General features: G+C 62.2%; 419 protein-coding genes and 5 pseudogenes (2 of these 424 cut by a window edge). 251 read left to right on the top strand and 173 right to left on the bottom strand.

The annotated features are described in order from the left end of the window. The 3 genes from G5S42_RS36825 to G5S42_RS36815 form a co-directional block, all read left to right on the top strand. On the top strand, positions 1–458 hold the 3' portion of the coding sequence (locus G5S42_RS36825) for a 3-hydroxyacyl-CoA dehydrogenase NAD-binding domain-containing protein (RefSeq protein WP_176111630.1). 1,216 nt of this gene lie to the left of the window's left edge; only the last 458 of its 1,674 coding nucleotides appear in the window; its start codon lies beyond the left edge, outside the window; its stop codon occupies positions 456–458. A 3-nt stretch (positions 459–461) separates the two neighbouring features. Further along, on the top strand, positions 462–2,282 hold the full coding sequence (locus tag G5S42_RS36820; RefSeq protein WP_176111629.1) for an acyl-CoA dehydrogenase family protein: 1,821 nt from the start codon (positions 462–464) through the stop codon (positions 2,280–2,282). A gap of 70 nt (positions 2,283–2,352) precedes the next feature. Next, positions 2,353–3,327 (top strand): PDR/VanB family oxidoreductase, encoded by a 975-nt coding sequence (locus tag G5S42_RS36815; protein ID WP_246392336.1) that lies wholly within the window; start codon positions 2,353–2,355, stop codon positions 3,325–3,327. A 49-nt stretch (positions 3,328–3,376) separates the two neighbouring features. On the opposite strand, the gene G5S42_RS36810 is transcribed toward G5S42_RS36815, so the two are convergent. From G5S42_RS36810 to G5S42_RS36790, 5 genes are all read right to left on the bottom strand, one after another. Next, on the bottom strand, positions 3,377–4,636 hold the full coding sequence (locus G5S42_RS36810) for an aromatic ring-hydroxylating oxygenase subunit alpha (protein WP_176111628.1): 1,260 nt from the start codon (positions 4,634–4,636) through the stop codon (positions 3,377–3,379). A gap of 43 nt (positions 4,637–4,679) precedes the next feature. Beyond that, positions 4,680–5,195: a flavin reductase family protein gene (locus G5S42_RS36805; protein WP_176111627.1), complete on the bottom strand. Its 516-nt coding sequence runs from the start codon at positions 5,193–5,195 to the stop codon at positions 4,680–4,682. A gap of 371 nt (positions 5,196–5,566) precedes the next feature. Beyond that, the gene (locus tag G5S42_RS36800; RefSeq protein ID WP_176110690.1) at positions 5,567–5,878 is read right to left on the bottom strand and encodes a hypothetical protein; all 312 of its coding nucleotides are present in this window, start codon (positions 5,876–5,878) and stop codon (positions 5,567–5,569) included. 103 nt (positions 5,879–5,981) lie between these two features. Next, the gene (locus tag G5S42_RS36795) at positions 5,982–7,139 is read right to left on the bottom strand and encodes a porin (RefSeq protein WP_176111626.1); all 1,158 of its coding nucleotides are present in this window, start codon (positions 7,137–7,139) and stop codon (positions 5,982–5,984) included. Positions 7,140–7,548: 409 nt separating this feature from the next. Further along, positions 7,549–9,456 (bottom strand): AMP-binding protein, encoded by a 1,908-nt coding sequence (locus tag G5S42_RS36790; RefSeq protein ID WP_246392334.1) that lies wholly within the window; start codon positions 9,454–9,456, stop codon positions 7,549–7,551. Positions 9,457–9,626: 170 nt separating this feature from the next. Here G5S42_RS36790 and G5S42_RS36785 point away from each other — a divergent pair, with 170 nt between their 5' ends. Further along, the gene (locus tag G5S42_RS36785) at positions 9,627–9,824 is read left to right on the top strand and encodes a hypothetical protein (protein WP_176111625.1); all 198 of its coding nucleotides are present in this window, start codon (positions 9,627–9,629) and stop codon (positions 9,822–9,824) included. A gap of 56 nt (positions 9,825–9,880) precedes the next feature. Beyond that, complete coding sequence (locus G5S42_RS45885; RefSeq protein WP_376777137.1) at positions 9,881–10,258, top strand: 3-hydroxyacyl-CoA dehydrogenase NAD-binding domain-containing protein; 378 nt, start codon at positions 9,881–9,883, stop codon at positions 10,256–10,258. 137 nt (positions 10,259–10,395) lie between these two features. Here the strand turns inward: G5S42_RS45885 and G5S42_RS36775 are convergent, their stop codons facing one another. Continuing rightward, on the bottom strand, positions 10,396–10,842 hold the full coding sequence (locus tag G5S42_RS36775; RefSeq protein ID WP_176111624.1) for a hypothetical protein: 447 nt from the start codon (positions 10,840–10,842) through the stop codon (positions 10,396–10,398). 372 nt (positions 10,843–11,214) lie between these two features. Between G5S42_RS36775 and G5S42_RS36770 the strand changes: the two genes are divergently transcribed. The 5 genes and pseudogenes from G5S42_RS36770 to G5S42_RS36750 all read left to right on the top strand — a co-directional run bounded on the left by G5S42_RS36770 (position 11,215) and on the right by G5S42_RS36750 (position 17,052). After that, on the top strand, positions 11,215–11,625 hold the full coding sequence (locus tag G5S42_RS36770; RefSeq protein WP_176111623.1) for a DUF4148 domain-containing protein: 411 nt from the start codon (positions 11,215–11,217) through the stop codon (positions 11,623–11,625). Positions 11,626–11,846: 221 nt separating this feature from the next. Next, positions 11,847–12,086, top strand: a pseudogene (locus tag G5S42_RS36765) (DUF4148 domain-containing protein); the annotation flags it as partial. Further along, positions 12,010–12,360, top strand: coding sequence for an LrgB family protein (locus G5S42_RS36760; protein ID WP_246392332.1), 351 nt, complete (start codon positions 12,010–12,012; stop codon positions 12,358–12,360). The pseudogene G5S42_RS36765 and the gene G5S42_RS36760, both read left to right, overlap by 77 nt. Before the next feature lie 227 nt (positions 12,361–12,587). Further along, a complete protein-coding gene (locus G5S42_RS36755; RefSeq protein WP_176111620.1) occupies positions 12,588–15,086 on the top strand; it encodes a two-partner secretion domain-containing protein in 2,499 nt (832 codons plus the stop codon). A 607-nt stretch (positions 15,087–15,693) separates the two neighbouring features. Then, the gene (locus tag G5S42_RS36750) at positions 15,694–17,052 is read left to right on the top strand and encodes an epoxide hydrolase (RefSeq protein WP_176111619.1); all 1,359 of its coding nucleotides are present in this window, start codon (positions 15,694–15,696) and stop codon (positions 17,050–17,052) included. Between the two features lie 145 nt (positions 17,053–17,197). Here G5S42_RS36750 and G5S42_RS36745 read toward each other — a convergent pair whose 3' ends face one another. Further along, positions 17,198–19,063: an alkaline phosphatase family protein gene (locus tag G5S42_RS36745; protein ID WP_312883695.1), complete on the bottom strand. Its 1,866-nt coding sequence runs from the start codon at positions 19,061–19,063 to the stop codon at positions 17,198–17,200. Between the two features lie 764 nt (positions 19,064–19,827). Here G5S42_RS36745 and phnF point away from each other — a divergent pair. The 11 genes from phnF to G5S42_RS36690 all read left to right on the top strand — a co-directional run bounded on the left by phnF (position 19,828) and on the right by G5S42_RS36690 (position 29,389). Continuing rightward, entirely contained in the window at positions 19,828–20,559 is a 732-nt protein-coding gene (gene phnF / locus G5S42_RS36740) for a phosphonate metabolism transcriptional regulator PhnF (protein ID WP_176111618.1), read from the top strand. 118 nt (positions 20,560–20,677) lie between these two features. Then, positions 20,678–21,154: a phosphonate C-P lyase system protein PhnG gene (phnG, locus tag G5S42_RS36735; RefSeq protein WP_176111617.1), complete on the top strand. Its 477-nt coding sequence runs from the start codon at positions 20,678–20,680 to the stop codon at positions 21,152–21,154. Beyond that, entirely contained in the window at positions 21,147–21,722 is a 576-nt protein-coding gene (gene phnH, locus G5S42_RS36730) for a phosphonate C-P lyase system protein PhnH (protein WP_176111616.1), read from the top strand. The genes phnG and phnH overlap by 8 nt, the downstream gene beginning before the upstream one ends. Then, positions 21,722–22,852: a carbon-phosphorus lyase complex subunit PhnI gene (locus G5S42_RS36725; protein WP_176111615.1), complete on the top strand. Its 1,131-nt coding sequence runs from the start codon at positions 21,722–21,724 to the stop codon at positions 22,850–22,852. The genes phnH and G5S42_RS36725 overlap by 1 nt, the downstream gene beginning before the upstream one ends. Next, entirely contained in the window at positions 22,849–23,769 is a 921-nt protein-coding gene (locus G5S42_RS36720) for an alpha-D-ribose 1-methylphosphonate 5-phosphate C-P-lyase PhnJ (protein WP_176111614.1), read from the top strand. Before G5S42_RS36725 ends, G5S42_RS36720 begins: the two co-directional genes overlap by 4 nt. Next, positions 23,766–24,596 carry an ATP-binding cassette domain-containing protein gene (locus G5S42_RS36715; RefSeq protein WP_176111613.1) on the top strand — a complete coding sequence of 277 codons (831 nt, stop codon included), beginning with the start codon at positions 23,766–23,768 and terminating at the stop codon, positions 24,594–24,596. The genes G5S42_RS36720 and G5S42_RS36715 overlap by 4 nt, the downstream gene beginning before the upstream one ends. 9 nt (positions 24,597–24,605) lie before the next feature. Then, entirely contained in the window at positions 24,606–25,328 is a 723-nt protein-coding gene (gene phnL / locus G5S42_RS36710; RefSeq protein WP_176111612.1) for a phosphonate C-P lyase system protein PhnL, read from the top strand. Continuing rightward, positions 25,325–26,479: an alpha-D-ribose 1-methylphosphonate 5-triphosphate diphosphatase gene (locus tag G5S42_RS36705; protein WP_176111611.1), complete on the top strand. Its 1,155-nt coding sequence runs from the start codon at positions 25,325–25,327 to the stop codon at positions 26,477–26,479. The genes phnL and G5S42_RS36705 overlap by 4 nt, the downstream gene beginning before the upstream one ends. Before the next feature lie 10 nt (positions 26,480–26,489). Continuing rightward, positions 26,490–27,047 carry a phosphonate metabolism protein/1,5-bisphosphokinase (PRPP-forming) PhnN gene (phnN, locus tag G5S42_RS36700; protein ID WP_176111610.1) on the top strand — a complete coding sequence of 186 codons (558 nt, stop codon included), beginning with the start codon at positions 26,490–26,492 and terminating at the stop codon, positions 27,045–27,047. After that, complete coding sequence (gene phnP / locus G5S42_RS36695) at positions 27,044–27,853, top strand: phosphonate metabolism protein PhnP (RefSeq protein WP_176111609.1); 810 nt, start codon at positions 27,044–27,046, stop codon at positions 27,851–27,853. The genes phnN and phnP overlap by 4 nt, the downstream gene beginning before the upstream one ends. Positions 27,854–27,943: 90 nt before the next feature. Further along, positions 27,944–29,389, top strand: coding sequence for an MFS transporter (locus tag G5S42_RS36690; protein WP_176111608.1), 1,446 nt, complete (start codon positions 27,944–27,946; stop codon positions 29,387–29,389). A gap of 12 nt (positions 29,390–29,401) precedes the next feature. Here G5S42_RS36690 and G5S42_RS36685 read toward each other — a convergent pair whose 3' ends face one another. Then, positions 29,402–29,794: a hypothetical protein gene (locus G5S42_RS36685; RefSeq protein ID WP_176111607.1), complete on the bottom strand. Its 393-nt coding sequence runs from the start codon at positions 29,792–29,794 to the stop codon at positions 29,402–29,404. On the opposite strand from G5S42_RS36685, the gene G5S42_RS36680 reads away from it, so the two are divergent. Genes G5S42_RS36680 through G5S42_RS36650 form a run of 7 tightly spaced genes read left to right on the top strand, consistent with a single transcriptional unit; the run spans position 29,781 to position 35,333 of the window. Further along, entirely contained in the window at positions 29,781–30,308 is a 528-nt protein-coding gene (locus tag G5S42_RS36680; RefSeq protein WP_176111606.1) for a Na+/H+ antiporter subunit E, read from the top strand. The genes G5S42_RS36685 and G5S42_RS36680 overlap by 14 nt on opposite strands. After that, a complete protein-coding gene (locus tag G5S42_RS36675; protein WP_176111605.1) occupies positions 30,301–30,561 on the top strand; it encodes an MrpF/PhaF family protein in 261 nt (86 codons plus the stop codon). Before G5S42_RS36680 ends, G5S42_RS36675 begins: the two co-directional genes overlap by 8 nt. 3 nt (positions 30,562–30,564) lie before the next feature. Next, a complete protein-coding gene (locus G5S42_RS36670) occupies positions 30,565–30,807 on the top strand; it encodes a hydrogenase subunit MbhD domain-containing protein (protein WP_018433708.1) in 243 nt (80 codons plus the stop codon). A 3-nt stretch (positions 30,808–30,810) separates the two neighbouring features. Continuing rightward, a complete protein-coding gene (gene mnhG / locus G5S42_RS36665) occupies positions 30,811–31,155 on the top strand; it encodes a monovalent cation/H(+) antiporter subunit G (protein WP_176111604.1) in 345 nt (114 codons plus the stop codon). Further along, positions 31,152–31,853: a Na(+)/H(+) antiporter subunit B gene (locus G5S42_RS36660; RefSeq protein WP_176111603.1), complete on the top strand. Its 702-nt coding sequence runs from the start codon at positions 31,152–31,154 to the stop codon at positions 31,851–31,853. The genes mnhG and G5S42_RS36660 overlap by 4 nt, the downstream gene beginning before the upstream one ends. A gap of 16 nt (positions 31,854–31,869) precedes the next feature. Beyond that, a complete protein-coding gene (locus G5S42_RS36655) occupies positions 31,870–32,244 on the top strand; it encodes a sodium:proton antiporter (protein ID WP_013093972.1) in 375 nt (124 codons plus the stop codon). Next, a complete protein-coding gene (locus tag G5S42_RS36650; protein WP_176111602.1) occupies positions 32,238–35,333 on the top strand; it encodes a complex I subunit 5 family protein in 3,096 nt (1,031 codons plus the stop codon). The genes G5S42_RS36655 and G5S42_RS36650 overlap by 7 nt, the downstream gene beginning before the upstream one ends. Before the next feature lie 94 nt (positions 35,334–35,427). On the opposite strand, the gene G5S42_RS36645 is transcribed toward G5S42_RS36650, so the two are convergent. The 5 genes from G5S42_RS36645 to G5S42_RS36625 all read right to left on the bottom strand — a co-directional run bounded on the left by G5S42_RS36645 (position 35,428) and on the right by G5S42_RS36625 (position 42,422). Further along, a complete protein-coding gene (locus G5S42_RS36645) occupies positions 35,428–36,105 on the bottom strand; it encodes an SEN1982 family lipoprotein (protein ID WP_176111999.1) in 678 nt (225 codons plus the stop codon). 32 nt (positions 36,106–36,137) lie between these two features. After that, a complete protein-coding gene (locus G5S42_RS36640) occupies positions 36,138–37,568 on the bottom strand; it encodes a cytochrome-c peroxidase (protein ID WP_176111601.1) in 1,431 nt (476 codons plus the stop codon). A gap of 106 nt (positions 37,569–37,674) precedes the next feature. Next, the gene (locus G5S42_RS36635) at positions 37,675–40,071 is read right to left on the bottom strand and encodes an alkaline phosphatase family protein (RefSeq protein ID WP_246392328.1); all 2,397 of its coding nucleotides are present in this window, start codon (positions 40,069–40,071) and stop codon (positions 37,675–37,677) included. Positions 40,072–40,503: 432 nt separating this feature from the next. Then, the gene (locus tag G5S42_RS36630; RefSeq protein WP_176111599.1) at positions 40,504–41,178 is read right to left on the bottom strand and encodes a Vgb family protein; all 675 of its coding nucleotides are present in this window, start codon (positions 41,176–41,178) and stop codon (positions 40,504–40,506) included. A gap of 14 nt (positions 41,179–41,192) precedes the next feature. Next, positions 41,193–42,422: a helix-turn-helix domain-containing protein gene (locus G5S42_RS36625; RefSeq protein ID WP_176111598.1), complete on the bottom strand. Its 1,230-nt coding sequence runs from the start codon at positions 42,420–42,422 to the stop codon at positions 41,193–41,195. Positions 42,423–42,589: 167 nt separating this feature from the next. On the opposite strand from G5S42_RS36625, the gene G5S42_RS36620 reads away from it, so the two are divergent. From G5S42_RS36620 to G5S42_RS36610, 3 genes are all read left to right on the top strand, one after another. Continuing rightward, entirely contained in the window at positions 42,590–43,351 is a 762-nt protein-coding gene (locus G5S42_RS36620) for a DUF899 domain-containing protein (protein WP_176111597.1), read from the top strand. Continuing rightward, positions 43,351–44,184 (top strand): DUF2182 domain-containing protein, encoded by an 834-nt coding sequence (locus G5S42_RS36615; RefSeq protein ID WP_176111998.1) that lies wholly within the window; start codon positions 43,351–43,353, stop codon positions 44,182–44,184. The genes G5S42_RS36620 and G5S42_RS36615 overlap by 1 nt, the downstream gene beginning before the upstream one ends. A 198-nt stretch (positions 44,185–44,382) precedes the next feature. Beyond that, on the top strand, positions 44,383–44,649 hold the full coding sequence (locus tag G5S42_RS36610; protein ID WP_176111596.1) for a DUF4148 domain-containing protein: 267 nt from the start codon (positions 44,383–44,385) through the stop codon (positions 44,647–44,649). Positions 44,650–44,802: 153 nt separating this feature from the next. On the opposite strand, the gene G5S42_RS36605 is transcribed toward G5S42_RS36610, so the two are convergent. The 12 genes from G5S42_RS36605 to G5S42_RS36550 form a co-directional block, all read right to left on the bottom strand. Beyond that, complete coding sequence (locus G5S42_RS36605) at positions 44,803–46,245, bottom strand: aldehyde dehydrogenase family protein (RefSeq protein WP_018433696.1); 1,443 nt, start codon at positions 46,243–46,245, stop codon at positions 44,803–44,805. A gap of 39 nt (positions 46,246–46,284) precedes the next feature. Then, complete coding sequence (locus G5S42_RS36600) at positions 46,285–47,472, bottom strand: fumarylacetoacetate hydrolase family protein (RefSeq protein ID WP_176111595.1); 1,188 nt, start codon at positions 47,470–47,472, stop codon at positions 46,285–46,287. 84 nt (positions 47,473–47,556) lie between these two features. Beyond that, complete coding sequence (locus tag G5S42_RS36595) at positions 47,557–49,341, bottom strand: IlvD/Edd family dehydratase (RefSeq protein WP_176111594.1); 1,785 nt, start codon at positions 49,339–49,341, stop codon at positions 47,557–47,559. Between the two features lie 42 nt (positions 49,342–49,383). Beyond that, entirely contained in the window at positions 49,384–50,790 is a 1,407-nt protein-coding gene (locus G5S42_RS36590; protein WP_176111593.1) for an MFS transporter, read from the bottom strand. A 180-nt stretch (positions 50,791–50,970) separates the two neighbouring features. Next, complete coding sequence (locus G5S42_RS36585) at positions 50,971–51,966, bottom strand: LacI family DNA-binding transcriptional regulator (protein ID WP_176111592.1); 996 nt, start codon at positions 51,964–51,966, stop codon at positions 50,971–50,973. Between the two features lie 156 nt (positions 51,967–52,122). Next, complete coding sequence (locus G5S42_RS36580) at positions 52,123–53,007, bottom strand: SMP-30/gluconolactonase/LRE family protein (RefSeq protein ID WP_176111591.1); 885 nt, start codon at positions 53,005–53,007, stop codon at positions 52,123–52,125. Then, positions 53,004–53,771: a D-xylose 1-dehydrogenase gene (xylB, locus tag G5S42_RS36575; RefSeq protein WP_176111590.1), complete on the bottom strand. Its 768-nt coding sequence runs from the start codon at positions 53,769–53,771 to the stop codon at positions 53,004–53,006. The genes G5S42_RS36580 and xylB overlap by 4 nt, the downstream gene beginning before the upstream one ends. A 65-nt stretch (positions 53,772–53,836) precedes the next feature. Next, positions 53,837–56,242, bottom strand: coding sequence for a glycoside hydrolase family 3 N-terminal domain-containing protein (locus G5S42_RS36570; RefSeq protein WP_176111589.1), 2,406 nt, complete (start codon positions 56,240–56,242; stop codon positions 53,837–53,839). A 280-nt stretch (positions 56,243–56,522) separates the two neighbouring features. Beyond that, the gene (locus G5S42_RS36565) at positions 56,523–57,653 is read right to left on the bottom strand and encodes an ABC transporter ATP-binding protein (protein WP_176111588.1); all 1,131 of its coding nucleotides are present in this window, start codon (positions 57,651–57,653) and stop codon (positions 56,523–56,525) included. Positions 57,654–57,722: 69 nt separating this feature from the next. Continuing rightward, positions 57,723–58,553 (bottom strand): carbohydrate ABC transporter permease, encoded by an 831-nt coding sequence (locus G5S42_RS36560; protein ID WP_176111587.1) that lies wholly within the window; start codon positions 58,551–58,553, stop codon positions 57,723–57,725. Between the two features lie 3 nt (positions 58,554–58,556). Further along, positions 58,557–59,474: a carbohydrate ABC transporter permease gene (locus G5S42_RS36555; protein WP_312883693.1), complete on the bottom strand. Its 918-nt coding sequence runs from the start codon at positions 59,472–59,474 to the stop codon at positions 58,557–58,559. A gap of 60 nt (positions 59,475–59,534) precedes the next feature. After that, on the bottom strand, positions 59,535–60,767 hold the full coding sequence (locus G5S42_RS36550) for an extracellular solute-binding protein (protein WP_246392326.1): 1,233 nt from the start codon (positions 60,765–60,767) through the stop codon (positions 59,535–59,537). A gap of 308 nt (positions 60,768–61,075) precedes the next feature. Here G5S42_RS36550 and G5S42_RS36545 point away from each other — a divergent pair, with 308 nt between their 5' ends. Then, complete coding sequence (locus G5S42_RS36545; protein ID WP_309234952.1) at positions 61,076–62,152, top strand: LacI family DNA-binding transcriptional regulator; 1,077 nt, start codon at positions 61,076–61,078, stop codon at positions 62,150–62,152. Here G5S42_RS36545 and G5S42_RS36540 read toward each other — a convergent pair. The 10 genes from G5S42_RS36540 to G5S42_RS36495 all read right to left on the bottom strand — a co-directional run bounded on the left by G5S42_RS36540 (position 62,131) and on the right by G5S42_RS36495 (position 72,116). Next, positions 62,131–62,520, bottom strand: coding sequence for a type II toxin-antitoxin system VapC family toxin (locus G5S42_RS36540; protein WP_018433686.1), 390 nt, complete (start codon positions 62,518–62,520; stop codon positions 62,131–62,133). The two genes, G5S42_RS36545 and G5S42_RS36540, sit on opposite strands and share 22 nt — an antisense overlap. Then, positions 62,520–62,750, bottom strand: a complete 231-nt coding sequence (locus G5S42_RS36535; protein WP_013093946.1) for a type II toxin-antitoxin system Phd/YefM family antitoxin — start codon at positions 62,748–62,750, stop codon at positions 62,520–62,522. The genes G5S42_RS36540 and G5S42_RS36535 overlap by 1 nt, the downstream gene beginning before the upstream one ends. Before the next feature lie 571 nt (positions 62,751–63,321). Then, the gene (locus G5S42_RS36530) at positions 63,322–63,561 is read right to left on the bottom strand and encodes a hypothetical protein (RefSeq protein ID WP_176111584.1); all 240 of its coding nucleotides are present in this window, start codon (positions 63,559–63,561) and stop codon (positions 63,322–63,324) included. Between the two features lie 50 nt (positions 63,562–63,611). After that, positions 63,612–64,742: an ABC transporter ATP-binding protein gene (locus G5S42_RS36525; protein ID WP_176111583.1), complete on the bottom strand. Its 1,131-nt coding sequence runs from the start codon at positions 64,740–64,742 to the stop codon at positions 63,612–63,614. A 112-nt stretch (positions 64,743–64,854) separates the two neighbouring features. Continuing rightward, complete coding sequence (locus G5S42_RS36520) at positions 64,855–66,192, bottom strand: GH1 family beta-glucosidase (protein WP_176111582.1); 1,338 nt, start codon at positions 66,190–66,192, stop codon at positions 64,855–64,857. A 58-nt stretch (positions 66,193–66,250) separates the two neighbouring features. Next, positions 66,251–67,081, bottom strand: coding sequence for a carbohydrate ABC transporter permease (locus G5S42_RS36515; RefSeq protein ID WP_018433683.1), 831 nt, complete (start codon positions 67,079–67,081; stop codon positions 66,251–66,253). Next, positions 67,078–68,112 (bottom strand): carbohydrate ABC transporter permease, encoded by a 1,035-nt coding sequence (locus G5S42_RS36510; RefSeq protein WP_176111581.1) that lies wholly within the window; start codon positions 68,110–68,112, stop codon positions 67,078–67,080. The genes G5S42_RS36515 and G5S42_RS36510 overlap by 4 nt, the downstream gene beginning before the upstream one ends. Positions 68,113–68,241: 129 nt before the next feature. Beyond that, positions 68,242–69,489 (bottom strand): ABC transporter substrate-binding protein, encoded by a 1,248-nt coding sequence (locus tag G5S42_RS36505; RefSeq protein WP_176111580.1) that lies wholly within the window; start codon positions 69,487–69,489, stop codon positions 68,242–68,244. A gap of 188 nt (positions 69,490–69,677) precedes the next feature. Continuing rightward, entirely contained in the window at positions 69,678–70,769 is a 1,092-nt protein-coding gene (locus G5S42_RS36500) for a LacI family DNA-binding transcriptional regulator (protein WP_176111579.1), read from the bottom strand. 192 nt (positions 70,770–70,961) lie between these two features. Beyond that, the gene (locus G5S42_RS36495) at positions 70,962–72,116 is read right to left on the bottom strand and encodes a porin (RefSeq protein WP_176111578.1); all 1,155 of its coding nucleotides are present in this window, start codon (positions 72,114–72,116) and stop codon (positions 70,962–70,964) included. An 845-nt stretch (positions 72,117–72,961) separates the two neighbouring features. Between G5S42_RS36495 and G5S42_RS36490 the strand changes: the two genes are divergently transcribed. From G5S42_RS36490 to G5S42_RS36480, 3 genes are all read left to right on the top strand, one after another. After that, positions 72,962–73,270 carry a BON domain-containing protein gene (locus G5S42_RS36490; RefSeq protein ID WP_176111577.1) on the top strand — a complete coding sequence of 103 codons (309 nt, stop codon included), beginning with the start codon at positions 72,962–72,964 and terminating at the stop codon, positions 73,268–73,270. 445 nt (positions 73,271–73,715) lie between these two features. Next, positions 73,716–74,822 carry an IS5 family transposase gene (locus G5S42_RS36485; RefSeq protein ID WP_376776852.1) on the top strand — a complete coding sequence of 369 codons (1,107 nt, stop codon included), beginning with the start codon at positions 73,716–73,718 and terminating at the stop codon, positions 74,820–74,822. Positions 74,823–74,997: 175 nt separating this feature from the next. Next, on the top strand, positions 74,998–76,155 hold the full coding sequence (locus G5S42_RS36480; protein WP_246392322.1) for an endo-1,4-beta-xylanase: 1,158 nt from the start codon (positions 74,998–75,000) through the stop codon (positions 76,153–76,155). A gap of 40 nt (positions 76,156–76,195) precedes the next feature. On the opposite strand, the gene G5S42_RS36475 is transcribed toward G5S42_RS36480, so the two are convergent. The 3 genes from G5S42_RS36475 to G5S42_RS36465 form a co-directional block, all read right to left on the bottom strand. Then, positions 76,196–77,761 carry an alpha/beta hydrolase gene (locus tag G5S42_RS36475; protein ID WP_176111575.1) on the bottom strand — a complete coding sequence of 522 codons (1,566 nt, stop codon included), beginning with the start codon at positions 77,759–77,761 and terminating at the stop codon, positions 76,196–76,198. Between the two features lie 384 nt (positions 77,762–78,145). Then, positions 78,146–78,361 (bottom strand): YMGG-like glycine zipper-containing protein, encoded by a 216-nt coding sequence (locus G5S42_RS36470; RefSeq protein ID WP_176111574.1) that lies wholly within the window; start codon positions 78,359–78,361, stop codon positions 78,146–78,148. An 11-nt stretch (positions 78,362–78,372) separates the two neighbouring features. After that, the gene (locus G5S42_RS36465; RefSeq protein ID WP_176111573.1) at positions 78,373–78,750 is read right to left on the bottom strand and encodes a hypothetical protein; all 378 of its coding nucleotides are present in this window, start codon (positions 78,748–78,750) and stop codon (positions 78,373–78,375) included. Between the two features lie 388 nt (positions 78,751–79,138). On the opposite strand from G5S42_RS36465, the gene G5S42_RS36460 reads away from it, so the two are divergent. From G5S42_RS36460 to G5S42_RS36450, 3 genes are all read left to right on the top strand, one after another. Next, the gene (locus G5S42_RS36460) at positions 79,139–79,477 is read left to right on the top strand and encodes a hypothetical protein (RefSeq protein ID WP_176111572.1); all 339 of its coding nucleotides are present in this window, start codon (positions 79,139–79,141) and stop codon (positions 79,475–79,477) included. Positions 79,478–79,628: 151 nt separating this feature from the next. Beyond that, positions 79,629–80,105, top strand: a complete 477-nt coding sequence (gene relB / locus G5S42_RS36455; protein WP_176111571.1) for a type II toxin-antitoxin system RelB family anti-toxin — start codon at positions 79,629–79,631, stop codon at positions 80,103–80,105. Between the two features lie 2 nt (positions 80,106–80,107). After that, positions 80,108–81,433 carry a type II toxin-antitoxin system HipA family toxin gene (locus G5S42_RS36450; protein WP_176111570.1) on the top strand — a complete coding sequence of 442 codons (1,326 nt, stop codon included), beginning with the start codon at positions 80,108–80,110 and terminating at the stop codon, positions 81,431–81,433. A 42-nt stretch (positions 81,434–81,475) separates the two neighbouring features. Here the strand turns inward: G5S42_RS36450 and G5S42_RS36445 are convergent, their stop codons facing one another. After that, on the bottom strand, positions 81,476–82,153 hold the full coding sequence (locus G5S42_RS36445) for a FadR/GntR family transcriptional regulator (protein WP_176111569.1): 678 nt from the start codon (positions 82,151–82,153) through the stop codon (positions 81,476–81,478). Between the two features lie 221 nt (positions 82,154–82,374). Between G5S42_RS36445 and G5S42_RS36440 the strand changes: the two genes are divergently transcribed. From G5S42_RS36440 to G5S42_RS36425, 4 genes are all read left to right on the top strand, one after another. Further along, entirely contained in the window at positions 82,375–84,159 is a 1,785-nt protein-coding gene (locus G5S42_RS36440) for a gamma-glutamyltransferase family protein (protein WP_176111568.1), read from the top strand. 68 nt (positions 84,160–84,227) lie between these two features. Then, positions 84,228–85,655: an MFS transporter gene (locus tag G5S42_RS36435; protein ID WP_176111567.1), complete on the top strand. Its 1,428-nt coding sequence runs from the start codon at positions 84,228–84,230 to the stop codon at positions 85,653–85,655. Between the two features lie 39 nt (positions 85,656–85,694). Further along, a complete protein-coding gene (locus tag G5S42_RS36430) occupies positions 85,695–86,258 on the top strand; it encodes a GAF domain-containing protein (RefSeq protein ID WP_176111566.1) in 564 nt (187 codons plus the stop codon). After that, a complete protein-coding gene (locus tag G5S42_RS36425) occupies positions 86,255–87,511 on the top strand; it encodes an MFS transporter (protein WP_176111565.1) in 1,257 nt (418 codons plus the stop codon). Before G5S42_RS36430 ends, G5S42_RS36425 begins: the two co-directional genes overlap by 4 nt. 100 nt (positions 87,512–87,611) lie before the next feature. Here the strand turns inward: G5S42_RS36425 and G5S42_RS36420 are convergent, their stop codons facing one another. The 7 genes from G5S42_RS36420 to G5S42_RS36395 form a co-directional block, all read right to left on the bottom strand. Beyond that, on the bottom strand, positions 87,612–87,947 hold the full coding sequence (locus tag G5S42_RS36420; RefSeq protein ID WP_176111564.1) for an RcnB family protein: 336 nt from the start codon (positions 87,945–87,947) through the stop codon (positions 87,612–87,614). A gap of 328 nt (positions 87,948–88,275) precedes the next feature. Beyond that, entirely contained in the window at positions 88,276–89,466 is a 1,191-nt protein-coding gene (locus G5S42_RS36415; protein ID WP_373685699.1) for an arginine deiminase, read from the bottom strand. 119 nt (positions 89,467–89,585) lie between these two features. Next, the gene (locus G5S42_RS36410; protein ID WP_176111562.1) at positions 89,586–91,007 is read right to left on the bottom strand and encodes a basic amino acid/polyamine antiporter; all 1,422 of its coding nucleotides are present in this window, start codon (positions 91,005–91,007) and stop codon (positions 89,586–89,588) included. A gap of 376 nt (positions 91,008–91,383) precedes the next feature. Further along, positions 91,384–92,727 carry an ATP-binding protein gene (locus G5S42_RS36405; RefSeq protein ID WP_176111561.1) on the bottom strand — a complete coding sequence of 448 codons (1,344 nt, stop codon included), beginning with the start codon at positions 92,725–92,727 and terminating at the stop codon, positions 91,384–91,386. Next, a complete protein-coding gene (locus G5S42_RS36400; protein WP_176111560.1) occupies positions 92,724–93,464 on the bottom strand; it encodes a response regulator in 741 nt (246 codons plus the stop codon). The genes G5S42_RS36405 and G5S42_RS36400 overlap by 4 nt, the downstream gene beginning before the upstream one ends. Positions 93,465–93,471: 7 nt before the next feature. Next, a complete protein-coding gene (locus G5S42_RS45305) occupies positions 93,472–93,594 on the bottom strand; it encodes a hypothetical protein (protein WP_255208695.1) in 123 nt (40 codons plus the stop codon). Beyond that, positions 93,591–93,962 (bottom strand): GFA family protein, encoded by a 372-nt coding sequence (locus G5S42_RS36395; protein WP_176111559.1) that lies wholly within the window; start codon positions 93,960–93,962, stop codon positions 93,591–93,593. Before G5S42_RS36395 ends, G5S42_RS45305 begins: the two co-directional genes overlap by 4 nt. Before the next feature lie 563 nt (positions 93,963–94,525). Here G5S42_RS36395 and G5S42_RS36390 point away from each other — a divergent pair. Further along, positions 94,526–95,569, top strand: coding sequence for a patatin-like phospholipase family protein (locus G5S42_RS36390; protein WP_176111558.1), 1,044 nt, complete (start codon positions 94,526–94,528; stop codon positions 95,567–95,569). A gap of 2 nt (positions 95,570–95,571) precedes the next feature. Next, positions 95,572–97,068: a GntP family permease gene (locus G5S42_RS36385; protein WP_176111557.1), complete on the top strand. Its 1,497-nt coding sequence runs from the start codon at positions 95,572–95,574 to the stop codon at positions 97,066–97,068. Between the two features lie 125 nt (positions 97,069–97,193). Here G5S42_RS36385 and G5S42_RS36380 read toward each other — a convergent pair whose 3' ends face one another. Further along, positions 97,194–98,597, bottom strand: coding sequence for a replication initiation protein (locus tag G5S42_RS36380; protein WP_176111996.1), 1,404 nt, complete (start codon positions 98,595–98,597; stop codon positions 97,194–97,196). A gap of 1,049 nt (positions 98,598–99,646) precedes the next feature. Between G5S42_RS36380 and G5S42_RS36375 the strand changes: the two genes are divergently transcribed. Further along, on the top strand, positions 99,647–100,858 hold the full coding sequence (locus tag G5S42_RS36375; protein WP_176111556.1) for a ParA family protein: 1,212 nt from the start codon (positions 99,647–99,649) through the stop codon (positions 100,856–100,858). Next, complete coding sequence (locus tag G5S42_RS36370) at positions 100,855–101,829, top strand: ParB/RepB/Spo0J family partition protein (RefSeq protein WP_176111555.1); 975 nt, start codon at positions 100,855–100,857, stop codon at positions 101,827–101,829. The genes G5S42_RS36375 and G5S42_RS36370 overlap by 4 nt, the downstream gene beginning before the upstream one ends. A 1,932-nt stretch (positions 101,830–103,761) precedes the next feature. On the opposite strand, the gene G5S42_RS36365 is transcribed toward G5S42_RS36370, so the two are convergent. Further along, positions 103,762–104,322, bottom strand: a complete 561-nt coding sequence (locus G5S42_RS36365; protein WP_176111554.1) for a hypothetical protein — start codon at positions 104,320–104,322, stop codon at positions 103,762–103,764. Between the two features lie 11 nt (positions 104,323–104,333). Next, positions 104,334–104,816 (bottom strand): hypothetical protein, encoded by a 483-nt coding sequence (locus G5S42_RS36360; RefSeq protein WP_176111553.1) that lies wholly within the window; start codon positions 104,814–104,816, stop codon positions 104,334–104,336. Between G5S42_RS36360 and G5S42_RS36355 the strand changes: the two genes are divergently transcribed. The 6 genes from G5S42_RS36355 to G5S42_RS36330 all read left to right on the top strand — a co-directional run bounded on the left by G5S42_RS36355 (position 104,815) and on the right by G5S42_RS36330 (position 114,386). Next, positions 104,815–105,129, top strand: coding sequence for a hypothetical protein (locus G5S42_RS36355; protein WP_176111552.1), 315 nt, complete (start codon positions 104,815–104,817; stop codon positions 105,127–105,129). The two genes, G5S42_RS36360 and G5S42_RS36355, sit on opposite strands and share 2 nt — an antisense overlap. A gap of 648 nt (positions 105,130–105,777) precedes the next feature. Then, positions 105,778–106,752 carry an efflux RND transporter periplasmic adaptor subunit gene (locus G5S42_RS36350; protein WP_176111551.1) on the top strand — a complete coding sequence of 325 codons (975 nt, stop codon included), beginning with the start codon at positions 105,778–105,780 and terminating at the stop codon, positions 106,750–106,752. After that, entirely contained in the window at positions 106,749–109,808 is a 3,060-nt protein-coding gene (locus G5S42_RS36345; protein ID WP_176111550.1) for an efflux RND transporter permease subunit, read from the top strand. The genes G5S42_RS36350 and G5S42_RS36345 overlap by 4 nt, the downstream gene beginning before the upstream one ends. After that, positions 109,805–111,307, top strand: coding sequence for an efflux transporter outer membrane subunit (locus G5S42_RS36340; RefSeq protein WP_176111549.1), 1,503 nt, complete (start codon positions 109,805–109,807; stop codon positions 111,305–111,307). The genes G5S42_RS36345 and G5S42_RS36340 overlap by 4 nt, the downstream gene beginning before the upstream one ends. Positions 111,308–111,453: 146 nt before the next feature. Next, positions 111,454–112,890 carry a basic amino acid/polyamine antiporter gene (locus G5S42_RS36335; protein ID WP_176111548.1) on the top strand — a complete coding sequence of 479 codons (1,437 nt, stop codon included), beginning with the start codon at positions 111,454–111,456 and terminating at the stop codon, positions 112,888–112,890. Between the two features lie 68 nt (positions 112,891–112,958). Beyond that, entirely contained in the window at positions 112,959–114,386 is a 1,428-nt protein-coding gene (locus tag G5S42_RS36330; protein ID WP_176111547.1) for a basic amino acid/polyamine antiporter, read from the top strand. A gap of 67 nt (positions 114,387–114,453) precedes the next feature. Here the strand turns inward: G5S42_RS36330 and G5S42_RS36325 are convergent, their stop codons facing one another. Continuing rightward, entirely contained in the window at positions 114,454–115,350 is an 897-nt protein-coding gene (locus G5S42_RS36325) for a LysR substrate-binding domain-containing protein (protein ID WP_176111546.1), read from the bottom strand. A gap of 154 nt (positions 115,351–115,504) precedes the next feature. Here G5S42_RS36325 and G5S42_RS36320 point away from each other — a divergent pair, with 154 nt between their 5' ends. From G5S42_RS36320 to G5S42_RS36225, 20 genes and pseudogenes are all read left to right on the top strand, one after another. Further along, on the top strand, positions 115,505–116,686 hold the full coding sequence (locus G5S42_RS36320; protein ID WP_176111545.1) for a M20 aminoacylase family protein: 1,182 nt from the start codon (positions 115,505–115,507) through the stop codon (positions 116,684–116,686). Positions 116,687–116,763: 77 nt separating this feature from the next. Continuing rightward, entirely contained in the window at positions 116,764–117,951 is a 1,188-nt protein-coding gene (locus G5S42_RS36315) for a porin (protein WP_176111544.1), read from the top strand. Between the two features lie 159 nt (positions 117,952–118,110). Next, entirely contained in the window at positions 118,111–118,500 is a 390-nt protein-coding gene (locus tag G5S42_RS36310; RefSeq protein WP_176111543.1) for a BON domain-containing protein, read from the top strand. A 492-nt stretch (positions 118,501–118,992) separates the two neighbouring features. Beyond that, the gene (locus G5S42_RS36305; RefSeq protein ID WP_176111542.1) at positions 118,993–119,643 is read left to right on the top strand and encodes a response regulator; all 651 of its coding nucleotides are present in this window, start codon (positions 118,993–118,995) and stop codon (positions 119,641–119,643) included. Positions 119,644–119,897: 254 nt separating this feature from the next. After that, positions 119,898–120,433 (top strand): annotated as a pseudogene (locus G5S42_RS46065) (fimbrial protein). Positions 120,434–120,532: 99 nt separating this feature from the next. Further along, the gene (locus tag G5S42_RS36295) at positions 120,533–121,297 is read left to right on the top strand and encodes a fimbria/pilus periplasmic chaperone (RefSeq protein ID WP_176111995.1); all 765 of its coding nucleotides are present in this window, start codon (positions 120,533–120,535) and stop codon (positions 121,295–121,297) included. Between the two features lie 12 nt (positions 121,298–121,309). Beyond that, positions 121,310–124,150, top strand: coding sequence for a fimbria/pilus outer membrane usher protein (locus G5S42_RS36290; RefSeq protein ID WP_176111541.1), 2,841 nt, complete (start codon positions 121,310–121,312; stop codon positions 124,148–124,150). A 12-nt stretch (positions 124,151–124,162) separates the two neighbouring features. Further along, positions 124,163–124,783, top strand: coding sequence for a fimbrial protein (locus tag G5S42_RS36285; protein WP_246392318.1), 621 nt, complete (start codon positions 124,163–124,165; stop codon positions 124,781–124,783). A 24-nt stretch (positions 124,784–124,807) separates the two neighbouring features. Beyond that, positions 124,808–125,497 (top strand): DotU family type IV/VI secretion system protein, encoded by a 690-nt coding sequence (locus G5S42_RS36280; RefSeq protein WP_176111540.1) that lies wholly within the window; start codon positions 124,808–124,810, stop codon positions 125,495–125,497. Next, a complete protein-coding gene (locus G5S42_RS36275; protein ID WP_176111539.1) occupies positions 125,494–127,173 on the top strand; it encodes an OmpA family protein in 1,680 nt (559 codons plus the stop codon). Before G5S42_RS36280 ends, G5S42_RS36275 begins: the two co-directional genes overlap by 4 nt. Before the next feature lie 209 nt (positions 127,174–127,382). Continuing rightward, positions 127,383–127,916 carry a type VI secretion system contractile sheath small subunit gene (tssB, locus tag G5S42_RS36270; RefSeq protein WP_176111538.1) on the top strand — a complete coding sequence of 178 codons (534 nt, stop codon included), beginning with the start codon at positions 127,383–127,385 and terminating at the stop codon, positions 127,914–127,916. Between the two features lie 46 nt (positions 127,917–127,962). Beyond that, the gene (tssC, locus tag G5S42_RS36265) at positions 127,963–129,465 is read left to right on the top strand and encodes a type VI secretion system contractile sheath large subunit (RefSeq protein ID WP_176111537.1); all 1,503 of its coding nucleotides are present in this window, start codon (positions 127,963–127,965) and stop codon (positions 129,463–129,465) included. Positions 129,466–129,573: 108 nt separating this feature from the next. Beyond that, entirely contained in the window at positions 129,574–130,056 is a 483-nt protein-coding gene (locus G5S42_RS36260) for an Hcp family type VI secretion system effector (RefSeq protein WP_176111536.1), read from the top strand. Between the two features lie 141 nt (positions 130,057–130,197). Then, positions 130,198–130,743: a type VI secretion system lipoprotein TssJ gene (gene tssJ, locus G5S42_RS36255; protein WP_176111535.1), complete on the top strand. Its 546-nt coding sequence runs from the start codon at positions 130,198–130,200 to the stop codon at positions 130,741–130,743. Between the two features lie 5 nt (positions 130,744–130,748). Next, positions 130,749–132,098 (top strand): type VI secretion system baseplate subunit TssK, encoded by a 1,350-nt coding sequence (gene tssK, locus G5S42_RS36250; protein ID WP_176111534.1) that lies wholly within the window; start codon positions 130,749–130,751, stop codon positions 132,096–132,098. Next, complete coding sequence (tssL, locus tag G5S42_RS36245; RefSeq protein ID WP_176111533.1) at positions 132,095–133,429, top strand: type VI secretion system protein TssL, long form; 1,335 nt, start codon at positions 132,095–132,097, stop codon at positions 133,427–133,429. The genes tssK and tssL overlap by 4 nt, the downstream gene beginning before the upstream one ends. Positions 133,430–133,442: 13 nt before the next feature. Further along, entirely contained in the window at positions 133,443–137,408 is a 3,966-nt protein-coding gene (gene tssM, locus G5S42_RS36240) for a type VI secretion system membrane subunit TssM (RefSeq protein WP_176111532.1), read from the top strand. A 33-nt stretch (positions 137,409–137,441) separates the two neighbouring features. Then, positions 137,442–139,613, top strand: a pseudogene (locus G5S42_RS46060) (type VI secretion system Vgr family protein); the annotation flags it as partial. Positions 139,614–141,541: 1,928 nt separating this feature from the next. Next, positions 141,542–141,808, top strand: a complete 267-nt coding sequence (locus G5S42_RS36230; protein WP_176111993.1) for a PAAR domain-containing protein — start codon at positions 141,542–141,544, stop codon at positions 141,806–141,808. Positions 141,809–141,824: 16 nt separating this feature from the next. After that, complete coding sequence (locus tag G5S42_RS36225; RefSeq protein ID WP_176111531.1) at positions 141,825–145,259, top strand: RHS repeat-associated core domain-containing protein; 3,435 nt, start codon at positions 141,825–141,827, stop codon at positions 145,257–145,259. On the opposite strand, the gene G5S42_RS36220 is transcribed toward G5S42_RS36225, so the two are convergent. The 8 genes from G5S42_RS36220 to G5S42_RS36185 are packed head-to-tail and all read right to left on the bottom strand — an operon-like array spanning position 145,164 to position 153,747. Then, positions 145,164–146,567, bottom strand: coding sequence for a GlcNAc-transferase family protein (locus G5S42_RS36220; RefSeq protein WP_176111530.1), 1,404 nt, complete (start codon positions 146,565–146,567; stop codon positions 145,164–145,166). The two genes, G5S42_RS36225 and G5S42_RS36220, sit on opposite strands and share 96 nt — an antisense overlap. A 40-nt stretch (positions 146,568–146,607) precedes the next feature. After that, a complete protein-coding gene (locus G5S42_RS36215) occupies positions 146,608–147,687 on the bottom strand; it encodes a fimbrial protein (protein ID WP_246392316.1) in 1,080 nt (359 codons plus the stop codon). 4 nt (positions 147,688–147,691) lie between these two features. Continuing rightward, positions 147,692–148,762 (bottom strand): type VI secretion system protein TssA, encoded by a 1,071-nt coding sequence (locus G5S42_RS36210; protein WP_176111529.1) that lies wholly within the window; start codon positions 148,760–148,762, stop codon positions 147,692–147,694. Then, complete coding sequence (gene tssG / locus G5S42_RS36205) at positions 148,759–149,826, bottom strand: type VI secretion system baseplate subunit TssG (RefSeq protein WP_176111528.1); 1,068 nt, start codon at positions 149,824–149,826, stop codon at positions 148,759–148,761. Before tssG ends, G5S42_RS36210 begins: the two co-directional genes overlap by 4 nt. A 2-nt stretch (positions 149,827–149,828) precedes the next feature. Next, positions 149,829–151,709 carry a type VI secretion system baseplate subunit TssF gene (gene tssF / locus G5S42_RS36200; protein ID WP_176111527.1) on the bottom strand — a complete coding sequence of 627 codons (1,881 nt, stop codon included), beginning with the start codon at positions 151,707–151,709 and terminating at the stop codon, positions 149,829–149,831. A gap of 1 nt (position 151,710) precedes the next feature. Continuing rightward, entirely contained in the window at positions 151,711–152,229 is a 519-nt protein-coding gene (gene tssE, locus G5S42_RS36195) for a type VI secretion system baseplate subunit TssE (protein WP_176111526.1), read from the bottom strand. Further along, positions 152,226–153,062, bottom strand: a complete 837-nt coding sequence (locus G5S42_RS36190; protein WP_176111525.1) for a type VI secretion system accessory protein TagJ — start codon at positions 153,060–153,062, stop codon at positions 152,226–152,228. The genes tssE and G5S42_RS36190 overlap by 4 nt, the downstream gene beginning before the upstream one ends. Next, positions 153,046–153,747 (bottom strand): TagK domain-containing protein, encoded by a 702-nt coding sequence (locus G5S42_RS36185; protein WP_176111524.1) that lies wholly within the window; start codon positions 153,745–153,747, stop codon positions 153,046–153,048. The genes G5S42_RS36190 and G5S42_RS36185 overlap by 17 nt, the downstream gene beginning before the upstream one ends. A 484-nt stretch (positions 153,748–154,231) precedes the next feature. On the opposite strand from G5S42_RS36185, the gene tssH reads away from it, so the two are divergent. The 3 genes from tssH (at position 154,232) to G5S42_RS36170 (ending at position 158,402) form a co-directional block, all read left to right on the top strand. Next, positions 154,232–156,922, top strand: a complete 2,691-nt coding sequence (gene tssH / locus G5S42_RS36180) for a type VI secretion system ATPase TssH (RefSeq protein WP_176111523.1) — start codon at positions 154,232–154,234, stop codon at positions 156,920–156,922. A 425-nt stretch (positions 156,923–157,347) separates the two neighbouring features. Further along, complete coding sequence (locus G5S42_RS36175; protein WP_176111522.1) at positions 157,348–157,731, top strand: PLDc N-terminal domain-containing protein; 384 nt, start codon at positions 157,348–157,350, stop codon at positions 157,729–157,731. Between the two features lie 116 nt (positions 157,732–157,847). Then, positions 157,848–158,402: a hypothetical protein gene (locus tag G5S42_RS36170; RefSeq protein ID WP_176111521.1), complete on the top strand. Its 555-nt coding sequence runs from the start codon at positions 157,848–157,850 to the stop codon at positions 158,400–158,402. An 8-nt stretch (positions 158,403–158,410) separates the two neighbouring features. Here G5S42_RS36170 and G5S42_RS36165 read toward each other — a convergent pair whose 3' ends face one another. After that, the gene (locus G5S42_RS36165; RefSeq protein ID WP_176111520.1) at positions 158,411–159,997 is read right to left on the bottom strand and encodes a phospholipase D family protein; all 1,587 of its coding nucleotides are present in this window, start codon (positions 159,995–159,997) and stop codon (positions 158,411–158,413) included. Between the two features lie 306 nt (positions 159,998–160,303). On the opposite strand from G5S42_RS36165, the gene G5S42_RS36160 reads away from it, so the two are divergent. Beyond that, the gene (locus G5S42_RS36160; protein ID WP_176111519.1) at positions 160,304–161,092 is read left to right on the top strand and encodes a hypothetical protein; all 789 of its coding nucleotides are present in this window, start codon (positions 160,304–160,306) and stop codon (positions 161,090–161,092) included. 39 nt (positions 161,093–161,131) lie between these two features. Here G5S42_RS36160 and G5S42_RS36155 read toward each other — a convergent pair whose 3' ends face one another. Further along, positions 161,132–162,427: a hypothetical protein gene (locus tag G5S42_RS36155; RefSeq protein WP_176111518.1), complete on the bottom strand. Its 1,296-nt coding sequence runs from the start codon at positions 162,425–162,427 to the stop codon at positions 161,132–161,134. A gap of 455 nt (positions 162,428–162,882) precedes the next feature. Here G5S42_RS36155 and G5S42_RS36150 point away from each other — a divergent pair, with 455 nt between their 5' ends. From G5S42_RS36150 to G5S42_RS36130, 5 genes are all read left to right on the top strand, one after another. Beyond that, positions 162,883–163,956, top strand: a complete 1,074-nt coding sequence (locus tag G5S42_RS36150; protein WP_176111517.1) for an AI-2E family transporter — start codon at positions 162,883–162,885, stop codon at positions 163,954–163,956. A gap of 63 nt (positions 163,957–164,019) precedes the next feature. Further along, on the top strand, positions 164,020–164,553 hold the full coding sequence (locus G5S42_RS36145) for a helix-turn-helix domain-containing protein (RefSeq protein WP_176111516.1): 534 nt from the start codon (positions 164,020–164,022) through the stop codon (positions 164,551–164,553). Between the two features lie 145 nt (positions 164,554–164,698). After that, positions 164,699–166,066, top strand: coding sequence for an MFS transporter (locus G5S42_RS36140; protein ID WP_176111515.1), 1,368 nt, complete (start codon positions 164,699–164,701; stop codon positions 166,064–166,066). 55 nt (positions 166,067–166,121) lie between these two features. Further along, complete coding sequence (locus G5S42_RS36135) at positions 166,122–167,366, top strand: metal-dependent hydrolase family protein (RefSeq protein WP_176111514.1); 1,245 nt, start codon at positions 166,122–166,124, stop codon at positions 167,364–167,366. A gap of 88 nt (positions 167,367–167,454) precedes the next feature. Next, complete coding sequence (locus G5S42_RS36130) at positions 167,455–167,868, top strand: VOC family protein (RefSeq protein ID WP_176111513.1); 414 nt, start codon at positions 167,455–167,457, stop codon at positions 167,866–167,868. 109 nt (positions 167,869–167,977) lie between these two features. Here the strand turns inward: G5S42_RS36130 and G5S42_RS36125 are convergent, their stop codons facing one another. The 6 genes from G5S42_RS36125 to G5S42_RS36100 all read right to left on the bottom strand — a co-directional run bounded on the left by G5S42_RS36125 (position 167,978) and on the right by G5S42_RS36100 (position 175,077). Then, a complete protein-coding gene (locus G5S42_RS36125; RefSeq protein WP_176111512.1) occupies positions 167,978–168,370 on the bottom strand; it encodes a 2-oxoglutarate dehydrogenase in 393 nt (130 codons plus the stop codon). A gap of 57 nt (positions 168,371–168,427) precedes the next feature. Beyond that, entirely contained in the window at positions 168,428–170,263 is a 1,836-nt protein-coding gene (locus G5S42_RS36120) for a S10 family serine carboxypeptidase-like protein (protein ID WP_176111511.1), read from the bottom strand. 520 nt (positions 170,264–170,783) lie between these two features. Beyond that, positions 170,784–171,152 carry a DUF2784 domain-containing protein gene (locus G5S42_RS36115; protein WP_176111510.1) on the bottom strand — a complete coding sequence of 123 codons (369 nt, stop codon included), beginning with the start codon at positions 171,150–171,152 and terminating at the stop codon, positions 170,784–170,786. A gap of 74 nt (positions 171,153–171,226) precedes the next feature. Beyond that, positions 171,227–172,900: an alpha,alpha-trehalase TreA gene (gene treA, locus G5S42_RS36110; RefSeq protein WP_176111509.1), complete on the bottom strand. Its 1,674-nt coding sequence runs from the start codon at positions 172,898–172,900 to the stop codon at positions 171,227–171,229. A 361-nt stretch (positions 172,901–173,261) separates the two neighbouring features. Further along, positions 173,262–174,062 carry a transporter substrate-binding domain-containing protein gene (locus G5S42_RS36105; protein ID WP_176111508.1) on the bottom strand — a complete coding sequence of 267 codons (801 nt, stop codon included), beginning with the start codon at positions 174,060–174,062 and terminating at the stop codon, positions 173,262–173,264. Between the two features lie 211 nt (positions 174,063–174,273). Then, positions 174,274–175,077, bottom strand: coding sequence for a DeoR/GlpR family DNA-binding transcription regulator (locus tag G5S42_RS36100; RefSeq protein WP_176111507.1), 804 nt, complete (start codon positions 175,075–175,077; stop codon positions 174,274–174,276). A gap of 32 nt (positions 175,078–175,109) precedes the next feature. Here G5S42_RS36100 and G5S42_RS36095 point away from each other — a divergent pair, with 32 nt between their 5' ends. Continuing rightward, positions 175,110–175,709, top strand: a complete 600-nt coding sequence (locus tag G5S42_RS36095; protein WP_176111506.1) for an NUDIX domain-containing protein — start codon at positions 175,110–175,112, stop codon at positions 175,707–175,709. Here G5S42_RS36095 and G5S42_RS36090 read toward each other — a convergent pair. Beyond that, a complete protein-coding gene (locus G5S42_RS36090) occupies positions 175,692–176,426 on the bottom strand; it encodes a haloacid dehalogenase type II (RefSeq protein ID WP_176111505.1) in 735 nt (244 codons plus the stop codon). The genes G5S42_RS36095 and G5S42_RS36090 overlap by 18 nt on opposite strands. A gap of 221 nt (positions 176,427–176,647) precedes the next feature. Between G5S42_RS36090 and G5S42_RS36085 the strand changes: the two genes are divergently transcribed. Next, positions 176,648–177,094, top strand: a complete 447-nt coding sequence (locus tag G5S42_RS36085; protein WP_176111504.1) for an SRPBCC family protein — start codon at positions 176,648–176,650, stop codon at positions 177,092–177,094. Between the two features lie 116 nt (positions 177,095–177,210). Here the strand turns inward: G5S42_RS36085 and G5S42_RS36080 are convergent, their stop codons facing one another. Then, positions 177,211–177,903 (bottom strand): CBS domain-containing protein, encoded by a 693-nt coding sequence (locus G5S42_RS36080; RefSeq protein ID WP_176111503.1) that lies wholly within the window; start codon positions 177,901–177,903, stop codon positions 177,211–177,213. 524 nt (positions 177,904–178,427) lie between these two features. On the opposite strand from G5S42_RS36080, the gene G5S42_RS36075 reads away from it, so the two are divergent. The 3 genes from G5S42_RS36075 (at position 178,428) to G5S42_RS36065 (ending at position 179,799) form a co-directional block, all read left to right on the top strand. Further along, on the top strand, positions 178,428–178,595 hold the full coding sequence (locus G5S42_RS36075; protein ID WP_176110689.1) for a hypothetical protein: 168 nt from the start codon (positions 178,428–178,430) through the stop codon (positions 178,593–178,595). A 10-nt stretch (positions 178,596–178,605) separates the two neighbouring features. Then, complete coding sequence (locus G5S42_RS36070; RefSeq protein WP_176111502.1) at positions 178,606–178,785, top strand: hypothetical protein; 180 nt, start codon at positions 178,606–178,608, stop codon at positions 178,783–178,785. Positions 178,786–178,987: 202 nt separating this feature from the next. Continuing rightward, positions 178,988–179,799, top strand: a protein-coding gene (locus G5S42_RS36065; RefSeq protein ID WP_176105867.1) for an IS5 family transposase whose coding sequence is annotated in 2 segments (ribosomal slippage) — positions 178,988–179,336 and positions 179,336–179,799 — 813 coding nt in all. Because the reading frame shifts where the segments join, the coding sequence is not laid out codon by codon here. Between the two features lie 13 nt (positions 179,800–179,812). Here G5S42_RS36065 and G5S42_RS36060 read toward each other — a convergent pair. Then, positions 179,813–181,447 carry an NADP-dependent glyceraldehyde-3-phosphate dehydrogenase gene (locus tag G5S42_RS36060; RefSeq protein WP_312883689.1) on the bottom strand — a complete coding sequence of 545 codons (1,635 nt, stop codon included), beginning with the start codon at positions 181,445–181,447 and terminating at the stop codon, positions 179,813–179,815. Between the two features lie 96 nt (positions 181,448–181,543). Further along, a complete protein-coding gene (locus G5S42_RS36055) occupies positions 181,544–181,813 on the bottom strand; it encodes a hypothetical protein (protein WP_246392313.1) in 270 nt (89 codons plus the stop codon). A 402-nt stretch (positions 181,814–182,215) separates the two neighbouring features. On the opposite strand from G5S42_RS36055, the gene G5S42_RS36050 reads away from it, so the two are divergent. Genes G5S42_RS36050 through G5S42_RS36040 form a run of 3 tightly spaced genes read left to right on the top strand, consistent with a single transcriptional unit; the run spans position 182,216 to position 184,118 of the window. Next, positions 182,216–182,656, top strand: a complete 441-nt coding sequence (locus G5S42_RS36050) for a hypothetical protein (protein WP_176111501.1) — start codon at positions 182,216–182,218, stop codon at positions 182,654–182,656. A 21-nt stretch (positions 182,657–182,677) separates the two neighbouring features. Beyond that, the gene (locus G5S42_RS36045) at positions 182,678–183,766 is read left to right on the top strand and encodes a hypothetical protein (protein WP_176111500.1); all 1,089 of its coding nucleotides are present in this window, start codon (positions 182,678–182,680) and stop codon (positions 183,764–183,766) included. Positions 183,767–183,812: 46 nt separating this feature from the next. Continuing rightward, positions 183,813–184,118: an acylphosphatase gene (locus tag G5S42_RS36040; RefSeq protein ID WP_176111499.1), complete on the top strand. Its 306-nt coding sequence runs from the start codon at positions 183,813–183,815 to the stop codon at positions 184,116–184,118. Between the two features lie 57 nt (positions 184,119–184,175). Here G5S42_RS36040 and G5S42_RS36035 read toward each other — a convergent pair whose 3' ends face one another. Further along, positions 184,176–184,991 carry a class I SAM-dependent methyltransferase gene (locus G5S42_RS36035; protein WP_176111498.1) on the bottom strand — a complete coding sequence of 272 codons (816 nt, stop codon included), beginning with the start codon at positions 184,989–184,991 and terminating at the stop codon, positions 184,176–184,178. A 303-nt stretch (positions 184,992–185,294) separates the two neighbouring features. Here G5S42_RS36035 and G5S42_RS36030 point away from each other — a divergent pair, with 303 nt between their 5' ends. Then, positions 185,295–185,567, top strand: a complete 273-nt coding sequence (locus tag G5S42_RS36030; RefSeq protein WP_176111497.1) for a hypothetical protein — start codon at positions 185,295–185,297, stop codon at positions 185,565–185,567. Between the two features lie 86 nt (positions 185,568–185,653). Here the strand turns inward: G5S42_RS36030 and G5S42_RS36025 are convergent, their stop codons facing one another. Further along, on the bottom strand, positions 185,654–186,559 hold the full coding sequence (locus tag G5S42_RS36025) for a cation diffusion facilitator family transporter (RefSeq protein ID WP_176111496.1): 906 nt from the start codon (positions 186,557–186,559) through the stop codon (positions 185,654–185,656). 513 nt (positions 186,560–187,072) lie between these two features. Here G5S42_RS36025 and G5S42_RS36020 point away from each other — a divergent pair. From G5S42_RS36020 to G5S42_RS35980, 9 genes are all read left to right on the top strand, one after another. Continuing rightward, positions 187,073–188,344 carry an MFS transporter gene (locus tag G5S42_RS36020; protein ID WP_176111495.1) on the top strand — a complete coding sequence of 424 codons (1,272 nt, stop codon included), beginning with the start codon at positions 187,073–187,075 and terminating at the stop codon, positions 188,342–188,344. A gap of 120 nt (positions 188,345–188,464) precedes the next feature. Beyond that, positions 188,465–189,394, top strand: coding sequence for a LysR family transcriptional regulator (locus G5S42_RS36015; RefSeq protein WP_176111494.1), 930 nt, complete (start codon positions 188,465–188,467; stop codon positions 189,392–189,394). 125 nt (positions 189,395–189,519) lie between these two features. Then, positions 189,520–190,014, top strand: a complete 495-nt coding sequence (locus tag G5S42_RS36010; RefSeq protein ID WP_176111493.1) for a cupin domain-containing protein — start codon at positions 189,520–189,522, stop codon at positions 190,012–190,014. Positions 190,015–190,105: 91 nt separating this feature from the next. Further along, positions 190,106–191,125, top strand: coding sequence for a hydroxyquinol 1,2-dioxygenase (locus G5S42_RS36005; RefSeq protein ID WP_176111492.1), 1,020 nt, complete (start codon positions 190,106–190,108; stop codon positions 191,123–191,125). A gap of 46 nt (positions 191,126–191,171) precedes the next feature. Next, positions 191,172–192,638 (top strand): aldehyde dehydrogenase family protein, encoded by a 1,467-nt coding sequence (locus G5S42_RS36000; protein ID WP_176111491.1) that lies wholly within the window; start codon positions 191,172–191,174, stop codon positions 192,636–192,638. A gap of 7 nt (positions 192,639–192,645) precedes the next feature. After that, positions 192,646–193,713, top strand: a complete 1,068-nt coding sequence (locus G5S42_RS35995; protein ID WP_176111490.1) for a maleylacetate reductase — start codon at positions 192,646–192,648, stop codon at positions 193,711–193,713. A gap of 45 nt (positions 193,714–193,758) precedes the next feature. Continuing rightward, entirely contained in the window at positions 193,759–194,631 is an 873-nt protein-coding gene (locus G5S42_RS35990; RefSeq protein ID WP_176111489.1) for an intradiol ring-cleavage dioxygenase, read from the top strand. A gap of 5 nt (positions 194,632–194,636) precedes the next feature. Continuing rightward, positions 194,637–194,948: a YciI family protein gene (locus tag G5S42_RS35985; RefSeq protein WP_176111488.1), complete on the top strand. Its 312-nt coding sequence runs from the start codon at positions 194,637–194,639 to the stop codon at positions 194,946–194,948. A gap of 3 nt (positions 194,949–194,951) precedes the next feature. Continuing rightward, entirely contained in the window at positions 194,952–195,284 is a 333-nt protein-coding gene (locus tag G5S42_RS35980) for a Rieske (2Fe-2S) protein (protein WP_176111487.1), read from the top strand. Positions 195,285–195,316: 32 nt separating this feature from the next. Here the strand turns inward: G5S42_RS35980 and G5S42_RS35975 are convergent, their stop codons facing one another. Together G5S42_RS35975 and G5S42_RS35970 are read right to left on the bottom strand one after the other, a co-directional pair. Continuing rightward, entirely contained in the window at positions 195,317–195,799 is a 483-nt protein-coding gene (locus tag G5S42_RS35975; RefSeq protein ID WP_176111486.1) for a hypothetical protein, read from the bottom strand. An 82-nt stretch (positions 195,800–195,881) separates the two neighbouring features. Next, entirely contained in the window at positions 195,882–196,565 is a 684-nt protein-coding gene (locus tag G5S42_RS35970) for a hypothetical protein (protein ID WP_246392311.1), read from the bottom strand. Between the two features lie 32 nt (positions 196,566–196,597). Between G5S42_RS35970 and G5S42_RS35965 the strand changes: the two genes are divergently transcribed. The 9 genes from G5S42_RS35965 to G5S42_RS35930 all read left to right on the top strand — a co-directional run bounded on the left by G5S42_RS35965 (position 196,598) and on the right by G5S42_RS35930 (position 205,475). After that, positions 196,598–196,789 (top strand): hypothetical protein, encoded by a 192-nt coding sequence (locus G5S42_RS35965; protein WP_176111485.1) that lies wholly within the window; start codon positions 196,598–196,600, stop codon positions 196,787–196,789. 131 nt (positions 196,790–196,920) lie between these two features. Beyond that, positions 196,921–197,958, top strand: a complete 1,038-nt coding sequence (locus tag G5S42_RS35960) for a substrate-binding domain-containing protein (RefSeq protein ID WP_176111484.1) — start codon at positions 196,921–196,923, stop codon at positions 197,956–197,958. A 282-nt stretch (positions 197,959–198,240) separates the two neighbouring features. Further along, a complete protein-coding gene (locus tag G5S42_RS35955) occupies positions 198,241–199,452 on the top strand; it encodes an ABC transporter substrate-binding protein (RefSeq protein ID WP_176111483.1) in 1,212 nt (403 codons plus the stop codon). A 92-nt stretch (positions 199,453–199,544) separates the two neighbouring features. Beyond that, a complete protein-coding gene (locus tag G5S42_RS35950) occupies positions 199,545–200,483 on the top strand; it encodes a carbohydrate ABC transporter permease (protein WP_176111482.1) in 939 nt (312 codons plus the stop codon). Between the two features lies 1 nt (position 200,484). Beyond that, complete coding sequence (locus tag G5S42_RS35945) at positions 200,485–201,297, top strand: carbohydrate ABC transporter permease (RefSeq protein ID WP_176111481.1); 813 nt, start codon at positions 200,485–200,487, stop codon at positions 201,295–201,297. Between the two features lie 44 nt (positions 201,298–201,341). Next, positions 201,342–202,412 carry an ABC transporter ATP-binding protein gene (locus tag G5S42_RS35940; protein ID WP_312883687.1) on the top strand — a complete coding sequence of 357 codons (1,071 nt, stop codon included), beginning with the start codon at positions 201,342–201,344 and terminating at the stop codon, positions 202,410–202,412. Between the two features lie 63 nt (positions 202,413–202,475). Next, the gene (gene yicI, locus G5S42_RS35935; RefSeq protein ID WP_176111480.1) at positions 202,476–204,800 is read left to right on the top strand and encodes an alpha-xylosidase; all 2,325 of its coding nucleotides are present in this window, start codon (positions 202,476–202,478) and stop codon (positions 204,798–204,800) included. 55 nt (positions 204,801–204,855) lie between these two features. Continuing rightward, positions 204,856–205,089, top strand: coding sequence for a type II toxin-antitoxin system Phd/YefM family antitoxin (locus G5S42_RS44620; RefSeq protein ID WP_246392309.1), 234 nt, complete (start codon positions 204,856–204,858; stop codon positions 205,087–205,089). Beyond that, the gene (locus G5S42_RS35930) at positions 205,086–205,475 is read left to right on the top strand and encodes a type II toxin-antitoxin system VapC family toxin (RefSeq protein ID WP_176111479.1); all 390 of its coding nucleotides are present in this window, start codon (positions 205,086–205,088) and stop codon (positions 205,473–205,475) included. The genes G5S42_RS44620 and G5S42_RS35930 overlap by 4 nt, the downstream gene beginning before the upstream one ends. 71 nt (positions 205,476–205,546) lie before the next feature. Here the strand turns inward: G5S42_RS35930 and G5S42_RS35925 are convergent, their stop codons facing one another. From G5S42_RS35925 to G5S42_RS35905, 5 genes are all read right to left on the bottom strand, one after another. Continuing rightward, positions 205,547–206,314 (bottom strand): ABC transporter ATP-binding protein, encoded by a 768-nt coding sequence (locus G5S42_RS35925; RefSeq protein ID WP_176111478.1) that lies wholly within the window; start codon positions 206,312–206,314, stop codon positions 205,547–205,549. A 32-nt stretch (positions 206,315–206,346) separates the two neighbouring features. Next, positions 206,347–207,060, bottom strand: a complete 714-nt coding sequence (locus tag G5S42_RS35920; protein ID WP_176111477.1) for an ABC transporter permease — start codon at positions 207,058–207,060, stop codon at positions 206,347–206,349. Beyond that, entirely contained in the window at positions 207,057–207,746 is a 690-nt protein-coding gene (locus G5S42_RS35915) for an ABC transporter permease (RefSeq protein WP_176111476.1), read from the bottom strand. The genes G5S42_RS35920 and G5S42_RS35915 overlap by 4 nt, the downstream gene beginning before the upstream one ends. Before the next feature lie 89 nt (positions 207,747–207,835). Then, positions 207,836–208,609 carry an ABC transporter substrate-binding protein gene (locus G5S42_RS35910; protein ID WP_176111475.1) on the bottom strand — a complete coding sequence of 258 codons (774 nt, stop codon included), beginning with the start codon at positions 208,607–208,609 and terminating at the stop codon, positions 207,836–207,838. A gap of 278 nt (positions 208,610–208,887) precedes the next feature. Next, the gene (locus G5S42_RS35905) at positions 208,888–209,805 is read right to left on the bottom strand and encodes a LysR family transcriptional regulator (protein WP_176111474.1); all 918 of its coding nucleotides are present in this window, start codon (positions 209,803–209,805) and stop codon (positions 208,888–208,890) included. A 447-nt stretch (positions 209,806–210,252) separates the two neighbouring features. Between G5S42_RS35905 and benA the strand changes: the two genes are divergently transcribed. From benA to G5S42_RS35880, 5 genes are all read left to right on the top strand, one after another. Then, positions 210,253–211,620, top strand: coding sequence for a benzoate 1,2-dioxygenase large subunit (benA, locus tag G5S42_RS35900; RefSeq protein WP_176111473.1), 1,368 nt, complete (start codon positions 210,253–210,255; stop codon positions 211,618–211,620). After that, positions 211,617–212,108 carry a benzoate 1,2-dioxygenase small subunit gene (gene benB, locus G5S42_RS35895; RefSeq protein ID WP_176111472.1) on the top strand — a complete coding sequence of 164 codons (492 nt, stop codon included), beginning with the start codon at positions 211,617–211,619 and terminating at the stop codon, positions 212,106–212,108. Before benA ends, benB begins: the two co-directional genes overlap by 4 nt. Before the next feature lie 25 nt (positions 212,109–212,133). Then, complete coding sequence (gene benC, locus G5S42_RS35890) at positions 212,134–213,156, top strand: benzoate 1,2-dioxygenase electron transfer component BenC (protein WP_176111471.1); 1,023 nt, start codon at positions 212,134–212,136, stop codon at positions 213,154–213,156. Continuing rightward, positions 213,153–213,944, top strand: coding sequence for a 1,6-dihydroxycyclohexa-2,4-diene-1-carboxylate dehydrogenase (locus tag G5S42_RS35885; protein WP_176111470.1), 792 nt, complete (start codon positions 213,153–213,155; stop codon positions 213,942–213,944). The genes benC and G5S42_RS35885 overlap by 4 nt, the downstream gene beginning before the upstream one ends. Before the next feature lie 142 nt (positions 213,945–214,086). Continuing rightward, on the top strand, positions 214,087–215,304 hold the full coding sequence (locus G5S42_RS35880) for a benzoate/H(+) symporter BenE family transporter (protein ID WP_176111469.1): 1,218 nt from the start codon (positions 214,087–214,089) through the stop codon (positions 215,302–215,304). A gap of 12 nt (positions 215,305–215,316) precedes the next feature. On the opposite strand, the gene G5S42_RS35875 is transcribed toward G5S42_RS35880, so the two are convergent. The 5 genes from G5S42_RS35875 to G5S42_RS35855 are packed head-to-tail and all read right to left on the bottom strand — an operon-like array spanning position 215,317 to position 220,635. Continuing rightward, positions 215,317–216,834 carry an efflux transporter outer membrane subunit gene (locus G5S42_RS35875; RefSeq protein ID WP_176111468.1) on the bottom strand — a complete coding sequence of 506 codons (1,518 nt, stop codon included), beginning with the start codon at positions 216,832–216,834 and terminating at the stop codon, positions 215,317–215,319. Between the two features lie 12 nt (positions 216,835–216,846). Further along, complete coding sequence (locus G5S42_RS35870) at positions 216,847–217,962, bottom strand: ABC transporter permease (protein ID WP_176111988.1); 1,116 nt, start codon at positions 217,960–217,962, stop codon at positions 216,847–216,849. A 32-nt stretch (positions 217,963–217,994) separates the two neighbouring features. Beyond that, on the bottom strand, positions 217,995–218,981 hold the full coding sequence (locus tag G5S42_RS35865; RefSeq protein ID WP_176111467.1) for an ABC transporter ATP-binding protein: 987 nt from the start codon (positions 218,979–218,981) through the stop codon (positions 217,995–217,997). Continuing rightward, positions 218,978–219,943, bottom strand: coding sequence for an HlyD family secretion protein (locus tag G5S42_RS35860; protein ID WP_176111466.1), 966 nt, complete (start codon positions 219,941–219,943; stop codon positions 218,978–218,980). The genes G5S42_RS35865 and G5S42_RS35860 overlap by 4 nt, the downstream gene beginning before the upstream one ends. Continuing rightward, complete coding sequence (locus G5S42_RS35855; RefSeq protein ID WP_176111465.1) at positions 219,940–220,635, bottom strand: TetR/AcrR family transcriptional regulator; 696 nt, start codon at positions 220,633–220,635, stop codon at positions 219,940–219,942. Before G5S42_RS35855 ends, G5S42_RS35860 begins: the two co-directional genes overlap by 4 nt. A 395-nt stretch (positions 220,636–221,030) precedes the next feature. Here G5S42_RS35855 and G5S42_RS35850 point away from each other — a divergent pair, with 395 nt between their 5' ends. The 5 genes from G5S42_RS35850 (at position 221,031) to G5S42_RS35830 (ending at position 229,635) form a co-directional block, all read left to right on the top strand. After that, positions 221,031–222,251: a glycosyltransferase gene (locus G5S42_RS35850; protein WP_176111464.1), complete on the top strand. Its 1,221-nt coding sequence runs from the start codon at positions 221,031–221,033 to the stop codon at positions 222,249–222,251. 236 nt (positions 222,252–222,487) lie between these two features. Further along, positions 222,488–224,404 carry a potassium transporter Kup gene (locus tag G5S42_RS35845; protein WP_176111463.1) on the top strand — a complete coding sequence of 639 codons (1,917 nt, stop codon included), beginning with the start codon at positions 222,488–222,490 and terminating at the stop codon, positions 224,402–224,404. Positions 224,405–224,592: 188 nt separating this feature from the next. After that, positions 224,593–226,080: an alkaline phosphatase family protein gene (locus tag G5S42_RS35840; protein WP_176111462.1), complete on the top strand. Its 1,488-nt coding sequence runs from the start codon at positions 224,593–224,595 to the stop codon at positions 226,078–226,080. Positions 226,081–226,414: 334 nt separating this feature from the next. Beyond that, a complete protein-coding gene (treA, locus tag G5S42_RS35835; protein WP_176111461.1) occupies positions 226,415–228,223 on the top strand; it encodes an alpha,alpha-trehalase TreA in 1,809 nt (602 codons plus the stop codon). Between the two features lie 116 nt (positions 228,224–228,339). Beyond that, positions 228,340–229,635: an MFS transporter gene (locus G5S42_RS35830; RefSeq protein ID WP_176111460.1), complete on the top strand. Its 1,296-nt coding sequence runs from the start codon at positions 228,340–228,342 to the stop codon at positions 229,633–229,635. A gap of 176 nt (positions 229,636–229,811) precedes the next feature. Here G5S42_RS35830 and G5S42_RS35825 read toward each other — a convergent pair whose 3' ends face one another. After that, the gene (locus G5S42_RS35825) at positions 229,812–230,522 is read right to left on the bottom strand and encodes a FadR/GntR family transcriptional regulator (RefSeq protein WP_176111459.1); all 711 of its coding nucleotides are present in this window, start codon (positions 230,520–230,522) and stop codon (positions 229,812–229,814) included. 269 nt (positions 230,523–230,791) lie between these two features. Between G5S42_RS35825 and G5S42_RS35820 the strand changes: the two genes are divergently transcribed. The 6 genes from G5S42_RS35820 to G5S42_RS35795 all read left to right on the top strand — a co-directional run bounded on the left by G5S42_RS35820 (position 230,792) and on the right by G5S42_RS35795 (position 238,718). Then, entirely contained in the window at positions 230,792–231,814 is a 1,023-nt protein-coding gene (locus G5S42_RS35820; protein WP_176111987.1) for a zinc-binding alcohol dehydrogenase family protein, read from the top strand. 20 nt (positions 231,815–231,834) lie between these two features. Beyond that, positions 231,835–232,968, top strand: a complete 1,134-nt coding sequence (locus G5S42_RS35815) for a mannitol dehydrogenase family protein (protein ID WP_176111458.1) — start codon at positions 231,835–231,837, stop codon at positions 232,966–232,968. Between the two features lie 119 nt (positions 232,969–233,087). Next, a complete protein-coding gene (locus tag G5S42_RS35810) occupies positions 233,088–234,368 on the top strand; it encodes an MFS transporter (RefSeq protein ID WP_176111457.1) in 1,281 nt (426 codons plus the stop codon). Positions 234,369–234,416: 48 nt separating this feature from the next. Further along, complete coding sequence (locus tag G5S42_RS35805; RefSeq protein WP_176111456.1) at positions 234,417–235,964, top strand: D-arabinonate dehydratase; 1,548 nt, start codon at positions 234,417–234,419, stop codon at positions 235,962–235,964. Positions 235,965–236,028: 64 nt separating this feature from the next. Next, entirely contained in the window at positions 236,029–237,282 is a 1,254-nt protein-coding gene (locus G5S42_RS35800; RefSeq protein ID WP_176111455.1) for an alpha-hydroxy acid oxidase, read from the top strand. 17 nt (positions 237,283–237,299) lie between these two features. Then, the gene (locus G5S42_RS35795; protein ID WP_176111454.1) at positions 237,300–238,718 is read left to right on the top strand and encodes an FAD-binding oxidoreductase; all 1,419 of its coding nucleotides are present in this window, start codon (positions 237,300–237,302) and stop codon (positions 238,716–238,718) included. A gap of 12 nt (positions 238,719–238,730) precedes the next feature. On the opposite strand, the gene G5S42_RS35790 is transcribed toward G5S42_RS35795, so the two are convergent. After that, on the bottom strand, positions 238,731–239,105 hold the full coding sequence (locus G5S42_RS35790) for a DUF3564 domain-containing protein (RefSeq protein WP_176111453.1): 375 nt from the start codon (positions 239,103–239,105) through the stop codon (positions 238,731–238,733). A gap of 302 nt (positions 239,106–239,407) precedes the next feature. On the opposite strand from G5S42_RS35790, the gene G5S42_RS35785 reads away from it, so the two are divergent. The 3 genes from G5S42_RS35785 (at position 239,408) to G5S42_RS35775 (ending at position 241,261) form a co-directional block, all read left to right on the top strand. Continuing rightward, positions 239,408–240,397: a zinc-dependent alcohol dehydrogenase family protein gene (locus G5S42_RS35785; RefSeq protein WP_176111452.1), complete on the top strand. Its 990-nt coding sequence runs from the start codon at positions 239,408–239,410 to the stop codon at positions 240,395–240,397. A gap of 129 nt (positions 240,398–240,526) precedes the next feature. Next, positions 240,527–240,763 carry a hypothetical protein gene (locus tag G5S42_RS44615; protein WP_246392307.1) on the top strand — a complete coding sequence of 79 codons (237 nt, stop codon included), beginning with the start codon at positions 240,527–240,529 and terminating at the stop codon, positions 240,761–240,763. A gap of 27 nt (positions 240,764–240,790) precedes the next feature. Beyond that, a complete protein-coding gene (locus G5S42_RS35775) occupies positions 240,791–241,261 on the top strand; it encodes a universal stress protein (protein WP_176111451.1) in 471 nt (156 codons plus the stop codon). A 32-nt stretch (positions 241,262–241,293) separates the two neighbouring features. Here the strand turns inward: G5S42_RS35775 and G5S42_RS35770 are convergent, their stop codons facing one another. From G5S42_RS35770 to G5S42_RS35760, 3 genes are all read right to left on the bottom strand, one after another. Then, positions 241,294–242,394 carry a PAS domain-containing sensor histidine kinase gene (locus tag G5S42_RS35770; protein ID WP_176111450.1) on the bottom strand — a complete coding sequence of 367 codons (1,101 nt, stop codon included), beginning with the start codon at positions 242,392–242,394 and terminating at the stop codon, positions 241,294–241,296. Positions 242,395–242,516: 122 nt separating this feature from the next. Next, a complete protein-coding gene (gene fnr / locus G5S42_RS35765; protein WP_246392305.1) occupies positions 242,517–243,299 on the bottom strand; it encodes a fumarate/nitrate reduction transcriptional regulator Fnr in 783 nt (260 codons plus the stop codon). A gap of 16 nt (positions 243,300–243,315) precedes the next feature. Then, positions 243,316–243,723: a response regulator gene (locus tag G5S42_RS35760; protein WP_176111448.1), complete on the bottom strand. Its 408-nt coding sequence runs from the start codon at positions 243,721–243,723 to the stop codon at positions 243,316–243,318. A gap of 248 nt (positions 243,724–243,971) precedes the next feature. On the opposite strand from G5S42_RS35760, the gene G5S42_RS35755 reads away from it, so the two are divergent. Beyond that, complete coding sequence (locus G5S42_RS35755) at positions 243,972–244,433, top strand: universal stress protein (RefSeq protein ID WP_176111447.1); 462 nt, start codon at positions 243,972–243,974, stop codon at positions 244,431–244,433. 43 nt (positions 244,434–244,476) lie between these two features. On the opposite strand, the gene G5S42_RS35750 is transcribed toward G5S42_RS35755, so the two are convergent. Both G5S42_RS35750 and G5S42_RS35745 read right to left on the bottom strand, forming a co-directional pair. Then, positions 244,477–244,980, bottom strand: a complete 504-nt coding sequence (locus tag G5S42_RS35750) for a universal stress protein (protein WP_176111446.1) — start codon at positions 244,978–244,980, stop codon at positions 244,477–244,479. Positions 244,981–245,003: 23 nt separating this feature from the next. After that, entirely contained in the window at positions 245,004–245,843 is an 840-nt protein-coding gene (locus tag G5S42_RS35745; protein WP_176111445.1) for a universal stress protein, read from the bottom strand. A gap of 199 nt (positions 245,844–246,042) precedes the next feature. Here G5S42_RS35745 and G5S42_RS35740 point away from each other — a divergent pair, with 199 nt between their 5' ends. Further along, entirely contained in the window at positions 246,043–246,393 is a 351-nt protein-coding gene (locus G5S42_RS35740) for a polyketide synthase (protein ID WP_176111444.1), read from the top strand. 64 nt (positions 246,394–246,457) lie between these two features. Then, positions 246,458–247,204, top strand: coding sequence for an acetoacetyl-CoA reductase (gene phbB / locus G5S42_RS35735; RefSeq protein ID WP_176111443.1), 747 nt, complete (start codon positions 246,458–246,460; stop codon positions 247,202–247,204). A gap of 5 nt (positions 247,205–247,209) precedes the next feature. On the opposite strand, the gene G5S42_RS35730 is transcribed toward phbB (G5S42_RS35735), so the two are convergent. Continuing rightward, positions 247,210–247,587 carry a type II toxin-antitoxin system VapC family toxin gene (locus tag G5S42_RS35730; protein ID WP_176111442.1) on the bottom strand — a complete coding sequence of 126 codons (378 nt, stop codon included), beginning with the start codon at positions 247,585–247,587 and terminating at the stop codon, positions 247,210–247,212. Further along, a complete protein-coding gene (locus G5S42_RS35725) occupies positions 247,587–247,823 on the bottom strand; it encodes a type II toxin-antitoxin system Phd/YefM family antitoxin (protein WP_176111441.1) in 237 nt (78 codons plus the stop codon). The genes G5S42_RS35730 and G5S42_RS35725 overlap by 1 nt, the downstream gene beginning before the upstream one ends. Before the next feature lie 208 nt (positions 247,824–248,031). Here G5S42_RS35725 and G5S42_RS35720 point away from each other — a divergent pair, with 208 nt between their 5' ends. Then, on the top strand, positions 248,032–248,346 hold the full coding sequence (locus G5S42_RS35720) for a hypothetical protein (protein ID WP_176111440.1): 315 nt from the start codon (positions 248,032–248,034) through the stop codon (positions 248,344–248,346). A gap of 53 nt (positions 248,347–248,399) precedes the next feature. Here the strand turns inward: G5S42_RS35720 and phaZ are convergent, their stop codons facing one another. Further along, the gene (gene phaZ, locus G5S42_RS35715) at positions 248,400–249,698 is read right to left on the bottom strand and encodes a polyhydroxyalkanoate depolymerase (RefSeq protein ID WP_176111439.1); all 1,299 of its coding nucleotides are present in this window, start codon (positions 249,696–249,698) and stop codon (positions 248,400–248,402) included. Between the two features lie 354 nt (positions 249,699–250,052). Here phaZ and G5S42_RS35710 point away from each other — a divergent pair, with 354 nt between their 5' ends. Beyond that, complete coding sequence (locus tag G5S42_RS35710; protein ID WP_176111986.1) at positions 250,053–250,292, top strand: hypothetical protein; 240 nt, start codon at positions 250,053–250,055, stop codon at positions 250,290–250,292. Positions 250,293–250,332: 40 nt separating this feature from the next. Here G5S42_RS35710 and G5S42_RS35705 read toward each other — a convergent pair whose 3' ends face one another. From G5S42_RS35705 to G5S42_RS35675, 7 genes are all read right to left on the bottom strand, one after another. Then, a complete protein-coding gene (locus G5S42_RS35705; RefSeq protein WP_176111438.1) occupies positions 250,333–251,331 on the bottom strand; it encodes a transketolase family protein in 999 nt (332 codons plus the stop codon). Further along, positions 251,328–252,173 carry a transketolase gene (locus G5S42_RS35700; RefSeq protein WP_176111437.1) on the bottom strand — a complete coding sequence of 282 codons (846 nt, stop codon included), beginning with the start codon at positions 252,171–252,173 and terminating at the stop codon, positions 251,328–251,330. Before G5S42_RS35700 ends, G5S42_RS35705 begins: the two co-directional genes overlap by 4 nt. A gap of 32 nt (positions 252,174–252,205) precedes the next feature. Next, positions 252,206–253,531 carry an MFS transporter gene (locus tag G5S42_RS35695; RefSeq protein ID WP_176111436.1) on the bottom strand — a complete coding sequence of 442 codons (1,326 nt, stop codon included), beginning with the start codon at positions 253,529–253,531 and terminating at the stop codon, positions 252,206–252,208. 108 nt (positions 253,532–253,639) lie between these two features. Beyond that, positions 253,640–254,389, bottom strand: coding sequence for an SDR family NAD(P)-dependent oxidoreductase (locus tag G5S42_RS35690; protein WP_176111435.1), 750 nt, complete (start codon positions 254,387–254,389; stop codon positions 253,640–253,642). A gap of 164 nt (positions 254,390–254,553) precedes the next feature. Then, a complete protein-coding gene (locus tag G5S42_RS35685; protein ID WP_176111434.1) occupies positions 254,554–255,447 on the bottom strand; it encodes a LysR substrate-binding domain-containing protein in 894 nt (297 codons plus the stop codon). Positions 255,448–255,764: 317 nt separating this feature from the next. Next, complete coding sequence (locus G5S42_RS35680; RefSeq protein ID WP_176111433.1) at positions 255,765–256,061, bottom strand: hypothetical protein; 297 nt, start codon at positions 256,059–256,061, stop codon at positions 255,765–255,767. Positions 256,062–256,158: 97 nt separating this feature from the next. Beyond that, complete coding sequence (locus G5S42_RS35675) at positions 256,159–256,665, bottom strand: PRC-barrel domain-containing protein (protein WP_176111432.1); 507 nt, start codon at positions 256,663–256,665, stop codon at positions 256,159–256,161. Positions 256,666–256,794: 129 nt separating this feature from the next. Between G5S42_RS35675 and G5S42_RS35670 the strand changes: the two genes are divergently transcribed. Next, the gene (locus tag G5S42_RS35670; protein ID WP_176111431.1) at positions 256,795–257,256 is read left to right on the top strand and encodes a hypothetical protein; all 462 of its coding nucleotides are present in this window, start codon (positions 256,795–256,797) and stop codon (positions 257,254–257,256) included. A gap of 19 nt (positions 257,257–257,275) precedes the next feature. Here G5S42_RS35670 and G5S42_RS35665 read toward each other — a convergent pair whose 3' ends face one another. Then, the gene (locus G5S42_RS35665) at positions 257,276–257,779 is read right to left on the bottom strand and encodes a flavin reductase family protein (RefSeq protein ID WP_176111430.1); all 504 of its coding nucleotides are present in this window, start codon (positions 257,777–257,779) and stop codon (positions 257,276–257,278) included. A gap of 444 nt (positions 257,780–258,223) precedes the next feature. Here G5S42_RS35665 and G5S42_RS35660 point away from each other — a divergent pair, with 444 nt between their 5' ends. Together G5S42_RS35660 and G5S42_RS35655 are read left to right on the top strand one after the other, a co-directional pair. Beyond that, positions 258,224–258,652 carry a TadE/TadG family type IV pilus assembly protein gene (locus tag G5S42_RS35660; RefSeq protein ID WP_176111429.1) on the top strand — a complete coding sequence of 143 codons (429 nt, stop codon included), beginning with the start codon at positions 258,224–258,226 and terminating at the stop codon, positions 258,650–258,652. 10 nt (positions 258,653–258,662) lie between these two features. After that, positions 258,663–259,850: a pilus assembly protein TadG-related protein gene (locus G5S42_RS35655; protein WP_176111428.1), complete on the top strand. Its 1,188-nt coding sequence runs from the start codon at positions 258,663–258,665 to the stop codon at positions 259,848–259,850. A gap of 157 nt (positions 259,851–260,007) precedes the next feature. Here G5S42_RS35655 and G5S42_RS35650 read toward each other — a convergent pair whose 3' ends face one another. Continuing rightward, complete coding sequence (locus tag G5S42_RS35650) at positions 260,008–260,898, bottom strand: LysR substrate-binding domain-containing protein (protein ID WP_176111427.1); 891 nt, start codon at positions 260,896–260,898, stop codon at positions 260,008–260,010. 112 nt (positions 260,899–261,010) lie between these two features. On the opposite strand from G5S42_RS35650, the gene G5S42_RS35645 reads away from it, so the two are divergent. The 8 genes from G5S42_RS35645 to G5S42_RS35610 all read left to right on the top strand — a co-directional run bounded on the left by G5S42_RS35645 (position 261,011) and on the right by G5S42_RS35610 (position 268,732). Then, the gene (locus tag G5S42_RS35645) at positions 261,011–262,258 is read left to right on the top strand and encodes an acyl-CoA dehydrogenase family protein (protein WP_176111426.1); all 1,248 of its coding nucleotides are present in this window, start codon (positions 261,011–261,013) and stop codon (positions 262,256–262,258) included. Between the two features lie 29 nt (positions 262,259–262,287). Then, entirely contained in the window at positions 262,288–262,854 is a 567-nt protein-coding gene (locus G5S42_RS35640; RefSeq protein ID WP_176111425.1) for a flavin reductase family protein, read from the top strand. A gap of 13 nt (positions 262,855–262,867) precedes the next feature. After that, positions 262,868–263,839: a VOC family protein gene (locus G5S42_RS35635; protein ID WP_176111424.1), complete on the top strand. Its 972-nt coding sequence runs from the start codon at positions 262,868–262,870 to the stop codon at positions 263,837–263,839. 75 nt (positions 263,840–263,914) lie between these two features. Next, positions 263,915–265,135 (top strand): Bcr/CflA family multidrug efflux MFS transporter, encoded by a 1,221-nt coding sequence (locus tag G5S42_RS35630; RefSeq protein WP_176111423.1) that lies wholly within the window; start codon positions 263,915–263,917, stop codon positions 265,133–265,135. 318 nt (positions 265,136–265,453) lie between these two features. Continuing rightward, positions 265,454–265,699 (top strand): hypothetical protein, encoded by a 246-nt coding sequence (locus tag G5S42_RS35625; RefSeq protein ID WP_176111422.1) that lies wholly within the window; start codon positions 265,454–265,456, stop codon positions 265,697–265,699. Between the two features lie 15 nt (positions 265,700–265,714). After that, entirely contained in the window at positions 265,715–266,995 is a 1,281-nt protein-coding gene (locus G5S42_RS35620; RefSeq protein WP_176111421.1) for an MFS transporter, read from the top strand. A 19-nt stretch (positions 266,996–267,014) separates the two neighbouring features. Further along, complete coding sequence (locus G5S42_RS35615; RefSeq protein ID WP_176111420.1) at positions 267,015–267,872, top strand: alpha/beta fold hydrolase; 858 nt, start codon at positions 267,015–267,017, stop codon at positions 267,870–267,872. After that, positions 267,869–268,732 carry an alpha/beta fold hydrolase gene (locus tag G5S42_RS35610; RefSeq protein WP_176111419.1) on the top strand — a complete coding sequence of 288 codons (864 nt, stop codon included), beginning with the start codon at positions 267,869–267,871 and terminating at the stop codon, positions 268,730–268,732. Before G5S42_RS35615 ends, G5S42_RS35610 begins: the two co-directional genes overlap by 4 nt. 18 nt (positions 268,733–268,750) lie before the next feature. On the opposite strand, the gene G5S42_RS35605 is transcribed toward G5S42_RS35610, so the two are convergent. The 4 genes from G5S42_RS35605 to G5S42_RS35590 all read right to left on the bottom strand — a co-directional run bounded on the left by G5S42_RS35605 (position 268,751) and on the right by G5S42_RS35590 (position 272,109). Continuing rightward, positions 268,751–269,713: a cytochrome P450 gene (locus G5S42_RS35605; RefSeq protein WP_246392418.1), complete on the bottom strand. Its 963-nt coding sequence runs from the start codon at positions 269,711–269,713 to the stop codon at positions 268,751–268,753. Between the two features lie 303 nt (positions 269,714–270,016). Next, positions 270,017–270,337 (bottom strand): 2Fe-2S iron-sulfur cluster-binding protein, encoded by a 321-nt coding sequence (locus tag G5S42_RS35600; protein WP_176111418.1) that lies wholly within the window; start codon positions 270,335–270,337, stop codon positions 270,017–270,019. Between the two features lie 50 nt (positions 270,338–270,387). Then, positions 270,388–271,194, bottom strand: coding sequence for an SDR family NAD(P)-dependent oxidoreductase (locus tag G5S42_RS35595; RefSeq protein ID WP_176111417.1), 807 nt, complete (start codon positions 271,192–271,194; stop codon positions 270,388–270,390). 111 nt (positions 271,195–271,305) lie between these two features. Beyond that, positions 271,306–272,109 carry an SDR family NAD(P)-dependent oxidoreductase gene (locus G5S42_RS35590; RefSeq protein ID WP_176111416.1) on the bottom strand — a complete coding sequence of 268 codons (804 nt, stop codon included), beginning with the start codon at positions 272,107–272,109 and terminating at the stop codon, positions 271,306–271,308. A gap of 326 nt (positions 272,110–272,435) precedes the next feature. Here G5S42_RS35590 and G5S42_RS35585 point away from each other — a divergent pair, with 326 nt between their 5' ends. The 3 genes from G5S42_RS35585 (at position 272,436) to G5S42_RS35575 (ending at position 275,546) form a co-directional block, all read left to right on the top strand. Next, positions 272,436–273,578 (top strand): aminoglycoside phosphotransferase family protein, encoded by a 1,143-nt coding sequence (locus G5S42_RS35585; RefSeq protein WP_176111984.1) that lies wholly within the window; start codon positions 272,436–272,438, stop codon positions 273,576–273,578. 96 nt (positions 273,579–273,674) lie between these two features. Beyond that, positions 273,675–274,628: a spirocyclase AveC family protein gene (locus G5S42_RS35580; RefSeq protein ID WP_176111415.1), complete on the top strand. Its 954-nt coding sequence runs from the start codon at positions 273,675–273,677 to the stop codon at positions 274,626–274,628. A gap of 45 nt (positions 274,629–274,673) precedes the next feature. Next, on the top strand, positions 274,674–275,546 hold the full coding sequence (locus G5S42_RS35575; protein WP_246392303.1) for an enoyl-CoA hydratase-related protein: 873 nt from the start codon (positions 274,674–274,676) through the stop codon (positions 275,544–275,546). 15 nt (positions 275,547–275,561) lie between these two features. Here G5S42_RS35575 and G5S42_RS35570 read toward each other — a convergent pair whose 3' ends face one another. The 5 genes from G5S42_RS35570 to G5S42_RS35550 form a co-directional block, all read right to left on the bottom strand. Beyond that, positions 275,562–277,145 (bottom strand): AMP-binding protein, encoded by a 1,584-nt coding sequence (locus tag G5S42_RS35570; protein WP_176111413.1) that lies wholly within the window; start codon positions 277,143–277,145, stop codon positions 275,562–275,564. After that, the gene (locus G5S42_RS35565) at positions 277,142–277,990 is read right to left on the bottom strand and encodes an alpha/beta fold hydrolase (RefSeq protein ID WP_176111412.1); all 849 of its coding nucleotides are present in this window, start codon (positions 277,988–277,990) and stop codon (positions 277,142–277,144) included. Before G5S42_RS35565 ends, G5S42_RS35570 begins: the two co-directional genes overlap by 4 nt. Positions 277,991–278,029: 39 nt before the next feature. Then, positions 278,030–278,947: an NmrA/HSCARG family protein gene (locus tag G5S42_RS35560; RefSeq protein WP_176111411.1), complete on the bottom strand. Its 918-nt coding sequence runs from the start codon at positions 278,945–278,947 to the stop codon at positions 278,030–278,032. 240 nt (positions 278,948–279,187) lie between these two features. Beyond that, the gene (locus tag G5S42_RS35555; protein ID WP_176111410.1) at positions 279,188–280,171 is read right to left on the bottom strand and encodes a phytanoyl-CoA dioxygenase family protein; all 984 of its coding nucleotides are present in this window, start codon (positions 280,169–280,171) and stop codon (positions 279,188–279,190) included. Between the two features lie 39 nt (positions 280,172–280,210). Next, positions 280,211–280,639 (bottom strand): carboxymuconolactone decarboxylase family protein, encoded by a 429-nt coding sequence (locus G5S42_RS35550; protein WP_176111409.1) that lies wholly within the window; start codon positions 280,637–280,639, stop codon positions 280,211–280,213. A gap of 201 nt (positions 280,640–280,840) precedes the next feature. Between G5S42_RS35550 and G5S42_RS35545 the strand changes: the two genes are divergently transcribed. Beyond that, positions 280,841–281,794: a GlxA family transcriptional regulator gene (locus tag G5S42_RS35545; RefSeq protein WP_176111408.1), complete on the top strand. Its 954-nt coding sequence runs from the start codon at positions 280,841–280,843 to the stop codon at positions 281,792–281,794. 13 nt (positions 281,795–281,807) lie between these two features. Here G5S42_RS35545 and G5S42_RS35540 read toward each other — a convergent pair whose 3' ends face one another. Further along, positions 281,808–282,788 carry a LysR family transcriptional regulator gene (locus G5S42_RS35540; RefSeq protein ID WP_176111407.1) on the bottom strand — a complete coding sequence of 327 codons (981 nt, stop codon included), beginning with the start codon at positions 282,786–282,788 and terminating at the stop codon, positions 281,808–281,810. A gap of 210 nt (positions 282,789–282,998) precedes the next feature. Between G5S42_RS35540 and G5S42_RS35535 the strand changes: the two are divergent. Next, positions 282,999–284,467: pseudogene (locus tag G5S42_RS35535) on the top strand (aldehyde dehydrogenase family protein). Next, entirely contained in the window at positions 284,464–286,059 is a 1,596-nt protein-coding gene (locus G5S42_RS35530) for a GMC family oxidoreductase (RefSeq protein ID WP_176111406.1), read from the top strand. Before G5S42_RS35535 ends, G5S42_RS35530 begins: the two are co-directional and overlap by 4 nt. Positions 286,060–286,244: 185 nt before the next feature. Here the strand turns inward: G5S42_RS35530 and G5S42_RS35525 are convergent, their stop codons facing one another. Then, positions 286,245–287,837, bottom strand: a complete 1,593-nt coding sequence (locus G5S42_RS35525) for a methyl-accepting chemotaxis protein (protein ID WP_176111405.1) — start codon at positions 287,835–287,837, stop codon at positions 286,245–286,247. A gap of 232 nt (positions 287,838–288,069) precedes the next feature. Here G5S42_RS35525 and G5S42_RS35520 point away from each other — a divergent pair, with 232 nt between their 5' ends. From G5S42_RS35520 to G5S42_RS35505, 4 genes are all read left to right on the top strand, one after another. Further along, positions 288,070–288,969 (top strand): LysR family transcriptional regulator, encoded by a 900-nt coding sequence (locus tag G5S42_RS35520; RefSeq protein ID WP_176111404.1) that lies wholly within the window; start codon positions 288,070–288,072, stop codon positions 288,967–288,969. A gap of 130 nt (positions 288,970–289,099) precedes the next feature. After that, positions 289,100–289,885, top strand: coding sequence for an SDR family NAD(P)-dependent oxidoreductase (locus G5S42_RS35515; RefSeq protein WP_018436029.1), 786 nt, complete (start codon positions 289,100–289,102; stop codon positions 289,883–289,885). Positions 289,886–290,297: 412 nt separating this feature from the next. Then, positions 290,298–290,612 carry a hypothetical protein gene (locus G5S42_RS35510; RefSeq protein ID WP_176111403.1) on the top strand — a complete coding sequence of 105 codons (315 nt, stop codon included), beginning with the start codon at positions 290,298–290,300 and terminating at the stop codon, positions 290,610–290,612. 11 nt (positions 290,613–290,623) lie between these two features. Beyond that, positions 290,624–291,166 carry a nuclear transport factor 2 family protein gene (locus tag G5S42_RS35505; RefSeq protein ID WP_176111402.1) on the top strand — a complete coding sequence of 181 codons (543 nt, stop codon included), beginning with the start codon at positions 290,624–290,626 and terminating at the stop codon, positions 291,164–291,166. 91 nt (positions 291,167–291,257) lie between these two features. On the opposite strand, the gene folE is transcribed toward G5S42_RS35505, so the two are convergent. Continuing rightward, the gene (folE, locus tag G5S42_RS35500) at positions 291,258–291,893 is read right to left on the bottom strand and encodes a GTP cyclohydrolase I FolE (protein ID WP_176111401.1); all 636 of its coding nucleotides are present in this window, start codon (positions 291,891–291,893) and stop codon (positions 291,258–291,260) included. 190 nt (positions 291,894–292,083) lie between these two features. Between folE and G5S42_RS35495 the strand changes: the two genes are divergently transcribed. Further along, positions 292,084–293,061 carry an NAD(P)H-dependent flavin oxidoreductase gene (locus G5S42_RS35495; protein WP_176111400.1) on the top strand — a complete coding sequence of 326 codons (978 nt, stop codon included), beginning with the start codon at positions 292,084–292,086 and terminating at the stop codon, positions 293,059–293,061. 75 nt (positions 293,062–293,136) lie between these two features. Here the strand turns inward: G5S42_RS35495 and G5S42_RS35490 are convergent, their stop codons facing one another. Together G5S42_RS35490 and bktB are read right to left on the bottom strand one after the other, a co-directional pair. After that, complete coding sequence (locus G5S42_RS35490; protein WP_176111399.1) at positions 293,137–294,804, bottom strand: MBL fold metallo-hydrolase; 1,668 nt, start codon at positions 294,802–294,804, stop codon at positions 293,137–293,139. 40 nt (positions 294,805–294,844) lie between these two features. Then, the gene (gene bktB, locus G5S42_RS35485) at positions 294,845–296,026 is read right to left on the bottom strand and encodes a beta-ketothiolase BktB (RefSeq protein WP_176111398.1); all 1,182 of its coding nucleotides are present in this window, start codon (positions 296,024–296,026) and stop codon (positions 294,845–294,847) included. Positions 296,027–296,378: 352 nt separating this feature from the next. Here bktB and G5S42_RS35480 point away from each other — a divergent pair, with 352 nt between their 5' ends. The 8 genes from G5S42_RS35480 (at position 296,379) to G5S42_RS35445 (ending at position 305,025) form a co-directional block, all read left to right on the top strand. Beyond that, positions 296,379–298,313, top strand: coding sequence for an AMP-binding protein (locus tag G5S42_RS35480; RefSeq protein ID WP_176111397.1), 1,935 nt, complete (start codon positions 296,379–296,381; stop codon positions 298,311–298,313). 3 nt (positions 298,314–298,316) lie between these two features. After that, complete coding sequence (locus tag G5S42_RS35475; protein WP_176111396.1) at positions 298,317–299,528, top strand: acyl-CoA dehydrogenase family protein; 1,212 nt, start codon at positions 298,317–298,319, stop codon at positions 299,526–299,528. A gap of 78 nt (positions 299,529–299,606) precedes the next feature. Beyond that, on the top strand, positions 299,607–300,767 hold the full coding sequence (locus tag G5S42_RS35470; RefSeq protein ID WP_176111395.1) for an acyl-CoA dehydrogenase family protein: 1,161 nt from the start codon (positions 299,607–299,609) through the stop codon (positions 300,765–300,767). Positions 300,768–300,786: 19 nt separating this feature from the next. Next, positions 300,787–301,524: an enoyl-CoA hydratase gene (locus G5S42_RS35465; RefSeq protein ID WP_176111394.1), complete on the top strand. Its 738-nt coding sequence runs from the start codon at positions 300,787–300,789 to the stop codon at positions 301,522–301,524. A 47-nt stretch (positions 301,525–301,571) separates the two neighbouring features. Further along, positions 301,572–302,366, top strand: coding sequence for an enoyl-CoA hydratase/isomerase family protein (locus G5S42_RS35460; protein WP_176111393.1), 795 nt, complete (start codon positions 301,572–301,574; stop codon positions 302,364–302,366). Positions 302,367–302,418: 52 nt separating this feature from the next. Next, the gene (locus G5S42_RS35455) at positions 302,419–303,198 is read left to right on the top strand and encodes an SDR family NAD(P)-dependent oxidoreductase (protein ID WP_176111392.1); all 780 of its coding nucleotides are present in this window, start codon (positions 302,419–302,421) and stop codon (positions 303,196–303,198) included. 21 nt (positions 303,199–303,219) lie between these two features. Beyond that, on the top strand, positions 303,220–304,212 hold the full coding sequence (locus G5S42_RS35450; RefSeq protein ID WP_176111391.1) for an NAD(P)H-dependent flavin oxidoreductase: 993 nt from the start codon (positions 303,220–303,222) through the stop codon (positions 304,210–304,212). Positions 304,213–304,344: 132 nt separating this feature from the next. Further along, entirely contained in the window at positions 304,345–305,025 is a 681-nt protein-coding gene (locus tag G5S42_RS35445) for a TetR/AcrR family transcriptional regulator (RefSeq protein ID WP_176111390.1), read from the top strand. Between the two features lie 20 nt (positions 305,026–305,045). Here G5S42_RS35445 and G5S42_RS35440 read toward each other — a convergent pair whose 3' ends face one another. Then, complete coding sequence (locus G5S42_RS35440) at positions 305,046–305,933, bottom strand: SDR family NAD(P)-dependent oxidoreductase (protein ID WP_176111389.1); 888 nt, start codon at positions 305,931–305,933, stop codon at positions 305,046–305,048. A gap of 180 nt (positions 305,934–306,113) precedes the next feature. On the opposite strand from G5S42_RS35440, the gene G5S42_RS35435 reads away from it, so the two are divergent. Genes G5S42_RS35435 through G5S42_RS35425 form a run of 3 tightly spaced genes read left to right on the top strand, consistent with a single transcriptional unit; the run spans position 306,114 to position 308,762 of the window. Further along, positions 306,114–306,557: a nuclear transport factor 2 family protein gene (locus tag G5S42_RS35435; RefSeq protein WP_176111388.1), complete on the top strand. Its 444-nt coding sequence runs from the start codon at positions 306,114–306,116 to the stop codon at positions 306,555–306,557. Beyond that, complete coding sequence (locus G5S42_RS35430) at positions 306,554–307,573, top strand: SDR family NAD(P)-dependent oxidoreductase (RefSeq protein ID WP_176111387.1); 1,020 nt, start codon at positions 306,554–306,556, stop codon at positions 307,571–307,573. Before G5S42_RS35435 ends, G5S42_RS35430 begins: the two co-directional genes overlap by 4 nt. Before the next feature lie 37 nt (positions 307,574–307,610). Continuing rightward, positions 307,611–308,762 carry a Gfo/Idh/MocA family protein gene (locus G5S42_RS35425; protein ID WP_176111386.1) on the top strand — a complete coding sequence of 384 codons (1,152 nt, stop codon included), beginning with the start codon at positions 307,611–307,613 and terminating at the stop codon, positions 308,760–308,762. Positions 308,763–308,783: 21 nt separating this feature from the next. Here the strand turns inward: G5S42_RS35425 and G5S42_RS45300 are convergent, their stop codons facing one another. The 6 genes from G5S42_RS45300 to G5S42_RS35395 all read right to left on the bottom strand — a co-directional run bounded on the left by G5S42_RS45300 (position 308,784) and on the right by G5S42_RS35395 (position 313,732). Then, a complete protein-coding gene (locus tag G5S42_RS45300; protein WP_281375144.1) occupies positions 308,784–308,915 on the bottom strand; it encodes a hypothetical protein in 132 nt (43 codons plus the stop codon). 249 nt (positions 308,916–309,164) lie between these two features. Continuing rightward, a complete protein-coding gene (locus tag G5S42_RS35415) occupies positions 309,165–309,941 on the bottom strand; it encodes an enoyl-CoA hydratase-related protein (RefSeq protein WP_176111385.1) in 777 nt (258 codons plus the stop codon). 43 nt (positions 309,942–309,984) lie between these two features. Continuing rightward, entirely contained in the window at positions 309,985–310,749 is a 765-nt protein-coding gene (locus G5S42_RS35410; protein WP_176111384.1) for a glucose 1-dehydrogenase, read from the bottom strand. A 38-nt stretch (positions 310,750–310,787) separates the two neighbouring features. After that, positions 310,788–312,041 (bottom strand): CaiB/BaiF CoA transferase family protein, encoded by a 1,254-nt coding sequence (locus G5S42_RS35405; protein ID WP_176111383.1) that lies wholly within the window; start codon positions 312,039–312,041, stop codon positions 310,788–310,790. A gap of 2 nt (positions 312,042–312,043) precedes the next feature. Next, positions 312,044–312,520: a MaoC family dehydratase gene (locus G5S42_RS35400; protein WP_176111382.1), complete on the bottom strand. Its 477-nt coding sequence runs from the start codon at positions 312,518–312,520 to the stop codon at positions 312,044–312,046. Positions 312,521–312,568: 48 nt separating this feature from the next. Next, entirely contained in the window at positions 312,569–313,732 is a 1,164-nt protein-coding gene (locus G5S42_RS35395) for an acyl-CoA dehydrogenase family protein (protein ID WP_176111381.1), read from the bottom strand. Between the two features lie 385 nt (positions 313,733–314,117). Between G5S42_RS35395 and G5S42_RS35390 the strand changes: the two genes are divergently transcribed. From G5S42_RS35390 to G5S42_RS35320, 15 genes are all read left to right on the top strand, one after another. Further along, entirely contained in the window at positions 314,118–314,483 is a 366-nt protein-coding gene (locus G5S42_RS35390) for a Zn-ribbon domain-containing OB-fold protein (protein WP_008917696.1), read from the top strand. Positions 314,484–314,540: 57 nt separating this feature from the next. Next, positions 314,541–315,692, top strand: a complete 1,152-nt coding sequence (locus tag G5S42_RS35385; RefSeq protein WP_176111380.1) for a thiolase family protein — start codon at positions 314,541–314,543, stop codon at positions 315,690–315,692. Between the two features lie 116 nt (positions 315,693–315,808). Continuing rightward, positions 315,809–316,609: an enoyl-CoA hydratase/isomerase family protein gene (locus G5S42_RS35380; RefSeq protein ID WP_176111379.1), complete on the top strand. Its 801-nt coding sequence runs from the start codon at positions 315,809–315,811 to the stop codon at positions 316,607–316,609. Positions 316,610–316,620: 11 nt separating this feature from the next. Next, on the top strand, positions 316,621–317,427 hold the full coding sequence (locus G5S42_RS35375) for an enoyl-CoA hydratase/isomerase family protein (RefSeq protein ID WP_176111378.1): 807 nt from the start codon (positions 316,621–316,623) through the stop codon (positions 317,425–317,427). A gap of 17 nt (positions 317,428–317,444) precedes the next feature. Continuing rightward, the gene (locus G5S42_RS35370) at positions 317,445–318,254 is read left to right on the top strand and encodes an enoyl-CoA hydratase/isomerase family protein (RefSeq protein ID WP_176111377.1); all 810 of its coding nucleotides are present in this window, start codon (positions 317,445–317,447) and stop codon (positions 318,252–318,254) included. A gap of 44 nt (positions 318,255–318,298) precedes the next feature. Next, complete coding sequence (locus G5S42_RS35365; RefSeq protein WP_176111376.1) at positions 318,299–319,153, top strand: SDR family oxidoreductase; 855 nt, start codon at positions 318,299–318,301, stop codon at positions 319,151–319,153. A gap of 3 nt (positions 319,154–319,156) precedes the next feature. Further along, complete coding sequence (locus tag G5S42_RS35360; RefSeq protein ID WP_176111375.1) at positions 319,157–320,299, top strand: CaiB/BaiF CoA transferase family protein; 1,143 nt, start codon at positions 319,157–319,159, stop codon at positions 320,297–320,299. A gap of 42 nt (positions 320,300–320,341) precedes the next feature. Further along, positions 320,342–321,541 carry an acyl-CoA dehydrogenase family protein gene (locus G5S42_RS35355; RefSeq protein ID WP_176111374.1) on the top strand — a complete coding sequence of 400 codons (1,200 nt, stop codon included), beginning with the start codon at positions 320,342–320,344 and terminating at the stop codon, positions 321,539–321,541. Positions 321,542–321,572: 31 nt separating this feature from the next. Beyond that, on the top strand, positions 321,573–322,727 hold the full coding sequence (locus tag G5S42_RS35350) for an acyl-CoA dehydrogenase family protein (RefSeq protein ID WP_176111373.1): 1,155 nt from the start codon (positions 321,573–321,575) through the stop codon (positions 322,725–322,727). A gap of 34 nt (positions 322,728–322,761) precedes the next feature. Further along, positions 322,762–323,928, top strand: coding sequence for an acyl-CoA dehydrogenase family protein (locus G5S42_RS35345; protein WP_176111372.1), 1,167 nt, complete (start codon positions 322,762–322,764; stop codon positions 323,926–323,928). Positions 323,929–323,944: 16 nt separating this feature from the next. Further along, positions 323,945–324,751, top strand: coding sequence for an enoyl-CoA hydratase (locus G5S42_RS35340; protein WP_176111371.1), 807 nt, complete (start codon positions 323,945–323,947; stop codon positions 324,749–324,751). Between the two features lie 22 nt (positions 324,752–324,773). Further along, a complete protein-coding gene (locus G5S42_RS35335; protein WP_176111370.1) occupies positions 324,774–325,643 on the top strand; it encodes a MaoC/PaaZ C-terminal domain-containing protein in 870 nt (289 codons plus the stop codon). A 138-nt stretch (positions 325,644–325,781) separates the two neighbouring features. Continuing rightward, complete coding sequence (locus G5S42_RS35330) at positions 325,782–326,990, top strand: acyl-CoA dehydrogenase family protein (RefSeq protein ID WP_176111369.1); 1,209 nt, start codon at positions 325,782–325,784, stop codon at positions 326,988–326,990. A gap of 9 nt (positions 326,991–326,999) precedes the next feature. Beyond that, positions 327,000–328,133, top strand: coding sequence for an acyl-CoA dehydrogenase family protein (locus tag G5S42_RS35325; RefSeq protein ID WP_176111368.1), 1,134 nt, complete (start codon positions 327,000–327,002; stop codon positions 328,131–328,133). A gap of 71 nt (positions 328,134–328,204) precedes the next feature. After that, complete coding sequence (locus G5S42_RS35320) at positions 328,205–329,434, top strand: cytochrome P450 (RefSeq protein WP_176111367.1); 1,230 nt, start codon at positions 328,205–328,207, stop codon at positions 329,432–329,434. A gap of 99 nt (positions 329,435–329,533) precedes the next feature. Here G5S42_RS35320 and G5S42_RS35315 read toward each other — a convergent pair whose 3' ends face one another. Then, complete coding sequence (locus G5S42_RS35315) at positions 329,534–330,193, bottom strand: TetR/AcrR family transcriptional regulator (RefSeq protein ID WP_176111366.1); 660 nt, start codon at positions 330,191–330,193, stop codon at positions 329,534–329,536. Between the two features lie 1,338 nt (positions 330,194–331,531). Between G5S42_RS35315 and G5S42_RS35310 the strand changes: the two genes are divergently transcribed. The 5 genes from G5S42_RS35310 (at position 331,532) to G5S42_RS35290 (ending at position 339,785) form a co-directional block, all read left to right on the top strand. Continuing rightward, positions 331,532–333,229 (top strand): DUF1302 domain-containing protein, encoded by a 1,698-nt coding sequence (locus G5S42_RS35310; protein ID WP_246392297.1) that lies wholly within the window; start codon positions 331,532–331,534, stop codon positions 333,227–333,229. Between the two features lie 14 nt (positions 333,230–333,243). After that, complete coding sequence (locus G5S42_RS35305) at positions 333,244–334,593, top strand: DUF1329 domain-containing protein (RefSeq protein ID WP_312883684.1); 1,350 nt, start codon at positions 333,244–333,246, stop codon at positions 334,591–334,593. 145 nt (positions 334,594–334,738) lie between these two features. After that, positions 334,739–336,100: a DUF1329 domain-containing protein gene (locus tag G5S42_RS35300; protein WP_176111365.1), complete on the top strand. Its 1,362-nt coding sequence runs from the start codon at positions 334,739–334,741 to the stop codon at positions 336,098–336,100. A 127-nt stretch (positions 336,101–336,227) separates the two neighbouring features. Continuing rightward, positions 336,228–337,292 (top strand): WD40/YVTN/BNR-like repeat-containing protein, encoded by a 1,065-nt coding sequence (locus G5S42_RS35295; RefSeq protein ID WP_176111364.1) that lies wholly within the window; start codon positions 336,228–336,230, stop codon positions 337,290–337,292. 12 nt (positions 337,293–337,304) lie between these two features. Further along, positions 337,305–339,785 carry an efflux RND transporter permease subunit gene (locus tag G5S42_RS35290; RefSeq protein WP_176111363.1) on the top strand — a complete coding sequence of 827 codons (2,481 nt, stop codon included), beginning with the start codon at positions 337,305–337,307 and terminating at the stop codon, positions 339,783–339,785. 78 nt (positions 339,786–339,863) lie between these two features. Here G5S42_RS35290 and G5S42_RS35285 read toward each other — a convergent pair whose 3' ends face one another. Both G5S42_RS35285 and G5S42_RS35280 read right to left on the bottom strand, forming a co-directional pair. Beyond that, positions 339,864–340,646, bottom strand: a complete 783-nt coding sequence (locus G5S42_RS35285; RefSeq protein WP_176111362.1) for an SDR family oxidoreductase — start codon at positions 340,644–340,646, stop codon at positions 339,864–339,866. Between the two features lie 32 nt (positions 340,647–340,678). After that, a complete protein-coding gene (locus tag G5S42_RS35280) occupies positions 340,679–341,689 on the bottom strand; it encodes a zinc-dependent alcohol dehydrogenase family protein (protein WP_176111361.1) in 1,011 nt (336 codons plus the stop codon). A 137-nt stretch (positions 341,690–341,826) separates the two neighbouring features. Between G5S42_RS35280 and G5S42_RS35275 the strand changes: the two genes are divergently transcribed. The 15 genes from G5S42_RS35275 to G5S42_RS35205 all read left to right on the top strand — a co-directional run bounded on the left by G5S42_RS35275 (position 341,827) and on the right by G5S42_RS35205 (position 357,230). Continuing rightward, positions 341,827–342,576, top strand: a complete 750-nt coding sequence (locus G5S42_RS35275) for an electron transfer flavoprotein subunit beta/FixA family protein (protein ID WP_176111360.1) — start codon at positions 341,827–341,829, stop codon at positions 342,574–342,576. 2 nt (positions 342,577–342,578) lie between these two features. After that, on the top strand, positions 342,579–343,511 hold the full coding sequence (locus tag G5S42_RS35270; protein ID WP_176111359.1) for an electron transfer flavoprotein subunit alpha/FixB family protein: 933 nt from the start codon (positions 342,579–342,581) through the stop codon (positions 343,509–343,511). 159 nt (positions 343,512–343,670) lie between these two features. Continuing rightward, the gene (locus G5S42_RS35265; RefSeq protein WP_176111358.1) at positions 343,671–345,029 is read left to right on the top strand and encodes an aromatic ring-hydroxylating oxygenase subunit alpha; all 1,359 of its coding nucleotides are present in this window, start codon (positions 343,671–343,673) and stop codon (positions 345,027–345,029) included. Further along, on the top strand, positions 345,029–346,738 hold the full coding sequence (locus G5S42_RS35260) for an FAD-binding protein (protein ID WP_176111357.1): 1,710 nt from the start codon (positions 345,029–345,031) through the stop codon (positions 346,736–346,738). Before G5S42_RS35265 ends, G5S42_RS35260 begins: the two co-directional genes overlap by 1 nt. 16 nt (positions 346,739–346,754) lie before the next feature. Continuing rightward, a complete protein-coding gene (locus G5S42_RS35255) occupies positions 346,755–347,741 on the top strand; it encodes a thiamine pyrophosphate-dependent dehydrogenase E1 component subunit alpha (RefSeq protein WP_176111356.1) in 987 nt (328 codons plus the stop codon). Beyond that, complete coding sequence (locus G5S42_RS35250; RefSeq protein ID WP_176111355.1) at positions 347,738–348,730, top strand: alpha-ketoacid dehydrogenase subunit beta; 993 nt, start codon at positions 347,738–347,740, stop codon at positions 348,728–348,730. Before G5S42_RS35255 ends, G5S42_RS35250 begins: the two co-directional genes overlap by 4 nt. A 44-nt stretch (positions 348,731–348,774) precedes the next feature. Then, positions 348,775–349,005, top strand: coding sequence for a biotin/lipoyl-containing protein (locus G5S42_RS35245; RefSeq protein ID WP_152851317.1), 231 nt, complete (start codon positions 348,775–348,777; stop codon positions 349,003–349,005). After that, entirely contained in the window at positions 348,959–349,873 is a 915-nt protein-coding gene (locus G5S42_RS35240; protein ID WP_246392293.1) for a 2-oxo acid dehydrogenase subunit E2, read from the top strand. Before G5S42_RS35245 ends, G5S42_RS35240 begins: the two co-directional genes overlap by 47 nt. A 33-nt stretch (positions 349,874–349,906) precedes the next feature. Continuing rightward, positions 349,907–351,439 carry a class I adenylate-forming enzyme family protein gene (locus G5S42_RS35235; protein WP_176111354.1) on the top strand — a complete coding sequence of 511 codons (1,533 nt, stop codon included), beginning with the start codon at positions 349,907–349,909 and terminating at the stop codon, positions 351,437–351,439. Positions 351,440–351,471: 32 nt separating this feature from the next. Beyond that, positions 351,472–352,365 (top strand): crotonase/enoyl-CoA hydratase family protein, encoded by an 894-nt coding sequence (locus tag G5S42_RS35230; protein WP_176111353.1) that lies wholly within the window; start codon positions 351,472–351,474, stop codon positions 352,363–352,365. Between the two features lie 48 nt (positions 352,366–352,413). Further along, positions 352,414–353,193 carry an enoyl-CoA hydratase/isomerase family protein gene (locus tag G5S42_RS35225; protein ID WP_176111352.1) on the top strand — a complete coding sequence of 260 codons (780 nt, stop codon included), beginning with the start codon at positions 352,414–352,416 and terminating at the stop codon, positions 353,191–353,193. Positions 353,194–353,271: 78 nt separating this feature from the next. Beyond that, on the top strand, positions 353,272–354,474 hold the full coding sequence (locus G5S42_RS35220) for an acyl-CoA dehydrogenase family protein (RefSeq protein ID WP_176111351.1): 1,203 nt from the start codon (positions 353,272–353,274) through the stop codon (positions 354,472–354,474). 2 nt (positions 354,475–354,476) lie between these two features. Further along, the gene (locus G5S42_RS35215) at positions 354,477–355,598 is read left to right on the top strand and encodes an acyl-CoA dehydrogenase family protein (protein ID WP_176111350.1); all 1,122 of its coding nucleotides are present in this window, start codon (positions 354,477–354,479) and stop codon (positions 355,596–355,598) included. 223 nt (positions 355,599–355,821) lie between these two features. Beyond that, positions 355,822–356,655, top strand: coding sequence for an SDR family oxidoreductase (locus G5S42_RS35210; protein ID WP_176111349.1), 834 nt, complete (start codon positions 355,822–355,824; stop codon positions 356,653–356,655). After that, on the top strand, positions 356,652–357,230 hold the full coding sequence (locus G5S42_RS35205; protein ID WP_176111348.1) for a nuclear transport factor 2 family protein: 579 nt from the start codon (positions 356,652–356,654) through the stop codon (positions 357,228–357,230). Before G5S42_RS35210 ends, G5S42_RS35205 begins: the two co-directional genes overlap by 4 nt. A gap of 28 nt (positions 357,231–357,258) precedes the next feature. Here G5S42_RS35205 and G5S42_RS35200 read toward each other — a convergent pair whose 3' ends face one another. The 4 genes from G5S42_RS35200 to G5S42_RS35185 form a co-directional block, all read right to left on the bottom strand. Then, positions 357,259–358,029: an SDR family oxidoreductase gene (locus G5S42_RS35200; protein WP_176111347.1), complete on the bottom strand. Its 771-nt coding sequence runs from the start codon at positions 358,027–358,029 to the stop codon at positions 357,259–357,261. A gap of 11 nt (positions 358,030–358,040) precedes the next feature. Further along, positions 358,041–358,361, bottom strand: coding sequence for a 2Fe-2S iron-sulfur cluster-binding protein (locus G5S42_RS35195; RefSeq protein ID WP_018436097.1), 321 nt, complete (start codon positions 358,359–358,361; stop codon positions 358,041–358,043). Positions 358,362–358,382: 21 nt separating this feature from the next. Then, a complete protein-coding gene (locus tag G5S42_RS35190; protein WP_176111346.1) occupies positions 358,383–359,645 on the bottom strand; it encodes an NAD(P)/FAD-dependent oxidoreductase in 1,263 nt (420 codons plus the stop codon). Positions 359,646–359,743: 98 nt separating this feature from the next. Beyond that, positions 359,744–360,472 carry a TetR/AcrR family transcriptional regulator gene (locus G5S42_RS35185; RefSeq protein WP_176111345.1) on the bottom strand — a complete coding sequence of 243 codons (729 nt, stop codon included), beginning with the start codon at positions 360,470–360,472 and terminating at the stop codon, positions 359,744–359,746. A gap of 164 nt (positions 360,473–360,636) precedes the next feature. Between G5S42_RS35185 and G5S42_RS35180 the strand changes: the two genes are divergently transcribed. From G5S42_RS35180 to G5S42_RS35155, 6 genes are all read left to right on the top strand, one after another. Beyond that, positions 360,637–361,881 (top strand): cytochrome P450, encoded by a 1,245-nt coding sequence (locus G5S42_RS35180; protein ID WP_176111980.1) that lies wholly within the window; start codon positions 360,637–360,639, stop codon positions 361,879–361,881. Between the two features lie 115 nt (positions 361,882–361,996). Next, positions 361,997–363,598: a GMC family oxidoreductase gene (locus G5S42_RS35175; protein ID WP_176111344.1), complete on the top strand. Its 1,602-nt coding sequence runs from the start codon at positions 361,997–361,999 to the stop codon at positions 363,596–363,598. Beyond that, positions 363,595–364,365, top strand: coding sequence for an enoyl-CoA hydratase/isomerase family protein (locus G5S42_RS35170; RefSeq protein ID WP_176111343.1), 771 nt, complete (start codon positions 363,595–363,597; stop codon positions 364,363–364,365). Before G5S42_RS35175 ends, G5S42_RS35170 begins: the two co-directional genes overlap by 4 nt. A gap of 38 nt (positions 364,366–364,403) precedes the next feature. Next, a complete protein-coding gene (locus G5S42_RS35165; RefSeq protein WP_176111342.1) occupies positions 364,404–365,570 on the top strand; it encodes a serine hydrolase domain-containing protein in 1,167 nt (388 codons plus the stop codon). An 8-nt stretch (positions 365,571–365,578) separates the two neighbouring features. After that, positions 365,579–366,436 carry an HTD2 family dehydratase gene (locus G5S42_RS35160; protein WP_176111979.1) on the top strand — a complete coding sequence of 286 codons (858 nt, stop codon included), beginning with the start codon at positions 365,579–365,581 and terminating at the stop codon, positions 366,434–366,436. Between the two features lie 62 nt (positions 366,437–366,498). Continuing rightward, positions 366,499–367,320, top strand: coding sequence for an HpcH/HpaI aldolase/citrate lyase family protein (locus G5S42_RS35155; protein ID WP_176111341.1), 822 nt, complete (start codon positions 366,499–366,501; stop codon positions 367,318–367,320). A gap of 75 nt (positions 367,321–367,395) precedes the next feature. Here the strand turns inward: G5S42_RS35155 and G5S42_RS35150 are convergent, their stop codons facing one another. Next, entirely contained in the window at positions 367,396–368,301 is a 906-nt protein-coding gene (locus tag G5S42_RS35150) for an SDR family NAD(P)-dependent oxidoreductase (protein WP_176111340.1), read from the bottom strand. Positions 368,302–368,458: 157 nt separating this feature from the next. On the opposite strand from G5S42_RS35150, the gene G5S42_RS35145 reads away from it, so the two are divergent. Beyond that, on the top strand, positions 368,459–369,661 hold the full coding sequence (locus tag G5S42_RS35145; protein ID WP_176111339.1) for a cytochrome P450: 1,203 nt from the start codon (positions 368,459–368,461) through the stop codon (positions 369,659–369,661). A 33-nt stretch (positions 369,662–369,694) separates the two neighbouring features. Further along, positions 369,695–369,865: a rubredoxin gene (locus G5S42_RS35140; protein WP_176111338.1), complete on the top strand. Its 171-nt coding sequence runs from the start codon at positions 369,695–369,697 to the stop codon at positions 369,863–369,865. Between the two features lie 49 nt (positions 369,866–369,914). On the opposite strand, the gene G5S42_RS35135 is transcribed toward G5S42_RS35140, so the two are convergent. The 5 genes from G5S42_RS35135 to G5S42_RS35115 form a co-directional block, all read right to left on the bottom strand. Further along, positions 369,915–371,111: an acetyl-CoA C-acetyltransferase gene (locus tag G5S42_RS35135; RefSeq protein ID WP_176111337.1), complete on the bottom strand. Its 1,197-nt coding sequence runs from the start codon at positions 371,109–371,111 to the stop codon at positions 369,915–369,917. 50 nt (positions 371,112–371,161) lie between these two features. Then, complete coding sequence (locus tag G5S42_RS35130; RefSeq protein WP_176111336.1) at positions 371,162–372,454, bottom strand: acetyl-CoA hydrolase/transferase family protein; 1,293 nt, start codon at positions 372,452–372,454, stop codon at positions 371,162–371,164. A gap of 13 nt (positions 372,455–372,467) precedes the next feature. Continuing rightward, complete coding sequence (locus tag G5S42_RS35125; RefSeq protein WP_176111335.1) at positions 372,468–373,655, bottom strand: CaiB/BaiF CoA transferase family protein; 1,188 nt, start codon at positions 373,653–373,655, stop codon at positions 372,468–372,470. After that, positions 373,652–374,638 (bottom strand): NAD(P)H-dependent flavin oxidoreductase, encoded by a 987-nt coding sequence (locus tag G5S42_RS35120; protein ID WP_176111334.1) that lies wholly within the window; start codon positions 374,636–374,638, stop codon positions 373,652–373,654. The genes G5S42_RS35125 and G5S42_RS35120 overlap by 4 nt, the downstream gene beginning before the upstream one ends. Positions 374,639–374,746: 108 nt before the next feature. Continuing rightward, complete coding sequence (locus G5S42_RS35115) at positions 374,747–375,523, bottom strand: enoyl-CoA hydratase (RefSeq protein WP_176111978.1); 777 nt, start codon at positions 375,521–375,523, stop codon at positions 374,747–374,749. A gap of 200 nt (positions 375,524–375,723) precedes the next feature. Between G5S42_RS35115 and G5S42_RS35110 the strand changes: the two genes are divergently transcribed. From G5S42_RS35110 to G5S42_RS35090, 5 genes are all read left to right on the top strand, one after another. After that, positions 375,724–376,518, top strand: coding sequence for a crotonase/enoyl-CoA hydratase family protein (locus G5S42_RS35110; protein WP_176111333.1), 795 nt, complete (start codon positions 375,724–375,726; stop codon positions 376,516–376,518). A 48-nt stretch (positions 376,519–376,566) separates the two neighbouring features. Further along, the gene (locus G5S42_RS35105; RefSeq protein ID WP_176111332.1) at positions 376,567–377,808 is read left to right on the top strand and encodes a CaiB/BaiF CoA transferase family protein; all 1,242 of its coding nucleotides are present in this window, start codon (positions 376,567–376,569) and stop codon (positions 377,806–377,808) included. A gap of 169 nt (positions 377,809–377,977) precedes the next feature. Then, entirely contained in the window at positions 377,978–379,129 is a 1,152-nt protein-coding gene (locus G5S42_RS35100; RefSeq protein WP_176111331.1) for a Re/Si-specific NAD(P)(+) transhydrogenase subunit alpha, read from the top strand. A gap of 17 nt (positions 379,130–379,146) precedes the next feature. Beyond that, positions 379,147–379,467 (top strand): NAD(P) transhydrogenase subunit alpha part 2, encoded by a 321-nt coding sequence (locus tag G5S42_RS35095; protein WP_018436118.1) that lies wholly within the window; start codon positions 379,147–379,149, stop codon positions 379,465–379,467. Continuing rightward, complete coding sequence (locus tag G5S42_RS35090) at positions 379,468–380,922, top strand: NAD(P)(+) transhydrogenase (Re/Si-specific) subunit beta (RefSeq protein WP_176111330.1); 1,455 nt, start codon at positions 379,468–379,470, stop codon at positions 380,920–380,922. A 729-nt stretch (positions 380,923–381,651) separates the two neighbouring features. On the opposite strand, the gene G5S42_RS35085 is transcribed toward G5S42_RS35090, so the two are convergent. Further along, the gene (locus tag G5S42_RS35085) at positions 381,652–382,524 is read right to left on the bottom strand and encodes an SDR family NAD(P)-dependent oxidoreductase (RefSeq protein WP_246392289.1); all 873 of its coding nucleotides are present in this window, start codon (positions 382,522–382,524) and stop codon (positions 381,652–381,654) included. 139 nt (positions 382,525–382,663) lie between these two features. Between G5S42_RS35085 and G5S42_RS35080 the strand changes: the two genes are divergently transcribed. Then, positions 382,664–383,458 carry an IclR family transcriptional regulator gene (locus G5S42_RS35080; protein WP_176111329.1) on the top strand — a complete coding sequence of 265 codons (795 nt, stop codon included), beginning with the start codon at positions 382,664–382,666 and terminating at the stop codon, positions 383,456–383,458. A gap of 109 nt (positions 383,459–383,567) precedes the next feature. On the opposite strand, the gene G5S42_RS35075 is transcribed toward G5S42_RS35080, so the two are convergent. Further along, positions 383,568–384,989: an MFS transporter gene (locus G5S42_RS35075; RefSeq protein ID WP_217710245.1), complete on the bottom strand. Its 1,422-nt coding sequence runs from the start codon at positions 384,987–384,989 to the stop codon at positions 383,568–383,570. Positions 384,990–385,226: 237 nt separating this feature from the next. Here G5S42_RS35075 and G5S42_RS35070 point away from each other — a divergent pair, with 237 nt between their 5' ends. From G5S42_RS35070 to G5S42_RS35060, 3 genes are all read left to right on the top strand, one after another. Continuing rightward, positions 385,227–386,423 carry an amidohydrolase family protein gene (locus tag G5S42_RS35070; RefSeq protein WP_176111328.1) on the top strand — a complete coding sequence of 399 codons (1,197 nt, stop codon included), beginning with the start codon at positions 385,227–385,229 and terminating at the stop codon, positions 386,421–386,423. A gap of 135 nt (positions 386,424–386,558) precedes the next feature. Further along, a complete protein-coding gene (locus G5S42_RS35065; RefSeq protein WP_176111327.1) occupies positions 386,559–387,353 on the top strand; it encodes an enoyl-CoA hydratase/isomerase family protein in 795 nt (264 codons plus the stop codon). Between the two features lie 60 nt (positions 387,354–387,413). Beyond that, the gene (locus G5S42_RS35060; protein ID WP_176111326.1) at positions 387,414–388,109 is read left to right on the top strand and encodes an SDR family NAD(P)-dependent oxidoreductase; all 696 of its coding nucleotides are present in this window, start codon (positions 387,414–387,416) and stop codon (positions 388,107–388,109) included. A 274-nt stretch (positions 388,110–388,383) separates the two neighbouring features. On the opposite strand, the gene G5S42_RS35055 is transcribed toward G5S42_RS35060, so the two are convergent. Together G5S42_RS35055 and G5S42_RS35050 are read right to left on the bottom strand one after the other, a co-directional pair. Beyond that, on the bottom strand, positions 388,384–389,226 hold the full coding sequence (locus tag G5S42_RS35055) for an SDR family NAD(P)-dependent oxidoreductase (protein ID WP_176111325.1): 843 nt from the start codon (positions 389,224–389,226) through the stop codon (positions 388,384–388,386). Positions 389,227–389,360: 134 nt separating this feature from the next. After that, positions 389,361–390,512 (bottom strand): NADH:flavin oxidoreductase, encoded by a 1,152-nt coding sequence (locus tag G5S42_RS35050; RefSeq protein ID WP_176111975.1) that lies wholly within the window; start codon positions 390,510–390,512, stop codon positions 389,361–389,363. Positions 390,513–390,622: 110 nt separating this feature from the next. Between G5S42_RS35050 and G5S42_RS35045 the strand changes: the two genes are divergently transcribed. Continuing rightward, positions 390,623–391,087: a PaaI family thioesterase gene (locus G5S42_RS35045; protein ID WP_176111324.1), complete on the top strand. Its 465-nt coding sequence runs from the start codon at positions 390,623–390,625 to the stop codon at positions 391,085–391,087. Between the two features lie 34 nt (positions 391,088–391,121). Here the strand turns inward: G5S42_RS35045 and G5S42_RS35040 are convergent, their stop codons facing one another. From G5S42_RS35040 to G5S42_RS35015, 6 genes are all read right to left on the bottom strand, one after another. Further along, positions 391,122–391,727, bottom strand: a complete 606-nt coding sequence (locus G5S42_RS35040) for a TetR/AcrR family transcriptional regulator (RefSeq protein WP_246392287.1) — start codon at positions 391,725–391,727, stop codon at positions 391,122–391,124. 205 nt (positions 391,728–391,932) lie between these two features. Then, on the bottom strand, positions 391,933–393,297 hold the full coding sequence (locus G5S42_RS35035) for a hypothetical protein (RefSeq protein WP_176111322.1): 1,365 nt from the start codon (positions 393,295–393,297) through the stop codon (positions 391,933–391,935). A 31-nt stretch (positions 393,298–393,328) separates the two neighbouring features. Then, positions 393,329–394,180, bottom strand: a complete 852-nt coding sequence (locus tag G5S42_RS35030) for an oxidoreductase (protein ID WP_176111321.1) — start codon at positions 394,178–394,180, stop codon at positions 393,329–393,331. Between the two features lie 37 nt (positions 394,181–394,217). Then, complete coding sequence (locus tag G5S42_RS35025) at positions 394,218–395,603, bottom strand: hypothetical protein (RefSeq protein ID WP_176111320.1); 1,386 nt, start codon at positions 395,601–395,603, stop codon at positions 394,218–394,220. Next, the gene (locus G5S42_RS35020) at positions 395,603–397,063 is read right to left on the bottom strand and encodes an acyl-CoA reductase (protein WP_176111319.1); all 1,461 of its coding nucleotides are present in this window, start codon (positions 397,061–397,063) and stop codon (positions 395,603–395,605) included. The genes G5S42_RS35025 and G5S42_RS35020 overlap by 1 nt, the downstream gene beginning before the upstream one ends. A gap of 74 nt (positions 397,064–397,137) precedes the next feature. Then, positions 397,138–397,635, bottom strand: a complete 498-nt coding sequence (locus tag G5S42_RS35015) for a MarR family winged helix-turn-helix transcriptional regulator (RefSeq protein WP_176111318.1) — start codon at positions 397,633–397,635, stop codon at positions 397,138–397,140. A gap of 42 nt (positions 397,636–397,677) precedes the next feature. Between G5S42_RS35015 and G5S42_RS35010 the strand changes: the two genes are divergently transcribed. From G5S42_RS35010 to G5S42_RS34940, 15 genes are all read left to right on the top strand, one after another. Then, a complete protein-coding gene (locus tag G5S42_RS35010; RefSeq protein WP_246392286.1) occupies positions 397,678–398,877 on the top strand; it encodes a protein kinase family protein in 1,200 nt (399 codons plus the stop codon). Positions 398,878–399,044: 167 nt separating this feature from the next. Next, positions 399,045–399,863 (top strand): SDR family NAD(P)-dependent oxidoreductase, encoded by an 819-nt coding sequence (locus tag G5S42_RS35005; protein WP_176111317.1) that lies wholly within the window; start codon positions 399,045–399,047, stop codon positions 399,861–399,863. Positions 399,864–400,021: 158 nt separating this feature from the next. Continuing rightward, a complete protein-coding gene (locus G5S42_RS35000) occupies positions 400,022–400,906 on the top strand; it encodes a MarR family transcriptional regulator (protein WP_246392284.1) in 885 nt (294 codons plus the stop codon). 335 nt (positions 400,907–401,241) lie between these two features. Then, positions 401,242–402,264 carry an alcohol dehydrogenase catalytic domain-containing protein gene (locus G5S42_RS34995; RefSeq protein WP_176111316.1) on the top strand — a complete coding sequence of 341 codons (1,023 nt, stop codon included), beginning with the start codon at positions 401,242–401,244 and terminating at the stop codon, positions 402,262–402,264. Then, positions 402,252–403,418 (top strand): DUF1214 domain-containing protein, encoded by a 1,167-nt coding sequence (locus G5S42_RS34990; protein WP_176111315.1) that lies wholly within the window; start codon positions 402,252–402,254, stop codon positions 403,416–403,418. Before G5S42_RS34995 ends, G5S42_RS34990 begins: the two co-directional genes overlap by 13 nt. A gap of 31 nt (positions 403,419–403,449) precedes the next feature. Further along, positions 403,450–404,619, top strand: coding sequence for a sulfotransferase family protein (locus G5S42_RS34985; protein WP_176111314.1), 1,170 nt, complete (start codon positions 403,450–403,452; stop codon positions 404,617–404,619). Continuing rightward, positions 404,619–405,128, top strand: a complete 510-nt coding sequence (locus G5S42_RS34980; protein ID WP_176111313.1) for a VOC family protein — start codon at positions 404,619–404,621, stop codon at positions 405,126–405,128. Before G5S42_RS34985 ends, G5S42_RS34980 begins: the two co-directional genes overlap by 1 nt. Then, complete coding sequence (locus G5S42_RS34975; protein ID WP_176111312.1) at positions 405,125–405,898, top strand: 3'(2'),5'-bisphosphate nucleotidase CysQ; 774 nt, start codon at positions 405,125–405,127, stop codon at positions 405,896–405,898. Before G5S42_RS34980 ends, G5S42_RS34975 begins: the two co-directional genes overlap by 4 nt. Positions 405,899–405,922: 24 nt before the next feature. Beyond that, positions 405,923–406,825, top strand: a complete 903-nt coding sequence (gene cysD / locus G5S42_RS34970; protein WP_176111311.1) for a sulfate adenylyltransferase subunit CysD — start codon at positions 405,923–405,925, stop codon at positions 406,823–406,825. Further along, complete coding sequence (gene cysN, locus G5S42_RS34965) at positions 406,825–408,750, top strand: sulfate adenylyltransferase subunit CysN (protein ID WP_176111310.1); 1,926 nt, start codon at positions 406,825–406,827, stop codon at positions 408,748–408,750. Before cysD ends, cysN begins: the two co-directional genes overlap by 1 nt. Before the next feature lie 183 nt (positions 408,751–408,933). Beyond that, entirely contained in the window at positions 408,934–410,604 is a 1,671-nt protein-coding gene (locus G5S42_RS34960) for an electron transfer flavoprotein-ubiquinone oxidoreductase (RefSeq protein ID WP_176111309.1), read from the top strand. A gap of 36 nt (positions 410,605–410,640) precedes the next feature. Continuing rightward, on the top strand, positions 410,641–411,477 hold the full coding sequence (gene panC, locus G5S42_RS34955) for a pantoate--beta-alanine ligase (RefSeq protein WP_176111308.1): 837 nt from the start codon (positions 410,641–410,643) through the stop codon (positions 411,475–411,477). A 98-nt stretch (positions 411,478–411,575) separates the two neighbouring features. Then, complete coding sequence (locus tag G5S42_RS34950) at positions 411,576–412,430, top strand: SDR family oxidoreductase (RefSeq protein WP_176111307.1); 855 nt, start codon at positions 411,576–411,578, stop codon at positions 412,428–412,430. Between the two features lie 50 nt (positions 412,431–412,480). Further along, on the top strand, positions 412,481–413,149 hold the full coding sequence (locus G5S42_RS34945; RefSeq protein WP_176111306.1) for a TetR family transcriptional regulator: 669 nt from the start codon (positions 412,481–412,483) through the stop codon (positions 413,147–413,149). A gap of 37 nt (positions 413,150–413,186) precedes the next feature. Continuing rightward, on the top strand, positions 413,187–414,035 hold the full coding sequence (locus G5S42_RS34940) for a 3-hydroxybutyryl-CoA dehydrogenase (RefSeq protein WP_176111305.1): 849 nt from the start codon (positions 413,187–413,189) through the stop codon (positions 414,033–414,035). An 82-nt stretch (positions 414,036–414,117) separates the two neighbouring features. Here G5S42_RS34940 and G5S42_RS34935 read toward each other — a convergent pair whose 3' ends face one another. Then, positions 414,118–415,383, bottom strand: coding sequence for an MFS transporter (locus G5S42_RS34935; protein WP_176111304.1), 1,266 nt, complete (start codon positions 415,381–415,383; stop codon positions 414,118–414,120). 331 nt (positions 415,384–415,714) lie between these two features. Here G5S42_RS34935 and G5S42_RS34930 point away from each other — a divergent pair, with 331 nt between their 5' ends. Together G5S42_RS34930 and pstS are read left to right on the top strand one after the other, a co-directional pair. Further along, positions 415,715–416,467, top strand: a complete 753-nt coding sequence (locus G5S42_RS34930) for a lipoyl protein ligase domain-containing protein (RefSeq protein ID WP_176111303.1) — start codon at positions 415,715–415,717, stop codon at positions 416,465–416,467. 409 nt (positions 416,468–416,876) lie between these two features. Continuing rightward, on the top strand, positions 416,877–417,911 hold the full coding sequence (gene pstS / locus G5S42_RS34920) for a phosphate ABC transporter substrate-binding protein PstS (protein ID WP_176111301.1): 1,035 nt from the start codon (positions 416,877–416,879) through the stop codon (positions 417,909–417,911). A gap of 124 nt (positions 417,912–418,035) precedes the next feature. On the opposite strand, the gene G5S42_RS34915 is transcribed toward pstS, so the two are convergent. Beyond that, positions 418,036–418,962 carry a LysR family transcriptional regulator gene (locus G5S42_RS34915; protein WP_176111300.1) on the bottom strand — a complete coding sequence of 309 codons (927 nt, stop codon included), beginning with the start codon at positions 418,960–418,962 and terminating at the stop codon, positions 418,036–418,038. A gap of 131 nt (positions 418,963–419,093) precedes the next feature. Between G5S42_RS34915 and G5S42_RS34910 the strand changes: the two genes are divergently transcribed. Next, complete coding sequence (locus tag G5S42_RS34910) at positions 419,094–420,488, top strand: MFS transporter (RefSeq protein ID WP_176111299.1); 1,395 nt, start codon at positions 419,094–419,096, stop codon at positions 420,486–420,488. Here the strand turns inward: G5S42_RS34910 and G5S42_RS34905 are convergent. Both G5S42_RS34905 and G5S42_RS34900 read right to left on the bottom strand, forming a co-directional pair. Next, positions 420,469–422,335 (bottom strand): annotated as a pseudogene (locus tag G5S42_RS34905) (MGH1-like glycoside hydrolase domain-containing protein). The gene G5S42_RS34910 and the pseudogene G5S42_RS34905 sit on opposite strands and share 20 nt — an antisense overlap. A gap of 49 nt (positions 422,336–422,384) precedes the next feature. Beyond that, on the bottom strand, positions 422,385–423,725 hold the full coding sequence (locus G5S42_RS34900) for an MFS transporter (protein ID WP_176111298.1): 1,341 nt from the start codon (positions 423,723–423,725) through the stop codon (positions 422,385–422,387). Between the two features lie 440 nt (positions 423,726–424,165). Between G5S42_RS34900 and G5S42_RS34895 the strand changes: the two genes are divergently transcribed. Then, complete coding sequence (locus G5S42_RS34895) at positions 424,166–424,339, top strand: hypothetical protein (RefSeq protein WP_013093753.1); 174 nt, start codon at positions 424,166–424,168, stop codon at positions 424,337–424,339. Between the two features lie 100 nt (positions 424,340–424,439). Beyond that, positions 424,440–424,853, top strand: coding sequence for a hypothetical protein (locus G5S42_RS34890; protein ID WP_176111297.1), 414 nt, complete (start codon positions 424,440–424,442; stop codon positions 424,851–424,853). Here the strand turns inward: G5S42_RS34890 and G5S42_RS34885 are convergent. Beyond that, complete coding sequence (locus tag G5S42_RS34885) at positions 424,842–426,371, bottom strand: CYTH and CHAD domain-containing protein (protein ID WP_176111296.1); 1,530 nt, start codon at positions 426,369–426,371, stop codon at positions 424,842–424,844. The genes G5S42_RS34890 and G5S42_RS34885 overlap by 12 nt on opposite strands. 731 nt (positions 426,372–427,102) lie before the next feature. Between G5S42_RS34885 and G5S42_RS34880 the strand changes: the two genes are divergently transcribed. The 3 genes from G5S42_RS34880 to G5S42_RS34870 all read left to right on the top strand — a co-directional run bounded on the left by G5S42_RS34880 (position 427,103) and on the right by G5S42_RS34870 (position 429,392). Further along, positions 427,103–427,429: a DUF1493 family protein gene (locus G5S42_RS34880; RefSeq protein WP_246392281.1), complete on the top strand. Its 327-nt coding sequence runs from the start codon at positions 427,103–427,105 to the stop codon at positions 427,427–427,429. A gap of 325 nt (positions 427,430–427,754) precedes the next feature. After that, positions 427,755–428,312 carry a TetR/AcrR family transcriptional regulator gene (locus G5S42_RS34875; protein WP_176111295.1) on the top strand — a complete coding sequence of 186 codons (558 nt, stop codon included), beginning with the start codon at positions 427,755–427,757 and terminating at the stop codon, positions 428,310–428,312. Between the two features lie 156 nt (positions 428,313–428,468). Further along, positions 428,469–429,392 (top strand): alpha/beta fold hydrolase, encoded by a 924-nt coding sequence (locus tag G5S42_RS34870; RefSeq protein WP_246392405.1) that lies wholly within the window; start codon positions 428,469–428,471, stop codon positions 429,390–429,392. A gap of 39 nt (positions 429,393–429,431) precedes the next feature. On the opposite strand, the gene G5S42_RS34865 is transcribed toward G5S42_RS34870, so the two are convergent. Next, positions 429,432–430,223, bottom strand: coding sequence for a DUF2182 domain-containing protein (locus tag G5S42_RS34865; RefSeq protein ID WP_176111294.1), 792 nt, complete (start codon positions 430,221–430,223; stop codon positions 429,432–429,434). A gap of 2 nt (positions 430,224–430,225) precedes the next feature. After that, positions 430,226–430,828: a DUF1326 domain-containing protein gene (locus tag G5S42_RS34860; RefSeq protein WP_176111293.1), complete on the bottom strand. Its 603-nt coding sequence runs from the start codon at positions 430,826–430,828 to the stop codon at positions 430,226–430,228. Between the two features lie 336 nt (positions 430,829–431,164). Here G5S42_RS34860 and acnB point away from each other — a divergent pair, with 336 nt between their 5' ends. From acnB to G5S42_RS34830, 6 genes are all read left to right on the top strand, one after another. Further along, complete coding sequence (gene acnB / locus G5S42_RS34855; protein ID WP_176111292.1) at positions 431,165–433,750, top strand: bifunctional aconitate hydratase 2/2-methylisocitrate dehydratase; 2,586 nt, start codon at positions 431,165–431,167, stop codon at positions 433,748–433,750. A 940-nt stretch (positions 433,751–434,690) separates the two neighbouring features. Continuing rightward, positions 434,691–437,444 carry a magnesium-translocating P-type ATPase gene (gene mgtA / locus G5S42_RS34850; RefSeq protein ID WP_176111291.1) on the top strand — a complete coding sequence of 918 codons (2,754 nt, stop codon included), beginning with the start codon at positions 434,691–434,693 and terminating at the stop codon, positions 437,442–437,444. Between the two features lie 152 nt (positions 437,445–437,596). Further along, the gene (locus tag G5S42_RS34845) at positions 437,597–438,661 is read left to right on the top strand and encodes a porin (protein ID WP_176111971.1); all 1,065 of its coding nucleotides are present in this window, start codon (positions 437,597–437,599) and stop codon (positions 438,659–438,661) included. A gap of 57 nt (positions 438,662–438,718) precedes the next feature. Continuing rightward, positions 438,719–438,961, top strand: coding sequence for a hypothetical protein (locus G5S42_RS34840; protein WP_176111290.1), 243 nt, complete (start codon positions 438,719–438,721; stop codon positions 438,959–438,961). Between the two features lie 263 nt (positions 438,962–439,224). Continuing rightward, on the top strand, positions 439,225–439,593 hold the full coding sequence (locus tag G5S42_RS34835; RefSeq protein ID WP_176111289.1) for a YciI family protein: 369 nt from the start codon (positions 439,225–439,227) through the stop codon (positions 439,591–439,593). Further along, complete coding sequence (locus G5S42_RS34830; protein ID WP_176111288.1) at positions 439,590–440,858, top strand: RNA polymerase sigma factor; 1,269 nt, start codon at positions 439,590–439,592, stop codon at positions 440,856–440,858. Before G5S42_RS34835 ends, G5S42_RS34830 begins: the two co-directional genes overlap by 4 nt. Positions 440,859–440,905: 47 nt before the next feature. Here G5S42_RS34830 and G5S42_RS34825 read toward each other — a convergent pair whose 3' ends face one another. From G5S42_RS34825 to G5S42_RS34810, 4 genes are all read right to left on the bottom strand, one after another. Then, positions 440,906–441,397: a lytic transglycosylase domain-containing protein gene (locus G5S42_RS34825; RefSeq protein WP_176111287.1), complete on the bottom strand. Its 492-nt coding sequence runs from the start codon at positions 441,395–441,397 to the stop codon at positions 440,906–440,908. Positions 441,398–441,420: 23 nt separating this feature from the next. After that, a complete protein-coding gene (locus tag G5S42_RS34820; RefSeq protein ID WP_176111286.1) occupies positions 441,421–441,759 on the bottom strand; it encodes a hypothetical protein in 339 nt (112 codons plus the stop codon). Between the two features lie 4 nt (positions 441,760–441,763). Beyond that, a complete protein-coding gene (locus G5S42_RS34815; RefSeq protein WP_026228832.1) occupies positions 441,764–442,138 on the bottom strand; it encodes a hypothetical protein in 375 nt (124 codons plus the stop codon). A gap of 208 nt (positions 442,139–442,346) precedes the next feature. Next, positions 442,347–442,961 carry a TetR/AcrR family transcriptional regulator gene (locus G5S42_RS34810; protein ID WP_176111285.1) on the bottom strand — a complete coding sequence of 205 codons (615 nt, stop codon included), beginning with the start codon at positions 442,959–442,961 and terminating at the stop codon, positions 442,347–442,349. An 84-nt stretch (positions 442,962–443,045) separates the two neighbouring features. Between G5S42_RS34810 and G5S42_RS34805 the strand changes: the two genes are divergently transcribed. Then, on the top strand, positions 443,046–444,176 hold the full coding sequence (locus G5S42_RS34805) for an MBL fold metallo-hydrolase (protein WP_176111284.1): 1,131 nt from the start codon (positions 443,046–443,048) through the stop codon (positions 444,174–444,176). Between the two features lie 11 nt (positions 444,177–444,187). Here the strand turns inward: G5S42_RS34805 and G5S42_RS34800 are convergent, their stop codons facing one another. Continuing rightward, positions 444,188–445,039: a LysR substrate-binding domain-containing protein gene (locus G5S42_RS34800; protein ID WP_176111970.1), complete on the bottom strand. Its 852-nt coding sequence runs from the start codon at positions 445,037–445,039 to the stop codon at positions 444,188–444,190. Between the two features lie 108 nt (positions 445,040–445,147). Here G5S42_RS34800 and G5S42_RS34795 point away from each other — a divergent pair, with 108 nt between their 5' ends. Further along, entirely contained in the window at positions 445,148–446,011 is an 864-nt protein-coding gene (locus tag G5S42_RS34795; RefSeq protein WP_176111283.1) for an alpha/beta fold hydrolase, read from the top strand. Positions 446,012–446,034: 23 nt separating this feature from the next. Here the strand turns inward: G5S42_RS34795 and G5S42_RS34790 are convergent, their stop codons facing one another. The 6 genes from G5S42_RS34790 to G5S42_RS44605 all read right to left on the bottom strand — a co-directional run bounded on the left by G5S42_RS34790 (position 446,035) and on the right by G5S42_RS44605 (position 451,985). Next, entirely contained in the window at positions 446,035–446,742 is a 708-nt protein-coding gene (locus G5S42_RS34790; RefSeq protein WP_176111282.1) for an ABC transporter ATP-binding protein, read from the bottom strand. Continuing rightward, entirely contained in the window at positions 446,735–447,499 is a 765-nt protein-coding gene (locus G5S42_RS34785; RefSeq protein ID WP_176111281.1) for an ABC transporter ATP-binding protein, read from the bottom strand. The genes G5S42_RS34790 and G5S42_RS34785 overlap by 8 nt, the downstream gene beginning before the upstream one ends. Beyond that, on the bottom strand, positions 447,496–448,485 hold the full coding sequence (locus G5S42_RS34780; protein ID WP_176111969.1) for a branched-chain amino acid ABC transporter permease: 990 nt from the start codon (positions 448,483–448,485) through the stop codon (positions 447,496–447,498). Before G5S42_RS34780 ends, G5S42_RS34785 begins: the two co-directional genes overlap by 4 nt. 20 nt (positions 448,486–448,505) lie before the next feature. Beyond that, complete coding sequence (locus G5S42_RS34775) at positions 448,506–449,366, bottom strand: branched-chain amino acid ABC transporter permease (protein WP_176111280.1); 861 nt, start codon at positions 449,364–449,366, stop codon at positions 448,506–448,508. Between the two features lie 96 nt (positions 449,367–449,462). Beyond that, entirely contained in the window at positions 449,463–450,638 is a 1,176-nt protein-coding gene (locus G5S42_RS34770) for an ABC transporter substrate-binding protein (protein ID WP_176111279.1), read from the bottom strand. A gap of 1,089 nt (positions 450,639–451,727) precedes the next feature. After that, on the bottom strand, positions 451,728–451,985 hold the full coding sequence (locus G5S42_RS44605; protein ID WP_246392279.1) for an MCP four helix bundle domain-containing protein: 258 nt from the start codon (positions 451,983–451,985) through the stop codon (positions 451,728–451,730). A gap of 349 nt (positions 451,986–452,334) precedes the next feature. Between G5S42_RS44605 and G5S42_RS34760 the strand changes: the two genes are divergently transcribed. Next, on the top strand, positions 452,335–452,712 hold the full coding sequence (locus tag G5S42_RS34760) for a DUF3022 domain-containing protein (protein WP_176111278.1): 378 nt from the start codon (positions 452,335–452,337) through the stop codon (positions 452,710–452,712). Positions 452,713–452,749: 37 nt separating this feature from the next. Here G5S42_RS34760 and G5S42_RS43880 read toward each other — a convergent pair whose 3' ends face one another. From G5S42_RS43880 to G5S42_RS34725, 8 genes are all read right to left on the bottom strand, one after another. After that, positions 452,750–453,004: a hypothetical protein gene (locus tag G5S42_RS43880; protein WP_217710244.1), complete on the bottom strand. Its 255-nt coding sequence runs from the start codon at positions 453,002–453,004 to the stop codon at positions 452,750–452,752. A gap of 184 nt (positions 453,005–453,188) precedes the next feature. Next, the gene (locus tag G5S42_RS34755) at positions 453,189–453,455 is read right to left on the bottom strand and encodes a hypothetical protein (protein WP_176111277.1); all 267 of its coding nucleotides are present in this window, start codon (positions 453,453–453,455) and stop codon (positions 453,189–453,191) included. A gap of 305 nt (positions 453,456–453,760) precedes the next feature. Further along, positions 453,761–454,504 (bottom strand): acetoacetyl-CoA reductase, encoded by a 744-nt coding sequence (phbB, locus tag G5S42_RS34750; protein WP_176111276.1) that lies wholly within the window; start codon positions 454,502–454,504, stop codon positions 453,761–453,763. Between the two features lie 220 nt (positions 454,505–454,724). Then, a complete protein-coding gene (locus tag G5S42_RS34745; RefSeq protein WP_176111275.1) occupies positions 454,725–454,880 on the bottom strand; it encodes a hypothetical protein in 156 nt (51 codons plus the stop codon). A gap of 1,028 nt (positions 454,881–455,908) precedes the next feature. Continuing rightward, positions 455,909–456,748: a phosphatidylinositol-specific phospholipase C gene (locus tag G5S42_RS34740; RefSeq protein ID WP_176111274.1), complete on the bottom strand. Its 840-nt coding sequence runs from the start codon at positions 456,746–456,748 to the stop codon at positions 455,909–455,911. Positions 456,749–456,850: 102 nt separating this feature from the next. Continuing rightward, positions 456,851–457,702, bottom strand: coding sequence for a carbohydrate ABC transporter permease (locus G5S42_RS34735; protein WP_176111968.1), 852 nt, complete (start codon positions 457,700–457,702; stop codon positions 456,851–456,853). After that, entirely contained in the window at positions 457,702–458,571 is an 870-nt protein-coding gene (locus tag G5S42_RS34730; protein ID WP_176111273.1) for a carbohydrate ABC transporter permease, read from the bottom strand. Before G5S42_RS34730 ends, G5S42_RS34735 begins: the two co-directional genes overlap by 1 nt. Positions 458,572–458,611: 40 nt before the next feature. Continuing rightward, entirely contained in the window at positions 458,612–459,868 is a 1,257-nt protein-coding gene (locus tag G5S42_RS34725; RefSeq protein ID WP_176111272.1) for an ABC transporter substrate-binding protein, read from the bottom strand. Between the two features lie 557 nt (positions 459,869–460,425). Here G5S42_RS34725 and G5S42_RS34720 point away from each other — a divergent pair. After that, positions 460,426–461,373, top strand: the 5' portion of a protein-coding gene (locus G5S42_RS34720; RefSeq protein WP_176111271.1) for an ABC transporter substrate-binding protein. 318 nt of this gene lie beyond the right edge of the window; the window shows 948 of its 1,266 coding nt (coding positions 1–948); the start codon lies at positions 460,426–460,428; its stop codon lies off the right edge, out of view.

Here is a 461,373-nt window from a genome sequence, read left to right as displayed (position 1 = left end):
TACTGGATGAACTGTATAACCGGGGGCGCACGGGCTTGCGCGCCGGCCGTGGCTTCTATCGCTACGAACCGGGCAAGAAGCGGCCGCTAATCGATCCGGAGGTCACGACTTTGATCGAGGAAGCATCGTGCGTCGAAGGAATCGAACGACGCGCGATTTCCGATCAGGAAGTGCACGATCGCCTGATTCTCCCAATGATCAATGAGGGCGCGAAACTTCTCGAAGAGGGCATCGTTGATCGCGCGTCCGACATCGATCTGATCTGGCAACTGGGTTACGGTTGGCCCGACTGGAAGGGCGGACCGATGTACTACGCGGACCAGATCGGCCTGCCCGAACTGGTGCACCGACTCGCCGCACTCGAAAAGCACGGTGACGTATTCAAACCTGCTGATCTGTTGGTTGAACTCGCGGGAGCCGATGCGGCTCGTATTTCCGATATTAAAATTTCTGATTAAACGATGGCGAACTATCGAGCCCCGGCCAAGGACTGGCTTTTCATTCTTCATGATTTCCTAAAGATCGAAGACCGGACCGATCTTCCTGGTTTTACGGATCTCACACCCGATTTCACGTCCGCCGTTATCGAGGCAGCCGCCACTTTTCACGAAGAAGTGCTGCACCCGCTTGATCAGAAGGCGGATGAGGCAGGCGCGCATTTTCACGACGGCCAGGTTTCGACTCCGGCCGGATTCAAGGCCGCATGGGATGCGTACCGCGAAGCGGGTTGGCATTCATTGAGCCTCGCAGCCGAACTCGGTGGAGGTGGCTTGCCGCCCGTTATGTCGGTGCCGATTTCGGAAATGCGTGCCGCAACCGGTCATTCATTTTCGATGTACGGCAGTTTCTGCTCACCTGCGGCGTATATGCTGGGCACACTTGCTCCGGACTGGATCAAGACGCACGTGGTGCCCAAACTCGCGAGCGGCGAATGGACGGCGACCATGAGCATGACGGAGCCACAAGCCGGTACGGATCTGCGTCAGATCACGACACGCGCTGTGCCTCAGGAAGACGGAACGTGGCGCATTACCGGCAACAAGATTTTCATCTCCGGCGGCGACCATGATCTGACGGACAACATTGTCCACATTGTGCTCGCGAAAGCCGTGGACGAAGAGGGGCGTGTTCCTCAGAGCCTGAGCGCGGTGAACGTGTTTCTCGTATCGAAGCAGAACATCGATCCGCAGACGGGCGCACTAGGTGATCGCAATGGGTTGCACGTGCGTTCAATCGAGCACAAGATGGGTATCGAAGCGAGTGCCACCTGTGCGCTGGATTTCGAAAACGCCGTTGGCTACCGCATAGAGAGCACCGAAGGTCAGGGAACGACGGCCAACATGGCGCCAATGTTCCACCTGATGAATTACGCTCGTGTCGGTACCGCCGTATCGGGTATCGGCCATGCGGAGATCGCGCGCCAGAATGCGGTGGAATATGCTCGCGAACGTCGTTCAGGACGCGCGGCCAGCAGCTCTCGTGACACGAAAACGGTTGCCGATCCGCTTATCGCACATCCGGATGTTCGACGCTTACTGCTCGAATCATCGGCATTTGCCGAGGGCGCACGTGCGGGTGCAATGAAGGCCGCCGTTCTGCAATCCGAAGCCCGATATTTGAGCGACAGGGCAGCACGTCAGAAAGCGGCTGATATTCTTGATCTGCTCACTCCGGTGATGAAAGCGTTTTTCACCGACCGGGGTTTCGAGACCACTGTCGCATGCCAGCAGGTTTTCGGCGGTCACGGTTACGTCAAAGACTATGGAATCGAGCGATTGGTCCGTAATTCGCGAATCACGCAGATTTACGAAGGCGCGAATGGTATCCACGCGTCCGATCTGGCGAGCCGAAAAATCATGGCCCACGACAGACGTATGTGGAACCATTTTGCGACCGCGATTTCCGAATTTATTGCCCGGCATTCCCAAGATAAAAGGCTCGATGATTATTTGCAGCCACTCGAGTACGCGTTGCAACGCCTGGAAATATCGTTGGAACGCCTGACACACATGAGCGCCCGTAATATGGGGGCGCTCGAGGCAGGGGCATACGATCTGATGACCGCTGTCGGGGTGCTCTATCTCGGATGGATGTGGGCGGAAATTGCGGCCATCGTAACAGACGGTCGAACGACGCGCTTCGTTGACGACCGGACGCGGATTCGCAAACTCGCACTGGCCGAAGTTTGGATGCAGCGTCAAATGCCGCTCATCGATAGTCTGTGTCGACGAATCGAGAGCGGAAATGCTGGGCTGCTAAACCTTCCGGACAATCTGATTTAAGTAGCGGACGATGCAACGCCGCCGCCCCTGCCCCCGATCTTCTGAAAACTATCGCTTTTACAGGTGTAACTTGAGTGACGATTCTTTTATCGATGTGCGAATCAAGTCCATGACTTGGGAGTCGAAAAATACTATCAGTCTGGTGCTCGAGCGCGTGGATGGCTCCGATTTGCCGAAAGCCGAGGCCGGGTCACACATTGATATCAGGCTGGGCTCACGGCTGTCCCGCTCTTATTCCATTGTCAGCGCACAAGGAACGCCCCGGGTCTACGAAATCGCGATCGCAAGGGACGCGAACAGCAGGGGCGCGTCGCAATACGTCCATGATGCGATGCGTGTCGGCGACCTAACGAAGATCAGCACGCCTCGCAATCTGTTTCCGGTCGATCCGGGTGCCCGTGTCAGCATTCTCTTCGCTGGCGGCATCGGCATCACCCCGATCTGGTCGATCGTTCGCCAGCTAGAGGCGCTGGGCCGCGAATGGCATCTCCATTACTCGGCGCGCGACCGACAACACGCGGCCTACCTCAAGGAGATCGAGCGGTTTGTGCAGGGCTCAACTGGGGGACGGCTCTACACCTATTTTGATGAGATCCCCGGCGGCACGCGCGTGAACATGGCGACGGTGATCGCCGAATCACCGGCTGACGCCCACGTCTACTGCTGCGGTCCCACCGGTATGCTCGACGCGTTCGAGGCCGCGGCGTCATCAAAGCCTGGATCGCAAGTTCATCTTGAACGGTTCTCGGCTGCGGAGCCTCCATCCACCGGCGGGGTTTCCGAATTCGATGTCGTGCTTGCAAAATCGGGGGCAACTTATCGGATACCTGAGGATCGGTCGATTCTCGACGTGCTGCTCGACCATAACGTGGACGTTCAATACGGCTGCATGCAAGGTACCTGCGGAATGTGTGAGGTCAAGGTCATTGACGGCACACCGAGCCACGCGGACAAACTCCTGTCGGCCGAAGAGAAGGCCGAGCGTCAATGTATGCTCGTCTGTTGCTCGCGCAGTGCGAGCCCGACGCTCACACTCGATCTCTGATCATCACGAAGCCTGAGCAATGTTGTGCCCGCCGAAGTAAAGCCGTGTTTTACTCGACTCCGATTGCGTCTTTCAACTGGCGCAATACCTCAGGTGGCTGACCGATCGAGAAAACAAAATTCGTGAGGTGGCGTTTAAAATTCTCATTCTGCATCCACTGCTCGCGAGGTACGGCCTTAAGTTGTTCATCGGGGAACGCGACAGGCAGGCTCACATTTTTGGCTTGTTCCGGTTCGCGGATCAGTCCCTTCGGATCGCGACCTTCCGCAATCGCCTGAAGGTCGGCCTCGAACCGGCGACGCAGCATTACCACGCCCTTGTCGCTTGAACCCAAAACCTCTTTCGTGCGATCGGCAATCGTACCTTGCCCGACCCAAGCCATGAAATCCTGGTTCAGAATATGCGAATCATGGTATTTGCCATTCGCATCCATGACAGGCGATTCCCACGTCGGGATCTGGTCCTGTACATAGGGCCGTGCTTCAGCCGGAACTGGAAGATAAAACCAGGAAATACTCAGGGTATGCCCGTCATCGACCGGCACGCGCCATTCGAAGTGCTCACCGAGGAAGAACCCATTTGGGTACAGACAGACGCGGCCCGTGGTCCATAGCGGATGCTCAGCATTGGTGTCCGTGCGCTGCCGCTTATACTGATAACCGAATTCGAACTCTGTGAAATCGAGTGCTGTGTGCCTGGGAACGTATTTCTCTTTCGTGCCCCCCATGCGACGCACCGAATAATTCGAGTGCTGCCATTCGAAATGAATAGGGTCGATCGAATTCTCCTGGCACTGGAGCCAGTTGCAATTGATGACCGAGGTCACGATCTGGCAAAACCCGTTTTGCCAATTGAAGGGCTCCCAAACAGGCAATTCGGGCATCGTCTCAATCGGACCCATATAGGTCCAAAGCATGCCGCCTGCGACCCTGACCGGGTAGCTCGTGATCTTGAGACCGGCTCTGGCCGTCGCGTCGGGAACCGCTGTATCTTCGTAGGGACGCTCGGAGCACTTGCCATCCGCCTCGAATTTCCAGCCGTGATAGGCACAGCGGATGCCTTTGTCCTCAACGTAGCCAAATTGGAGACTCGCACGACGATGCACACAATGACGATCGAGAAGGCCGTAATTGCCGCTCAAATCCCGGTATAGAACCAGATCTTCACCAAAGAGACGCATTGGCTTGATCAACCTGGTATCGAATTCCGAAACCCCGGCAATCGGATGCCAATAGCGACGCAGGAACTCACCCATCGGTGTGCCTTTCGACGTCGCGATCAGTAGCTCGTTCTTCTCTTTGCTCAGCAATTGCGTCTCCTGCTGGGGAATGTTGGCCTGATCTTGCTGTGTATCAGTTGGCGCCCGCGATCGCAGCGTATTTGCCCGCGTGGAAAACTAGTGGCGGTGCCGGACCTTGGTCTTGAACAAGCGCCGTGACCTCGCCCACGAACAGTGTGTGATCGCCACACTCATAGGCGTGACGGAGAACGGTCGCAACCTGAACGTTTGCGCCTTCCACGATTGGTACATGTTCAAGTTGTACGAAAATGGGCACCAGGACAGGATGGGTTTTGCCCGCGAAATGGTTTGAGCACCATTCCTGATCCTGAGCCAGGATGCTGATGCCAAAGCTCTGCGCTTTGGTTATCCGTTCGTGCATTTTTGCTGATTTCGCGATCGAAACCAGAACAAGCGGAGGTTCGAGCGAGCCGGACATAAACGAGTTGGCCGTCATTGCGTGGACTTCGCCCTCCGTGTTAGCGGTGACAACGACAACACCAGTCGCAAACTGACCCATGGCATTGCGAAATTCACGGCTCGTAAACGGCAACGTGACTCCGGACTCTGGTGCAACAGTCAAACTCATGGTTAATCCAATCTATGTAAACGACACAAATGCAAAGCCAATTAATGGTCGATCAAGTAGTTGATTGGAAGGTTGCCTTAGTTTTTAATGGTCAGGAATTCGGGTATGTACCGACCGGAGAGCGCATGGATCCGATAAGACTACGTGGGATTGTCGACCTGTTTCGACATTGGGCCCTGACGGAACAGCCCGAGCGATACGTGGCGATGTGCTTGCCAATGACGCTCGTTGCGTCGCTGTGGGATGCTTCGAGCCGTATTTTGCAGCGCGCTCGCTCGGAGACAATCCACTAGCGCGAGGTTGAAGTGCAAAAGCTCCGCGGATGCAAAAAAGGCGAACGGGTCCGCCTTTTTGCGCAAGCAGTGAACCACTTAGTGGCTCGCTCCGGCAGGCACTTTAGCCGGGGGGTTCTGAGCCTTGTCCGGATAGTCCGTATACGAATCGCTCTGACCGCCCTGTGCCCCGACTCTCTTCAGTTCAGCATTCTTCGCTGCCCGCTGTTCCTTGCGCGCTGCTTTGCGTTGTGCCTTGATCTCGGCTTTCGTCATCGAGGCGGCCGGAGCCGATGAGGACGCTGCGGCCGGCGCACTGGCAGGCTTGGCCTGAGTCTGGGCCGCGAAGCTGATGCTCAAGGCGGTAATCGACGCGGACAATACCAGCTTGCGATAGAGTGAAAAGGTCATGTTTTCTCCTTGTGCGGGTTCAAGTGCCGGAGTCCCGGGAGGCCCGGCACGTAACATAGCTACGTGTATGGGATAAAGAGCGCCGGCCCGAAGGCTGCGGTGCTTAGAACATCTGCCTGATCCCGATCTGCACTGCGGCCTGGTTGCTGCCGCTCGAAAACCCGGCAGCCGCCCCCGTCGGCCCGATGCCGGTGCCGGCCACTGGACCGAAGACCGGTGCGCCGGTCACGAGGAAGTTGCCGGCCGGCTGGTTGCCGGCGAAGGCGTGCTGGAACGTGCCGAACGCGTAGATACTGGTCCGCTTCGACAGCAGGTAGTCAATCCCTGCGCTGGCAATGCCGAATTTCTGCGTCGGCGTCAGGCCCTGGACGTTCACGCCGCGCTGCATGAAGTACGAATAGCCGACGCCAGCATGCAGATCCGGTGCGAACTCATACTTTCCGCCAATTTCGAAATCCTGAGTAATCATCGACGAACCGAGCGGAAGCGTCAGGTTCGTGTACGAATACACAGCGTTCAAGTACGCATTGTTGGCAACCTGGAGACGCGCGCCCGCGGCGACCGTATAAACCTTATCGCCGTGGAACACGATTTGGGCAATCGTTGCGTCGGTCGTCGGTGACGAGCTCCCATTGGTGCGCGTGTATGCCAGCGATCCAGAGAAAGGACCCATCAACCCCTGCGGCGCATAGGAGAGCCCGGTGCTCAACACATGGTTGGAATTGCCGTTGCTGAACCCGTACATGACGCCTGCCCGGAGGCCGCGATAGTTCGGCGTCTCGTAGTCGACGGCGTTCGCAACCGCTTCGCCAGCGGTGCGGTCGATGTCATAGGAGAGGTGGAACGAATAGGCAGGTGCAAATTGCACGCCATTCGTATAGAACGTCACGTCGCGGTACAGGTAGTCGAACATCTGCCCCATCTTGACCGTCCCCCATTGATTGCTGGTCAGGCCGACGTACGCGTCGCGGTTGAAAATCTTGCCGGCCGCGGTCATGTTGCCGTTCGTCAGGTTAAAACCGCTTTCGAGCTTGAAAAGCGCCGCCAGTCCACTGCCCAGATCTTCCCGGCCGGTTAAACCCCATACGTTTGGCCGGTCGATCCCGCTGTCGAGTTTCCAGACCGAGTGGCCGCCACTATTGCTAATGTAAGTGACGCCTGAATTCACAACCCCGTATAGCGTCACGCTGCTTTGTGCATATGCGTGTCCGACGCCCAGCAACGACAGCGTTGCTGCGCAACTGATTTCCTTCAGTTTCATGCGATCTCCTCCGTGGTTATAAACGCCATAAACTTATTAAATCCATCCAATTCAATGCAACGCTTAGTAATGCGCATTCACCTAAGTCCAGTGGCCGATAAAATCATTCGGGAGCGTCATCAAAGAAGCTCGCGTGGCGCGCTTGCCTGGTGCCGCCTTAAACGACCATGGCTACCGGCGGTCATGTCAGGCGGATGGAACTCATGAGCTCTGGCTGACCTGCAGGCTGCATTGCCGTTCAGAATCCTTGAGCCGTGCGTATTTGCAACCCGCCATCCAATAGTGAACAGCGGTCCAGAGCAGGATCGAAACGGCGCTCAGCAAGACATACTTGATGCCCGTGGCACTCGCGGCCCGCGCGCATGGACACCAGCTGATGCGCCGTAGCAGTGATTGGCAGCTCGGAATACTATTCTTCGATCGTCACGACATTAGCGCCGGGTTTGTCCGCGTATAGCGCCGCTATCGCGCCCGCGCGACGCGCGAGAACGGCCCGCTGATTGATATAGCCCTTGTCGGTTATCTCACCGCCATCGATCGATGGCGGTTCGTTCAACAGCATCACACGGCGGATGCGCATGCTGCTACCGGTGTGACGTCCGTTGTGGCGCAGCAGTGATTCGCGCAACGCGTCGTGGAATGGCGCGTGGCAGGAAAGCGCCTGCGCGTCGCGCAGGCCGAAACGTTCCTGACATGCTTCCTGGTTGGGCCATGCGAGAAGCGCCACATAAGGCAGATCGGCGCCCGCGACGACCGCGTCGCGCAGCAGGGGGGCGGCGCTGCTGATTACCTCGACGCGCAGCGTACCGACGCGCACGAAGATGCCCGACTGCAGTTTGAATTCTTCTGCGACGCGACCGGCAAAGGCGAGTCCTTCCTCCGGTTTTGTCCGATCCACGAAGGTCACGGCATCGCCCAGACGGTAGTAGCCTTCGTCGTCGAAGGCGAGACGCGTCAGCCCCGGCTGTTGCAGATAGCCAGTCATGACAGAAGCCGCACGCGCACGGATTTCATAGCGTTCTTCGTCGAGCGGCACCAGTTTCAGTTCGACGCCAGGCTGCGGAAGACCAACCAGACCGGCCTGCCCGGTGGGCCAATGTACTACCGTGGTGGCAGCGCACGTCTCGGTCGAGCCATAGCTGGCCACAAACGGAACGCGGTGCCCGCGGTGGCGAACGGCCAGCGTTTGCAGACGTTCATAGAGACTGTCGGGAAGCTTGGCGCCAGATGAGGTCAGGCGCCGCAGGCGCCGGAAGAACTGCTGACCAAACGTCTCGTCCGCCTCCAGCGCATCGGCAAGCATGGCGTAGCCTGCAGGCACGCTGTTGAAATTTGTCGGCGAAACCTCCTTGAGGTTGCGCAGCGTCTTCGCAAACTCGCCGGGCACAGGGCGTCCATCGTCGATGTACATCGTCCCGCCATCGTGCAGGACGCCGTTGAAGATCGCCGTACCGCCTGCCACGTGGCTCCATGGCAGCCATTCGAGCAGCACGGATTCCGGAGCGGCGGGATTACGGCGCACAGTCTGCGCGTGCATGGCCATCGACACGCACAGCATGCGCTGCGTGACCGGCACGGCCTTGGGCTCGCCAGTCGAGCCTGATGTGAAGAGGTACTTGGCCACCGTATCGTGCGTAATGGCGCCGATCGACGCCTGCACCTCCGGGCCCACCGGCGTGGCGAGGACCGCGTCCCACGCCGTGGCGTCGATGTCATCCGCCGGTTCATCGACGTAAATGACGCGCGCGTCACATAAATCGACGGCGGCGTGCAGCGCCGCGCGGAACTGGCTCGCGCTTTGCACGAAGATCACTGCTGGGTTGATCAACGCGACCATCGCCTTGAGCTTGGCGTAATCGGTGCTTAGCAGCGAATAGGCCGGGGTCACTGGTACATAGGGCATGCGCGCCTGCATGGCCGCGAGCTCGAAGACCGCATGTTCGAGGGTGTTGCCGCTCAGCACCATCACGCTGCGTCCGTCGAGACGTTGTGACAGCAACCACTGAGTCACGGCGTCGACCTGGAAAGAGGCCTCGCCGTACCTGAGCATGCGCCAGTCTCCAGTGCGCGGGCAGCGCTGTTTCAGCCATGGCTGCTCGGCGCGCTCGACCGCACGACGCCTCAGGACGCCCGGCAGATGCGCCTCGACCGGACCAAGTGGCACCTTGCTGCGCATATAGACCGCGCCGTCGGCTCGCTCGACGACCTCGACATTGCGCTCGAGGAAGGGGAGATTGATGAAAGGAGACTGGGCAATCATGTTCACGAAAGACTCTGAAAAGGAGCAACGGCACGATCGGACCACGTAATAAGGCAACCTTATATGCGTTTCAGCGCCGAATCTACATGGTAGAAACACTTAATGGGCTGTGCGCCGACTATTTTTGAATTTCGCAGTGGCACATGATATAAGGTCACCTTATACGTGCGACACGATGGCTCCTCACTGGCTCGACTTTGCACACGAACCACGGAGGAATCCTTACCATGAGTACCAAAAGCGCCGCATATATCGCGAGGATCCACGAACATCCCATTCGCCGGGCCGACGGACTGTCGACAGCCCAGATGCATGCGGACGTCGCGCGCGGCGTACTGGAGGACGACCCGGTGACGCTGGGTTTCTGCCGACGCACGATGGGCCGCCCGTGCCTGCCTTCGCCACGTCTTGCGCCGAGGCGGTGAGGGCCTATTCGCAAGCGGCGCGCTGAGATGGAGGCGCATGCGCTACGCAGCGTAGCGTGTGTTCCAGTCGCGCCGTGGTGATCGGCGCGGGCAACATGGGTGCCGGCATTGCAATGGCATTGCTGGCGGATGGCCTTGCGGTGCACCTGATGACCAGGCGGAAGCGTCGCTTGCCGCCGCGATCGGGCGGATTAGCGAGTCGCTCGGGCGCGATGTGGAGCGCCAACCAGAACATGTCCCTTCTTGCCTCCCTGCTCGGACGGCGTGTACCGGACCGCATTGATCATCATATTTCGGACGATCCTGTCCAACGCATGTCGATCCGTACGGACCAGATACGGGTGATCATGGAGTCTCAACCTCAGTCCTTGCGCCTCAGCCGGCGACTGCATATCCGCGACTCGAGACGTCTTCGACCAGACTGGTCGATTTAATGCTCCGCTCGATAAAACTCAACTTCAGGCCGGGCGTGGTGAGCGGTTGGCGCAAATCGTGGCTTATCGCAGCGATAAACTGGTTCTTCTCCGCCGTTGCCGCTGCGGCCTGAGATCGGGCCTCCTCGAGAACGACCTCATTTACACATATGAGTTGCTGAGCGTTGCAAACGTACCAGGCGATGACGCAATAACCAATTATCTGAGCCGAATACCAGTCGAACATCCCCTGGCCGGTAAATAAATAGCAGTGGTGCCATGTTAAATGCGAATGGGATAGTGCCGAACAACAGGGCACCTAAAGCCGCACGAAAACTCGGTGCGAGCAGCAGTAAGGTAAATGCCTGGCTGACCATCGTCAGTTCCAGGAAGCCATACCTGGCAAATCTGAAGTAATAGTTGTGAAGGATCACGAAGGTGGGTGGTTTTAGCCCAAAGCTGGCCGCCGCCCACCAGAACGATGTCAGCGTGACCAATGCAGCCCATGCCCAGTGCATCTGCTCGACCGCGCTGACGCCGGCGTGCTCCGGGAGCGTCATGGTCTTTTTCAGTAAGTAAGCTGCGAAGGGAGACAATACGAACATTTATACTCCAGAAAACGAACATTTAATGCCGAACATCAAACTATCGACGCAATCACAACTGACACAGTTACGCGGCGTGATAATGCAAGACAATTTGACACAAGGAGCGCGTCAATCACTATGCAACGGGCTCGCCTTTATCTCTGCCTTTATCTCTTATCGAGTGCCTGTTGTGAGCACGCCTCTATAACCGGCCGGCGCGGAAAACGCAGTGCGCACATGCGCGACGTTTTGCCGAGTTAAGCCAACTGAGTCGCGGACGAGACTCCATACCCCATATCAACAACAACTTCCCGTCTGTTTTTAGAATTTGCTGCGTGTTCTATTAGGTATCTGGTCGGTTAAGTTGGCCATTAATCAAGGAGCTCTATCATGAAGACCCTTGCATGCATAGTCCTCGCTAGCTGTGCACTGTCCAGCCCAGTCGTCAGCTTCGCTCACGGCACCGCGCCCGACACCCGTGCGCAGGTGCGTGCGGAACTGATCCGTCTCGAGCAGGCCGGCTATCACGTGGGCGACGGCGATCAAACGAAGTATCCCGAGCCAATTCAGGCTGCTGAAGCGAAGATCGCTGCACAGGACAGCCAGCAGGCCGGCAACCGTGACATTGGCGGCACGACGACCAACGTCGCTGCACAGGAGAGCCAGCAGGCGGACAACAGCGACGCTGGTGGCACGACCGACGGCACCTCAGCTTCCGGCGGTGTCCGGCATGTATCGAAACCATCGCCATCTTCGTGCGTCGGCCCAGCAAGTTACTGCAACCTTTTCTTCGGCAATTGACCCCGATAGCTCGCCCGATACCGCCCCGACGATCAGGGTAGATTGCCTGCCGCATGGTATTGACCACGTTGACTTCGCCGCTTAAACCATTCCAGCATCAAGCCGCTTTCGATGGACTTTCGCGAGTTACACGGGCGGTCTGACGAGCTATGTCAATCCAGCACATGCGTTCCCGCCGAACCCATGGGGTCTTCTTTGGCGCCGCGCCGGGGCCTGTCCTGAAAAAGCCAGTCACGCGCGCCAAGGTCGAGGCAGAAGTGCTGCAACTCGAACAGAATGGCTACAACCCGGCCGCCGCACTGGATGCCCAGTATCCCGCTGATATTCAGGCTGCCGAAACGCGTGTTGCCGCGCAGCACGCGACTGGCCAGCACACGTCGGGATATGGGTCGCCGATGGCCGGATCGTCGCAAACCGGTCCCGGCCAACATCCAATGGTGGTCAATCCAGACGGTCAGTGACGACTTGCCTTCGCTCACCGCGGCGATCGTCATCTTGACCGGCATTACCGGTGCGACCCTGAGAAACGTAGTCATGGATGCCGTTGGTGTGCGGCGTGACGACGTGCGCGGCTTTGTGATGGGTGTTGCTTCCCACGCCTTAAGTACCGCCAGGGCTTTTCGGATCAGTGAAGACGCCGGCGCATACTCGGGACTGGGAATGGCGATGAACGGCACTATGTCGGCGTTTGTCCGCCCGGTGCTTCTGCCCTTCCTCGGTGGCTGGTTGACTTGACCGTCACTGGCAACGCCGGTGATGCTGTGAGGCCCCTGTAGGTGTCATTCGCCCAATCACAAGCGGCCATGTCGCAAAAGTCCTGCCAGGAAGGCGCAATGCGCTGAGAAACCGGCATGCACCCGCGACGCCAACTGCTATTCTTCATATGCTGCGACTCACGCGTTTCCGGCCGGCTCTGCGGGGTCGTCGGTAACCATTCCGCACGCACGCGGAAAGGGGGCTGTATGTCACATCCGGAACAACCTCGGCCCGCGCGACGCACACCGGGTCGACGGCAGTCGAGCGGACCCCTCTGGCTCTCCATCGGTATTTCGCTGGCTGGACTGTCCCTCACACCTGTGGCGTTCGCGGCGGGTAGCCTGCCGCAAGGCGGCCGTTACGTCGCCGGCACCGGCACGATAGCGGGCGCAGGCAACAGCCTCGTGATCACGCAATCCGGTTCGACACGTGGTGTGATCGACTGGAACAGCTTCTCGATCGGCGGAAGCAATAGCGTGACGTTCAATAACGGCGGTGGTGCGACGCTGAACCGCGTGACGGGAGGCTCGCTCTCCGCGATCTTCGGCAAGCTCAGTGCCACGGGCAGCGTGTATCTGGTCAATCCGCAAGGTGTCGTCGTGGGTCCATCCGGCGTGGTGACGACGGGCGGACGCTTCGTCGCATCGACGCTGGACACGGACAACTGTGCGTTCATGAAGGGCGGCGCGCTCACCGTGTCGGGCAACTCGGACGCGGTAGTCGTGAATCTCGGGAAAATCAGTTCCAGCGGCGGCGACGTGTTCCTGATCGCGCGGACCGTAATCAACGGCGGCACCGTCAATGCGCCTGACGGTACGGCGGAATTCGCGGCCGGGTCGAAGGTGCTGCTGCAGGACTCGTCGAGCGGCCAACAGGTATTCGTCCAGGCGGGCAGCGCGGGCAACGTGGTCGATTCGGGTACCACGCGCGCCGCGCAGATCAGCCTGCAAGCCGCGGACGGCAACGTATATGCACTCGCGGGCGGCGGCGCGCGCATCCGTGCGACGGGCAGTGCGACTCGCGACGGGCATGTGTGGCTCGTGGCGGACGACGGCACGGTGTCGCAACGAGGCGCAATCGTAGCGAAGAACCCGGACGGCAGTGGAGGCACGGTCGATACCGAGGCAGCGCAACTGTCGTTCGAGCGCGGCGCCGCCGTGTACGCCGGTCGATGGAACATCGCAACGCCATCGCTTACCGTGGACGCTTCAGTGGCGCGTGCGCTCCAACGCAGCCTGAATGCGGGGTCCACTGTCGAACTCTCGACCACCGGCGCCAACGGTGCGGCTGGTGACCTGCTTATCGCATCCGATATCGACTGGCGCGGTGCGTCGGCGCTGACGCTCGCGGCTTACCACAACGTCGCGCTTTCTCCGGGCGCGACGATCCGCGACACGGGTACTGGCAACCTTACGCTGCGCGCGGACGCGACAGGCATCGATAACGGCGGCAGCGTGACGAACGGCGGCACGATCAACTGGTCGAAGAGCACCGGGACGGTCAGCGCGCTATACGACATGAACGGCACCTACACGCCGGGGACACTGCTCGCCAACACGACCTGGACGGCGCCGTCCGACAGCGGACTGATCACTCAGATTACCGGCTACCAGCTCGTCAATTCACTTGTGGATCTGGAAAACATTTCGCTCGATCTCGCCAGCAACTATGCGCTCGGCAAGGACATCGACATCAGCACGCCACGTTGCTGCGGCACAGGCGTCTATGTGCCGATCGGAACTGGCGCCGCGCCGTTCGCCGGACAGTTCGACGGCTTGGGCCACACGATCTCGAATCTGAATGCGTGGCAGAGTGTTCCCGCCACGGGCGATCCGGCGAATCCCGAGGCAGCCAGTGGTCTATTCGGTGTGGTCGGCGCGACGGGCGTCGTTCGCAACGTCAGCGTGAGCGGCTTCGTGAGCATCAGCGGCTATGGCTCCTTCGGCATCCTGGCCGGCGTCAACGACGGCCAGATCGTGCGCGCCCAGACGAGTGGCAGCCTTTCCTTATCTGAACCTTTCGTTTCGATCGATGCGATGAGCGGCGGTCTCGTGGGCTCGAATTACGGCACGATCACACGCTCGTCCAGCGACGCGGCGATGGTGAGCGAGGGCGTGTTGGGCGGCCTCGTCGGATACAACTTCAGCACCGGCGTAATCCGGCAGTCGTATGAATCGCAAAGCCCGGACATCCCGCCGTCGTTTGGGCCGGGCACCGTGAATTCCGCGGCTCACGGTCTGGGCGCCGGCGGTCTGGTCGGCACAAACGACGGTCTGATCACGCAGTCATATGCGACCGGCTCCGTTACGTATGCGCCCGACTACTGCGGTGGTGGTGGCGGCTTCGCCTGCTTTGGCACGGGGAGCGCGGCGCTCGTTCAAAGCAACACCGGCACGATCGAGCAATCTTTCGCGACCGGCACAGTCACCCAAATGGTCCTGGCCGGTCGTGGCCCCCCGCCGTTCGGCCTGGCGCTAAGCAACACCGGCACGATCGCCAACGACGTCTACTGGGACACGCAGACAACCGGGGCCACGGTCGGCGTGGGCACGGGTACTCCGGTGCCGATCGCGAATGGACTCACCACCGCGCAGATGAGCATGCCATCTAGTTTCGGCCCGACGTTCGACTTCAGCTCAACCGGCGTCTGGGCACTCCCGGCCGGCGCGACCCATCCGGTACTGCGTTGGCAACTCGGTCCTTGAGGGGAACGATCATCGCAGGGGACAAACAACCGAAGGGCATGGCTTCACGGAGTGACCCGAGGTACGCAGAGGTAGCCTTGGCTGAGGCGCTTAAGTCCAAGGGCTTATGCGACCGTTGTATCGCTTCTGAACTGGAGCCACGCGCAGGCCGGCGCGGCTCTCGGGTAGCGGGTTCTCGCTACTGCGCAGAACCGGTCGGCCAGCTACGGACGGTGGCCCGCATTTCCATGTGGACGCTCGAACGTCCTATCCACCTCAGATAACCGACCGTCGCGCATGAGCATGTTTGTGTGCGTCCCGCTGCGTTCACCGCTGCCGTCCTCTTTGCTGCAGTGAATGGAGGCACATTGGGTTCCCGCCCCCCGTCGTCACGCCCCTCCCTCTCGCCCAGGTCTTCCTTTGTATCCCAACGTATCTGCAAGCAGACTGGATACGCGCGCTTACACACATCCAGCTCTCGGACACAAACGCGATACGTTCATCCGGTCAAATACGCCCGTCGCGAGCCGAACGCCGGGCCGCGAACCGCACGTATGACTTCGTGAAGCTGTACGTCGCAGATTTCACTCGCAACGCAACACGCTGATCAAGGCAGGAGATCGATTCCATGTCAAAAGACACCCCACCATCCGCATCGCGTCGACACTTCGTCGGTATGGCCGCCGCGGCGCTCGCCGCCGGCTCGCTGAGCCGCCTCGCCTTCGCAGATACGAACCCGGAAGTCGGCAAAATCGTGGAACCCGCGAACGGCGACAGGTCCGCAATTCGTCCGTTCCATGTTCATGTTCCGGACTCGCAGCTCGTCGACATGCGGCGTCGCATCAAGGCCACGCGCTGGCCGGATCGCGAGACGGTATCCGACGAATCGCAGGGCATTCAGCTCGCCACCATTCAGGGGCTCGCGCAATACTGGGCGACCGGCTATGAGTGGCGCAAATGCGAGGCGCGGCTGAATTCGTATCCGCAGTTTGTCACCGAGATCGATGGACTCGATATCCATTTCATCCATGTGCGATCGAAGCACGACAACGCGATGCCATTGATCGTGACGCACGGCTGGCCCGGCTCGGTGATCGAACAGTTCAAGATCATCGATCCGCTCGTCAATCCGACTGCGTATGGCGCGCCGGCTTCGGACGCCTTTCATCTCGTGATTCCATCATTGCCTGGTTATGGTTTTTCAGCGAGACCAACCACAACGGGCTGGGGTCCGGAACGCACCGCCCGCGCGTGGGTCACGTTGATGAAGCGGCTCGGATATCAGCGTTTTGCCTCGCAGGGAGGCGATCTCGGCGGCATCGTGACGAACATCATGGCTAAACAGGCGCCGCCCGAACTGATGGGGATTCACGTGAACTTCCCTGCTTCCGTTCCCGCAGAGGTTCTGAAGTCGCTGGCCGCGGGCGACGCGATGCCTGCCGGCTTATCGGACGAGGAGCAGCACGCGTATGAACAGTTGAGCGCCAACTTCAAGAAGAAGCGCGGTTACGCGTTCGAAATGGGCACACGCCCGCAGACGCTGTACGGACTCGCCGACTCGCCGGTCGCGCTGGCGTCCTGGCTGCTCGATCATGGCGATGGCTACGGCCAGCCCGCTGCGGCGTTGAGCGCGGCAGTGCTCGGTCATCCCGTCAACGGTCATGCCGCAGGTGCGCTCACGCGCGACGACGTGCTCGACGACATCACACTCTATTGGCTCACCAATACGGGGGTTTCGGCGGCGCGCTTCTATTGGGAATCGCACGCGAACTTCTTCCTCGCGGCAGACATCAATGTGCCCGCCGCTGTGAGCGCGTTTCCGGGAGAGAACTACCAGGCGCCGAAGAGTTGGACCGAAAAGGCATATCACAACCTGATTTACTTCAACAAGCCCGAAACTGGCGGGCACTTCGCCGCGTGGGAAGAACCGATGATTTTCGCGAACGAAGTGCGCACGGGGTTAAGGTCCTTGCGCGCCCAAGGTTGAAGCGCTCTGACGAATGCGCCGGCGGCTCAGCGGTCGCTAGCAGCATCGCCTCAATAGTCCGCTCGCCCTGCGGATGAAACCGCCGCGCCGGGAGTGCGCGGCGGTTCCATTTTCTGGTGCCAAGCGTACCTCGTGCAGAACACGATCAGAAAGGCCACCATCCCTTACCGCCGCTGCGATCGTCATCGCTGTCCGGCCTGCCGTGGTCATGATCGTGATCGTCGGATTCCCGCTTGAAATCGAACAGATCGAACAGGTCACCGATCGCAGGCGCATTCACCGGCACGTATGGGTTATGGCTGCGTTGGATCGGATTTGGCAGGTTGTCACGACTACGACCCGTGATCGGCGGCAATCCCCAGTTGCGCTCAATGAATTTGACGATTGAAGCGTGATCGGAGTAGCTGTGGGAAATGCGTCCTCCGGTCGAGTACTTCGACACTGCGATCATCGGGATGCGCGAACCATCGCCAAAATAGTCAATGGGTTGAACATAGCCTGAATCGTAGTAGCCGCCGCCCTCGTCGGTGGTGATCAGGATCGCCGTCGTGGCCCATAGCTTCGGGTCGCTCTTTACCGCATCGACCAGTTTCCTCACAAACGCCTCGTAAAGTCCAAACTTCGACGATGTCGGATGTCCATCAAGCAAGCCGCCCGGCTTTACAAACGATACAGCAGGCAGATTGCCCGCGCCGATGTCCGCATACAGGTCAGGCAAATCTGCAAGATGCGTGTCCCGCACCTGCTGGTTCGTCATGATCGACGTCTCGTACAGGAACGGATTGCAGATGTTGCAGTAGACGCTTTTCGTCGGATCCTTGATGAAGCTCTGCCAGCCTTCCCCGTAATACTTCCAGGGGATGTTGCGATCAAGCAGAGTGTCCCCGATGGTGCGCACCGGTGACGGCGGGATCGTGAAAGGCGACTTCGACCTGTCGAGTACCGTGCCGTCGCCGTTATAGCCAGGGTTGTAATTGTTCAGCAGGTAATAGTGCTTTGGCGCGCAGTTCGCCTTGGGGTCGTAGGGCAACGATTCGAGGTATTGAAGGATCGGGCCGACGCCCGGCTGGCCCGGGTCCGAACAGTTGCTATAGCTGCCGCCCGAGTAGCCATCCTGGGTGTACCAGTTGTTGGTGCCGGCCAACGGATCGGGATTTTCAATCTGATCCAAAGGTGGCGTTGCCGCGTTGCCGTTGCCGTCGGTGTAGTAGTACGCATCAGCGGCGCCGATCATGATGCTGTTGGCCCCCGTACCGCCCATCACCGGTTGGTGATAATTGTCGCTCATCGCGTACTGCCGCGCCAGTTGCGTGAAGTACGGCATGTCGCGATTGTTCACGTTGTAAAAGCCGAGCGCATTCGAGCCTTCACCGGTGGTCTGATCGCTAAAAGGCGTCGGTCGCGGCTTACCGTTGCTACCCGCGCCGATGGTAGTCTCGACCCACGCAAACAGGTCGCCCAGACAGCCACTCGGATTCTCGCGGCTCGCATGCGCGACGGCACAGTCCGCTTGCTGCCAGGCTTGATAGAAGCGGTGCACCGGACCACCCATGTACGCATCATAGAGCGGAGGCTGCAACAGGTATGGACCGTTCAGCAACGCATTGTAGTTGGCCACCCGCGAATCCTCTGCATGCGCCGGCAGCCCTGTCGCGCCGGTCAACAGTTGATCGATGTCGGACGCTTCGAGCGCCGTCCCCTCGGCCTGCGCGGCCGCATCGTGAGTCGCGAATGGTGGCGGGCTCGCATCGCTCGCCGCAGTCGGCGCCCCGCCGGTGTTGGGCGCCGGCAGCGTCCCGTACGGCGTTTTATTCGACGGGGCCAGCGCGAATTTGGCCGGTCCAATCAGTTGCGCCTGATATTGCTGTGCCTTCGCGAAGTGTGGCCCAGGGGAGCCATCCGCATTGACGATGCCGCGCGACAGCAGGTTCCACACTGATTGGCCTTGCGCGGGTTGATAGGTGCCGAAAACGTGATCAAACGTTCGGTTTTCGCCGACAACAATGATCACATGCTTGATCGGCGTCAGTGTTGGGGACGTTCGATCGTTGCCTGCCGCAGATACGCCGGCGGGCAACGTAGCGAACGCTAACGCGGCGACTCCCGCGAATGCTGCGATCGAAAGTCGTACGCATACCTTATTGCATCGTTGTGACAGTTGGGGCCTCACCATTTGCCGTCTCCTTACCGTTGATTACAACGGTAAGACCTTAGGGCCGTTCCATGAAGCTGGAGAGTCGTTGGCATTACAGACGGCTGTCGTCGTGTGCGCGAACCCGTTGGACAAAGGTCCAGACGCCGGCTCGGTATTGCAATCGTTCCGTGGCTTTTCGACACGGACGATCGAAGAGACTCCGCCCTCCGCGGTTGTTGCAAGGTCCCCGAGCGCGATGATGCCTACGACATGGCTTTTGGTTGGGAATCGCACAGTGCACATAGCAGACAATAAAGACGGCGAGCAATCCAGCGATGAACGACATGGCCGTAATCATTTGACCTTCCTCTCCTGCAATACTCGCGAATTCGGATTGCCACTCGCTAGCCTGGAGCACGCTTGGTTTTCAAGCCGGTTGCAGCGGGCGCGTCGGGCATGAGGTGATCTTCAATATCGATCCTGACGACTGACGGTGCAAGGCGCGACCGTTGTCGCGCAAAGCCCGACTAACGCGGAATTCGAGCCGTCAGTCGACTTCCGAGAACCTGCCATCCCCGCATCACATCTCTGTCACACACTCTTTGTAGGATTCGGTTATCCACTTATCTAGATAACCGTATATGAGCTTGTACGCTGTCAGTCGAGAACAGGGCGAATCCTTGTATGCCCAGATCGCACGACAACTGGAACAGGAAATCGCCAACGTCTATGCACCTGGCGACTACCTGCCATCCGAGGGCGAACTCGCGTCACGCTTTGGGGTGAACCGGCACACGCTCCGTCGTGCCATCGACGAGTTGGTCGAGGCCGGCCTGGTGGAGCGCCGTCATGGCCGCGGCATCCTTGTGCTCGATAACCAGATCGACTACCAGATCGGCAAAACCACCCGCTTTACCGAAACCCTGAACGCTCAGGGTTTGCTGGCCGGAAACCGCATCCTGCGCAAGCAGACCTTGCCTGCCAGTGTGCGCGTTGCCGAACGCCTGGCCATCCTGGAAGGCGAGCCCGTGCATTGGCTGGAAACGTTACGAAGCGTGGACGGCAAGCCGATGTGCCTCATTTCGCATTTCTTGCCAGCACAACCCTTCCCCGATCTGCTTGTCCGTTATCAAGGCGACTCCCTTCACGCTTTTCTGAATGCAGAGTATGGCTGCCAGCTGCGTCGCGTCGATAGCGCCGTCACGGCAGTGCTACCCCAAGGTGACGACGCGCGAATCCTTGGCATGCCGCAAAACCGGCCAGTGTTGCGGGTCAAGAGCGTGAATGTGGATGAGCGCGACAACAAGCCGGTCGAGTATGTGATTACCCGGTTCCGCGCAGACCGCGTCCAGTTGCGCATTCCGCTGCTGTAAGGGGTCTGGGGTCATCCCTGAGGCAAAGGTTGCGGCCTTCGGGCCGCATAAATCGGCTAAGAAATCTAACTGCTTCACCAAGTTTCTAGTGCTATATGTATATTCAGAAGGACAACTCATGAACGCGACAGCGTCGCAGCCCACTCGCGGGGACTGGATGCGCTACTGGACGAACGTGCCGGCACAGCGCATTCGCGCACTCGCGCGTCAATTCGGTGAGCAATTTCAGGTGGAAGACCTGGAAATCCCGCAATCGGGCCTCGCCTTGGTGCCACTCACCGACGCTGCCATGGGCGAGACTTACTACCTCGGCGAGATTCCGGTCGCAAAGGCGCATGTGCGCCTGACCGACCCACAAGGCGGCACCGCCGAAGGCGCGGCGATCGTCATGGATGACCGCACGAGCCTGATTCGCGCACTCGCGATCCTGGACGCGGTAACGGCTGCCGCCTGGCCTGGGCATGATGCGGCCGTGGAACTTCTTCGTGAAGGCAAACAGATCGTCGAAGCAACCGCGGCCGATCGCAAGAAGCTGCTGGCGGCAACGCGCGTGGACTTCGCGTTGCTCGCCGCGCAGGAGGACGATGATGAATGAACTGCAGACGCGTATCGTCTCGCATCCGGCCGACTGGACACCACTGGTTCAGCAGCGCGCGTTTCGCCGCATCCTGGATGCGTTTTCCTATCCCGGCCGAATCAGCGAACTCGAGACGCAGGCCACGCATGTGCTGCCACTCGTGCTTGCGACGCTGGCCGATCCCGCAACTACGCTGGCCGATCCCTGCGAGATGGTCGGCGCGGCAGACCGTCAGCGCCTCGGCGCGAAGTCCACTAGTGCGGATCAGGCTCAATTCGTCGTGATGCCGGGCGGTCAACTACCCGCTGTCGAGCCTGCTTTCGGCACGCTCGACAGCCCGGAAAGCGGCGCAACACTCGTACTGGTGGTCGATGAGATCAAGCAAGGTGGCGAGCTCGTCCTCAGCGGTCCAGGCATTCAAAGCAGCGTTTCGCTGCACGTGTCGGGAGTCGACCCGCAGTGGTGGAAGTTGCGCAAGCAATGGAACAGCGGCTTCCCGCTTGGCGTCGATCTGGTACTGCTGGACGAGCGCAGCGTAGTCGCACTGCCCCGCACGATCAAGGTTGCCATCGAAGGAGGCCGGTAATGGGTTATGTGGCTATCAAGGGCGGCGGCCGGGCAATCGAGGGCGCAGAGCGTGTCGTCGACGCGTTGCGTACGGCCGAGGGCGAGCACGGCACGCCGCTGACCCTGCAGACGATCGAACATCAGCTTCGTTCGCTGACCTCGCGAGTGGTTTCGGAAGGCGGGTTGTATCACCCGCGCCTCGCCGCGCTCGCTATCAAGCAGATGCAGGGCGATACGCTCGAAGCAGCGTTCGCACTGCGAGCCTATCGTTCGACCAAGCCTCGGCTGCTCGAGGCGCCCGTACAGCACACGGGCGAAATGCGCGTGATCCGCCGTATCTCCAGCGCGTTCAAGGACATTCCTGGCGGTCAGATGCTCGGTCCGACCAACGACTACGCGCTGCGCCTGATGCGCCTCGACCTCGCCAACGAATCACCCGAAGCGTTCCGCTCGGTTGCACGCACGTTTCTCGACTCGATCGACGAAAGCTATCTGCCCGACACCTTCCCGAAGGTCGTGGATGCACTGCGCGCCGAAGGACTGCTCCCGGCGCTGCAGCAGTCACGCACCGAGCCTTTCGATGTCACGCGCGATCCGCTGATCTTCCCGGTTCCGCGTTCCGCCGCCCTCGCGACGATGGCGCGCGCCGAAACCGGCTCGCTGCTCGCGATCGCTTACTCGAACATGCGCGGCTATGGCGATGTCCACCCGACTGTGGCCGAACTGCGTGTCGGCTATGTGCCGGTGCGAATTCCCCATCCGGTCACGGGCGAACTCGTCGAGGCCGGCGAGGTGCTGATGACCGAGTGCGAGATGGTCGCGATGTACGAAGACGACGACGGCGGCGGGCCACCCGTCTTCACCCTCGGCTATGGCGCGTGTTTCGGCCACAACGAAGTCAAGGCGATCTCGATGGCCGTGCTTGACCGTTCGCTGCAGAACGGCATGCGAAACGGTCCGACCAATCCGTCGGAGGACCCGGAGTTCGTGTTGCTGCATATCGACGGCGTCGATTCGATGGGTTTCGCGAGCCACTACAAGATGCCGCATTACGTCACGTTCCAGTCGGACATGGACCGGCTGCGCACGACCCAGCAAAAGGCTGCGGACAAGCAGACCGAACAGGATGCACAAGGAGTCGAGCTATGAACGACCTCTACGAACTGCCGCTCGACGAAGCAGGTTACAACTTTGGCTTCCTCGATGAATACGCGAAGCGTGAGATCCGCCGCGCGGTGATTAAAGCGATTTGCGTTCCCGGCTACCAGACGCCGTACGCCTCTCGTGAAATGCCGATGGGCCGTGGTTTCGGCACGGGCGGTCTGCAGCTCACGCTGTCCCTCGTCGGTCCGGACGACACGCTCAAGGTGATCGACCAAGGCTCCGACGACTCGGTCAATGCGGTCAATCTGCGTCACTTCGTCGAACTCACCTGCGAGGGTGTTCAGACTACCGAGCACACCCGTGAAGCCACGCTGATCCAGTCGCGCCACCGGATTCCCGAAGTCGCGTTGACCGAAGAGCAGATTCTCGTCCTGCAGGTGCCGTATCCCGATCCGCTGGTCGTCGTGGAACCGTCCGAGGCGCGCCGCAAGACGATGCACGGCGAAGGTGACTACTCGCGTCTGCTGACCAAGCTGTACGAAGACATCGTGCAGTTCGATGAAATCACTATCTCGCATCGCTATCCGACGCGGATCAACGGTCATTACGTGATCGACCCGAGTCCGATTCCGCGCTACGACGTGCCGCAGTTGCACATGTCGGCCGCGCTCGTGCTGCTCGGTGCGGGACGCGAAAAGAAGATTTATGCGGTGCCGCCCTATACCCGCGCGGACCCGCTCGCGTTCGACGACGTGCCGTTCCGCACCGAGGACTTCCACGACGAGCACGGCAATCGCCGCGCCTGCGTGCGCTGCGGCTCGATCGACAGTTTTCTCGACGAGATCATCGGCGAGGACGGCGACAGGTCGTACCAATGTTCGGATTCGGACTACTGCAACGACTATCGCAACGGCCGCACTCAGCAGAAGGCCAACGCAACGAACGAAGGAGCAGTCCAGTGAGCCCCATTCTTCAAGTGCGCGGCTTGACCAAGATTCACGGCACAGGCTGCGAGCGCTGCATCGAAAGCACCGGCCCGGAACAGGACACCAACATCTGCCCGCATTGCGGTTCGGTGGTGGCTGCCCACGACGTCAGCTTCGACCTGCGGCCCGGCGAGATTCTCGGGATCATGGGTGAGTCGGGGTCGGGCAAGTCGACCGTCGTCAAAACGCTGTACTTCGATGAAAAGCCAACCGCGGGCACCGCGCGCTTCTTCGATGAAGACAATGACTGCGACCTGTTCGCAGCGAATACCGCAGCACAGCGCTGGCTGCGCAATCATCGCTTCGGCATGGTGTACCAGAACCCGCACCTCGGCTTGAACTTCAACGTGTCGGCCGGCGGCAACATCGCCGAGCGCCTGTTGATGAACGACGTGACGCTGTTCGGCGAGATCCGGGAACGCGCACGCGACCTGCTCTCGCGCACCGAGGTATTGCCCGAACGTATGGACGAGTCGCCGAAGAAGTTTTCGGGCGGCATGCAACAGCGCGTGCAGATCGCGAAGGCACTCGCGACCCGTCCACCGCTGCTGTTCCTCGATGAAGTTACGACTGGCCTCGACCTGTCGGTGCAGGCGCGCATCCTCGATCTGATCCTCGAGATCCAGCAGGAACTCGGCACGGCGATGATCGCCGTCACGCACGATCTCGGCGTGATCCGCTTGCTGGCGGCCCGCACGATCGTGATGAAGTACGGCCGCATCATCGAGTCGGGCCTGACCGACCAGATTCTCGAAGACCCGCAGCATGCGTACACGCAGCGGCTTGTGGCCTCCGCTCTCTGAGGTAAACCAATGTCCGCGATCCTGACCGTTAAAAATCTGAGCAAGCACTTTGCGCTGCACGATCAGCGCAAGACCATCCCGTCCTGCGCGAACGTCTCGTTTGCCGTCGAGCCGGGCCGCCTGTCCGCGCTGATCGGCCCGACCGGTGCCGGCAAATCGTCGGTGCTCAAATGCATCTACCGTACTTACCTCGCGAGCGCCGGAAGCCTGCTGTTCCGCACCGCAGCCGGTGAGACGGTCGATCTCGCGCAGGCGTCCGAGCACGAAGTGCTCGCGCTGCGCAAAGACGAGATTGGCTTCGTCACGCAATTCCTGCACTGCCTGCCGCGCAAGGCCGCCGTCGATGTCGTGGCCGAGCCGCTGCTCGTGCGCGGCACCGCGCGTGCCGAAGCGCGCGACAACGCGCGTGGAATGCTCGATGCGCTGAACGTGCCCGAGCGTCTTTGGGAAGTGCCCCCTGCGACCTTCTCGGGTGGTGAAAAGCAGCGCGTCAACCTGGCGCGGGGCCTCGTCGCTCGCCCGCGCCTGTTACTCCTCGACGAACCGACCGCAAGCCTCGATCCGCGCACCACCGACAAGGTTGTGGAGATCCTGCAAGGGATCAAGGCCGAAGGTGTGGCGATGCTCGCCATCTTCCACCACCCGGACCTCGTAGAGCGCCTTGCCGACCAGGTGATCGAACTTGCACCGCCGGTTGTCCACTCCCCTCTTTCTGAAGCGATCACGCAATGAGCCGCCAACTCCTGACGAACGCAACCGTCGTTCTCGCTGACGAAGTGCGTGAAAGACTCGCCGTACTCATCGAGGACGGCAAAATCGCGGCGCTCGACCCAGAACATACCGCCGGAGCGACCGTGGTCGACCTGCAAGAACATACGCTGATCCCAGGTATGATCGACCTGCACTGCGACTCGCTTGAAAAAGAGGTGGAGCCTCGTCCCGGCGTGTATTTCCCGATCGACTTCGCTTGCGCGCAGGCAGACAAGCGCAATGCGTCTGCGGGCATCACCACGGTATTTCATGCGCTGTCTTTCGCGAACCGCGAGTTCGGCGTACGCAACAACGAAACGGCAGCCGAGCTCGGCCGCTCGATCCACGCCTGGCAAGCGCATGCGCTAATCGATAACAGATTCCATGCACGCTTCGAGGTGACCGACGTCACCGCCCCTCCGGTTCTGTCGTCGCTGATGGACGAAGGCGTGATCGACCTGATCTCGTTCATGGATCACAGCCCGGGCCAGGGTCAGTTTCGCGACGTGGAGTCGTTCCGCAAATACCTTGCGAACGCCTACAAAGCCGACGATGCCACGCTCGACGAGATCATGAAGCAGAAGGCAGAGGCGGCCAGAGGCGCGATCGAACGCATGCAGCAACTGGCTGCGCTGGCGCGCGCCAAGGGTGTCGCAATTGCAAGCCACGACGACGATTCGGCCGCCAAGGTCGACGTGGTACGCGATCTCGGTGCGACGATCTCGGAGTTCCCGATCAACCTCGAAACGGCCCAGGCCGCGCGCAGCAGCGGCATAGCCACGCTGTTCGGCGCGCCGAACATTCTGCGCGGCAAGTCGCAGTCGGGCAACATGCGTGCGCTCGATGCCGTGCTGGCAGGCGTCGCAGACTGCCTGTGCGGCGACTACTCGCCTGCCTCGTTGCTGCCAGCCACGTTCAAGCTGCCCGAGGTCGCGGACGTTTCGCTCGCGCACGCGGTCGCGCTCGTGACGCGCAATCCGGCGCGGGCAGCCGGGCTAAACGACCGCGGCGAGATCGCGGTCGGACAGCGCGCCGATCTGGTCGCAGTCCAGCGGATAGGTGGGTTGCCGCATGCCGACCAGGTGTGGTCTCGCGGCAAGCTCGTGCTCGGCGCGAGCCGCGTGCATCACTGAGGCCGCTTCCATGTCAGGCAATCTGATCTACGTAAGCGGTCCTTCCGGCAGCGGCAAGGATAGCCTGCTGCGCTATGCGCGCGAGCAGTTGTCCGGCCACGTGGGGATCTGCTTTGCTCATCGCTACATCACGCGCGCAGCGGACGCCGGTAGCGAGAATCACGTCGCGCTGAGTCCCGAAGAGTTCGCGGCGCGCAGCAGTTCGGACCTGTTCGCGCTGAACTGGACGAGCAATGGGCTGCAATACGGTATCGGGGCCGAGATCGACCATTGGCTGGATAAAGGGTTGACCGTCGTGATGAACGGGTCGCGCGAATATCTGCCGCATGCACGCACGCGCTACCCCCACCTCGTGCCGGTGGAAATTGCAGTGCCGCAAGCGGTACTGCGTGAACGCCTTCTGGCGCGCGGTCGCGAAACGGTCGAGCAGGTGGAGCAGCGCCTGCGGCGCAACCATTTGCTCGAGCAGCGTGCCGGCAAAGTGGAGATCATCCGCAACGACGGTGATCTCGGACAGGCGGGAGAGGCACTGGTTTCGCTAATTCTCCGCTGTGCGGAGCCATCATGATGCGCGTTACTTTCCTCGGCACCGGCGCGGCAGGCGGCGTACCGCTCTACGGCTGCAACTGCCCCGCATGTACACGAGCGCGAGCCTTACCCGCTTGCGTTCGTCGCCCCTGCAGCGCATTGATCGAAACGGACACGACCCGCGTTCTGCTCGATGCCGGACTGATGGACCTATCCGAGCGTTTTCCCGCTGGAAGTTTCGACGCGATCGCACTCACGCACTTCCATCCAGACCACGTGCAAGGGTTGTTCCATCTGCGCTGGGGCGTCGGGAAATCCATCCCGACCTGGGCCCCGCCAGACAGCAACGGTTGCGCCGATCTGTATCGCAACCCGGGCCTGCTCGCATTTAATCAGGCAGAGAAATTCGGCACGTTCGATGTCGGCGACCTGCGTTTTACGGCGCTGCCGCTGATCCATTCCAAACCAACGTTCGGCTATGCAATCGAAGGGCCAGAGGGCGAACGCTTCGCCTATCTGACTGACACGATCGGGTTGCCGCCTTCCACGCTGGAGTGGCTGCAGAGATGGGAAGCACTTTCGCTGGCTCTCGACTGTTCTTTACCGCCAACGGATCAGCCGACCAACCACAACGACTGGAATACCGCATGTGCGCTAGTCAAGCAGCTGCGGCCAGTACGTGCATGGATGACGCATGCATCCCATACGTTCGATACGTGGCTACTTGAGCAATCAGAAAACGTCATGCCAGAAGGTGTTTTGATCGCGCGGGACGGCATGGCTCACGTGCTTCCCCGTGATTTTCGGACTGCACAGACGTCCGAGGGGGCCGCCATGGCCAGCTAATCCGCACGGCATGAATCGCATGTGTCTTCAAGATGTCACTTTACTTAGTACGACGAATATCACAACGAATCAGGAAAGGAACATATCGACATGACTTCCCGAACCACCATCAAGACCGACGCCTTAACCCGGCTCGATCACATGCCGTGGACCCGCTTCCACACCTTGCTGACGGTCGCGCTGGGAGTGGGCTGGACGCTCGACTCTTTTGAAACCAATATCATCGGTAGCGTATTCGGCACGATCAAGGCGCTTTGGCACCTCGACGCGGCCCAAAGCTCGCTGGCCGTAAGCGTGTGGGTGCTCGGCATTCTGATCGGCGCGGTCGCGTTCGGCTACCTGGCGGATCGCTTCGGCCGCAAACGCCTGTTCCTGGCTACGCTCCTCTGGTATGCCGCGTTCAGCGTGGCAACCATCTTCGCGTGGGATTACCACTCCTTTCTCGTGTTCCGCGCGCTGACCGCGCTCGCCGTGGGCGGCGAATACTCCGCCGTGACGGCCACCATGGGCGAATTCATTCCGCGCCGCAATCGCGGACGTACCGACGCGCTGATCCTGTCGGGTTTTCCCCTCGGTGCCGTGCTGTCCGCCGTTGTTTCGTACTACGCGCTGAATCTCCTGCCGCCCGACATCGCGTGGCGCGTGGGTTTCGGCCTGGGTACCACGATGGCCCTGATTTTCTTCTGGATTCGCCGCGTGATTCCCGAATCGCCGCGCTGGCTTCTGCAGCAAGGGCGCGTGACCGAAGCTGAAGCAATCGTCGATGAAATTGCCGCGTATGCGAAGCGCGCCGGGATCAGCGCGGCTACCGAAGCGCAGAAGCGCTATCAGCCCACCGCGATCGTGCCCGCACACCCGACGTTCTGGCGCAATGTGGGTGAGCTGGTTGGCCGCTATCGCGGACCGTGCGGCCTTGCCAGTGCGCTGAACTTCTCGCAGGCAGTCGTAGTGTATGGCGTACTGTCGTTGATGGCGCTCGTCATTCTGCCGTACATGAAAGTGCCTGCTGCTGCGATGCCGATCTACTACATTTACGGCAACGTAGCGGCTTTGCTCGGCGGCTTGCTGGCATCGCGTGTGCTCGAGTCGTGGGGGCGTCGCTCGTCGCTGTTCACGAGCTACACGTTCACCGTGCTCGCTATCCTGGTGGTGTACTTTGCGCAAACGCTGCCTTCCATGGTGGTCGGCTACTGCCTGATCCAGTTTGGCGTCACGTGGGGTTACATCTCGGCTTACGTGGTTTCGTCTGAAATCCTGCCGACGCGGTTGCGCGCCTCGGGTTTGGGCGTGTCCGTTGCTTTCGGTCGAGTGGGCGCAATGATCACGCCGCTACTGCTCACCAGCGCCTTCAGCACGACGGGCACAACTTCCGCACCGTTGCTCGTGCTGCTGGCGCTTGCGCTGCCCGGTCCCATTGCCGCCGCGATCTGGTGGGTCAAGGGACGCGAAACCCGGCATATTTCGCTGGAGGAAGGCAGCGATGATGCGTTGACGGAAGCCACACCGCAGCAAAATTTCCGAACGCGCGAAGCATAGACGCCTTGAAAGTCAAAGAGCTGCAGAGAAATCTCTGCAGTCTTTTTTCATTCTGGTTTCGGAATGGCCACCGTCGAGTCGTGCCCCGATACGAAGGTGGTACTTGCCTGAGTGCACGGCATGCCAAAGGGCATCAGTACAGATTTCATTTGCAAATCCGTTTTGCAGCGCGCCGCGCGCCAGACCGTATCTGTTTGCAAACATGGAATTGCGGGAAAGACGAATATTCATACAAAACAGCCACTTAGCGAGATACGTCAGGACGGGTATTGTTTGCACACATCCATCTATCGCGGTTTTTTCAATCAACGAGCGGTGATCGGCGTCGGGTTTGATTTGCCATAAATTGTCACTTAGAATTTTCCGCAAGGCCTCCTTAGGAACCGATGACATGCCTTCGAACAACGGAAAACCGGTGTCGTCGTTCGTTCCTCGGGGAATGCCCGGCCTCTGGGTCGTCCTGTTCGTCATCTGGATGGTCGCGAATGCATCGCTCGCGGTCGAACCCGCTCTTGTCGGTCTCGTCATTACCTTCGTCGTCGCGCGTGTCTTCGTATCGTCGAGCGAAGCATGGCAGCGCCTACGTCTAACGCCAGCCGCGCCGTATCACTTCGCCGCGTATAGCGTGACTTTCATCGTCGAGCTCGTACGCGCCAATCTGAATGTGATGGCGCTGGTGTACTCGCCGCGTATCGACATCAAGCCCGGCATCGTCAAGGTTCGCACCCGCCTCCAAACACCGCTCGGCCGTCTCGCGCTCGCCAATTCGATTGCGCTCACGCCGGGCTCGCTCGTGATGGACGTTCGGGACGACATACTTTTCATTCACTGGCTCGACGTGAAGACGACCGATATCGACGAAGCGACCAACGCACTCGTCACACCGTTCGAAAAGCATCTGGAGAAAGTCTTTGGCTGAGATCATGCTCCGGATCGCCGGCGTGCTGATCTTGTTCGCGATCCTGTTCGGCGTGATCCGTCTCGTGATCGGCAGAACCGTCGTCGACCGCATCGTCGCGATCGACGTGCTGACGGTCATCTCGCTGTCGCTAATCGCGCTGTATGCGCAGTTCTCCGGTCGTTTCGTCTATATCGACGTCGCGCTCGTGTACGCACTGCTCAGCTTTCTCGCGGTGCTCGCGATTGCGCGCTTTCTTGAAAGGGGGCTGTGAGCGATGCTCGAACTGCTCCTGCTGCTGATGTGCGCGAGCATCCTCGTGAGCGGGGTGTTGGCCGTCTGCCTGAAGAATCTGCTGGCCGCGATGGTGAGCTCCGGACTCGCGAGCCTGTTCGCGGCGGTCGCCTTCCTGCTGCTCGCCGCGCCGGACGTCGCGATGGCCGAAGCCGCGATCGGCTCGGGACTCACGACTTTCGTCTTTCTGTACGCGATCCGCAAAACCGGCTATCAGAAGGGCTAGCGCATGTTCGAACTGACCGGCAGCGTGTTCATCCTGTTGGGCGCCGTCTTTCTGTTCTCCGCCGGCCTCGGGCTGCTGCGCATGCCGGATGCCTATACGCGCATTCAGGCCGGCACCAAGGCGTCGACGCTCGGCAACATGCTCGTGCTGATCGGCCTCGCGTTCTACCACCCCAGCTGGACCTTCCGTCTGATCCTGCTGATCTACTTCGTGCTCGTGACCAACCCGCTGTCCTCGCATGCATTATCGCGCGCCGCCTGGCTGATCCGCACGCCGATGACCCCGTCCACGATCACCGACGCGCTCGCCGACGAAGACGCGCGCACCGCCGGGAAGGCCGAATCATGATGCGTCGCGTGTTCGCGCTGCTGACGGTGCTGCTGTTCGCGGTCGTGTTCTGGCGAATTGTCGGCGGCTATTCGGAGTTGCAGGGGCTGCGCCCGCTCGCCTGGTACTACGTCGTCAGAGGGCCGCTCGAACTCGGCGCTCCGAACATCGTGACCGGCATCCTGATCACGTTTCGCGGCTTCGACACGCTCGGCGAAGTCGCGGTGCTGTTCATGGTCGCGGCGAGCGTCGGCGTGCTGCTGAATGAGGAAAGCGCAACGCCCACCGCTGTGGCGGAAGAAGCCGCGCTTGCGCGCCGGCCCGCCGGCGAGATCGTACATACCGGCAAACAGGTGCTGCTGCCGATGATCTTCACCTTCGGCGGCTACGTAATCGTCAACGGCCATCTGTCGGCGGGCGGCGGCTTCCAGGGCGGCGCGATCGTCGCATCCGCGGTGATGCTGATGCTGCTCGCGCGGCCCCGCTCGACGCTGAACCTCGCGCTGCTGAGCGTCGTCGAATCGCTCGCGGGCGTGCTCTACGTTTGCATCGGCATTCTGGGCCTCGTGCTCGCGGGCGGTTTTCTCGACGCGCGCTTTCTGCCGCGCGGCCAGTTCGGCACGTTCTTCAGCGCCGGCGCGATCCCGCTGATTTCCACGCTGCTCGGCGTCAAGGTCGGCGCGGAGCTTAGCGTCATCATCGACCGGTTCAGAAGCTGAACGAAAAGGAGAGCGCATGAGCACGGGCATCCCGGTTTCGAAGATCCTGCTGATCACGGGCTTCTGCCTTTCCTTGATCGGCCTGTGGGGCATGCTGACCCACCGCAACATCCTGCGCATCATCATTGGCTTCGCGGTGATCGACACGGGCCTGCACATCGTGATGGTCGCGACCGGCTACATCACGGGCGGCACTGCGCCGATCATCGATGCGGCGCTCAGCAAATCCGCCGCCGCGCACCGCGCGATCGATCCGATTCCATCGGCGCTCGTCGTCACCGCGATCGTGATAGGGCTATCGGTCACCGCCATCATGCTGTCGTTCGCAATCCGTCTTTACGCCGCCAAAAAGACGCTCTCCATCGACGCCTTCACCGAGTCGAAATGGTAGCCGCGCTGTTTCATCCGTTGCAGATCTTCATTCTCGGGCTCGGCGGCGGCTTCGTCATTCCGCTGCTGTATCGGCTCGGCAAGCCGTGGCCCACGCTCGGTTTCTTCATCGCGCTGTGCGGGATCGTGCTGGTCTCCGGCGTGTCGTTTTACGGCCTGCTCGACGGCGGCGACACGATCGAGGTGCTGACCGCGGGCGCGCTGCCGCCGGTGTCGATCAATCTGCGCTTCGGCCTGTGGGAAGGCCTTTTCACGTTCAGCGTCAACGTGGTCGCGCTGCTCGGCGCATTGCATCTGTGGGACCGTCTGCGCGGCAACTACGCGGCCTTGCTGCTGTACCTGATTCTGGTGATGGGCATCGACGGCATGGTGATGACCCGCGACCTGTTCAACCTGTTCGTGTTTCTCGAGATCGTGTCGATCGCGACATACGGCCTGTTCGGGCTCGAGCGCACACCCGCCGCGCTCGCCGCCGCGTTCAAGTACATCCTCGCGACCGTGATCGCGTCGACCCTGTTCCTGCTCGGCGCGGTGCTGCTCTACTACGTGAGCGGCACGCTGAACATCGACGAATTGCTGTCGCTGCGCGAGCAGATCGGCGGCCCGATCGGCACGGTCGCGATTCTGCTCGTGTTCGCGAGTCTAGTGATCGAACTGAAGCCGTTTCCGGCCAACGGCTGGGGGCTCGACGTCTACGAGACCGCGCCGAGCGGCGTCGCCGCGATGGTATCGGTCGGCGTGTCGGCGGGCGTGTTCTTCGCGCTGCTGAAGTTGCTGCCGCTATTCGATGGCCAACTCACGCTGCTCGCCGTGTCGGGCGGCGTGACGTTTCTGTTCTCGAACCTGCTCGCGATCAAGCAGACGAAACCGCAGCGCGTGCTCGGCTATTCGTCGATCGGGCAAATGGCGCTACTGATGCTGTCGCTCGCGTTGCTGCGCCAGGTCGGCGCGGACGCATCGATCCCGCTCGTCGTCGGCGGCCTCTTCATCAACCATCTGTTCGCGAAGGCGGGGCTGTTCTGGCTGACCGGCGTGCTGCGGCGGCATGGCGACGACGCACGCGCGATCCTGTCGCGCAGCCCATTGCTGATAGGCCTGCTCGGCCTCTTCCTGGTCGCGATTGCGGGGCTGCCGCCGTTCCCCGGCTTCTGGGCGAAGTGGGAACTCGTGATGCGCCTGACCGCCGCCGGCAAGCCGTACTGGATCGTGCTGATCCTGACAGGCTCGCTGCTCGAAGCGGGTTATATGTTCCACTGGTTCGTGCGCGCGCTGGCTCCGTCCGATGTCGAGGCCAAAACGCGGCCGAACCTCGCCGCGCTGCTGCCGCTGTTCGGCGTCGCCGTGCTGCTGATCGCGGCGGCCTATATGGCGGCCGTGTTCTCGGGCGTCGCGTCGGCGTGGATCTTCTCGCCGCTCACGGCAGGCGCGCTGTTCTATGCGGCCGATCGTCTGCCGGGGCGCGTGAAAGGCGTGCTCGCGGTGATCGCGATTGGACTGATCGGCAGTCTGCTTTGCGAGGGCGCGGGCCGTATCGCCGGGCTGTTCGCCTGGCTGCTGCTCGCGGGCAGCCTCGTGATCGCCGCGGCGAGTCTCTATCGCGACGATGTGCGCCCCGGCTTCTATCCGATGCTCGTCGTGCTGTCGCTGTCGATTCCGGCGCTGCTGCGCTCATCGACGTCGCTCGAATTCTTCTATAGCTGGGAAATCATCACGCTGTCGTCGTGCTTCCTGATCGCGAAGTGCCGGCGCGCGGGCCCGCATGTGCTGACCTTCCTGCTGTTTTCGTTGCTGGCGGCGTTCTTCCTGCTGGCGGGTTTCGCCAACGTCGCGGCGATCGACGACACCATCGCACTATCGGCGCTGATCCATTCGGGACCGGAAGCGAACTTTGCGTTCGTGCTGCTCGCGGCCGGCTTCCTGATCAAGGCGGGCGCGATCGGCGTGCACGTATGGCTGCCGGGCGCCTACACCGAAGCGGAAGACGACGTGACCGCGATGCTGTCGGCGGTGGTCAGCAAGGTCGCGATGTTCGGCCTGCTGATCGGCACCTATCTGACGATACGCTCGGAGGTCGGCCTCGAACTCGCGCACGTGATGACATGGATCGGCATGCTGACGGCGCTGTTCGGCGCGCTGATGGCATTGCGGCAGAACGACTTCAAACGCATGCTCGCGCTCTCGAGCATGAGCCAGACCGGCTATATCGTCACCGCGATCGGCCTGATGAGCCATCTCGGCTGGGTCACCGCGCTGTACCTGGTCGCCAATCACATGTTCGTGAAGGGCATCCTGTTCCTCGCGCTCGCGGGTGTGATCTTGCGCACCGGCACGCGCAACTTCGCCGCTGTGGGCGGCCTCGCGCGCGAGATGCCGCTGACGTTCGCGATGGTCGTGATCGCACTCGTATCGATGTCGGGCCTGCCGCCGCTGATGGGCTTCGGCGGCAAATGGCTATTGCTGAGCGCGATGACCGACAAGGGCTGGTACGGGCTCGCCGTGTGCGGACTGCTCGCGACCTGCGCCGGTTTTCTGTACATGCTGCGCCTCTTGAACGGCGTCTTCCTCAAGCCGCGCCCGCCGCAGCGGCCGCAGGTGCGCGAAGCGCCGGTGATGCTGCTGGTGCCGCAGTTCCTGTTCGTGGTCGGTATCGCGATCCTGTCGTTCTTTCCGAAGGTGTTGCTCGAACCGGTATCCGCCGCGATCGATCCGCAGTTCGCGGCGACGCTGGTATGGGGCGGCATGTCGCTCGAAAGCATCTACGGGTTCTGGAATCCGACACCGGTCGTGATCGTCGTGCTGACCGTCACCGCGGTCGTATTCGGACTCGGTGCGCTGTACTACCGCAGCCGTCGCGGCAAGGCGCGCAACGCCCCGGACTTTTACCACTTCTATCGGCCGATGCTGAGCCGCACGGTGCCGCCGGTCGCGCAGATTTTCTGGCGCGGCCTATCGCACTTCGCGCTCGCGGCGGCGGCACGGATACGACGCGTCTATACCGGCAACGGGCAGACCTACGCGCTCTACGTGCTGCTGTATTTTCTCGTGATCTACTTCGCGAGCGCGGGATTGAGTCCAGCGGGGACACCATAACGGTGCGGGTGGTCCTGGCGCGGCGGCACGGAGCCGCCGCCGCGCCTCAGGTGCCGCGCGATCTAGTCGTGCACCGCGTCGGCAAACTCAACGATCAGCGAACGAAATATTCTTCCGCTACCCAGCCGTCCTTGGTCAAGCGCACACCCTCGCGCAGTTGCATGGTGCCGGCGCCTTCGATCACGCGCGCCACCATCGGGAACACTCGCTGGAACTCGGAAGTCCTGGCAAAAGGCACCGGGTCGATCTTGTAGGTGTAGAGCACCGAGGTCCTGGTCTCGCCGTCGCGGGTCAGCGGCGGCTCCCAGCCCACCACCTTGTCTAGGCTCAGCGTGGCCACGCACAAGTCGGCGTCGTGCGTGACGCGCCTGGTAGCCGTTGCAACCACGACGGGCTTGTGCAGGAAGAACTTCTTCCCTTCATCGGTCAGTTCGTACTTGCGCCCCCGCGCCGACACCTTGGCGCCATCATTGTCCGTGCGCTCGACGGTCATGTCGGTGCCTTTGACCACACCGAGTTTTTCCAGCACAGGCAATTGGACGGCGTCGCGTGAGTTCGAAGTCTTATCCTGGTCGGCCACGTAAATCGGCCAGTCGTATTTCGCGAGGCACAGGTTGCCGCGCTCACCCAGGTAGCTGCTGATGGTCTTGGTGAAGTTCTCCATGCTGGGTTCGCTGAGGTTCCGTTTGCTTTGGCAAGCGCCGAGCAGCATCAACGTGACCAGGGAAACCGCAATACCCGCGCTACGCGCTGTAGTTGAAATTCGCTTCATCGTCAAAAAACAATTGGTCCAAGGTTGAGGAATCAGTTTACGCAAGTGCCGCTGGTCGGCTGCGTTGCGGGCGGTTTGTAGCCGTCGCTCAGGATGTTCAGGAAGCAGATCAGGTCCTGCATATCGTGCTCGGTCATGATGGGCGTGCTGCCCTGCGCCCGCGGCTGGGTGCCACTGCCCAAGGTATTGCTGCCACCGTCGCCGGTGCCCATCGGGAGTTCCTCATCGACATTGCCCTGGAAGGCCGCCGGCAGGTCGTTGAACTTTTGCACCGTGGCGCCCGACGCGTACTCCGGGAACAGCGCATAGCTCGGATTTGTGATGGGCGCGCCGGTGCCCCCGGTGGCCGGGTACCAGTATTCCGGGTTGGTGTCTCGCGTGTTGTAGAAATGCACGACCTGGACCAGCGAATGCAGGACCCCGTTATGGAAGAACGCGCCGCGGGTCGCCACGTTGCGCAGTGTGGATACCTTGAACATGCCGCAGTAGGGATCGGGCGTCGCAATACCTGCCGTGCCCGGCTGATGGTCGGTCCTTAGCGGCCCGCACAGGCCCATGTCGTAGTAGGTCGGATCCTGGTTTGCCGGGATCGGCGACGGATTGTTCGGGATCGAAGTATCGTTGCGCGGCAGACCAATCGCCTGATAGGTGAAGTCCGTCATCAGGCCCTGGTTGCCGTCGAAGTTGGCTCCGGCATAGTGGCAGGCCGAGCAGTTGCCGATGGTGCCGCTGTTGAAGATCAACAGGCCGCGGGTTTCGGCGGCCGTCAAAGTTCCACCGATCTTGTTATGCACGTAGAGATCGTACTTGCTCGTGTACGGGTGGAAGCTGATGTCTTCATGTTCATAGGCCTCGATCGCTTTGCCGACATCGGCGAAGGCGGCGTCGGGGTTGCTGAACACGTCCGCGCCGAAGGCCTGCTTGAACAGGTCCACGTAAGAGGCGTTCTGCACCGCCTGTACCACGGCCGCTTTCGAGGAGTTCATCTCGACCGGATTGAGGAGCGGCATTGCGACCTGGTCGGCCAGCGTTGCGGCGCGGCCATCCCACATGAAGCCGCCTCCGGGCGCGTTGGAGGTGACGTTATCCGGATTCGCCGCTACGTCGTTGTAAGGCGGTGTCGCGTCCTTGTAGCGCAACGAGGGCACGGCGCGTGCGCCAGATTGCGTCGGATCGGAGCCCAGTTGCACGGACAGGCTGTTCGGCGGCCCATAGGCATAGGCAGGGTCATGGCAAGTCGCGCACGCCATGTTCTTGTTGCCGGACAGGTTCGAGTCGAAGAACAGTTTCTGACCGGCCTGAGCGGCAAGGCTCAATGTGCTCGTATCGGAAGAACTCGTGCTCCCCGTAGTCGCCCCTGACGTTGTATTCGGTGCTGAAGCGTCGCCGCTGCCGTTTCCACAGGCGGCCAGGCTCAGCGTGATGGCCACGCACGCGACCGCGCGAAAAACTGTCTTACGCATCGTATTGTTCTCTTGAACTTATAACGGACAGGGGAGCGGTCGAATCCGCTCCCCTGTGCCGCGTTATCTACCGCCTGATCGGGTAGTTTGAAGCATCACCACACACTTACTTCAGCGACCAGATGTTTTTCTGCGTTGCGTCCGGTCCCGTCTGCGTCGTCAGCGCGGTCGTGCTGATCAGGTTGCCGCTGTTGTCCTTGACGCCCGTAATGTCCGCCGGATTCAGCTTCTGCACGTGGCCAGCCGGGATCACGTAGGCGTGGTTGATCGGACGAACGGAGTCGAAGTGCGTATCGGCGCTGCCCGTGAACTCGGGAAGGTTCGCTATGTTCTGCAGAATGAACGCTTCCGTGTACTTCGCGCGGTTCACATACGAGGCATCGACCGCCGGATCGGCGACCTGGAACATGTCCTGCAGCGTGCGCACCAGCGAGAAGTGGCTGTAGGCGTCGCTGTCGACGATGCCCTTGGCCGCCGTACCGACGTCTTGCTGGTTGGTGATAACGCCGAAGATCGAGTTGCCGTGGCCGATGTTGCCGCTTGCGTAGCCGCTCGGCGCCGTCGACTTGGTCACAGCGCCGTTGCTGATCACCAGCGGTGCTGCACCGGAGGTCTTTCCACCGGCGTTCCAGCCACAGCAGGACGTGGACGAACCTTCACCTTCGTCGAACATCACGACGATCGCAACGCGCTTCTGCGGGTTCTTCCAGAGCGCCGAGTTCTGGATCGCGGTGACGACATTGTTCAGATAGATGTCGGCCCGCGTGATGCTGGCGTTCTGACCGTTGTTGCTGTTCGCGCCGCCGTTACAGGTCTCCGTGTCCGTACCGACACCGTGCATGTCATCGCACTGGTCGGGCACGATGAAGTTGATGTTGCCGACGTCACCCGTGGCCAGGTCGAGGCTGAACTGATCGTAGATCCACTTCGACGTGTCGTAGGTGCCTCCGTTGGCGCTCGAGTACGGAGACGTGCTCTTCCAGTCGGCTTCGTTGTACTGCGTGCCGAAGATCGTGCGGTTGTCGGCGTAGAACTCCGGCAGGCTGCGCGCGTCCTGGAAAGCGATCGACGGACCGTGCTTGACCTTGTACAGACCGCCCGGCATCGGGTAGGCCTGGCTATCCTGGATAACCGTGCCGTCGATGGCGGTGCCGCTGTACGCCTTCGAGACGCTTTGCGCAACGCTGTCGGCGCGCGCGTCCTGACCAGGGTTCATGGATTCGCTGTAGGTACGCGCGGTCAAACCGGCCTTCGACAGCAACGTGAACAGGTTGTCGCCGGGCACGTTGTGAACCGTACCGGAGGTCGGGTTGACGCTACAGGCAGCGCCGCTGGTCGTGCTGAAACCAGCGAGGTGGGCGCTGTCCTGCGGCGGAAGCACGCCGGTAGCCGGAAGCGGTTGACCGTCGGAAGAAGTGCCGCCGTTAAAGGCAACGTCCTTGATGGCATAGGCACCAGTGGCACCGCAGCCCCACCAGTTGTCGTCGGTAATGCCGTAGTCGTCGGCGCCGCCCATAGCCGTGTAGTTCGGCTCCGACGGATTACCGGTCGAGTAGTAGGTCGTCAGCTGGTTGTACGTGCTGAGCAGCTTGTTGATCGCCGGAGCCCGCGAGTTGTGGAGAATCGCGTCCGTCGACTTGTTCTCTTCGACGATGATGAAGACATTGTCGTAGGCCGGGATGCCCTCGATGTTGAAAGCGGCCTGCTGTGCCTGCGCGAACGTGATCCGCTGTTGGCTCTCGAGCGGCGTGACGATGTTCGCCGCGGTGGCGCTCGTCCCAACCAGACGGGGATCGCCGCCCTTGACAGCGAGGTTGTCCGGGTACATATCGCCACGATCGAGCTTCGTGGTGGCGTAGGTGTAGCGGTTGGTCAGTGCGTTGTCTTCGAACAGCACGGCGTACTGCTCGGCGCCGGACAGCGTGTTGACGTCGGCCAGGGCGTCGGTGCCGGAAACAGTCACCGCCGCGTTGTTGAACGACGGGCCCGACAGACGGGTCGACAGATTAGCCTTCTCGGTCGCGTACTTGGTGCCGTTGGCTTCGACGAGGCGCTGCACTTCGCTCGACATTGGGCTGATCACGACTTTGCCGGCGCCCTGGTCGGCGATCTGGTCGGCCGAAGCGCGCAGGATCAGGTGGCTCGCCACCTTCGCGCCCGATGCCGTGTTGGTGGCCGAGGTCGTGATGTCAGCGACGAGCGGACCAGAGGCGGTCGTGGTCAACGAGAAATGGCCGTTGGCGTCGGTTTTCGCCGAGGCTTCGCCGTTGTCGAGCACACCGTTGCCATTGGCATCGACGAACACGGTGGCACCGGCGTAGTAGCCGGCCTTCAGGTTCGGGTTACCGGTCGCGCTGCCCGGGACGAAGGCAGCTGCGGCGACCACGCCCGAGTAGGTCGTGCTGGGGTTGTTGTTGCTGGCAGAGGGGCTGTCCGAATTTCCGCCGCAAGCTGCGAGCACGCAGGCAGCGGCAACGGACGTTAGACAAAGCGCTGGACGCATTTTGTGATGCGATGACATTTGGAGGACCCTGTGTGAGTTGTTTCGGCAACCGCGTCTTTTATCGGGGCAAGACTTAGTAAAACGAGCGAATAATATGAAGGGTTTGTGTAAAAAGTATGTCTGCCCGCGATAAGGATTAGCGTGACAACCTGACTTGGTTCAGTTCACATCTTTTCGAAAAGGCGCAATGCACGGGGAAACAGCAAAAATACTCCCGATTCGCCTCGCGTGAGGCGAACCAATGCATAAAGGTTTGAAGAAAACGATGCCTTTTCAGGCAAAGACGCCCTCGCAGGAAGAGGGACGACAGGCGCGATAAGAGTAACGAAAAGAAATATTTCGTTTTCTTATTATCGATGTATTAAGTTATCGACGAGTACAAATAAACCAGATACCAGGACCAATAACGACGCTGGCTATTTAAGTGATGACTCACTCGCTCGACGAATCGACCGTCATTTGCGAACCGCTATCTCGCGCGGGACGCTGCACGACACGAACGAGCCCGCTGCCGCCGCCGCCGCAGAAGAACAGATCCGCGCCGTTCGATTCGAGTCCGGAGATACCCGCACCGGCAGGCATCTCGACACTCTCGAGCACCTCGCCCGTGCGCGGATCGATATGCCGCAGATCGCTCTCGTCTCCTTCCCACGTGGCATGCCATAGCTCGCCGTCGACCCACGTAATGCCGGTCACGAAGCGATTCGATTCGATCGTGCGCCACACCGCGCCAGTGTCCGGATCGACCTGATAGATTTTCCGTTCGGGATACTGACCGACCCACAGCGAACCCTCGGCCCAAGTCAGCCCGGAGTGGCCGCCGTCGCCGGGCGCCGCGATCGTCGACAGCACACGGCCGCTCTGCGGATCGATCTTCTGGATGCGGCCATTCGCGATCTGGAACAGGTGCTCGCCGTCGAAGGCCGTGCCCGCGTCGGCGGGAACCGCGATCGAGCGCAGCGTCTCGCCGCTCGCCGGATCGAACGCGTCGAGTCGTTCGCCGGTCGCGATCCACACCTGCCGGCCGTCGTAAGTGACTCCGTGCACTTTATCGACGCCCGTAAAGGGCCCATATTCGCGGACGATTCTGGCGGCAGAGTGGTTCATGATGACCATCCTAATCACGAAGGGAACGGGGAAGGGAGTAACAAAGCCGTCGCGAATCCGGCGAGCGGCGGCGTCATCCAGCGGCGCGCGCGCCCCTCGCCCACCGGCTGCACTTTGCCGGCCGCGGCGAGCGAGTCGAGCGAGCGCTGCACGGTGCGCTGACTCGCGCCGAGCACGAGGGCAAGCGCGGAACTCGACCACGATTCGCCATCCGACAGAAACGCGAGCAGCGCCGCATGCTCGCCTTCGACCGGCGGCGCCAGCACGACGACCTCGCGCGCCTGACGCGGCGCGAGCGCAAAGCCACGCGTCGTCGCGCTGACGCTTGCGAGCGTGCCGAGCGCCGCGCGCAACCGGCCGATCTCGACGCGCAGCCGCGCCCGATGCGATTCGTCGGCGCGTTTGGCGCGGAACGCGCGTGCGACGAGCGCGTCGCGCGGCACGTCGTCGGGCCATGCCTCGCCGAGCATGCGAGCAAGCGCGAACAACACCGGTCGGCTCGCCAGCGCAATCGCCGCGTTGGCGTCGCGGATCGCGTAGCGGCAAGCATCGACGATGAGCGGACCGCCCGCCTGGTTCGAGGTCAGCAGCTTCTCGATTTCATCGAGCAGGATCGGTTCTTCTTCGCCACGGGCGATCATGCGCGCCGCCGGCTCGCTCAGTGCGGCCGAAGCGCTTTCGACTTCCGCGATCAACGCCGGAATGCCGGCCCCGCGTGCCGCGCGTGCGGCCCGCGCCAGCGCGGCACGGGCGGCGGCGCTGCGCAAACGCCGCAGCGCGACCCCCGCGACCACCAGCTCATGCGCGGCACGCAACGCGGGCGGAAACGGCCGGGGATCGAGCGCGGCAAGCTTGCGCTCCGCTTCGTCGAGACGGCCGATCAGCAGCAGACGCCGCGCCGCCAGATACCGCGCATGCGCGGCATTGACGCGGTCTCCGTGCGCGTCGAGCGTGGCGGTCGCGGCATCGAGTGTTCTGGCGGGCCATGCGAGATCGCGCGACGCGAACGCGATCTCCGCTTCGGCGACCACGCAGCGCGCACGCGCGACCGCATGCTGCGCGCCAAACGCGCGCGCGGCGCCGCGCACCAGCGCCCTTGCGCGCACGAAATCGCCGAGCTGAGCCATCGCAATGCCGCGCAGCGCGAGCGCCGGCGCGTCGTCGCGCAACGCGACGCGGTCGAGCGCGCCGAGCGGATCGCCGGCCGCGAGCGCGCGCGCCGCCGCCTCAATCAGCGCGTCCACGGCGTACGAGTCCGCGCGTAGCACGTCAATGCATCAAGCGAATCCCGCCACACTTGTCACTCCCATCCGATCGACGCCCGGTCCTAATCTAGCACGACCATCAACCGTCACCGACGCCTTCGGGCAAGAGCTCGCGCGGCGCGGCACGACCCACGGAGGAACCCACAATGACCACGCATCCGGTCGGAACACGCGAACAGTGGCTCGACGCGCGACGCGCGCTGCTCGACGCGGAAAAAGCCCACACGCGACACGGCGACGAGCTCGCGCGGCAACGCCAGGCGCTGCCGTGGGTGAAGGTCGATAAGGCCTACCGCTTCGATACCGACGAAGGCAGCGCGTCGCTCGCCGAGCTGTTCAGCGGACGTTCGCAGCTGCTCGTCTACCACTTCATGTTCGGGCCCGACTACAAGGCGGGCTGCCCGTCGTGCTCGTCGATCGCGGACGGCTTCGGCGGCTTCGCCGTGCATCTCGCGCATCACGACGTGATGCTGATGGCGGTGTCGCGCGCGCCGCTCGAGAAGTTGCAGGCGTATAAGCGGCGCATGGGCTGGACGTTTCCATGGGCGTCGTCGGCAAGCGGCGATTTCAATTTCGACTTCAATGTCTCGTTCACCGAAGCACAGCAGCGCGCCGGCGATATCGAATACAACTACGCACGCAACAGTCACGCGATGGACGTGAGTCCCGCGCCAGAACCCGTCGCGCAATTCGCGGCGACCTGCGGCACCGACGCGGCCACCTATTCGCGCGACCGGCCCGGCATGAGCGCGTTCGTGCTCGAAGACGGCGTCGTCTATCACACGTATTCGACCTACGCGCGCGGCGTCGATGCGCTGTGGGGCATGTACCAGTGGCTCGATCGCGCGCCGAAGGGACGCAACGAGACAGGCATCTGGTGGCGCCGTCACGACGAGTACGAGCGGTGATGGGCCCGCTCGTGCGCGCTGCCTGCATGAGCGGGCAGCACTTCTCCACGTGGCGCGCGATGCGCTCATCGCAGCGCGTGTTCGTCGGCGTCTGCGCGTTGGTGTTCATCGCGAGCGTCGCGGCGACACTGGCGCACAACGCGTCGATGTCGGCGATGGGCGCGCTGCCGATGCCCGGCGGCTGGTCGATGTCGACGCTGTGGATGCCGACTTGCGGGCGCACGTGGGCCCGCACCGCGGCATCGTTCATCGGCATGTGGATCGTGATGATGGCGGCGATGATGCTGCCGTCGTTGATGCCGACGCTGCTGCGCTATCGCGACGCGGTCGGCGCGCGGGCGAGCGCGGGGCGACTGGCGCTGCTGACGGTGCTAGTGAGCGGCGCGTACGCCGTCGTATGGACTGCGCTCGGCGTGGCGGTGTTTGCGCTCGGTGCGTCGCTCGCGGCGTTCGAGTTGCGGTGGCTAGCTCTCGCTCGTTCGGTGCCGTTAGCGGCCAGCGTGGTCGTCCTGCTCGCTGGCGCATTGCAGTTCAGCACGTGGAAAACGCGCCGCCTCGCCTGCTGTCGCGCAACACCGAGCCTCGCCGCCGACGCGGCAAGCGCGTGGCGCTACGGGCTGCGCATCGGGGTGGATTGTGCCGGTTGCTGCGCGGGGTTGACGGCGATCCTGCTGGTCGCCGGCATGACTGATTTGCGCTTGATGGCTGCCGTGACGGCCGCCATCACCGCCGAGCGAATGGCGCCGGACGGCGCGCGCGTCGCACGGGCGATCGGCGCCATAGCCATCGGCGTCGCTGGCTGGCTGCTTGTCCAAGCCGTGTCAGCCGGCTGATACACGCGCCCGATCCACCGTCGATCGCTTCGCAAATCGAGGCTCGACAGCCTTGCCGCCCCAATATTGTTTTAGTTATGGAAACAGTGAGTTCAGGAATTAGGTATTTACCCTAGTTCCGACTCCCCCTAGACTGTCATCACTGCTGCAAACAAACGGTTTCGCAGCCTAACAAGACAAAACCTGGAGGTAGTAAAAATGAAATCGCTCGTTCAAGCTGTCGTTATCGCCGCTACCCTCGCTGCTCCGGTTGCTGTTTTCGCTCAATCGAACCAGCCGCTGACCCGCGCGCAAGTTCGTGAAGAGCTGGTTCAGATCGAAAAGGCCGGCTACAACCCTGCGCGTTCGAACCCGAACGAATATCCGTCGAACATTCAAGCTGCCGAAGCCCGCGTCGCGGCGCAAAACAGCGCGGTCGGCGGCGTGACCAGCGGTTCGTCGCAACAGGGCCGCGCAGCGCAGTAAGCCGCGTTCCCGGTTGGAAAGTTGCCGTTGATGTAGCTGTACCTGCCGGAGCGCTTTGCCATAGCGCTCTTGCAGCTTCCCCTGCTGGCCCGCCATCGCGATTGAATGCGATGGCGGGCCAGTTCCGTTTTGGGAAGCCCTGCTAGGGTCGCGTCAGACCGCGCCCGGATTGATATACGCGGTCTTCACCGACGTATAGAACTCGCGGGCGTACGCGCCCTGCTCGCGCGGACCATAGCTCGATCCCTTCCTGCCGCCGAACGGCACGTGATAATCGACCCCCGCCGTCGCGGTGTTGACCATCACCATGCCCGCCTGCACATGGCGGCGGAAATGACTCGCGTACTTCAGCGACGTCGTGCAGATGCCGGCCGACAGACCGAACTCGGTGTCGTTAGCGACCGCGAGCGCTTCCTGGTAGTCCTTGACCTTGATCACCGACGCGACCGGCCCGAACACCTCTTCGCGGTTGATGCGCATCGCCGAGGTCGTCTCCGTGACCAGCGCCGGCGCGAGGAAGTTGCCCGGCGTCACGCCTTGGACGCGCTCGCCGCCGAACACCGTGCCACCCTCTTCGCGCGCGATCGCCAGATAGCGCTCGTCCTGCTCCAGTTGCTTGTCGTCGACGACTGGGCCGATCTGCGTGCCGTCCGCGAGCGCATCGCCGACCTTCAGCGCGCGCATGCGCGCCTTCATCCCGTCGATGAAGCGGTCGTAGATCCCCGCGGTGACGATCAGCCGGCTCGATGCCGTGCAACGCTGGCCCGTCGAGTAGAACGCGCCGTTGATGCAGGCTTCGACCGCGACATCGAGATCGGCGTCGTCGAGCACGACCATCGGATTCTTGCCGCCCATTTCGAGCTGGAATTTCTTGCCCGACTCGAAGCACTTCGCGCCGATCGCGCGTCCCGTCGAGACGGAACCGGTAAAGCTGATCGCATCCACGTGCGGCGACGACACCAGCGCCTCGCCGACCACCGAGCCGCGGCCCATCACGAGGTTGATCACGCCCGCCGGCGCGCCAGCCTCGGCGATGATCTTGACCAGCTCCCACGTGCTGCCCGGCACCAGATCGGCCGGCTTGATGACGACCGTATTGCCGTACGCGAGCGCCGGCGCGATCTTCCACGCCGGAATCGCGATCGGAAAGTTCCATGGCGTAATCAGGCCGACCACGCCAACCGGTTCGCGCGTCATTTCGACCGTCATGCCCGGCCGCACCGACGGCACGATTTCGCCGCCGACGCGCAGCGCTTCGCCCGCGAAAAACTTGAAGATCTGGCCGGCTCGGCCCACTTCTCCGATCGCCTCGGGCAGCGTCTTGCCCTCTTCACGCGCGAGCAGCTTGCCGAGCTCTGCCTTGCGCGCGAGGATCGCGCTGCCCGCCTGGTCGAGCACGTCGAAGCGCTGCTGCGGCGTGGACAGCGACCACGTCGCGAAAGCCTTGCGCGCGGCGCTGATCGCGCGGTGCGTCTGCTCGGCGTCGGCTTGCGCGAATTCGCCGATCACGTCGTCGAGATTCGACGGATTGACGTTACGCGATACGCTCGCGCCGTCGACCCACTGTCCGTCGATGTAGTTTGCAAATTGACTCATGTCCTGATTCTCCTTTCGAAAATTGCAGCGACAATCCAGTTATTCAGCAACCAGCAGGCCACGAGCCGCGAGGTTGCGATAAAGCGCGCGCACGCCGAACGTCCACGGTTCGATTTCGGTGGACAGGCGCACCGTGTTGGTCAGCGCGCCGAGCTGCGGCGTCGAAATCGTCACGCGGTCGCCGCGGTGATGCGTGAACCCGGCGCCGGGCGCGTCGCGGTCCTTGATCGGCGAGAACATCGTGCCGAGGAACAGCATAAAGCCGTCCGGATACTGATGGTGACGGCCGCAGGTCTGCGCGACGAGGTCGGCCGGGTCGCGGCTGATCTCGCTCATATGGCTCACGCCGTCGAGCACGAACTCGTCGTCGGTGCCTTCGACGCGCAGCGACACGCTCGCGCTGCGCACCGAGTCGAGCGAGAAGGTGTCGTCGAACAGCCGCACGAAAGGGCCGATCGCGCACGAGCCGTTGTTGTCCTTGCACTTGCCGAGCAACAGCGCCGAGCGCCCTTCGATGTCGCGCAGGTTCACGTCGTTGCCCAGCGTCGCGCCGACGATGTTGCCGCGGCTATTCACCGCGAGCACGATCTCCGGCTCCGGGTTGTTCCACACCGACGCGGCGAGCAGACCGACGTCCGCGCCGAAGCCGACCGCCGACATCGGCTGCGATTTCGAAAATACTTCGGCGTCCGGACCGATGCCGACTTCCATGTATTGCGACCACGCATCGCGACGCTCGAGCTCGGCCTTCAGCTTCATCGCGGCCTCCGAGCCCGGCTTGATCTTCGACAGATCGGTGCCGATCGTCGATGCGATCGTCTCGCGCACTTCCTTCGCCTTCGCCGGATCGCCGCCGGCCTGCTCCTCGATCACGCGCTCGATCAGGCTCACCGCGAACGTGACGCCGCAGGCCTTGATCGCCTGCACGTCGCACGGCGCGAGCAGGCGCACGGCGGGGGTGCTCGCGCCCGGCAGGTTTGCGTCGATCAGTTGCGCGACCGGCCCGAGCGGCGCGCCCGGCGCGCTGCGCGCAAATTGCGCGGCATCGTCGCGTTCGAATAGATCGGCGGTGGTCGGCACGCTCGCGGTGATGTCGAACACCTCGCCGCCGCGCACGACGACCACGCACGGTCCTTCATGCTGCTCGGTCTTGCGCCACACGCGGCCGATCAGCAGCGCGTCGTTCAGATCGCCGGGAAGAAAGCTGGAGGAGGAAGTTGCGGACATGGGATGGGCTCTTTCGAATAAGTGGAGAAACGGGCAAGGCCGGGCGTCGCTTTGCGTGCGAAGTCCGGCCTTGTCACCTGCAGGTCAATGCGAATGCCGTGGATTGCCGCGCTCGGCAATCACCTTCAGATAAAGCGTCGCCGGTTCCAGACAGCCGCCGGTCGAAAGCTGGCCGACCGTCTTGCGGTACAGCTCCTGCCACGGCGTTTGGGCGGCCGGAATCTCGAACTTCACGGTTTCACGGCGTCGCGCGAGTTCGGCTTCGTCGACCAGTACGTTCACGCTGCGCGAATTCAGATCGACACGGATGCGGTCGTTCGTGCGCAGCAGCGCAAGGCCGCCGCCCACCGCCGCTTCCGGCGACATGTTCAGAATCGACGGGCTCGCGGACGTGCCGCTCTGACGGCCGTCGCCCAGTGTGGGCAGCGACGTGATGCCCTGGCGCACGAGCGCCGCCGGCGGCGCCATGTTGACGACCTCGGCGCTGCCCGGATAGCCGACCGTGCCGGTGCCGCGAATCACGAGAATGCAATGCTCGTCGATTTCGAGGGCCGGGTCGTTGATGCGCGCGTGATAGTCCTCGGGGCCGTCGAACACGATCGCGCGTGCTTCGAAGGTGTTCTCCGCGCCCGGCTCGCTCAGATAGGTCTTGCGGAACGCATCGCCGACCACCGACATCTTCATGATCGCGCTGTCGAAGAAGTTGCCCGACAGCACCATGAAGCCCGCGCCGTGCTTCAGCGGTTCCTCGGTCGTCTTGATGACCTCGCGGTCCGGTGCGGGCGCGGCGGCCGCGATTTCGCCCATCGTGCGGCCCGACACCGTCAGACATTCCTCGTGCACGAGGCCGCCCTTCGCGAGCTCGCGCATCACCGCCGGCACGCCGCCCGCGCGATGGAAGCTCTCGCCGAGATATTCGCCCGCGGGCATGCAGTTGACGATCAGCGGCACCTGCTCGCCGACGCGCTGCCAGTCGTCGAGACTCAGCTCGACGCCCATGTGCCGCGCGATCGCGATCAGATGCGGCGGGCAGTTGGTCGACGCGCCGAGCGCCGATGCGACCACGATCGCGTTTTCGAACGCTTCTTTCGTCATGATCTTCGACGGCCGCACGTCCTCGCGCACCAGATCGACGATGCGCTTGCCGGTCGCGTAGGCCATCTGGCCGCGCTCGCGATATGCGGCCGGAATGCTCGCGCAGCCGGGCAGCGACATGCCGAGCGCTTCGGCGAGGCTATTCATCGACAGCGCGGTGCCCATCGTGTTGCAGTGACCGATCGACGGCGACGATGCGGTGGTCAGCTCCATGAAGCCTTCGTAGTCGATCTCGCCGGCCGCGAGCAGATTGCGCGCATGCCAGATCACGGTGCCCGAGCCGACGCGCTTGCCGTCGTGCCAGCCGTCGAGCATCGGGCCGCCGGACAGCACGATCGCCGGCATGTCGACGGTGGCCGCGGCCATCAGGCACGCGGGCGTGGTCTTGTCGCAGCCGGTGGTCAGCACGACGCCGTCGAGCGGAAAGCCGTGCAGGATTTCGACGAGGCCCAGATACGCGAGATTGCGGTCCAGCGCGGCGGTCGGCCGGCGGCTTTGCTCGGCGAGCGGATGCACCGGAAACTCCATCGGAATGCCGCCCGCGTCGCGAATGCCGGCCTTCGTGCGCGCCGCCAGTTCGATGTGATGGCGGTTGCACGGCGCGAGATCGCTACCCGTCTGTGCAATGCCGATGATCGGCCGGCCCGACTGCAGCTCTTCGCGCGTCAGACCGTAGTTCATGAATCGCTCGACGTACAGTGCCGTCATATCCGCATGCGAGGGATCGTCGAACCATTCCTGGCTGCGCAGCCGGCGCGGGGTGGATGCTGACATGATGCGTGTCTCTCTGTCTGGGTGAGGGTTGCTGATACGCGCTTATGCGTGCTCTGCGTGTTTCCGTGCCCGCGCCGTCTCGCGGCCAGGCGCGCTGTCTTCATTCGACGTGGCCCGCGTCAGCATCGTGCGCGGCACGAGCAGGATCAGCACGCAGCTGACCAGCAGACACGCACCGAGTGCGTAGGTGCCGTTGTTGATGTCGCCGGTCAGGTTTTTGGCCACGGCGGTGATCATCGAACCGGTAAATCCGGACAGATTGCCGATCGCGTTGATCATCGCGATGCCGGCCGCCGCCGCGGCGCCCGACAGCAACTGCCCCGGGAACGTCCAGTAAATCGGCATCAACGCGAGGATGCCAGCGGTGGCGATCGTCAGAAACGTGATCGCCCACACCACATGATGCGCCAAAGCCGCGCTCATGATCAGACCGACTCCGCCGATCAGCGCCGGAATCGCCGCATGCAGGCGCCGCTCACCGGTCTTCTTCGAATGCGCGGCGTTCGCGAGCGTCGCGACGATCGCCACGCCGTACGGGATCGCGGTCAACAGGCCGATATGCAGCGGGTCCTGTACGCCGGTCGCCTTGATGATCGACGGCAGCCAGAACGCGAGGCCGTAGAAGCCGGTATTGAACGTGAGCAAGATCGCGACCAGCAGCCAGACGCGCGGATCGCGCACCGCCGAGCCGAAGCGCGCGGTCTTGTGCGCGCTTTCGCGCTGCAGATTCGCCGCGAGCAGGCTCTTTTCCTGCGGCGTGAGCCAGCGGGCGCGGTCGATGCCGTCGTCGAGCGAAAAGTACACGACGAACGCGGTCAGCAGCGACGGCACGCCCTCGATCAGCAGCATCCATTGCCAGCCCTGATAGCCGAGCAGGCCCGCCGTATGTTCCATCAGCCAGCCCGACACGACCCCGCCGAGCATCAGACTGACCGGCATCGCGATCAGAAAGCCGGACATCACGCGGCTTTGGCGCTGCGCGGGAAACCAGAAGTTCAGATACAGAATCACGCCGGGGAAGAAGCCGGCCTCGCAGAGCCCGAGCAGGAAGCGCAGGATGTAGAACATCGTCGCGGTTTCGACGTGCGCGATCTGCGCGAGCGGCGCGACGAACGCGAGCGCCATCGACACGAGCCCCCACGTGAACATGATGCGCGCGATCCAGAAACGCGCGCCGTAGCGATGCAGAAACACGTTGCTGGGCACTTCGAAGATGAAATAGCCCCAAAAAAACACGCTCGCGCCGATCGCGTACATCGTGTCGGACAGGCCGAGATCGTCGAGCATCTGCAGCTTCGCGAAGCCGACGTTCACGCGATCCAGATACGCAACCACATAGCACAGCAACAGTATCGGCAGCAGCCGGCGTACGACCTTGCGATAGGTCCTTTCCTCGAACTCGTCGACGCGCGCGCTGGGCGCGGCGATGGCGGACGGTACAGCGGTCATTCGTTTCTCCATCAGCGTGTTTTGTTGGCAAATGCCGTTGCCGGCAAAGTTACCGGTAACATTTCTGGCTGTGGATGTTACGCCCGGCCTACCGTCCGGACAACCAAGGGATATCCCTGATCTGTCTGATTAAGGGGTAGTTCGACGCGTTCGCGGCTTGCGAATTCAGCGACGCGCCCATTACGCGCTATCGCGCGCAATCACCGCGAAATCGATCTTCACCGCTTTCCTGCGATGCACGCCGCCGGCTTCGCGGTCAGCGAGCGCCGCGAGCAGCGTCTCGCCGGCGCGCAGGCCGATGCCGTACGCATCGACCGATACCGTCGTGATGGTCGGCTGACAGCACCACGACACCTCGAAGTTGCCGAAACCGGCAACCGCGATGTCGCCCGGCACCGACAGCCCGCGCCGATGGCACTCCATGATCGCGCCGAACGCCGACATGTCGCTCACGCACATCACGGCCTCGGTATCGGGCCACGTGTCCAGCAACGCGCTGATCGCCGGCGCGCCGTGGCTCATCGTGATCGGCGAATCGCCAAGCCGGATCACGCGCGGCTCGCCGAGTCCCAGCGCCTTGACTTCGGCGACGTAGCCGCGCATCCGGTCGTGCCCGCGCCGGTCGCGCTCGCTGGCGCCCGCGATAAAGCCGATCCGGCGATAACCGCGCTCGTGCAGATGGCGGACCATCGCGCGCGCCGCCGCCGAGTTCGAAAAGCCGACGACCGTATCGATCGGATCGCTGGGCAAATCCCACATTTCGACGACCGGGATACCGGCGCGCTGCAACAGCATGCGCGTCGCGTCGGTGTGCCGGCCGCCCGTCAAAGCGACGCAGCGCGGCTGGTGGCGCAGCATCGAGCGCACCAGCAGTTCTTCCTGTTCCAGCAGGTAGTCCGTATCGCCGAGCAGCAGTTGCAGACCATGCGGATTCAGTGCGGCATTCAGGCCGCGCACGGTGTCGGAGAAGTTCGAGCTGGACAGCGACGGCACCAGCACCGCGACGAACTCCGAGCGTCCCGACGACAGCGCGCCCGCCGCCGCATCGGCGACGTAACCGAGTTCGTCGATGACCTTTTGCACGCGTTCGCGGGTCGCTTGCGACACGTTGCGGCCCGCGAGCACGCGCGACACGGTCATCTTCGAGACGCCCGCACGTTCGGCAACATCGGACATGCGGGGCGGAACTGGCGGCCTGGACGTCATGATAGGAATCGGGGCGAATGCGCGGAAGTCATGGAACGCACATGATAGCGGGCCGCTCCTTGCGGAGCGACCAGGCAACGTCAGGGTTGCGTATTGCGGCTTGTCCTGTCGCTGTGTTTTGTCGTCTTAACGCTCGAAGCCCACCGTGCAGCGAGCATGAACCTGTCCCGCCACTAGTGCTCGGAACGAGAACAGCCCGCCCGCCTGCGGCTGATGCTGGCGCTCGACGGCAGTCAGCCCCTTCCATGCGGTCGTCACATAGACGGTTTGCAGATCGTCGCCGCCGAACGCGAGCTTCGTCACGTTCGCGCACGGCAACGGCACCTGATCGACCAGTTCGCCCGCCGGTGAGTAACGCTCGATCCGCCAGCCGCCGAACAGCGCGATCCACACGAAGCCGTCGGCATCGACGGCCATGCCGTCGGGATGGCCGTCGCCCGAGATCGCGGCGAAGATGCGCTTGCCCGACAGCGTGCCGTCCGCGGCGACGTCGAACGCATAGACCACGCGCCGCATCGTGTCGTTGTGATACAGCGTGCGGCCGTCCGGGCTCATCGCCGGGCCGTTCGTGATCACGTAGTCATCGTCCTGCGCGATCACCGCGCCTCGCTCGCTCACGCGATACAGCGTGCCGCTCGGCGCCTGTTCGGCATCGTCCATAGAGCCGAACCACAAGCGCCCCTGGGCATCGACGAAACCGTCGTTCAGGCGGTTGCCCGGCAGATGCGGTTCGACGTCGGCGAGTTTGCTGAACTCCCCGCTCGCCGGATCGAAGCGATGCAGGCCGCCTGGCAGCCCGCACACGAACGTGCCGTTAGCGAGCGGCGCCAGAAAACCGGGCTGGTCGGGCGCCTGCCACGTCCGCTGCTCGCCGGTCGCGACGGACAGCCGATGAATCCGGCGCCCCTTGATATCGACGAAATACACGGCGTTCTCGGCGGCCTGCCACAGCGGCCCTTCAGCCAGTTCGGCGCCGACCGCCCATACGCACACAGGTACCGGCATGCTCATTCTCCGTACCACCCTGCGTCGACGAAGTAATCACGACCGGAGCAGCGCGACGCGTCGTCGGACGCGAGGAACAACGCCATGCGCGCGACGTGCTCGGGCTCGATGCGCAGTTGCAGACACTGACTCGCGACGACCTTCGCTTCGCTCTCCGCCGATTGCCACAACTGCATTTGCCGCGGCGTCTTCACCGCACCCGGAATGATGCAGTTCACGCGGATGCCCGCGCCGCCTAGATCGCGCGCGAGACCCCGCGTGAGCCCTTCGATGCCGGCCTTGGCCGTCATATAGATCGCGAGGTTCGGCAGCGCGAGATGCCACGACACCGAGCCCAGATTCAGGATCACGCCGCGCCCCGCGCGACGCATGCCGTTCGCGGCGGCTTGCGCGCAGAAGAACTGGTGGCGCAGATTCACCGCGATACGGTCGTCCCAGTAGCTCGCGGTGAGATCGCCGATTTCGTGCCGGTCGTCATTGCCGGCGTTGTTGACGAGCACATCGATCGGACCTGCCGCTTCGACGATGGCCGCAAACGTGCTTTCGATTGCATCGACATTTTTCAGGTCGCAGCGGCGGAACAGCGGTTGATGCTTCGCGTGGCGAAGCGTTTCCTGCAGCGCGAGCGAATCGTGCTCGGCGACGTCGAGGAAGAACACGCGCGCGCCTTGCTGCGCGAAGGCCTCGACGATCGCGGCGCCGATCCCGCTGCCGCCGCCGGTTACGACGATGGTTTTGTCCGCCAGGCTTGGATAGGTTGCGTACGACATCAGATTTTCCACTTGAAACGAGTAGGACCACACACAGGGCGGCACTCGCCGCCCCGACCCGCCGCTTAGGCCACGATCTCGACTTCGCTCAGCATGCGCCAGTTGCGTTCGAGCGTTCTGGTCGCGGAGCCCGCGACCGCGACCGTGCCGCTCAGATGAATGTCGCGGCTCGAACTGCCGACGAGCAGATCGAAATCACCGGGCTCGACGATACGCTCGCCGCGCGCGTCGGTGAAGTTAAGCATATCGACCGGCAGCTTCACGCGCACACGCGCCGAGGCACCGGCCGCGAGCGGCACGCGCGCAAACGCTTTCAGCTCGCGCACCGGCCGCGCGACCGACGCGTGACGGTCACGCACATAGATCTGCACGATCTCGGTGCCGTCGCGCGCACCGATGTTGTCGAGCGTGAAGCTCAGCTCGATCGTCCCGTCTTCGATCGGCACTTCGCTGTGCGCGAGCGCGAGATCGCCGTAACGGAACTGCGTATAGCCGAGACCGAAGCCGAACGGATAGCGGCAACCGAAATGGTATGCAATCGGCGTTCCAGCGCTTTTCAGACGATGGTTATACACGTACGGCACGGCGCCCGCGCTCTTCGGCACCGACAGCGGCAGACGGCCGCTGAAGTTGGCGCGGCCCACGAGCAGATCGGCCAGCGCTTCGGCGCCGCGCTCGCCCGGCGCGAACGCCATGATCTGCGCGGCGATGCGATCTTCGAGGCCGCCGAGATTGTACGGGCGGCCGCCCGTCATCACGACGACCGTCGGCGTGCCGCTGTCGACCACCGCCTGCAGCAACGCCTGCTGCACGCCCGGCAGGTCGAGGCTGTCGGTATCGGACCCTTCGCCGACCGTGCCGGACTGGAACAGGCCCGCCAGATCGCCGACGAACACCAGCGCGACGCCGGCTTGCCGGGCGGCCTCGACCGCCGCCGCGATGCCGTCGGTGTCCTTGCTGATCAGTTCGTCGCAATGCGCGTCGCCGGTCAGATCGAGCGACACGTCGCCCGGGAACACCGGCGCGCCCGCGCGGCGTTCCTTGATGATGTCGCAGCCCTGCGCGTGAATCACGCGCTCATTGCCGAGCAACGCGCGCAGCGAACGCAGCGGCGTCGCGATCGAAGCAGTGGACTGCTCGCCGCTGTTGATCAGATGCACCGGGAAGCTGTAGCCGGCGAGGAGCGCGAGCGGATCGTCGGCGGTCGGGCCGATCACCGCGATTTTGTCGGCGCCGTTCGCGTCGAGCGGCAGCACGTCGCCCTGATTGCGCAGCAGCACCGCCGATTCGAGCGCGACCTGATACGCGGTATCGCCCGCGGCCGCACTCTTCACGTCGACGCGTTCGGGATCGACATACGGATTCTCGAACAGGCCGAGCTGGAATTTCACGCGCAGCACGCGCGTGACGGCGGTGTCGATCGTCGCTTCGGTGATCTCGTTGCGCTCGAGCGCCTCCTTCAGATGCACCGCGCACTCGTGGCCCGGCAGCTCGACGTCGAGGCCGGAGTTGAACGCGAGAGCCGCGGCCGACGCGCTGTCGCGCGCTACCGCATGATGGCTGTAAAGCAGGTCCACGCCCGCGTAATCCGCGACGACGAGACCGTCGAAGCCCCACTTCTCACGCAGCGTGTCGTGCAGCAGCGTGCGATCGCCATGGCAAGGCACGCCATCGACGTCGTGATACGCGGGCATCACCGAGCCCGCGTTCGCGAGCTTCACGGCCATTTCGAACGGCAGCATGAACACGTCGTTGAGCTCGCGCGGACCGACATGCACCGGCGCATGATTGCGGCCGCCTTCGCTCGCCGAATGACCGACGAAATGCTTGAGCGTCGCGAGCAGATCGCGCTGTTCGCCTTGCAGGCCTTTCACGTAATGGCACGCGAGCACGCCGACCAGATACGGGTCTTCGCCGAGCGTCTCCTCGGTGCGGCCCCAGCGCGGATCGCGCGACACGTCGAGCACCGGCGCGAGCCCCTGGTGACAGCCGATCGAACGCGCCTGCTCGCCGATGATCGTGCCGACTTCGCCGACCAGTCGCGGATTCCACGTCGCTGCATAGTTCAACGGCGACGGGAACAGCGTCGCGTCCTTGATCATGAGGCCGACGAGGCACTCCTCGTGCGCCATCACCGGAATGCCGAGGCGCGTGTCTTCGACCATCTTGCGCTGCAGTTCGTTGAGCGCGCGCACGCCTTCCTTCGGATCGACCGTATGCGTGCCGAGCGGACGCGTGATCTGGCCGAGGCCATATTGCAAGATTTCGTCGACCGTGATCTGGTTGGCACTCTGCGCGAAATCGATGCTACGCGCCTTGTGATTGCCATCGGCCGACAGCACCAGCCACGCGGCATGAAGCTGCGCAATCTTTTCGTCGAGTGTCATGCGCGCGAGCAGATCGGCCACGCGCTCTTCTACGGTTGCGGCGGGACTGCGGTAGAGCGGCATCTCACTTTGGCGAAGCAACATCGAAAACTCCTTTTATTTATGCTGGTGTACGAAGCGCATGAAGCGCCGACAAATCCGTAGTTCCTGACAAGCGTGCGGTAGGGCGTTGCTTCGGCCCGGAGCCATCCGGTTCCATTTCAGATAACTTTCCGTACTTCGCAGTCCTGCTAATCGACCGAACGCGGCCGCGACTCTAGATTCGCGGTGTTGGATCGGCTGCGGGTCGTTCGGTGCGTCTAGCGACGCGGTTCAGTGGGACCGCGCTTGCCCGCTTCGCGCAGCGAGCGCGGTCACAAGCGGATCAGTGCAGACGCGGCAGCGCGAAATCCTTGTCGTCGAAGACGTGGCACGCGTGCGGTGCGAACGCCAACTCGACGCGTTCGTCGTGGTTCACGCCACCGTCGCCGGGCAGTTTGGCGATCATCGTGTTGCCGTCTCGCACGCCACCGTCCACGTGCACGTAGCTGTGCTCGCCCATCCGCTCGACCAGACGCACGGCGCAGCGAATCGTCTGCACGCCGGGCTGCGCCGACGGCAGGGCGAGATGCTCCGGCCGGATGCCGAGCGTGACCTGCGAGCCGACCCGCTGCTTGCGGCCGTCGACCTCGGCGCGCACGCGCTCGCCGGTGGTCAGTTCGACCTGAATGCCCTTTTCGTCGACCGCGAGGACCGTGGCCGGCATGAAGTTCATCTTCGGCGAACCGATGAAGCCCGCGACGAAGCGGCTCTTCGGCCGGTGATACAGATCGAGCGGCGCGCCGATCTGCGCGATGCTGCCGTGTTTTTCCATGTCCGCGCCGGCGTGCAGCAGCACGATCTTGTCGGCGAGCGCCATTGCTTCGATCTGGTCGTGCGTGACGTACACCGCGCTCGCGCGGTTGAACTCGCGATGCAAACGGGCGATTTCAGTACGCGTTTGCACGCGCAGCGCGGCGTCGAGATTCGACAGCGGCTCGTCGAACAGGAACACGCCCGGCTCGCGCACGATCGCGCGGCCGATCGCCACGCGCTGGCGCTGGCCGCCGGACAGCGCAGCGGGGCGGCGCTCGAGATAGCTGTCGAGTTGCAGTGCGGCAGCGGCGCTGCGCACTTTCTTGTCGATGATGGCCTTGTCGACTTTCGCCTGACGCAGACCGAACGCCATGTTCTCGTACACGCTCATATGCGGATACAGCGCGTAGTTTTGGAACACCATCGCTACCTGGCGCTTCGCGGGTTCGACGTTGTTCATCAGTTCACCGTCGATGCGCAGTTCGCCGTCGGTGATCGATTCGAGGCCGGCAATCATGCGCAGCAGCGTGGACTTGCCGCAGCCAGACGGCCCGAGGAACACGCAGAATTCATCCTTGCCCACTTCGAGGTTGGCGTCGCGGATCACCGAGTTACCGCTCGTATAGGACTTCTGTACGTTAGTGAGAGAGATGCTTGCCATGTCGTTTTTGCGAAGTTCGGTGTGCGGGCCACTGCGGCCCACACGATTCGAGGTGGTGTGCGATGCGGATCAGCCCTTGAGCGAGCCAGCCATCATCCCCTTGATCACGCGCTCCTGGCCGAACGCGTAGGCAACGATCAGCGGCAACGAGGTGAGCACGAGGACGGACAGCATCGAAGGAATGTTCGACGCGTATTGCCCCATGAAGTCCCAGATCGCGAGCGGCAGCGTACGGTGCTCGGCCGTCGACGTGAGCATGTACGCGAAAATGAACTCGTTCCACAGGCCAATGCCGTTGAAGATCGTCACAGTGGCGAGCCCCGGTGCCGAAAGCGGGAAGAAAATCCGCCAGAAGATGCGAAACGGACTGCAGCCGTCGAGCTGCGCAGCTTCTTCGAGCTCGCGCGGAATCTGGCGCATGAATTCGGTCAGGATGAAGATCGACACCGGCAGACTGAGCGCCACATACGGGCCGAGCAGCGCGAACGCGGTGTCGTAGAGGCCGAGGTTGCGCGTGAGCAGATAGATCGGCACGAGCGTCGCATGCAGCGGCACGATCATGCCGGCGACCACCAGTCCGAACAGCGTCTTGTTCAGCGAGAAGCGCAAGCGCGCAAACACGTAGGCCGCCATCGCACTGATGATGACGATCAGCAGCACCGACACGCCCACCGTGAACACGCTGTTACGGAAATAAGTGAAGAACGGCCCCTGCAGCACAGCCGCGTAATTGCCCCAGTACAGATGGCTCGGGGGCGCCCACACGGACGTCGCGAAAGTCTCCTCCTGGCTCTTCAGGCTCGACGCGACCATGAAGAGAAACGGGATCGTCGTGACGGCCAGCCAGATCAGTGCCAGCAGAGGAATCCCGACGCGGGGGAAGCGTAGTTTCTTGTTCATGGTTCAGACCTCGGTTGCATAACGGCGGGTGAAGTACATCGACACCGCCGCCACCGTGATGACGATAAGGAACATCGCCGAGCCGATGGTGCTGCCGTAGCCGAGTTGGAACGAACTAAACACCGTGCGATACATGTAGGTGGCCATCACCTCGGACGAGCCTTCGGGGCCGCCACCGGTCATGACGAAGACGAGATCGAAGTAACGCAGCGAGCCGAGCACGGACAGCAGCACTGCCGTGCGCACCGTGCCCTGCAGATGCGGCAGCTTGATGCGCCAGAAAATGGTCCATTCGGATGCGCCGTCGAGCAGCGCAGCCTCGTTGACCTCGGCCGGCATCGACGAGAGCCCGGCGAGGAACAGAATCATGTAGAAAGGCGCGTTCTGCCAGATGATCACGGCAATCGTCGCGCCCAGCGAAAAATGCGGGTCGCCCAGCCAGTCCTTCGCGAGGCCATCGAGCCCGAATGCCTGCAACGCGACGTTGACCGGACCGAAATTCGGATCGTAGATTTGCTTGAACAGCACGCCGATCGCCACGCTCGACATCAACAGAGGAAGGAAATACAGAACCTTCAGCAAGCGCGAGCCACGGCCGGCCTTTTCCAGCAGCACGGCGAGCGCGAGCGCGATCGGAAGCTGGATGACGATCGATGCGACAGCAAGAATCACGTTGTTCCGCAGCGATTGCCAGAACACCATGTCGTGCGCGAGCCGCTCCCAGTTCGCGAGCCCGATATAACGGGCAGTGTTGCCGAGGCCGTTCCAGTCGAGCAGCGACAGCCGCAGGCTGGAGACGAGCGGATAGAGCAGGAACACGGCCAGCAGCAGCAGCGACGGTGCAAGAAACACCACCGTGACGAGCGTTTGCGATGAGAATCTCAGCCGGCGTTCGGGTGTAGCGGAAAGTGCGATATTCACGGGCTTGTATGCCGGCCGGCACCTTGCGGTGCTGGCCGGACTTTTCTTTGAGACTGGAGATTAACCGCCCTTCTTCGAAGCGGCTTCCATTTGCTGCGCAGCGGCTTCAGGCGTCACCGACAGGCCGAACAGCGCCTGCGTCGTGTCCTTGTGCATTTCGCCGAGGGCCGGCGGCAGTGCCTGGTCGTACCAGAGCTGCACGCTCGGAGCCGCGGCTAGCAGTTGCTGCAGACGCTGCGTGAACGGATCCTCGATCTTGACGTTGTTGACCGGCGGCAGCTTGTGGTCATCCGACGCGCGAGCCTGCATTGCCTGTTCGTCGGTCAGTGCCTGGATCAGCTTGAATGCTGCGTCCGGCGTCTTGCACTCGGCCGAGATGCTGAGGAAGCCGTCGCCCACCGTGCCGATCAGGTCGCGCGGGTCACCCTTGCCACCCGGCACGCTCGGGAACGGGAAGAAGTCCAGATCCTTCGAGAACGTCGGGTTTTCGTTCGCGATCGTCGAAGCTTCCCAGGCGCCCATCAGCTCCATGGCGGCCTTGCCCGTGTACAGCAGACGGCGCGACGCACCCGAGTCGTAATCCAGACCGTTGATGCCCGGTGCGAACGCGCCAGCCTTCACGAGCTCCTGAATGCGCTTGCCGGCTTCGACGAACGCCGGATCTTCGAAGCCCTTGCCCTTGCCTGCGATCGCGTCCTTCACGACTTGCGGACCACCGATACGGTCGACGAGGTACATGTAGTACATCGAACCGGTCCACTTGTTCTTGTTCGCGAGCGAGAACGCTGCAACGTTGTGCTGCTTCAGCACGTCGACGACGTGCATCAGTTCATCCCACGTCTTCGGCGGCGTGATGCCGTACTTCTTGAAAACTTCCTTGTTGTAGAAAATCACCGCGGCCGCTGCGTTTTCGGCAGCAACACCGTAGGTCTTGCCGTCGAATGTCGTGACATCCCACGACGATTGCATGAAGCGGTTGCGATACGCCGGGTCCTTGGTCAGGTACGGCGTCAGGTCGGCGATCTGGCCGGACTTCACGTACTCGTGCAGGCCGCCGCCGCCCCAGTTCTCGAACACGCACGGCGGCTGGTTCGCGCCGAAAGCGACCTTCAGCTTCGTCTTGTACGCTTCGTTCAGCACGTGCGAATTCTCGACCTTGTAGCCCGGAACCGCCTTTTCGAATCGATCCGACGCGTCGCGAATGATCTTGCTCGACGACGCATTGGTCTGCTGGTCCCATACCGTGATCGTCTTGGAGTCCGCCGCTAGGGCGTTCGAAACAACTGCAGACAACGAAAACAGCAGCGCCGTCGCGCCGACAATGGACCGCGCTTTAAACAACGCCGGGTACGCCATGTGTGTGTCCCCTCTTGTGGATTTTTAAGAAACCGCCGAAACGTTAACGTTAGCCTTAACGTTAGTGAATGTTAGGTCGATGCGGGAAGTAAGGCTATGCGGGATTTTACCTGGTCTCGGCGGGCTGCGACGCAACACCTGCATAAGATTGATTGATTGTGGGAAAGCGGAAATATATAGGGTTCTGCTAGAATAGCGACTACATAAACGGTATCGCTAACGCGATTAGCGAGTCGACCCATCCAATGACCTCTCGCACAGCTCCGACCCGCATGGCAAGGCAAACCCCCACACTTGAGCACGTCGCCAAGCTTGCCGGGGTGTCCCAGATGACCGCATCGCGCGCTCTGAACGGCCGTCCTGGCGTGTCGCGCGAAACCCGTGACGAAGTACTGAGAATCGCGTCAGACATCGGTTACGTCGTCAACCGCACCGCGCAGAAACTGTCGGGTGGCCGCAATGGCATCATCGGCATCATCACGCCGACGCTCGACACGCAATTCTCCAGCGAACTGATTCTCGGCGCGGGCCGCGCGGCGCGTGGCGCGGGCTGCGAGATGCTGGTCTACACGGTGTTCGACGAAGATCGTCATACGCATCACGACCTGCTCGGACTGATCCAGCAATTCTCCGACGGCATCCTCGCGATTCTTCCGCGCGAGTCGCTGTGCCTCGAGGCGCTCGCCACCGCGAAGGTGCCGGTCGTCGTCGTCGATCAGCGCGGCACGCTGACGGGCTTCCCGTCGGTGTCGGTCGACAACTACGGCGGCGCCTGTCTCGCGGTCGAACACCTGGCGGAGCTCGGTCACAAGCGGATCGCGTTTCTGGCGGGCGACGAAACGATCGAAGGTGTGCGCGACCGGCAACGCGGCTACCACGACACGCTGGCTCGTCTCGGCCTGCCGCGTGAAGACTCGCTGGTCGCCGCGGGCGACCTGTCGCAGATGATGGCGTTCGACGTCACGTTCGATCTGCTGAACCTCGCCGAGCCCCCCACCGCGATCTTCACGGCCAACGACCAGAGCGCGTTCGGCGTAATCGCCGCAATTCGCGAAGCCGGCCTGCGCGTGCCGGACGACATCTCGGTGATCGGCTTCGACGACATCCCGATGTCCGAGCAGTTCCATCCGGCGCTCACCACGATCCGTCAACCGTTCCAGCAAATGGCGCGCTCGGCGGTCAACACGCTGCTCGCGCAAATCGCCGGGATCGACGCCGCTTCGCAGCGCATCACGCTGCCGGCGGAACTGGTGGTGCGCGATTCCACCGGCCCTGTCCGCACCAAGCAGCGCCGCGGCCGTCACCAGATCGTTTCGACGTAAGTCGACGCGCGCACCTTCGCATCCGAAGTCACGAGCGCGCCGCCATGCGTGCGCGCGGTCGCGACGATCAGGCGTTGATGCAAGCTGAGCGAAGGCGGCAGCGTGGCCGCGCGAAACGCGATCTCGGTGTCGACCGGAATCATCCGCACGCCGTCTAGCGACAGAAACGTCGACATCCAGCTGCGCGCGTCCATCGACAGCCCGAGACTGCCGACCTTCACGAACTCCGCGATTTCGAACGCGCTGATCGCCGAGATCAGGATCTCGCCGCCGGCGAGCTCCCGATCGATCGCATCGTGCGCGGCCTGGCTCAGCGCTTTCTGCCTGCCGAGCCAGCACACGAGCGCAAGCGTGTCGAGCGTGATCATTACTCTTCCTGGTCGGCGGTGACCGGTTGCAACGCATGCTTCAGATTGAAATGCGTAATCGACGCGCGCAGCAGCTCGAGCGGATTTTCCTGTTTGCTGCGATACGGCCGAATTTCGATGGTGGGTTGCCCGCGGTCGGTGACGACCACGGTTTCGCCCAATGCCTCGACCTGACGGAACAGCTCGCAGGCCCGGGACTTGAAGATGGCTTTAGATACTCGCTTTTCCATGACGCTCTCCACCCAGCAAAATTCCAACGGTTATTTTTTGTGTCGGGCCGACGCGCGCGCATGCGAACGCCCGCGATGCGCGGCCCGACATTCTTTATCAACCTTGCTCTCAGGCACTTCTTCCCAACCTACTGCCAGGAGCTCCCTCGAACTCCCGTCCAACTCGCGGCGACGATTGCCGTAACCGCGGCACAGCCCGCACCGGTAGCGCCAATCCCTGCGCGCAACCGCTGCGCTTCCATCTAATCGATACGTTTTACGCAGAACGCTCCGGCCATACAGGGTCGTGCCGGACAGGAGCGCGACGCGTCCCGGGTTTCAATGTCTGCTCCGTGTTTTAGCTCTTCGAATAGATGTAGACAGCCGGAACGTTACCCTTAACGTTAGCGGATGTTAATGGCCCCGACTCGCCGCCGCCATGCGGAGTTAACCTAAGCTCGGAACCACTATCCGGAACCACCCGACCCGACCCTCAAAGCCAAGCCCAGCAAGGATGAAAGCTCCGTGCAAGGCATAGACAGCAAAGCATAATATTTGATGCAGACCAACTAACGACATCCCTGCTTTTGCCTCACTCTTCGTCGTCCGATGCAGGTGGCCTCGATGAAGGCTCCGCATCGAAATGTACGATCCACGCATGCAGCGATTCGCTCGGCTTCTTCAACCTTCCTCGCTGCTGCGGCGCTCGTTCGATAGCCGATTGCCCGCGGTCCGCGGCAGCCGCCGTTTCACCAGGCGTCTGCGCATACCGCTGCCCGGACGGGCCGCTAGCCGCGGCCGCGCCATCGTCCTTCGCTACATTTTTCTCCATCGCGCTATCCGCCATCGGTGTGCTGGTGCTCGCTCGTCGGCATCGGCCTGTCAAACGACCGCGCCTACGTCCTCGCCGACTTTGGGTCGCGAGAGACTCACCGCGGCGCCGTCCGCATCGAACAACGTGACCGACGACGACGCCACCTTGATCCCGACGCGCGCGCCGACCGCATGCTGCGCGTCCTTCTTGTCGAGCTTCAGCGTGATCGCGTGCGCCATGCCATCGAGTCGCGCATGCAGCAGCGACACGTCGCCGAGATGCTCGACCAGTTCGACACGCGCGGCGAGACCGTCGTCGAGCGAGCCGATGCCCAGATGCTCGGCGCGCACCCCGAGCGTCAGCTCGCCGCTCAGCGACTGCGTCGACCGGCCGGGCAACACGATGCGCTGGCTCGCGCCGGCGAGCGCCACGACGGTTTGCGTATCGCTTTGCGACACCAGCGTCGCGGCCAGCATGTTCATCTGCGGCGAACCGATGAAGCCGCCGACGAAGCGGTTCGCCGGTCGCTCATACAGTTCGAGCGGCGCGCCGGTCTGCTCGATGTGGCCTTTGTTGAACACGACGATCTGCTGGCCCAGCGTCATCGCCTCGACCTGATCGTGCGTGACGTAGATCATCGTCGTGCCGAGTTCGCGATGCAGCTTCGCGAGTTCGATACGCATCTGCACGCGCAGCGCCGCATCGAGATTCGACAGCGGTTCGTCGAACAGGAACACGCGCGGCTTGCGCACGATCGCCCGTCCGATCGCGACGCGCTGGCGCTGGCCGCCCGACAGCGCCTTCGGTTTGCGCTCGAGCAGATGCGTGATCTGCAGGATCTCGGCAGCACGGCCCACCGCCTCGCGTACTTCATTTTTCGACTTGCCCGACAGCTTCAGCGAAAAGCCCATGTTTTCCGCGACCGTCATGTGCGGGTAGAGCGCGTAGCTCTGGAACACCATCGAGATACCGCGGTCCGTAGGCTGCAGATCGTTGACGCGTACGCCGTCGATCAGAATGTCGCCGCCCGTTATCGACTCGAGCCCCGCGATCATGCGCAGCATCGTCGACTTGCCGCAGCCCGACGGTCCCACGAAGACCGTGAACTGGCCGTCCGGGATATGCAGATCGATGCCCTGAATCACCTGCGGTCCTTCGCCATACGTCTTCGAGACGTTGCGCAATACGAGTTCGCCCATTTGATGCCTCCTCCTCAGTCCTTGTACTTGCAGACCCCGCGTGACGCTATCCCACTGCCCCACTACTGTCGCGCCACGCGAGGTTCGGTGCGCCCGCCGCCGGGCGTGCGCGTCAGCGCACGGCTGCGACGCCGGCGTGTTGCGCGATCACGTCGCGATACCAGAACGCGCTGTCCTTCAGCGTGCGCTCCTGGCTCGCATAGTCGACGTAGACCATGCCGAAGCGCTTGTCGTAGCCCGACGCCCATTCGAAGTTGTCCATCAGGCTCCATGCGAAATAGCCGGCCACGTCGACGCCCTGTTTCACCGCGTCCGACAACGCGGCCAGATGCAGGTCATAGAAGCGCACTCGCTCGGCGTCATGCACGCGGCCGTTAGCCAGCACGTCCTTCGCCGCGCAGCCGTTCTCGGTGATGTAGATCGGCGGCAGCTTGTAGTCGGCGTTGATGCGCGTCAGCAACTCGGTCAGGCCTTGCGGATAGACTTCCCAATCCATGTCCGTGAAGCCGAGCACGCCCGGCGGACGCTTCTCGCCCGATGCGCTCGCGAAGATGCGCGTGTAGTAGTTGATGCCGAGGAAGTCCATCGGCGTGCCGATCACGTCGAAATCGCCGCTCAGGATCGCCTCTTGTGGACCGTTTGCGCCATACCATTCCAGCGCCTCGGCCGGATACTCGCCCTTGAACAGGGGGTCCATGTACCAGCGCACGAACTTCGCGTATTCGAGCGACGCGGCGGCCTGATCTTCAGGCGAATCCGTTGCGCCATGCGCCGGCGACTGATTCAGAACGATGCCGAGCGGTGCCTTCACGCCATCGGCGCGCAACGCCTGCAACGCGAGACCGTGCGACAACAGCAGATGGTGCGCGACGTGCGCGGCTTTCTTCAGATCGGCGTTGCCCGGCGCGAAATAGCCGGTCGCGTTGCCGAGCCATGCGGTGCACCACGGCTCGTTGTGCGTCGCGATCGATGCAACGCGGTCGCCGAGCACGCTGCCGATCTTGCGCGCGTAGTCCGCGAAGCGATAGGCCGTGTCGCGGCTTTCCCAGCCGTTTTGCGTATGCTGCAGCGACAACGGCAGGTCCCAGTGATACAACGTCGCGAACGGCTGGATATCGCGCTCGAGCAAACCGTCGACGAGACGATCGTAAAACGCGAGACCCTTGTCGTTGAATGCGCCGCGTCCAGTCGGCTGCACGCGCGGCCACGCGATCGAAAAGCGGTAAGCATTGACGCCGAGTTCAGCCAGCAGATCGAGGTCTTCCTCGAGAAGGTGATAGTGATCGCATGCGACATCGCCGTTCTCGCCGTTCACGACCTTGCCCGGCACTTTGCAGAATGCGTCCCAGATCGACGGGCCGCGGCCGTCCTCATGCGCTGCGCCTTCGATCTGGTAGGAACTGGTGGCCACGCCCCAGACGAAGTCTTCGTTGAATCGATACGTCGACATAAATGTTGTTGTCCCGAATGGTCATGCCCGCCAGGGCGTGAAGATGAAAGGAAAAATCTCAGGCCTTGACCGCGCCGGTCGTCAGACCGTCGATCAAACGCCGCGAGGTGAACGCAAACAGCACGAGCAACGGCAGCACCGCGACCGCGGAACCCGCCATCACCGCGCCCCAATCCGAATTGGTCGGGCTTTGCAGAATGCGCAGCGCGAGCGGCAGCGTGTACATCGACGGCGAACGCAGCACGACCAGCGCCGACAGAAAGTTGTTCCATGCCTGAATGAAGCTGATCAGCCCGAGCGTGCCTAGCGCCGGTCCCAGCAGCGGCATCACGATGCTCCAGTAGATGCGGAATTCACCGCAGCCATCGATGCGCGCCGCCTCGATCAGCTCGGATGGGATCGCCGATGCGACGTACTGGCGCATCAGGAACACGCCGAGCGCGGCGGCCGCGCCTGGCACATACAGCGCGCGCGGCTGATCGATCCAGCCGAGCAGGTTCATCGTCATGAAGGTCGGAATCATGCTGAGGAACGGCGGCACCAGCATCGCGGTCAGCGCGATCGCGAACAGCGTCTTCTTGAAGCGGAACTCGTACATCGCGAACGCGTAGCCGGCCATCGACGTGACCAGCAGCGTCAGCACGGTTTGCATCGCGGCCGTATAGAAGCTCCAGCCGAGATTGCGCCAGAACGGAATGTGCCGCATCAGCGAGGCCATGTTGTCGAGAAACGCGCTGCCGAACCACAGCGGGGGCGGCATCGAGAAAATCTCCGAGCTGGTGTGCGTCGCGAACACGAACATGAAGTAGAACGGCGAGAACATCAGCAGGCCGCCGGCCACCACGATCGCATAGCCGATATAGCGGCCCTTGTTGTTCGACGATTTCATCGCTGTGTCTCCTCGTTCATGCCGCTGCGGTGAAAGATCCGCGTGTTCAACCACATCAACGCACCGATCGAGATGAACAGCAGCCATGCGATCGAACTCGCGGTGCCGAAATCACCGTCGTGGAATGCGGTGCGATACATATAGACGGCCGTCGTCAGGCCGGACTGGCTGGTACCCATGCCTTCGTTCGGCAGCAAGATGAACGGCTCTTCGAACAGTTGCAGCCCGCCGATGATCGACAGCGTGACCGCGAAGAAAATCATCGGCTTGATCAGCGGAATCGTGATGCGGGTGAACTGTTGCCAGCCGTTCGCGCCGTCGATGCGTGCGGCCTCGTACAGGTCTTTCGGAATGGTTTGCAGCGCCGACAGATACAGCACCGTGTTCCAGCCGACATAGCGCCAGAAGATCACGACCGACACCGCCGGCTTGACGTTCTTCGGGTTATATAGCCACTCGATCGGATGCGCGGGTACGATCCAGTGCAGGCCGGGCAGCTTGCCGAGCTCGGCGATCGCGAGATTGATCATGCCGAAGTCGGTCGAATACAGCGACGAGAAGATCAGCGCGATCGCAACGCTCGACGTGATGAACGGCAGGAAGTACAGGCCGACCATCAGGTTGCGCCAGCGGCGAAACGCGGTTTGCAGAAAGAACGCCAGCGGCAGCGCCACCAGATGCTGCGGCACGCCGGACATGACCGCCATCGACGCGGTGTTGTACAGCGACTTCCAGTACCACGGGTCGGTCAGCGTGAACGTGAAGTTCGACAGACCCACCCACTTCATGCTCGCGAGTCCTGCCGTCGCGTCCCAGCTCTGGAACGACAGGTACAGCGAAAACAGCAGCGGGAACGCCATGAACAGCGCGAACAGCAGGAAAAACGGGCTGAGAAACAGGTAGGGTGCGACCTTCACCGGATCGAGCCGCGAAGTTTTGCGCGGCGCGGCGAACGGCGTGGGCGAGCTCAGCACATCGCTCACGCGTGCATCGCGGGCGACCTCTTCGGTCGTGGGCAGCGGAGTGTTCATCAATAGTTCCGTCCAGTCGGGCGTGGGGTGGGTCGATGACCGGCCACGCTGTTTGCAGCAGACTTGCAGCGCACTTCGAGACACTTCGGCCGCGGCACGCAGCGTGCCGCGACCTTGCATCGATACCGCTTAACGGCGGACCCGATGGGCGATCTGGTCCTGCGCTTCCTGCAGCGCGGTATGCACGTCTGCGCCATCGTCGACGACCTTGTCGAGTGCCGAGTGCACCGCTTCCTCGGCGACCTGGTCGAACTTGCTGCGCTGGATCGCCGGGATGTGCGATGCCGCATCACGCCAGATCAGACGCGCCTTCTCGTCGCCGAGGAACGCGACCGGCTCGGCGAAGAACGAATCGGTCTGCGCGGAGAGCAGCGACGGGAATGCGTCGATCGAACGGAACGAGGCGAGCTGCGTTTCCTTGCGGGTCGTCAGGAACTTGATGAATTCCCACGACATCGGCTTTTGCGTCGCTTTCACCGGAATCGACCAGAACGTGCCACCGAACGATGCGTACGCGTTATTCGGCAGATTGGCCGCGCGCCACAGGCCCTTCGTGTCCGGTGCGATCCACGACGACAGGTGGCCGCCGAGCCATGCGCCCATCATTTGCGTCGCGACGGTGCCGCGCTTGAAGCTCTCGGCCCATTCGTTCGACCACGGCGTGATCTTCGCGTCGAGACCGAGCTCGCGCGCTTTCTTCGCGAGTTCGAACGCCTTTACGAAACGCGGGGACGTGACGATAGGATTGCCGGCCTTGTCGAAGTACACACCGTCGCCTTCCTTCAGGTCGGCGCGAATGTAGATGTCCTCGATATCACGCGACGATGCCATCAGATACGCACCCGTCGCCTTCTTGATCTTCACGCCGGCTGCGAGATACGAGTCCCACGACTTCGTCAGATCGGCTTCGGTCACGCCCGCCTTGTCGAGAATGTCCTTGCGATAGAACAGCGTGCCCGGACCGATATCGGCCGGCATGCCGACGATCGAGCCGTCCTGCGTGGTCGCCTGCGCGAACGTGTAGTTGATGAACTGGCTCTTGTACTGGCCCGCGCTATACGGCGCCTTCGACAGATCTTCGAGACCGCCGCCCGCCGCAAAGCGGCCGATGAAGCCGACCTCGACCGCCATCACGTCGGGCAGATTCGAGCTCGTCGCGAGAGCGGTGGTCATCGCGTTGTGGTGATCGGCGATCTGGAGCGACGACACCTTGACGTCGACGTCCGGATGCAGCTTCTTCCACTCCGGCAGCGCGTCCTTGATTTCCTGATCCAGCTTCGGAAAGACCGCGACGTTCAACGTGGTGTTGGCGTGCGCGCCGGCTGCGGCCAGGCTGAGCAGAACGACGGCGGCAGAGCCTGAAAAGCGGAATTTCATTACTCGTCTCCTAAAAAAACCTGTTTGAACTGCATTTGATGAATACCCGGTTGCTGCGACCTACTTCCCCTGTTGTCTTTGTTGCTGCTTTGCTTGGTACTGCTTTGCTTGGTGCCGAATGTGCTGCTGAATCTCTGCTTGACTGCCGATACCTGAAAGCGCTTTCACGCCGAGGCGAAAAAAATCCGCTACACATGCGTATCCCCCTGCTCTACCGGCGGGGTGATTCGCCGCGTGGTTTCACGCGTCACGAGCGTGAGCGGGATCGGGCTGAGTGCGATCGACTGCTTGCGGATCATTTGCACGATGCCCTGCGCGGCGAGTCGGCCGATTTCATAAGTCGGCTGGCGAACCGTCGTCAAAGGCGGCGTCATGTACGACGAAGTCGGCAGGTCGTCGAAGCCGACCAGCGACACGTCGTCCGGCACCCGCACGCCGCGGCGGAACATCGCGAGGCGCGCGCCGTACGCGGTCTGATCGTTTGCGCAGAACACCGCGCTGAACGATGGATGGCGCGCCATTAGGCGCTCCATCGCGGCGACGCCACCCGTTTCGAGGTAATCGCCCTGCTCGACGAGGTCGGCATCGAAGCCGATGCCCGCTTCCTCGAGTGCGGTCCGGTAGCCGACGAGGCGCTCGATCGCATCCTCGTGACTGGCCGGACCGGCGATGAACGCGATCTCGCGATGGCCTTGCTCGATCAGATGATGGGTCGCGTCGCGCGCGCCCTGCATGTTGTCGATCGGCAGGCCCGCGAGCGTTGCGCTGTTGTGCACCGAGCGGCCCAATACGAGCATCGGTGCGTGCCGCGAGTAGTCGGTCAAAGTCGACTCATCGAGTTGCGCGTGCAGCAGGATGATTCCGTCGACGCGCCGCGCGATGAACTGTTCGAGGCGCGCCTTTTCGTCGGCGATGTTCCAGCGGCTGCTCACGAAGATCGGCGTAAAGCCCGGCTCGGAAAGCGACTCTTCGATACCGCGCAGCCACTCGGCGTAAAACGGGCTCGATACGGCCTGTGTCAACACGCCGATCGTTTCGGTCCGGCCGCTCGCGAGACTGCGCGCGAGCACGTTCGGCCGATAGTTGAAACGCGCGATTGCCTCCTCCACCGCCTGCTGCTTGGCGGGAAGCACGCGCGCAGAACCGTTCAGGATCCGCGATACGGTGCTCGGAGAAACGCCGGCCGCGCGCGCGATGGCCTCGAGCGTCACGTTGGGCGCAACGGGTACGTTGGGTACCTTGGGCGCGCCGGGGTTGTCGTTTGAGCCGTCGTCGGTCATGAGTTCTGCCTGAATCCTGTGATGAAAGCGCTTTCAGATAAGAAGAAACGCGGGTCCGTCCGATGATGAAATCGAAAAAGCAGCCGATGCGACGAGGGTGGAGGAGGCGTCGCACCGGCCTCTCTATGAAAGAGAAAGAAACAGTCCTTGAAACAAAGAGATCACTACGATTGCTGATCAGGCAACCTCAACTCAGAACGAATGCATGATCCCGGCGAAGACACCAGTCTGGCTTTGACCATAGTTCGGGTTGCTGTTCGACGACGTGCCCGTCACCGGATTGAAGTTGTTGTTGCCGTACGGCCCGTTGCCGAGGTTCAGGTTCGACGTCGAGCTGTTGTGCACATAGCCCGCTTCCGTGTACAGGAACGTGCGCTTCGACAGCGCGTACGTGCCGGCGAGCGTGAACAGCGTCGCGTTGCCGTTGCCGTTGTTCGCGTTCGCGTGGTAGACCGCGGCCGTCAACAGCGTGGGCGCCGTGACCTGCCATGCGGCCCCGAACCATTCGTGGTTCACACTGGTCGGCGCGCTGACGCCGAGCGGCTGCGACGCATTGGTCACGCCCACGCTCGCGTTGGTTGCGTCAGGCGCGCTCAGGTGCTGGTAGCCAGCGTACAGCTTGACCGGACCGAGCACGTACGTACCGCCCGCGAGAACGTAACGCGAAGCGGAGTACACGTTATTGAACGTGCCGTTGGCGCCGCGCACTTCGTCGTAGATCACCCGGAAGTCGCCCGAGCCCCACGTGTAGATACCCTCAACCGCATTCGTACGACCCTGGCCGGTCGGCACGCCCGCCGCGTTGACCGGCGCCGAGTTCCAGCTCGTGTTGTTGGTCAGCGAATACTGGCCCTTCAGCACGAGGCCGCCGAACAGCACCGGCGAGTTGTACTCCGCGCCGTTGCTGGTGCTCGTCCAGTTACGGCCGCGCACCAGGGTCGAGATCGCGTAGCGCTGCATCACCTGCGGGTCGGTGCCCCAGCTGTCTTGCGCCAGTTCGCCGGCGCCGAGGTTACCGATCTTGAACAGACCCCAGCTGTCGTTCGTAAAGCCCACCGTTGCGTGACGGCCGAACAGATTGCCCGCCGATGCACCAGTCATCGTATTGAGCTGACCCTCCAACTGGAAGATCGTCTTTGTGCCGCCGCCGATGTCTTCAGAACCGATGAGGCCAAACCACGAGCAACCCCAATCGCCGCTTTGGGCTGACCACTGGTGGCCGCCCGGGAGGCCGGTTTCAAACTGGATGCCGTTGTCGATACGGCCGTACAGGGTGACGCTGCTCTGCGCATGAGCCACCGTCGTCGCGGCTGCCATCACAGCCACAGCAATAAGCTTCTTCTTCATTTAGATATCCTATATATATTTTGGCGTCTCCAAGCCGCACAGGACGCACGCGTTCTCACACGTTTCCCCTCTTGCCGAAATGTTCGCGTCGTATCCGCATCACATTTCGAGGCGATTATAGGGATGACCTTGCGCCGCGCATCGAACTAACGGCTCAGGGAAAACGCTGTTATCGATAACAGTTGCGCGCCGCCCGATCCCGCAGTAGCACCCTGCTTTGTGACCATTACGTGATGGTCACAAGCGTCGGAACTCCGTTTGAATTCACGAACCGAGACGATGCGCAAACCCGTCTCGCGCGTCGCTCAGCGCTCGCTTAACAAGGGAAGCGCACTCAAATGCAAGAAAAATCTCGCGCTTGTTGTTGCGAAGATGCAACGACCCGGCTCACGTGCATTGACGGTTTGCGCTTGACGAACCGGCGTCGGAGCAGTCAGCAGCGGCGGACATTACCGACTATCATCAATGCATAAGATGCCGGGCAACGAGCCGGGCTCAGCCGCATAGCAGGCTGAGTGCGGGATTGTCAGTGCATCCGTCTGGCTCTCGCGCTCCGTCACGAACGCTCCAACCAGCTCCCATCCCTCGGCTCTCGCTGTTCCCCGCCACGCCGCGCCTGCGGCGTCCCGCTCGAACGCGCTGCCCTTGCGAACTTTTCTGCGGGCGACGGCTTGACCGCCCAACGCCCCCAACTGGCCAAACCTCGACGCGCAATCGCGATAACCGCGACGCAAGCAGTGAAAGAGGGTTTTGTCCAATGCACTTCCGAGGCCTCGCATTGAGTCGGACCGGAAGATTTGCCGGCGGATTTTGCCGGCACACCTTGGTGCTAATAAGGAGGTATCGTGAAAACAACCCTTGTTTCTACGCTCGCGTTGCTGGTTTCAGGCGCAATCGCGCCGGTTGCCTATGCCCAGGATTCGCAAGCCACCGACCAACAACTCGCTCATAGCGTGCGGGTTGCGGAGGCGCACAGCGGCGTCGGGATGTCACATGTGTTTGTCTTTGCCCACTCCGGGCAAATCACGCTGCTCGGATTTGTGCCCGAGCGGGAGCATGTCGCGCGTGCCGAACGGGCTGCGATGTCGGTGCCCGGTGTCACCTCGGTGGACAACCGGCTCACGCCCGACGGTGGCTCGTTGAACGGGCATTGAGATCGAACTGAATCGCGGTGCGCGGACGACGATTGAAGCAGACCCCGCGCGTTGAAGGGATTCGGTTTTCCTGTTCCGCCAGTTGGATTGGATGACTGGCGCCCTGTTTTCGCACGGTCAGCCGCGCGGCCCGTTTGTGCACCCCTACCTGAAAGCGCTTTCATCCCGCGCCGGGTCAAACCGGTCGACTCGACGCTCATCCATCATTCGTCATCTCGTTGATCTGTCGGGTAAATCCCTCATAGCGGGGATGCGGCACGCTGCTTAAGATCGTCACTGTTACCGATAACGTTACAAGTAGTTAGAAAAGCAGCCGAACCAGCATTTCCTCACAGGAGACAGGAGTGCGTCCTCTAACAGGCTGTTGAATTTGGATCCCGTGTAAACGGGGTTTGAAGGACGGGCGTTATGGATATCGTGTTCATGATCTTTGGCAGCGGATGCGATGCGCGGAATGGACGAGATGCAGGAACCCCTGTTCACGACGGTCAAGCTCGAGGACTTCGTCCCGGCAGATCACCCGTTGCGACCGATCCGGTTGCTGGTGAATGATGCGTTGAAACGGCTCAACGGGCTGTTCAGCGTCATCTACGCGGACACCGGTCGTGCCTCGATTGCGCCTGAGAAGCTGATGCGGGCGCTGCTGTTGCAGGTGTTCTACTCCGTACGCAGCGAGCGCATGCTGATGGAGCAGATGCGCTACAACCTGCTGTTCCGCTGGTTTGTCGGGCTGGCGATTGAGGACGCCGTGTGGGACCACTCGGTGTTCTCGAAGAACCGCGACCGGCTTCTGGAGCATGAAGTCGTGGAAGCGTTCTTCACCGAAGTCATGAGCCTGGCGGACAAGCGGGGCTTGCTGTCGAGAGAGCATTTCTCGGTGGACGGCACGCTGATTCAGGCGTGGGCCAGTCACAAAAGCTTCCGCCGCAAGGACGGCCCGGACGATGGTCCGCCAGCCGGCGGTGGCCGCAACGCCGACACCGACTGGAAAGGCGAGCGACGTAGCAATGCCACGCACGAGTCGACTACTGATCCGGAGGCGCGATTGTTCAAGAAGAGCCACAAGAGCCCGGCCATCCTGTGCTACCACGGGCACATCCTGATGGAGAATCGCTCGGGGCTGGTGGTCGGCGCCGTGGTTAGTCACGCAGATGGTTTTGCCGAGCGGGCCAGCGCATTGCAATTGCTCGATTGCGTGCCAGGTACTCATGCGAAGACAGTTGGCGCCGACAAGGCGTATGACACCCGTGACTTCGTGAACGATTGCCGCGCTCGCAACGTGACACCGCATGTCGCGCGCAACGATGAGCGTTGGGGCGGCAGCGCCATCGACGGTCGCACTTCGCGGCATGCGGGCTACCGGACTAGCCAGATCATCCGCAAACGAATCGAAGAGCATTTCGGCTGGGGCAAAACCATCGGGCGGATCCGGCAGACGGTCTATCGCGGCCTCAAGCGCGTCGACCAGCACTTCAAGCTGACGATGGTTGCGAGCAATCTGACCCGCATGGCCCGAATGCCAGGGATGGTGCCGCGAGGAGCGACGCGATGAGCCGCCAATGCGCGAAGACTGCGCGCCAGACGAGCCGCATGCGTGCGCCTGCCCCGCGCAGATCGCGCGGTGAACCGTTAATTCAGCGCAATATCGCACGCGCAAGTCTCCTGAACATAGCTTCGGTCGTCATGACGGGGCGCTTTTCAACAGCCTGCTAAGGACCTCGATGCGCATGCTCTGCGCAGCCGCCACCATTTGTACGCTCACATGGACCGCAAGCTGCGCGCTCGACCGGGCGGCCGTCGCTCATGACGGCCCGCCGCTCGCCGCGGCGCCCGCCGAAACGCTGCCGCCTCTGCGCAGTGTGATGGCCGCGCACTTCAAGGTCGGCGCGGCGATCGAACCTGATTCGATCGACAGCCCCGCCGACGCGACGCTGATCGCCGCTCAGTTCTCGAGCCTGACCGCCGAGAACAAGATGAAGCCGGGCACGATCGGCGTCGCGGAAGGCAAGTACAACTTCGAGCCGGCCGACAGGATCGTCGCGTTCGCTCGGGCGCACGGCATTGCAGTGCGCGGCCATACGCTCGTGTGGCACTTCAAGGCCGACGGCTGGACCGAGGCGCCGGACTGGTTCTTCGCGGGCGATCCGAAAGATCCGCACTATCGCGACATCGTCGTGAAGCGGCTCGATCGATATATAACCGACGTCGTCACACACTTCCGAGGCAAGGTTTATGCGTGGGACGTCGTCAACGAAGTGATCAGCGATGATCCGCATCAGGTCTATCGCGAAGACAGTCCGTGGTATCGCGCTCTCGGCAAGGACTACATCGCGATCGCGTTCCGCGCGGCGCGCGCGGCGGACCCGGACGTGAAGCTCTATATCAACGAGTACAACACCGACGATCCGCACAAGCGCGCAAAGCTGGTCGCCGTGATTCGCGACTTGCGAGCGCAGGGGGTGCCGATCGACGGTGTCGGGCATCAGATGCACATCAGCGTGAACTGGCCGCCACTGCCGAACATCAAGCAGGCATTCGACGATGTCGCCGCGCTAGGCCTCGAAAACCAGGTAACCGAGCTCGACGTGAGCCTCTATGCCGATCCGGGAGAATGCTGGAGCAATCCGCATGCGTGTCTGCCAGACCTCGGCCGTCCGGTTCCGAACGACATCATGCGTGCGCAGGCCGAGCGTTATCGCGCGGTGTTCGCCCTATTCGAACAGGAGCCAAGCATCAAGGCGGTGACGTTCTGGGGCTACTCGGACAAGCACACGTGGCTGACGTCGGCGCCAGTGCCGCGCAACAACCTGCCGCTGCCGTTCGATGCGAGCCTGAAGCCGAAAGCGGCGCTGTGGACGATCGTCGATTCGTCGTATCAGCCGTAACGTCGCTCCTCGCGCGGAAAAGCGGATGGCGATCCACACCTCAAGGCTCGTCCGAGCCGGCCTTCTCGAGCGCGTTCAGGTCTGCCGCGAAATCGTCGGGTGGACCGCCCGCCGTTTCGTGCGTGCGCGGCGGTGACTTGACCACCGGCGGCGGCATTTTGCCGATGCCTTCGTCGATCCGCTGCAGCAGATACGGGAAGAACGGATTCGACGCGATGCGGAACATCGAATCGAGCGTCAGAATCAGCGTGCCGCGTTCGCCGCGCGGCGCGAGCGTGCCGAGGTTTTCGTTGAAGTTCTCCGAATCGTCCGGCGCGATGCCGTACAGCGCGTCGGTGATCGGGAAAGGAATCGCGACGTGCGACAACGAGAAAATATCCTGTGGATAATCGATGTCCAGCGGCTTCACGCGTTTTTGCACTTCTCCCGCATAAACGCTGCGCTCGACGGTATGCGCCGAATCCGGCGACACGTTGGCGATCACCGTCGTGCGATAGTTCTGCGGACCGATGCGCAGCAGTCGCGAGAGCGCCGTGTATGACGCGTTGCGTAGGAAGGTCCTGAAACGCACGCTGCGGTTCACGTCGAACAGCACGACTTCGCTGCCGTTCTCAGGCAGCTTGTCGTAGAGCAACGACATCACCGCGGGCGTGCTGACCGTGAAATCCGTCACCGACTGGAACGTCAGAATAGGCGGCAACGAATCGAGCCGGTTCTCGCGCTCGAGGCGCGCAATCTGTTCCTGAATCACGCTCGTGAGGAGATAGGACTGCCGCGCGCCGTTTACAGGAAACGAGTTGTACTTGAACGGGTTGAACTCCGGCACGATGCCGAGCCACGCGGCGCGCGCGAAGGCCGGCAGCACCGCGGGCAATCCGGCGAGACCAGCAAAGCGCGCGTAGCGCGTAACGCCGATCATCGGCGAGATCAGCACGACGCGCGTCGGACGCGCGAGCGCGGGATTCTCGATCGCGTCGAGCGCATATTGCAGCGCGAGCGCGCCGCCGTTCGAAAACCCGACCAGCTCGATCGGCTTGTCCGGCCCCACGCGACGTCGCGCTTCGCGTACCGCGAGCCGCGTGGCCGCGGTCCAGTCCTTCCAGTGCACGTCGGTGAGCCCCGCCGGCACCGTGCCATGTCCCGGCAAGCGGATGCCGATCGCGACAAAACCGCGATCGCGATATCGACGCGCGATATGCCGCATGCTGTACGGCGCATCCGTCATGCCGTGCAGCAGCACGACCGCACCTACGGGTGGGCCCGACGGTTCGAGAATGTACGAGCGATTCCAGTTTTCGGCGAAATGCCACGGAAAGATCGGCGAGCCCTCGTAATAACGGTTCGCCGGAATGCGCTCGGACGGCCGGATCTTATCGACGACATTGACGCGCACGTCTTCGAAAATCCGGTTTTCCGCCTTGATGTACGCGTTCCAGTCGGCGGTGTCCATTTCTTCGACGGTCATTTCGCGCGGCACATAGGTGTGCCATACCGACAGCTCTGGCCCGCGCTGCGAATACCACGCGCGTAGTCCCAATGCGAGCACCGCCAGCAGCACCACGACCCATGCACTTATCTTTATTACCTTCAGCGACGTGCGCAGCATTCGTGTTCTCTTGATGAGATGAAGGTTGCACCGCGCGCAGGCTGCTCTCTGCGTGGTGTGCGCATGCCGTCATCGCGACGGCTTCCGGTTTGGATATCCTAAGGGCTTTTAATCAGCGGTTCAAACTTTGTCGTCCGAGCGCGCGCGGCGCGGCATCGACGAAGACTGTGTATGACCGGATGATTGGCACGGCATGCTGGAGAGGCAAGATATGCCCGGCGCGAATGATTGCAAGAAGAGTCCTTCAGCGACGCTTTCGAGCTCGCTTCGTCCGACGCCTATGTGCTGCCCATCAAGGCCGCACCATCGGGCCGTGCGCGTCAATAACGAAAAGCCGGGATGCAATCCGTGACGCGCCCCGGTTTGCCTGCTCGCTGGCAATGACTAACGGCCGCGGATATTGCCGGCCACGCCGCCCGCCGCGCCGCCGATGATCGCGCCGGTCCACGCGTCGCCGCCAGAGATCGCCGCGATGCCCGCACCGGCGCCCGCGCCGAGTGCCGCGCCGCCTATCGTTCCCTGCGTCCGCGGGCTCATGTCCGCGCAACCGATCATCGCAGCCAGCGCGCCAATACTGACGATCCACCCAAGTCGTTTCATGATCGTTCTCCTTATTGATTTTTCTTCAGGCCGGGCACGACCATCTGGAACCAGAGGGTCTCGATCACCGGGTGCTGGATCATCGTGGGATTGGCCGCGTAGTAGCTGTCGAGGCCTTGACGCACGCTGTCGAGCGTCTGGCCTTGCATGCCCTTGCCGAAGCGCTGCGCGATGTCATTGCTGTTCGCCGTGTTGCCGGCATAGGCGCGCTCGATGTCGATCACATTCGAGATACCCACCAGATACGCTTTCTTCTGCTCGTCGGTCGACTGCATCCATTGCTGGCCCGTGACGATTGGAATGTTTTCCGCACGCACGACGTTGCCCATCATTGCCAGCGACAGAAAAGTCACGGATAACAGCGTTCGCCATTGTGGTTTGCTTGCCATCACATACTCCAGGGAAGTTATGTTCTCCAGCGGCCGGCCGGCGACCGCATCCGGCGGTGTCGATCGCGTTATTTGGAAGAGTGGTCCGTGGGTCTCGTCGATTCTCCTTTCAGGTTCATCGGTCGGCGTGGTTCGCCGGTTCAGGTTCTATTAGCGTTGAGTCGTATCAGCGAATAGACACCTTGATGGCAGAAAATCTCGTGACGGATTGGAGTGATTTGCACACATGCGGTGTGCGCGCAACGATTGGAATCGCGTTGGCATCGCCGCGTAACACACGCTATAGAGTCTACAGCCTTTTCTGCAATTTCCAAGCTCATTTCCGCTCGATGCACGCCGCGTGAAATTTGTGTCAATTTCATTCGACGAGCGAAAGGAGTGCGATGCAATGCGCGTCAACATTCATCGGTTATCCTGCGCTCAAGTTGGCGCTGGCGATATTGCTAGCGATTTTTTATCGATGGCTATTCAGTGTTCTATCCACGCAATCCGAACACGGTTTCTTCTTCCTTTCGTGAATGTTCGGCTTCCTGATTGGATCGCGTTAATTGAAAACGATGTGAATCTGTCGATTTACGTTCGAGACGCTTGTTCTGGCATTACATGCGATTTTCTATTGATGCGTTTGTCCATCATCTTCATCGGTGACGAGCGGAGCTTGCCTGCGGCGGTTGGCTGCGCAGCAGCGAAGGGAGTGGTGGTGCGCAGTGGACCGTTAGTTGCGTGATGGCTGGCGTGAAGGGGACAGCGTTTCAAATGATTCCGCGCTCACCATTAACAGTCTTTAGCTTGTATTTACGAAATACAGGGTATAGACTGTATCCGCAATTTACAGGTTTTGACCTGTTACGTCGCCGCAGCCGAACCGGAGATCCACCGTGGACTACGCGATCAAGACACTGAGCCAGCTCAGACCGATCCTGCAGGGCTTCAGGAAGGCCGCCGGGCTCACTCAAACCGCGATGGCCGCCCATCTCGGCGTCACCCAACAGACCTACGCGCAACTCGAAGCGAATCCCTCGGCCGTCAGCGTCGAACGGCTCTTCAGGGTGTTACGGGTCTTGCAGGTCGATCTGAAGCTCACGCCGAGCGGATCGACGCAAAGCGTGGCCGTGGAAGACGCGCCGCCGGCCGCAGCAAAAGGCAACGCCATACGCGCCACGCGCGCGCAGGCTGCGGCACAGCGCGCGGCGACGACATCGCCCGGCGAGGCCAGCGACCGCGCCGCAGCCCAGGCATCGGGCACCAACGCCAAAGCGGCCAAATCCGCCAGCACCGCCCAAAAGCCCAAAGCGGTCAAGCCCGCCAAGGCAACCAAAGCGGCCAGCACGAGCAAGAAACGGGAGGACTGGTAAGCATGGCGCGCAGCACACCGAACCGTCTGAACCTATGGATGAACGGCCTGCGGGTCGGCGCCTGGGAAACGGCACGCAGCGCCGAACGTCTGACCTATGCCGACGAATGGATTGACGATCCGCAAGGACGCCCGCTATCGCTGTCGCTGCCGTTCACACCAGGCAATCAGCCGTATCGCGGCCAGATCGTCGCCGACTATTTCGACAATCTGCTGCCCGACAGTGAACCGATCCGGCGCCGCATCGCCGCGCGCTACCGGACCGGCAGCACCGCGCCGTTTGCGTTGCTCACCACGCTCGGACGCGACTGCGTCGGCGCTCTGCAACTGCTGCCGCCGGACGAAGAGCCGAGCGACCTGATGAGCATCCACGGCCGCGAACTCAGCGACAGCGACATCGCGGCGCTGCTGCGCGGCACGACGACGGCGGCGCCGCTCGGGCAGCACGATCCGCTCGAAGACCTGCGTCTGTCGATCGCCGGTGCGCAGGAAAAAACCGCGCTGCTCCGTCATCACAACCGCTGGTTGCTGCCCGAAGGCAGCACGCCGACCACGCACATCTTCAAGCTGCCGCTCGGGCTCGTCGGCAACATGCGCGCCGATATGCGCACGTCGGTGGAAAACGAATGGCTGTGCTCGCGGATCGTCGCGGCCTACGGGCTCCCGGTCGCGCCTTGCGAAATCGCGCGATTCGACGAACAGAAGGTATTGATCGTCGAGCGCTTCGATCGCCGTTTGTCGAGCGACGCCACGTGGATCGTGCGTTTGCCGCAGGAGGACATGTGCCAGGCCACTGGTACGTCGGCGCTGCACAAGTACGAGTCCGACGGCGGACCGGGCATCGAGGCGATCATGGAGATACTCGCGGGCTCCGCCCGCGCGACGACGGACCGCCGCAACTTCTTCGCGACGCAGTTGGTTTTCTGGCTGCTCGCCGCGACCGATGGCCACGCGAAGAACTTCAGCATCGCGCATCTGCCCGGCAATCGCTACGAAGCCACGCCGCTCTACGACGTGCTGTCCGCGCATCCGATCATCGGCAGCGGTGCGGGACGTCTCGCGGCGCAAAAAGTGAAACTGGCGATGGCGGTTCGCGGCAAGAACGTCCACTACCTGCTCAATCAGATCCAGCGCCGGCATTGGGTCGCAGAAGGACAGCGCGTGGGCTTTTCCGCCACCGATGTCGATGCGCTGATCGATCAGTTGAGCGCGCAAACGGAGACGGTGATCGATACCGTCTCGTCGCGACTGCCCCCCGATTTTCCGCTGGACGTGGCCGATGCCGTCTTCGACGGCATGCGCCGGTTGAACCGGAAGCTTGCGCAGTAAAGCTCCGCCAACGCCTAACCAGCGCGCGGCGCCACGGCAACCTCACGCACGCCGCGCCGCCGCTGCATCGGTCTTCGCCGATGCACGCCACTGCACACTCAGCAGATGCTCGCGCATGCATTGCGCGGCCGCGTCCGCATCGCGCGCTTTCAGCGCATTGACGATCACCTGATGCTGTTCTGCGAAAAACTGCCGCGTCTCCTGCGCGGACGTTTTCTCGCGAACCGCCGGCTTCACCCGCATGCCGTTGATCACCTCCATCAAAGCGATCAACGCGGGATTGCGCGTGGCATGTCCGATCAGCAAATGAAAGCGATGATCCCATTGCTGCCACTCTTCGTCATTTTTCGCGGCGGCATTTTTGCGTGCGCATTTCTCCAGTTCCTGCAGATCGTCGCCACTCGCTTTCGTAGCGGCCAGCGCGGCCAGCGCCGGCTCGAACAACAGCCGCATTTCCGCGATATCCGCGGGACTTGTACCGGCGCGCAAGCCGCGCAGCGTCGGCGCAAACTTCAGCGGCCGCGCGCCCAGATAGGTGCCGCGGCCGACGCCGCGCCAAACGCGCCCCGACGCCTCGAGTGAAGCGAGCGCCGCGCGCAACTCGCGGCGGCTCACGTCCAGTTCTTCGGCGAGCTTTCGTTCGGGCGGCAGCGCGTCACCGTCCTTCAACCGATGTTCGGCGATGTAGTCGAGCAGTACACCCAGTACCGGTTTTTCCATGTCATTCCGTGAACCAATTTGTATTGGTCCCAACGATACCAGAATCGCAGCGACTTGACACGGCAGCACCCGGTGATTTTTGATTCGCTATACTGGCTCGCAACTCGCGGGTTAACACCGGGTGCAACCCAGCTTCGTTAGACTTACGCTTTCATTTTCTCCAGTCGAACCATTAGACATTGGTTTGATCGTTCGGAGCCGTCGTCGCCAAGGAGCCGCGCATGTCGTTTACAACCCGTCCAGAACTGATCGGCACCTTCGGCATGGTGGCCTCGACGCACTGGCTCGCGAGCGCATCGGCGATGGCGGTCCTCGAAAAAGGCGGCAATGCGTTCGACGCCGCCGCTGCCGCCGGCTTCGTCCTGCAGATCGTCGAGCCGCATCTGAACGGTCCGGGTGGCGAACTGCCGGTGGTGTTCTACAGTGCGCGCGAAGAACGCGTGCGCGTGCTGTGCGGACAGGGCGTGACGCCCGCGCGTATGACCATCGAGCGGATGCGCAAGATGGGGCTCGACGTGGTGCCGGGCACGGGCCTGCTGCCCGCGGTCGTGCCGGGCGCGTTCGGCGCGTGGATGGCGCTGCTGCGCGACTATGGCCAGTTGCCCCTCGAAGACGTGCTGAGCTATGCGATCGGCTACGCGGAAAGCGGCTATCCGGTGCTGCCGCGCATGGCATCGTCGATTCTCGCGATTCAGGAGTTCTTTCGCACCGAATGGACGACCTCCGCCGAGCAATGGCTGCGCAACGGCGAGGCGCCGATGCCGAACCAGTTGTTCGCGAATCCCGCGATCGCCGAAACCTACAAGCGCATCCTGCGCGAGGCGAACACACGCAGCGATCGCGCCGAGCAGTGCGAACGCGCGCGCGATGCCTTCTATCGCGGCTTCGTCGCCGACGCGATCGACCAGTACTTCCGTTCGACCGCCGTGCTCGACACCTCGGGCCTGCGCAACAGCGGCCTGCTCGATGCGGGCGATCTCGCGCGCTGGGAGCCGACCTACGAAGACCCGGTGTCGTACGATTACGCGGGCATGCGCGTGCACAAAACCGGCCCGTGGGGCCAGGGCCCGATGTTCCTGCAGCAGCTCGCGCTGCTGAAGGGCTTCGATCTCAGCGCGATGGACCCCCTCGGACCCGATTTCGTGCACACGGTGATCGAGTGCTCGAAGCTCGCATTCGCCGACCGCGAAGTGTTCTACGGCGACCCGGCGTTTTCCCATGTGCCGATGGACGTGCTGCTCAGCGACGCATACAACGACGAGCGGCGTCGCCTCATCGATCTGCGCCGCGCGTCGTTCGAATTCCGCCCCGGGCTGCTCGGCGACAGCGAGCAACGCGCCGCGCGCATCGTCGCGAACGCCGGGCGCGAGCAGGCCGGCGGCTTCGGTCAGGGTGAGCCGACCTTCGCTCCACTGCCCGAATTGCGCGGCGACACCGTGCATCTCGACGTGGTCGACCGCTGGGGCAACATGGTTTCGGCTACGCCGTCGGGCGGCTGGCTGCAGGCATCGCCGGCGGTGCCGGGTCTCGGCTTCAACGTGACTACTCGCGCGCAGATGTTCTGGATGGAAGAAGGCCTGCCTTCATCACTCGGCCCGGGCCGCCGCCCGCGCACCACGCTGTCGCCGACCCTCGTCACGCGCGACGGCAAGCCGTACGCAGCCTTCGGCACGCCGGGTGGCGACCAGCAGGATCAGTGGTCGCTGCAACTGTTCCTCAAGCACGTGCATGGCGGGATGAACTTCCAGGCCGCCGCCGACGCGCCGTCGTTCCAGACCGCGCACTTCCCCGGCTCGTTCTATCCGCGCGCGATGCAGCTCGGCAAGATGTCCGCCGAGGCGCGCTTTCCGGACAGCACGCTCGCCGAACTGCGCGCGCGCAGCCACGATCTCACCGTCGCGGAGCCGTGGGCGCTCGGCCGGGTCTGCGCGGTCGCGATCCGCAACGGTTTGATGCGAGGCGCGGCCACGCCGCGTCAGATGCAGGCTTACGCGATCGGCCGATAAGCGGCCCGAAGCAGCCATCAGCACGGAACGCGCGGCCTCGTCGCGCGATTTCCTCGGGAGAAATTGCCGTGTCCGCCGTCGCTGCTCGTCTTGAAAGACTTCCGATATCGAGCTTTCACCGCAGACTGCTGCTGATCGGCGGGCTCGGGTACATGTTCGACGGACTCGATTCGTCGTCGCTCGCGTTCCTGCTGCCGGTCGTCAGCAAGCTGTGGCAATTGACGAGCGCGCAGACCGGGCTGGTCGCGAGCAGCACCTATATCGGCTATTTTTTCGGCGCGTTCCTGTCGGGTGTGCTCGCCGACGTGATCGGCCGACGCCGCATCATGATGAGCGCGCTCGCGATCTATTGCGTCGCGTCGCTCGCGAGCGCAACCGCGCAGGACTGGCACACGTTCTTCGCATTGCGCGTCGTCGCGGGCTTCGGTTCGGGCGCGGAGACCGTCGTGATCGCGCCGTTTCTCGCCGAATTCGTGCCACGCCGCTATCGCGGCATTTTCTGCGGCGCGCTGGTCGGCTTCATGTCGTTCGGCTATCTGACCTCGTCGATTCTCGGCTTCGCGGTGGTGCGCAACTTCGCCGACGGCTGGCGCTATCTGGCGGTGATCACGTCGCTGCCGGTCGTGATGCTGCTGTGGTGGCGCCGCACGCTGCCCGAATCGCCGCGCTGGCTCGAAAGCCAGGGCCGCGCGGCCGAGGCGAACGGCATCGTCGGCCGCATCGAGGCGGCGTTCGCCGAGCGCGGCATTGCGCTTGCTCCGGTGAGCGTGGCCAACGCGCTTCACGCGGTGCCCACGCCGGCCTCGACGCCGAAGCGCGGCAACGCCTGGCGCAACGTGCTCGCGCTGTGGTCGCCGCGACTCGCGCGCACGACCACGGTCAGTTGGCTGATGTGGTTCTCGGTTGCGTTCGCGTACTACTCGTTCTTCTCGTGGATCCCGAGCCTGCTGGTCAAGGAAGGACTGACGATGACGAAGAGCTTCGGCTATTCGATCGCGATCTATGGCGCGCAGATTCCCGGCTACTTCTCGGCCGCGTGGCTCAACGAGAAAATCGGGCGCAAGGCGGTGGTCGCTTCCTACATGCTGCTCGGCGGGATCGCTGCGATCACGCTAGCGTTTTCTCACACCGGCATACAGATCATGACCGCGGGCATCGCGCTGTCGTTCTTCATGAACGGCGCATTCGCCGGCGTCTACGCTTATACGCCGGAAGTGTTTCCGACCGCGGTGCGCACCACGGGCACGGGTTCGTCGTCATCGTTCGGCCGCATCGGCTCGGTCAGCGCGCCGATTCTCGTCGGCCTCGTTTATCCGCTGTTCGGCTTTCTCGGTGTGTTCGCGATGACCACGACGGTGCTGGTGATCGGCGCATGCGTGGTGTTCTTCCTCGGCATCGAAACGCGCAACCGCTCGCTCGAAGATATCGAAGCGAGCGAACTCGAACCGGCTCACGACGCGCGAGGCCAGTTGAACTCCACCCGCATGCACAGCTGAATCGCACTGCGACTCTTCACATTTCCCGATCCAAACGCGATGCAAACGATGCAAGGCAACCTGACCGAATCCGCACCGCACGATACGCAGATGCTGGATATCGCGGACCTCGAACGCCTCGCGCTGGCGATGCGCGTGAAAGGCCAACCACTTGAGCTGTTCCGCGCGGTTCACGCGGTGGCGGCAAAGGCGATAGGCCTGAGCCTGATTACGATCATGTCCTACGATGCGCAGCGACACGAGGTCGAACGGGTCTACACGAACATGCCGGACGTCTATCCACTGGGCGGCCGCAAAAGGAAGCAAGGCACCCCCTGGGCGCGGCAGATACTCCAGGAGCTGAAGCCGTTTCGCGCCGCCACGTCGAAAGGCATTCGCGAGGCCTTCGACGATCACGCAGTGATGATAGGTATGGGTCTCGGCTCGATCCTGAACATCCCGATCGCCTATGACGGCGTGTGCATCGGTACGATGAACCTGACGCACGAGGAAGGCTGGTACACCAGCCGCCATGAAAGCATGGGCCTGCTGATCGGCGCCTTCCTTGCCCCCGCTCTCATCAAACAGAGTACGCAATCCCCCGCTTGCGTCGCGCGTTCATGAAAACACCATCAGATCTGCAACACTATCAAGCCGTGCCCCATCCGGCCGTCTCGCAAGGCCGCTGGGTGCTGGTCTTCGTGCTCGGCTACCTCGCGCTGATCGCCGATGGCGCCGACGTGATGATGTACGGCCTGACCCTGTCGCGCATCAAGGACGACTTCGGGCTGACCAACGTCGAAGCGGGCGCGCTCGGTAGTCTGACCTTGCTCGGCATGGCGATCGGCGGTATTGCCGGCGGTTGGGCGAGCGATCGTCTGGGCCGCGTGCGCGTCGTCGCGTGGGCGCTCGCGCTGTTCTCACTCGGCGCGGGGATGCTCGGGTTCACGCACAGCTTCATCGAATTCGCGGCGGTGCGCTTCATCAGTTCGCTCGGCATTGGCTGCATGGTGCTGGTCACCACGCTGGTGGCCGAATACGTGCCGACCGAGCGGCGCTCGCTGGTGCTCGGCATGCTGCAAACCGGCATTTCGGCCGGCTATATCGTCGTGATCGCGCTCAGCAGCTGGATCCTGCCGCAGTACGGCTGGCGCACGCTGTACTACGTGTCGGCCGTGCCGGTGCTGCTCGCGTTCGCGATCAAGTTCGCGGTTCCCGAACCGGCCGCATGGCTCGCGAGCCGGGCCGCCGACCGCGCGAACGAGACGCGACTCGTCGACAATCGCTACGCGCAGATTTTCCGCGACCGCCAGGCACGCACGATGTTCATCCTGTGGACCTTCGCGTCGATCTTCGTGCTGTCCGGCTTTTACGGTCTGAACAACTGGCTGCCGACGTACCTCGAGAAAGAACTGCACATCAAGTTCGGTTCGCTGACCGGCTATATGATCGGCACGTACGTGGTCGCCTTCATCGGTAAGATCTTCGCGGGCTGGCTCGGTGATCGCTGGAGCCGGCGCGGCGTGTACGTGCTCGGCTGCATCGGTGCGGCGCTCTTTCTGCCGGTGATCATTTTCTGGCACACGCGCGACAACATTTCCACGCTGATGCTGTTCTTCGGCTTTCTGTACGGCGTGCCGCTCGGCACGATCGGCACGTTCATGTCCGAGAGTTTCGCGACGTCGGTGCGGGGCACCGCGGTGGGCGGCTCGTATAACCTCGGGCGCTTCTGTTCGGGGGCGGCGCCGATCGTCATTGGTTTTATCGCGACGCAGTTCTCGATCGGACTCGGCTTTCTCGTGGTCGGCGCGGTGTTCTTTTTGAGCGGCGCGACTGCATTGTTCGTTCCTGACCGGCTATACGATACGCAACAGTGAATCCATAGCGACCATGACGAGATGATGTCGTGTCAAAGAAATGCCCGGGACCCGGCGCTAAATCCTGGTCGCCGGATTACCTGGGCACCAGGATGAAGCATTACTCGTTTCCGGCGACGATGTTGGAGATGGTCCAGTTGTTCGTCGTTACGAGCACATAATCGCCATTGACGCCTAGCCATTTATGCCCGCGCGGCGGCGCATTGAGGCCGTGTCCGCGCCAGTCGTCCATTATGAAATTGTAATGACGGTATTCGGTCGGCACACGTTGGCCTTTGTGCCAGTCACGATGCGGAATCGACGGCATCACCTGCTGACGGCCAGTACCGGCCATCTGGCCGCCCTCGTCCTGCGGCTGCGGTCCAGCCGCAATCGCGAACGCCGACACCCCGGCAAACGACAAGGCGACGAGTTGCGCAACAAAGCGATTATTCATGTTCGAACCTCCGTGCGGTGGAAGAAAGCTCCGGGCATTCACGTGATTGACGTGAAAAGTAATCGTCCAGCTACTCGCAGATTCATTAACTCGAACTTCATTGCAGCGATCGCTGGTCTATCGAACGTGATCCTTGCAAATCGCGAGATGCCAAATTCGATATTTCAGGCCTGCCTCTAAGTCGTTAAAAAGTATAGTAAAAGGAAGTTCGACTTCAAGCCGGACCGCCTGGCGGCGGCGCACGCGCGCGCGGCGCTGTCGCTCGCTCGCCACTTCAGCGAGCGGGGCGGCATTCGCCACTCACCGTCAAATCGATCCGCGTGGCCGATCAATAGTCGACCGCATCGCGAATGATCGGGCAGGTCATGCAGTGACCGCCGCCACGTCCACGGCCCAGCTCCGCACCGACGATCGTAATCACCTCGATGCCCTGCTTGCGCAAAAGCGTGTTCGTGTACGTGTTGCGGTCGTATGCATAGACGACGCCCGGCGCCGCGCACACGAGGTTCGCACCGCTATCCCACTGCGTGCGCTCGCGCTGATAGTCGCTGCCGCCCGCCTCGACTACGCGCAGATGCTTGAGCCCGAGCGCCTCGGCGACGACATCGGTGAACGGCTTGTTTTCGGCGTGCAATTCGACGCCGCTCGGATGACTGCTCGGCCGATACGAATAGGTGCGCGTCTTCGCCATGAAGTCCGGGGCCACCAGCACGCAATCGCGATCGGCGAACGTGAACACGGTATCGAGGTGCATCGCCGCGCGAATCTTCGGCATCGCCGCGACGATCACGCGCTCGGCCGCGCCCTTCTTGAATAGCGTTGCCGCCAGTTGACTGATGGCCTGACGCGAAGTGCGCTCGCTCATGCCGATCAGCACGACGCCCTTGCCGATCGGCATCACGTCGCCGCCTTCCAGCGTGGCGAGACCGTGATCCTGGGTCGGATCGCCCCACCACACGTTGACCTTGCCCGCGAAGTCGGGGTGGAACTTGTAGATCGCCGTGGTCAGGATTGTCTCTTCGTGACGGGCCGGCCAGTACAGCGCATTCAGCGTGACGCCGCCATAGATCCAGCAGGTCGTGTCGCGCGTGTACAGCGTGTTCGGCAACGGCGGCAGCAGATATTCGGTACCGCCCGCCGCTTCCTTCGCAACTTCCAGCGCCTTGCCGCCGTGCGCTTCCGGGAAGTCGTGCGTGGATAGCCCGCCAATCAGCGTTTCGGCCAGCTTGCGATTGTCGAGCCCTTCCAGATAGCTTCTCAATTCATCGATAAAGCCGAGGCCGACCTGATTCGGCACCACCTGGTTGTCCAGAATCCATTTCTTGCCTTCGTGCACCGCGACCGTTTCGGAGAGCAGATTGTGCATCTCCACCACTTCGACGCCACGGTCGCGCATCTTCGTGACGAAGTCGAAGTGGTCGCGCTTCGCGTTCTCGACCCACAGTACGTCGTCGAACAGCAGTTCATCGCAATTGCTCGGGGTAAGACGCTGATGCGCGAGCCCCGGTGCGCAGACCATCACTTTGCGCAGCTGTCCGACTTCCGAGTAGACGCCCAATTCACCCGCTTTCGCGTCCGTGTTCGCCATGATGACCTCCTGAATATCAGTGGTGACCCGCTCTGTTCAATCTGATGTCGTTAGATTGTGATCCTTCCGGTTACGAGGGCGTAGATGCCGATGATTGCGCCAATGATGATGACGGTAAAGATGAACCAATCGGAAATGATGAAAACGTTCTTGCTTTGCTCTCGTCGCGCCCAAAAATAAAGTGCTGTGCCGGGCGCGTACAGCACCGCGGCAAGCAGAATGAATTTCAGGCCGCCCGCGAAGATCATGAATGCGGTATAGATCACGGCGATCGCGGCCATGATCAGGTCGCGCCGGCGCTCGTCGGCGCGAAGGTCGTAACCGTCGCCGCGATTCGCGTTCATGCATCCGAACACCGCGACGAGCAGGTACGGAATCAACGACATCGCGCTCGTCAGATTCAACATCAGCGCGAATGCATCGCGCGAGAAGTACGTGCTGATGACGAGCAACTGCACCACGATGTTGGTCAGCCACAATGCATTAGCCGGCGTCTTGTTGATGTTTTCCTTGCCGAAGATCGCAGGCATGTCTTCGGTCCTCGCCGCCGAGAACAACACTTCGGCGCAGATCAACGACCAGGCCAGATAAGCGCCGAGCACCGAAATCAGCAGACCTATGCTGACGAAAACGGCGCCCCAGTGACCGACCACCGCTTCGAGCACCGCAGACATCGACGGCTGCCGCATCGCCGCAATGTCCACGCGCTCGAGCACCGCATAAGGCAGCATCGTCACGAGCACCATCAGCGAGGTGACGACGACGAAGCCGAATATCGTCGATTGCCCGACGTCGGAGCGCTTCTTTGCATAACGGGAATAAACGCTCGCCCCTTCGATGCCGATGAACACGAACACGGTGACCAGCATCGTGGCCCGTACCTGCTCGAAGATATTGCCTTCGAGACCGCCGCCGTAGAGGTTGGCCTGGAACAGGTCCATCCGAAAGCCGAACAACAGGATCAGAATGAACACCAGAATCGGAATGATCTTGGCGATCGTAACAATACTGTTGATGAAGGCCGCCTGCTGCACGCCTTTCAGGATCATGTAATGAAATAGCCAGATGCCGATCGAAGCAACGACGATCGCGACGACCGTATTACCCTCGCCGAACACCGGAAAAAATGCGCCGAGTGTCGACTTGATCAGCACCCAGTAAGAAACATTGCCGATACAACTGCTGATCCAGTAGCCAAATGCGGAAAGAAAGCCCGGATAGTCGCCAAAACCCGCTCTCGCATACGCAAACACGCCGGCGTCCAGTTCTGGCTTTCTTTCCGCCAGCGTCTGAAACACGCGCGCCAGCATATACATGCCCGTGCCCGCAATCAGCCATGCGATCAGGGCGCCCAGCGGACCGGTGGCGTCGGCGAAGGTACGCGGTAGGGAAAATATCCCGGCTCCGACCATGCCGCCCACGACCATCCCGGTGAGCTGCACTTTTGAAAGCTTTTGTGGAGTGGACGCCATTCGGATTCCTTTTTAGTGACCCAACAAGGATCTGTAATCAGATTCGAACGAAACGTGTCTCTCGGCCAATCTTGCTGTTGATCCGCCGCGTTACTCTGCAACCACCACACGAAAAGAATGGTCTGTCCGCTGACGTTTGTCAATTTATCGCCGCTCGCATCGATAAGTCGCATTCAATATCGATGATTTAAAAATAATGCGACGTGTCGCATCACCAACGCGGTTTTCTCGAATGATGGGAATCGCTGAAGCGAGCTGAAAATGTGGTCGCTCAGAACTACTGATAAGCAGCTGAGCGACAGCTCGGAATGACGCGCGAACGTCATCAATGGTCCAAACCCGATGACGATTTCGCAGTGGCGGGTTTTGGGTCCAACTATGACTCGCGCAACTTCCTCAACGTCAGCCGCGCTTCGAGGCCGCCGCCAACGCGGTTGTGCAGCGTGAGCGTCGCGTCCATCGAAAGCGCGAGTTGCCGCGCGATCGCGAGTCCCAGCCCCGTGCCGCCTGTTTGACGATTGCGCGAATCTTCGAGTCGCACGAACGGCTCGAACACCGTCTCCAGCGACTCGGCCGGAATGCCGGGACCGCGATCGAGCACCGACACGGTCGCCTCGCCATCGTGCAACGCGCCGATCTCGATATGCGCGGCGCCGGCGTACCTCAGCGCGTTATCGACCAGATTGCCGACGATGCGCTTCAACGCCTGTGGACGCAACCTCAGCGACTGGCCGAACTGGCCCTGCAGCGACACTTGCTGACCGGCGTCCACGTAATCGCAGACGAGACTATCGAACAGTGCATCGGGATCGATGCGGCGCGGCACTTCGGTCGTGCCGTGCATCGTGCGCGCATAGGTGACCCCTTCCTTGACCAGCGCCTCCATTTCCTGCAGGTCCTGGCGCAGCTTCGCGGCTTCGCTGTCGTCGTCCATCGTGTCGACGCGCAGACGCATGCGCGTGATCGGCGTCTGCAGATCGTGCGAAATCGCCGCGAGAATCTGCATGCGCTCGGTCATGTACGTGGCGATCCGATCCTGCATCGCGTTGAACGCGCGCGCGGCGCGCGCCACTTCGGACGGACCGGCTTCGGGCAGACGGTCGGCCTTCAGGTCAGGGCCGAGCGTGTCGGCCGCGACTGCGAGCTGATTGAGCGGGCGCGTCGCGAGCCGCACCGCCAGCCAGCAGCAGGCGCCGAGCACGAGCAATTGCAGCGTCAGCACGAGCGGCAGCCAGCGCGACAACGGTGCGCCGGGCATCGGTCGCAGGTCGATGGTGAGCGGCGTGCCGTCGCTCAGTTTCAGGTGCACCTGCAGACGCTCGCGATCGCCTGGCACCGCGTTGACGGTCAACGGATATCGCGTGCCGATGCCGTCGCCGATCGATTGCGCGACGCGCGCCGACAGGCTTGCGTCGACCGGTGCGCCGGCCACGCCCTCGCCGAGCACGAACTCGTAGCTGCGCCGCGCAAGCCGCGGCAGCCATTGGGCGCGTTCGTCGGGCGGCAGATGGTCGAGCAGCGCGACCGAGCTCGCCACCTCGCGCTCGATGTAGCCCATCATGATGTTGGTCATCGTCTGGTCGCGCTCGGTCATCGTGAGCCAGAACGACAAAGCCTGCGCGAGCGCGAGCCCGACGAACAGAATCACCGCGAGCCGCGCGAACAGCGTGCGCGGCCAATGCGGCCAGCGCAGCAACGACGGTGACACAGATACGCTCATTGCGGATCTCCGATCGCGGTGACCGCTGCCGAAAACACGTAGCCCTCGCTGCGCAGCGTCTTGATGTAGCGCGGCTCGCGCGCGCCGTCGCGCAGGCGCTGACGCAGGCGGCTCACCATCAGATCGATCGAGCGGTCGAACGGATCGGCCTGGCGTCCCTGGGTCAGGTTCAGCAGCTGGTCGCGCGTGAGCACGCGCTGCGGGTGATCGAGAAACACGCGCAACAGACGGTACTCCGCGCCGCTCAACGCCACTTCGGTGCCGTCCGCGTCGAGCAGATGGCGCGCGGTCGTGTCGAGCCGCCAGTCGCCGAAGCACAGCATCGGCGCCGACTCCGTCACCTCCATGCCGGGCGGCAGCATGCGCGCGCGGCGCAGCACCGAGCGGATTCGCGCGAGCAGCTCGCGTGCGGCGAACGGTTTGGTCAGGTAATCGTCGGCGCCCATTTCGAGTCCGACGATCCGGTCCGCTTCCTCGCTGCGCGCCGTCAGCATCAGAATCGGCACCGCGCGGAACTTGCCCGCGCGCAGCTCGCGGCACAGCACGAGGCCGTCTTCGCCGGGCAGCATCAGGTCGAGCACGATCAGGTCGGGCGCGCCGTTCTCGAGCGCGGCGCGCATCTGGCGGCCATTGGCCGCGAGCGTGACGCGCACGCCGTTTTTCTCGAGGTATCCCGCGAGCAGTTCGCGGATCCCGCGATCGTCGTCGACGATCAGTACGTGGTCGGAGGTTTCCATCGACGGATTATCTGCCGCGGCGTTTGAGTTGCACGCCGCTCGATTGGATCAGTGAACACTGCAACGGATGCGCGAGTTCCGCCGCGAAGCCGCCCACGACGAACACGGCGATGGCAAACAGGCGTTTCATGCGTCCTCCAGCACGGAAAGACTCGCGCCGTCGGCCACGCTGGCTTCGAGCACATAAGGATCGACCCCGTCGAGGCAGCCGATGTTGACGCGCCATTGCAGCGGATCCCTGCGCGTCTGATGAAAAGGATAGATGCCGCAATGCTTGCAGAAGTAGTGTTTCGCGACCTTCGTGTTGAACTGGTACAGCGTCAGCGAATCCTCGCCACTCAGAATCTTCAGTTGACTCGCGGGAAAGGGCGGCGTCATCAGCGCGCCCTTGCGGCGGCACAGGCTGCAGTTACAGCGGCCGGCCGGAACGATTTCGGTGCGAACTTCGAACTTGACGGCCCCGCAGTGACAGGACCCTTGCAGCAACCCGGCGCTCATGGTGATCTCCGTGATTTGACGATGCCTGCTTTTATAGCCTGGTTCATCAGTCGAATTATGTCGTAATGTATCCGGCCGCCGAGACGATACATTACATTGCAATAAGCCGTGGCAATTAGCGCAAGGCGAAACAGCGAAGTTAAAGCGCGCGCGAATTAGCATTTAAGCGGCACGCGCAAAACGGATAATGCGGGTTGATTCATTGCCGCCGCATTGTCGCGCTCCCCCTGCAAAGATACTCCGCTTATCCATGATTATGTGAGCGCCTCGGCGTGGTACGCCAGCCGGGCTCCTTACACGCTGCTTTTGACCTCGGCGTGACCAACCGGGTTTCTCTGTCCCGCCTGACTGGCCGGCATTGCCAGGCACAGCCGCGCGGCGCCTCGAATACGCTTGACTTTTAATCACTAGCCACTTCCAATACCTATGGTGCAGTGCGATGCCTCACCTCTGAAACACGCCTCACGTCATTCGGTAATTCAAAGCATTGGCCAGCAGTTCATTCGTCCGCCGCGCATGCGGCGTCAGCTCGAAATGGAGCACTCCTCATCACGGGAGTCGTCTTGGCTGCAAGAAAAAACCAACCCTCTCGCCGCGAACCCGCCCTTATCGATCTCGCATTGCAGGGTGGCGGTTCGCACGGTGCTTTTACATGGGGCGTCCTCGACCGTTTGCTCGAAGAGTCGTGGCTGCAGATCGAAGGGATATCAGGTACGTCGGCTGGCGCGATGAACGCTGCGGTGCTGGTAAGCGGCTACCAGGTGGGCGGCGCGTCCGGCGCGCGCGCCGCGCTCGAAGCGTTCTGGCGGCGAGTATTCGAAGCGTCGGTGTACAGCCCGTTTCGCCGCAGCCCGTTCGACGTATTGATGGGCCGCTGGACGCTCGACTACTCGCCGTTCTTCATCGCGATGGACCTCGCGGCGCGGGTGTTTTCTCCGTACGACCTGAACCCGCGCGGCGTCCATCCGCTGGCGAAGATTCTGCAGGACTCGATCGATTTCGGGCATCTGCGCGACGCGCCGATCAAGCTGTTCATCACAGCGACGCGCGTGCGCACGGGCCAGGCGCGTGTGTTTCGCAATGGCGACCTGACGCCCGACGTGCTGCTCGCCTCCGGCTGCCTGCCCACGCTGTTCCAGGCCGTGCAGATCGACGGTGAATACTATTGGGACGGCGGCTACGCCGGGAATCCGACCATCACGCCGCTGGTACGCGAATGCACGTCGAGCGATACGCTGCTGATTCAGGTCAATCCCGTCGTGCGGGATGAAACACCACGCACCGCGCGCGACATCATCAGCCGCCTGAACGAAGTCGCCTTCAACGCGCCGCTGCTGAAAGAGCTGCGCATGATCGCGCTGCTGCGGCGCGCCGCGGACGCCGGCAGCGACGAAGGCCGCCATTGGGCGGCGATGCGGATCCATCGGATCTCGAGCGAGCTGATGACCGAACTCGGCTACTCGTCGAAACTGAACGCCGAGTGGAGCTTTCTGACGATGCTGCGCGACGAAGGCCGACGCGCCGCGGACGCGTTCCTCATCGAGCACGCCGATTCGATCGGCGTGCGCTCCTCGCTGGATCTCGACGCGTTGCTCGACGGAGTCTGACCATGGAAGTCATCACCGTGTCCCCGCTCGCGATCGGTCTCGGACTCTTTGGCATGCTCGCGAGTCTCGCGCTGCTGATCGCCTTCGCATACCGCGGCTGGACCGTGCTGCTGCTCGCGCCGTTCGCCGCGATGCTGGCCGCCGCGATTTCGGGCGAACCGATTCTGGCGCACTGGACCCAGACCTTCATGCTCAGCGCCGCGCGCTTTCTCGCGCAGTTCTTCCCGTTGTTCCTGCTCGGCGCGCTGTTCGGCAAGCTGATGGAAGACAGCGGCTCCGTGAAGGCGATCGCCAGTTACATGACGGAGAAGCTTGGCGCGCATCGGGCGATTCTCGCCGTCGTGATCGGTGGCGCGCTCGTCACCTATGGCGGTGTCAGCCTCTTCGTCGCGTTCTTCGTGCTCGCGCCGATGGCCACCGCCCTATTCCAGGCCGCCAATATCCCGCGCCGTCTGATGCCGGCCGCGATCGCGCTCGGCACGCAGACGTTCACGATGTCCGCGCTGCCGGGCACACCGGCGATCCAGAACGCGATCCCGATGCCGTTCTTTGGTACGACGCCGTTTGCGGCGCCCGGGCTCGGCATCGTCGCGAGTATCGTGATGGTGGCGTTCGGGCTGTGGTGGTTGTCCTTGCAGCAATCGCGCGCGAAGGCGGCCAACGAAGGATTCGACGGACTCAACGCGGCGGTGAAATCCACCGGGGCGCCGGCCAGCGACAACCTCGTGCGCGAACGCGCGAGCGTCTCGCAGAGTTTCGATCCGGAGGAAGCGAAACGCGGGCACGTCAGTGAGGATCTCCCGTCGTTCGGCGTCGCGCTCGCGCCGCTCGTGCTCGTCGTGCTGACGAACTTCGTGATGAACGTGATCGTGCTGCCGCGCATCGACGCGGACTATCTGGCCGAAGTCCGTTGGGGTGAGACGTCGCTTTCGGCGGTCGCCGGAGTGTGGGGCGTGTGCGTGGCGCTCGTCGTCGCGATCGTCGTGCTCGTGCTGCTCAATCGGCGCCGCCTGCCGGCGCTGCGCGAGACGATGGACGCGGGCGCGAATGCATCGGTGCTGCCTGTGCTCAACGTCGGCAGTCTGGTCGGCTATGGCGCGGTGATTGCCGCGTTGCCCGCGTTCGCGCTCGTGCGCGAATGGGTGCTCGGCGTCGGCGGTGGTCCGCTCGTATCGCTCGCGGTCGCCACGAACCTGCTCGCGGGATTGACTGGTTCGGCTTCAGGCGGTCTCACGATCGCGCTCGACGCGCTCGGCGGCACCTATCTTCAACTGGCCGCGCAACACGGCATCGACCCGGCACTGCTGCATCGGGTCGCCGTGATGTCCTCCGGGACACTCGACAGCCTGCCGCACAACGGCGCGGTCGTGACGCTGCTTGCGGTATGCGGCTCGAACCATCGTGAGAGCTATCGCGACATCGTGATGGTCGCGATTCTCGGCGCGTTGCTCGCGCTGGTTGTGGTGATCGTGCTGGGCTCGCTGGTCGGCACGTTCTGAGGGTTTTCTGCTTTCTAAAGTATCGAGGGGTCTTGCGCTGACGTTGCTGTTCGTCAGTGCAAGACCCCTTTCCTGTTGCTGCTCGGCCGAGTCTGGATTGCTTGCCTGCTGACTAGCCGCTCACTTCACGCTGCCGCGCGCGCCGCATTCATCCGGCCGAACACGAACTGCCCCAGATACCAGACCAGCTCCGTATTCGCGAGGATCGCATCTTCGGTGACCGTCGACGGTTCGAGCTTCATCCGACGCAGCATCAGCTTGCCTTCGCGCGATGTCGTCCACGCATGCATCAGTTCCTTGCGCGTCTTCGCATCGGCGGCGTTGAAATGATCGCGGCCCTTGCGCGAATCCTCGTTCATGCGCGCACGCACTTCTTCTTCACGCGTCGCGATGCTGTTCGCCAGGGTCTTTCTCGTTTCGGTCTTGGCTGCCTGTTCCTGCGCCTCGTCCGCGAGCAGTTTGGCTTGCACGTCGACCATCGTGCGCTCGGCGTCGGAGATCTTCCAGTTGTCGCGTAGCGCGCGCATCAGATAGCCCGCGGGACTCTTCTTGACCTGGCCGCGCTTGATTCTGAAACGCGTGTATTCGACGGCCTGCTGAATGCGTTCGTCGGTCCACAGTTCGCGGTTCTCCGAAATCTCGCTGAACTGCTTGGTCGACAGCCCGAACTCGTCGGTGAGAATCTTGTACAGATGGCTCGCGTCGGCGAGGCTCGCGAGTACCGCGTCGGCTGTGTCCTTACGCTTGAGCAGGAAGCGGATGCGGTCGATTTTCTTCGACGTGGTGGATTCAGTTCGCGTCTCGTAGGACATCTCGACGTCCGACACTTCGTTGATCTCGCGCACCGCCGGTTCGAGCCAATCGCGCTTGAAGTATTTGAAGATGGCGGCGTTCGCGCCCATTTTGCCGGGCCAGTTGCGCATTTCCTCGAGCTGGATCCAGTCGGTGCGTCCTGCGGGAACGTTGGGCAAAACCTTGTCGTAGATCGCGCGCGCGAGACTGCGCGTGAACGCGGTGGAAATGCGCAAGCTCAGCCAGTGAGATTTCTGCGGATCGCGGATATGCGGCACGAGCCGTGGATGGACGTCGAAACGCATACGCCCGCGATGAAAGCCGACCATACCGATCAGTTGGACCTGCACCCACAGGTCGTCTTCACTGGGATCGCGGTCCGCGGGCGTATTCGTCACGCGGACTTTCGCGTTCTGAGCTTCGTCGGCGATCGTGCGCAAATGCTTCAGGTTGCGGCTATCGTAGCGCATCAGCCACTTGAAGTAGTTGAGTTCGACGTCGTACTGATCGCGTTGCTCGGGCTCCTGCGCGACGATGAAGTACGCGGCATCGAGAAAACGCCGCGCCGGCAGTCCCATGTTGACGATCTCGGTGAAGAAATCGTTGCGCTGATAACCGATCTCGCGATTGGCCTCGTTGATGCGCAATCCCTGATCGAACATGTCTTCGAACAGCGCGAGCGCCATCTGGCGTGACGTCGCTTTCGACTTGCCCTCTTCCGGATTGTCCGCGGCCATGTTCTTCATCCACTTTTTAGCTCCCGGGACTGTAAGCATGCGGTGGTGAGCTGTCAACACACAGAACCTCACCATCACAACGACGGCGGCGGTGGCCGCTTTTTCGCCCATTCCGCGATTTAGCACACAGGACCTCACCATCTACACAAGGAACCTCACCTTGCGAGAGGGACTTCCGCGCGGCGAAGCCTTATGGGACGGCCCATCCGACCTTCATTTCCTGCAAATGCACAACCCACCTCACCTTCGGAAATCGACGCACGGTCAAACACATGGAACCGCACCGTGGTGGGGAATTGGTCTCACCTTGCTGCACAGCCAACCGCACCTCTCAGCACAGCAAACCTCACCTTCGACACAACGCACCTCACCTTTTCAGACCTAAGTCGTTGAATGAATTGAATATCGTTTTGGTATGTAGGTTTGTGGGTTCGTTCTCGGTTTAAAAAAACCTACCAACTGGGATCACAGAGCAAATTGACGTGGAGATTGCGCAATGCAGCATGGTGAGGTCGATTGTGCGATGCCTGGGAGCTTATGAACGGGTGCGTGGCCAAGGTGAGGTTGGTTGTGCTTTCACGGTGATCCGCAAGGATTAATGACGGGCTGGGGTACGGGCTGGCCGCCTCTCGCCGGCGGAAATCAGCGGGTGCTAGGTGAGGTTGATTGTGCTTTTGCGCTGCAAACGGACGGAGCGCTCGCCGGAAGGTGGCAACAAACCTGATAATGGTGAGGTCCGTTGTGCTGCAATTCGCCGGAGTGGGCTTCGCGGAAATGAGAAAGTGCACAAATGACCTCACCCGGTGCTTAAGTTTTAAGCAAGTTCGCCGAGTCGGCTGGCCCTATTACGAGGGAAGGTGAGGTCATTTGTGCCCTCAAGCACGCGGTGTTTCGGGGCCTGTTTCGTTTCGACGACAGTTCCGCCACCGAAAACGCTGTGAAAACATGGAAATTTCCAGAAAAACTGCATTAAAACAGTAATTTAAAAAGCTATTTTCAAGTATTTCCTGTATTCTGAGGTTTCTGGAATTTTATGGATAAACCTCAGAATGGTCAGAACGAGCCAACTTCCTGCCGTAGACCGAACCGTTCACTTTGAGCAGATCAGTGAGTTCGCAGAAAAAGTCACCATTTTCACTAATGAGCTGCGTGACACGATTCTGGCTCCACGTCCTCGAAAAACGGCTCCCGTTTTCAAGACTGGCGAGATTGCCGAGATGTGCAACATCTCGCACTCGCAGGTTCAGTATCTCGCAACAAAAGGCGACGGAGAACTGCCTTCGGGCACGGCGGCCGGCACGGGCCGTACCCGGACCTTCACGCTGGAAGAAGCGCGGATCTGGGTACAAAAGATTTCCGACATCTACCAGACTCCACTGGTCACTCGTCTGAAGGAACCAGACGGGAAGATCATCATCACCGCGCAGCTCAAAGGTGGTTCCGCCAAGACGACTACGACGATGTGCCTTGCCCAAGGGCTGTCGCTACGGGGGCGGAAAGTGTTGGTGGTCGATCTCGATCCGCAGGCGTCGCTCTCGGAACTGTGCGGACTGTACGCGGAAAAAGACGTGTCGCCTGAAGATACGGTATTGCCATATGTCTACGACCAGGACATCGAGGGCGGCCTCGAGGGGCGGATTCAGTCGACGTACTGGGATGGTATCGACGTGATTCCCGCGCATACGGAACTGATCGGAGCAGAGTTCCATCTACCAGCGATGCAAAAGATGCGGCCAGGTTTTCGTTTCTGGACCGTGCTTCGTCAAGGGCTCGAGCCGCTGCGCAAGAAGTACGACTACATTCTGATGGATACGTCGCCGTCGCTGTCGTACCTCAATCTGAACGCGCTGATGGCCGCGGATGCCATGGTGATGCCGATGGTGCCGGAAAACCTGGACTTCATCAGCTCGCTGTCGTTCTGGCGACTCTTCTCAGACGTGTCCAAAAGCTTCATCAAATTCGAGAAGGAAAAGAAATACGACTTTGTGTCGCTGGTGTTGTCGCGTGTCGATTATGGGCGGAACTCGTCGGCGCCGATCGTACGTGCTTGGGCGCAAAGCGCGTACGAAAACTGGTTGCATTCGATCGAGGTACCGGCGAGCTCGGTGATGAGCACCGGGGCGTTGGCGTTCTCGACCGTCTTCGACATTAGCAGCAATCACAGCGCGGCCAAGTCGCTGCAACGCGTGCGGCAGCCTCTCGTCGATTACTGTCGCTGGATCGACGAGATCTATTCGGAAAAATGGAGGAACGCGCAATGAGCAATATGCGAGAACAGTTGCTGGCCAAGACGTCCGGCATTCGCAAAACTTCGTCGATCAACGAGGACGAGGTGAAGCGCAGCAACCGCACGCAAACGGCGCCCGGCCTTGCCGGCGCGCTGGCCGTTGCGCAGCTTCGCGTGCAGGAATTGGAATCGACCGGCGTCGCATCGCAACTGCCGGTTGCGGGGATCTTGCCGAACCCGTGGCAGCCGCGCCGCGTGTTCAACGAAGCAAAGTTGGCCGAGCTTGCGGAGTCGATCCGGGAAGTTGGGCTGATGCAGCCGATCGTGGTCCGTCGTGTCGCCGACGACTATCAGATCGTCGCTGGTGAACGGCGTTGGCGTGCGCACAAGATGCTGGGGCAGGACACAATCAAGGCAGTCGTCGCAGATTGCTCCGACTCGGATATGGCCGTGCTGGCGATGGTCGAAAACATCAGCCGCGACGACCTTACTGACTATGAAATCGGCGTTGCGATCCGTCGATCGGAAACGGAGTTTCCGAATCGCAAGCGACTGGCGGAAGCGATGGGCTTGTCTCGGGCGGGTCTGTACCAGTTCTTATCGTTCGATAATCTGCCGGACTTCATCAAGAAAGATCTCGATATTCAACCGCGACTATTGGGCGGGACTGCTGCGCAAGCAATCGGGACGGCCATCAAAAAGCACGGCGAGGAAGGGGTTAGAGCGGCTCGTGAAATTTGGCCGCTGTTGGTGAGAGGCGAAATGGATCAAGGCAAGGTCGCGGCGGCAATCACTGCCTTGGCGACCCGGCAGACGACGTCGGCTGGTACCAGCGGTCGCAGCATCGAGAAGTTTTTCGCGGGGCGAGAGCACGCTGGAAGCATCACGAAGGATGTCAGCAATTTCACGATCAAGATCAAGACCGGGGTGATCACCGAGGCGCAAGAGGTTCAGATACGACAGTTGATTGGACAGATGTTTCAGTCGCAGCCGAAAACGAGTTGATTTGATTTCTGGTTCGTAGTGTAGAAAGGCCCGCCAAGTGCGGGCTTTTTTTCGGCCAGCCAAAATGGTCCGAGCTTAAGAGAGTGTCTAGAGTCTAGACACTCTCTAAGCTGCCACGCATCAGCGTCCATCCGAGTGTCTAGACTCTAGACATTCTTGCCGGCGGAAACCGACGTCGATATCAGAGCGTCGCCTCCGTGCGGACGAACATTCATTGTGCCTTCGGCGGTTCACGGGGAGACACGCGTAGTAGTGCCTTCGCGGGGCAATCTTGCAAAGGCTGATTGCTGGTCAGCTCCTGAACATGATCGAGCTCGCCATTTGGCTCGGAATTTATGAGGCAATCCGTGAGCTGGCTTCCACCGACTCACCGATGGGTCATATTGTCGGAGGCACAGCTATCTCTCGTTTAAAAGAGAATGTTCCCCGTCAAGCCATCCACGGTCATTCTCAACCTCGCGCTACGATCCGGCTATTTGTCCGCGTGCCTCCGCTTGGCCATCGACGGCTCGCTCTTGCTAATGAGAAAAATCGCTGCCCTTGAGAACGACTCGACGCTCGCCAAACGGACGCCACAGGCTTGCCGGCAAACAGGTGAAATATCGCGGGACACGCCGACAATGCTTTTCCATAAAGCGTCGAGTTAATGATGGCGCTCCTGGCCGCAGCGCATTGGTGAATGTCGTCGACGCGTTTCACGGCCGCTCCGATGTTCGAAAGCACCTATGGCCACGGACATGCGGCGCTCGCACCAACGCTTATCGACCATACAGTCGGCGGCATTTCTGCCGGCAAATCCGTCCCATACGATTTGCGGTGGAATCCGGATGGACTGACGCGCAAAGAAAGGCTGTGCATTTGGCGTGCCCTCAGCGGATAGACGGCATACGTCAAGGTGCGGCGGGAGCCAGCACCGCTATTACTCAAATACCGCGCTAGGGATGTCCGCATTTGGTAGCGCGATCCCTCTAGACTTAAGCAGATCAAACCTACCGTCAGCGGTGTTCGCATCTGATTCGAGCGGCGCAAGCTTGCCCTGGAATCATGTCCCATTGCAGATCCTGCCAGTCGCCCGACGGCGAGAAGTCAATCACCAACACCTCCCAACCGCTACGCGTTTGACGGTTCGTGCGTTAAGCCAAACTCTGCCCGTTGTTAGTGACAAGGCACGTTCGGATAAGTAATCTCGGTCGACAAGTCTGCGGATCGATTCGCTCCCTCACGGGATGTCCGGCTCGTCTTTTTCGAAGGCATGCATCGCGACCGCGCCGATCATCGTTTGGCTCAGCACTTGAGCAATGAGCTAATCGACTGCAACGGATGGTTTCCGTCTGGTCTCGTATGTCGGGGCTACTCGGTGAGCCGCCGCCAGACCACGCGGTCAGCGCGAAATCAAAGTCGCAGCGCTCGGCTTATCGGCAATTAACCCGCTGGACGATGGTTGGCGGGATGAGCGGGGACAACCGCGCAAGTCATCGTGGACGGAAAGAGTCGTCGGCCGGCTCGCTCTGTGACATGGATTGGCGAGACGGTTGCGCATCACATGATCCCAACGCGAGCCACTATTTATCGCCGAGCGCGTCAACAACTTGAGCTTCAACGCCCATCACAGTCGTCCATGGACAATCTAATAACATACGGTGCCAGAGCATGCGGGCAACCTCTACGAACTTAATATCGAAAAAGGACCCAGTATTAGCCAATCCGAGCGCGAACCGTCGATTCTGCAGCCGATCTCGCCAACGGGAGCCTCGTGAAACATTGGGAAATGTCTTTCATATATCATAACTCCTTGTTTTAAAAGATCTTTTTCTGCTCACCGAAGTATTGTTTCACGCCGATCAATCAAATTGGTGCACGATACCCCGTCACTTCCATCCATCGCGGACCAGACGCATGAATGCACCCACGCGGCTCAACGATCCGTAACATTCAATACGTAATTTGTAGCGAATGAATTGGAGGGGCTCGCGCTGACCATTCGAACGTTTCGCTGACTTGATCGATCTCGCCAGGCCCACGCCGTCGCGAAAAAACACCCGGCTGCTCCGCCGTCACTTCGCCGACCCCGCCTCCTCGCGCCCGCGGCATCTGCTGCACGCTGTGCCCGGCAATGATCGCCTTCTCCGACAGCGCGCCCGCGAGATGCGCGCTGCGATAAGGAACGACGCCATCGTCGGAATCTTCGAGCCGCCCGCTTTCGCGGCACCACGCCATGATCGAACGGAAGCAAACGTGAGGGCCGATCGGCAACTGCGAAATCGCGCGGATCAACGGATCGATTTCGCCCGACTGTTCGATGCTGTTCGGCGCCTGGAAGGTCTGTCCCTGCGCTTCGATGTTCGTCGCCGTCCCCATCACTTCCTTGAACTCGTTTAGCAGGGCAAGCGGCAGACGTACGAGGTTGGCCGTCCAGCGCGACAGCCGGTTGCTCGCGAGCGGTGTGCCTTGGTGGGGTGCCGCGATAAATATGGCGCGCTCGACGTGCGGCATCGGTGTGAAGTTCAGTAGCCGATCGAGCCGCCCGTCCTCACGACCTGTTCGAGCGTGCCCTGGCTGAACCAGATCAACGTGGTGACGTTCGGCGACGGCATCTCGCTGCAATAGCGCGACGCCGGCTTCGGCCGTCCCGCGGTCGGTGACGACACACCGCTATCGGCTTCGGCATTGCCATCTCCTTCGCCATCGGCATCGCCACCCGCGTCGGCGTCCAGGCGAACGACAGCCGCGACGCCGGGATGACTTCGCGCGGTTCGCGCACGCCTTCGGGGCGCCGGGTCCGGTCCGGCTGAGGTCGAGATGAATGGCCAGCCTGCGATGTATTGCGTGCCCGGCACGTCCTTGCCGGCTTCGGTCGCGAGCGCGCCGCGCAGAAACAGCGCGCGCAAGCTCTTGCACCGCGTAGTTGTAATGGTCACGGACCTGGGTCTGACCATCTTCGAATGCACGGTCGCCAGCAGTGCGTTCACCGAGGAATAGAAACGCATGCGCGAAGCGCGCGTCGCTCCATTCGCAGGCGTTGGCCGGTGTGTTCGTGATGGCCATCTGCAACGACAGTTCGGTGAGGCTCGACAAACGCCGGTCGGTATTGATTCCGCCGACGGTCGAGACGGTATTGATGCAATCCAGCGGCTGGCGTTGGCAGGTGTCTCCATCAGACGTCCGGTCGACAGAATATCGCCGCGGCGCATCGCGATGGAGAATCCGGTGGACTCTACGCCCGGCAAATCGCTGGTTCAACCCATGCCGTTCGCCATAATGCGTATTGGCTCCAATGAGAAAGAATCCCGATTCAACTAATCACGGCTGCTCCTTCGGCGAACAAATTCCTTGAGACCTACAGCGTTCTTTCCGAGCGCACCATGGAATAAATCTGTATGCCCGACGTAAGTCGCGAATCGATTGACGGCTAGCGCATGGATCGGCCATGATGCCCGTGACGAACTGCGAAAGGGGACAATGACGCACGCGTGACACGGGCAGTCCACCCGTGAACTGCGCGAAGTCATGAACGACTGTTGATCGTGCTGGAATCGCCGTCCATTCCATACAGGGCGGACTAGTGAATTTCCTCAGTGTTTCTTCGGCGTGGCGAAGCAGGTTGGCAGTTACACAGGATGCCTGATAAACGGAGCCTGAATGACGACGCATAACGTTGCCGGTCCCACAGAAGGGATGCGGACCACTATGAATTCACGAGCAACCTGTAGAGCCTCGTAATCGCCGGCCCGCGAGCTACGTTGCCGCCGGGGTGTGCGACATGGGTTGCGCCAGCAGTCAGCCGAGGACGAGATGACCGCAAACCGTTCCGAAGCACCGCAGCCAGGCCGATCAGCCAGCGTCGCATTGACCGGCGTATCGTCGTGCGCGTTGGCCTGTGCGCTCGTCGTATCACTGTCGGGCTGCCAACGGCAGACCGAAACACCGAGCGGCGAAACGAGGCCAGCCGTGCAGCTCACAAGGGTCGAACCGGCCGACGCCTCCGCGATTCGCATATTTACCGGGCGAGTCGAGCAGACCAGCATCTCGCCGCTCGCCTTCGAAGTATCGGGCCGCGTCGTGCAGATCGCGGTGCTCGAAGGCGCATCCGTGAAACGCGGGCAGGTGATCGCGCGTATCGATGAAGAACCCTACAAGCTGCAACTGCAACGCGCGAACGCGCAGTATCAGCAACTGAGCGACAACCTGAAGCGTCAGGCGGTGCTGCACAAGGACGGGATTCTGTCACAGGCTGCTTATGAGCAGCTGTCGGCTGCCACGGACGCCGCACGCGCAGCACGCGACATGGCGAGCCGCGACTTGCGCAATAGCCGGCTCGTCGCGCCATTCGACGGCCGGATCGCTCGCCGCAACATCGAGATCCAGCAGGTCGTGCAGGCTGGCGCACCCGCTTTCAATCTGGAAAACATCGGGCGTGTCGATGTCGGCGTCGATCTGCCTCAGAGCATTGCCGAACGGCTGTTCGTCGACAAGACGCTGAGAGCCGAGGCGTGGCTGCCCGAGCGGCCGCAGAACCGCTTCCCGCTAGTGTTCCGCGAACGGACCACGCAGACCTCGCCGACTTCGGCCGCCTACCGGCTCGTGTTCTCGATCGAGGGACCGCATAGCGCCATGCTGTTACCCGGCATGGCGTTGCGGGTACAGATTTCCGACACGGCCCGGCAAGTCGCGCAAAACGACAATCAAGGCTACTTCGCGATTCCGATCGCGGCGGTCTCGATCGGCGCGGACGGTCAGCGCAGTCTGTGGCGCTACGATGCGGCGTCCGGCCGTGTGCATGCGGTGCCGGTCAGCGTGCGCGAAATTCGCAATGACGATGCGGTCGTCGCGGGTGCGGTCGCGGAGGGCGACCGGGTGGTGGCGGGCGGCTCGCAGTTCATGAAAGAGGGAATGGCGGTCCGTCCAATGGATGCGCCTCAATGAACCTCGCGCGCCCCCTGATCGAAAAGCCGTTGATCGCATGGGTTCTGACGCTGATCTCGCTGTTGGGCGGCCTTTTTGCGTACTACAACATCGGGCGGCTCGAAGACCCGAAGTTCACGATCAAGACTTCGGTCGTCGTGACGCTGTATCCGGGCGCGAGTGCGCACGAGGTCGAGCAGGAGGTGACGGACCGCCTCGAAAGCGCGATCCAGCAGATGCCGCAGGTCGAGAAGCTGACCTCGCGTTCCATGCCGGGCTACTCTGAAATCCGCGTCCAGATTCGCGACCAGTACACGTCGGCGCAATTGCCGCAAGTGTGGGACGAATTGCGCAACTCTGTGTCGGATGCGCAGGTACGGCTGCCGCCGGGGGCGGGCCCGACACTCGTGCTCGACCGCTTCGGCGACGTCTACGGGATGTTCTACGCGCTGACCGGCGAGGGCTATACGCAGGCGCAACTGTATGCGTACGCGCGCGAACTGCGCCGCCAGTTGCTGACGCTCGACGACGTGTCCGACATCGTGATCGCCGGTCAGCAGCAGGAGCAGATCTCGGTCGACGTCGACCAGTCGCAACTGATCGCCAACAATCTTTCCACCGACGACCTCGCGCAGACGCTGTTCCTGCAGAACGAGGTGCGGCCCGCGGGCCGCGAGCGCGTCGGCGACTTGTCGTTGCGGATTGCGCCGACCGGCTCGCTCGATTCACTGCAGGCCATCCGCTCGCTGCCCGTCAACAATACGCCCGGCCCGCTTCTGCTCGGCGACATTGCTCGCGTGAGCCATGGCTACGCGACGATTCCGAACCAGGTCATTCACTACAACGGTGAGCCCGCGGTCACGATCGGCATCAGCGCGCGACCGCGCGTCAACGTGGTGAGGGTCGGCGAACGGATCACGGCGAAACTCGCCGAACTCGAGCGCGACCGCCCGATCGGCATCAAGCTGTACTCGCTTTACGATCAGCCGCAGGTCGTCGATGAGAGCGTGCGCGGTTTCATCTTCGACGTGTTCCTGTCCGTGTCGATCGTCGGTGTCGCGCTCGGCATCGGGCTTGGGTGGCGTGCGGGGATCGTGCTCGGCGTCGAGTTGTTCCTGTCGATTCTCGGCACGCTGCTCGTCATGTACGCGGCGGGGATCGAGTTGCAGCGCATTTCGCTCGGTGCGCTGATCATCGTGATGGGCATGCTGACCGATAACAGCATCGTGGTGGTCGAGGGCATGCTCGTGAGGGTGCAGCGAGGCAAGTCGCATCTCGAGGCGGCGACCGAGATTCTCAAACAAAGCCAATGGATTCTGCTTGCGTCGACCATCGTGGGGATTCTGGCTTTTTCGGGCATCGGTCTGTCGCCGGATGCGGTCGGCGAATTCTGTGCGTCGCTGTTCGCCGTCGCTGCGATTTCGCTGCTATTTAGCTGGGTGATCGCCATCGCGCTGACGCCGCTGTTCGGCACGTATCTTTTCAAGCCCGCGGACATCATCGATGAAGACCCGTTCAAGGCGAAGCTGTACAAGCGTTATGGCGAGTTATTGTCATGGGTCACCCGACGGCGCGTGCTCGTGGTGATCGGCCTCGTCGCGCTGACGGTACTCGCCGGCTGGGCGTTCCGTTTTGTCGAGCAGAGCTTCTTCCCCGCGTCGACGACGCCGATCTTCTATGTCGATATGCGTTTGCCGCGCGGCGCCGATATTCGCGCGGTCGTCGAAAAGAGTCGCGAAGTCGAGAAGGTGCTGCTCGAGCATGCGGATGTCAGCAACGTGCAGACGTATATCGGCTCCGGCGCGACGCGCTTCTTCCTTGTCTACGATCCGGAGACGCGCGATCCGTCGTACGCGCAGTTCATCGTCGGCGCGAAGGACCTGCGCCTGATCGACATCATGCTTCCGGACATCGAAGCGGATCTCAAGAAGCGTTTCCCCGAGCAGCACTGGACGGTGACGCGGCCGAACTTCGGCCCCGGCGGAGGCGCGGCAATTCAGGCGCGCTTCTCCGGTCCCGATCCGGCCGTGCTGCGTCGCTTGTCGCAGGAAGCGCAGAACGTGCTGAAGGCCGACGGCCGCATCATCGCGATCCGCGACGACTGGGAGAACCCGATCAGCATCGTGCGGCCGGAATTCGACGAGTCGCGCGCGCGCTCGCTCGGTGTGACGCGCCGGCAGGTCACCGACACCATGGCTTATGCAACCGAGGGCCTGCGCGCGGGCATCTATCGCGAAGGCGATCAGTTGCTGCCGATCGTGCTGCTCTCGCCCGACTACACGCGCGGCGTCGCGGGTCTGCAGGACTTGCAGGTGTTCAGCGCCGGTCTGCGCCGTTACGTGCCGCTCGGCGACGTGGTCGACGGCTTCACGGTCGGGACCGAGGAAGGTCAGATCGCGCGCGAGGACCGGATTCGCACGATCACCGTATCGGCGAACCCTATCTATGGGCAGAACAGTGTCGACGCCTTCAACCGCATTCGCTCGGGCATCGAGGACATCAAGCTGCCTTCGGGCTATCGCTTCGAATGGGGCGGCGAGCACGAATCGTCGACGCGCGCGCAGCAAAGCCTGTTCCGGCAACTGCCGCTCGGTTTCATCGCGATGGCGCTGCTCGTGCTGATGATGTTCGGACGCCTGAAGCCCGCGCTCGTCGTGCTGCTCGTCGTGCCGATGTCGATCTGCGGCGTGACGATCGGTCTGCTGCTGTTCCGTGGCGCGTTCGGCTTCATGGCGTTGCTCGGTCTATTGAGCCTGATCGGCATGCTGATCAAGAACGGCGTCGTGCTCGTCGAAGAAATGGATGCGCAGGTCGCCGCCGGCGTACCTCGCATGCAGGCGGTGACCCACGGTGCGATGAGCCGCTTGCGTCCGGTGATGCTGTCGGCCGGCACGACGGCGCTCGGCATGGCGCCCCTGTTGTGGGACCCGTTCTTCAAGGACATGGCGATTACGATCATGTCGGGCCTTGCTTTCGCCACCGTACTGACGATGGTCGCCGTGCCGGCGCTGTACTCGATGCTGTTCTCGATCAAGCAGGCGGAATGGGAGCCGGGCCGACACCCGGAAGCAAAATGATCCGCGCGCGCCACTGTCTTCTCGTCGTCGCGGCGCTGCTGCTCGAAGCAGGTTGTTCGGGTTCGTTGCAGCTGGAAAAGCCCGCCGCGTTTCCGCCGCAGTATTCGGAGGCCCAACCGGACGCGGCGACCCCGATGTCCGCGCAGGATCTCGCCGCATGGTGGACCCAGTACGACGATCCGACGCTGAACAAACTGATCGAACTCGCGCTCGCACGCAACTTCGACATCGCCACCGCTTACGCGCGCGTCGATCAGGTCCAGGCCGGGATTCGGTTGGCTCGCTCGCAACTGTTGCCATCGCTCGGTGCGAGCGTGAGCGGCGCAAGGTTTCACGGCGGCGAGACGCAGCTCGAGTTCGCGCAGTTCCTCGGCATCACCAATACCGATGCGCAGTTCTTTCGAGTAGGTCTGCAGGCGCAATGGGAGATCGATCTGTTCGGCCAGGGACGCTCGCGGCTCTCGGCGGCACGGGAGCAGGTACGCGCGGCTGCGGGCGATGCGGAAGCGCTGCGCCTGAGCGTGGTGTCGGGTGTCGCGGATCTGTACGTCACGTATCGCGGCCTGTTGCGTCAGCGCACGATCCTGTTGCAAAGCCGCGCGATCGCGGACGACTTCGTCGACATCGCCGAAAAGAGCTTTACCGCGGGCCTCGTGATGAGTACCGACATCGAAGCGGCGCGCGCTGGCCGTGCGCAGGTCGATGCGCGTTTGCAGGACCTGGAGAACGGCATCGCTCAGGCGCGGCTGAATTTGCAGAATCTGTGCGGCGTGCAGCCAGCGGAGTTCGCGGGAATCCTCGATGAAAGCGACACGCTGATGACCGCGCTGCCGCATATCGAGCCCGGCCAACCCGTCGATCTGCTGATGCGGCGGCCGGATCTGATCGCGGCGCAGGCCCGCGTGAATGCGGCGGTCAGACAGTCGGATGTCGCGCGACTCAACTACTGGCCGACCATATCGCTAAGCGGCATGCTCGCGCGCAACGGTTGGGAGTTCGCAGGTCAAAACCTGGGGACCAGCACGTTCTGGCTATTCGGCGCGGCGATGGCGATGCCGTTGATCGACTTCGGCGCGCGGCGCTCGCAGGTGGAGTCGTCGGATGCGCAGGCGCAGCAGGCGATGTTCAACTACGAAAAGACCGCGCTCGGCGCATTCTATGACGTCGAGCGTGCGCTGGCGCGTTTGAACCGGCAGGACGAGTTGTTCAATGCGCGCAATGAAGAAGTCGCGCGTCGTACCACGCAGCTGAACCAGGTGCGACGTCGCTACGAGCTCGGCGATACCGGCCGCGTCGATATCGATCAGGTGCGGGTTGCGCTGCTCGAAAGCCAGTCGTCGCAGGCGAGGGAAGAGGTCGGCAAACTGCAGGCACAGTTCGCGCTGTTCAGAGCGATGGGGGGCGGCTGGTTGGCCAATCCGCCAGTCGCAGCGAATCCACAAACGCCGACGGGACCCGCGGCCGCCGCCGGGAACGCACCGGCGCCGGCGTCACAATGAGCGACGACGAGGCACCGCAAACGCACGAAACATTCGCAAGGCCGTTGGCTTCAGTCGGGAGGACTAACAGGAGATGCGCAACGTACGCGCACCTGCTCCGCGTAAGTCCCTTTCTGGAAGAAATCAGCTTCTCTGAAGGGTGAACGATGGCAACCCAGGTCGAGACGAAACTGTCGTTACCCGCATTGACCGCGATGGTCGTCGGCTCAATGGTGGGCGCAGGGATATTCTCGTTGCCGCGCAATTTCGCACGCGCGACCGGACCGTTCGGAGCCGTCATTGCATGGTGCGTGGCGGGCATCGGCATGTATGCGCTGGCGCGCGTGTTCCAGGCGCTCGCACAGCGCCGGCCCGAACTCGATGCCGGCGTGTTCGCCTATGCGCGAGCGGGCTTTGGCGATTATGCGGGCTTTCTATCCGCATTCGGCTACTGGATGGCCGGCTGCTTCGGCAACGTGTCGTACTGGGTGCTGATCAAATCGACGCTCGGCGCTTTCGTCCCCGTCTTTGGCGAGGGCAATACGGCGACCGCGATCATCGTGTCGTCGGTGGGCATCTGGCTGTTTCATCTGGTGATGCTGCGCGGTGTCCAGCAGGCCACGATGATCAACACGATCGTGACGGTCGCGAAAGTGATTCCGATCGTGCTGTTCATCGTGATACTGATCGCGCTGTTTCGCGCCGACATGTTTCATGCAAATCTGCGGGAAGGCAACGATCAGCTCGGCAACGGCCTGTTCTCGCAGGTTCGCGCGACGATGCTCGTCACCGTCTTCGTGTTCGTCGGTATCGAAGGTGCGAGCGTGTACTCGCGCTACGCGAAAAAGCGCTCGGACGTCGGCGCCGCGACGATCACCGGCTTCGTCGCCGTGCTGTGTCTGCTGGTGCTGGTGACTCTGCTGCCTTACGCGAGCTTGCCGCGCGCCGATCTCGCGGTGATGCGCCAACCGTCGATGGCCGCGGTACTCGGCGCGCTGCTCGGCCCATTCGGCGTCGTGTTCATCAGCGCCGGTCTGATCGTTTCGATCCTTGGCGCATACCTCGCATGGTCGCTGATCTGTGCCGAGGTGCTGTTCGCCGCTGCGCGTCTCGAGACGATGCCGCGCATCTTCGCGCGACAAAACGAGCGCAAGCTGCCGGTCGCGGCGATCTGGCTCACGAGCACCGTGGTGCAGTGTTTCGTCGTCAGCACGTACTGGTCGACCGATGCGTTTGCGCTGATGCTCAATCTGACGAGTTCGATGGCGCTGATTCCGTATTTCCTCGTGGCTGCGTACGGCATCAAGGCTGCGCGCCGCGATAGTGGACAGAATGGAGGCACCTTGAGCGGTGCGTTGCGCACCGAGTATTTCGTCGCGATGTTCGCGACGTTCTATACGGCCTTTCTGCTGTTCGCGGGCGGCCTGAAATTCCTGATGCTATCGGCACTGCTTTATGCGCCCGGTACGGTGCTGTATGTATTGGCCAAACGCGAGCGCGGCATGCGGGTGTTTTCGAAAGTCGAGTGGGTCATCTTTGCCGTCGCGGCCTGCGGCGCGATTGCCGCGCTGATCGGCCTCGCGACCGGCACGATCGTCATCTGAGCGGTCGATCATCGTAGTCGCGCGAGCGCGGCTCGATCGGAACGTGTTCGCGGGAGAGCGATCGCAGCATGGACAAGCGCGTCAGACTTTCAGCGCCGGGCCTGATGGCGATGGTGATCGGCTCGATGGTCGGGGTGGGCGTCTTTTCGTTGCCGCAGGCGCTCGGCAAATATACCGGCGTCGTCGGGTCGTTGATCAGCTGGACCATCACCGGCTCCGGCATGCTGATACTCGCGCTGATCTTTCAACGGCTCGCATGGCGCAAGGCCGAGCTCGACGTCGGCGTCTATACATATGCGCGCGTCGGGTTCGGACGCTATACGGGATTTCTGTCGGCGTTCGGCTACTGGTGCGCCAGCTGTCTCGGCAACGTGGCCTATCTCGTGCTGATCAAGTCCGCGCTCGCGATCGTCGTGCCCTCGTTCGGCGCCGGCAATACGTTTAGCGCGATCGTCAGTTCCTCGCTGATGATCTGGGTGTTTCACTATCTGATTCTGCGCGGCGTGAAGGGCTCGTCGATTGCGAATGCGTCTATGACGGTCGCCAAGTTGCTTGCGCTCGGACTGTTCGCGGTGCTCGTGCTGTCGAGCGTCGAGTGGCGGGTGTTCGTCGCGAATCTGTGGACCGGTCCCGAGCCGTCGGCGACCGGTCTTTTCGATGAGGTGCGCAAGACGATGTTAGGGACGGTCTTCGTGTTTCTCGGCGTCGAAGGCGCGAGCGTTTATTCACGGCACGCGCGCGAGCGGCGCGACGTCGGCGTCGCGACCGTGCTCGGCTTTCTATGCGTGCTTGCGTTGATGGTCATGGTCACGTTGTTGTCGTATGGCGTATTGCCGCTCGAGCAGCTGGGTACGCTAAGAAATCCGTCGATGGCTGGCGTGCTGAGCGCCGCGGTCGGTGTCTGGGGCGCGGTCGTGGTCAAGCTCGGCCTGTTGATCTCGGTACTCGGCTCCTATCTCGCATGGACGCTGATCGCCGCCGAAATTCTGCACGCGGCGGGCAAGAGCCGTACGATGCCCGCGTTTCTCGGCCGAGAAAACCGCAACCACGTACCGGTCGCCGCGCTATGGATGACGAGCCTCGTGATCCAGGCGTTTCTGATCGTGACGCTGTTTTCGAAAGAAGCGTTCACGCTGGCCAAGGAGTTCACGACATCGATGAGCCTGATTCCATATCTGTTCGTCGCCGGCTATGGATTGAAGCTCGCCGCGAGCGGCGAATCGTATGCGGGGCAGCCGTGGTCACGGCGCATCGACTTCATGCTCGCGCTGATGGGCTGCGTCTATGCGCTCTTTCTCGTGTACGCGGGCGGCCTGCATTATCTGTTGATGTCGACCGTGCTTTACACGGCGGCGACTGCATGGTTCTACATCGCCGAGCGTCGCAAGGGAAAACGGCCTGTGTTTACGGTGCTGGAACGCTGGCTGTTCATCGTGGTTCTGCTTACCGCGCTGGTCGCGTTCGCCGATCTCGTGCGCAATCATTTCGGGGCTTGAGCATTTCAGTGCCGCTCGCAGGTGACGGCGGTGCTCAGGAGATAGCTTGCTGCGCGCGCCGCGGGGCTCACATCAGCGCGGCCTCGCGAATGCAGCGAATGAAATAGTCGGCCGGGCGCGTGTGAATCGCGCCTTCGCGCTGCATCAGATGCAATCTCGCAGTGCGCGACGTTTCAACGAAATCCAGCCTTTTCATATGCCCCGTCGAGTTCACGAGTTCGAGCGTGTGCGAAGCCCAGGCCATCACCGCGTCGATGCTGAGTGCGAGGCTGTACATCAGCGATTGCGACGTGCAGCGAGTGATCCGGCTCGGCACCGGCAGGCCCTGACGGTTGAACAGATCGGCGACAAATTGCGGATAGTCGTCGGTAGTGTCGGAGTGGACCCATTCGACATCGCACAGATCGGCGAGCGAACTGGCCTTCGCGAGCGCACCGTTCGCGCGCACTGCGAACGCCAAAGGATAAGACAGCAGTTCCGAACATTCGATCGACGAATCGGCGGACGATTCGGTCGCCGCGGCGAGCGCGAAATCGAGCGAACCCTGGCGCAACCGATCCTGTAGTTTCGTCGCGTGAAACTCGAGAAATTCGACTGTGATGTGCGGCATATCCAGGCGAAACCGTGCATAAGCATCGGGCAGCAGCGTAAGTGCCGCGAGCGGCGTCACACCGATCGTCACGCGGCCTTCCTGCGCGCCTCGCTCCATCGCCATCTGCTGTTCGGCGCGCCCGAGTTCCCCGACGATCAACCGCGCATGCCGCAACAGAGATTCCCCGGTGCGCGTAAGAGCGACGCCATTGACGCTACGGCCGAATAACGACATGCCGATATCGGTTTCCAGTTCCCGAATGGCTTTGGTAACGGCTGGCTGACTGACGAATAGCGCCCGCGAGGCGCCGACGATCGTGCCATGATCCGCGACGGCGACCAGTGCGCGCAATTGATGAAGCTTAATTGCCATTAACCTTATTACCTCAGGGTAAATACTATAACTAACGGTTATTGGCATAAAACTTTATCATGTTTTTATTCGCCGCCGCTCTCGTAGACTGCCTCTCAATTCGCGCTGAGCTCGATCCAGCGCGTGTCACACGGGTCTGTCAGAGGAGACGGCGTTGTCCCATAACATCAATATCGATCCCGCAATTCGCGAGCAGGCGGCCGAATTCGTCGAATTGCGCCGGCGCATTCATGCACATCCGGAACTGGGATTCGAAGAAGTCGAAACGAGCCGGCTCGTCGCCGGGAAACTTAAGGAATGGGGTTATCAGGTTACTGAAGGCATCGGGGGTACGGGGGTGGTCGGCCGTCTGAAACTCGGCGACGGCACGCGCGCGATCGGCATTCGCGCGGACATGGACGCGCTGCCGATCATCGAGGACACCGGTCTGCCGTATGCGAGCCGGGTGCACGGCAAGATGCATGCATGCGGGCACGACGGACACACGGCGATCCTGCTGGCGGCCGCGCATTACTTTGCACAAACGCGGCGCTTCGACGGCACGTTGAACCTGATCTTCCAGCCGGCCGAAGAGGGGCAGGGCGGCGCCGTGCGGATGATGGAAGAGGGTCTGTTCGAGCGCTTTCCGTGCGACGCGGTCTACGCGCTGCATAACGCACCGGGCGTGCCGGTCGGCATGTTCATCGTGCAGCAGGGCGCGATGGCGGCATCGGCCGATCTGGTGACGGTCACACTGACCGGCAAGGGCATGCACGCCGCGATGCCGCATCTGAGCCGCGATCCCGTGGTGGCTGCCGCGAGCATCGTGATGGCACTGCAGACCATCGTCGCGCGCAACGTGCCGCCGGCCGATGCCGCGGTGCTGACCGTCGGTGCGATCCAGGCCGGCACCGCGCACAACGTCGTGCCCAACACGGCGACGATCCTGCTGACCGTGCGCACGCTCAGCAACGAGGTCCAGCAACTGATCGAAACGCGCTTGCGCGAGATCGTCGAGAGCCAGGCGGCCAGCTTCGGCGTCAGTGCGCACATCGACTATCAGCGGGTCACGCGCGTGCTGATGAACACCGCTCAGGAGACCGCGCGCGCTCGCGAAGCGGTTGCCGCGGTGGTCGGCGCACAGAACATCCTGCCGCTGCCGCCGGGCATGATGGGCGGTGAGGACTTCTCGTGGATGCTGGAGAAAGTGCCGGGCTGCTACGTCGCGCTCGGCAACGGTCACGAAGGTCACGGCACCTGCATGATTCACAACCCCGGCTACGACTTCAACGATCAGGCGCTGCCGATCGGCGTCGCCTACTGGGCCGCGCTCGTCGAGCAATACCTCTCAGCCTGAACTTCGCCAATTCGCGTTTCGCCGACCCGGCGTGCCGACGGGCCGGTGGCCAGACTACGTCCATATCGGGGATTCACATGAAATATAAAAAGACCGTTTGCGCCGCGACCGTGGCGCTGATGTCACATGCGGCCTGGGCCGACTCGTACCTGCAGCAATGGCTGTCCGCGTGGCCGTCGATGGAAAGCGCGATCCAGCAGAACGGCGTTCAGCTGTACGGCGCCGTCGACATGGGTCTGAACTTCCAGAGCGTCAGCGGCACCTCGAAGTGGCAAACGCAGAGCGGCGGCGTTCATACGTCGCAATTTGGGTTGTTTGGCCGCGAAGATCTCGGCGGCGGCCTGAAGGCGGAATTCAACCTCGAAAACGGCTTCATGGCGAACAATGGCGCGTTCGGCACCAGCAACACGCTGTTCGACCGCGCCGCATGGGTCGGGCTGAACTCGGCGACATGGGGTGTGGTGCGCCTCGGCTTGCAACCGACCGCGAACCTGCCGGAAGTCATCGACCCATTCGGCGAAGTGACGACGAACTCGGTTGTCGCGTGGCTCGCCGGCGGTGCGGTGCAGACGCCGAAGGGCGTCGGCTACAACGCGGACCTCGGGCCGGGTTCGAGCCAGGTGCTGGTGCGCGCGAGCAACGCGGTGACATGGACCACGCCGCGGGTGATGGGCTTCGGCGCGACGTTCCTGTATGCGTTCAACAACCAGGCCGGCGTGTCGCCGAATGCGTCGAATCAGGGCGTGGTCGCGTCGTGGACGAACGGCACGTGGTACCTGTCGGGTGCCTACAACCGCGTGTGGAGCTCGCCGGTCGAAACCTCGGCGGGCAAGCAAACCGTGCGCAACGATATCTACGGGGTATCTGCGATCTACGACGTCGGCAGCTACGTGCTAACGGCCGCGTTCGCGCAGGTGGCGCCGAAGCTCGCAGGCAACGGCATCGCGCGCTCGTACATCGTCGGCGCGACAGTGCCGTGGGGACGTCACGCGGTGCGCGCGTCGGTGGTCTATCGCGATACATCGGGAGTGCGTGACAGTGCTGGCGATCCGGCGAAGGACTCGGCGCTCGGCGCGATGCTCGGCTACGACTACTCGCTGTCGAAGCGCACGTCGCTGTATGCGCGCGCGGGCTTCATCCGCAACTACGGGATTTCGAGTGTGATTCTGAACAGTAATCCGCTGCCGCTGCAAACGGGGACCGCGTCGCCTGAACTGGGCACGACGCCGATGACGGCGTCACTCGGCATCTATCACCTGTTCTGAATCGAGACACGGCGGGTCGTCGCCTATGCGCCGGTCTGGTATATGAGCGCGTGCATACTCGTCAGTCTCGCCGCGCTGACTGTATTCGACGAGCGCATCACCGATTAACGGCCGGAGTCGTCGTCGGTGTCATCCGGCCATAGATGACAGGAGAACAAAATGAACGCACGGAAATGGGTGAAGCTGGTTGGCGCGAGCGCGATCGTGTTCGCTTGCCTGAATACTCACGCGCAACCGCAAGCGGGTGGGTCGGTTCCGACGGCGCAAGCGGAGGCGGCTTCCTCGCCAACCGAGGGCGAGATCAAGGCAGCCAACCGGCAACTCGTGCGGGACGTACGCCGCGCATTCAGAAACGCGCGAAGTCAGGGGCTGCGGGCCAGCAACATTACAGTGCGCGCAAATAACGGCGTCGTGACGTTGACGGGCAGCGCGCCGACCGCGGACCAGGTCGATCTCGCTACCAACATTGCGAAAGGCGTACCCGGTGTTCAGTCGGTGACGAGCCGCGTCGCGGTGCGCAAGGAATTCAGCACACGGGGCAGCAACTAGCGAGGAATCGCGACGGGTCCGACTGGGGCTAGATGTTGACTCGAAGCACGACGTTGCTCATCGCCCAGTCATTGCCGCTTCTTGTGGAACGCTCAACGTACTTGCCGCTCGCAAGCGTGTCTGGAGAGCACCTTGAGCCAAGCACTCCTCGTACCTATGACGCATATAGGAATTCTCCGATTTTTTTCCTGTTAGCGCCCCGTACAATCCGGCTAAGTTGAAGGCGGGAGTCTTTTAAATTCTCGCCGCTGTCCATGTCAGGTTGCATGCGAAAAATTACTTTGTGTTCTACCAAAAGCGCACCGACCTGCTCAGCGATTTCAATTGATTCAAAAAAACAGTGGCTCAAAAACGTCCGACGAGTGGCATGGGCGAGATATTCCCGCGCCCTTCCCGTCATGTATCGGCGTGAAATGACATCGTACTTTGGTAACAAAGCATGCAGGTGTGTCGGCACGAGAAAAGTATTCACCAGCGTGGTATGGAGTGCGAGTGAACAAAATCAGAGTGGCTATTGCCGACGATCATCCATTCATTCTCCTCGGCGTCGAGCATCTTCTCCAGCGTTGTCCGGATATTCAGGTCTGTTTCAAAAGCGAAACGATTGGCCAGCTTCTCCAGCTGTTGGTTGAAGTACCAGTCGATGTGCTCGTGTGCGACTACGAATTCGAAGGCGATCCGTATGCCGATGGTCTCAATCTTCTTGACCGCATCCGGCGTGTCGCTCCAACCTTACGAGTAGTGTTCCTGAGTACGCACTCTTCCACGCACATCATTTCGGCTGCGCTCAATGCGGGGGCGGCCGGCTTTGTCGGTAAGGGGCCGGAGGGCTTTGTCAGCCTGACCGCTGCCATTCGTGCCGCCAAGAATAAGAGCGTCTTTCTGCCTGATTCCATTGCGAACAAGATGTTGCGCGCAACGGCGCGCGCAGCGGAAGGCGGTTCTTCTCTCAATTTGCTGTCTAAAAATGAGTCGACAGTCGTGCGAATGATCTGCGACGGCATGTCGATCGCCACAATTGCCGAGCGGCTCAATCGCAGTCCCAAGACCGTCAGCAATCAGAAGAACGCTGGCATGAAGAAGCTGGGTGCCAGAAACGACGTAGAACTCGTCACGATCGTGCGCGAGTGGTCCTGCTCGTAGCCATTGCCGCGATCCTCAGGCGGATTCTGTAGTTCTCCTGGCGCCTTTCCCCAACCGTCTGGCGGTCCTGACATCGGCTCAGTTCGAGGATCGACACGCCGTTTGTCGGCTGTCCCATATGGTATTTCATTTTGGGTATCGGCCCATTAACACCGACCTTCTTCAATGACATCATTCCTCTGCCTTGACGATCGCTGGGGAGCTCCGGCTTCACAAGGGTGTGTAGTTTTGAAATAGCAACAAAGAGGAATCTCATGAAAAAACAAGTGACGCAACTCATGATCGCGGTGGCCGGCCTGTCCGTCGCGCCGATGGTTTTCGCTCAAGCCGCACCGGGCACAGGTCAGGTAACGTTCAACGGCGAACTGATCGACGACACCTGCGTGATTAACGCCGGTGACGACGACAAGACGGTCACGCTGCCTACCCTGTCTACCCAGTCGCTGGTTGCCGCTGGCAAACCGCCGGCTCCAGGATGTTCGAAATTTCGGTGTCGCAGTGCCCGGCAACGCTGACCAATGTCGCGGCGCATTTCGAGACCACGAACATGGACCCGGCTACGCGTAATGCCATCAATCAGGCAAGCACTTCGCCGGCTTCCAATGTCGAAGTGCAATTGCTTGACAGTGATGGCAATACGCCAATTCTTCTGGGTAGCACGGGTTCGTTCGTTCCTATCGCGAGCAACGGCACCGCAACGATGAACTACGGCGGCCGGTACTACGCAACGAACAAAACCACGGCCGGTAACGTGACGGCTGTTGTTCGCTACACGTTGGCATATCAGTAAGCCAGTCCAAGCCGAATGGCATCGGGTTGCGCTTCTTCTCGGAAGGCAACCCGAAGTGACATTCCGCTTATCGGTCGCGTGGAGGAGCGAGTGTCTTCAATGAAATTCTCTAGATATCTGGTTGCGGCCATAGCGTGCAGTGTCGCGTCGTTTGCTGCACAAGCTGCTATCACCATTACCGGTACACGAGTTATTTATCCGGCGCAAAACCGTGAAGTCAACGTTCGTTTGAACAATGTTGAGAGCCGCCCGGTCCTGGTCCAAGCGTGGCTGGACGACGGCGATGCGGCAGCTGCGCCGAATGAAATCAAGGTGCCGTTTACGTTGTTGCCAGCCGTATTTCGAGTCGAACCTCACCGAGGTCAGGCTTTGCGCATCATGTTCGCGGGCGGCGACCTGCCGGTTGACCGTGAAACAGTCTATTGGTTGAACGTTCTGGAAATTCCGCCGAAGCCTAAGGACGCTGATGACCGGAACATGATTCAGCTCGCGTTCCGCACGCGTATCAAGATGTTTTACCGGCCCACATCGTTGCTCGATGACCCAACGGCGGGGCGAGCTCAACTGAAGTGGCATGTCGAGTCGGATGACAAAGGTCAGAAGGTCGTTCGTCTCGACAACCCATCGCCCTACTACATTTCCGTCGGCATGGCGGAAGTAGAGACGGCAGGCAAGAAAGTCGCTCTTTTGCCCACTATGGCACCTCCGTTCGGGCACGTTGATCTCCATCCACAAGAAGGAAAGCTGGATATCAAAGCTCCTGCCACGGTTTCCTACACAGTTCTGAACGACTTCGGCACAGCGATCAAGGACTCGGCGGTGGTGGTAGGAGTACAAAGCGCGGAAGCGCAAAAGAATCAATAATTGGAATACGGTATGTCGGGCGTGCGGAATAGTAAGACGGCGGTTGCAACAGTATTCACTAATGTCCCTTTCCGATTCCACCCACTGGCGTGGGCGGCAATCGTAGCGTCGGGCTGGGTCTTTTCCGCGAATTCCGCGGTCGCCGCATGTGCGTCGGATTCGGGCGGGGCGACGCCGCCCAGTGACTGCTCGGCGTCCGAACTGCCGCAGCAGGCAGTTGGTGCCAACGTAGAAGCTGCGCATACAGATGCGTCATCTGACCTGCCGACATCGAATGCGCCGTCTGTGGAAGCTCCGCAAGAAGTCGAGTTCAATCCCGCGTTCTTCACGGGCAACGTCGCCGATCTGTCGCGCTATACGCGAGGTAATCCTGTTGCTCCGGGTGTCTATCCGGTCGAACTGCTCGTCAATGGTAAGAAGCGTGGACGCTTCGATGTCGTTTTTCAGGCGGTGCCGGACTCGGATATCGCCAGGCCCTGCTTCACGATACCCAGCCTGGACCGGGCTGGCGTAGATACTGAACACGTGATCCAACGGCTAACGGAAACCGGAAAGGGCGACGTCGACGATGCAGATGCGTCATCGCAATGCGTGCCGCTGGCGGAAGCCATACCAGGATCGCTGGCATCGTTCAACACCGCCGATCTCCAGCTCGATCTGTCGATTCCACAGATCGAACTGCGCAAGGAGGCTGCCGGTTATGTCGATCCATCCCGTTGGGACAACGGGATCAACGCAGGCTTCGTGCAATACAGTCTCGCCAGCTATACGACTCACCAGAACAATGGGAGCGGAGACTTCACCAGTGCCTACCTCGGTGTGCAAAGCGGATTAAACGTGAACGGCTGGCGTTTCCGGCAGTGGGCCACGGCAAGCTTGCAGAACCGGAGTCCCGACGCGCATTGGCAAAGTGTCGCGCTGTTCGCGCAGCACGATGTCACGGCGCTGAAGAGTCAATTGACGATCGGCGACAGCTCGACGAGCGGTGACGTCTTCGATTCGTTCAACGTGCGTGGCGTCCAGCTTTCGAGCGACGACCGCATGTTGCCGGATTCCATGCGCTCCTACGCACCGGTTGTGCGTGGCGTGGCCGATACCAATGCACGCATCATCGTCCGTCAGAACAACGTCATCGTCGCGGAGACCAGCGTACCGCCGGGGCCATTTGAATTGAGCGACCTGCCGGCTACCGGCTATGGCGGCGACCTTCAGGTCACTATTGCAGAATCCGACGGCCGCCAGCGGACTTTTCTGGTTCCGTTCGCGTCAGTCCCGCAGTTGTTGCGGCCAGGTGTTTCACGTTTCAATCTGACGACCGGTGTCTATCGCGATACCGTGCTGGATAGCCATCCGTGGGTAGCGCAGGCGGTTTATCAGCGCGGCCTGACAAACCTGTGGACCGGCTACACCGGTGCACAGTTCGCGGAAGGTTATTGGGCAGGGCTGGTCGGTGTCGCGCTCAATACGCCGCTCGGCGCATTCGCGTTTGACGTAACCGCGGCCGGAACGAATATTCCCGGCATGTCGGGTGGTCGTCCCGGCTACAGTACCCGGATCAGCTACAGCAAGCTTCTTCCGGGGCCGAACACGAATTTTTCGGTTGCGGCCTACCGCTATTCGACCGCACGCTTCTATAGCCTGCGTGACGCGATGTACGCGCGATATGGCCCGCGAGACATCACGGGTCAGTATGACTACCGCACGCGCAGCCGTCTGCAACTGAACGTCAACCAACCGATCGGCGAGTCTAGTTCTTTTTATATCGCCGGCAGTTCGCAGAACTACTGGGGCGCGTCGAAGGGCTACGATCTGCAATATCAGGTTGGCTTCAACAGCGCGTACAAACGGGTGTCCTACTCGCTGTATGCGCAACGCACGCGCCTGCAAAACTCGAAGATCAGCACGCAGGTAGGCTTGAACCTGACGATTCCGCTCGGTAAGGTCGACTCGAACGAGCATCGTACGTTCGACTATCTGACCACCAACGTTGCGCGCAGCTCGAACGGGGACAGCACGATCCAGGCCACTGCGTCGGGCAACACGACCGGAGCCACGCCGATCAACTACGGTGTCAACGCATCGAGGATCGTCGCCGGCGACAATCGAACCGTTTCCGCAGGCGGTTACGCGATGTATCGCGCGCCGTTCGGTACGTACAACCTCAATGCATCGATCAGCAATCAGACCCGTCAAGCCGCATTCAACGCCGACGGCGCGGTCGTCATTCACAGCGGCGGCGTCACGCTGAGCCCGCCACTCGGTCAGGCCTTCGCGCTCGTCGAAGCGAAAGGCGCAGAGGGTGGCCGGATTATCAATGGCCAGGGCGCGCGAATCGACGGCCACGGCTATGCGGTGGTGTCTTCGTTGACGCCATACCGGGTCAACACGGTCGCGCTGGATCCGAGCGACGTGCCGCTCGACGTTGAACTGGGCAACACGAGTGAAGAAGTCGTGCCGCGCGCGAATTCGCTGGTGAAGGTGAAGATTGCGACGACGCAGGGCACACCTATCTTCGCGGAGGTCATGGATAGGGAAGGCAAAGCCATGCCGATGGGCGCCGAGTTGTTCGATGAATCCGAGAAATCGGTGGGCATCGTCGGTCAGGGCGGTCTCGCGTATCTGCGCGGCCTCGAGCACGAAGGCAAGCTGCTGGTGCGCTGGGGCAACCGCGCAGCGGAGCAGTGCGTGATGCCGTACACGGTGCCAGCCGACGACAAAGCGGACAGCAGCCCTCACGCGGGAATCGTTGCGCGCATCAAACTGAGCTGTGATCCAGCGCTTGTCTGGTCTGCGCCGGCAAAGCCCGTCGCGCGGCGTTCAGCGGGCGCGGCGCTTGTCAGTTCTCTTCGCTGAAGGCGAAGGCCGATGCCCGGTCAGCGCCAGCGCTGCGGCTCAGATGATTCCGCCGACAGTGGAGGTCAGAAAATGAAAAATATTTGCAGATACTTTCGAATTGCCGGACCAACTGCCGGGTTGATCGCGAGTGCGCTGTTGGGATCAGTTTGCGTATATGCGCAAGGATCGCCCTCGGTCACGCTCAACTTTAGTGGCACCTACAACGCGACGACGTGTTCGCTGGTCAGTTCGCCCGACATGACGGTCACATTGCCGAGGCTTTCGACGCAATCGCTGCCGAGAGCCGGAGTGGCGGATGGCTCAAAGGTCTTCACCATCACGATCCGATGCCCAAGCGGCGAGACGGGTGCGCGCGTGTATTTCGAGAGCGGTTCGTCGACCGATCCCAATACGGGAAATTTGGACCTGCAAAACGCGGGCGGCACGACATCGGCAAAGAATGTACAGGTCATGCTGGCGAATGCGGACGGATCGCGGATCAAGGTCGGCGACCGATCCACGATGAAGGTCATTCCGATCACGTCCACCGATCCGACGCCGGTGGATTTCATTGCCAGCTACTACGCAACGGGTCGAGCCACGGCTGGCACTGTGAGTACATTCGTCACCTATGTCGTCGAAATGCCCTGAGGGTGCCGGCGCGCATACGTTTATATGATGTTTGATTCAACGGTCGCGCTGATGCGAGCGACAGCCTTGCATGCGGCACTGCTGTCCGACGGCGCGCAAATGCCGGCTGTTCCTTTTTGGCGCGCGCGTTGTAGCACGTTGATCGAAACGCTACAGCAGCAAATGCAGGATCGAAACTTTCCGCCAACGGATATCCAGGAAGTCAGCCTCGCACAGTGCGTTCTGCTGGATGAGCTGACGCTGCATGCATTGCCTTCCAACCAGCACGAAGAATGGTTGCGTGACCCGTTGCAGAGGCGTTTTCATGGCGTGCGCGATGGCACTGCATTGGTTTGGGAACGGATCGGAACGGTGGTGGATGGCGGCGGCCGAGATCTCGCCGGACTCGAGTTCTACAGCATGTTGCTGGGGCTGGGCTTCGACGGCGGACGCAGAGACGCGAACGCATATCTGGAGCGTGCGAGATTGGAGTTGAACTGGCATAGATGTGATACGGCGGCGTTGTCCACACCCGACGCACCGAAAACCGCCATGACACCGTCCAATTCGATTCGGCCGGCGGACATATCACGCATCGCACTTTCGCGCAGGACCGCCGGCGTGCTCATTGCTGGCGCGATTGCCGTCGCGTCACTATGGACGGCGCTGGACGTTAGCCTGGACGTTGCGATAAGTGATCTACCTGAATCATCGTCCCCGCAGAGTACGCAATGATTTCCGCAAACAGCTACCGAGCGGCGCTGATCTGGGTCGCTGTCTCCGTTGCCGGCCTGATCTGGCTGTGTTTGCCGCTTGCCCTTCAACCGTCGTGGCCCGTTGTGCTTAGCCTTGTTCTGCTGACGGCGGTGGGCACGGCGGTATTGCCAACTTGCGGGCGATCGAAGCCGACCCACGAGGACCAGCACGTTCAGACCGGGAACATGCGCGAGTTATCGATCGTTCTTGTCGCCGGGCCACATGCCGGTGCGTTGTTTGCGCGCGATGGCCAAGCAGCCACGCTGCGCCGAAGCGTTGATGCCGTGTGGTTTCATGTCACGTCCCCCGGGGCGCTGTCCAGCGTGTTGGACACGGTGATGGAGTCGTATCAACGTCCGCCGGATGCTGTGTTGATGCCCGTTGTTCCCGACGCTGAGTGCGACGACGCGGTGATTCGCCGCGAATTTACCCGCTGGAAGCATGAAATCGCCGCAAGCACCGCTCCCCGGGCGTTCGTATTACCTTGCTATCTCGCGATCTACGCTTATCTCGGCGCGAATCGCGACCGCGCAGTGGAACCGGTCTGGTTCGGCGATGCAAGCAGTTTGTCGACAACGCCACTCGCGACCGCAACCGCTTGGCAACATGCGCAAGCACTCAGGCAACAGCTGGACCAGGCATGGCTCGCGGTCGCACGGCCGCAACGTGCCTCGCGTGCCGGCTTGGGACACGCAGTGTTCGACTGGCTAGAAGATGCGGCGCTGTTGTCGATACTTTCGTCGCTCGCGAACACCGCGCCGCTCTCGCTGCGTGGCTTGCTGTTGGCCGATATCGGACACCCACCGATGCGTCCCGGCGCCTGGTCGCGATGGCTAACCGGAAAAACCACGCTGCGGCCGCCGCTGATGACGCCGAAGGCGCAGCCGCAGCCGCTGTCTCTACCCTTACTCAGGACCATTGTGCGGAACGAGAGCGTCCGGTTCTCGAAGAGCGAGCGGGGCCGACCGTACTCCGCAATGCTGCACGCAGTGGCTGCGTCGGCCGTCGTCCTGATGGTATCGGTTGGTGTGTCAGCATGGTCGAACAGCAGATTGGTCGCGCGAGTCGCGGACGACCTCGAGGTGTACACGCATATACCCACAGCCCGTGCCGACGCGAAGCGTGAGCGATTCGAATCGTTGCGCAGGCATTCCGCCGAGCTGGCTCGCTATGCGAGCAACGGTGTGCCGACGGGACTCGGCTGGGGACTGTATCGGGGCAAGCGGTTGCAAGTCGCGCTTGAACGCGTGACCGCCACATCGCATTCACCATCGATTCCCGCGCATTCGCCGCCGTACGCTGTGACGATCGACAATTTCCTGTTGTTCGACAGCGGCAAGACGACGCTGAAGCCAGGTGCAGAGCCGAGACTCAAAGGCGTTCTCGATCTGATTCGCGCCAATCCCGACAAGCGGATCCTGATCGCGGGTCACACGGACAACATGGGTTCCAGCGTCGCGAATCAGAAGCTGTCCGAGGCACGGGCACAGGCCATCCGCGATTGGTTCGTCAACACTGCTTCCTTGCCCGTGACACGTTTCGCCATTCAGGGATATGGCGACACGCGGCCGATTGCCAGCAATGAAAATACTCAGGACCGCGAGAAGAATCGTCGTGCCGAAATTACCCTTATTCCCGATTCAGGCGCCCAATAAAAGTACTCGTCGCGGGTATCCGTCCAAGTGGCAGCATTCGTGGCACGTCAAACCCCTCATTTGTTCTTGCAATCGAGACCGAATTTTGGGCAACCGCCCATATCGTCACGCTGCTTCGAGACATAACATCACCGGATAGCGCATTTCCTAAGTGAAAACGAGCGGTGCCACCGCTTCTTATTTTATTTGAGCGATAACCTCAGAGCACTATGTCGGCTTCTACCAGTTCTCAAAAATTCATCGCACGTAATCGTGCTCCTCGCGTCCAGATCGAATACGACGTCGAAATTTACGGTTCCGATAAGAGAGTCGAGCTCCCGTTCGTGATGGGCGTCCTCGCCGACTTGTCGGGCAAGCCGCTCGAACCGTTGCCCGCCGTCGGCGATCGCAAGTTCTTCAATATCGACATCGAGAACTTCGACGAGCGAATGAAGGCCATGAAACCGCGTGTCGCGTTCGCGGTGCCCAACACGCTGACGAGCGAAGGTCAGCTGATGGTCGATATCACGTTCGAAAGCATGGACGATTTCTCGCCCGCAGCCGTCGCGAAGAAGGTTAACGCGCTCGCGCAACTGCTGGAGGCGCGTACGCAACTCGCCAATCTGCAAACGTATATGGATGGCAAGAGTGGCGCGGAAAACCTGGTCAGCAAAGTGTTGAGAGACCCTGCATTGCTCGAAGCGCTTGCCAAGGCGCCGAAACCGGAAGCGGCAACCACCGGCGAGCCGGTGACCGACGAATGATCTTTGCTTTCCGCACGAAAGCACAGCCTGAAACAATGGGGAAATGATGGCCGAACTTCAAGCGAATACGCGCGCCAAGGCAACGGCGAGCGTGACCAATCAATCCGATTTCAATGCACTCCTGTCGCGCGAATTCAAGCCCAAAACGCAGCGCGCGCGCGAGGCTGTAGAGGGGGCTGTCCGAACGCTCGCTCAGCAAGCACTGCTTACATCGGCAACAGTGTCGGACGACGCCTACAAAAACATAGAGTCGATTATTGGGGAGATCGATCGCAAATTGTCCGAACAGATCAACCTGATTCTTCATCACGAAGATTTCCAGAGTCTTGAAAGCGCATGGCGTGGACTTCACCACCTCGTCGCGAACACGGAAACGGATGAGAAACTGAAGATACGCTTCATGGACGTGTCGAAGGACGATCTGCGCCGCACGATGAAGCGCTATAAAGGGATTGCGTGGGACCAGAGTCCGTTCTTCAAGCAAATCTACGAGGAAGAGTACGGGCAGTTGGGTGGCGAGCCGTACGGCTGTCTCGTCGCTGACTACTACTTCGATCACACACCGGCCGATGTCGACCTGCTGGGCTCGATTGCAAAGGTGGCGGCAGCATCGCATGCGCCGTTCATTAGCGGCGCGGCGCCGTCCGTGCTGCAGATGGACTCGTGGCAGGAACTCGCGAACCCACGCGACCTGACGAAGATCTTTACGCAAAACCTCGAGTACGCGCCTTGGAACTCGCTGCGCAGTTCCGAAGACGCGCGTTACATCGGCCTTGCAATGCCGCGTTTTCTTGCGCGTCTGCCGTATGGCGTCAAGACTAATCCGGTCGACGAATTCAATTTCGAAGAGGCGACCGACGGCGCGGATCATCAACGCTATGTATGGTCGAACGCGGCCTACGCAATGGCGGTGAACATCAACCGTTCGTTCAAGAACTACGGCTGGTGCACGCTGATTCGCGGCGTGGAAAGCGGCGGTGTGGTTGAAAACCTACCGTGTCACACGTTCCCGACGGATGACGGCGGGATCGACATGAAGTGCCCGACGGAAATCGCGATCTCCGACCGCCGCGAAGCGGAATTGTCCAAGAGTGGCTTCATACCGCTCATCCACCGCAAGAACACTGATTACGCGGCGTTCATCGGTGCGCAATCGTTGCAGAAACCGGTCGAGTACCACGATCCGGACGCAACTGCTAACGCGAATCTATCGGCGCGTCTTCCGTATCTGTTTGCATGCTCGCGCTTTGCGCATTACCTGAAGTGCATCGTGCGCGACAAGATCGGCGCATTCAAGGAGCGCGACGAAATGCAGCAGTGGCTCAATGAATGGGTCATGAACTACGTCGACGCCGATCCCGCGAATTCGTCGCAGGAAACCAAGGCACGTCGACCGCTGGCGGCGGCCGAAGTGGTCGTCGAGGACGTCGAGGGAAATCCTGGATATTACCAGGCGAAATTCTTCCTGCGCCCCCATTTCCAGCTCGAAGGTCTGACGGTTTCTTTGCGTCTCGTCGCGAAGCTGCCGCTCGTGAAGGAAGCCGCCTGATCCTGCGTCTACCGCTTATGCGGTGATTGAGCGACGGACAGGCGCTCACTAAATATGCCTGGCTTTCATTGAGCAACTCAAAACTAACGTGTACCAAGGAGTACTTTTATGGCGCAAGACATCTTTCTCAAGATTAACGGGATTGATGGTGAGTCGGCAGACGCTAACCACAAGGATGAAATCGACGTTCTGAGCTGGGGGTGGGGCGTTACGCAGCAATCGAATATGCACGTTGGTTCCGGCGGTGGCGCCGGCCGGGCAACGGTCGAAGACTTCACGTTCGAGCATTTCATCGATCGTGCAACGCCCAATCTGACGCAATACTGCCTGACCGGTAAGCACATCGATGAAGCGAAGCTGGTCGTGCGTAAAGCCGGCGGCAATCCGCTCGAATACATCAAATTCACGATGAGCGACGTGCTGGTTACCTCGGTGCATCCCTCCGGCGTCAGCGACAGCGAATCACGTCCCCGCGAAACGGTGAGTCTGTCCTTTGCTCGCCTGAAGCAGGAATATGTGGTGCAGAACGCGCAAGGCGGCAGCGGCGGTGCGATCACGGCGACCTTCGATATCAAGAAGAACAAAGCCTAAAGTCGCACAGATTCCTGAATCCTGACACCACCACTCTTTTGTCCGGTGGACAGTGTCAAGACTGTTAGCCAGGATGCCGGGCTGGATGCAGGCATCCTGGTTCATTCAGGACTACGTGCGAGACCTCCTTGATACCGTCAGATGGTTTCGAACTTTCTTTCTCGCTTCGCGATATGGCTGAGCATCGGGGGCTGGCTAGCCCTAAGCGGGGTGAGCGCATGGCTGTCCGGGTGCGCTGGCGCGCCGGCTCCCGTTATCAAGGAGCGAACGACCCTCCGGCTTCAGATCGCGGCAAACGAGAACGTCAATCCGAACGAGTGGGGAACGGCGGCGCCGATCCTCGTGCGGATCTACGAACTGAAGTCACCCACCGCGTTTCAAACCGCCGACTTTTTCACGCTGCAAAGCGACGACAAAAAAATCCTTGGCGACGACGCGCTGATCGTCGACGAATTCATTCTGCGTCCCGGCGACACCCGCGAGATCGTCCGCAAGTCGAATGCCGCCACTACCGCAATTGGCGTGCTGGCCGGCTACCGGGATCTCGGGAAATCAGTCTGGCGCGCGGTGTACCGGTTGCCAGTCGCGCCCGACGCCGCATGGTACAGGATGGCTCTTCCAGACAAGGAACAGAAGCTGACGATCCAGCTTGACCAGCGCACTGTTTCGATTTCAAAGTCAGACTAATATCAATGAGTTGGTATAGCAAAGTTGTTTGGAGCGAGGGACTTTTCCTGCGCCCGCAATTGTTTCAGCAGCAGGAACGATATTTCGAGTCGTTCGCGCATCGCCGCAGTGCGCCGCTGAGCCCGTTTTTCTGGGGCTTCAGCCGTTATGAAATCGATCAGGAATCGCTCGCGTTCGGCAAGCTGGTATTCAAAAGCGGGCTCGGCGTATTTCCGGACGGCACGCCGTTCGAGGTGCCGGGTCTGACGCAGCCTCCGCCCCCACTGACGATCGGACCGGAACATCAGGAGCAGGTGATTTACCTGGCGATCCCGCTTCGCCTGCCGAATACCGAGGAAACCGCCTTCACCGAGCAGAGCGGATCGCTGGCCCGTTACCATGCGTACGACACGGAACTGCGCGACAGCAATGCGATCGGCCAGGGCCCGAAGCCCGTCCAACTGTCGAATCTGCGCCTGCGGCTGTTGCCAGAGAAAGAGCTGACACAGTCCTGGATCGGTGTTGCGCTGACGCGCGTGAAGGCGCTGCACGCGGACGGCGCCGTGTCGCTGCACAGCACCGACCACATTCCGCCCGTGACCGGCTACGGCGCGAATCCACTGCTGCGCGAATGGGCGATGCAGCTGCACGGCCTCGCGCGACTACGCGCCGACGCGCTCGCCGCTCGTCTGTCAGGTGCCGATGGCCGTTCGGGCGCGGCGGCCGAAGTGGCCGACTATCTGCTGCTCCAGGTGCTCAATCGCTATGAGCCGCTGCTCGAACATATTTGCCAGCTCGAGGAGACAGCGCCGGTAAACCTGTATCGCGAGCTCGCGCTTTTTGCCGGCGAGCTTTCGACCTTCGTGCGTCCACAAACGCGTCGTCCGCGGCCTGCTCCAGGCTATGACCACGCGCAGCTCTACAGCAGTATCAGGCCGCTCGTCGAGGAGGTTCACTATCTGTTGAACCAGGTGTTGATTCGCGGTGCGCAGCCGATTGCGCTTACGGAGCAGGCGCACGGCATCCGCACGGCCGCCATGTTGCCGAACGAACTGGCAGGCTATTCGAGCCTCGTGCTCGCGGTGGGCGCGCAGATGCCTTCGGAATTGCTGCAGCAGCAGTTTCTTGCCCAAACGAAGATCAGCCATCCACAGCGCTTGCCGGAATTGATCCGTTCGCATCTGCCGGGTCTGACCATAGCCGCGCTGCCGGTTCCTCCGCGCCAGATTCCGTTCAACTCGGGCTTTATATATTTCGAACTGTCGCGTACCGGACCGTTCTGGGAGCAGATTGCACGGCACGGAGGGCTTGCCATGCACGTCGCCGGACACTTCCCGGAACTCAAGCTTGAACTGTGGGGCGTGCGTCAAAAATGAGTACCGGCGCATACGGGGATGATGCGTTCGACTTTCTGCTGAACCCCGAGAACTCCGCTTCTGGCCAGAGCCAGCCGTCTGGATTGCCCGCGGGCCGTCCCGCAACCGCGGCCGCCGCCAATCAGGAACCGGTCGTGGATGCGACCTCCTTCGATCCGCCGGAAGAGGTGCAGACGCGTCTCGAGCGCATGAAGACCGCGCGCAATCCGTTGCGTGAAGCCGCACAGCCTTTGTTGCGCATGTTGGCGGACATGCCGGCTTCGCTCGATTCGTTGGCCGCGGTCGCGAGCTTGCGCTCGCTGCTGGTGCGTGAGGTCGCCGCATTCCAGAAGGTCTGCGACAAGGCAGGTTTGCCGTGGAAACATGTGGCGGCTGTTCGTTACGCGCTGTGCACCGCGCTCGACGAAGCCGCCAACCGCACGCGTTGGGGGAGCGGTGGCATCTGGGCCGCACGGGGTCTGTTGCTGAACTTCGAAGGAGAAGTGGACGGTGGCGAGAAGTTCTTCCTGCTGATCGGCCGCATGGCAACCGACCCCCAGGAGTACATCGACGTACTCGAGGTGCTGTATCGCATTCTCAGCCTGGGATTCGAAGGACGCTACAGCGTTGCCGCGGACGGTCCACGTCATCTGGAGCAGATCCGGCAGCGGATGCTGACGCTCATCAGCGGCACGCGCGACACGCTGCGGCTCGAACTGTCGCCGCATTGGCGCGGCGAGGAGCCGGGCAGGATGCGGCTGCTGAAAAGCGTGCCGGTCTGGGCGACGGCGGGCGTCGCCGCGCTATGCGTGTTCTCGTTGTTCGCCTGGTACGAGTATCGGCTTCTGGCGCAAAGCAATGCGCTGCAAGCAAAGATTCTCGCGATCGGAGTGCCGATCAAGGTCGCGGCTCCGGTCGTTCACGAGCGCTTGCGCCTGTCCGTTCTGCTGAAGGATGAGATTGCTCGCGGCCAGGTCCTGGTCGAAGAGAACGAGCGCAGCAGCCGGGTCGTGTTTCGTGGCGACTACGTGTTTCTTCCGGGGCAAAGCCGCATTCGCCCGGAACTGGATCCAGTGCTGAGCAGGGTTGCGCAGGAGGTCGCGCGGGTCGGCGGCCATGTCACGGTGACCGGGCACACCGACAACCAGCCGATCCATACGGCGGAGTTTCCCGACAACCGGGTGTTATCGGAACAGCGCGCGGCGTTCGTCGCCGACGTATTGAAGGCGCACGGCGTGCCTGCCAATCGCATCCTGGCCGTCGGCAAGGGCGATGCCCAACCTGTCGCGGACAACACTACAGCGGAAGGTCGTTCCCGCAATCGACGCGTGGAAGTCTTCGTCGCGCACTAACGGGAAAGCCTTGATGTCTTATTTGAACCGCTTATCGAAACTGGTGCTGACGCGCCAGACGCTGGTGCTCGCCGCGATCCTCGTGGCGGCTATGGCTCTCTGGTTCGTGGGGCCTCTGATCGCTTTTGGCGACTACCGGCCGCTCGACAGCGTGTTCTCGCGCGCGCTGTCGATCGTCGTGCTGTTGTTGCTGCTGCTGTTCTGGCTGCTCGGCTGGTCGCCGGGCGTCATCGGCGTCGCGTTGCTGTGTGTCGCGCTCTGGTATTTCGGACCGATACTCGCGTTCGGCGAAACGCATACGCTCGGCACTACATGGTCCCGCGTGCTGCTGATCTCGGTGCTGCTTGCCTGCTACGCGATCTATGGGCTGTATCGCCTGTGGCGGGCAGTGCGCAGCGACGACGTGCTGCTGCAGCGCGTTCTGAACCCGTTCACGAAGAAGCCGGCCGCGACCCCTGTCGCACGTGACGAAATCCGCGCGCTTCACGCGGTCGTCGCGAAGGCCATCGACAAACTCAAACGCATGCGCGGCGGACCGGCGGGGCTGCGTCGTCTGCTCGAAAGCCAGCGCTATCTGTACGAACTTCCTTGGTACATGGTGGTGGGCTCGCCGGGGGCCGGCAAGACGACGTTGATCCTGAACTCGGGTCTGGATTTTCCGGAGGCGGAGCAAATGGCCGCGACGTCGCTGAGAGGTCGCGTCGAAACTGAGAATTGCGACTGGTGGTTCGCGAACGAGGCGGTGCTGATCGATACCGCTGGCCGTTATACGGTTCACGACGCAGCATCGCAAGACGCCGCGAAGATCGACGTCAAACCGGAAGACCTGAAGAGCGCGAACGAGGCCGAATGGCGCGGCTTTCTCGGATTGCTTCGCAAGCGGCGCCCGCGCGCGCCGATCAACGGTGCGCTGCTGGCCGTTTCGGTCGAAGAGTTGTTGACGCGCCCCGCGTCGGAACGAAAGGCGCTCGCCGCGTCGATGCGCGCGCGGCTTGGCGAGCTGCGCCAGCAGTTAGGGATTCGATTCCCCGTCTACGTACTCGTCACGAAGCTCGATTTGCTGCCTGGCTTCGGGGAGTATTTCCAGTCGTTGACGGCGGAGAGCCGCGCGCAGATTTTCGGCTTCACACTGCCTTATCAGGAGGAGCCGGAACCACACGGCCGCGACACATTGCGCGTGGCCTGCGCGGCCGAGATGCGTGAGCTGGAGCAGGGACTCGAAGACAGCATCAACACGAGGCTGCTTGAGGTGTACGAGGTCGATCTGCGCAAGAAGCTTTATGCGTTGCCGTCTGAATTTCGTAGCCTGTGCGCGGAACTCAATGAACTGCTCGCGCTGGTGTTTCTCGATTCGAAATACGACGATACACAATTGAACAGCACGCTGCGCGGCGTCTATTTCACGAGCGCGGCGCAAACTCACGAGGCCGTGTCCGCCGACAGCACCACACTGTTGCAGCGGCTGCGTCGCGGGCTTGCGGGTTTGTTCGGCGCCGCGCCGAAAACGGTCTCGCCGTCATCCGGTGGCGCTACGCCTACCGCCTATCGCGGCTATTTCTTGCGCAATCTGTTTCAGCACGTGATCCTGGCTGAAGCGCATCTGGTGCGGCCAAACCTGTACTGGGAAATCCGTTTCCGAGCGTTGCGTGTTGTCGGGCATCTGCTCGCGATCGTCGTCGCGGTGTGGCTAGTCGGTGCACTCGTCGTTAGCTTCGGCAATAACCGCGAGTATCTTGCCGCGATCGACGCCAAGGCCAATGGGCTCGCCGCGCGGGTCCTGTCGCAGCGCAAGACGCCGCAGCCCGGGGCGATGGGGTCGATGCTGTCAGCGTCGCGTGACCTGCCGCAGTTCGACGGCATCGAACTCGACAGTCCCGGTCCCGCATGGCGCTACGGGCTGTATACGGCGCCCGCCATCAGCGCCGCCGCCGGCGAGACCTACTACGGTCTGCTGAAACAGATGTTGCTGCCGCAAGTCATCGGCCGGCTCGAAACGGTGCTCGATACACAAATCGGCGCACAGGACGCGGACGGCGTTTATCGCACGCTGACGGTCTACCTGATGCTGTTCGATCGCTCGCACTACGACGCGAAAGCGATCAAGGCATGGGTGCTCGGCGACTGGGAGCACGCCAACGGCGTCGCACCGCTCGGCGAGCGCACCGTGATGGCGCGACACCTCGACGCGCTGATCGGGGAAGGGGTGCCCGCGGTGCCGGCAAAACCGGTGAATGCGCAGCTAGTGCGTCGCGCGCGCGAGTTCCTCGGCCGCAATCCGGCGTCCGGACGGCTCTACGAACGCGCGATGAACAGCATGGCGCCGGAGGCGCCCGAGAACGTCACGCTGCTGAGCGCCGCGGGTCCGCAAGCCACTACCGTGTTCATGCTGGCCAACGGCTCGACGCTCGCGCGAGGCATCCCCGGTCTCTATACCTACGACGGCTATCACGCGGTATTCAACAAGCGCCTGCCGGAATTTCTCGAGCAGGCGCGCAAACAGGACGCGTGGGTGATGGGCGAGGCCGATACATCGACGCGGTGGCGGCACATGGCAAACGGCAACGCGCTGCGCAAGGACAAGCTCGCCGACGATATCCGTCGCCAGTACTTGACCGATTATGGCAACTATTGGAGCCAGTTTCTCGACGACGTGAGACCGGTGTCCGCCAGCGAAGGCACGCTGGCGCCCGATCTGCAGACGCTGCGCACGCTGGCCGCGCCGGATTCGCCGCTGGCCAGACTCGCGCGAACCGCCGCGCGCGAGACGTCGCTGTCGGTCGCTGACGGCGCGGACGAATCGTCGGCCGCCGGGAGTGCCATCAACGGGATCATGCGTCGCTCGCAGGCGGCGCGCGCCGCGAGCGCCGTGGCCGCAACCGCCACCATCGGTCAGCTCGCGCAGCAGAAGATGGAACGTGAACTGGTCGACCGACGCTTTGCCGCGCTGCGCGAAGTCGTGACCGGCCAGGCCGATAGCGGGAGCGCGCTGCCTGGCGGCAGCGGCGTGCTGCAGCTGGGCGGCGTCATCGGGCTGATCAACGAGCAGTACACGCGATTGACGACCGCCGGCGACGTGCTCGCCACCAACAGCATGCCGCCCACGGACGACCTCGGCGCCACGATGCAGCTCGAGGCGCAGAAGCTGCCGCCGCCGTTTCGGGCCGTGCTCGTGGGCCTCGCGACGCAGTCGATGCGCAAGGTGGACCGCAACGTCGGCTCGCTGCTGACGATGCAGGTCGAATCGAGCGTTGGCGCGCAATGCCGCCGTGCTGTCGAAGGCAAATATCCGTTCGTCGCGAGCGTCCAGGAAGTCGACATCGACGATTTCAACCGCGTTTTCGCGGCGGGCGGCCTGCTCGACGACTTCTTCCACAAGACGCTCGCGAGCCGTGTCGATACGAGCATACGGCCGTGGCGCTATAAGCCGGTCAGCCCCGGCATGCCGCCCATGCAGGGACCGAGCCTCGAACCGTTCGAGCGCGCCGCGGCGATCCGCCAGACATTTTTCCGCGATCCCGGCGCGACCCGGATGTCGTGGAATGCGGGCCTCAAGGTCGTGTCGCTGGACCCCGAGATTACCGATCTGCTCATCGACGTCGACGGGCAAAGCCTGCGCTATGCGCACGGTCCGGTCACGACATTCCCGATCACATGGCCGGGGCCGCGCGGCGGCTCGATGGCCGGCCTCACCGCGAATCCGCGCGTGCGTCCGGATACGTCGACCGTGATGACCGAGGGTCCGTGGGCGCTGTTCCGTCTGATCGACCGGGGTCGTGCGACGTCGACATTGTCGTCGAGCCGCTCGGCAGTGGACTTCAATTTCGACGACCGGCACGCGGTTATCGAACTGACATCGGGCGGGCAGTCGGGACCGCAACTCACCGCGTTGCTGCGGGATTTTCGTTGCCCTGGCAGTGGAAACACGCTGGCAAGGCGAACGGACGCGTCGTCAGGCACCGCATCGTCCAATGAGCTGTAGCGCCTTTTCGATAAAGAGAACTTAGAGGAGTGCATGTCAAGTAATCCCTTGAACGCGATAGGTGTGCAAAGCCGCGCAGTGACCGTATCCAGCGCGGGGATACCGAGGTGGCCGGCTCAGAGCGCGGACGGACTGACGCAGCCGGCGCTGCAGTTCATGTCACTGAAGGGCAACGAGCATCTCGGCAAGCTGTTCGAATACGAACTGCTGTTGCGCACGCCCGACAATTACACGGTGCCGCTTGCCGTCAGTGCCAACCTCGATCTGAAGGCGCTGCTAGGCAAGGAAATGACCGTCGCGATCGACCTCGAGCCGAGCGCCGATCCCGAAGCGGCTCAGCGCGAAATCACCGGACTCGTCGCCGCCGCGCAATACCTGCGTCGGGAAGGCCGCTACAACGTCTATCGTGTCGTGCTGAAGCCCTGGCTGTGGCTGGCCACCTTGACGACCGACTACAAGATTTTCCAGAACAAGACGGTCATCGAGATCATCGACGAGGTTCTGAAGGACTATCCGTATCCGGTCGAAAAGCGTCTCGACGTCAGCCGCTATGCGCTCGAGGGTGAGAGTCCGACCAACGAGCCGCGCGCGTTCCAGGTCCAGTACGGCGAGACCGACTACCACTTCATTCAACGCCTGATGGAGGAGTGGGGCATCTACTGGTTTTTCGAGCATGCCGACGGCAAGCACCGGCTCGTGCTGTGCGATCACATCGGCGCGCACCGCCAGTCGCCGAACTCCGCATACCGGACGCTCGCGTTCCAACCGCAGAACGGCAAGACCGACACCGAATACATCAGCGCGTTTTCGACGGCGGAAGTTTTGTGCACCGGTCACTATGTGACGAGCGACTTCGACTTCACGCGTTCGCGTGCCGACATGCGAGCGATCAATCAACAGCCGCGCGATACCAGTTGGAACCTGCTCGAGCGCTACGACTGGCCGGGCGACTACACCGACGGCAACCACGGTGAACTGCTCGCGCGTACGCGCATGGAAGCGCTGCGCGCGCCGGGCACGCGAGCGCAAGGCGAAGGTAACGTGCGCGGACTCGCGTGCGGGCAGACGTTTGGGTTGACCCACTACGACCATACGGCTGCGAACTGCGAATACCTCGTGATCGGTACGAAACTCGCCCTGATTGGCACGCCGGATGAATCGGGTAGCGGTTACGAGTACACCTGCAGCAACAAGTTCGACGTACAGCCGACGAGCGAAGTGTTCAGACTGCCGCGGGAGACGTCGAAACCGATCGTCAGCGGGCCTCAGTCGGCTGTCGTCGTGGGTCCCGAGGGCAAGGAATTGTGGACCGACGAATTCGGTCGCGTGAAGGTCCGCTTCGTCTGGGACCGCTATGGCCGCAACGTCGAAACCGACTCCTGCTGGGTCCGTGTAAGCCAGGCGTGGGCCGGTCAGGGTTTCGGTGGCATCTATATTCCGCGCATCGGCCAGGAAGTCATCGTCGATTTCTGGAACGGCGACCCGGATCGTCCGCTGATCACCGGGAGTCTGTACAACACGGTGACGCGTCCGCCCTATGAGTTGCCAGGCAACGCGACGCAAAGCGGTTTCATGAGCCGGTCGATGGAAGGGGGCTTGCAGAACTACAACAGCATTCGCTTCGAGGACAAGGCGGGTGCCGAGGAATTCACGGTGCAGGCTGAGCGGGACATGAACCGCCTGACGAAGCTCAACGAATCGCACGTGATCGGTGCCGACTACACGATCGGCGTGGCCGCGGCGCACAGCATGACCGTTGGGGCGACTTCCAGCACGGTCGTTGGCGGCAAGTATTCGATGAGGGTGAAGAATGTTGCCTTCCATTCCGTGGATCTTGGACAGTTCGTTTCGATCGGGGGGCTCGACGAGACTGCGGTTGGGGGCGCCTCCACTCTGACGGTAGGCGGGGCACGTACGGTCACGGTCGGTGGCGCGTCAACGCACGCAGTGGGCGGAGCCTATTCGCTGTCGGCTGGAGGGGTGCTGTCCATCGTGTGCGGCAAGTCGTCGCTGACGATGAGCAACGATGGCGAGATCAAGCTCATCGGTAAGTCGATCCGCATCCAGGGTGACACCCGTGTTGTGGTGCAAGGCACGCCGCTGGACCTCAACCCCGGTGACATGGAATGCGGTAGCGCAGTGACGGTGCCGGTTCCTTTAGTGGTGCTTGATGCGCTGGACGTTCCAATTATTCCGCCGCCGCCTTCGGAGGAACCACTTCCGACGATAGATCCGCTTCCGACGGAAGAACCGCCGCCATCGGAGGAGCCGCCGCCGTCGGAGGAGCCGCCACCGTCGGAGGAGCCACCGCCGTCGGAAGAGCCGCCGCCGTCGGAAGAGCCACCGCCGTCGGAAGAGCCACCGCCGTCGGAAGAGCCGCCGCCGTCGGAAGAGCCACCGCCGTCGGAAGAACCACCGCCTTCGGAAGAGCCGCTGCCATCGGAAGAGCCGCCGCCGTCGGAAGAGCCGCCGCCGTCGGAAGAGCCGCCGCCGTCGGAAGAGCCGCCGCCGTCGGAAGCGCCGCTGCCATCGGAAGAGCCGCTGCCATCGGAAGAGCCGCCGCCGTCGGAAGAGCCGCTGCCATCGGAAGAGCCGCCGCCGTCGGAAGCGCCGCTGCCATCGGAAGAGCCGCCGCCGTCGGAAGAGCCGCCGCCATCGGAAGAGCCGCCGCCGTCGGAAGAGCCACCGCCATCGGAGGAGCCGCCGCCTTCCGAGGAGCCACCGCCATCGGAGGAGCCCCCGCCATCGGAGGAGCCGTTGCCGTCGGAAGAGCCACCGCCGTCGGAAGAGCCGCCGCCGTCGGAAGAGCCCCCGCCATCGGAGGAGCCGCCGCCGTCGGAGGAGCCGCCGCCGTCGGAGGAGCCGCCGCCGTCGGAAGAGCCACCGCCATCGGAAGAGCCACCGCCATCGGAAGCGCCACCGCCGTCGGAAGAGCCGCCGCCGTCGGAAGAGCCGCCGCCGTCGGAAGAGCCGCCGCCATCGGAAGAGCCGCCGCCGTCGGAAGAGCCACCGCCATCGGAGGAGCCGCCGCCTTCCGAGGAGCCACCGCCATCGGAGGAGCCCCCGCCATCGGAGGAGCCGTTGCCGTCGGAAGAGCCCCCGCCATCGGAGGAGCCGCCGCCGTCGGAGGAGCCGCCGCCGTCGGAGGAGCCGCCGCCGTCGGAAGAGCCACCGCCATCGGAAGAGCCACCGCCATCGGAAGAGCCACCGCCATCGGAGGAGCCACCGCCGTCGGAGGAGCCGCCGCCGTCGGAAGAGCCGCCGCCGTCGGAAGCGCCACCGCCGTCGGAAGAGCCGCCGCCGTCGGAAGAGCCGCCGCCGTCGGAGGAGCCGCCACCGTCGGAAGAGCCACCGCCATCGGAGGAGCCGCCGCCGTCGGAAGCGCCACCGCCATCGGAAGAGCCACCGCCATCGGAGGAGCCACCGCCATCGGAGGAGCCACCGCCATCGGAGGAGCCACCGCCGTCGGAAGCGCCACCGCCATCGGAAGAGCCACCGCCGTCGGAAGCGCCACCGCCATCGGAAGAGCCACCGCCATCGGAGGAGCCACCGCCATCGGAGGAGCCACCGCCATCGGAGGAGCCACCGCCGTCGGAAGCGCCACCGCCGTCGGAAGAGCCGCCGCCGTCGGAAGAGCCGCCGCCGTCGGAAGCGCCACCGCCATCGGAGGAGCCACCGCCATCGGAGGAGCCACCGCCATCGGAGGAGCCACCGCCGTCGGAAGCGCCACCGCCGTCGGAAGAGCCGCCGCCGTCGGAAGAGCCGCCGCCGTCGGAAGCGCCACCGCCATCGGAAGAGCCGCCGCCATCGGAGGAGCCACCGCCATCGGAGGAGCCGCCGCCATCGGAAGAGCCACCGCCATCGGAGGAGCCGCCACCGTCGGAGGAGCCACCGCCATCGGAGGAGCCACCGCCATCGGAAGAGCCGCCGCCATCGGAGGAGCCGCCACCGTCGGAGGAGCCGCCGCCATCGGAGGAGCCGCCACCGTCGGAAGAACTGCCGCCGCCGATTGAAACACCGCCGGCAACCGGCAACGACGCGTAACAGCGTATTTCGCAGTACCGTGCAGCCGGCGAATGCCTTCGCGCATCGCCCTGCACGGTCTTTCAATTTTCATTAGGAGAAAATCGAGCATGTTTCCAGCGGCTCGCAAGGGCGATGCGATCGGACATGGCGGTTCGATCGCCGGGGGTTCCCCGACGGTCTTCATCAATCAAATGCCTGCGGCGCTCGTCGGTATGAGCTCTGCCGTTTGCACGCTGCACCCGGGCTCCCAAGCTGTGGTCGCGGGTTCGGGGACGGTGTTGATCAACAACCTGCCGGCGGCATTGGTTGGCGGCAAGGTTTCGTGTGGCGCGCCGTGTTCCGCTGGTTCGCCAGACGTGCGCATCGGTTCATGATGACGACGGTAGCCACGTGACGACGGGTCTCGCGGGAATCGGCGGCGAGCTGGTCAGACTGCCCGGCGTCGTATTGCCCGTCGCCTGTGTCGGACCGTTGGTCGATCGCTGTGAGCGCCTCGGCGGCCTGGTCGACCGCTTTCGAATGCGTCGTGCGCTGTCTGGCATTCTGTGCGGCTCGGTCGATGTGATCAGCGGCAGCAAAATCTGCCTGCCTGCCGACGAAACCGACTTCAGGCTGCGCGGCCGTCTTCCGCTTGCATGGTCGCGTTGTTATTCGAGCGCGCAGCATGCGCTCGGACTGCTCGGGGTTGGCTGGCGCACGAACTGGGAAGTCACGCTGCATAAGCGGGACGATCAACTGCTCTATACCGACGAATACGGCAGCACGCTCAGCGTGCCGTTTCCCGAGCGGGGGACACAGGTAATAGCGTCGGCTGCGCAATTGCACATCGCGCATCGGAGCGACGGACGCCTCGTCGTTGCGGATCTGACGCCGCATTACCGCGTGTTCGGCGACTTCGACGCCAACGGAATCGCACGGCTCAAATACGTCGAGGATCTGCGTCAGCAGCGGATCGGCCTGATCTGGGACCCCGACGGGCGCTTGCTGCGCATGCGTGGGACCTGCGGCCACGAGCTGCGCATGCACTATGAAGCGCGGATGGGACCGCGTCTGAGCGCTGTCGAGTGTGTCGACGGCGGTCCAACCGGCGCGCTGGTCCAGTACGGCTACAGCCAGCATGGCGAACTCACCGAGGTGCGCAATCGGGTCGGCGAAATCGTGCGTCGCTTTGCATACCGCGATGGGCGGATCGTCGAAGAAGCAGACGCGCTCGGCATGGCGACACGCTACGAATGGCAGACGATCGGCGGCGCCGCGCGCGTGGTTCGACGAGTCACGTCGGAAGGCGCGCGTGATCGCTTCGCTTACGACTTCGATAGCCAGACCAGTGAGGTCAGCGATGTCTTCGGCAACGCGGCGCATTGGCAATACGACGAGCAGGGCCGCGTGCTGTCGCACACGGACTTCGACGGCCGACGCTACCGGTTCGGCTACGACGCCGCCGTCGCGCCGGTCGCACTGCAACTGCCCGGCGAGCGGGAGGTTCGCATCGAATACGATGCGCTCGGACGCGTCGCGTGCGAGACGGACCCGCAGGGCGCCACCCGCTCGACACAGTATGCGTTTGCGTCACGCGAGCCCGTGTCGGTCGCGTTGAGCGATGGCCGTGCGTGGATGTGGGCACGCAACAATCGCCTACAGCCATTGCACTATCAGACCCCGTCGGGAGAATTCACGCGTTTCGAATATGGCGACGCTGGCGATGTCGTACGCTCGACGGATGCGCTGGGGACCGTCACGACCTTCGCGCATAACGCGTGGGGGCAGGTGACGCGTCGCACGGGAGTCGGCGGGAGCACGACCCGCTACGAGTATGACGTCAATGGTTACGTCGTGAGCGTGACCGACGCGCTCGGCGCCGTCACGCGAATCGAGCGCGATGGCCTCGGCCGGCCGTTGACCATCACGCGCCCGGACGGACAGGCCGAGCGTCATGGGTGGAATGCGGCTGGCCAGCGCACGTCGTTCGTTGGCCCGAGTGGCCGAAGCCGGCACTGGTATCGAGACCGGCGCGGCAATGTCCTACGTGCGGTCGACGAAGAGGGTCACGTGATCGTGCGTCGGTACGATGCACATGGGCGTCCGGTTCGAATCGAAGGCGCGAACGGCGCGGTGCAGGTGCTTCGGTGGAATGCGAGCAGTTGCCTGTCGATCTCGGACGCCGATGGCGTGGAACGCAGCTTCGACTATGCGGCTAGCGGGCAGGTCCGTTGTCTCACGTGGAAGGCGGGCGAGCAACAGCGTTGCGAAACGTTCGACTACGACCGTGCGGGCCGTCTCACCCAGCGAGAAACCGCGCATAGCCGCTATATCTATCACTACGGGGCGGGCGGATTGCTCGACGGCGTGATCCGCGAGCCGACACCGGAAGGCGAGCTACTCGGTATCGGAGCGGATGAGATCCGCTTCGAACACGACGCCGGTGGCCGTCTGATCGCCGAGCACGGCGCAAACGGCACACTGCGTTACACGTACGACGCCGCTGGACGCGTTGTCGCGACTCAGCTGCCGCAGGGGCAGGAGCTGCGTACGCGCCGCTTCGAAACCGGCGACATCGCGTTCATCGAACTGGGCGAACGGCAGATTGCGCGCTTCTGGTATGACGCGATGAGGCGTCCGGTTGCGCGCACGCAAGGTCGCTTGCGCACGCATACGGGCTTTTCGCCGCTCGGCTTGCCGGTGTGGTGGCGCTCGGTGACGGGGCGCGACGTGGATACGCCGGGCTCCGCGACAGAATCTGTCACCGAATTGTGGCGCGAAGCCGATTACAGTCTCGCTGACCTGATCGTCAGGACAGGCGGAGAGAGCGACGGTCAGATGTGGTACGACTACGACCGGCGTGGGTGTCTGTTGCGATCGGTGTCGGAGAACGGGGACATCGAGTATTTCACGTGGGACGCCGCTGGCAATCTGCTCGATACGCCTGGCGGCAGCTGGTTCCCGGCCGTGAATCCGGACCACCGGTTACGGGAATGCCGCGGACATCGTTACGACTATGATGTGTGGGGACAAGTGGTGCGTAGAAGCGGCCGCGACCATACGCTATCGCTTGATTGGGATGCGGAGGGGCGCATCATCGCCGCGCATCGCAACGGCTATACCGTGCGCTACCAGTACGACGCAATCGGTCGGCGTATCGCCAGGCGTGTCGAATCCACTGCGTCGCGGCGCACGCAGCAGCTATCGATGCCGGAGCGCGACGAGCTCACGCGCTTTTTGTGGCAAGGGCACAGACTGATCCAGCAGCACCGCGCGATGGAACTGCGCACCTACCTGTATCAACCCGAGCCCGACGGCTCAACCGGCTTCGCGCCGCTCGCTCGCGTGGACCAGACCCTCGCCGATGATGGCGCGATCAAAAGCACGCAGGTCTATCACTATCACACTGACGTGGCCGGTACGGCCGTCGCGCTCACGGACGAGAGGGGCCGGGTGGTATGGCGTGGGCGTTATCGTGCGTGGGGCGGTCTCGTGACGCCGGAGTGGCAAAGCAGCGACGCGTTTGCGCAGCCGCTTCGCTATGCCGGCCAATACGCCGATGATGAAACCACGCTGTATTACAACGGCGCGCGTTTTTATGATCCTCACGCGGGCCGCTACATCAGCCCCGATCGCAACGGCGAAGCCGCAGCCAGTCCATACCGCTACGCGCCGAATCCGCTGACGTGGTGCAATCCTCTTGGCCGCGCGACGCCGGAAGCGTCTTGGTGCGTCGTCGTCGCGGACGCGTCATGCATCGATGACGCGTCGGACCCGGCTCAATACGTTGCCGGCGTCGTCGAACAACTCCACGACGTAACTGGCTGGGACCCGGCCAAGTTCTGATTCGAAAGACACATGGAAGTCGAGCCAGTCGTTTTTCCGGTATCGGGCAAGACCGCTAGCGTTGACGGTTTCCCGGCGCAGCTGCGTCTCGCCGTTGTCGTAGATCACCACGGCAACCGACGTTGCGGCCGGCAACGCGTGCTCGACGCCGGGCGTGAGCACATGCCTGTCGAATCCATTCCGATGTATGCACACACGAACGTCGTTTGCGCGTAGCAGAGAGGCCTTCCATGTTGCTTCGTCGGGACGTTGAGAGCCCGGGACGGGCGGATCGTCATTCAATACCGACTGCTGAACTCCGCGCCACTTGAAGCTGATGCCCGCGTAGGCCTCGTAATCGGCGAGCGTGCGTTCGGCCCCGAGTCCATACTCGCCGAACTCGGCGTCAGCCAGCGTTTGTCCGTCGATACCGAGCAGCGCACGATTGCGCTGCAATGAGCGCTCGTTGCGCTCATGCCAGGGCTCGTCGATTTCACCCCGTTCCTTGGCCTCGTGACTGTGATCGTTCCACATCTTGACGCGGTAGGAACGCAGATATTCGTGCCACCCGATCAGCCTGTGCGGACTGTACAGGTCATAGCCGTGGGTGAACGCACGGACGGCAAGCGAAATTTCTTCGCCGTGAAAGAAATAGTCGGGATCGTGCTGGACCACTTCGGCAAAGTGACCGTCGGCAAATGCGAAGTGTGCGCTGAAGAAGCGCGAACGGACCGGGCGAGCCCGGGTTCTCCAGTCGGAAAGTGTCTTCGAGCGGAACAGGACGACCCCTTCCCTGGAAAACCTCGCATAGGCCAATATCCTCGGCTCGTCGCTCGATCGAGCATCGTCGTTTTCGGGGTCGTACATCGGAAGGTAAGCGGTCAGAACCGGTTTCGGGCTTTCATCGCGTAACGACTCCAGCATTTCGATTGCGAGCATGTCCCATCCGTCGACGAAGCGATGATGCGAGTCGAGTTGCAGCGTGTAGCACTCACCGCTGTATCGCTGCTGGACCAGATTGCGGGCCCAGCATGCGCCCTGCGTCATCATGTGGGGAACGTCGATCAATTCGATCTTCGCTTCACGATGACTGAGATGGTGGACGATCCAGTTGTCGGTCTGCTCGACTCGCCAATCGCCAAAGCCCCGCTGCCAGAACTGGATCATCGTTTCGTCGTGCGCATGCTGCCAGCAGACGATGATCCGCAACAGATCTGGCCTTCCAGCTTTGTTGATCAAATCCAGCAGGGTGGGGACCAACTGCGGGTCGCGATAACTCGCGATTTGCACGAAGATCGAGTTCGGTGGTGCGACGGGTATCTCGGTCATGCTAGTTGCTTCTGGTAGACGTTCGCCGTTGATAGTCGGTTTAAAGAATGGTCATCGTGACTGTTGCGGTTGCCTGGATCTTGCCGGCGGTTGGCGTCGCTGTGCCGACGCGCAGCACGGTCGCCTCGAGTGCGAACGGCGATTGCATCGCGCCCCGCGGTGCGTGGACGAGGGTGCTCGACGGATCGTTGGGCCGGAAAACGGTTTTGCTTGAAACGTCCCGCAAACGAATCGCAAGATGCGTCGCGCCGGTGTTCTTCAACATGCTGCTATCTTCGGTATCGGAGGTTCCGGAAAGTGCAGCGGTGATCGAAGCCGGTGGCGTGGGACCGGTGCAGAGCACCGTAAAGTCGACTGGCTGGGTCGGCCCGCTCGTGGTCGACACATCGCTTGGGCCGAACGTGCCGAAATCGATGTTCAGTGCGCTGGTATTGACCGAGCAACTCGGAAGAACCTTGACGTTGATGCTGCCGCCTGTGATCGTCACGACCCGACTGCCGTCACCATCGGCAATGCCGGTTCCCAAGGTGTTGAACATCACGTCGACGTTGCTCGCGATGTCGCCGGTTTTGACCAGTTCGATCAGGAACTGCGAGCCAATGCCGAAGCGACCGTAGATCACCTGATTGGGCTCGCCGGCGGGAAAGGATGGCGTAAACGGAAGTGGCGAATTCGTGCCGCTCGCGCGAAGGTAGGTCACACGAAAGCCGATTCCGGGAACGTTGGTGTTATAGACCCCTGACATCGTGGACGGCGTTGCGTTGAAATAGCCGAATGTGACCGTGCCCCCGTTGGTGCAGTCCGCGAAGTTCCCATAGGTAGCGTACGCCGGCGACAAGCCCGTGGCGATCACCGAGCCGACCGGTAAGCCAGGATCGATCGATACCGAGCTTTCCTGAAACGGTATGTTGACCGCTATTGGATACCCCGCAATGTAGCCTTGAGACAGCAGTTCGGAGATTTGCGCAGGCTTCAACTGGGTGCAGGTGGCGAACGCGAAATGGGGTATCGCGAAGCAAATCAGGATAAAAAATTGAACGAGTCTTTTCATTGGAGCTTGTTGGTTGACCGGCGGACTGTAGGGGCCGACAGCGGAGAAACTACGCAGATGCGCGCACATTGCCTCAACCGTCGAACTCATCCCATTTAGCGAGTAAATCGGCGGGAATGATATGGGCGAGTTCTGAAAACCGTTTGCCGACCATTCGTTCCGACTGGCGCAGCAAAACAATGACGGGACTGCTCGGTTCGTTTTGCTCGAACCACATGCGTGTGTCCTGAATGGCTGCGAGCGCGCTCCAGCGATCCGTTGGACACGGCGCGGTGACTGGCGGATCGGCCGGCGCGTCGGACTGCGCGAGGGTTGCCGTAGCGACGCTAGCCGGCGCCGGTCCACGCACGATATCGTTGTCCTGCTCGTTGGCGGCTCGCGCGGCCGCAGGCGCCGGCGCGGACGCGCCGCCGCCGTCCATCCGATGCTGCGCGAATGGCTGCAGCGCTCGGGACAACGCGCCAAGATCGGGCGCATCGACGCCGAGCGTCTCATCGCACCAGGCAGCGATGCGTTGCGTCAGACCCTGCGCTTCGACCAATGCGGCAATCGCCGCGTCGCGTCGGCCCCACCATTCCTTTAGCAAGCGGGCGACGGATTCAGGGGCGAGCGCGTCCTTCTGGCGCGGCGTCGCGAATGATTTTTCGATATCGCGCAAATGCAGTTGCAGCCCGGCCGCCCGCGGCATCGGGATGTCGCGCGCATCGGCCAGCATGCCATCCGGTTCGACGAGTCCGCCGATCGCGTTGGCGAACATCGCCGGGTCCGGTTCGCCTTCGAACACTGGCAGCGGGTGGAGCGCTTCGCCATAGCATTCGAACATCGCCAGCAGCAAAGCCAGTCCGTCGCGCAGGCCGGCCGCGCCGTCGAGCCGGGTTCGACAACGCAGCAGGATCACCGCGAGGCGGATGTCTTTCGTGCGCAGCAGCAGCGCGCGGCAATCGCGTTCGATGTCGGCCCAGTTGGCCGTTGGCGGCATGTCGACGAAGTCGCCGTACTGCGCTTCGGCGCGTGGAGCCGCGGCCGCCTGCAGCATCACGAAAGCCGGATCGTATTCGAGATCGGGACCGCAAGGCGCGTGCGCCGACACCGGTTCGAGCAGATCGGCGTAGCCCAGCACGACGGCGGGAGTGTTGGCGTTCATGCGAAGGAACTCCGGGGTCGGTCGTTGTACTGTTCAGGTTCGAAAACCATGCCGACGACCGGAAGGTCGTCGACGGAATCACCGAGCCACGTCGAGTAACCAAGTCTCTGAGACGTGCCGATGCAGGCGGGTGGCGCCGCACGCGGGTTGACGAGCAGCTTGACCTCCCACGCGTATTCATGGCCGACGAAGGCCCGCACCCATTCGACGAACGTCGGCAAGTCCTCGCCGTGCGGCGTGAGGCGCAGATACTGATCGAGGTCCAGCGGACCCACGACGAGCCGGAACTTGTGTTGCCGGTCGGGAATGGCCTCGCCGAGCTGCGCGCATTCACCGATGATCGCCGCGGGCCCCGGCACCCCGAGCCTCGTATGTTCCGATGCGCACAGGTGGATCCAGTGCGGCACGAACTCTTCGATGGTCATCGGAACACCGAAGTAATGCGAGAGCGTCGCCTCGATGCCGTGCGGCGTTCGCGCCTCGCGCACGAGGTGCGCCGCCGCGCTGTAACGCGAGTGCGTGGGCAGACAGGACTGCCCCGCCTCGGCCGGATCGACGCCGATCAGACTGGCGACGTAGAACGAAAACGTTTCGTCGCCGGCCCGGTCCAGCGACGCGGTGGCTTGCCCTGAAGCCCACGCGCGATAAAACTGCGACAGTGCGCGGTGATGGAACAGATCGACGAGCCCGACGAGCGCATGATCCTGGTGGCTTTCCACGCGACTGTGCGCCAGCTCCGTCATATGCAGCGGCAGCGGCCCTTGCGGCCCCCACAGGCCGAGCCCGAACAGCCGCACGTCGAGGCGCCCGTCTCGCGTGCCGAGCGACGCGATTTCGCGCGGCGCAAAGGCCAGTGTGGGCTGCTGACCGATCCGGAACGGCTCTTCTTGCGGCAGGCTCGCGGTGCCCGGCAACGGCATCAGCGGGTCGCGCGCGGCGATCGCGCGCAGCAGGCTCAGAAAGCCGGACTGCCACGGCGTGTCGGGATCGAACCAGGCGTCGAGCGATTGCGGATCGAGCGATGATCGCGTCGGCGCAACAGCGCTCGCAAATGTCCCAGCCATGCTCATACCGCTCCGCGTCCGCCCATGCGTGGCCGCCATTGGGTGATCAGGCCACGTTGCATCGAACGAAGTTCGGTTTCCGTGAACACGTTGATCGAAACGTGGCGCGCGAGGTAATGCTCGAGCACCAGGCCGAACAGATACGGGCTGATGCCTGAGAAGCCGGTTTCATCGACCGTCAGTTCGCAGCGCACGCCACGCCCATAGACGAGGAGTCCGTCGCCGGGCAAACGCCGCACCACCGGTTCGGTGCGTGCACCGACGAGTGCCTCGATTTGCCGTGCCTGTTCGCGCTCGCCCGGCGCGATGAAGAGGCCGAGCATGTTGCGCAGCGCCTGGCCGCCGTCGCTGTGGTCGAGTTCGGCGAGCGGCATATAGTTGAAGCTCAGCTGCCGGATCAGACGCCACGCCGTTTCACCGCTCGCGTACGGCGCGCGCGGCGCGCTCGGTGCATGCACGAGGCGCACGCCTTCGATCGGCACGGAGTCGGACATCGTGAGGTCGGTTTTGCCGTTACGCGGAATCAGGCGCGGCAGGTCACGGTTCGTGACCCACGCCTCGACCGACAGGTAGCGAATGTCGTCGGCGTACGGCGCCTCCGCCTGATCGACGAGCGACACGTAGACCTCGGTGCCGATATACGGCGTGCGGGTGCCGTACCTGCGCGCATTGGCGGACAGCGCGCGCTGCTCGCGACGCACCGAAAAATAGCGGCCGTGGTTGCCCACGTCGCTATGCAGTGTTTGATAAAGCGGATTGAATTCGACTTCGAGCGATGTCTGCGCCCGTTGACCGAATACGCGGGATACCGAAAAAATCTCATAGTCGAGCGGCCGGGTGCGGTCGGCGAGCAGATGAAAATCGGTTTGAGCTCGATTGATTTCGACGCGATCAGTGCGTTTGCGAAACAGGTTGATGACCGGTGTACAGAACAGCAGGAAACGCGCTGCGTCGACGTGCGTGGCAAGCTCTTCCGGCAGACGGTCGAGCAGCAGCACGATCTCCGCTTCCTTGCTGTCCACGCGCGCGAGACCGGCCGCGAGCTGCGTCAGCGCGAAGAAATAGAAGCGCTGGCGGCATGCGAAGTATTCCTGCAGCAGGTTGTGGCCGTGAAACGTATTCCAGCTTAGCGGCAGCAGGCACTGCTCCGCTTGCAGACCTTCGAATGCGACCGGTGTTTTCGCGACCACGTGCCCTTCGTCTCGCGACGCACCATACGCGCGCACGACCGAGGCGACGCTACCGGCATGGATCAGCTCGAACAGATGCGAAGCGATCCGCTCGTCGCCACCGATGTAAATGGGCAGCCGGTCGAAGTTCGTCATCTGGCTGAACTTCACTTCGCCGGTTGTGCGCAGGCGCAGCCGCAACGCGCCGCGCAATTGCACGTGCGGCAACAGATGGCGATCGGTGTCGGGGATATCCGGCGGCACGGCGGTAAGCCGGGCTTCAACGATTTCGATAGGCCATAGCGTGACGTCCTGGCTGCTGCGGAATTCGCACGCGGTTTGCTCGCCGGGCGGGATGGCCGAGCGCAGCATGCTATCCCTGGGCACTTTCAGCCCTTTCGTGAAATCGCCTTCACGCAGGCTCGGACGCAACTGCGCGACCGCGATCGCCGGCGTCGGCGCGACGTAATTCGGATAGACCACTTCGAGCAGGCGCTGCGTAAAGCGCGGAAACTCACCATCGAGTTTGATCTGCGTGCGCGCCGACATGAAGCAGAATGCCTCGATGAGTCGCTCCACGTAGGGGTCGGCAACGTCGATGCCCTCCATGCCAAGGCGGCGCGCGATTTTCGGGTGCTGCGCGGCAAACTCGCCGGCCATCTCCCGCATGTAAGTCAGTTCGCGGCTGTAGTAGTCGAGAAATTGCGGGTCCATGTCAATTTCCCCTGCCAGAGTCCGCATCGAACGTGACGTGATTCGTTTCGATATCGAATGCGCTCTGGATGCGAAATTCCAGTGGATAGGGCGACCAGCGCATGAGGCCGTGAATCTCGAACGCGAGCTGGTTGTAGCGTACAGGGTTCTCGCTATTGAGCGGCCGGATGCGCAGCGACTCGGGAATCAGACGCGGCTCGAAGCGCACGATTGCGTTGCGTACCATCTTCTCGACGGTCTCCCAGTTGCGACTGGCGAGGTAGCTGCCGGACAACGCGGGGATGCCGTAGTTGACGACCGATTCGGCTAGCATCGGGTAGCGCGCGATGTCCATTTCGTCGTCCAGGTTCGTTGTGTTGAGCAGCAGACTCAGATCACGCTGGATGATGCGGCGCATGCCTTCGCTGTTCGGCGCATAGGCGTCGGGCCGCTCGCTGCGCCGCGCGGGCGCGTCGTCGAGCAGGCGGTCGATCAGCGACGGCATATAGGCTTGCCGGTGCCGCGCGTCGGACCTGGTCATACGCGCTCGTCGTGATTGAACCGGCATTCGCCGATGTCGAGCAGGCCGACGTCGCCCTTGTCGGTGCTCCAGGTTTTCTGGCCGAGCGCGATCACGCCCGTTTCTCCAACGTCTTTCCAGGTGGTTTCGCGCGCGAGCCGGGTGGCAGCGGAGCCAGTTTCCGAGCCGGGATAGCGCACCGGCAGATAGCCGCGCAGGACAGTCGCGTCGCGTAGGCCCACGACGGCCGAGCGCCATACGAGGTCGGTCAACGCGGTGACCGGACCGAGTGTCAGCGATTTCATCGAGTCGAACGGCACCCAGCGATAACCGCCCGCGACGGTCAGCTCACACACCGGACCCAGCCGGCTATCGCTATCGGTCAGCCACTCGAATTCGCCGATCTGCGTGCTTTCGCCGCGCGTGGCCGGCGCGGCGTCCAACGCGGCGCCGCGCAGTTCATCGGCGGCGGCGAGATTGCCCTCGCCGAGCTCGAGGTTGGCTTGCAGCAGTGTTTTCACCCATTCGGGCAGCGGCTCGATCTCGCCCGGCGTGCGCTGACCCGCGAACACCTCGGCGCGGAACATCTCGCTGCGGATCAGCCCGCGATACATCTGGGCGCGCGATGTGCCTTCCGGCTCGAGCGTGGCCCACGTCTGCAACTGCTGTAGCGCGCGGTTCCATTCGCCGTCCAGGCACAACAGCTCGAACAGCAGCCAGCGTTCGCGCACGTTCGACGGATGCTTGCGCACTTTGTCGATGGTTTGCTCCTTCAGTTCGCCGTAGGTCTGCGCGTCGAGCAGGCTGCTAAGGGTTGGAGGGTCCGACTTGGGCAGGTCAGCGGTTATGTTCATCTGAAAATGCAGGCTCTTCGTATTCGATCGATTCAGGCATGGCGATGTGGCTGTCCATGCTGACCAGGTGATGTTCTTCGCGTGCGAGCAGCGCGGTCCTGCTCGCACGGTGTGCGGGAATTCCGCGCGGCGCGAGCAGCGCGAGGATCTCGTGCGTTTGGTCCGCCTCGAAAATCTGCTCGGCACCGAACGAGTCAAGACCATCGAGCAGGGTGTCGATGTTCTTCCCCTGCGTCAGCAGGTCGAACACGGACGCTTCCGTCTGCGACGGATCGACAAGTTCGGCGAACGGATCGGGAGGTGACCCGATGATCGACTCGCTCTGAGCTTCGGCCGACGCCTTGGGCTCGGGCCCGTTCTCGCTCTTCCGGTTCAGCAGCGCTTCACGGTATTCGAGCGTGAGCGCGGCGAGCGGGTCCGCTTCATCGATGTCGGCTGCCAGAAGCTTTGCCATGCCGTCGTGTCCGCCGCGTTCCGCTGAATGCGGTTCGCGCCGCAACTGCAGCGGATCGTCATCGTCATCGTCCTCGTCGGCTAGTGCGATCAGGTCGCTGAAGTCATCCGGCTTCGTGAGCACGGGCTCGATCCGGTCCGCGGGCGGATTCAGGCTCGACGGTGGTGTCGGGACGGATTCTTCAGGCGTGTTCGCTTTTTCGGGAGGCGGGTTCAGTAACAAATCGGGCATAAGCTGAAGGTCGGGATGCGCGCTCGGAACAGCGTCAGACGAACACGCCACGCCGGCGCGACCGTTGCGCGAAGCGGTACGAACGAGCCCGAGAGACTGGATGGTTCGTGCGAACGTCCTGAGCGCACCCGCTTCGAAAGGTGAATGGTCCCAGCGAGCGTGATATCCAGTCATTGCTTGGCCGGTATGCAATGGCGAATCAGATCTGCCTGTAAAGCGCGCATTGGTAAAAGACTCTCCCGACGAAGACATAAAAGGATCACCAACTAAAAATGCGGGTTGGCGCCTGGCAGATGTGAATGCTACTTCGCGCACCTCGAGCGGAATATGGGCGACGGCCCAAATACACGCAGCGATCGACCGCCTATCCTTGTCGCTCGATCAGTGTGGCCAGCACGCTTTTTCGGATACCTGCGCGCGGTGTGCCGGATGTCACGGCAGAGCCGCGCTTTCCGCAACAAACATCTTTACCTGCAACGTCATCATGTCCATTTCACGCCACGCGTTGTTCGGCAAGCTCGGCGCGACGCTCTTCAGGAGCATCGAATCCGCTACGGCGTTTTCCAAGCTGCGCGGCAACCCGTATATCGAGCTGGTGCACTGGCTGCACCAGCTGCTCGCGCAGTCCGATAGCGACCTGCACCGCATCGTCAGACACTGCGGCATCAGCCGCGAACTGCTCGAGCGGGACCTGCAGAGGGCACTTGCCGCGCTGCCGTCCGGGGCGAGCGCGCTCACGGATTTTTCGCATCATGTCGAGACGGCAATCGAGCGCGCGTGGGTCGTCGCGACGCTGGCGTTCGGCGACGGGCGGATTCGCGGTGCATGGCTGATGGCGGCGCTTGTCGAGACGCCGGACTTACGGCGCTTGCTGCTGGCCATTTCGCCGGAGTTCGGCAAGATTGCCGTCGACCGCCTTCACGATGCGTTGCCAGCCTGGATCGACGGTTCCCCCGAAGAGAAGGACACCCCGTACGACCAGAGCGACTTTTCGTCCGCGGTGCCGGGCGAGGCGTCCGGTGCGCTCGCAGCCTCGGCGAAGGGCGCGGCGGCACTTGCGCAGTTTTGCGCGGATCTGACCGCACGTGCGCGCGCCGGTGAAATCGATCCGGTGGTTGGCCGCGAAGTCGAGATTCGCACGATGATCGACGTGCTGTTGCGGCGGCGCCAAAATAATCCGCTTCTGACCGGCGACGCCGGGGTTGGCAAGACGGCGGTCGTCGAAGGTCTCGCGCGCGCGATCGCGGCCGGCGAAGTCCCGCCGAAACTTGCCGACGTGCGGCTGTTGAGCCTCGACGTCGGTGCGCTGCTTGCGGGCGCGAGCATGAAGGGCGAATTCGAGGCCAGGCTGAAGTCGGTACTCGAGGAGGCGGCGAAGTCGGCGGCTCCGGTCGTGCTGTTCGTCGACGAGATTCACACGCTGATCGGCGCCGGCGGTCAGGCCGGCACCGGCGACGCGGCAAACCTGCTGAAACCGGCGCTCGCCCGCGGCACGTTGCGCACGATCGGCGCGACGACGTGGGTCGAGTACAAGCGGCACATCGAGAAAGACCCGGCGCTCACGCGGCGCTTTCAGGTGCTGCAGATCGCCGAGCCAGAGGAGCCGTCCGCGATCGACATGGTCCGCGGACTCGCACGCACGCTCGCGAGCCATCATGGCGTCGTGGTTCTCGACGAAGCGATTCGCGCAGCCGTGACACTGTCGCATCGCTATATTCCGTCGCGTCAGTTGCCGGACAAGGCGATCAGCCTGCTCGACACCGCCTGCGCGCGCGTCGCGCTATCGCAGCATGCGCCGCCGCGCGAATTGCAGCGGATTCGCGAGCGCTTGCAAGCGGCGCGCGTCAAAGCCGAGCTGCTCGGGAACGAGGTGCGTATCGGGCTTGGCAGCGAGGCCGCGCTGGCCGACGTCAACGCGACCATCGCAACCCTCGAGTTCGAGGATCGTGTTGTCGAAACCGCCTGGCAGACCCAGTCCGAGGCGGCGAAGGCGCTGGCGGGCGCGCGCGAGGCCGTGAGCGCGCGCGCCGCAGCAGGCGGACCCGAGGCCGACGCGCGCGATAGCGCGGCGAGCGAACTGCAGACTTTGCGCGAGCTGGAGCGCACGTTATCGAACCTGCAGGCGGCTACGCCATTCGTGTTTCCGGAAGTCGGCGAAGCGATCGTCGCCGACATCGTCTCTGACTGGACCGGTATTCCAGTCGGACGCATGATCACCGACGAGGTGAGCGCCGTGCAGATGCTGCCCGCCACGCTGGCGGCGCGCGTGATCGGCCAGCACGACGCTTTGCAACAGATCGGCGAGCGCGTGCAGACGGCGCGCGCCGGGCTCGCGGACCCGCGCAAGCCGCTCGGCGTCTTCCTTCTCGCGGGACCGTCCGGCGTCGGCAAGACGGAAACCGCGCTCGCGTTGGCGGAGGCGCTCTACGGCGGCGAACAGAATCTCATCACGATCAACATGAGCGAATACCAGGAGGCGCATACGGTCTCGGGACTCAAGGGCGCGCCGCCTGGCTACGTCGGTTACGGCGAGGGCGGTGTGCTGACCGAAGCGGTGCGCCGACGTCCGTACTCGGTCGTGCTGCTCGACGAAATTGAAAAGGCGCACGGCGACGTGCATGAAATGTTCTACCAGGTGCTGGACAAGGGCTACATGGAAGACGGCGATGGTCGCTATATCGATTTCCGCAATACGACCATCCTGATGACCAGCAATGTCGGCGCCGATCTGAGCGCGAGCCTATGCGCGGACGAAATGCTTGCACCGGATTTTGACGGTCTGCGTTCCGCGCTTGCGACGGAATTGCTGAAGGCGTTTCCGGCCGCCTTTCTCGGGCGTGTGACGCTGGTGCCATATCGTCCGCTGGGCTCGGATTCGTTCGCGCGGATCGTGCGTTTGCATCTCGATCGCGTCGTTCGGCGCATGGCGGATAACAACGGCATCGCGCTGAGCTATACATCGGAGGTGGTCGACTACATCGTCGGGCGCTGCCTCGTGCAGGAGACCGGGGCGCGTCTTTTGATCGGCTTTATCGAACAGCACGTGCTGCCGCGCCTCGCACGGCAGTGGCTCGATGCGTTTGCAGCGAAAAGCGCGCTCACGCATATGACAATCGAGGTGACCGATCCGGCTGCGGCACCTGCGGATGCGCTCGTGGTCCGGGCTAGCTGCTGACGCATGCTCCGAATTTATTCAGGTTTGTTTACGAAAGTGAACGAAGGCTGCCCTTCAATCGATGCATCTCGCAAACACTTTTTTGGCATTTTTTTTGCATAGCAATGGCGCTCGCCTTTGACCTCGTTTTCACATGATGCATGTCTAATGCCAGCGGCATGATCGCCAGATCGTCAGAAATCGCAAATCGAAGGGAATCCTTAAAAATTGCTCTCGCTACTTGATCGGAATAGTCTATAAAGACAAAAAGTGCCGCATCATGCGCATGTCTTTCATACAGTATGAATGCACGTGCCCAGTTGACATGCGGTCATGGTAGATTTTCAGCGCTGCCATGCTAATCATATGCGCCATCCATAGCAGGCAACCATAGGTCGAAATCCGTTCCGCCTTTCAATTGCAACCGGAATGACTGGAGAACAACAATGCTCTTCTTTAATGATGGTTTCACATTCCCGAATTTTCTGGCCGACGTTTTTTCCATCTTCATCTTTATTCTGTGGTTCTGGCTGTTGATCACGGTGTCGAGCGACCTGTTCCGCCGCCATGACGTGTCGGGATGGGGCAAGGTTCTGTGGGTGATTTTCCTGATCATCCTGCCGTATATCGGCATCTTCGCGTATCTGCTCACGCAGCATCGCGGCATGGCGGAACGCGATCAGGCGCGGGCCAGGCAGATGCGCGAAGATTTGCGCAATGTGGTGGGCTTCAGTGTCGCCGACGAAATCGACAAGCTCGACAAGTTGAAAGCGTCCGGTTCCATTTCTGCGGACGAGCACTCGCGTCTGCGCGCGAAGCTCGTGCAGTAAGCGTCGGTTACCTCAGTGCAGCCATCGGCGAGCGGGCGCATTGCCCGTGTCGCCTTGGCTTTTGCGCGGTGAGGGTTTCCCGATCGACGCGCGATCGAACGTAACGGGAGGAACCCATGCTTGCCCGAGTCGCCCACGTTCGAAACGCTGTTGCGCGAACGGCACGGGCGCCGCTGGTTTTGCGCCGCGCCGCGCTCACGTGCGTGACGGCGTTGATGCTCGCCGCTTGCGCGCAACCGTGGCAGCAATTCCAGGCTGGGCAGGACCAAGCGGCGATCATCGCCCGGATGGGTCCGCCGCGCGAAACCTATGACCTGCCCGGAGGCGGCCGCAGGCTGATGTGGCCGACCCAGCCGATGGGTTCGACCACCGTCGCCGCCGACATCGACGCTTCAGGCAAGATCGTGAGCGTGCGTCAAGTGTTGCAGTTGAGCGAATTCAATCGCGCGGAAATCGGCAAATGGACGCGCGAGGATGTGCTGACCAATTTCGGCCGCCCCGTGCAGACGCAGTTTTTCCGGCTCTCGCAACGCGAAGTCTGGTCGTACCGTTACATCGAAAACAACATCAACCACATGCTGTTCAATTTTGCGTTCGACACCAACGGCGTGTTGCGCGCGACGCAGCGCTCGCCTGATCCATTGCGGGATCGCGATTTGCGACGGTTCTGAACCGCAAGCTATAGCAACGACTCAATTGGCATTATCGACAGCATCCATACACCGAGCCGCGCGTACCACGTCGCATTCGGTTCGGTATCGAGGCGGGTTTCCACGCCGTCGTTGGTTTCGATCCAGTACAGCTTGCCGTTTGCGTCGAGATGCACCGCGTACGCGACTGTCGGCAGCAAAGCGAGAAATTTTCGATCGACCCGCGTCGCGAGATCGGGGCTGTCGATCACGAGGCCAAGCTCGGTATTCAGATGCGCGGAGCGCGGATCGAAGTTGAACGAACCGACGAAAACCCGCTGGGAATCGGCGATGAAAGTTTTCGCATGCAAGCTCGAACCCGAGCTGCCGAACGGCCCCGGCGACTGTTCTTTCTTCTGGATGACGCCCGCCACGCGCCGCAATTCATACAGGTGCACGCCGTTTTGCAGCAACTCGACGCGCCGCCTGATATAGCCCGAGTGCACGGCGGTGACATCGGTCGCTTCCAGCGCGTTCGTCAACACGCGCACATCGACGCCCTGGGCGGCGAGGCCGCTCAGAAACTGCGTGCCCGTATTCGCCGGCACGAAGTAGGGCGAGACGAGGTCGAGCGACTTCGTCGGCTGGCCCATCACTTCGCGTAGCTGGTGCGGAATCAGCGCTTCCGGCGGCGCGTCGTTCAAGCCTTTCGCGGGGTCGTCGCTGATCATCTTCGTTTTGGCCCAATCGAGCGGCAGCTTGTGGTCGAGCAGGTTCTGCACGACGCGTGGACCGCGCAGCGCTTGCTTGTACTCCGCGGCGGCGGGCTCCTGTTCGATCGCCTGCGCATCACGCTCGAGCGTGGCCAGTTCATCGACGCTCTCGTGCGGCAGGATCTTGTCGACCGGATACGCCGACGCGCTGGCCCAGTAGCGGTCGAAATCGCGCGACACGTCGGCCGCGGCCGGTCCGATCGCGAGGACATCGAGGTCGGCGAAGACGACGCCGTCGGTGGCATCGAAATACTCGTCGCCGATGTTGCGGCCGCCGAGGATCGTCGCGGTGGCGTCGGCGGTCAGTGACTTGTTGTGCATGCGCCGATTGGCGCGTGAGAAGTCGGTTACAAAGCCGAGGAATTTCGGGCTGCGCACGACGAACGGGTTGAACAGGCGTACCTCGATATTCGGATGCGAGTTGAGCGCCGAGAGTGTCGGGTCGAGCGCGGACGCGATGCCGAGATCGTCGAGCAGCAGGCGCACCCGCACGCCCCGGTCCGCCGCTTCGTGGATCTGTTCGAGCAGCAGCGTGCCGGTCAGATCGTCGCGCCAGATGTAGTACTGGATGTCGAGCGTGCGTTGCGCGGAACGGATCAGGTCCATGCGCGCGGCAAACGCGACATGCGCATCGGCCAGCGGATAAATGCCCGCCAGCCCCGCGTGCGAGGCCAATTCGGGCGCGACCGCGCGACCGAGATCCGTGGTGGCCGCCACCGCGGGCGACAACGCATGCGACTCCTTGCGGTCCTCGAGCGACGGTAACCGCGCGCAGCCGGCGAGCAGGCTTGCGCACAGCAGCGCGCACAGCGCGCCCTTCCATCGACGATGCGGGAACGACGGGTGGTGTATCTGCGCTTGCATGGAGTCCGGGTCTTCCTTTGGGTCGCGCGTTCTTGCACGCAGCTTGCATTGGTTGAGAAGAATACTATGAGCGCATGTCCATCGGTGCGCCGCCCGACGCTCTTGTTGCGCCAGGCGCTTTGTCCGATGATACGAGCAGGCTGCGCGAATTCGAACGGGGGCCAACCCGGCTGCGCATCGGCCGCACGGTTTCCGTGCGAGCGAGCGTGATCCGCTTCGCGTCAGCGTAAAAGGGTCGCCAAGAGGCGTAAAAGGTCCGGTTCACGGCGCCTTCGAGCATTTCGCCCCACTGTGGAGTCGAGCAACGTGAAGATCTCCCGCTTGCTGCTGGCTAGCGTGCTGCTTTTCCTGGCGGGCACCGTGCTACAGATGATATGGCCGCTCGCGCAGCCTGCCTCGTATCACCACTTCGCCGATCAGCGCTCGCTGGGGCCGCTGCACAATGCGGCGGACGTGCTCTCGAACATCGTCATTCTGATCGCCGGCGTGCTCTGTCTGCGCTGGGTCACGCGGCATGCGTCGAACCAGCCGGCGCAATTTCCCGGCATGGTCGTCGCCGCGATCGGGCTGCTGTTCACCGCGTTCGGTTCGGCGTACTACCACATGGCGCCGAACGACGCGACGCTCGTCTGGGATCGCCTGCCGATGACGATCGTGTTCGCCGGCATCCTCGCGATGCTATGGACGTCGTGGAGCGGACAGCGCGTCGGCTGGGCGCAGATGCTGATCATGGTGGTCGTGTCGCCCGCCACCGTCGGCTACTGGCTGGTATTCAACAGCCTGTGGCCTTACGCGATTCTGCAGTTCGGCGGCCTCATGCTGATCGTCGGCATGACGCTCACGCGCAAGGTGGACGGCGTGATCGCATGGACGCTCGTGATCGTCTTCTACGGGGTCGCGAAGATTTTCGAAAGCCTCGATTGGCAGATATGGGAGCTCACGCATCACGTGATCGCCGGCCATGCGTTGAAGCATGTGTCGAGCGGTCTTGCCGGCGCGTCGATGATTCTGGTCGCGAACGCGGCGCCGCGCTCAGTCGCGGGCATCATGCCGCGCCGGCCGCGCGGCATCGGGCATTCCGGTACGCCGCGTTGAAGCCGCATCACGGCGAAGTGAAGCGGCCTGCGGCGGATGTTATTGCGGCTCGTACCACGAATACGTCGCCAACGTGCTCACCGGCGGCGTGCCGATCTGCAGCGTGATGTCGCGCAACGATGTCAGTTCGATATTGCGCAAGTCGCCCATATAGCGGCGCGAATCGCCGTTGTCGTTGATATACGCGACCACGTCGCCCATGATGCCCGCGACGTTCGTGCTCGTCAGCGGCTCGCCCCAGATATCGAAGAAGTCGCCGAGCGTATAGGTCCTTTCGGTCGGCGCTTCCATATGGATGATGCCGGTGTTGTCGTGCGTGTGCATTTCATACGTGCATTGCGACAGGATGCCGACGTTCGCCGGCAACGCGAGCCATTGCCCGTCCTTGATGATCGCGAGGTGCGCGTGCACGTGGTACAGCACATTCATGTTCGGCGCGCAGGTCAGGCCGTCGACCGGCGAGCCGTTGCCGCCCGTCGACGTCGTGCCGTTCGGCCAGAACGACGAGCCGACCACGCCTCCGAAGACGAGCGTGATCGGGTTCGGGTCGAACGGCGGCGGATCGGTCCACGCATAGGTGGGCACTTGTGTGACAGGCGTGCCGACCATGATCGTGATTTCGTCGTGCGGCTTCAGCACGAGGCTCGCGGGGTCGCCCGTGTATTGCGTGAGAGTGCCGCCGTCGTTCACGTAGATCGCGATCGGCGAGGCGGTCAGACCCGCCACGTTTGACGCACTCAGCGGCTCGCCCCAGATCGAGAAGAACTGGCCGAGCGTATAAGTCGCGCCGGTCGTCGCGTCCATATGGATCTTGCCGCTCGAATCGACCGTGTGCACCGGATACGCGCAGCCAGTCGGCGCGGTGATGGTCGGCTCGACCATGCCGATGTTGGGCGACAGCGTCAGGAGTTGCCCGTTCTGATAGATCGAGACGTGAGCATACGTGTACGCGGTGCTGCGCAACGCGCAGTTCAGTCCGCCGACGGGCTGACCGGTTCCGCCCGCTGACGTGACGCCCGCGGGCCAGATGGCGGCGCCGAGTGTCGTGCCGTCGATGATCGGCGTCGCGGCGGCGAGCTTGGGCGTCGTCGCGCTCGCGTCCGATGCGCCCGACGGGCTCGACGCCGGAGTTGGACTTGATGCCGGAGTTGAACTTGATGCCGGTGCCGGACTCGACGCGGGCGCGGGACTCGATGCGGGGGTGGTCGCTCCGGCCGCGCCGTTCGAGCCGATGCCGCCCGGCTCCGCGCCGCTGCCGCCACCTCCGCCGCCACAAGCGGACAATGTCCAGATCAGACCTAATGCGACGAATCGCGACCCCAGCCGTTGCAGCATCTCGTTCTCCATGCCGTGAGGTGAAAGGGATGCGTGCAGCGGACATCGCGCATAGACAAAGTGCGGACATCGCACCGCCACGCGCGGCGCGGGTTTCACTGCGTGATTTGGCCGAACGCTGTCACCGCGTGGCGCAGGCGCTCGCGTCGAACCACGTCAGGTGATCGAAACCGATTAAAACAGCCTAACAGATGGTTTCACGAGCGAGACCGGCGCATCACAACGTTTCGCGACATTCTGCTGGCGCATTTCGAGGTATCGGCCTGGAGTTTGCGGACGGAACGATCTGGCGCGCTTTATATGTGAGCTGTCATCGTTCTGTGCGAAGATCGGTTCTGTCCATCGCGCGGCCTGCTGTGTAAGGGGCTCGTACGGCGGGCGCGTGCGCGGCGATCGCCGTCGTCCTCGGGTTGAGCGCGGGCGCACCTGTTTGCCGATTCATGGAGCACTGAGCAATGACCGACAGATTGCAAGCGTCCGTATACGTAGTGCTGCTGCTGCTGATTGTGGGCTGGTTGCTGTATATCGGGCGTGCGGTTTTCGTGCCGATCGTGTTCGGCGCGATCGCGGTGTACCTGGTGGTCGACCTCACGCGGCTGCTGCAACGCATTCCGCTGATCGGCCCGCGGCTGCCGGTGCAGTTGCGCTATGGGCTGTCGATGTTCCTGATCTGCGCCGCGATTTTCTTCGCAGTCGACATGCTGGTCGCCAACTATGACGCGCTCGTCGCGCTCGCCCCGCGCTACCAGGACTCGGTCTTGCTGATGATCCACAAGATCTCGACGCTGCTGCACCTCGAAAGCGAGCCGACCTGGGAGTCACTGCGGCGGAACATACTCACGCAACTTAACATTCAGGCGATGGTGACGGGCCTGCTGGCGTCGCTCTCGTCGATGATCATCGACCTGTTCGTGATCGTGCTGTATGCGAGTTTTCTGCTGTTCGAGCGCCGCACGTTCGGCGACAAGCTGGCGAACATGACCGCCAATTCGACCAACGCGGCGCGCATCCGGGGCGTGGTCATCGACATCAACCGGCGCATTGGCGCGTATCTCGCGCTGAAGACGTTTCTCGGCGTGCTGCTCGGCGGGCTCTGCTGGCTCGCGATGCGCAGCGTCGGCCTCGAGTTCGCCGGGCTGTGGGCGATACTGACCGCGCTGCTGAACTATGTGCCATATATCGGCTCGGTGCTCGCGGTTGCGTTCCCGGTGCTGATGTCGGTACTGCAGTTCGGCGACGTGAATTCGGTCCTGATCGTGCTGGTTTCGCTGTCCGCGATTCACTTCGTGATCGGCAATATTCTCGATCCGTATCTGACGGGCAATTCGCTGAACCTGAGCCCGTTCGCGATTGTCGCGAGCATGGCGGTGTGGTCGGCGTTGTGGGGCGTGCCGGGCGCCTTTCTCGCGGTGCCCATCACCGCCAGCATGACGATCATTTTCTCCGAATTCGAAATGACGCGGCCTGTCGCGGTGCTGCTGTCGAAAAACGGCCGGCTCACTTACGGCAAGACCGAGCAGACCGCTTGAAGCGGTCGCCGCGGCGGCTCTTTCACCCGCGCGTTCTTCGACGAGCCGTTCCAATGCGAACTCATGTCCCGCTCACACGACCCTGAACTCCAGCCCCTTCCCATCCCGGGCAGCGCCGAAGCGCTCGAAGACCCGGCGTTGTTGCGCCGCCTGCTGCGCGCGAAAGACCGCATCGATGCCGCGTCGCACGAAGCCTGGCCGGTGCGGCGCCTGGCTGAAGTAAGCGGCGTGTCGGAAGCGCACTTCGCGCGTTCGTTCAAGCGGGCCTTCGGCGTGCCGCCGCACCGCTATCTGTTGACGCGCCGTATCGAGCAAGCCACCACGCTGCTGCGTGACACCGACCTCGGCATCACGGACATCGCGTTCGCGACCGGCTGGGAAAGCCTCGGCACGTTCGGCCGCGTGTTTCGCGACATCACCGGCCTGAGCCCGAGCGAGATGCGCGTGCAGGCACGCGCCAATCAGACCGAACTCGATCGCGTGCCCGCCTGTGTGCTGAAGGCCGCGCAACGTCCGGACCTGACGACCGCGGTTCTGGAAAAGCGTCGCCGCACGAACGGCGACGCTGCCGAGCCTCCTGCCAGCGAGAAAACATGAATCAGGCAGTGCTCGCGCCCGCCGCATCGTGATGCCGGAATCCGCATATTCGATGCGGTTTCCAACCAAGACCCGCCCATTTCGACTTCCTATACTCGTTCGACCAAGCCCGGTGCCACGGCGCCGCCCTTTCTGGAAGGAAGCTATGTCGACGATTCCCGCGCGTATAGAGCGCCTACCGTACTCGAGCTTTCATCGCAAACTGCTATGGATGGGAGGACTCGGTTACGTCTTCGATGCGATGGATGCCGCGGTACTGGCCTTCATGCTGCCAGTGCTGCGCAATCAGTGGAATCTGAGCAGCGTGCAGACCGGCGTGCTCGGCAGCGGCACCTTCATTGGCTACTTCTTCGGCGCCGCGCTCGCTGGCATCCTCGGTGACGTGATCGGCCGCCGCACAGTGATGGTGTGGGCACTGATCATCTACTGCCTCGCATCGCTCGTCAGCGCCACTGCGCAGAATTGGCCTTTCTTCATGGCGACACGCATCATCGCCGGGCTCGGCACCGGCGCCGAAAGCGCGATCGTCGCGCCCTTCCTGTCGGAGTTCTGCGCGCGCAAATATCGCGGCACCTTCACCGGCAGTCTGGCGGCGTTCTTCTCGTTCGGCTTCGTCTTCGCCGCGATACTCGGTTATCTGGTCATACCGCTCGCGCCCGACGCCTGGCGTGTCGTGTCGGTGATCACTGCACTGCCGATCGTCATGCTGCTGTGGTGGCGGCGCGCGTTGCCCGAATCACCGCGCTGGCTCGACAGCCGCGGCAGAACCGCCGAAGCCGAGGTGATCGTCGAACGGATGGAAGCCGTGGTACGCGCCGCCGGTTTGCCGCTGCTGCCGGAGCAAGCGCAGGGGGTGAGCGCCCCAGCCCCGGTCGCGTCCGGTACGCCACTGGCGAAACTCAAGGCGCTGTGGTCGCGGCAACTGGCCGGCATCACCGCGATGGCCTGGTTGATGTGGCTGTCGATCACGTTCAGCTACTACGCGTTCTTTACGTGGATTCCCGGTCTGCTGGTGCAAAACGGCATGACGATTACGCGCAGTTTTTCGTATTCACTGGTCATGTACCTCGCGCAGATTCCCGGCTACTTCTCGGGCGCGTGGCTCAATGAAAAGATCGGCCGCCGTGCGACCATCGTCACGTACATGGCGCTCGGCGGATTCTCCGCGTTGGGGCTCGCGCTCACGCACAGCGATGCCGAAATTCTGACCTCCGGCTTTTTGCTGTCGTTCTTCATGAACGGGACTTATGCCGGCGTCTATGCGTACACCCCCGAGGTGTTCCCCACCGAAGTGCGCGCGACCGGCATGGGCGTCGCTTCGGCGATCGGCCGCCTCGGCGCGATCGCCGCGCCGATCCTGGTCGGATTTCTTTATCCGCGGCTGGGCTTCGGTGGGGTTTTCGGCGGCACGACGCTGGTGCTGATCATCGGTGCGCTCGCCGTTCTAATCATGGGAGTGTCCACTCGCGGCCGGTCGCTCGAAGAAATTGCCGCGATGCGCCTGAACCGCTGAACGGCTGATCGCCGGCGGATTACGCGCTGGCACTCCGCAACCCCAGGAACAACATATGGACCGCATCCTGTTCAAGAACGCCGCTTTGCTCGATCCAATGCATCATGCATTGCAGCCGGGTCACAATCTGCTCGTCGAAGGCGACACGATCAAGGCAGTCTCGCAGCAGCCGATCGACGCATCCGGCGCACAGGTCATCGATCTGCAAGGGAAGACCATCATGCCGGGCCTGATCGACCTGCACGCGCACATGGTCGCGACGCAGTTCGACTTGCCGAGCCAGGTCAACATGCCCAACGTATTCGTCACGCTCAAGGCGCTGCCGATCATGCGCGGCATCCTGCGGCGCGGCTTCACGACCGTGCGCGATGCGGGCGGCGCCGGCTTCGCGCTCAAGCAATCGGTCGAGATGGGACTTGCGCAAGGGCCGCGCCTGTTCGTTGCCGGACGCGCGCTGAGCCAGACCGGCGGCCACGGCGACGGCCGCGCGCGCACCGACTTCATGCCCGGCGACGCGCCTTGCAATTGCTGCGTGCGCGTCGGTGCGTTGAGCCGGGTCGTCGATGGCGTCGACGCGTTGCGCCGCGCCGTGCGCGAAGAACTGCAAATGGGCGCCGACCAGATCAAGATCATGGCGTCTGGCGGCGTCGCGTCGCCGACCGATCCGATCGGCGCGCTCGGCTACTCGGAGGACGAGATTCGCGCGGTCGTCGCCGAGGCCGAGGCGCGCGGCACCTATGTGATGGCGCACGCCTATACGGCTGAATCGATGCGGCGCGCGGTGCGCTGCGGGGTGCGCACGATCGAGCACGGCAATCTGATCGATGCGCCGACCGCCGATCTGATGGCCGAGTGCGGCGCGTACGTGGTACCCACGCTGGTGGCCTACGAGGCCTTGCATATCGAGGGCGTGCGCTATGGCCTGTCGGCCGAGAGCGCGGCCAAGATCGACATCGTGCGTGACGCCGGTTTGAAGTCGCTGGAGATTTTCAAGCGCGCCGGGGTCAAGATGGGCTTCGGTTCCGATCTGCTCGGCCCGGGCCACCGGATGCAAAGCGACGAGTTTTCGATCCGCGCGCAAGTGCTGACCCCCGCCGAGATCATCGGCAGCGCCACCACCATCGGCGCCGAGATTCTCGGCATGACGGGTAAGCTGGGACGCCTGACACCGGGCGCCTTTGCCGACGTGCTGGTGGTCGACGGCGATCCGTTGCGCGATCTGAGTTGTCTGACGGGCCAGGGCGAGCGTATCCCGCTGGTGATGAAGGCCGGGCGCGTCGAGTTCAACGAATTGCATTGAACCGGCGCGCGAGCCGAGCGCAGTTTTGGAGAAGCGCCGCCCGGTGCTCAGCGATACAGTCGAGCCCTCAACCACCGAGGGAGGAGTCATGAATCAGGGTATCGATGTGGTCGGTTTGTACGTCGACGATCAGGACGCGGCGCTTTCGTTCTACGTCGACAAGCTCGGCTTTCGCGTCCACACGGACGTGCGCAACGGCGCTTACCGCTGGCTCACGGTCCAGCACCCGGAGCAGCCGACTTTCCAGTTGGGCCTGTTCGCGCCGGGGCCGCCGATCCACGATGAAGCGACCGCGCAAACGCTGCGCGCGATGGTCGCGAAGGGAGCGATGCCGCCGTTGGTGCTGTCCGTTGCCGACTGTCGCGCGAGCTATGAGCAATTGAAGGCGCGCGGCGTGGAATTCACGCAGGAGCCGGTGGATCGTTTCGGCAGCGTCGATGCGGGCTTTCGCGATCCTGCGGGCAATGGATGGAAGATGATCCAGGCGGCGGCGCAGAAGTGAGCGTAAGCGATCCGGGCGGCGCGTAGTCACAAACGGCCGGCGACAAGTCGCACGATCGCGACGCGTTCGCCGGCCGTCCCACCTACGGGACCAATGGCCTAACCGGGTATCATTGCTGATGCTGCTGCAGATACTGCCGCACGTCGTTCAACGTCACACGACCCGAATGCGCGCTATCGATCTCGTCAAAATGCCTGGCGATATAGCCGAGCCCATTGCTTTGCGCCAGAGCCTTGGTGATCGACGAGCCGTTGCTGAGCACCGAATTCGCGCCCAGCCTGCTCTCCATGCGCTGCTGAGCCTGCTGCTGCAATGTCGAGCCGGTGGTCGGCGCGACCGCGCTAGCACGGTTATGAGGAAAGAACGGACCGTCGACGCCGTGTCCGCCGTGGGGTAGCGTCACGGGCGCGACCGGCTGAGGCGGCAGCGCCTGCGCACTACCGACGACCACACCGAGGACGATCAACGCCAGCGTACGTCGCAAGATATCGATTGAAGACATGATCACTCGCCATAAAAAGTAGTCGGAGGGTCTCGCGCGAAGCGAAACCACCATCGATCAGGGCGCGGTCGCGGCGACCGCCTCGCTCGTCGGCGTGGCGGCGGGCGCTTCGTCGGCCCACGGCTGCGGCAGCGTCGCGAGCGTGAGTGCGCCCGCTATCGGCGTGCCGCCATAGAAGGCCGCCAGATCCGCCTTCATCTGCGGGCGCGCCACGTCATCCAGATAAATCATATGCCCGCCCTGGAAGAAGTTGACCTGCAGATTCGGCTCGAGGCCCTGCACCGTCTTCAGTCGCGCGAGCTGCTTCTCGGTATTGAAGAACGGCGTGGCCAGATCGTGGTAGCCGTTTTCCGCCAGCACCTTCAGTTGCGGATTCAGCTGCAGTGCGCCGAGCAGATCGGGGATCGTGTCGGGCAGCGGCTGACCGCCGTGCGAGAAATTCCACGCCTCGATGACCGCGTCGTTCAGCGGCATATACGCGGCGTTCGGTGCGGTGTAGCCGAGGTAATCCGGCATCTGCGTGGCCAACGCATTGGTGAACGGCAGCGAGATCAGGATGTCCGACGGGTCGCCGTCGCTTTGCAGGCGCGGGTCCGAGTTGGGCAACGACACGCGACCATCGTAGCGGCCGATCGTCGAGCCCGGCACCAGCGTGATGTTGAACGGATTGACGTTGAAGTAACCCTGCATCGCCTGCAACGTGAGGCCGGATTCGGCGTCCCAGAACTTCTCGAGCCACGTCGGCGGGAAGTTCGGCGGTCCCGCGTAAGTGGGCGCGCCGAGCTGGCTCAACGTCCAGTACAGCGAATAGTTCTTGAACAGGTTGTAGTTGGCGGTCACGAACGCCTCGCTGCGAAGCGCGTAAGTCGCCTGATTCACTGGCGCGGGCGACACCTGGTTGTAGTATGCCGCGACCTGGGCATAGCCCGGCATGTAGCCGCTCAACGTATCGGTTTCGAGCGCGAGCTGATTGGGCGAACCCGTGATCGCCACCGCCTCGATCGCATCCGCGAAGTAGTTCAGGATCGAGGACTGCAGCGTGATCCCTGTGAGGTGCACGCCGGCCGATTCGAGCGCGAGCGCGAGGATGTCGGTGCGAGGCGTGCCGTACGATTCACCGTACAGATAGATCGGCGAGCTGCTGCGCGAATTGACCGTCAGGTAGCGAATGATGAAGTCACGCATGATGTTCGCGTCCGCATCGGTGCTCCAATAGGTCTGGTTGGTGTTCGGCAGGATCGCCTCGGAGAGGCCCGTGCCCGGCGGATCGATGAACACGAGATCGGTCGTGTCGATCAGGCTTTCGGTGTTGTTCACGAGCGGGTAGTTCGGCCAGCTGGTGCCGTTCAGCAGCGGATCGGTGGTCGCGACGCGCGTCGGCGCGAACGATCCGAGCCGCAGCCAGATCGACGAAGAGCCCGGCCCGCCGTTATAGACGAACGTGACGGGCCGCGGTTTGCCATTCGTGCTCGGCGCCGTGTAGGCGACATAAGACATCGTCGCTTCGGGTGCGCCGCTCGTCAGATCCATTGCGGTCAGATGGCCGGTGGTCGTCGTGTAGTTGATGGTGGTGCTGCCGGACGTCCATTGGTAATGCATGATCGCCGCTTTCTCCGTGACCAGCGACGAGGCAATGCCGGATGTCGCGCTCGTCGAATAGCTGGTGAGATCGGTATAGGGCTGATTGGCGGACGGCGTCTGCGGCGCGGATGCGGCTTGCGCCTGATTGGCGACCTGCGCCATGCTGCCTGGAACCGCCGACGCCGACGAACCTCCATCGCTGCCGCCGCATCCGGCGACGATCACGATTCCGAGTGTCAGCACGCTTAGCGCGGCTAGCCGGCCATGACGACGGACGCGGCCATCGTCGGTACTCCTTCTGTCTGGTTTCATCTCGTTCCCTGGTGAGTGATACCGCTACACAACGGCCGCTTTTCGCCGGTCGCGCGTTGGAGATCGAATAACCCGCACCGCACTCGAAGACACGCAGCGCTTGCATGGACAGCTTTTCCGAATTCATTAATTCAAATTGCTTGCGTGGATATTTCTATTTGCTTTCCAGAGTTACCGATTGAATGGGCAAAGGAATTTCCTGTCGATTTATCTCGACATTTGAAGAGAAATTTAAAATTGAATCTTTCCGGCGCTTAGCAAGAGTGAAAATAAGATGCGAAATGAGGTCTTGTCAAGGATAGAGCGGTGATTATGCTATTCGGGATAAAGATGGTCTGTTAGCGAGCACCGGTGCGGTCTCGGCGGCTTGGCGCGGAAAAATGCTGTCCGGATTTATCCGCATTGCATTGGATTTTGGTGGGAAAGTCGTCGGAATTAATTGCGTTTCAAAAATGAATTAAATGGTAAATTTAACCGGTGCAAACGTATCCTTCATCGAATTAAAAAGGCGATATTCGAGTCAGGCCCGTGGCCGAATTCGATACCAGGTAAGAATCACCGCCAGCAAAAACGCGACATAGGCGACCACGAACACCCACGGTGGAAAGTCGTAATACAGCCAGGCGCTTACCCACCGCTGTATGAAGCCTTGCGGACCAGCCGTGCCCGTGCGCAGATAGTCCTCCAGCACGGTCAACGGGCACGGCACATCGAGCACCGCGAGCGCCGCGACGATACCGATGGCGAGAACATGCAGCGTACGAAACGCGCGATTGCGCGCCCACGGGAGTCGCAAACCGTGGGCGATCCAGATCGCGAATAGTCCGCCGACGATAAACACCACGATCAGCGCGTGCAGCACGAGAACAACATTGGCGAGCCAGATCATTCTGCTTCCACTCGGGATGTATCTGGAATCATAAGGCCAAGCTCAGTGCACTCGCCTGAACATGCCGCCGCGCCTCACTGCCCATTGCCATACAGATCGAGCAGCATCAACGTCACACCATTGGTCCACCCGAAGCCGTCCTGCAGCGGATACTCGCCACCCCCGCCGCCGCCTTCCCCCGCACCTTCGACGACGTACTTCTCGACGAGCTTCTGCTGCGTGTTGTAGACGTTCTGGACGTCCGCGAGAAAGCGCGTGCCGATCGACTGAGCGAGATCGGTGCGTCCGTAGCGCTTGAGGCCCTGAATCGCGATCCAGTGCAACGGCGCCCAGCCGTTCGGTGCGTCCCATTGCTGCGTGGTGTTATAGATCGAGGTCGCGAGGCCGCCTTGCTTCAACAGCACGTTCTGCACGGTCTGCGCAGTCTTCCACGCGCGCTCGGGCCACGCCACGCCGGCCATCAGCGGATACAGCATCGCCGGTGTCTGGTTGTCGCGTGACTTGCGGAGTTGCCAGTCGTAGTCGCCGTAGTAGCCGTTGCTATTCCACAGATAACGGTTGATGCCTTCCGCGCGACGCGCCGCGTAGCCGATGAACTGCGCGACGCAATGGAAGTCGCGTGTCGCCGAGCAGCCGCGCGCGATCGTCGTCTCGAGATGGAATAACAGGCTGTTCAGATCGACTGGGATGATCGATGTCGTGCGCACCGTGGCGAGCGTCTGGTTGTCGCCGAACCAGCGTGAGCTGAAATCCCAGCCGCTTTCGGCGGTCGCGCGCAGATCGCGGTAGACCTGGTTGGCCGGACGGCCGCTCGCCTGCGCGGTCTGCACGTCCTCGAGATAGGACTCGTCGCGCGGCGTGTCCAGCTCGTCCCAGTAGCGGTTCAGCACGGTGCCATCGTTGAGCACGACGACATTGCGCGTCGCGCCGCCGCGCGGCGTGCTGGCCGAACCCTGCATCCAGTACGCGTACTCCTTGCGCAGCTCGGGCAGGTACTTCTGATAGACCTTATTGCCTTCCTTTTGCGCCGCGAGCTCGACCATATACGAGTAGAAAGGCGGTTGCGAGCGGCTCAGATAGTACGTGCGATTGCCGTTCGGGATATGACCGAACGTGTCGATCATGTACGCGAAGTTGTCGAGCATATCGTCGACGAGATCTTCACGTCCGGACTCCTGCAGCCCCAGCATCGTGAAATAGGTATCCCAGTAGTAGCCCTCGCGAAAGCGGCCGCCCGGCACGACATACGGTTTGGGCAGCGGGATCAGCGAGCTGTAGTCGGGCGCGCTCGTCGTCGTGCGCGTGAGGCCGCTCCACAGCCAGTCGATGTGCTCGCGCAGACTTTGATTGGGCGGCGGCGTGATGCTCTGATCGGGCGGCGGAGTGAAGTACTGGCTGACGAATTGCTGCAGCGAAAAACCGGGCTGGCTCTTCCGCGTTTCGTATAACTGCACGATCGCGGCGGGACTGCCATTCGGCGTCGAGTCGACGAATGTCTTCTGATCGTTGAAGATCTTCGCGGTTTGCACGGCGACGAACAGATCGCCGTACAGGATGTCGGGCGCGGGCGGCAGCGCGGCGCCCACTTGGGTATCGGCCAGACAGCTCGCAGATGCGAAGACGAGCGTGGCGATGCACGCGATGCCGAGCGTGATCGGCGAACGTCGCGGCACGAAGTGCTCATTTAAGCTGGGAAAGAGATGCGCGTTGGATGCGGTGCTGCTGCGAGACAGTGATTGTGTGCTCATGATGCCTCCAAGGTTGTGGGCATGTCACTGGTCTCTTCGCACGCCATTCGACGTCGTCTCCCGACGACATGCGAGTCCGGCACGAGGTGGCCGGATCAATGGCCCCGAAAGCATCGCACGCTTTCGAAGCATCAGGCAACTGCGGCGCAGCACATCCTGTATGCACTCAGCATGAGGATCGAAACGTGATGAACGAAGGGGAAGATGCGCGCAATCGCGTATTTGCGCGTGCTTCATGATTCGAAGCAATGGAAGCGATGAGCGCGAGCGATTCCGCGAGAAAAACCGCTCGGGGAGCAAGCGACGTACCCGCGTCGACCATTCTGCAGGCCGGCGCGAGTACGGGAGAACAACGAGAAATTTACTGCGCGAGAGGCTGCGTCACGTCCGTACCGAACCAGTGCATCGAGATCTTCTTGAGCGTGCCGTCCTGCTTCATTTGGGTCAGCGCATCGTCGAGTGCTTTTGCGAACTTCGGATTGTCCTTGCGGAACGGGATGCCCATTTCCTGGTCGGCGCCTTTCAGCACCGCGCCCGTACGCAGCGGCAATTGCGAGTTCTTGATGATGTAAGGCAGCATCAGCCGGTCGTCGATGGTCGCGTCGATACGCTTGGCCGCGAGATCGCGCAGCTTCTCGGGTGCGCCCGGATAAGTCTGCACGTTGATGCCGGGTACTGCGCGCGCCATCTGGTCGTAGTTGGTGCCGAGCGTCACGCCGATCTTCTTGTCGCCCTTGAATTCGTCGAGCGATTTGAACTCACGCTTGTCGTCCGCGCGTTGAATCAGCTGCGCGGCCGAGTACGTGTATGGCTGGCTGAAATCAAGAACCTGTTTGCGTTGCGGGGTAATGGTGACCTGGTTGATGATCACGTCGAATTTGCCACTCTGCAGCGCCGCGATAATGCCGCTCCACTCGGTCGGAATGAACTCCGGTTTCACCCCGAGCTTCGCCGCCACGGCTTTTGCGACATCGACGTCGAAGCCTTCCAGTTGACCGTCCTTGTTGCGCGAGTCGAACGGCGGATAGGTGCCTTCGAGACCGATCTTCAGGACTCCAGCCTGTTTGACCGAGTCGAGCAGATCTTCGGCATGAGCCGCGATTGCGGTAAAGCTGAAGGCGGAGATGGCCAGCGCGTTAATCAGCAGCTTCGAAAGTTTCATTGAGTGTCTCCTCTGTACTTGAGTATCAGGCTGCACAACGCAACGATTTCATCAACGTGTGCACACTCTCGACTGTCTCGTTTCGTGAATCATGTCGGGGTGCGGCGTCATCCTAGCACTCCAAAAGTCGTCTGTTTTATCTTTGTTCGGAGGCGGTGGAGCGACGCTTCGAGCCCACGATGATGCGAATCAGTCAATTCGTGAAGACACCCTACGCCCTCACCACGGTCACCCCGGCCGCTTCAATCGGCTTCGTCAGTTCCGCACTGGTCTTCTTCTCGACCACGATGGTCTGCGCGAGCGTGATATCACCGATCACGAAGCGCGACGCGGCGTTCAGTTTCGACGACGACGCGAGCACGACCGTCTCCGCCGCGCGCGCGGCGAGCGCGCGCTTGATCGCGGCTTCCTCGAAGTCGCCGGTGGTGAGCCCTGCGCTCGGATGCACGCCGGTCACGCCCATGAAGTACAGGTCGGCATGGATGCGCGAAATGCCTTCCATTGCCGCGGCGCCGACGGCTACGATCGAATGCTTGTAGAGCCGCCCGCCAATCAGGATCACTTCGACGCAAGGATGCGCGGCCAGCGCCGTCGCGACGCTCGGGCTATGCGTGACGATGGTCGCGTGCAGATCGGCCGGCAGTTCCCGGACCAGTAGCGCCGAGGTGGTGCCGCCGTCGACGATCACGGTTTGCCCCGGCGCGATCAGCTCGACCGCTCGCCGCGCGATGCGCCGCTTGGCGAGCGTCTCGATGTCCTGACGCTGCTCGAATGACGCGAGCGCGGCAGACGCCGGCAACGCGCCGCCGTGGACCCGCTGCAAGCGCCCCTCAGCGGCCAGTTCGCGCAGATCACGGCGGATCGTATCTTCCGACACGCCAAACGCCACGCTCAGCTCGCCTGCGAGCACCTGCCCGTTGCGCGCGAGCTCGTCGAGGATCGCTTTCTTGCGTTGGGTGGTCAACATTGGTTTGCACGAAATCACTTGAAATTGCACGAAGTTGCACGATAACATGAATCATTGTCGGTGATCGACAGGAGGGCAACATGACTGCAACGAAAGACCGGGTTCGCATCGTCGCCACGACCTTGCTGTCGGACGACTGGTACACGCTGAAAAAGGTGACGTTCGACTTCCTGCGCCGCGACGGCACATGGCAGCGCCAGAACCGCGAGACCTACGATCGCGGCAACGGCGCGACGATCCTGCTGCACAGTCCGCGCACCGGCAACGTGATGCTCACGCGACAATTCCGCATGCCCGCGTTCGTGAACGGTCACGACGGCATGATGATCGAAGCGCCGGGCGGATTGCTCGACGACGCTTCGCCGGAAGAGCGCATCCGGCTCGAAGTCGAGGAGGAAACGGGGTATCGCGTCGGCGCGGTCCACAAGATTTTCGAGGCCTACATGAGCCCGGGGTCCGTGACCGAAAAGCTCCACTTCTATGTCGGCGAGTACGAGGCGTCGATGCGCGTCCACGATGGCGGCGGCGTCGAAGATGAAGGGGAAGATGTCGAGGTGATCGAAATGCCGTTACAAGCCGCGTTGCGAGCGGTCGAGGCAGGGGAAATCGTCGACGGCAAGACGATCATGCTGTTGCAGTACGTCGCTTTACGTGGGTTTGCGTCAGCGCGGGCAGCCTAGTTGCGTCGCGAGTTCGCGCAGATCGCCGACAACGAAGTCCCATGCCTCGTTCGCCTTCAGATCGCTCGTCTGCTGAGGGCCATGCTCGGTGGGCCGCAGCACGAACGCGGTGCTCAGACCGACGCGCCGGGCGGCGGCGAGATCGTTGTTATGTGCGGCAACGAGGCATAGCTCGCGCGGTGCGATGCCGAGAATTTCCGCCGTTTCGCTATAGACCCGCGGCGAGGGCTTATAAGCGCGGACGACTTCGGCGCCGAGAATGGCATCCCAGGGCAGACCGGCACGCTTTGCGATGTCCACCATCAGGCGAATGTTGCCATTCGATAGCGGCGCGATGATGAAGCGCCCCTTCAGGCGCTGCAATGCATCGACGGAATCGGGCCACGGGTCCAGCCGATGCCAGGCCAGGTTCAACTCATCGATCTCGGGCTCGGTAACGTCGACGATGCCGAAACGCGTCAGCACTTTGACGAGGTTTTCCCGGTGCAGCACGTCGAGTCTTACATACGGTCTGCGCCCGCTACGCACTTCTTCCATCGCAGGCGAATACTCGCGTCGCCACGCGTCCGCGAAATCGGATGCGTCGAGATTCGGTGCGTACCGCTGCAGAAACGGTTGCGCTTCACGCGCGACGCCGCTTCGCCAGTCAACCACGGTTCCGAAGACATCGAACACGAATGCTTTGATGGTGGTTTGGCTGGTAGAGTCGATGCCCATGATCGTCCTTTGCGGGTATGGCGGGAACAATCCATCTTAGGCGAAGAGAAAGCACGCGTTGCTAGCATCGCGGCGGAGTGTACAGGGCTCGTAATGAACGAGGAGCCGCGCAGGTGCTGAGAGCCGTCCAGGGTTTTGCCTGGTCTCGCGCGTGTCGATTCCCACAGCGGCGGCCCGTCGTGACAGTATGTTCAACCCCTCCCGTGAAAGGCACACTCATCATGGCTACCGGCACCGTCAAATTTCACCGTGTTTTGCGCACGACGCCCGAGCGTATCTATCGAGCGTTCCTCGAACCCGCCGCGATGGCGAAATGGCTGCCGCCGTATGGTTTCACCTGCGACGTGCATCAGATGGATGCGCGCGTCGGCGGCACCTACAGGATGTCGTTTCATAACTTCGGCTCGGGCAAGGGTCACTCGTTCGGCGGCGAATACCTCGAATTGGTGCCGTTCGAAAAGATCCGCTACTCGGACTATTTCGACGATCCGAATCTGCCCGGTCAGATGCATACGACCGTTTCGTTGCGGCAGGTGTCGTGCGGAACTGAACTGAACATCGTGCAGGAGGGCATCCCCGAGATGATTCCGGTCGAGATGTGTTACCTCGGCTGGCAGGAGTCGCTCGCGCAGCTTGCGAAGCTGGTCGAGCCGGAGATTCCGGACTGACATTCAATATCAGTCGCGTGCTGCGTCATCCAGCAAATGTGCGAGCCCGGCGCGGTCCGAAACCGCGCCGCTCGCCCTCAATCAGGGAAGGTTCGGCACTTTGACGGGCGCGCCGGCTACATCGTCGGAATCACACTCGGCGACTCCAGATGGCTCTCCACCCGCTTGATGCCGGGCACGTTTTCCGCGGCGATGCGGATCGCGCGCTTCTCCTCTTCGGATTCGATGATGCCCCACAGATGCGCGACGCCGTCCTTGACGAATACACCTTGTTTCGCGAGCCCCCAGCGCTGTCCGTGCATCTCGCGCACGATTGCGTCGCGCAGGCTCGCATCGTCGTGCGAGCCCGTGTCGATTATCGGCTCGGCGGAAGCGAGCGCGCGGATCAGGTTAGAGCGGCTGACGATGCCGACGAGCTGCCCATCCTTCAGCACTGGCACGCGTTTCAGGTGCCGGCGTTCCATCAGGTCGGCAATCTGGTGCAGCGGCATGTCTTCGGGAATCGAAATGACGGTCTCGCACATCACGTCGCCGACCACATGCCCATGCTCCTTGATATACCTCGCGGCCTGCTCGCGCGCCGACGAGGACAGCAGTTCGAGCCACCATCGACGTTTGCCGTGCCCGGTGCCGTTTTCCACACGATGCAGCAGATCGCCCTGGCTGACGATGCCTATCACCTGCCCATTGGCGCCGAGCACCGGCATGCCGCTGATGTGGTGATCGACGAATAGCTTCGCTGCGTCGTGGATGGTCATATCCGGTGTGGCGGTAATGACCGAAGAAGTCATGATGTCGAGCGCGCGCATGTTCTTCTCCTGTGCGGGCCGCGACGGGTCCTCATCGGTTGCACGCGTCGCGCGAGGTCGGCAGACGCACCGGGGGACAACGCCGCGGTGCTGAGGCGCCTTGAGTGTAGGTTAACTTTACCGGCTGGTATGCAACACAAGGCAGATCTTCCCGCTGCTAGTGGATTACGACAAAGTCGGCGCCGAACCATATTCAATACCTGATTAACGATAAGGTCGGTTTCAACCGGGATGTCGCTTAGTGCGATGCAGCAATATTCGAGGTCGACACGGAGTGTAGGCGGCGAGCTGTGCGCGGAATCACCCATGCGATTTCGGCATTCGTCGTCGCAGCGAGCGCTTCTGAATCGCTGTCCCGGCGCGGCTTCCTACCGCTGGCATTCTTTAAGCTTGAATTAAGCGACGCGACCTACGCTTCAAACCGTAGCAGGAGAGGAAAACCGCGCGACGGAGTGCACCTTTCCGCCGAGCTACGCATGTAACAACTCGGGCATCCCCGGCAGAAAGAGGTTGAGATGATGTACTTGATTACCGATCTGAAAATGGTCGAAAGCTACGGTCGCATCAAGGCTGACAGCGGCAATGATGCGCTGCATGAGTTTGCGCTCAGCAAGGGCTTCGTCGACCTGATGGAGCTTGCCTCCGCCCGGCCCGCGTTCGCCAACGACTTGCTCGCTGTTCAACTGCAATAAGGAGACTGACGTGGCCATAACTTTGGGGCAGGCGCTGGTGCACGCCGAGCAGCTGGAAGTCCACGGCGTGATTTCCAAGACGTCGCAGGCGCTCATCCGGCTGATGCAGGAGTACCGAGCCGTAGTCGGCGTGGAACAATACGAGCAGGTTATCGAGGAAGCGGGCCTGGCTCATCCGGAGCCGCAGTGAACCGCTTTGCGCATCCTGAACCAAGAAAAAAAGCACTACATATGCGTGCGGTGCCGGCGGGAATTTGTGCGCATTCTCGCCGACACTGAAACCGCCAAACCTCCAAAAGCCGCACTTAGAAACCTTAACAAAATGAACAAAGGGGCTGTTTACTCTCGATGAATCCTGTTAACCTTTTCATTGTTTCGACGACGAAAAGGACATGGCTAAACCCATACTCGACGACGAACTTTGGGCACTCATTGAACCGTTACTGCCCCCTCCCAAACCAAGGCGAAGCCGTTATCCTGGGCGCAGGCCGCTCGATGATCGTGCGCTGCTCACTGGCATCCTATTCATCCTTCAGACAGGCCTGCGCTGGGACCTGCTGCCACGCGAGATGGGCTGCGGCAGCGGCATGAGTTGCTGGCGCCGTCTGCGGGACTGGCAGGCTGCTGGCGTCTGGGACCGACTGCATGAAGTCCTGCTCGCCAGGCTGCGCGCGGCTGACCAGATTGACTGGTCGCGTGTCGTCGTCGATTCCTCCTCGATCCGCGCCGTGGGCGCAGGTCAAAAACGGGACCGAATCCCACGGACCGCGCGCGACCCGGTTCAAAGCACCACCTCATCACCGAAGCGCAGGGCATCCCGCTCGCGGTAATTCTCACGGGCGCCAACCGTAACGATGTTACCCAGCTTCACCCACTGGTTGACGCCATCCCACCCATTGCTGGCAAGCGTGGCCGGCCGCTTTCGAAGCCCCGCATTGTTCAAGGCGATCGGGGCTACGATCACGACAAATACCGCCGTCCGCTACACGCAGCCGGCATCGCGACTGAAATCGCCCGACGCGGCGAGCCCCACGGCAGCGGACTGGGCAAAACACGCTGGGTGGTCGAGCGCACCATTTCGTGGCTTCATAACTTTCGACGACTGCGCATCCGCTTCGAACGTCTTGCATTCATCCATGAAGCCTTCATGAAAATTGCCTGCTGCATCATCTGCTGGCGAAAGCTGAAGAACTCATTTTGTTAACGCCTCTTAGCCGCTAAAAGATAAAACCGGTGTTCACGAACTTCGAGTGATGATTCGTGACAATCGTGTCGAGCAGCGTCTTGTTCAAGTCGGTCTCCTTGGCTGCGACCATGGACCGGATCGAGAACGCGCGCAACGCATCGGTGACCGATAGCGTGCCTTCCGCGGAATCCTTGCGGCCGGCAAACGGAAAGACGTCGGGACCTCGCTGGCACTGGCTGTTGAGATTGACACGGCACACCTGGTTGACGAGAGGGTCGACCAGCGAGCCAATCTGGGCAGCGTCGGTGCCGAAAATGCTGACCTGCTGACCGTGGTCCGAAGTGATGACATATTCGAGCGGTGTATCGATGTGATCGAACGGCACGACTGGGATAATCGGTCCGAACTGCTCTTCACGGTAGAGCATCATCCCTTCCTTGACGGGGTACACCACGGCCGGATAGAAAAGCGTTTTGCAGAACACGCCACCACCTTCATTCACGACCGCCGCGCCTTTCGCTTTCGCATCGTCAATCGCCTGAGTCATGTAGGCTGTACGATGCATGCCGGGCAGCGGTGTAATGGACACACCCTTTTCCCACGGCATACCAACCTTGAGATTCTTGAGCGCTGCGTTGAAGCGTTCTAGAAACGTATCGACGATCGAGCGGTGCACCATCAGGATCTTGAGCGCTGTGCAGCGTTGACCATTGAACGACAACGTACCGAGCAGACATTCTTTCACAGCGAGGTCTATGTCGGCATCAGCCAGCACGATCGCGGCGTTTTTGGCGTCAAGGCCGAGAACGGCGCGGAGCCGATGCGACTTCGGGTGCTGCTTTTTCAGATGGTCTGCAACCTTGCTCGAGCCGATCAGGGCAAGCACGTCGATCTTTCCCGAGGCGAGCATGTGTGGCACGACCACCGCGCCCGGTGCATAAATCGTGTTGATGACGCCCTTCGGAAAAGCGGAGCGGAATGCCTCGAGCAGCGGGAAGAACAGTAGCGTGCCATATTGGGGCGGCTTGAATACGACGGTGTTGCCCATCAGCAATGCGGGAATGAGCGTCGCGAACGTTTCGTTCAGCGGATAGTTGTAAGGCCCCATGCACAGTACGACGCCAAGCGGTGTGCGGCGAATCTGGCCGATGGTGCCCTCGGCGATGACAAAGCGCGAGTTGCTATTGTCCAGCTCCTTTAGCGCCGAGATCGTGTCTTGCATATAGCTGATGGTGCGGTCGAACTCCTTCTGTGAATCGGCAAGGCTCTTGCCGATTTCCCACATGATCAGATTCACAATCTCATCGCGCCTGGCCGCCATCAGACGAATGAAGTCCTGCATGCAACCGATGCGCTGCGCGACCGTCATCGTCGGCCACTCACCGCGGCCGTGGTCGTAGGCTCGCACGGCGGCGTCGAGCGCGGCATCGCTCTCGACTTCGCCCATGACGGGATAACTGCCGATTACGACCTGTTCAGCGTCGCCGGAGGCTTGTCGCACGCAGACCGGAGATAGCACGGTCTTGCAGTTTCCATCCCATGCCTTCAGTTCTCCATCGACGAGCGAGACGCGCTGATGAATGGGCTCCGCCAGGCGGGCGGTCTCTGGAATATCGTCGGTGACTGGAAACAACTGCCGGAGGTTTTCGAAGTCGATACTTGCCACGTTTCGCTCCCATGTTCGTGCAGTACGCGGTACGCGCAAGACACAGACAGAAGCATAGCCAATGGCGGCAGAGTTGGAGCCGCACGGTGTCCAACATCAATCAGGAGCGGCGGAAGCGTCCTGGAAACCGGATTCGATGAGATTCATCATCGTGGTCTGCAATTCGACCAGCGGCGTAGCAGTCACTGCCGTCGCTACCCCGTCGGATTTCGGGAGCAGTCCAACGAATGCCGCAATGCCGGTTCCGCATGCCCCTATGAGTAGGGCGGCAGCCAGTACGGCTACACTGCCGCGCACCGCTTGCCTGGGAACGAAGTCCGCAAAACATCGCATGATGGCTATCTCCGATTGACGCAGCTTCTGCAAGCAAAGGATGTGCCGACGCAGCGGGCTGCCAGGCAAGCGTGCCGCTGGAAGGCTGCATACGCGTTGGCTGCTCGCGCGACAGCGGCAACGTGGATTCGATGGTGGGATTCACCAGACAGTTTGAGCGGGCAAAGACGGTCCGAAACCAACACGTTCGCGCGGAGAATCGGGCGCTTCGACCTTGACGGCGACGCATGCAATATCCTGTGACAGGGAAGGACGGCAGCGAGTAAGCCTCGCGACAGTTCATTTATTGCGAAGTCCGACGCGACGCCTCTGCGGCATGCGCACACGATTTACTGTTTCCTCCTACCGAACAGCTGTACTAACATCCAGTAACGGTTCGAGCACTGACGACCGGGCGGGGCCGGGAGGCAAATTGCCTCCTCCTGGAGGACCAAGATGAAACAAAACTCGTCTCGGGAAATCGTCGAACTGCTGACCAAAGTAGTCGGGCTGGCCGCCATGCATGTGCCGAGGGGGCAGACCCGCAGGAGTGCGTCGATAGCGATCGACCAGCTCGAAGAGATCAAGCGCAACGCGGCGTTTGCTCGCCAATATGAATCAGCACCGGAACCGCTACGCGAACTGGTGATGAGGCGGGCCGTAGAAGTCCATGACCTTGCGACTGCACAAGACTACGCGAGCGCCCTCAATGCCCTCAAAGCGGTAGTCGATTTCCTTTATCAACATCTGGTAGACGACTCCGGCTCAGCAACGCCACCGAGCAAACTGGCAAGCATTGATTTGAATGCCGTTCACAGGGCTCTTCAATTCGGAGGTCTTCCGGGACAGTCGCAGCAAGACCCCGATGACGACAACCCGCCGCCAGTGCGTCGCTGAACTTGCCAAGGATAACCGCCGATGCTCTCGGGCCTATCGAAACTACTGGACAAAGCATTTATCCTCGGCTTCTTTTTGCCAGCCCTGCTTGGCTTTACAGGTTTTCTCGCAGCTAATGCGGATATCCCGGTGTTTGGCGATTTGCTGAACAAAGCGACCTCGGACAGCGAAAAGGTCGGCGGCTTGTTTACTTTCCTCATAATCGTATGGGTTCTATCGCTGCTCTTGATGGTGCTGAACAACTGGTTTTATCAGGTCCTCGAAGGATACAAATGGCCATTCAATCGAGAGGCCTGGAAGCGCGATGAGCGCGACCGCCGCAATCGTCAGCTGGGCCTTATAGAACGCCTCCGTACCGAACTCGATACTGAGAACAGTACGATCGAGCGGCTCAAAGCCTCAAAGGAATCGTCGGAATACAGAAAAGCCGAATTGAACAGAGCCACCGTAAGGGCGAGGCTGTATCGCACTCAGGAGCGCAACGCGCGTGATTTCCCTCGCTATGAAAACCTCGTTCTTTCTACGGCCTTTGGGAACACGTTGCGTGCATTCGAGGGTTACTCGAGCGAAGTCTACAAGGTCGACAGCATATTCGTCTGGCCGCGTCTTCTTGCCGTGATCCCAAAGGACTATCAGGCAATCATTGCGGACGCGAGAGCTCCAGTTGACTTTCTGGTCGGACTCGTCGTTCTGGGTTCATTTACGTCCATCTTTACGTTCGTGCGAGCGCTTGACATCTGGCTTGCGGACGGGCTGGGCGGAAATTGCGTGTTAGCCGATCTTTTGCAGAATGCCGCGATTGCGGCCGCTATTGCAGTAATCGCGTATCGGCTGGCGATTCTTGAGGCAAGAAGCTGGGGCGACGTTGTCAAATCGGCGTTTGACCTTTATCTGCCGGCACTCGCCGAGCAGTTAGGTTTCGTTCTTCCGACGTCCCTGGCCGCGCAGCAGGAGTTTTGGGCCGCATGGAGCACGCAGTTCCGCTTTCATGCACCGGCAAATACCGCCTGGTGGACACGTGTCCAGCCGGCGACGCCACCAGCAACGACCCAGGCGGATTGGGAGGCGACAGACTCCGCAGGCGAAAGCGACGAGATGCGCGGAGGTTGAGAGGCAACTGCGCTGCCTTTTATTTCAGCCTGGAGTTGCGTGCACCATGACACCACAGTTCGATACCGATTTGCGGACCAGACTGGTGAGAGTCTACGGTCGTGTGCAGGGGGTAGGTTACCGGCAGGCTTGCATCGAGGAGGCCACGGCTCGAGGGATCACGGGTTGGGTGCGCAACCGGATGGATGGTTCGGTCGAAGCTGTGTTGCAAGGGCGCGCTGAAGACCTCGAGCGAATCTGCGACTGGCTGGTCGACGGTGCGCATGGAGCGCTGGTGGACCGCCTGGAAATCAAGGAACTGTCGCCACCGGTAGCCAGGTTCGATGAATTCAAGCTGGCCGCGACGGTCTAGTTCGGGTCACGCTACGAGTCCACGCCGTCGGACATGAACGCTGATTCTTCGAGCGCCCTAAGGCTTGACCGCGGAGGCCAGAACGGAGCTCATCGGAAGCCGCAGGTCCCCGTTATCGCTGCGATACGCCTCTGCGTCGCGTGCGACGGCCCGTTCGATAGACGCCAGCGCGGCCGGCGTTTGCGCGTGTAGCAACGCGGAAAACCGCACGCCGCCGCGCAGGAGTGCATGAAAAGGTGTATTGGGAGCATGAAGCACGAGCGTGAGGTCCAACTGCCGCATCTCGGGTTGGACGAACCCGGCATCGAGCAACATGTGCTTCGATTCCTGCCAATCGCTGAACCGGAAGAGGGCTGGTCCCGGCGGCAGGGGCACATCGGTCGTCCCGTGCTGCTCGATTGCCTTCAACACCATGTCGAAGGCCACCGCCTTGTTCGGTGTCGCCCATTCCGTGAAGGCAATTCTGCCATCGGGTCGCAGTACACGAAGCGCCTCCGCGAGTGCGCGCTCGGGGTGCGCGAAGTGCAACATTCCGAAGCTGATCCCCACAGCCGAGAAGCTTTCGTCGGGAAATGGCAAATCCTCCGCGTCGCCGACGCGGAACTCAAGTGCCGGAAAGACGCGTCTCGCCTTGTCGACCATCGCAACCGAGAAATCCACGCCAGCGACATCCGCGCCGCACAGTGCGGCGGCCGCCGCGAGGTAGCCGGGGCCGCATGCGACGTCGAGAAAACGCGCACCCCGACCAATGCAGAGGGTCTCGAGAATTGCCTGGTTAGACTGCGCGGTCAAATCACCGAAATACTCATGATAGGCCTGCGCGACCCGCTCCCAACCTTCATGTTCGAAGGTGCTGAAGTCGAGTTGTCCCATGCTTACCCCCACCGGTTTTACACGTGTGCAACTTGTAGCGCACGACTATGTTCCTCGGAATCCGTAGGTCTGGCTATCGGGGAAACAATTCAGGCGGGCGACACAGCAAACAAACGGATGTGTGGTGCGGCGCACAACTAGCGTCGTCTAAAGCCGCCAGACTTTCGCGCGCGTCGGCGCCGGCTGACGCATCCCGACGAACCGGCCGGCCTGGTTTCCGTGCGGCATCTTGCATTGCAGCGCCAGGTCGCGAACCGCCTCACTTGAGCTAGACTGGCTCGAGCAACCGGAAGGAGACCCAGGATGATACGCAAGACGCTTAATGCCTCGCAGCTTCAGCAGGAGGTCAATCGGAGAATTCATCGACTGCAGGAGATCGTCGATGATGGCGTGAAGATTCGCGTGCCGCGGCCGCAGTTGCAAGAGCCTGACAAGACAGGCTGCAACTGGAACATGACCCACTTCGGCAATGCGATTGGCTTCGAGCGCGACATCGAGGGCGTACTGAGGGCCATGCGTGCGGAATACAACCTCAGTACCGAAGTCAAGGACACCGGCAATCCGTTCGGTGACTAGCCGCGACACACACCGATTCCTTGTTCGTTATTGATCGCGTGCGCATGTTGGAAACGGGAATGGCAACGCACGCCCGCAACGCGTCGTTACAACCAGCGCGGGTCGCGCGTAAACGCGACGGTCAACCAGCGGTCCGGGCCCGACTCACCGATCGCGCGCGAGATTCTGTCGCGGATATGATCGAGCTGGCGCACGCCGGCGTGCTCCATCGCCTCGGGCAACACGATATGCACCTCGACGAACAGGCCTCGGCCGACGCGTGTCGCGTAGTGCGAGTGCTTGACGAAGCCATAGTCGGCGGTCAGTTGTTGCATCAGGTCGCGCAACTCGTGCTCCAGATCCGGCGGCGTGATCAGCAACACTTCCTTGACCGCGCCGATCACGGTTCCGATCGGCATCGGGATCAGCACGAGAGTTAGCAGGGCCAGCACGCCGGGGTCGATGTACGGCGTCAGGTGGCTTTGTCCGATGCGTTCGAGCAGCCATGCAATCGAAAACGCCAGCAGCAGCGCCGAGCTGATGCACGCCGACATCAACCAGCTTTTGATGTCGAGGCCGATCAGTTCGGAGTCGATCACGCGATTCACGCGCCGTTCGCGCCAGAACATGAAGAAGCAAAACGCGGCGACCACCACGGCGTAGAAGACCCCCCAGCCGAATTCGAGTTCGCGGCCGCCGTCGAGCAGGCCTTTGACCGCGTTGATGAAAGCGTAAAAGCACAGCACCGCCAGCAGACTGCCGTTGAACACGAGCACGAGCGGCTCGATGTGCCAGAAGCCGTGCTGGAAGCGTCGACTGCTCTCCTGTTGAAGCAGGCGGGTGACGAGCAACGACAGGCTGCACATCGCGGCGTCGAGCGCGGAAAACATGCCGTCGAAGATGATCGCCAGCGAGCCGCTCACAATCCCGACCGCGATGCCGAGTCCGGCGATCATCACGGTGCAAAGCAGCGACTGCTTGAGGATGCGTTGTTCGAGGTCCGTTGCTTTCATGATCCGAGTAACCGCCCGTGGCTGAAAGACGTTCAGAGGTGAGGGGAGTATATCGGGCGCGTATGCCCGGAATGTCGCGGCCGCGCGCGAGCGCGCCGCAATTCGTCGGTAGCGGCCAACGTCGCGGGCCCGGTGCTCGATACGGCTAGCCAAAGCTATTCCAACGGCTTGCCCGCGCGCCCCCGCCCGCGCCACATCCGCGCGTCTACCCGGGCTTGTCCTGGGGTGCCTCCACGCGCATCCAATTCACCCCATCCGCGTACCGCCAAGCCTTGCCCACACTCGCCGCCACGCTATCCCTCGCGATTATTTGCGATTCACGAATACCGCATTCGCCGCTTGTCCCGTACCTGAGCCGCCGCACTTGGGCCAATCTTGGCCGCGTCGCTGCCGCATCGACGAAGCGCGGCACGACACCCGTTGCTGAATTCGACGAACCCGGCGGCGCGCCGCGGCGCCAGCGAATGCCGTGCGCGCGCCAAGCGGCCGGACTACGGAGACATGGAGACACAGATGAAATCGAACGACTGGGACGTGGCCTACGAATGGAAGGCCGTCGTGCTGCTGGCCCTCGGCTTCGGCCTCGTGGGACTCGACCGCTGGCTGATCGCGCCGCTCTTTCCGGCCATCATGAAGGACCTGCATCTGACCGCGCAGGACGTCGGCAACTGCATCGGCATCCTCGGCTTGTCGTGGGGCATTTTCGCGGCGTTGATGGGCGGCATCTCCGACAAGATCGGGCGCCGCAAGGTGCTGATCCCGGCGATTCTGGCGTTTTCGCTGCTGTCCGGTTTCTCCGGACTTGCCGGCGGCCTGATGAGCCTGCTCGCGGTGCGCGCATTGATGGGCGTCGCCGAAGGCTCGTTCTGCCCGACCAGCTTCGCCGCGACCGCCGATGCGTCGCATCCGAAGCGCCGCGGTTTCAACCTCGGCCTGCAGCAAAGCGGCTTCGCGCTGTTCGGCCTCGCGCTGTCGCCGATCATCGCGACGCAGCTGCTCAGCGTGGTCACGTGGCGCTGGGTGTTCGCGCTGGTGTCGGTGCCCGGGCTGATTCTCGGCGTGCTGATGTTCTTCGTGATTCGCGAACCGAAAGCCGCGCCGCAAGCTACGCCAAAGCGGCCCGCCTGCCCGGCCGAACGCGGCAATTGGCGCGACGTGCTGAAGAGCCGCAACATCCCGATCGCGATGGCCGCGCTTTTCTGTGCGATGACCGGCGTGTTCGTGCTCGGCGCGATGCTGCCGCTGTACCTGACCGAGTATCTGTCGCTCGACACGCAGCGCATGGGCGTCGTCGTCTCGGCGATCGGCTTTGGCGGCTTTATCGGACAGTTCGGTTTGCCGGGGCTGTCGGATCTGACCGGGCGGCGCGTGGCAAGCATCGTCGGCTTCGCCGGCACCGCCGTGATGCTGTACCTGTTCCGCGGACTCGGTGCGCAGCCGGTGCAGCTGTTCGCGGTGCTGTTCGTCGCGTCGTTCTTCACGCTCGGACTCGTGTCGCTGCTGTCCGGTCCGGTTGCGACCGAAGCTGCGCCGATCGGCATGATCTCGACGTCGATCGGCATCGTCGTCGGCGCGGGCGAGATTTTTGGTGGCGGCATCGCGCCGGCATTGGCGGGCTTCGTCGCGACGAACTTCGGCATTCAGAACATCCTGTGGCTGCCGATCTGCGCGGTGCTGCTCGGTATGGGCGTGAGCCTGCTGCTCGAGGAAACCGCGCCGGCCCGAGTGCGTCGTCAGCGGCTTGCGCCGTCGCTCGACCTGCCGGCCAGCGAGCAACCGGAATGATGCGCTGCAACCGGTCGGCGCAGCGCTCGGCAACGAGGCCGTTGTCGCCGACCGGGCGGCGCGTTCACGCGCCCCAGCCCAGATACACTGACAGGCTGGACGAGTGGACAAGGACCCAGCATGGATCGTTTTCTGAGCATCGAGGCCTTCGTACGCGTGGCCGAGACGAGCAGCTTCGCCGAGGCGGCGCGGCAGTTGGGCGTGACGAGTTCGGTGATCACGACGCGCATCCAGCAGCTGGAGAAGTTCGTCAACGCGCCGCTCTTTCATCGCAGCACCCGGGTCGTACGCCTGTCCGAAGTGGGCGAGGCGTTCTATCGCGAATGCGCAGAGGTGGTCGGGCGTGTCAACGAACTGACCGACCAGATGCGCGAGCTGCGCGCGACACCGACCGGCCGCTTGCGCATCCAGATGCTGCCGGGTTTCGCGCTCGGCCACTTCGGCGCGCCGCTTGCGGAATTCAACCGACGCTATCCCGGCATCCAGCTCGATGTGATCGTCAACGACCGGGTGGTCGATCCGATCGAAGAGGGCTTCGACGTCGCTTTCCAGATCTTTCCGCCGATCGCCGAATCGCTGATCGAGCGAAGGCTGTTCAAAGTGCGGCGTCTGTTCTGCGCGACGCCCGCGTATTTGAAGGAGCATGGCGCGCCGCAGCATCCGCGCGAGTTGCTGCAACACACCACCGCGCTTTATTCGGGCTACCCGTCGCGCAATCGCTGGACCATGACGCACGGTGACGAGGTGGTCGAAATGGAGCTGCCGGGCATGATCCGTTCGAACTCGGTGCATCTGCTGCGCGACTATGCGCTGACTGGAGGCGGCGTCGTCTGTCTGCCGACGCTGGTCGCGAGCGCCGCGCTGCTCGATGGTTCGCTGGTGCCGATTCTGACCGGCTACACGCTGTCGCCGCTGAACTTCGCGGCCGTGTATCCGGCGACCCAACGACAGGCGCTCAAGGTGAAAGCGCTGGTCGAGTTCCTGGCCGAGTACCTGGGTCCCGAGCCCGCGTGGGACCGGCCGCTGATCGAGCGTGGCTGGGTGACGTAAGGCTATTCACGCGGCGATTATTTGCAAAGTCCGAATGCTGTAATCGCCCGATCGCCGGTTGTTGCCATCCTGTTGCGCTTCTAAAGTTGAATCAAACGACACCCGCTTCCAACCAGGAGACAGCAATGACCGAGTCGTCATTCCACACCGTCTTTGGCTCGCTCGACGGCTACCGCAAAGGCGAAATCGAAATCACGAGCGGCGAAGCGCGCCATTACGTGTTTTCCAACATCTTCGAAGTCGCTTCCGGGTCGGCGCCCTACGAGAAGGTCGTGGTCGGCAAGAACCTCGACTACGTGATCGAGGCGCTGCGCACCGAAGGCCAATCGCAATGGTTCGCCTGCGCGCACGATGAGTTCGCGATCCTGATGGACGGCGAAGTACGCATCGATTTCATCAAGCTCGACAACCCGCCGAAGAGCGGCACGGGCACCGTCGCAGCGGGCGCGCAACCCGCCGGCCGCGCGATGGGTTACGTGGTGCTGCGTCGCGGTCATCAGGCATTGCTGCCGGCCGGCTGCGCATATCGCTTCACCGCGCAGAAACCCGGCGTCGCGCTCGTGCAAACGATGCTCGGCGAACTGTCGGTGGAGAAGTGGGCCGACATCTGCGTGCACTGATACGCAGAACATGCACCCACCCCGCAACTACGTTGCATGGGACCAGAGTAAGCGCTAAAGCGCCAACTCTGGTCGACATAGGAGACAAAACATGGCATCCCTCGAAACCCTCGATCACCCGGCCGGCTTCGCCGCCGACACCGTGCGCGCCAGCGAACCCGACGCGGTCACCGGCTATCGCCGCTTTACGCTCGGCGCGTTCGAATTCCTGCGCGACGAGTACTTCGTCAAGATCAACTGGCCCGCGAAAGGCCAGACCCGCACCCACGCGGTGCCGGCCGATGCGTTCCTGCGCGCGATGATGCGCGACGTCGCATGGGGCTTCTTCTACGGCTGGGTTAATTTCGACCAGGTGTTCGGCACGCGCAATCACTACGGCAAGGTCGACGTGTATGCGGGTTCGTTCAACGGCATCATGAAGGACGCGGGTGTCGATTACATGGAGACCTTCGAGACGCCGACGATCATGGCGACCTTCAAGGCGATCCTGCACGACTGGACCAACGAAGGCTTCGACCCGTTCGCGGCACCCGAGGAAACCGGCACCGCGTTCGGCCGCAAGCATGGCGACAACGATGCCGCGATCGATCGCACGCGCATCGCGACGCGCCGCATGCCGGGCCTCGAAGGCGACTCGCCGCTGCGCGATGATCTGCCGGTGAACCGCGCGTTCGCCGACGTCACGCAGGACGATCCGGAGGTGCATGTCGAGCCCGGCTTCGAGGGCCAGCTGCACGCGTTCAACCTGTTCAAGTATCTGTCGCGCTCGGACGTTACCTGGAATCCGTCGGTCACGTCGGTGTGCGGCCAGAGCCTGTTCTGCCCGACCACCGAGGAATACATCCTGCCGGTGTTTCACGGCAACGATCGCGTCGAGTGGTTCCTGCAACTGTCCGATGAGATCGTCTGGGACATCGGCGACAAGAACACCGGCGCACCGCGCGCGCGGATCACGATGCGTGCGGGCGACATCTGCGCGATGCCGGCCGATATCCGCCATCAGGGTTATTCGACCAAGCGCTCGATGCTGCTCGTGTGGGAAAACGCGACGCCGAATTTGCCGAAGCGTTACGAAAGCGGCGAGCTGAAGCCGTACCCCGTCGATTTCTGAAGGCTCGATTCAAGAGCTCCGCGCCCGCATTCACCGAGGACCATTCATGCAAACCCAACTGTTCATCGACGGCCGCTTCAGGAACGCCGTCGAAGGCGGCACGATCGACGTGCTCAATCCGCACGACGGCTCGCTGATCACGCAGATCGCCGCGGCCACCGCCGCCGATGTCGATCTGGCCGTCGATGCCGCCGCGCGCGCGTTCCCGAAGTGGGCCGCGTTGCCCGCCGCCGAACGCGGTCGGCTGCTGCTTAAGCTCGCCGACGCGATCGAGGCCAACGCGGAAGAACTCGCGCAACTCGAATCGCTGGACACCGGCCACCCGATCCGCGATTCGCGCTCCCTCGACGTGCCGCGCACGGCGGCATGCTTTCGCTACTTCGGCGGCATGGCCGACAAGCTGCAAGGCTCGGTGATTCCGGTCGAAGCGGGCTTTCTGAACTACGTGCAGCGCGCGCCGATCGGCTTGGTCGGACAGATCGTGCCGTGGAATTTCCCGCTGATGTTCACGAGCTGGAAGATGGGTCCGGCGCTCGCGGCCGGCAACACGGTCGTGCTGAAGCCGTCGGAGATCACGCCGCTGTCCACGCTGCGCATCGTCGAGCTGATGGCCGAGGTCGGTTTTCCCGAGGGCGTCGTCAACATCGTCGCGGGCTATGGTCATACGGCGGGGCAGCGGCTCGCTGAGCATCCGGGTGTCGGCAAGATCGCGTTCACCGGATCGACTGCGACCGGGCGGCGCATCGTCGAGGCCTCGCAGGGCAATCTGAAGCGTGTGCAGCTCGAACTCGGCGGCAAGGGCGCGAACATCGTGTTCGACGACGCGAACCTCGACGCCGCGATCAACGGCGCCGCGTGGGCGATCTTCCACAACCAGGGCCAGGCGTGTATCGCGGGCTCGCGGCTGATCCTGCACGAGCGCATCGCCGATCGGTTCCTCGAACGCTTCGTGTCGCTGGCGTCGTCGATCCGGCTCGGCGATCCGCTCGAGGCCGACACCGAGATGGGGCCGCTCACGTCGAAGCAGCATCAGGAACGGGTGCTCGCGTTCGTCGACATCGCGCGTCAGCAGGGCGGCCGCGTACTGACCGGTGGCAGCGCGCCGAGCGATGCGTCACTTGCGAACGGCTACTACGTGCGCCCGACCGTCGTCGAGGCTGCGAGTCCGAACGACCGCGTCGCACAGGAGGAAGTGTTCGGCCCGTTCGTCACGGTGCTCCGTTTCCGTACCGACGACGAAGCGCTCGCGATCGCCAACGGCACCGACTACGGACTCGGCAGCGGGCTGTGGACGCGCGATCTGTCGCGCGCGCATTCGATGGCCGCCCGAATCCATGCGGGCATGTGCTGGGTCAACTGCTACAAGCGCGTCAATCCGGGCAGCCCGTTCGGCGGCGTCGGACAGTCTGGCTATGGCCGCGAGATGGGCTTCGAGGCGATGCACGACTATACGGAAGCGCGCTCGGTGTGGGTCAACGTCGACGGCAATGTGCCGCCGCACTTCAAGCGCTGAGGGCCGCATGGAGCGCTTCGTCTATCAGGGCACGCCGTCGCGTGTGGTGTTCGAATGGGGCGGGCTCGCGACGCTGCCCGCGGAGGTCGAGCGGCTAGGAGCCAGGCGCGCGCTGATCCTGGCGACACCCGAGCAGCACGCGCTGGCCGAGCGGGTCGCGGAGGTGCTCGGCAAGCGCGCGGCGGGTGTGCATGCGCAAGCCGTGATGCACGTGCCGATCGAAGTCGCTCGCGCGGCGCGCGATGCGGCCGCCGCGCTCGATGCCGACTGCTGCGTCGCGGTGGGCGGTGGTTCGACGGTCGGCCTCGGCAAGGCGATCGCGCTCGAATCGTCGCTGCCGATCATCGCCGTGCCCACCACCTATGCGGGCTCCGAGATGACGCCGATCTATGGGCTCACCGAAGGGCGTCTGAAGCGCACGGGCCGCGATATGCGCGTGCTGCCGCGCACAGTGATCTACGATCCGTCGCTGACTTTGTCGTTGCCGGCGGGCATTTCCGCCGCGTCGGGCATCAACGCGATGGCGCACGCGGTCGAAGCGCTGTATGCCGAGGACGCGAATCCGGTGATCAGCCTGATGGCAGAGGAAGCGATCCGCGCGCTCGGCGAAGCGCTGCCCGCGATCGTGCGCGCACCGGACGATGCCGCCGCGCGCAGCAGCGCGCTGTACGGCGCGTGGCTCGCGGGCACCTGTCTGGGCGCGGTCGGCATGGCCCTGCATCACAAGCTTTGTCATACGCTGGGTGGCACGTTCAACCTGCCGCATGCGCAAACCCATGCGGCGATGCTGCCGCATACGGCACACTACAACCACGGCGCCGCGCCCGATGCGCTCGCGCGCGTTGCGCGCGCGCTCGGCGGCAAGCGCGAGGCCGACGCGGGTCCGCTGCTGTTCGAACTGAATCGCGCGCTCGGCGTTCCGCTGGCGCTCGCGCAGATCGGCATGCCCGAGCAGGGACTCGACGAAGCGGCCGATCTAGCGTGCAAGAATCCGTATGCGAACCCGCGTCCCGTGGAACGCGATGCGATCCGCGCGCTGCTGCAACGGGCGTGGCAGGGTGCCGAACCCGTCTGAGCGCCGGGCAACGCAGCGCCGCCAGAACAATCGATGGAGGAAGACATGTCGACAGACAGCAAAGAGGCCGAGCAGGCCCTGACCGAGCAGGTGGTAGCAAGCTTCGCCGGCACACCCGACGATCGGCTGCGCACGCTGATGCAAAGCCTCGTGCGGCACATGCATGCATTCGTGCGCGAAGTCGAGCCGACCGAGGCCGAATGGATGACGGCTATTCGCTTTCTGACCGACACCGGCAAGATGTGCGACGACCTCGTGCGCCAGGAATTCATCCTGCTGTCGGATACGCTCGGCGTATCGATGCTGGTCGACGCGATCAACCATCGTCTGGCGACGGGCGCCACCGACACTACTGTATTTGGCCCGTTCTACATTCGCGGCATGCCCGAGCGCGCGTATGGCGAGAACATCGCGTTCACGCCCGGCACACCCGCGCTCGTGCATGGGCGCGTGCTGTCGACGGACGGCGAGCCGCTTGCGAACGCGGTGCTCGACGTCTGGCAGACCGCCGGGAACGGCATGTACTCGGGGCAGGACACCGAGCAGCCGCACGGCAATCTGCGCGGACGTTTTCGCACCGACGCCGAAGGCCGCTACGCGATTTCGACGATCGTGCCGGTCAGCTATCCGATTCCGACCGACGGGCCGGTCGGCCGCATGCTCGAAGCGACCGGACGGCATCCGTGGCGACCCGCGCATCTGCACTTCATGATCGACGCGCCGGGGCATCGTACGCTCGTCACGCATGTGTTCGATCGCGAAGACCCTTATCTGGGTTCGGACGCGGTGTTCGGCGTGAAGCCGTCGCTGATGGTCGATTATCGCGAGTGCCCCGCGGATCACGAACTCGCGCGCCGCTTCGGTTTCGATGGACCGTTCCGCGAAGCGCGCTACGACTTCATCCTCGATCGGAGCTGATGGCGATGGCACGTTTTTTCGCGGTATTCGCGACCGACAAGCCCGGCATGCGCGAAGTGCGCGAACGGGTGCGTCCGGTGCATCGCACGTGGCTGCGCGGCGGTACCCATCGCGGCGTGCTCGTGCGCCTTGGTGGTCCGACGCTCGCGCCGCAATGCGATGCGATGAATGGCACGTTGCTGGTCGTCGAAGCAGAGCGTATCGACGACGTGATGGAGTTCGTCAGCAACGATCCGTACATGCAGGCAGGACTGTTCGATTGCGTGGAGATTCGCCCGTGGGACTGGAGCCTCGGCAACCCGGAACGGAGAGTCTGAGCGATGAACGAAACGCCGCTATGTCCGCTCGCCGACGTGCCCGATGGCGGCGCGCGGGTCGTCGATGCAACGGCCGCCGGCGTGCCCGTCGTGGTGGTGCGGCGGGGCGAGCAGGTGTGGGCTTACGCGAACCGTTGCCCGCATTTTTCTGTGCCGCTCGATTTCGAGCCCGGCTATGTGCTGTGCTATCGATCGCAGGTGTTGATGTGCGCGCATCACAGCGCGTTGTTTCGCTTCGAAGATGGACGCTGTATCGAGGGGCCGTGCGCGGGGGCGAGCCTCGATGCGGTGAAGATTGCGGTCGATGGGGACGGGTGGGTGGTGTTGAATCCGTAGCCGACGCGACTTCGCTCGATAACATCGCGCCGTCACGACAACGACCAGGGATCGACCTTGCCACCCTCGATCACGAAGTGCTTCTCATCGACGCTGGGCGCGAAAAGGCGCCAGTCCTCGTCATCTTCGATTCCGTCTGGAATCACCACAAGGCGATACCCTCGCGAGAACAAAACGACGATGCCGCCCGCGTCGTCTGCCGATGCGTCCGCGCACTTGAAAAGCTCTTGCGTTACGAGCATTTCGTGCAAGCGCCTGGCCGTGTCGTGCGCTTTTTCATCAGAGCCGCGCAGATCTTCCCGTGTTGCTACGGTTAATCCATCTCGCTTGATCTGCCAGGCACATTGCACGTGGAGCGCCCACGCTCCATCCTCGTGCTCTTCGCCCCCGAGCGTATACCGCCTTTGGGGACCAAACTGCATGGTGAGCATGTCTCCCGCATGACTGACCCAACTCACCTCGAGCCCAACAAGCACGGCAAGCCGCTTCGTAATTTCTGCCTTAATATCAGTCATCACCATCTCCGAACATTTCCCGCCCGCGCTCTAGCATCTCGTGATAGCCAAAGCCCTGTCTACTGGTTTCTCGATGAAGTCGCTAGGCTTGATCTTTATTCAGACCCAACGCTCTTACAACGGCCTTGAACTGCCTGTTTTGCGCCTGATTGTTGCGCGGCGTACCTTCGCTACCCGCGACCTGCACCCCGTCACCATCCGGCATATCGGGCTGATAGTCGAACGGCTGTGCATTGCCGAGGTTCTGCGGCACGCGCGGTCCGTTGCCATAGAGCGACCTTGGCATGTCCGCGCGGTCCGGTTGCTGCGCGCGCGCGGAGTCGGACTGTGAGGCCTTTTCTCGCTGCTCTCGTATGGCCCGCACGCACTTGCGCATCTCGTCGCGCTCAGGGACGAAGATCAGACTGCCGTCCTTCACTTCGTTGTACAGGGCTTTGGCAACCCCATGGTCTCTCATCCTGTACATATGAAAGCGGTTGCCACTCCGGCCGAGCATATCGCGCAACTCGTACGACTGGAGTGACAGCAGCATGGATGGGCTATATCGCAGCCATGCTGCGCGCGCTTCCTCCATGCCCTGCACAATGTCGTCGTGTGCTTCGCGGGGCACGCTCGCCGGCAATGCAAAATGGAACCACCGGTCGACGTCAAACAACCAGTTAGATTCGATGTGAAGGTTGAACGATCTGTAAAGACTGATCGAGAAGAAATGTCCGTGCCGCCTTTCACGGACCTCATGGAAAGAACCGAGGGAAAGTGAAGTCATCGCGCCTCACAGTCAGTCAAGGAGGCCCGATTGTGCAACAGGACGCCATCTTAAAAAACCTCATATTGAGTCTTGCAGGAGGCGCGCTGCGCGACCTGTCCAAAAGCTCCTTTTCGAGTATGTGGGCGTTCGTTGGCTCGCACCTGTCGCCGCATGTAAATTTGCGATTTGCGGGAGAAGGCCAGGGCGGATCGGGCATCGCTGCAAAGCTGGCAATACGTTGAAGCCCGGGACCGACCTCTCCCCCCGCAACCCGAGTCTCGACAGCAGCCCTCCAGTGACGTACCGTTATGGCCTCCCGCATCGGGCTCGCTCCGCCGGCCCGGGCAGATTTCCTTCATCGATAGACAGGCGCATGGATATTCGGGAATTAGCCAGAGAGCTCAAGCTGTCCATTTCGACTGTTTCGCGCGCCCTGAACGACGCCGACGAGGTCAGCGCCAAGACACGCGAACGCGTCCGCGCCGCGGCACTCGAACTCGGCTACGCACCCAGCAAGTCCGCGGCGAGTCTGCGCCGGGGCCGGCTGGACATCGTCGGCCTGATGCTACCGGTGCGACGTGAAGAAGAGACCTACACCCTCGGCATCTTCATGAGGCTGGCCGACGGATTGCAATCGGTTCTGTCGCAGCATGGCATGGACCTCGTCATGTACTCGAGCGAGTCCTGGGACGACGAGTTCGCGCGGCTGCGGCGCATCGTCGATCGCCGCCAGGTGGACGGCGTGATTCTCGCCGGCACGCGGCGGCACGACGAGCGGCTCGACTATGTCGCGAGTCGTAATTTTCCATTCGTCGCGTTGGGCCGCAGCGAGTCGGGCGGCGAGCACACGTGGATCGATCTCGACTTCGAAGCGGCCGCTGCCGCGGGTGTCGCTCGACTCGTGGCAGGCGGACATCGACGCATCGCGCTGGCGGTCCCCGACGGCGACGCCATGCAGGCGCACATCTATTTGCGTGCATGGAAGAAGGCGATGAAGAAGCACGGGCTCGAAGTGCCCGCGGGATACGTGCAGCGCAACCGGCTGTCCGAGCGCGGCGGGTATCTGGCGACCGAGGCGCTGCTCGCTCTCGACGACGCGCCGGACGCGCTGATGTTCCAGAGCGACTGCATGGCGATCGGCGCCTATCGGAAGCTTCACGAAATGGGCCAGGTGCCGGGCCGCGATCTGGCGATTTCGGCCGGGGTGCTGGCCGGCGAGGTGTCGGAATACCTTGCGCCGCCTTTGAGCGGGTTTACGCTGGATGCCCGTGGACTGGGCCAGCGCCTCGCACGAGCGCTGCTCGCCCAGCTTCCCGAGCTTGCCGACACCTATCGCGCCGAGCGCGAGCCGGTGCTGTGGCCGCTGGCCCTGCGCGACAACGACGACGCTGCGTCCCCGGCAGCCAGATAGCAATCGGCCCGCACGCATCGCGAGCTGCGTGCCACACGGTCCTCGCCGCGCCGGCGCGCATTGTGGTTTGCGCCAAATGCAGTTGCGATTTTCGTGGGCTGCTTGACGACACCTCCCGCCCGGACGATCATTCAAGCGGTTCCGGAAACGTTTCCGGAACTCCGGTCGCAACGGCGCGAACGAGCGTGCTGCTGCGCCCACCGAACGAGACGGCTCCCGCACAGCCCGACGAAGAAGAAACCTGGACAAAGCGCGGTCGCGGCGCGCAAAAACGGAGACAGCATGAAGAAGCTACTTGCCGCATCCGCGGCGATCGGTCTGGCATTCTCGCTTTCCTGCGCGCCGTTGCATGCGGCGTCGCTGTCGGTCTGGGCCGTGGACGAGCCCGACGATTACACCGCGAAGATGGCGCAGGAATTCGCGAAGCTGCATCCCGATGTCCATCTGCAGATCCGCAAGGTGGGCTTCGCTGCGCTCAACGACGAAACCATGCGCGCCGTGATGTCCGGCAACATGCCGGACGTCGTGCCGATCGACAACCCGAACACGGCGATGTTCGCTTCGAAGAATGCGCTGCTCGATCTCGGGCCATACCTCGCGAAGTCGAAGGTAATCGACGCTAAGACGATCTTCCCAGGGCCGCTGAAGAATGCCACCTGGAACAGCAAGGTGTATGCGATTCCGCGCGGCACGAACACGCTGGCCATGTACTACAACAAGGACATGTTCAAGGCCGCGGGACTCGATCCCGAGCACCCGCCGCAGACGTGGGACGAGCTGTACACCGACGCGCAGAAGCTGACCGACGCGAAGAAGGGCGTGTACGGGCTGGCGTTTTCTGCGATCAACACCGAAGAGGGCGTGTTCCAGTTCCTGCCGTTCGTTCAGGCGGCGGGCGCCGACTGGAACCGTTTGAACGATCCGGGCGCGGCTCGGGCGGCGGCCTTCTGGCAAAAGCTGCTGGACAACAAGGTCGCGTCGCAGGACACGCTCACGCATAGCCAGTCGGAGGCGGCCGCCACGTTCATCAACGGCAATGCCGCGATCGACATCGACGGTCCGTGGGAGCTGAGCGCCGTCGACAAGGGCGCCAAGTTCAAGTGGGGCGTCGCGCTGCTGCCGGTCGAGAAGGCGGGCGGCCCACGCGCATCGGCGCTGGGCGAGCAGAATCACGCGATCCTGCGCGGTGCGAAGAACCCGGATACGGCCTTCCAGTTCCTCGAATACATGTACGCGCAGCGCGACCGGAACTGGAACGACTTCGGCATGCAGCCGCCGTCGAAAGACACCGATACGCAGAGCCCGAAATGGCCGCAGGCGTATCAGGTCTTCAACGAGCAGATGCAGTACGCCCGTCCGCGCGGACCGAACCCGCAGTGGCCGAAAATTTCGAAGGCGATCTCCGATGCGATCCAATCCGTGATCACGCATCAGGCCACGCCGCAACAGGCGATGGCGGCAGCGGCAAAGACCGTGCAGGAAGTCCAGAACTAGGCATTGCGAAGGATCCGATCGAGGTGGCCGTGCGCTGGGCGTCCGGCGCCGGCCGCCCTCGGACGCTGTCCCGTCTTCGAGCGATGAACGCCATGAACACACTGTCACGCCGTGCCCCGTCCGACCAGGCCCCCGGGGTCTTGAGCCGCATTCCGCGCGCTCACGCCTTCGAGATCTCGCTGGCGGTGTTCGCCCTGCTGTATCTGCTGGTCTTTGCCGGGCTGCCGCTCGTCTACAACATCGTGCTGTCGTTTCAGCAGGTCGATCTGATGGCGCCTGCCACGTTGCTGCGTCCGTTCGTCGGACTCGCGAATTACCGCGATGTGTTCAGCCGTCCGGAGATGCATCAGGTAGCCGTGAACACGGCGCTGTTCGTCGGACTGTCGCTGACGTTCCAGGTGTCGATCGGCTTCCTGCTGGCGCTGCTGTTTGCGCAGGACTTCCCGTTCGCGAGCCTGATGCGCGGCCTGTTTCTCGCCGGATGGATCATGCCGGGGCTGGTGGTCGGCGTGATCTGGAAGCTGATCTTCGCCGGCGACTACGGTGTGCTCAACCATGTGCTGATGCAAATGCACGTGCTCGACGAAAAGATCTTCTGGCTGTCCGATCCTCGCTGGTCACTGTATGCCGTGATCGCAGCCAACGTCTGGCTCGGCGTGCCGTTCAACATGCTGCTGCTGTCGGTCGGGCTCGCGGCGATTCCGGCGGACCTGTACGAAGCGGCCGAACTCGACGGCGCGAACGCGCTGCAACGTTTCACCGGCATCACGCTGCCGATGATGAAAGCCACGCTGGGCGCGGTGATCGCGCTAGGCGCAATCATGACGATGCAGCAGTTCGACCTGATCGCGGCGCTGACGCAGGGCGGTCCGGCCAACTCGTCGCAGGTCGCGCAGTTCTGGTCGTGGCAGTTGTCGCTGCAGACATTCGAGGTCTCGGCGGGCTCCGCGGTCGCCACGATGATGCTGGTGCTCGTGCTGATCGTCGCGGTGATCTACGTGCGCTCGACGCGCAACGAAAGGATGGTCTGACATGAAGCGCTACGTGCTGTTCGTCATCGCGCTGTGCGTGACCGCGGTCTATCTGTTCCCGCTGTACTGGATGTACATCACGGCGTTCAAGAGCGCGGGCGAGATGTTCCACTTTCCGCCCACGTTCTGGCCGCAGCATCCGCAGTCGCACCTGTGGCGGGTGTTCAGCGACAGCGGCATGGGCAACTTCCTGTGGAACTCGTTCGTGACCGCGTGCGGCACCGTGGCGGTGACGGTGCTGCTCGGCACGGGCGCTGCCTATGCGTTGGCGTTCGTGCAGAACCGCTGGACCAGCCTTGCGATTTTCACGGTGCTGGTGTTGCAGGCACTGCCGTCGAGCCTGATGGTGACGCCGATCTTCACGGCCTTCAAAAGCCTCGGTCTGCTCGATACCCCTCGCTTCGCGGTCGTGCTCGCGCAGATCACGAAAACGCTGCCGTTTTATATCGTGCTGTGCCGCCCGAGCTTCGTGCAGGTTCCGCGTGAGATGCGCGATGCGGCGCTCGTCGATGGTGCGTCGCCGATGCGGGCATTTTTTAGCGTGATTTTGCCGCTTGCGGTCAACGGCATTCTGGTCTCGGCAATCCTCGTGTTTCTGCAATCGTTCGGCGAGTACGTCTACGCCCGTTCACTGATTCTCGATGACCGTTACCAAACCGCCACGGTGGGCCTGGCCGCCTTCGTCGGGGCAACCAGGGTCGACTGGATCGGCATCATGACGTACTCGGCGATCTTCGTTACGCCTATCCTCGTCGTCTTCATGCTGCTGCAACGCAGGATCGTTGCGGGCCTGACCGCCGGCGCGCTCAAGTAACGCATACCTCTTTTTTGCCGGCGCGAGCCGGTCGGAGAATCGCTGTGGATCGCATACAGATCGAGCGCCTGAGCAAGAGCTACGGATCCCTTCAGATTTTGAAGGACATCGATATCAGTGTGCCGCAAGGGTGCTTCGTCGCGCTGGTTGGGCCATCGGGTTGCGGCAAGTCCACCTTGTTGCGCACTATCGCCGGCCTTGAGCAGATCACGGGCGGCACGCTGCGCATCGACGGCCAGGTCGTCAACGACGTGCCGCCGCGCAAGCGCGATGTCGCGATGGTGTTTCAAAGCTATGCGCTCTACCCGCACATGAACATCGAAAAGAACATGTCCTACTCGATGCGACTGCGACGCGCGGCGCCACATGCGATCCGGGAAAGCATCGACAGCGTGTCCCGTACGCTGGGGCTGGACCATCTGCTCGCGCGCATGCCGCGCCAGCTGTCGGGCGGACAGCGCCAACGCGTCGCAATGGGCCGTGCCATCGTGCGCAATCCGAAGGTGTTTCTGTTCGACGAACCACTGTCGAATCTCGATGCGGCGCTGCGCGTGCACATGCGCACGGAGATCCGCAAGCTGCATCAACGTCTCGGTGCGACCTCGGTATACGTCACGCACGACCAGATCGAGGCGATGACGATGGCCGATCACGTCGTCGTGCTGCGCGCGGGACAAGTCGAGCAACAAGGCGCGCCGCTGGTGCTGTATCACCGGCCGGCCAACCGGTTTGTCGCGGGCTTCATCGGTTCCCCGGCTATGAATTTCATCGAGGCCGTAGTCGGTCCCGACGGACACAGCGCGCATTTCGGCGGCGCGAGCGGGCAGACGCTCGCGCTGGGCCGCTCTCTGCCGGCGGGCACCGAAGTATGGATCGGCCTGCGCCCCGAGCATCTGCGTCTGCAGCGCGGCGCTGGAGGCCTGCGTGGCGTAGTCGACGTGGTGGAGTCCACCGGTTCGATGAGCTTCGTCACGGTGAAGCTCGACGGCGTTGCGGCGCCCGTGCTGGTTGCGCAAGCCGGGGTATGCGCGATCGAAAGCGGCGAGGCTTTGGGTCTCGACATCGCGAGCGAGCATGTCCACGTTTTCGACCGCAAAAGCGAGCGCGCGCTGTAGGCGAGCAGCAAGCGTTCCGCGATCGAGCGGAACCGGCAATGAATACCTTTCGAGAACGTATAAATGAAAATCAGCGATGGCAACTGGTTGATCCGCGACGGCCTGAACGTGTCGTATTCGGCCGCACCGCACAGCGTGGAGATCGTCGGCGACGAACTGCACGTGCGCGTGGCGCCGCGCGATGTATCGAACCGCGAACGGCAGCTCGATACCGGGCTCTTTACATGGCGCTTCTTTGCGCCGCAAAGCGGCGTGATTGGTGTGCGCATCGAGCACTTTTCCGGCGCGCTCGACCGCGGCCCGCATTTCGCGCTCAACCGCGAGCCTGGGGCCGTCGTAACCCGCAACACCGAGACCGAGGCGAGCCTCACCAGCGGCTCGCTGACGGTGCGCGTCGTCAAGTCGGGCGACTGGTCGGTCGATTTCCTGCGTGACGGCGAGCGCATCACCGGCAGTGGCTTTCGCGCGAGCGGCCAGGTCCACGATGCAAACCAGCACGGCGCCGCGTTCATGTTCGACCGGCTCGATGTGGGCGTCGGCGAAAACGTCTATGGCCTCGGCGAACGCTTCACCGCATTCGTGAAGAACGGCCAGGTCGTGGAGAGCTGGAACCGCGACGGCGGCACCGGCACCCACCAGGCGTACAAGAACGTGCCGTTCTACCTGACCAATCGCGGCTACGGCGTGCTGGTGAATCACCCGGAGAACGTGTCGTTCGAAGTGGCGAGCGAGAAGGTCGCGAAGGTACAGTTCAGCGTCGCCGGAGAGCGGCTCGAATACTACGTGATCGACGGTCCCACGCCGAAAGCCGTGCTCGAGCGTTTCACGCAACTGACCGGGCGGCCGGTGCTGCCGCCCGCGTGGTCGTTCGGCCTGTGGCTCACCACGTCCTTCACGACGAATTACGACGAAGCCACGGTGAACCACTTCATCGACGGCATGGCCGAACGCGGCATTCCGCTGCACGTGTTTCACTTCGACTGCTTCTGGATGAAGGCCTTCCACTGGTGCGATTTCGAGTGGAACCGCGAGACCTTCCCGGACCCGCAGGGCATGCTGGCGCGGCTGAAGGCGCGCGGACTGAAGATCTGCCTGTGGATCAATCCGTATATCGCGCAGCCGTCGCCGCTCTTTGCCGAGGGCGTCGCGAAGGGCTACCTGCTGCGCAAGCCGAACGGCGACGTCTGGCAGTGGAACCGCTGGCAGCCCGGCCAAGGCATCGTCGACTTCACGAACCCCGCCGCGGCGCAATGGTACGCGGGCCACTTGCGGCGACTGCTGGAGATGGGCGTCGACTGCTTCAAGACGGACTTCGGCGAGCGCATTCCGACCGACGTGGTCTATCACGACGGCTCCGACCCGCAGAAGATGCACAACTTCTACAGCTACCTGTACAACAAGGTGGTGTTCGACGTGTTGCGCGAGGTGCGCGGCGACGGCGAGGCGGTGGTGTTCGCACGCTCGGGGACCGTGGGCAGCCAGCAGTTGCCCGTGCACTGGGGCGGCGACTGCAGCGCGACCTACGAGTCGATGGCCGAGACCCTGCGCGGCGGCCTGTCGCTGGGTCTGAGCGGCTTTGGCTTCTGGAGCCACGACATCGGCGGCTTCGAGCACACCGCGCCCGCCGACGTCTACAAGCGCTGGTGCGCATTCGGGCTGCTGTCGAGTCACAGCCGCCTGCACGGCAGCAAGTCGTACCGCGTCCCATGGCTGTTCGACGAAGAAGCGGTGGACGTGGTGCGCCATTTCACCGAATGGAAGTCGCGCCTGATGCCGTACCTGTTCGACGCCGCGCAACAGGCCGTCGATCACGGTACGCCGGTGTTGCGTGCGATGCTGCTGGAGTTTCCCGACGACCCGACCTGCGACCATCTGGACCGCCAGTATCTGCTCGGCGACGCGCTGCTGGTGGCGCCGGTATTCAATGCCACGGGCGACGTGGACTTCTGGCTGCCGGCGGGGCGCTGGACTCATCTGTTCACCGGCGCGCAGGTCGAGGGCGGCAGGTGGGTGCGCGAGCGGCACGGCTTTCTGAGCCTGCCATTGTACGTGCGGCCGAATACGCTGCTCGCGATCGGGACCGAGAACCAGCGGCCCGATTACGACTATGCGTTGCGCAGCGAACTGCACCTGTTCGAGCTGGATTCCGGCAAATCGGCGAGCGTGACGTTGCGCGGCCCGGACGGTGCGGCGGTGACGAGCGTGAGCGTGACGCGCGGCGACCATACCCTGCGGATTCGCAGTCACGGCGTCAAAGCGAGATTGCCGCTGCTCTTACGGCAGTGGCCGGCGTTGCGCGACGCCGGCGGCCTCGAGGTGCGGTCACACGAGTCAGGCGTGATCCTCGTCTTGCCGGAGGGAGACGGCGAACACACGGTGCACCTGTGAACGGAGCGGAGACCAGCTGCGGGCCTGACTGCCCGTATTGAAATGGGTAGAAAAAATGGAACGACAGATTTCAAAAGCGCTGTTCAAGGCAAAGGCTTGCGAACTGTTCCGGCAAGTGGAAACACTAGGGGGCAGTGTGGTTGTCACCGACCACGGCAAACCTACCATCGAGATTCGACGCTACACCGCTGGCCACAGGAATCCGCTCGACGTGCTTCGGTCCGGGATCGCCTCGTTCGATCCCGAACCGGCACCTGATTGCACTGCGCGATCGGCGAGGGCTCGATGATTGTGCTCGATACCGCTGCGCTGATCATGTGGCTGAGCGCTCACGACAAGCTGAGCGTCACGGCTCGCAAGGCGATCGACCGCGAAATGAATGCGGGCGAAATCGCCATTTCGATGATTAGCGTCCTCGAGGTAGCGGAATACGTCGAGGATGGCCGGCTCAAACTGTGTGTCGATACACGGCGCTGGTTGTCGACCTTGGCGTCGGTCGAGGGCCTGCGCGTGGTGCCGGTCGATATGGCGATCGCCGTCCAGGCCGCGGCGCTGCCCACCACGCTCACGTCGCATCAGCGGCTGATCGCATCCACGGCGATGGCGCTTGGCGGCACGCTGATCACGCCCGACGCGCGATTGCGCGAGTTCTCCTACGCGGGGGCAATCTGGTGAGTGGCGCAGTCGTTCCGCGGATGATTCGGGCTAAGGCACGAGACTGAACCACGCGCCATACTCTGCCGCCGCTACTTCAACCGCCCCGCCAGAAACTGCTGCAATCGCTCGCTACGCGGATTCGTCAGCACCTGATGCGGATGCCCTTGCTCCTCGATCTTGCCCTTGTGCAGGAACACGACATGATTCGACACGTTGCGCGCAAAGCTCATTTCGTGCGTGACGACGATCATCGTGCGGCCTTCTTCGGCGAGCGCCTGCATCACCCGCAGCACTTCGCCGACGAGCTCGGGATCGAGCGCCGAAGTCGGTTCGTCGAACAGCATCACTTCCGGCTCCATCGCGAGCGCGCGGGCAATCGCGACGCGCTGCTGCTGACCGCCCGACAGATGCGACGGATATTTTTTCTCCGTGCTGGCCGGCAAACCGACCTTGGTCAGATACTTGCGAGCGCGTTCCTCGGCTTCGGCGCGGCTCAATCCCAGCACGCTGATCGGCGCCTCGATGATGTTCTCGAGCACCGTCATATGCGCCCACAAGTTGAAATGCTGGAACACCATCGACAAACGCGTGCGCATCGTTTGCAACTGCTTCGGATGGGTCACGCGTAGCGAGCCGTTGCGGTCCCTGCTCGTGTTGATCTCCTCGCCGTTCAGCGTGATGCGCCCGGAGCACGGCGATTCGAGAAAGTTGATGCACCGCAGGAAGGTGCTTTTCCCGGAGCCGCTCGACCCGATGAGGCTAATCACGTCGCCCGCCTTCGCCTTCAGCGAGACGCCCTTCAATACCTCGTTGTCGCCGAACTTCTTGTGCAGGTCGTCGACTGTCAGCTTGTACATGCTCGTATGCTCCATCATGGCGCGAATGCGCTTTAATGCCCTTGCGGTTTCAGATAAGCCAGCAAACGGATTTCCATCTTGCGGAAGCCCCAGATCAGCGCGAACACGATCGCCGCATACAGGATCGCCGCGATGCCGTACGCCTGGAACGTCGCGTAGGTCGCGGAGTTGACGTCGCGCGCTACTTTCAGAATGTCGGGGACGGTCGCTGTGAACGCGAGCGTGGTCGCGTGCAGCATCAGAATCACCTCGTTGCTGTACGAGGGGAGGGCCCGGCGCAGTGCCGACGGCAGGATGATGCGCGTATACAGCTTGAACTTCGACATGCCGTAAGCCTGGGCCGCCTCGATCTCACCGTGCGAGGTCTCGCGGATCGCGCCCGCGAAGATCTCGGTGGCGTACGCGCATTCGTTCAGCGCGAACGCGAGCAGCGTGCAGTTCATCGCATTGCGAAAGAAGCTGTCGAGCATCGCGTGCGAATGGACGAAATGCAGACTGTAGAGCCCCGTGTAGATCAGCAGCAGTTGAACGTACAACGGCGTGCCGCGAAACACGTAGGTGAAAAGCCAGACGGGCCCGCAGATGTAACGGTTGCGCGACGCGCGGGCGATCGCGAGCGGCACGGCCAGCACGAAACCCAGCACGATCGATGCAACCAGCAACCACAGCGTGATGACGAGGCCGGTGTAGTTGAAGCCATCCGTGAAAATGTAGTTCTGCCAGTATTGACGAATCAGTTCGATCACAGCGCGGCCCTCCGTACGCCGATCGAGTAGCGCTTCTCGAGGCGGATCAATATCAGATTCGAAATGGTGGTGATGGCGAGGTAGATGGCGCCGGTCGCCAGCGTGAAGAAGAAGAACGACTGGGTGCTCTTGCCGGCGTCCTGCGATGCCTTCACGACGTCCGCGAGACCGATGATCGATACGAGCGCGGTGGCCTTCACGAGCACCTGCCAGTTGTTGCCGATGCCGGGCAGCGCGAAGCGCATCATCTGCGGGAACAGAATGCGGGTGAACACTCGGCGCGCGCTCATGCCGTACGCGAAGCCCGCTTCGATCTGCCCACGCGGCACCGACAGAAACGCGCCGCGGAAGGTTTCGGTGAAGTACGCGCCGTAAATGAAGCCCAGCGTGATCACGCCGGCGAGAAACGGATCGATGTCGATCTGCTCCATGCTGAACATGTCGGTCAGCTCATTGAGCCAGATCTGGATGCTGTAGAACAGCAACAGCATCAGCACGAGGTCGGGCACGGCGCGGATCAGCGTCGTGTACATCGTGCCGATGCGCAAAAGCACGCGGTTGGTCGACAGCTTTGCGGCCGCGCCGAGAAGTCCCAGCGCGAACGACGCCGCGAGCGACAGCACCGCGAGCTTGATGGTTACCCACGTGCCCGCGAGGAGCAGCGGACCGAAGCCTTGAAACAGCATGGGAGTGTCCTTGTTGAAGGAGCGACCCGCGCGCATGCGCGCGGGGCCTGGCGATCGGGTGGAGCGGGCCCGTGATGTTGTGCGCGGGCTTAGCCGCCGTACACGTCGAAGTCGAAGTACTTCTGCTCGATCTTCTTGTACGTGCCGTCCTTGATCATGTCGGCGATCGCCTTGTCGACCTTGATCTTCAGATCTTCGTCTTCCTTGCGCATGCCGATGCCCGCGCCGTTGCCGAGGATCTTCGGATCGTCGATGTTCTGGCCGACGAAGGCGAAGCCTGCGCCGCGCGGCGTCTTCAGGAAGCCCTGGTCAGCCTGCACCGCGTCCTGCAACGCTGCGTCCAGACGGCCCGACTGCAGGTCGGTGTAGACCGCGTCCTGGTTCTGGTACGGCACGACCTTTACGCCCTTCGCCTCCCAATAGGTCTTCGCGTAGGTTTCCTGGATCGTGCCCTGTTCGACGCCCACCGTCTTGCCCTTCAGCGAGTCGGCGGTCGGCACGATACCCGAGCCCTTCTTCGCGACGAGTCGCGTCGGCGTGTTGAACAGCTTCGACGAGAAAGCGATCTGTTCAGCACGTTTCGGCGTCATCGACATCGACGACAGCACGCCGTCGAACTTCTTCGCCTTCAGTGCCGGAATCATGCTGTCGAAGTCCTGCTCGACCCACACGCACTTCGCATTCAGACGACGGCAGATTTCGGTGCCGAGATCGACGTCGAAGCCGACCAGCTTGCCATCGGTCGCTTTCGATTCGAACGGCGCATAGCTCGCATCCACGCCGAAGCGGACTGTGGACCAATCTTTGGCGAAAGCGCCGGTGGCAGCGAGCGCGAGGGCGAGGGACAAGGCAAGTTTCTTCATCAAAGTCTCCGGGAGGGATGCAACGAGTGCGATGTTGTATAGACAAATTATCCCGTACGGCCGATGAGCGGCAATCAGGGTTAGTGCTTACGCGCACCCAGGAGGGGAGACCGAAAATAGGAGCAAAGGCCTTTACAGACAAGCTTTTAAGGCTGATTGAAAGGCCGCGGGCTCAGCCAGAATTTTCGCGTATACCCGCGGTCTATACCGTGGTGTCGAGCTTGTCCATACAACTTCGTTCCGGCGACGGCCGCATGGACGTCTAGCCGCGAACCGCGCTACTGATGCGAAGGCGGTAGATAGGTCATGTGCTGTTCGTTGTACAGCGCGTAGATCAGTTCCTGCATGCGCTGGATGTCGGCGGATTCGTCGAGCATGCGCATGCTCATGATGATCGGCGACACGAGGTTCTCATCGTCGAGGTCCTTATAGGCGATGTCGCCGCGCTGCAAGCCGTAAACGCTCGCCGGCACGATCGAGATGCCTTCGCCCGCGGCGACGAGGCCGAGCGCGATCTGCAACTCGCGCGTCTCGTAGAGCCGCTGCGGCTTCAGCCCGCGATCGTGAAACGCGGCCAGCACCTGGTCCGCGTAACTGGGCCGAGGCGCCTTCGGAAAGATGATCAGCGTTTCGCTGGTCAGGTCGTGCATTGACAGCACCGGCTTCGCGTCGATCAGCGGATGGCCGAGCGGCAGCGCGACGATCATCCGTTCTTCGCGCAGCACGACGCGCCGGATGCTCGGGTCTTCGTGACGAATGCGGCCGAAGCCGACGTCGATGCGGCCTTCCTTGAGCGCCTTGATCTGATCCATCGTCGACATCTCGTGCAGGCTCAGCTCGACGGTGCTGTTCTCGGTACGAAAGCGCCGGATGATTTTCGGCAGCATGCCGTACAGCGTCGAGCCGACGAAGCCCACGGACAAACTCCGCTCGATCTTGCCGACGCGCCGCGTCATCGCCTCGATTTCCGTCGTTTGCGCGAGCAGCTGCACCGCGTGCGAATAGAAAAAGCGGCCCGCCTCGGTCAGCTTCAGCGGCCGCGAGTTGCGCTCGAACAGCTGCACGCCGAGCGTGTCTTCGAGCTGCTGGATCTGCCGGCTCAGCGGCGGCTGCGCAATATGCAGACGTTTGGCGGCCTTGGTGAAGTTGCATTCCTCGGCAACGGCCACGAAGTAGCGCAGGTGGCGCAATTCCATAAAAATACCTTCTAAGTATCGCCGCGATACTAAATCAGTGTTGGACGATGCAAACGGCGTGCAACTATCCTTCAGTTACCGTAGACGCCCCGCAAAATTATACCTCCCGAGCATTGACAACTCGGCCCGGTCTGAAGCGTCGGTCGGCCCCACGGAGACGGCGCAGGCAAATCCTCGCGCATGGGATCCAAGACTTAGAAAGAGTTCAGGAGCAGCAATGAAACACGCTGAAATCGAAACCCTGCCGAAAGGGTTGTCCACCGATATCCCGCCTCTCGTGCCGAAGGTCGAGCCCTTGCGCGCCGCGACCTGACGCAGCCCCCGGAGGCGCACCGCCTCCACTTCCCGACGTGAAAGACCAACCGGCCAGCCGGCCTCCCGGCAGGCAGGCCGCTCCCTACACGCGTGCTTCGCACGCATACCGACAGTCCGCACCAGGAGACACGCATGATTCCGATCTACCCGGATCACACTCCACAATTGAAGAACATCGACGACTTTCTCGTCGAAGACCGCGAGCGCGGCGATTACCGCCTGCATCGCAGCGCGTTTACCGACGAGCGTCTGTTTGAACTCGAAATGCAGCACATTTTCGAGGGCAACTGGATTTATCTCGCGCACGAAAGCCAGATTCCGAACAACAACGACTATTTCACGACCTACATGGGCCGGCAGCCGGTCGTGATCGCGCGCAACCGTCAGGGCGAGCTGAACGCGTTCATCAATTCGTGCACGCACCGCGGCGCGATGCTGTGCCGTCACAAGCGCGGCAACAAGGCCACCTACACGTGCCCCTTCCACGGCTGGACTTTCAACAACAGCGGCAAGCTGCTGAAGGTCAAAGACCCGTCGGAAGCGGGCTATCCCGACTGCTTCAACAAGGAAGGCTCGCACGATCTGAAGAAGCTCGCGCGCTTCGGCAACTATCGCGGCTTCCTGTTCGGCAGCCTGAGCGATGACGTGCCGCCGCTGGAGACGTTCCTCGGCGAGGCGGCGCTCATCATCGACATGATCGTCGACCAGTCGGAAGACGGACTCGAAGTGCTGCGCGGCTCGTCGACCTACACGTATGAAGGCAACTGGAAGCTGACCGCGGAAAACGGCGCGGACGGTTATCACGTGTCGGCCGTGCACTGGAACTACGCGGCGACGACCAATCATCGCAAGGAAGAAAACGCGCGCGAAGACAAGATCCGCGCGATGGATGCGGGCAGCTGGGGCCGTCAGGGCGGTGGCTTCTACGCGTTCGAGCACGGCCACATGCTGCTGTGGACGCGCTGGGCGAATCCCGAAGACCGTCCGAACTTTAGCCGCCGCGAGGAATTCGCCGCGCGCTGCGGCGCCGAGCGCGCTGACTGGATGATCCAGAACTCGCGCAACCTGTGCCTGTACCCGAACGTGTATCTGATGGACCAGTTCGGCTCGCAGATTCGCGTGCTGCGGCCGCTGTCGGTCAACAAGACCGAGGTGACGATCTACTGCATCGCGCCGAAGGGCGAGTCCGACGAAGCGCGCTCGCGCCGCATCCGTCAATACGAGGACTTCTTCAACGTGAGCGGCATGGCCACGCCCGATGACCTCGAGGAATTCCGCGCCTGCCAGTTGGGCTATGCGGCCCGCGCGGTCGAATGGAACGACATGTGCCGCGGTTCGAAGCACTGGATCGACGGCGCCGACGAAGCCGCGCAAAAGATCGGCCTGAACCCCGTGATGAGCGGCGTGAAGACCGAAGACGAAGGCCTCTACACGGTGCAGCACCGCTACTGGATCGACACGATGAAAAAGGCGCTGAACGCGCCGGGGAGCCGCGCATGAGCAACATCGCCATCACCGATATTCAGGCTTTCCTGTTCCGCGAAAGCCGCCTGCTCGACGACGAGCAATGGGACGAATGGCTCGCCTGCTATCACCCGGACGCGTCGTTCTGGATGCCGTCGTGGGACGACGAGGACAAGCTCGTCACCGATCCGCAGCGCGAGATTTCGCTGATCTATTACCCGAACCGCCAGGGCCTCGAAGACCGCGTGTTTCGCATCAAGACCGAGCGTTCCAGCGCGACGATGCCCGATACGCGCACGAGCCACAACGTCGCGAACGTCGAAGTGGAGAGCGCGGAGAGCGGCGTGTACACGGTGCGCTTCAACTGGCACACGCTGAGCCATCGCTACAAGACCAACTACAGCTACTTCGGCATGTCGCGCTACGTGATCGACTTCAACGGCGCCGAGCCGCAAATCCTGAGCAAGTACGTCGTGCTGAAGAACGACTACATCAATCAGGTCATCGACATCTACCACATCTAGCCGGTGCGGTTGCAGGAGACAGGTCATGGAACACACTATTGCACTTCAATTCGAAGACGGCGTCACGCGCTTCATCAACTGCCGTGAAAACGAAACGCTGTCGGATGCCGCGTACCGGCAGAAGATCAACATTCCGCTCGACTGCCGCGAAGGCGCGTGCGGCACCTGCCGCGGACTGTGCGAATCGGGCGCGTACGACATGCCCGAGGAGAGCTACGTCGAAGATGCGTTGACCCCCGAAGAAGCGGGCAAGGGCTATATCCTCGCGTGCCAGACGCGGCCGCGCTCGAATCTGGTGATTCGCGTGCAGGCGTCGTCGGCGGCGTGCAAGACCGGGGTGTCGCGTTTCGAAGGCACGCTCGCGGCGGTCGAACGGCTGTCGGATTCGACCATCCATTTCTCGATCGATATCGACGGCGCGAGCGCGCCGAGCTTTCTCGCGGGGCAATACGTGAACGTCGAGATTCCGGGCGCGAGCGGCGAGAGCCGGTCGTATTCGTTCAGCTCGGCGCCGGGCGCGACGCGGGCGGCGTTCGTCGTGCGCAACGTGCCGGACGGCAAGATGAGCGGCTTCTTGAGCCGCGATGCGCAGCCGGGTCAACGGATCGGCTTCACGGGTCCGTATGGCAGCTTCTATCTGCGCGATCCGCAGCGTCCGGTGCTGTTCCTCGCGGGCGGCACCGGCATCGCGCCGTTCCTGTCGATGCTCGACGTGCTGAAGGCGAGCGGCAACACGCAGCCGGTGCGCCTCGTGTACGGCGTGACTCACGACATCGATCTGGTCGCGCTCGAACAGCTCGAACAAGCGCAGCGCACGCTGCCGAATTTCAGCTATCGCACCTGTGTCGTCGATGCCGCGAGCAGTCACGAGCGCAAGGGCTACGTGACCGCGCACGTCGACAGCGAATGGCTCAATAGCGGCGACGTCGACGTCTACCTATGCGGCCCGGTCGCGATGGTCGAAGCGGTGCAGGGCTGGCTGCACGACAGCAGCGTCGAGCCCGCGAACTTCTACTACGAAAAATTCTCGGCGAGCAACGTAGCATGACTTCGACCTTTACCGATCGCTTCAAGGACAAGGTGCTCGTCGTGACCGGCGCGGGCCAGGGTATCGGCCGCGGCGTCGCGTTGCGCGCGGCGCGCGAGGGCGCGGCGGTGGTGCTGGTGGACCGTTCGCCGATCGTGCAAGAGGTGGCCGAAGAGATTGCGCGCGCCGGCGGCGACGCGCGCGCGTTCATCGCCGACCTCGAAACCTATGCGGGCGCGACTGCGATGACGGCCTTCGCGATCGATGCGTTCGGCCGCATCGACGCACTCGTCAACAATGTCGGCGGCACGATCTGGGCGAAGCCGTACGAGGAGTATGAAGCGGAGCAGATCGAGGCCGAGGTGCGGCGTTCGCTGTTCCCGACGCTGTGGTGCTGCCACGCGGTGTTGCCCGCGATGCTCGAGCGCGCGAGCGGGGCGATCGTCAATGTGTCGTCCATTGCGACGCGCAGTATTTATCGCGTGCCGTACGCGGCGTCGAAGGGCGGCGTCAATGCGCTGACCGCGAGCCTCGCGTTCGAGCATGCGGAGCACGGCATCCGCATCAACGCGGTCGCGACCGGCGGCACCGAAGCGCCGCCGCGCCGCGTGCCGCGCAATACCGCACCGCAAAGCGAGCAGGAAGCGACGTGGTATCAGGGCATCGTCGATCAGACGATCGCGTCGAGCCTGATGCATCGCTACGGCACGATCGACGAACAGGTCGGCGCGATCCTGTTCCTCGCTTCCGACGAAGCGTCGTATATCACCGGCACCGTGCTGCCGGTCGGCGGCGGCGATCAGGGCTAGCGAGCGTCGGGCCGAACGACGCCGATAGGCCGCGCGGCGATTGTCCTTCATACTATCGGCCCGGAATGACTCCGCTGCCGGATGGTGACATGCGCCGCCCGGCGCGTGTCACCAACAGCGGGCCGCCACACCCACATCGACGATGAATCCCACCCCTAGCCAGGCGCCGACCACGCGCGCCGTTGCGGCCGACTGGTCCGTGTCCGCCATCGTGGCCGGCTTTCTGGCCGTGCTGATCTCGTACGCGGGCCCGCTCGTGATCTTCTTCCAGGCCGCGCAAGCGGCCCACATGCCCAACGAGATGGTCGCGTCGTGGGTATGGGGCATCTCGATCGGCGCGGCCGTCTCAGGCATCTTCGCGAGCTGGAAGCTGAAGGTGCCGGTCGTGACCGCGTGGTCCGCGCCCGGTACCGCGCTGCTGGTCGGACTGTTCCCCGCGTTGACGCTGCATCAGGCGGTGGGCGCGTATCTGAGCGCGGCCGTGATCATTCTGCTGATCGGCATCTCGGGCTATTTCGATCGCATGGTGCGCCGCATTCCGAAGGGCATCGCCTGCGGGATGATGGCCGGCATTCTGCTGCAGTTCGGCACGCATGCGTTCAAGGCGGCGGCAGCGATGCCGGCGCTGGCGTTCGGCATGATCGGCGCGTACATCGTCTTCAGACGCGTGCTGCCGCGCTATTGCATCGTGCTGGTGTTGCTGACGGGCACGGTGCTCGCCATCGCGCTCGGCGCCGCGCACCTCGGCGCGCTGCCGCTGCAAGTCACCAGGCCGATCTTCATCCAACCCGAATGGACGCTGAGCTCGACGCTGAGTCTTGCGCTGCCGCTCGTCGTCGTCAGTCTGACCGGGCAGTTTCTGCCGGGCATGACGATTCTGCGCGTGTCCGGCTATCACACGCCGGCCCGGCCGATCATCACAGCGACGAGCATCGCGTCGATCGGCGTGGCGTTTTTTGGCGGCATCACGATCGTGATCGCCGCGATCACGGCGGCGCTGTGCACCGGCAAGGACGCGCACGACGACCCGGACAAGCGCTATATCGCGGGCATCGCCAACGGCGTGTTCTATCTTATCGGCGGGACCTTCGCCGGTGCGATCGTCGCGCTGTTCACGATGCTGCCGAAGGAATTCGTCGCGATTCTGGCGGGCCTCGCGTTGATCGGTGCGATCACGTCGAACGTGATGGGCGCGATCCAGGACGAAGACCATCGCGAGGCCTCGGTCATCACGTTTCTCGCGACCGCATCCGGTATGACCTTCCTCGGGCTCGGCTCCGCGTTCTGGGGCATCGTGATCGGCTCGTTCGCGTACCTCGTGCTGAACAAGGTGCGGCGCGAGACGTCGGCAAACCAATGACGAAGCGGTAACTCAAGGCCGCGCCCCGAGCGCCTGAAACAGCGCGGCGGTATCGGCATAACGCTGCGCGGCGGCTTTGGTGCGATCGAGTCCGGTCTGCAATTGCTGGCGCTGCGTATCGAGCAGCGTCAATTGGCTGATGCCGCCCGCCGCATAACGCTGACTCGCAATACCGGCGCTGTGCTGCGCGCTGCGCTGCGCGGCATCGAGCGCCTGCAACGCAATCGCATCCTGATCGAGCGCGCGCAGCGCGTCGGCGACCTGTTGCAGTCCCTGCAGCACGGTTTGCTTGTACACGGCGAGCGCCGCCTGGTAGGCCGCCTCGGACGAATGCTTGCGCGCCAGCAGTTCACCGCCATGAAACAGCGGCTGCGTGAGACCGGCGCCAAAGTTCCACACGTTGAAGCCCGTCAGCAGATCGGACACGTTGACACGTTCGGTCGCCGCGCTGCCCGACAGCGTGATACGCGGATACAGGTTCGCGGTCGCGACGCCGAGGTTCGCGCTCGCCTGATGCAACAACGCCTCGGACGCGCGAATGTCGGGCCGCTGCTGCGCGAGCGTCGACGGCAAGGTCAGCGGCAGGTCGGCGGGCAGCACGAGCGTATCGAGGTCGAGCGCGGCAAGGTCGTGCGTGGTGGCCAATTCCGCTGGCGCGCGTCCCAGATAGATCGCGAGCTGATGATCGGTCTGTGCAAGCTGCGTGCGCAACGGCGGTAACGTCGCGCGGGTCTGCTGCACCAGCGTGCGCTGACTCAGCAGATCGACCTCGGAGATGCCGCCCGCGTGATAGCGGTGTTCGGCGATATCGAGTTGCTGCATCTGATTCGCGAGCAGCGCCTCTGTGAGTGCGATCTGCCGCGCGAGCGACGCGCGCCGGATCGCCGCCGTCACCACATTGCCCGCGACCGTCAAACGCGCGGCTTCGAGTTCGTATTGCTGATAGTCGACCTGCGCAGCCACCGCTTCGAGCGCGCGGCGATTCGCGCCGAACAGATCGAGCGTGTACGACACGGTGACTTGCGCGCTGTACAGCGTGAACGGCGCAAACGCGCGGCCTTGTGTCAGCTGGCCGAAGCCCAGCGCTTCGGGATCGATCCTCTCGCGCGTGGTCGACAGGTTCGCATCGACCTGCGGCCACAGCGTGCCGCCCGCCTGCGCGCGGTAGTCCTGCTGCGCTTCGTCGAGTTTCGCGCGGGCTTGCGCGAGGGTCGGGCTGTCGTCGAGCGCCTGCTGCACCAGCGCGTTCAGCGCCGGCGAGCCGAACGCGCGCCACCAGCCGTCGCCGGGCACCTCGGTCGGCACGAAGTGTTGCGCGGCGCCGCCGGGACCGTCGGCGGCGACCGTGCTTGCCGCAAGCGGCGCGGCGGTATAGCTCGACACGCTGGTCACGTCGGGCCGATGGAAATCGGGGCCGACGGTGCACGCGCACAAGGCCGCGCTTGCGCCGAAGGCGGCGAGCCGACGCGTGACGGATAAACAAGCCGCGCGACGAAAAACCACGTCAAGAAAGCGAGGGGCGGAACACATTGCAGGCCTTCCTCAATCGAGCGTGCGTCGATAGAACTTCACGGCGACGCCCATCACGACGAACAGAAAGATCAGCAGCGGCCACACATGCGGCCACATGTCGGCCCAACCGACGCCTTTTAGCAGAATGCCGCGCACGAGCCGGTTGAAGTAGGTGAGCGGCAACAGGTTGCCGATGTACTGCGCCCACTTCGGCATGCCCGCGAACGGGAACATGAATCCCGACAGCAGGATGTTGGGCAGAAAATAGAACATCGTCAGCTGCATAGCCTGCAACTGATTCTGCGCGAGCGACGACAACGTAATGCCGATCGTCAGATTGGCCGCGACGAACAATAGCGCGGACAGATACAGCGCGAGCAGACCTCCTTCGAACGGCACGTTGAACACGAAGCGAGCGGCCGCGAGAATGATGCTGACCTGCACCAGACCGATCGCCACATAAGGCACGATCTTGCCGGTCATCACTTCGAGCGGCAGCACCGGCGTAGCCAGCAGATTTTCCATCGTGCCGCGCTCGCGTTCGCGCGTGATCGCGAGGCCCGTCATCATCACCATCGTCATCGTCAGGATCACGCCCATCAGGCCCGGCACCACGTTGTACTGGGTGATGCTTTCGGGGTTGTAGAGCCGGTGCAATTGAACATCGAAAGCGGTGGGGCCGACCGCGAGCGGCGACAGCGGACCCGTGAGGTCCTTCTGCAGTACCGACTGCGTGATCGACGGCAATGCGCCGAGCGCGGTGCCCACCGCCATCGGGTCCGTCGCGTCGGCTTCGACGAGCAGCGAGGGCCGCGCGCCTTTGGCCAGCTCGCGGGTGAAACCGACCGGAATATTCAGCACGAACAGCACCTTGCCTTGCGCGAGCGCGCGGCGGCCGGACTCTTTATCGGGCAGCGTCGAGACGATGTCGAAGTAATCGGAGTTGCGCATCGCCATCAGGAAGCTGCGCGTGAACTCGCTGTGATCGGCGGCGATGACGGCGGTCGGCAGATGCTTCGGGTCGGTATTGATCGCGAAGCCGAACAGCGCCATCTGCATGATCGGCAGCACGATCATCATCGCAAACGTGATGCGGTCGCGCTTCAGCTGCAAAAACTCCTTGCGCACGATGCTCCACCAGCGCATCAGCGAAAAGCGCGGAAGTCGGCGCGCGGAATTCACGATGCTTTGCCCGCGGAAGGCGTTGCATAGTTGTCGGTCGAGCGGTTCATCATGAAGATGAACACGTCCTCGAGGCCGGTTTCCTGTCTTTCGATTCGTAGCGTGGGGTTCGAGCGTTCCAACTGGTCGATGCTCGCGTGGAGTTCGGGCGTGTCGGGCCCGCTCACGTGCAGCGACGAACCGAACGCGACCGTCTGCTCGACGCCGGGCGAGTTGAGCAGCCGGTCGCCGAGCTCGACGAGATTCTGGCCGTACACGGCCCACGTCACGAGCCCTTGCGAGTCGATCACCTGTTTCGACGTACCCTGCGCGAGCAGCCTGCCGTACGCGATATAGGCGAGCTTGTGGCAGCGTTCCGCTTCGTCCATATAGTGCGTGCTGACGAGTACCGAGATGCCGCGCGCCGCGAGGCGGTGCAGCTCTTCCCAGAAGTCGCGGCGCGCGCTCGGATCGACTCCGGCGGTCGGCTCGTCGAGCAGCAGCAGTTCCGGTTCATGCAGCATGCACGCGGCCAGCGCGAGACGCTGCTTCCATCCGCCCGACAGTGCGCCGGCCAACTGCTTCTCACGGCTTTGCAGGCCAAGCTGTTCGAGCGCGCGATCCACCGCCTCGCGGCGGTTCTTCATCTCGTAGATGCGCGCGACGAAGTCGAGGTTTTCGCGGATCGACAGATCTTCCCAATAGGAGAAGCGCTGCGTCATGTAGCCGGTGCGGCGTTTGATCTGCGCGCTGTCCCGCACGATGTCGTAGCCGAGACAGGTGCCGCTGCCGGAGTCCGGCGTCAGCAGTCCGCACATCATGCGGATGCAGGTAGTCTTGCCGCTGCCGTTCGGGCCGAGAAAACCGAAGATCTCGCCGCGCTGCACCTGCATCGTCACGTCGTTGACCACGTGCTTGGTGCCGAAATGTTTGTTCAGCCCGTGCACATCGATCGCGTACACGGGGTCGCTGGAGTTGGCGGGGGGCGGCGCGGGCGCACTCATTGCAGCGTGACCGTGACGGGCTGGCCGGGCCGCAGCTTCGGCGCATCGGCGGTTCGCGGTCTGGCTTCGACCATGAACACGAGCTTCGCGCGGCTTTCGTTGCTGAAGATCACTGGCGGCGTGTACTCCGCCTGGTCCGAGATGAAGCTGAGCACGGCCGGCACATCGGCGGCGCACCCGTCGCAATGAATCGAGACGCGACGGCCCGGCGCGAGCGAACCGACCACTCCCTGCGGCACGAAGAAGCGCACCTTGACGTTTTCCGGCGGCAACATGCGCACGACGGGGCTGCCCGCCGGCACCCATTCGCCGCTGCGAAACATCGTGTCGAACACGAGGCCCGCGTGCGGCGCGTGCACGCTTTTCTGATCGAGCTTCCATTGGGCCTGGCCGAGTTGGGCCTGCGCGGCGTCGACTTGCGCCTGCTGTGCGCGGATCTGTTCGATCCGTCCCGGCAGACGCGCGACGGCGAGCTGACTTTGCAACTCGCGCACGTGCGCGGCGCTCGACAGCGCGCTCGCGCGCGAGTCGTCGAGCTGGCTTTGCGCGATGCCGCCGGCGTCGAATTGCTGTTGGTCGCGGCGGAACTGGGTCGCGGCGCGCGCCGCATCGGCTTCGGCCTGCACGAGTTGCGCGCGCGTCACGTTGACTTCCGGCGGACGCTTGCCGGTCCCGAGGTCGGCGAGCTGGGCGCGGGCCGAGCGCAGTTGCTCGTTGGCCTGCGCCACGGCGTCGGTTTCGTTCTGCGCTTCGAGCGCGAACAGCGGCGTGTTCTGCGCAACGGTCTGCCCGCGCGAGACCGCGAGCTCGGTCAACTGGCCCGCCTGCGAAGACGCGAGGTACAGGAACTCGCCTTCCACATAGCCTTGCCATGTGTTCGCCGGTTGTTGCGAACAGCTCGCGCACGCGATGCACAGCGCAAGCAACGCGACACGTGTGGATGAGCGGGCGGACGGAATCATGACGGCTTTCCTTTCGCGCGGCGTGCGGTGGACGTCGCCCGGCTCCTTGCCCTGGCGCTGGTCTTGACCGCCGTGGTTGCGCTCATGCCCTGCGTGAGCAGTGCGACGACGTGGCGTTCGAGCGTCGCGCGATCGAACGAACTGCGCGGATTCAGGCGTTGCCAGATCCTGGCGGTTGCCTGCGGCAGCATCACGAGCGCGAGCACCGAGTTGAACAGCAGCAACGGTTCGAGCTGCGCATTCAACTGACCCGACGCGCAACCGCGTGCGATGTTCTGACCGAACGCGGCGACCTTTTGCACGGGGATATGCGCAAACGCGCGCTCGCGCAGCAGGCCGCCTTCGTTGATGATTTCGCGCAGCCATAGCGAAGGCAGCCACGGCATGGCCTCGGTGACGTCGAACATGCGTTTGACGATGCCTTGCGTCAGCGCGAGCGGATCGTCGCGTTCGGCATCGACTGGGTCCCAGATGGCGCCGAACGCGGCGACCAGCTTTTCCTCGAACAACGCGTCGAGCAGCTTTTCGCGGGTCTGGAACCAGTAGTGCACCATCGCGGACGTCACGCCGCTCGCCGCCGCGATCTGCGCCACCGTCGTGTTGGCGATCCCGCGCTCGGCGAACAGCGCCACCGCGACATCGAGCAGATGTTCGCGTGCGTCGAAGTCCTGCGGATGAGGACGACGACCCATTCTGGAACGGGCGACTTGCGGCATGGACACCGGACTAACTGATGAGTTAGTTAGTTTTAACTGCTTGATAGTAGGACAAGTTTTGATGTGCTGAAGGAGGGGAAACCCTGGCTGAGGGTGGCCGCCGTTGTGTCGTCGATTCGTCCTGAGATGTTTTTTCTTCCCAAAAGCTCAACGATTACTGTCGATCTCCGGTCAATTTTTCATCCGCAGCTTTCGCAGCGTAATAGCACTTCTAAAATCACCCGGCCTGTAAGACGCAGTAACAGAACGGGTACTTGCTTGGTGCGCTCTCACACACAGTCGTCGAAAATGACTTCATAAAATTCCCGACGAATTAACCACCAATGCATGTACTCGGTGTCGTGAGTTGTGCACCAACAGCGGGCCTAAACATGAAGCGCTGCAGGATATTGGTAATAAACGATTATGCGTCGATGGGCGGCGCGGAAGTTGTTTATCAGCAATCGGCAGATCTTCTGAGTCGATTGCCCGGGGTCGAAGTTGAACGCTTCGACGACACCCGCTTTCCGGTGGGAACCACCAAGTGGTCCAGGTCCTGGAATGTCGCGGCCGCGCGCGCACTCGAGAAGACTATTGTGGGTTTTCGTCCGCATCGGGTGATGGTGCACAACTACCATAACGCTCTATCGAATTCGATACTGAGCGTTATCGCGCGTCAAAAGCGAAAGCTCGGCTTTCGCGCATATCACACGAGCCACGACTACCATCTCGTCTATTACAACCCGGCACTGCAATACTTCGACAACCGGCGGCCGGTGATTGTGCCGCTCGAAGTGTTGGGCACGCGTGCGGCGTTGACCCGTCGGTCGACGACGAAAGGTCTTCTGCACGACCTGATGACGAAGTGTTACTGGCACGCAGTACGCGAGGCATTCCCTGCCAAGCGGATCTTCGAGACGATCGTTTGTCCAAGCGCCTTCATGGAAGAAGCGCTGCATCGCAGTGGCATCACGAATACGAGAGTCGTTTTTAATCCCTCTTCAGTACCGGTCGCGTTTCAGCCTTCGCGTGTTGCTGGCAAGCAGAGATTCAGGCTTGCCTTTGTCGGCAGGATTTCACAGGAAAAGGGACTCGCGGAATTTATCGAACTCGCGGAGAGCGTGAACTTTCATCGTATTGACGTATTAGGAGTCTACGGGGACGGTCCGGATCGTCGTGCGATGGAGCAGCGCTTCGCGTCGCTGATCCAGCGCGGCAAACTGGTTTTTTTCGGCAGACTGCCGCAGGAGGAATTGTTTCCGCGGATGCGCCGATTTGCCGACGCGGTCGTCGTGCCATCGTTGGGAGCTGAGAATGCGCCGCTCGTCATTATCGAGGCCGCCATGCTCGGCTTGCCTGCCCTCGTCCACGACGGCGGCAGCATGGCGACGACCGCTGACGCGGTGGGCAACAAGATCAAATTTCGGTCGGAGCCTCAGAGCCTCGAACTGGCACTGGATCGACTCGCGATACATCTGGCGGACAAGGGCAGAAGCTATTCACTCGCGGAGTATTTGCCGGAGCACTACCAGCAGCGGCTCGTGGAAATCATGGAACTCGGAGAGCACGCCGGCACGGCACCTTCGAGGCGGACGGACGAGGCGGTCTGCTGACACTTGCGCCGTTCTACCTGACGTTGAGCTGACAGTGGACGGAGCGACGGCGTCGGCCAAATGCGTGACTGCTGCGCAAAGCGCATTTTCGCCGGAAATTTCTATACTTCTCTAGCGCACTGGCACGATCCAGCGCGCACGACCAAGACGAATTCGCGTCAACGAAACGAAAGAATCGAAGCGAACCCGCGGCTCGGCCATCACGGCTCACGCGCGATTCGTAGGAGGAGGGAGACATGGCACATTCCGCAACCGCCGCGTCGGGGAAGGAAGGCCACGGCGACGCCTCACCGGCTCTTCCAGCGCTCGCGCTGGCCGCGCTCGGCGTGGTCTATGGCGACATCGGCACGAGCCCGCTCTATACGCTCGCCACCGTGTTCGATCCCGCCAACGGTCTCACGCTCAATGCTTTCAATATCGTCGGCATCGTTTCGCTGATTTTCTGGTCGCTGATGATCGTCGTTTCGCTGAAGTACGTCGTCCTGATCCTGCGGGCGAATAATCACGGCGAAGGCGGGATCATGGCGTTGCTCGCGCTCGCGGCGTCGTCGGTCGCGGCGCGGCCGCGCTTGCGTCGCGGACTCCTCGTGGTGGGGGTAATGGGCGCGGCGCTGTTCTTCGGCGATAGTGTCATCACGCCAGCCATATCCGTGCTGAGCGCCGTGGAAGGGCTCGAAGTCGTCGAGCCAGGGCTCAAGACCTATGTGGTTCCGGTGACGCTCGCCGCGCTGATCGTGCTGTTCGTCACGCAAAAGCACGGCACGGGCGGCATCGGCGCCGTGTTCGGGCCAGTGATGGTGCTCTGGTTCGTCGTGATCGGCGCGGCGGGCGTCGCGAACATCATAGCCACGCCGGTCGTGCTGTACGCGCTCAATCCGCTGGAAGGGCTCCGCCTGGTCATGCATCACCGCTGGCTGGCGTTCGTCGCGCTCGGCGCGGTGGTGCTGTCGCTGACGGGCGCCGAGGCGCTCTACGCCGACATGGGCCATTTCGGCAAGCGACCCATCCGTGTTACGTGGTTCGGCGTCGTTTTTCCCGCGCTCGCGCTGAACTATCTGGGCCAGGGGGCGCTGCTGCTGGCGAACCCGGGCGCCGTGCAAAACCCGTTCTACCGACTGTTCCCGCAGTGGGCCATCGTGCCGATGATCGTGCTGGCGACGATCGCCACCGTGATCGCGTCGCAAGCCGTTATTTCGGGTACCTATTCGATGACGATGCAGGCCATGCAGCTTTCCTTCCTGCCGCGCATGAACATCGTACATACGTCGGAGCGCGAGATCGGGCAAATCTACGTGCCCGGCATCAACTGGATTCTGCTGATCGCCGTGGTCGCGGCGGTGTTGGGCTTCCGCTCCTCCACGGCGCTCGGGGCCGCGTATGGCATCGCCGTGACCGGTACGATGCTGATCACCACATTCCTGACGTTCTTCGTCGTGCGTTACGCGTGGCGCTACAACTGGCTGCTGTGCGTGCTCTCCACCTCGTTCTTCTTCGTGATCGACGCGCTGTTCTTCTCGGCGAATCTGCTCAAGATCGTCGACGGCGGCTGGTTCCCGCTCGTGGTCGGCGCGATCATGTTCACGATCATGGCGACGTGGGGACGCGGCTGGGAGATGATGCTGGCCGAAGCGCGCGCGCGGGCGGGAAAGACGCCGCTCAAACAGTACCTCACCACGCTGCTCGAAAGTTCGCCGACGCGTGTGGGCGGCACGGCGATCTTCCTGACGCCGGACGCCGAAGCGGTGCCGCACGCGCTCGTCAACAACCTGCGGCACAACCGTGTGCTGCATGAGCGCACGGTTTTCCTGAGCGTAATCACGAAAAGCGTGCCGAAGGTGGCCGACAGCGAGCGCGTGCAGATCAGGCCGCTGTGCGCGGGCTGCTGGCACGCAACGGTGAATTACGGCTTCAAGGACGAAGTGGACTTGCCGCGCACGCTGGCCGCCTACAAGTCGCCGGAACTCACGTTCAACCTGGACGACACATCCTGGTTCCTGAGCCGCGCGGCTGTCGTGCCCAAGCGCGTCCACGGCATGGCGCTATGGCGCGAGCGGCTGTTCGCGGTGATGCTGCACAACGTGGGCAATATCGCGGCTTTCTTCAAACTGCCGGCCAATCGGGTGATCGAAGTCGGCGCGCGCGTGGAGATCTAGGCGGACAAGGCCTCATCTACCTTTGAAGTCATTCGTTGGACTTCGCCACTTCGCAACGGCCCGCCACTCCCTCGGGTTCGAAACTTGCTGCCAACGACCAACCGCCGCTCCAATCGGCGCGCGCGTGTTGCTTCGCGGCAGGCAGGCATGGACGAATGCCCGCGCCGCAGCCAATCAGGAGGCGTGTGATGGGCGACGAGACTCACAAGACTCATGCACACGACCGCCGCCGCTTTCTTGCCGGCGTAGCCGCGGTGGCCGGCAGCGTTGCGCTATCGGGTTGCGGTGGCGGATCGGGTGAAGACGACTTAACGGGCGGAGGAGGCGGCGACCCCGCGCCCTCGATTACCGACATTCCGGCGCCCAACGCCGCCGACCGCTATAGCCTGCCGCGCCCGGCGTTGCCCGCGCCGGCCAGCTCGGGCATCGACTTCATTGTGCTGGTCACGATGGAAAATCGTTCGTTCGACCATTTCCTCGGCTGGGTGCCGGGCGCCGAGGGCATGCCCGCGAACCAGAAGTTCAAGGACGCGTTCGGCGCGACGCAAACGCCGTTTTCGCTCGCGGCGAATGCCGCGTACGGCTATCAGGCGTGCGCGTTCCTGGACCCCAATCACAGCTTTTCGGGGGGGCGCACGCAACTGGCATCGGGTGCGATGAATGGCTGGCTGCTCACGCCGGGCACGAGCCTGAGCCGGGGCGACCTGCTGCCTATCGGCTTCTACACGCAGGCCGATCTGCAATTTTTCAACGCCGTGGCCAGCAGTTACACGATCGGCGACTTCTACTTCAGCGGCATCCTGACCAGCACGTTTCCCAATCGCCTCTATCTGCATAGCGGCGCGACGGACCGGCTCGACGACAGCGCCGACACGTCGTCGCTCGCGACGATCTGGGACAAGCTGAGCAACGCCGATGTCGACGCTCGCTACTACTACCACGACGTGCCGATTACGGCGCTTTATGGCACGCGGTATGTCGGCATTTCCCGCCCGTTTGCGGATTTCCTCGTGAATGCCGCGGCGGGGACGCTGCCGCCATTCTGCATGGTCGATCCGTCATTTACGGGCGAGCCGGAAGGCGTTTCCTCCGACGATCATCCACATGCCGACATCCGCGACGGCGAGGCGTTTCTCGCGCAGGTCTACGAGGCGCTGCGCACGAGCCCGACGTGGAGCCGCACGCTGATGATCGTCGTTTACGACGAATGGGGCGGGTTTCTCGAGCACGTGGTGCCGCCCACCAGGCCGATCAGCAACAGCGAGCTCACGCTCGGCAACGACGGCAAGCTCGGCTTTCGCGTGCCGCTCGCGCTGCTGGGCCCGCGCGTGCGCGCGGGTTCGATCACGCGCTATCCGTTCGACCCCAGCTCGATTCACGCGCTGCTGCAATGGCGCTTCGGCTTGCAGCCGCTCGGCGTGCGCGGCAGCGATCCTGCGACCTTCAATCTCGCCTACGCGCTCGATTTCAACGGCGCGCCGCGCACCGACGCTCCCGCGTTCACTGTCGCCCAGGGGCCGTTCGGCGGAGCCTGCCTGGGGGCTCTCGTGCCTTCGCCGTCGAGCTCGGTATCGGCGGTCGATCAGTCGCAAAAGCGGGCGATCAACCCGACGGCGGACCGCTTCGCGAATCTTCGCGCGAAGGCGGCGTCATTAGGATTCGCGACCGGAGGCTAACGGCGGTTTCCGCCTAGAATGAGCGGGCGGCAAGCCGGCGCCGGACCGCGCGGCCCGATGAAGGCTCATGCCTCGAGCGCAGTTCGGTAAGAACCTGGTTAGCACCCGGTAAAGAGCGCTTGCGCGCGACATCGTTTTGCGGAGCGGGCCCCGCATTTGCTAACTAGACCCTCTCGAAGCCCCGCGGTAGCGTGCAGCATAGGATCGGCACGCGCGGCGGGTCGCCTACGTCGACGTCACCGCGTCGTCCTCAACGGGTCCGCCGATGCCATTTCGTTCCGATCTTCCCGTTTGGTCTTCCCGCGAGCGGCCGTACCGCTGCGTTCTAGCCTCCGTGGCCACCGCGCTGGCGCTCGCCGCAAGCAGCAGCGTCACCGCGCAATCCGCGCCGACGGTCGCGCCGACCCAGCCGGCCGTGCCGGCCCTTACGCTGCCAGCATCGGCTGCCGCTGCGAATGCCGGGAGCAGCGCCGCGGCCGGGCGCGTTGGCAACACGGATCACGCGCAGCCGTCGCCGGACGTGCCGACGCCGCCATCCGAGCTGTATGGCGAGCTGTATCGCGACGTCGAACTCGCGCATCTGTACCCGGACAGCAAGACTTTCGCCGACATGTCGCCAAACGAGCCGCCGCCGCAAGTCATCGCCGACTACGACAGCCAGCGCGCTCAGCCGCGCTTCGACCTGAAGCAATTCGTCGAACAGCGCTTCACGCTGCCTGCTCGCGAGCCGAAGCGCTATGTGTCCGATCCGAACGAAAGCGTCACCGCGCACATCGATACGCTGTGGAGCGTGCTGCGCCGCGAACCGGATGCGAGCGCCAGCCCGTACGCTTCGCTGTTGCCGCTACCGTCGTCGTACATCGTGCCGGGCGACCGCTTCGACGAGATCTACTACTGGGACTCGTACTTCATTCTGCTGGGGCTCGACGCGAGCGGCCAGCGCGCGCTCGTCGACGACGAGCTGAACAACTTCTCGACGTTGATCGACCGCTATGGCCATATCCCCAACGGCAATCGCACGTATTACCTGAGCCGTTCGCAGCCGCCGTTCTTCGCGCAGATGGTGCAGCTCGTCGCGCGCAAAGAGGGCGATCAGGTCTACGCCCGCTATCTGCCCGAGCTGCGCCGTGAATACGCGTACTGGATGGCGGGCAGCGATCATCTGTCGCCCGGCAACGCGGCGCGCCATCTGGTGCGCCTCGCCGACGGCACGCTGCTCAATCGCTACTGGGACGAGCGCGCGGCGCCGCGCGACGAGTCGTACCGCGAGGATGTGATGACGGCGCAGCAGATACCGCAACGCGACGCGCAGGATTTGTGGCGCAACCTGCGCGCGGGCGGCGAAACCGGCTGGGATTTCAGTTCGCGCTGGTTCGCCGACGGCAGGACGCTCGCGACCATCGACGTGACCTCGCTCGTGCCAGTGGACCTGAACTGCCTGATGGTGGAGCTCGAACGCGCGCTCGCGAAAGCCTACCGGGTGACCGGCGACGCAGGCCACGCGGAGAATCTCGAACTACGCGCCCGCGTGCGCGCCGATGCAATCCGCCGGGTGCTGTGGGATCCGCAACTGCACGCTTTCGGCGACTACGACTTCGTGCACGGCACGCTTACGCACCGGCTCACTGCCGCGACCGTCTACCCGCTTTACACCGGCGTCGCGACACGCAACGACGCGCGCGAAGTGGCGCAGACGATCCGGCGGGATCTGCTGCGCCCGGGCGGTCTCGCGACGACGCGGACCGATACCGGTCAGCAGTGGGACGAACCGAACGGCTGGGCGCCGCTGCAGTACCTCGCGGTGATCGGGCTGCGCCGCTACAGCGAGCCGGAGCTCGCGCGTGATATCGCGACCCGCTGGATTCGCACCAACGTCGCGTACTACCAGCGCACCGGCAAGCTGGTCGAGAAGTACGACGTCGACGCGAGCGACAAGTCGGCGGGCGGCGGAGAGTATCCGCTACAGGACGGCTTCGGCTGGACCAATGGTGTGCTGCGCGTGCTGATGCAGCTCTATCCGGATGCGGTGAGTTCGACGAAGCCGGCCGATCTGCCGGGCGGTGCGGTGGGGGTGTCGGATGCGGCGGCATCGGCGGCGGCCGCGCCGCAGACGTCGCACAGCGCGTCGCCCGCGGGCCACTAGTCGGAAGAGGTAGTAGCGATACCAGGATGATGGGTTGACTGCCTGACGGCGACGCAGCCCGTTAGCATGCTTCGGATAGCTCGAACGGCCCCCTAGTCACCTGGAAAGTCTCGAAGATGAATCGCAAGCTCGACGTACCAACGGCCGAACCGGTGCCGCCGCAGGCGCAGGCGACGGCGGCGGCCAAGGCCGCCCCGGCGGCCGACGATGAAGCCGCCGCGCATTGGCAGCGCAACCTGTGCGTGTGCGTGTTCGGCTCGTTCACGACCATCGTCGCGATGACGCTGCTGCTGCCGTTCCTGCCGCTTTACGTCGAGCAACTCGGCGTGCAGGATCATGCGGCGATCGTGCAGTGGTCCGGCGCCGCGTTCGGCGCGACGTTCTTCAGCGCCGCGCTCGTCGCGCCGCTGTGGGGCAAGCTCGCGGACCTCTACGGCCGCAAGCTGATGCTGATCCGCTCGAGCCTCGGCATGGCGATCGCGATGTCGCTGATCGGCATGGCGCACTCGGCCTGGCAACTGGTCGCGTTGCGGCTGCTCGCCGGGCTGCTCGGCGGCTATGCGTCGGGCTCGATGATCCTCGTCGCGACGCAGACGCCGAAGGCGCGTTCGGGCTGGGCGCTCGGGGTGCTGTCGTCGGGGATCATGGCGGGCAATCTGGTCGGCCCGCTGCTCGGCGGCTTTCTGCCGCCGCTGATCGGCATCCGCGCGACCTTCTGGGCCTCGGGCGCGGCGATCTTCGTCGCCTTTCTCGCGACCGCGTTTCTGATTCGCGAGCAGCCGGTCCGCAAGCGCGCGGACAGCGCGTCGAAGAAAGGCGCGTGGGCCTCGGTGGACGACAAGCGGCCGGCCATCGCGATGCTTGCCACCGGCTTGCTGCTGATGGTCGCGAACATGTCGATCGAACCGATCATCACCGTCTACGTCGCCCAGCTCACGAAGCCTCAAAGCGTGACGATGGTCGCGGGCTTCGTCATGTCGGGCGCGGCGCTCGGCAGCGTGATCTCGTCGTCCCGACTCGGCAGGTTCGCCGATCGCGTCGGGCACTGGAACGTGATCGTCGGCTGCCTCGCGGTATCGGCGGTGCTGCTCGTGCCGCAGGCGTTCGTTACCGCGAGCTGGCAGCTGATCGTGCTGCGTTTTCTGATGGGCATCGCACTCGGCGGCCTGTTGCCGTGCATCGCGAGCGTGATCCGGCACAACGTGCCGGCGAGCGTGACGGGCGCGATTCTCGGCTACTCGGTGTCGTCGCAGTACGCGGGGCAGGTGGCCGGTCCGCTGCTGGGCGGTTTCGTCGGCGGCCACGTCGGCATGCGTGCGGTGTTTCTCGGCACCAGCGTGCTGATGGCGCTCGGCGCGCTCGCGAACTGGCGCGTGAAATCGCGCAGCGTACGGGCCGAGGCGGCGCGCTGATACGAGCCGCGTCGACGCTCGGCACGTTTGCGATTGCGGCGCAAACAAGCGGACTGAGGAGATGGGAAAACCAATCGTTGACGACCAACCGTTCATGAGGCGTTTCTCAGACTCGGTTGTTCCTTGATCTGCTGGAACACGCTCAAGCGTGCCCAGAAGTCTTTATGAAACCGTTTCTAAGTCGTCCGCTGTCCCCCCGTGATCACGCGCTCCAGCGACAGCTTCAAGTGGCGCTGCATCGCCGCCTGCGCCTGCAGCGGATCGTGCGCTTCCAGCGCTTCCAGAATCACCAGATGTTCTTCGGGCACGGCGCCCCACGTCGTTTCGTTTTCGAAGTGGCCACGCAGCTTTTCCGACAGCGGACTATGTCGCGCATCGAATAGCGAGCTGACGGTGCGCACCAGCACTTCGTTGCCGGACATCTGCGCGATCGCCAGATGGAACGCGCGATCGGCGGCGACCGGAATTCTGCCCGCCTTCACTTCGCGCTCCATCTCGTTGTAGATCGCGCGCAGCATCTTCAGGTCTTTCGGTTTGCAGAACGGTGCGACGCTCGCGATGATCGAGCCTTCGATCAGGCAGCGCGCGCCGAGGATGTCGAGCAGGCTATCGCCGAGTTCGGCCTGCGACAGCGACGCATCACTTTGCGCGGACGGCGTCGCGCACAGATAGACGCCCGAGCCCATGCGAATCTCGACGAGGCCTTCCAGTTCCAGCGCGACCAGCGCCTCGCGCACCGACGGCCGCGATACGCCGAGCGTTTCCGCCAGCGCGCGCTCGGGCGGCAGGCGGCCGTTCGGCGCGAACTCCGGCTGAGCGATCAGATCGCGCAATTTTTCCGCGATCTGAAGATACAGGCGGCGAGTGTCGGCAGGTTTGGTGTTCACGAAACGTTTCCCGGCAATGGAGCTTGTGCAATCCCGATAAGGCGAGCGCCGATTGTAGATCGAAGCGCCCGGCGCGCAAATCGCGCGCGCTAGGCTACGCGCTGACAGCGTTCGGGGTTTCCCCCAACATCGTGCAAATTGGCTTGACCAGTATCGCATGTGCCGTTACTTTTGCAAATTGGTAAGGCCAGATCGACGCCAAGTAGACGCCAGGCGAGCAGCCCTGCGGGCCGCTCCGCTCCCGATACCCGATCAATTCCTCCATGACGATGAAGACAGTCATTTGCGAACAACCCGGCCAGCTCGCGCTCACCGAACGCGCGATGCCGAACGCCGGCCCTGACGATGTGCTGATCCGCATCCGCCGAGTCGGCATCTGCGGCACCGACTTCCATATCTTCACCGGCAATCAGCCGTATCTGTCGTATCCGCGCGTGATGGGGCACGAGCTTGCCGGCATCGTCGAAGCGGCGCCGGCCGGCGCGCGCGTCGCGGCCGGCGACCAGGTGTACGTGATGCCGTATCTGTCGTGCGGGCGCTGCGTGGCCTGCCGCGCGGGCAAGGGCAACTGCTGCGTGAACATCCGGGTGCTCGGCGTCCATACCGACGGCGGCATGACCGAGTACCTCGCGGTGCCGCAGGCGTTCGTCTTCAAGGCCGACGGCGTGACGCTCGACCAAGCCGCGATGCTCGAGTTCCTGGCGATCGGCGCACACGCGGTCGCGCGCGCCGACGTGCAAGCCGGGCAGCGTGCGCTAGTAGTCGGGGCTGGGCCGATCGGCATGGCCGTGACGATCTTCGCGAAACTGCGCGGCGCCGAGGTCAGCGTGCTCGACGGCCGCGCGGACCGCCTGTCCGTGTGCGCCGGCGCGTTGCAGGCCGATCACACGGTGCTGCTCGACACCACCGACGCCGCGACCGATGCCGCCCAACTCGCCGCGCTGACCGATAACGAGTTCTTCGACGTGGTATTCGACGCGACCGGCAACGTGAAAGCGATGGAGCGCGGGCTGCAATTCGTCGCGCACGGCGGCAAGTACGTGCTGGTGTCGATCGTCAGCGAGCGCATTTCGTTTGCCGATCCCGAGTTCCACAAGCGCGAGACGACCTTGCTCGCGAGCCGCAACGCGACCGTCGCCGACTTCGAAACGGTGCTCGAAGCGATGCGCGCCGGCAAGATTCCGACGGCCGCGCTCAATACCCACGTGGTCGAGCTCGCCAATCTGCCGGGCGAATTCCCCAAGCTGCTGAAACCGGATGCCGGCGTCATCAAGGCGCTGGTGGCCTGTTGAGCGAGCGGGGAAAACGGACGATGGGCAACCCGATTCTTCAATTCGGCACGAGTCGCTTTCTGCAGGCGCACGCGGATCTGTTCGTATCGGCGGCGCTCGACTCGGGCCGCGCGCTGGGGCACGTGAGCGTCGTGCAGACGACGGCCAACCCCGAGAGCCTCGCGCGCATCGACGCGCTGCGCGCGCACCGGCAGTACGAGGTGCGCATTCGCGGTCTGCGCCGCGAAGCGGTGATCGATACGACCACGCAATGTCATGCGATCAGCGAGGCATTGAACGCGAATACCGATTGGCCGACGGTGGTGGAGCGCTTGGCGCGCGACGCGCGCGTGGTGATCTCGAACACCGGCGACCGAGGCTACGAGTGTTTCGCCGACGACACCGCCGAGCTATTGCGCAACGACAAGAGCGTGCCGCGCGGATTCGCGGCGAAGCTCGTAGTGCTGCTGCACGCGCGCTTCAAAGCCGGCGCCGCGCCGCTGACGCTGCTGCCATGCGAACTCGTATCGGGCAACGGCGACACGCTGCGTGGCCTCGTCGCCGATATCGCGCGCGGCTGGGGCGGCGGGACCGAGTTCCTGCGCTACATCGAGCACACCTGCATCTGGGTCAATTCGCTGGTGGACCGCATCGTGTCCGAGCCGATCCGGCCGGTCGGCGCGGTTGCCGAACCCTACGCGTTGTGGGCGATCGAGCGGCGTGCCGGCATGGTGCTGCCGTGCGAGCACGAAGCGATGATCGTCACCGACGATCTGTTGCACTACGAACGCCTGAAGCTGCTGCTGCTGAATCTCGGGCATACGTGGCTCGCCGAGCGCTGGCAGGCCGACGCGCGCGATTCCGACGAGAACGTGCTGCACGCGATGCGCGATCCGCTGTTGCGCGCCGATCTCGAATCGCTATGGCGCGACGAGGTACTGCCGGTCTTCGATGCGCTCGGTCAGGGCAGCGACGCGCGCGCCTATCTCGACGACGTGCGCGAGCGATTCGAAAACCCCTTTCTCGATCATCGCCTCGCCGACATCGCGCGCAATCACGAGCAAAAGAAAGAGCGGCGCTTCAAGCCGGTGATCGAACTCGCCCGCGAGCTCGGCGTGCGTGTCGAGCAACCGCGTCTGAACGCGGCGCTTGCCGCGTGCGTGCAACGCGGCTAAAGGCGCGGGCCGCAAATCCGCAGTAAATCGGGTCGTCGACCCCGCAGTACACCAGCGGCTCACGAGGTCGCAAGGTTCATCTAAACATAGGCTTAGCCTGGCCAGGAGGAGACGGTTTCATGAAGAAGATGCGTTGGGTAGTGATTTTTCTGTGCTTTCTCGCGATCGCGGTGAACTACATCGATCGTGCGAATCTCGCGGTCGCCGCGCCGCAAATCGAAAAGGCGCTCGGCATCGGCCCCGCCGAGATGGGCTTCATCCTGAGCGGCTTCTTCTGGACCTACGCGTTCATGCAGATGCCGTTCGGCTGGTTCGTCGATCGCGTCGGCGCGCGCATCGCGCTGCCGCTCGCAGTCGGCTGGTGGTCGGTGTTTACCGCGGCCACCGCGGTCACGACCAGCGTCGCGGGGATGTTCGGCTGCCGCCTGTTGCTCGGCGTCGGCGAGGCGGGCGCGTATCCGTCCTGCACGAAGCTGGTGAGCCAGTGGTTCCAGCCCAAGGAACGTGCGCTCGCGACGAGCATCTTCGATAGCGGCTCGCGGGTCGGCTCCGCGCTGTCGATTCCCGTGGTTGCGCTGATCATCAGCACGCTCGGCTGGAAGGCGGCTTTTGTTCTCACCGGCTTGCTCGGCGCGGTCTGGATCGTCGGCTGGTTCGTGATCTATCGCAATCCTGTGCAAGACGAGATGGCCATCGCACTCGAGGCGACTCCCGCGGCTCAGGTGAAGGCAGAGAAGGTGACATGGGCGTCGCTGTTTCGCCACCGCACGCTGTGGGGCATGATGCTCGGCTTCTTCTGCCTGAACTTCGTGATCTATTTCTTCATTACGTGGTTTCCGAGCTACCTCGTGGAGACCCGTGGCTTCTCGCTGAAATCGCTCGGCACGCTCGGAATGATTCCGGCGTTGATCGCGATTCCGGGCGGCTGGCTCGGCGGCTTCGTGTCCGATGCGCTGTTCCGGCGCGGCTGGAGCTTGACGGCCGCGCGCAAGACCTGCATGGTCGGCGGCATGCTGTTGTCGTCGGTGATTACGCTGTCGGCGTTCACGGAGAACACGTATCTGATGCTCGCGTTCTTCGGCATCGCCTATGGCAGCCTCGCGTTCGCCGCGGCGAGCATCTGGTCGCTGCCAGGCGACGTCGCGCCGACGCCGGGTCATGTCGCGTCGATCGGCGGCATTCAGAACTTCGCATCGAATCTGGCGGGGATCGTGATCACGACGTTCACCGGCGTGATGGTTGCGATGTCGAAGGGCTCGTTCACGATTCCGCTCGTCGTCGCGGGCGGCTTCTGCTTTCTTGGCGCGTTCAGCTATCTTTTCATCGTGGGACGCATCGAGCCGCTGTCGCTGGAATCGGACAGCCGCGATCTGCCCAAGGGCGTTGGCTCCACGATCTGACGTATTCTGTTTGAACGCTTACGGATAACCCTGTCTTCGAGGCTTTTCATGTCGACTCAAGCTAGCGGCGCGTGCCCGATCATTCGCCTGCATCCCGCCGACGACGTCATCATCGCGACCCGGCAGTTGTTGCCGGGCACGCGCATCGACGCGGAACAACTGGTCGTCGCCGGGCTGATTCCACCGGGACACAAGATCGCGACGCGCGACATCGCCAAGGGCGAACCGGTCAAGCGCTACAACCAGATCATCGGCGTAGCGCGTGAAGCGATCGCGCGCGGCCAGCATGTTCATACGCACAATCTCGGCATGTCCGAGTTCGCGCGCGAGCACGCGTTCGGCGCCGATGCGCAGCCGACCGTCTACGTCGATGAACCCGCGCATTTCATGGGGATTCGTCGCGACGACGGCCGCATCGCGACGCGCAATTACATCGGCATTCTGACCAGTGTGAACTGCTCGGCGACGGTTGCGCGCGCGATTGCCGATCATTTCCGGCGCGACGTGCGTCCCGACGCGCTCGCCGACTATCCGAACGTCGACGGTGTGATCGCCTTGACGCACGGGCTCGGCTGCGGCATCGACATGCAAGGCGAGGGCATTGCGATCCTGCGTCGTACGCTCGCCGGTTATGCGGTGCATCCGAACTTCGCGTCGGTGCTGTTCGTCGGGCTGGGCTGCGAGACGAATCAGATCGACGGTGTGCTCGCGGCGGGCGGCCTCGACGCCAGCTCGACGAAGCTGCGCAGCTTCACGATCCAGGACAGCGGCGGCACGCGCAAGACGATCGAACGCGGTATCGCGATGGTGCGCGAGATGCTCGCCGACGCGAACCGCGTGCAGCGCGTGCCGGTACCGGCTGCGCATCTATGCGTCGGTCTGCAATGCGGCGGCTCGGACGGCTACTCGGGCATCTCCGCGAATCCGGCGCTCGGCGCCGCGGTCGATCGGCTCGTGCGGCACGGCGGCACCGCGATTCTGTCGGAAACGCCGGAAATCTACGGCGCCGAGCATCTGCTGACGCGCCGCGCGGTGAGCGCCGCGGTCGGCGACAAACTGCTCGCGCGCATCGCATGGTGGCAGGACTATTGCGCGCGCAATGGCGGCGCGATGGACAACAATCCATCGGCGGGCAACAAGGTGGGCGGTCTGACGACGATCCTCGAAAAATCGCTCGGCGCGGTCGCGAAGGGCGGCACGACGAATCTGGTCGACGTCTACGAATACGCGCAGCCGATCGCCGCGAAGGGCTTCGTGTTCATGGATTCGCCCGGCTACGACCCGGTGTCCGCGACGGGACAGGTCGCCTCGGGCGCGAACCTGATCTGCTTTACGACCGGGCGCGGCTCCGCTTACGGCTGTGCGCCGTCGCCGTCGTTGAAGCTGGCGACCAACACCGCGTTGTGGGAGCGCCAGCAGGACGACATCGATATCAATTGCGGCGGCGTGATCGACGGCAGCGCGAGCATCGACGAACTCGGCGAAGCGATCTTCCGCATGATGCTCGACTGCGCTTCCGGTACGCGCACCAAGAGCGAGCTGCACGGCTATGGGCAGAGCGAGTTCGTGCCGTGGCAGGTCGGCGTGGTGACCTGAACGGCCGCGCAGCGACACAACCAACAATCAAATAGACGAGTCAATCACGCACTGGAGGATGCAATTGGAACGCCGCCTTTATTCAGGCCGCGACGTGAAGCGCGCGCACAGCATCGATGATCTGCGCGCGATGGCCCGCAAGCGTCTGCCGAATTTCTGTTTCGAGTATGTGGAGGGCGGCGCTGAAGACGAAGCGACACTGCGGCGCAACCGCGACGTGTTCCGCGAAATCGCTTTTCTGCCGCGCACGCTGGTGAACGTCGAAAAGCGCAATCAGAGCGTGACGCTGTTCGGCGAGCGCAGCGCGTCGCCGTTCATGATCGGCCCGACCGGCTATAGCGGCCTGATGTTTCGCGAAGGCGACGTCAAGCTGGCCAGCGCGGCGGCAGCGGCCGGCATTCCGTTCGTGCTGAGCAACGTGTCGACGGTCTCGCTGGAGGACGTCGTGCGGCGCGCGGGCGGTCGCGTGTGGATGCAGGTCTATATGTACCGCACGCGCGAATCTCTCGCGAAACTGGCGCAGCGCGCGAAGGCCGCGGGCATCGAGGCGCTGGTCGTCACGACCGACAGCGCGGTGTTCGGCAAACGCGAATGGGACCTGCGCAACTACATCGAGCCGCTGAAACTCGACTGGCGCAACAAGTTCGACGTGCTGCGCCATCCGGGCTGGATGGCCAACGTGCTGTGGCCGAACGGCATGCCGCGCTTCGCCAATCTCGGCGACCTGCTGCCGCCGGGGCAGGACAGCGTGAAGGGCGCGACGATCACACTGGGCCGGGAACTCGACCCGTCGTTGTCGTGGGACGATATCCGCTGGCTGCGCGATCTGTGGCCGCGTCGGCTGATCGTCAAAGGCGTGCTGGGTGCGCCGGATGCGCTGAAGGCGCTGGAGGCCGGCGTCGACGGCATCGTGCTGTCGAACCACGGTGGGCGGCAGCTCGACAGCGCGGTATCGGCGATGGACGTGCTGCCCGAAGTCGTCGAGCAGGTTGGGGGTAAGCTGTGCGTGATGCTCGACGGCGGATTTCGCCGCGGCTCCGAGATCCTGAAGGCGGTCGCGCTGGGCGCCGATGCGGTATTGCTCGGACGCGCGACCACCTATGGTCTGAGCGCGGGCGGTCAGCCGGGCGCCGAGCGGGCTATCGAGATTCTGCAGACCGAGATCGACCGGGCGCTCGGCTTGCTCGGTTGCTGCGATATCGCCGGGCTCGACCGTAGTTATCTGCGTTGGCCAGGGCAGCAGGCGCCGCTGTCGCGCGTGCAATCGCAAACGCAGACCCATACGGTGCAGGCGCGCGCAGCGGCTCTGTCCGCCTGACGAACTGGAGATATCTGATGCAGCAAGAACCGAACGCCGCGACCCGCGGTAACGAAGCCGTCGCCGCGCTGCGCGAAACGCTCGGCGCGGACATCGTGAGTCTGCCGGCCGAATTTGGCGGGCGGCAGTTCGCCGACTGGAGCGGCACGCCATCGACCGATCCGATCGCGCTGATCCGACCGCGCACGACCGAAGAGGTCGCCACCGCGCTCAGGATCTGTCATCAATTCCGCCAGCCGGTCGTCACGCAAGGCGGTATGACCGGGCACGCGGGCGGCGCATGCGTGCTCGGCGGCGAGGTTGCGCTGAGCGTCGAGCGGATGACCGGCGTCATCGACATCGATCCGGTCAGCGCGACGATCACCGTGTTCGCGGGCACGCCGCTGCAGGCGGTGCAGGAAGCGGCCGATCACGCCGGCTTCATGTTCGCGCTCGACCTTGGCGCGCGCGGCAGTTGCACGATCGGCGGCAACATCGCGACCAATGCGGGCGGCAACCGCGTGATCCGCTACGGGATGATGCGCGACCAGGTGCTCGACGTCGAAGCGGTGCTCGCCGACGGCAGCGTGATCGGCGGCGAGCGCAAGATGATCAAGAACAATACCGGCTACGACCTGCGCAACCTGCTGACCGGCAGCGAAGGCACGCTCGGGGTGATCACGCGCGCGGTGCTGCGGCTGCGCGCCAAACCGCGCGCAATCTCGACCGCATGGTGCGGCATGCCGGATTACGAGGCGGTGACCGCGCTGCTCGGCCGCGCGCAGGAGCGGCTGCCGGCCGGCGTGTCCGCGTTCGAGGTCATGTGGCCCAGCTATTGCGACTTCGTGCGGGAACGCCTGCCCGAACTGCGCGTGCCGCTCGGCAGCGATCACGCTTACTACGTATTGCTCGAGACTTGCGGCGCGGACCCGGAGCGGCAGGCGGCGGCGTTCGAGGACTTTCTCGCCGACATGCTCGACGCCGGCGTGATCTCCGACGCCGCGATCGCGCAATCGGACGCCGACGCCGCGGCGTTCTGGGCGATTCGCGACGCGCCGGCCGAATATCCGCGCCTGATCCCCGGACGCATCTCGTTCGACATCAGCTTCGCGGTCGCGCAGGCGGGCGATGCGGCGCAGCGTTGCGACGAGCGGCTGCGCGCGCGCTGGCCGCAAGCGACGATCCTCGTCTACGGGCATCTCGGCGACGGCAATCTGCACGTGGTGGCGCAGGAACCGGGCTGGACCGACGAGGACATCGACGAGGTCAAGCGCGTCGTCTATGAACTCACGGGGGAAATGGGCGGCTCGGTATCGGCCGAGCACGGGATCGGCGAGGAAAAGCTGAGCGTGCTTGGCATGTCGCGCTCGCCGGCCGAACTCGCCGCGATGAAGGCGATCAAGCTTGCCCTCGATCCGCACAATATCCTGAACCCCGGCAAAGTGATCGCGATGTAGTGTGGCTCCGAGTCACGCGTTTTCATCGCTTGCGAATACGCTGTTTTCCGGTTCCGTCCGTTCCACGTCGATGCATTGCACGCGCCAGTGGCCGCACATCAGGCTGCGGCCGCGTTCCGCGCACCATTGCACGCGGCCGACCTCGCCTTCGAACGGCCCGTCGAGCTGATTCAGATCGAGCCCCTCGAGCACGCAGACCGGCACCGTGCTATGCGGCGCGCACACGAGCGTATCGCCGCAATCCACATGCAAAGCGCCCCATTCGGGCAACTCGAGCCCGAAATGACCTTCGCGCGACCATTGCCGCGTGTCCTTGTCGAGCCAGAGAATGGCGAAGGCCATCGGGTTGACACGATCGAACGTGTCGAGATGAACGGTCAAGCGCATGACAAGTCTCCGCAATATAAATGGCTGGTTCGTATTGGCTAAGTACCTATCGCACGAGCGTGTGCGCGCCCACGAGCAGATAAGCTCGGATTCCCGCAATCACGGCACGGGCCCCCTATCAGGAATAAGATCAGTGTACGGGCGGCGAAACGGCCCTTATTGACCTCGATCAAACGGTTTAGGGCGGCGACCGATCGCGCGACACAATGGCACGCCTATGCTGATCTGATGAGAGCGGCGCGCAGCTCACGATCTGCATGACGTCAGCGTGCCGCCACCGAAGCGTCTGAAGGAGAAACCCGATGCGAGCGATGGTGTTCGACGGCAGCTCGGCGACGCTGACCGAGCGGGAAGTGCCGGACCCGCGGCCCGGCGCCGGCGAGATTCTGATCGACGTTCATGCCTGCGGCGTATGCCGCACGGACCTGCATCTGGTCGATCGCGAGCTTGAGCATCCGAAGCGGCCGGTGATTCCAGGCCACGAAATCGTCGGCGTGGTGGCCGAGTTGGGCGCGGGCGTCAGCGGTTTCAACGTGGGCGAACGGGTCGGCGTGCCGTGGGTCGGGCGCACCTGCGGTCACTGCCGCTACTGTCTGTCCGCCCGCGAAAATCTCTGTGAAGACGCCGGCTTCACCGGCTACACGATCGACGGCGGCTATGCCGAGCGCACGGTCGCCGATAGCCGCTACTGCTTCCATCTGCCGCCGCACTACAGCGATATCGAGGCCGCGCCGCTGCTGTGCGCGGGTCTGATCGGCTATCGCACGTTGAGCATGGCGGGCGACGCCGAACGGATCGGCATCTACGGTTTCGGCGCGGCCGCGCATCTCGTCGCGCAGGTCGCGCGTCACCGGCAGCGCACCGTCTATGCGTTCACGCGTCCGGGCGACCACGCGGCCCAGCAACTCGCGCTGCGCCTCGGCGCGACATGGGCGGGCGGCAGCGACGAGGCGCCGCCCAGCGAACTCGACGCCGCACTGCTGTTCGCGCCGGTCGGCGCACTGGTGCCGCTGGCGCTGCAGGCGGTCGCGAAGGGCGGCGTGGTGGTGTGCGGCGGGATTCATATGAGCGACATTCCGTCGTTCCCGTACGCGTTTCTGTGGGGCGAGCGGCGCGTCGTGTCGGTCGCCAATCTGACCCGCGACGATGGGCTTGCGTTCATGCGCAGCGCCGCGGAGACCCGGCTCGCGATCGAGACGACCACCTACCCGTTGCGCGACGCGAACCGCGCGCTCGACGATCTGCGCCACGGCAAGCTGACCGGCGCGGCCGTGCTCGCGGTCCACTCATGATTTGTTCGCGAGCCATGGTCGCTTGATGCAGATCAAGCCGCCCGCCGCGCCGGCGTTCATTATGTAAGCGGGCACCGTTGGGCGCCCCGTCTCGGTCGGAGGCGCGACGCGACGATCCGAGGAAAGCCGATGAACACTGCTGCCGAGCGCAACACCTTCCACCGCGTGATGATCGCGTCCGCGGGCGGCACCGGACTGGCGCTCGCCCGCATGTCGCCCGGCAGTTCGTCGCCGCGGATGCGCGCTTTCGTCTCGTCGACCGCGACCAGCACGCGGCTCACCGCCGCGGCATACGCGAGGCACGCCGCATCCGGGCAGTGCGGGCGGGCCCTTTTATCTGCAGCAGGGGCGCGCCACGCGCGTTGACAAATCCAACCTCAGTGGAGAATCGGCATGTACCAACATATCCTCGTCGCGCTGGACGGCAGTAGCTTCTCGAAACGCGCGCTGAAAGAAGCGGTGACTCTCGCCGCGTTGACGAAGGCCGTCGTGCATCCGGTTTATGTAGTCGACAAGACGCCGATCTTTTCCTATGCCGGCTATTACGACCCGCTCGCGCTAGTCGAAGCATTGCGCCAGGACGGCCACTCGGTGCTCGAGGAGGCCGAGCAGGCCTGCGCCGCCGCCGATGTGCGCTGCCGGCCCGCGATGATCGAGTCGGAGAGCCTGTCCGACGATGTCGCCACGATCGTGCTGCGCCACGGCGAGCAGGTCCACGCCGATCTGCTCGTGCTGGGCACGCATGGGCGACGCGGCGTGCGGCGCCTCGTGATCGGCAGCGTGGCGGAGCGGGTGCTGCGTTTCTCGACCTGTCCGGTGTTGCTGATGCGCGAGCAAATCAGCGAGGAAGCGCCAGAGGAGTAATCCGCGGTAGCGGGGCGCGGCGGCGTGGAGCACTACACGAGCGCGTCGGCTGGTATCTGGATCGAGATCCTGAAACCATGGCCCGGCGAGCTGATGAACGACACGTTGCCGCGCAACTGCCGCACACGTTCGCGAATGCCAAGCAGCCCGAATGAAGTTGTTCCCTGCGCATGATCCAGCGCGACACCAACGCCGTCATCGTCGATATCGAGCGATACGATCGGGCCCGCGCAGGTCATGTCGATGCGTACGCGCCTCGCCTTGGCGTGCCGCGCGACGTTCGTCAACGCCTCCTGAACGATGCGAAACAGCGCCGTCGCCGCGAATTCGCCGCATACCGGCTCGGCGGGTTCGAGATGCACGCTGGAGCGCACGTTGTAGCGTTTCGTGAAGTCTTCGGCCAGCCAGTCGAGCGCGGCGGCGAGTCCGAGGTCGTCGAGCAGCGGGGGGCGCAGATCGGCGGCGATGCGCCGCAGCGAAGCGGCCATCCAGTCGATCTGCTGTTGCAGCTCACGCGTTTGCGCCGCAAGCGGCTCAGTGTCGGCTTGCTTGTTCAGCTTCGCTTCGAGCAGCGCGACGCTCATTTTTAGCGCCGTCAGCCGTTGGCCGAGATCGTCGTGCAGTTCGCGCGCAATCCGTTTCTGCTCGTTTTCACGGGCGATGTGCGCGTGCGTGGATACCTGGCTCGCGCGTTCGAGTTCCGCGAGACGCATGCGCTCGGTCAGATCGCGCGTGACCTTGGCGAAGCCGAGCAGCGCGCCCGACGCATCGTGCACGGCGGAAACGACCGCATTAGCCCAGAAACGCGAGCCGTCGCGACGCACACGCCATCCTTCGTCCTCGGCGCGGCCTACGGCTGCGGCGGTTTCCAGTTCGCGCGCGGGCTTGCCGGCCGCGATGTCTTCCGGGGTATAGAACTTCGAGAAATGCTGGCCGATGATTTCTTCGGGCGTGTAGCCCTTGATGCGCTGTGCGCCGGGATTCCAGCTGGTGACGCGGCCGGCGGGGTCCAGCATGAAGATAGCGTAGTCCTGCACCGCCTCGACCAACATGAAATAGCGATCCTCGACGGACACGTCCGACCCGGACGCAGCACTGGTGAAGCAGGAAGACTCGCCGCTCGATAGACCCATCGCTCCTCCAGGCGGCCACGCAAGGTCGCATACCGCAACGCACTGAGTTATATCAGTTCAGGAGCGCCTGTTCCACCCGGCATGTCCCGCGAACGAACGTGGGTCGAGCGTCGCGCCGGTGCTCAAACCCGAGCCAGTCGTTCCGGATCTTCGATGCGGATCGTTTTGCCGTTCGCCTTGACGAGGTGCTCGCGCTGGAACTTCGAGAACATCCGGCTCACCGTTTCGAGTTTCATGCCCAGAAAGCAGCCGATTTCCTCGCGCGTCATGCGCAGATGAAACTCCGCCGCGGAAAAGCCGCGCGCCTTGAAGCGCTTCGACAGATTCAGCAAAAACGTCGCGACGCGCTGTTCGGCGGTCATCGTGCCGAGCAGCATCATCTGGCTCGATTCGCGCACGATCTCGCCGCTCATCATCTGATAGATGTGATGCTGCATCGGTTTGATCTCGCGACAGATCGCCTCGAGCTGCGCGAACGGAATGATGCACACGACGCTATCTTCGAGCGCAATCGCATCGCAATTCTGCTTGCCCTCGCCGATGCCGTCGAGGCCAAGCGAGTCGCCGGCAATCTGGAAGCCAGTCACGTGCTCGCGACCGTCGCGATGCATGACCACGGTTTTGAATGAGCCGGCGCGTATCGCGTAGATGCTTTGAAACTCGTCGCCCGCGCGATACAGCGCGTCGCCGCGTTTGATCGAGCGCGTCGCGCAGATCAACGCATCGAGCCGGCTCAGTTCGTCCGGTGTCAGCTCGGGCGGCATGCAGATCGCGCGCATCGCGCAGGTGGAGCAGCCCGTGACGGCGTGGCGTGCCGCCGCGGTGCTGGGCGCGACGTGGATCGGTACGACGTGCGAGGTGCGAGGCGCGTCGTGGCGGGGTTCACGGACTGCGGCAACTTGCATGATCGGCTCCTGGCGGTCAGACCCGGTGCGCACGACGCGCATAGGCAATCGCTTCGATGGCGCGGCAGGCGAGCTCGAACTCCGAGGTCTTGTCGAAGAAGAAGTCGGCGCCCGCCGCTTCGCACGCGCGGCGAAACGCCGTCGCGTCATGATTGGTCAGCACGATGCTGACGATGGACGGCCGCACCCGCGCTAGCGCAGCGAGCAGCAGGAGGTCGGTCTTGCCCGAGAAGCACGGGTCCAGCACCGCGACATCGGCGCGACTCGCGACGATGTCGTCGAACGCGTGCTCGACGCCCGCCGACTCGCCGGCGATTTCGATGCCGGGAATCAGCGCGATCAGGCAAGCAAGCCGGCGCCGGACCTCGACCGCATCGTCGACGAGGAAGACTCTCGATAAGGTGGCTGACGGGGCGGTGTCCATACCAACCAGTATTGGCGACCTAATCTTGGAAACATATCGGCAGCGCTTTAAGCGGTGCTAGGAGTCCAGGTAGTGGTTGTAGGATTATTCCTAGTGGGTTGCTGGCGATGTCGTCCAGCAGCGGCAGCGCCGAGCGGCGGCCCGTTGACCAGCGTCAAGCCGAGTGGCGGGGCGCGCTTCACACTGTCGGTGCAAACGCGCGAGGGCACCACTTCGGGTCATGCCAGCGCTTTCAGAGGGAGTCCGACATGTATGCACGAATTCTGGTTGCACTCGACGACAGTCCCAGCGCGCAGCGCGCCTTCGCCGAGGCGCTGAAGCTCGCGAAGCTGACGGGCGCCACGCTCGAAGCCTGCTGCGTGGTGGGGCACGGCAAGTGGTCGGACAATGCCGACGTGGCTTTCGAGCCGGAACCGGCGGGCGCGGCGCAAGATTTCGCCAGCCGCGCGCTCGATGGCCCGCGCGAGCTGTTGCGCGAGGCGCAGGTGCCGGGCGGCGTGCGGGTGATCGACGCTTACGCCGAAAACGTGTCGGCGGTGCTCGCGCGCGTCGCCGACGAAATCCAGGCCGATCTGATCGTGATGGGCACGCATGGCCGCCGTGGCGTGCAGCGCTTTCTGCTCGGCAGCGTCGCAGAGTCGCTCGTGCGGTCGACCGACATACCGGTGCTGATCGTGCGGCATGACGAACAAGCCTACCCTCGGCCCTGAAGCGCCGCGCAGAGCCAGTTTCTAGCGGCTCAGGCGAGTTCGCTCAGGCGGAGCCGCTGTCGGCGCTGTCCGGGGCTGGCTGGACGCGCGTCGCGCCGCTCGCCTGCGCGGGAATCATCAGCACCGGGCAACAGGCGCGGCGCAGCACGCGCTCGGCGACGCTGCCGAGCATCAGCCGTTGAAACCCGCGGCGGCCGTGCGTGCCCATCACGATCGCATCGGCGTGCCATTCGCGCGCCGTCTCGACGATGCGATGCGCGACGTCTTCGCCGGTGGTCGCGGCTTCGACGGTGCGGGCCGTGCCCTTGACCCCGCGTGCGCTCATCCGGCTCTGCGCGTCGGCCGCGATCCGCTTGCCTTCCTCGATGAACGCGTCCTCGATCGTGGAAGGGTCGAAGCCGGGCGCGTCGTAAGCGATGATGGGTGCGTCGATCACGTACAGCGGCATCAGCTCGGCGCCCGATTCGGCGGCGAGGGTCAGCGCGGCGTCGAACGCGCGCGAGGCCGTGGCGCTGCCGTCGAGCGCGACGAGTAGGCGGTGAAACATGGCGGGCTCCTTAAGCGCGCACTTCAGTGCGACAACAGCACCGGCACGCTCATCGATTCGAGCATCGTGCGCGTCGCGCCGCCCAGCACGACTTCGTGCAGACGCGAATGCGCGTAGGCGCCCATCACGATCAGGTCGCAGCCGAGGTCGGCCGCCTGCGACAGCAGCGCGTCGCCGACCGGCGCGCGGTCCGCGACGCTCAGCTCGCGCACGTCGATCCTCACGCCGTGACGCGCGACGGTGAGTGCGATGTCGTCGCCGGCAGCCGTGCCCTGCGGCGGACGATCGGCCGACGAATGAACCGTCAGCAGCGTCACTTTGGCCGCGTGCGCGAGGAACGGCAGCGCGTCGTGGATCGCGCGGGTCGCTTCGCGGCTGCCGTCCCACGCGATCAGCGCGTGGCGGCCGGGCGCCGCGAAGGTGCCGCTCGACGGCACCAGCAACACCGGCCGCCCGGCCGACAGCACGATGTGCTCGACGAACTGTTCGGCGACGAACGCGTCCGGGTCGGTCGGGTCGGGCTGGCCGAGCACGATCAGATCGGCGACCCGCGCATAGGGCGGCACGACGTCGTTCGCATAGCCGTTCGCGGCGATCCACTGGCCGTCGACGTTCGCGCGCGCGAGTTCCGCGCGAAACAGCCGCTCCAGCGCGCTGGCACGCTCGTGGCGCAGGCGCTCGTGCTCCGCATAGTAGTCGGCGGTGCCGGCCATCACGAAGAACGCGTGCCGCGGCGGCACGTACGTCGAAAACAGGCCGGTCAGCGTCGCATGAAAGCGGTGTGCGAGCTGCAATGCGATCTCGAGACGCGGATGTGCACGAACGCTCGTATCGAGGTGAACGAGAATGCTTTTGTAGCTCATCGCCAAAGCTCCGTGACAGAACGTGGGAAACGGGCGCAAGCGGGCTCGCGCCCGTCGTCAAATGGAGTCTATGGGCCCGGCGGGCGAGCCTGTTGATGCAGATCAAGCGCGGGCCGTCGCGAGCTCGATACGGTGGCAGACGCGCTCGACGGTTTGCAACCGCGCCTGGCAATCCTATGCTGTCCTCTGGAGGGCAGCGATGATGGCATCCGAATCCGACGCGCCGCTCGGACGCTTCGCTTCACCATGGACCTCGACGGCATCCGGACAGCCCGAAGGCTGGTTCGATTACGCGTCGGCGTATCAGACCGCGCAGGGCGCGGCGCGCGAGTACGCGGCGCGGAGTTTCGCCGACTGGAGCAAATCGATCGCCTTCGCCGTACAGCGCGAGGCGGAGTGGTTCGACGCGGCGAACCGCGCTTGCGCTGCGTGGTCTGCGTGGTGGCAGGCGGCGTACGGCATCGCGCCGGGCGTCGCGCCGCTCGCGGGCGGCTTGAGCGCGTGGTGGTGGAGCTCGCAGAACGCGCTGCCGTTCGCGGGCGTCGTTTAGCCGCGCGGGCCGGCAAAGCCGGCGTGCGCACCGTCAATGGCAGACACGGCAAGGAGGAGTTCAGATGGGAACGGATCGCGTGGCATTGGTCACAGGCGGGATGGGCGGTTTGGGCGCGGCGGTCAGCCGGGCGCTTCATGACGCGGGTATGACGGTCGCGGTGACGCACTCGACGCACAACGATCACGTGCCGACCTGGCTGCAGCACGAGCGCGACACGGGGCGCGACTTTCACGCATATGAAGCCGACATCGCCGACTTCGATTCCTGCGCGCGCTGCGCGCAACGCGTGCTGACAGAACTAGGCGCGGTCGACGTGCTGATCAACAACGCCGGCATCACGCAAGACACGAGCTTCGCGAAAATGAGCAAGGAGCACTGGGACGCCGTGCTGCGCACCGATCTCGATGGCCTGTTCAACATGACCAAGCCGCTGTTGCCCGGCATGCTCGAGCGGCGCCACGGCCGTATCGTCAACGTGGGGTCGGTCAACGGCTCGCGCGGCGCCTACGGGCAAACCAACTATTCATCGGCCAAAGCGGGCGTGCACGGCTTTACCAAGGCGCTTGCGCTCGAAACCGCGAAGCACGGCGTTACGGTGAACACCGTGTCGCCCGGTTACCTCGCGACCGCGATGGTCGAAGCGGTGCCGCGCGAGATTCTCGACACGAAGATCCTGCCGCAGATCCCGGTCGGCCGGCTCGGACGTCCGGACGAGGTGGCGGCGTTGATCGCGTTTCTATGCTCCGACGAAGCGGCTTTTATCACCGGTGCCGATATTGCGATCAATGGGGGGATGCATATGCATTGAGTGTCCTAGACGGCGATAACCAGGTCTGTGTATTTCGACAGGTGGCCGTCTGAACTCAGCAAGCGCAACGGCTCCGAAAGAGCTTGTGCGACCAGAAGCCGATCAAATGGATCCTTGTAAATATCGGGCAAATCTCGAACCAGAGCGGCATGCACTGCCCGCACGGGCAATTCCAGAAAGCCGCTCGCTTCGATCTCAGAAACGAGGAGATTGACGTCCACCTCGAGCTTTCCAAGACCGGCTTTGATCGAGGCCTCCCAGATACTCGCGCTGCTGACGAAGACCTCGCTTGCATCGAGTATCAGCTTACGGGCAGCTTTGGTCAGCTTGCGATCGTCCGTGACTGCCCAGAGGAAAACGTGCGTATCGAGAAGGAGTCGCATCAACGCCCTTCGAATGCCGCGATAACGTCATCGGGCAAGGGTGCGTCAAAGTCGTCCGCAATGCGAACCTTCCCCTTCAGTCCACCAAACCGCCGAACGGGCTTGGCATATTCCATCGGTACGAGCCGCGCTGCCGGCTTGCCGGCCTTTGCGATCACGATCTCCTCACCGCTGGCCGCGGCATCGACGAGGCGCGAAAACTGGCTCTTTGCTTCGTGGATATTGACTGTCTGCATAACTGCTCCTAGTGGGCTAAGTCCATGTTAGTCCGGTCCGGTATGGCAGTCACGTGACTATCACTAGCTGATTGCCACACTGCCTTCACCGCGCTTGACCCACGTCAATGACCGCCACTCCGACAGGAACAAGATAAGCCCATAGCGAGCGCCTGGACTTGCATTTGCGTGGAACAGGTCCGTTCGACACTTGCGACGGGAGGCGAAGATGGGCATTGATATGCAGATCGTCTACCTTGGTTTCGCGGGTGCCGCACCGCTCGAAGCGGAAGCAGGTGCGCAACTGGTGCGTCTCGCGCGGTTTGGCGCGCTCGTGTCGCACTGCCATCTCGCCATCGAGGCATTGCGCCCGGGATCGGCGCGTCCGCTGTATGACGTGCGGCTCGATCTCGTCACGCCCGCGCGCGAACTCAAGCCCATCGCGCACTGCGCTGACGACGACGCCAAAGCGGCGATCCGCCGCGCGTTCGATGTGGCGGAACTGGCCCTGGAAGCCGCGATCGGCATGGAGCGCGGGAACTGAGCAAACTGGCGTCGTGACGTGACGCGCGGACTGCCGGCGTTGTCGCGGCCACCTCACGCCGGTCTGCGGTCCGCCGAACCCCTGGCCTCGCGGCGCGGCTGGCAAACCTCCGACGCGGCGTGTTCGACATCGCGCCAGAATTCGCAGAGGCCCGGATAAACCGCATCGCGCCAACGCGGACCGATGAACAGGTCATAGTGATTGCACTGCTCGATGGTGATTTGCCGCGCCGTCCGCATCGGCGATGTATCGCACAGCGCATGCGCGCAATGTGTTTGCCCCGCGCCGGTGATCTCGTCGCTGTCGCCCTCGATCGTGCACAGCGGAGTATCGCGCAGCGCGGCGATCCGCACCCGGCGCCCGGCGACCGACCATAAATCACGCGGCAACAGATGTTCGTGAAACACCACGCGAAGCATGTCGAGGAAGTAGCACTCCGTCATATCGAGGACCGCCGCATATTCGTTGGCCGAGCGCAGCGCCCGCTGCGCACCGGGGATGTCGCCGGCGAGCCAGCGGGACCAGTAGTCCGCTTCCAGCCGCAACTGCCGCTCCGGATGCGCGGCAAAAATCGCGGCCTGCTGGATGAATCCCGGATACACGAGACGTCCCGCGCCGCGATAGGGCGGTGGAACGATATCGATCGCATGATCGTGGAACCACTCGAGCGTATGCGAACTCGCGAAGCGGTCCGTGACGGTTGGGTTCAAACGGGTATCGATCGGGCCGCCCAGCAGCGAGATGCTCGCAAGCGGGGCGGCCTCGTCCACTGCGAGCAGCGCCGCGGCGCCGAGCGCGGGCACGCTCGCCTGACAGATTGCGACCACATGAACCGGCGACCCGAACGCGCGGGCGGTGCCGATGAAGCTATCGAGCGCCTGCACGTAGTCGTCGAGCGATAGCGGGCCCGCTTCGAGCGGAACGTCGCGCGCATCGGTCCAATCGGTCACGAATACGTCACGTTCTTCGAGCAGCGTCTCGACGGTCTCGCGCAGCATCACCGAGTGATGTCCGGCGAGTGGCGCGCACAATAGCACTGGCGGTTTGGTGTCAGTAGGTGGTGTAGGCAGGTTGCGCTTGAATCTGAGCAGCGCGCCGAGTGGCAACGAGGCGACGACGTTTTCGTCGACGCTCACGCGGCGACCGTCGACGGCAACCGAGTGGATCGCGAATGGCGGCGTTCGCTCGAAAGCGCAGGTCGATCTCAGCAGCCAGTGGCTGAACGCGTCGGCCGCATGATTCGGGCTGGGCCAGCCCGTTTGCGCGCTCGGCATCGACCCCGAATCGGTTAGAACTCTCCTGACCATCGCGCGAGCGAGGCGTTGTTGTGCGTCGATAAAGGCGTACCACATGATGAACCCCGGCGTTCGTCGATCATGAGGGCAGCGTTGCCGCACCGGCACGAACTCGTGACGCGGGTACGTCGCAAAAGCTTACCGCGAAACTTCGGCGCGAGGGCCTGAAATCGATGCGAGCGCGGTGCATGGCGCCTTAGCATCTGACATGCACGGGTCGTTGCGCGTTTTCCCGGCAGGGTTTTCACGCGCTAGCGTGAATCTGAAGCGAAGCTGAAGGCATCGGGCGATCGATCGGCGTCGAGCGTGACTCACGGTTCGCGTTGACACTTGACCTGGATCAACGAGACAGGCGTTGCACGGACCTACGCTGACGGTGGCAGCCGCTCGCCACAACCCGAGGAGCATCCAATGGCCATATCAGCAAACGCGCAGCAAGGGACCTGGTCCGTCAGTGTCCACACGGAGGAAGCGCAACAAGGCGGGTTTCAGGCGACGATCCATGTCAAACATGTGTCGCCCGAAGGTGACTTCGAACGCACCTTTCAGCAATCGCAGGTGTTCGCCGTGGAAAGAGAAGCGGTACTCGAAGGGCTGCGCGAAGGCATGACATGGATCGCGCTGAAGACGACGCGGACCATCGGGGTGTAAAGCCGATGAGGCCCGCGCGGTGTCATGACAACGTGCGACGTCAATCGAGCCACGTTTTGATCGTCGCAGTCATCGCGTTAGTGGAGATGCCATACAGATCGTGCAGCGTCGGCAGCGCACCAGCGGCGAGGAACGCGTCGGGCAGCGCGATTTGCCGGAACGGCGGCGCAACTCCAGCGCTGAGCAGCGTGCGCGCCACGGCTTCGCCGAGTCCGCCGATCACCGTATGGTTCTCCGCGACGATCACCATGCGGCCCGTGCGCTTCGCTTCGCGCAGGATCGTCACGGTGTCGAGCGGCTTGATGGTCGGCACGTGCAGCACCGCCACACCGACGTTATCTGCCTCGAGTGCCTTCGCGACTTCGAGCGAGCGCATCGTCATGATCCCCGACGAGATCAGCAGCACGTCGTTGCCGTCGCGCAGCAGCTTCGCCTTGCCCAATTCGAAGCGATAGTCGTATTCGTCGAGCACGGCGGGCACGTTGCCGCGCAACAGGCGTGCATAGACCGGCCCTTCGTGTGCGGCAATGGCCGGCACCATCTGCTGGATATCGAGCGCGTCGCACGGATCGATCACCGTCATGTTCGGCATCGCGCGCATCAGCGCGAGATCTTCGGCCGCCTGGTGACTCGGGCCGTAGCCGGTCGTCAGGCCCGGCAACGCGCAGACGATCTTCACGTCGAGATTGTCTTCGGCGATCGTTTGATGAATGAAGTCGTACGCGCGGCGCGTTCCGAACACCGCGTAGGTCGTGACGAACGGCTGCGCGCCTTCGTGCGCGAAGCCGGCGGCCGCGCCCATCAGCAGTTGCTCGGCCATGCCCATCTGGTAGTAGCGGTCCGGAAATTCCTTCGCGAAGATATGCAGGTCGGTGTACTTGCCGAGATCGGCCGTCATGCCGATCACGCTCGCCTTGGTGCGCGCCAGTTCGACCAGCGCGTGACCGAACGGCGCCGAACGCGTGACCTGTCCTTCGGCGGCAATCGACGCGATCATCGCCGAGGTTTTAAGGCGCGGCTTATTTGCAACGGTACTCATGCTTGTCTCCCGGCTTCGAGCGCTTCGAGCGCGAGTTGCCATTCGTGTGCATCGACGCGGATGAAGTGATTCTTCTCGCGCGCTTCGAGGAACGGCACGCCACAGCCCATCTTCGTATCGCAGACGATGATGCGCGGTTGCGGCTTGTCGTGATGACGCGCGTTGTCGAAGGCGCGCTTCACCGCGTCGATGTCGTTGCCGTCCAGGCGCTGCGTGTACCAGCCGAATGCTTCGAGCTTGTCGACGAGTGGCTCGAACGCCATGATCTGCGTTGATGGACCATCGGCCTGCTGGTTGTTTACGTCGACGATCGCGATCAGGTTGTCGAGCTTCCAGTGCGCGGCCGACATCAGGCCTTCCCAGACCGCGCCTTCGTCGAGTTCGCCGTCGGAGAACAGCGTGTAGACGAAGGAGTCCGACGCTTTGCGCTTCAATCCGAGGCAGCGGCCGACGGCGATCGTCAGCCCCTGGCCGAGCGAGCCGCCCGACATCTCCATGCCGGGCGTGTAGCTCGCCATGCCGGACATCGGCAGACGGCTGTCGTCGCTGCCGTAGGTTTCGAGTTCATCGGCGGGCAGGATGCCGGCTTCGAACAGCGCCGCGTATAAAGCAATCGCGTAGTGGCCATTCGACAGCAGGAAGCGGTCGCGGCCTTCCCATTCGGGGTCTTCGGCGCGGTAACGCATCGCGCCGAAGTAGGCGACGGCCAGCACGTCGGCGATGTCGAGCGCCTGGCCGATATAGCCCTGGCCCTGTACTTCGCCCATCAGCAACGCGTTGCGGCGGATGCGGTACGCACGCTCGGCGAGCGTGACCGACTCGGTGATGGTCTCAGTGTCCATCGGTAACTCCTGTAGCAGGTCGAGAAAGGGGTTCATCGGTTCACGGATCGCGCGGGCACCAGAAAGACCAGCAAGGCGCCCAGCGTTACCGCGGCGGAAATGAAGATCAGCCCGGCGGTGGACTTGCCGGTCAGATCGTTGAGCCAGCCGACGATCGCCGGAGAGAAGAAGCCCGCCAGATTCGCGAAGCAGTTCACCGCGGCGATACCGGCCGCCGCGGACATGCCGCCGAGCAGCGCGGTCGGCAGCGACCAGAACTGCGACGACGAAGCGAGAATGCCTGCCGACGCAACGCTCAGACACACGATCGACGCACCCACGCTGCCAAGCAGCGGCAACGTCGCGAAGCCGGCGGCGGCGACCAGCATCGGAATCGCCAGGTGAAAGCGGCGCTCGCGGCGACGATCCGCGCTCATGCCGATCAGCGGCAACGCGACGATCGCGCACAGATACGGAATCGCGGTGAACAGGCCGACCAGCAACGGATCGGCGACGCCGGCCTTGCGGATGATCGTGGGCAGCCAGAACGTCAGGCCATACTGGCCCAGCACCACGCAGAAGTAGATCGCGGCCATCAGCCACAAGCGCCGGTCACCGATGAAGTCGCGAATCGACACGTGCGTGACCGTCTGTTGCGCATCGTTCGCGACGTTGCGTGCGAGCAGCGTTTTCTCCGCATCGTTCAACCACTTCGCTTTGGCGATGCCGTCGTCGAGATACAGCAGAATCGCGATGCCGAGCACGAGCGACGGCAGCGCTTCGAGCAGGAACAGCCATTTCCAGCCCGACATCGACAGCGCGCCGTGCAGCGAATGCATGATCGCGCCGGACAGCGGTCCGCCGATGATGCCCGCGAGCGGAATCGCCATGAAGAACAGCGACAACGCCTTGGCGCGACGCTGCGCCGGGAACCAGTAGGTCAGGTAAAGGATCACGCCGGGCGCAAAGCCGGCCTCGGCTACGCCGAGCAGAAACCGCAGCACATAGAACGCGGTAGGTGTTCTGACGAACACGAAGCTCGCGGAGATGACGGCCCACGTCAGCATGATTCGCGCAAGCCAGCGGCGCGCGCCGACGCGATGAAGAATGACGTTGCTCGGCACCTCGAACAGGAAGTAGCCGAGAAAGAAGATGCCGGCGCCCATCCCGTACACCGTTTCGCTGAATTGCAGATCGTTGAGCATCTGCAGCTTCGCGAAGCCGACGTTCACGCGGTCCAGATACGCGCCGAGATAACACAGCATCAGGAATGGAATCAGCCGCCGGGCGACTTTCGCATAGGTCCGCGCTTCGAACGTGAGTTCGTCGTTTCGCGGTATCACGTCGCCTGCAACGGTCGCGGTGTATTTCGCTTTCATCGATGTCTCCTGGGTGCCACGGCAGGCGCTGCTGCGCGTGCCCGCGGCCACGTGCCCCGGATAGTGTCCCGGGTGCGTTGCTTGCGCCGTCTGGCGGCGCGCAGTGTGTCAGTGAATCAGCATGCCGCCGTTGACGTCGAGCGTGATCCCCGTCAGGTAGCTCGACAGGTCGCTCAGCAGAAACAGGCACGCGTTCGCGACGTCCGCGGCGTCACCGAGCCGGCCGAGCGGAATGCCTTTGATGATGTCCTCGCGCATCGCGGGCGTCAGTTTGTCGCCCGTGATATCCGTATGGATGAGGCCCGGCGTGATCGAGTTCACGCGGATATGGTTCGCGCCGAATTCACGCGCCATCGCCTTGGCGAGGCCGAGCACGCCCGCTTTCGCGGCGCTGTAGTGCGGGCCGCCGAAGATGCCGCCGCCGCGCTGCGCCGAGACCGAGGACATGCAGACGATGCTGCCGCCGTTCTGCTCCTTCATCGCCGGGAGCACCGCTTGCGACATGTACAGCGTGCCGCGCAGATTGACGTCGACGATCGCGTCGAAGTCCTTGCCGCCGATCTCGAGCGTGCGCACCGGCTGCGTGATGCCCGCGTTGTTGACGAGACCGTCGATGCGTCCAAAGCGCTGCAGCGTCTCGCGCGCGGCCGCGATGCAGGCGTCCTTGTCGGTTACGTCGCAAGCCAGACCGAGATGCTTCGCGCCGAGCTCGGCGGCCGCGCTTTGCGCATCTTCGCGGCGCAGATCGAGGATCACGACGCTTGCGCCTTGCGCGGCCAGTGCGCGGGCCGTGGCCTTGCCGATGCCTCGCGGCGACGCCGCACCCGTCACGATGATGGTCCGGTTCTCGAGCAACATGGTTTGTCTCCTGTGTGTTGACTGGTGCCCAGAGTGTCGGCTCGCGAGGCGCCCGCATCAACGCGGAAACGTTCAGCAATAGCTGAGAAAAATTCAGATGACGGATGGAGCGCACGCGCGGCGCTGTGCCAGGCGTGCAGCCGGACGCGAACGAAAACGCGGATTCAGCCCCGCAAGTCGGCGGCCGCTTCGCGCTCGATCCACGCAAGAAAGCGCTCGACGCGCGGCAGGTCCGCGTTCTGCGCCGGATAGACGAGATGGTGGGCACCGACTTCGACCGCGAAGCTGGCGTCGAACACGGGCGCGAGCAGGCCTTCGCGTATCTTCACCGATGCGAGCATCAGGCTTTCGAGCGCGATGCCGAGCCCGAGCGCCGCGGTTTCGAGCGACATGTACGAGCGGTCGAACGAGAAGTCGAAGGTCTTGTGCGCGGCGGAGACACCGGTCCTGCCGAACCACTGTTTCCACTGCACGAGCGGCGACTCCGAATAAATCAGCCGATGCGACAGCAGGTCTTCCGGCGTCTTCACCGGATGTTGCGCGAGGTACTTCGGCGACGCGAGCGGCGCGATGAACTCGCCGCGCACCGTTTTGACTTCGACGTTGGTCCAGTTGCCGTAGCCGTGGCGCACGTCGATGTCGTAGAAGCCGTTCGAGAACGACACGTTTTCGTATGAGCAGGCGACGTTCAGCTGGATGTCGTCGTTCGCTTCCTGGAACGAAGACAGTCGCGGCAGCAGCCACATCAGGCCGAAGCTCGGGCTCGAATGCACGCGCAGGATCTCGACGTCGGTACGGCTCGACGCGCGTTCGGTCGCGCGGCTCAGGTCCGCGAGCGAGCCCGTCACGTCGGCCAGATAACGCTCGCCGGTCGGCGTCAGCACGAGTCCGCGGCCGGAGCGCTGGAACAGCGCCTGCCCGATGATCGATTCGAGGTTGCTCAGCTGATGACTCACCGCCGACGCGGTCAGGCCAAGTTCGTCGGCCGCGCGATTTACGCTTTTCGTGCGCGCAACGCTTTCGAACGCGATGATCGCCTTCAGCGGTGGGATGCGCATAGTGAATTTTTTTTCAGTTGCAGTTGAAGGAAACCGCCTTGTTCGCGAGTGATGCGCACTGCCATTCTGCCCGTAAGCCGCACCGATACCGATATGGCGCAGTGCACCATTGCGCAGGAGACAGACCGCCGTGCATTATCCGTTTTTCTTCGCCGCACGCGATCTGCGCGGCGTTCTCGCTAGTCAGGCAAGCTTCGCTCGACATCCGTCATACGCCTATTGTGCCGCCTGACGGCATGCGCAAGCTTCGCGGTTATGCGCTGCTCAAACGCTATGACCTGATCGCCGCCCGGCGATGAGCGTGCGAATGCGGCGCTTCAACGCGTCGCCGCTTCGTCTTCCGTCTCGCTCGCCTCGCGCGTCGACTTCATTGCCGGTGCTTGCTGATTCACGTCGTCGACGACCTCTGGTTGCTTGCGCTCCAGCAAGCCGGCGACCGGATGCCCGCTCTGCCGCCGGCCGGAACGCCCCGCATACGCGCAACAAGCGCCGACTACGAATGCGCCCAGCGCGGGCAGCGGAAGCGCAAGGCTGAGAAACACCGAACCCGTGCCGATTGCCACCCACGCGACGAAGGATATGTTCTTTCGATTGACTAGTGCGCGTCGGATCATCGTCGTTTCTCCTTTGCCGCGCGCCGCGCCTCGTGTGCTCGTCGCAAGACGGTGGCGTGCGTGAGATAGCGGTGCTGGAGCGTCGGGACGAGGGTCTTCAGATCCCGGTGGTCGGATCGATACGTGCGGCGGGATCGCTTTCGACGACACCGCGTGTGGCTTCCCAGTACGGTTCGCGATGATAGAACTGGTGGACCGACGCGCCCCATGCGCGATCGGCCATCGCCGGCCAATGGTCCTTGTCGAAGCCCGGCGAACTTTTCACCTGCTCGGCCGTGGCGTCCAGCTGGAAGCACTTGCGGTCCGTGTCGAGCGTCAGCGCGCGCCAGGGGATCGCGTGCAAGGTGCCGCCGATGCCGAGAATGGCGCCCTCCGTCAGCACCGCATACGCGATGCGGCCGCTGCGCACGTCGAGCATGATGTCGGAAATCTTGCCGAGGTCCTGGCCGTCGGAAGACAGTACCTTGTTGCCGTCGAGCGTGGCGGCGGCCATTACGTCGGGGCCGGGACCATCGCCAACACCACCGCCGGCGATCCGTGCGCCGGTGGCCGGCTGTGCGGGAGTCGAGGAGGCGTTCGGGTCGAGAGGATCGGGCAGGTCCATGTTGAAACTCCTGATTTCCACGGAATACCTGTCCTGCGCAAGACGCGTACCTGATGCAGGATTCGACGACTAGAATAAAACCATGCCGTGTCGAGACGGCTGCGCTGCGCCCGCAGAGGGGGAGCGATCATGCGTTGTGGAATCGTTGGTCTATGCACTGGCGTGGCGGGCGCATTTGCGCTGTGTGGCTGCGTCTATTACGGTCCCTATTCGTACTATCCGGGAGCGGGTGGTTATTACGCCTGCACCAGCGGGGCGGCCACCGCCACCACGGAATCAGCGACCGGCAGCGCGCCTACGGCGGCAAGCGGGACGGCCGGCGCGAATCCGGCGCCAAACGATTTGCCGTTGTCGGGACAGGATTGCACCTATGTCGCGGTTCCTGCGCCTGCTTATTACGGCTATCCCGGGTATTACGGTTATCCGGGCTACTACGGGTATCCCTACGGCTACCCATACGGTTATCCATGGGCTGGCTACTACGGATGGTGGGGACCGTCAGTGGTGATCGGAGGCTACTGGGGCGGTGGCTATCATCATGGCGGCTACTACGGCCACTGGCACGGCGGACATGGCGGGCACTGGCATTGAGCAGCCAGCGCGCCACCCACTACGAAAACGTCCCGGGATAAAGGTCCTCGCTCATATCGAGATTGCCGGTCTGCGCATAGATCAGCGGCTTTCCGCCCGCGCCCGCTAGCGCGCCATCGACGACACGCCCGATCACCACCCGATGATCTCCCGCCGCGATGTCATCGACCACCCGGCACTCGAAATGCGCGAGCGCATCGACCAATAGCGGCGCGCCGGTCACGCAGGTACGCCAGCGAGTCGTCGCGAGCTTGTCGACGGCGCGGCCCGACTGCGTGCCGAAGTGCTCGGCGAGCTTCTGTTGATCCGCGCGCAGCACGCTGATCGCAAACACCGCGCCGCTGCGCAGCAGTTCGTACGACTGATGCTCGGGACTGATGCCGAGCGCGACGAGCAATGGTGCAAACGAAACCTGCATCACCGAGCTTGCGGTGAACGCATTGCGGCGCTCGCCGTCCGCTACGCCGATCACATATACGCCTGACGTCAGATGCCGGAAAAGCCGCGCGATCCTGTTGCTCATAGGGGTTGAACCATTCCAATGTGTTGTCGTCGTCGATCGCCGCTTTGCCGCTATTGCAGAAGAATTGTGCGGCAGCGCGCAGAATTTCCCGCTTTGGCTCGTATGCTTTGAAGCATAAACGGAAGCCAAAATGACAACCAGATGGCTTCCCGAGGCCCTTCGCATTCAGCAATCACATGCGGAGCGTGGCACTCATCGTCGGGGGGCATCATGAGAAATCAAGCGAAGAGCACCGTCGCGATTCCATCACATTTCAAACGTACCACGTCATCGATGTTACCTCGATGTGTGCTGGCTCGTTGCCGTTCAGTCACCCCAACTTCGATTTCCTGGCGCTAGCCGCGCCGTTGCGAAATACAAGATCGCGTCCACCGAATCAGCGTCCGGAGCAGAGCGCAAGCTTTAGCGAACAGGATGCGGTCGGCGAATGTTGCGTGACCGCCTATGGAGTCAAATGATGAACCTGAAAAAAAGCAAAAGGGTGTGGTGGCCGTCGAAACCGCGCTCGTACTTCCGCTTCTGTTGCTGATTGTGTTCGGAATCGTCGAGTTCGGCCTGGCTCTGTACGACCAGGCTGTCATCACCAACGCCGCCAGGGAGGGCGCGCGGGCGGGCATCGTGCTAACGAGTCCCAGGCCCACGACCACGGACATTACGAGCGTCGTGACCGGCTATACGTCCTCGTACCTGATTTCGTTTGCGGCGAAAAACCCCACGCCATCGGTCTCGGTGACCAACGCAGGCGGGTCGTTCGGCACCGCGTTGGCGGTCAAGGTCTCGTACACGTTCACGGGGTTGTTGCTCGGCCCCCTGATGAACCCGTTGACTGGGCCGATCACGTTGAGCTCCACGGCCACGATGAATAACGAATAAGAAGATCATCATGCGTAACGTCCATACCCTGCGTACTCAGCGCCGCGCCAAATCGATGAAGAAGCAGAAGGGCGCGGTGGCCATCATGGTCGCCTTGCTGCTGCTTATGCTCCTCAGCTTCGCGGCGCTCGCGATCGACATTGGCAACCTGATGGTGGCCCGCACTCAGGCACAGACTGCCGCGGACGCCGCGGCGCTTGCAGGGGCACAGTGCCTCTATACCCAAGCCAGCAACGCTAGCTGTAACAACGCGAGCGCGGCCAATCCGGATTGGAACGACTCGCAGACCGTGGCTGTTTCGTTCGGGCCGAAGAACAACGTGCAGGGGGCGGCCGTGCAGTTGCATACGTCGGATGTCACTACGGGCTATGTGAATGTGACCAATGTTGCGGCTGGTGTATCCCAGGCCACCGTGCCGGTAGCAAGCGGAAAGATCGTGCCTGCGGTCCAGGTGACGGTCCACAAGGACGGAACCGACTCCAACGGTAGCGTCCCGCTGTATCTGGCGCAAGTGCTGAACATCGCGTCGCTGAAGACGAGTGCGACGGCGACCGCGGTCGTGGCTAGTCCGGGAACCGCTGAAGTTGGGGCACTGTTCCCGGTCGTGATGTCGCAATGCCTGTACAACTCCTACTGGAATTCGGCGACCAACTCCCCCAAGCTTGCTACCAGTACAACCGACCCCCAAGCGGCCAACAACGGCACGCCCATTCCGCAGACGATCGGCCAACCGTACATCTTCGGGATCAGAGCGTCGTACCAGGCCGCCAATTGCAACGCAGGACAATGGACGTCCCTCTCTTCTGCTAACAGCCAGCTTGGTTCCGACGCCATAGTCGGGTTGATGACGAGCGGAAACGCGAGTCCGATGTCTATCGGCCAACCGATTTATCTCGAGACGGGCCTGAATAGCAATGCGTTCCACAATGTTGGAACCTGTAGTCAGATTCCGGCGGGTTCGGCGGGTAGTTGTGCCTGGGTGACGGTAGCCGTGGTGAGTAATGTTACGGGGGGACAGGGGAGTACCCCGCCGATCGTCGCATTCGGGTGCCTGCACATCCTGAACGAGACAGGCAGCGGCACCAACGCACTGATCACCGTTCAGATGGGCAACGATCCGAACTACTGCAAAAACAGCCAGATGGACGGCATTGGCCCCAACTATGGGACGATCATGATGCCCCGGTTGGTTCAGTAACATTGCCATCGAGGCGCGCTTCACGGCATGGCAACTCTGCGGCGTAGCAGAAGCCCGCCTCAACGCTATCTGATCAGGACGCCTACACCCAGTCAGCGCGACTCAACCTATAGTCGCTGACTCGACAATGCCGTGCGCAGTGTCCCTGGCCACGCGCTCATATCGACGCTCGAAGCCGCGCCAACAGCCACTTCTTGAAAATCTTGAGTTTCGGGTTGAGGTCCTCGCCCTTACGGTAAAGGAGGTGGTACCCGTGTCGGATGGTGCATGTGTGCGGGATGGCCTGCACCAACCGGCCGTCCCGGAAGTCCTGCTGAAACAGGAACAAGGGCACCAAGCCGAAGCCGAGACCTGACATGGCGGCTTCGCGCATCATCAGCATCTGCAGAAAGCGCGGGGATTTGCCGAGGCTTGGCATCTGCAGTCCGTGCTGTTCGAAAAACTTCTGCCAAGGTTCTTCGCGCGTGCCGGCAATGCTCAGCAACGGGGCCGTGAGCAAGTCGGCGGGTTCATGCACATCGACCTGCTGCTTCATGCGCGGCGAGCAAACCACGCCCGCCTCGGTCGTGTCGAGCAGGCAGATCGAATCGTAACCGGGCCACGGGGGTGAGCCATAACGGATGCGAGCATGGACGGGCGCGTCGTAATCAAGTTCCTTGAGTTCCTCGGCCAGCACGTCCACCTGGATATCCGGGAATTTGGCGCGGAACTCGCTGATGTTTTGGACCAGCCAGAGGGTGAAGCCAACGTTGACGGAAAGGATCAGCGTCGACTGGTCTGCGCTTTCCTTCAGCCGGCTGCCCGCCTCGGCAATCTGGTTCAGGCCCACCGTAATCTGTTCGTGATAGGTCCTGCCGACGGGTGTCAGTGAAATCCAGCGGCCATTGCGTTCGAACAGGCGAACCTCGAGTTGTTCCTCGAGCGTCTGGATCATGCGGCTGATCGCGCCCTGGGTCACGTGGAGTTCGGCGGCCGCCGCGGTAAAGCTTTGCAGGCGGGCAGCGACCTCGAAATATCTGACGGCTGTCAGAGAGGGAAGGCGCTTCATTTCAAACGTTCTTGCATGAGTTGAACTCATTCTAGCGTACAAGGAATCGTTTTAGATCGGGTACTTACCCCACCTACACTGTGCTCACTCGAACTACATCGATAGAGACGACATGAACGCAGTGATTGAAACCCAACCCTTCGCGGCCACCGAGGGCGAAGCCTACCGCCAGCGCGCGCTGAAAGCGGGCGAGGCATTCCTGAAGGCTGTCGACGCGATTCTTCCGGTGCTGCGCGCAGGCCGCGAGCAGTCCGAGCGCGAGTGTCGCGTTCCCGATGCCAGCGTCGAGGCCATGCTCGATGCCGGCGTGTTCCGCAGCCTCACGCCGCTGCAATACGGCGGCCTGGAACTCTCTCCGGCGGACTTCTACGACGGCCTGATGCGCATTGCCCAATGCGACAGTTCCGCGGCGTGGATCGCCGGCCAGATCGTCTGCCACAACCTCGAAATCGCGGCGATGGACCCGCAGATGCATGAGGATTTCTGGGGCGTCTATGGTCCGGACGCCCGTGCCTCCAGCTCTTACGCGCCGCTCGGCAAGACCGAACCGACCAAGGGCGGCTATATCCTCGATGGCAGATGGACCTTCTCCAGTGGCGTCGATTTTGCGCACTATGTCGTGCTCGGCGGTGGTGAGCGCAATTTCCTGGTGCCGATCAAGGATCTGGTCATCGACCACGACAGCTGGGACGTGCAGGGCCTGCGCGGCACCGGCAGCAAGGCGGTCACGGCGAACAAGGTGTTCGTGCCGAATCACCGCATCCACGTGATGGTCGATGTCGTCAACGACATTAACCCTGGCTACGAGGCGATCCAGACACCGCTGTATCGCGGCGTGTCGTGGATGACGGTGTTCTACGCGACGGCTGCCAATACCGTGATCGGCACGGCGCTGGAAGGCGTGAACCTGTTTCTTGAACAGTCCCGCAATCGTTATACGAAGATGGGCACCGGGGCACGCCTGGCCGAAAACCCCATCCTCCATCTGAAGCTCGCGGACGCGTTGACCCGCATCAACGACATTCGCACGCGGACCCTGAACAACTGGCGGCATATTTTCGATCAGGCCTGCAAGGGCGAACCGATTTCGCATCTGGAGCGTCTGCGCGTGCGCTTCGAATCGGCCGATTCGTTCGCCGCCTGCTTCGATGTCCTGCATGACATCTGGCCGATGGTCGGCGCAGTGGCTTCGCAGAGCTCCAATCCGATGCAGCTGATCTTCCGCAACCTGATGGCGGCGCGCACGCACGGCACCGGCGGCAAGGAGCTCGCGGCGAGCGCTTATTCGCGGGCGCTTCTGGGTCTGCCGGCGCCCGAATTCAAGGTCAACGACTTCGCCACTGCCGCCTATTGGCGCTAATCCCGCAGACATCACGGAGCGAAAACGCAATGATGATTCAACAGCAATTCGTCGCGGACATGCGGCCGTGGGCCCTGCTGGAGCGTGGCCGCCCGCTCGATGACAGCCGCTCATTCCGACGCTGCCTTGGTCAGTATCCGACTGGGGTGACGGTGATCACGGCCAGTCATGACGGCGGTCCGGTCGGCATGACGGTGAATTCCTTCGCCTCTGTCTCGCTGGACCCGCCATTGATCCTATGGTCGATCCGGCGCCAGTCGAGAAATGTCGAGGCTTTCAGGAGCGCAGAGCATTTCGTGGTGAACATGCTCGCGCACGACCAGGTCCAGGTGTCGCAGTGGTTCTGCACGAGTCATCCGGAGAAGTTCGAGCTGGTGTCGTGGGTGGCGGGGCTCGGCGGTGCGCCGTTGATCTACGGTGTGGTTGCGCAGCTGGAATGCCAGCGCGTTTCCGTCCAGGAAGCCGGCGATCACCTGATCCTGATCGGCGAGGTCAAGCAATACGCGCATTTCGACGGCAAGCCCCTGACGTTCAGCAATGGCGAATACGCGATGACGCAGGGGCTGCCGCGCGAGCATCACGGCGCACCCAATTGACAGGGGATTCAAATTGCAAATCCAGGAAATCGGCTATCTGGGCATCGACGCCACCAACATGGACGAGTGGCGTGCGTTCGCAACGGACTACATCGGATTCGAAGTCCGTTCGCTGGATCAGGAGTGTCTCGGCCTGCGCATGGATGACTATGCCTGGCGTCTGTTCGTGCGTCCGGCGCAGCGCAATGGCGTCGGGTTTATCGGCATGAAGGTCGACAGCCTGGAAGCCTTGGAGACGGTGCATGAGGAAATGACCGCGGCGGGTATTCCAGTGCACGAAAGCAACGCTGCAGAGCGGTGCGAACGCAGCGTGCAGCGCATGTTGTGGGCATCTGACCCAGACGGCAATCGTGTCGAATTTTTCGTTGGACGTAGTACCGACGCGAGCCCCTTCAAGCCGGGCCGCCCGATCGGAGGCTTCCGTACCGGTTCGCTGGGGTTCGGCCACGTTGTCATCGGCACTCCGCTTCTGGAGGAGATGGAATATTTCTACATGAAGGTGCTCGGCTTTGGCCTGACCGACTATATGGAAGGGGACATCAAGGTGCGCTTTATCCATGCCAATGAGCGGCATCACTCGCTGGCGCTGGTCAAAACCCCTGCCAGATTCCTGCATCACGTGATGGTCGAATACAAGTTCATGGACGATGTCGGCCGGCTATACGACAAGGCGTTGACCATGCCGGGCATGATCCAGACGAGTCTCGGCCGACATGGGAATGACCACATGCTGTCTTTCTATTCGAAGACGCCCGGCGGATTTCTCATCGAAACGGGGTGGGGTGGCCGGCTGATCGATCGTGAAAGCTGGAAGCCAGAGGAGCTCTGGTGCATGAGCCTGTGGGGGCACGAGCGTAGCTGGGAGACGCCTGAAAACCGGCTCAAGCAGCGCGAGCAAAACGCGCTGGCCGCCAGCAGGGGAGCGCTGGCACCGGTTGAAATCAACGGCGAAGGCGGATTCGTGAGTCGCGATGCCGCGATCTGATGGCGTGCAGTGAGTGTGCCCGCCCGCCGGTTTTTTCTGGCGAATACGAACCGAACCGCTTCCAACGGAATTGCGATGCCCCACCTGACTCGACGCCGGCCAGATCGGCGGCTGATCCTGTTGCTTGGCGCGCTTGCCGCCTGCGGTCCGCTCGGGACCGATATCTATCTGCCGAGCCTGCCGGCGATTGCCGCATCGTTCGGCGTCCCGGCCGCCGCCGCGGCGGCAACGCTGACGGCTTTTATCGCCGGGTTCTCGATCGGCATGGTGCTGTACGGTCCGATCTCCGACGCGTACGGGCGGCGTCCGGTGCTGCTCGCCGGTCTCGGCCTGTTCGTTCTCGCCAGCGTTGCATGCTGGCTCTCGGCCTCCATTAACCAGCTCATTGTGATGCGCTTTTTGCAAGCGCTCGGGGCAGGCGCTGCCTCGGTGCTTGCGCGGACCATCGCGCGTGATGCGCACGAGCCCGGCGAAGCGTCGAAAGTGCTGTCGATGGTCGCGCTGGTCACCTCGGTCGGACCGCTGCTCGCGCCGTTGATCGGGGGGCAACTGTTGCTGCTCGGCGACTGGCGCACGGTATTCGTCGCACTGACGCTGTTCGGCGCGTTCTGTTCAGTGGCCGCGTGGCTGCGTGTGCCGGAAACGTGGCCGCGGGAGAAGCGCGCTAACCAGGCCGCGTTGCAGTCGTTCGCCGCATACGGGCGGCTGCTGCGCGATCCGGCCGTCTGGGGGCATCTGCTGTGCGGCGGGATGGTGTTTGCCGCGATGTTCACCTACATCACGGAGACGCCGTTCGTCTATATCCAGTATTTCCATATCTCGCCGCAGCACTATGGCCTGTTCTTCGCACTGAATGTGCTCGGCATCATGGCCGGCAACTTTCTGAACACGCGCTATGTCGGCCGGTTCGGCGTGTTGCGGATGATTTCCGCCGCATCGACGCTCTCGTCTGCCGCAGCACTGTTCGTCGCGTTTGCATGCTTGACCGGGTGGGGCGGGCTGTGGTCGATGGTGGCCGGACTGTGCTGTGTCATCGGCGTGGTGGGACTGCTTTCCGCCAATTGCGCGACCGATCTGATGTCGCGCTATCCAGACAATGCCGGCGCGGCAGCGGCGCTGTTCGGCGCGACCCAGCTCGCCTTCGGCGCGCTGGCGAGCTTCGTCGTCGGACTGTTTCCGGGGATCTCGCCGGCCGGCATGGGCTGGACCATCGGCGTGTGCGGCGTGCTCGGCTACGTCGGCAGGGTTTTGATCGTGCGGGGACATGGACGAGAGGCCCTGGCGCTGTCGACGTGAATGTAATGAAGGCGCCTGGATGATCTGAAGTCATTCAAGCCGCGAAAATGTTGCTTTGTCGTAGAGTTTCGGGCCCGTAACCTTGGCTCATGGAGTGCCACGGACGACGGCCCGTCAATCAAATACCAGAACGACCCATCTAACAGGAGACTCAGCATGTCACAGGCACTCAAGGCCAGATTCAAACACGTCGGCATCCATGTCATCGATGTCGACAGGATGGTGGAGTTTTACCAGCGATGGTTTGGCCTGGTGAAGATGAAGGCGGACTGAGCTGGCATCCGGCGCCGGATTTCCTGGTAGGCGCGGGCCTCGCCTATGTCGATCAGCGCAAGCTCGGCAAGTACAACATCGGGGACTCTCGGTGTCGACTATCGGCTGTCGAAACGCACCGACCTGTTCACGGTCGGCACCTGGCAGCACGCGTTTGCGGGCGCGAAAGTGGCAGGAAATTTCTACGCAGTGACGCCGTATTCGCAGTCACCGACGATGCCCAACGGTGTGGGTGCATCGTCGACGCGGACGCAAACGATCGTGCAACTCGGCATTCGCCACGTGTTTTAAGAAGGAGAGAAGATTATGAGCAGCAGTCCTCTTGGCACGAAATTGATGCCCTCGCTCGAAGCATCGTCGAAGATGACCCGATCCGCGGGCCTGTGGGTCGTTTGTGGTGCCGCCATCGGCCTGATGTTCGGCTTCGGGCCGCTGTTTTTCAGCGTCGCGGGCGTGTTCCTGAAGCCCATGGCGGCGACCTTTGGCTGGGGCCGCTCCGACGTGGCGGTGCTGCCGATGTTCTCGCTGATAGGGACGACGCTAGGAGCGCCGGCAGTCGGCTTTCTTGCCGATCGGCTGGGCTGGAGCAAGGTCGTCGCGGGTTCGATCGCGCTTCTCGCGGTTTCGCTGGTTGCGCTTGCAGTTGCGCCGGCTAATCACGCCTATTTCGCCGCGGTCGGTTTCCTGATCGGCTTTCTCGGCTCGGGGACCACGCCCGCAGGCTACCTGGGCGTACTGCCGCGCGTCTTCGACAAGCGCCTCGGCATGGCGCTCGGGTTCGCGATGATCGGTACCGGTGTGGGTGGCTTCTTCGCACCCATCGCCGCCAACCGGCTGGGCGTGATGATGGACTGGCGCCATTGGTTTGGCGCGAGCGCGCTGGTCGTGCTGGTGCTCGGCTTCGTGGCGCATCGGCTGATGTTCCGCAATCTGCCGGAACAGAAGTACTTTGCCGCGGATGCAAGGGCGGCGGCATCGGTCGACCCGGGGCTTACGCTCGGCGAAGCGGTGCGCGGCTATCGCTTCTGGCTGCTCGCGATCGTCATGTTCCTGATTTCGAGCGCGATTCTTGGTGGCTTCGTGCATCTTGCTCCGTTCGTTAGCGACCGGGGGCTTGGACACGATGTCGGCGCACAGGCGGCGGGCTTCGTCGGTGCGGGTCTCGCGATTGCGCGGGTAGGGCTTGGCGCAGTGCTCGACCGCGTGTTTGCTCCATTCGTGGCCTGCGCCGCCTTCTTTGTCGGCGCGATGGGTTTTGCGATCTTCCTCACTGGCGCCGCGCACGTGCCGGCGTTGATCATTCTGGCGGCGTTGCTGCTCGGCATTTCGACGGGCTCGGAAGGGGATCTGATTCCGTTCCTCGCGCGCAAGTATTTCGGCAATCGCTCGTTCGGCTCGATTTACGGCTGCCTGTTCGGCGCGGCGACGCTGGGCGGCGCGGCCGGCCCGTTCCTGTACGGCCTTGCATTCGACCGCCTGGGCTCATATGCGCTGGTGCACGAAGTCTCGCTGGTTGCGTGCGTCGTCGGCGCTGCCGCGATTCTGCTGCTTGGGCGCTACCCGGCAATGAAGGCCGCGGCCGAATAACGATTGGGATGACACTTCAATGATGCTGACAAGAGACAACACTTCGAAATTCGTGCAGGCGGGCGCCGTCAAGGTGCACTATCACGAGGCCGGTACAGGGCCCGTCCTGCTGTGCATTCATGGCGGTGCGCCAGGTGCTTTCGGCTGGGGGAACTTCGGCCGCAACCTGGAGGCGCTGTCGCGCCATTTCCGCACGCTCATCGTCGACCTGCCGGGCTACGGCAAATCCGACAAGCCGCAGATCGAGGGGCCGCGCACCAGTTTCTATGCGCGCACCTTCCGCGACATGCTCGAGGCGCTGGGCATCGCCAACGCGCATGTAATGGGTCTCGCGACCGGCGGTTCGGTAGCCTTGAAAATGGCGATCGACTATCCAGAGCTGATCGATCGCCTCGTGGTGATCAGTGCGCCCGGCGGGCTATCGCTTTTCCAGCCCATGCCGCCCAGGCCGGATACGCACAATTACTACGCCGGCGAAGGTCCGAGCATGGAGCGCATGCGTGCCAATCTCGAGCGGCTCGTCTACGACCCGACGATCCTCTCCGAAGAGGTGATCCGCGAACGCTACGAGGCGAGTATCGAGCCCGAATTCATGAATCAGGCGCCGGAAGGTCACGGCGGCAAGCCGGGGCAGACACTGGAGCCGTTGTGGCAGGACCTGCACAAGATTCAGGCCGAGACGCTCGTCATCTGGGGACGTAATAACCAGACGATCAACTACGACAATGCCCTGTTCATGTTGTCCCGCATTCCCCGGGCGCGCGTCCATATCCATGGCAACTGTGGACTGTGGGTACCCTACGAGAAGATGGAAGAATTCAACAGTAATGTCACCGGCTTCCTGTCGGTGGACCTGACGGCGAGGCCTGCACAATGAAGAAGCACACCAGTATCTGGCAACACCTGTTCAAGACGCCCCACAAGCTGGCGTGGGTCGATGCCGCCGGTGTCGATACGCGCTATCTGGAAGCCGGTCCGGCCGATGCGCCGGTGGTGATTCTGCTGCATGGCACGGCGGGCAGTCTGGAGAATTTCGGCGCGAACTATGCGGCGTATGCCGGCCATTTCCGCGTCATCGGTCTGGACATGCTGGGCTGCGGCTGGACCGACAAGCCCGATTACGACTACCTGATCGAGGACTACGTCGAGCACGTGCGCGGCTTCATGGACGCCATGGGTATCGCGAGAGCCGCGGTTGTCGGCGTGTCTCTGGGCGCCTGGGTGGGCGCGGCACTGGCATTGGCCCATCCGGCTCGTGTCGACAAGCTGGTGCTGGTGGCCCCCGCGGGCATCATCGTCGATCCGGAAGAGGAGAGACGCTTTGCCGAAGGTGTGCGCAAGAGCCGATCTTCCGCCGCGGCCGAACCTGGCTGGGAAACTGTTTCCGCTGCCTTGAAAGCGCTGCTTCTGGACCCGGAGGCACTGTCCGACGAACTGGTTGGCGTGCGCCTCGAGATTTACCGCGACCCGCGCATGAAGGCCGCCATGCCCCGTCTTCTGGCCTTCTCACTGGGCGGTCAGGCCCTCAGCGAGGAAGAGTGGCGCAGCCTGACCCTGCCTGTCCAGGTGATCGCCGCCGTTGATGCGCCCAATATGTTTCTTAGCAACGCCCATGCGATCGCGAGGACCGTACCGAACGCGCAGCTCGTGGAAATCAAGGGCTGTGACCACTGGGCACAGTATGAACAGCCCGAGAGATTCAATCAGGAGAGCATTGCATTTCTGCAAGAAGGCTGATCATGCAGACGCCGAGCGCTAGACTGCGCGCTTCGCGTCGGAATCCCACAAAAGCGATACACGCGTCACGCAGTTCACCATTCCCCCTTCGAAGCTGATTTCGCCATCCGGATCCAACGAGAAGTCGGGAATGCGCTTAAACCACTCCTCGAGGAACACGCGAATCTCACTGCGCGCAAGGAGCGCACCGGCGCAGCGATGAGGACCGTTGCCGAAGGCCGCATGTTGCGAAGCATTGGCACGTGCGAAGTCTGCATGCATCGGGCACTTGAACTTGCGCTCGTCCATACCGTGTAGCAGCGGACGGACGTACACCCGATCGCCCGCTTTGAAACGCAGGCCCTTGTATTCGAAGTCGCGCGTCATCACCCGGCCTGTGCTCGAAGGCGCGAACATGCGCAGCAATTCCTCGACCGCGTTCCCCGCCAGCTCCGGGTGTTCCGCCAGCTGACGACGATGCGCGGGATGACGAGCGAGATAGAGCACCGCAAAGCCCATGGTGGACGCGACAGTGTCGAGTCCGCCAAAGATGACGTTGACCATCATGCCGCGGATCTCTTGCTCCGTGAGGGGCCTGCCGAATACGGTTCCATTCACTATCGCGCTGATCAGGTCCGTACCCGGCTCTTTCTGGCGCTCACGAATGATGCTCTCCAGGTAGCCGAACAGCATGCGCTGCGACCATTCGCGACGCTCGGGATCGTTGGCGCGAACGCTCGCCTCGGTCCACGCAAGCAGATCGTCCAGATCGGTGAGCGGGAGGTTCACGAGCCGCATGAAGATCGTGATGGGAAAGTTCATCGCGAAGTCGGCCATGAATTCGCATCGGCCTCTTTCCCGGAAGCTTTCGATCAACGAGACAGCCAGTTCACGGATCTCGCCTTCCATGTCGCGTATCACTTTCGGCGCGAAAAAGCGGTTGATCAGTGCGCGATAGTCGGCATGCTCAGGCGGATCGGCCGAGAGCGGCAAGATCTGCATTGTTGTACTAGCGGGCAGCGTAATTTCGCGCATGGAGAACGGATCGTGATTGCGCTGCGCGAATTCGATGTCTTCCGCTCGCGTGAGAATCCAGTGACCGCCGTTGTACGGCGTCCAGATGATGTCCGGACCATCGTGCAGACGTTTCCAGGCGCCGACGATGTCGGCTTCGCCGCCGGGAGGCTTGCTGAAATCCCAATCCACCACGAGTTCGGGAGGAACATGGTCGGGAACTGGAACGAGTGGGACCGCGCTATGAGACATGTGTGTTCTCCGCGAACAGGTTTTTCGTCGTTGGTTTCGTCAGGTTTGCGAAGCGGGTAGCCGGACGACTAACCCATCGAGATCGTTGGTCAATTGAATCTGGCAACCGAGTCGGCTGTTGTTGTTGGTATCGATGGCGCCGCCCAGCATGTCGAGTTCCGCGTGTTTTGCAGGCGGAATCTTTGCGGTCCACATATCATCGACGTAGCAATGGCAAGTCGCGCAATTGCAATAGCCCCCGCAGTCCGCGAGGATGCCGGGCACCGAATTGTCGATTGCTGCTTGCATCAACGACTGTCCGGCAATCGCATCGACGATATGCTCGGTGTTGTCGTGCTCGATAAACGTAATCTTTGGCATTTCAGTGTCCTAATGTTTTGCAGCCGTGCGAGCCACGCAGTGGCATTTACCTAGCTAACCGTGAAGCCGCCGTCCGCGGCGATGATCTGTCCAGTAACATAGCTAGCGGCAGGGCTTGCGAGGAAGAACACGCTTTGGGCGACCTCGATCGGGGCGGCCATCCGTCCCATCGGAACTCGGCCTGCACCAACGATTGGTCCTCGAATCTTGAAGGTCGCGCTGATGTTCTTGCCGCCTTCGCTGGCCATGCCGCCTGGGAGGATCGAGTTGACGCGGATGCCATCGGCTGCGAACTCGCTGGCGAGTGATCGCGTGATGCTGTCAACGCCAGCCTTCGCAGCGTCGTAATGGGCATTGACGCCCCACAGCGTGGGTCGAAGTGCGCCAACGGAGGAAATGTTGACGATCGAGCCACCGCCGCCCTTTGCCTTCATACGCGTGATAGCCTCGCGGCAACACAGAAACGTGCCCCGCAGTGTGACGTCCTGCATCTGGTCCCATTGTTCGACGGACATTTCAAAGAATTCGGCTTTCGAACGGTGCGCGGCGTTATTGATCAGAATGTCCACACCGCCGAACTTTGCATCGACGGCGGCGAAGAGTGCCTTGACGGATGCTTCGTCGGCAACGTCGACTTTGCATGGAATCGCGATGCCGCCGTTGGCTTCGATCTCTGCTGCTGTTGCGCAACCGGCATCCGGGTTCAGATCGGCGATCACGACATTGGCGCCGGCCTCGGCAAGCAGTCGCCCGGTCTCGCGGCCGAGACCTTGCGCAGAGCCGGTAATAACGGCGGTCTTGCCCGTGAGATTGAAAATCTGCGCGAGGCGCGCGCCGATCTGCGTTTCACTAAACATGGAATGCTCCGGTTTGATTGGTCGATGAAGGTCGGGCTATTCGGTTCGCTTCAGTCGTCGTAGTGCCACGGTGAACCGCCGACCCAGGATTCGCGGCAGCCGCCGACGTCTTCAGCTAATCAGAAATCCGCCGTCGAGCGTAATCGATTGGCCCGTCATATAGCGGCCCGATGGCCCCGCGAGATACAGCACCGCGGCGGCGATATCGGCGGGGTCGCCCCATCCGAGCGGCAGACGTCGCTCAGCATCCGTACCGGGTCCCGTGAGCTGTCCTGTCTTAAGGCGCGTCTGCATATCCGGATGAAACTGAACCTTGCCGGGCACCGCACCGGGCAGCACGCAGTTGACGAGAATCCGGTCGCGGGCATAGTCAAGCGCTGCGGACCGCACTAACCCCGCGACGCCGGCGCGCGCGGCGCTATAAGCGCCATTGCCATTGAGCACGGCATGCGTGGCGCCCATGGTGGTGACGTTCACGATGCGTCCACCCCGGCCTGCGGCGAGCATGTGCTTGATCGCTTCTCGCATGCAAAAGAACACAGACTTCAGGTCGATCGCCATGACTTCGTCCCAGGCGGCTTCGGAGAACTCTGTAAGCGGGCCGTTATTGGTCATCGCCGCGCAATTGACTACGATGTCGGGGCTGCCCCAGGCGGCTTTGACCTGGTCGAATAAGGCAATCACCGAGGCTTCGCGTTCCACGTCCGTCTCAATGGCAATTGCCTCGCCGCCCGCCGAATGGATTTTGTCGACGACCGGTTGCATATGCGCCGGACTGTGATCCGCGACTACCACTCGTGCGCCGGCCGCGGCCAGCACCGGCGCAATATCGATGCTGGAATTGCGTCCCTTGTCGGTAACGACAGCGATTTTTCCGCTAATGCCGAATAGCCGTTCAAGCACGGTCGTGGTCATCGAGTTGTCTCCTGTGAGGCTCGGTTTAGGCCTTTTTATGAATTCTAGTCACAACACCCGACAGAAGATGGTTACCGGCTGGAACGATTAGAGTGAAGAAATTTCACTAATTCAGCGCACTCGCGATCCGTGGCAATGAAGCCGGCTCGGCGCGGTGTTAGCAGACGAGTTTGAAGTGGTGCGCAGGAAAGCGTACGTCGTTCTAAAAAAGAAACGAAAATGCCAGCCGGGATTTCCCTCGTTGCGAGCCTTCAGACGTGCCGCGCAACATGCGCGTGGACGATGTCGAGCACGAACGCACACGGAACTCACAGGAGCGCGTCAAGATGAGTGTTGCGAAGAAAAGCCTCGCCCTGACGGAATCACACGGGCCACAGTCAGACACCGGCGGGCTTCCGTTGCAGGTCGAGGAAATCACACCTTCATGGCTGACCTCGGCGCTCGCCCAGAGCCATGAGGGCGTAGCGATTGAATCGCTGGCTATAGACGACGTGATGTACGGCACGGCTACCAAAGTCAGGGTGCGTCTCGCTTACAACGCAAGAGGACGCGAGCTTGGCATGCCGGAGTCTCTGATCGTCAAGGGCGGCTTCGTTCCCGAGTATCGCGATCTGAACGCCTACATATACGAATACGAGGCGAGATTCTTCAAGGAAGTCCATCCGTGCTTACTTGCGAATGTGCCTGCCTGCTTCTATGCAGAGACGGACAGTCGAAGCGGGCAGTCAATCGTGATCCTCGAGGATCTACGTTCTCGGCAAGTGGAGTTCTGTCGCGTGCAGCGGCCGCTGACGTTTGCGCAGGCGGCGGCAAATCTGGATGCCCAGGCGCGGTGGCATGCGCAGTTCTGGCAATCGCCTGCGCTCGAGAACGGTGGCGAACTGGGCTGGCTCGCCGCGCAGGACCCGCTGCCCGACGGCGAGGCGGGCACGTATCACTGGGGCCAACTGAAACCGGATGTGTTCGCCAGCTATACACAGTTGCCGCGCGGCGCTGCAGTGCCTAAGCGGTTTCATGATCGTGACTGGATGGAGCAGGCGCTCCTCGATCTGCGTGCCTTCGACCGGATCGGGCCGATGACGTTTCTTCACGGCGACGTACACCTCGGCAACCTCTATTTCGACCGCGACGGCACGCCCGGCTTTCTTGACTGGCAGTCGTATCGACGCGGACCGTGGGCCCATGACGTCACGTACTTCCTGATATCGGCACTCGATATCGCGGATCGGCCGCGATGGGAGCGTGAGTTGCTCGAATACTATCTCGAGCGGCTTGCCTTTCACGGCGTGGACAAGCCGCCGTCATTTGAAAGCGCGCTGGATGCTTACCGGCGCCACATCGTCTATGGGCTGTTCTTCTGGCTTGTGAATCCCGTGGAATGGCAGGCGGAAGTCAACAATTGCGCAGTTGCGCCTCGGTTCGCGATGGCGGCGCTCGATCACGAGATTCACGACCTCATGGGCCGATAACCTGCGTATGCGCTTGACGTAGCCACATCGGTAGGAGTACATTTTTGCGATCGACATTCACATACGTGAATTACGGCGTGATGAAGGAGGCAACGCATGTCGGAAATGGTCGCCCCGCGCAGCAGCACAACCTGGCATAGGGTGTATGCGTGGGCAGCGCTCGGTGCGCTTTTCGCTTTTGCACAAATCCGCGCCTATGTGGCGTGGATTCGTTCAGAGGACTTCCGCCCCGTGGAATTGGGCGCGGATCCGATTCCAGAGTCCGTGAAAGCGACGATCGACCATTACCAGTGGGTCAGCGTGCTGATCCTGATTCCAGTAGCGATCTGGTATGTCTACGGAATCGTCAAGAGTCGCCGCATCGACGCGGTGCGTTTGATGATGGTCGGCTGGCTCTCAGCATATTGGCTTGATCCGTGGTTGGACTTTCTTCGACCGATGTTCACCTATAACGCCCATGCGCTGAACTTCGGCTGCTGGTGCCGTTTCATTCCGTTCTGGCAATCGTCGCATGCTCGCATCGCCGAGCCGATTCTGATCGACGCGCCAAGCTACTTCTATACCTTCACGGGCACCGCCGTGGTGGCGTTGTGGGCGATGCGTGCGACCCGCAAGCGTTGGCCTCGTGCCGGCAACCTGCGACTCGCGCTCGCGGGCTTCGCCGTGATCTGGATGACAATGGGCTTGCTCGACATCGCCGCCAGCCGGTTCATGGGGTTCGACGCGTGGCCAGGTGCGTTCCAGAGCGCTTCTTTCTGGGGTGGTCACTACTACCAGTTTCCGGTCTATGAGTTTTTGCTGTTTCCGTCTGCTTTCGTGGCGTCGGCCTTCCTTCTGCTGAGCGTCGACAAGAACGGACATACGGCCATCGAGCGAGGCGTCGATCGTATCGACTGTCATCCAGCGGTTCGCGCGGCGCTTCGGGTGTTGGCTTTCATCGCGTTTTGCAACGTACTGAATCTGGCCTACACGACCGCGATGGGTGTGCACGCGGTGTACGCCGATCCGTGGCCAGCAGACATGCCCAGCTGGCTTGCGAACAGCCGCTAGCCACACATTACCGGCCTCGTCAAACGCTACAGCCAACCACAGATGATGCATTGCCAGCCGCAGCGCTTCGCCGACGTAACGTATCGTGTAGAAGACGACATCGCTATCGTCACGATGGACCATCCACCGGTCAACGGTCTAGGGCTGAGGCTCCGCCGTGGGCTCGTCGCCGCGTTCGACGCAGCCCAACGCGATGCGCTTGCTCGCGCGATCGTGCTTACCGGCAGTGGACGCGGCTTTTCGGCGGGAGGCGACATTCGCGAATTCGGCACTTCTGCTGCAACCGCTGCGCCAGCGTTGTCGATGCATGTTCATCCGATGATCGAGGCGAGCGACAAGCCTGTTGTAGCCGCCATCCACGGGTTCGCAATTGGTGGCGGCCTGGAAACCGCGCTGGTGTGCCACTACCGTGTGGTCGCGGACAGTGCGCAGATCGGTCTGCCCGAATGCAAGCTCGGCGTGATCCCTCTTTCCGGCACGCAGCGTTTGCCGCGCGTGCTGGGCCTCGCAAAGTCGATCGATTTCATTCTTGGCGCTCAGATCGTGCGCGCAGGAACGTTCCGCGGCACCGCGTTATTCGACCGGATCGTTGAGGGCGATGAGGAGCACCTGTTGCGCGTTGCGATAGAACTGGCGCGTGAGAAGGTAGGGAGCACGTCATTGCCGTTGATTCGCCGGCTGCCGTTGCCCGATTGCGATTCGGTTTCCGTGGTTGCCGAGGCGCGCTCACGCCTCAGCTGTAGCGAAGCGGTAAAAAGGGAGTGTCTGAATGCCATCGCCGCCGCGGCCGAATCGGCCGATTTCGATGCGGGTATGGCCGCGGCGCGTGCGATCTATGACCGGCTTATTTCGTCCGATGAGGTGTCAAGGCAGCGAGATCGGTTTTTTAAGTCTCGCCACGACGGCCCCGCTGGATAAGCATCGACCGACCCACTATTGCGCTACAAGCTGCTTGCGCAAATCGCCTTTTTTCACCTTTCCCGAAGCCGTGCGCGGCAGTTCTGAAACCACGCAAAGGTGTTCCGGCGTCTTTTGCTTCGCCACACCCGCAGCGGCAAAGTGGGTCTGGACTGCGCTCAGATCGAGCGAGGTGTGTTCGTGCAAGACGACGACCGCACAGACTCTTTCGCCATATCGCGCGTCTGGCCGCGCGACGACGGCGACATCGCGCACGGCCGGGTGCGTGGCAAGCACTCGCTCTACTTCGAGCGACGAGATATTTTCTCCCCCGCGAATGACGATGTCTTTCTTGCGATCCGTGATGGTCAGGCAGCCGCTTTCGTCGACGCGGCCGATATCGCCGGTCCGGAACCAGCCATCGTGCGTGAACGCGGCCGCATTGAGCGCTGGATCGGTGTAGCCGACAAACAACTCCGGTCCCTTGATCAGAATCTCACCGTCGCGTCCCGTAGGCAGGTCGCTGTCCAACTCGTCGACGACGCGCACCTGCGAGCCGGGTTGAATGCGGCCGTCCGTGCAGGCCCGGATATCAAAGGGAGAATCGGCCCATCCGACGCTCACTGTCGAATGCTCGGTCAGCCCGTAAGCGCGGGTTCCGGCGAATCCGGCCTGATCGGCGATCGCGACGTGCTCTGGCGTGACTCCCGTGCCGCCCAGGCCGTAAGACACGAGGGACGCCAAACTGCGCCCGTCGCGGCGAGCGGCTTCCAGGAGTCCCTGGAGATGGAACGGTGTGCCGCCAGAAAGGCGCACGCGGTACTCATCGACCAGTCGCGCGGCAAGTGAGGCGTCCCATCGGTCCATAAACACCATCTCGGTGCCGGTTATGAACGGACGCAACAGGAAATTGAAGCCTGCAATATGACCAGCAGGGAAGGGCGTCATATACGGCCCTGGCCCGTCGATGAATGGAATCTGCCACTCTGCGCCTACGGTGCGATGAGAGTGCTGCACCCCTTTCGGGGAGGCTGTCGTTCCGGACGTGTACAGCAGCAGGCAGATGTCTTCCGACGTTGGCAGGTCGACAGGGCGCTGATCATGCGTTGTCGCGGCGAGTCGTTGCAGCGCGTCAAATGTGATGCCGTTCGAGGGTGCCCGATCGCCAACGACGATAACGCGCTCGAGGTCAGGCGTGTTGCCAAGCGCGGCGACACGCTCCAGATAGTCGGTGCCGGACCAGAAGTCGGGCACGCAAAGAAATCGGGCGCGCGATTGTCGAAGGATGAAGCCGACTTCGGCGGGACCGTAGATGTGCACGATTGGCACGAGCACCGCACCGATCTCGAGTGCAGCCAGATACAGCAGCGCAGTTTCACGCTGGGTGGGCAGTTGTATCGCGATCACATCGCCTCGACGCAGGCCGATGGCTCTCAGCGCCCGGCCTATCTCTTTCGCGTCGTGCAGCAGGGACCGGGTGGTGCAAGTGTAGGCACCGCCCTGGGTATGAAAATGCAGCGCAGTGGCGCCGTGCTTTTCGACCGCGTGCGCAATCAGGGCCGCGAGAGGCAGCTCGGTCGACCACGGCGTTGTCATCGGATCGCGCATGTCGGGGTTCATGCCAGCAATGCTCGTAGCAGGCTCACCAGCGCGAGTGGCTGGTCAAGCATCATGTGATGGCCTGCGCGTGGCATCGTGATGGGGCCCTTCGCGCCGGGAATCGCATCCACGATGCGGCGAGCGCGATCGGCGCTGACCACGCTGCTGCACTCGGCGTGAACATAGCTGACGGGTACTGTGATGCGATTCAGCAGGTCTTCCTCGCCTTCGACCGGTTGGAGAGCGCGCAGCTTCGGGTCGAAGCGCCATACCCAGCCGTCAGCGGTTCGACGAAGCGATGTTTGCGCGAGATGCTCGAGCAGCCACAGCTCGCAATCTTGTTCAGGGATGAGTCGAAACCGACTGACGGCGGTATGCCAGTCCGGATAGGGGCGTGGCGGCGGCCGTCTTTCCACCGCAGGCAAGTTGTCGTCGCGTAGCATGAAATACGAATCGAGCACGATTGCATGCGAGAGACGATCGGGAAAGGTCGCGCACGCCTGAAGCAGACGCGATCCGCCAAAGCTGTGGCCGACCACGACGCACGGGCCAGAGCCGATTGCATCCACGACGGCGACGAGGTCGCGCACGAAAATGTCGGCGCTGTATTCCTGCCTGTAGGCACTGTCGCCCATGCCGCTGAAATCCAGCGCGAAAACGCGAAAGCGATCGGTGAAGAACGGCGCAATGAAGTCCCACCAGTGCGCGTGCCCGAGAAAACCGTGCGCGAAGACGAGGGGCGGCTTAGCTGTGTCTGCGGCATTCCACGAGACATAGTGCACGGTAACCCCGCTGCCTTCGGTGAAGTGGGATCGACGCGGCTGCGTCATCGCGCCATCGAACCATGAGGGTGCACGGTCATTCATCGTGGATTTTCCATTGCCTGAGGATTGCTTCGCAACGACCTATGCGAGTGGGATGCGCTGTCGATTCGCATCGATCCAGTCCACCATCGGAGTAAGCTGGACACCACGTTCGGAAAGCGCATCGAGATCGACGCGATACCCGACCGCGTTGATCCATTCCTGTGCATTCACCCATCCCGGTAAGAGTCCATTTGCTCTGGCTTCATCCGGTGAGACGTGCGAAACGCTGATCTGTACACCCATTACGTTGGCGAGGCGCTGCGCGACTTCGGCCATCGTGAGCTTTTCGGACGCCAGCGGCACGGTGTGACCGTGCCAGCGTTGCGGATCGGTTAGCGCGCTGGTCGCGAGCGCGCCCACGTCGTCGGCGGCAATCCAGTCGAGTCGTGCGTCGGGTAGTAATGCGGTGAGCAACAGGCCTTCGCGTAGGTGCGGAAACATCGCGGCTGCTTTCGGCTCAGCCAGATTGTCCATCATGAATGCGGGTTGCAAGACCGTCCACGATTCGAAACCCGCCGAGCGAACGGCCTCTTCGACGTCCCATTTGTCCGTCCAGTATTTTCGGTTCCAACGCTTGTCGTTCCAGCCGGGAAACGTCTCGTGATTGCCCGCCTGCGCCACCGAGGTATGAACGAACTGCGCGACGCCCGCGTTACGTGCTGCGTTGATGAGCGCAAAGCCTTGGCGGCGTTCGCTGTCGCTGCGATCAAAATCAGGAAGGAGAACGGAGAAGACGGAACCGACGCCCTCCAGCGCTTTTTCGAGGGACTCGCTGTCGTCCAGATCTCCGTGGAGCGCCTGCGCATTCATTTCGACAAGTGCACGCGCAGCCGGCGAGTCTGGATTTCGCGTGAGGAAACGCACCTTGCGCCCAGCCGCAACGAGATGCCGAGCCGTGGCACCGCCTTGCATGCCAGTGGCGCCGATGACGAGTACCGCGTCGGATGAATCGATCATGACTTGTCCCGTGGTCGAACGATACGCAGGTCAGGCGTGTCATGCCTGGACGGTTCGCGCGCGATGCCGCTGATCCCGGTGACAGTGATTGCAGATGCGCGGCCTCGTGCTCCGAAGCACGCGTTCTGATATTAGCACGATGTTCAATTAATGTGGGAGCGGAGCTTGAGCCGATGCTTCAGAAAGGTAAAGCGTGTGGCGGCGTGAAGACGAACCTCGTCTTCACGCCTGATGCGACGATCAGTGCTGCGGCCGCAGCGTTTGAACGAGGCCGCCTTCATGCGCAACGATCACTTCGCAGCCCGGCTGATAAACGTCGGCGATTTCGTCTCCGCGCAGACGGTTGCCCTGGAAACCGCGCAGATAGCTCGTCTCGTCGAGTCGCAGCACATGTTCGCCATGCGCGTCGCGCACGACGATCTGGCCCGATGCGATCGACGTCAGCGTCCCCACATACGGCAGGCGCGGCTCGAACGGGAAACTTCCGCCGTGCGGCAGAATGCGCGTGTCGAGAGAAAGACGAAAACGGTCCGAATGATTGCTGAGGCCGGAGTGCGGCGTGCGTCGACTCATCAACAGGACGTCGCCCAAGCGGTAGTTCGTGCGGCGCCATGCGTCTTCGGGCACGCTAGCGAGATCGATCGGGATGATCTTGTCGCCGTCTTTCCTGTGCAGACACGGAAGCTTGTGCAATCCTTCCGCTACGGCCAGCCCGCCAACTTGCGCATCGATATCGCTGAGCGGAATCCAGCAGATGATGAAATCGAGCCGGTCGCTGTAGATGGCATCTTCATGAATGAAGTCGAAGCGCGTGCGGCTTTTGTCGATAGCGGGCGGCGACGTGCGGTATTCGGTGAACGGCACCCAGTAAAGCGGTACGCCGAACAGTCGCTGAAAGAACGCACGAATCGCCGGGTCTTCCATCACGGTGCGTGCGGCACGCTGTTCATTCATCGCCTTCACAGGAAAGAAGCTGAAGTTTTCGCGTTCTTTGCCGGTCCATCGCACGTCTCGATCGTTACGGTCCACGAAGCCGTGGCTGTCGAGGTGGTCAACCAGCAGACCGCGCATGCGCTCCAGCGGCTCATGGTCCAGAACGTCGCGGAAAAACAGGTAGCCGTCTTCGTTCCATCGTGCTTGCAGCGCGGCGTGATCGCCGATCAGGTCGTTGGAAACGTTGAATTCGCGCATTGCTGGCACGATATCGACGATTGGTGTGCTCATAAATTGTCTCCTTAGATCGCGGGGCGCACCGATGGCGCCTTACAGCAATCCGCGCTCTTCCGAAGTGCGGGTGGTGGTGTCGATGCCCAGTTCCCGCAGCGTCTCGAGAACGGCCGTGGTAGCGGAGGCGACGGCAGGAAAGCCGACATATGGGAGCGCCTGCATGAGTACACCTTCGAGTTCGCGTGCGCTCAGACCGTTGCGCACGGCAATGCGGACGTGGTTCTTCAGTTCGAGTGTCTGCCGGTTGGCGATGAGGATGCCCAGCGTGACGAGGCTGCGCTGCTTGCGCTCGAGTTTGTCGTCGCCCCAAACATCCGCGAACGCGTAGTTGACGGCAAGGCGCGAAATGTCGGATCCGAAGCCGGTGGACTCGCTCGCGGCGCGCAAGCCGGCTGCCTTGTCTTCCCCCATGATTTCGCCGAATACCTTTAAGCCGTAGGCAAGCTTTTCTTCGAGGTTCTTCATTTCTGTCTCCTGTTTAACCGCGACGGCGCGGCTATTGGCAGCGGATGCGATTCCGCGTTCCCCGCCGTTCTGGTGGTCGGCGATAGCAACGATGATGCGTGCTAAGATCGCGGCGAAAGAGGATCAAAATCTGCATATTGGGGGATCGAAATTCGCAAGCCCGCCGCTCCGACTGAACCGGTAAAAGACGTTGCCGCGCTCGTGCTGCCAGGCAGCTATCTATCGAGCGTCGGCGCGCTCGTAGACGGATTCGCGCTGATCGCACGACACATATTCGGGCAGTTCGCTCCTCCCTACCGGCACACGATGAAGACGCAGGTGCGTCTTCTCGGCGCCAACGGAAACGGCCTGGAGTTCGCCGGCGGGCGAAGGATGGAGAGTGACGGGAACCTGCTCGGCGATACCGAGTACCGCATCGTCTATGTCCCGGCTTTTGCGGTCGCCAGTGAAGAGGCGCTCGTTACGCTCCTCGATCACGCGGAGCCCGTGACGGACTGGTTGCGCTGGCAGCGTGCGCGGGGAGCCGTATTGGCAGCGAGCGGCACGGCAGGGGCGCTGCTCGCGCAGGCGGGCTTGCTCGACGGTGGCCCGGCAGCGGTCCCGCGAGTGCTCAGAAGCCTGTTCCGGTCGCGCTTTCCAAAGGTGCGCGTGGACCCGGGTTCCACGATCGCCGAGCATGACGGCGTGCACACTTGCAGCGTGCCGGCAAGCGAGTGGCAACTCGTGGCCCGTCTGGTCGATCGTGCGATATCGCCGCACACCGCTCAATGGCTCGCATCGACGACCGGCACCGACGGCGAGCGCGAGGAAGGCCGCCTGACGAGCGACGATCCGCTCGTGAGCAGCGCGCAATTCTGGCTCGCGCAGCGTTTCGCTCAGGACTTCAAGATCAGCGAGCTGGCGGACCTCCTCGCCGTCAGTCATGCCACGTTGCTGCGTCGCTTTACACGTAGCCTGGGCGTGACGCCGCGTGCCTATGCGAGTTCACTGCGCATCGAGTCTGCCAAGAGGATGCTGCGCAACACGCAGATCTCCATCGAGCAGATCGCCGTCATGGTGGGCTATTCGGACGTGCGCGCATTTCGCAACATCTTTCGCAAGCACGTTTCGACGAGTCCTTCCGCGTATCGGCGGCGCGGCACCGACCGCGAGTGAAGGCGGCCGGCGCTCAGGCCGAATATCTGTCGAGTTCCGCTTTGCCGAAATCGGTTGTCCGAAAGCGTTCGAGCAGGTAGTCCACGAAAACCCTGACTTTCGCGGGCAGATACTGGCGGTGGGGATAGTGCACGTAAATGCGTGGTCCCGCACCCTCCGCCTCGTCTCCGCGCACCCTGTAGTCGGGAAGCACGATCTTGAGCGCTCCGGAGTGCAGATACGGCAGCACCACAGGCACCGAGGACGGCGTGATGCCGGCGCCGCTGAGAGCGGCGATCAGGCTTGTATCCGGCTGACCCGCGACGGTGAGACGGCCGCGGGGATGATGGATGAACGCCTTTTCCCCGCGATTGGCTCGTTTTCGCGTACCGCCGGGCAAGCGTTCGAGATGAAGCGCCGCGAGCCCAAAAGGCATCCGGATGCCGATGAAGTCATGTTCGGCCAGTTGATCCGGCGATTGCGGCACCCCCTTGCGTTCGAGGTAGTCCTGACTCGCGACCAATACGATTGGGTAGTCACACAGCGGACGGGAGACATGGTTGGTTCCTCGTCCGCGCGCATGCTGAATGCTCACGTCGACACCGTCATTGACCAGACTTGGCGCAACCTCGTCATAGCTGATGTCGATTTCGACGAGCGGGTAGCGTTGCAGAAACTCCGCGATCACCGGAGTGAGGCAATGCCTCCCGAACGTGGGCGTCACCGAAACCTTGATCACCCCCTCCGGATGCTCAGGGCTGCGCCGCACATCCGCGACGGCTTCGTCGAGTTGACTCAACAACGGCGCCACGCGTTGAAAGAACTGCCGCCCTTCGCTCGTCAGACTGAGCTTGCGGGTGGTCCGGTTGAAGAGGCGCACGCCCAGTTCACGCTCCAGAGCGGCAATGCTCTTGCTGACGGCAGGCGGTGTGACCTGGAGCCGGGTGGCCGCTGCGATGAAGCTGCCGCAACGGACGGCCTGAACGAAAGGCTGCAGGTTTCGGATTTCGGGCATCGTCAATTAATGAAAGAAAGTCACTCTAGATGTTCCGTTCGGTAAGCAGTGTAAAGCATGGGCCATCGCTAGAATCGAATTTATCAGAGCCGGCTCGCGTCGCGCGCCAGCCGGCCAGGAGAACATTCAGGAGACGACACGACCGACCGCGACGACGCGCCCGGCGTCTGTTCCTGCACGCCTCTTCTGCCTCCAGAAGTCAAACGCTCAATGGAACAGCACATGTCACTTTCCCCCGCGCACCAACACCCGCTCGACGTCCCCGGCCGACTCTTTATCGGCGGCGCATTTGTCGAAGGTGATGGCGACGCCATCGAGCACGTCAACCCTTCGACGGGTCGTCCTCAGGCCGTTGTGCGCCTGGCTAGCGCGAGCGACATCGACCGCGCCGTCAAGGCGGCCAAGGCGGCCCAACGCGTATGGACGGAGATGGGGCCGCGCGCGAGGACACGATGCTTCAGGCGCCTCGGCGAGCTGCTCGAAGCGAACCAGCAGCAGTTGGCATTTCTCGGTGCCAGGGAGTCCGGCATTCCAGTGGGACTGCCGCTGATGGACATGGCGCTGGGTTGGGTCGATCACTACATGGGCTGGATCGACAAGATCGAGGGTTCGTATGGCGAGTCTTATCCGGCGCCAGGCTTCAATTACACCCGGCGAGAGCCTTATGGTGTGGTGGGCGTCATCATTCCCTGGAACGGTCCGCTGATGGCGACCTGCATGATGGCGCTGCCGGCAATGGCGTCGTTCTGAAGCCGCCAGCGCTTGCGCCTTTCGTCGCGCTGCGAATTGCTGAACTCGCTCATCAGGCCGGCTTGCCAGCGGGCCTGTTCAATGTGGTGCCCGGCGAGGCCGAGGCTGGCGAGGCGCTCGTGGCTCACCCCGACGTCGCCAAGGTCACGTTCACGGGCGGCGAAGGCGTCGCACGGCGTGTGATGGCGACAGCGGCGGCATGTCTGAAGCCGGTCGCGTTGGAACTGGGCGGCAAGTCCGCCAATCTCGTCTTCGAAGACGCCGATCTCGACGCCGCAGTGATGCAGGCGGTATATGGCGCATTGGGGCTGAGCGGGCAGGGTTGCGTGAACCCGACCCGTTTGCTCGTGCACCGATCCCGCTACGACGAAATGGTGGCGCGCGCCGCGGCGGTGGCTGCCAGCATGAAGATAGGTGATCCCTTCGATTCCGGCACTATCGCCGGACCGGTGATATGCCAGTCGGCTTGCGATCGTATCCTCGGCATCATTGCGCAAGCGCGACGCGACGCCAAGCTGGTTGCGGGCGGCGAGCGATTGGGCGGCGAACTGGCCGACGGCTTCTTCATCCAGCCGACCGTGTTTGCCGATGTGCAGCCCGGAAGTGCGCTGGAACAGAACGAGGTGTTCGGTCCCGTGTTGTCGATCACTCCCTTTGCCGATGACGCAGAGGCGCTGGCGATCGCCAACGGTACGCGTTACGGGCTCGGTGCCTATCTGCACACCAATGATCTCGACCGGGCGCACGCATTCGCCGAGCGCCTCGACGCGGGCTACGTGAACATCAACGGCTTCGCCTCGATGGCACCAGGTGCGCCGTTCGGCGGATACCGTCAAAGCGGCTTCGGCAGGGTGGGTGGCTGGGCCGGTATGGAGGAGTATCTGCAGCTCAAGAACGTCTTCGTTGCGCGCAGAGAAGGCAAGCGATGAGAGAAAGCGTTTTCGACTATATCGTGATCGGCGGCGGTTCGGCTGGGTGCGTCATTGCGGCGAGATTGAGCGAGAATCCTTCGACACGCGTGTTGCTGCTGGAGGCGGGCAAGGAAGGAAAGGGATTTCTCTTCGATATGCCAGCCGGCAGTTTCGCGCTGATGGGCAATCCCAAGGCGGACTGGATTTATCCGTCCGCGCCCGATCCCTCCGCCGGTGCGCGCATGACGACATGGGCAGCGGGAAAGGCGCTAGGTGGAAGCAGCAGCATCAATGGGATGGTCTATATCCGTGGCCAGCGTGGGGATTACGACGCGTGGCGGGACAGCGGGTGCCCGGGCTTGGGATTCGACGATCTGCTTCCGTATTTCCGCAAGTCCGAGAATTTCACCGGTCCCGCGTCCCCGGCGCATGGCTCTGATGGTCCGCTGAGCGTCTCGCCGCCGCGCGTACTGCATCCATTGGCTCACACCTTTCTCGAGGCTGCGGGGCATTGCGGCATGCCAGCGCGTGCGGAGTATTGCGCAGGCGACGTGCATGGATCATTTATCGTCTATGGCACGACCCGGAAGGGCAAACGCTGCAGCGCTCGCAAGGCCTACCTCGAACCTGCGCTAGATCGGCCCAATCTCACTGTCACGACTGGCGCGGTCGTAGACCACGTGCTCTTCCAAGAACGGAGGGCGATTGGTGTGAAGGTGATTGTCGCAGGAGAGAGGCGCACTTTTACCGCTCGCCGCGAAGTTGTGCTGAGTGCGGGAACGATCGCTTCGCCCGGCGTGTTGTTGCGATCCGGCATCGGCGCTGGTGCTGATCTGTCCGCGATGGGTGTTGAAATCGTCGCCGATCTGCCCGGCGTCGGCCGTAATGTGCAGGAACATTGCGGGGTTTCCCAGAGCCGACTGACCGACGTGCCGACGTACAACACAATGGTGGGTCCTCTGCGTCTCGCGGGACATCTGCTGAAGTATGCAACGGTAAAGAGAGGGATTCTGACCTCGATAGCCGTCCACGCGATGGCCTACGCGCGCAGCGCACCCGAACTGACCGAGCCGGACATTGCGATGAGCTTCTTGCCGCTGGCGATAGCTTTCGTCGGCGGACATCCCGCGCTCGCGAAGCAGGCAGGCGTAACGATCGGCTCGCAGGTGCTGAGACCCCACGGCCGCGGACGGATCCGCCTGAAAGATCTCGATCCGTGCTCGAAGCCGGTCATCGAGCACGCGTTGCTGGGTGATCCACGCGATCTTGCGTTGACCATCAAGGGCAGCCGTCTTGTGAGCGAGGTGTTCGCCGCGACCCCGCTGGCGAGACACGTGATCGGCGATCATGAACCTGCGTCGTTGCCTGAAAGCGATAGTGCGTGGGAGACGTACGTGCGCCAACGCGTGGGCATCGGCTACCACCCTGTAGGCAGTTGCCGGATGGGAGCCGACGACATGGCCGTAGTCGACACCCGGTTGCGTGTTCGCGGTGTCGAGCGGCTACGCGTGGTCGACGCTTCCGTCATGCCGAACATCGTTTCGGGCAACACGAACGCCGCGACGATCGCCGTGGCCGAGAAGGCGGCGGAGATGATTATCGCGGGTTGACCTCTGCGACGATTTGCCTGATCTGGAGCGCGCGAATGAGCATTTGCAAAGTTGTGTTAGTACACGGCGGTCATTTTGCAGCGGATTGCTGGACTGCGGTTGTAGCTATGACGTCGGAGATCAGGATGGTGTTATTGAATAGCCGGGACGCTGAAGACATCGTCCAGACATCTACCATTACGGCTTTACGCGGCAGTTCCGCTCAGCAGCGCGTTTCGTTCGTCGCGGGAAAGCGTGAAAAGGCACAGCATTTCGGCGAGTCGCTGGGTCTGCTGCTTCATGCTATCGGCTGCGGCCGTGTGCTGCTGAACGAGCGTTGAGTTAACCTGCGTCATGCGGTCCAATTGTTCTACCGCAACGCTGACCTGACTGACTCCGGCCGACTGCTCTCGCGATGCCTCCGCGATCTGGCTGACCAGATTGGTTACGCCTCGAACTTGCGCGACGATGTCGGCAATCGTCTTGCCTGCCGAATCGACCAGCTTCGATCCTCCTTCGACCGTTTCGACGCTTTGCGTGATCAACGCCTTGATTTCCTTTGCGGCCTGCGCGCTGCGTTGAGCGAGATTCCGGACCTCGCCCGCTACCACGGCGAACCCACGTCCGTCTTCGCCGGCTCTCGCGGCTTCGACCGCGGCGTTCAGGGCCAGAATGTTGGTCTGGAAAGCAATGGCATCGATGACGGAGATGATGTCCGAAATCTTGCTGCTCGACTGCGTGATTTTCTCCATCGTCGAGATGACCTGATCTACTACTCGTCCCCCATCTTCGGCCGCCTGGCTCGCGCGGGCGGCCAGACTACTCGCCTGTCTGGCTGCGTCGGCATTGTGACCCACCGTCGAGTTGATCTGCTCCATTGAAGCAGCCGTCTCTTCCAGACTGCTGGCCTGCGTTTCCGTTCGTCCGGAAAGCTCGAACGTGCCCGCGGCAATATCGTTCGTTGCCTGTTGCATGGTCTTTACGCCATTACGGACGTCGAGCACGGTGGCACGCATGTTGATACTGACCTGATTCAGCGTTCGAAGCACATCACCGATTTCATCGCTTCGAACGCTGTGACACGTGGCGCTCAGATCGCCCGCGGCAATCTTCATCGCTGTTCGCGCGGCTTCCTGCAATGGGGCAGCGATGACGCGAGACAGGAACACGCCCGCAGCGGAGGTCAGCAGAATCAAGGCGACGAGTTCGCTCCAGAAAGAGAACGAGGAAAGCCCCTCGGCGCAGCTCGCCAGTCCGAGTATGTCCACCAGGGTGAGCACGCCGAGGACACCCCAGATGTAGCGCTTCAGACCAACCGAGCGAATCCGGCCGGCGGCCTTGCCAAAAATGCCGCGGCGCACGATGCGCCCTTGCTCCCATCCGAGCTTTCCGTCATGGTCAGGGCGAAAACGTCGATACAGTGCTTCGGTCTGCGCGATCTCACCATGAACCGGCTTGCTGAGAACCATCAGGGAGCCGATGTATCGTCCGTGCGAAACGAGTGGCGCCATGTTCAAACGGCACCACACGAGGGTGCCACGCTTGCAGGCGAGCTTGATCAGTCCGCTCCAGGGCTTGCCCTGCCTAACAGCCGCTCCGAGGTCGGCCAGTACCGGTTGGGGAACGTCGCGTATGCGGTCCGCTCCCTGCGTAGCCTGGAGTTCCTGCAGCGAAAAGCCCGTGACGCGTTGATAAACCGGGTTCGTATAGACCACCTGAGATTGCACGCCTACGCAGCAGACCATCAGCTCATGGTCCTGTAGCTCGTAATCGCGATTCGTATTGTTCTGTTGCCCCATATCTGTCCAAGCTCACTTGAGCTGCCTTTGATTATTATTCGTATTGTGGAACGACATTCGAAAATGTATGTGGATCGATGCTTGACGTCAAGCTGGGGAGCACCCGATATGTCGTGGGGGCCCGCGTTCACCAAGCCGCGTTCAACAATGTGACCAGGGTTCGTCCGCAGTGCCCCGCAACGGGACAAAGGCGATATGCTGGCGGCACCCGATATCAAAGTCATATCAGCTCATGGAATTGCGGCATCTCAGACATTTCGTTGCGGTTGCGGAGACCCAGCACTTTGGCCGTGCGGCTGCGCGACTGGGCATGGCGCAGCCGCCGCTCAGCCAGTCGATCATGCGGCTGGAGGAGCAGCTTGGTATCAAACTGCTCGAACGCACACCGCGAGGCGTTTCGCTCACGCCCGCCGGAGCCGCGTTGCTCGCGGAAGCGAAGCCACTGATCGCGCAAGCCGAGCTGGCCGAGCGGCGCGTGCGGCAAGCCGCCGACGAACTGGCGAGTTTGAGCGTTGCGTTCGTGCCGATGTGCGCGGTTCGAATCATGCCGCTAGCCATTCAGGGCCTCCGCAAGCAATGGCCCGGTGTCGACGTCCGGTTGATCGAGCGCGGCAGTGCTTTGACCGTCGCCAGCGTGAAAAACGGCAGCATTGACCTGGGCGTGGTGGTCACCAGCGCCGCGGACGTCTCGGGTTTGGAAAGCGTGGTCATCGAGCGCCTGCGTGTGGTCGCCGCGGTTCCGGCGAAGTGGCCGGTGGCGACGCAGCGTTCGATTCGCATCGCGGATCTCGCGCGATATCCGCTCATCATGTTCCCTCAGCAGATGTCGCAGCCGCTCTTCGCCGCGTTCGAGGCAGCGCGCCGCGAGGCGGGGCTGTCGCCGCGCGTAACCCAGCAAGCGCGCCATCCTTATACGATGCTCAATCTCGTGGCTCACGAACTGGGTGTCGGCCTGATGCTGGACTCGGCGCGGTACTTGCCCGTGGAGGGGGTCGCCTACATCGACATCGAGGATGTTCCAGCTTCGGGCGAAACCGAAGTGTCGCTGGTGTGGGCGGATAGGCCTCACAAGCCCTACCATCGTTCGATGCTCGACATCATGCGTGAAATCGCGTCGTCGACTGCTACGTGATACCCACAGTAGCTGCTCCTTCCGTCATGCGGATCCTCGTTTATCTTGACACCTTCAAACGGGGCGTTTATTTTTCCGAATGACGTTCAGAAAATAACTTTGCTCGCGACGCGAGCCAAAAGGAGGAGCAGTGAGCACGAATGTGGCGAGTCTATTCAATCTCGATCAGAAAGTAGCGGTGGTGACAGGGGCAGGTTCGGGCATCGGACGTGAGACGGCCCTGCTGCTTGCGTCGGCCGGCGCGGCAGTGGTCGCGGCGGATCTGAACGAGGAAGCGGCGCAGCAGACGGTCAAACAAATCGAAAGCGCGTCAGGCAAGGCTATCGCGGTCAAAGTGGACATCGGCAATGAAGCGTCGATTCTCGCGATGTACGAAACCGTGCAGGCGAAGCTCGGGCGCCTCGATATTCTCGTCAACAACGCGGGTATCTATCCGAAGACGCAATTCGTCGAGACGTCGGCCGAGAAGTGGGACAAGGTGCTAGGCGTCAACCTGCGCGGCACCTTCCTGTGCATGCGCGAAGCGATCAAGCGGATGCAGGGTGCCAAAAACGGCGGTTCGATCATCAATATTTCGTCGGTGGCTTCGCTGCAGCCGGTGATTTTCGACAACGGCGACTACGGCGCATCGAAGGCGGGTGTCAACAACCTCACCAAGGTCGCAGCTCTCGAATTCGCACCACATGGAATTCGCGTGAACGCAGTGCTGCCCGGCGGCGTGGCAACGGAGGGCGCGGCCGCATCGACGAAGGTTCATCAGGCCCACGGGCCCATTACGCAGCCTGGCCGCATGCCGCTGGGCCGCATCGGTGTCGCCTCCGATATCGCGAGGGCTGTGCTGTTCTTCGCGTCGCCGGCATCGGACTATGTCACCGGACAGCTTCTCGCTGTCGACGGCGGCTTCCAGGTCTCCTGATTGCCCGTCCGCGTCTCATTGCCGACCCCGTTGCACACATGACCATGTGTGCAACGGCCGCTCGCGCATGCGATCCGGTCTATCCCTTCACGGCTAGTGAAAACACCGACGCCATTAATTGAACGACTTGTTGCATAACAGTTTTCCGTGACCTAGGATGTCTATCTAGAGGCGCCATGCAAGCGCCCGCCAGGCATAAGTCTGATCGGAGACATGCGATGTACTTTCTCGACAGCGATTTACGAGGTCCACTTGCGGACTACACGTTCGACTATCGTCGTCAGCGCGCTGAAAACGGCGCTCCCTCGTCGAACGAATCGGCTCGCGCAAGACAGCCGAATTGGGTGACGCGCGCGCTGGAAGCAATGGCGCCTGGTACTCTCGGCAAACCGCGCATGGGGGGCCGGACACGATGAAAACGCTGACTCGCGAGAGCGCACGAGAAGCGCGCAGAGTATGGCTGCCGCTCATTCTTCTGTCGATTTCGGCAGCAGCGGTCTGGCTGCTGCAACGTGACCTGCACATGGAAGAACTAGGTCGGTCCGCGCTGTTCGGCGTCGTGATGACGTTTGCCGTGCTTGGCTTGACGGCACTTGCGGGCATCATCGGATGTGCGATCGCGAGCCGTGCGCGAGCGCAGGAAACTGATTTGTCGACAGGCGAAGGCTATTGCTTCGTTGGCGCCGTGATTGGCGCGGTCGTCTTTTTTGTCGCCATGACCATCTAACGGTAAAAACGATGAATGAAGACTTGAACGCACGCGTGGAAGCGCTGTTGGACAAGCAGGACATACTCGAATGCGTGCACCGGTATTGTCGCGGGGTCGACCGCATGGACCGTGAGTTGACGCTGTCGGCATACCATCCGGGCGCCATCGATGATCACGGCGCATTCGTTGGAAATGCAGAGGAATTCGTCGACTGGGCTTTTGGATACCATACCGAGCATCAGTTGTCGCACCACCATATGGTGTTCAATCACAGCGTCGAATTGCAGGGCAATGAGGCACACGCGGAAACGTACTGGCTTTTCTTCGGAGAAAATCGCGTCAAGCCGGACACGCTGGCGGTGGGGCGCTATATCGACCGCTTCGAGAAGCGTGATGGTGTGTGGGCGATCGCGGCTCGTGTCTGCATCTCTGAAGCTATCAACGAACTCACGCCTGCAGAAGTACCTGCGGCATGGCGTGAAATCCTGATGAGCAACGGCGTTAGTTCAAGAAATCGTGAAGACGTTTCTTATGAACGGCCTCTAACGACGCGTCAACCCGCCGAGGTCTGAAACCGTACGCAAGCCTGTCACGACGCTTGCCGCGGATACGCCAATCGATTTGTCCAAAAAGCCAACGTCGGCTGGAAGCCGACGTTGGCTTTTAGCTATTGGGTAATGGAGTATTCGCACCGTGACCGACAATCGAGAGAAACTCGCGGCGCGTGGAAGGATCGTCGCGGAATGCGCCCAGCATTCGACTCGTCACCAGCGACGCGCCCGGCTTATGCACGCCCCGCGTGCTCATGCACTGATGTGCGGCTTCGAGAATGACGGCGACCCCCTTGGGTTGCAGCACGGTGTTCAACGCGTCGGCGATCTGAACGGTCATCTTCTCCTGGATCTGCAGACGCTTGGCATAGACATCTACGAGGCGCGCGAGTTTGGAAATGCCGACCACGCGATGCTCGGGCAAGTAGGCAACGTGCGCGCGTCCGATGATGGGTACCATATGATGTTCGCAGTAGCTTTCGAAGCGAATGTCCTTTAGCACCACCATCTCGTCATAGCCATCCACCTCGGAAAACGTGGTTGCCAGGATCTGCATTGGATCGGATTCGTAGCCCGAGAAGAACTCGCGGTATGCGCGCGCGACGCGTGCGGGTGTTTGAATGAGGCCTTCCCTTTCGGGGTTGTCGCCTGCCCATCGGATGAGCGTACGCACGGCTTCTTCCGCTTGATCCAGGGTCGGGAGAACCGACGCTTCCTCAGCGCTAATCTCGTTGTCTCGCTTGTTCATCAATTCTCCTGATCGTTCATGCCTCGTGCAATCACATGCGTGTCCGCGAGTGCAGCACATGAGCATCGGCAATGGAGAAGTGTATATAATTGCACGATGTTCGTAAATATAAACGAGCGACGCATTTCACACGCGACGCTCGACCGCTGCACGTTGACGAATCAGGATGCACTTACACAGGAATCAGCAGATGAAAACGCGCATTACACAGTTGCTTGGGATTCGATACCCGATTGTTCAAGGGGGCATGATGTGGGTGGGCCGCGCGGAATTGGCCGCTGCTGTCTCGAACGCCGGTGCGCTCGGAACCATCACCGCTCTCACTCAGCCCACACCGGAGGCATTGCGCAACGAGATAGCTCGCGTTCGCTCGATGACGGATCAGCCATTCGCCGTGAACCTGACAATCCTGCCGACGATCAAGCCGGTGCCGTACGCCGAGTACGCGCAAGCGGTCGTGGAGAGCGGTGTGCAGATCGTCGAGACGGCGGGACGCAATCCCGAGTCATATATGCCGTCATTCAAGGCTGCGGGGATCAAGGTGATCCACAAGTGCACGTCGGTGCGTCACGCGCTGAAAGCCGAGGCGTTGGGGTGCGACGCCGTGAGCGTGGACGGATTCGAATGCGCCGGCCATCCCGGTGAGGACGACGTGCCGAATCTGGTCCTGTTGCCGGCCGCGGCCGCGAAGCTGCGCATCCCGATGATTGCCTCGGGTGGCATCGCCGATGCGCGCGGCATGGTCGCCGCACTCGCGCTCGGCGCGGATGGGATCAACATGGGAACGCGTTTCATGGCAACGCGGGAGGCGCCTATTCACGAGAACGTCAAGCGCAAGCTCGTAGAGCATGATGAGCGCAATACGGCATTGATCTTCCGCACGCTGAAGAACACGTCGCGTATCTTCAGGAATTCGGTAGCGGAGCGAGTGCTGGAACTGGAGCATAAAGAGGGTGCGACGTTTGCGGATCTCAAGCCGCTCGTCAGCGGGGAGCGCGGCAAGCGTATGTACGAGACGGGCGATACGGAAGATGGAACGTTCCCGGCCGGTCTGGCAATCGGGCTTATCGAAGATATTCCCACTTGTGCGGAACTCGTGAATCGGATGGTGGCTGAGGCGCGCGCACTCATTCATGACCGGCTGACCGCGCTCGTAGCAGAGAGCTGAAGTCGAAAGAAGACGGCAATCGAATGCGGCTGTCCGAGCTTGGGATTCCACGGGCGTGGACAGCTGATACGGGCATTACGAGCGCAAGCACGCGTGCGAGATCAGATGACGGTGTTCGTCGAGCCGTTCGAGATGAGCCAGCAGCGACCGGGAAGCGGCTGACCACAGTCTTTCGGGAACATCGGTGTAAGCAAGCCGCAGCCAATCGTCAATCGAACCACTCGGCAGCGCCTTGACCGCGTCGGCGATCTTGGCTTCCCGGGCGAACCGGTGTGCCTTGAGGCGCGCGATCTGGTCACGCGCCCGGTCGAGCACGTACCCGTGTGCGGGGAGAATAAATTCGATCTCACGTTCGGTACAGATCGCGTCGAGTCGGTCTAGTGACGCAAGGTACGCCGTCATATTGCCGTCCGGAGGATCGATGATGGTCGTGCTGCCATTCAGAATGTGATCGCCGCTGAATAGCAGTCCGTCCTCCAGAAGGACCAGGCACACGTGGTTGCTTGCGTGCCCCGGCGTCGAGACCACGAGCAATCGATGCGTCTCTCCGTCATGCGCAAGCGTGAGCACCTCGCCGTCGAGCAATTCACGGTCGGGGGCGAAGTGATTGCTTGCCTTGGCGGCAGGTCCGGACGGCACGCCGAGGATGGGTGGCTTGTGCGGGCACATGGACTGCAGCGGCCTCGCTCCGGGCGCATGGTCCACGTGGGAGTGCGTGCAGACGATCATGCGAATGTCGCCGCCCGTTGCCGAGAAGATGCGTTGAAGGTGCGCCAGGTCGCCTGGTCCCGGATCGACGACGATGAAGCCAGTCGCCGCCGTGCCGACGATGTAGCTATTCGTGCCTGGACCGGTCATCAATCCGCCGTTCGTCGCGGTCAATCGCATCACGTTTCGCAGGAGTGGGATCGCGTCTGTGGATCGCCAATCGAGACAGTGGAGCACCTGGCCATCGGGGCACACGAGGCGCAGTTCGCCGTATGGGGTATCGCCTTCCATGCACCGCATGACACTGCCTGCTTTCATCCCACCACGCGGACAACTGCTCCAGAGGGACTTTTCCGCCCTACACGCGGCGAGCAGTGCATCAACCGAGTCGAACGAGCGAAGGCGCTCGAGGGTGCGCACCGTTGGGAAGATCATCGCGAAGTCGCCAGCGGCATTGCGTGCCAGCGCCTCGTCGGGACGGACCCACAAAGGTTCGAACTGCTCGGCGCCGTCCGCGACCGCGGTTTGATCGACCGGCATGCGCGCCACGAAAAACTGGACGTCAAAGCGCCGCGGCAGATCACGGTCGGTGATCCAATGAGCAAACGGATAAACGCAATCCGCAGCGAGCGTGAGCCCATGCTGCGAGCAATGGTCCTCGATCGCTGTTGCCCGCTCGAGCTTCGCAATATCGTGGTCGTCGACGAGCACACCGTCGTGTCGCCATGCCAGTAGCACGCCGAGTTCTTCGAATGTTTCCCGAATGGCAGCCACGGCCTGAACCGCCTGCGTATCGTCTTGCGTGGCGCGCCGTCGTGCGCTGCCGGCGATTCGTGCATCGGAGGAGTCGATCGCTCCGCCGGGAAAGACGAACGCGCCCGGCGCGAAGCTCGCCTGCGCCGACCGTCGTGTCATCAGCACTTCGATGGTTGGCGAACCTTCGTACAGCGCGTCGCGGACCAGGAGCATCGTCGCAGCGGGGCGTGGCGCCACCGGCTGTCGTTGTGCGTGAAGCAGTTGTTCGGGACGTACCACGTCTCTCCTTCTGGTTGAACGAATAACGCTGCGGAAAGCTTTAAATGCGCTCGAAGATGGCCGCGATGCCTTGGCCCCCGCCGATGCACATCGTCACGAGCGCATAGCGGCCGCCGCAACGATGCAACTCGTGAATGGCTTTGACCGCAATGACGGCGCCGGTCGCGCCAATCGGATGACCGAGCGAAATACCCGATCCGTTCGGGTTGACCTTCGCGCTGTCGAATTCCAGTTGCTTCGCCACCGCGCAAGCTTGCGCGGCGAAAGCCTCGTTCGCTTCGATCACATCGAGGTCGGCGACGGTCAAACCCGCGCGCTGCAGCGCCTTCCGTGTGGCAGGCACCGGACCAATGCCCATGAATTGCGGGTCGACGCCCGCGTGAGCCCAGGAGACCAGTCGCGCAAGAGGACGAAGGCCACGTTGTTCGGCGGTGCGGCGGGCCATCAGCAGGACAGCTGCGGCGCCGTCATTGAGACCGGACGCATTGCCGGGCGTGACCGTACCGTCTTTCTGGAACGCCGGGCGCAATTTGGCGAGATCGGCGAGGGTCGTGCCCGACCGCACATGCTCATCGGTATCGAAAGCGATTTCGTCTTTTTTCGTACGCAAGGCGACCGGCACGATCTGCTCGCGGAAGTTGCCGTCGTGAATGGCTTGCGCAGCGCGCCGGTGCGATTCGACGGCGAGCGAGTCCTGGTCGTCGCGCGTGATGCCGTACTTCTTCGCGACGTTCTCTGCGGTTACGCCCATATGGCAAGCGCTGAAGGGATCAGTCAACGCGCCGACCATCATGTCGATCAGACGGATGTCGCCCATGCGCGAACCCCAACGCGCGCCGGTGGCCACGTAGGCTGCGCGCGACATGCTTTCCGCACCTGCGCCGATGGCAATTTCGGTGTCGCCGTGCGCGATGGCCTGGGCGGCGGAGATGATTGCCTGGAGGCCGGAGCCGCACAGCCTGTTGAGCGTCAGCGCCGGTGCTTCGGCGCTGACGCCGCCTTCCATCGCGGCGACGCGCGCGAGATAGATGTCGCGAGGCTCGGTATGGATCACGTTGCCGAACACTACATGACCCACATCTTCACCCGGCAGATTCGTACGCTCGAGCAGCGCGCGAACGACGGTTGCGCCGAGCGTCGTGGGCGGAACGCTCGATAGCGCGCCACCGAAATCTCCAATAGCGGTGCGAACGGCAGCGGTGACGACGACCTCATCCGACATGATGGCTCCTTGGTCCCGAGAATCGGTTACGATCCGGTTCGTGTTTAACAATATGAATGATGTTCGAAAAGTAGCGCATTTTCGCTTTCATGTCCACGCAATTGTGCAGTGCGCAAGGATGAGATGGTGCCGAGCATTTCGTGCTTCATTCGCGCCGGATCGCGGGTTGGATATCCGGCTTCCTTGTGGGTGACAACGGATAGACGCGGGTTCGATTTCGCGCTATGCTGGTTCAACATGATGATCGACGTTCAATTATTGGTTTGTCTTGATCCGCAAGATTTGCGTGTATCGGATGGCGATGCGAGCGCGCGCGGGACATGACTTGCCAGATAACAACAGGACGATTCAGATGGATGCAGGTACGGCTTCGCACGATGCCCTGATGGATGTGCCGTTTCGCCCGATCCGCCTCGGCAGCATGGACGCGATCGTCGAGCGAAGGCCCGATGGAAGCGTGGTGTATGAACTGAAGGAACCACTCGAACCGTATCCCGTCCGCTTGACGGAGCGGCTCGAACACTGGGCGAGTGTCACACCCGAGCGTGCGCTGCTCGCGCGGCGGACGCCGGACGGCAAGTCATGGGAGTCCCTGACCTATCGGCAGGCGTTCGACGGTGCGCGTGCGCTGGGGCAGGCGTTGCTCGACCGAGGCTTGTCGCCGTCCCGTCCGTTGATGATTCTTTCGGATCGGAGCTTCGAACACGCGCTGTTCGCGCTCGCCGCATTGCACGTCGGGGTTCCCTATATTCCGGTGACGCCCGCATATTCGCTCTTGTCGCAGGACTTCTCGAAGCTCAGGCAACTCGCTGCCGTATGCACGCCCGGCCTCGTCTTAGCTGATGACGGCGCGCAATATGGCCGTGCGTTGCGCGAGGTGTTTGGCGACGTCGAATGTGTCGTCGTCGGTCCGTTGCCGGAGGGGCGTGCCGGTTCGCGTGTCGCCGACTGGCTGAAGACGCCGGTTACGGCCGACGTCGAAAAGGCGTTCAATGCGGTCGGCCCGGATACGGTGGGCAAGATCATGTTTACTTCGGGAACGACGGGCGCACCGAAAGGCGTCATCTACCCGCAACGCATGTTGTGCAGCAATCGACAGCAAGTCGCCCAGGTGTTCGCGTTTCTTCAGGATGGGCCACCGGATCTCGTCGACTGGCTGCCGTGGCATCACACCTTTGGCGGCACGCACAACTTCGGCATGGTGCTGTACGGCGGGGGTACGTACTACCTGGACCCAGGCAAGCCGACGCCGGAGGAAATTGGGCCGACGGTGCAGGCGTTGCGCGAAATCGCACCGGTCGTCTACCTCAATACGCCTCAAGGGCTGGCCTCGCTGATTCCGCATCTGAAGGCGGACGAGGCGCTGCGCAAAAAATTCTTCAGCAAGCTCGCGCTCATCTACTACGGCGGCGCTAGCCTGCCGAAGCACATCTGGGCGCAACTCGACGAGCTTGCGGTGCGAACCATCGGCCAGCGTGTTCTTATCATGTCGGGCATCGGCGGGACGGAAGCGGGTCCCACGCCAATGTCGGCAGCCTGGGATCCGCGACGCGAGGCGATTGCGGGCTTGCCCGTGCCCGGCGTCAAAGTGAAAGTGGCTCCGGTGGACGAGAAGCTGGAAATCCGCTTTTTCGGCGACTGTGTTACGCCCGGCTACTGGAAAGATCCCGACCGCACCGCCGCCGCGTTCGACGAGGAGGGCTATTTCCGCTCGGGTGACGCCGCAACCTTCATCGACCCGCAGCGTCTGGAACTTGGACTGCGTTTCGACGGACGCATCGCGGAGAACTTCAAGCTATCCACGGGTACATGGGTCAACGTCGCGGAGTTGCGACTGTACGCGCTGAACGTGTTTGGCCCGTATGCGCGCGACATCGTGATCGCCGGGCACGACCGCGAATACCTGAGCGCGCTTGTCTTCCCCGACATCGAAGCGTGCCGTGCGCTTTGCGACGACCTCCACGATCCGATGCCGGACGTCGACCAGATCATCAACAGCCGCGGTGTGCGCGCCTTCTTCCAGGCGGGGCTCGACAAGCTCGCCGCGCGTGCTGGAGGTAGCTCTGCCCGTATTGTCCGCATCGTGCTCGAAAGCGAGCAGCCGACGCTCGATAACGGCGAATTGAGCGCGAAGAGCGCAATCAGCCAACGCAATGTGCTCGAGCGGCGGCGTGGCGTCGTGGACGAACTGTATCGCGTGCCGCCCACGCCGCGCACCCTGGTCGGTAACGCTGCCCCGGCAGCGGATGCAGATCGAGTTCAACGTACTGAAAACGCCGGAAGCTAAACAATGGATTTTCGCGTAGACCCTGCGGACATGGCGTTCCGTGAAGAAGTTCGGGCGTTTCTCAAGCAGCATCTGCCGGCGGATATGGCCTTTCGCGGGCAGCAGGGCTTTCTCGCAGGCGACGACGATTCGCAGCGCTGGACCCGCATTCTGCATGAGACGCGCGGATGGTCAGTGCCGCATTGGCCGGTTGCGGACGGCGGCACCGGCTGGAGCGCGATGCAGCGCTACATATTCGAAGAAGAGTGCTATCTGGCGGGCGCGCCGGCGCAGAATCAGGCGGGTGTGTCGCTAGTTGGCCCGGTGATTTGCGAGTTCGGCAATGAAGAGCAGAAGCGCCGCTTTCTGCCGCCGATTCAACGCGGGGAAGTGTTCTGGGTACAAGGCTTTTCGGAGCCGGGCTCGGGCTCCGATCTCGCGTCGTTGCGTACGACGGCGGTTCGCGATGGAGACCATTACATCGTCAACGGGCAGAAGATCTGGACCAGCTTTGGCACCTCTGGCCAATGGAATTTCGTGCTGGTGCGCACGGATACCGAAGCGAAGCCGCAAAAAGGCATTTCCTTTTTGCTGCTCGACATGACCTCGCCAGGTGTTACCGTGCGACCGATCGGCTCGCTCGACGGCTGCAACCACCTTGCCGAAGTGTTCTACGACAACGTGCGCGTGCCCGCCGAAAACCTGATCGGCGAAGTGAACAAGGGCTGGGGGTATACGAAATTTCTGCTCTTCAACGAGCGCGCGTTCCTCGGCGCCGAGGCCCCGGCGCTCAAGCGCTATCTGCGCAAGATCCGGCACTACGCGTCGCGCGAGCACGTGGCCGGCAAGCCGTTGATCCAGGACCCGACGTTTGCGGCGCGTCTTGCGCAGTATGAGCTGGAGGTTCGCGCGATAGACATGGCGGTGCAGAAGATCCTGCATCAAGGAATCGACGAGCGCAGCGGCGGAATGGCAATCGGCTCGATGCTAAAGGTGCGAGGCTCGGAGCTCCATCAGAAGCTGACCGAGATGCTGCTCGAGGTGATCGGCGACTACGGTGCCGTGTTCTATCCTGATCCGAACGAAGAGCGAGCGCTGCGCGACTCGTCGTTTATCGGGCCCGAGTACGCGCCGGGCCTCGCGGCAGAGGCTTTCTATCGACGTGCTTGCACGATCTATGGCGGGACGGCCGAAATTCAGCGAAACATCATCGCCAAGGCGATGTTCGACCTGTGAGCTCGAGTCGATCCACGAACATCCGTCGATTCCCGTTGGGGGGAATCGCATCAATTGCCGGCAGAAAGAGGGTGCAGCATGGATTTTGAGTTGAGCGACGAACAGCGGATGCTGCTGGAAAGCGCGCAGCGCTTTGTGCAAAAGAGCTATACGTTCGAACATCGCCGCAATCTGGCCTCGAAAGAAGGAGGCTTTTCGCGCGACACGTGGCGCACGCTCGGCGAAATGGGCTGGCTCGGTATCGCCGTTCCGGAGGAAATGGGCGGGCTCGGTTTCTCGCCCGTCGAAAGCGCCATTGTGGCCGAGCAGATCGGCCGCGCGCTGGTGTTGGAACCGTATGCGATGTGCGGTGTGTTTCCCGCGTCGTTGGTGACTCGCTGTGGGCGCGAAGGGCAGCGCGAGACGCTGCTTGCCGAGATCGTCTCGGGGGAGGCTGTTTATGCGGTCGCGCACAGCGAACGCGAGGCGCGAGGCCAGGTGCACTATGTGACGGCCACCGCCAAGAAGACCACCGACGGGACCTGGAGGCTGGATGGCTACAAGACGCTCGTGGTGGGCGCACCTGTCGCCGATCGCCTCCTCGTCGTCGCACGCACGGCCGGTGCGGCCGGCGACAAGGATGGCATCGGTATTTTCGTCGTCGATCCGAAGCAGGCGGGCGTGACGCTCAAGACCTGCGCGTTGCTCGACGGCACGCCATCGGCCGACTTGCTGCTCGAAGGCGTCGTGGTGGCGCAATCCGATGTCTTAGGCGAAGCGGGCAATGCCTTCGAAGGGCTGCAGGCCGCCGTCGACGAAACGATCGTCGCGCTCTGTGCGGAACTCGTAGGCGATATGGAGGATGCCATCGAACTCGCTTCGGAATATTTGAAGACCCGCAAGCAGTTCGGCGTCGCGATCGGCAGCTTCCAGGCGCTGCAACACCGGATGGCCGACATGGCGATCGATGCGATGCAGGCGCGCGCAACACTGCATCGCGCATTGCTCGCGCTCAGCGAGAACGGGCCAAATAGAAGCGTCGAGGTTTCAGGCTGCAAGGCGCAGACCACTCGCAGCGCGAAGTTCGTGACGCAGCAAGGCATCCAGTTGCACGGCGGTTACGGCATTACGAACGAATACAAGGTCGGCCATCACTATCGCCGCCATCTGGTACTCGACGCGTTGTTGGGCAACATGGACTATCACCTGAATCGTTACGCACGGCAGATTCAGTGCGAGGTATTGGCTGCGCTGGCGTGAACCCTATCGAGGAATTGCGATGGACGCGAAAGTAACCGATTTGCTCGGCGTGACTCGAGAAGACGCCGTTCTTACGCTGACACTGAATCGGCCCGAGGCTCGCAACGCGCTGAACCTTGCATTGACCGAAGCACTCGTCGGCGCGTTGAACCGCTTCGAAGCGGACGAAAGCCTGCGTGTGCTGATCGTGACCGGCGCCGATCCGGCCTTTTGCGCGGGGCTCGATCTGAACGACTTCTCGGCGCCCGATGCGCCGCGCTCGTGGGTCGCGGAAATGATCGATATGTGGCCGCGCATCACCAAGCCGGTGATCGCGGCGGTCAACGGCGCTGCCGTTACCGGCGGTCTGGAACTTGCGATGGGATGCGATTTCATCATCGCGTCCGAGCGCGCGCGCTTTGCCGATACGCATACGAAAATCGGCGCGCTCGCCGGCGGCGGTATGACTGCGAGATTGCCATATATAGTGGGTCCGAGGTGGGCCAAGCAGATCAGCTTTACCAGTGACCCGATCGACGCGGCCACGGCGTTGCGCATTGGCCTCGTCAACGAGGTGGTCGGCCACGATCAACTGATGGAGCGCGCAAGCTCACTCGCGAAGACGATCGCGAGTCGCCGGCCCGATCTCGTCGCGACGGTCAAGCGTGTGATCGATCAGGGTGCGCTAACTTCACTGGAAGAGGCTTTGCGAATCGAGAAGGCTGCAATGGCGCAAGGAAAGAAGAATGGCGGCATGGCGTGGCAGGTGGGGAAATAAGCGGCTGCCCAACCAAAGCGCTTAACTCAAGGGACGTATGTACCCGCATGGCAAATCTCTACGATCTTCCAGACGATATTCAGGTGACAGCCGCCGGCGGCCTGCGCATCATCACGCTCAATCGGCCAGACGATCTGAACGCGTCGACCACGGAGATGCTGTTCAGCTATCCCAAGCTTTTTGCTGCGCTAGCCTCGGACCCCGACGCGCGTGTCGGCATTCTCACCGGTGCGGGACGAGCGTTCAGTGCTGGCGGAAACATGAATCACTTTGTCAAGACGCTCGACGACCCCGAGTTCGCCGCGCACGTCCAGGAGAACGCGCGTCGAACGATACACGGCTTCATCGACGTGCCGATTCCGCTGATCGCCGCGGTCAACGGGCCGGCCGTCGGCTGGGGCGCGACAATGGCGACCTTGTGCGACATCGTTCTGATGTCGGAGAAGTCGTTTCTCGCGGAACCGCATATCAACATCGGTCTGGTCGTCGGTGATGGGATCTCCGTGGCGTGGCCGCTCTACACCAGTCTGCTGCGAGCGAAAGAACTGATCTTCACCGGCGACCGCATCACACCGCAGCAGGCGGTCGAGTTCGGTCTTGCCAATCGCGTCGTCGAGCCCGAAAAGCTGATGGACGAGGCCTTGGCGCTTGCTGAAAAACTGCTCAAGCAACCGCGCAATGCGCTGCGCGAAACCAAGAAGCTGATGAACCTGCATCTTCATCGCAGCGCGGCGCAGATGCTCGACACGACGCTTGCGCGGCAGTTGGCGGCGACGCTCAGCAACGAGCATCATCAGATCGCGTCGGCTTTCATCGCTCAGCAGAAACGCAAGCAAGGCTAATTCCGCTCGCCGAGTCTCGTGTTCATCCGTCCGCTCATTTCGTGGAGTACCAATGCGCTCATCACTATTCGACCTCACCGACAAGGTCGCGATCGTCACCGGATCGAGTCGCGGCATCGGTTACGCCAGCGCCCTCGGCATGGCGGAGCACGGCGCGAAAGTCGTCATTTCCGGCCGGAACGCCGACGCCTGCGAAACTGCCGCGCAAACCATCAATGACAAGATCGGCAGCCGCGTGGCCATGCCGTTCGCGTGCAATATCGGCCGTAAAGCCGAACTGCAAGGACTAGTGGCCACGGCGAACGGCGAGTGGGGCCGAGTCGATATCGTGATGGCCAATGCGGCGATTCATCCTTGGATCGGATCCACCCTGGATCTGCAAGACGAAACGTTCAACAAGTTCATGCAGGTCAACGTTCAGAGCAATATCTGGCTCGCGCAATTGACCGTGCCTGGCATGATCGAGCGTGGCTATGGGCGCTTCATTTCGGTGGCATCGGTGGTCGGACTGTTCGGCGATGCCGCGACGGGAACTTACGGGCTCACCAAAGCCGCCGACATGCAGCTCGTGAGGAACCTCGCGATGGAATTCGCAGCAAAGGGCGTCACCGCCAATTGCATCGCGCCCGGAACGTTCAAGACCGAGATGGCGCGATCGCAATGGGAGGACGAGGCGATGGTCGAATGGTACCGTGGCCGTAATCCATCGCAGCGCTTCGGCGAGGTCGAGGAGATCGCCGGGCTCGCCGTGATGCTCGCTTCGCCTTCGGGCGGTTATATCAACGGCCAGACGATCGCGGTGGATGGCGGCCACACGATTTCGTTTCGCTGACGTGCGGGAGGAAATGGCATCGTGCGCCCCCACACGTTCAGCACGCGAATCACCGATCTGCTCGGTATTCGCCACCCGATTCTTTGCGGCGGTCTCGGGCCGCGCGTATCCGACGCACGGTATGTCGCGGCGGTGGTCAACGCAGGCGGCATGGGCTTCATTGTCGGCGCGGGCTTTCCCGATTCCGACGAATTCCGCAATGAGTTGCGCACCTGCCGTGAGCTCACCGGTGCCAGGAACTTCGGCGTCAATCTGTACATATCGCGGCAAGCGGGTGGCGTGGAGCGGGTCAAGCAACAGATCCGCATTCTGATCGAAGAGAAGGTTGCCTGCGTGGAGACGGCCGGTGCGAGCCCGGAAGCGGTCGTGCCGCTGCTCAAGGAGGCGGGCATCAAGGTTTTGCACAAGGTGCCCGCCGTGCGCTATGCACGTACGGCGGCGCGGATGGGCGTCGACGGCGTGATCGTCGTCGGTAATGAATGCGGCGGCCATCCAGGCGTCTACCAGATCGGCAGCATCGTGCAGGCCGCGCAGGCGCCGCGGGAAATCGGCTTGCCGGTCGTGATCGGCGGCGGCATCGGCACCGGGCGGCAGCTTGCAGGGGTGCTCGCGATGGGCGCCGACGCGGTCCTGATGGGTACTCGCATGATGGTCGCCGAGGAGCTATGGATTCATCCCGAGGTCAAAGCGAAGGTCGTGGCGGGCGACGGCAGCGAAAGCGTCGTGGTCAAGTCTGCGATTCGCGATCACCACCGCGTGCTGCGCAACGAGAGCGCCGAGGCGGTCATGGAACTGGATCGTGCGCAGGTGAGCGAGTTCGAGCGGTTCCGTCCGCACGTGATGGGCGCGCTCGCGCACGAGGCTTACGTGACTGGCGACACACGCAAAGGCATGATCGACTACGGGCACGCCGCGGTCTTTGCTGACGCGGTCCGCAAGGTCGAGGCAATTTTCGATGAGATCATCGACGACGCGGTGGCGGCGTCGAGCCGGTTGAACAGACTGATGACCTAGACGACCAGCGCGGCGACGATAGAGCGAGTAGCAGCGCGTCACGAGGCTCAGGCGGTTGCGACCCCCAGGCTACAATCTGACGCGAAGTGGTTCCAATACCGGCGAACCATACGCATCATCTATCGACAAGTCATGAGCGCAGAGAAAAGGTCGCGAGCCGCGCGTAAGGGGGAGGCTTTACCACGCGCAAAACGGGGTCGCCCATTCAAGGCCGATGCAGAGAGGCGCCAGGACGAACTGCTCGACCATACGCTGGAACAGTTCATGGCCGTCGGCTATCGAGCCGCGACGATGGACGGCATTGCGGCATCGTTTGGCGCGAGCAAGTCTACGATCTACCGGCGCTATGGAAGCAAGGCGGGCCTGCTGCGCGCGGCGATGGAGCGCGGCGTTCCGCTGCTGCTCGATCCGCTCACCAACGTGTCCACCGACGCACGTCGTTCGCCGCGCTCCGTGCTGCGCGACTATGGGGAAATCATCCAGTCCTACCATGCGGACCCGAGCATACGCGCGATGTGGAGGGCGGTAAGCGAGGCGCGAGAAGAACTGAACGAGATGCTCGAAGACGTCGTCGATCAGCAAGACAGGGCGTTGGCTCCGATCGCTGAGTATCTCACTGCGTTGGCACTCAACGGAAAGATCGTGGTCTCCGATCCGCGCGCGGCGGCCGCGTGCTTTGGCGCGCTGACGAGCGGCGGCCTCGCCAGCTTCCTTGGCGAGCCGCTTCGCGATAAAGAGCGGCATGCCGCGCTAGAGCTCGCACTTACGCTGTTCCTCGACGGCATACTGCCGCGCGCAATGGATCGGAAGTAGTCGCGATTTCCGTTACGGCATTAGCCAAACAGTTTGCGCAAGGTGCCGCCCATCGGAACGGGGAGCGTTGCGCCATCGTCGTATGGCCAGCGCAACATGCCGAGGGCGGCCGCGGCGCCTCCATCCACATGCAGCACCTGACCCGTGACCGATTTCGCAAGGTCAGACGCGAGGAACAATACGGCATTCGCCAGATCGTCCGCACTCGGAGGAGCTTGCAACGGGATGTACATCTCGAAGGCCTTCGCCCACCACTCGGGCGGGGCATCGGCGTTGAGCGAGCGCCAGGGTTCGGGAATAGCGGCGGCGTTGCCCGCGCTGGGCGTCGTGTCGGGCGCAATCAGGTTCACGCGGATTCCGAGCGGACCGAGCTCCCAGGCCATTGCCTTCGAGAAGTGGGTCGTTGCGGCCTTCGCGCCAGCGTAGACTGCGAAGCCGCCGGCACTGCGATGCGCTTCGATGGTCGTAAAGTTCACGATCGAGCCGCCACGGCCGCTGCGCTGTAGCAGCGGTACTGCGTGACGCATGGATTCAATCACGTAGCCGAAGTTGCGCTGAATGTCGTCCGCACAATCGCGTTGCGTACGTTCGATGAAGGGCTGCATACGAGTGCCGCCAACCACGTTCACGAGCAGATCGATCGCATCGAAGAAGCCGGCAGTCGCGTCATAGAACTGCGCGAGCTGCTCTGGCTGTGTGGCATCCGCGTGCATGCCGAACACGCGGCGGCCGAGCGCTCGCAATTGCGCCGATGTGTCCGCAATGCCTTCGTCATCGATGTCGCACAAAGCGATATCGACGCCGGCCTCGCCTAGTGCCAGGGCGACCGCCCTTCCAATTCCTGCGGCGCCGCCAATCAACACCGCTCTGCGACCTTCAAGTTCGCCTCTGCGATCCAGAATACCCATTCGCCTTGTCCTTTCGTTTAGTGATGTGCGCGACCGAAGCGTGTCGCGATCTCATGTATTGAATAATGGTACTGGCGGTGCTATTGTTGATCAAGAACATCAAGACAATCAGCGGAACACGCGATAGCGGGTTTCGGTAAAGACTCCGATGCGACCGCGTCGATCAATGGAGGAACCCGAGTGACCGACATCGAAAAGCTCGTTGCAATCGAGGAGATCAAGCAACTCAAAGCGCGTTATTTCCGTTGCATCGACACAAAGAACTGGGACGGATTCAAATCCGTGTTCGCGTCTGATGCCCGGTTCGATATCAGCGATGACGTGCCCGGATGCATTCTCGTCGGCAGGGAAAAAATCGAACAGGCAGTCAGTGTTCCTCTTGCGGAATGCGTGAGTGTTCATCACGGCCATTGTCCGGAAATCGAGATCACTTCGGGCACGACGGCGAGCGGCATCTGGGCGATGGAAGACATGTTGCGCTGGGAAGCGGACTCGGCATATCCGAATCGCACGCTCCACGGCTACGGCCACTATGTCGAGACCTACGAGAAGATCGACGGCCAGTGGCATATCAAGAGCATGAAGCTGCAGCGACTGCGCGTCGATGTCGGAGCGCCGGCATGAACGCGCAGGACGTGTTGGATGCGGATTCGACAATTCGCTTCGACGGCCGCGTTGCGATCGTGACTGGCGCGGGAAGCGGATTGGGCCGCGACTATGCGAAGGCGTTGGCGGCGCGTGGGGCCGCCGTCGTCGTGAACGATCTGGGAACCGATCCGCGCGGCAATGTGCTGTCGGACATCGGTGCCCGGAGCGCGGCTCTGGGTGTCGTCGAAGAAATCGGAACCGCAGGTGGCAAAGCGATCGCCTGCCATGAAAGTTGCGCGACGAGAGCCGGTGGAACTGCAATCGTGGACGCCGCGCTGAACGCATTCGGCAGGGTCGATGTCCTCATTCACAACGCCGGATTTCTACGCAACGCGCCATTTGAGGAACTCACTGACGAGCAGATTCGCTCGATCATGGATGTTCACCTGATGGCCGCATTTTATGTGGGCCAGCCAGCGTGGCGCGCGATGCAGGCCGCGAAATATGGGCGAATCGTCCTCACCAGTTCCGCATCCGCGATGTTTGGTTCCGTGTGGCAAGCCAACTACGGTGCCGCAAAAGCGGGTTTGGTGGGGCTGATGAACAGTATCGGCGCGGAAGGCGAGAAATACGGCATTCAGGTCAACGCGTTGCTCCCGTGCGGCGCCAGCCGGCTCGGTCAGGGCAGCGACGAATGGCCTGCCGATTTCCATGACGGTATGCCGGAAGATTTCGCACTGGTCGCGCCGGGCATCCGCAACGAATTCGTCGTGCCGATGGCGATATGGCTGGCAAGTGAACGGTGCAAGGCCAATCGCGCGCTCTACACGGCAACGGGCGGGCGGTTCGCACGCGTTTTCGTCGGCGAGGCCGATGGGTGGTTGAGCCAGCACGGCCGTCCTCCTACGCCGGAAGACATCGAGCGACATCTGGCCGAAATCGATGACACGACGCACTTCGACCAGCCGCAAAGCGTTTGGGGAGAGTTCGAATCGATCATCAGCGGCTATCGCGCCGAGGCAAAGCGGCGGCTGGAGCCGACAGGCCTTTGACCAACGAGAGGGAGCAACGAGACATGGAGAAACGATCGTGACACGCAGAATCGGCATCATCGGCGCCAACTGGAGCCTGAAAGTGCATGGCAGCGCCTGGCGGCTATTGCCGGATGTGGAGGTGGCGGCAGTCTGTACCGCGCACCGCGAGACCGCCGAAGCAGCGGCGAAAGCCTTCGGCGTGCCGCGCGCCTATTGGGACGTGGCGGATCTCGTCGCCGATCCCACTCTCGACATCATCGATGTCGGCAGCCGGCCTTCGTATCGCTATGACATGGTGATGGCCGCGCTCAACGCGGGCAAGCACGTCTATGACGCGCTGCCGTTCGCGGTCGATACGGAACATGCGCTCGCGCAGAGCGAACTGACCGCGAAAAAAGGGCTGGTCGGTGTGGTCGACGCGCAGTTCCGCTGGGTGCCCGCGGCGATGCACATGCTGAAGCTTGTTTCAGAGGGCTTCCTTGGCGAGCCACTCGGTTTCAATTTTCAGCTCCTTCAGCCATTGCGTAACCACGATGGTTTCATTTATCCCCATGCCTCCTATCCTGGCGGCGGCGTGTCGCCGTACAAGTGGTTAGCCGACTCCACAAGCGGCGGCAGCGCATGGCGCAATTTCGGCAGCCACATGGTCCTGTTTCTGATGCCATTGCTCGGCCGGGTGAAGGCGGCGACCGGGTCGGACACGACGGGCATCAAGCAATGGCGTTTGCCGGACGGTAGCACGTACGCGCCAGACACCGCCGATCTCGGCTGCGGCGTGTTGCGCATGGAAAACGGCGCGTTGGGCACGATCCAGACAAGCTGGGCCGTCGCCGACGGCCCTGGCATTCGTGCCGAATTGTGGGGAACGAAAGGACGTCTGCTCTACGTCGATCCTACGTTCGGCGATGGCATTTCATCGCGTCTTTATGCGGGCAAGCCGGAGCCGTTCGAGTTCGGCACGGCCGCAGGCGAATGGCTCGAAACCCCGGAGCACTATTTCGCCGTGCCGGGAACGGGGTTCTCGAAACAGAATGCTCCGTCGTACATGGTGTCGATGGGCTGGATGTTTCACGACATGCTCGAAGCCATCAAGCACGAGCGCACACCATCGCCGAGCTTCGAAGAGGCTGCCCACGCGCACCGGGTGGTGGAGGCGGTGATCGAGTCCGGCCGCAGCGGACGATGGATCGAGATCGGCGATCGTTGAAGCGGCCAGCGTGGCCCCTCACTACTCGAGCCACGTCCTGATGCCCGCGATGTACTCGGCAATCTGCCCGCGAGCCTGGTTCCTGTCGCGGGCGATGATTGCCCGCGCGATCTCATGCGCATCGGCCAGTTGCAGGACGATGCCGCGGGCCATCCCTGATCGCGCCGTGTTGGCGATACACGCGAACCCGACGTTTGGTTCGCTTGGGGAGAGGTTGCCGAGCGAGGGTGGATTAACCAGGCATGGAACTATCGGTTCTGAGGGCGGGTGCGGACTGCTAAAAAGGAGCCCGGAAACGACAAGCGCTTCCGGGCGCCTCACAATCGATGCATTCGTGCGGACTTTGAAGTGAGGTGGACGGGCGGCGGCTCGCACGCCCGCCGCCCACGCTTCTTCTTTCTCTTACTTCACGTACTTGCGGAACTCCGGCTTGCGCTTTTCGCGGAATGCATTGCCGCCTTCCTTCGATTCATCCGTGTCGTAGTACATCGCGAGCGCTTGCATTGCGAACGCACCGATACCGCGGATATTCTCGGTGTCGATATTGAACGAACGCTTCGCCAGCGCAATAGCGGTGGGACTCATCTGCAGAATCTCGTCACACATCTTCTTCGTTTCGGCGTCGAGCTGTTCGGGCGGCACGACGGCATTGATGAGACCCCAGTCGAGCGCCTGTTTCGCGCTGTATTTGCGGCACAGATACCAGATTTCCCGCGCGCGCTTCTCGCCGACGATGCGCGCGAGGTAGGCGGTACCGAAACCGGGATCGACCGACCCGACCTTCGGTCCGACCTGGCCGAACACCGCGGTCTCGGAAGCGATGGCGAGATCGCAGATCGTCACGAGCACGTTGCCGCCGCCGATTGCGTAGCCGTTCACCCGGGCAATCACGGGCTTCGGAATGTCGCGGATGATGCTTTGCAGTTCCTCGATCGGCAGACCGACGGTGCCGCGCCCGTTGTAGCCGTCGCCGGACTGGTCGCCGCCCGTACAGAATGCCTTGTCGCCGGCACCCGTGAGCACGACGACGCCGATATCCTTGTTCCATCCCGCGAGGCCGAAAGCCTTGATGAGCTCTTCGACGGTGTTGGCGCTGAATGCGTTGTAGACCTTCGGGCGATTGATGGTGATCGTCGCGATCCCATCCGCCTCGTGATAGCTGATGTCCTTGAATTCCATGTCGTAGTCCAATGTTGTTGGTTGTTTGCGGCAGCGGTGCCTTTTAGCCGGCCATCGTCAAACCGCCAGACACGCTGATGACCTGGCCGCTGATGAAGGCGGCGTCGTCACTCGCGAGGAAGGCAACCACGCCCGGGATGTCGCTCGGGTCGCCCATGCGGCCGAACGGTACGGCCTTCACGAGGGCCGCCTTGATGCGCTCGCCTTTCTCGCCTTGCGCGAGGTTGTCGAGAAGAGGGGTCGCGGTGGGACCCGGGCAAACGACGTTGACGGGAATCATCTGGCGAGCCATTTCGCGCGCCATCGTCTTCGTGAATGCGATCAGGCCGCCCTTGCAGAAGGAGTACACCGCTTCCATCGAGGAGCCCACGCGCCCCGCATCCGACGAGATATTGACGACACGGCCGCGGCCGCGCTCGGACATCCGTCGCAGCACGGCATGGTGCATGTTCAGCGGTCCGTACAGGTTGATCGCAACCACCTTGTCCCAAAACGGCTTCTCGGTTTGCAGGAAAAATGCGCCCATGTCCCAGCCGGCGTTGTTCACGAGAACCTCGATCGGTCCCAGTTCTTCTTCGACTCTCGCCACCGCGGCATGCACGCCTTCGTGGTCCGTGATGTCGACGCGGTACGCGCGCGCCTTGCCGCCCGCTGCTTCGATCTCCGCCGCAACACGCGCCGCGCCCTCTTCGTTCAGATCGAACAGCGCGACGGTCGAGCCTTCCTCGCCGAATCGCTTGCTGATGGCTGTTCCGATCCCGCCCGCGGCGCCGGTGACGATGACGACCTTTTCCTTGAGCCCCTTCATTGATTCCCTCCGTGATTTGCGAGGCGCTTTCGCGCCAGTTAATCCTTGCTCAGCGCTTCGGAAACTTCGTCGGCTTTTCCCGTGGCCCGGGCGAGCAGCGAGCTGGCCTCGTCTTCGCTGTAACCCGCTTCGATCAGAACCTGGATGCTGTGCTCGCCGAGATTCGGCGGCAGATAGCGAACGTTGCCGGGCGACTCGGAGAAGTGCACCGGTATCGAGGTCATTACCATGTCGCCTTCGGTTGGGTGCTCGAAACGCTGGAAGAAGCCGGTCTCCTTGATGTACGCGTCGTGCATCAGGTCTTTCAGGTCGCGTACCGGGCCGTGCGGCACGTCGGCGGAGGCGAAGATCGCGTTCCATTCCGCGGTCGTCTTGTTGCGGATCGCGTCGCCGACGATGCGGTACAGCTCGTTGATGTTGCGCATGCGCTCGGTCATGTGACAGAAGCGCGGGTCCTCGAGCAGATGCGCGGCATCGATTGCGCACAGTACGCGGCGCCATTGCTCGTTGTTCACGGCGAGCAGGCAGATATGCCCGTCTTTTGTCGCGTAGGGTCGGCGGTGCGGCGAGAACATGCGCGGATAGCCGAGACCGGTTCCGTCATTGGAGCCCAGCGCACCTTCCCAAAGATGCTCGAACAGATTGAATTGCAGCATCGTTTCGAACATCGGCACATGCACGAGTTGGCCGACACCGGTCCGCTCGCGGTGATAGAGCGCCATGCCGATCGACGACGCCAGCACGTAACCGCAGAACTTGTCGACGATCACGGTGGGGAAGTAGCGCGGCGAGCCGTCCGTGTCGCGGTTCATCGAGGCGATGCCGCTCTCGCCCTGGATCACGTCATCGAAAGCGGGGCGGTCCTTGTAGGGACCGTCGATTCGATAGCCCGCGCCCGACGCATAGACGATGCGCGGATTGCGCGCCCGCACCGTCTCATAGTCGATGCCGAGGCGCTCGGCCGCGCTCGGGCGCATGCTGTGCACGATCACGTCGGCGGTCTCGACGAGCTTGAGCAGCGCTTCGCGGCATTCGGCCAGCTTGAGGTTCAGGATCACGCTCCGCTTGTTGCGGTTCATGATCGTATAGAACACGGCCATGTCGGGATTGCGGCCGGGACCGTTCTTGCGGTTCTGGTCGCCTTCGGGCGGTTCGATCTTGATGACGTCCGCGCCCATGTCGCCGAGCAACTGCGTGGCGACCGGACCGAGCACGTTGATGGTCAGATCGATCACGCGGACACCGGCTAGCGGGCCGGTCGCCTGTTCGAGAGGTTGTTGTGGATTTTCCATGCTCAGGCCTTGTACTCCTTGCCCTTAACGAGCCTGAGCGGCGTGTACACCATCACTTCCGTGCCGTCCTGCTTGACCACGCGGTTGCGGGTGCGCACGAGCCCGAGGCCGGGACGCCCCTTGCTAGGCCGGCATTCGATCACTTCGCATTCGACATGGATCGTGTCGCCCACGTAGGTCGGGCCTTTGATGTCGAGCTCCATGTTCAGGAACGCAAAGCCGACGCCCTGCATGGTGGCCTGCGTGAGTAGCCCTTCCATGAGCGTAAACACCAGCGCTCCCGGCGCGACACGGCCCTTGATGGCGGATTGCTCGCGCAAGAACTCGGTGTTGGTGAACAGGACTTCCAGCATGCCGGTCACCGAAACAAAGTTCACGACATCCGTTTCCGTCACCGTCCGGCCTACGGTCTTGAACTTGCGTCCAACGGGCAGATCCTCCCAGTGAATCCCCAGACCAACCGTTTCGATTTCTACCATTGCCTGTCCTCTGTTGTTGTCGCTCGATTGTTAGATCAGCTGTCGTCGTCAGTTCTTCTTGATGCGGCCGAGCACGTTGTCCGCGACGATGTTGCGCTGAATCTGGTTGGTGCCCTCGATGATCTGCACTACCTTCGCGTCGCGGAAATATCGATTGATCGGGTACTCGTTGGAGATGCCCGCGGCGCCGAAAAGCTGTACGGCGTCGGTCGCGACCTTCATCGCGACATCCGATGCGAACATCTTCGCCATCGCCGCCATGGGGGCGAGTTCACGGCCTCTGACGCCCGCGTCGACGAGCGACGCCGTGCGATAGACGAGTTGGCGCGCAGCCTCGGTCTGGGTGACCATGTCAGCGATCATCCAGCGCACGCCCTGAAAGTTGCTGATGCTCTGACCGAATGCAACGCGGTCCTGAATGAATTTGACGGTGTGATCGATCGCGCCCTGCGCGATGCCTACCGCGCGCGCGGCCACGATGGGGCGGCTGGTGTTGAGCGTCTCCATTGCCACTTTGAACCCCTGGCCGCCTTCGGGGCCGAGACGATCTTCCGTGCGGATGAAAGCGTCGTCGAAATAGAGAGGGCACGACGGGACGCCGCGCGCGCCCATCTTGTCTTCTTCATTGCCGATCGTCAGACCCGGCGTGTTGCGATCGACGATGAATAGATTGATGCCGAGCGGCTGTCCTTCTTCATCGAGCGTCCTGGCGGCGACCAGAATGAAGTCGGCGATATGCGAATTCGTGCACCAGATCTTCGAGCCGTTGAGCACATATCCGCCGTTCTTGCGGCGTGCCGTGGTGCGAATGCCCGAGACGTCGGAGCCGCTTTGCGCTTCGGTAATCGACAGCGCACCGCGCAAGTCACCGGAGGCGAGTCCAGGCAGAAGGCGAGCCTTCTGCTCGTCGGTGCCGCCTTCAAGAATGGCTCCGAACGGTGTCCATTGCACGACCAGCAGATAGCCCGTGTTGTAGCAAACCCGCCCGAATTCCTCGACGGCGATACAGGCCGACATCAAACTGCCGGCGCCGCCATACGCTTCGGGAAACGGCAGCGTGAAGAGGCCCAGTTCCTTGAGCAGAGCGTACATGTCGTGCGGATACTCGGCCGTACGGTCGATCTCGTCGGCGCGTGTCACCACGCGCTCCCTTGCGACGCGGCGGATGAGGTCGCGGATCTGAACCTGGTCGTCTGTTAGTTCGTATGTCACTTCGAGCTCTCTTGCTAGCGGTTTTTCTGGGGCGGCCCCGGATTCGTCACCGGAGAGGGGACACGTCGCCCCCGCCGACCTCTTCCGAATCTCGCCCGGTATCTTCACGTAATTGAACAATGTTCGATAAATTAAACGAATCGCTTGCCGGTCGTCAAGCGCTGAAACCTGCGGCCGCGGGTTTCTCCGAGGTGCGCCAGCAATTCGGTCGGGATGTAGTGGCAGCCTTGCGCGGCGGGGCGTGGCAGGGGTTTCCCGGCGTTGACAGCATCCTTCCAATGCGTTTAAGATTTGGAACAGTGTTCGGTTATGTGTTCCATTTTGACCCGACAGAGTGGCTCGATTCGGCGCGAGCCCATGGCAAAACGATTTGGAGGAGCGGGGAATGGACTCTCTTTGTCCTGAAGTCGATTATCAGAAGTTTCTGGCCGAGGGCCGCTTGATGATCCAGCGTAGCCGCAGCAGCGGTCGCTATGTGTTCTACCCGCGCGTAGCTGAGCCGGTTACCGGGATGCGCGACCTCGAGTGGGTCGAAGCCTGCGGGAAAGGCACGGTTTATTCCACCACCGTGGTGCGCCAGAAATCGCCCACGCCAAGCTACAACGTCGCCGTGATCGATCTGGAAGAAGGTGTGCGCATGCTCAGCTGTGTAGAGGGCATCGAGCCAGAGGCCGTGCGCATTGGTATGCCCGTGCAGGCGAAGATCGTGTACCGGGGAGATGCGGCACTGCTTGTGTTCGAACCAGCCTGACGCCCGCTAACCGCAACCGGCCGTCAAGAGCCGGTCGCACCGATGAAAGGTAGATCGATGGAATTCAACTTGCGCGGGCGTACCGCACTGGTGGCAGGCGCCACCTATGGCATTGGGGAAGCACCTGGCTTGTCGTCGCTGGATCTTGCTGCGCGTGCCTCCGTTGACGCGCTGGCTCAGGTAGGGCTGAGGCCTGGCGATGTCGACGGGCTTTTCGTGTGTACGCCGGACGACATGCTCTCGGGCCTCACGTTTGCCGAATACCTCGGTATTAACCCGAGGTTCACCGACAACAATCGAAGCGGCGGCTCGGCGTTCGAAATTTACGCGCACACCGCGGCCATGGCGTTGTGTACGGGACAGATCGACGTTGCGTTGATCGCATATGGAAGCAATCAGCGCAGCGCGGCCGGCAAGCTGGTGCAATCGTCGCGCCCCTCGCCGTGGGAGAGCCCGTACAAGCCGATGAATCCGGTTTCGTCGTATGCGCTTGCGGCGGCGCGGCATATGCACCAGTACGGCACGAAGCGCGAGCATCTCGCCGAAGTGGCGGTAGCCGCGCGCAAGTGGGCGCAGCTCAATCCGGAAGCGTACATGCGTACGCCGTTGTCGATCGAAGATGTGATGGGCGCACGCCTCGTGTCCGACCCGCTTTCCGTGCGTGATTGCTGCCTCGTGACCGATGGCGCGGCGGCGGTCGTCATGGTGCGCGCCGATCGGGCGCGCGATCTGACCGACAAGCCGGTTTATCTGCTCGGTGCGGCTTCGGCCACCTCGCACCGCGAAATCGCGAACATGCCGGACCTCACGGTGACCGCCGCAGCGGAATCAGGCCGGCGTGCGTATGAGATGGCGGGTGTGAAAGCAGGCGATATCGACGTCGCGATGCTCTACGACGCTTTCACGATCAACACCATTCTGTTTCTCGAAGACCTCGGCTTTTGCGCTAAAGGCGAAGGCGGCCACTTCGTCGCGGCCGGCGGCATCGCGCCGGGCGGCCGGCTCGCGGTGAACACCAACGGCGGCGGTCTGTCCTGCGTTCACCCTGGCATGTATGGGCTCTTTCTGATGGAAGAATCGATGCGGCAATTGACGGGCCGCGCCGGCGAGCGCCAGATCCCCGGCGCGAAGCTGGCGATCGCGCACGGCAACGGCGGCGTGCTGTCGAGCCAGGCCACGGTGATTCTCGGAACACAGGAAACGCTGTAAGACACGCCGCCCGCCAGGGTCACTGTCAACAGCTTTGCATGGGATCGGAGTAAGTTCTTTGCATGGGATCGGAGTAGGCGCTAAAGCGCCAACTCCGATCGACAGGAGACGGACAGATGAGCGAAGAGACCGGCAACGATGCAGCAGAGATCGTACAGGTCCGGCAAGACGGTGCGATCGCGATCGTCACATTGAACTATCCGCAACGGCGCAACGCGTTTTCGTTGAAGATGCGCGAGACCTTGTACGCGCAGCTTTATCGCCTGATGCATCACGAGGAAACTTGCCGTGCGATCGTATTGACCGGCGCGGGCAATACGTTTTGCGCAGGCGGAGACATTTCGGAGATGCAGGCGCGCAAGGTACTCGAATACCGCCAGCGCAATGAACTGCCGCTCGATATTTTCAGACTGATGGTCGAAGGACCGAAAGCGGTTGTCGCCGCCGTCGAGGGGTTTGCGTTCGGCGCCGGCCTCTCGCTCGCCGCCGCTTGCGACTACGTCGTCACGTCGTCGGCCGCGCGATATGCGAGCGCGTTCGTCAAGGTGGGGCTGCTGCCGGATACCGGGCTCTATTGGTCGCTGTCGCAGCGCGTGGGCGGCGGTCTTGCACGCGAACTGATGCTGAGTGCGCGCGAGTTCGATGGCGTCGAAGCAGGCGAGAGCGGTTTTGCGAATCAGATCGTAGAGCCCGGCGAAGCGCTGAACGCCGCATTGAAGGTGGCGCAACAGTACGCGGAACTGCCGTCGGTGGCCACCGCGCACCTGAAGGCCGCGCTCGCGACGGGCATCCGCACGCTCGACGATGCGATCGAAGCCGAAGTCAACCTGCAGCCCATCCTGCGCCGCAGCCGCGAACACCAGGAGGCGGTGAGCGCCTTCATGGAAAAGCGCAAGCCGGTATTCGTGGCCGACTGAGGGAAGGCGATATGAGCGAAAAACAAACGGCAGAAAACGAAGTGACGTCGCTGATCGAGGTGACCCGCGAGGGACCGGTCGCGATCGTGACGCTGAACAATCCCAGGCGCCGCAACGCGATGGGACGCCAGATGCGCCAGTTGCTGCGCGACACCATGCATCGGCTGATGGTCGACGATCCGGATTCGCACGCAATCGTCCTCACGGGCGCGGGCGAGCACTTTTGCGCGGGCGCGGACATCTCCGAGATGACGAAGCGCACGATCCTGCAAAGCCGCGAGATTCTGGCGGAGTCGTGCGTCGTGGTGCGGGAAATGCAGGCTGGACCGAAGCCGGTCGTGGCGGCGGTGGAAGGCGTGGCGTTCGGCGCCGGTCTGTCGCTCGCGGTGGCGACCGACTACGTCGTCGCGGCTTCGACTGCGCGGTTTTGCGCGGCGTTTCTGCGCGTCGGGCTGATTCCGGATACCGGCATTCTGTGGACGCTGCCGAAACGCATCGGCATGGCTCGCGCGCGAGAGATGCTCTCGCTCGCCACCGAGATCGACGGAGACAAGGCCGTAAAGATCCACCTTGCGAACGAAGTCGTCGAGCCGGGTACTGCGCGCGCGAAGGCAATCGAAGTGGCGCGCGGCCTCGCCGAACTGCCGCCGCTCGGCGTGGCGCTGCTCAAGGACGCGCTGACCAACGCCGCGACGACCATGGAAGGCGCGCTGAGAGCCGAGATCGACTTTCAGCCCATCCTGCGTCAGTCGAAAGACCATCGGGCTGCTTGCAAGGCGTTTATGGAAAAGACCACACCGGTCTTCACGGGCGAGTGAGCGCGGGGAGCGATGCGATGACTATCGAGCAGAAAGAAAAGGCTGCGGACGAGATCGTGCAGCTACGCCGCGAAGGCGACGTGACTATCGTCACGATGAACTATCCCGAGCGCCGCAACGCGTTCTCCATGAAGATGCGTCTCGCGCTGACCGAAGTGTTCCAGCGGCTGATGCACGACGACCCGGATACCCGCGCGATCGTGCTGACGGGCGCGGGCGGCCACTTTTGCGCGGGCGGCGACCTGTCCGAAATGCACGCGGCCACGCCACCGCTGCTGGCGCTTCGTGAGCGCATCGCAGTGGGCGTGCGTCTTTTCAAGCTGATCTATACGGGCACGAAACCCGTCGTTGCGGCGGTAGAGGGCACGTGCTACGGGGCGGGGGTGTCACTGGCTGCCGCATGCGATGTCGTGGTAAGCGCCGATACAGCGAAATATTCGTGTGCCTTTAGCAAGGTTGGACTGTTGCCCGATACCGGCATTCTGTGGACGCTGCCGCAAAAGATCGGCGGCGGCAAGGCGCGTGAGCTGATGCTCAGGGGCAATGTGATCGACGCCGCCGAGGCGCGCCGCCTAGGCCTCGTCAGCGAGGTGGCCGCAAGCGGCGGCGTGCTCGATGCGGCAATCGGGACCGCGGCGCGCTTCGCGAGTTATCCGCCAGTGACGCTGGCGCTCCTGAAGGCGAGCCTTGTCAACGCGGGCAATTCGATCGAAGACGCATGCCGCCTCGAAACCGACCTCAATCCGCTGACCCGTCAAACGAGCGACCACACGGAGGCGGTAAAGGCCTTCATGGAAAAACGCAAGCCGGTTTTCACGGGCGCCTGACGCTGCCATTCTCCGTTGCTGTCTCTACTGGAAGTTCAACGCATATGTTTACGCCCGACCTGCTGAAGAACAAACGAATTCTCATCACCGGAGGCGGCACTGGCCTTGGCAAGAGTATCGGCCGACGCTACCTCGAACTGGGCGCCGAACTCGTCATCTGTGGTCGCCGCAAGGAAGTGCTGGACGCGACGGCCGACGAGTTTCGCGGCGTGGTGCCCGGCGCCCGTGTCACGACGGTGCAGGCGGACGTGCGCAGCGCGGAGTCCGTCGAGTCGATGATGGACACGATCTGGCGGGACGGTCCGCTCGACGTGTTGCTGAACAACGCGGCGGCCAACTTCATCGCGCGCACGGAAAGCCTGTCGGCGCGGGCAGTGGATGCGGTGCTCGACATCGTGCTGCACGGCAGCTTCTATTGCACGATCGCGGCGGGCAAGCGCTGGATCGACGCGGGTCACCCGGGCAACGTGATCAGCACGGTATCGACGCCCACGATGACGGGCTCGGCCTTTACCGTGCCGTCCGCCGCGGCGAAGGCGGGTGTTCTGGCGATGACCCGCAGCCTCGCGGTCGAGTGGGGCCCGAAGGGAATTCGTCTGAACGCGGTGGCGCCCGGACTTTTCCCGACGCCGGGCGCATGGGAGCAGTTGTACCCGCCGGGCTCGCAGGTCGAGCCGCAGGAGCGCTCGGTGCCGCTGCGGCGCTTCGGCGATCATACGGAACTTGCCGATCTGTACGCTTATCTAGCGTCGGATGGCTCCGGCTACATCACCGGCGACATGATCGTGATCGACGGCGGCCGCTGGATGCAGGGTGTGGGCGGTCCGACCTTCCGCGCCATGCAGGACTGGACCGACGAGCAATGGGACGCGATGCGCGCCCACGCTCGCAAGGGGTGAACGATGGGGCCGCTTGCAGGAGTTCGAATCGTCGAGCTGGCGGGCATCGGGCCGGGGCCCATGGCGGCGATGCTGCTCGCCGATCTGGGTGCCACGGTGTTGCGCATCGAGCGTCGCCAGCCGGTCAAGCTCGGTATCGAGCGTCCGCTGCGCTACAACCTGTTGCTGCGCAACCGGAAGACGATTGCGCTCGACCTGAAGGACCCGCAGGCCGTCGAGCTCGTGCTCAGTCTGGTGGAGCGCGCCGACGCACTGATAGAAGGTTTCCGGCCGGGCGTGACCGAACGACTCGGGCTGGGCCCGCAGGTCTGCCTCGAACGTAATCCGAAGCTCGCTTACGGACGCATCACCGGGTGGGGCCAGGAAGGTCCGCTCGCGCGGTACGCCGGGCATGACCTGAACTACATCGCGATCACCGGCGTACTCAACGCAATTGGCCGCTGCGACCAGCCACCGTCGATACCGCTGAATCTGATCGGCGACTATGCGGGCGGGTCGCTGTACCTGGCAATGGGACTGCTCTCGGCGATTCTGCATGCGCGCAACGGCGGCGCCGGGCAGGTCGTGGATGCCGCAATCGTCGATGGCACGGCGAACCTCGCCACCACGTTCTTCGGCATGCAGGCCGCCGGCATCTGGCGTGACGGCCGCGGGACGAATGTCACCGACTCGGGATCGCACTTCTACGACGTGTATGAATGCGCGGATGGTAAGTGGATCACGGTCGGCCCTATCGAGGACAAGTTCTATGTCGAACTGCTTCGCCTGCTCGACATCGATCCGCAAACGCTGGGAACGCAGCTCGACGCCAGCAACTGGCCCGCGGCACGCGCGCTGTTCGCGCTCAAGTTCAAGAGCCGCACGCGCGAGCAGTGGTCGACTCTGCTCGAGCATACGGACGCGTGCTTTGCTCCCGTGCTGTCGTGGACCGAGGCACCCGAGCATGCGCATCTGAAGGCGCGCGGCACGTTCATCGAAGTCGACGGCATCGTGCAGCCCGCGCCGGCGCCACGCTTTTCCGCCACCGTGCCCGCGAAGCCGACGCCGCCCGAGGCCCCCGACGCGTCCACGGTCGAGGCCGCGCTGGCCGCATGGCTCGATCCGGGCCGCATCGGCGAGCTGAAAGAAGCGGGAACGCTGGCCTGATCCGCACCGTCAGGCGACCCATCAAGACGAAACGAGACACTCATGGATCTGCGATATACCGACAAAGAGCTGGCGTTCCGCAATGAGGTGAGAGCCTTCTTCAAGGAGGCGCTACCCGCCGACATTCGACGCAAGGCGACCTTGGGGCAGCGTTATTCGGCGGCCGACCTGCGCCGCTGGCAGCGCATTCTGTACGAGCGCGGCTGGGCGACTCCCGCGTGGGACAAGGCGTGGGGCGGGACGGGCTGGAGCGCGGTGCAGCAGTACATCTTCAAGGAAGAGCTGCACATGGCGCCGGCGCCCGAGACGCTGTCGTTCAACGTGAACATGATCGGTCCGGTTTTGATCGCGTTCGGCAGCGAAGAGCAGAAGCGCCATTTCCTTCCTCGCATCGCGAGCCTCGAATACTGGTTCTGCCAGGGGTTTTCCGAGCCCGGCGCCGGTTCGGACCTGGCCGCGCTGCGAACTCAGGCGGTCCGCGACGGCGACCACTACGTAATCAACGGGCAGAAGCTGTGGACTTCGACCGCGCATCACGCCGACTGGATGTTCTGTCTCGTGCGCACCGATTTGAGCGGCAAGAAGCAGCAGGGCATCACGTATCTGCTGATCGACATGAAGACACCTGGCCTGACCGTGCGCCCGATCATCACGATCGACGGCCATCATGAAACCAACGAGGTGTTCTTCGACAACGTGCGCGTGCCGGTTGCGAACCGGATCGGCGAGGAAAACAAGGGCTGGGATTACGCGAAATATCTGCTTGGCAACGAGCGCAGCGGCATCGCGCGCGTGGGCGTTTCGAAGATGCGCGTGCGTCATGCGAAGGATCTTGCGAAGCGCGTGCCCTGCGGCGACGGCGTGCTGTGGGACGACCCGCGTTTTCGCGAACGTGTCGCGGCCGTCGAGGTGGAGCTGAAGGCCCTGGAAATGACGCAGATGCGCGTGATCGCCGAAAGCAGCGCGCAGGACAGCCACGTGCCCGACCCGAAGACTTCGATTCTGAAGATCAAGGGTTCGGAACTGCAGCAACTCGCGGCTGAATTGCTCCTCGAGGTCGCAGGGCCGGACGCCTTACCGCTCGATCTCGACTTCCTGCGCGGGCTTGGCGATCCGGTTCGGGAACCCGAATGGGGGCTCACGATCGCGCCGAATCACTACTTCGCGCGCCACGTCTCGATCGTGGGCGGCTCCAACGAGATTCAGAAGAACATTCTCGCCAAGTCCGTACTCGGACTTTGAGCGACCGGCGAACTGCGGAGAAGCATCAGATATGGACTTTGATTTCACCGATGAGCAACGCATGCTCAAGGACAGCGTCGAGCGGCTCGTCAAGGACGAGTACGGCTTCGAGCAGCGCGCGAAGTATCTCGCTGAGCCTGACGGTTTCAGCCGGGAGCTCTGGGCGCGTTACGCCGACATGGGTCTGCTGGGCCTTTCGTTCGACGAGGAATACGGCGGCAGTAACTGCGGCCCGGTCGAAACGATGATCGTGATGGAGGCGTTGGGCCGTGGGCTCGCAGTCGAACCGTATCTTGCGACGGTCGTGCTGGGCGGCGGCTTCGTGCGCCTCGGCGGCAACGCGGCGCAACGTGCGGCGATTCTGCCGCAGATTGCGCAGGGTGAGCTGCAGATGGCGTTCGCCCACAGCGAGGCGCAGTCGCGCTACGACCTTGCGGACGTTGCGACCACCGCACGGCGCGACGCCGACGGCTGGGTGCTCGACGGCGCCAAGCGCGTGGTGCTGCACGGCGGCAGCGCCGATCTTCTGGTGGTGTCGGCGCGCGTGTCGGGCGGCAGACGCGCGCGCGACGGCATCGGTCTGTTCGTGGTCAGGGGCGACGCGGCGGGCGTGACGCGCCACTCGTATCCGACGCAAGACCGGTTGCGTGCGGCAGACATCGAATTTTCCGGCGTGCGCGTTGTGGAGAGCGACGTGGTGGGCGTGGCGGGCGCCGCGTTGCCGCTGATCGTAACGGTCGTTGCGCACGCCATCGCGGCGGTGAGCGCGGAAGCCGTGGGCGCAATGGCCGCCGCGCACGAAGAAACGGTCGAGTATCTGAAGGTCCGCAAGCAGTTTGGCGTGCCTATCGGATCGTTTCAGGCGCTCCAGCATCGCGCGGTCGACATGCTCGTCATGGTGGAGCAGGCGCGCAGCATGGCGCTGTTCGCGACCATGATGAGCGAGGAGCCGGATGCGGCCGAACGCGATCGCAGTATGTCCGCGGCGAAAGTGCAGATCGGACGCTCGGGCCGTTTCGTCGGTCAGCAAGGCGTGCAACTTCACGGCGGCATCGGGATGACCGAAGAGTGCAAGATCGGCCACTACCTGAGACGCCTGAGCGTGATCGATATCCAGTTCGGTTCGACCGAACATCATCTGACCCAGCTCGCCAATGCCGGCGGGCTGATCGATGCAGCAGCGTGAGCCGCGCGTCCAGCCAAGCAAACGGAATCCATTCATGAGCCGAATTTCCAAACCCGATCAATATCAGGAACTGCGCGACGCGTTGCGTGACCTCTCGAAGGAGTACCCGGACGAGTACTGGCGCCGTATCGATCATGAGCGCGTCTATCCGGAGGCTTTCGTCGACGCACTGACGAAGGCCGGCTGGATGGCTGCGCTGATTCCCCAGGAGTATGGCGGTTCCGGCCTCGGGTTGACCGAGGCGTCCGTGATCATGGAGGAGATCAACCGCAACGGCGGCAACTCCGGGTTCTGCCACGGCCAGATGTACAACATGAATACGCTGCTGCGTAATGGCTCGGAAGCGCAAAAGCGCAAATACCTGCCGAAGATCGCGAGCGGAGAGTTGCGTCTGCAATCGATGGCCGTGACCGAGCCGACCACCGGAACGGACACGACAAAGCTGAAGACCAACGCTGTAAAAAAAGACGGCCGTTACGTGGTCAACGGCCAGAAGGTGTGGATATCACGCGTGCAGCACTCGGACATGATGATCCTGCTCGCGCGCACCACGCCGCTGTCGGACGTGAAGAAGAAGTCGGATGGGCTGTCGTGCTTCCTCGTGGACCTGCATCAGGCGATCGGCAATGGCCTGACCGTGCGACCGATTCCGAACATGGTCAACCACGAGACGAACGAACTGTTCTTCGATAATCTGGAAATCTCTGAAGAGAACCTGATCGGCGAGGAAGGCAAAGGTTTCAAGTACATCCTCGACGGACTCAACGCCGAGCGCGCATTGATCGCCGCCGAGTGTATCGGCGACGGCTACTGGTTCGTCGATCGCGCATCGAAGTACGCGAGCGAGCGCATCGTGTTCGACCGGCCGATCGGCATGAATCAGGGTATTCAGTTTCCGATTGCCGAGTCATACATCGACGTGCGCGCGGCCGACCTCATGCGCTACAAGGCCTGCGAGCTGTTCGACAATCATCAGCCGTGCGGCGCGGAAGCGAACATGGCGAAGCATCTCGCGGCCACGGCTTCGTGGAAGGCCGCCAATGCCTGTCTGCAGACCCATGGCGGTTTCGGGTTCGCCTGCGAATACGACGTCGAACGCAAGTTCCGCGAAACGCGTCTCTATCAGGTCGCGCCGATTTCGACGAACCTGATTCTGTCCTACGTCGCCGAGCACGTGCTCGACCTGCCGCGTTCATTCTGAGCTTTGGAGGGATCTCATGCGCTTCGAGACCATTCTGTACGACGTCAAGGACCGTATCGCAACCATTACGCTGAACCGTCCTGAACACATGAACACCTGGAACGACCAGGTGGCGACCGAGGTGTACGAGGCGATGCAGGCGGCGGGCGCGGATCATGGCGTGCGCGTCATCGTTTTCACCGGTGCTGGCAAGGCGTTTTGCGCGGGCGGCGATATTCACAGCTTTGGCGGCGACCCGGCCGCGCTGATGACGAAGCTGCCGCGCCCGTTCGACATGCGCAAGCGCGCCGACTGGCAGACGCGCTGCTCGTACTATCCGGCCATCCCGAAACCGGTGATAGCGATGCTCAACGGTGCGACGGTCGGCATTGGCCTGATCCACGCGCTCTTTTGCGACATCCGCTTTGCGTCGGAAGACGCCACCATCACGACGGCATTCGCGCGCCGGGGCCTGACCGCGGAGTACGGCATGGCCTGGATACTCGCGCGCCACGTCGGCCAGGCGCACGCGCTCGACCTGCTGATGTCGGGACGCAAGATCAAGGGGCGTGAAGCCGAACGGATGGGACTCGTGAATCGGGCAATCCCAGCCGACAAGCTCGTCGAGGAGACCTATGCCTACGCGCGCGAAATGGCCGAGTACTGCTCGCCGCGCTCGATGCGCATCATGAAGGAGCAGGTCTGGGAGGTGCCGTTCCAGACGCCCCACGAGGCGGTGATGTACGCCGGACTGGACATGCCGATCGCCAACCAGTGCGATGACTACAAGGAAGGCATGGCGAGCTTCCTCGAAAAGCGCAAGCCCAACTTCACGGACCACTGAGCATACATAGGACTATCACCTCATGCTGAACTACGAAGTCGTCAAGAACTGGCCGATCGAGGATGTTACGCAGACGTACAGCGAGCGCGACGTGATGCTGTATTCGCTGGGTCTCGGGCTGGGCGGAGACCCGCTCGACACCGAACAGCTGCGCTACGTGTACGAAAAGGACCTGCAAGCGATGCCGACCTGCGCGGCCGCGTTCGCGTGGCCGAAATCGTGGATGCGCGACCCGCGCACCGGCATCGACTATCTGAAGCTCGTGCATGGTGAGCAGGACGTGCGTTTCGTGCGCCCGATGCCGGTGGCGGCGACCATCGTCAGCAAGACGCGGGTGAGCCGCATCTCGGACAAAGGCGCGGGCAAAGGCGCGATCGTCGAACTCAAGCGCGACATCATCGACGCCTCGACGGGCGAACAGCTTGCCGAAGTCCGGCAGGTGTCCTTTCTGCGTGGCGACGGCGGGTTCAGCGCCGAGTCGGGCGCGAGCGACGCGCCGCCCGAAGCGCTTCCGGCGGTGCCGGAGCGTGCGCCCGATGCGGAATATGTGTTCCCGACCGGTGCCCATGCTGCGTTGATCTACCGCCTTTCGGGCGATGCGAACCCGCTGCACGCGGACCCGGAGGTAGCGTCGAAGGCCGGCTTCAGCCGTCCCATTCTTCACGGCCTCGCGACCTACGGTATGGCGGGTTACGCGGCGATTCGCAGGTTCGCGGGCAACGACGCATCGCGCTTGAAGCGACTGGCGTTGCGCTTGACTTCGCCGGTATATCCCGGCGAAGAAGTGCGCTTCCAGTTCTGGAGGGACAGTGACACACGCCTGCATTTGCGGGCGCGCGTCGACGCACGCGACGTGGTGGTGCTGAACAACGGCATCGTGGAAATTGCCTGAATCCGCGCCCGGCAACGCCGACGTGCTTTGCCGGGCAGCGACTGGAGCCTGAAATGAAACGACCCCCATGCTCACTGTTGTTCGGGGCCCCCCGGGAGGGCTTCGGCCTCCCTTGGGGCGGCCCGGCGGGAGGCTGAAATGAACCTGAAAGAGAGTCCCGCCGACAAGGAATTTCGCGCCACGGTGCGCGAATTCGTAGCGACGCATTTGCCCGACGACATTCGTGAACGGGTGCTGAACTTCCGCCATGTGCCGCGCGAAGACTATGTGCGCTGGCAACGCATTCTGGCCGGGAACGGATGGGGCGCACCTGCATGGCCCGCGCAATTCGGCGGCGCCGCCTGGAATGCCGCGCAGCGCAACATTTTCGACGAGGAATGCTTTACCGCCGGCGCGCCGCGCCAGATGCCGTTTGGCCTTTCGATGGTCGGACCTGTGATCCAGAAGTTCGGCACCGACGCGCAGCGCGAACGGTTTCTGCCGCGCATCGTCTCGATGGAGGACTGGTGGTGTCAGGGTTACTCCGAGCCGGGGGCGGGTTCCGATCTGGCGTCGCTCAAGACGCGTGCGGACCGCGTCGAGCGCGACGGTCAGTCGTTCTACGTGGTCAAAGGCCAAAAGATCTGGACTTCGTTTGCCCAGTGGGCGAACTGGATTTTCTGCCTGGTTCGCACGGATGGCAGCGGCCGTCCGCAGGAAGGCATCTCGTTCCTGCTGATCGATATGTCGACGCCCGGCATCACGGTCAGACCGATCCGCACGCTCGACGGCGGCCACGACGTCAACGAAGTGTTTTTCGATAACGTGGAAGTGCCGGTGAGCAATCTCGTCGGTGAAGAGCATCGCGGCTGGTCGATCGCGAAGTACCTGCTCGGCCACGAGCGGACCAACATCGCGGGGCTTGGCAACTGCAAGCGTTTCATGCGACGTCTGAAGGAAATTGCCAGCACCGAGCGTAAGCACGGCAAGCCGCTCATCGAGGACGTCCGCTTTCGCGATCGCATCGCCAGGGTGGAAATCGATCTGATCGCGCACGAATGGTCGCTGCTGCGCGTCGTCTCGGCCGAAACAGCGGGACGTCCGATCGGACCGGAGGCTTCGGTGCTGAAAATCCGCGGTTCGGAGATTCAGCAGGAGCTTACGGAGCTGATCATGGAGTGCGCCGGCCCCTATGCGGTGCCTTTTGTAAGCGAGGCGCTGGAGGCGGACTGGCAGGGCGAGACCGCGAACGGCGAGTTGCTCAACGCGCTGGCCGCGCACTACCTGGACTGGCGCAAGATTTCGATCTACGGCGGTTCGACTGAAGTGCAGAAAAACATCATCGCCAAGCAGGCGCTCGGCATCTGAGGACACGCCATGGACTTCACGCTGGTTGAAGAGGAACAGATGCTGGCCGACGTGGTCGGCCGTTTCGTCGAAAAGGAATACGACTTCGAGGCGCGACGCCGTCTCGCCGCTACGCCCGAGGGCTGGTCGGCTGCGCACTGGACTACGCTGGCTGAAATGGGCGTGCTGGCACTGAACGTGCCGCAGGATCATGGCGGCCTTGGCACGGGGCCGGTCGAGACCATGCTCGTGATGGAAGCCTTCGGCCGTGGACTCGTATTGGAGCCGTTCGTTTCGACCGCGGTGCTCGGCGCGAAGCTGATCGGGCGCGCAGGACACGAGGCGCGCAAGGCCGAGTTGCTGACCGGCATCGCCGACGGCAGCCTGAAGACCGCGCTGGCGACGCTCGAACCCGGTGCGCGTTTCGATTTGTGGAATGTTGCGACGAGGGCCGAGACCACGCGTGACGGGTTCGTCCTGAACGGACGGAAGGGCGTCGTATTGCACGGCGACAGTGCGGACATTCTGCTGGTTTCGGCGCGTACCGCGGGCGAGCAGACCGATCAGCACGGCATCACACTCTTCGCCGTCGATGCGCGAACCCAAGGCGTCCGCGTCAGAGGATTTCCCGCACTCGATGGCCAGCGAGTCGCCGAGGTGGTGCTGGAGGACGTGCGCGTCGATGCAAAGGCTGTCATCGGCGCGGTCGATCAGGGCTACCCACTGCTCGAGTGGGCGGTCGATCAAGGCATTTTTGCGCTGTGCGCGGAAGCGGTCGGCGCGATGTCGCGGTTGAGCGAACTGACCTTTGAATACCTGCGCACGCGAAAGCAGTTCGGTTCGCCGATTGGTAAATTCCAGGCGCTGCAGCATCGCGCCGCCGATATTTTGACCGCGGTAGAGCAGGCGAAATCGATCGTCTACTTTGCCGCCGCCAAGCTCGGCGAGGACGACGACCGCGAAGCCCATCGTGCAGTCACAGCCGCCAAGGCGCTGATCGGCCGTAGTGCGCGCTTCGTGGCACAGCAAGCGGTGCAACTGCACGGCGGGATGGGCATGACCGACGAACTGGCGGTGGGGTGGTACGTGAAGCGGCTCACCTGCATCGATATGACCTGGGGAAACACCGAACACCATCTCGAACTGTACGGCGCGTTCCTGTAATCGCAGTTTGCCCGACGACCCAGAATGGTCCCGACCGCCGATACCGGTCGATTCGAAAAAGGAGACAACAGATGTCAGTAGCTGCTCATGGCGCGGCTCCGGAGCTCGCGCCAATTCCCGCGCACGTATTGCCCGAACGTGTGTTCGACATCGATATCTACAATCCGCCGGGTGCCGAGGACGACTATCATCTGTCGCTCAAGCAGTTGCACGCCGAAGGCATTCCCGACATTCTGTGGACACCGCGAAACGGCGGACACTGGATCGCGACGCGCGGCGATGACATCTATCACATCCTCAAGGACTACGAGAATTTCTCGTCGAAACAGCTGACGGTGCCGCTGGTCGAGCATCAACCGTTGCCGCCGATCTTCTTCGATCCTCCGCAGCACACCGCCTATCGCGCGCTGATCGCGCCTGCGTTCATGCCGCAGGCAATCGGCAAGCTCGAGGAGAAGGCGCGCGAAATGGCGATCGAACTGATCGAGGGTTTTTATCCCAAGGGCGAAGTGGAATTCGTATCGGGGTTTGCGCAGCATCTGCCAATCGGCATCTTCATGAACATGGTGGCGCTGCCCGCCGAAGATCGCGAGTACTTGCTCGGCCTCGCCGACAAGATGGTCCGCCCGGTCGATGCCAACGAGAAGCTCAAGGCGCTCGGCGCGATTTTTCAGTACCTGGGGGTGAAGATCGCGGAGCGCCGCGCGAATCCGGGTGACGACCTCATCAGCAAGATCGTCCATTCGAAGATCGACGGGCGTGCGCTCACCGACGATGAAGTGCGCGGGCTTTGCGGCCTCGTGCTGATTGGCGGCCTCGACACGGTTGCCTCGGCAATGGGTTTTATCGCGCGATTCCTCGCCGGCAGCCCGGCCCACCGCAAGCAGCTGATCGACAACCCCGAACTGACGCAGAAGGCCGTGGACGAGCTTCTGCGGCGCTTCCCGGTGGTGAATCAAGGGCGGCGGATCACACACGACTTCGAATACAAAGGCGTGCAGATGAAGGCGGGCGACATGATCGTCATGCCGACCACGCTGCACGGTCTGGACGAGCGAAAGTTCGACGATCCGCTGACGGTGGATTTCACGCGGCCCACGCCGATTCATTCGACGTTCGGCAATGGCGCGCATCGTTGTCCCGGCTCGTTCCTTGCGCGCGTGGAGTTGAAAGTTTTCCTTCAGGAATGGCTGAAGCGGATTCCCGATTTCCAGATCAAGCCTGGCGAGAAGGCGGGTGTCCACGGAGGTGTGAACGGCACGCTGTACCACTTGCCTCTTGTCTGGGACGTGGCCCGTTGAAGAGCGGTCGCGATGGCCCGAGCAGGCCATGGTGACCATGTGGGTCTGTGGAAGACTATCTACGGCTCGGTACGCCCGCCATATGGCGCGCCCCTCGTTCTATGGAGATGCCTTGCTCAACGCGCGCCAGACAACCTTCATGGCGTGACGGAACGAGTCGACATCGAGTGTGTTCGTGTCGGCTCGGCGAAGATAGACGACGAGGCCCTGTAGATGCGAAAGGAGCAGGGCACCGCGCAGCGTACATTCTCCCGCCGCCACGGCGGGGTTTGTCTGTGCGATCAGTTCCGCCAGCAGAGCCTGGAAATCCGCAGTGGTTTTCGCCATTAAGGCATGCAAGGCGGGCTCGTGCTCCGCCAGACTCCAGGACTCCAGAACAAAGGCGCTAACGCGCTTCCCGTCGGGCGCCGTCAGTACGGAGAACGCCTCGTCGACGATGACTTCCAGCCGGGCCTCCGGTGGCCGACGTTTGTCTTCTGCGATCGTCCGATAGTGCTCGAAATAGCGACTTGTAAAAGCCTCGATCGTGGCCCGCAGTAGTTCTTCGCGAGTGCTGAAATAGTGCTGCAAGGTTCTCAGTCGGATTCCCGCGTCGCTGGCAATGCGGCGTTGAGTGAACCCAGCGTTACCTTCCGATGCAAAGACCTTGATCGCCGCTTCGATGATGGCGGGCACACGGGTGGTTCTATTTCCTCGCCGTTTGGGTCCGTCTTCCGCCGTGTTGTCGAGGTCTGCCGATGAGATGGTCAGGTCTTTCATCTGTTGTGCTCTCCTTGGCGTCTGCTGCCTGTCGCGCGCGCGTTGTCAGTCCCGGATGCGCAAATCTGCAGACCATTCCCCACCCTGATACGTGCATCGTTCGATCCTGATCGGCCAGCCGCGACTCTTGATCTGATGATAGTCAGCTGACGAATAAATATTCGTCCATCGACTAATTACTTCCAGATGGCGTCTCATCCATTTAATTGCTACGTCACACATCGTACTCCACTGAAGCGTGGTTTTGTCCATACCAGCATTTCCCCTGGTGCCATCTGGGCTTGATAATGGGTCGGCTGACTACTAGTATTTAGTCAAACGACACATTACGGTAGAACCAGATTTTTCTCGCAGTGCCGGAGCCGGAGCGGAGATGTGCAGGTGTCGGGCCGAGCCGGTCAAGGTCGCCAATCTTTGCGTTCGTGGCAGTGATTGCCAGCGGCGCACACGGGGCGGTTGAAGGAGCAGGACATGAAGCTTGGAGAAAGTTCTTTGCGTTCGCTCATCGAAAAGTGGCTCGCGCCAACTGCGACCACACCGGTGCATGTAACCCGATGTACTTTCGCAAATTCGAGTCAGACGAGGTGTGTGCTCGCGCGGTCGTCTGCCTCGGAGAGGTCCCTCGCGATATTCTTCTTTCGGCACGACGACGGAGCCTGGCGAGTGTTCCCACCGCCTCCCCGAAAACCAGAAATGCACTCCTGCCCAGGAGCGGGATAAGGGATTTGTCTTGTCGATTCATGGTCAGGATAAATACATGCACTGCCAAGGAAACTGACCCAATCGCACAAGCGTTTTCGGCTGCTTCCGCGATTCGTCCTCCTTTCGCGTGCGAAGTGAGAGACGAAAGACTACCTCGTCCCTGATCTGTACCGCGTACGGCCTGCAGATCGATTCATGATCCGCTCTCGCGGATTGCCAGGAAGCCACCCATGGTTTGCATCGCCATTCCTCGCAGGCGAGGCGGATGCCTTGTCAATGCAAGCGTCGCCGGCATCTCGATTGCGCGACGCGCTCGGCCACGCATCTGGCACCGATGTGTGCTCCGGTCATGCGCGCATCGCTTCGAATTCGTCACCAATCGCAAACCCACGTTTACCCCGAATTTCGAACGGCGTTCGAAAAAATGCATCGCGTAGGGGTGGGCGAGCGTTGACAGTCGAGTTTCGAGCGTTTATCTTTGCGAACAGCATTCGTATTCTGGTGACGTGGTGGGAGGTATCTGAAACGCGATGCTGATGAGGTGGGGGAGGCCGGTTTCGCTTCATTGCTAAGTCTGCGGGAATCCAACGGCCTTGGCCTTTTCTGCGGCAGTTCGACAAAGACAAGAGGAGACGCATGAAACAGAAGAGTCTTAAGCCAAGGGCGATCAGCCTTGGCGTACACGCCGCCTGTATCGCCGCGGCATGCGGGTTGTGGAGCGCGAACGCCAATGCATTTCACTTCGATGTGCCGAACCCGGACATCGACATGCAATGGGACAACACGGTGCGCGCGGACTACGGCATCCGGCTGCAGAATCCGGACCAGTTCTACACCAGCAGTCCGACGTTCGATGAAGGCAATCTGTCGACGCCGAAGTTCAGCACGATCCAGGCGATGCTGAACCTCTACAGCGAGTTCGATTTCAAGTACAAGGAAACGTCCGGCTTCCGCATCAGCATGGACGCGTGGTACGACCCGACGTTCAAGAATCACAATACGAGCAATCCGGCGTTTCTGCCGAACTATCCGAACAACGAGTACACGAGCTACATCAAGAAGTACTATCAGGGGCCGAGCGCCGAACTGCGTGATGCGTTCGTGTTCAACACCTTCGACCTCGGTGGTCACTCTGTAAACGTCAAGCTCGGCCGGACGGCGATTACCTGGGGGCAGTCGGCGTTCGCTACGCTGGGTGGTGCGAACTCGGTGGCGATCGGTCAACAGCCGCTCGACCTGATGAAGCTGACGCAGAGCCCGAGCGCTTCGCTCAAGGAAATCGTGTTGCCGACGGCTCAGGCCGCCGTGACGGCGAACATTACCGACACGATTTCCCTCGGGGCACAGTACACGTTCGAATGGAATCACGACCGGCTGCCTGAAGGCGGCACCTATTTCGGCGGTGCGGATCCGATCCTCTACGGCCCTCCGATCGCGAGCTACGAAACCATTCCGGGGCTGGGCACGTTCGGGATTCCGCGCATCGCGCCGACCAAAGGTCAGATAGGCGACATCGGCCTGAACGGCAAGTGGCGAGTCGATTCGCTCGCAACGACCTATGAATTCACGTATCGCCACTTCGCCATGAAGATGCCATGGGCGGCGGTGCTGCTCCCGGGTGCCGGACCGGAACTCTTCCCTGGCTTCAACCTGCCCGGTGTTACGGCGAAGTACGGCAACAACGTGAACCTGATCGGCGCTGGCTTCAACAGCGCGATCGGCAACGCGGCAGTGGCGGGCGAACTGTCGTATCGTTGGAACATGCCGCTCACAGCCGTCAATACCACGACGGTCAACGACGCGCCGACGGGTCGCACGCTGCACGGTCTGCTGAACGTCACGCAGTCGTTCGGCAAGACGCCCTTGTGGGACAACATGTTCCTTCAGGCTGAATTCGCGTTCAACCAGCTGCTGAGCGTGACACACAACGCGGGCAACTTTGCGAATTCCAGCTATGACACGACCGGCCAATGCTCAGCATCGGGGAACAACCCCTTCAACAACTGCTCGACGCGCTTCTGGGCTGGAATCGGCATTGGTGCGAGCCCGCAGTGGTATCAGGTGTTCCCGGGGGTCGATCTGACGATGCCGCTGTTCGTCAATCTGAATCTGAAGGGCTACTCTTCGGTCATTACGCCAGCGGCCGAAGCACAAGGGCAGAACACGTTCGTGGTCGGGCTTGATTTCACGATTTACAACAAGCACCAGGTGAACGTGACCTACACCTATTACATGAACAAGAAGGGGTACTCTACGACGGGAGCCGCGACTGCACTCGGCGCACCGTATAGCGACAAGTCGTGGATCGGCATCACCTATCAGACAACGTTTTGATGATGGAGGCACCTGTGAAAAGACTCCCCAAGCTTCTTAAGGCGCTGGCGATACTCGCCGCCGTTTGGGCTTCACCCTATACGCTGGCAATCGAGAGCGGGATTACCCCGTTCGGAGCGGAAATTTCCGGCAACAAGGACGGCACGATTCCCGCCTACACGGGCGGCATCAAGGAATTCCCGGCCGGCTTCAAGCCCGACTCCGGGAAATGGGCGGACCCTTTTGCCGGTGAAAAGCCTGTTCTGCAAATCACGGCCCAGAACTATCAGCAATACGCCGACAAGCTGAGCGCCGCTTCGATCGAACTGTTCAAGCGCTATCCGACTTACCGGATGGACATCTACCCGACGCACCGCTCCGTTTCGTATCCGGATTGGTACCTCGAGAACTCGGAGAAGAACGCGCAAAGCGCCAAGCTCGAAAAGAATGGCCTTTATATTTCGGGCGCGTTCGGCGGTAAGCCGTTCCCGGTCCCGAAGAACGGTCAGGAAGCGTTGTGGGACTGGGAATTGCGTTATGTGGGCACGGCCCAGAAAAACAACGTGAAGACGTGGCTCGTCGATTCGAGAGGCACTCCGATTCTTGCTGCACAGTTCAAGAGTTCGCTGCTCTATCCGTATTTCGAGCCTAAGTATGAAGCGGAGTTTCGCAAGAAGGGTCCCCTTGCGATCTGGTATCAGGTCTATAACGACTACGCTGCACCGTCCCGTCTGATCGGCGAGACGTCGCTCTTCTGGTACTTCACGGATTCGGCCGATCACGATCAGCAATCGTGGGCATACAACCCGGGCCAACGCCGCGTGCGCGTGGCGCCCGATCTCGCCTATGACACCCCGAACCCCGGCTATTCCGGCGCGATCACGATGGATGACATCCAGCTGTTCTACGGGAAGATCGACCGCTGGGACGCAAAGCTGGTCGGAAAGAAGGAAATGTACATCCCGTACAACGACTACAAGCAGCAGTACGATACGCCTGCAAGCAAGATCCTCACGTCGAATTTCGTGAATCCGGATCATGTGCGCTGGGAACTGCACCGCGTGTGGGTCGTGGACCTGACGCTCAAGCAGGGCGCGCGTCATATCTACAGCAAGAAGACGCTGTATTTCGACGAGGACGGCGGTGGCGGAATGATGGACGCGTATGACCAGTCGGGCAAGCTGTATCGCGGTGGCTTCGAAACCACGGTGCCCGCCTACGACTACAAGGTTCCGTATTCGCTCGGTAACTGGTTCTACGACTTCAACAGCGGCATCTATATTTTTGGCAGCCATCCGGCGGAGTCGCCGGGGATCATGTTCAACGTGAGCTTCCCGAACGACTACTTCACGCCGGAGCGTATGCAATCTGCGGGTGTGCGCTAATTGCGCGCTGAGTCGAGGATAAGGTATTGAGTGAGACGTCCCGCCCGGCTTGCCTGGCGGGACGTCTCACCAGCAGTGGCTGGATCGAGTCGCACGCATCGAAAGTAGTGTGATTGCTTTTGGTATTGGATCAATCTGGAAAGTGATGGAGACAGTTTTGAAGAAGCACCGGCTGTTGATTAACGCGTTCGCGCTTGCTGCAGCAATTTGCGCCGCGCCGATGTCGAATGCGATCGAAAACGGGATCACGCCTTTCGGGGCCGAAGTCGCCGGGAACAAGGACGGGACGATTCCCGCCTACACAGGCGGTATCACACAGTTTCCGACCGGATTCAAGGCAGATTCTGGCAAGTGGGCAGACCCGTTCCCGGATGAGAAGGCAGTGCTGCAAATCACTAACCAGAACTATCAGCAGTACGCGGACAAGCTGAGCGCGAGTTCGATCGAGCTGTTCAAGCGTTATCCGACCTATCGGATGGACGTCTATCCGACCCATCGCTCGGTGTCGTATCCGGACTGGTATCTCGAGAATTCGGAAAAGAACGCGCAGAACGCGAAGCTCGAAAAGAATGGCCTGTTCGTTTCCGATGCGTTCGGCGGCAAGCCGTTCCCGGTGCCGAAGAACGGTCAGGAAGCATTGTGGAACTGGGAACTGCGCTACGTGGGTACGGCCCAGCGCAACAACGTGAAGACGTGGCTGGTTGATTCGAGAGGCACGCCGATCCTCGCCGCGCAATTCAAGAGCTCACTGTACTACCCATATTTCGATCTGAAACAGGAAGGCGAATTCAGGAAGAAGGGCGGTCTCGCCATCTGGCAATACATCAACAACGATTTCGTTGCACCGGCGCGAATGATCGGCGACACCACGCTCTACTGGTTCTTCACCGATACGGCCGATCACAACCAGCAATCGTGGGAATACAACCCCGGTCAGCGCCGCGTGCGCGTGGCGCCTGACCTTGCCTACGACACGCCGAACCCTGGCTATTCGGGCGCGATCACGATGGACGACATCCAGTTGTTCTACGGACGCATCGATCGCTGGGACGCGAAGCTCGTCGGCAAGAAGGAGATGTACATCCCGTACAACGACTACCAGCAACAGTATGAAACGCCGGCGAGCAAGATCCTCACGCCGCATTTCGTCAGCCCGGATCATGTGCGCTGGGAATTGCACCGTGTGTGGGTCGTCGACCTGGCGCTCAAGCAGGGCTCGCGTCACGTGTATGGCAAGAAGACGCTCTATTTCGACGAAGACGGTGGCGGCGGAATGATGGATGCCTATGACCAGTCCGGCAAGCTGTATCGAGGTGGCTTCGAGACCACGGCGCCTGCATACGACTACAAGGTGCCGTATTCGCTGGGCAACTGGTTCTACGACTTCAACAGCGGCATCTATATTTTCGGCAGCCATCCGGCGGAGTCGCCTGGGATCATGTTCAACGCGAGCTTCACGAAGGACTTCTTTACACCTGAGCATATGCAGTCGACCGGCGTGCGATAGCCGATACAGGTGCAAGGAAAGGCGCAGTACGTGCGCCATGCCGGGTATCGCATGGCGCACAGAGAAGTTTCATAAAAATCCAGGACTGTTCGCGTGACCGATCGCCAGTTACTGTGAAGGAGACACAATGCGCAATACCCTGTTTCGTTGGCTGGCACTCGTCGCGGCGGCATGCGCCGCCAGCGGGTCGGTCCATGCCGAATTCGCCGATCCGATGCGTTCGCCTGCCGTGATCAACCTGCAGGCCGCGCATGAACCGCTGATCGCGTTGGCCCAGGCCGGACAGCGTCTGGTCGCGGTAGGCCCGCGCGGGGCGATTCTGGTTTCGGACGACATGGCCATGCACTGGCGCCAGGTCCAGGTGCCGGTGAGTTCGGATCTGGTCGCTGTCACGTTCAAGTCGGCCGCGCTCGGCTGGGCGGTCGGACACGACGGCGAGGTGCTCCACACCACCGACGGCGGCAATACCTGGACGCGGCAGCTCGACGGCCAGCAGGCGGCGAAGCTGATGAGCGCCTACTATGCGAAGCAGCAGGGCGATTCACCCGATCTGAAGGCGTCGCGCGAAGAGGCAGAGCGCTTCGAAGCAGACCAGGGGGGACGTCCTTTCCTCGACGTCTGGTTTGATGATGAGCGTTCGGGCTGGGTCATCGGCTCGTTCAACATCATTTTTCACACCGACGACGGCGGCAAGAACTGGGTGCCCTGGTTCGATCGCGTCGACAATCCCAACGCGTTGAACCTGCATGCAATGCGCCGTATCAACGGAACGCTTTATATCGTGGGCGAACAGGGGCTGCTGCTCAAGCTCGACCCCGGCAAGCAGCGTTTCGTCGCGGTTCCTACGCCCTCGAAGGGCAGCCTCTTCGGTCTCGCTTCCACGGGCAACGCGTTGATCGTCTACGGTCTGCTCGGCAACGCATATCGCTCCATCGACAGCGGCGCGACCTGGGACAAGATCACGCTGCCGACCGGCGCGAGCATCCTGGCGTCGGCTGAACTGCCGAACGGTAACCTTCTTCTCGCGACCCAGGCGGGTGAGCTGCTGGAGAGCGCCGATCAGGGGGCAACGTTTCAAAAACTTCGCGCGAGCCAGCCGGGCGGCATCTTCGCGATGGCGTTGCGCGGCGACACCGCGGTGCTGGCGGGCGCGGCCGGCCTGTCGCGGATCACATTGTCGAAGTCGAACTAAAAGGGAGCAGACATGGCTGGCGGCAACAATGCCCAATTCGACAAGATGCCCGTTGTGGCGGATCTTGCCCAGTTCGATTCACGTTCAGGCAACGCGCTTGAACGGTTGATCTTCAACCGCCGTCCCTGGCTCATCGTCATCTGCGCGATCATCACGGCGGTGCTAGGGTTTCAGGCGCTGCGTCTCGATGTGAATGCGAGCTTCGAGAAGATGATTCCGCTGTCGCATCCGTACATCAAGAACTATCTCGCCAACAAGGCGGACCTTAAAGGGCTCGGCAATTCGCTGCGGATCGTCGTCGAGAATCCCTCGGGCGACATCTACGATCCGAAGTATCTTGCCGCGCTGCGACGCGTCAATGATGCGTTGTTCCTGATTCCGGGCGTCGACCGTCCTGGCGTGAAGTCGATCTGGATGCCGATCGTGCGCTGGAACGTGGTCACGGAGAATGGCTTCGCGGGCGGCCCGGTGATGCCGGACGGCTTCGACGCGTCCGCACAGGCCATCGCACAGCTGCGCACGAACGTAGCGCGCGCAAACATCGTGGGCAGCATCGTGTCGAATGATCTGCATTCGAGCATGATCCAGTTGCCCCTGCTCGATCACTATGCCGATACCGGCAAGGCGCTCGACTACGCGAAGCTCTCGCACCAGATCGACGAGGTCATCAAGAAGGAGGGTCACGGCGAGGTGCACGTGCACGTGGTGGGCTTCGCGAAGCTGATCGGCGACCTGATCGACGGCCTCAAGCTGGTGGCGATGTACTTCGGCGTGGCCGCGGCGATTGCGCTCGGCGTGATCTTTCTGTACACGCGCTGCTATCGCAGCACGCTGCTGGTGGTGGCATGTTCGCTGATTGCCGTCGTCTGGCAGCTCGGCATCATTCGCTCGCTCGGCTATGTGCTCGATCCCTATTCGGTACTGGTCCCGTTCCTCGTTTTCGCCATCGGCGTATCGCATGGCGCACAGAAGATGAACGGGATCACGCAGGACATCGGGCGCGGCACCCATCGCTACGTGGCGGCACGCTACACGTTCCGGCGGCTTTTCCTCGCCGGTCTCACGGCGTTGCTCGCGGACGTGGTTGGCTTCGCGGTGCTGATGGTCATCGACATTCCGGTGATCAAGGATCTGGCGTTCACGGCGAGCGTTGGCGTGGGCGTGCTCGTGTTCACGAATCTGCTGCTGCTGCCGGTACTGCTTTCATACATTGGCGTCAGTCCGTCAGCGGCACGACGCAGCGTGCGCGGCGAGCAGAACGAGGCGCGCGGAACCTCGTCGGCAGGCGCGCTGTGGAACCTGCTCGACCGCTTCACCGAACGCCGCTGGGCCGTGGGTGCGATCGTTTGCGCGGCGGCACTCACGGCGTTCGGCTGGTCGATCAGTCAGCATCTGCAGATCGGCGACCTCGATTCGGGCGCGCCTGAGCTTCGTCCAGACTCGCGCTACAACCTCGACAACGCCTACGTCAATGCGCATTTCGGCCTGTCGAGCGATCTTTTCGTCGTGGTTGGCAAGTCGTCGCACGGCACTTGCGACGCCAACAATTTCCCGCTCGTTCTCGAGGCTGACCGACTCGAAGCCACACTGCGCAACGTGCCGGGCGTGCAGACGACGACTTCGGTCGGTGGCCTCGCGCGCTGGGTGACGGCGGGCTTCTACGAGGGCTACCCGAAGTGGTACACGGTCGACCGCGTGCCTTCGATCGTCAACAAGACGGTGTGGCAGATCCTGCTCGATCATCCGGACCTACTGAGCCAAACTTGCGGCACGGCTCCCGTGATCGCCTATCTGACCGATCACAAAGCCGCGACGCTCTCGCGTGTCATGGAGGCGGCGGAGGCATTCGCGAAAGAACATAGCGACGCCGACCACCAGTTCCTGATGGTTGCCGGCTCGGCTGGCATCGATGCAGTGACGAACGTGGTCGTCGCAAAAGCGAACCGCACCATGCTGTTCATGGTGTATGCGGCGGTGATCCTGCTGTGCTTCATCACGTTCCGCAGCTGGCGCGCGGTCGTGGTGGCCGTCGTGCCGCTCGGAGTCACCTCGGTGCTGTGCGAGGCGCTGATGGTCAAGCTCGGCATCGGCGTGAAGGTGGCGACGCTGCCGGTGATCGCGCTGGGCGTGGGGATTGGCGTCGACTATGCGCTCTATCTGCTGAGCGTGCAGCTCGCGTATCAGCGTGCGGGGCAGCCGCTGCGCGTAGCTTATCGTCATGCGGTGCAGTTCACGGGCAAGGTCGTGGCGCTGGTCGGCGTGACGCTGGCTGCCGGCGTTGTGACATGGGCCTTTTCACCGATCAAGTTTCAGGCCGACATGGGCATCCTACTAACGTTCATGTTCCTGTGGAACATGATAGGTGCGCTGATCTTGATCCCGGCGCTGTCGCATTTTCTTCTGCAGGGAATTTCGCGCAAGGCGGTGGCGAGGGGGGGAGCGGCTAGTTCGGCGAACGTCGAAGCTTGTAGCGGCGAGGTCACGCTGCGGTAGCGAGTATGTGGCGGTGCCGCGCGTTGCGCGCGGCACCGCCTCGCAGCACAAATAAGTTGGCCCGCTGGCCGCTCGGCCCTACACCACGGACATCGAAAAGCTCAGGATCTCCGAGACTCCGCCGTCGACCATCAGCATTTGGCCATTCATGTAAGAGCTGGCCTGCGACGCGAGAAACACGGCGACGCCGCCTAGTTCCTCGGGATTGCCCCAACGGCCAACCGAAATGTGCGAGCGCACGATCTCCTTCATTTGCGGATTCGATGTGACGGGCTCAGCCATATCCGTGAGGAAGTAGCCGGGGCAGATGCCGTTGCAACGAATGCCGTGTCGCCCCAGCTCCGCACCGAGCGATTTCGTGAGTCCGGCAACCGCGTGCTTACTGGCCACGTACGCTTGAAGCTTCTCGCGGCCGAGCACCGACACATAAGACCCGACGTTGATGATGCGTCCGTGTCCGCGTTCGATCATCGGGCGCGCCACTTCCTGCGCGAGCAGGTATGCGGCCGTGACGTTGGTATCCATCGTTCTTTGCCACATATCGACGCTCGACTGGAGAAAATCGCTCCACTCGCAAATGCCCGCGTTGTTGAGCAGTACGTCGATGCGGCCGTGACGAGCGAGAACGTTGCGCACGCCGTTTCTGATCGCATTGTGATCGGTGAGATCGAACGGTTCGATATCGACGGTGCCGCCCGTTTTGCGAATCGACTCCGCCGCGGTCTCGAGGCTCGCGCGCGATCGCGCACAAAGAATCACGCGCGCGCCCGCAGACGCCAAGGCGCTCGCCATCGCAAAGCCGAGACCGCGCGATGCGCCCGTGACGAGCGCGATTTGTCCTTCCAGTGAAAAGAGTTTCATTGTCTGACTCCCGTGAATGATGGGAAGGCTGATTACTGGTGGCGAATGACGATCTTGCCGAAATGTTTCTGGCTTTCGAGGTGCCGAAGCGCATCCGGTACATGTGCGAAGTCATAGACCGAGTCGATCACCGGCCGCAGTTTGTGCAATGCGATTGCGCGGTTCATCGATTCGAAGTCCTGGCGGGAGCCGACGCGGATCGGTGCGATCGTCAGTCCGCGCGCGAAGAATCCCTCGCTGGGGGAGGGGGCACCGGTCAGCAGCCCGACGACGCTGATCCGGCCGCCGTCCCGTGTGCAAGCAACCGACTTGCCGAACGTTTGAGCCCCGCCCACCTCGACGACGAGATCGACCCCAAGGCCATTGGTCAGGCGCAGCACGGCGTCTTCCCAATTGGGCGTGTCGCGGTAGTTGATGGTCGCGTCTGCGCCCAGTTCGGCCAGGCGTTTCAGTTTCGATTCGCTGGACGAAGTGGCGATCACCCGGGCGCCGAAAAGACGTGCTAGCTGCAGAGCGAAGATCGATACGCCGCCGGAACCTTGCACGAGGACGGTCTGGCCCGGCAGCAGGGGCGCATGCTGACACAGTGCGTTCCATGCGGTGACGGCGGCGCACGGCAGTGTCGCGGCTTCCTCGTCGGAAAGGTGCTCGGGAACACCAATCAGCTCTTCCTCACTCAGTACGACTTTGTCGCGGAGCATCCCTTCGACGATGGCGCCGCGGCCCAAAGTATCTGCGTGTTGCGGGCGCGCTCCGCCGTGCCAATTCTCCGCGAAATTGGCCATCACCCGGTCGCCCGGTTTGAAGCGCCGTACACTTGCGCCGACCGCGAGCACGACCCCCGCGCCGTCCGAGGCCGGAATGAAGTTCGGTGCCATCCAGTCGCGAAACGCTCCATTCATCAGCAGCAACTCGCGGAAATTTAGCGAACTCGCGTTGACCTGCACCGATACCTGATGAGCGCCAGGTGGCGCCGGATCGGGTTCCTCGCATAACGCCAGTCCCGCAATGCCTTCGAAACGCTCACATCGATAGAGCTTCATTTGTCGTCTCCTTGGTGTTGAACAAGGGCGTCGAATTGATCGCCGAGGGACGCTTTCCTCATTCTTCTCGTTGACAGCTACAAAAAAAACGGTTCAGAATATAGAACATTGTTCAACAAAGCGTTCGGAGCGTCAAATTGAAGATACTGGTCGCGGTGAAGCGCGTGATCGACTACAACGTGAAACCTCGGGTCAAGTCCGACGGCTCGGGCGTCGATCTGGCCAACGTAAAAATGGCCATGAACCCGTTCGACGAGATCGCGGTGGAGGAGGCGGTGCGCCTCAAGGAAGCAGGCGTTGCGACTGAAGTCGTCGTGGTATCGGCGGGCACCGCGCAATCGCAGGAGGTACTGCGTACGGCACTCGCCATGGGGGCGGATCGTGCGGTGCTAGTGGAGAGCGATGCGGATCTGCAGCCGCTCGCGGTCGCAAAGCTGCTGGCCGCCGTAGCCGCGCGGGAAAACCCGCAACTGTTCTTGCTCGGCAAGCAGGCCATCGACAACGACGCTGGTCAAACCGGGCAGAAGCTCGCCGCATTGCTCGGCTGGCCGCAAGCGACGTTTGCGTTCAAGACGGAAGTGGATGGTCAGCAACTGCTCGTCACGCGTGAAATCGATGGCGGTCTCGAACGCGTCGCTCTCGATCTGCCCGCGGTGATCACGACTGATCTGCGCCTGAACAGTCCACGCTATGTGACGCTGCCCAACATCATGAAAGCGAAGAAGAAGCCTCTCGATACGCTGAATCCTGAAGCGCTGGGCGTTGACGTCGCGCCTCGCCTGAAGGTTCTCGAAGTGACCGAGCCACCGGCGCGCAAGGGCGGTGTGATGGTTCCGGATGTTGCAGCGCTGATTGAAAAGCTTCGAAACGAAGCGAAGGTGATCTGATCATGACTATTCTCGTTATCGCCGAACACGACAATGCGACCCTGAAGCGCGCCACGCTCAACGCCATCACGGCGGCGGGCGCAGTGGGTGGCGACATTCATGTGCTGGTGGCGGGCCACGGCGCGTCGGCCGTCGTCGAGCAAGCCGCGAACGTAGCCGGTGTCGCCGAAGTGCTCGTCGCGGAAGCACCCGAATACGCGCACGGGTTACCGGAAAACCTCGCCGCACTCGTGGTCTCGTTGGCCCGCGCTTATACACACGTGATCGCAGCGTCCACGGCGGTGGGCAAAAACTTCATGCCCCGTGCGGCCGCGCTGCTCGATAGCGCGCAGATTTCCGATGTCGTTGCCTTCAAGGCTGCCGATGTTTTCGTGCGTCCGATCTATGCCGGCAATGCACTAGCAACAGTGCAATCGTCCGACCCGATCAAAGTCATCACCATTCGCCCGACCGCGTTCGATGCAGCAGCGACCGGTTCGACCGCCGCGCCGTCACGCGCTGTTGCATCGGCGCCGGCTTTCGATAGGGCCCGCTTTGTCGGGCAGGAACTCACGAAATCGAGCCGGCCGGAGCTTGCGGCGGCAAACATCGTGGTGTCGGGCGGCCGTGGCATGCAGAACGGTGACAACTTCAAGCTCCTCGACGCGCTTGCGGACAAGCTTGGTGCGGCCGTGGGCGCGTCGCGTGCGGCGGTCGACGCCGGCTTCGTGCCGAACGATTATCAGGTCGGTCAGACGGGCAAGATCGTCGCGCCTCAGTTGTATATCGCGGTGGGCATCTCGGGAGCGATTCAGCACCTCGCCGGCATGAAGGATTCGAAGGTCATCGTCGCGATTAATAAAGACGCAGAGGCACCGATCTTTCAGGTGGCCGACTACGGTCTCAGTGCGGACCTGTTCGAAGCTGTTCCGGCGCTGACCGCAGCGCTCGATTGACGTTCGCCCGGATTGACAGCAATTCGGGCGTCAGCCTAGCATCTGAACGCCGTTCACAACAATTGAACCGGTCGTTGCATATCGATTGCGAACCACCCGGCCACAACATAAAGAGTCGGAACCGGCGCCTACGCCGGCCACATCACGAAGGAGATAGCAATGGGTAACAGAGGTCCCGATTCGGGTGAACACACGGTCCGTCTCGATTTTGTGCCGAAGGACAGTTACCTGTCGAAGCAATTTCTCGAGCGGGAGAACGAGCGCCTGTGGCCGCACGTGTGGCAGGTTGCATGTCGGCTGGAAGAAATTCCCAACGTCGGCGACTACGTCACCTTCGACGTGGCCGGCGAATCGATCATCGTGGTGCGAACGGCGGCCGATCAGATCAAGGCCTTTTTCAACGTCTGTCAGCATCGTGGCCGTCGCTTGACCAACGGCAGCGGCAAGGCCTCGAAATTTCACTGTGCCTATCACGGATGGCAGTGGAATCTGGATGGCGGCGTCGCGCGCGTGCTCGATCGTGACGACTGGGCCGGCTGCGAGGAAATGACTGACGGTGATCTGCGTCTCACCGATGTTCTGGTGGACACGTGGGGCGGCTTCGTGTTCATCAACATGGACCCGAACGCGGAGCCGCTCGCTAAATTCCTCGATCCGGTACCGGAGATCACGAACTGCTTCGAGTTCGAGAAGATGCGCTACCGCTGGTACAAGTCGATTCGTCTTCCGTGCAACTGGAAGGTTGCACTCGAAGCGTTCACCGAGGGTTATCACGTCGCGGCAACACATCCTCAGTTGCTGGATGTCGCGGGAGATGACGTAACGCGAAGCTTTGCCTACGGCCGCCACGGCATGTTCGGCTACTCGACGGCCACGCGCATGATCGGCGCGCCGTCACCGCGAACCGGCAAGCCGATGCCGGAGGACGTGCGTCAGGGTCTCGTCAACTTCTTCCGTGTGATGGAAGAGACCCTGAAAGCAATCAATACCGCGCGCGACTACGAAGCGGCGAAGCGGCTGATGACGGAAATGTCGCCCTCGGGTAACCAGTTCGAAGTCCTCGCAAAGGCAATGGATTTCCAGCGCGAAGCGGCGATCGCCGAGGGCGCCGGCTGGCCGGAGATCACGTTCGAGCAACTCGGTCGCGCGGGAGCGGACTGGCATGTCTTCCCGAACCTCGTGTTTCTTCCGTACCCCGACGGCGCGCTCTTTTACCGCGCGCGCCCGGACGGCGATAACCCCGATTCGTGCATCTACGACATCTGGTCGCTGCAGCGCTTCGCGCCGGGCGCGGAGCCGCCGCTCAAGCGCGAGTTCTACTACGGTGTTGATGACTGGAAAGAGAACGCTCAGGAAAACTTCGGCCTGATCCTGTGGCAGGACTTCCAGAACATGACCAACGTGCAGCAGGGGATGAAGTCGCGCGGCTTCAAGGGTTCGCGCACGAATCCGCTGCAGGAAACGTCGGTTTCGAACTTCCATCGCGCGCTGCGCGAATTCATCGCGCGGGAGGAGTGATGTCGACGAGCTGGGACGCAACGTACGACTTCGTGGTGGTCGGCAGCGGCGGTGGTTCGATGTGTGCGGCGCTTGCCTGCAAGTCGGTGGGCAAGGAAGCGCTGATCATCGAGAAGCAGGCGAAGGTCGGTGGCTCGACCGGCTATTCGGGCGGTGTCTGGTGGCTGCCGAACAATCACGTGATGAAGCGCCACGGCGTAAGCGATTCGTATGAGCGCGCACGGCAGTACTTCGACGCCGCGGTGACGTATCAAGGTCCGGGCACCTCGCATGCGCGACGCGAGGCTTACCTGCGCACCGGGCCGAAGATGGCCGAGTTTCTCGAGCAGCAGGGGATGCAGTTCGTGTACGCGGACGGCTGGTCCGATTACTACGACACGCTGCCCGGCGGGGAGCCCCGTGGCCGCTCGCTATTGGCGAAGTTGTTCGACGTGAAGGAACTGGGCGAATGGGCGCCGCGCTTGTCGCGCTATAAAGGCCCGTCGATGCCAGCCAACTCGGACGAGTACCCGACACTGTTTCTGATGAAGCGGACGTGGGGCGGCAAGCGCAAGGCGATGCAGCTCGGCGGCCGCATGCTTTATCAGAAGATCACCGGCAAGGAGCTCGTGGCGAACGGTGCGGCGATTCAGGGGCGCATGCTTCAGATGGCGCTGCGCGCGAACGTGCCGATCTGGACGGACACGCCGGTGCGGGAGTTCATCGTCGAGGAGGGGCGGGTGGTCGGCATTGTCGCAGTGCGCAGCGGCCGCGAGTTGCGCGTGCGCGCTCGTCAGGGCGTGCTGCTCAATACGGGTGGCTTTTCACACAACGCTGAAATGCGCCGCAAGTACCAGCCGCAGCCGTCGTCCGCGGATTGGACCAATGCGAATCCAGGCGATACCGGTGAAATCCTGCAAGCTGCGATCGCGCTCGGCGGCGCGGTGGATTGCATGGAAGAAGCGTGGTGGGTCGTGACGTCGCTCGGCCCCAACGAGGAACTGCCGGAAGGTGCGCGCGCTCCGGATGGTTCGCCGTTGCCGTTCATGCATCACCTCGACCTCTCGCTGCCGTTTTCGATCATGGTCGATCAGGATGGCGAGCGCTTTTGCGACGAAGCGGGAGCGTACATGGAGATCGGTCAACGCATGTACGAGCGCCACAAGCAGACGGGAAAGGCGGTGCCCGCGTGGGTCGTGATGGACAGCCGCCAGCGCAAATATTACCCGTGGGGCACCGCGATGCCGGGCCAGATTCCGCAGAAGTGGCTCGACAGTGGATACATGATCAAGGCCGACACGCTCGAAGAGCTAGCCGCGAAATGCGGCATCGATCGCGCTGGCCTGCTCAAGACCGTCCAGCGCTTCAACGGCTTCTGCAAAACGGGCGTCGACGAAGATTACGGCCGCGGCTCGCGTGCATTCGATCGCTGCCATGGTGACCCGACCATCAAACCGAACCCGAATCTCGGGCCGATCGAGCAGGGCCCGTTCTACGCGGTGCGCATGTATCCAGGCGATGTCGGCACTGCAGGCGGTCTCGTGACTGACGAGTTCGGACGTGTGCTGAAGGACGACGGTTCGCAAATCCCTGGGCTGTACGCCACCGGCAACTGCACGGCATCCGTGGTTGGCCGGTGTTATCCGGGCGCCGGCAGCAGCATCGGCGCATCGTTCGTGTTCGGTTACATCGCGGCGCTGCATTCGAGCGGCGCGCAAAAGATCTGGTGACACAGGAGAGTGACGAATGAATGCCTATCAGCCGCCCAGCAGCGAAGTCCTGGTCGACATCTACAGGCGCATGACACTCATCAAGCAGAACGATGAGCGCTTTCGCGCCGTGATCAAGGCCGGCAAGCTGGTCATGCCGTACTACTCGCCGCGCGGGCAGGAAGTGATTCCGTCGGCGATGTCGGTGTGTCTCACCGATGACGACTACATCTGCACGATCTACCGCGGTGTTCACGACATGATCGCCAAAGGTGTGCCGCTCAAGGAACTCTGGGCCGAACTCGGTGGACGAGTGACCGGGACCTGCAAGGGCAAGGGCGGTCCGATGCACGTTACCCATCCCGCTTCCGGCGTGATGGTCACGACCGGCATCGTCGGCAGTTCGATGCCAATTGCGAATGGCCTGGCGCTTGCCGCGCAGATTCGCGGTGAACGGCGCGTGGCAGTCGCTTACTTCGGCGATGGCGCATCCAACATCGGCGCGTTCCACGAGTCACTGAACATGGCGTCCGTCTGGAAGCTGCCGGTGATTTTCGTCTGCCAGAACAACGGCTACGCCGAGCACACCAAATACGCTTACGGCACCTCCGTGTCCAACATCGCGCAACGCGCGGTCGCGTACCAGATGCCCGGCGTGACGGTGAACGGCAACGATCCGATCGCGATGCACAAGGCGGCGCGCGAGGCGGTCGAGCGTGCGCGTGACGGTGGCGGCCCGACGCTCATCGAAGCGAACACGTTCCGCTTTCAGGGCCATGTATTTGGCGATCCGGACGCGTACATGGACAAGCACGAAAAGGCGGCCTGGGTCGCCAAGGACCCCGTGCCGCTCTTCCGCCAGTGGCTCATCGATGCAAAGCATGCGACCGAACAGCAACTGGCTGCGATGGAAGCCGGGCACGAGGCGCAGATCGACGCTGCGGTCGAATTCACGTTGTCGAGCGAATATCCCGATGTCGCTGAGCTTCGTCGCGACATCTTCAAGGACGAGGTGCTTGCATGAGCCAGATGCCAACCAACATCAACACTATCCAGGCCGTCAACTTCGCGCTCGACGATGCAATGGCCGCCGACGTCAACGTGATCGTGCTGGGTGAAGACGTTGCCGACGGTCAGGAAGGCGGCATTGTCGGCGTAACGAAGGGACTATCGTCGAAATACGGCACGTCGCGCGTGCGTTCGACGCCGATCTCGGAGCAGGCCATCATCGGTGCGGCAATCGGCGCTTCGATGGTCGGCATGCGCCCGGTGGCGGAAATCATGCTGATGAACTTCACGACCGTCGCGATGGACATGATCGTGAATCACGCGGCGAAACTGCGCTTCATGTCGGGCGGGCAGACCAACGTGCCGATCGTGATCCGCACGATGACCGGTGCCGGCTTCGGCACGGGTGGTCAGCACGCGGACTACCTTGAAGCGTGGTTCGCGCACGTCGCCGGCATCAAGGTGGTCGCACCTTCGAATCCTGCCGATGCGTATGGCCTGATGCTGTCCTGCATCCGCGACGACGACCCTTGTCTGTTCATCGAGAACATGCCGACCTACTGGAACCCGGGCAATGTGCCGGAGCGCGGCGTGGCGATTCCACTTGGAAAGGCCAACGTCGTGCGCGCAGGCACGGACGTCACGTTGATCAGTTACAGCCGCCGCGTGCAAGAGGTCATGGTCGCCGCGGAGGCGCTCGCCAAGGATGGGATCGCCTGCGAAGTGATCGATTTGCGCACGGTCTCGCCTCTGGATACCGAAACCATCCTGACTTCGGTTGCCAAAACAGGGCGCGCCGTCGTGGTGCACGAGGCCGTCAAGCCGTTCGGCGTGGGTGCTGAAATCGCATCTCGCATCTACGAGGCCCTCTTTCGCGAACTCAAGGCGCCGGTGCAGCGCGTGGGCGCGCAATTCTGCCCCGTGCCGTTCTCCAAGCCGCTCGAAGACGCGTTCGCGCCGGGCGTGGCAGACATCGAAGCGGCGGTTCGCGCGACGCTGAAATGACGAGCACGCGCTCCCGGAATTTCCATCATCAATAGAGCAAGCTCATGACCACACAAGTTCTGCTGCCCAAACTGGGCTTTTCCATGAATGAAGGCACGCTGGCCGAATGGCTGGCGGAAGACGGCGCGACCGTGAGCGAAGGGCAGATTCTCTACGCGCTCGAGAGCGACAAATCGGTTCAGGAGGTCGAGTCGCCGGCGTCGGGCACGCTGCGCATCGTCGCCCAGGTTGGCGAAGTGTATCCCGTCGGCACGGTGCTGGCGGAAATCGTCTGATTGGCCGCAGGCCGGTCACCTTATTCAAGAGTCGTTTGAAGAGGCATCCGCGATGAGTGTCGAATCCGTAGCTGCCCGAGCGCAGTCCAACGTGAATACTGGTTCGGGCGAGGCCGCAGTCCCAGCATTTGGTGCGCATTTGCCGCCATGGCCGCAGGTCGATTTCGCCGAATTCGGCGAGGTAGAGGTCAAGCCGGTGTCGCGCATCCAGAAGCTCACAGGAGCCTTCCTGTCGCGCAACTGGCTGACGATTCCGCATGTGACCCACCATGACGATGCCGATATTACGTCGCTCGAAAGCTATCGCAAGGCGCGTAACGACGCGAATCCGGCGGTCAAGCTGACGCCGCTCGTCTTCCTGATCAAAGCCGTGGTGCGGGCTTTGCAAGAGTTCCCGCAATTCAACGCGTCGCTCGACGGTGACGGCAAAAACATCGTTCTGAAGAAGTACTTCCACATCGGGGTCGCCGTGGACACGCGCTTTGGATTGCTCGTGCCGGTGCTGCGCGATTGCGACAGGAAGAGTGTCGAAGAACTCTCGGTGGAACTTGCAGCAATTTCGCAGAAGGCCCGCGAAAAGGGACTATCGATGGCAGAGATGTCGGGGGGCTGCTTCTCGATCAGCTCGCTGGGCGGCTTCGGCGGGACTGGGTTTACGCCTATCGTCAATGCGCCTGAAGTGGCGATTCTCGGTGTGACTAAAACCCGGCTGGCGGCCGCGCCGGCGGATGACGGCGGCGTCAGCTGGCGCAAGATGCTGCCCTTGTCGCTCAGCTACGACCATCGCGTGATCAACGGAGCCGACGCGGCGCGCTTCGCTGCATTCATCGGCACCGTGCTGGCCGATCCACAGACGCTCGCAGGTTAACAGACGATCTGACACAACAACGACGGGATTGAGATGAGAACCCTTGGCGAGATGATCGAGCGAAACGCTCGCTTGCATGCCGACCACACGGCGCTCGTATATGCGGAACGGCGTCTGACGCACGCTCAGTTGGCGGAGCGTGCAAGACGCTTTTCGGGCGCGCTATATCAGCGTGGCCTGCGGCGTCAGGATCGGGTTGCGATCCTCGCAATGAACTGCGCGGAGTACTACGAGACCTACCGTGCGTGCGAGTGGGCCGGTTTTATTCTCGCGACCGTCAATTTTCGGCTGGCGCCCGCGGAGATTCTCTACATTCTGAAGGATGCGGCGCCCAAAGCGCTCGTCTTCGAGGCTCAGTATGCCGATGTCGTGGACGGACTGCGTTCGCAACTGCCCGGAATCGAGCAGTACATCTGCATCGGCGACGCGCCTGATTGGGCCGTTTCATTCGAGGCGGTGATGGAAGCCGGCCCAGTGGAAGGGCCGCCGATCCGCTCGAATCCCGAGGATTACGCGTATCTGATGTACACGAGCGGCACCACAGGGCGTCCCAAGGGTGTCGTGCGCACACACCATGCGATGTGCGTCACCGCGGAAAGCTGCGCGCTCGTGACGGAGTTTTCTGGCAAGACGCGTGTGCTGCAGACGACGCCGGCGTTTCATGTCGGAGGGATCGGCTTCGTCAATGCAGTCGCGTGGATGGGCGGCACGACGGTCATCCATCGAGCCTTCGATCCGAAGCAAATGCTCGAGACGATCGCGCAAGAGCGCATCACCTTCACGTTCATGGTTGCCGCGATGCTCCAGGCGGTCCTCGACGTGCCGGAGCTGTCGAGCTATGACGTGTCGAGCATCGAAAACATCGTCACCGCGGCTGCACCGGTGCCGCCGCCACTGCTTGTGCGTGGCATTCAGGTGCTCGGCCCCGTGTTTTCGGTTCAGTACGGTATGACCGAGAGCAATGCCTGCTGGTTGCCTGCGCATGAGGTGAAGCCTCAAGGGTCGCCGGAACAGGTACGGCGCCTCGCATCGGTGGGACGTCCGTGTCCCGGCATCGACCTGCGCATCGTCGACGATCACGGCAACGATCTGCCGCAAGGTCAGACCGGCGAGGTCTGGCTGCGCTCGCAGACGCAGTTGAGCGGCTACTGGAACAACAGCGTGGCGACGGTGGAAGCACTGCGCGACGGCTGGTACCGCTCGGGCGACATGGGCTACCAGGACAAGGACGGCTACATCTTCCTCGTCGACCGCAAGAAGGACATGATCATTTCCGGCGGCGAAAACATTTATAGCCGTGAAGTCGAAGATGCGCTGGGGCAGCATCCGGCGGTCATCGACGTGGCGGTGATCGGCGTGCCGCACGAGAAGTGGGGAGAAAGCGTGAAAGCGATCGTCGTGTTGCGGCGGGGCGAGCAAGCGGGCGAAGCCGAGCTGATCGAGTTCTGCCGCGGCCTGATCGCGAGCTACAAATGTCCGAAGGCCATCGCCTTCGTCGACGAGCTGCCGAGACTGCCGACCGGCAAGATCAGCAAGGTGAGCTTGCGCCAGCAGTTTGCCCAGTGAACGGCAATCGCCTCGTTTGGAGAGAATCGACCATGGCCAAATGGCTAAAGAGTTCGGAATGCGTGAAGTTCGAAGTAGCGGAACGGGTTGCGCGTATCACGCTGAATCGTCCGGACAAGCGCAACGCCATCAACAATCCGCTACTGCAGGAACTCAAAGCGGCGTTGCTCGAAGCCGACGACCTCAAATCGGTGAACGTGATCGTGCTGTCGGGAGCCGGCCGCGATTTCTGCGCGGGCTACGATCTCGTGACGACGTATTCGGACCGTGCCGCGGACGCCGTTGATCCGGGTGACTATCGCGGCACGATTCGCAGTTTCGACGACGACTGCTGGTCGATGGAGCGGCAGTCGGAGACGGTCAATCTGATGGCCGAAATCCACAAGCCGATCATCGCGCAGGTGCATGGCAACTGTCTTGCGGGCGGCACGGACCTGGCGCTCGCGTGCGACATGGTGATCGCCGCCGACGATGCGAGGATCGGTTTTCCCGCCACGCGTGCGAACGGCTCGCCGCCTGCGCATATGTGGTTCTATCACGTGGGCCCGCAGTGGGCGAAACGTCTGCTGCTATCTGGCGACTCGCTAACGGGCCGCGACGCCGCGAAGATTGGGCTGGTCATGGATGCGGTGCCGGCAGAACAGCTCGACGCGGAGGTGAACGAGCTGGCGCGCCGTCTGTCGTTCGTCGATGCCGATCTGTTGGCTGCGAATAAGCGCATCGTCAACCTCGGCCTGGAGTTGGCCGGCTCGCGCACGCTTCAACGCATTGCGGTCGAGAACGACGCCCGCGCTCACCAGAGCCAGGGGCCGCGGCGCGCGCAATTCAAGGCAGACATGGAAGCGGTTGGCCTCAAGGAGGCGCTCAAGCGCCGCGACGAGCCATTCGGCGACGGGATGATCCGGCTGCACGCTCGCGGCAGTTGACCCGTCGTTCGAAGCGACCCCTGCAACCCAAATGAAGATCGGAACATCATGGATGTTGAACTCACATTGAACGGCGCGGTTGCGACGCTGTGTCTGAACCGCCCCGAGAAGCTCAACGCGCTCACGCCGGAGATGCTCCACCTGATTCTCGGCCATCTCGATCGCATCGAACAGGACCCGGAGATTCGCGCGGTGATCCTCACCGGCGCAGGCCGCGCTTTTTGCGCCGGCGCCGACATCAAGGGCGGCGGCGCCGCGCCGCCGCAGATGAGCGTGGCGCACGCACGTGCATCGATGGCGGTGTACCAGAAGATCGCGCTGCGGTTGTACAACCTCAACAAGCCGATGGTCGCGGCGGTACGGGGTGTGGCGGTGGGAATTGCATGGAGCTTTGCGCTGTGCGCGGACCAGCTCGTCGTTTCCGACACTGCGCAGTTCATTCCCGCATTCCTGATGCGCGCCACCTTGCCTGAAGGTGGCATGGTGCATCTGCTCGCCCGTCATTGCGGCGAGTTTCGCGCGAAGGAAATCATGTATCTGAATCGCCGGCTGAGCGGCAAGGAAGCGCTCGATATGGGTCTGGCGAGTCATCTCGTCGAAGACGGTGACCTCGATGCGGCTGCCGAAAAGCTGGCTGGCGAGCTTGCGGCCGGCCCGACTCTTTCGCTCGGGCTGACCAAGCAGTTGTTCAGGTTGAACACGGGCAGCATGGAAGAGTTTCTTGCTCAGGAACTCAACGCGGTGGCGCTCGCGGTGAACTCGGAGGATGCGGCGGAGGGCCGGCTCGCGGCGAGAGAAAAGCGCGCACCCGCGTTCAGGGGCCGCTAGGCACAGACCCCGCACGAGCGCGGCACAGCGGCGCGGCAGAGCAGACAAACGAAGGCGAAAGAGATTCAGGAGTCAGGCATGCATTTCGGCTACAGCGAGGAAGACGAATCATTTCGTCAGGAAGTCAGGAAGTTTTTCAACGAGCATGCACCGGCCGACATCTCGCGCCGCTGGCGTGATGGCGTGCATCCGCCCACGCGCGATGACATCCGCAGATGGCAGCGCATTTTGTACGAGCGCGGCTGGGGCGCGCCCCATTGGCCGGCCGAGCATGGCGGCACTGACTGGAGCGCGTTGCGCAAGCACATCTTCATGGAAGAGCTGTACAACGCCGATGCGATGGACTACGGTTGGCAGTCCACTCAGATGGTTGCGCCCGTCATCATCGCGTTTGGCTCGGACTGGCAGAAGGAGCGTTTTCTCGGGCCTATCCTGCGTGGCGACGAGTTCTGGTGTCAAGGCTTCTCGGAACCGAACGCGGGCTCGGATCTGGCCGGACTGAAGACCACGGCCGTGCTCGACGGTGACGAGTACGTCATCAACGGCCAGAAGATCTGGACCAGCGACGCGACGATTGCCGATTGGGGATTCTTCCTCGTCAAGACCGATACGACCGTGAAGCCGCAACGCGGTATCTCCTTCCTGCTGGTCAGAATGGACACACCGGGCATCACGGTGCGTCCGATCGTCTCGATCGAGGGCGGCAAGGGGCTGAATGAAGTGTTCCTCGAGAACGTGCGCGTGCCGAAGGCGCATCTCGTGGGCGAGGCTGGCATGGGCTGGACCTATGCGAAGTATCTGCTCGAAAAGGAGCGCACGGCGAGCGCGTTCCTGTACTTCAACAAACGTGAGCTGCAACGCGCGAAAGACATCGCCGGACAGGAGACGGTGGACGGCGTGCGCCTGATCGATACGCCCGGGTTCGCGCGCAAGGTCGCGGAGGTCGAAGCGGACCTGATGGCGCTCGAATGGTCCGTGCTGCGCATCCTCGCTGAAGAGAAGAGCGAGCGCAATCTCGACGCTGTCGTCTCTGCGCTGAAGATCAGCGGCTCGGAGATGCAACAGCGTGTGACGCAGCTGCAAATGGACGCGCTCGGCCCTCGCGCGATACGTTTCGACGACCACAGCGAGCCAGATGGTGATCCGGTAGTCGACGAAAACTGGCCGGACTACATGGGTGGCCGCACGTCGGGCTATCTGATCGCTCGCGCATCCACCATCTATGGCGGCGCGCGCGAAGTGCAGAAGAACATCATTGCCAAGCTGGCATTTGGACTGTAGCCATGGACTTCAACTTCTCCGAAGAACAATTGATGCTGAAGGATGGCGCTGAGCGCTATGTCCAGCAGGAGTATGGATTCGAGGCGCGCACGCGCATCGCGGCGGGACAAGAAGGCTTCAGCCGCGATCATTGGCGCGCCTATGCGGAGCTTGGCTGGCTCGGTCTGACCATGCCGGAAGACGTCGGCGGTCTCGGTTGCTCGTTCGTCGAGACGGCGATCCTGATGGAGGCGCTGGGCCGCGGCATGGCGCTCGAGCCGGTCGTACAGACGGCGCTGCTTTGCGCGACGATCATCGAACGAGGCGATGCGCCGGCTCAGCGCGAGACGCTGCTTCCCGCCGTCATCGAGGGCAGGCTGCTGCTTTCGCTCGCGGATAGCGAAGCGGGCAGCCGGTACAAAGTGGGATGCCACGCCCGAACGCACGCGCTCAAGACAGCCTCGGGTTATCTGATCAGCGGGGCGAAGACGCTGGTGATCGCAGGCGCGTCGGCAGATCAGTTGCTCGTGACCGCGCGAGTCGAAGGTGCATCGCAGCGCGTGGGCGTTTTTCTCGTCGATCGACGCGCTGCGGGCGTGACGTGCCGTTCGTACCGCTTGCTCGATGGATCGCGTGCCGCGGATATCGACCTGCACGACGTCGAGCTCGGTGAGGATGCGCTGATCGTCGCCCCGGAACGCGCGCTGGAGGTGCTCACGCAAGCCACGGAACTGGCGATTCTCGCGAGCGTGGCCGAGAGCCTCGGCATGATGGAAGCGGTGATGGCGATCACCTCGGAGTACATCAAGGGACGCTCGCAGTTCGGCCAGCCTATCGGCAAGTTCCAGGCGTTGCAGCACCGCATGGCGGAGATGTTCGTCGCCACCCAGGAGGCGCGCTCGATGCTGTACTGCGGGATCGCCCACCTGAACAGCCCGGCGGCCGAACGCAGCCGCATGATCTCGGCGGCCAAGGCCGTTGCCGCGCGCGCCAATCGCTTCGTTTGCGCGCAGGGCATCCAGTTGCACGGTGGCATGGGGCTCACCGAGGAATATCCGGTGGGGCACTACTTCCGCAAGATGACGATGATGGAGAAGATGTTTGGCGATATCGACTTTCATCTCGACCGCGTTGCGGCCGGCTGATCGAGTCGCCGTTATGCCGCAATTATCGTTCGATGGACAAGTCGCCATAGTGACGGGTGCGTTCGGTCGCGTGGACGGCTTTTCCTGGCCTCCGAGGCATGCAATTTTGTCAATGGCGCCGTGATCTACGGTGATGGTGGTCAGCACACAGCGGGCCCGGTCCTCAATCCCGGCAAGCTTTCACTGACCACTCAATAACGATCGCTTACCGAGGAGGATGAGGATGCAGCGTGTCAAGGACAAGATAGCTATTGTGACCGGGGCCGCGTCGGGCATCGGCGCGGCCTGTGCTGCGAGACTCGCGGATGAGGGCGCGCTGCTCGTCGTGGCGGACCTCAATCTCGAAGGCGCACAGGAGCAGGTTCGTCGCATCGAGGAGTCCGGCGGCCGGGCGGTTGCGACGCGTGTCGATATTGGCGACGAAGGTTCGATCGATGCGATGTTCGAGTTGACGCTCAAGACCTGGGGCGGCCTCGATATTCTGCACAACAACGCCGCGGCCACGTCGCTTTCCAGTACCGTCGATGCGGCAGTCGAGACAGTCGACGTGGCTGTCTGGGACGACACGATGCGCATCAATCTTCGCGGCACCATGCTGGCTTCCCGGCGTGCGCTGCCGCTGATGCGGGCACGTGGTGGCGGTTCGATCATCAATACCTCGTCGGGTTCCGCTCAAGCGGGTGCTCTGGGGTATAGCGCATATGGTGTCTGCAAGGCCGGTATCGAGAACCTGACGCGCTACATCGCCGCGCAGCACGGTAAGGAGGGAATACGCTGCAACGCGATTGCTCCCGGCCTGATCGTCACGCCGGTGACCCAGGCATACTACGCGGGCGTGCTCGGGGAGATGATGTTGAGCCACCATCTGACGCCGCGGCTCGGGCAGCCCGAAGACATTGCGCACGCGGTGATATATCTCGCTTCGGATGAAGCAGCGTTCGTCACCGGCCAGGTGTTTAACGTCGATGGCGGGCTTCTTTCGCACCAGCCTTACTATGCGGACGAAATCCGTGCGCGCTCGGCGGCGACGACCAACGTTGCGAAGGGGGCGGCATGACGACGGATTCCAGTCTTCCTGCGCGTATCGAGCGCATCGAGGCGCAGCTTGCTATACAACAGTTGCCGGTGCGATACGCGCTTGCGGTCGATTCGCGCGATCTGGACAGTCTGGTGCAGCTGTTCGCCGAAGACGTCAACTGTGGCCGATGGGGCGTGGGGCGCGCGGCGCTGAAGACCTTCTATGGGTCCGAGCATATTTTGCGCGGCTTTTACCGCAGCATTCACCAGATCTGCGGCCACACAGTCGATTTCATCGACGCCGACCATGCAACGGGAAGCGTCTATTGTCGCGCGGAGCATGAGGACAACGGTGCGTGGGTGGTGATGGCCATCTGCTACTTCGACCACTACGTGCGGCGCGATGGGCAATGGTACTTCGAGCGTCGCGACGAACAGCACTGGTATTCGACGGATTGGCTCGAGCGCCCCGGTGCGCCGCGCTTCCAGAACTGGCCCGGCAAGTATGAAGGCGACCGGTATCAGCCGCGCCTTCCGCAGAGTTTTCCTACGTGGGCAACCTTCTGGAGCGCGAGCGAACAGCACGCCATCGACGCTTTGACGAAGGCGCCGTAAGCACGGCAGCGTCCGCGGCTCTTGCGCGTTACAGCGCGGCTTCTCCACGCAAGAGCACGTCGGCACCGCCGTCGGCGAAGGGGACTTGGCCCACCATGTAGCCATTGGCTGGACTCGCAAGGAATGCGAGGAGCGGCACGATCTGCTCGGCGGTGGCGTAATTGGGTACGACGGTGGGCACGCCGGCGGCAAGCGCCTCGCGACCTTCGGCGGTTTCCAGCAGCGGCGCGACCATCGGCGTCTTCACGATGCCCGGCGCGACACCATTGAGCAACACGCCCTTGTCGGCCCAACCGGGCAGCACTGCCGTGCGCCGTATCCACTGCGTCAGCGCGCGCTTGGATGACGCATAGCCTTGTGCGCCGATCTTTGCAGCTTGCTCGCGTGCCGCGGCTTCGTTGCCGTCGAGGCATAACTCGACGAGGCGTGCATCGACCGGATGAAGCGATGCGAGCGATGAGATCACCACGGCGCGTGGCTCCCTTGCGCGATGCAGCAGCGGCAACAGGCGTGGCAACAGATCAGTAACGCCGAAGTAATTCACCGACACCAGCGTGTCGCCGGGCACCGGCGGCGACACGCCGGCGCAGGCGACCACCGCATCGATCGACGGTGTGATCTGCTGTACGCGCGCGACCAGCGCTGCGCGCTGCGCCGGGACAGTGAGGTCCGCGCAAACTTCCGCATCGCGGAGATCGACGCCGATCACCCGTTCGCCGAGCGCGGTCAAATGCCGGGCCAGCGCCGCGCCCATGCCCGATGCGGCGCCGGTGATCAGCGTCGTGCGCGGAACCTTCATGTCCGTCACGCTTACGCAGCCACGCCGGGCAGATGGACGACCAATCCGTCCAGCTCCGGCGTCACGAAGATCTGGCATGTCAGACGGCTGTTTTCGCGCACGTCCATCGCACAGGTGAGCATGTCGACTTCATAGGATTCGGCCGCTGGCATGTGGCTGCTCCAGGCCTCGTCGACGTACGCATGGCAGGTTGCGCAGCTGCAGCTGCCGCCACAGTCGCCGAGAATGCCGGGGATCTGGTTGTTGACTGCCGTTTGCATCACGGAATCGCCAACGGTGGCGCTCACGGCGGCTTCGCTGCCGTCCGGCTGAATGAATCGAATGAGCGGCATGGCTTCTGAACCTCTGAAAAATTAGTTGGACTGGGGAAGCAGACTCTTCAACGGGATCGATTCGTCGGCGAGATCGGCCGCGCGGACTGGAATCTTCTCGGCAACGAATCGCTTGGCCAGCACGAATTCGGGCACGCGACTGACCGTATCGGCTGCGAGCATGACGCCGTCTTTCAGATAAAACGCTGAGAACGAGCGGGTATCGGGATTGCCGCGCAAAACGAACTCGTCGTAGCCGTGGGACAAGCCGACCATCTTGAGCTTCAGATCGTATTGATCGGACCAGAACCACGGCACGCTGTTGTAGACGCGCTCCTTGCCACACAACGAGGCAGCCGCGGTGCGGGCCTGCTCCAGCGCGTTGGGCACCGACTCGAGCCGCAGGCGCCGGCCGAGCGAAGGGTTGGGGTGGTTGGTGCAATCCCCGACCGCGAAAATATTCGGATCGGACGTGCGGGTGTATTCGTCGACCACGATGCCGTTGTCGACGGCCAGGCCGGCTGCTTCTGCAAGTTCGGTGGCGGGCTCCAGTCCCACGCCGACGATGACGAGATCCGCAGCGACGCGCGTGCCGTCCGCGCAGCACACGGCCGCGACCGCGTCGCCCGACGCGTCGAGTTCGAACTCACTGACGATCGCGTTGGTGCGGATGTCGACGCCGGCCTCGCGGTGCACTTTCTCGTAGAACGCGGAAAGCTCGGGCGCCGTGACGCGCGCGAGGACGCGGGGCAATGCTTCGAGCACGGTGACGTGCAAGCCGCGCTTCACGGCTACGGCAGCCACCTCCAGTCCGACATATCCGCCGCCGATGATCACGAGGCGCGAGCCGGCATGAAACTGGTTTCGAATGCGCGCGACGTGATCGAGCGTGCGAAGGTAGTGAAAGTTCTGCAGCTTCTCGATCGTTTCGATACCGGGCAACGCCAGGCGCCGCGCGCGCCCGCCGGTAGCCAGAACGAGTTTCGTATAGCCGATTTCGCTGCCGTTGGAGAGCGTGACCCGTTTCGCGTCACGGTCGATGCATTGCGCGCGCACATTCGGAATGAATTCGACACGCGCTTTGTCGTACGTCGACAGCGGTTTCAGGTAGAGCTGCTCGGCGGTCGATTCGCCCGACAGAAATGCCTTGGAGAGCGGTGGCCGTTGATACGGCAAGTGGGATTCTTCCCCAACCATCACGATGCGCCCCGTCCATCCCTGTTCGCGGATCGCGGTCGCGCATTCCCCCGCTGCGTGACCCGCCCCGACGATCAGTGCGGTGTTCTCTGCGTCTCCAGCTGTCATGAAGCCAACTCCATCTCATACGGCCACAAGTTCGCTGCGGCCAGATTCTGCGAATAGTGTTCTAAATTGTGAACGACCGTCGTTGCTGCTGTCAATGCTCATGAACCCCGCTGAGCCGCCGTGGAGCTGACCATCCCCTCGATGCCGCCAACCGCGAAACGGATCAGGTAGGTGCGCATGCGCTCGATATGCGCCGTCGCGAGTGCCCGTGTTCTGGATCGCGCTTCCTGCGCGTAAAGCTCGTTGAGCACGAGATGAAACACGGACTCGACGAAATGCTGCACCAGTTCGACGGTCTCCCGCGTGGCATGAGGAAGCGCGTTGGCGAAGGCGTCACGATAGCGCGCGGCCGCCGGCGCGTATTGGTCATAAAACGGCGCCGTGAGGTCGGGGCGCTCCAGAAGGCAGCCAATCTGGGTCAGCAGGCGCAGGTAGTTTCGCCACCCCGGATCGCCGCTCGTCAGATGCGCGAAAGCCGGTGCGGAAAGTGCGGTCACGATCGTCTCGACATCGGGAAGCTTGCCTCGCAGCGGCACGAGTCCGGCCTCGAGCGATTCGATGACCTGCCGGCTGATCACGGCCGCGCGACGGCCGATCGCCTGTTGAAACAGCGCGTCTTTGCTGCCGAAGTGGTAGCGCGCGAGGCTCAGCTCCATGCCACAGCTCTGCATGATGTCGCGAATCGATGTGCCGAAGTAGCCGTGCATCGCGAACAGCCGCTCGGCCGTATCGAGAATGCGCTCTGGCGTCGTGCTGCGCGCCGTGGCGCGCGGCTCATTGATGGCAGTCGCCGGGCTGCTCGCGGCGTGAGTGGTTCTGGACGGCATGGTTTCCCTTTCATGGCGGGTGCGGATCGGACAGTGCGCGATCCCTTTCAGCGAATGATAAAACGATCTTGCACATTCGTGCAAAATCGAACATAGTTCAGCTATCGGCACGTCGCTACCACGCAGAGGTGCCTTTAAATGAACGATTAATGGAGACAGGAACCATGGCGGGCGCGCTGCAACTCGAGGACTTCGACGATCCCAAGTTCAACCCCTTTTTCGAGGATTCGCTCGCTTTCGGCGCCGATCCTAACCCGTATCCGCGGATTGCCGAGCTCCGCGAGAAAGGCTCGGTTCAGAAGGGCGACTACCGTGTGCTGATGGGCGCGGCAGCGGATCTGACGATGTCCGATGTCGCGCATTACTGCGTATTCGGATACGACGAGGTAGCGCAGGTGCTCGGAGATCCGGTCACCTTCTCGAACAAGTCTTACGAGCGCAATATCGGCATCAGCTTCGGACGCAGCATCTCGACGATGGACGCGCCCGAGCACCCGCGCTACCGCCGCATCTTCCAGAAGGCCTTTTTGCCGCACACGGTGGCAGCATGGGGCGATACGCTGGTCGATCCGGTCGTGAACGAACTGATGTCGAAGTTCATGGAGCGCGGACATGCGGATCTCGTCAACGAGTTCACGCTTCACTATCCGTTCAATATCATCTACCGCCAACTGGCATTGCCGCCGGAAGACGTCAAGATCTTCCACAAGCTGGCGATCGCGCAGACGCTGGTTTCGATCGATGTGGCGCACGGTGTGGAGGCGTCGACGAAGCTGGGTGCTTATTTCGCTCGACTCGTCGAGGAGCGCCGCAGCAATCCGGGCGATGATCTCGTCAGTTCGCTGGCCATCGCGGAAGTCGATGGCGAGTTGCTGCCGGACGAGGTCGTCATTTCGTTTCTGCGTCAATTGGTGAATGCGGGCGGTGACACCACGTATCGCGCAACCAGCGTGCTGCTGCTCGCGCTGTTGCGCGATCCCGCGCAGCTTGAAGCGGTGCGCGAGGATCGCACGCTGGTCGCGCAGGCGATCGAGGAGGCTCTGCGCTGGGATGGCCCCGTGTTGATGCAATCGCGTATGGCCTCGCGTGACGTCACGCTCGGCGGTGTGGAGATTCCGGCGGGCGCATTTCTCGACGTGTTGGCGGGAAGCGCCAATCGCGACCCCAATCGCTTCCCCGATCCGGACAGGTTCGACATCTATCGAAAGCCTGCGCACCGGCACTTCGCATTCGCGTATGGCCCGCACGTATGCATCGGCCAGCACCTTGCGCGCGTGGAAATGACGCGCGCGCTCAACGCGATTCTCGATCGCCTGCCCAATCTTCGCCTCGATCCGGCCGCGGCAGCTCCACAGATCAATGGAATCATGATGCGCGTTCCGCATTCGATTCCCGTCGTCTTCGGCTAACCAGAACAGCGCCAGCCTCGCGTGTCGTGGACGAGGCTGGCCGACAAGGCACGTGTGGCGGCCCAGCTCACGAGGTAGCGCTGGTCCGCACGCACGGACGGTGGAGAACGCATAGATGATCGAGTTTGACTTTATCGTGATTGGCGCCGGTGCCGCAGGTTGCGTGCTGGCCAATCGTCTTTCGGAAAGCGGGCGCCATTCAGTGCTGCTGATCGAGGCAGGTCCGGAAGATCGCAATCCGTTGATCCGAATGCCTAAAGGCTTCGGAAAGCTGCTGGGCGATCCAGCTCATGCCTGGTTCATTCCGGTGCAGCCCGATGACGGGAACGGGCATCGCAACGAAATCTGGCTGCGCGGCAAGATGCTCGGTGGTTCCAGCAGCATCAACGGCATGGTGTATATGCGGGGTCATCCAGAAGACTACGACGGATGGGCCGAGCTGGGCGTCGAGGGATGGAGCTGGCAGAATCTGGCGCCGTGCTTCCGGCGCATTGAGGATCACGCGCTCGGCGCCGATGAGCTACGAGGCGAGGGTGGACCGCTGAAAGTGTCGCAGTACGCGCAGCGCAATCGTATCGGCGACGCCGTGCTCGAAGCGTGCCGGTCGCTCGGCGTGAGGCGCGTTGAAGATATCAACAGGCTCGATCATGAGGGCGTGGCCTATCTGATCTATACGATACGCAACGGTCGCCGGCAAAGCTCGGCCGAAGCCTTTCTGAAACCTGCGAGGACGCGCAAGAATCTGACCGTCGTTACCGGCACGCAAGCCGCGCGAATCGTGTTCGACGGCACGCGCGCCGTCGGCGTCCAGTGCGAAAGCGCGGGGCAGCAGATCGCTTACCGGGCGCGCCGCGAGGTCGTGCTGTCGGCGGGCGCGCTCGAGTCGCCGCGGCTTTTGCAGCTTTCGGGCATTGGCGATCCAGTCCATTTGCAGTCGCTCGGCATTCCTGTCGTGGCGGCGAATCCGGGTGTCGGACGGAACATGCGCGAGCACTATCTGTATATGGTGCAGGCGCGTCTGCAGCATTGGCGCGATTCGCAGAACCGGCAGTTCAGCGGCATGCGGCTATGGCGTAACGCGATGCAGTATTTTCTGTTCCGCCGTGGCGTGATGTCGCTCGGCTCGTATCAGGTGGGTGGTTTCGTCAAGACCGCGCCCGATGCGAAGCGTCCCGACGTTCAATTGATGATGGCGCCGTACTCGATGGATTTCGGCGCGGCGGGTTACGCGTTCGAGTCGTTCCCGGGCATGCAGCTCTTCAGCTATCCACTGCGTCCACGCAGCGAGGGGCACGTCAGGCTCCAGTCGTCGGACCCGCGCGTGCCGCCTGAAGTCGTCGCGAACTACCTTGCCGATCCGTACGACCAGCAGATGGCCGTCAATGCGTTCCGGCTCATGCGCAACGTGCTGGCCGCCGAGCCGCTCAGGAGTCTGCTGGTGGGGGAGACACGGCCCGGCCTCGCTGTCCAGACCGATGACGAAATTCTTGACCTCTACCGGCGCGACGGCCAATCCGGTTTTCACGCATGCGGCACTTGCAGGATGGGCTCGGACCCGCTTGCCGTGCTCGATTCGCGGCTGCGCGTGCGCGGTGTCGAAGGCCTGCGGGTGATGGATCTGTCCGTCACACCCACGATGATCTCCGGCAACACGAACGGCCCGATGATGTCGATGGCATGGCGCGCCGCCGGGCTGATCCTGGAGGACGCGCGATGAGTTGCCTTGAGGACTATAAGGGGCACTTTTCGAATATCGAATTCGAGCGACGCGACGGTGTTTTGCAGGTGCGCCTGCATACGGATGGCGGCCCGCTGAAGTGGGGCGCACTCGAACGCAGCATTCACAGCCAGCTAGGCGAGGCGTTCTATCAGATCGCACGCGACCTCGACAATCGCGTGGTCATCCTGACCGGAACCGGCGATTCGTTCTGCGACGCGATGAATTACGCCGAGTTGCCGGCGGAGCCGCTTTCGCAAGTCTGGCCGCGCTTGCAACGCGAGGGGCAAGACTTGCTGATGCAACTGCTGGACATTCCGGTTCCGGTTATCGGCGCGATCAACGGGCCTGCGCATATTCATGCCGAGCTGCTGGCGCTGTCCGACATCGTGCTCGCCTCCAGCCACGCAGAAATCTCGGATCAGGCGCACTTCATTCACGGCGTCGTGCCCGCGGACGGCGTGCAGATCGTCTGGCCGATGCTGATCGGCCACAACCGCGCCCGCCACTTTCTGCTCACCGGCGAGCGCATCAGTGCGCAACGTGCGTGGGAGCTTGGTGTAGTCGGCGAAGTCGTCGCGTCCGACACGTTGCTCGAACGCGCCTGGCAAATCGCGCGCGAAATCGCGGCGAAGCCGGTCGAAACGTTGCGATACACGCGCGCGGTCTTTACGCAGCCGTTCAAGCGTCGCATGGTCGCCGAACTGGGCTATGGGCTCGCGCTCGAAGGGCTTGCCGGTATCGCCGCGCAGTCCGGCAGAACGTAGCCCGTCAACGCGACATGTTCACAAATGGGAGACCCGATATGACATTGGCAGTGCAAGCATCAACGCAGCGCAGCGCGATCGTTCAGCAGGCGCTCGACCGCGCGACGCGCGAAGGCGGTGAGATCGGCGTGCAGGTGGCGGCTTATCTGAACGGCAAACTCGTGATCGACGCATGGAGCGGCGTGGCCGATCCGTCCACCGGCCGTCCTGTCGATGGCGACACGCTCTTCAATGTCTATTCGGTAACGAAGGCCGTTGCGGCAACCGCGTTGCACATCCTGGTTGACCGCGGCCTGATCGAGTACGACGCGCCGGTGACGCGCTACTGGCCGGAGTACGGCGCGCACGGCAAGGAGAAAACCACGGTGCGCGATGTGCTGACTCATCGCGCGTGCGTGCCGCAAATGCCTGCAGACGTCACGCCGGAGCTGATGTGCGACTGGCACTGGATGACCCGCGCGATCGCAAACCTGGAGCCGCTTGCCGAGCCGGGGACGAAGACGCTGTACCTTTCGATGACATTCGGCTGGATCGTTGGCGAGCTGGTGCGACGTGCCGATCCGAAGAAGCGCTCACTGGGCCGTTTCGTCCGGGAAGAGATCGCGATGCCGCTAGGCATCGAAGATCTATGGATTGGCATCCCTGACGAAGTCGAACCGCGCATCGCACGTCTCACCGATGCGATGGTGCCGGTTCCCGCGGAGTACCTGCCGCCGCTATTCCTGCGCTCGATGCCCGAACAGGTTGCATTGACGCCGCAAGTGTTCGAGCGTCCGGACGTGCGGCGCGCGGAAGTGGCGGGTGTTGGCGGGATCTTCAATGCGCGCAGCGAGGCGCGCTTCTGGGCGATGCTCGCATGTGGCGGTGAGTTGGACGGCGTGAGGATACTGTCGAAGGAACTCGTCGCCACGCTGAATACGCCACGTGCCAATAGCGAAGAGCCCGACCCGGTGATGTTCGGCTTTCCGATTCCGATCACGATCGGTGGCTTCTGGTTCGGCGGCAACCATCCGCCGGTGACGGCGGCGCGGTCGCCGCGCGCGTTGTGCCATCCGGGACAGGGCAATTCGATCGGCTGGGCGGACCCGGACACCGGGCTCGCCGTCGCGATTTGCCATAACAAGCTGTTCAACCCGACCACGCCGGAAGAAGACCCACTGCTTCCGATCGCTGCGGCGATTCGCAACGCGCTGGATCTGGAGTGAGCGGCACCATGGTCATGGATATCGCGTATTTGCAGCAATGGACCGGGCGCACGGAGGAAGTGAAGGACCAGCTCACCCTCACGCCGATGACAGCGCTCGGCGCCGTGCTAGACCGGGACGACCTGCCCGCGGCAGCTGGCGATGAGTTGCCGCCGTTGTGGCACTGGCTCTATTTTCTGCCGGTTCATCGTCAGTCGATGGTCGGGCTCGACGGGCATCCGAAGCGTGGCGGTTTCCTGCCGCCGATCGACTTGCCTCGCCGCATGTGGGCGGGCAGTCAACTCGAGTTTCTACGGCCGCTGAGAGCGGGCAGCGCGATCACCCGACTTTCTTCGATCGAGAGCGTAGCTCACAAGCAGGGGCGCACCGGCGATCTGGTGTTCGTCAAGGTCAAGCACGAAGTCAGTGATGCGAATGGCGTTGCGCTCGTAGAACGCCAGGATATCGTGTATCGCGATCATCCGGTTGCTGGCGAGAAGCCGGCGGCGTCACAGGCCGCGCCCGCAGGCGCCCATTGGGCCCGCGAGATCAATCCCGATTCCGTGCTGCTGTTCCGCTATTCGGCACTGACGTTGAATGGTCATCGCATTCACTACGATCGGCCTTACGCAACCGGCGAAGAGGGCTACGAGGGTCTCGTCGTGCATGGCCCGCTGCTCGCCACGCTACTCATGGACTCGCTGAGATCGGAACTGCCGGGCGCGCGCGTCGGAGCGTTTTCGTTCCGCGCAATCAAACCGGTGGTGGACACTTCGCCTTTCTATGTTTGCGGAAAGCGAGACGAATCCGACCCTGGCAAAGTGAGCTTGTGGATCGCTGGTAGTGACGGGTCATTGCGGATGGATGCCACGGCTGTTCTCAGCTGATCGTTGAGTCCGGTCCGCCGGCGGGTACGCCGTAGCCGGGCCGGGCGCTGAATGGGAGACTTATGCGTTCGTTTCTTTTTGTGCCGGGAAGCAAGCCCGAAAGATTCGCCAAGGCGCTCGCGGCAGGCGCCGATGCGGTGATCGTTGACCTGGAGGACGCCGTTGCAGACGCGGACAAAGCGTCGGCGCGAGCCCATGTTGCCGATGCGGTACGAACATTTTCGGCATCGCCAGTTTGCGTGCTGTTGCGCATCAATGGCGCTGGAACGCAGTGGTTCGACGAGGACCTGTCACTTGCCGCGTTCGATGAGATCGATGGCGTCGTGTTGCCCAAGGCGGAGACGCCGGCTGCGTTGACCGCCGTAGCGGCGGCAACGACGAAGCCAATCTGGCCGATCATCGAATCCGCCGCGGGCGTCTGGAATGCGTTGGAGGTGGCACGCATGCCGGGCGTCGAGCGGCTGGTCTTCGGCTCGGTCGACTTCGAGCTCGATCTGGATTGCGACGGCTCATGGGACGCGTTGCTGCACGCGCGTTCGCGTATCGTGCTGGCTTCGCGCGTCGCTGGAATTGAAAGTCCGGTCGATGGCGTCACCGTGGCGATCGACGACGAGCGGCAACTCGCCGAGGACTCGTCGAAGGCGCGATCGCTGGGTTTTGGCGGCAAGCTGTGCATTCATCCGCGCCAGGTCAAGGCGGTCAACGCCGCTTTCAGCCCGAGCGCGGATCAGATTGCCAAGGCGCGGCGGATCGTCGAAGCGTATGAGCGGGCGGAAGGCGGGGCAGTGTCCGTCGATGGACGGATGGTGGACTTGCCCGTGTTGCTCAAGGCAAGACGTATCGTCAGCGCGTCCAAAAAGGTGCGCGATTCGGCAGAGGGGTGAGAGATGCGGCGGAGTGAGCGCTGCATCGCCCGCGCCGCCACTTCAAGGGGTGACGCGGGAGTGTTGCAATTTGGCTTACACCGGGTCCCACGGCGTGAGCGCCATGGAAGGCACGTTCGGGAAGAAACTCGCTTCGAACGCCGGCATGACCTGCTCGGCAATCGCTTCGGGCGTCCAGCCGCCGTCGCGATGCAGCGAGCGGATCATCCGGATCTGGTTGAAGAAGTAGATCTCGTTGGCGCGCACGCCGAAGATCTGTCCCGACACCTTCGCGGCCTGGTCGGAAGCGAGGTAGACCGCGAGCGGCGCGATCTTGCGCGATTCCATGCGCTTGAGAACTTCGACGCGTGCCTTTTGCTCAGGCGTCTCCGAGGGGATCGAGGCCGTCATCGCGGTCCATGCCCACGGTGCGATGCAGTTCGAGCGCACGTTGAATTTGGCCATGTCGAGGGCAATCGACTTCGACAGACCGACGACACCCATCTTGGCGGCCGAGTAGTTGGCCTGTCCGATGTTGCCGATCAGACCCGACGTGGAGGTCATATGAACGAAGCTGCCGCCGTTTTGCGCCTTGAAATGCGGAGCCGCGGCGCGTGCCACGAAAAACGACCCGTTCAGATGAACGTCGACGACGGCTTTCCACTCATCGAGGCTCATGTTGAAAAACATACGGTCGCGCACGATGCCGGCGTTGTTGACCACACAGTCGATGCGGCCGAACGTGTCCAGCGCGGCCTGCACGATCTTCTGCGCGGAGTCCCATTCGGCCACGCTGTCCGTGGAAGCAACCGCTTGGCCGCCGGCCTCCTTGATTTCCGCGACGACGCGCTGTGCGGCGAATTCGCCGGTTTCGGCGTTGCGACCGAGGTCGTTGACGACGACCTTGGCGCCGTTCGCCGCGAATTGCAGCGCGAAATCGCGCCCGATGCCGGCACCCGCACCCGTTACCACTACCACCTTGTCCTTGACGAAATCGCTCACTCTTGTCTCCGTTCGATACAGGCGTTGATGTTGAAAAGCTCGCCCACGTATAATAACAAAAACTGAACGCCGTTGCAGAATATGAACGATATTGATTTGACAACGCGTGTGTAGCGATTCATCCATTCGAAGACGACAAAATGAAAGGAGACGCGCAATGAACGACATGAAAGGCTGGACCGTGCCGGACCATGTTCCGCGGGAACTCGTGGTCGATTTCGACTATATGAATCCGCCCGGTGCCGAAGACGACGTCCATCGGGCGTGGAAGACGCTGCATACGGGTCCCGATATCGTCTGGTCTCCGTACTATGGCGGCCACTGGATCGCCACCCGCGGCGAAGACATCGAGGCGATGCAGAAGGACCATACCCGTTTTTCGCATCGCAGCGTCAACATCCCGCCGCTCAATGAAACGCAGCTCGTGCCGCTGGAACTCGACCCGCCCGAACATACCCAGTACCGCAACCTGATCACGCCCGCTTTTCTGCCGCAAGCTATCGCGTCGCTGGAAAGCGACGTGCGCAGCCTCGCAATCGAGCTGATCGAAAAAATCGCTCCACGAGGCGAATGCGAGTTCGTGTCGGAGTTCTCGAAGATCTTGCCGATCGTGATTTTCCTGCGTCTGGCCGATCTCCCGTTGAGCGATCGCGGACAATTGCTCGAATGGGCGGAATGGGCCGTGCGCGGCAATGTCGAGCAGCGCAACGAATCCCAGCACCGGCTGATTGGCTATATTTCCACCTGGGTGGAAAAGCGCAAGGCAGAGGCGGGCGGCGATCTCGTCAGCCTGATCGCGAACGCGCAGATCGACGGCAAACCGATCAGCCCTGAGCGGATGTTCGGCATGTTCATCGTCGTGCTGTTCGGCGGCCTCGATACCGTCGCATCGATGATGGGTTTCATCGCGCGTTTCCTCGCGGAGAACCCGGCTCATCGGCGCCAGCTAATCGAAAATCCAGAACTGATGGTTTCGTCAGTCGATGAGATGATTCGTCGCTTTGGCGTGGCGAACACCGCGCGGCTCATCACGCAGGACATGGAATACAAGGGCATCCAGTTCAGGAAGGGTGACCAGATTCAATTGCCGAATTCGCTCTTTGGCCTCGACGACCGCAAGTTCAGCGATCCGCTCGCCGTCGACCTGACGCGCAAGCCAGTGCTTCACGCGGCGTTCGGCAACGGCCCGCATCGCTGCCCGGGGTCGTTCCTTGCGCGTACGGAGATCAAGGTTTTCCTGCAGGAGTGGCTCAAACGCATTCCCGATTTTCGTATTCGCGAGGGCGACAAGCCGCGATGCGGTTCGGGCTCCGTCAACGGCATGCTTTATCTGCCGCTCGTCTGGGACGTAGCACCCTGAAGTATCCCCACCCTCAACGACTCATCGACGATCATGAAAAAGTGGCAATGCATCTTTTGCGGTTTCTACTACGACGAAGCAGCGGGACTTCCGGCGGAGGGCATCGCGCCAGGCACTCGTTGGGAAGACATTCCGGATGACTGGGCATGTCCTGAATGCGGGGCGACCAAGGCTGACTTCGTGATGATCGAGGTCGAGGTCTAAGCGTTCGGACACGCGCACGGCGTCGAGCCGTGCGCTTCATAGCCCCGGGTCAGGCGCGCTCGAACACGGCGGCAATACCCTGGCCGCCGCCGATGCACATGGTCTCGAGCGCATAGCGCCCCTTTCGGCGCGTCAACTCGTGCAACAGCGTGGTCATGATCCGCACGCCCGTTGTGCCGATCGGGTGACCGAGCGATATGCCCGAGCCATTTACGTTGAGCCGGTCTATGTCGTGCCAGTTCCAGCCTTTGAGGACAGCCAGTACCTGGCATGCGAACGCTTCATTCACCTCGACGAGATCCATCTGATCGAGCGTAAGACCGGTGCGCATCATCAGCTTCTGCACTGCGGGCACGGGACCGATGCCCATCCGTGACGGCTCGCAGCCCGCCGCGGCCCATCCCGTCAGCCATGCCATAGGCTCGAGTCCGAGCTCTTCGAGGCGGTCTTCCGCAACAACGAGGCAGGCTGCGGCCGCATCGTTCTGCTGGCTGGAGTTACCTGCGGTGACCGTTCCACCCGGCATCAACGCGCGAAGCTTGCCGAGGCTTTCCATACTGGCGTCCGCACGGAATCCTTCGTCTTTGGAAAACAGCAGCGGCTCGCCTTTTTTCTGCGGAACGCTGACCGCAACGACCTCTTCGGCCATATGGCCCGACTCCCACGCTGCCGCGGCGCGCTGATGGCTGCGCAGCGCGAACTCGTCGGCGGCCTCGCGACTGATGCCATAGTCGATGGCGAGATTTTCTGCGGTCTCGATCATGCCGGAGATATAGCCGAAACGTGATTCCGGCTGCGAGCGCTCGCGGCCGCGCGCGAGCCGGTCGTGAAACTGCACGGAGCCGGAGCGGGCGCCCCAGCGCATGTCCGTGCTGTAGTACTCGATGTTGCTCATGCTCTCCACGCCGCCAGCCAGCACGACGTCCGCAGCACCGGTCTGCACCATCATCGCGGCGGTGGCGAGCGCCTGCAGGCCGCCGCCGCAGCGGCGGTCCAGTTGCATGCCAGGCACGTCGACGGGCAGGCCGGCCTGCAGCGCGATCCAGCGGCCTACGCACGGCGTTTCGCTGTTTGCATACGATTGTGCGAAGACGACATCGTCGATGCGAGCGGGGTCGAGCCCTGCACGCCGGATCGTTTCGTTCGCGACGAGTGCACCGAGCTCTTCGACGCTAACGCCGCGCAGGCTACCACCAAAGGTGCCCACGGGCGTTCGTACAGGGGAGACAATTGCCGCGCGTTTCATGGGACGTTTCCTTGCAAAGTTCGAGGTTGCGGATGCGGGTGTGCTTGCGATCAGGCAACGAGCGTCGCGCTTCCGGTGCGATGAGGGGGCAGGGCGCTCGCCATCTGATCGAGAGCGCCGCGATGATCCGGATGGGCGATCGCCAGCATGCGTTCGCGCCGTTGCCGCAGCGTCAGGCCGCGCAGATCGGCTACGCCGTATTCGGTCACCACGATGGCGGCGTCGCTGCGTGGCGTGCTAACCGGTCCATTCAACGACGCGACGATGCGGCTGGCGCCCTTGCTTGCGGTAGACGGCAATGCGATGACTGGAACGCCGCCACGCGAGCGCCGCGCGCCGCGCAGAAAATCCAGTGCGCCGCCCACCGCGCCCACATACACGCCACCGGCAACCTCGGCGTTGATCTGGCCGCTCAGATCGACTTCCACAGCCGAGTTGATGGCGACGAAGCGCTCGATGCTTGCGAGTACGTTCGCGTCGTGCGTGTAGCGGGTCGAACGGAACTCGACGGCGTCGTTGCGATGCGCGAACTCGTGAATGCGACGGCCGCCCATCATCACGCCTGCAATGGTCTTGCCCGCGTCGATGGTCTTGCGCGCATTGTTGATCACGCCGATTTCCATCAGATCGGCGACTTTGTCCCCGATCGTGCCGGAATGAATGCCGAGGTCGCGCCGATCGCCGAGGCAAGCGAGGATCGCTTCGGGAATCGCGCCGAGGCCGAGTTGAATCGTGGCGCCGTCTTCGATCAAAGCGGCCGTGTTTTGTGCGATCGCCTGATCCGTCGCGCTTGCCGCGCTTGACGAACTCTCGGGCAAAGCGCGTGATGTCGGGAGAATGAAGTCGATCTCGTCGTCGCGAAGATATCGTTCGCCGTAAGTCCAGGGTGCCTGTTCATTGACCTCCGCAACGATGACGCGCGCGCGCTCGAGCGCAGGGATCAGATACTCATGCGCGACCGACAGGCTATAGCGGCCTTGCGAATCGGGGGGCGCCAACTGCAGCAGCAGCACGTCGATCGCAAGCTGACCCGAGTCCATCATCTCCGGGAACTGCGAATAGTGGCACGGAAGAATGTCGAGCGCGCCAGCCTTGGCCAGTGCGCGGTTGGAGCCGCTGCCGCAGTACGAAACGAAATCGATGCAGTCGGCGTGCTCGGGGCGGCACGTGTCGTAGTTGCTGGCACCGAGAAAAACCCGGAACGCGCCGACAGCATGCCGTTGCTCGAGCAGCTTGCGGGTGAGCGCAAGAGGCTCCGCGTTCGATTGGCCCCATGTGACAGTGTCGCCGCGACGGATGATGGACGCAAAGTCGATGGCGTCCGCCTCTAGCAGAATGGGCATGATGTTGTTCGCGTCAATTGGCGGCTTGCGCAAAGTCATGCGCTTCGTTGTGCTGCCCCCGCACGGCGCCCGAGGCAACGAGTTCCGCGATCCGGTCTTCGCTGTAGCCGATGCTGTGCAGGACGATCTCCGCATGCTCGCCCAGTCCCGGAACCGCGAGCGGTGGCGACGCGGGCTCCATGCGGAAATGAATCGGGCTCGCTACGTGGGCGCGTCCGGACGGATCGGTCTGGACCATTCTTCGCTCATGAGCATGTGGATGGTTTAGCGCCTCCGCGGTCGAGAGCACCGGCGCGACGCTGACGTTCCGGCCTTTGAACCAATCGAGCCATTCATCGAGCGTGCGCGTGATGAATGTTTGCGTCAGGAATGCTCGAACGCGCATCTGGCCTTCACCGGCCGGCCCGGTCGCGTCGGCGACCAGGTCGGGACGGCCGAGCGGCGTAAGAAGGTTGCTGGCAAAACTGTATTCCCGGCCGCCCAGGCAGAGCCATTTGGAATCGGCGGTCTCGTAGGTGCTGAGCATCGCGAGTCCGCTATCGCCCTCGGTCGCTTCCCAGGATTGCCCGGCCGGCATGTTGAGCAAACGGCCGCTCAGGTACGGCTGTGCCGTGAGCGCCGCATCGAACAGCGACACGTCGATGTAGTCGCCGCGCCCGGTTTCCCGGGCGCGCAGCAGCGCCATCAACACAGCGGACAATGCCGTCAGCGAACCGGCCAGCGCGGCGAGCGACGGTCCCGTGGCAATCGGCATTCCCCGCTCATCGCGCGGCAGCGTACCCGCAAGCGATTGAACTACCGGATCGTGTGCGGGCAATTGACAGAGCGGGCCGGTCTGGCCGAATGCGGTAATCGCGCAATAAACGACCTTCGGGTTGGTGCGGCTCACCGTGTCGTAGTCGATGCCAAGGCGAGCAGCGACGCCCGGCCTCGACGATTCAATGACGACGTCGGCCTCGTTCAGCAGCTTTAGCGCGACCTCGCGTCCGTCTGGATGCTTCAGGTCGAGGCCGATGCTGCGCTTGCCGCGGTTGATCGCCGCGAAGAAAGCGCCGTCCGTGCCGGGTGCGCCGCGCGTCGGGTCGCCGGTGACCGGTTCGACCTTGATGACTTGCGCCCCGTGATCGGCGAGGTTGGCAGCGAGGAACGGACCCGGCATGAACTGCGACAGGTCCACGACGCGAAGGCCGGTCAGTTTCATGCCAGAGCAGCGCTGAAGCCTAGCTGGCGTTGGGCAATCGCGGCGGCTTCCTTGACGATGCGGCCGATCAATTCCGCGCAGGTCGGCAAATCGTGAATGAGGCCTGTGACGATACCGGCGGGGAAAGCGCCGCCTTCGACTTCTCCTGTAGCGAACGCATCCATCCAGCGCTGTGCTCCGGTCAGTGCGGACAGGTCAGAGTGCGTCACGTTTTTGCTGCGCTCAAGTTCGAGCGCGGCGAGGCTCACGCTATTCTTGACCACGCGGCTCGGGTCCCCGATCGAGCGGCCCAACAGGACGGTATCGCGCTCGGTCGCTTCCAGCAGACGTTGCTTGATCGCTGGGTGGACCGGCGATTCTTGCGTGAGCATGAAACGCGTACCCATGTTGATGCCATCCGCGCCGAGCGCGAGAGCCGCCATCAGGCCGCGCCCATCGGCGAAGCCCCCGGACGCGAGAATCGGCACCTTGAGCTTTTCGGCTGCGGCGGGAATCAGGATTAGTCCGGGGATATCGTCTTCGCCAGGGTGCCCCGCGCATTCGAACCCGTTGATGCTGACGACGTCTGCGCCGAGCGATTCGGCCTTCACCGCATGGCGAACCGTGACGCACTTATGCACGACCTTAACGCCATGTGCCTTGAACTCGGCGATGTATTTCGCGGGGTTGCTGCCAGCCGTTTCAACGACCTGGACGCCCTGGGACACGATCGTGCGAACATACGCGTCATAGTCGAGACCGGCATTCGCGCCGAGAACGGTCAGGTTGACGCCAAAGGGCTTATCCGTGAGCGAACGCACCTTGTCGATTTCGCGCGCGAGTGCATCGGCGCTTGCATGGGTGTGCGCGGAGATGAACCCGAGCCCTCCCGCGTTCCCCACGGCCGCCGCCAGTTCGGCTCGCGCCACCCAGCGCATACCGCCCTGAATGATGGGATATTGAATGCCGAGTAATTCAGTAATGCGGTTGACATACGGTTTCATCGCGCGCCTGTAATCTTGGATAGGGAGTGTGGGTGCCAGAGAAATGCGCCTGACGCGCGTGACCTGGCGTGCTCGGTTTGCCACGATGCGCGTGGCGTTCTTGGCGATTCAACAATCGCGAAACTGGGGTTTGCGCTTTTCGGCGAAGGCTGCCATGCCTTCCTTTCGATCTGCAGTGGCGAAGGTCGAATAGGCCATGCGCCGCTCGAACAGGATGCCTTCCGCGAGGCTGGATTCGTAGGCGCGGTTCACACATTCTTTCGCCATCGCCACGACGGGTTGCGAATATCGCGCTATTTCATCGGCCGTTTTCAGTGCTTCTTCGACGAGCGTGCCGACCGGCAGGATGCGGCTTACGAGGCCGCATCGTTCGGCCTCGACGGCGTCCATCTTGCGGCCGGTGAGGATCATCTCCATCGCCTTCGATTTGCCGAGCACGCGCGTGAGGCGTTGGGTGCCGCCAGCGCCGGGAATGGTCGCCAGCGTGATTTCGGGCAGGGCGAAACGGGCGTTGTCGGCGGCGAGAATGAAGTCGCACATCATGGCCAGTTCGCAGCCTCCGCCCAACGCAAGACCCGCGACCGCCGCGATGACCGGCTTGCGGCAACGCGCGGTGCGTTCCCAGTTAGACGTGATGAACTGATTCTTGTAGACGTCCATGTACGTCCATTCGTTCATCATCTTGATATCGGCTCCGGCGGCGAACGCCTTTTCGCTGCCGGTCAGCACGATCGCGCCGATGGCGGGATCGGCTTCAAAGTCGTCGAGTGCTGCCGTCAGCTCGTCCATCAGCTGGTTGTTCAGCGCGTTGTAGGCTTGCGGACGGTTCAGCCTGAGCAAGCCGGCTTTTCCGTGCGTTTCGACGATGATCGTCTCGTAGGCCATGCTTCTTCCTTGAGGGAATGAGGGGCAACGCTGCTCGCGCGTGGTTCGTGGGCCGCGGCGCGCCGTTCGGGTTACGTCAAAGCGTACCGCACGTTGCCAATTATTTGAACGACGTTTATGATTCTGAATGTGAGGCCCGGCTTTGTCAATTGAGCGCGAGGGCAGATTCACTAACGGGAAACACCGCGAGGAGACACTGCATGACTACTCGTCACGAGGACGGACAGATTCGCGTTGAGCAGCGCGGGAACCTGCTTTTGATGGGCATCGACCGGCCGGAAAAGCGCAACGGATTTACCCCGAAGATGTTCCGCGAACTGGCCATGGCTTACACGCAGCTCGAACAGAGCAGCGATATTTTTTGCGGGCTGGTCTACGCCGAAGGGGATCACTTTACGGCAGGGCTCGACATGCCGAAGATCGCGCCATTGCGCCGGGAAGGGAAATCCCTGCTTCCTGAAGGCGAGGTAGATCCGTTCAACTTGCGCGCGCCGCTGCGCACCAAGCCGGTCGTCATTGCGCTCAAGGGAATCTGTTTCACGGTTGCGGTCGAATTGATGCTCGCTTCGGAAGTGGCTGTGGCGGCCGATAACTGCCGTTTCTCCCAGCTTGAAGTCAAGCGGGGGATCATGGCAGGTTGTGGTGCGACGTTCCGCATGGTCCAGCGTGCCGGCTGGGGCAACGCGATGAAGGTACTACTTACTGGCGACGAATTCACCGCGGAAGAGGCGCGGCACATGAACTTCGTGCAGGATGTCGTGCCCGCGGGGCAGGAGTTCGACCGGGCGCTCGCGATCGCAGAGCGAATTGCGGCGCAGGCTCCGCTAGCCGTGCAGGCCACGATGCAGAACGCGCGGGTTTCACTGGGACAAGGCTGGCAGGATGCTTACGCGACCATTCAGTCGACCCAGCAGTTTCTCTACAACACTGAAGATGCCAAGGAAGGTGTTCAGTCCTTCATCGAAAAACGTGCGGCGAAATTCGTCGGCCGCTGATGCATGGCTTCCGGCGCAGCCGGTGCGAATTCAAGGGGACAGTTTGTTATGACAAAAGGCGCGTTGGCGGGTGTTCGCGTACTCGACCTGAGCCGTATTCTCGCGGGGCCGTGGGGGGCTCAAATGCTGGCGGATCTCGGCGCCGAGGTCATCAAGGTCGAGCGTCCGGGAAAGGGCGACGATTCGCGGCAATTCGGCCCACCGTTCCTGATGGATCGGGACGGCAAGGTCACGCGCGAGTCGACGTTTTTTATCAGCGCGAACCGCGGCAAGAAGTCGATCACCTGCGATATCTCTACGCCTGAAGGCCAGGCGCTGATCCGCTCGCTGGCTGCGCAATGCGACGTGTTGCTCGAGAACTACAAGGTGGGCGACCTCAAGCGTTACGGGCTCGACTACGAGAGCCTCAAGCTGGTCAATCCGCGCCTGATCTACTGTTCGATAACCGGGTTCGGCCAGACCGGACCGTATAGCCCACGGCCGGGCTATGACTCGATTTTCCAGGCGATGGGTGGCTTGATGAGCGTGACCGGAAACGGTGACGACGTGCCCGGCGGCGGCCCTATGAAAACCGGGCCCAGTCTTGCCGACATCCTCTGTGGTCAGTATGCCGCTTCGGCGATCATCGCGGCCCTCTATCACCGCGACGCGGCGCAAGGCGGTACTGGCGAAGGGCAGTACATCGACCTGGCATTGCTGGACGCGATGATCGCTGCCACATCGCACTATGCAAGCCAGTACCTCGTTTCCGGCCAGATTCCGATCCGGCGCGGTACCGAGGGCAATGGTGGCATGCCGTCCCGCATGTTCCGTTGCGCCGATCGCGACATCATGATCGTTGCCGGCAACAACGAGCAGTACACGCGAATGTGCAATGTTCTCGGGCATCCCGAACTTGCTACTGATCCGCGATTCAGCGAGATCGCTCTGCGCGTGAAGAATCGTCGTGCACTGGGCGAAGTGTTCGAGCCGCTGATCGTCGAATGGCAGAGCGATGAACTGCTCGCGGCACTCGACGCCGCCGGAGTGCCGGCTGGACCGATCAACAATCTGGAACAGGTGTTCGCAGATCCGCATGTGCAGGCACGCGCGATGTGCGTGGAAGTCGCGCACCCGCTCACAGATCAGGCCGTTCGTATGGTGGCGAATCCGGTCAAGATGTCGGGCACGCCTATCGATTCATACGGCGCGCCGCCGACGCTCGGCCAACATACGGACGACGTGCTGCGTGACGTGCTCGGTATGTCGCAGCCCGATATCGATGCTCTGCGCGAAAAGAAAGTTCTATAGAGCGCGGAAAAGCCTGTGAAGCGCATTCTTCGAGGGTGCGCTTTTTTTTATGGATTACCCATCAGTTCCTTGAGGGGTGCGTTGCGCCCGAAGGTCGAATGGTTGCTGCCTCCCGCAGCAGGCCTCGTGGGTACGTTCATACCACCCATATGCAATCAGGAGTACTTTGATGCACATTGGAATCCCCGCGGAAACGCGGGCGAACGAAAGCCGTGTGGCCGCGACACCCGAAACAGTCAGGAAATACGTCGCCCAGGGACACACGGTGACGATCCAGACCGGGGCGGGAATTGGCGCGAGCTATCCTGACGAGGCGTACATCGCCGTGGGCGCGCGGGTAGCCGACGCGGCTGCCGCCTTCGGCGCGGACCTCGTGCTCAAGGTTCAGTCGCCAACGCAGAGCGAATTGCCGTTGATGAAGCGTGGTTCGGTGCTCGTCGGCATGCTCGACCCCTTCAACGCCGACAATGCGACCACACTCGCCGCGGCTGGCGTCACCGCGTTCGCGCTCGAAGCCGCACCGCGCACGACGCGCGCACAGAGCCTCGATGTGCTGTCCTCGCAGGCCAATATCGCCGGGTACAAGGCGGTGCTCCTGGCTGCGAACCTTTATCCGCGCTTCATGCCGATGCTCATGACCGCCGCAGGCACCGTGAAGGCGGCGCGCGTGCTGATTCTTGGTGCGGGCGTGGCGGGTCTGCAGGCCATTGCCACGGCGCGGCGCCTTGGCGCGGTGATCGAAGCTTCCGATGTGCGCCCGGCGGTCAAGGAGCAGATCGAGTCTCTCGGCGGAAAGTTTCTCGACGTGCCGTTCGAAACCGATGAGGAACGCGAGGCCGCGCAGGGTGTCGGCGGCTATGCGAGGCCGATGCCGCCGTCGTGGCTCGCGCGCCAGTCGGCGCTGGTGCATGAGCGCGCAAAGCAGGCCGACATTGTCATCTCGACCGCACTGATTCCGGGCCGCGACGCGCCGACGCTGCTGCCTTCGGAAACCGTGCAGGCGATGAAGCCGGGCTCGGTCGTGATCGACCTCGCGGCGGGACGCGGTCCGGTCGCCGAGCAGGCCACGGGACGGCGCGGCGGCAATTGCCCCCTCACCGAGGCCGACAAGGTCGTGACGCACCATGGGGTGCAGATCTGCGGCTACACGAACCTCGCTTCGATGGTCGCCGCCGATGCCTCCGCGCTCTACGCGCGCAATCTGCTCGACTTCCTGAAGCTGATCGTCACGAAGGAGGGCATCCTCAACATCGATCCCGCGGACGACATCGTCGCGGCTACGCTGCTGGCCCGTGACGGCCAGGTCACGCGCAAGGCATGACGAGAAGGAGAACAGGAATGGAAGTGATCAATCATACGGTCATCAATCTGATCATCTTCGTGCTAGCCGTCTACGTCGGCTATCACGTGGTCTGGAACGTCACGCCTGCTCTGCATACGCCGCTGATGGCCGTGACCAATGCGATTTCGGCGATCGTCATCGTCGGCGCGATGCTGGCAACGGGACTGACCGTGGGCGGGGCGGGCAAGTTCTTCGGCACGTTCGCCGTGCTGCTCGCGGCCGTCAACGTGTTCGGCGGATTCCTCGTCACGCGGCGCATGCTGGAGATGTTCCGCAAGAAAGAGCCGAAGAAGCTCACCGGCAAGGAGGGTGCGTAAATGAGCATGAACCTCGTTACGCTGCTTTATTTGGTGGCGTCGGTCTGTTTCATTCAGGCGCTCAAAGGGCTTTCCAACCCGAGGAGCGCGCGCGCTGGCAATACCTTCGGCATGGTCGGCATGGCGATCGCCATTCTCACCACCCTTGCGCTCATCGTGAAGGAGTCCGCGCAGTTCGGCTCGAATCTCGGGCTCGGGCTTGCGTTGCTTTTCACGGCGCTCGTGGTGGGCGGCGGTCTTGGCGCGTATATCGCCGCACGCGTCGAGATGACGAAGATGCCCGAGCTGGTCGCGGCGATGCATTCGCTGATCGGTCTTGCTGCTGTCTGCATTGCGTACGCGGTAGTTTCCGATCCCGCCGCATTCGGGCTCGTTGCAGAAGATGCGCCGTATCCCGGCTTCCTGCCATACGGCAACCGTATCGAGCTGTTCATTGGCACCTTCGTCGGCGCGATTACGTTTAGCGGCTCGGTGATCGCCTTCGGCAAGCTGTCGGGCAAGTACAAGTTCCGGCTGTTTCAGGGCGGGCCCGTGGTCTACTCCGGCCAGCATCTGATCAACCTGATGCTCGCGCTCGCGATGCTCGGCTTCGGTGTCCTGTTCTTCCTCACGCAATCGTGGCTGCCGTTCATCATCATGACAATCATCGCGTTCGTGCTCGGTGTGCTGATCATCATTCCGATCGGTGGTGCGGACATGCCGGTGGTCGTGTCGATGCTGAACTCCTACTCGGGCTGGGCGGCGGCGGGTATCGGCTTCTCGCTGAACAACGCGATGCTGATCATCGCGGGTTCGCTCGTGGGCTCTTCCGGCGCGATTCTGTCGTACATCATGTGCCACGCGATGAACCGCTCGTTCTTCAGCGTGCTGCTTGGCGGCTTCGGCGGCGAGGCTGGCTCAGCGGCAGCGGCTGGCGCGCAGGAGCAGCGTCCGGTGAAGTCGGGCTCCGCCGATGATGCGTCGTTCATGCTGGGCAACGCCGAGAGTGTCGTGATCGTGCCGGGCTACGGTCTCGCGGTGGCGCGCGCGCAGCATGCGCTGAAGGAACTGACCGACAAGCTCGTCGAAAAGGGCGTGGACGTGCGCTATGCGATTCACCCCGTGGCGGGCCGCATGCCCGGTCACATGAACGTGCTGCTCGCGGAAGCCGAGGTGCCCTACGACCTCGTGTTCGAAATGGAGGACATCAACAACGAATTCGGCCAGACCGACGTAGTGCTGGTGCTCGGCGCGAACGACGTGGTGAATCCAGCGGCGAAGAACGATCCGAAGTCGCCGATCGCGGGCATGCCGATCATCGAAGCGTACAAGGCGCGCACGATCATCGTGAACAAGCGCTCGATGGCCGCGGGTTATGCGGGCCTCGACAACGAGCTCTTCTACATGGACAAGACGATGATGGTGTTCGGCGATGCGAAGAAGGTAATCGAAGAAATGGTAAAAAATTGCAGCTAGGGGGCGAGTCATGACGACCGGGATAGGCAATAGTCGCATCGCAAGTACAGACCAGTCAGCAGTAGGAAAAATCGACTCGGACAGGGAGGGCCGGGACATCTCGCGCCCGCATCAAGGTTCGGACGCTGCCGGACGAGGCGGGAAGTCACCGCCGTGGGCCTGGGGGAACTGCCGCAGCGAATTCGACTGGATGGACGTGCACTTGCCGTCCTTCACGTCGGAATGGTTTTAAGAACCTTCTTAACAGACGGTTCGAAACCGCACTCTCCGCGATCGGCCTCCAACTTCTAGCGCGACGCGGGGCAGCCGGCCCTGCATTGCTCTGGAGGGCCGGCTCGGTGGTCTTCTCGCGCGTCGCTCTCTCGCGATGCGCATCCAACTCGACGTTTCCCCACAAGCCGTTGATTGTTTTTGCGGGCGACGGTGAGCCTTGGAGGCTGCACGTGCAAACGCTCCTGCGTCGACGAACACATCAAAAACCAGCGATGAAAAAAACGCCTTGGCTCGGTGTCCCGCAGCCAAGGCCAAACTCCACACGCTCTCGCGAAGTGTGTGAGAGGAGAAGTCGTCCCTGATCACTCTTCGATCTTGGTGTTACGCGCCGGGCGCAAAATCATTTCTCGGATCGAAGTTCGCGATAATGCAACGATCTGTTTAGTTAGATCATTTCTTAATCTATCGAAATGCAACTGTTCGTTTCATATATTGCACTACGTTCAAAAAGACGCACTAAAGCATTGACTGCCCGCCGTCCACACTGATAGTCTGCCCTGTTATGAAATTAGCGTCGTCACTGCACAGAAATGCAACTGTTCGTCCAATATCGCGCTGAGGATCGCCGAAGCGCCCAACTGCAATTTCAGAGAGATAGCGAGTGCGTTCCTGGGGGTTGGCCTCGAGGTAGGCTTCGGCAGCAGGCGTTAGCGCTGCCGGGCAAATTACATTGACGGTAATGCCATAGGCGCCCCATTCGCGCGCCGCGACGCGCGAGAGACCACGAATGCCCTCCTTGGTTGCGGCGTACGCGCCGAACCCCTTGAGACCTTCGATGCCGGTGCGTGAACCGAAGTTGATGATGGCGCCGCGGCCTCGCGACTTCATCTGCGGCAATACGGCTTGCATGAAATACAGCGTACCGTATAGGCCCGACTCGAGCGTATTACTCCAGTCATCGTCGGTAACAGACTCAACTGGTACACCCGGGCTGCTGCTTTGCGCATTGTTGATAAGCGCGTCTACACGTCCGAACCGCTCGACGGCAAGCTCGACTGTCCGAACGGCGTCGGCGCGATTGCGCGTATCACCGGGCACCACGAGCACTCGTGAGCCATGGGCGGTCAATTCCTCTGCAGCCTGCGTGAGTTTGGCCTCCGTACGGCCAGTCAGGACCAGGCTCGCTCCTTCGGCGGCAAGTGCGCGGGCAATACCGAGTCCGAGGCCTTGCCCACCTCCGGTCACAATGGCGACCTTTTCTGCCAGTTTTTTCGTGTGCATGTGTGAGTCCGAAAGTGATGGTGAATGGTGTTGTTCGGCGCGCAAGCGCACCTCGGGGATGTTCCGGAAAGTGATGCCCGGCATTCCAATTTTATGAACGTCGTTCAACTATATCGTAACAAGAGAGCGGGGGCGCCCTGGCGTATTCCCGAATTCGGATGGCGCAAAAGTGTGCCACATTGCGATCGTTGTAAAACTATGTGAATAGTTCCCGTATAATCGATACAGTCAATTCATGGGGAAAATCATGTTGAAAGAGACCTCAGCGCCGGCGGACCGGGACGTCAGCGGGCCGCGCTCGCTGACCCGACTCCTCGGAATTTTCGATGTTCTGGCAAAGTCTCCGGACGGTATGTCGCTGGCAGAACTGAACGTCGCCCTCGAGTCACCCAAGAGCAGCCTGCTCAATCTGCTGAGGCCTCTAGTGGCGGAAGGGTTCTTGATGCACGACGCAGGCCGCTATCGTTTAGGGCCGTCGATCTTCCGGTTGTCCGCGGGTGTGATGGCCGCGTGGAACTTCTCGAAGATGCTGCGCCCGTTCCTGGTGGATCTCTCGAAGAGCACCAATGAAACCGTGTATATCGGTGTCCTTGACGCCGAGCACAAAGAGATCACCTATGTCGACGTGATCGAAAGCGAGCAATCGGTGCGCTATTCAATGCACATCGGTCTGCGTCGCCCGCTCTATTGCACGGCTGCGGGACGCGTACTGCTGGCCCACGCACCGGACGCTTTCGTTACCGATTACATGAAGTCGGTCAAGTTCGAGCGCCGCACGCCGCAAACGATCGCAACGAAGAAGGCGCTGCGTGACGAACTCGATCATATTCTCCAAAGCGGCCTGTCGGTGAGTCGCGGCGAACTGCTGCCGGATTCCGCCGGTGTGTCGTCGCCGATCTTCGGGCCGAATGGCAATGTGATCGCGGCGATGGCGATTGGTGCGCCGCTCGAGCGCTTCGACCGCGAACGTCATCGACTCGAAGAGAACATGATCAGAGTCGCTCAGCGGGCGTCCGCGTTGGGGCAAGCAGAAGAGGAGTGACTGGCCGGGCGGTCGGCTGCGCGGTGAAGCGCGTGCTTCACCGCGCAGTGGGCGTGGCGCAGTTTGAGATGCGTTGCACCTAAGCCCAACGCATCGATCGAAACGACAATCAGTTGGTACGACGCTTCGGCAGCATGGAAGCGATCAGCAGTCCGGCAATCGAACTGCAGGCAATGTAGACGAATACCGAAACATAGCCGCTATCGGCGGGAAACGATGCACCGCTGTGTCCGGCCGTCGCGCTGCGCAGTAGTGAAAAGACCGCCTGGGCGCCTACCGCGAAGAAACACGAGAAGAACACGTAGAGCATGCCCGTTGCCTCGCCTGTCTGATGTGCAGGCGTCGTTTCCACGATCTGGTTGTACAGCGCAGTGCTCGTAAAGGCGAGGCCGAACGAGCACAGCACCGCACCTGGCACGAAGAGCAGCAGGTTGCGATGAAGCACGATCAGTGAGGCCCAGGCCAGGGCCAGTATGAGCATGCCGATCATGGCAGCGGGGCGGGCCTTGTAGCGGGCCGCAACACGGCCGCTCCACGGGCTTGCGACCAGCGCGACGATGTTGATGCTAAACATCAGCAGTCCAGCCGTCGTTGCGCTCAGCCCGAATCCGGCGTGCGTGCCGGCAGGTTGCTGGGCGAGCAGCGAGAAAACCTGCCCCAACTGCATGGCGCCAGCCGCGAGGAATGCCATGCATGCATTCGCCAATACGACTTCGCGCATTTTCAGCAGACGTACGTTGATGAGCGGATGACGGGCTCCGAGTTGATGGCGTGCCCAGAGTCCGAGCACGATCATCCCGCCAACGATCAAAGCCCATAGCCGCACATCGCCGAGTCCCCACGCGCGGATTTCCTGCACTGCGAAGAGGATGGCACACAGTGCCGGAGCGAACGCAAGGCCTCGAATGTAGTCGATCCGGACGCCGGGATTCGGCGGAGACGGTGGTGCCCACGCGCGTACGGCGGCGACGGCGACGACGCACAGCGCGACTTTGAACCAGAAGCCGCCCTGCCACGAATAATGATCCACGACGACGCCCGCGCAGATGTAAATCAGCCCCGCCGACACCATTCCCGCCGCACTGATCAATCCGACCGCGGCAGGCACCCTGGCGGGTGGCAGGTTCTCACGAACCAACCCGATTGAGAGCGGCGTGATGCCTGCCGCGATCGATTGCATCGCACAACCCGCGACGAGTATGCCGACGTCGGTCGCGCACGCCGCGACGACTGCGCCGACCGCAGCGACAGACATCACCACCAGCAGGATTCTGCGGTAGCCCAACAGGTCACCGAGTCGCCCACTCACCGCTGCAAAGGCGGCCGAGCCGAGCCAGTATGCGGTCACGGTCCAGCTCACGGAGTTCGACGCAGGAAAGGCCTTGTAGAGCGTGACCAGCACCGTATAGATGACGGTGATGCCAGACGAAGCCGCTACCGCGGCAAGCAGGATCGCGATCGTGAACCCACGTGGTGGTCCCGCTACGCGTTGCGCTCGGTGTGCCTGCGGGGAGAGTACTTCTGCTTGCATGAACGTCTCCGGTTGCATGTATCGTTTCGATTATACTTATATACGAACACTGTTCGCATTGATGTTTTTGTACGAGCGATCGATGCAGGCGACAAGGATGGTGAGGGCGCTCCCCGATATCAAATCGATATCGACGCTTTTGAGTTCGATATGAGAGTTTTTCGGTCGATGGCTTGACCCGATACTTCTCTCAAGGGCGCTCGTTCAGCAGCGCTCTCCACGATCAGGAGATAGAACATGCAAGCGTATCAAGGGAAGATCTACGACGCGGACACGCACTTCTACGAAGTCGAGGACGCATTCAGCCGCTACTTGCCCGAGCAGTTCAGGAAGGACTGGTCGTTTACCAGCCGCGTGACGGCAGACGGCAATCGCTGCATGTATGTCGGTGACCGCAAGGTGGAAATCAGCGAGGGCTACACCTCGGCCGAGGGGCACGTGCCGCCGCCGGGCAAACTGCATGAATGGTTGCGCGCGATGAAGGAAGGCAAAGATAACGTCGATATGCGGGTGCCCCCGACCCCGGACATGTTCAACCGCGACGCGCGTTTGCAGAAGATGGACCAATTCGGTGTCGAGGCCTGCACGATGTACATCGGCGAAATGGTCGCGTGTATTTCATATCTCAACGAGCCGGTCGCGGCCAACGCGGTTCTGCATGCGTACAACCGCTGGATGCTCGAAGACTGGGGTTTCAACTATAAGGATCGCATCTACACGACGCCGGTCGTCACGCTCGACGATCTCGATGCCGCTGTCGCAGAGGCCAAGTGGCTCGTGGCGAACGGCGTGCGCGTGGTCCTGATGCCGATGGGGCCGTTCAATGGCCGTGCGCCGGCGGACCCGTACTTCGATCCGTTCTGGTCGATTTTGAACGAGGCTGGCGTGCGCGTGACGTTCCACGTGTCGGAAGCGATCTACATGAAGGATCACATGGCGGTGTGGGGCGAGCCGGTGCAGCAGTCGCGCCAGCGTCAGACCGCCTTCGTCTGGATGCACGGCTACGGCGAGCGTCCCGTGATCGAGACGCTGTCGTCGTTCATCTTCTATAACTTCTTCGAGCGTTTCCCGCGCGTCAAGCTGTGCAGCGCGGAAAACGGCGCGGAATGGGTGCCGTCGATGCTCGTCAAAATGGACAAGTGCCGCGGGATGGCGAAGAATGGTTACTGGCCGTGCGGTCAGTTGAAGAAACGGCCGAGTCAGATCTTCAAGGAAAACGTCTTCGTGGTCGCGTATCCGGAGGACAACATCGCCCAGATCATCGCTCAAACGGATTCGTCGGACTTCCTTTTGATGGGCTCCGACTATCCGCACGCGGAAGGGGTGCCGGAACCGAAGGACTTTGCGTCGGAAGCATGCAATGCGCTGTCCGAAGAGGACACGCGCAAGATCATGTACGACAACGGTCGCAGGTTCATTCCGCTGCACGTGTGACCGGTTTTGCGCTGGGCGCCGGGTGTGCGCTGGTCGGCGTCATGCATTCGCACGGCAGCGCGAATGCAGCGTCCGACGACGGCGGCAGACTGTCCTGCCGTCCCGCCGGATTTCTTCATTGTGAATAGGTTAGCCATGAATATTTCGGACTATAAGGCGTTATTGCTCGAACGCGATGGCGGCATCCTGACCGTCACGCTCAACAGCCCTGAAACGTTGAACGCGTTCGACGAGCAGATGGACATCGAGATGTCGCGGCTCTTTCCCGATGTCGCCGAAGATGATGAAACCCGGGTCGTCGTGTTGACTGGCGCAGGGCGCGCTTTTAGCGCGGGTGGCGATATCGAGCACATGCAGCAGGTCATCGACAACCCGACGCTGTTTCTCGAAGGCATGCAGCGCGCGAAGAAAATTGTCTTCTCGATGCTCGATTGTCCGAAGCCGGTCATCGCAAAGATCAACGGTCATGCAATTGGCCTCGGCGCGACGATCGCGCTATTCTCGGATCTGAGCTACGCGGCCAATCACGCGAAGATCGGTGATCCGCACGTGAAAGTCGGCTTCGTGGCGGGCGATGGCGGCGCGGTGATCTGGCCGCAGCTGGTGGGCTATGCGAAGGCCAAGGAATACCTGTTGACGGGCGACCTCGTCACCGCGGAAGAGGCAGCACGACTGGGTCTCATCAATCATGCGGTGCCGGCCGACGAGCTGGATGCCGTGGTCGACGCCATGGCGAGGCGTCTCGCCAACGGCGCTTCACGCGCGATCCAGTGGACCAAGGCGTCGATCAACATCGGCCTGAAGCAACTTGCGCATTCCATTCTCGACGCGTCGATTGCATACGAGGCGTTGTCGAACCTGACGGAAGACCATCAAGAGGCGGTCAACGCGTTTCGCGAGAAACGCGAGCCGGTGTTCAAGGGACGTTGAGCTTTTTACTGCGTGCGGCTTTAGCGATGTGGGCGGCGGGCGCGGCCAGGGAGATCTGACATGCAACGGGTAGTGGCGGTAACGGGTGGATTCGGCGCGCTTGGGCGCACGGTTGGTCGCGTGTTTGCTGAGAACGGCTGGGAGGTTGCGCTGATCGACAAGGCGCCTGCGCCAGAGAACGCGAGCGCGGAGCAACTGCACGCTTCGTGGTGGCGAGGCGGCGTCGAGCTAACTGATCTCGATTCGGCGCGCTCGGCGATCTCGGATCTCGTCGAGCAGCTTGGCAAGCTTGATGCGATCGTCAACATAGCGGGGGGCTTTCGCTGGGAGACGTTGGCGGACGGCAGTCTGGACACGTGGGATCTGATGTACCAGATGAACGTGCGCACGGCAGCGACTGCGTCGAAAGCCGCGCTCGACTATATTGCCAACAGCGCGGAAGGCGGACGCATCATCAATATCGGAGCCGGCGCTGCACTGAAGGCGGGCGCGGGCATGGGAGCGTATACGGCTTCGAAGTCGGGGGTGATGCGTTTGACCGAGGCGCTGGCCGAGGAACTCAAGGGCAGCTCCGTTACCGTCAACGCTATCTTGCCAGGCATCATCGATACGCCGCAAAACCGCAAGGATATGCCGGACGCCGACTTTTCCCGTTGGGTGCGGGCTGAAGAAATCGCCAACGTGATTCTCTTTCTCGCGTCGGGTGCCGCGTCGGGGGTAACCGGCGCGTTGATTCCGGTGACCGGGCGCACGTAAAAAAACCGCAAGCGATGGTCCAGCGGGCAGTCAGGCGAGATGTCCCGAGCGTTTTCTGTCTCGTTGGATGGTCAAACAGGCCACACCAAATGCAGTTCAAGCATACCGTTGGCTAGTCCGCTGCTGGCGACGGCATTCTTCGCCGTATCGAGGCGGACCTCCGGGATGGCCCTGGTCCACTCCTCGACCATGATCGCCACTTCGCTGCGCGCAAGGCCGGCGCCCGGGCAGGTGTGTACGCCTTTCGCGGCGTTCGCTCATCCAGCCTTGAAACTCAGTTGATCGATCTGACTTGGCCGCCATCGACACGATAGTTGGCACCGGTCATGTAACCGGATAGCGGACTGGCCAGCAGGGTGACCATGCGGCCGATATCCTCCGGCTCGCCGAACTTGCCGGCCGAATTGACGAAGATCTGGGAGGTAAAGCGGCGCTCCACCTCTGCCCAGTCATCGACATCCCAACCCTGCTTCATTGCGAGATCGGTAAACGTACTTTTGACCGCAGGCGACATGATGATGCCGGGCGTCACGGTGTTGACCGTGATCCCTGTCGCGGCGAGTGTCTTGGCAAGCGATGCGCTCATGTTGACCATCGCCGCCTTGATGGCCTGATATTCGGCAAGATCGGGCTCCACTTGTGTGGCGGCCGCGCTTCCGATATTGATGATGCGCCCGAAGCCGCGCTCCTTCATTCCTGGAACGAGCTTCTGGACAAGCCTGACGGCCGCGCCGACATTCTGCTCGAAGGTCCAGAGCCAATCGGTCCAAGCCGTCTCGAGCCAGGCTGGATTCATCGCACCACCTTTGCCGTCCATACGATGTGAGCTAGCACGGCCGCCGGCGTTGTTCACCAGGATGTCAACTCCGCCGAGCCGCTCGATGATCTGATCCGCGACGCCGTTGCAAGCCGCCTCATCGGATAAGTCACCCACGACATAAGAAACCTTGCCTCCGGCAGTCGTGATTGCTTCTGCCACGCTCCGGCAACGTCCTTCATTGCGGCCGTGTACGACCACGACGGCGCCCTCGCGAGCCAGGACTTTTGCGATGCCTTCGCCAATTCCAGAGTTGCTGCCGGTGACCAGTGCGCGCTTGCCTCCAAGCTGCAGATCCATTGTCAGTTTCTCCCGCTCATAGAAAATGTCCTCATCGTGTCGCCGCTTGCCCAGAAGCGGCGATCTCGGCCGCCGTGAGATTGCGCCGGAGCGTGAGTCCGCCAGTGACATGAGGGCAGTGCGAACAATGCACTCTAAGTTAGTCGTGCGAGCGAATCGTTGCTGAATCCGAGGAACGGCTCGCCAAGCCGCGCGCGCCGCGCCCAGTTTGGATCATGCAGAAGCGAGCGTCCTACGCCAACGAGATCGAATTCGCCGCGCGAAAAGCGATCGAGCAGAGGGGTGAGATCGGGCTGCGCGGAGGTCTCGTCCCCGGCCATCGAATCGTAGTAGCCCTTGTTAATGCCGATTCCACCAACAGCCATCGAAAGCCTGCCGGTTACCTTCTTCACCCAACCGGCGAGATTCATTTCTGAGCCCGGGAATTCCGCCCGATTGAAGTACCGGGTGCTCGCCTCGAAGATGTCGACGCCCGCGTCCGCGAGCGGGGCGAGGATCTGTTCAAGCTCGTGCGGATCGTTGGCGAGACGCGCGCGGAAATCCTGCTGTTTCCACTGGGAGAAGCGAAACGTGATCGGCATCGTGGCGCCGATCGCTTCGCGAATTGCGCGAACGACTTCGGTGGCGAAGCGGCTGCGCGCTGCCAGATTTTTGCCCCATTGATCCGTGCGCTGATTGGTTTCGGCCCACAGAAACGCGTCGATCAGATAGCCGTGACCACCGTGAATCGCGATTCCGTCGAAGCCCGCGGCCTTCGCATAGCGGGCGCTTCGACCATAGGCCGCAATGACGTCCGCGATCTCGGTGTCGGTCATCGGGCGAGTTGGCGTCATGACCCGCTCCATGTAGCCTGCGTTCAGCGATGTCGTTCGTCCCGCCGGCCCCCACAATCCGGAGGGGCGCAGCGGTGCCGCAGCCGGGAAGGGGCCCGTATTCGCTTCCTTCATCGGACCCATGTGCCACAACTGAGGAAAGATGATGCCGCCACTTGCATGCACTTCGTCCGTCACGCGGCGCCAGGCGGTAACGGATTCGTCGTCGACCAGCACCGGGATCGAATTTTCGCCTAGTCCCGCTTCGCCAAGTGCTGCCGGATGATCGACACCAACGCCTTCCGTGATGATGAGACCTGTCTCGCCCTGCGCACGGCGCTTGTAGTAGGACGCGACGTCACTGCCAGGCAGTCCATTGGGTGAAAAGCCGCGGGTCATGGGTGACATGACGATACGGTTGGCAAGCGTGACGCCCCGTACGGTGAGGGGCGTAAAGAGCGATCCGATATCCATGGGGCGTTCATATAATTGACTTTCGTGCGAATAATGATACGCTATCTTTGATTGAGGAAGAAAGAAAATCTGCCGCCGTGTTACATCCGGCGTCGAAGAGGAGAATTGCATTGGAGCAAACAGACGCACTGGCCGTCTTCTGCGGGCAAGCATATGACGAAGGGCCCATTCCAGAAGGATTTGCGTTGATGCCGGCGTTTGGGCCCTTCCATCAGATGTTCGGACCAACGTACTTTCGTAAGACCGAGCGCGGACACGTGATTGGGATGTATGTCCGCGAGGCGCATCGCAACCTCGGTCAGATGATGCACGGCGGCGCGGTTTGCATGCTCGCTGATACGGCCATTACATGGGCGAGCAAGCATTCGCGCGAGCCGGCGGTGAAAGTGTTGACGACGAGCTTGACCGTCAACTTCATGGGCAACGCTGAGCCCGGCGATTGGGTTGAAGCTCGTGTCGACGTTTTGCGTTCGGGAAGGCGAGTGATTTTCTCGGACTGTCAAATCTGGGCGAATGCAAAGTGCATTGCCCAGGCGTCGGGGCAGTTCCAGGTTATGGGGGCGTTTGACAACTAGTCCTTCGCGGGGCTAGAGAATGTAGCGCCCCACGTTACGGCATTGATCTGCCCCGAACCTTGTCCAGAGTCGCCCGATATTTCCACGCCGTCAACACGAACCGATGAATGCGTTCGGCCCGGCGTTTGCGTTCTGCACGCGTGGTTTGTATCGCAAGGTGGACTTCGGGCGCACCGGTGACCAACGTCAGCAGATCGCGCGCCGAGTTCGCAGGGTCGTCGATCTCGATCACTCCGCTGGCCGCGGCGGATTCGAGCGCGCTCGCGAGGGGCGCCAGCATCGTAGCTGTGTATTGCAGAAATTGTTTTGCGATGTCCGGGAAGCGCATCGCTTCGCCGATCACCAGTCGGGAAGTGTGCATGCTGTCCGGCGTCGCCATGTGCTCGACGAGCGCGTCGATGAGGGATGCCAGGTTCGTCGAAAAATCGCGGCCCGGCTCGACTTGCTGTGAAATCTTGCCGCGCAAATCAGCCATCCCGCGCCAGACGATGGCGCGAAACAACTCTTCCTTGGTTCCGAACTGACGGTAAATCGTCGTCTTGCTGACGCCCGCGATCGACGCGATTTCTTCGACTCTGGCAGCGCCGAAACCTTCTCTCATGAAGACCGATTTGGCGGCATCGAGGAGGCTCTCGCGCATCTGGAGCGCATCGTCGTGAGTGGGCCGCCCGGCCGTTCGCTGTTTGCCCGCGGCAGCGAGCCGCGAAGCTCCGTCGGGAGCAAGAACTGCCATAGGTTTGAACATCGGTGAGTGTTTTATGACGGATACAGGCCGCCAGTATACTCACGTGTCCCGGGGGGCGCCACTGAGGGCGCCCCTTCGTTCCACGTTCAGTGCGCGACGCTCAAACGTTGATCATGCCGCGTACATACGACTCCATCGTACCTGCGCACGAAAGCTTGTCTTCGCCTTCTTCGAGATCCGCATACCGGCCGACCTGCCTGACTAGCGGTCCCCGCAGTCCGTCGGTGTTGCCGGTCGGCGAAAAGTCGACGGTGACCTTGTCGCCGGTAATGAAACCGCCCCAGTATCCTTCGGCCAGCAGATCGAAGAACGCGAACCGCCCTTCGACGACACCCTGACCATCGGAAGGATTCAGCAGGTGCTCACCCGATTTGTCGAGAACGAACGGAACGATCCACGGGCAGATAGCGTAGCCCTGCGCAACGTCCGACCAGGGACCGGTGCCGATCATCTCGGTCATGCCATAGCTGTTCTGAACGTTCTCCGGCCGGATACCGTAAAAGCGGATGACCTGCTCGCGGTAGTCGGCGGGCGCGGCAGTGCCTTTCAATCCGCCTCCGGCCGTGATCACCGTGTCGGGGTGGCAGATTCCATCCACTATCCCGCGCTGGCGGGCGCGCTCCACGAGAGTCCAGTGCAACGACCAGTTGCCTTGCACGAGCACGGGGACTTCCCGGCGCGCCGTAAGCTTGTCGAGAAACCGGTCGATCATCGCGCCTGTGTGTCGCTGGCGTGCCACCGCCTGCTCCTGGAATGCCGCGACTTCACTTGGCTTGGCGGAGCCATCGGCCATTGCACGACGCATGCGGCCCATCGAGATCGTTGAAGATGCGAGCACCGGGTCGTCGAACATCAAGGTGCTTTCGGCGCCGAGTCGCTTTGCTGCGTTCAGTACCGGCTCAATATGCCGATGCGCCCCGCCCGGCGGCATCATCAGGAATACCGGACGTTTGCCGAAGTCTCTTTGGATCAATGCGTTGCCGTACACGCCCAGCTTCACGCAGGACTCGGTGACATTGTCGAGATCGGCTCGCGTCTGGCTGACGAAGCTGCACTTGCCGGACGTGCCGCTCGAGCTGAACACGTGATGACCTGCGTCGCGCAATCGATCCATCCACGCGTCGACGTTATTGACGCTGTTGACCTCGACGTCACCAACGCGTTTGCTCGATAGTGTCTGCAGCCAGACGGACAGATGCTTCCAGCGGCCGTTGTCGATGAACTGCTCAGGGTAGCTCTTGTAGATTTGATGCGCGAACAGCAGCGGCACCATGTCTGCGTGACGGTTGACGTCTGCGATGCCGACATCGTCCGCTCTGCGGCGCAGCAGCTTGATCTGCTCGCGGCGCTCGGCGAAGCGCTCTTTCATGGCTGCGAGCTGAAGCTCACGGAGATTCTCGGGGTGATTGCGGAAAGGGTCGCTTTCGCCACGAAGCATTGCGTAGAACGGGTCCAGAGCGGACATGTTGTCTCCTCTGCAGGAAATTGCTGCGATTTTATTGATCGAAATTGGTGGAACTCGAGACTTCAAGCCATGTTTCGAGGTTGTCCTGTACCGATGCGAGCTTTTTGCGGACGACGTCGACGGCGTCGGGACCGAGCGGCAGACGCAGCGGCGGCGCGTCTGCCGACACCGCGCGGACGATGGCCTCGGCGGCCTTCGCGGGGTCGCCCGCCTGGGTGCCGTGGTAGCTGCTCATATATCGGCGCATTTGCCCCACTGTCTCCGAGTAGTCGGGCAATTCGTTCTCGCTCCACTTCAGCGATCCACCCGCGAAGTTCGTGCGGAAACCGCCCGGCTCGACGAGGGTCACACCGATGCCAAACGGGTGGAGTTCCTGAGCCAGCGATTCTGAAAGCCCTTCGACCGCGTGCTTCGACGCGCAATAGAAGCTGCAGCCAGCGATGCCGATCACGCCGGCGACCGACGAGAAATTCACGATATGGCCGCGCTTACGCGCGCGAAAGTGGGGCAGCACCGCTCGTATCACATTGACCGTGCCAAAGACGTTGGTATCGAATAGTTCCCGCGCTTCCGCGTCGGAAACCTCTTCGAGTGCGCCAAACAGGCCATAGCCGGCATTGTTGACGAGTATGTCGATAGCGCCAGTGCGCTCGAGTGCCTGCCCAACGGCGCGTGGTACCGCCGCCGCATCGGTGACGTCGAGCAGCAGGCCGTGTGCGCGGCCGGGCGCAAGATTTTCAAAGGAGGCGATTTGCGTTTCATTGCGTACAGTGCCGACCACTTTGTCGCCGCGAGCGAGAACCGCCTCGGCCAGGGAGCGGCCGAAGCCGGACGAAACACCGGTGATAAACCACACGGCCGGACTTGTCGTTTGTTGTGTCATCGTTGAGCAGGTTCTGTAGATTTCTCGGGAGATAAGATCATCCGGCCGTGCGAGCCTCAGTCATGTCTGCTACTTCTCCGCGGACATAGGCGTCGATCGTTCCGGCGCAAGACAGCTTGTCGTCGCCGCCGGGCAGATCCTTGTAGCGAACGACGTCGCGAATGATGGGCGTGCGCACGCCGTCGATGCCATGACCAAACTCGACAGTGACCTTGTCGCCGCTGATGACCCCGCCCCAGCGACCATCCGCCAGCAAGTCGATCATCGCGAGCCGTCCTTCGACAACGCCTTTTCCATCGGGCGGATTGAGAAGTTCTTCGCCTTTGGAGTCGAGCACCAGCGGGACCAGCCACGGCGGTACGGCCCACGCCTTCGCTTCATGGAACCACGGGCAAAAGCCTGACACTTCGCCCATTCCGTAGCCGTCGTTGAAATTGGCCGAGTTGAAATTGAAGAAGCGTTCGCACTGCTGCTGGAAATCCTCGGGCAAGTTCGCGCCTTTTTTGCCGCCTCCGATACTGATGATCGTATCGGGATGGAACTCGCCGTCGGCGATGCCGCGTTCGCGGCCGGTGGCCACGATCTGGTACAGCATGCCCAGCATGCCCATGATGAACATGGGCTCACGGCGCCGGTCGAGCAATTGGTCGATGAAAAGCCGGAAATCGGCTTGTACGCGCTCGCTACGTTCCCGGCTCTCGTTCTGGAACGCCTCGATTTCACTTGGCAGCGCGGTACCGTCCGCGATCGCGCGTCGCATGCGTGCCATGCGCGTCGTGTGCGCGGCACTCTGCGGTACATCGGACATGTAGTGGAGGTCGCCGGGCACGGCAATGGATTCAGCGAACTTCGCCATCCGTTCCGTGCCGGTATAAGAGCCTGAAGAAGGCGTCAACAGAAACACCGGATAACGCCGCGACGGATCGCGCATGCCGCTCGCGGCCCACCGAATACCCTGGGCGAGCAGCCGCCATCCAAGTTCACGGTCGGCCTCGCTTTGGTATATGAAGGACTGCTTGCCCGACGTCCCGCTCGAACTCATCACGTAGTGTCCGTTGCGGCGCAACTCGTTGATCCAGTCATCGAGGTCGCGAATCGCGTCATATTGGAGTCCGTCGATCTTGCGCGTCGTGAGCGTTTGCAGCCACGCAGTGAGATGGCGCCATTTACCCTGCTCGATGAACGCATCCGGATAGCTTTTATATACGGCGTCGGCAAAGAGCAATGGCACGGCATCGCTGATGTTCTTCACTTCGGTAACGGCAGCCTCGCTGGCCCGCTTGTCGAGAATACGGATCTGCTGCCGTCGCTGTGCGAAGCGCTCGCCCACGGCCTGAAGCTGCATCGCGTGGAGGTTTTCGGGCGCATTCCGGAAAGGGTCGGCGACGTCCGTGAGTGGCAGTAGCTTAGAAAGGGCTTGCATCATCGAGTCCCCTCCTGATTCGGACCGGATTCCTCCGATACCCATTTCATGAATCGATGGATCGGGAACATGCCGTCATGGGGATAGCCGCCGACTCCGTCAGAAATCGACTCGCCCAGCGCCACCATGCGCTGGACACCAGCACAGGCGAGCGCATCGCGTACCTCCGTGACCCGGTGAGGCGGATAGATCCCCACCGTCTGCGTGGCGACCGTCGCGTGCCGCGCGCCATCGCGCAGGCTTGTTACAGGAACAACGTTGACGGTCTTGCAAATGGGGTGGAAATCCACCATTTCGTCAGAACGAATGACGAGCCCCTTGCCGTCATAGCCACCGAATACGCGATAGATCGGTTCCATTTCACGCAGCACGTCCACGGCCTCGCGAATGTCGGCGGGCACGAGCGGGCCTTGGCCGTCGCCGTACCGATAGTCTTCGCCGAGTGCGAGCGCTAGTTGCTCGCAGTAGCGGTCGGCGTCGTCTTCGTCGCCTTCGACGAATTGATACCGGCTAGCATTGCACGCGTCCTGATTAAACGACAGCACATCGGCTGCGCCCGCACGCGCGACCTCGCGCAGTACTTCGTCGGATGCAAAGGCCTCGCGGCCGATCAGCGAGATCGATACCTTCGGATCGAACGCGACCAGCTCGAGCCCGGGGCCGGCATAGCGCATCACATGCCGAACCGCGCTTTCGCCGCCCCACACGACGATTTTGTCGAAGTACTGCGGACGATAAAGAATCGACTCGACGTTTTCGTCGCCACCGCGCCAGTACGCGGCAGAGAACGACTGGGTAATCGGATGATCCGGGTCGATTTCGGCCATGGTGCGCAGGATTGCGGTGGCCGTGAAAAGATCGTTCGAAGGCAGCTTCAGCAGGTGAACACCCTTCGTCAGCGCCGCGCGCATGACCGTCATGGCTGCGACCATCGGCGAGTTGCCTGCGAGGATATGTACGAGGCGCGGGGGAAACGCGCGCAGACGACTCGGGCGCCCGCGCAGAGTACGTTCCACCCAACCGTCCACGAGGCGCGCGTCGCCGAGACTCACGCGCAGTTCGTCCTCGATCACTTCACGCAAGAAAAGATTGGGAATGTCGCGATAGCAGTTTTCGAGGATCCGTCGCCCGAGCGGACTGACCTTGATCATCGATTCGAGCGCCGCCTGCATCAGCGGATTGACGTCGAGGTGCAAACGCGGACCTAGTTCGACAAGAAAATCGATGATCTTCGCGACAGGAACATCGAAGGCAGGGCCGGATTCAGCGCGTGGCCACACCAAATCGTCTAATTCGATTTTAGGTGTGCAAAAGCCTTGCCCCAGATCGCGAGACACGTGTCTGAGCGCGCTTCCGGTGACGGTGCGCCCGCGGTATACGTGAGGAACCAGCAGCGGTGCGAGGCTGGCATCCTGCGCCGGGTCCGCGCTTTGCGTTACGGCTGCTTCGGTATGCTCCATGAACAACTCCTTTTCAGTAGCGGGTACGCGTCGACCTGAGCGCCGACGTGGATCGATCGGGGGGATCTGGCAGCTCAACTCAAGTTGGCGATCATCCGATCGAGCAGATTCCGGGCGGCTTCAACTTCATCCACTGTGAAGCCGTGAAGTTGGCGATTGCTTGTTTCGACGATGAGCGGCAGTGTCTCGCCTAACAGCTGTCGACCATCGTCTGTCAGTGCGAGCTCGACAGAACGTCTATCGGAAGTACTGCGGATCCGTTCAACCAATCCTCTTTTTTCGAGCGAATCGAGCTTGCGGGTCATGATGCTGCCGTCAGCGAGAAGTATTCGGCACAGGGCGGTAGGTGTACGAGCACGCTCGTCGAACAGCGCTTTCAAAATCCCCCACTGAATTGCAGAAAGTTTGCTCGCCGCGAGCTTCCGGTCGATTTCCGCGCCAAGCAGAAGATGAACCATGTTCATCTTGAACGCGACGCTTTCTTCTGTGCGGTACTCGTCCGGAGCAAGCGTATGCGCGAGTTCGGCGCTAGCCGGACGTCTCTGAAGTGCGGGGGATTCGAGTGGGGTCATCGATTACCTGCTAAAAAAATTTTTGCGTTTGCAAGCAACTATATGCACGTCATTCAAAATATGCAACGCACCGAGGGGTGTGGTTTTCCCCATGTTGCGACCGAATGGCTGTCTGCGCGACGATGCGCACGCGTCTTTCATCCGCAATATTCGGGAGGAACCTTGTCTGAATCTGGTGTGGTAAGTGACATGAGGTTGCCTGTCACTGTCGGGGAAGTGACGGCAGAGTGGCTTACTTCAGCGCTGGGATTCCGCTTCAGCGGCGTCGAAGTGCTCTCGTGCGAACACGTGGATGTACTGCCGGGCACGTCGACCAAGGTCCGAGTGGCTCTGGAGTACAACGACGCGGGACATGCGATGGCACTACCGTCGCGCATGATCGTGAAGGGCGGTTTCGAGGAACATAGTCCGTCGATGAAGGAGATGTATCGCAACGAAATGCGCTTCTATCGGGACGTACTGCCGTTCATAAACATGAACGCGCCGAAATGTTTTTATGCGGGCGCCGATCCTGACGCCTGGCAGGCGGTCGTAGTGATGGAAGACCTGGTCGAGCGTAACGTTCGGTTCTGTCGTGCTCAGCAGCCGCAGGGCTACGAACAGGTGGCTTTGCGTTTGAGCGCAATGGCGCGCTATCACGCGCAAACATGGAATAGCCGGGAGTTCGACAAGGGCGGGCGGCTTGATTGGGTTGGGGAGCGCTTTTCGGATTGGTCGTTGGAATATCAGAACCGCTACCTCGAGCCGGATGTCTGGGCGCACTACGTATCGCTGCCGAGAGGGGCCGCGGTAAGCCGGCATCTGCACGATCGCGACTGGATGGTGGCAGCGCTCGGGCGCATTGCGCGCGAACACAAGGGCAAACCGGTGTGTCTGATCCATGGCGATACGCACCTTGGAAATCTCTACGTCGAAGCTGATGGAGCGCCGGGTTTTTTCGATGCTCAGGTTAGCCGGGCGCCTTGGAGTCTCGAGGTCGCTTATCACATAGGGTGCGCGCTCGATATCGAAGACCGGCGCTCGTGGGAGCGGTCGCTACTAGAGCACTATCTTTCCCAATTGGCGATTAACGGGATTCAGGCACCAGACTTCGACGAAGCATGGGGCGACTATCGACGCGATCTCGCATACGGATTCTTCATCTTTGCGATCAACGAAACGCGCTTCCAGACCGAGGCGGTGAACACGGCGTATGCAGCGCGCTTTGGTGCGGCATTGGTGGATCATGGCGAAGTGGGTTAACCGATTGGATCGAAGGCCAATAATGCAACTATATGTTGCATTATTGGCCTGACGAGACTAAGCTCAAGCATCAGTGACGTCCTCGCGAGCGAGGAATTGAGCGCTAACGAATACCCGCTCGATCGAACGCTCCAGACGACGATCGTTCTACCTCAACCGGCTACAGCATGCCCGCTCCGAAAGTCTTCCATCAACGTTTAAACGGCAAGATCGCGATCGTGACCGGCGCAGGATCGCTCGGTCAGGGTTTCGGCACGGGCAAGGCAATTGCCTGTCTTTTCGCCGCGGAGGGCGCGTCCGTCTGTCTCGTCGATCAGCAATACGAGCGGGCAGCGGAAACGCTCGCGCTGATCACGGAGGCGGGCGGCAGCGCGTTCGTCTCGACCGGCAATGTCACCGACGGTGCGGTCTGTGCGCGCATTGTCGACGAGACCGTCGAGAGGTACGGTGGCCTCGACATTCTCGTCAACAACGTCGGTATCTCGGGCGCGCCGGGGCGGTTGCAGGACGTCGACGAGGCGTCGTGGGATCGCGTGATCGACGTCAATCTGAAAAGTGCCTTCTTGATGAGCCGAAGTGCGGTGCCGAAGATCGTGGCGCGCGGAGGCGGGGCAATCGTCAACATCGGTTCGGTCGCGGGCATCCGCAGCCACGGGTCAGCCGCATACGGCTCATCGAAAGCGGGCATGGTCGGCTTTACGCGTGAACTCGCGGTGATGTACGGCCGCGATTATGTTCGTGCCAACGCGATTGCTCCGGGGCATATTTTTACGCCGATGGTCGAAAGCATGCTCAATGACAAGGCCCGCGAACGCCGCCGCAAAATCGCGCCCCTTCCTTTGGAAGGGGATGCGTGGGACGTCGCGGCCGCCGCGTTGTTTCTCTGCTGCGATGAATCGCGATTCATTACCGGCACGTGCCTACCCGTAGACGGCGGTGTGACACAGGTCGCCGCGCTTGCGGCATACGACCTGGTTCAACAATAGCCGTCGATCTGGCCAGTGTGCGCCTCGCCACGTGAAGCGTGTCTATTAGCACAGAGCTTACAGGGCGTGTTTTCTGGTAACTTAGCGTGGCTGAATTGACCCGCGTGACAGGAAACGGCACCTGTAGGGCGCTCGCACGGACCGCTGAGTCGCGGTCCATGCCGATCGCCTGTTTGCTCGACAACGCGTATTTGCTGTCCGGCAAGCGGGGGTCCGAACCAATCGATAATCGCATGGGTGCTCGCAAGACCGCAGACTCGCTATTCGCCGCGTTAGCGGATGCTTCCCGACGACAACTCCTGTCTCTGCTGAATGCGGGTCCTCAAAGCGCACCCTCATTGGCGCGTGAGCTGAAAATATCGCGTGCGAGCGTGATCGAGCACCTGAACGAACTTGGCGAGGCCGGCTGGGTCGACGTCGCTTTCGGGGACGACGGCGAGGCGTCCTATTCGAAACGTTCTCAAGCTGAAGCACAATTTCTGGCGGAATGCGAGGCGTTGCAGAAGCCCGTGTGCTCAGAGGCTAGCGATGCGTTGGACGAACAGGCTGCGGCTTGGGCGCGCGAGTGGCCAGCGGAAGACCCGAATGTCTATCTGATCGGGCAACGACTCCTACGACTATCTGCTCACATCGACCGGGCGCTCAAGGAAGCCGCCGCGAGTCAGGGCCTGCTGGCAGCCGAACTGTTGCTATTGGATGCGCTTCTGGTTTCCGGTCCGCCTTACACGCAGTCTCCGACGCAACTTCAAAAACCGCTGGCAATGACGCTGGGCGGCATCACGAAGTGTGTCGGCAGGCTCGAACAGATGGGCTTGGTGGAGCGCATGCCGGACCCGGCGGATGGTCGTGGAATACTCGTACGAATGAAGTCACAGGCACGCAAAGTATTGAGGAACATCCTCCATCAGGGGGCGTACGGCACTGACTGGGTGGCATCCAGTCATATGGCGCCTGAACGGCGAGCGGCACTCTCGACCTTGTTGCGGGAACTACATGTCTTTGCAGACGCGGAGGCCGCACGTCGGGGTGCCGAGCGCGGCTGACATAGCTTCGGTAATCACCATTTCGACAGCAAACCCCTAAGCCATCGTCATCGCTGCTCGCAATCAGCGCGCAAGACACAAAACCCATCCCGGGCCTGCGCTCTCAGCAGGCCTTCTCTCCCGTCTTTCGTTGCCATCGACGCATCCGGTGGCATATGGCCAATCCCGCATAACGCTATGTTCGTGAGCGAAAGCTCAGGGGAACACATTGGCGCGTTTGCTTCCAGTGCCGTCTCGGTATAAACACCTGGACACCGCAATTTACTTTCCCAGTAAAGTATATTTCAGATGTTCGATGACGGGCAGCACATTGACGCCAAACGGAGACTCAAGCGATGAGGGCCGCATATTTCACGAAGGTAGGTTCGCCTCTAGAAGTTAGGGGTGTTGCCGATCCCACTCCAGCATCGGGAGAAGTTGTGCTGAAGATTCACCGCTGCGGTATCTGCGGATCGGATCTACACATGACGGATGGACACGCACCGCATTTCACGCTTCCAGAAAATTCGACCCTAGGTCACGAATTTGCCGGCGAGGTGGTCGCCTTAGGTAAGGGCGTTGAGAAGCTGAAGATTGGCGATGCTGTAACCGCGCTGCCGTTTGTCGGATGCGGGCATTGCGCGACCTGTCTTTCCGGGAAGCCGAACTTCTGCGCGCAATTCAAGGGCGCCGCCGCCGGCTTCGCTCAATATGCAGTCGTTGCCGAGCGCGTAACGACCCGGCTTCCGAAGACGCTGAGCATGGAGGACGGCGCACTGATCGAACCAATGGCCGTCGGCTTGCACGGAGTTGCGCTGGCAAAGCTCACGCCGGGCGCGAAAGTGCTCGTGATTGGCGCGGGTCCCGTTGGACTGGCCGCCACGTTCTGGGCTCGCCGCCTCGGCGCTGGTCGCATTGTCGCGACTGCTTCGTCGCAGCGCCGCGAAGCGCTCGCGCGACACATGGGGGCTGACGAATTTGTGGTTCCGCAGGATGGGCAGGATCTGGCGGCGCTAGCTGCCGATGCTCTCAAGGGTCCACCAGACGTCGTGTTCGAATGCGCAGGGCAGAAAGATCTGATTGCAAAGGCGATTCATTGCGTCAAGCCGCAGGGCGACGTCGTAGTGCTCGGCTTCTGCACGGTGCCGGACCAATTCATTCCGGCAGTAGCGGTATGGAAGGAAGTGCGAATTCAGTTCGCTGTCACCTACAGTATGCAAGAGTTCACTCATGTCGCGAACGTGTTCGACGCGGGCTGTGTCGAACCGCGCGCGATGATTACCGACCGGGTCTCGCTTGACGCGCTACCCGATGCATTTGAAGCACTGCGTGAACGGTCGACGCAATGCAAGGTAATGGTGAACCCATGGCTCAGCTGAAATCCTGGAGCGACTATCTCTCCCAGTTGGCAAACGCGGAGAGTCTGCTCGAATTGACCGAGACACCGCGCGATCCTCAAACGCGCGCGGAGCTGTATCGGCAGTTTCAGATGAATCTCTCGCTTGCCTACTTCATCTACTTCCAATCCGATCCGCTTCATCCTGACTGGTTGCCTTTCCTTAACTCGGTCTTCATGCTGCAGCCGAATCCCGACGACACCTATTTCGTCGCACCGTTGCGAGGTGACCTGCGATATCGGCTAGTTGGAGAGCGCGGCAGCGTGCATTTGCTGACGCTGGATATCGGCCGCGGCATCATGGGTACTACCGATAAAATCCACCCTCCGCTAGGTCAGTTCGACCTGGACGACCTCGAGATCGGCGAGGACGGCAGCTTCGAAGTTCTGTTGAGCGCACGGCGTCCCGCCGGTTATCACGGCAACTGGCTTGAGTTGCACCCCGAGGCTGACTTCGCAATGCTGCGCCAGCGATCGTATGCGTGGGGAGCGGAACGTGACGCACGAATCGCTATCGAGTGCCTCGACGCTCGCCGGACGAAACCGCCAATGGGCCACGAGGAGATCGCGAGGCGTACCGGCGAGCTGATGGACTACGCGGAGCGTCTGTCACGTCGCTGGCTCACGCACATGCAGCAACTGCGCACGCGGATCAACGTGAACGAGTTCGAGTTTTTCGCTTTCGGTGGTGGCCTCGCGAAACAGGCGTACTGGCAAGCGATTTTCGATTTCGGTGACGACGAAGCGCTCATTCTCGAAACCGCACTGCCGCAGACACGCCGCTATTGGAACGTGCAATTGAACGACGCTCTGTTCAACGCGCTTGACTATATCGATCACCAAAGCAGCCTCAATGGGCATCAGGCGCACGTCGACGAAGACGGCTATTTCCGCGCCGTGATTGCGCACCGTGATCCGGGTGTCGCGAACTGGCTGGATACATGCGGGGTCAATCGGGGGACCGCAATAGGCAGATGGTATGGGTGCAGTTCGGCGCCGGTTCCGACGCTCAAGCGTGTGCCGGTGTCCGAGTTGCGCAATCACTTGCCGACAGGGACTCGCTTCGTTGACGCAACCGAACGCGAGAGACTCTTGCGCGAGAGACGCATAGGTGCGCAGCTGAGACGGCGGTGGTAAGCGCGATTAAGGGATCTTCAGGAGACGATAGATGTCGCCATCAAAACGATTTTCGGGTGCGGAGGATGAGCTTCATGCAGTCGCGAGTGCCGTTACTGGCTCGAGCGATTTCGGCTCCAGCGCCGAATACATGCCCGGCCTGACGCAACTTCTGAACGCTTTCGACGAAGATGGCCCGCGCTTCGCGCCAGGGGGCCGGGAATTTGCGTGGAACGCAGTTGTCGGTGCTTTGGTCTCGCGCCTGACGCTAGTGGAGGGCCTGCGCAAGCATGCCGATGTCTTGTCCCAGACTCCGCGGCGTCCGCTCGTCATCACCGGGATACCTCGGACCGGCACGACCGCATTGCACAAGTTGCTTTCGGTCGACCCGCAATTTCAGGGTTTGGAAAAGTGGCTGACGGTCTTTCCGCAGCCACGGCCGCCGCGCGACACCTGGATCAACTACGTTCAGTTCCAGGCGACCGCGGCCGGACTGGAGGCCTTTTTCAGGTCGGCGCCAGAGATGCGGGCAGCGCATAACATCGTCGCCGACGAGGTCGATGAATGCCTCGAAATACTCAAACAGGGCTTTTGCAGCAACTTGTGGGGATCGTCCTTCCGCGTACCTCAATACGATCGCTGGTGGCGCGAGCAGAGCGAATTACCTGCCTATCGCTACTTTGCAAAGACGCTCAGTCTGATCGGCGCGCGCGACCGCGAAAAAACGTGGCTCCTGAAAAATCCCGGCCACCTGATGCAGTTGCCCGCACTGTTCGAGGTTTTTCCCGATGCATGCGTGGTCCAGACACATCGGAATCCCGTGGAGGCGCTGCCTTCGCTCGCGAGCGTGCTGGCGATGGCGCGTCGAATTTCCGAGGGCGAGCAAGTCGACAGGCACGAGATCGGCGCGCGCGAACTCGATAATTGGGCATGGGCCAGCGAAGCAGCAATGGCGGCGCGCGCGTCCTTGCCGAAGAAGCAGTTCCTAGATATCAGCCAAGCCGACCTTCACGCCGATCCGATTGGTACGATGCGGCGGATTTACGGTCACTTCGGCTTTCAACTGACCGAGGAAACGATGGAAGCAATGCGCCGGCGAGTTGAGCAGAGCCCTGAACGCGCTCATGGTGTGCATAAATATACCCAAGCCGAATTCGGCCTTGCAACCGAGGCGATCCGGGAGCGATTCTCCCGCTACATGACTACCTATGGACTGCAATGATGAGCACGCTCTCACTTTCTCCGTTTTCCGGCTTTCTGCAGATTGCGTACGTCACCACCGACGTGGACAAGGCAATTGACTACTTTTGCAGGGAACAGAATGTGCGGACGTGGGCGCGCTTGCCCGGCATTGAAATCGAGTCGATCGCCGGGCATCACTGCAAGCTGAACATCGCGCTTGCATTCGTCGGATCGGTTCAGCTCGAACTCATCGAGCCGTTATCCGGCGACGACCGTGTGTATCGTGATGCGCTGCCGCGAGACGGATCCGCGGTTCGCCATCACCACATCGCGCAGTTGATCGATAGCGAAGCGGCGTTCGAAACGCAGCGTAGCGAAATGGCTGCCGCGGGCGTGCCCATCGTCATCGACGGTCAGTCGCCTGGGTCCGCCCGGTACTTCTACACAGATCACAGGGCAACGCTGGGTCACTATATCGAACACATCTGGTACACACCAGCGGGTCTCGCCGCGATGGAACAGGTGCCTCGCAATGGAGCGGTTCGATGAACACGGCTGGCCCCGTGCATGCGGTTGACGACGATCACCGCCTGGCCGTGCACATTGCTACGGCGGCCGGAGCTGCGTTGAACGCGATACGCGCGTCGGCGGTCCTTGCGGGCAAACCACTGGGAGCAGCGGGCGATGCCACGGCAAACGAGCTGATCACGCACATTCTCGCTCACACCAGACCGGCAGACGGCTTCCTGTCGGAAGAGTCCGCACTGGATCCAAAGCGGCTAGCCCTCGATCGTGTATGGATCATCGACCCGCTCGATGGCACGCGCGAGTATGGCGAATGCCTCGAGCGGCGCGACGACTGGGCGGTCCATGTCGCACTGACGGTTTGCGGCGAGCCGCGCGCTTGTGCTGTCGCGCTTCCGGCTCGTGGCGTCACGTTCGGAACTTTATCGCCGCCTGAGTTGCCCCCAGCGCCTGAGGGGCGTCTAAAAATTCTCGTGAGCCGTTCCCGCGCCCCCGAACTGGCACTACGGGTTGCCCAGCGCTTGAATGCCGAACTCGTGCCGATGGGTTCGGCAGGCGCAAAGGCAATGGCAGTGCTGCGTGGCGAGGCGCACGCATATCTTCATGCCGGCGGGCAATATGAATGGGATTCGTGCGCTCCGGTAGGGGTCGCGCTTGCGGCCGGACTTCATGCGAGCCGCATCGACGGTAGTCCATGCATCTATAACGGGTCGGACGTTTCGATGCCCGATCTGCTCATATGTCGAGCGGAGATCGCCGAACTGATGCTGGCCGCCATCGCAGCCGCGCAGTGAATCGCCTTTGTAAAAGGATTTGCCATGCCCACATTGACTCACCTGCGGCGGCTCGAAGCCGAGAGCATTCATATCATGCGAGAAGTCGTCGCTGAGTCACAGCGCCCTGTGATGCTTTACTCGATCGGCAAGGACAGCGCCTGCATGCTCCATCTGGCAAAAAAGGCGTTTTACCCGGCGCCGCCCCCGTTTCCGCTCCTGCATGTCGATACCACGTGGAAGTTTCGCGACATGTACACGATGCGTGACCGGATGGCTCGCGAGGCCGGAATGGAGCTAATCGTCCACCAGAATCCGGAAGCGAAAGAGCTTGGAATCAATCCGTTCGATCATGGTTCGCAGATTCACACCGACATGTGGAAGACACAGGGCCTGAAGCAGGCGCTCGATAAGTACGGCTTCGACGCCGCTTTGGGGGGCGCTCGCAGGGACGAAGAGAAATCGCGTGCGAAGGAGCGAATTTTTTCATTCCGTACAGCTAGCCATCAATGGGACCCGAAGAGTCAACGACCCGAACTGTGGCGCCTTTATAACGCGCGCAAGAACCATGGCGAGTCGATCCGCGTGTTTGCCATCTCAAACTGGACCGAGCTGGACATCTGGCAGTACATCTACCTCGAGAACATCTCGATCGTGCCGCTATATTTCGCGGCGCGGCGACCCGTAGTGAATCGGGGCGGCACGCTGGTGATGGTGGACGACGACCGCATGCCGCTTTCGCCGCACGAAAAGGCAGAGCACAGAATGGTGCGTTTTCGCACGCTGGGTTGCTATCCGCTGACCGGTGCGGTCGAGTCGAACGCCACGACATTGCCGCAAATCATTCAGGAAATGCTCTTGACGATGACCTCAGAGCGCCAGGGTCGCGTGATCGATCACGACGGCGCCGCATCGATGGAGCGGAAGAAACAGGAGGGGTACTTTTAATGGCACACGTCTCTGAGCTGATCGGGACCGATATCGAAGGGTACCTGAAGCAGCATGAAAAGAAGAGCCTTCTGCGTTTCATCACATGCGGGAGCGTGGATGACGGCAAGAGCACGTTGATTGGCCGTTTGCTCTATGAATCCAGGATGCTATTCGAGGATCAGCTTGCCGCGCTCGAAGCCGATTCGAAGAAGGTCGGTACGCGTGGTGGGGAAATAGACTACGCGCTGCTGCTCGACGGTCTGGCTGCCGAGCGCGAGCAGGGCATCACCATCGACGTCGCCTACCGGTTTTTCTCGACGGACCGCCGCAAGTTCATCGTTGCCGATACGCCCGGGCATGAGCAGTACACCCGCAACATGATAACGGGGGCTTCCACGGCGGATCTCGCCATCATCCTCGTCGATTCACGCAAAGGCTTGTTGCAGCAAACGCGACGGCATAGCTATCTCGTGTCGTTGATCGGCATTCGCAACGTGGTTCTTGCGGTGAACAAGATGGACCTGGTTGATTACTCCCGTGAGCGGTTCGACGAAATTTCACGCGAGTATTGCGAATTTGCAAAAAAAATCGGTATATCCGATGTGACGGCAATTCCGATTTCGGGCGTAAATGGCGACAACGTTGTTGAAAGGAGCACAAAGACGCCATGGTACGACGGGCCGTCCTTGATGCATCACCTCGATACTGTCGAGATCGACGAAGCCCGTTTGCAGACCCTGCCATTGCGTTTCCCGGTGCAGTGGGTCAACCGCCCGAACCTTGATTTCCGTGGGTTTGCAGGAACTATTGCGTCCGGTGTCGTACGCGTCGGGCAGCGTGTGCAAGTTCAGCCGTCAGGGCGGGAAACCACCGTCGCAAGAATCGTGACGGCCGATGGAGATCTCGACGAGGCCTTCGCGGAACAGTCGGTGACGCTTCTGCTCGCCGACGAAGTGGATGTCTCTCGTGGCGATCTGATTTCAGCGGCCGATTCGCCAGCGCAGGTTGCCGACCAGTTCGAAGCAACGCTCGTATGGATGAGCGATCAACCCATGCTCCGGGGGCGCAGCTACCTGCTGAAGATCGGCACTCGGACCGTCACGGCAACGATATTGCCGCTGAAATACAAGCTCAATGTCGAGACGCTCGATCACGTCGCCGCTGAGACTCTCGCGTTGAACGAAATCGGCGTCGCCGAACTGGAGTTTGACCGTCCGATCGCTTTCGATCCATACGAGCGGGACCACGAGACGGGCGGTTTCATCGTTATTGACCGCATGACCAATAGCACGGTCGGTGCGGGTATGCTGCGCTTCGCACTGCGCCGTGCGAGCAATATTCGCTGGCAGACGCTGGAAGTCGACAAACATGCGCGACGGACCCTCAATGGGCATCAGAGCGGCGTCGTCTGGCTGACAGGGCTTTCTGGTGCGGGTAAATCGACGATTGCGAATCTGCTCGAGAAACGCTTGCATGCAATGGGCAAGCGAACCTATCTGCTCGATGGGGACAATGTTCGGCATGGATTGAACAAGGATCTCGGCTTCACGGCCGAAGACCGCGTCGAAAATATCCGGCGCATTGCCGAGGTGGCGAAATTGATGGCCGACGCCGGCGTGATCGTCATTACCGCATTCATTTCGCCGTTTCGTGCAGAGCGCGCACTGGCGCGCGAGCTCATGGAGGAGGGTGAGTTCATCGAGGTCTTCATCGACACGCCATTGGAAGTGGCTGAGCAGCGCGATCCGAAAGGACTCTACAAGAAAGCGCGTCGCGGAGAGTTGAAGAACTTCACTGGCATCGATTCGCCCTACGAGGCGCCGGTGAAGCCCGAAATCCACATTAATACCACGACCAGTTCTGCCGAGGTTGCTGTAGAGACGATCTTCCAGAAGTTGCAGACCGCGGGATTCCTTGACGTGTCGAGGGGATCGCCGCTCTGAGACGTCGCGGGGCGGCGTGCCTCGCGCGTCTTGCGTTCATATTGTTATACGCCATTCATTTATATATACTCCCTGCTGTCGACCACGGGAGACGCAGAGCGCAATTCCCGTGTTGACATCGCCCACTCGGGCGACAGTCCAACAGGTATCGGGACGTTTCGACGCGTCAAGGAGGCAGTGGGGATGGCGGAAAGCAATCAGCAAGGCTATGGGCCGCGCGAGTCGATGGAATACGACGTGGTCATCGTCGGCGGCGGTCCCGCAGGCCTCTCCGCGGCGATCCGCCTGAAGCAGCTGGCAGCCGAAAAGAACGCCGAGATTGGCGTCTGTGTGCTGGAGAAAGGCTCGGAGATCGGAGCGCATATCCTCTCGGGCGCGGTCATGGACCCACGCGCGCTCGATGAACTGATACCCGACTGGAAGGAACAGGGCGCGCCGCTGAACGTCGCCGTGACCGAAGACAAGTTCCTTTTCCTTTCGGAAACCGGTGCGAAGTCGGTCCCGAACTGGGCATTGCCGGACAACTTCAAGAACCACGGCAACTTCGTGATCAGCCTCGCGAATGTCACGCGCTGGCTTGGGACAATGGCCGAGGCACTGGGCGTGGAGATTTTCCCGGGCTTCCCGGCCGCTGAAGTCCTCTACAACGAGGACGGCTCGGTCAAGGGCGTCGCCACCGGCAACATGGGCATTGGCAAAGACGGCGAGCCCACCGAGAACTTCCAGCTCGGGATGGAGTTGCACGCGAAGTACACGCTGTTCTGCGAAGGCTGCCGCGGTCATCTTGGCCGTCAGCTCGACGAGAATTTCAATCTCGGCAAGAACGCCGATCCACAGGTCTATGGCATCGGCATCAAGGAGCTGTGGGAAATCGATCCTTCGAAACATCAGCCGGGTCTGGTGGTTCACACGGCTGGCTGGCCGCTGGAGTCGGACACCTATGGCGGCTCGTTTCTGTACCACATCGACAACAACCAGGTGATGGTGGGTTTTGTCGTCGGTCTCGCGTATCAGAACCCCTATCTATCGCCATTCGAGGAGTTCCAGCGGTACAAGACGCACCCGGAAATCCGCAAGTTCCTGCAGGGCGGCAAGCGCGTGTCGTATGGTGCGCGTGCGATCACAGCCGGTGGCCTGATGTCGATGCCTAAGCTGGTATTCCCGGGCGGCGCACTCGTGGGTGACGATGCCGGCTTCCTGAACGCATCGCGCATCAAGGGCAGTCACGCAGCGATCAAGACCGGCATGCTGGCCGCGGATGCCGCCTTCGATGCGTTGCAGGCTGGCCGCCAGCACGACGAACTCGCGGCCTATCCGGAGGCGTTCAAGCAGTCGTGGCTCTACACGGAGCTGTACAAGGCGCGCAACTTCAAGCAGTGGATGAGCAAAGGCCTGTACCTCGGCACGCTGATGGTGGGCATCGAGCAGAAAGTGCTGGGCGGTAATGTGCCCTGGACGCTGCATCACCGGCATCGCGATCACGAAATGCTGAAACCCGCCTCGCAGTGCAAGCCGATCGAGTATCCAAAGCCGGACGGCAAACTCACGTTCGACCGTCTGTCGTCTGTTTTCATTTCGAATACGAATCACGAAGAGAATCAGCCGGCGCATCTCACGCTCAGGGACGCGAGTGTGCCGGTGAACGTCAATCTGCGAACGTATGCAGGCCCAGAAACCCGCTTCTGTCCAGCAGGCGTCTACGAGTACGTGAAGGACGAGCAGGACGAGGACCGTCTGCAAATCAACGCGCAGAATTGCGTGCACTGTAAGACCTGCGACATCAAGGACCCGACCCAGAACATCGTGTGGGTCACGCCGGAAGGCGGCGGCGGTCCGAACTATCCAAACATGTAAGCAGATGTCAGCCAGGTCTCAGAGGTAAGTCTCAGAATGAAACTGATTCGCTCAATCGACGAGCTGCGCGCGCAGTTGCGCGGGCAAAACCGTACCGCATTCGTGCCGACCATGGGCAATTTGCACGAAGGGCATTTGTCGCTTATCCGGCTCGCCCGGCAGCATGGGGATCCTGTCGTCACGAGCATCTTCGTCAATCCGCTGCAGTTCGGGCCGGAGGAGGATTTTGCGCGCTATCCGCGAACGCTGGAGGCGGACATCGAGAAGCTCCAGAAGGAGAACGTCTATGTCGTCTTTGCCCCTACGGAAGAGGATCTATACCCTCAGCCGCAGGAGTATCGAGTGCAGCCGCCTGGCGGCATTGGCGACATGCTGGAGGGTGAATTCCGGCGCGGGTTTTTCCAGGGTGTGTGCACGGTGGTGATGAAGCTGATGTTGTGCGCCCAACCGCGTGTCGCCGTTTTCGGGAAAAAGGACTACCAGCAATTGATGATTGTTCGGGAGATGTGCAAGCAGTTCGCGATGCCGACGGACGTGATAGCGGGCGAAACCATCCGTGATTGCGACGGTCTTGCCTTATCCTCTCGCAATCGTTTCCTGACGCCCGAGGAGCGGGTCGAGGCGCCAACGTTGTATCGGCTCCTGAACCAGATCCGCGACAAGGTTTTGAGCGGAGAGAAAGATATTCAGGGTATCGAACGACGCGCGTTCTCCACGTTGGTCGATCGGGGCTGGCAGCCGGATTACATCTCGGTGCGCAAGCAGGCCAATCTGCGATCACCCACGGCGCAGGAGGCCGATGACAGCAAGCTGGTTATCCTTGCCGCTGCGCGCCTCGGCAACACGCGACTGATCGACAACATGGAAATTTGAGTTCTCCATGCATAGCCTTGTCGCCGCGCTTCTGGACCAGCAGGGCAGGGTGCCAATCCGAAGGCTAGTCACGTGCCTTCCCAATCCGGCCGTTTGACATGATCGAATCAGACTCGGATCACGGCGGGTCCTCCCGCCGCGCAGTACTCGTAACAGGCGCCGCCAGACGGATCGGGCGGGCGCTTGCGCTCGGTTTCGCTGCGCGAGGGTGGGATGTCGCGGTGCACTATCACGAGTCAAAACAGGAAGCCCGACAGGTTGTCGACCACATCAAGTTGCAGGGTCGCAGATCGGTTGCCCTATGCGCTGATCTGGCGATCGAGGAACAGGTCAAGCAACTGGTACCGGCGTGCGTGAAGGCCTTCGGTCGACTTGACTGCGTGCTGAACTGTGCGTCACGGTTCGATGAAGATACCGCCCAAACATTCGATTATGCGCGGTTGCTCGAACTCATGGCGATCAACGTCGCCGCGCCGCTGGCGTTGGCGCGAGGACTCTTCGAGGTGGTGCCGGACAGCGCGGTATCGGACGAAGCGAAACGCGGTGTGGTGGTGAACGTGCTCGACCAGAAGCTGTTCAACATGAACCCCGACTACATCTCCTACACGGCGACCAAGGCTGCGCTAGCCAACGCGACCGTCGCACTTGCGCAGGCTCTCGCTCCGAAAATCAGAGTCGTGGGGCTGGCTCCGGGATTGACGTTAGTGTCGGGCGATCAAACACAGGCGCAATTCGACACAGTCCATAAGATGACGCCGCTACTGCGCGGTTCGCGACCGGAGGACATCGTCGAAGCGGCGGCGTATCTCGCGAATGCGCATGGCGTCACGGGCACGACATTGGTCGTTGACGGAGGTCAGCACCTTGTATCGAGCCCCCGTGACGTGATGTTCATGGACTCGGTGTCGAAAGGCCGCACTGCTGCTGAGTGTCTCTTCGCAGACCGTCTGTGAATCACTGATGGCGAAGAAAATGTGCATCCGTCGACCGTCGAGGGCAAGCAATGAAGCGGAAATTGCAAGGACTCGCTACACGCGAGAAGCTACTCGATAGCGCGGAATGCCTTTTCTTCGAACGTGGTGTCGCGTCGACGACCCTCGAGGACATTGCTCGTGCGAGCGGTATGACTCGTGGCGCCATCTATGGTCACTTCACGAACAAGTGGTCGCTCGTAAGCGCGCTGTTCGAACGCTCGGAACTTCCGCTGGACGCATTCACTGTGTGCGGCGCAGAAGCCGCGATCGCAACCATCGATGCGTTGCGTGTCGAGCTCGAGCGGCGGTTGGTCGATGTGCTACGGATAGGGACAAAGCGGCGGTTGTATTCGATCGCGCTGTCCACTACGGAAATTGATGGCGATTGCACTTTGCCGGCATCGATGTTCAGGGAGTCGGCGCTTCTTGCACAGTACTCGATCGAGACGACCTTGGCACGCATCGCAAAGCCGCCAGGTACATCTGAGGATCTCGACTACGCGTTCGAGGCAACTTTTATTCATGCTTGCCTGACAGGATACTTCCGCCGCAGCTTGATCATTCCGCCTCCTGCGGGAGCCGAAAAGCTGCTTGCCGGAAAGATCGTGCGAAAGGCCTTGTCATCATGGTTTATAGAGAGCCCCTCGTTGTTCGCGGCTCGCGGCGGGCTGGCGTCCGAAGCCGGCATTCGTCGATGAAGAGGAACAAGATAACCTCGATCTAAGGAGAGAACATATGATTTTCAAAACGCTAGCTGTAGTCGGTGCCGGAACAATGGGCAATGGCATCGCTCAGGTCGCCGCGGTGGCGCGTCTCAACGTAGTCGTGACCGATGTCAACGAGACGGCGCTCTCAAAGGGCCTGTCAACCTTGACGGCGAATCTCGGGCGTCTCGTCGACAAGGGAAAGCTGGACGCGGCGTCACGTGATTCTGCGCTAACCCGTATCGAAACTTCCACTGACTATCAGCGCCTCTCGACTGCAGACATCATTATCGAAGCAGCAACCGAGAACGTTGATCTGAAGATGCGCATCCTGAAGCAAATCGAGTCCGTGGCGCGTGCCGATGCGATCATTGCGTCGAACACGTCGTCGATTTCAATCACCGCGCTTGGTGCGGTGCTTACTGATCCGACACGTTTCATCGGCATGCATTTCTTCAACCCTGTACCGCTAATGACGCTCGTGGAGGTCATCCGTGGACTGCAAACCACCGACTCCACTGTCAATGCGGTGCGCGAGTTGACTGAACGGCTCGGCAAGACTCCGATAGGCGTGACCAACTCGCCAGGCTTCGTAGTGAACCGTATCCTCGTGCCAATGATCAATGAGGCGTTTTTCGTGCTAGCGGAAGGCGTCGCCACCGCGGAAGAAATCGACGCCGGAATGAAGCTCGGTGCGAATCACCCGATCGGGCCACTCGCGCTCGCCGACCTGGTCGGGCTAGACGTTTGTCTTTCTGTCATGGATGTTTATCTGAAAGACTTCGGCGATTCCAAGTATCGCGCATGCCCGCTATTGCGGGAGCTGGTTGCGGCGGGACGGCTAGGGCGAAAAGCCGGTTGCGGGGTCTACAAGTACTGAAGCCGCCTGGCAGCGTAAGCTGAGTGGCAACAGGGATTTTGCGGCCGAATACGGATAACCACTACTGATCTTGCTGCGGGTTTCAACTACCGCCTTGCGATTCAATCATTGTGGATGGAGGCATCAACTCGGCCTCCATGCGCACTGGGTGTCGCCGCAAGAGCAGCGGTCCGGCGAGCATCAGCAAGGCAGCGGCAGTTAGCGTCTTCGAGACACCAAATTGATCCGCACAAACACCCCATATCAATGCACCCAATGCCATTGAGCCTTGGAACGTGAGCAAAAAAACTGCTAACGCCCGAGCTCGCACCCAAGCGGGAAGAGTCGCCTGGAAGGCCGAAGAGACGGTGGAGTTGAATGTGATCCACGCGGCACCCCCGACGAGCAGGGACAGATATATAGGTGCGCTGTACTGCACATAGGCGGCGGTCAGCGTCGCAATGCCGAACAACACAGACGCACCGCAGACCAGACTATTGAGCGCCAGATAGCGGCGTACCCGACCAAGTGCAATTCCACCAGCCACGGCGCCTGCTCCCATACTCCCCAGCATCGTGCCGTACCCGCCGCCGCCCAAACCTGGATTATTTTTCGCTACGATCGGCAATAGCGCCCACAACGCGCTTGCGCTAACTACAAAGGTGAATGTGCGAACCAGATGTCCGCGCAAAACACCGCAACCAAGCACATAGCGTACGCCCACGCACATCGCGCTTACCAGACGCTCCTGCTTTGAAACGACTTGTTCTTTTTCCGGCTTGTACCAAAGCAAAAAGATGGTCACTGCGACCGAAAATAGCCCGGTCGTTAGTGCGAACACTGCATACGATCCTATCCCAGCGATGACTGCCCCTGCCAATGCCGGGCCCACTGCGCGCGCGCCATTGAAAGCGACTCCATTGAGAGCGATCGCAGAGAGCAACGCCGATCGAGGCACTGCTTCCGCGGTTGAGGATTGCCAGGCCGGAACTGATACGGCACTGCCTGAACCGAGCAAAAAGGTGAAGATCAGCAGTCTGACTGGATCGATTGCATCCAGCATCAACAGAACATAAAAAAAGATCGACGAGACCAGCATCCAACAGTGCGCGGCTAGCAAGAGGCGGCGCTTATCCATCGAATCGGCGAGTACTCCTGCCGGCATCCCGAGCAGGAAGGCCGGCATCGTGGTCGCAGCCTGGGTCAGTGCAATCATCACCGGGGACGTCGTGAGCGAAGTCATCAACCATGCTGCCCCAACGTTCTGCACCCAGGCGCCAAGGCTCGCCGCCAACATTGCCATCCATATTGCGCGAAACGGGCGATAGCGAAGCGGGCCGGGCTCGGGTTGTGGTTTCGTGGAAGACATTGGGGTTCAGGCTGTGGACATTACGCGTCTTGCTGGGTGCAGATCGCTTTACGTGGATGCCGGGATCGATGCACTGGGTGCGAAAATTAGAATATGGTGCATAAATATGAACACGCCTGACGCAACCTGTCAATGCCGATTTTGATTTCCACCGTCGTGAGAAGAAGACGCCGGTGCTGACGTTCAAAGTCGGTGAAGCATCGCGCGCCCGTTCGACGTCAACGTTGACCGGCTCAGAAACTGATGTCACATTCCTCGTTGGAAACGACGAGGCTTCGGCCATTTCGTCTTGCAACCGATCCTGAGAGTTGCTCTGTTTCGCGTTTTGACTATGTCATTCGAATTCATCCAACCCGATCCGACCGTCCACGACCCCCTTCAAGCAGAGCACACATTGCTGGACTTAGCGGCGCGTGGCCGCACTGTTGCCCAATTATGGGAAGCGCCGAAGTCTTTGGTGGTACCGCGCAGCTATCTGCGTTACCCCCAGTTCGAATCTGCACGCTCCGCTTTTCTTCGCGGCGGATGCCCCGTCTGGCTACGCATGTCGGGCGGCGGCCTCGTACCGCAGGGTCCGGGGATTCTAAATTTGAGTCTGGCTTATTTCGTCGAGCAGCAGCCGAGCAAAATGAGCGAGGCGGTGTACCTGCACTTATGCGAAGTCATCGGGAGCGCGCTGCGCGTGATCGGCGTCACGACCCATTACCAGGCAGTGGACGGTTCATTTTGCGACGGTCGCTTCAATTTGGCTTGGGGAGTCGACACTGACGCTCGCAAGATTGCTGGCACGGCGCAGTATTGGCGACAGGCGCCAGCCGCGATGCGGACGAGCGATGGACGGGGCCATCTGGTGCTCGCGCATGCCGTATTGCTTGTCAGTGCCGATCCGGATGAGGCGAACCAGCGGGCCAACGCCTTCGAAGAGGTAGTGGGCAGTGGCCGTCGATACGACGCAAACAAGATCGTCACTGTGCTGCAAGCGCTGGGAGGGGCTGGGATCGGCAGGGAGCCGCTGATGCCAGCCGTGTCGGCTGCGATCGAGGACAGTCTCACCGACATTCCACTGCCGACCGATACGCAGTAACCCGCTTGGCAGGACTCCCTCGGCTCAGTCGGTGTAGTGGGCGGCAAGCGGCGAGCAATTCTCCCTGATATCGAACGATGCCGCGCTCCGGCCGCACTGAACGGAGCGCGGCGGCTGTCAACGGAATGTAACCTGAAGTGCTTAAGTTTGAAGGTTCGAGCGATGGGCAGTCGTGCCGGGTGCGTAAAGCCGAGCAAAGGGCGCAACCTTCTGGAAACGCTCAATACAGACCCGGACGTGCTGGGGCGAATTGAAATGCATCATCGCAAGAACACCGCGCGCCCGCGCAAGCTGCGGGTGTCCAGCGCAAGTACCCTGGGCCCGCTGGATGCGTAGTTGAGGAATTGCGTCGCGGAGCGAAGCTTGCTGCAACCATTGATCCGGTCAGTCAATCTCGTGGAGGCAAACCATGCTGTTCAAACGAGGAATTGCAGTTCTTGCCGTTGCTCTACCCCTCGCGGCCGCGCAAGCGCAAACCGTCGACATCACCGGTGCGGGCAGCACTTTTGCAGCCCCGATCTATAACAAGTGGGCCGACGCCTACCATAAGGCGGGGGGCGGCAAGGTCAACTACCAGGGCATCGGGTCAGCGGGCGGCATCAAGCAGATCCTCGCGAAGACCGTGGATTTCGCAGGCTCCGACGCACCGATGAAGGACGACGAACTGGCGAAGACTGGCCTGTTCCAGTTCCCGACGGTGGTGGGCGGCGTGGTGCCGGTCGTGAACCTGCCTGGCGTGAAGCCGGGTCAACTGGTTCTGTCGGGTGCCGTGCTCGGCGACATCTATCTGAACAAGATCAAGAAATGGAACGATCCGGCGATCGCCGCGCTGAATTCGGGCATGAAACTGCCGGATACGGACATCGCCGTGGTACGCCGCGCAGACGGTTCGGGCACGAGCTTCATCTGGACGAACTTTCTGTCGAAGGTGAACCCGGAGTGGAAGTCGAAGGTCGGCGAAGGCACGACGGTGAACTGGCCGACCGGTACGGGCGGCAAGGGCAATGACGGTGTTGCCGCCTTCGTGCAACGGCTGCCGGGCGCGGTCGGCTATGTCGAGTGGGCGTATGCGAAGCAGAACAACATGGTCTACGCCAGCCTGAAGAACTCGGCCGGTGCGGTGGTTGCGCCGAAAACCGAGACCTTCAAGGCGGCCGCCTCGGGCGCGGACTGGAAAACGTCGTTCTACCAGATCCTGACCAACGAGCCCGGCAAGGACGCATGGCCGGTCGTCGGCGCGACCTTCGTGCTGCTTCACGCGACGCAAGACAAGCCGGCGCAGGGCGCGGCAACGCTGAAGTTCTTCGACTGGGCGTTCAAGAACGGCGGGCAGGCCGCCAGCGATCTCGACTACATCTCGCTGCCGGATTCGGTCGTGTCGGAAATCCGCGGGCAGTGGAAGACCAGGGTCAAGGATGCGTCGGGAAAACCGGTGTTTCAGTGAAGGCCTCGTTGGGACCCGCCTCAAACAGATCGTGGTCGGTCATGGGGGAGATCAACTGACCCAGATCAAATTAAGGCCGCATCGAGGCGGGTAACGTGCGCGTGACGGTCTTTTATTGGGTTGGTCAAGCGCCGTTGTGCGATGCCACTTCCGCGCCGAAGCGCTCGACCATAAATTCAATAAAGCTCCGAAGCTTCGGCGACGTCCGCCGCTCACGCAGATACAGCAAGTTCAGCGGCCGCTCGGGCGCGGCAAACGCCGGCAGCACTTCTACCAACCGTTTCGCTCGCAGATCCGCGGCCACCAGGATCTCGGGCAGCATGGCGATGCCCAGGCCGCGCAACACCGCCCGTCGCAGCGCTTCAGAATTGTCGATCCTCAGCCTGCCGTCGACGGGCACGCTCACGCGGCCGTCCGGACCCTGCAAGCTCCATTCGGCCTGCGCCGCGTGCCATTCCGAGCGCGGCGGATACGCGTACGTCAGGCACTGATGCGCGCGCAGCGCGTCGGGCGATGACGGCGTGCCATGCGTTGCCAGATACCCGCGTGACGCGCACAACACCAGACGGTACGGCTGCAGAGGCCGCGCGACGAGATCCGGATTGCCCAGCGCGCCGATCCGAACCGCCGCTTCGAAGCCGTCGTCGAGCAGGTCCGACAGCGCATCGGTGGCGACGATATCGAGCGTCACATCGGGATAACGCTCGCAGTAGTCCGCGATCACCGGCATCAGGCATTCGTTGCTGAACACGACGGGCGCGGTTACGCGCAGCCGTCCGCGTGGCGTCGCGAGGTGATCGAGCGCGAGCCGTTCCGAATCGTCGATCAGCCCGAGGATCTCGATGCATCGTTCATAGTAGGCCTGCCCAAACGCGCTGATCTGCTGCTTGCGCGTGGTGCGATGGATGAGTGTCGCGCCTAGCCGCGTTTCCAGCGCCTGAAGGTGATTGCCGACCATCGTCGGCGACAGATCGCATGCCACCGCCGCCGCCGTCAGGCTGCCGCTTTCGACTACGCGCACGAACACAGTCATCGCTTTGAGGAGATCCATTCCCCAATAATAATTGGTTCTGTTGCTATTTGCCGTCCGTTTATCAATCTTCGCTGTGGGAATACAGTCCGCGTACACGACGCTTGCGGCCCATTCCGGTGCCGCATCGCCCGACTTCACGCACGGACATCATGCGCAAACAGCTCAGCTCACCGGCCCGGTCACCACGCCTTGCCTTGCTCGCGACGAGCCTCGGCTTCGTCATCATCTGTCTCGACGTCACGGTGGTGAACGTCGCGCTCGCACGAATGCGCGATGGCCTCGGCCTCGATTCGACGGCGCTGGAATGGGTCGTCAACGCGTACACGCTGGCGTTCGCAAGTCTGCTGCTGACCGCCGGCGCGTTGGCCGACCGGTTCGGCGCGCGCCGCATGTTTGTCGCCGGGTTCGTGGTGTTTACCTGCGCATCGGTGGGGTGCGGGCTGTCGGATGGCGCGGTGCTGCTGGTTGGGTCGCGGGTGGTGCAGGGCATCGGCGCGGCGCTGTGCGTGCCGTCGTCGCTGGCGCTGCTCGGCGCGGCGTTTCCGGAGCCGCATGCACGGGCCAGGGCGGTCAGCGTCTGGGCGGGCACGGCGGCGCTCGCGCTCGGGGCGGGTCCGCTGGTCGGCGGCGTGCTCGTCGACCGCTTCGGCTGGCCGGCCATTTTTCTGATCAACGTGCCCATTGGCGTCGCGGGCATCTGGCTGACCATCGCTCATGCACCCGACACGCAGGGTCGTGCGACCCGTCGCATCGACCTGGCCGGCCAGACGCTTGCCGTCGTTGCTTTGGTCGGGCTGACGTATGCGGTTGTCGAAAGCGGCAGACTGGGCTGGACCAGCATGACCGTATTGACGGGAATGGCCGTCGCGACCGTTGCGGGCGGCCTGTTCGTCATCGTCGAGGCGCGGCAGGCGCAGCCGCTTTTACCGCTCGCGCTGTTCCGCCATGCCGCGGTGAACGTCAGCGCGCTAACGGGGCTGTCGCTGAATTTCGGCTACTACGGACTGATGTTTGCGATGAGTCTGTTTTTCCAGAGCGCGCGTCACGACACGCCGCTCGAAACCGGCCTCGCGTTCCTGCCGATGACGGCGGTGGTCGCGGTCGCAAACGTCGCGTCGGGCTCGCTGACGGCGCGCTTCGGTTATCGCCTGCCGATGCTTGTCGGCCAGGCACTGGCCGCGCTCGGCTATGTTTCGCTTGCGTTCGTGCGGGTGGATAGCAGCGCGCTAGCAGTCGCGTTGCCTCTGCTGAGTGTTGGGGTCGGTGTGGCGCTCGCGGTGCCGTCGATCAACACCGCGGTGCTGGCGCACGTGGAACCGTCGTACATGGGCATTGCGTCCGGCGTGTTGAACACCGCGCGTCAGATTGGCGGCGTGCTCGGCGTGGGCTTGTTCGGCGCCCTTGTGCGGCCGGAGTTCGACCATCTTGCCGAAGGTCTGCATCTGGCCGCGATCCTGGCCGCTACTGTGACGCTTTTGAGCCTCCTGAGCATAGTCATGGGCCTCAAGACGTCCGGATCGATGGTCACGGACGGTGCGCGTTGAGAGCATTGTCGCCGCCGCCTGCCTCATGCGCGGAAGCGCCGGCCATCACGCGCCAGCGGTCGCTGTCGAGCACGGCTCGAGCGTCGATCCGCCCGAACATGTCCAACAGAGGTGCGACGAGGCCCGTCCAGCCCGTCTGATGACTGGCCCCGAGCCCTGCACCGTTGTCGCCGTGGAAATACTCGTAGAACAGGATCAGGTCGCGCCAGTGCGGATCGTCCTGAAACTTGCTGGTTCCGCCGTAGACGGGACGTGTTCCATCCGCATCGCGCAGGAAGGTACCCGTCAGTCGCCGGACGATTTCCTGTGTCACCTCGAAAAGCGCCATGTAATGCCCGGACCCGCTCGGGCATTGAACCTTGAATTCGTCGCCGAAAAAGCTGTAGAGGTTCATCAGTGCCCTGACAACGAGCAGGTTCACCGGCATCCATACCGGACCTTGCCAATTGGAGTTCCCGCCGAACATGCCCGTATTCGATTCGGCCGGCAGGTACTGCACTTTGTAACCAGTCCCACCGATGTTGAGCACATACGGATGCTCGAGGTGATAGCGGGAGAGCGAACGGATGCCATGCGGTCCGAGGAACTCGTTCTCGTCGAGCAGGTATCCGAGCACGCGTTCGAGCTTGCGTCTGTTCAGGATCGACAGGAGCCTGCGCTCCCGATGGCCGATGAAGCCCGTATCCGTCGGAGCCACGTGGGCGAGCAGCTCCGGGTAGCGTTTGCGGAATTGGGCGATCAGCTCCATCAGTTTCGGATACCGCGTCACCGAATCTGCTTCCGTCAGCGATTTCGGCGCGATGCGCTCGTAGAACTCGTCAGCATCGGCAATGCGTTCGTTGAAGGTGCTCGAAGCCGTCGAACGCGTTGTCGCGGCTTATCGCGCTCAGGCGCAGCCGGATCGTCACGCTGTCGCGGCCGGGTATGTTGCATACGTAATGGGCCGCCGCCTTGGTTCCCGTTTTGGCCGGATTCACCGCCTCCCGTTGTCCGCCGATCACATACGCGTGGAATGCGTCTTTCACATAGGGCGAAGCAATGGGTTGATTCCACAGACGCCGTGCATTGCTTTCGTTCTCCGTGAACAGCAGTTCGGTCGCGCCTTCGCAATAGAGCCAGTAGTCGCCCAGTTCATGATGGCGCGCTCGAATGACGCCTGGCGCCTCTTCGCACAGCGACGGCCTGGGATCGTCGTGGTTCTCCGACCATGTATTGCGAAACCATAGCGTTGGCAGGATTCGAAGCTGCGCGGCGTCCCGTCCGCGGTTGTGCATGCAAATCCGCACCAGGATGTCTTGTGGATCGCGCTTCGCGTACTCGACGAACACATCGAAATAGCGGTCGTCATCGAACACGCCGGTATCGAGCAGTTCGTACTCGAGTTCTTCTCGCGATCGCTTGCGGTTCGTCTCGACCAGGTCGAGGTACGGATATTCCTGCTGCGGGTACTTGTACAGATACTTCATGTACGAGTGCGTGGGCGTGTTGTCGACATAGAAGTAATACTCTTTCACGTCCTCGCCATGATTGCCTTCGCTATTGGTGAGCCCGAACAGGCGTTCCTTCAGAATCGGGTCGCGCCCGTTCCAGAGTGCGAGCGCGAAGCAGAGTCGCTGCTGGTCGTCGGATAGTCCGCCGAGCCCGTCTTCTCCCCACCTGTAGGCGCGCGAGCGCGCCTGATCGTGGGTGAAATAGTTCCAGGCGTCGCCATCATCGCTGTAGTCCTCGCGGACGGTTCCCCATTGCCGCTCGCTCAAGTACGGCCCCCACTGCTTCCACGGCACCTGCGCCGCATGCGCGTCGTTCAAGCGTTTTTGTTCCGTGACATCGACGTCTGCGAGAGCCATTTCTGCCTCCGTAACGGCCGGATGAACCTGCAACAGGCGGGCGGTCGCCCTACGACGATCGCCCGGCGAGCCCGGTGGATACGTGCTGCTGCGAAGCAATCCTGATGTGCGAGACGAACCACGCCGCGAGCACGAACCACCCCGCTGCGACGACGAACGCGACGACGTAGGCGGTTCCGGCACCAGCAAGCGCCTTGACCCACGACAGCATCCACCCGGTCGCGGCGGGGCCGAGGATCTGCGGCAGCACCATCGACACTTGCCAGATGCCCATGTCCTTGCCGCTGGATGCATCGTCTGGCAACACTTGCAGTGCGAGCGCCCAGTCGACGGCTTGATAGGTCCCGTAAGCGGCGCAGAAAACGAGTCCGACTGCGATCACCAGCAACAGGTTCGGATGCACCGCCAGCATGACAAAGCCGATTGCGGCTCCGGCCATGATCCAGCTTGTCAGGCGGACGACGGGGACCGCGCCGTGGCGGTCGGCGAGCCTTGCGCCCAACAGGCTGGCCGGGATCGCCAGCACCACGCCGACACCAAGAAGCCCGTTCATCACACCGGTCGGATGACGAATGCCGATCACGTCCTGCAGGTAGTACAACATGAAGGTGAAGATCGACCAGATTCCCATGTTGCCGAACAGACGGGTCACCAGCACCCAGTAAAAGTTTCGGTGGAGGCGCGGATCGAGATAGAACGAGCGCATGAACGCGAGGAGTTCGAACCGTTCATGGGATCTGACAGGCGTCGGCTCGCGCGAGCCGCGAATCGTCAGCCAAATGCAGAGCAGCATGATCGCAATGAACGTGGCCACCGTCGGATACAGGCGGCCCGGCGAATAGAGCACGACGAGCACCACGTTGCCACTGATGGTGCCGAGCACGGACATCACGTTGAGCCACGCGCTCGCGCGGTTGGTTTCCCGTTTTGGCACGACATCGGGCACCAGCCCGGCATACGGACCCGCCGCCCAGTTCCACCAGAACTGCAGATGCAGGAACGCGAGTGCATAAAGCCATACGCTCGCCCCTCTGTTGAATGAAGCAAGCCATACCAGGGCAACCGCAGTGCCGAACACGCCGGTGACGAGAAACGATCGCCGACGTCCATGTTTTGCGATGGAGCGATCTGACAGGGCGCCGGCCAGCGGCGCCACGATCATTGCAACGAATGCGCCGCACGCAATGACGGAGCCGGCCACACCTTCCTTCAATGCGGCATCGCGTCCGAGCATTTCGGCGACCTGTGACGGCACCAGCACCGGAACGACCGTCATCCATTGGGTAAACAGCGCGAACCACAGCGACGCGATCTGTATGTGACTGAGCGTCGTCAGGCGAGGGGCGGGCGGTCTGGTCGACACATTCCGGGCTGGACTGGATAGCGGCATGTCAGAGGTCCATGGGCGTCGCGCATTTTGCTGCCCGGTCAATGCTTGCTAGCTTACGGGGCTGCAGAGAAAGATTAGGACATTTGATCTGGCTTATGCATGCGAGGGCAGTGCGTTCCTTGCCGTCGGGCGAGTACCCACGTCAAACGCAGCGCCGGCACGTCGTATGGCTGAATGTCCGCGAACGAGGTGAGATATTGAATCAGCAGCCGCCGTCGCACGTCGGCCAACTTGCTGTCTGCGATGCCCAAGCCGACGCGTCCCCAGCTCAAGCGACGAGGTGTTGCCGCAGATACACGGCCGTGCGGCTTTCCTTCGCGCTGCCTGGGAGGGCCGCGCAAACGGTGGTGTGGGAGCACAGACTATGCCAGACACAGAGACGCATGGCATCAGGCGCGCAATGTGCTTGCAGATAGACCCGTGGATCAAGGAGAAAAACGATGACCCTGCTCATCTATCTGGTCGGATGGATCATTTTCATTGGCGGCGTCGCGTGGGGATTGATGGCGCTGCATGTCGCGCAGCACATCATTGCCATCGTGGCCGTGATTCTGCTCGGCATCGCGGTGATTACGGGCGCTACGCGAGCGCGTAATCGAGACCGGTCGTCATAGCGAAGTTCCCTCGTGCGTGACGGCGCTCAGGTACGCTACGGCGCGCTCGCGATGTACCATTTCCGCGTGGAGTCTCACGCCGGGCATCGTGGAGTACATCATGGGAAGCGCATGGAAACGCCGCTTCAAACTGCTTGTCCAGCGTTTCTGGCAGCCAACCAGCGCGTGCATGACCTGTATGCCGGGGAGCTGGGGCAACGTCATGAGCCTCACGCACTGGGCGATCGCATTCAAGACCGGGCTGCTCACCGGTGTGCTCGCGCTGCTGCTCACCTTCACGCCGGCGGCGAAGTGGTACGGGAATCGCTATAGCAACGCACTGCTCGTCGGTTGCCTGACCGCCATCGGCGATGCCTACTCTCATCTGAGCCACTACCGCTTTCACGCTCTCGAACACATCGCGACGGGGATCATGTCCGGCCTGTTTGCGCTCGCTGCGTCGTACCTGTTCGAGGATCGCGCGCGCCGCGTGCGCGCGGTATGGTCGCGTTTGTTCGGACAATCAGTGCGGTGACGAAAGCAGCTTGAAGCGCTTCCACAGCTTCTTCAACGTCCGATGATCGGCAGCGACCCGTGACGCGAGAAAGCCGCGTGCGAAGGCCGCGCCCGAGGCGGCCTCGGGCGCCGTCGTCAGCAGCGACTTCAGCAGCTGATCGGCGACGACGGCATCGTTGCGCCAGCCGAGATCGTCCTGAAGGGCGGTGAGCGCTTCGACATAGTGGCGGACGACCCGCCGCGGGCATAACGACGCGAAGAACTCGGTGGCGTATCGAACCTTCTTCGCCGCGATGCGGGCGCGGTGACGGCTGTGATCGTCGAGATCGGCCAAACCCTTGCCACGTTTGATCAGTTTCTTGTGCCGACGGCGCAGAACATCGGCGGCGAACGGCTTCACTGGGCTGCCGATCACGTCGCGCTGTTCGTCGGACATCTCATCTCGCCAACCCTTGCGGCTCAACCAGAGCGCCAACTGGAGCGCGAGCCGCGTATAGCGAACCGATTCGACCGCGGCCGCCGCGCGCTGCCGGTTGTCGACGGCATTCTGCTCGCAGGCCTCTCTGACGGGGCGGATCTCGTCCGTATTGCCGTCGGCGCCGGCATGTTCGAGCGTCGATCCCGCGAGCACTTCCCAGTCGCGCGCGGTGCCGAGTTCCGAGGCAATCCAGCGCAACTCCTCGTCGAAGCCGGGAGCGGCGGGGATGACCTTCGCAAACAGGTCGAGAGCCGAACGCAAGCGGCGAAGCCCCACGCGCATCTGATGGACGCTCGATGGATCGTGGCCCGACACGACGCCCAGTTCATTCGCGTGGACCTGGTCCAGACAGTTGCGCACAATGACGCAGAATGCATCCTCGATCGAATCGCGCTTGTCCAGTTGCACCGGTTGCGCTTTCACCGCCTCTCTGTGCTCGGCTACCAGCAGTGCATACCCGATATCGGCCTTGCTGCTACGATCGATATGGAGTGGCACGGTTTCGAGCATTTCCAGCGCGACGCGGTACAGCATGTCCGGATCGCCCTGTTTCAATTCCAGTTCCACGGCGGCGAGCTGCACCGAACCCGACTCCGCCTCGATGGTTCCTTCGTCGAGAGCAAGCTCGAGTTCGTCTCCGGACGGCTGGCGCAGTTCAAACGCCGAGCGGTTGATCCGCGTGACGAACACTGGCTTCAGTTGGGCGGGAACGGTGTCGTCGTGAATCAGCTTCCCGCAGTCGCTGTTCTCGGGGATCTGGTCGCACAGCAGCTTCAGATCGGGCGTGTCGCTATTCACGGGCATCTCGAACTCGTCCCGGTCGAACAGCCCCGCCTTGGCCGATCCTTCGAGCTTCAGCGTCTGGATTTTCTCCTTGCCGACGCTGCGCACGCGCAGCGAAGCCCCGCACCAGTGAAATGAAAACTCGGGCGTATCGAAATAGGTGCTCGTCAGCAGGCGAGGCGCCCCCGCGGTGGCTTCCGATTGCGCCAGTATCGACGCGTTACGCAACTTGCCCAGATCTTCGTTCGCAACGCGCAGCTTTAGCTCCCGTTCCATGCCGCCTCCGAAATGAGCACCATACCGTCAGACTACACCGGATTCGCTGGGCTGCGTCGCAGCCGATCGTCCCAAGTGGCCGCTCCGAACCCGACGTTTCCTGGAGACGGGGTGGGTTAGCAGCGCAAGCAGGCATTCGTGCAAAACTTGTCCACCGTCTTAGCCACCTCTTCTGTGCACAACTTTCGTCGTGCTTAAAACGGTGATGCACGTCGACCCGATACAAGCTCACAACGACAAATAGCGAGTGTTCCCAAAGTAAATCGGGGAAAACGGTATGCGCAACTATGGACCGACATGTTGGAACCGCCAGGCTAACGGCCCGCATTTCTGGTCGACGCCATTTGGGTCGGAATGAGGATGTGCAACTTGACAGCATTTTGCAAATTCCCCCGAGGATATAGGGTATGCTGAAAAAAGACTCAAGAAACTCCCAGAAGTCGGCCCAAAAATATTTTCAGAAATGACATTAGAGCGCGTTACCCCAATTCTTCGAAAGAGTAGGGGAATCATATGCCGCACAGAGTAAAAACGATCACTCTCATCGCGCGGTAACGACATTAATCGATGTGATGCAACGCGCCACCAGGCGATGCACGTAACGCAAGCGGAGCACCAAAATTCAACAAAGAAGATCAATGCATATATCTATGGCGGAAGGGTCATCGATAACAAAACACTTTTCATTTGCATCGTAACCGAATAAGCTTGCAAACACTTTGGAATTATAAATGATGCCACCACCGGAAGTTTCGGCTGAGCTGGAGGAATTCTTGCGGGAGAAAATCGGAATTCCGTCAAAAATAGCAATAAAGTCATCCAGTTCTTTAGAAGACGATTTTGGCGTCACGGGCGACGATGCGAGCAAGCTTATCAACACGTTCGCAATAACATTTAACGTTCAACCCGGCGATTTCGAATTTCTCAGATATTTTAATATGGAAGGATTCAGCGTTTGGCCATTTTCGATTCTTGCCCGGTATCTTCTAAAACTCAGAGGCGTGAAGGACTACAAAAATAAAGCCAATTACAGTCGGAATGCTGCAGCGTGCGATTGAGCTAGGCGTGTGGGACAGCCAACGCGTATGGGAAGCGCGAAGCGCGTCGCCCAGGGAGTGACCGCCAATGGAAGTCATTGCGGCCTGCTGTCGATAAGGTCTCACCTCGCGCCATACAGTAAGAGTGCCGTACAAAACTCGCCCGAAGGAAGCGCCTTACCCTAGGGTTTGCACGGCTCGACGCACCCCGAGTTCGCGATTCTCACAACCGTCCACACGGGGACATCTTGATTAGGAAATGATCATTTCCTATAATCGCGCCATGACCACACGCCACCATCCTGCCAGACAGCCTCGAGCTCCAGGCCGTCCTCGCGAATTCGATATGGACATCGCGCTGGACGGCGCAATCCGGATTTTTCGCGAACGCGGCTATCAAGGGACGTCTCTTGGCGATCTCGGTGCCGCGATGGGCCTCACGGCCGGCAGTATCTACAAGGCGTTCACTGATAAGCGAGCGGTGTTCCTTGCCGCGCTCGAGCGCTACATCCATCTACGGAATGGCCAGTTGCAAAGCCTGCTCGACGCGGAGCAAACCGGCCGCGAGAAGGTACGGGCCGTTCTGCGGTTTTATGCCGAGTCCGCAGTTGGCGACGAGGGCAAGCGGGGCTGTCTCGTAGTCGGAAGCGCAATCGATCTGCTCGCTTTCGATGATGAGGTCGCGGGTCATGTCGCCGCTTCTTTGCAGCGAACGGAGCGTCTGTTGTGCCGTCTGATCCGGCTGGGCCAGACAGACGGTTCGATCGCGTCCGCCGTGGATGCGGACGCTACCGGCCGCGCCCTGCTGAGTTTGACGCAAGGTTTGAGGGTCGTCGGCAAAGTTGGGCGGCCCCGGGCGCACATAATGGCGGCGGCGGAGCAGGCCATGCGTCTGCTGGACTAAGCACAGCAAGATATAGCATCGCATCAGTTACCAGTGCTGCTCGCCAAATTAGGAAATGAATATTTCCTAACGTAATCTGCCGATGAGAAACAGCCGTTCAACGATGTAATCACTCAACCCAAAGGAGTCTCATTCGTGAAAGCACTTCACTCGCCCATGCCATCTGGGAGTTCCGAAATCGTAAGCACGCTGCCAGCATCAAGGCCCGTTCCGGGGTTAGAAGGATTCGAGCACAAGTTCGCGACCGTAGACGGACTGAGACTGCACTACGTCACCGGCGGAAACCCGCAGGGCGATGTGATCGTGTTGCTCGCGGGCTTTCCGCAGAGCTGGTTCGCGTGGCGCAACGTGATGGCGCTGCTTGCAAAGACCTACCGGATCGTCGCACCGGACCTGCCCGGACAAGGTGATTCGGATCGTCCGATGGACGGCTACGACACACAGACCCTTGCGAGCCATGTCCACGGTTTGCTCCGGCAACTCGGAGTGACCCGGTACTTTCTCGCCGGACACGACATTGGAGCGTGGGTGGCTTTTCCGTACGCCGTGATGTTCGCCGACGAGGTCCGTCGCCTCGCGCTGCTGGATGCGGGGATCCCCGGCGTGACCTTGCCCGATGCGTTGCCGATTTCACCCGAGCGTGCATGGCGTACCTGGCATTTTGCGTTTCACGTCCTACCTGACCTGCCGGAAGTGCTGCTGGCCGGCAAGGAACGCGAATACCTCGACTGGTTTTTGCGGCGAAAGACGGCCAATCCCGATACTTTCACTGAAGCCGATATCGATGAATATCTGCGCATTCTGAAGAAAGACGGCGGCTTACGCGCCGGCCTTGCGTATTACCGCGCCGCGCACGTGTCCGCCCGGCAGAACGCGGAATTGAAGCAGCGAGGCATGCTCGATTTGCCACTGCTGACGCTCGGCTCCGATCAAGGGTCCATCGCCGATATGGCGACCCCTCTGCGAGCGTTCTTCACCGACGTCCAAGGCCGCACCATTAGTCACTGCGGGCACTTCATTCCAGAAGAACAACCGCGCGCGGTCGCCGACGAACTCACGGCATTCTTTGGCAGCGCATAGGGGTAACGGGGCAGGTGGACGCGGACCGCCGGGCACGGCTCAGACGATGCGGGCGTGCTGTACGACGATCCACGCGGACCACGCAAGCAACGCGACGCCGAGCGGCTTGCCGATGGACCTGCCCCAGGGGAAGTTCTTCTCGGCCGACATGATCCCGCCCAGCGCCAGCATCCAGCCGACGCTGCCGGTGCCGACCGCGAACATCAGCAACATCAGCGCCCAACAGCAGCCGACGCAGAAGGCGCCGTGACTGATGCCGAGCACGAAGCTCTCGCGGCGCGCGCTTTTGCCCCGCCAATGCCCGGTGATGAACATCAGCGGCGAGCGGCATTTGTCGAGACATCGATGTTTGAGGCTGCTGAACTGATAGAGGCCCGCGAGCGCGACGATCGCGGCGCCGATCAGCCAGCCGTTGGCAAGCAAGCTCGGAACTTGCTCGGCGGCCAGATGGAGCGCCGCGTCGACGCCGTGCGCGACTACGCCGAACAGCGCCCACGTCGTCGCATAACCGACGATCAGAAGCGCTATCAGCGTGCGCCGGTTTTCGCGCGCGACGGTCATCCGCCGGAAGGTGTCGAACAGCGGGAAGGCGCTCGGCAGCATCATCGCCGCGATCATCAGCAGCCATGCGGCGCTGTGCAGCAGCGCCGCGATGGTGACGCTAGCACCGGACACCGCGCGGCATATCGGGCCGACGAGCGGCAGTTCGGCCCAGCTCACGTGACGCAGATAACGCGCATAGGGACCCGCGTCCCACACCCATAACGCGATCCACGCGCTGCTCGTCAATGCGACGAAGAGCGGCGCGAACAGCCGCGAGCGTGCTTGCATCTTCACGACGCGAAGTTGAACGATCCCTGAATGGCGTTATGTCCGCTCAAGGCGAGGTCGAGATCGAGCTTTTCGTGCCGCAGGCGGAAAGAGTTCGCCTTGCCGACGAAAGCAGGGCAGCCCGGTATCGTCGAAAAGATGCTTTCGACCAGCTTGGTCGGCTCGCCGGTCGGGCCGCGATAGGGCTCCAACTCGGCATCGATTGCTTCGCCGACTTTCATCCTGCCCTTGCCGTCGACGACCGTGTATTCGATCGGCACGCGTTCCACGGACACGACTTCGCCGATCAACTGCACGAGATCCGCGAGGGGGCCGCCGCGCTCGCCACGGTGCACGCTCACCAGAGCGTCGAATTGCGCGTCGCTCGCGCGCTCGTCGACGAACATCGCGACGCGCCAGCCACCTTTGAGCACATTGCCGGGAATGAACGCCGCGAACGCGATAGTCAGGCCCGACACATCGACGCCGTCGATCGTGCCTCGCTCGTAGTGGTATGCAAGCGCGCTGCGGCAAACGCCGTTGTCGGGATCTTCTCCGATCCAGCACGGACACAGCACCTTGCATTCGCACACTTCGAGGATGCTGCCCATCAGTTGATAGCTCATTTGCGCCTCCGCTGCCGGTTGAATCCGGCCGGGAAGAACATCGCCGGACATCCTCTGTTGTAGGCGTTACGGGGGCAGTAATCAAAGCATTCGAGGGACGGCGAATGATTGAAACGGCTTACACAGTCGGTGCTTTTGCGGTGGCGGGCAGGCGTGCGCACAGCACCCGAAGCGCATCGCGCATCGCCGCTTTACAGGGCTCAACTCTTATATAAGACATAAGACATTTGACCGTGGAGGGGTATTGCAATTAAAATCGCGATCGAAGCAGTGCCCGGCACAGCTTGGAGTGCCTAAAAAGCCTTTCCCTGAAACGCAAATACCAGCAGGTCCCCCATGCTTGAAAACTTTCGTGCTCACGTGGCCGCACGCGCCGCGCTCGGCATTCCTCCCCTGCCGCTGACGGCTCAGCAGACCGCCGAGCTGGTCGAACTCCTGACCAACCCGCCCGCTGGCGAAGAGCAGACGCTGCTCGACCTGATCACCAATCGCGTGCCCGCCGGCGTGGACGAAGCCGCCCGCGTGAAGGCAGGTTTCCTCGCCGCCGTGGCCAAAGGCGAGACCGCCTGCGCGCTGATCTCGCGCGCCCGTGCCACCGAACTGCTCGGCACGATGCTGGGCGGCTACAACATCCAGCCGCTGATCGAACTGCTGTCCGACGCCGAAGTGGGCACCGTGGCCGCCGACGCGCTTAAGAAGACCCTGCTGATGTTCGACCAGTTCCACGACGTCAAGGAACTGGCCGATAAGGGCAACGCCAACGCAAAGGCCGTGATGCAAAGCTGGGCCGACGCCGAATGGTTCACGAGCCGTCCCGAAGTGCCGCAAAGCCTGACCATCACCGTGTTCAAGGTGACAGGCGAAACCAATACCGACGACCTGTCCCCGGCCCCGGACGCGACCACCCGCCCGGACATCCCGCTGCACGCGCTGGCGATGCTGAAGAACGCGCGCCCCGGCATCACGCCGGAAGAAGACGGCAAGCGCGGCCCGGTCAAGTTCATCGAGTCGCTGAAGGAAAAGGGCCACCTGGTCGCGTACGTTGGCGACGTGGTCGGCACCGGCTCCTCGCGCAAGTCGGCCACCAACTCGGTGCTGTGGTTCACGGGCGAAGACATCCCCTTCATCCCGAACAAGCGCTTCGGCGGCGTGTGCCTCGGCGGCAAGATCGCCCCGATCTTCTACAACACGATGGAAGACGCCGGCGCGCTGCCGATCGAACTCGACGTGTCGAAGATGGAAATGGGCGACGTGGTCGAACTGCGCCCGTACGAAGGCCGTGCGCTGAAGAACGGCGAAGTGATCGCCGAGTTCCAGGTCAAGTCCGACGTGCTGTTCGACGAAGTGCGCGCCGGCGGCCGCATTCCGCTGATCGTCGGCCGCGGCCTGACCGCCAAGGCGCGTGAAGCGCTGGGTCTCGCTCCGTCGACGCTGTTCCGCCTGCCGCAGCAGCCGGCCAACAGCGGCAAGGGCTTCTCGCTGGCGCAGAAGATGGTCGGCCGTGCTTGCGGTCTGCCGGAAGGCCAGGGCGTCCGCCCGGGCACGTACTGCGAACCGAAGATGACCTCGGTCGGCTCGCAGGACACCACGGGCCCCATGACCCGCGACGAACTGAAGGACCTGGCGTGCCTCGGCTTCTCGGCCGATCTCGTGATGCAGTCGTTCTGCCACACCGCCGCTTATCCGAAGCCGGTGGACGTGAAGACCCACCAGACGCTGCCGAACTTCATCAGCAACCGTGGCGGCATCGCGCTGCGCCCGGGCGACGGCGTGATCCACTCGTGGCTGAATCGCATGCTGCTGCCCGACACCGTCGGCACCGGCGGCGACTCGCACACGCGCTTCCCGATCGGTATCAGCTTCCCGGCCGGTTCGGGTCTGGTCGCCTTCGCGGCCGCCACCGGCACGATGCCGCTGGACATGCCCGAATCGGTGCTGGTCCGCTTCAAGGGCAAGATGCAGCCGGGCGTGACCCTGCGCGACCTCGTCAACGCGATTCCGCTGTACGCGATCAAGCAAGGCACGCTGACGGTTGCCAAGCAAGGCAAGAAGAACATCTTCTCCGGCCGCATTCTCGAAATCGAAGGCCTGCCCGATCTTAAGGTCGAGCAAGCGTTCGAACTGTCGGATGCTTCCGCCGAGCGTTCGGCCGCCGGTTGCACGGTGCACCTGAACAAGGAACCGATCATCGAATACCTGAACAGCAACGTCACGCTGCTGAAGTGGATGATCGCCCAGGGCTACCAGGACCCGCGCAGCCTGCAGCGCCGCATCAAGGCGATGGAGCAGTGGCTGGCCGACCCGCAACTGCTGTCGCCGGATGCCGACGCCGAGTATGCAGCCGTCATCGAGATCGATCTCGCCGACATCCACGAGCCGATCGTGGCTTGCCCGAACGATCCGGACGACGTGAAGACGCTGTCGGACGTGGCGGGTGCCAAGATCGACGAAGTGTTCATCGGCTCGTGCATGACCAACATCGGTCACTTCCGCGCCGCGTCGAAGCTGCTCGAAGGCAAGCGCGACATTCCGGTCAAGCTGTGGGTGGCTCCGCCGACCAAGATGGATCAGAAGCAGCTGACCGAGGAAGGCCACTACGGCGTGTTCGGCACGGCTGGTGCGCGTACCGAAATGCCGGGCTGCTCGCTGTGCATGGGTAACCAGGCCCAGGTGCGCGAAGGCGCGACGGTCATGTCGACCTCGACCCGCAACTTCCCGAACCGCCTCGGCAAGAACACGAACGTGTACCTCGGCTCGGCGGAACTGGCGGCGATCTGCTCGCGTCTGGGCAAGATCCCGACCAGGGAAGAGTACATGGCCGACATGGGCGTGCTCAATGCCAACGGCGACAAGATCTATCAATACATGAACTTCGACCAGATCGAGGACTTCAAGGAAGTCGCCGACGGCGTGACGATGTAAGTGTGTTGTCGGGCTACGGCGTGTTGTTCGCGTCGTAGCGCCACGAAATGGCGCCGCGGGCTGAATGCCTGCGGCGCCATTTTTTTGTGCGTCGCAATGGGAATCAATAGAACTCGCGCATGGGTTGAGACTCTCTCAAAATTCCCCAAACCATTTCCTCGCAGATTTTCCTTCGGTCTGCTTGACATAGCCTTTCGTGGTGTTTACGATTCGTCCGTTTTCAACGATTGGGGCTAATGCCTTGGAACCCTGTAGTAGTCGATCTTCGAGCAGTTTGACCGCCTGACCGGCAGGACGTCCGCCCCATCAAGCCGCCGTCCCGCCATCAGGCGGGCCGGTGCGCGTCGCAGTATTCGTCGCAGTACCCCCCTCGCACCTTCAAATAGCTACGCACAAACCGGCGCCATTGCGCTCGTTCGTGCTTCCCGCGTTGCGCACTTCGATTCGCGCGGCGTTGTCCGTTCACGTCCGTACGGTCCTTGTAATCAGTACGGGTCTTGATTGAATAAACGCGCTCGTGCATCTGGCACGAGGAAGGAGCCCCTATGCCCGAAGGTGACTCTTGTCCCTTACCTCCATCCAGTTTTTCTTCCGCCTGAGCGGAGGCTGCACCGTTTCCCGTCACTCGAGCATTGAGCATTGACGTCATGGTTCAGGCCTTCGGCCAGGCAAACCGGAACGACGCTCCGGGCCATAGCCCGGACGGAGAAACATCATGCACTTCGCTCTTCTTGTATCGAACCTGCCTCATATTCAAGAGGCACGCCCGTACTATGACTCGCTGCTCACTCTGCGTACCGGCGAGCATCAAAACATCACATTGATCGGAAAGTGTTGGGCCGCAGTCCGCGCCCGGTTCCGCTGACTTTCTGCATTAAACATCAACCTTTTGAGGCCGCGACAGGGGTCGGCTAGCGCTCGCCCCTGCCCGGGATAATCCATGCAAAAACAACCCTCGCATCATCACGAATCTCGTCTCAGACAGAAGGGATTTCTAAGTGCATCCTCGTCCAGGGATCGCAACAGGATTTCCGCGCAGATTGCCAGCGAAGCCGGAAACAGCATCGAAGCCACCTTGCTGCATACGCAAAGCTCCGTTGACGGCCTGGTCGACGCCGATGCCGAACAGCGCCTGCGCAGCACGGGTCCGAACGAGGTCGCGCACGACAAGCCGCCACACGCGCTGATCCAGGTGCTGCATGCTTTTTACAACCCGTTTGTGATCGTGCTGCTCGTGCTCGCCGGCATCAGCTATTGCACAGACGTCTACTTTGCCGCGGCAGGAGATCGCGACTGGACCGGCGTGAGCATCCTGCTCACGATGGTCACGGTGAGCAGCCTGCTGCGCTTCTTCCAGGAATACCGGTCGAACAAGGCAGCGGAACGGCTCAAGTCGATGGTGCGGACCACGGCTACCGTCGTGCGCCGTGCGTCGAAGGCCGGGAAGTCGGTGAAGCGCGAGATTCCGATGTCCAATCTCGTGGTCGGCGATATCGTTACGCTGCAAGCGGGCGACATGATTCCCGCCGATATTCGCCTCGTCAAGTCGCGCGATCTGTTCATCAGCCAGGCCGCGCTTACGGGCGAAGCACTGCCGGTCGAGAAGTACGACACGCTCGGCGCCGTGATGCAGAAGTCGGCCGATGTCGCCGATGCGGGCCCGGCCGATCCGCTCGAACTGGCGAACGTCTGTTTCATGGGCACCAATGTGGTCAGCGGCACGGCAATGGCAGTTGTCGTCGCGACCGGTGCCGATACTTACTTCGGCGCACTCGCGAAGAACGTGACTAGCCGGAAGCGGATCGAAACGAGCTTCGATCGCGGCGTGAACAGCGTTTCGTGGCTACTGATCCGCTTCATGCTCGTCATGGTGCCCGTCGTATTCCTGATCAACGGGCTGCTCAAAGGTGACTGGCTTTCCGCTCTGACGTTCGCGCTTGCCGTCGCGGTTGGCCTTACGCCGGAAATGCTGCCGATGATCGTTTCGGCGAATCTTGCGAAAGGCGCTGTGGCTATGGCACGACGCAAGGTGGTGGTCAAACGCCTGAACTCTGTCCAGAACTTCGGCGCGATGGACGTGTTGTGCACCGACAAGACCGGCACTCTCACGCAGGACCGGATCATCCTCGAACATCATCTGGACATCGAGGGCCGCCGCGACGACCATATCCTCGAGCTGGCATGGCTCAACAGCTTCCATCAGAGCGGGCAGAAGAATCTGATTGACATTGCGATCGTGAGCCATGCGGAGGCGGCCGGCGTGCCACCCACGCAGGCCCACTTCGCGAAGGTCGACGAACTGCCGTTCGACTTCGTGCGCCGACGTCTGTCCGTGGTCGTCGAGCGCGCCGACGGCAGCCAACTGATGGTGTCCAAAGGCGCAGTGGAGGAGATGCTTGCAGCCTGCACGCAGGTGCAGCAGGGCGATGTCGTTTGCGAGCTCGACGAGGCCGCGCGCAGTGCGATGATTGTCAGATCGCAGGAATACAACGCGGAAGGCTACCGCGTACTGGTCGTCGCCACGCGCGAAATCTCGCGAGCCGAAGCGAAACCGCAGTACCGGAACGCCGACGAAGAGCGCCTCGTGGTTCGCGGTTTCCTGACCTTTTTCGATCCACCGAAGGACTCTGCCGCAGAAGCGATCCGCGCGCTGAACGAACATGGCGTGACGATCAAGGTGCTCACGGGCGACAACCCGATCGTGACGGCGAAGGTCTGCCGGGACGTCGGCCTTGATCCGGGTGTCCCGGTGCTGGGGCGCGACGTCGAGCAGATGAACGACGACGAACTCTGTGCGGCGGTCGAGTGCACGACAGTCTTCGCGAAGCTCACGCCGTTGCAGAAGGCCCGCGTGGTCAAGGCTTTGCAGACCAACGACCATACGGTGGGCTTCCTCGGCGACGGCATCAACGACGCGCCCGCGCTGCGCGACGCGGACGTGGGCATTTCGGTCGACACGGGCACCGACATCGCCAAGGAAACCGCCGACATCATCCTGCTCGAAAAGAGCCTGATGGTGCTCGAAGAAGGCGTCATCAAGGGCCGGGAAACGTTCGGCAATATCCTCAAGTACCTGAACATGACTGCCAGCTCGAACTTCGGCAATGTGTTCTCGTTGCTGGTGGCGAGTGCGTTCCTGCCGTGGGAGCCGATGCTCGCAATGCAACTGCTGGTCCAGAACCTGATCTACGACCTGTCGCAAATGTTCCTGCCCTGGGACAGGATGGACCCTGAATTCCTCAGGAAGCCCCGCAAGTGGGATGCCGGCAACATCAAACGTTTCATGATCTGGCTTGGGCCGACGTCGTCCGTATTCGACATCACGACCTTTTGGCTGATGTGGACGGTGTTCGGCGCCGGCGCCGCTTATCACGCCGATGGCGGCGGCCAGATCATCATGAATTCCGGCTGGTTCATCGAAGGTCTCGTGTCGCAGACGCTGGTCGTGCACATGCTGCGCACGCATCGGATTCCGTTCCTGCAGAGCATGGCAGCACTGCCGGTCACGCTGTCGACGACCATTGCGATCCTCGTTGGCTGCTGGCTGCCGTTCTCGCCATTCGCATCGGCGCTTGGGTTCCAGGCGCTGGATCACCGCTACTGGGGATGGCTCGTCGCGACCATCGCCAGCTACATGCTGCTTACCCAACTCGTCAAGACCGTCTATATCCGGCGCTATGGCCGGTGGTACTGACACGGCGATTCCGCTGACGTCCGGGCGCGTCAGCGGTTGATGCAGGGCGCGGCGGCAACCGCCTGCCCGCCCGTTCCATTCACGACTTTCAGGAAGATGGTTGCATGTCGACAACAACAAAAGCAGTCCTGGACGGTTTCACAGCTGGCGCAATGGCGCTTGCGGCTTTGACAACCAACGCACAAGCCCAGAGCAGCGTGACGATGTACGGTGAACTCGACACTGGCCTAGCATGGCTGAACAACGTGGGCGGTCATGCGCAGTACAAGGCAACGAGCGGTCTAATCGACGGCAGCTTCTGGGCACTCCAGGGCAGCGAAGATCTCGGCGGCGGCAACAAGGCCATTTTTATGCTCGAACGCGGCTTCTCGATCACGACAGGGGAGCAATTCGATGATCACCCGTCCTACGTCGGGCTGAGCAGCGACGCGTGGGGGACGGTAACGCTCGGCCATCAGTACGATTCGGTCCACGACTTCTTCGCTCCGGTAACACTGACGGGCGGAGCGGGCGGCACCGCGTTCGCTCATCCGTTCGACAACGACAACGCCAACAACTCGTACTTGGCACGCAACTCGGTGAAGTACGCGAGTCCGTCATTCGGCGGTTTGACCGTTGGCGGTATGTACGCACTATCGAATGCTGCCGGTCAGTTCGCAAACAACCGCGCGTATAGCCTTGGCATCAGCTACCAGAATGGTCCGTTCAACGCCGGGGCAGCGTGGCTGCATGCGAGCGGGCGTGGTGCGACCAGCACCGGTGCGTACGATGCGGTCATTGTGCCAGGCGGTGCTCGCCGCACGTTTGACGCGTTCGCGCAGACGCAGAACACATACGGTGTGGGGGCGAACTACGCGATCGGCGACCTTACGCTCGGAGCAGCGTGGTCGCGCTCCACATTCAGCGGTCTGGTCGATGCGGCCACCGGCAACCCTGCTCCTTCGGCGCAGTTCAACAACTACGAGGTCAACGCGCAATATCAGCTGATGCCGACGCTGTCGCTTGCCGGCATGTACAACTATACGAACGGTTCGGACCAGCACTGGCACCAGGCCGGCTTGCAGGCGGCTTACCTGCTATCGACGCGTACCGATACATACGTCGAGACGGTCTACCAGCGGGCCTCGACGGACGCGCCGGCAGTGATCAACAGCGCGGAGCCGTCATCCGGCCGTAACCAGCTGCTCATTGGCGCGGGAATCCGGCATCGGTTCTGATTGAACTGTCCACCAAGGATCGATACCCGGCCGAGGTCCGTCAACAGGGAGAACTGCGTGAATCAAACAGGCGAGACGAATGGGAGTGGCAATGTCATGCGACATGCGTTCATGATGCATGAGATACCGCGCTTGCATACGGTGCTTCACCTTATCGGCGACATCGCAGACGGACCGGGCCGGCCTGATGCCCTGGCGGAGATCGCCCGGTTGGCGCGCTGCGCGCTGGTCGTTTCAGTGCCGCCTGATCCTCGGATTGTCGAACGCGACGATGCATGCAGGAGTACGCTCAATCCGTGATGATCGAACGGCAAGGGACAGCGGTTCCACATCGCTGCGCCGCAAGCGAATCCCGAGTCGACAACGCGCGTCGAGCGCCCGACAATGTTTCACGAAACACGGTCGAACGGGCAGCAATCCGGTCATTTTTTCCCACCGCAGCGTGGCTGCTGGCGCCGATGCGCGATTATTTGATGCACGTTGTCCATCAGCATGCGGCCTGCGCGTCATTGTGATGGCGGCCGATGCAATTCATCCGCCTCAACCCCATGACGGAGGCTCAAATGGAATACCTGTTGATGATCTACTCGGAAGAAAACAGCTGGAACAAGATGACCGACAGCGAGCGGCAGCAAGGCGTTGCCGCCTATCACGCGTACACCGAATCGTTGAAGAAATCGGGCGCTCTGGTGGGCGCCAACCGGCTGCAGCACTCGAACACGGCCACCACGGTGCGGCTCGTCGACGGCAAGCCGCAGGTGCTCGATGGCCCGTTTTCCGATTCGAAGGAGCAACTCGCCGGCTACTACCTGATCGACGTGCCTAACCTCGACGCTGCGATGACGTGGGCGTCGCGCTGTCCCGGCGCGGCGCACGGCGTGATGGAGGTGCGCCCGGTCTGGACCGCTCCGTACGAAGCGCCGTCTGCATGAGCTCGTCCCGCGACGCCCGAGGCGATGACGGCGTCGCGCGGTCGATCGCCGAGGCGGTCGCTCGCCGCAGCTACGGCAAGCTCGTCGCGCTGCTGGCAATGCGCACGCGCGACGTCGCCGCGGCCGAGGACGCGCTCGCCGACGCATTCGCGGCGGCGCTCGCGGACTGGCCGGAGCACGGCTGTCCGGCGAGTCCTGAAGCGTGGCTGATGACGGTTGCGCGCCGCCGGGCGATCGACGGCGCGCGTCATCGCCAGGTCGGCGACGACGTGGCGAACCAGCTGCTGATTCTCGCCGACGAAATCGACGAGTGCTCGACAGACGCGTTGCCCGACCGGCGGCTGGCGCTGCTGTTCGCGTGCACGCACCCTGCGCTCGAAGCCCCGATTCGCACGCCGCTGATGCTGCAAGTGGTGTTGGGGCTGGAAGCGAAGACGATTGCGTCGGCGTTCCTGATGTCGCCCGCCGCGATGAGCAAGCGCCTCGTGCGGGCGAAGACCAAGATCCGCGAAGCGGGCATTCCGTTCAGCGTGCCCGAGCGCGAGGAGCTGCCCGGGCGGCTCGACGCGGTGCTCGAAGCGGTCTATGCGGCGTACGCGGAAGGGTGGACGGACCCGATCGGCGGCGATACCGAGCGGCGCGAGCTCGCCGACGAGGCGCTGTATCTCGCGCAACTGCTCGTCGAGCTGCTTCCGGAAGAACCTGAGACGCTGGGCCTGCTCGCGCTGATGCTGTTTGCACAGGCCCGGCGTGATGCGCGACGCGATGCGGCTGGCGACTACGTGCCGCTGTCGGCACAAGACCCTGCAACCTGGAACGCGCCGATGATCGAAACGGCGAACGCACTGCTGCGGCGCGCGAACGCGTTCAACGCAATCGGCCGCTTTCAGCTCGAGGCCGCGCTGCAATCGGCGCATGTGGATCGCTGCCGGACGGGGCGCCCGAACTGGGACGAGATCGTGCAGCTCTACGATGGGCTGCTTTCGATTGCGGCGTCGCCGGTAGTCGCAGTGAACCGCGCCCTCGCGGTGGCGGAGCGTGACGGCCCGCAGGCGGCGCTCGATGCGCTGGCGCCGTATGCGGACGATCCGAGGCTCACCGACTACCAGCCCTACTGGGCTGCACGCGCCAATCTGCTCGCGCGTGCCGGCGCGACGGCACAAGCCCTCAGTGCGTACGATCTGGCGATCGGTCTCGAGCGTGACCCGGCCGTGCGCCGGTTCCTGCAGCGCAAGCGGATGGAGCTCGCATCAGCGGGGAGTTAGCGGAGCGCGGTGCGCTGGCAACGACCCGCCGCGCCCGCGCCTGAACCTCATCGCTCCCGCTGCAACAGCCCCCAGCTAACGAGAATCGCCTGAATGCTGCGCGCGTAGCTGTCGCGCTCGCGCGGCGATTCCGAGTGATACGCGCCGATCGCGCGCCATGTGTTGCCGTAGCGCACCATCTTCTGCTTGAGCAGCCAGGCGGCCACGAAGATATTCACGCATGGGTCGGTGAGCGCGCGGTGCGGAATGCCCTGGCTCGCCAGTTCCGGAAAGTGGATCGAATTGATCTGCAATTGGCCCACGTCGATCGACCCGTTGGCATTGCGGTTGATGGCGGTCGCGTCGCCTTTCGATTCGCGCCATGCCACGGCGCGCAGCACGTGCGGATTGACGCCCTGGTAAGCGCCAGCCTTGTCGAAGCAATCATCGGCGCTCGGGGCGGCATGCGCGGACGAACTGCCGAGGACCACCAGCGCCGCCCAGGCGCAGATGGCCCACGATCGCAAAGGGCGGAGGGCGTTGCTCTTGGGCTGGTCCATGGGTCGGGGCTCCGGGTCCTGCTTTACTGCGCCAGCGCGGAATCGAGCTGCTGCTCGATATCCTTCAGATAGGCGCGCGATTCATCGGAGACGACGAGGCGCGGCGTCGGCATCGCGCAGTGGCAATCGCGCTTTTGCGTCTTTTTCTTGTTGCGCGACGTCGAGCGCGGCGCGGGGAGGTCGTCATCGTCGCCGGTGGAGGGCGGCAGCAGCGCGAGCGTGGGCAGCGGCGGGTAGACCTTGTCCGCGGAGGCCAGGGTGGCAGGGGGGGCGGCGGTTGCGGGCGCGCTGGCGGCGGGCTGGCCCGCCCACGCGGCCGAACTAAGGCATAGCGATGCCGCGGCGAAAGCGATCAGGCGCATCGTGTCAGCTCCCCGCACGTAGCGGCTGGATCGACACGCTGTACGTCTGGTTCGCGCCGGTCGTCAGGTTTTCGAGCGCGGGTTTGAGCCCCTGCTGCGGTACGCCCCGCCAGATCGCCTCGTTGATGTACTTGAAGTCCTGGCCCAGCGCCGTCACGCGGATCACCGTGGGCCGCTTCTGCGCGGCGGCGAGCGCGCCTGCCTTGGCGAGCACCGTAGCCAGTTGCGGATCGCGCGCGCCGAGTGCATCGGCGGGAATGTCGAACTTCATGATGACGTTCGACACCGCAGGTTTCTCGGCTTGAGCCGTAGTGGGCTGCTGCACTTGTGCGCAGCCTGTCATGAACATTACGGCAAGTAAGAGCACAACGCGCGTCACATCGGGTCTCCAAAGTTTCGAGGCGATGTACGCGTTTTCGGCTTCGGAAGCTGAGACTTGATACCTCAGAGCAAACGTTTGCGAAAAAGGAAGAGTTCGCTCTCCCGGTGCTGCTTCGCGGAAGGTCGCTGCGCGCACCGCCGTCTTCCAGCAAAGAACTTCTTACCTCGGCGGGGACGCCAAAGCAAACCCAATCCGGCAAACCGACTCACGCATAACGCGCGAGAAACATATCCACCGCGGCTTCCGCGATCCGCTTCTGCTCGCCGGCATCGAGCGGCACTTGACCCATCGCCACTTGCGGCCAGAAGGCAAAAGCCTTCACGAGCCCCTGCAACTGCAGTGCGGCGAAGACGGGCTCCCCGGTCTTGATGCGGCCGTCCGCGGCAGCCGCCCGGACCCACGCGGTCAGATCCTCCTCGCGCTCCCCCATGCGAGCGACCATATCGCGCGCGCGCTCCGGCGAATGGATGCCAGCCGCGATCGCCACCCGTGCCAGCGACAAGAAAGACTCGTCGTTAAGCAGGCTCAGCTTGCGCTCCAGCAGATCGAGCAACTGCGCGCGCAACGGTCGATCGGCGCGGTAGCAGGGCGCATCGCCATCGTGGGTCGCGTCCCACAGTTGCTGGAGAATCGCCGCGAAAAGTGCTTCCTTGCTCGGGAAATGGTTATAGACCGTGCGCTTCGAGACGCTCGCGCGGGTGGCGATGCGGTCCATGCTGGTTGCGTCGTATCCGGCCGCGAGAAATTCCTCGATCGCGGCGGTGACGATCGCGACGCGCTTTCGGTCAGTCAGACGTTGGGGACGGGCAGGCGATTCCATCCCCTAATTTTACACTGGTCAGTTTACTTTTCTTGAAAATAAACTACACTGCCGGGTGTACATTTTCTCAGAAAGGTCAACTTCATGACGTCGCTTCCCGCCTATGTCCGCCAAATGCTCGGCGTGAACGCCGCGCAACGCAGCCGCGCGAAGTTCGGCCTGTCGCCGCAGCATGACGGCGAGCGCTTTCGCAACGTCAAGCCGCGTCCGGCGCAAAGCCTGCGCAAAACGCTCGGGCTCGCGTGGACGGTGCTGTTCAACAAGCCGCGCGGCACCGTGCCGGCCGACGCGTTGCCCGTCGAAACGCTGACACGCGCGCAACTCGATGCGGCGCCCGATCGCAGCCTGTACCGGCTCGGTCACTCGACGATGCTGCTGAAGTTGCGCGGCAAGTTCTGGCTGACCGATCCCGTATTCGCCGAGCGGGCGTCGCCGTTCCGCAATCTCGGTCCCAAGCGCTTTCATGCGCCGCCGATCTCGCTCGACGATTTGCCGCCGCTGCATGGCGTGATCCTGTCGCACGATCACTACGACCATCTGGACCGCGAGACCGTCCTGATCCTGGCGCAGCGTACCGAGGTGTTCCTGACGCCGCTCGGGGTCGGCGACCGGCTCATCGAATGGGGTATCGACGCGGCGAAGGTCCGGCAGTTCGACTGGTGGCAGGGCACGGTGATCGAGGGCATCGAGTTCACCGCGACGCCGGCGCAGCACTTCTCGGGGCGCAGCCTGTTCGATGGCAACCGCACGTTGTGGGCGTCCTGGGTGATCGTCGATAACGATTTGCGCGTGTTCTTCAGCGGCGACACCGGCTACTTCGATGGTTTCAGCGCGATCGGCGAGCGCCTCGGACCATTCGACGTCACGTTGATCGAGACCGGCGCGTACGACGCGATGTGGCCATACGTCCATATGCAGCCCGAAGAAACCGTGCAGGCGCATATCGACCTGCGCGGCCGCTGGCTCGTGCCGATTCATAACGGCACCTTCGACCTCGCGATGCATCGCTGGCAGGAGCCGTTCGAGAGGGTGACGGGGCTGGCGCTCGCGCGCGGTGTCGCGCTGTCGACACCGCGCATGGGCGAGCGGCTCGATCTGACTGCGGTGCATCGCGGTGAACGCTGGTGGCGCGGGGTTGCGCAAACCGTCGCTGCGCCGAAGGCTGCGTGGTGGATTTGTGCGTCGTGCCGAGCCGGCGCGGAGGAGTCTTCCTGACGTCTTCCGGGTTAATTCTTCAGGTCGGCGAGAATGTGCTCCGCGAGAAAATCGCACACAGGTCGCTTCGAAGCCGCGCTTCGCGCCAGCACGACTTCGAGCGTGCCGATTTCCGGCAGGCCATTCGCGGCCCCCAGCAGCGAGAAGTGAGCCGGTACCGCGCACTTGGCCAAAGGGGTCACCGCGAGTCCGGCCTCGGCCATCGTCAGCAGACCCAGCAGACTCGGACTCTCATACGACGTTCGATACGTGATGCGCGCACGCTCGAGGCTCCGGATGGCCTTCTCTCGCGCGACGCTGCCGGGCAAAAACACGGCGATGGGCAAGGGCCTTTCGCGCCAGATCTCGGTCGCGCCCGGGGCGGCGGCCCACACCATCGGTTCGTGACGCAGGAACTCGCCGTGCAATCCTTTCACGCGCGTCGCGCAGACGAGATCGACCGTGCCGTCCTTCAACATCGGCTCGAGCGCGACGCTTGGCAGCCCCACCACCTGAATTTCCACCTTCGGATAGGTCGCCGAAAATTTCTTGAGGATCGGCGGGAACAGTGACGTCGCATAGTCGTCCGGCACGCCGATCACCACGCGCCCGGTCACGTCGGGCCGAACCACCGCTGCCCACGCTTCATCGCGCAGCGCGATCATCCGTCGTGCGTAGGTCAACAGCATTTCGCCGTCCTGCGTCGGCACCACGCTGCGAGGCTTGCGCACGAACAGCGCCTTGCCGAGCGCCGTCTCGAGCGTCTTGATCTGCATGCTCACCGCCGATTGCGAGCGATGCACGACCTGCGCCGCGCGACTGATCGTGCCGGCGTCCGCCACCGCGATGATCATCGACAGCACGTCCAGATCGAGCGCTTTCATTTCCGTTGCCATGATGGTTCGTATCAGAAAAGTAGATCGATTCCATCAATATTATGCGATTTTCTTTTGCCAGCACACCATCGATAGTGTCGCCAAAGGAGCCCTTTGATGAATGCACGTACCAGCCCATCGATCCTGGCCTCAGCCTATGGCGCGTCCGCGCCATCGTTCGTGACCACCGCATCGAGTGTTGCCATACCGTATGTCGAGTCCGGGAGCGGCGAGCCGATGGTGTTCGTGCACGGCTCGCTTTGCGACTATCGCTATTGGGACGCCCAGATGGCTTCGCTGTCTGGCCGGTTTCGCTGCTTCGCGCCGAGCTTGAGCCATTACTGGCCCGAGATCGATGCGTTTGGACACGGCGACTTCAGCTGGGAGGCGCACGTCGAGGAAATGGCCGGATTCATCACGGCGCTCGACCTGGCTCCCGTTCATCTGGTCGGTCACTCGCGTGGTGGGTGCGTGGCATTCCATCTCGCGCGCGCCTATCCGCGCCTCGTGAAAACGCTGACGCTAGCCGATCCCGGCGGCCCGCTGCAAACCGAACCGCGGGGGCAGCCCGCGTTCATGCCGCCGGCGACCAACGTGTTGCGCGCCCGGGTCGCGGAACTGATCGAGCGGGGCGAGTACGACGCCGGCTTGTCGATGTTCGTCGACTCCGTGAGCATGCCGGGGTACTGGAACAAAAGCCCGGAGAGCTTTCGTCGCATGGCGCTCGACAACGCGCTCACGCTGCCGAAGCAGTTGCTCGATCCGCTTCCGGCCTATACGCCGGAAGCCGCGCGCGATATCAAGTGCCGTACGTTGTTGATCGACGGCCAAAGAAGTCCCCGCATGTTCCGCAATACGGTCGATAAGCTCGAACAGTGGATCGAGTTTGCCGAACGCGAAACGATCGACGGTGCGTCGCATGGGATGAATGTCGCGAGACCGGATGCGTTCAACCGGGCGGTCACGACCTTCGTCGCGTAGCCCGGCCACGCATCGCGTGCCGCTCAGTGTTGAGACACGGCCAGCAAGGTATCGATCTTGTGATCCTGGGCCAGCAGCTCGGCCGCCGTGCTCGAATGAATCACCGAGCCGCGCTCCAGCACCACGGCGTTGTGCGTAATGCTCAGCGCCTTGCGCGCGTTCTGCTCGACCAGAATCACCGACAGGCCTTCGTCGCGGATGATCTCCGACAGGATGCGCATCAAGTCCTGCACGATGATCGGCGCGAGGCCTTCGAGCGGTTCGTCGAGCAGCAGCACCCTGGGATTGAGCATCAGCGCGCGGCCAATGGCGAGCATCTGCTGTTCGCCGCCGGAAAGCTGATTGCCCATATTGGCGCGGCGCTCCTCCAGGCGCGGAAACATCCTGTAGATGCGCGCCAGGTCCCAGGGACCGGGCACGGCGATCGCGCTCAGGTTCTCTTCGACCGTCAACGACTTGAAGATATTGCGTTCCTGCGGCACCCAGCCGATGCCGGCCAGCGCGCGCTGGTGCGGCTTGAATCCGGTGACGTCCTTGCCATCGAGCCAGATCCGCCCGCTAAAGCGACGCGTGTGACCGACGATGCTGTTGATCAGCGTGGTTTTACCCGTGCCGTTGCGGCCAAGCAGTGCGAGAGCCTGGCCGTGATCCAAGGCCAGATCGATGCCCGTCAGGATCCTGGCTTCGCCGTAGCCCGCGACGATTCCTTCCAGCTTCAGCAATTCAGACATATTCACCTCCAACCAGCTCCTCGCCCAGATACACGGCCTTCACGCGAGGATCGCGGGCGATGTCCGCGCATGCGCCCTCGGTAAGCAGACCGCCGCTCACCAGCACAGAGATGCGGTTGGCAAAGCTGAACACGAGGTCCATGTCGTGCTCGATCAGCAGAATGGTCACGTCGTCGGGCAATGCGGCGACCGTATTGAGAATCTCGCGGCGTTCGGCGTCGGGAACGCCTGCCACGGGCTCGTCCAGCAGCAGCACGCGCGGCTTTGCCGCCAGCGCCAGCGCGATTTCGAGCAGACGCTGCTTGCCGTAGGGCAGCACGCGCGTTTCGCGACTCATCACGTCGAGCAACTTGCACTGTTCGAGCAGCGAAGCGACCTCGTCCATGATTTCGCCGCGCTGGCCGAGCGCACGCCAGAAGCGCGCGCCCAGGCCGTCGCGCTCGGAGATCGCGACGGACAGCGATTCGGCCGGCGTCATTTGCTTGAAAAGCTGATTGATCTGGAACGTGCGGACGAGCCCGGCGCGAGCCCGCTTGTGCACGGACAGCGACGTGATGTCGTGGCCTTCGAGCTCGATGCGGCCCGAAGTCGGCGACAGCACGCCCGTCAGCTGATTGATCAGCGTCGTCTTGCCGGCGCCGTTGGGGCCGATCAGCGCCTGGCGAGCGCCTTTCTCGACCGCGATCGACACGTCATTGGTGGCGACGAGGCCGCCGAAGCGCTTGATCAGATTGAATGTTTGCAGTGCGATCGTCATGCTTTGCTCCCGCTGCGACGGAACCACGTCCACGGACGCACGAGCCGCTCGTGACCGACGATCACGATGATCACCAGCAGCAAGCCGATCCAGAACTGCCAGTATTGCGGCGTGATGTCCGCCAGCCGGTCCTGCATGAACCTGAATACGACCGCGCCGATGATGCCGCCATACAGATAACCCGCACCGCCGATCATCAGCATCAGCAGCACGTCGGCCGAGCGGTGGAAGTCGAGCACGTCGAGCGACGCGAAGCCGGTGGTCTGCGCGAGCAGGGCGCCGGCCACGCCCGCGTAGGCCGCGCTCAACGTATAGACGGCAGTTCGGCGCAGGTTGACCGGCACGCCCATGGCCGCCGCGCGAAGCGGATTCTGGCGGATCACCTGCAGCGACATGCCGAACGGCGACTTGACCACCGCGCGCGCGATCACGAACAGCACGAACAGCGTGACGATCGAATAGGTGTAGGCCACCTTGCCGAACAGATCGAACTCGATGTGACCAAAGAGCGGCACCATCGGCACGCCGGTCATGCCGTCGGCCCCGCCGGTGAGCCAGCCGAGCTTGTTGGCCAGTTCGTGCAGGATCGAGGCCACACCTAGCGTCACCATCAGGCGCGTGAGGTCCGAACCGCGCATCACCAGCACGCTGGTGACGAGGCCCGCCAGCGCCGCCACTCCGCACGAGAGCAGCATGCCCAGCAGCGGATCGACATCGAAGTACTTGGCCAGCAATGCAGCCGAATAAGCACCGAGACCGAAAAAGGCCGCATGGCCCAGCGACACGATGCCGGTATAGCCGAGGATCAGGTCCAGCGATACCGCGAACAACGCGAGGATCGCCATCTCGTTGAGCAGCAGGAAGTTATTGAGCGGCGTCACGCAGATGCCCAGCGCCACGATCCAGAAGATGATTTCCACCGGGCGCCAGCGCGACCACTGCCTGCCCATGCTGCGGACTTCGGGCACGATCGTCGATGCACCCATTTCGCTAGAAGTTGCCGACTTCATTTGCCCCCCGCCCTGACGAATAGACCCTGTGGTCGCCACATCAGGGTGATGATCATGACGCCGTAGATGATGAATGCCCCCAGATCGGGGATGTAGTACTTGCCCGCCACGTCCGCGATGCCGAGCAGCAGCGAAGCCAGCAGCGGACCGGTCAGCGAGGTCGTGCCGCCCACCGCGACCACGACCAGGAAATAGATCATGAACTTGAGCGGAAAGATCGGATCGAGGCCGAGCATGTTTGCGCCGAGCGCGCCGCCGAGGCCGGCGAGGCCCGAGCCGAACGCGAAGGTGGTCAGAAACACGAAGTTGATGTTGATGCCGAGGCCGCTCGCCGCGCGCGGATCATCCACCGATGCGCGCAGGCGGCTGCCAAAGCGGGTTTTGGTCAGGATCAGCTGGAGCGCGACGACGAGTACCACGCAGACCAGGATCACGAACAACCGGTAGTAACCGATGCCAATGCCGGCGAACACCGTGCGGCCCTGCAGCCATTGCGGCAGGTTCAGGAACTGCTGGGTCGAGCCCATGAAGTAGTCGACCGTCGCGATGGCCATGAAGGTCAGGCCGATCGTAAACAGCACCTGATTGAGTTCGGACTGCCCGTACACGCGCTTATACAGCGTGCGTTCGAGAATGCCGCCAAGCACCGCGGACGCGACGAACGCAATCGGCAATGCGCACAGGAAAGGGATGCCCAGACGCGACATCGCGAGCACGGTGGCGTAGCCGCCCACCATGGCGAAGGCGCCGTGAGCGAGATTGACGAAGTTCATCAATCCGAGCGTGATGGCCAGACCGCTCGCCAGCACGAACAGAAGCATGCCGTAGGCAATACCGTCGAAGAGAATGGTTAGCATGAGTTTTTACCGCCGAAACGCCGCGCCCCTGGCAGTGCGAGGGGCGCGGCGGGCAAATCGAATCATCCGGATACGGCGTGCCTCGCTTTCGCGAGCTTATTTGATCTTGGCCGGATCCTTGACGGCGTCGACCTTGTCGAACGACACGTTGAACAGCTGGCCATTCATGCGTTCGGTCCGGGTGATGTACACGTTCTGGACCATTTCACGCGTCTGCGGATCGAGTTCCACCGGGCCGCGGGGGCTGTTCCATTTCTGGCCCTTCATGGCTGCCAGCAGCTTGTCGCCGTTGGTGTCGCCCTTGGTGGCTTGCAGCGCCGCGTAGATCAGGTGCATGCCGTCATAGGCGCCGACGCTGTGGAAGTTCGGGCGCATGCCGGGGTTGGCTTTTTCGAAGGCGGCCACGTAGGCGCGGTTCTCGGGATTGTCGAGAGCGGCCGAGTAGTGCATCGATGTCACCGCGCCCAGCGCGACCTCACCCATGGCGTTCAGGATGTCGTCATCCACCACGTCGCCAGTACCGATCAGTTTGATGCCCTGCTTGCTCAGGCCGCGCTCGGCGAACTGCTTCATGAACGCGGCGCCGGCACCCGACGGCACGAAGATGAACAGCGCGTCAGGCTTCAGGTCGGCGACCTTCTGCAGGAACGGCGAAAAGTCCGGATTGGCGACCGGCACGCGCAGTTGCTCGACGACGCTGCCGCCTTCCGATTCGAAGACCTTCTTGAAGGAGTTCTGCGCGTCGATGCCGGGACCGTAGTCGGCGACCAGCGTGACCACCTTCTTGATGCCGTTCTTCGGCGCCCAACGCGCGATGCCCAACGTGTTCTGCGGCAGCGTGAAGCCCGAGCGCACGATGTAAGGCGACTGCTCGGTGATCATCGCAGTGGCCGCGTTCATCACGATCATCGGCACCTTCGCCTGGGTCGCGAGCGGCGCGGCGGCGAGCGCCAGCGGCGTGAGCCCGAAGCCTGCCAGCACCGACACGTGATCCTTGACGATCAGCTCCTGCGCGAGGCGCTTGGTGGTATCCGGGACGTTGGTGTCGTCCTTCAGGATGACCTGGATTTTCTTGCCCGCGACCGTGTCGCCATGCTGGGCCATATACAGCTTGACCGCCGCGTCGACCTGACGACCCGTGGACGCGAAAGGTCCGCTCATCGGAACGATGAGCCCGACCTTGACCACATCGTCCGCATGGGCGAGCACGCTCGAACCTGTCAGCACGAGTGCGGCGGCGGCCTTAAGCAAAGTGCGCTTTTTGTTTTGCATTCGATTTCCTTGCTAACGAACCACGTGAACAACGTTGAAAATCGGACCCCTTGTTCATTGCTGGGAGAGCGCTGTGAGCGGGGTCCGGCGTAACGGTTTGCACACCCGAAGCCGAGGGATTGACTGATCGGTTGGGAGTAGCGCGGTCATGAAATCCGGCGGTGAGCCTGCCAGTGGCTAATGACCGTACTGTGTCTTGTCGTGGGGCGCGGGCACGGGATGGACGTGGCCGTCATTGGATCGGCGCGCGTGCCGCTGGACCGGCGCGCGGGCGGGTCGGGCGGATAATGCGTTGACGTCGATCAGCTTGCATCCGAACATCTTTTGTCCCCTCTACGGAGGCCTCTCAGTGGCCCGCTCGGCTGCGAACCCGTCCGGCCATACCGGCGGTGCAGGTATCTGTTCGCTTCTGCGTGCGCTTTTCGACTCGCCAATGTGGCGGTCGCCCCCGCGCCGCAGAGGCCGTTGTGCGCCGTCTTGCGCGCGTGTGCGATGGTAGCGGATGGCGAAGCTGCGCTGACTGCGTCCGCCGTCGACTTCCCGATCCAACCAATAACGGCATGCGGCTTGAAGTTTTAAGCCTGCCCGCCTGCCGTTCGCACCCAGCACAATAAGCACGCGCACCACGGGTTGAAAGAGCGGGTTAACCACATACGCATTGTTCTGCATGCATCGCGCATTGCCGGGCCCGCCCGCGCGCGGTGATGATCTACATTGCGCGGAGCTTCTTCCCGGCAGGACTCGACGGACGTCGCGAGTGACGCATCCAGGCCTTGCCTGGCCGGGTCTCGCGTCGGGCGCGATAAACAGATTCGATGACCCTGGAAGAAAATCGCAACCCTTGAAAGCGTGCCGACCTCAGTCGACGGCGAATACTGCTACCTGTTGCACCAGCGTGCCTGATTGCTCCTGGAGCGAGCTCGCCGCGGCGGCAGCCTGCTCGACCCTCGATCTTCTGGGTCAGGTTGCCCTTCGCGACCGTCGTCGCAATGTTGACGGCTTCCGCGAGCGGGCGGGTGATGCTGCGTGTGATGACCCAGCCAAAACCGACACTCATGGCAAGGACCGCCGCGCCCAGAGCGGCCAGTATCAAACAGCTCTTCTGCGCGATGTCGGTGATGGCGGGGGGGACTTGGTCGTCGAGGAGACCTGAAACTCGTTGATGTCGTCGAGTGTCGCGGTGTAACCGATGTAGATCGGCAGCAGGTCTTTGTTCAGGGATTGGATAGCCTGGGTACGCAGCCCTTCGGCTTGCAACCCGACGATTTTTTCGATGCCGTGATCGTAGTCTGCGCTTTGCTTCACGAGCCGCTCACCCACTTCGGGACGCGCGAGCGATTTCGACAACGTTGCGATCTGTGTCCGGCTGGAAATAGGGGAGTCGTCTGCGCGACGACCAGGCCGCGCAAGCGAGCCAGATGCTTGTTCGGCCTATTCCTTATGTCGGCTTCCGTTTAAAGAACTGAAGTGCGATTTGAACCGGCGATATGTGCGCGGCAGCGTCGTTTTGTCGCTGTATGAAGCTTGCGAATCGCTCCTTACGCTCGTGAATATCTGCTGACCGGTTTCATCGGTACATATTGCAGGATTGCGAGTCAGGCTCCAGTCGAAGCACTGGACAGACTCGACAGCCGGACACGGTTTTTGCTCGCCTACAGGCGGGGGGCAGGGGCCTCGATCACAAGGAGGACTTTCTATGAAAGACATCGATCTGAATCAGCGCATCGAAGAAATCGAACTGGCTCTTTCCACGCTATTCGAGTCGCCGAAAGCGCCCGCGATCAGCGGTTACGACGACGGCCGCAACTTCCTCATCCAGGCTTCCTGGGTGATCGAGTCACATGGCGACACGACGCTGGATGCGCGGTGCGTGCTGACACTGCACTTTTCGGCTTCGCAGATTCAGCGATACGCGCAGATGGATACCGCACAACGTATCCTCGTGCGCGAACGCCTGTGCCGGATGGTCCGCGATCACCTCCGAGCGGAAGGCAGCGACCTGCCCTTGCAGGGAGAGTGCGCCGAAGATCTGCATGTGGAGGATCGGCTGCTGGATGTCGACGATCAGCGCTGATCGACCGCGGACGACGTACGTCCGCGTCGACGAGTGACTAGCACGCCTCCTCGCTCGGGACCGGGGGATGCAGCGACTCGAGCAGCTTCACCAGCCTTGCCTGCTGCTGCGGAGTCAGCCCTTGAGTAGCGCTCACCTGCTGGACACGCGCGCGCCAGTAGGTCCGGCTGAACAACGAATCCACGCCATCGTGGGACAGGATCCGTTCCAGATGCGAAATCGCATCTCCAGCGGTCAGCGGTGTATAGGGACTCTCCCTGTCCGGGGGCCCTCTCTTGATTGTTGTTTTCATCCACTTCTCTCAGGTGGTGACCGACTGGGTCCGGCCGTGTACGTCGGACTTCAATTGGCCCGTTTGTGCCATCCAACCCTTGCGAGGCGCGCGCGCCCGTCAGCTGCCTGGCGAGCCAGGTGGCGTGACGCGCGCCGGTCCTCGCAGCGACGCGACCCATCGCAAGCGGCACGGCCCTCGGTGTTCAGCAAAGCTCCGCGGCGGCCACCCACGGCATCGTCTCGAACTTCTTGAGAACGGTGTGCAGCGATCCGGAGAACCTGTCGGCAAACGCGATCGTCATGTCTTCGACATCATGTTTGCGGTTGCTCGTAATCCGTACGTCCTCGATGGCATCGGCGACCGGCATCAATACCTGCCACACCGCGGCGACCCTCATGCCGCCGCGCCTCGTACGAACCGTGATCTGATGGCCTGTGGCCTTTTGTTGTCCGGTGATTTCCGGTGTCATTCTTCAGCCCTCTCGATGTATCTGATTTTTTATTGGCGCGGTCGACGCACTTACATTCGCCCGCGCGGTTGATGCCACCACTCATGATGATCCAGATGTCGTAGCAGTCTTGCCCTTCTGCGCTCACGGCGATAGTGATCAATCACCATGAGCATTGCGATGCTGAGGGCCGTGCCCCCAATGATCAGGCCCATCCAGGTCTCACTCATGACACGTTCCTCTCTCATGGAAGCACAAGGGTGTTGCGTGAATGGTTCACGCCGATTCGTCCGGTGTTGCGGCACGTACCGGCGCGGTATGTTGCGTCACTGCATGTGCTGGCCGCCGTTGATCGCGATATTGGAGCCGGTCACGAAGCCGGCATCTTCCGAGCACAGATAGAGCACGAGCGCCGCGACTTCGTCGGGCTTGCCGAGACGTCCCATCGGGATATGCGGCAGGACCTTCGTGTCGAGGATCTCCTGCGGAATCGCGGTGACCATCTTGGTGGCCAGGTAGCCCGGCGAAATCGTGTTTACCGTGACCCCTTTGCGCGCCACTTCCAGCGCCAGTGATTTGGTAAAGCCGTGCATGCCGGCCTTGGCCGCGGCGTAGTTGGTCTGGCCGACCGAGCCTTTCGAGCCGTTGACGGACGAGATATTGACGATGCGCCCCCAGCCTCGTGCGACCATCTCTTCGCACAGCGGCTTGGTCATGTTGAAGACAGAGTCGAGGTTGGTGCGGATGACCGCATCCCAATTCACCTTGTCCATCTTCCTGAGGGTCATGTCCTGGGTGATGCCTGCGTTGTTGATCAGGATGTCGACCGGGCCGACTTCCGCCCGAATCTTGTCCGCGCAACCCTGGCATGAGTCGTAATCGGCCACGTCGACCGGGTAAGCGCGAAAGCTCCGACCCTGAGCTTCCATGTCAGCCAACCATTTGTCCGCACCGGTGTTGCTCGGCGAGTGCGTGACTACCACCGCATACCCTGCGTCGTGTAGTTTCGTACTGATCGCTTCTCCGAGTCCGCCCATGCCGCCCGTTACTACTACGATTCGTTTCGTCATCCTTTCCATCCGTGATCGAAATGTCTGCGAGGATCGTGAATACCCAATGGCCGTCTCGCACAACCCGCCATTGCTTTGCCACAACGCGCGGCCGCCTCCAGCATCACGGGAGGAACGGCTTCGGCATTGATTGAACTGCGCGGGTTTTTATAGACTTGTGGTATTGCGCGAATGGAGCTGGTGCATCAGCTGGCGGCGACATGCCGCGCCGGCGCACTGCTCAAAGATTCCAGGTGCCCCGAACGATGCTCCCCGCCTGCCGGTCCAGGCCGGCGAGTTTCCCTGTTCCTTCAAACGCTTCGGTGGCGGGCGAAAAGAACGTCGACACATTCGTTCGGCAGAATTTCAGCAAATCTTCGGACGAAAGGTCTTTCATTGCTTCTCCTGGATTGAATTTCGAACCCGCCTGCCCCGGAGACCATATCCGCAATCAGTATGCGGAATATCGTCGGTGAGGATTCCGGAGCAAAAGTATTATTAGTAAGACTAAATGAACGCTGCAAAAAACTAGGTGCCCGGATCGCACTTCTGATGTCTGTATTCGTCAGTCGAAATACAACATGGTGTTTCTTCATCGAGTCACAGCCGCTTAGTTGGCATGGCCCGCGTCGGTAGGTCGCGCCGCCGATCCGACGCTTCGATCTCTATTGCAATTGTCATCAGATGACATAACAATTCGCTTTTAGAGGGTTCATTCTAACTTCAAAATGTTAAATTTTCGGGAAGAAAGACTAGGTAAATACCCTGATACCAAAAGCTCCGCCTCGAAGGGTGGCTGTCGAGCCACGACGCTGTTTGATCGTCCGGACAACGGACTGGAACGGCGACCCCGATGAGTCGGCTCTTCGACTGCTTCGCCGAGCATCCCCGAAATGTCATGGAAATAGCCAGAACGATAGGATCATGCATTGGGATGAATCATTGCATGTTGTGCAAGAAATGACAATTCAACCGACGCTTCCTTGCACCGCTGCTGTCGCCCGGGCGAGTCGCTGACGAGGTGCCGGTCCGCCGACACAGTACGTGAGGGTGCGGCGCGGCACAGATGGCGAATGCGCGTCGGTGGTGGTGAGCGGGACCAAGCGGTGCGAAGGGCAATGCAGGCGCACATAGAACATCTGTCGCGAGCGAGCGTAAGATGGAAGCGATTGATCGATGAGTTACGAGGAGGCGCGATGAAGGCGGTGTGCCCGCTGCACGGGCCAACGACCATCGTCGGTACGAACGCGTACGGATTTCCGATCTATGCGTGTTGTCGCGACGACGTTCCTTATGTCATGCCGCCAGACGCCTGCACGCGTGAACCGGCGAGGCGCGGACCAGAATCGAGGCCGCCACCGCGGCAGCCTCGAGCAAAGGAATCACGCTGAGATTCGCGGTCAACATCATGCCCACAGCGATGCATTATCGGCTCCAGTTGCAATCGATCAACGCATCAACGAGGCGCCAGTCCTGCCAGTCGCAAAAGTCGAGCAGCATGGTGCCGCATGGTTGCGCACGAGCCGCGAGCCGCTCGGCAAGCTGCTCGTGAATACCGCGATGCTGTGTATCCCCGCACGCCACGACGACCGGCGGCGCCGCCATCCCCGTGCCGCTGCAAAAGTTGATGACCCAACGCTCGTCGCACACACCGGGGGTGCGGTTCAACAGCGAATCGATGGCGCGCCACTTGTAAGCGATCGATGTCGGCACCGGCACGCGAAATTCGTCCTGGATGGTGAACGGCGCCGGCACGTCGTCGATATCGAACGTTGCGTTGTCAGGCCAGGCCGTCAGGTCGATGCCGAGCGGCTTTTCACTCGCGAAGCGCCGCAGTAGCACGATGCTCCCGCGTACCGCCTCCAGCAGCGGCAGGTCGGTGGCAAGGTGCCAGTGCACATCCGCGTGTCGTTCGACATACCATTCGAAGGTCGCAGAGAACGCGCGGGCGCAGTCACGCGCGGGCCATTCGTCCTTGACCGACATGACGATGCATTCGCCGGGGTGACGCGCGAGAAACTGAGCGCATGTCCGTACCACATCGTCGAAACTCAGACCCAGCGAGATGCCGCCGTGATGAATCGCAAAGCGATCGCGCTGATGACGGCAGCGGATGTCGAGAACCCGCACCCCATGGTGCAACTGATCGTCGAGCGTGGCATGTTGCGTGCGCGCGAGCCGGTCATCGACCGTGTAGGCGCAGGTGTCATGGCTTCCTGGCAAGGTCAGTGCAGACAGCAAGCGGCTGCCATCGATGGCCGACATCCAGTCAGCGGGCGAAACGTTGGGATGGGTCAGGGCAGGGCGCAAGAAAACCTCTGGGTAAGCAAAGCGTCTGCTGCAACGTCGACGCAGAGTTAGAGCCCGTTACTTCAAGCCGCCCGAAAAGCCCTGCAGCAGATAGCGCTGCACATAGCCCGCGAGCAGAAGCGTCGGCACCGACGAAATCAGCCCTGCGCTCATCAGTTCGCCCCAGTCGATGCCGTTCTCGGTCACATAACCCGCCATCGTGAGCGGCAGGGTGAAATGACTCGGTGACGAGACGAACAACAGCGCCAGCAGAAACTCGTTCCACGCGATGATGAACACGAAGATCGCGGTGGCAACGAGACCCGGCGCGCACAGCGGCACGACGATGAAGACGATGCGCTGCGCGAGGTTCGCGCCGTCGAGCGCCGCGGCCTCCTCGAATTCGATCGGCACGTCGCGCACGAACGGCAGCAACATCCAGATCGCCATCGGCAACGCGTACAGCTGATAGGCGAGTACCAGCCCAAATAGCGAATCGAGCAGATGGAGCCACTTGGCCAGCGAAAACAGGGGTACGGCCACCGTAATCGGCGGCATCAGCTTCAGTGCCAGCACGAGCATCAGGAACAGCAGATCGAGTCGCGCCGGAAACGCCAGTCGCGCGAGCGCATAGGCGGCCGGAAAAGCCAGCGCGAGTGCGAGCAACGTGGCGCCCACTGCGACCCACACGGAGTTCAGCACCGACTGGGCCATGCCGCTTTCCCACACCGCCGCGAAATGCTCGAACGTGGGCGCCGAAGGCCACAGCGCGAGCGGATGGGCGAGGCGTTCCAGCGTCGGCGTGAAGGCCGCGCCAGCCATCCATATGCACGGCAGCAGCAACACCGCCAGCGCTACGACCCGCAACAGACCTCGCACAGCGGCACCGGACGAGCGTCGCGCGAAACCCTGCAAGCGCGCGAGCGGCATCAACGGTCGCGCCTGACTGCCGATTTCCATATGTATCCCGAGACCAGCACCGCGCACGTGAGCAGCATCAATACCGAAGCCGCGCTGGCGGGTCCTACGTTGAAGAAGCGGAAACCCGTGTCGTAGATGTACGTCGACAGCGTCTGCGTGGCATTGCCCGGGCCGCCGCCCGTCAACGCGTACACCTTGTCGAACAGCTTGAAGGTATCGATCGAGCGCAGCAGCATCGCGAGCGCGACGTGCGGTGCAACGAGCGGAAGCGTGATGTAGCGCAGGCACTGCCATTCGTTCGCGCCGTCGGTGCGTGCCGCCTCGGCGATTTCAGGCGGAATCGACTGCAGCCCCGCGAGAATGATCAGGAATGCCATCGGCGTCCATTGCCAGACATCGACCAGCATCAGTGACCACAGCGCGAGGTGCGGATCGGATAGCCAGGGCACCGCTGGTAGATCTATCGCCTTGAGCAGCGCATTCAGAAAGCCTCGGTAGTTGAGCCAGTTGCGCCAGATGGCGGAGCACACCAGCGTCGAGAGCATCATCGGCAGCACCGCAAGCGGCAACGCGATGCGCCGGCCCGCAAACGCGCGGACGAACAGCAGCGCGAGCGCGAGTCCGAACAGGACTTCAGCGAGCGAGGCCACGATCATGAACTGGATCGTATTGACGAAGCTCGTGCCGAACTCGCCGTCCGCAATGACCGATCGATAGTTGGCGAGCCCGATGAACGAGCGATGCCCCGATGCGTAATCGACCGAGAAAAACGAATCGATCAGCACGCGCGCGACCGGATAGAGCGCCAGCACGCCGAGCACGAGCGCGGCTGGGCTCATCAGGACGAGCAGCGGCAGATAACGTCGCAAGCGGCTCATCGACCCGTTCCCACGCTAGCCTGCGCCGTCACTGCCGCTATCACTGCACTGCCGCGTTGGCCTGGCCGATCTTCTGTGCAGCCTGATGCAACGCTGCGTCGGGCGTGGCCTGCCCCGTCAGCGCGAGTTGCAATGCGTCGCCGAGAATCGCCTCGATCTGCTGCCAATCTTTTACGCGAGGCCGCGCACGGCCCGCTTCGAGCGCCTTCAGCTGGTCCGGGTACCAGCGATATTGCTTGACGAGTGCCGGATTGACGAAGACGCTCTTGCGCGTCGGCGGAATGCCGAGCACGGCAAGTTGGGTTTGCGTCGCCGACGAAGTCAGGTAGGCGAGGAAATCCGCCGCCACCTTCGCATGCGCGGCATCTTTCGCAATGCCCATTTGCCAGATGCCCAGCATCGGCGCCGGCCCCTTGACCTGGCCAGGCGGCGGTTGCAGCGCGACCTGGCCGACGACGCGCGACTTCGCCGGATCGTCGAGCGCTGGCAGCCAGGCGGGCCACACTTCGATGGCCTGCGCGGCCGTGCCGCCCTGCAATGCGTCGCGCACTTCACCGGCGCCATACACGTCCACATCCTTCGGTGCCCACTTCTTCAGCGCGAGCAGCATCTTCAGCGCGGCCAGCGCTTCGGGCGAATCGATCGTGACCTTGCCGTTCATGTCGACGACTTCTCCGCCATACGCCCAAAGGATCGGCAGAAAACCGGTGACGACGGGGTTGCCCTTCACGCCACGAAACACGACAGCGGAAACGTCCTTGTCGGCGGTCCCGATGGTCTGTGCGATGTTCAGCACGTCGTCCCAGCTGCGCGGCGGCTGCAGGCCGCGACTCGCGAGCAGATCCTTGCGATAGGCGAACATCTCGACATTGCCGACGATCGGCATCGCATACAAGGTTCCGCTCGACGCGCGTCCGAGGGAGATCGTCGACGTCACCAGATCGGCATCCGCGAGCGTGGCGGGCAGCGGCTGAAGCCATCCGTTGGCGATAAATTCGGGCGACCAGGTGTCGTCCATCATCACCAGGTCATAAGCGCGCGTGTTTTCGCGTAACGACAGCTTCAGCTTCTGATACAGGTCGTTATTCGGCAGCTTCAGCAATTCGATATCGACGCCCGGGTGCAGTTTCTTGTAGCCGTCCACCGCCTGCGCGAGTCCGCGGCCGTAGATGTCGTCCCGGCCTGCGATCACGAGATCGGCGGCGTGCGCGCCAAGTGCGGCGATGGACAGGGAAGCCGCGACGGAAGCCGCGCGAAGACAGGCGAACAGGGTCGTTCGCTGGATCATTGAAGCCATGGCTCTTGAATTCCGGTTGGGGAAAGGCGTATGCGTACGATGAGTCCAGATCAACCCATCCCGCTTTTTTTATCGGGCGCGTAGCGTTGCGAAAACAGATGCCAGGTTCGGCAGCGGGAATTGCAGCAACCTATCATGACGTACATATGTCAGCAAGCAGGGTTGCCGCGTAATGTTCGGACCCGCACGCAGGCACGCGTGCCACCCTCGAGCTGATCGTGGCGCGGGTCGACGCGCTGCGTCGCGGGCGGTTGCAAGGCGGCAGGACGTTGGTCCATTGAACCGCCGACACAATGCTTCGGATGACGAATAAGCGAGAGGAAGAAGGCCGCTAATCTCACACTACACAGCGCTAGCTCACCAAGAAAAAACCGCTTCCCACGGCCCGAGCGGCAAGATTTTTCCGCTCTGCACCATGAAGTCCGTACGGACCCGGTCATCGTTTGTACCGATTGAGCGGCGCAAACCGGGTGAATATTGTTGTGTGCGCATTCTTAAGATGCTGCAATGTGGCGGGCAATTGTTGCTCAACGATCCATTCGAATCGGAGATGCATGATGTCCAGTAACAATGTGTGGCGAAACCTTCATTGCGTCGTCGCGACGGGGATGGTAGCGGCGGGGCTAGGTCTGGCGGCAGGCGCTCATGCGGCGGCCGAGCCGATCAAGATCGGCGTGATCAGCGAAGAATCCTCGGTGGCGGGCGCTTCGATCAGCAAGGCGGCGCAGCTCGCCGCAGACCAGATCAACGCTAGCGGCGGCGTCGATGGCCGGCCCATCCAGATCGTCGCGTACGACGACCATTCATCGGCCTCGGACGGCGTGCGCGCCTTCCAGCGCGCGGCGACCCAGGACAAGGTGGTCGCTGTGATCGGCAGCTACATCAGCGAAGTGGCGCTCGCGATGGAACCGTGGTCCGGGCGCCTGAAGGTGCCCTTCATCACACCCGGCGCGGCTAGCAACGACATCTCGAAGCACGTTCACGACGACTACGACCACTACAAATACACGTTCCACGGCTGGATGACGTCGGCATTCATCGCGCAATCTATCTGCGACTTCTCGCACGACGTTCTGGTCGGCCAGTTCAAGATGAAAACGACCGTCGTCATGAGCGAAGACGCGGCGTGGACCAAGCCGCTCGACGAACGTTACCTCGAATGCCTGCCCAAAGCGGGACTTCAGGTGCTCGATCACATCCGCTTCAATCCTGATACCTCCGACTTCACGCCGATCTTCAACCAGATCGAGGCGAAGCACCCCGATACGATCACCACCGGCATCAGCCACGTGGGCGTGCAGCCGACCGTGCAATGGCACGACCAGCAAGTGCCGATCCCGATGTCGGGCCAAAGCTCGCAGGCCACGACCACCAGCTTCTGGAAGGACACGAACGGCGCGACCGAGGGCGTGATCACGGCCTCGGCCGCCGCGCCGGGCGTGGCGATCACGCCGAAAACGGTCCCCTTCACGGATGAGTACCAGAAGAAGTTCGGCGTCTCTCCG

Source organism: Paraburkholderia youngii (genome assembly GCF_013366925.1).
Taxonomy (GTDB): Bacteria; Pseudomonadota; Gammaproteobacteria; order Burkholderiales; family Burkholderiaceae; genus Paraburkholderia; species Paraburkholderia youngii.
The sequence above is the reverse complement of the archived record's forward strand: the minus strand, read 5'-3'. Positions and strand labels throughout refer to the sequence as shown.

Bases quoted from the DNA above. Each gene is read 5' to 3' on its own strand.
- G5S42_RS36805 (WP_176111627.1), bottom strand. From the start codon at position 5,195: ATGAGTTTGACTGTTGCACCAGAGTCCGGAGTCACGTTGCCGTTTACG.
- G5S42_RS35155 (WP_176111341.1), top strand. From the start codon at position 366,499: ATGCGTTCGTTTCTTTTTGTGCCGGGAAGCAAGCCCGAAAGATTCGCC.
- G5S42_RS35655 (WP_176111428.1), top strand. From the start codon at position 258,663: ATGCGTAACGTCCATACCCTGCGTACTCAGCGCCGCGCCAAATCGATG.
- G5S42_RS36480 (WP_246392322.1), top strand. From the start codon at position 74,998: ATGCTCTGCGCAGCCGCCACCATTTGTACGCTCACATGGACCGCAAGC.
- G5S42_RS34735 (WP_176111968.1), bottom strand. From the start codon at position 457,702: ATGCCGCTCGCGCGCTTGCAGGGTTTCGCGCGACGCTCGTCCGGTGCC.
- G5S42_RS34880 (WP_246392281.1), top strand. From the start codon at position 427,103: ATGATGCCACCACCGGAAGTTTCGGCTGAGCTGGAGGAATTCTTGCGG.
- G5S42_RS36175 (WP_176111522.1), top strand. From the start codon at position 157,348: ATGCTCTTCTTTAATGATGGTTTCACATTCCCGAATTTTCTGGCCGAC.
- G5S42_RS35785 (WP_176111452.1), top strand. From the start codon at position 239,408: ATGCGAGCGATGGTGTTCGACGGCAGCTCGGCGACGCTGACCGAGCGG.
- G5S42_RS36505 (WP_176111580.1), bottom strand. From the start codon at position 69,489: ATGAAATTCCGCTTTTCAGGCTCTGCCGCCGTCGTTCTGCTCAGCCTG.
- G5S42_RS36355 (WP_176111552.1), top strand. From the start codon at position 104,815: ATGCGCGAAGCGCGCGTCGCTCCATTCGCAGGCGTTGGCCGGTGTGTT.
- G5S42_RS35595 (WP_176111417.1), bottom strand. From the start codon at position 271,194: ATGTTTAGTGAAACGCAGATCGGCGCGCGCCTCGCGCAGATTTTCAAT.
- G5S42_RS36425 (WP_176111565.1), top strand. From the start codon at position 86,255: ATGAAAACACCATCAGATCTGCAACACTATCAAGCCGTGCCCCATCCG.
- G5S42_RS35300 (WP_176111365.1), top strand. From the start codon at position 334,739: ATGGAGACAGTTTTGAAGAAGCACCGGCTGTTGATTAACGCGTTCGCG.
- G5S42_RS36820 (WP_176111629.1), top strand. From the start codon at position 462: ATGGCGAACTATCGAGCCCCGGCCAAGGACTGGCTTTTCATTCTTCAT.
- G5S42_RS36085 (WP_176111504.1), top strand. From the start codon at position 176,648: ATGGCTACCGGCACCGTCAAATTTCACCGTGTTTTGCGCACGACGCCC.
- G5S42_RS35205 (WP_176111348.1), top strand. From the start codon at position 356,652: ATGACGACGGATTCCAGTCTTCCTGCGCGTATCGAGCGCATCGAGGCG.
- G5S42_RS34940 (WP_176111305.1), top strand. From the start codon at position 413,187: ATGATTTTCAAAACGCTAGCTGTAGTCGGTGCCGGAACAATGGGCAAT.
- G5S42_RS35945 (WP_176111481.1), top strand. From the start codon at position 200,485: ATGAAGCGCTACGTGCTGTTCGTCATCGCGCTGTGCGTGACCGCGGTC.
- G5S42_RS34930 (WP_176111303.1), top strand. From the start codon at position 415,715: ATGTCATTCGAATTCATCCAACCCGATCCGACCGTCCACGACCCCCTT.
- G5S42_RS34775 (WP_176111280.1), bottom strand. From the start codon at position 449,366: ATGCTAACCATTCTCTTCGACGGTATTGCCTACGGCATGCTTCTGTTC.
- G5S42_RS35915 (WP_176111476.1), bottom strand. From the start codon at position 207,746: ATGCTGTTTCAAGGCTTCGGTCCGCTGCTCCTCGCGGGCACGTGGGTA.
- G5S42_RS36230 (WP_176111993.1), top strand. From the start codon at position 141,542: ATGTTTCCAGCGGCTCGCAAGGGCGATGCGATCGGACATGGCGGTTCG.
- G5S42_RS35670 (WP_176111431.1), top strand. From the start codon at position 256,795: ATGCGTTGTGGAATCGTTGGTCTATGCACTGGCGTGGCGGGCGCATTT.
- G5S42_RS35390 (WP_008917696.1), top strand. From the start codon at position 314,118: ATGGACTCTCTTTGTCCTGAAGTCGATTATCAGAAGTTTCTGGCCGAG.
- G5S42_RS35210 (WP_176111349.1), top strand. From the start codon at position 355,822: ATGCAGCGTGTCAAGGACAAGATAGCTATTGTGACCGGGGCCGCGTCG.
- G5S42_RS44620 (WP_246392309.1), top strand. From the start codon at position 204,856: ATGGAACGACAGATTTCAAAAGCGCTGTTCAAGGCAAAGGCTTGCGAA.
- tssC (WP_176111537.1), top strand. From the start codon at position 127,963: ATGGCCGAACTTCAAGCGAATACGCGCGCCAAGGCAACGGCGAGCGTG.
- G5S42_RS34725 (WP_176111272.1), bottom strand. From the start codon at position 459,868: ATGGCTTCAATGATCCAGCGAACGACCCTGTTCGCCTGTCTTCGCGCG.
- G5S42_RS35005 (WP_176111317.1), top strand. From the start codon at position 399,045: ATGCCCGCTCCGAAAGTCTTCCATCAACGTTTAAACGGCAAGATCGCG.
- G5S42_RS36660 (WP_176111603.1), top strand. From the start codon at position 31,152: ATGATGCGTCGCGTGTTCGCGCTGCTGACGGTGCTGCTGTTCGCGGTC.
- G5S42_RS35020 (WP_176111319.1), bottom strand. From the start codon at position 397,063: ATGGAGCATACCGAAGCAGCCGTAACGCAAAGCGCGGACCCGGCGCAG.
- G5S42_RS35050 (WP_176111975.1), bottom strand. From the start codon at position 390,512: ATGGATATCGGATCGCTCTTTACGCCCCTCACCGTACGGGGCGTCACG.
- G5S42_RS36035 (WP_176111498.1), bottom strand. From the start codon at position 184,991: ATGGGACAACTCGACTTCAGCACCTTCGAACATGAAGGTTGGGAGCGG.
- acnB (WP_176111292.1), top strand. From the start codon at position 431,165: ATGCTTGAAAACTTTCGTGCTCACGTGGCCGCACGCGCCGCGCTCGGC.
- G5S42_RS36720 (WP_176111614.1), top strand. From the start codon at position 22,849: ATGAACGACCTCTACGAACTGCCGCTCGACGAAGCAGGTTACAACTTT.
- G5S42_RS35080 (WP_176111329.1), top strand. From the start codon at position 382,664: ATGTTGAAAGAGACCTCAGCGCCGGCGGACCGGGACGTCAGCGGGCCG.
- G5S42_RS35195 (WP_018436097.1), bottom strand. From the start codon at position 358,361: ATGCCGCTCATTCGATTCATTCAGCCGGACGGCAGCGAAGCCGCCGTG.
- G5S42_RS36145 (WP_176111516.1), top strand. From the start codon at position 164,020: ATGTCCCGCTCACACGACCCTGAACTCCAGCCCCTTCCCATCCCGGGC.
- G5S42_RS36410 (WP_176111562.1), bottom strand. From the start codon at position 91,007: ATGGCGTCCACTCCACAAAAGCTTTCAAAAGTGCAGCTCACCGGGATG.
- G5S42_RS35845 (WP_176111463.1), top strand. From the start codon at position 222,488: ATGGCACATTCCGCAACCGCCGCGTCGGGGAAGGAAGGCCACGGCGAC.
- G5S42_RS35295 (WP_176111364.1), top strand. From the start codon at position 336,228: ATGCGCAATACCCTGTTTCGTTGGCTGGCACTCGTCGCGGCGGCATGC.
- G5S42_RS35130 (WP_176111336.1), bottom strand. From the start codon at position 372,454: ATGCCCATTCTGCTAGAGGCGGACGCCATCGACTTTGCGTCCATCATC.
- G5S42_RS35170 (WP_176111343.1), top strand. From the start codon at position 363,595: ATGAGTTGCCTTGAGGACTATAAGGGGCACTTTTCGAATATCGAATTC.
- G5S42_RS35140 (WP_176111338.1), top strand. From the start codon at position 369,695: ATGAAAAAGTGGCAATGCATCTTTTGCGGTTTCTACTACGACGAAGCA.
- G5S42_RS35400 (WP_176111382.1), bottom strand. From the start codon at position 312,520: ATGGTAGAAATCGAAACGGTTGGTCTGGGGATTCACTGGGAGGATCTG.
- G5S42_RS35840 (WP_176111462.1), top strand. From the start codon at position 224,593: ATGGGCGACGAGACTCACAAGACTCATGCACACGACCGCCGCCGCTTT.
- G5S42_RS35235 (WP_176111354.1), top strand. From the start codon at position 349,907: ATGAGAACCCTTGGCGAGATGATCGAGCGAAACGCTCGCTTGCATGCC.
- G5S42_RS35750 (WP_176111446.1), bottom strand. From the start codon at position 244,980: ATGTTTCACCGCCTACTCGTCGCGCTCGACGGCAGCGCCACGGCCTCG.
- G5S42_RS35950 (WP_176111482.1), top strand. From the start codon at position 199,545: ATGAACACACTGTCACGCCGTGCCCCGTCCGACCAGGCCCCCGGGGTC.
- phbB (WP_176111443.1), top strand. From the start codon at position 246,458: ATGGGAACGGATCGCGTGGCATTGGTCACAGGCGGGATGGGCGGTTTG.
- G5S42_RS36115 (WP_176111510.1), bottom strand. From the start codon at position 171,152: ATGATCTGGCTCGCCAATGTTGTTCTCGTGCTGCACGCGCTGATCGTG.
- G5S42_RS35585 (WP_176111984.1), top strand. From the start codon at position 272,436: ATGAGTGTTGCGAAGAAAAGCCTCGCCCTGACGGAATCACACGGGCCA.
- G5S42_RS35360 (WP_176111375.1), top strand. From the start codon at position 319,157: ATGGGGCCGCTTGCAGGAGTTCGAATCGTCGAGCTGGCGGGCATCGGG.
- G5S42_RS36510 (WP_176111581.1), bottom strand. From the start codon at position 68,112: ATGAACACTCCGCTGCCCACGACCGAAGAGGTCGCCCGCGATGCACGC.
- G5S42_RS35710 (WP_176111986.1), top strand. From the start codon at position 250,053: ATGGCCATATCAGCAAACGCGCAGCAAGGGACCTGGTCCGTCAGTGTC.
- G5S42_RS35125 (WP_176111335.1), bottom strand. From the start codon at position 373,655: ATGAAACTGACCGGCCTTCGCGTCGTGGACCTGTCGCAGTTCATGCCG.
- G5S42_RS36475 (WP_176111575.1), bottom strand. From the start codon at position 77,761: ATGCTGCGCACGTCGCTGAAGGTAATAAAGATAAGTGCATGGGTCGTG.
- G5S42_RS36635 (WP_246392328.1), bottom strand. From the start codon at position 40,071: ATGCGTCCAGCGCTTTGTCTAACGTCCGTTGCCGCTGCCTGCGTGCTC.
- G5S42_RS36395 (WP_176111559.1), bottom strand. From the start codon at position 93,962: ATGAGCGCCGGGTTGCTGCAAGGGTCCTGTCACTGCGGGGCCGTCAAG.
- G5S42_RS35770 (WP_176111450.1), bottom strand. From the start codon at position 242,394: ATGGGTCTATCGAGCGGCGAGTCTTCCTGCTTCACCAGTGCTGCGTCC.
- G5S42_RS36440 (WP_176111568.1), top strand. From the start codon at position 82,375: ATGTCGTTTACAACCCGTCCAGAACTGATCGGCACCTTCGGCATGGTG.
- G5S42_RS34835 (WP_176111289.1), top strand. From the start codon at position 439,225: ATGGAATACCTGTTGATGATCTACTCGGAAGAAAACAGCTGGAACAAG.
- G5S42_RS36600 (WP_176111595.1), bottom strand. From the start codon at position 47,472: ATGTCCGCAACTTCCTCCTCCAGCTTTCTTCCCGGCGATCTGAACGAC.
- G5S42_RS35440 (WP_176111389.1), bottom strand. From the start codon at position 305,933: ATGGGTATTCTGGATCGCAGAGGCGAACTTGAAGGTCGCAGAGCGGTG.
- G5S42_RS35185 (WP_176111345.1), bottom strand. From the start codon at position 360,472: ATGCCGTCCAGAACCACTCACGCCGCGAGCAGCCCGGCGACTGCCATC.
- G5S42_RS34935 (WP_176111304.1), bottom strand. From the start codon at position 415,383: ATGTCTTCCACGAAACCACAACCCGAGCCCGGCCCGCTTCGCTATCGC.
- G5S42_RS35465 (WP_176111394.1), top strand. From the start codon at position 300,787: ATGGACGCGAAAGTAACCGATTTGCTCGGCGTGACTCGAGAAGACGCC.
- G5S42_RS34890 (WP_176111297.1), top strand. From the start codon at position 424,440: ATGGGAAGCGCATGGAAACGCCGCTTCAAACTGCTTGTCCAGCGTTTC.
- G5S42_RS35970 (WP_246392311.1), bottom strand. From the start codon at position 196,565: ATGACTTCACTTTCCCTCGGTTCTTTCCATGAGGTCCGTGAAAGGCGG.
- G5S42_RS36570 (WP_176111589.1), bottom strand. From the start codon at position 56,242: ATGTTGCTTCGCCAAAGTGAGATGCCGCTCTACCGCAGTCCCGCCGCA.
- benC (WP_176111471.1), top strand. From the start codon at position 212,134: ATGGAACACACTATTGCACTTCAATTCGAAGACGGCGTCACGCGCTTC.
- G5S42_RS34745 (WP_176111275.1), bottom strand. From the start codon at position 454,880: ATGAAAGACCTTTCGTCCGAAGATTTGCTGAAATTCTGCCGAACGAAT.
- G5S42_RS34845 (WP_176111971.1), top strand. From the start codon at position 437,597: ATGGCGCTTGCGGCTTTGACAACCAACGCACAAGCCCAGAGCAGCGTG.
- G5S42_RS35615 (WP_176111420.1), top strand. From the start codon at position 267,015: ATGATGCTGACAAGAGACAACACTTCGAAATTCGTGCAGGCGGGCGCC.
- G5S42_RS35385 (WP_176111380.1), top strand. From the start codon at position 314,541: ATGGAATTCAACTTGCGCGGGCGTACCGCACTGGTGGCAGGCGCCACC.
- G5S42_RS35065 (WP_176111327.1), top strand. From the start codon at position 386,559: ATGAATATTTCGGACTATAAGGCGTTATTGCTCGAACGCGATGGCGGC.
- G5S42_RS35810 (WP_176111457.1), top strand. From the start codon at position 233,088: ATGAAGAAGATGCGTTGGGTAGTGATTTTTCTGTGCTTTCTCGCGATC.
- G5S42_RS36620 (WP_176111597.1), top strand. From the start codon at position 42,590: ATGACCACGCATCCGGTCGGAACACGCGAACAGTGGCTCGACGCGCGA.
- G5S42_RS36125 (WP_176111512.1), bottom strand. From the start codon at position 168,370: ATGTCTTCAATCGATATCTTGCGACGTACGCTGGCGTTGATCGTCCTC.
- G5S42_RS35600 (WP_176111418.1), bottom strand. From the start codon at position 270,337: ATGCCAAAGATTACGTTTATCGAGCACGACAACACCGAGCATATCGTC.
- G5S42_RS35160 (WP_176111979.1), top strand. From the start codon at position 365,579: ATGGTCATGGATATCGCGTATTTGCAGCAATGGACCGGGCGCACGGAG.
- G5S42_RS36495 (WP_176111578.1), bottom strand. From the start codon at position 72,116: ATGAAGAAGAAGCTTATTGCTGTGGCTGTGATGGCAGCCGCGACGACG.
- G5S42_RS35335 (WP_176111370.1), top strand. From the start codon at position 324,774: ATGCTGAACTACGAAGTCGTCAAGAACTGGCCGATCGAGGATGTTACG.
- G5S42_RS35740 (WP_176111444.1), top strand. From the start codon at position 246,043: ATGATGGCATCCGAATCCGACGCGCCGCTCGGACGCTTCGCTTCACCA.
- G5S42_RS34810 (WP_176111285.1), bottom strand. From the start codon at position 442,961: ATGGAATCGCCTGCCCGTCCCCAACGTCTGACTGACCGAAAGCGCGTC.
- G5S42_RS35110 (WP_176111333.1), top strand. From the start codon at position 375,724: ATGACTACTCGTCACGAGGACGGACAGATTCGCGTTGAGCAGCGCGGG.
- G5S42_RS36725 (WP_176111615.1), top strand. From the start codon at position 21,722: ATGGGTTATGTGGCTATCAAGGGCGGCGGCCGGGCAATCGAGGGCGCA.
- G5S42_RS35375 (WP_176111378.1), top strand. From the start codon at position 316,621: ATGAGCGAAAAACAAACGGCAGAAAACGAAGTGACGTCGCTGATCGAG.
- G5S42_RS36165 (WP_176111520.1), bottom strand. From the start codon at position 159,997: ATGCAAGCGCAGATACACCACCCGTCGTTCCCGCATCGTCGATGGAAG.
- G5S42_RS35960 (WP_176111484.1), top strand. From the start codon at position 196,921: ATGGATATTCGGGAATTAGCCAGAGAGCTCAAGCTGTCCATTTCGACT.
- G5S42_RS35775 (WP_176111451.1), top strand. From the start codon at position 240,791: ATGTACCAACATATCCTCGTCGCGCTGGACGGCAGTAGCTTCTCGAAA.
- phnG (WP_176111617.1), top strand. From the start codon at position 20,678: ATGAACGCGACAGCGTCGCAGCCCACTCGCGGGGACTGGATGCGCTAC.
- G5S42_RS36585 (WP_176111592.1), bottom strand. From the start codon at position 51,966: ATGTCCGATGTTGCCGAACGTGCGGGCGTCTCGAAGATGACCGTGTCG.
- G5S42_RS35470 (WP_176111395.1), top strand. From the start codon at position 299,607: ATGGATTTTGAGTTGAGCGACGAACAGCGGATGCTGCTGGAAAGCGCG.
- G5S42_RS35055 (WP_176111325.1), bottom strand. From the start codon at position 389,226: ATGGATCTGCAGCTTGGAGGCAAGCGCGCACTGGTCACCGGCAGCAAC.
- phnL (WP_176111612.1), top strand. From the start codon at position 24,606: ATGTCCGCGATCCTGACCGTTAAAAATCTGAGCAAGCACTTTGCGCTG.
- G5S42_RS35480 (WP_176111397.1), top strand. From the start codon at position 296,379: ATGGATGCAGGTACGGCTTCGCACGATGCCCTGATGGATGTGCCGTTT.
- G5S42_RS35135 (WP_176111337.1), bottom strand. From the start codon at position 371,111: ATGAAACGCGCGGCAATTGTCTCCCCTGTACGAACGCCCGTGGGCACC.
- G5S42_RS35850 (WP_176111464.1), top strand. From the start codon at position 221,031: ATGAAGCGCTGCAGGATATTGGTAATAAACGATTATGCGTCGATGGGC.
- G5S42_RS35675 (WP_176111432.1), bottom strand. From the start codon at position 256,665: ATGGACCTGCCCGATCCTCTCGACCCGAACGCCTCCTCGACTCCCGCA.
- G5S42_RS35605 (WP_246392418.1), bottom strand. From the start codon at position 269,713: ATGCAGATCTTGCCGCTCTCGGCCGATCCGCCTGAGCATGCCGACTAT.
- G5S42_RS36290 (WP_176111541.1), top strand. From the start codon at position 121,310: ATGTCGGGCGTGCGGAATAGTAAGACGGCGGTTGCAACAGTATTCACT.
- G5S42_RS36260 (WP_176111536.1), top strand. From the start codon at position 129,574: ATGGCGCAAGACATCTTTCTCAAGATTAACGGGATTGATGGTGAGTCG.
- G5S42_RS36325 (WP_176111546.1), bottom strand. From the start codon at position 115,350: ATGGCAATTAAGCTTCATCAATTGCGCGCACTGGTCGCCGTCGCGGAT.
- G5S42_RS35830 (WP_176111460.1), top strand. From the start codon at position 228,340: ATGAATCGCAAGCTCGACGTACCAACGGCCGAACCGGTGCCGCCGCAG.
- G5S42_RS35120 (WP_176111334.1), bottom strand. From the start codon at position 374,638: ATGAAACCGTATGTCAACCGCATTACTGAATTACTCGGCATTCAATAT.
- G5S42_RS34785 (WP_176111281.1), bottom strand. From the start codon at position 447,499: ATGACGATCGCACTGCAAACATTCAATCTGATCAAGCGCTTCGGCGGC.
- G5S42_RS35330 (WP_176111369.1), top strand. From the start codon at position 325,782: ATGAACCTGAAAGAGAGTCCCGCCGACAAGGAATTTCGCGCCACGGTG.
- G5S42_RS36080 (WP_176111503.1), bottom strand. From the start codon at position 177,903: ATGCGCGCGCTCGACATCATGACTTCTTCGGTCATTACCGCCACACCG.
- G5S42_RS35035 (WP_176111322.1), bottom strand. From the start codon at position 393,297: ATGTCCGCTCTGGACCCGTTCTACGCAATGCTTCGTGGCGAAAGCGAC.
- tssF (WP_176111527.1), bottom strand. From the start codon at position 151,709: ATGGACCCGCAATTTCTCGACTACTACAGCCGCGAACTGACTTACATG.
- G5S42_RS35255 (WP_176111356.1), top strand. From the start codon at position 346,755: ATGAATGCCTATCAGCCGCCCAGCAGCGAAGTCCTGGTCGACATCTAC.
- G5S42_RS34820 (WP_176111286.1), bottom strand. From the start codon at position 441,759: ATGCGCCTGATCGCTTTCGCCGCGGCATCGCTATGCCTTAGTTCGGCC.
- G5S42_RS35530 (WP_176111406.1), top strand. From the start codon at position 284,464: ATGAGAGAAAGCGTTTTCGACTATATCGTGATCGGCGGCGGTTCGGCT.
- G5S42_RS35100 (WP_176111331.1), top strand. From the start codon at position 377,978: ATGCACATTGGAATCCCCGCGGAAACGCGGGCGAACGAAAGCCGTGTG.
- G5S42_RS36020 (WP_176111495.1), top strand. From the start codon at position 187,073: ATGAAATCGAACGACTGGGACGTGGCCTACGAATGGAAGGCCGTCGTG.
- G5S42_RS35475 (WP_176111396.1), top strand. From the start codon at position 298,317: ATGGATTTTCGCGTAGACCCTGCGGACATGGCGTTCCGTGAAGAAGTT.
- G5S42_RS35705 (WP_176111438.1), bottom strand. From the start codon at position 251,331: ATGAGTACCGTTGCAAATAAGCCGCGCCTTAAAACCTCGGCGATGATC.
- G5S42_RS35365 (WP_176111376.1), top strand. From the start codon at position 318,299: ATGTTTACGCCCGACCTGCTGAAGAACAAACGAATTCTCATCACCGGA.
- G5S42_RS35985 (WP_176111488.1), top strand. From the start codon at position 194,637: ATGGCACGTTTTTTCGCGGTATTCGCGACCGACAAGCCCGGCATGCGC.
- G5S42_RS36785 (WP_176111625.1), top strand. From the start codon at position 9,627: ATGAGTACCAAAAGCGCCGCATATATCGCGAGGATCCACGAACATCCC.
- panC (WP_176111308.1), top strand. From the start codon at position 410,641: ATGAAACTGATTCGCTCAATCGACGAGCTGCGCGCGCAGTTGCGCGGG.
- phnN (WP_176111610.1), top strand. From the start codon at position 26,490: ATGTCAGGCAATCTGATCTACGTAAGCGGTCCTTCCGGCAGCGGCAAG.
- G5S42_RS35980 (WP_176111487.1), top strand. From the start codon at position 194,952: ATGAACGAAACGCCGCTATGTCCGCTCGCCGACGTGCCCGATGGCGGC.
- G5S42_RS35910 (WP_176111475.1), bottom strand. From the start codon at position 208,609: ATGAAGAAACTTGCCTTGTCCCTCGCCCTCGCGCTCGCTGCCACCGGC.
- G5S42_RS35880 (WP_176111469.1), top strand. From the start codon at position 214,087: ATGAATCCCACCCCTAGCCAGGCGCCGACCACGCGCGCCGTTGCGGCC.
- G5S42_RS35265 (WP_176111358.1), top strand. From the start codon at position 343,671: ATGGGTAACAGAGGTCCCGATTCGGGTGAACACACGGTCCGTCTCGAT.
- G5S42_RS35815 (WP_176111458.1), top strand. From the start codon at position 231,835: ATGGGCAACCCGATTCTTCAATTCGGCACGAGTCGCTTTCTGCAGGCG.
- G5S42_RS36520 (WP_176111582.1), bottom strand. From the start codon at position 66,192: ATGTCGACGTATCGATTCAACGAAGACTTCGTCTGGGGCGTGGCCACC.
- G5S42_RS36360 (WP_176111553.1), bottom strand. From the start codon at position 104,816: ATGCGTTTCTATTCCTCGGTGAACGCACTGCTGGCGACCGTGCATTCG.
- G5S42_RS35790 (WP_176111453.1), bottom strand. From the start codon at position 239,105: ATGCGCTTGACCGTTCATCTCGACACGTTCGATCGTGTCAACCCGATG.
- G5S42_RS35495 (WP_176111400.1), top strand. From the start codon at position 292,084: ATGAAAACGCGCATTACACAGTTGCTTGGGATTCGATACCCGATTGTT.
- G5S42_RS36405 (WP_176111561.1), bottom strand. From the start codon at position 92,727: ATGAGCGTATCTGTGTCACCGTCGTTGCTGCGCTGGCCGCATTGGCCG.
- G5S42_RS36315 (WP_176111544.1), top strand. From the start codon at position 116,764: ATGAAATATAAAAAGACCGTTTGCGCCGCGACCGTGGCGCTGATGTCA.
- G5S42_RS35745 (WP_176111445.1), bottom strand. From the start codon at position 245,843: ATGAGCTACAAAAGCATTCTCGTTCACCTCGATACGAGCGTTCGTGCA.
- G5S42_RS36640 (WP_176111601.1), bottom strand. From the start codon at position 37,568: ATGCGTAAGACAGTTTTTCGCGCGGTCGCGTGCGTGGCCATCACGCTG.
- G5S42_RS35145 (WP_176111339.1), top strand. From the start codon at position 368,459: ATGAACGACATGAAAGGCTGGACCGTGCCGGACCATGTTCCGCGGGAA.
- G5S42_RS36650 (WP_176111602.1), top strand. From the start codon at position 32,238: ATGGTAGCCGCGCTGTTTCATCCGTTGCAGATCTTCATTCTCGGGCTC.
- G5S42_RS36150 (WP_176111517.1), top strand. From the start codon at position 162,883: ATGACCGACAGATTGCAAGCGTCCGTATACGTAGTGCTGCTGCTGCTG.
- G5S42_RS35060 (WP_176111326.1), top strand. From the start codon at position 387,414: ATGCAACGGGTAGTGGCGGTAACGGGTGGATTCGGCGCGCTTGGGCGC.
- G5S42_RS36800 (WP_176110690.1), bottom strand. From the start codon at position 5,878: ATGACCTTTTCACTCTATCGCAAGCTGGTATTGTCCGCGTCGATTACC.
- G5S42_RS35865 (WP_176111467.1), bottom strand. From the start codon at position 218,981: ATGAGTGCGCCCGCGCCGCCCCCCGCCAACTCCAGCGACCCCGTGTAC.
- G5S42_RS36775 (WP_176111624.1), bottom strand. From the start codon at position 10,842: ATGTTCGTATTGTCTCCCTTCGCAGCTTACTTACTGAAAAAGACCATG.
- G5S42_RS35550 (WP_176111409.1), bottom strand. From the start codon at position 280,639: ATGAAGAACCTCGAAGAAAAGCTTGCCTACGGCTTAAAGGTATTCGGC.
- G5S42_RS35115 (WP_176111978.1), bottom strand. From the start codon at position 375,523: ATGGCCTACGAGACGATCATCGTCGAAACGCACGGAAAAGCCGGCTTG.
- G5S42_RS35075 (WP_217710245.1), bottom strand. From the start codon at position 384,989: ATGCAAGCAGAAGTACTCTCCCCGCAGGCACACCGAGCGCAACGCGTA.
- G5S42_RS36465 (WP_176111573.1), bottom strand. From the start codon at position 78,750: ATGGCAAGCAAACCACAATGGCGAACGCTGTTATCCGTGACTTTTCTG.
- G5S42_RS36760 (WP_246392332.1), top strand. From the start codon at position 12,010: ATGGGTCGCCGATGGCCGGATCGTCGCAAACCGGTCCCGGCCAACATC.
- G5S42_RS35685 (WP_176111434.1), bottom strand. From the start codon at position 255,447: ATGCGCATCCCACCGCTGAAGGCGATCATCGCGTTCGAAAGCGTTGCG.
- G5S42_RS35430 (WP_176111387.1), top strand. From the start codon at position 306,554: ATGAACGCGCAGGACGTGTTGGATGCGGATTCGACAATTCGCTTCGAC.
- G5S42_RS35995 (WP_176111490.1), top strand. From the start codon at position 192,646: ATGGAGCGCTTCGTCTATCAGGGCACGCCGTCGCGTGTGGTGTTCGAA.
- G5S42_RS35220 (WP_176111351.1), top strand. From the start codon at position 353,272: ATGCATTTCGGCTACAGCGAGGAAGACGAATCATTTCGTCAGGAAGTC.
- benB (WP_176111472.1), top strand. From the start codon at position 211,617: ATGAGCAACATCGCCATCACCGATATTCAGGCTTTCCTGTTCCGCGAA.
- G5S42_RS34950 (WP_176111307.1), top strand. From the start codon at position 411,576: ATGATCGAATCAGACTCGGATCACGGCGGGTCCTCCCGCCGCGCAGTA.
- G5S42_RS36385 (WP_176111557.1), top strand. From the start codon at position 95,572: ATGGAAGTCATCACCGTGTCCCCGCTCGCGATCGGTCTCGGACTCTTT.
- G5S42_RS34800 (WP_176111970.1), bottom strand. From the start codon at position 445,039: ATGAAAGCGCTCGATCTGGACGTGCTGTCGATGATCATCGCGGTGGCG.
- phbB (WP_176111276.1), bottom strand. From the start codon at position 454,504: ATGACGAAACGAATCGTAGTAGTAACGGGCGGCATGGGCGGACTCGGA.
- bktB (WP_176111398.1), bottom strand. From the start codon at position 296,026: ATGTCGGATGAGGTCGTCGTCACCGCTGCCGTTCGCACCGCTATTGGA.
- G5S42_RS36190 (WP_176111525.1), bottom strand. From the start codon at position 153,062: ATGAACATAACCGCTGACCTGCCCAAGTCGGACCCTCCAACCCTTAGC.
- G5S42_RS35190 (WP_176111346.1), bottom strand. From the start codon at position 359,645: ATGACAGCTGGAGACGCAGAGAACACCGCACTGATCGTCGGGGCGGGT.
- G5S42_RS36755 (WP_176111620.1), top strand. From the start codon at position 12,588: ATGTCACATCCGGAACAACCTCGGCCCGCGCGACGCACACCGGGTCGA.
- G5S42_RS35620 (WP_176111421.1), top strand. From the start codon at position 265,715: ATGAGCAGCAGTCCTCTTGGCACGAAATTGATGCCCTCGCTCGAAGCA.
- G5S42_RS35245 (WP_152851317.1), top strand. From the start codon at position 348,775: ATGACCACACAAGTTCTGCTGCCCAAACTGGGCTTTTCCATGAATGAA.
- G5S42_RS34960 (WP_176111309.1), top strand. From the start codon at position 408,934: ATGGCGGAAAGCAATCAGCAAGGCTATGGGCCGCGCGAGTCGATGGAA.
- G5S42_RS36615 (WP_176111998.1), top strand. From the start codon at position 43,351: ATGGGCCCGCTCGTGCGCGCTGCCTGCATGAGCGGGCAGCACTTCTCC.
- G5S42_RS36655 (WP_013093972.1), top strand. From the start codon at position 31,870: ATGAGCACGGGCATCCCGGTTTCGAAGATCCTGCTGATCACGGGCTTC.
- G5S42_RS36450 (WP_176111570.1), top strand. From the start codon at position 80,108: ATGGCGCGCAGCACACCGAACCGTCTGAACCTATGGATGAACGGCCTG.
- G5S42_RS35820 (WP_176111987.1), top strand. From the start codon at position 230,792: ATGAAGACAGTCATTTGCGAACAACCCGGCCAGCTCGCGCTCACCGAA.
- cysN (WP_176111310.1), top strand. From the start codon at position 406,825: ATGGCACACGTCTCTGAGCTGATCGGGACCGATATCGAAGGGTACCTG.
- G5S42_RS36340 (WP_176111549.1), top strand. From the start codon at position 109,805: ATGATCCGCGCGCGCCACTGTCTTCTCGTCGTCGCGGCGCTGCTGCTC.
- G5S42_RS34875 (WP_176111295.1), top strand. From the start codon at position 427,755: ATGGACATCGCGCTGGACGGCGCAATCCGGATTTTTCGCGAACGCGGC.
- phaZ (WP_176111439.1), bottom strand. From the start codon at position 249,698: ATGTGGTACGCCTTTATCGACGCACAACAACGCCTCGCTCGCGCGATG.
- G5S42_RS36680 (WP_176111606.1), top strand. From the start codon at position 29,781: ATGCCTTCGAACAACGGAAAACCGGTGTCGTCGTTCGTTCCTCGGGGA.
- G5S42_RS36295 (WP_176111995.1), top strand. From the start codon at position 120,533: ATGAAATTCTCTAGATATCTGGTTGCGGCCATAGCGTGCAGTGTCGCG.
- G5S42_RS35250 (WP_176111355.1), top strand. From the start codon at position 347,738: ATGAGCCAGATGCCAACCAACATCAACACTATCCAGGCCGTCAACTTC.
- G5S42_RS36610 (WP_176111596.1), top strand. From the start codon at position 44,383: ATGAAATCGCTCGTTCAAGCTGTCGTTATCGCCGCTACCCTCGCTGCT.
- G5S42_RS36750 (WP_176111619.1), top strand. From the start codon at position 15,694: ATGTCAAAAGACACCCCACCATCCGCATCGCGTCGACACTTCGTCGGT.
- G5S42_RS35690 (WP_176111435.1), bottom strand. From the start codon at position 254,389: ATGTTGCTCGAGAACCGGACCATCATCGTGACGGGTGCGGCGTCGCCG.
- G5S42_RS36415 (WP_373685699.1), bottom strand. From the start codon at position 89,466: ATGGTCTGCGCACCGGGGCTCGCGCATCAGCGTCTTACCCCGAGCAAT.
- G5S42_RS35795 (WP_176111454.1), top strand. From the start codon at position 237,300: ATGCAGCAAGAACCGAACGCCGCGACCCGCGGTAACGAAGCCGTCGCC.
- G5S42_RS35070 (WP_176111328.1), top strand. From the start codon at position 385,227: ATGCAAGCGTATCAAGGGAAGATCTACGACGCGGACACGCACTTCTAC.
- G5S42_RS36580 (WP_176111591.1), bottom strand. From the start codon at position 53,007: ATGAGCATGCCGGTACCTGTGTGCGTATGGGCGGTCGGCGCCGAACTG.
- folE (WP_176111401.1), bottom strand. From the start codon at position 291,893: ATGAACAAGCGAGACAACGAGATTAGCGCTGAGGAAGCGTCGGTTCTC.
- G5S42_RS35645 (WP_176111426.1), top strand. From the start codon at position 261,011: ATGAACGCAGTGATTGAAACCCAACCCTTCGCGGCCACCGAGGGCGAA.
- G5S42_RS36220 (WP_176111530.1), bottom strand. From the start codon at position 146,567: ATGACCGAGATACCCGTCGCACCACCGAACTCGATCTTCGTGCAAATC.
- G5S42_RS35350 (WP_176111373.1), top strand. From the start codon at position 321,573: ATGGACTTTGATTTCACCGATGAGCAACGCATGCTCAAGGACAGCGTC.
- G5S42_RS36470 (WP_176111574.1), bottom strand. From the start codon at position 78,361: ATGAAACGACTTGGGTGGATCGTCAGTATTGGCGCGCTGGCTGCGATG.
- G5S42_RS45305 (WP_255208695.1), bottom strand. From the start codon at position 93,594: ATGAAACGCCTGTTTGCCATCGCCGTGTTCGTCGTGGGCGGCTTCGCG.
- G5S42_RS35345 (WP_176111372.1), top strand. From the start codon at position 322,762: ATGAGCCGAATTTCCAAACCCGATCAATATCAGGAACTGCGCGACGCG.
- G5S42_RS35215 (WP_176111350.1), top strand. From the start codon at position 354,477: ATGGACTTCAACTTCTCCGAAGAACAATTGATGCTGAAGGATGGCGCT.
- G5S42_RS36525 (WP_176111583.1), bottom strand. From the start codon at position 64,742: ATGGGCGAACTCGTATTGCGCAACGTCTCGAAGACGTATGGCGAAGGA.
- G5S42_RS35260 (WP_176111357.1), top strand. From the start codon at position 345,029: ATGTCGACGAGCTGGGACGCAACGTACGACTTCGTGGTGGTCGGCAGC.
- G5S42_RS36140 (WP_176111515.1), top strand. From the start codon at position 164,699: ATGTCGACGATTCCCGCGCGTATAGAGCGCCTACCGTACTCGAGCTTT.
- G5S42_RS35200 (WP_176111347.1), bottom strand. From the start codon at position 358,029: ATGAAGGTTCCGCGCACGACGCTGATCACCGGCGCCGCATCGGGCATG.
- G5S42_RS36515 (WP_018433683.1), bottom strand. From the start codon at position 67,081: ATGAAATCGTCGAACAACAAGGGCCGCTATATCGGCTATGCGATCGTG.
- G5S42_RS35525 (WP_176111405.1), bottom strand. From the start codon at position 287,837: ATGGGGCAACAGAACAATACGAATCGCGATTACGAGCTACAGGACCAT.
- G5S42_RS34900 (WP_176111298.1), bottom strand. From the start codon at position 423,725: ATGCCGCTATCCAGTCCAGCCCGGAATGTGTCGACCAGACCGCCCGCC.
- G5S42_RS35720 (WP_176111440.1), top strand. From the start codon at position 248,032: ATGGGCATTGATATGCAGATCGTCTACCTTGGTTTCGCGGGTGCCGCA.
- G5S42_RS34885 (WP_176111296.1), bottom strand. From the start codon at position 426,371: ATGGAACGGGAGCTAAAGCTGCGCGTTGCGAACGAAGATCTGGGCAAG.
- G5S42_RS35990 (WP_176111489.1), top strand. From the start codon at position 193,759: ATGTCGACAGACAGCAAAGAGGCCGAGCAGGCCCTGACCGAGCAGGTG.
- G5S42_RS36605 (WP_018433696.1), bottom strand. From the start codon at position 46,245: ATGAGTCAATTTGCAAACTACATCGACGGACAGTGGGTCGACGGCGCG.
- G5S42_RS35660 (WP_176111429.1), top strand. From the start codon at position 258,224: ATGGAGTCAAATGATGAACCTGAAAAAAAGCAAAAGGGTGTGGTGGCC.
- G5S42_RS36105 (WP_176111508.1), bottom strand. From the start codon at position 174,062: ATGAAACTTTCGAAGCTGCTGATTAACGCGCTGGCCATCTCCGCCTTC.
- G5S42_RS34770 (WP_176111279.1), bottom strand. From the start codon at position 450,638: ATGCAAAACAAAAAGCGCACTTTGCTTAAGGCCGCCGCCGCACTCGTG.
- G5S42_RS34975 (WP_176111312.1), top strand. From the start codon at position 405,125: ATGAACACGGCTGGCCCCGTGCATGCGGTTGACGACGATCACCGCCTG.
- G5S42_RS35445 (WP_176111390.1), top strand. From the start codon at position 304,345: ATGAGCGCAGAGAAAAGGTCGCGAGCCGCGCGTAAGGGGGAGGCTTTA.
- G5S42_RS34790 (WP_176111282.1), bottom strand. From the start codon at position 446,742: ATGTCTGAATTGCTGAAGCTGGAAGGAATCGTCGCGGGCTACGGCGAA.
- treA (WP_176111509.1), bottom strand. From the start codon at position 172,900: ATGAGCACACAATCACTGTCTCGCAGCAGCACCGCATCCAACGCGCAT.
- G5S42_RS34805 (WP_176111284.1), top strand. From the start codon at position 443,046: ATGACGTCGCTTCCCGCCTATGTCCGCCAAATGCTCGGCGTGAACGCC.
- G5S42_RS36645 (WP_176111999.1), bottom strand. From the start codon at position 36,105: ATGAAGCGAATTTCAACTACAGCGCGTAGCGCGGGTATTGCGGTTTCC.
- G5S42_RS35105 (WP_176111332.1), top strand. From the start codon at position 376,567: ATGACAAAAGGCGCGTTGGCGGGTGTTCGCGTACTCGACCTGAGCCGT.
- G5S42_RS35700 (WP_176111437.1), bottom strand. From the start codon at position 252,173: ATGGACACTGAGACCATCACCGAGTCGGTCACGCTCGCCGAGCGTGCG.
- tssB (WP_176111538.1), top strand. From the start codon at position 127,383: ATGTCGGCTTCTACCAGTTCTCAAAAATTCATCGCACGTAATCGTGCT.
- G5S42_RS35805 (WP_176111456.1), top strand. From the start codon at position 234,417: ATGTCGACTCAAGCTAGCGGCGCGTGCCCGATCATTCGCCTGCATCCC.
- G5S42_RS36005 (WP_176111492.1), top strand. From the start codon at position 190,106: ATGGCATCCCTCGAAACCCTCGATCACCCGGCCGGCTTCGCCGCCGAC.
- G5S42_RS36705 (WP_176111611.1), top strand. From the start codon at position 25,325: ATGAGCCGCCAACTCCTGACGAACGCAACCGTCGTTCTCGCTGACGAA.
- G5S42_RS35370 (WP_176111377.1), top strand. From the start codon at position 317,445: ATGACTATCGAGCAGAAAGAAAAGGCTGCGGACGAGATCGTGCAGCTA.
- G5S42_RS36370 (WP_176111555.1), top strand. From the start codon at position 100,855: ATGAGCAATATGCGAGAACAGTTGCTGGCCAAGACGTCCGGCATTCGC.
- G5S42_RS35180 (WP_176111980.1), top strand. From the start codon at position 360,637: ATGGCGGGCGCGCTGCAACTCGAGGACTTCGACGATCCCAAGTTCAAC.
- G5S42_RS35930 (WP_176111479.1), top strand. From the start codon at position 205,086: ATGATTGTGCTCGATACCGCTGCGCTGATCATGTGGCTGAGCGCTCAC.
- G5S42_RS35520 (WP_176111404.1), top strand. From the start codon at position 288,070: ATGGAATTGCGGCATCTCAGACATTTCGTTGCGGTTGCGGAGACCCAG.
- G5S42_RS35650 (WP_176111427.1), bottom strand. From the start codon at position 260,898: ATGAAGCGCCTTCCCTCTCTGACAGCCGTCAGATATTTCGAGGTCGCT.
- G5S42_RS34755 (WP_176111277.1), bottom strand. From the start codon at position 453,455: ATGACACCGGAAATCACCGGACAACAAAAGGCCACAGGCCATCAGATC.
- G5S42_RS36045 (WP_176111500.1), top strand. From the start codon at position 182,678: ATGCTCTCGGGCCTATCGAAACTACTGGACAAAGCATTTATCCTCGGC.
- yicI (WP_176111480.1), top strand. From the start codon at position 202,476: ATGAAAATCAGCGATGGCAACTGGTTGATCCGCGACGGCCTGAACGTG.
- G5S42_RS35040 (WP_246392287.1), bottom strand. From the start codon at position 391,727: ATGCGCGAGAGCCTCCTCGATGCCGCCAAATCGGTCTTCATGAGAGAA.
- G5S42_RS34910 (WP_176111299.1), top strand. From the start codon at position 419,094: ATGCGCAAACAGCTCAGCTCACCGGCCCGGTCACCACGCCTTGCCTTG.
- tssK (WP_176111534.1), top strand. From the start codon at position 130,749: ATGAGTTGGTATAGCAAAGTTGTTTGGAGCGAGGGACTTTTCCTGCGC.
- G5S42_RS36310 (WP_176111543.1), top strand. From the start codon at position 118,111: ATGAACGCACGGAAATGGGTGAAGCTGGTTGGCGCGAGCGCGATCGTG.
- G5S42_RS34795 (WP_176111283.1), top strand. From the start codon at position 445,148: ATGAATGCACGTACCAGCCCATCGATCCTGGCCTCAGCCTATGGCGCG.
- G5S42_RS36100 (WP_176111507.1), bottom strand. From the start codon at position 175,077: ATGTTATCGTGCAACTTCGTGCAATTTCAAGTGATTTCGTGCAAACCA.
- G5S42_RS35955 (WP_176111483.1), top strand. From the start codon at position 198,241: ATGAAGAAGCTACTTGCCGCATCCGCGGCGATCGGTCTGGCATTCTCG.
- G5S42_RS36335 (WP_176111548.1), top strand. From the start codon at position 111,454: ATGGCAACCCAGGTCGAGACGAAACTGTCGTTACCCGCATTGACCGCG.
- G5S42_RS34740 (WP_176111274.1), bottom strand. From the start codon at position 456,748: ATGTCGGCCATCGATGGCAGCCGCTTGCTGTCTGCACTGACCTTGCCA.
- G5S42_RS36365 (WP_176111554.1), bottom strand. From the start codon at position 104,322: ATGCCGCACGTCGAGCGCGCCATATTTATCGCGGCACCCCACCAAGGC.
- G5S42_RS36770 (WP_176111623.1), top strand. From the start codon at position 11,215: ATGAAGACCCTTGCATGCATAGTCCTCGCTAGCTGTGCACTGTCCAGC.
- G5S42_RS35505 (WP_176111402.1), top strand. From the start codon at position 290,624: ATGAATGAAGACTTGAACGCACGCGTGGAAGCGCTGTTGGACAAGCAG.
- G5S42_RS35290 (WP_176111363.1), top strand. From the start codon at position 337,305: ATGGCTGGCGGCAACAATGCCCAATTCGACAAGATGCCCGTTGTGGCG.
- G5S42_RS35875 (WP_176111468.1), bottom strand. From the start codon at position 216,834: ATGTGTTCCGCCCCTCGCTTTCTTGACGTGGTTTTTCGTCGCGCGGCT.
- G5S42_RS36595 (WP_176111594.1), bottom strand. From the start codon at position 49,341: ATGTCAGCATCCACCCCGCGCCGGCTGCGCAGCCAGGAATGGTTCGAC.
- G5S42_RS35280 (WP_176111361.1), bottom strand. From the start codon at position 341,689: ATGAAGCTCTATCGATGTGAGCGTTTCGAAGGCATTGCGGGACTGGCG.
- G5S42_RS36420 (WP_176111564.1), bottom strand. From the start codon at position 87,947: ATGAATAATCGCTTTGTTGCGCAACTCGTCGCCTTGTCGTTTGCCGGG.
- G5S42_RS35340 (WP_176111371.1), top strand. From the start codon at position 323,945: ATGCGCTTCGAGACCATTCTGTACGACGTCAAGGACCGTATCGCAACC.
- G5S42_RS34995 (WP_176111316.1), top strand. From the start codon at position 401,242: ATGAGGGCCGCATATTTCACGAAGGTAGGTTCGCCTCTAGAAGTTAGG.
- G5S42_RS36380 (WP_176111996.1), bottom strand. From the start codon at position 98,597: ATGGCCGCGGACAATCCGGAAGAGGGCAAGTCGAAAGCGACGTCACGC.
- G5S42_RS35580 (WP_176111415.1), top strand. From the start codon at position 273,675: ATGTCGGAAATGGTCGCCCCGCGCAGCAGCACAACCTGGCATAGGGTG.
- G5S42_RS35730 (WP_176111442.1), bottom strand. From the start codon at position 247,587: ATGCGACTCCTTCTCGATACGCACGTTTTCCTCTGGGCAGTCACGGAC.
- G5S42_RS36795 (WP_176111626.1), bottom strand. From the start codon at position 7,139: ATGAAACTGAAGGAAATCAGTTGCGCAGCAACGCTGTCGTTGCTGGGC.
- G5S42_RS34865 (WP_176111294.1), bottom strand. From the start codon at position 430,223: ATGCAAGCACGCTCGCGGCTGTTCGCGCCGCTCTTCGTCGCATTGACG.
- G5S42_RS36030 (WP_176111497.1), top strand. From the start codon at position 185,295: ATGATACGCAAGACGCTTAATGCCTCGCAGCTTCAGCAGGAGGTCAAT.
- tssJ (WP_176111535.1), top strand. From the start codon at position 130,198: ATGGTTTCGAACTTTCTTTCTCGCTTCGCGATATGGCTGAGCATCGGG.
- G5S42_RS43880 (WP_217710244.1), bottom strand. From the start codon at position 453,004: ATGAAAACAACAATCAAGAGAGGGCCCCCGGACAGGGAGAGTCCCTAT.
- G5S42_RS34830 (WP_176111288.1), top strand. From the start codon at position 439,590: ATGAGCTCGTCCCGCGACGCCCGAGGCGATGACGGCGTCGCGCGGTCG.
- G5S42_RS35560 (WP_176111411.1), bottom strand. From the start codon at position 278,947: ATGATCGATTCATCCGACGCGGTACTCGTCATCGGCGCCACTGGCATG.
- G5S42_RS35460 (WP_176111393.1), top strand. From the start codon at position 301,572: ATGGCAAATCTCTACGATCTTCCAGACGATATTCAGGTGACAGCCGCC.
- mnhG (WP_176111604.1), top strand. From the start codon at position 30,811: ATGTTCGAACTGACCGGCAGCGTGTTCATCCTGTTGGGCGCCGTCTTT.
- fnr (WP_246392305.1), bottom strand. From the start codon at position 243,299: ATGCAAGTTGCCGCAGTCCGTGAACCCCGCCACGACGCGCCTCGCACC.
- G5S42_RS35630 (WP_176111423.1), top strand. From the start codon at position 263,915: ATGCCCCACCTGACTCGACGCCGGCCAGATCGGCGGCTGATCCTGTTG.
- G5S42_RS36630 (WP_176111599.1), bottom strand. From the start codon at position 41,178: ATGAACCACTCTGCCGCCAGAATCGTCCGCGAATATGGGCCCTTTACG.
- tssL (WP_176111533.1), top strand. From the start codon at position 132,095: ATGAGTACCGGCGCATACGGGGATGATGCGTTCGACTTTCTGCTGAAC.
- G5S42_RS36530 (WP_176111584.1), bottom strand. From the start codon at position 63,561: ATGGAGAAAAATGTAGCGAAGGACGATGGCGCGGCCGCGGCTAGCGGC.
- G5S42_RS36460 (WP_176111572.1), top strand. From the start codon at position 79,139: ATGCGCGTCAACATTCATCGGTTATCCTGCGCTCAAGTTGGCGCTGGC.
- xylB (WP_176111590.1), bottom strand. From the start codon at position 53,771: ATGTCGTACGCAACCTATCCAAGCCTGGCGGACAAAACCATCGTCGTA.
- G5S42_RS35015 (WP_176111318.1), bottom strand. From the start codon at position 397,635: ATGACCCCACTCGAATCCCCCGCACTTCAGAGACGTCCGGCTAGCGCC.
- G5S42_RS36050 (WP_176111501.1), top strand. From the start codon at position 182,216: ATGAAACAAAACTCGTCTCGGGAAATCGTCGAACTGCTGACCAAAGTA.
- G5S42_RS35565 (WP_176111412.1), bottom strand. From the start codon at position 277,990: ATGAATGACCGTGCACCCTCATGGTTCGATGGCGCGATGACGCAGCCG.
- G5S42_RS35175 (WP_176111344.1), top strand. From the start codon at position 361,997: ATGATCGAGTTTGACTTTATCGTGATTGGCGCCGGTGCCGCAGGTTGC.
- G5S42_RS35860 (WP_176111466.1), bottom strand. From the start codon at position 219,943: ATGATTCCGTCCGCCCGCTCATCCACACGTGTCGCGTTGCTTGCGCTG.
- G5S42_RS35090 (WP_176111330.1), top strand. From the start codon at position 379,468: ATGAGCATGAACCTCGTTACGCTGCTTTATTTGGTGGCGTCGGTCTGT.
- cysD (WP_176111311.1), top strand. From the start codon at position 405,923: ATGCCCACATTGACTCACCTGCGGCGGCTCGAAGCCGAGAGCATTCAT.
- G5S42_RS35540 (WP_176111407.1), bottom strand. From the start codon at position 282,788: ATGCCCGAAATCCGAAACCTGCAGCCTTTCGTTCAGGCCGTCCGTTGC.
- G5S42_RS35925 (WP_176111478.1), bottom strand. From the start codon at position 206,314: ATGTACAAGCTGACAGTCGACGACCTGCACAAGAAGTTCGGCGACAAC.
- G5S42_RS35885 (WP_176111470.1), top strand. From the start codon at position 213,153: ATGACTTCGACCTTTACCGATCGCTTCAAGGACAAGGTGCTCGTCGTG.
- G5S42_RS34895 (WP_013093753.1), top strand. From the start codon at position 424,166: ATGACCCTGCTCATCTATCTGGTCGGATGGATCATTTTCATTGGCGGC.
- G5S42_RS36170 (WP_176111521.1), top strand. From the start codon at position 157,848: ATGCTTGCCCGAGTCGCCCACGTTCGAAACGCTGTTGCGCGAACGGCA.
- G5S42_RS35665 (WP_176111430.1), bottom strand. From the start codon at position 257,779: ATGAGCAACAGGATCGCGCGGCTTTTCCGGCATCTGACGTCAGGCGTA.
- G5S42_RS35760 (WP_176111448.1), bottom strand. From the start codon at position 243,723: ATGGACACCGCCCCGTCAGCCACCTTATCGAGAGTCTTCCTCGTCGAC.
- G5S42_RS35025 (WP_176111320.1), bottom strand. From the start codon at position 395,603: ATGCAAGCCCTTTCTAAGCTACTGCCACTCACGGACGTCGCCGACCCT.
- G5S42_RS36090 (WP_176111505.1), bottom strand. From the start codon at position 176,426: ATGGGCATCGACTCTACCAGCCAAACCACCATCAAAGCATTCGTGTTC.
- G5S42_RS35230 (WP_176111353.1), top strand. From the start codon at position 351,472: ATGGCCAAATGGCTAAAGAGTTCGGAATGCGTGAAGTTCGAAGTAGCG.
- G5S42_RS36545 (WP_309234952.1), top strand. From the start codon at position 61,076: ATGACCTCTCGCACAGCTCCGACCCGCATGGCAAGGCAAACCCCCACA.
- mgtA (WP_176111291.1), top strand. From the start codon at position 434,691: ATGCAAAAACAACCCTCGCATCATCACGAATCTCGTCTCAGACAGAAG.
- G5S42_RS35325 (WP_176111368.1), top strand. From the start codon at position 327,000: ATGGACTTCACGCTGGTTGAAGAGGAACAGATGCTGGCCGACGTGGTC.
- G5S42_RS35455 (WP_176111392.1), top strand. From the start codon at position 302,419: ATGCGCTCATCACTATTCGACCTCACCGACAAGGTCGCGATCGTCACC.
- pstS (WP_176111301.1), top strand. From the start codon at position 416,877: ATGCTGTTCAAACGAGGAATTGCAGTTCTTGCCGTTGCTCTACCCCTC.
- G5S42_RS34985 (WP_176111314.1), top strand. From the start codon at position 403,450: ATGTCGCCATCAAAACGATTTTCGGGTGCGGAGGATGAGCTTCATGCA.
- G5S42_RS36280 (WP_176111540.1), top strand. From the start codon at position 124,808: ATGATGTTTGATTCAACGGTCGCGCTGATGCGAGCGACAGCCTTGCAT.
- G5S42_RS36375 (WP_176111556.1), top strand. From the start codon at position 99,647: ATGGTCAGAACGAGCCAACTTCCTGCCGTAGACCGAACCGTTCACTTT.
- G5S42_RS36540 (WP_018433686.1), bottom strand. From the start codon at position 62,520: ATGATCACGCTCGACACGCTTGCGCTCGTGTGCTGGCTCGGCAGGCAG.
- G5S42_RS35030 (WP_176111321.1), bottom strand. From the start codon at position 394,180: ATGACACAACAAACGACAAGTCCGGCCGTGTGGTTTATCACCGGTGTT.
- G5S42_RS36120 (WP_176111511.1), bottom strand. From the start codon at position 170,263: ATGAAACCAGACAGAAGGAGTACCGACGATGGCCGCGTCCGTCGTCAT.
- G5S42_RS35855 (WP_176111465.1), bottom strand. From the start codon at position 220,635: ATGGGTCGTCGTCCTCATCCGCAGGACTTCGACGCACGCGAACATCTG.
- G5S42_RS34945 (WP_176111306.1), top strand. From the start codon at position 412,481: ATGAAGCGGAAATTGCAAGGACTCGCTACACGCGAGAAGCTACTCGAT.
- G5S42_RS35285 (WP_176111362.1), bottom strand. From the start codon at position 340,646: ATGAAACTCTTTTCACTGGAAGGACAAATCGCGCTCGTCACGGGCGCA.
- G5S42_RS35695 (WP_176111436.1), bottom strand. From the start codon at position 253,531: ATGAAAGCGAAATACACCGCGACCGTTGCAGGCGACGTGATACCGCGA.
- G5S42_RS36535 (WP_013093946.1), bottom strand. From the start codon at position 62,750: ATGGAAAAGCGAGTATCTAAAGCCATCTTCAAGTCCCGGGCCTGCGAG.
- tssG (WP_176111528.1), bottom strand. From the start codon at position 149,826: ATGGCTGGGACATTTGCGAGCGCTGTTGCGCCGACGCGATCATCGCTC.
- G5S42_RS34915 (WP_176111300.1), bottom strand. From the start codon at position 418,962: ATGGATCTCCTCAAAGCGATGACTGTGTTCGTGCGCGTAGTCGAAAGC.
- G5S42_RS36590 (WP_176111593.1), bottom strand. From the start codon at position 50,790: ATGACCGCTGTACCGTCCGCCATCGCCGCGCCCAGCGCGCGCGTCGAC.
- G5S42_RS35410 (WP_176111384.1), bottom strand. From the start codon at position 310,749: ATGAAGGGGCTCAAGGAAAAGGTCGTCATCGTCACCGGCGCCGCGGGC.
- phnF (WP_176111618.1), top strand. From the start codon at position 19,828: ATGAGCTTGTACGCTGTCAGTCGAGAACAGGGCGAATCCTTGTATGCC.
- G5S42_RS36210 (WP_176111529.1), bottom strand. From the start codon at position 148,762: ATGAACGCCAACACTCCCGCCGTCGTGCTGGGCTACGCCGATCTGCTC.
- G5S42_RS36690 (WP_176111608.1), top strand. From the start codon at position 27,944: ATGACTTCCCGAACCACCATCAAGACCGACGCCTTAACCCGGCTCGAT.
- G5S42_RS35575 (WP_246392303.1), top strand. From the start codon at position 274,674: ATGCATTGCCAGCCGCAGCGCTTCGCCGACGTAACGTATCGTGTAGAA.
- G5S42_RS35010 (WP_246392286.1), top strand. From the start codon at position 397,678: ATGCACGTCATTCAAAATATGCAACGCACCGAGGGGTGTGGTTTTCCC.
- G5S42_RS36000 (WP_176111491.1), top strand. From the start codon at position 191,172: ATGCAAACCCAACTGTTCATCGACGGCCGCTTCAGGAACGCCGTCGAA.
- G5S42_RS35310 (WP_246392297.1), top strand. From the start codon at position 331,532: ATGAAACAGAAGAGTCTTAAGCCAAGGGCGATCAGCCTTGGCGTACAC.
- G5S42_RS36275 (WP_176111539.1), top strand. From the start codon at position 125,494: ATGATTTCCGCAAACAGCTACCGAGCGGCGCTGATCTGGGTCGCTGTC.
- G5S42_RS36185 (WP_176111524.1), bottom strand. From the start codon at position 153,747: ATGCCCGATTTGTTACTGAACCCGCCTCCCGAAAAAGCGAACACGCCT.
- G5S42_RS35225 (WP_176111352.1), top strand. From the start codon at position 352,414: ATGGATGTTGAACTCACATTGAACGGCGCGGTTGCGACGCTGTGTCTG.
- G5S42_RS35870 (WP_176111988.1), bottom strand. From the start codon at position 217,962: ATGCGCTGGTGGAGCATCGTGCGCAAGGAGTTTTTGCAGCTGAAGCGC.
- G5S42_RS36130 (WP_176111513.1), top strand. From the start codon at position 167,455: ATGAATCAGGGTATCGATGTGGTCGGTTTGTACGTCGACGATCAGGAC.
- G5S42_RS35905 (WP_176111474.1), bottom strand. From the start codon at position 209,805: ATGGAATTGCGCCACCTGCGCTACTTCGTGGCCGTTGCCGAGGAATGC.
- G5S42_RS36010 (WP_176111493.1), top strand. From the start codon at position 189,520: ATGACCGAGTCGTCATTCCACACCGTCTTTGGCTCGCTCGACGGCTAC.
- G5S42_RS45300 (WP_281375144.1), bottom strand. From the start codon at position 308,915: ATGGCCCGCGGCATCGTCCTGCAACTGGCCGATGCGCATGAGATCGCG.
- G5S42_RS36215 (WP_246392316.1), bottom strand. From the start codon at position 147,687: ATGTGCGCGCATCTGCGTAGTTTCTCCGCTGTCGGCCCCTACAGTCCG.
- G5S42_RS35315 (WP_176111366.1), bottom strand. From the start codon at position 330,193: ATGAAAGACCTGACCATCTCATCGGCAGACCTCGACAACACGGCGGAA.
- G5S42_RS36345 (WP_176111550.1), top strand. From the start codon at position 106,749: ATGAACCTCGCGCGCCCCCTGATCGAAAAGCCGTTGATCGCATGGGTT.
- G5S42_RS36095 (WP_176111506.1), top strand. From the start codon at position 175,110: ATGACTGCAACGAAAGACCGGGTTCGCATCGTCGCCACGACCTTGCTG.
- tssE (WP_176111526.1), bottom strand. From the start codon at position 152,229: ATGACCAGGTCCGACGCGCGGCACCGGCAAGCCTATATGCCGTCGCTG.
- G5S42_RS34990 (WP_176111315.1), top strand. From the start codon at position 402,252: ATGGCTCAGCTGAAATCCTGGAGCGACTATCTCTCCCAGTTGGCAAAC.
- G5S42_RS36565 (WP_176111588.1), bottom strand. From the start codon at position 57,653: ATGGCAAGCATCTCTCTCACTAACGTACAGAAGTCCTATACGAGCGGT.
- G5S42_RS36135 (WP_176111514.1), top strand. From the start codon at position 166,122: ATGGACCGCATCCTGTTCAAGAACGCCGCTTTGCTCGATCCAATGCAT.
- G5S42_RS36330 (WP_176111547.1), top strand. From the start codon at position 112,959: ATGGACAAGCGCGTCAGACTTTCAGCGCCGGGCCTGATGGCGATGGTG.
- benA (WP_176111473.1), top strand. From the start codon at position 210,253: ATGATTCCGATCTACCCGGATCACACTCCACAATTGAAGAACATCGAC.
- G5S42_RS35355 (WP_176111374.1), top strand. From the start codon at position 320,342: ATGGATCTGCGATATACCGACAAAGAGCTGGCGTTCCGCAATGAGGTG.
- G5S42_RS44615 (WP_246392307.1), top strand. From the start codon at position 240,527: ATGAACACTGCTGCCGAGCGCAACACCTTCCACCGCGTGATGATCGCG.
- G5S42_RS35625 (WP_176111422.1), top strand. From the start codon at position 265,454: ATGTCGATCAGCGCAAGCTCGGCAAGTACAACATCGGGGACTCTCGGT.
- G5S42_RS34870 (WP_246392405.1), top strand. From the start codon at position 428,469: ATGCCATCTGGGAGTTCCGAAATCGTAAGCACGCTGCCAGCATCAAGG.
- G5S42_RS35610 (WP_176111419.1), top strand. From the start codon at position 267,869: ATGAAGAAGCACACCAGTATCTGGCAACACCTGTTCAAGACGCCCCAC.
- G5S42_RS36670 (WP_018433708.1), top strand. From the start codon at position 30,565: ATGCTCGAACTGCTCCTGCTGCTGATGTGCGCGAGCATCCTCGTGAGC.
- G5S42_RS35405 (WP_176111383.1), bottom strand. From the start codon at position 312,041: ATGGAAAATCCACAACAACCTCTCGAACAGGCGACCGGCCCGCTAGCC.
- G5S42_RS36015 (WP_176111494.1), top strand. From the start codon at position 188,465: ATGGATCGTTTTCTGAGCATCGAGGCCTTCGTACGCGTGGCCGAGACG.
- G5S42_RS35415 (WP_176111385.1), bottom strand. From the start codon at position 309,941: ATGGAATTCAAGGACATCAGCTATCACGAGGCGGATGGGATCGCGACG.
- G5S42_RS36445 (WP_176111569.1), bottom strand. From the start codon at position 82,153: ATGGAAAAACCGGTACTGGGTGTACTGCTCGACTACATCGCCGAACAT.
- G5S42_RS36285 (WP_246392318.1), top strand. From the start codon at position 124,163: ATGCCCGGTCAGCGCCAGCGCTGCGGCTCAGATGATTCCGCCGACAGT.
- G5S42_RS35000 (WP_246392284.1), top strand. From the start codon at position 400,022: ATGCCGATCGCCTGTTTGCTCGACAACGCGTATTTGCTGTCCGGCAAG.
- G5S42_RS36040 (WP_176111499.1), top strand. From the start codon at position 183,813: ATGACACCACAGTTCGATACCGATTTGCGGACCAGACTGGTGAGAGTC.
- G5S42_RS34760 (WP_176111278.1), top strand. From the start codon at position 452,335: ATGAAAGACATCGATCTGAATCAGCGCATCGAAGAAATCGAACTGGCT.
- G5S42_RS34860 (WP_176111293.1), bottom strand. From the start codon at position 430,828: ATGAGCTATCAACTGATGGGCAGCATCCTCGAAGTGTGCGAATGCAAG.
- G5S42_RS35555 (WP_176111410.1), bottom strand. From the start codon at position 280,171: ATGAGCACACCAATCGTCGATATCGTGCCAGCAATGCGCGAATTCAAC.
- G5S42_RS35590 (WP_176111416.1), bottom strand. From the start codon at position 272,109: ATGACCACGACCGTGCTTGAACGGCTATTCGGCATTAGCGGAAAAATC.
- G5S42_RS34980 (WP_176111313.1), top strand. From the start codon at position 404,619: ATGAGCACGCTCTCACTTTCTCCGTTTTCCGGCTTTCTGCAGATTGCG.
- G5S42_RS35975 (WP_176111486.1), bottom strand. From the start codon at position 195,799: ATGACTGATATTAAGGCAGAAATTACGAAGCGGCTTGCCGTGCTTGTT.
- G5S42_RS35510 (WP_176111403.1), top strand. From the start codon at position 290,298: ATGAAAACGCTGACTCGCGAGAGCGCACGAGAAGCGCGCAGAGTATGG.
- G5S42_RS35095 (WP_018436118.1), top strand. From the start codon at position 379,147: ATGGAAGTGATCAATCATACGGTCATCAATCTGATCATCTTCGTGCTA.
- G5S42_RS35640 (WP_176111425.1), top strand. From the start codon at position 262,288: ATGATGATTCAACAGCAATTCGTCGCGGACATGCGGCCGTGGGCCCTG.
- G5S42_RS36430 (WP_176111566.1), top strand. From the start codon at position 85,695: ATGCAAACGATGCAAGGCAACCTGACCGAATCCGCACCGCACGATACG.
- G5S42_RS36155 (WP_176111518.1), bottom strand. From the start codon at position 162,427: ATGCTGCAACGGCTGGGGTCGCGATTCGTCGCATTAGGTCTGATCTGG.
- G5S42_RS35380 (WP_176111379.1), top strand. From the start codon at position 315,809: ATGAGCGAAGAGACCGGCAACGATGCAGCAGAGATCGTACAGGTCCGG.
- G5S42_RS34825 (WP_176111287.1), bottom strand. From the start codon at position 441,397: ATGGACCAGCCCAAGAGCAACGCCCTCCGCCCTTTGCGATCGTGGGCC.
- G5S42_RS36485 (WP_376776852.1), top strand. From the start codon at position 73,716: ATGCGCGGAATGGACGAGATGCAGGAACCCCTGTTCACGACGGTCAAG.
- G5S42_RS35270 (WP_176111359.1), top strand. From the start codon at position 342,579: ATGACTATTCTCGTTATCGCCGAACACGACAATGCGACCCTGAAGCGC.
- G5S42_RS35680 (WP_176111433.1), bottom strand. From the start codon at position 256,061: ATGATCCGACGCGCACTAGTCAATCGAAAGAACATATCCTTCGTCGCG.
- G5S42_RS34730 (WP_176111273.1), bottom strand. From the start codon at position 458,571: ATGAGCCGCTTGCGACGTTATCTGCCGCTGCTCGTCCTGATGAGCCCA.
- G5S42_RS36400 (WP_176111560.1), bottom strand. From the start codon at position 93,464: ATGGAAACCTCCGACCACGTACTGATCGTCGACGACGATCGCGGGATC.
- G5S42_RS36500 (WP_176111579.1), bottom strand. From the start codon at position 70,769: ATGACCGACGACGGCTCAAACGACAACCCCGGCGCGCCCAAGGTACCC.
- tssH (WP_176111523.1), top strand. From the start codon at position 154,232: ATGTCCATTTCACGCCACGCGTTGTTCGGCAAGCTCGGCGCGACGCTC.
- phnP (WP_176111609.1), top strand. From the start codon at position 27,044: ATGATGCGCGTTACTTTCCTCGGCACCGGCGCGGCAGGCGGCGTACCG.
- G5S42_RS35570 (WP_176111413.1), bottom strand. From the start codon at position 277,145: ATGAACCCCGACATGCGCGATCCGATGACAACGCCGTGGTCGACCGAG.
- G5S42_RS35165 (WP_176111342.1), top strand. From the start codon at position 364,404: ATGACATTGGCAGTGCAAGCATCAACGCAGCGCAGCGCGATCGTTCAG.
- G5S42_RS35320 (WP_176111367.1), top strand. From the start codon at position 328,205: ATGTCAGTAGCTGCTCATGGCGCGGCTCCGGAGCTCGCGCCAATTCCC.
- phnH (WP_176111616.1), top strand. From the start codon at position 21,147: ATGAATGAACTGCAGACGCGTATCGTCTCGCATCCGGCCGACTGGACA.
- G5S42_RS36025 (WP_176111496.1), bottom strand. From the start codon at position 186,559: ATGAAAGCAACGGACCTCGAACAACGCATCCTCAAGCAGTCGCTGCTT.
- G5S42_RS35725 (WP_176111441.1), bottom strand. From the start codon at position 247,823: ATGCAGACAGTCAATATCCACGAAGCAAAGAGCCAGTTTTCGCGCCTC.
- G5S42_RS34780 (WP_176111969.1), bottom strand. From the start codon at position 448,485: ATGGGTGCATCGACGATCGTGCCCGAAGTCCGCAGCATGGGCAGGCAG.
- G5S42_RS36560 (WP_176111587.1), bottom strand. From the start codon at position 58,553: ATGAACAAGAAACTACGCTTCCCCCGCGTCGGGATTCCTCTGCTGGCA.
- G5S42_RS35755 (WP_176111447.1), top strand. From the start codon at position 243,972: ATGTATGCACGAATTCTGGTTGCACTCGACGACAGTCCCAGCGCGCAG.
- tssM (WP_176111532.1), top strand. From the start codon at position 133,443: ATGTCTTATTTGAACCGCTTATCGAAACTGGTGCTGACGCGCCAGACG.